Consider the following 461,373-nt stretch of genomic DNA (forward strand, 5'->3'; position numbering starts at 1 on the left):
CCTCCGCAAGTGATGCAACAAACTGCATTGCAGATCGGTACCGCCATTCTTAATCGGGAAGCGCATGACGATGCGGTTTTACATGCGCTATTAGTATTATTACCCCCTCCGCAGCGTATACTTTGGCCGAAGACTTCTCTTACCGAGATTATCTTCATGGAGCATTTGCTATGAGTTTTACTTCACTTCCTCTGACGGAAATTAACCATAAGCTACCCGCTCGAAATATTATTGAGTCACAGTGGATAACATTACAATTAACTTTATTTGCGCAAGAGCAACAAGCTAAGAGAGTTTCACATGCTATTGTGAGCTCCGCTTACCGTAAGGCTGAAAAAATCATCCGAGACGCCTATCGTTATCAGCGTGAACAGAAAGTTGAGCAGCAACAAGAACTAGCGTGCTTGCGTAAAAATACGCTGGAAAAAATGGAAGTGGAATGGCTGGAACAGCATGTAAAACATTTACAAGACGATGAAAATCAATTTCGTTCATTGGTCGATCACGCAGCGCATCATATTAAAAATAGTATAGAACAGGTTCTGTTGGCCTGGTTCGACCAACAGTCGGTAGACAGTGTTATGTGCCATCGTCTGGCACGCCAGGCCACGGCTATGGCGGAAGAGGGAGCGCTTTATTTGCGTATTCATCCTGAAAAAGAGGCATTGATGCGAGAAACTTTTGGCAAGCGGTTTACGTTGATTATCGAGCCTGGTTTCTCTCCCGATCAGGCTGAACTTTCCTCAACACGATATGCCGTTGAATTTTCACTTTCTCGTCATTTCAACGCGTTACTGAAATGGTTACGTAATGGTGAAGATAAAAGAGGTAGCGATGAATATTAAAATTAATGAGATAAAAATGACGCCCCCTACAGCATTTACCCCTGGCCAGGTTATAGAGGAACAAGAGGTTATTTCGCCTTCAATGTTAGCTCTCCAGGAGTTACAGGAAACGACGGGGGCAGCGCTCTATGAGACGATGGAAGAAATAGGAATGGCGCTGAGTGGTAAACTGCGCGAAAATTATAAATTCACGGATGCTGAGAAACTGGAGCGCAGACAGCAGGCTTTGCTGCGTTTGATAAAACAAATACAGGAGGATAATGGGGCAACGTTGCGTCCGCTTACCGAAGAGAATAGTGATCCTGATTTACAGAATGCGTATCAAATTCTCGCTCTTGCAATGGCGCTTACTGCCGGCGGGTTGTCAAAAAAGAAAAAACGCGATTTGCAATCGCAACTGGATACGCTTACAGCGGAGGAGGGATGGGAACTTGCCGTTTTTAGTTTACTGGAACTTGGCGAAGTGGATACCGCTACGCTGTCCTCGCTGAAGCGTTTTATGCAACAGGCGATAGACAACGATGAAATGCCCTTATCGCAGTGGTTCAGACGCGTGGCAGACTGGCCGGATCGCTGTGAACGGGTCCGTATTTTGCTAAGAGCAATAGCCTTTGAACTTAGCATATGCATCGAACCTTCGGAGCAAAGTCGTTTGGCCGCAGCATTAGTACGTTTGCGTCGTTTGTTGTTATTCCTTGGCCTTGAAAAAGAGTGCCAGCATGAGGAGTGGATTTGCCAGTTGCCGCCTAATACATTACTGCCGCTACTACTCGATATCATTTGTGAGCGTTGGCTTTTCAGTGATTGGTTGCTTGATAGACTTACCGCTATAGTTTCTTCATCGAAGATGTTCAATCGGTTACTCCAACAACTTGATGCGCAGTTTATGCTGATACCCGATAACTGTTTTAACGACGAAGATCAACGTGAACAAATTCTCGAAACGCTTCGTGAAGTAAAGGTAAATCAGGTTTTATTCTGATACCTGGCTTTCAATATTTAGGTGAATTGGCGTTCTGGCTCATCATGAGGCGGCAGGATGGATTGGGATCTCATTACTGAACGTAATATTCAGCTTTTTATTCAATTAGCAGGATTAGCTGAACGGCCTTTAGCAACCAATATGTTCTGGCGGCAAGGACAATATGAAACCTATCTAAACTATCATAACGGTCGTATTCACTTATGTCAGATACTCAAGCAAACCTTCTTAGACGAAGAACTGCTTTTTAAAGCGTTGGCTAACTGGAAACCCGCAGCGTTCCAGGGTATTCCTCAACGATTATTTTTGTTGCGCGATGCGCTTGCAATGAGTTGTTCTCCACCTCTTTCCAGCTCCGCCGAGCTCTGGTTACGATTACATCATCGACAAATAAAATTTCTGGAGTCGCAATGCGTTCATGGTTAGGTGAGGGAATCAGGGCGCAACAGTGGCTCAGTGTATGCGCGGGTCGGCAGGATATGGTTCTGGCGACGGTGTTATTAATCGCTATTGTGATGATGCTGTTACCTTTACCGACCTGGATGGTTGATATCCTGATTACTATCAACCTTATGTTTTCAGTGATCCTGCTCTTAATTGCTATTTATCTTAGTGACCCTCTCGATTTATCGGTATTTCCGTCTTTATTACTTATTACTACATTATATCGTTTGTCACTCACAATCAGCACATCACGGCTGGTACTGTTACAACATAATGCCGGTAATATTGTGGATGCTTTCGGTAAGTTTGTCGTAGGAGGAAATCTCACCGTTGGGTTGGTCGTATTTACCATCATTACTATCGTGCAGTTTATTGTCATTACAAAAGGTATCGAGAGGGTGGCGGAAGTTAGCGCACGTTTCTCGCTTGATGGGATGCCAGGCAAACAAATGAGTATCGATGGCGATTTGCGTGCCGGAGTTATCGATGCAGACCATGCCCGTACATTAAGACAGCACGTCCAGCAGGAAAGCCGCTTTCTCGGTGCGATGGACGGTGCGATGAAATTTGTTAAAGGCGATACGATTGCCGGTATTATTGTTGTTCTGGTGAACATTATCGGCGGTATCATTATCGCTATCGTGCAATATGATATGTCGATGAGTGAGGCTGTTCACACTTATAGCGTACTGTCAATCGGAGATGGTTTATGTGGGCAAATTCCATCGCTGCTGATTTCCCTTAGCGCGGGAATTATTGTCACCCGTGTTCCGGGTGAGAAACGCCAGAACCTGGCGACAGAGTTGAGTTCTCAAATTGCCAGACAACCTCAGTCGCTCATATTAACCGCTGTGGTTTTAATGCTCCTCGCTTTAATTCCTGGCTTTCCTTTTATCACTCTCGCTTTCTTTTCAGCGTTGTTAGCATTGCCAATTATCCTCATTCGCCGCAAAAAGTCTGTGGTTTCCGCAAATGGCGTCGAAGCACCGGAAAAAGATAGTATGGTTCCCGGCGCATGTCCTCTAATCTTACGTCTTACCCCGACGTTACATTCTGCCGACCTGATTCGTGATATTGACGCCATGAGATGGTTTTTATTTGAGGATACCGGCGTTCCTCTCCCTGAGGTGAACATTGAGGTTTTGCCTGAACCCACCGAAAAATTGACGGTACTGCTATATCAGGAACCCGTATTTAGTTTATCTATTCCCGCCCAGGCGGATTATTTATTGATAGGCGCGGACGCTAGTGTGGTGGGTGACAGCCAGACGTTACCGAACGGGATGGGGCAGATCTGTTGGCTTACAAAAGACATGGCCCATAAGGCGCAAGGTTTTGGACTGGACGTTTTCGCGGGCAGCCAACGTATCTCTGCCTTATTAAAATGTGTCCTGCTTCGCCATATGGGAGAGTTTATTGGTGTTCAGGAAACGCGTTATCTAATGAATGCGATGGAAAAAAACTACTCTGAGCTGGTGAAAGAGCTTCAGCGCCAGTTACCCATTAATAAAATCGCTGAAACTTTGCAACGGCTTGTATCAGAGCGGGTTTCTATTAGAGATTTACGTCTTATTTTCGGCACCTTAATTGATTGGGCGCCACGTGAAAAAGATGTCCTGATGTTGACAGAGTATGTCCGTATCGCGCTTCGCCGTCATATTCTGCGTCGTCTTAATCCGGAAGGAAAACCGCTGCCGATTTTGCGGATCGGCGAAGGTATTGAGAACCTCGTGCGTGAATCCATTCGCCAGACGGCAATGGGGACCTATACTGCGCTGTCGTCTCGTCATAAGACGCAGATCCTGCAACTTATCGAGCAGGCGCTGAAGCAGTCAGCCAAATTATTCATTGTCACTTCTGTCGACACCCGACGTTTCTTGCGAAAAATTACAGAAGCCACCTTGTTCGACGTACCGATTTTGTCATGGCAGGAATTAGGAGAGGAGAGCCTTATACAAGTGGTAGAAAGTATTGACCTTAGCGAAGAGGAGTTGGCGGACAATGAAGAATGAATTGATGCAACGTCTGAGGCTGAAATATCCGCCCCCCGATGGTTATTGTCGATGGGGCCGAATTCAGGATGTCAGCGCAACGTTGTTAAATGCGTGGTTGCCTGGGGTATTTATGGGCGAGTTGTGCTGTATAAAGCCTGGAGAAGAACTTGCTGAAGTCGTGGGGATTAATGGCAGTAAAGCTTTGCTATCTCCTTTTACGAGTACTATCGGACTTCACTGCGGGCAGCAAGTGATGGCCTTAAGGCGACGCCATCAGGTTCCTGTGGGCGAAGCGTTATTAGGGCGAGTCATTGATGGTTTTGGTCGTCCCCTTGATGGCCGCGAACTGCCCGACGTCTGCTGGAAAGACTATGATGCAATGCCTCCTCCCGCAATGGTTCGACAGCCTATCACTCAACCATTAATGACGGGGATTCGCGCTATTGATAGCGTTGCGACCTGTGGCGAAGGGCAACGAGTGGGTATTTTTTCTGCTCCTGGCGTGGGGAAAAGCACGCTTCTGGCGATGCTGTGTAATGCGCCAGACGCAGACAGCAATGTTCTGGTGTTAATTGGTGAACGTGGACGAGAAGTCCGCGAGTTCATCGATTTTACACTGTCTGAAGAGACCCGAAAACGTTGTGTCATTGTTGTCGCAACCTCTGACAGACCCGCCTTAGAGCGCGTGAGGGCGCTGTTTGTGGCCACCACGATAGCAGAATTTTTTCGCGATAATGGAAAGCGAGTCGTCTTGCTTGCCGACTCACTGACGCGTTATGCCAGGGCCGCACGGGAAATCGCTCTGGCCGCCGGAGAGACCGCGGTTTCTGGAGAATATCCGCCAGGCGTATTTAGTGCATTGCCACGACTTTTAGAACGTACAGGAATGGGGGAAAAAGGCAGTATTACCGCATTTTATACGGTACTGGTGGAAGGCGATGATATGAATGAGCCGTTGGCGGATGAAGTCCGTTCACTACTTGATGGACATATTGTGCTATCCCGGCGGCTTGCAGAGAGGGGGCATTATCCTGCCATTGACGTGTTGGCAACGCTCAGCCGCGTTTTTCCAGTCGTTACCAGCCATGAGCATCGTCAACTGGCGGCGATATTGCGACGGTGCCTGGCGCTTTACCAGGAGGTTGAACTATTAATACGCATTGGGGAATACCAGCGAGGAGTTGATACAGATACTGACAAAGCCATTGATACCTATCCGGATATTTGCACATTTTTGCGACAAAGTAAGGATGAAGTATGCGGACCCGAGCTACTCATAGAAAAATTACACCAAATACTCACCGAGTGATCATGGAAACTTTGCTGGAGATAATCGCGCGGCGTGAAAAGCAATTACGCGGCAAACTTACCGTACTTGATCAGCAGCAACAGGCGATTATTACGGAACAGCAGATTTGCCAGACGCGCGCTTTAGCAGTGTCTACCAGACTGAAAGAATTAATGGGCTGGCAAGGTACGTTATCTTGTCATTTATTGTTGGATAAGAAACAACAAATGGCCGGGTTATTCACTCAGGCGCAGAGCTTTTTGACGCAACGGCAGCAGTTAGAGAATCAGTATCAGCAGCTTGTCTCCCGGCGAAGCGAATTACAGAAGAATTTTAATGCGCTTATGAAAAAGAAAGAAAAAATTACTATGGTATTAAGCGATGCGTATTACCAAAGTTGAGGGAAGTCTTGGGTTGCCATGCCAGTCTTATCAGGATGAGAACGAGGCGGAGGCGGAACGTATGGACTTTGAACAACTCATGCACCAGGCATTACCCATTGGTGAGAATAATCCTCCTGTAGCATTGAACAAGAACGTGGTTTTCACGCAACGTTATCGTGTTAGTGGCGGTTATCTTGACGGTGTAGAGTGTGAAGTATGTGAATCAGGGGGGCTAATCCAGTTAAGAATCAATGTCCCTCATCATGAAATTTACCGTTCGATGAAAGCGCTAAAGCAGTGGCTGGAGTCTCAGTTGTTGCATATGGGGTATATAATTTCCCTGGAGATATTCTATGTTAAGAATAGCGAATGAAGAGCGTCCGTGGGTGGAGATACTTCCAACGCAAGGCGCTACCATTGGTGAGCTGACATTGAGTATGCAACAATATCCAGTACAGCAAGGGACATTATTTACCATAAATTATCATAATGAGCTGGGTAGGGTGTGGATTGCAGAACAATGCTGGCAGCGCTGGTGTGAAGGGTTAATTGGCACCGCTAATCGATCGGCTATCGATCCTGAGTTGCTATATGGAATAGCTGAATGGGGGCTGGCGCCGTTATTGCAAGCCAGTGATGCAACCCTCTGTCAGAACGAACCGCCAACATCCTGCAGTAATCTACCACATCAGCTAGCGTTGCATATTAAATGGACAGTTGAAGAACATGAGTTCCATAGCATTATTTTTACATGGCCAACGGGTTTTTTGCGCAATATAGTCGGAGAGCTTTCTGCTGAGCGACAACAGATTTATCCTGCCCCTCCTGTAGTAGTCCCTGTATATTCAGGCTGGTGCCAGCTTACGTTAATTGAACTTGAGTCTATCGAAATCGGCATGGGCGTTCGGATTCATTGCTTTGGCGACATCAGACTCGGTTTTTTTGCTATTCAACTACCTGGGGGGATCTACGCGAGGGTGTTGCTGACAGAGGATAACACGATGAAATTTGATGAATTAGTCCAGGATATCGAAACGCTACTTGCGTCAGGGAGTCCAATGTCAAAGAGTGACGGAACATCTTCAGTAGAACTTGAGCAGATACCACAACAGGTGCTCTTTGAGATCGGACGTGCGAGTCTGGAAATTGGACAATTACGACAACTTAAAACGGGGGACGTTTTGCCTGTAGGTGGATGTTTTGCGCCAGAGGTGACGATAAGAGTAAATGACCGTATTATTGGGCAAGGTGAGTTGATTGCCTGTGGCAATGAATTTATGGTGCGTATTACACGTTGGTATCTTTGCAAAAATACAGCGTAAACCTGATAAGAAAAATAATATGCGAACAATATAATAGCGTTCCAGGTCGTGTCATGAGAGATACAGTATGTCTTTACCCGATTCGCCTTTGCAACTGATTGGTATATTGTTTCTGCTTTCAATACTGCCTCTCATTATCGTCATGGGAACCTCTTTCCTTAAACTGGCGGTGGTATTTTCGATTTTACGAAATGCTCTGGGTATTCAACAAGTTCCCCCCAATATCGCACTGTATGGCCTCGCGCTTGTACTTTCCTTATTCATTATGGGGCCGACGCTATTAGCTGTAAAAGAGCGCTGGCATCCGGTTCAGGTCGCTGGCGCTCCTTTCTGGACGTCTGAGTGGGACAGTAAAGCATTAGCGCCTTATCGACAGTTTTTGCAAAAAAACTCTGAAGAGAAGGAAGCCAATTATTTTCGGAATTTGATAAAACGAACCTGGCCTGAAGACATAAAAAGAAAGATAAAACCTGATTCTTTGCTTATATTAATTCCGGCATTTACGGTGAGTCAGTTAACGCAGGCATTTCGGATTGGATTACTTATTTATCTTCCCTTTCTGGCTATTGACCTGCTTATTTCAAATATACTGCTGGCTATGGGAATGATGATGGTGTCGCCAATGACCATTTCATTACCGTTTAAGCTGCTAATATTTTTACTGGCAGGCGGTTGGGATCTGACACTGGCGCAATTGGTACAGAGCTTTTCATGAATGATTCTGAATTGACGCAATTTGTAACGCAACTTTTATGGATCGTCCTTTTTACGTCTATGCCGGTGGTGTTGGTGGCATCGGTAGTTGGTGTCATCGTAAGCCTTGTTCAGGCCTTGACTCAAATACAGGACCAAACGCTACAGTTCATGATTAAATTATTGGCAATTGCAATAACCTTAATGGTCAGCTACCCATGGCTTAGCGGTATCCTGTTGAATTATACCCGGCAGATAATGTTACGAATTGGAGAGCATGGTTGAATGGCACAACAGGTAAATGAGTGGCTTATTGCATTGGCTGTGGCTTTTATTCGACCATTGAGCCTCTCTTTATTACTTCCCCTATTAAAAAGTGGCAGTTTAGGGTCCGCGATTTTACGTAATGGCGTGCTTATGTCACTTACCTTTCCCATATTACCAATCATTTACCAGCAGAAGATTATGATGCATATTGGTAAAGATTACAGCTGGTTAGGGTTAGTCACCGGAGAGGTGATTATTGGTTTTTTAATTGGGTTTTGTGCGGCGGTTCCCTTTTGGGCCGTTGATATGGCGGGGTTTCTGCTTGATACTTTACGTGGCGCGACAATGGGTACGATATTCAATTCTACAATAGAAGCTGAAACCTCACTTTTTGGCTTGCTTTTCAGCCAGTTCTTGTGTGTTATTTTCTTTATAAGCGGCGGCATGGAGTTTATATTAAACATTCTGTATGAGTCATATCAATATTTACCACCAGGGCGTACTTTATTATTTGACCAGCAATTTTTAAAATATATCCAGGCAGAGTGGAGAACGCTTTATCAATTATGTATCAGCTTCTCTCTTCCTGCCATAATATGTATGGTATTAGCCGATCTGGCTTTAGGTCTTTTAAATCGGTCGGCACAACAATTGAATGTGTTTTTCTTCTCAATGCCGCTCAAAAGTATATTGGTTCTACTGACGCTCCTGATCTCATTCCCTCATGCTCTTCATCACTATTTGGTTGAAAGCGATAAATTTTATATTTATCTAAAAGACTGGTTTCCATCTGTATGAGCGAGAAAACAGAACAGCCTACAGAAAAGAAATTACGTGATGGCCGTAAGGAAGGGCAGGTTGTCAAAAGTATTGAAATAACATCATTATTTCAGCTGATTGCGCTTTATTTGTATTTTCATTTCTTTACTGAAAAGATGATTTTGATACTGATTGAGTCAATAACTTTCACATTACAATTAGTAAATAAACCATTTTCTTATGCATTAACGCAATTGAGTCATGCTTTAATAGAGTCACTGACTTCTGCACTGCTGTTTCTGGGCGCTGGGGTAATAGTTGCTACTGTGGGTAGCGTGTTTCTTCAGGTGGGGGTGGTTATTGCCAGCAAGGCCATAGGTTTTAAAAGCGAGCATATAAATCCGGTAAGTAATTTTAAGCAGATATTCTCTTTACATAGCGTAGTAGAATTATGTAAATCCAGCCTAAAAGTTATCATGTTATCTCTTATCTTTGCCTTTTTCTTTTATTATTATGCCAGTACTTTTCGGGCGCTACCGTACTGTGGGTTAGCCTGTGGCGTGCTTGTGGTTTCTTCTTTAATAAAATGGTTATGGGTAGGGGTGATGGCTTTTTATATCGTCGTTGGCATACTGGACTATTCTTTTCAATATTATAAGATTAGAAAAGATCTAAAAATGAGTAAAGATGACGTAAAACAAGAGCATAAAGATCTGGAGGGCGACCCTCAAATGAAGACACGGCGTCGGGAAATGCAGAGTGAAATACAAAGTGGGAGTTTAGCTCAATCTGTTAAACAATCTGTTGCGGTAGTGCGTAATCCAACGCATATTGCGGTTTGTCTTGGCTATCATCCCACCGATATGCCAATACCACGCGTCCTGGAAAAAGGCAGTGATGCTCAAGCTAACTATATTGTTAACATCGCTGAACGCAACTGCATCCCCGTTGTTGAAAATGTTGAGCTGGCCCGCTCATTATTTTTTGAAGTGGAACGCGGAGATAAAATTCCTGAAACGTTATTTGAACCCGTTGCAGCCTTGTTACGTATGGTGATGAAGATAGATTATGCGCATTCTACCGAAACACCATAAATGCTTTTGGTATGCTTCTTCAGGCCACTGCGAAGGTTAAGAGGGTAATAGCGTATAGAGCAGTGCTTGACGATAAAGGTGAGAGACTGAAAATAATCGCTTTTAGCCTGGCACAAGCACCAGATAGCGTATTATAAAATTAAACAAGATAATGGATTGGTGCGTCTGAATGGACTCGAACCATCGACCCCCACCATGTCAAGGTGGTGCTCTAACCAACTGAGCTACAGACGCATTAAAATGATGGTGCGTTCAATTGGACTCGAACCAACGACCCCCACCATGTCAAGGTGGTGCTCTAACCAACTGAGCTATGAACGCAACGTTGTAGGTGACAACGGGGACGAATATTAGCGTCACAACCGCAATGAGGCAAGAGGGAAATCGCAATTTTCTTCCTGAAATCACCTGATTGCGGTGGAAATATGCAACATGTCGAGAAAATAGCCGCCATGCGACGGCTATCGTCGTATTATCGCGCAGCGCGCTGCAAAATGATGGCGGACGGCTGACGTTGTAGATAGCGCATCCGTAGCATCATTAACACCGCCGCCGAGGTCAGGCCGATGATGAACCCCATCCAGAAGCCTGCCGGTCCCATACGATCCACCACCAAATCCGTTAACGCCAGGATATAACCGCTGGGTAAACCTAACACCCAGTAGGCGGTAAAGGTGATAAAAAAGATGGAACGCGTATCTTTATAACCGCGCAGAATACCGCTGCCGATAACCTGTATAGAGTCGGAAATCTGGTAAACCGCAGCGAGCAGCATTAATTGCGCGGCAAGCGCCACGACCTCAGGGTTGTCATTGTAGAGCAAAGCAATATGCTTACGCAGAGTAACGGTAAAAATAGCGGTAACCACAGCCATACAAATGCCGACGCCTAAACCGGTACGCGCTGCGGTTTGCGCATCCAGCGTTGAGCCCTGGCCCAGACGATAACCCACTCGAATCGTTACCGCCGCAGCCAGCGACATCGGCAGTACGAACATCAGCGAGCTAAAGTTAAGCGCAATCTGATGACCGGCGACATCCACAATACCTAATGGCGAAACCAGCAGCGCAACGACCGCAAATAACGTCACTTCAAAGAACAGCGCCAGCGCAATCGGCAACCCCAGTTGAATCAGGCGCTTCATGACGACGCTATCAGGTTTGCCAAAGCCTTTTTCATTACGAATATCACGCATTGAACGCGCGTGTTTAATGTAAGAAAGCATGGCGATAAACATCACCCAATAGACCGCCGCAGTCGCAACGCCGCAGCCGATACCGCCGAGTTCCGGCATACCAAAATGGCCATAGATAAAAATATAGTTCACCGGAATATTCACCAGCAGGCCCAAAAATCCCATCACCATACCCGGTTTGGTTTTGGCCAGACCTTCGCACTGGTTTCGCGCTACCTGAAAGAAAAGGTATCCTGGCGCGCCCCACAGCAGCGCGCGAAGATAACCCACGGCTTTATCGGCCAGCGCCGGATCAATATTATGCATAGAGCGGATAATGTATCCGGCATTCCACAGGACGATCATCACCAGCACGGAGACAAAGCCCGCCAGCCAGAACCCTTGTCGAACCTGATGCGCGATACGCTCACGACGGCCGGAGCCATTGAGTTGCGCAATCACAGGCGTCAAGGCCAGCAGTAAGCCGTGACCAAACAAAATGGCGGGAAGCCAGATAGAGGTGCCGATAGCGACGGCAGCCATGTCCGTAGCGCTATAGCCTCCCGCCATGACGGTATCGACGAATCCCATTGCGGTCTGTGCCACTTGCGCAAGGATCACCGGTATCGCTAACGCTAATAACTGACGCGCTTCACTGGTATACTTCTGCACGTATTCACCTTTTATTTTGTTGTTATATGAAAGACTAAAAAGCCGCCGTAGTGGCAGCCAAAAGAAATAGCAGGGGAAATTTCAGTCTATTGTAGCGGGGTATTACTATTTCTCCAGCGAAAAAACAGTTGTTAACGGCGCATTGCTGGCAAGCTGTTTTTCCACCTGCTATTGTGCTGAACAGTTCTGCTTTTATTTATTTCAGGAGTTGAAGATATGTTTACGGGGATCGTACAGGGTACCGCGAAACTGGTATCGATTGATGAAAAACCCAACTTTCGCACCCATGTGGTGACGTTACCGGACTACATGCTGGAGGGGCTGGAGACGGGGGCGTCGGTAGCGCATAACGGATGCTGTTTGACGGTGACTGAAATAAACGGCAACCAGATAAGCTTTGATCTGATGAAAGAAACGTTGCGCATCACCAATCTGGGCGCGTTGAGGGTAGGTGATGAGGTCAACGTAGAGCGCGCCGCCAAATTCAGCGATGAAATCGGTGGACATCTGATGTCGGGGCATATTATTACGACGGCGGAGATCGCGAAAATCCTGACCTCCGAAAATAACCATCAGGTGTGGTTTAAAGTGCAGGATGCGTCCCTGATGAAGTATATCCTGTACAAAGGCTTTATCGGCGTCGACGGCATCAGTTTGACCGTCGGCGAGGTAACGCCAACGCGCTTCTGCGTGCATCTCATTCCGGAAACGTTGGAACGTACTACGCTTGGCAGAAAAAAACTGGGTGAGCGTGTGAATATCGAGATCGATCCGCAAACGCAGGCGGTTGTCGATACCGTAGAACGCGTACTGGCTGCGCGAGAAAATGCGGTCAGAAATCAGGCCGACATTGGCTAACGGAAAATAAGATTCCCCCGCATGAAATGCGGGGGAGATGATTAGCGAGGAACGCGCAGTCCGTTTTCAACGCCGCGCGTAAATACCACCTGCCAAAGCTGGATATCACGCGCGCGAAACGCACCCGCGCAGGCGTTGAGATAATAGCTGAACATACGTTTAAAGCGCTCGTTATAATTGCCCGCAATCTCTGGCCAGGCATTGATAAAGCGCTCATGCCACGCCATCAGAGTCGTGTCATAGTCGGCGCCAAAGTTATGCCAGTCTTCCATTACAAAGTGTGATTCGCTGGCCTCGGCGATTTGACGAACAGACGGCAAACAACCGTTGGGGAAAATATACTTATTGATCCACGGATCGACATTATGATCGGTTTTTTTAGAACCAATAGTATGGAGCAGGAAAAGACCATCCGGTTTTAAATTCCTGTCAACGACCTCAAAATAGGTGTTGTAGTTTTTTGGCCCGACATGTTCGAACATGCCGACAGAGACGATTCGGTCAAACTGATCGTTAAGGTCGCGATAATCTTCGAGGAGAATGGAGACATCCAGACCTTCGCAACGCGTCTGCGCCATTTTTTGTTGTTCAGCGGAGATCGTTACGCCCACCACGCTAACGCCATAATGGGTCGCCATATATTGCGACAGGCCGCCCCAGCCGCAGCCGATATCCAGCACACGCATCCCCGGTTGTAGCTGTAGCTTTTCGCAAATTAATTTCAGCTTGGCTTGCTGTGCCGCTTCCAGCGTATCGGCATCTTTCCAGTAGGCGCAAGAATATTGCATATAGGGATCGAGCATACGGGAAAAAAGGTCATTACCAAGATCGTAATGTTCCTTGCCGACAATCCAGGCGCGTTTTTTACTTTGTAGATTAATCAGACGCGCGCCGAGGATACGGAGCGTATCTTTAACATGGTGGGGGAGTTGATTTTCAAGACCGGCACGTAAGACTTTGCTGAAGAAAATATCCAGACGCTCGCATTCCCACCAGCCATCCATGTAACTCTCACCTAACCCCAACGATCCTTCCTGAAGGACGCGTTTAAAAAAATCGGGATTCTTAACACGAATGTCAGACGGGGCGGAACCATTAATTGTAATATCCGCGCGACTTAACAATTCGTTGGCGATTCGGTACCAGTTATCATCCGGTACGCTGACTTCTTCTATACACGATGAACTCATAGCTTCTCCATCACTGGACGGTGATCAGAACCTTAAAACAGCGTAGACGCTTTTTTGGCTTTGTGAGAAATCCCACGGGCAATTCCGTGAGCCAGTTATCCGACGTAGAACAGAGGAAGGGAGGAACCCTTGCCGAAAAGGCCATCCATGGTGAATCGGGAACGCTCCGGTTCCCGTTAATGCCTAATAATTATCGTAATATAAACAACCGTGAATCAGTATAGGCCGCAATTTTTGATGATTCAACCGAAAATTGTTAGCGTGCTAATTACCAGCGGTTAACAAGCTTTTAGTGAGACTTGTCGTGGGCGACATTGGCATGTGGAAACCCGGTCTCAGCGCAATCTGCATGAGACTGCATTTTATAGCCTAACGCCGCCAGAACAACGGTAGAGAGCATTACGCTGGTGGTGGTCAGCAGCGGCGTGCTGATGAGCCATGAAACCACCAGGCTTGCCAGGAAACATAACCCCAGCTGCAGCGTATTTTGTAGCGCCGCAGCGCGCCCCGTAGCTTGAGGGAAAGGGCGTAACGCTTGCGCGACGACGATAGGGTAAATTGCGCCATTAGCAATCGCCATTACGCAGAAAGGAATCAGGATCTCCACCAGTGAGGCATTATTCAGAAGGCCCGCTCCCCAGGTGGCGATAACGCTCAGCGCGTACAGCCCTAACAGCCACGGAAGCAATTGGTAGCCCTGCCATTTTTGTAGCGCCGCGCGGCAACCATATCCGCCAATCAGAAAAGCGATGGTTTGCGGAACATAGCTCAGGCCAATCACTGCCGGGCTGTAACCCATCGCGCTGAGAATAAACGGCGACCCTGTTAGCCACGCAAAAAAGCTGGCGGAACAGGCGGCATAAATCAGCACATTACCGCGATAGGTTTTAGAGCGTAACAACGTCGCGAAAGTGAGTTTATCCTGTCCCTCGGTACGCGCTTTTACCGATGGTTTTAAGCGCAGCGCTGGCAACATCAGCAACAACGTAATCACGAACAGGGTGGCGAAAATCGCCTGCCATGAGAAATGCGTCAGTATCCAGCTTCCCAGTAAGGGCGCAAGCGCCGGGGATAAGCCCACCAGTGGCATGATAGTGGCGAAGATACGATTAATTTTTTGCGAAGGATAATAATCGGTCACCAGCGCTTGCCAGATTACCGTTGCCGCGCAAACGCCGACGGCCTGCACGAAGCGCAGCGTCAGCAGTGCTGCCGCGCTTTCTACCCACAGCATCCCCAGACTTCCGAGCGCAAAGATAGATAACCCCAGCAGTAAAATCGGTTTACGGCCATAACGATCCGATAGCGGTCCCCAAAGTAGTTGCGCGACGGCAAAGCCAGCTAAAAACAGGCTGAGGCTGGCGCTGACCGCGGCGGCGGGCGTTTGTAAATCCGCCTGTATGGCGGCAAACGCGGGCAGGTACATGTCCGTAGCCAGAAATCCCAGCACGCTAAGGCCGGCTAACCAGACTAAAAAACCTTTTCCAGGTTGCATATTTGTTTCTCTTTCTTATCAGACAGACATTGTCGCAGAGTGTAGGGAGTGAAATTACGGTTGTGAAACGTTAATATTTGTCCAGTGAATTCAAAATTTTTGTAGGCAAATTATGTGGTCGGAATACTCGCTTGAAGTGGTTGACGCCGTAGCGCGCAATGGCAGTTTTAGCGCGGCGGCGCAGGAACTGCACCGAGTGCCTTCAGCAGTCAGTTACACCGTTCGTCAGCTAGAGGAGTGGCTGGCCGTACCGCTTTTTGTACGACGTCACCGTGATGTTGAACTGACGCCTGCTGGCATCTGGTTTTTAAAAGAAGGGCGTTCTGTTATCAAAAAAATGCAGATCACTCGCCAGCAGTGTCAGCAAATTGCTAATGGTTGGCGCGGGCAGTTAGCTATTGCGGTGGACAATATCGTCAGACCAGAACGTACCCGGCAGATGATCGTCGATTTTTATCGTCATTTTGACGATGTGGAACTGCTGGTTTTTCAGGAGGTGTTTAACGGCGTCTGGGACGCGCTCTCCGACGGGCGTGTCGAACTGGCGATTGGGGCGACGCAGGCGATTCCGGTAGGGGGGCGTTACGCTTTTCGGGATATGGGGACCCTGAGCTGGAGCTGCGTAGTGGCAAGCGATCACCCGCTGGCGTCGATGCCTGGGCCGTTAAGCGATGATACCCTGCGCAACTGGCCGTCGCTGGTCAGGGAAGACACTTCGCGAACCTTACCGAAACGGATTACCTGGTTGCTGGATAACCAAAAAAGGGTCGTCGTACCGGACTGGGAGTCATCGGCAACCTGCCTGTCGGCAGGACTATGCGTGGGAATGGTGCCGACGCATTTTGCCCGACAGTGGATAGACAGCGGAAAATGGGTGGCGCTGACGTTAGAGAATCCGTTTCCCGATGCGGCCTGTTGCGTGACGTGGCAGCAAAACGAAGCCTCGCCCGCGCTGGCATGGCTGCTGGACTATTTGGGCGATAGCGAAACGTTGAATCGGGAGTGGCTGCGGGAGCCAGAAGAGGCTCCCGACAGCGGGGATTAACGCCGATAGTCGCGGAACGGGCCGTCAGCGACCGAGCGACGCTCAACCAGGCGTGGATGAACTTCAATAGACTGTGACTCTTCACGCTTATTGACGATGCGATCCAGTAGCATATTAAATGCGGTTTCGCCTAAAGAGTCTTTGGGCTGGTGAATCGTCGTCAGCGCCGGGGTAAAGTAACGGGCGTTACGCACATTGTCATAACCGATCACCGAAACGTCCTGCGGTACGCGAAGCCCCATTTCGTCAGCCGCGCAAAGCGCGCCCATCGCCATAATATCGCCGCCGCAGAAAACGGCGGTAGGGCGATGTGACTGCGATAAGATTTGCTGCATCGCGTGGTAACCGGATTCCGGCTCGAAGTCGCCCTGAACAATCCAGTTGTCCGGCACGTTGATCAGCGCCTCCTCCATGGCTTTCATAAAGCCTGCCAGCCGGCCCGCGCCGGTGTTGCGCTCCAGCGGGCCGGGAATAACGCCGATATCCCGGTGGCCGCGCTCAACCAGATAACGACCCGCCATATAGCCGCCTGCAAAGGCGTTATCAATCACCGTGTCGGTAAAATCGGCCTTCGCCTCACCCCAGTCCATCACCACCATCGGAATATGGCGATACTCTTCCAGCATGGAAAGCAGAGGTTCTGGATACTCAGAACACATCACCAGCAGGCCATCCACGCGCTTTTGCGCCATCATGGACAGGTAGGCGCGCTGTTTTTCCAGGTTATTCCAGGCGTTGCCTAAAATCAGCGTATAGCCTTTCTGGAAACAGTTTTTTTCAACCGCCTCGATAATTTCGGCAAAATAGGCCGCTTCGCTGCTGGTCGCCAGTAAGCCTATCGACTTGGTATGGTTAACCTTCAGGCTACGCGCGACGGCGCTGGGAGAGTAGTGCAGCTCTTTAATTGCCGCCCAGACCGCGTTACGCGTTTCTTCAGCGACAAAACGCGTTTTGTTGATTACGTGTGATACAGTTGTAGTGGAAACGTTTGCTCGTTTCGCTACATCTTTAATTGTTGCCATTATATTTCACTCCAGACCCTCGCTAAGCTCCTGAGAAACGCCAGGTAAACGTTTGCCTACACACACCCTAATCGCAACGTCAGGGTTGCGGCACGCCGGAAAAACGACACGGAACGTCAGGAAGGGGTCAATGGCCGTTACGCTAATTCAGTAAGCCTGGAATTTTGTCTGATCTTGAGGAAAAGGGGAAGCGTTAAAAACAGTTATCAATATAAAACATGAGAGATTTTTGTGCGGGAATGTGCAAAAATGCGCTATATCACTTTTTGTGTGGGAATAAAAAGGAGAAAACTTGATGAGTACCGACCTGAAATTTTCGTTGATTACTACGCTGATTGTTCTGGGCGTGATTGTCGCAGGTGGATTAACGGCCGCTCTGCACTGATTTCCTCTCTTCTGAGGGTGGGCGTCTCCTCTATTCTATCCCTCTCTAAAACGCAGAAGGCGTACCTTCTGCGTACTCAGACTTATGCGGCGAGATTTTTCGCAACAAATTCCCAGTTAACCAGCGCCCAGAAATGCTCCAGATAGTTTGGACGGGCGTTGCGGTAGTCGATGTAATACGCGTGTTCCCACACATCAACCGTCAGCAACGGCGTTGCATCCGTAGTCAGCGGCGTACCGGCATTTGAGGTAGAAACGATAGCCAGTTTGCCATCAGCGCTTTTTACCAGCCATGTCCATCCGGAACCAAAGTTTTTGATAGCGGCATCGGTGAACTGCGCTTTAAATTCCGCGAAGCTGCCAAAAGATGCCGCGATAGCATCAGCCAGTTTCCCGGTCGGTTCGCCGCCAGCGTTTGGCGCCAGGCAGTTCCAGTAGAAGGTGTGGTTCCACACCTGAGCGGCGTTATTAAAGATGCCGCCTTCGGAAGTGCGCACGATCTCTTCCAGCGATTTGCCTTCAAACGCCGTGCCTTTGATCAAATTGTTAAGATTGGTCACGTAAGTCTGATGATGTTTGCCATAGTGATATTCCAGCGTCTCAGCAGAAATATGCGGCGCCAGAGCATCTTTGGCATACGGTAATGCAGGTAATTCGAACGACATTGCTTCTCTCCTTATTATTAATATTGCGCACGCACAATACCCCTGGTGCGCGTAAGGATAGGGTAGCAAATTGAGCGGTGGCGCAAAAGAAGAAGTTATCCTGTCGTTAAACGACAGGATAAAATATTAGCGAATTGTTTTAGGCGTCATCACCCGGCGGGCGCCGACATAATGACGTTGCCAGTATTCTTCGTTCAGTGAGGTGATCTTAATTTCCTGACCGCTGCGCGGAGACTGGATAAACTTACCGTTGCCGACATAGACGCCAACGTGATCGGCGGTGCCGCGCCCCTGCGTACGGAAGAACACCAGATCGCCGTTTTTCAACTCGCTACGCTCAATGGGCGCCGCGTCACGCAGGTGATACATCTCATTCGTCGTTCGGGGGATACGGATCTTCACTAAATCTTTATAGGCATAATAAACCAGACCGCTGCAATCAAAACCGGTGCGCGGCGACGCGCCTCCCCAGTGATACGGTTTACCAATCTGATTCATGAGTTTGGACATCGCGGTTTTCGTCGCTTTTTGTACTTTTGCACGATGCGCATCGGCAATAGAGACCGGCAATGTTCCTTTCCCCTTCACGCAGTGCGGCTTACGGCCTTTACGCGTCGTGCATTTTTCCGTTACGTCGAGGGCGGCGATTGACGTGGGCGCGGTTCTGTTACGACGATGCGTCGTATGACGAGATTTTGTGGCGGCGGTGGTACGTTTTGGCGTAGAAGCGGAAGAAGAACGGCTGGTTTTTGAGGTTTTTTTTACGTTTTTTTTGCTGGTTTTACTGATCTTTTTCGTTGTGCTTTTCTTTTTATCTGCCGTTTTCGTGACATGAGAAACAGCAGGCGTCGCTTTGGCTTGCCTGGAAGCATGGGCCATTGGCGTAAAGGGGAGAGTAGTAAAAAGTAAAGCACAGAGCGTGATCGAGATTTTGTTTATCCGCGCCACTGAGCAATCCTCTGTTAAAGGCAGGCAATTCATGCCTGCGTATGATTTACAAAACCTGATAATTCTAATCTACAAAAGCACAGATTGGTAATTGCTTTTGGTTTCTGAAGCTATGTTTCGTTAACAGATGTAAAAAAATAGCAATTAATGCTAAACACGAACGCGTTATCTACAAATCACTGCGCGGCAACCCGCTTAAAAGATATTTTGTATACAACTTATTCCCGCAGACGGTAAAATAATAAGGCATGATGAAAATGTTATTTTCCGTTGCCAGCCTGACCCGTTACAATGACAGGCTTCAGTCGTAAAAGTAGTTTAAGGAAGCGAGACAATGAGCACCACTATCGAAAAAATTCAGCGCCAGATCGCTGAAAACCCGATTCTCCTGTATATGAAAGGTTCACCGAAACTGCCAAGCTGTGGTTTCTCTGCGCAGGCCGTTCAGGCGCTTTCAGCCTGCGGGGAACGTTTTGCCTATGTTGATATCCTGCAAAACCCGGATATTCGCGCTGAATTACCGAAATACGCCAACTGGCCGACATTCCCACAACTGTGGGTGGACGGCGAGCTGGTCGGCGGGTGTGATATTGTGATTGAAATGTATCAGCGTGGCGAGCTGCAGCAGCTTATTAAAGAAACTGCGGCAAAATATAAAACTCAGGAGCCGGACGCAGAGTAATCTGTGCAAGGGGAAAGCGACCTGTAAAGGTCGCTTTTTTACTGCCATAGAAAGCAAGAGCGGCGTTGTTAGCCTCGTTATTTGTCCGTCGGCAAAGGTAACGGCCAGCCGCCCAGGCGCTTCCAGCGATTGACGATTTCACAAAACAGCACCGCTGTCCGCTCGGTATCATACAAAGCGGAATGGGCTTTTTCACCGTCAAACTCCATACCTGCCGCCAGGCACGCTTTTGATAACACCGTTTGTCCTAGCGCCAGTCCGCTCAATGCCGCAGTATCAAAGGTGACGAACGGATGAAACGGGTTACGTTTCAGCGAGGCGCGCTCTGCGGCGGCCATCATAAAACTGTGATCAAAAGTGGCGTTATGCGCGACCATAATGGCGCGGCTACAACCGCTGTCTTTGATACCTTTACGCACCATTTTGAAAATAGCGTGTAGCGCTTCATATTCACTCACCGCGCCGCGTAGCGGGTTAGAGGGATCGATACCGTTAAACGCGAGCGCTTCCGGCTGTAAGTTGGCTCCAGCGAACGGCTCCACATGGAAATGCAGCGTCATGTCCGGCATCAGCCAGCCTTGTTCATCCATTTTCAGCGTGATGGCGGCGATTTCGAGCAGCGCATCGGTTTTAGCGTTAAATCCTGCAGTTTCAACGTCGATGACGACAGGATAAAAACCACGAAAACGGTCGCACAGACCGGAAAGTTGAGCGTTATCGGACATCTGAGTCTCTTAATACGAAAAAATGCAGCGCGTATTATGGCAAATTTTACGCCGGGATGCAGTAAAACAACGGGCGCAGTGACCTGCGCCCGGCGGGGGATCAGTTACCCAGACCGCGGCCTGCGTCTTTAGCTTCAATCAATTCGATTTTATAGCCATCCGGATCTTCAACGAAGGCGATGATGGTCGAACCGCCTTTTACCGGCCCCGCTTCACGGGTCACGTTGCCGCCGTTCTGACGAATACGTTCACAGGCTTCAGCGGCATTATCAACGCTCAGCGCGATGTGCCCATACGCATTGCCCATGTCGTAGCTCTCAACGCCCCAGTTATAGGTTAGTTCGATGACCGCTTCTTCCGTTTCCGGACCATATCCCACAAAGGCCAGCGAGTATTTGTATTCCGGATTCTCACTGGTACGCAGCAATTTCATGCCCAGAACGTTGGTGTAAAAAGCGATGGAACGCTGCAAATCGCCGACGCGCAGCATAGTATGCAATAAACGCATTTTCGTTGTCCTTAAAATAGTCAAGATATTCAAAGTATAGCGGCTATGTGAGGCCGCTATCAATGAAATTACAGAGTAGGGTAGTCAGTGTAGCCTTCCGCGCCGCCGCCATAAAAACTTTCGGGACGCTGTGGATTAAGTTCCGCTTTACGTTGCAGACGCGCCACCAGATCCGGGTTAGCGATGTAATCGCGACCAAACGCCACGGCGTCAATCAGCCCTTTTTCGATCAGATCTTCCGCTTTTTCTGGCGTATAGGCGCCAGCGCCGATGATGGGGCCGTGGAAACACGCGCGCACTTTTTCACGGAATGCGTCGCTGTACGGTTCTCCGCCCGCCCAGTCTGGTTCAGACATATGCAGATAAGCAATGCCGCGTTTGCCTAACGCTTCAATCAGATAAAGGGCGTCAGCTTCTTCATTCGGGCCGTTATCGACATTCTGGAAAGTGCCGACAGGAGAAAGGCGGATGCCGATACGGTCCGCGCCCCATTCCTTAATGCCGGCATCAACCACTTCCAGCACCAGACGGGCGCGATTCTCTACGCTGCCGCCGTACCGATCGGTACGGTGATTAGAAGACGGTGAGAGGAACTGGTGCAGCAGATAACCGTGCGCGGAGTGCAGCTCCACCAGATCGAAGCCTGCCTCTCGGGCATTGGCGATAGCCTGGCGGAAATCGTTGACGATCCCGGGGATCTCATGAGTATCCAGCGCGCGCGGCGTGGAAGTTTCTACGCGGATGGCCTGGCCGTTTTCGTCACGCAAAGAGGTGCGGGTTCCCGCATTGATAGCGGATGGCGCGACGGGCGCTTGTCCGCCTGGTTGCAGGCTGGAGTGTGAAATACGGCCCGTATGCCACAGTTGCACCGCCATATGGCCGCCCTGGGTATGGACTCCCTGAGTGATTTTTTTCCAGGCGGCGATCTGCTCATCGCTGTGTAATCCCGGTGCGCCGGCATAGCCTTTCGCCTGTGCGGAGATTTGTGTGGCTTCGCTGATGATCAATCCAGCGCTGGCGCGTTGACGGTAATATTCCGCCATTAACGGCGTAGGAATGTCGCCCGGTTCAATACTCCGCAAACGCGTCAAAGGCGCCATAAATACGCGATTTGTCGCCGTGATGGCACCCACCTTGAGGGGGGTAAACAGTTTTGCTGATGACATAGTGGCTCCTGATATAAGTAGACCGGTCGTCTTGTAATAAAGGAAATAAAAACGCCTGTTACTGCTCAGGCGTTGCAATGATGGTCTTAACATGCGCCAACGCATTTTCCAGCGGCGCGGCGCTACGGGATATTTTGGCCTGCAAATTGGCGCCCAGCCACAGGGCATAAAGTACCTGCGCCTGTGGCAACGGCTGGCCGGTGAAATGTAAACAGTGGCTATTACGGCCATCTTCCAGCGCGCGTGCAAGCAGTGCCATGATCTCCTGCGCCCCTTTATCCATCGTAGAGCGCATATCCTCCGACAGATCGCAGACCTCCGCTGACAGTTTCACCGTCAGGCAACCGCTAATGGCGCCTTGCTGGCAAAACTGCTTTAACGTTTCCTGATACCAGGCGAGAAGACGATCGCGATGATTACCGGGACCGGAGGTGAAGTGCGCCGTAAGACGCTGATGATAGCAGGCGTAATGTCGCTCAAGCATGGCGACGCCGAAGGCTTCTTTCGAGCGAAAGTAGTGATAAAACGACCCTTTAGGCACCTGGGCGGTTTTGAGCAACTCGCTAAGCCCCATGCCGGTAAAACCCCGTTGCATACAAAGCTGCTCGCCGGTGGCCAGCAGATGTTCGCGGGTATCGTGTTCGGTTTGCTTATTCATGACAGGCAGTATAGTAGACCAGTTGGTCTACTGCAAGCAGAGTTGCCATAATGTCAGTTAGCGTCTTCAATAGTCATAAGCGCCAAACGTTGAGGAGGGGATGTGGCCGAGCAGTTGGAGTTTTTTCCTGTAGCAAGCCCATGTCGCGGTATCTGCCAGTCTGATGAGCGTGGCTTTTGTCGGGGATGTATGCGCAGCCGCGACGAACGGTTTAACTGGCAAAAAATGAGCGATGCCGAGAAAAAAAATGTACTGCGGCTTTGTCGCCAGCGTTTCTTGCGTAAAATACGCGCAAATAAGCCTCTCCCATCGGAAGATCCTCAACAACCTTCACTCTTTTAAACGCGGAATTGCGTATACTCAACCTCATTATTCTCTATGAGGAATCTGTTATGGTTCAGCGTGTCACCATCGCTCCACAAGGCCCGGAGTTTTCGCGTTTTGTCATGGGTTACTGGCGTTTGATGGACTGGAATATGTCCGCGCGTCAGTTAGTGAGTTTTATCGAAGAACATCTGGATTTGGGCGTCACTACCGTTGACCATGCGGACATTTATGGCGGTTATCAGTGCGAAGCGGCGTTTGGCGAGGCGCTAACGCTGGCGCCGCATTTGCGGGAAAAACTGCAAATCGTTACCAAATGCGGTATTGCGACCACCGCCAGAGCGGAAAATAGGCTCGGTCATTATATTACCGATCGCCGCCATATTATTCTGAGCGCCGAACAGTCATTAAAAAATCTGGCGACAGATTATCTGGATATGTTGTTAATTCACCGTCCCGATCCGTTAATGGATGCGGATGACGTCGCCGAGGCGTTTCAACATCTGCACCAAAGCGGCAAAGTGCGCCATTTTGGCGTTTCTAATTTTACGCCAGCGCAATTTACGTTGCTGCAATCGCGCCTGCCTTTCACCCTGGCGACCAACCAGGTGGAGATCTCGCCGGTTCACCAGCCTTTGTTGCTGGACGGCACATTAGATCAATTACAGCAACTGCGTATTCGTCCGATGGCCTGGTCATGTCTTGGCGGCGGTCGGCTGTTTAATGATGAGGCTTATCAGCCGTTGCGCCAGGAACTTTCCGTTATCGCGCAAGAACTCAACGCCAGTTCTATTGAACAGGTGGTCTATGCCTGGATTTTACGTTTGCCGTCGCAGCCGCTGCCGATTATTGGCTCGGGTAAAATCGAACGCGTACGTGCCGCACTAGAAGCGGAAACGCTGTCATTGTCGCGTCAACAGTGGTTCCGAATCCGCAAGGCGGCACTGGGTTATGACGTGCCGTAATCGCCAACTCGTTGACTTTCCGTACATGTTTTCGCCAGTGGTTTACACTTAACAGGCGACCACATGTAACGGAGGTTTTATGAAGCGATTAAGTTTAGCGATGGTGACGCTGCTGGCCTGTGCGGGTGCGCAGGCTGCCAGCGAGAAAGTAGAGATGAATCTGGTGACGGCGCAAGGCGTAGGACAGTCTATCGGCACCGTCGTCATCGATGAAACCGAAGGCGGCTTAAAATTTACCCCACACCTTAAAGCGTTGCCGCCGGGCGAGCATGGTTTTCACATTCATGCCAAAGGTAGCTGCCAGCCCGCGATTAAAGACGGCAAAGCGGTTGCCGCAGAAGCCGCTGGTGGTCATCTGGACCCACAAAATACCGGTAAGCATGAAGGACCGGAAGGTCAGGGGCATCTGGGCGACCTCCCGGTGTTAGTCGTTAATAATGATGGTATCGCCACCGAACCGGTTACTGCGCCGCGTCTGAAGTCTCTTGATGAAGTGAAAGATAAAGCGCTCATGATCCATGTGGGCGGCGATAACATGTCCGATCAGCCGAAACCGCTCGGCGGCGGCGGAACGCGTTACGCCTGCGGCGTCATTAAATAACCCGGAGACAGTGTTCCCTGCGCTGGAGCCTGTTCCAGCTGCGACAGCGAACAGTGTAAACTCCAGATAATCGCCGCCAGCTCATGCGCGGCGGGTTGATGATGATGTGCGAGCGTGTCGCAGATACGCTGTAGTTCCTGTAGCGTGACGGCAAGCGGGCGTTGCTGCACGCCGCGCTCGCTCAGCAGGGATATACAAATATCCCGCACCCGGGAAAGCGGATCGGAACGCGACTCCCAGGCGCGCAGCTGCCACACCACATGCGAGCAGTTCAGCAGCACCACTCCCCAACGTAATAACCACCGGCGCGCCAGCGCATCCTGACTATTGCTGAGCTGACTGACGTGATGATAGGTCAGCGATTCAAACTCGCTTTCGCTATGGGAAGGGTGACGGCTAAGCTGATCGACGAAATCCCGGCGTAGCGCGCGGATATGGCGGCGGCTTTTTACGGCATCGGAACCGGGGCGCAAAATCGCAAACGCCAGCCAGGAAATCGCGACGCCGACGATCTTGGCGGTATTATCGTTAAGGAAATCGGCGAAGTCGTACACCGGCGGATTGGTCACGGCGATGAATGAGCCCATAAAGACGATAAGCTGCCCCCACAGTCCCGCCAGCTTAGGCATCTGCAGTTTAAGCAGTTGCATCGTGACGAACAGCGGAAAAAGGAAAAGTAAGAATTGCCACAGATCGGTGATTTGCACCATCAGGCCAAATTTCACCACGAAGCTGAATAAGGACAGCAGCACTAAAGTACGCATTAATAAGGTGAGCGACTTAAACGGCGTGGCGACGATGGAGTAGAGGACGCAACTGATCGCCGCCAGGGTTAATGCGCCGGGCCCGGATTCCCATTGCGCGCCAATACTCCAGGCGCCAATCACCGTGAGCGTGCAAAAGGTACGCACGCCGCTCCAGATGGCCTCTGCGTTATCCGTATGCCGCGCAAGGCCGGGAGTGCGGCGGATATGGATTTGATCTACCGGCGCGCCGCTTTCGATCAGATATAACTGACGGCTGCTGCGCAGATATAGCTGGCAAAAATAGCGTAATCGCTGCCAGAACGCGAGGTGACGATAATCCTGTTCATCCTGCGGGCGTAGCGGCGCAATAATCCGCGCCACGGTGTAGCTGTCCGCGCGCGGTTTTGCCAACTCAGCTAAGAGTTGTTCAATGACTTCGCGGCTGTTTTCCGGCGGCGTCGGCCAGTTTAAAAGCATTCTACGCAGACTGGAGATCACGCTGGTTAGCCGTAATTGCTGGTGTAACAATGCATTTAGCAATGCATTCTGGCGGCGAAAACGGTAGTGACTCCAGAAGGCCTGAATACGCAGCAGGTTCATGGTCAGGATTTGCCCAATGACCCCCTCATGCGCGGAGCGGATAGCGTCGGTAGTCTCCGGCTGCCACAGTAGACTGGCATGTTCCAGCAAGCGCGCATGCATGTTTTTCAACGCGGTGAGCAGGGCGGTACCATCCGATGTGCTGGGTAGGATCATCATCATCATGCCGCCACAGAGGATGCCGACGATAACTTCACATACACGTGCCTGGGCGATATCCCACAACTGCGTGATTTCTACAATATTAACCATCGGGAACGCGATGATCGCCGCCGTGTAGCCGGACAACTGGAAAGCATAAGCGGCATTATTGGTAAAATGCGCGCAGGCCCAGGTACAAAAACCGATCCAGGCGGCCATGCTAAATAAGAACAACCAGGGTTCATTCAGCGTATGGCCGGCAATAATTAACGCGGCGGTCGCGCCGAGTAAACTCCCGGCAATACGCCCCAGACTTTTACTGATTACGCCGCCTACGGTCGGAAAGCTCACCACTGCGGCCGAAGTCATCGCCCAGTAGGGCTCATCCAGATTGAGATAATAAGCGAATGTCAGCGCGAGACACATGGCAATGGTATTGCGCAACGCGTAACGCCATTGGCCGGAGGTCGCTTTAAACCAGGGCGTATTTCGCAGGGCCGGCAGGGAGAGTTTCATTACCGCTGTCCAATGGCTACGCTGCAGGTAGTGCCGGAGACGAGCGTGATATCCTGCGGCAAAGCGTCAAATTCGATACGTACCGGTACGCGTTGCGCCAGACGTACCCACGGTACGTTGGGTTTGATATCGGGCACTAAACCGGAGTCACTTTCTACGCTTTGGTCGTAAATAGCGCGCCCGATACTGCCAACGTGACCCTGTAACTTAACATTGCCACTATACAGTGTTATTAATGCAGGCTCACCTTCGCGGATATGGCGTAGTTTGGTTTCTTCGAAATATCCCATTACATAAAATGAATGGCTATCTACCAGGGCGAAAAGTGGCTTACCGGTGCTGGCATAATCACCGGTACGCGTGGAAAGGTTGGTCACCCAGCCGGATACCGGCGCTTTTACTTCCGTCTGGCTAAGCTGCCACTGCGCCTGTTTTAACGTTGCCAGTGCGACATCTACGCTGGCCTGCATCGCTTTAACATTCAGATTGGCGCTATCCAGATCTTCAGCAGAGATGTAGTTACGCGATAAATGTCGACGTCGATCGGCTTCATTATTCGCTTTTGCCAGATCGGACTGCGCTTTGGCCAACTGCGCCTGCGCGTTAAGTTCTGCAATATGGAAGGGCGTTTTATCAATGACAAAGAGAACGTCCCCGGCGTTGACGAACTGATTATCTTTGATATTGAGTTGGGTAATGCTGCCAGAAACCTGTGGCGTTACGCTGACCTGTTCCGCGCGGATTTTACCATCGCGCGTCCACGGTGACTGCATATAGTAATTCCATAACCACCACGCGGCCAGAACGGCGACGACGGCGACAATGAGAGTAGAAAAATATTTTATTGTTTTTAACGACATATTTACCACGCGATCAGTAAAACGAGGCCCAGACATACGCACAGCGTAAAGAGGGAGAGATCCATTAACAGGGGATGCCAGATTTCATCAGAGTATATCCGGTCACGCAGGAGTCGGTGAATAAACAACCAGATAACGAACCCAAGCGCAAAGGCTTTAAAGAATGGCGGAAAGTAAACAGATGCTCCCAACATGAGATCTTGTAAGGGCAATCCTGTGGCGTTGAGTATACACTTCACAAGCAATGTTCCTTTGCGTCAGACATCGATGCTTTAGTTTTAGCCAAAACTGAAGCTACAGGTGCCAGGTGCGCACTATGTCTGAAAAAATGTCTATTGGTAAGCAAATTTAGCAATACATTTGTTTTGAGAATACAAATACTGCACACTATTCTAAAATCAGCATAATAACTTAGTAAGCTAATTATAAGGAGATGAAATTGGAATCGCCACTAGGTTCTGATCTGGCACGGTTGGTGCGCATTTGGCGTGCTCTGATTGACCATCGCCTCAAGCCTCTGGAATTGACGCAGACACATTGGGTCACGTTGCACAATATTCGTCAATTGCCGCCTGACCAGTCGCAGATTCAATTGGCTAAAGCGATAGGCATTGAGCAGCCATCGCTGGTACGCACGTTGGATCAACTTGAAGATAAGGGGCTAATTTCGCGGCAAACCTGCGCCAGCGATCGTCGCGCTAAGCGCATTAAACTGACCGAGAAAGCGGAGCCGCTGATCGCTGAGATGGAAGCGGTCATTCATAAAACGCGCGGTGAAATTTTGGCTGGGATTTCTTCAGAGGAGATTGAGCTTCTGATTAAACTTATCGCCAAACTTGAACACAATATTATGGAATTGCACTCTCACGATTGAGGTGCAGGGGCATACGTGTGGCCATGTGACCACACGTAAAGCCTGGTTTAGCGTGGAGAGACAGTAACCTGGCTGCCGTTGCTGGCCAGCACGACACGCTGACCTGCCGAGAAACGCGTATTTCCTTGTTTCTGCACAACCATAATGGTGTTGCCATCGTCTTTACGAATTTCCAGTTCCACACCCTGGGTTTTATTCATTGCGCTCTGGACGCCCTGGCCCGCTACGCCGCCAGCCACCGCGCCTGCCGCGGTCGCCAGTGAACGACCCGTACCGCCGCCGATAGTGTTGCCGAGGAATCCGCCCAACACCGCGCCGCCGATAGCGCCAATCACGTTAGAATCATCACCGCCCTGAATTTGAACCGGACGAACGTTAACGATAGTACCGTACGTTACATTCTGAACTTGTTTAGCCTCGGATGCGGTATAAACATCACCCGAAAGGCTATCATTGTTAACACACCCCGCTAGGGATAACCCCATCAGTGAAACGGCCAGTACACGTCTAATCATTTACCCATCTCCTGTTCTTCACGAAACGCTATTTCAGCATCCCTATAGCTAAATTATATGGCATTTATGCAGTTAAGGTCATATCTTCTGCCGAAAGAATGTAAAAATCATAATCAGAAGTTAATTAACTAATCTTAAACGAGGTCGGAAGCAAGAAAAGATAGGTCATTGATATACGTGGACGACACGGCAAAAAACGTGACGTGGGCATAGCATTACAAAATACGTTATGCCGAGTGTTAAGGCTTAACCCAGCTTAAAAGGAAGAGGTATGAAATCGGGCCGTTTTATTGGCGTTATGTCCGGAACCAGCCTTGATGGCGTGGATGTTGTATTGGCGGCAATTGATGAAACCATGGTTGCGCAACAGGCAAGTCTCACCTGGCCCATTCCCGTTCATCTGAAAAAAGGCATTCTCGATATTTGCCAGGGACAGCCGCTTACGCTCTCGCAACTCGGCCAGCTTGATACCCAGTTAGGCCGGCTTTTTGCACAGGCGGTTAATGCGCTGTTAGCGCAACAACGTTTGCAGCCGCGGGATATCGTCGCCATTGGTTGTCATGGGCAAACGGTCTGGCATGAACCGACCGGCGAGGCCCCGCATACGCTGCAAATTGGCGATAATAATCACATCGTCGCCCATACGGGGATTACAGTGGTCGGCGATTTTCGGCGGCGGGATATTGCGCTGGGCGGACAAGGCGCGCCGTTGGTGCCTGCTTTCCATCACGCGCTGTTGGGACATCCGACGGAAAAACGTATGGTCCTGAATATCGGCGGCATCGCCAATTTATCTCTGCTTTTCCCCGGACAGGCGGTGCGCGGGTACGACACGGGGCCGGGTAATATGTTGATGGATGCGTGGATTTGGCGACAATGCGCGCAGCCCTACGACAAAGACGCGGCATGGGCGAAAGAAGGTCAGGTTATTCTTCCATTGCTGCAAAAGATGTTGCGCGATCCGTACTTTGCTGCGTCGGCGCCCAAAAGTACAGGACGCGAATATTTCAACTATGGCTGGTTAGAGCGTCATCTTACGGCTTTCCCTGGCGCAGACGCGCGCGATGTACAGGCCACGCTGGCGGAGCTGACGGCGGTCTCCATCGCCCAACAGGTGCTGCTCAATGGCGGCTGCGAGCGGCTGATGGTCTGTGGCGGCGGAAGCCGGAATCCGTTAGTGATGGCCCGTCTGGCGGCGCTGTTGCCCGGTATCGAGGTTTCGACCACCGATAAGGCGGGGATCAGCGGCGATGATATGGAAGCGCTGGCCTTTGCATGGCTTGCCTGGCGAACGCTCGCGGGCCTGCCGGGAAATTTACCTTCCGTGACGGGGGCTACAGAAGCCAGTGTTTTAGGCGCTATTTACCCGGCTAACCCAATAACTCAGAGTTAACTGAATTTTTCCCGGACCCTATATCGGTAAACTAGCAAGGTCAGGAAGGGGCGTTTGCCCTTCCAGAAGCAGGAGAGCTTTCGGGATATGCCTATGAAAAAGATCGCAATAATGTGTTTACCTGTGCTGCTGACCGGCTGTAGCGTTTATCAACAATTTGTTGAACGTATGCAAACGGATACGCTGGAATACCAGTGTGATGAGAAGCCGCTTACCGTTAAAGTCAATAACCCGCGTGAAGAGGTCAGTTTTATTTATGACAATAAGCTGCTGACCCTGAAGCAAGGAATCTCGGCCTCGGGCGCGCGTTATACCGACGGGATTTATGTTTTCTGGTCGCAAGGCGAGAGCGCCACGGTCTATAAGCGAGACAGAATTGTGCTTAATAACTGTCAGTTACAAAATCCGAAGCGTTGAGATTTTCAGTATGGGGGCGCACAATAGCGCCACCCACTGATTATTTCTGATCAACGCCATGTCTGATAACGACCAATTGCAGCAGATCGCGCATCTGCGCCGTGAATATACGAAAGGCGGCTTGCGTCGCCGCGATTTACCCGCTGAACCGTTAACCTTATTTGAGCGCTGGCTTGGGCAAGCGTGCGACGCCAGACTGGCCGATCCGACGGCAATGGTCGTGGCGACCGTAGATGACAAGGGGCAACCGTACCAGCGTATTGTGTTGCTCAAGCATTATGATGAAAAAGGCCTGGTCTTTTATACCAACCTGGGAAGCCGCAAGGCGCATCAAATTGAGCACAATCCGCGTATCAGCCTGTTATTTCCCTGGCATATGCTTGAACGCCAGGTGATGGTGACAGGCAAAGCCGAGCGTCTCTCCACTCTTGAGGTGGTGAGGTATTTCCACAGCCGTCCGCGCGACAGCCAGATCGGCGCATGGGTCTCTAAACAATCCAGCCGCATTTCCGCGCGCGGTATCCTCGAAAGCAAATTCCTGGAGCTCAAGCAGAAGTTTCAACAGGGCGAAGTGCCGTTACCCAGCTTCTGGGGTGGTTTTCGCGTGAGTATCGAACAGATGGAGTTCTGGCAGGGCGGCGAACATCGTCTGCACGATCGCTTTTTATACCAACGCGACGACGGCGCATGGAAAATCGACCGTCTTGCGCCCTAAAGATGCAAAAATCTTGTTTTGAGCACTGGTGCGGATGAATCCGCCGTTTTATGCTATGTCTCTTTCGCGTCTGGCGAAAAGTCGTGTACCGGCAAAGGTGCAGTCGTTTTATACATGGAGATTTTGATGGCAAGCAGTAACTTGATTAAACAATTGCAAGAGCGGGGGCTGGTAGCCCAGGTGACGGACGAAGACGCGTTGGCAGAGCGACTGGCGCAAGGCCCGATCGCGCTCTATTGCGGCTTCGATCCTACCGCTGACAGCTTGCATTTGGGGCATCTGGTTCCATTGTTATGCCTGAAACGCTTCCAGCAGGCAGGGCACAAACCTGTTGCGCTGGTAGGCGGCGCGACCGGTCTGATTGGCGACCCGAGCTTCAAAGCCGCCGAGCGTAAACTGAACACTGAAGAGACCGTTCAGGAGTGGGTGGCGAAAATTCGTAAACAGGTTGCCCCATTCCTGGACTTTGATTGCGGCGAAAACTCCGCCATCGCGGCCAATAACTATGACTGGTTCGGCAGCATGAATGTGCTGACTTTCCTGCGCGATATCGGTAAACATTTTTCCGTTAATCAGATGATCAACAAAGAAGCGGTGAAGCAGCGTCTGAACCGTGACGATCAGGGTATCTCTTTCACGGAGTTCTCTTATAACCTGCTACAGGGGTACGACTTCGCTTGTCTGAATAAACTGCACGGCGTTGCCTTACAGATTGGCGGTTCTGACCAGTGGGGGAACATCACTTCCGGTATCGACCTGACCCGTCGCCTGCACCAGAATCAGGTATTTGGTTTGACCGTTCCGCTGATCACCAAAGCTGACGGCACGAAATTCGGTAAAACCGAAGGCGGCGCTGTCTGGCTGGATCCGAAGAAAACCAGTCCGTACAAATTCTACCAGTTCTGGATTAACACCGCAGATGCCGATGTTTATCGCTTCCTGAAATTCTTCACTTTTATGGATATTGAAGAGATCAATGCCCTGGAAGAAGAAGATAAAAACAGCGGTAAAGCGCCGCGCGCGCAGTATGTGCTGGCCGAGCAGGTGACGCGCCTGGTTCATGGTGAAGAGGGGCTGGTCGCGGCGAAACGGATCACTGAATGCCTGTTCAGCGGTTCACTGAGCGCGCTGAGCGAAGCTGACTTTGAGCAGTTGGCGCAGGACGGCGTACCGATGGTTGAAATGGAAAAAGGCGCCGACCTGATGCAGGCGCTGGTAGACGCCGAACTCCAGCCGTCGCGTGGTCAGGCGCGTAAGACTATCGCCTCCAACGCTGTCACTATCAATGGTGAAAAACAATCCGATCCTGAATACATCTTTAACGATGAGGACCGTCTGTTTGGCCGCTACACCTTATTACGTCGCGGCAAAAAGAACTATTGTCTGATTTGCTGGAAATAAGGCATTAAGTAACAGGGAGTGAGAAATCACTCCCTTATTTTTGATGTTCAGGTAAAAAAATGAAGAATATCCTCGCTATCCAGTCCCATGTTGTTTTCGGACATGCGGGCAACAGCGCCGCCGAATTTCCCATGCGCCGTCTTGGCGCGAATGTTTGGCCGCTGAATACCGTTCAGTTTTCTAACCACACGCAATATGGTAAATGGACCGGCTGTGTCATGCCGCCCAGCCATCTGACTGAGATTGTCCAGGGGATTGCGGACATTGGCCAGTTAGCGCACTGCGACGCCGTACTTAGCGGTTACCTGGGATCTGCCGAGCAGGGAGAACACATTCTCGGTATTGTGCGCCAGGTTAAAGCGGCAAATCCGCAGGCAAAATATTTCTGCGACCCCGTGATGGGGCATCCGGAAAAGGGCTGTATCGTGGCGCCTGGCGTCGCAGAGTTCCATGTGCGTTATGCGCTACCCGCCAGCGATATTATCGCGCCTAACCTGATTGAACTGGAAATTCTCAGCAAACATAGCGTGAATAATGTGAATGACGCCGTGCAGGCGGCGCGAGAACTGATTGCTCAGGGGCCAGAAATTGTACTGGTAAAACATCTCGCCCGCGTCGGTTACAGTTCAGAACGCTTTGAAATGCTGCTGGTGACAGCGCAGGAAGCCTGGCATATTAGCCGTCCGCTGGTGGATTTCGGCTCACGTCAGCCGGTTGGCGTTGGCGATGTCACCAGTGGTTTATTGCTGGTCAAACTTTTGCAGGGCGCGACGTTGCAGCAGGCGCTGGAGCACGTTACGGCGGCAGTCTATGAGATTATGATCGCCACCAAAACGATGCAGGAGTACGAACTGCAGGTCGTGGCGGCCCAGGACAGGATCGCTAACCCTGAACATTACTTCAGCGCAACGCGGCTGTAATTATTGCTGCTAAAAAGAGGCCGGATGGCGGTACAGCGAGCTATCCGGCAACATGACATTAATTCAGTCCTTCCGCTTTAAGCGCTGCCGCAACGGTCGGTCTTTTTGCGACACGCTGCATATAACTTTCAATATGCGTTAACCCGTCCATATTCAGTTTTACGCCATAGGCCCAACGCAATACGGTAAACAGATAAGCGTCTGCAATGGTAAAACGCTGGCCGCAAATCCACTGGTCGTCTGAAAGCGACTCATCCACATACTGCAATTTCTTTTCCAGACCGGCGCGAACGGCGGGTTTGAGTGTTTCCGGCGTGTCAGGGCGGAACAGCGGGGTAAAGCCTTTATGCAGTTCCGTTGCAATATAGTTGAGCCATTCCAGCGTATGATAGCGAGCAAGACTACTTACCGGCGCCAGAAGCTGGCGGTCGGGAACGCTGTCGGCGAGGTACTGCATAATGGCGACGCCTTCAGTCAACAGTGTGCCGTCATCCAGCAGCAGAGCCGGAACCTGTCCTTTAGGGTTGACTGCCAGGTAATCATCACCGTTTTCCAGGCGTTTTTTTGCGAGATCGACGCCATCAAGCGTAAAGTCTTTGCCAATTTCGCGCAGGGTAATATGGGAAGCAAGAGAGCAGGCACCCGGTTTGTAGAACAGTTTCATCGGTAACTCCTTTTTGCTGAGGTTTAAAGTATGGTAGTGCGGGGACGAGCAAAAAAAAAGCCGCTAACGCACAGTTAGCGGCCTGAATGTTGTTTCCCGGAAAATTAAACTGTAGCGGCTTTAGAGCCTTTTTCAGCGGTATCATCGTCCTGGGTCATACGGTTCAGCTTAGGCGCTGTCAGCAGCATCAGGACGGCGATAACGGCGGTTGCTATGCCAATCTGCATAAATACGCGACCATAGACTTCCAGGGACATCAGTGGGTCAGTCACGTCGCTCGGCACAGCCATCAGGTTGGCGACATAACCGCCGATGATGTTAGCGCCTGCCGTTGTCAGGAACCAGCTACCCATGATGAAACCCATCAGACGCTGCGGAACCAACTGTGCGACCATTGCCAGTCCCAGACCGGAGATCATCAGCTCACCGATACTTTGCAGGCCGTAGCTTGCGATCAGCCAGTTTACGGATACGATGCCGGCATCGTTCGCAAATTTGGCGCCCAGCGGCAGAATCAGGAACGCGCCGGAACACAGCACCATACCAATGGCGAATTTCATCGGCATCGGCAGCGTATCGCCCATCCTGTTATAGACAGCGGCCAGAATCGGGCTGCCGATAATGATCCAGAATGGGTTCAGCGCCTGATACTGTTCCGGTTCGAACGCGATACCGAGAATAGAGTGCTCGATGTTACGAATGGCAAAGAAGTTCAGCGACGTCGGCATCTGGCTGTACAGTACGAAGAAGATAATCGCCTGCAGCATCAAAATAAAGGCGACGATCATTTTACGGCGAGCCGCGCCGTGCATGGAAAACGCTTCTTTACCGAAGATAATGACGATGCCAAGAGCGATTACGCCCAGCACCATACGCGCGATATCCTGGTTGTGCAGCAGCCAGGTGGCGACCGCAATCAGAACGACAATACCCACGATTGTCAGCAGCAGATTACGGAAGTTGATCGGTTCAAAGTCGGGTTTGGAACCGTAGCTTTTCACCCAGCGCTGGCAGAAAGCAAAGTTAACGACGGTTATCAGCATACCGACGACGCTAAGCGCAAACGCGGTGCTCCAGCCATAACGCGCCGCCAGCCACGGCGTCGCCAGCATAGAGAAGAAGGAGCCGATGTTGACGGACATATAATACATCGTAAATGCGCCGTCGAGACGCGGATCGTCCTTCGCGTAACAGGTAGACAGCAGGGAAGACGGGTTAGCTTTAAACAGACCGTTACCCACAGCGATAGCCGCCATGCCCATATAGACGATGCCAGCGTCATGACCAGACCATGCGACCAGCGCATAACCGATAGCCAGCACCACGGCACCCAGCATAATAACGCGTTTGGTGCCCAGAATTTTATCACCTAACCAACCGCCAATGGCGACCAGGCCGTACACCAGCGCACTGAAGGAAGAGAAAAGGGTGATGGAATCCGCTTCTGACATACCCAGTTGTTTTACCAGGTAGACGGCCATAATGCCTTGCAGGCCGTAATAACCAAAACGCTCCCATAACTCTATCGAGAAGATGAGATAGAACGCCTTCGGTTGTTTGAAAGCGTTCAAACTGACGCTTTCAGTTGGTTTTTTGTTTGCAGTAGACACTTTTACCTCTTTTTTACGCCCCGTATTAACAGGGATTGTCTGGCGCGTGATGAGTCAGACTCATCCGTCCGATTGTTATATTGGAGGGGAAACGGCAGGTAATGTTCACTATCTTTCCTCTCCAGACAAGAGCTTTGTAATAATCTGTTACATATAACTCTTCTGGTTGAATCGTCCGATGTCAGAAATGTTATCCAGCGTTAAATTTCTTCATTTGAAGAATGGCAGATTTTTACACTGCAAAAAGGCCATTAGTTTGGGTGAAAGGCGATATCTTCTGCTATTTAAGGTGAAAAGCAGTGATATAGGCCATTATCTGAAAAAATGGCAGAGTAATGTTTTGTAGTGAAAACGGGGCGTCAGTCTATCCGGTTGTAAATGTAACCTTAGATGTCATTAAATTTCACATGAAGTTATCAAAGTGATCCTGATCACGGATAGATAGAATTTTTTGCGATTAAAAAAATGATTAACCTGACGTGGAGTGAAAACGAAAGCACATTACATCAGAAAAAGGACAGAGACTGGAATGATTGATGGCTAAAATAGATCCAGGCCGAAGGTGGGAGCGCGCTGGTGTGACGGACGCACTCCGACCATATCAAATATCGACTTTTTCTTTGTATTCGCAAAGGTCTTCAATGAGGCAGGAGCCGCAGCGGGGTTTTCGGGCGATACAGGTATAGCGGCCATGCAAAATTAACCAGTGATGGCAGTCCACTTTGAACTCATTCGGCACCACTTTCAGCAACTTCTCTTCTACCTGCTCGACATTTTTACCCGGCGCGAACTGTGTTCGGTTGCATACACGAAATATATGCGTATCAACGGCGATGGTCGGCCAGCCGAAGGCGGTATTTAGTACTACGTTAGCGGTTTTACGCCCCACGCCGGGAAGCGCTTCCAGCGCCGCCCGATCCTCCGGCACTTCGCCATTATGCTTGTCCAGTAAAATACGGCAGGTCTTAATCACGTTTTCCGCTTTACTGTTAAATAAACCGATGGTTTTGATATAGGATTTCACGCCTTCTACGCCCAGTTCCAGCATCGCGGCTGGCGTATTGGCGACCGGGTAAAGTTTGGCGGTAGCCTTGTTCACGCTGACGTCGGTTGCCTGCGCGGAAAGCAACACGGCAATCAGCAACTCAAACGGCGACGTGAAATTGAGTTCCGTTGTGGGGTGCGGATTGTTGTCGCGCAGGCGCGTCAGAATTTCCAGCCTTTTTGCTTTGTTCATCAGACTTTCCCTGTTTCACCTGCCGGAACAGCGGAAGGCGCGGTTTCGGCGCGGCGTTTCTTCATTTTTTCATCAATAAGATATTTTACCGCCAGCATGAGCCCCAGGCCGATAAACGCGCCTGGCGGCAGCATCGCCAGCAGGAAAGGCGAGTCGGTGTGAAATATCTCGACCCGTAATACTTTTGCCCAGCCTCCCAGCAGGCTATCCGCGCCATCGAAAAGCGTACCATTCCCGAGGATCTCGCGCAGCGAACCCAGCACGAACATCGCGCCTGTCGCGCCCATGCCGATGGAAAAACCGTCCAACGCGGAAAGCCACGGTCCTTTTTTCGCGGCAAACGCTTCGGCGCGACCGACAACAATGCAGTTCGTTACAATCAGCGGAATAAAAATCCCTAAAGACTGATATAAACCGAACGCATACGCATTGATCAGCATCTGTACTGCGCTTACCACCGAGGCAATGATCATGACGTAAATCGGGATACGGATTTCTGCCGGCGTCCAGCGACGTAGTGCGGACACCGTAAGGTTGGTCAGCGTTAATACCAGCGTTGTGGCCAGACCCAGCCCCAGAGCGTTGGTTGCCGTAGACGTCACCGCCAGTAAAGGGCACAGGCCAAGTAGCTGCACCAGAGCAGAGTTATTTTTCCATAACCCCTGAACAACAATGTCTTTTATTTCGCTCATGGCTATTCTCCACAGGCGGTTAAATGGGGGAGCTGAGCGGGCAGTGATTCGGCGTACAGCCCGGCGCGTTTAACCGCATTCACTACGGCACGCGGCGTTATTGTCGCCCCGGTAAATTGATCAAAATCACCGCCATCTTTTTTCACCGCCCAGTGCGTATCATTTTCACCGCTGATGGTTTTACCGCTAAAGTGGGTAATCCAGTCAGACAAACGGCGCTCAATTTTATCACCTAACCCTGGCGTCTCATGATGTTCCGTCACACGCGTCCCCAGGACGGTACCGTTGAAATCTGCGCCAACAATAAGCTGGATAGCGCCGGAATAGCCATCTGGGGCGGTGGCCTCAATGATGGCCGCTACGGGTTTATCATCCTTGCGAGCGATAAAAACACGGTGTGTGCCTTTGCCGAGGGCGGGCGCATCGACCAGATAACAACTCTCTTGCAGATTATTATTGTAACGATCTGGCGGCAATACCTGATCAAACAAGGCATGTTGTTGTTGCAGCGCTTGTTCGTGGATGGTTGATTTTGTCATCTGATTAATCACCGCGGTCAATCCCGTAGAGCCTGCGGCAAAAAGCGCCAGCGTAATACCGTGTTTACGAATCGTTTTCAGCATGGTTTATCCTTTGCGATGTCCATAGACGCGGGGGCGCGTGTAGTAGTCGATCAGAGGAACCGTGATATTCGCCAACAGGACAGCAAAAGCAACGCCGTCCGGGTAGCCGCCGAAGCTACGAATCAGCCACACTAATACCCCAGCCAGCGCGCCGAAAATTAAACGTCCACGGTTTGTCGTGGAGGCGGTAACCGGATCCGTTAAGATAAAAAATGCGCCCAGCATGGTGGCGCCTGACAGCAGATGAAGCTGCGGCGAGGCCAGCGTAGCGGGCGAGAAAAGCCAACCTAACGCGGCGCATAGCGCCAGCGTCAGCAGAAAACTGACCGGGATATGCCAGCGGATGGCTTTTTGCCACAGCAGGAATACGCCGCCGACAAGCCAGGCGAGGTTAACCCACTGCCAGCCCACGCCGGCCAGCGCGGCGCTGTATATCGGGTACTGCATAATTTGCTCAACGGAATGTCCGGCGCGCAAGGACGTTTTAAACGTATCCAGCGGCGTCGCCTGGCTGATACCGTCAATACCGATACGTAGCAGCGTCATATCGCCGCCGCTGGCGGTATGCCCGCTAAAAATCATCCGCAACGTGTCCAGCATATCGGGCGTTGTTGCGGCTATTTCATAAGGCGGCAACCAGCTTGTCATTTGTACCGGAAAGGAAATTAATAGCACCACGTAACCGATCATTGCCGGATTAAAGGGGTTTTGTCCCAGCCCGCCATATAACTGTTTGGCGATAATAATGGCGAATCCGGTTCCCAGCACGACCATCCACCAGGGCGCGAGCGGAGGGATGCTGACCGCCAGCAAAAGCCCCGTCAACAACGCGGAATAATCCTGCAGGTGACTGGCGACCGATTGTTTGCGCAGCCTGAGGACAATGGCTTCCGCGACGAGCGCTGTGATGGCTGCCAGAACGATCTGGAAAAGCGTTCCCCAACCAAAAAACCACGTCTGCGCGGCAATCCCCGGCAGAGCGGCGATTACTACCAGCAACATGATTCGCGATGTCTGGCGCTGGTTATGGGTATAAGGCGAGCTTGCGATTCTGAATACCATTTAGTCCTCGTTAACAACCTGCTGCTGTGCTGCTTTTTTTGCCTGAACGCGGGCGATAGCCGCAGCAACCGCGGCTTTACGCGGGTCGGCCGGTTCGGCAGGTTCGCTTCCGGTCTGCTGCTCCTGCTTACGGGCTTTGGCGCGGGCGATCGCCGCTTCCACCGCGGCTTTGCGCGGGTCGGCCGGTTCGACAGGTTCGCTTCCGGCCTGCTGCTCCTGCTTGCGGGCTTTGGCGCGGGCGATAGCCGCTTCCACCGCGGCTTTACGCGGATCGATCGGTTCGGCAGGTTCGCTTCCGGTCTGCTGCTCCTGCTTGCGGGCTTTGGCGCGGGCGATAGCCGCTTCCACCGCGGCTTTGCGCGGGTCGACCGCTTCGGCAGGTTCGCTTCCGGCCTGCTGCTCCTGTTTGCGGGCTTTGGCGCGGGCGATGGCCGCCTCCACTGCGGCTTTACGCGGGTCGTCGCCGGGTATCGCGCTGTCAGCCACCGGATGAGCGGCTTGTTTAGCGCGCGCTTGCGCTTTACGCGCTTCACGGGCCGCGATGACGGCGCTATTGTCTGGCAGACTACCCGCCTGAATAACCACCGGTTGCGTGGCCTGCGCCTGTTTCTCTTTTACCCGCGCCAGCGCAGCGGCAATGGCATCCTGATCTTTTGCCGCTGGTTGTACCGCTGCGCTCTTATGACGTGCAAGGCGGGCGGCTTTTTCGCGCTCCAGTCTTGCCTGACGAGCCTCAAAACGTGCTTTGGCTTCGGCGGCGCGTTTTTCTTCAAGCCTGATCGCATTAATCTCCGCTTTTTCCTGACGGAAATATTGGACGAGCGGAATATTACTGGGGCAGACCCAGGCGCAGGCGCCGCATTCTATACAATCAGCAATATGGTGAGCGGTAGCCTTGTCATGCTGCTGCCCTTTGCTGAACCAATAAAGCTGCTGCGGTAAAAGGTCGGCAGGGCAAGCGTCAGCGCAAGCGCTGCAACGAATACAGCTTTTCTCTTCCTGAGGCGCTCCCATTTCAGTCACGGATGGCGCCAGCAGGCAGTTGGTGATTTTTACGACAGGTACGTCAAGCCAGGGAAGGGTGAATCCCATCAACGGGCCGCCCATGATGACCATCTGGTCAGCAGAAGGGCAGAACCCGGCATCGTTAAGCAAATGACGAACGGGAGTGCCGAGCCGCGCCCAGACGTTACCCGGGCGGCTTACCGCTTCACCCGTTAAGGTGACGACGCGTTCTGTGATCGGTTCGCCGTCAATCACGGCGCGTTTAACGGCATACGCCGTACCGACGTTTTGCATCAGCACGCCAATATCAGAGGAGCGCCCGCCGTGGGGAACCTGTTTTCCCGTCAGTATTTGGGTGAGCTGTTTTGCGCCGCCGGAAGGGTATTTGGTTGGGATCACACGTAACGAAATATCGTGGGCGTCAGCCAGTACGGCGCGCAGCATGGAAATAGCCTGCGGTTTGTTATCTTCAATGCCGATTAATACCTCACGCGGTTGCAGAATATGCGCCAGGATGCGAATACCTTCCACAATCTGCGCGGCGCAGTCCTGCATCAAACGATCGTCCGCCGTAATGTAAGGTTCGCACTCTGCGGCATTGATAATAAGCGTGGTGATTTTATCGCCGCCGCCCTGCAATTTAACGCCGGTGGGAAACCCCGCGCCGCCAAGCCCGGCAACGCCATACTGATGAATGCGCTCAATGAGCGCCTCACGGCTGTGGGCGCGGTAATCAGACCAGCCCTCGCGTTCAATCCAGCGGTCCTCGCCGTCGGCATCAATGATGACGCTTAACTCCGCCAGCGCCGAAGGATGCGCCGTCGAGTAGGGCGCAATAGCGATAACTGTCCCGGAGGTGGGCGCGTGTACCGGCAGCATTCTCCCACGTCCACGGGTAAGCGCCTGGCCGCGTAGCACGCGATCGCCGACGCTAACGCACAGCTCGCCCTCAGCGCCAATGTGCTGTTTTAAGGGGATAACGAAGCGCGGCGCTAAAGGCACCTGGCGCAGCGGCGTGCCGTTTGACTGGGTCTTCATTTCGGGCGGATGAATACCACCGTCGAAATCCCAGATTTTATCTTTTCTGAAAGCGGAAAATAGTTTAAGCATGTTGTTCCACGGGAATGATGCGAACGGGAATGGTGTTCAAATCCCATTTCCAACTGTCGGGCGTCTCATTCACCGGACGTAATTCGATGCAGTGCGTCGGACACGGATCGACGCACAGATTACAGCCAGTACAGAGATCGCTCATGACCGTGTGCATGGCGCGCGTTGCGCCAACGATGGCGTCAACCGGGCAGGCCTGAATGCATTTTGTGCAGCCAATGCAGTTATTTTCATCAATAACTGCCAGCATACGTACTGGCGCGGCCTGCTGTTCTTCACCATCGCATGGCTGCGGCTCTACGTTTAGCAGCTCTGCCATTTTCAGCATGACGGCTTCGCCGCCGGGCGCGCAACGATTGATTTTCTCGCCCTGGAGGCCCACGGCTTCGGCGTAGGGGCGACAGCCGGGATAGCCGCACTGACCACACTGGCTCTGCGGCAAAATCGCATCGATTTTTTCAACAACCGGATCATCTTCAACCGCGAATCGGCGGGAGGCATAACCCAGAATGGCGCCGAACACCAGGCCCAGAAGGGTCAGGGCGCCAACGGCAATCCAGATAGTATTCATTACAACTTCACCAAACCACTAAAGCCCATAAAGGCCAAAGACATTAATCCTGCGGTAATCAATGCTATCGCGTTACCACGAAAAGGGGCGGGCACATCCGCCACGGCAAGGCGTTCGCGGATGGCGGCAAACAGAACCATCACTAATGAAAAACCGACGGCGGCGGAAAATCCGTACAGCGCCGACTGAAGAAAGTGATGACCGAGATTAATATTCAGTAACGCTACGCCCAGAACCGCACAGTTAGTGGTAATCAGTGGTAAGAAGATGCCTAACAAGCGGTATAACGCCGGGCTGGTTTTCCGTACAACCATTTCGGTAAATTGCACGACCACAGCAATGACGAGGATAAAGGCCAGCGTCCGCAGATAAATCAGATCCAGCGGAATAAGTATCCAGGTGTCGATAAGCCAGGCGCATATCGACGCCAGCGTCATGACAAAGGTCGTCGCGAGGCCCATCCCCATGGCGGTTTCCAGTTTTTTGGATACGCCCATAAAGGGACAAAGGCCCAGGAATTTGACCAGTACAAAGTTATTGACCAGTACAGTTCCGACAAAGAGCAGCAGGTAATCAGTCATGTTTCGGCCTGAAATAAAAAAGCCGCCTATTATCTGTCAAACTACCACAGGCGACAACAGGTTAACTGTAGGGTTATTACGGATTAACAAACGTTGTTTTAACGCGCGCTGAACGTTTGAGATAAGGCACAATGAGCGCCGTCGCCAACAGTGGGAAGAGTAACTGACGCACGGCAAAGGCATCTGAGACGGGCGAAAAGGCAAATGCTTTAACCGCCAGTAACACCGACACCAGCAGCCAGATAATGTAATGCTTCGGCACGCAGCGTCTGCGCTTGAAGAATGCGATCGTCAACCACAGGGTATAGTACCACATGGCGATAGCGGTAATAAATGAAATGCCCCATAGCAGTAAATTACCGGTTTCCTGTCCGCTAAGCGTCTTGAACGTTTGCGGTGTGGCAAGCGCCATAACGTAGAGTAATAACGCCAGCGAGGCGCTCAACAACGCGACTAACAGCCAGGCTAACGGGCCAAGAAGCCAGCCTCCAATTCGTTGTGGCGGTGTTGTAGTCATATCTTCTCCGGGGTTACGCGCATTAACGGTCATGCCGCTCATTTTGGGGCAAATATTATAAGGTTTTTGATGTTAAACGCTACTTTCTTTATTGCACATAGCGCCAGACGGATTGCGGAACCTGACCTACATCAAACAGGCGTCCTCCGGAAACCAGTTCGGCACGGCGGTGATCTGCAGCGCGATACATATTAACAATGTCCATGTCATCAGTAAGGGTATAGTTAAGGTGGTCGAACAGTTTTTCCAGACTTTCGAGCGAACTAATTTTGCGGAATTTTAATAGATAATCCTGAACAGTCATATAAAGTTGATCCATATTAAATATAATGCCAACGGAGTAGTCACTGATAAAAAATAAACAAAACCGCACCAGTGAGAGGTCAGGGGGGCAGGTAAAAAGGGAATATTCTTACCGGTAAAGAGTCAGGCGCCAAATGGCGCCTGGGGCGAAAGGTTAACGCGCTTTCCTACAACAGGCAATAAACGTCAGACCAGATAGGACATACTTTCGTTTTTTTTGCCGGTTTTTGACTTTTCTTTGCACCCCCCGGGGCGCCGCTTACCGTGCCACGCGAAAATGCCTTTACATTATCTGACGCTTACTTCTTCTGAACGGAAGCCGTGGGCTCTGGTGGTTGGTAATTGTCAATATGGTTGGCAATACCTAAAAGAATGACTGAGATAACGAGAACTATCCACCCAGTTAATTCAATAAGACGATTCATTATTGACGACATTTGCTTTGATTTATCCATAAACACAGGGGGTAAATGTTACTTTCCTGGCGAACGGTCGGCAAGAGGGAGGGAAACGTTTTCAGCCTCTGTTCTGTAACAAGTTAATCATTTGATGCTACGTTGATGGTCAGGACGCTATTGCGGCTAATCGCACGATGGTGTGGAATAGCGATATCTAAAACCGGAGGCAGTGAGATGAATGACAAAATCCGCGTTGGGTTAATCGGTTATGGCTACGCCAGTAAAACCTTTCATGCGCCCTTAATTATGGGAACGCCAGGGCTAGAGCTTGCGGCGGTATCCAGCAGCGATGAAACAAAAGTGAAAGCAGATTGGCCGGCGGTTTCCGTGGTCTCTGAGCCCCGACATTTATTTAACGATCCGCATATCGACCTGATCGTGATCCCGACGCCCAACGATACCCATTTCCCGCTGGCGAAAGCTGCGCTGGAAGCCGGTAAGCATGTGGTGGTTGATAAACCCTTTACCGTGACACTGTCACAGGCGCGAGAATTGGATGCGCTTGCGCGGAGTACTGGCCGGGTACTTTCCGTCTTCCACAACCGACGCTGGGACAGCGATTTTTTGACGCTGAAAGCCTTGCTGGCGGATGGCGTGCTCGGCGAGGTGTCCTTGTTTGAATCCCACTTTGATCGCTTCCGTCCCCAGGTGCGCGACCGCTGGCGCGAGCAAGGCGGGCCGGGAAGTGGTATCTGGTACGATCTGGCGCCGCACTTGTTGGATCAGGCCATTCAGCTTTTTGGCCTGCCGGTCAGCATGACGGTGGATTTAGCGCAACTGCGTCCGGGCGCGCAATCTACAGATTATTTCCACGCGATTTTATCCTACCCCCAGCGCCGCGTGATTTTGCACGGTACGATGCTGGCCGCGGCGGAATCCGCGCGATACATCGTTCATGGTTCGCGCGGTAGCTATGTAAAATATGGCCTCGATCCCCAGGAAGAACGGTTAAAAAACGGCGAGCGTTTACCGCAGGAAGACTGGGGATATGACATGCGTGACGGCGTATTGACCCTGGTTGAGGGAGAGACGCGCAAAGAAGAGAACTGGCTTACGTTGCCGGGTAACTATCCGGCATATTATGCCGCCATCCGCGATGCGTTAAACGGTAACGGTGAAAATCCCGTGCCGGCAAGCCAGGCGATTCAAATTATGGAGTTGATTGAACTGGGCATGGAATCGGCAAAACATCGCGCGACGCTGTGTCTTGCCTGAGATGTCGCATTTCTCCGCCTGGGATAGCATTAAATCGCAGGCGGAGAGAGGGCGTTAGCATCAATAAAGCAATCTTACGCCGCGGCCACTTTTTCGCGCAGCGCACGTTTTTCGCCATCGCTCAAAAAGGCGATTTCCAGACCGTTAATCTGGGCCTGGCGAATCTGTTCGCGGCTCAATCCTGCCGCTGGCGCGGCAACGTGATATTCATGGATAATATCTACGCCCTGAACAGCCGGATCGTCCGTATTAAGACTGGCGAGAACGCCATGCTCAAGGAAGGTTTTGAGCGGATGATCTGCCAGCGATGCGACGGTACTGGTTTGAATATTCGAGGTCAGACAGGATTCAATACCGATACGCTGCTGTGCAAGAAAATCCATTAACGTGCGATCTTCGACAGCTTTTACGCCATGTCCGATACGTTCGGCCCCCAGTTCGCGAATCGCCTGCCAGATACTTTCTGGCCCTGCGGCTTCGCCTGCGTGAACGGTAATATGCCAGCCCGCATCGCGCGCCCGATTAAAGTGCGACAAAAACAGACTGCCGGGAAAGCCCAGCTCATCACCGGCTAAATCCAGCGCGGTGATTTTTTCTCTGTGCGCCAGCAGCGCATCAAGCTCCTGTAAACATGCCGCCTCGCCGAAGGTACGGCTCATAATGCCAATGAGTCGTGCCTCGACGCCAAACGTGTTACAGCCGTCGCGTACACCGTCGATAACGGCTTCAACCACGCCTGCGATCGGTAACTGATGCGCCATCGCCATATAGCCAGGCGAAAAGCGAAGCTCGACGTAATGCAGGCCGTTACGTGCCGCATCTTCAATATTTTCAAAGGCCACACGGCGGCAGGCGTCAAGCGATGCCAGGACTTTTACCCCCCAATCGAGCTTAGTGAGAAAGCTTACTAAATCGGGTTCGGTTGAGGTGACCTGGACATGCGGAATCAGCGTTTCCAGCGTTTGGGCGGGAAGGGCGATGTTGAACTGCCGACCAAGATCCAGAATTGTTTGGGCGCGAATGTTGCCATCAAGGTGGCGGTGGATGTCAGTCAAAGGAAGCGTAATATCAATCATGGGCGCACTCAATTTTTAATAAAAGTGCGCACCATTATACTACAGATTGATAATGCTCTGGAAATTTTGCAAAAACGGAGTCATTACGTTGCAACTTCGCGAGAGCGCGGGAGAAATTTTGTATCATTCTCTTTAACGCGCCCCCAGTCAGCTCACGGGGGCCGTCTCTGTTATCGCCTCTCAGGATAAAGGGTCAACCCCCCGCTTGTAGACAGTATCAGCGAACGGTGCGGATAGCGTTAATCAATCCGTTGACGCCTTTTTCAAGTTTCAGGCGAGGGCATCCGGCATTCAGACGCACAAATCCCCGGCCTTCTGCGCCATAGGTATCGCCGGGCATAATGGCGACTTTCTCCTGATGAATGAGCGTGTGCTGTAATTTTTGATCGTCAATGCCGAGTGGACGGAGATCAATCCAGGCCAGATAGGTCGATGGCGGCGCTTGCCAGTTCAACGTCGGAAAGGCGCCATTCAGCGCCTGCTCAATATAGCGCATATTAGCCGCCAGCGAGGCGCGTAACGCATCCAGCCACGGCGCGCCGTGCTGATACGCGGCAATATGCGCCGTGAGCGAGAGCACCGCTGGCGAAGAAGAGCGCAGGCCGACGCACAAGGTATTCCTGTCGTGTTTGCGTCACGCGCCAGCTATCTTGATGATGCGGATACCGTTCGGCCTGACAACATGCAGGCGGCGCAACTCCTGACGGAGTACCTTATTCGTCAGGGCCATCAGCGCATCGCCTGGCTGGGAGGACAAAGCGCATCTTTAACCCGCGCGGAGCGCGTGGGCGGCTATTGCGCGACGTTGTTAAAATACGGTCTACCGTTTCACAGCGAGTGGGTCGTGGAATGCGCTTCCAGTCAGAAACAGGCAGCAGAAAGCATTACCGCGCTGTTGCGATACAATCCGACCATTAGCGCTGTCGTTTGTTACAACGAAACCATTGCGATGGGGGCGTGGTTTGGACTGCTGAGAGCCGGACGACAGAGTGGCGAGAGCGGTGTCGATCGTTATTTCGAGCAGCAGGTGTCGCTGGCGGCGTTTGCTGATGTGGCGGAGAACGCCCTCGACGACCTGCCGATTATCTGGGCCAGTACGCCGGCGCGAGAAATAGGCTATACCCTGGCCGAACGAATATTGCAGCGTATTGCTCACGACGAGCACCATGTGCGGAGTCAAACGATAGCCGCTCGCCTGGTAACGCAAAAGTAGAGGCTGCGCGTCGTTCGGCGCAGACCGGGTGCAGCGTCGCGACACCCGGCAAGGCGATTATTGTTGAGGCAGCGCCGGAACGTCCGGTACGGAAAGCGCCGGCATCCCAAACAGGCCGACAAAGTCTTCCAACGGCATTTTTTGTCCGTTGAGCGTGATCTGGCCATTGGCGTACTGCAAACTGGAGGCGATAGTATTATCCTTCAGCGTTGTCAGTCGGAACATCTGACCCATTGCGGACAGCCCCTGCACCTGCTGTTTTGCCAGTTTTTCCGCATCATCCTGCTGATAGCCTTCCAGCTTTGCTATCTGCGTCATAAACTCGACCGCCATGTCCATCGGAATTGCCAGTTTCGCATCCAGCGATTTCACGGAGCGGTCGACTTCCTGCGCCAGCGTTTGCGGTTGTGCCGTTGTGGTTGCCGGATCTTTGAGGAACAGCGACAGATTCAGCGTGGTTTCCCCTTTGGCGTTTTTCCAGCTAAGCGGCGCCAGAGTCAGTACCGGATCGCCTTTTAACAGCACGGGGAGAGCGCTAAAGAACGCTTCAGTGACTTTTTGCTGATAAAGCTCAGGATTCTGCGCCACGTCCGGCTGATTCAGCAGCGCCTGCGTTTGTGCATGATATTGCTGACTAAACTGGTGCCAGGCTTCGCCGTCGATTTGACCGACTTTCAGCGTTAATTTACCGCTGCCCAAATCCTGATTCTGCACTTTCAGGCTGTTAAGCGAGTAATCCAACTGGCTGTTAATGGTTTTTCCGTCGTTGACGAGATCGGACTTGCCGGCAATTTCCATCCCTTCCAGCACCGCCATCTCTTTACCCTCAATGGCGATGGACAGTTTATCCAGCGTTAACTTTTGGTCGCCCACACGTTCGCCAAAGCTTGCCAGTTTACTGGTACCGTCGGTTTTCAAATTATTAAAGGTGAGTTGGACCTTCTGGTTATATTCGTTAACGGCATCGACCAGGCCGCTCTGCGCTTCGCCCGACAGCGAAACCACATTACCGTCTTTATCGGCGTTAAGCTGGAACTCGCCACCGCTAAAGGCGACCTTTTCACCGGCATTCTCGTAGTTTAACGGCTTGAGAGAGATATCGGAGCGGGTATCGCCGCCATAACCAATGCGGGTATTGATAACAAAGGGCGCGTCGCCTTTCGCGATATCAAAGAGGGGTTTTGCCGCATCGTTATTCACCAGGGTGGTTTTTACCGACGCCATAGAAGGGATCAGATTGAGCGTTTTGAGCTGGGCGAGCGGGAAGGGGCCATGTGAAACGGACTCGTCCAGCACAATGCTTTGCCCGGGTTTCAACCAGGTAGTGTCTGCGCCGGCAACCGGTTTGACAACCAGTTGCAGATGGCTACTGAACACGCCACGCTGGTAGTTTTGATAACTTAATTCGACACCGGCCTCCGGCGCAGTACGCTTGAGCTGTTCATTGGCCTGAGTCACCATTTCTGCAAGATGGTTCTCCAGCTTTTTCCCCGTATACCAGGCGCCGCCTGTCCAGACGATGCCAAGTGCAATCACTACACCTGCAGCTACCAGTGTTTTTTTCATATCAATTGTCCATAAAAATGAAACCAGGCGGATTAAACCGCCTGGAGGAGTTTTACGTCTGTTATAAGCTTAGCAAGAGTTGTTAAAAAATTCAGTACGTTGCTACAGCTTGTTATAAACACGCGCTAAACGGCCCGTGCCGCTGGCGTTAACCGGAGACTCATCCGCGCCGATAAAGGCAGATTCACCCGGCTTCAGTACCAGACGCTGTTCATCTTTACGTAACACCGCCTCACCCTCAACGCAGAACAGAATCGCGGCGCTGTGTTGGCCGATGCTCGTCTCCTGAAGCGCCAGGTCGTGCAGTGAAAAAGCAAAATCGTCAACCGGAATTGGGAAGTCCAGCTCCGCGCCGCTTTTTACCGGGGCAGTCAGTAACTCGCCAGCAGGCTTAGGTTCGAACTTCACGTTCGCGACCAGCTCAGGGATGTCGATATATTTTGGCGTAAGGCCAGCGCGCAGAACGTTATCGGAGTTTGCCATGACTTCCAGCGCAACGCCCTGCAGATAAGCATGAGGCGTTTCGGCAAACAGGAACATCGCCTCGCCGGGATTCAGTTTGACCACATTCAGCAACAAAGGAGAGAAAAGCCCGCTGTCGTCAGGATAATACTCTGAAATCACGCGGATCGTTTGCCACGGTTCGCCTTGCTGGCTGTTAAGCGCCGCTTTGAGTACGGCTAACGCGCGGGATTTTTCTTCGCCTTGCATATTCAACAGGCTGGCGAAAAGCTGGCTCAGACGTTCAGCATTCGGCGCCTGCAAAAAGTGGGCGATAGCGGAATGCGCGCCGGCGATAGGTTGCAGTAAAGAGACAATGTCAGAAAATTCGCGGAACGCGTTCATCGCCAGGAAAGGCGTCAGGGCAAAAACCAGCTCTGGTTTATGGTTAGGATCTTTATAGTTCCGCTCTGCGGCATCCATGGGGATACCCGCCGCATTTTCTTTCGCGAAACCGATTTCGGAATTGCGCTTATTCGGGTGCACCTGAATAGAGAGCGGCTGCGCGGCGCACAGTACTTTAAACAGAAACGGCAGTTCGCCGAAACGGTTGGCTACCGCTTCGCCCAGCATGGCGGTTTTATTCTTTTCGATGGCGTCACGCAGGGAGACGGTTTCGCCGTTGGCGGTGGTGATTCGCGAGCTGCTTTTGGGATGCGCGCCCATCCAGAGTTCAGCCATTGGCTGCTGCTGCGGATTGGCGATGCCATAAAGTTCCGTTAACGCAGTTTTACTTCCCCAGGCATAGTTTTGCACTGAGTTAATGAGTTTTTGCATTATCAAGCCCTGTTTCAATGTGGAGATCAATGGGAGGTATTAAACCAAGAAACCCGCATGAAGTAACCTCCGGGCGTAAAAAGTCGTACTTGTCTCAGTTTTTGTTAAAAAATTGTGTAGGATAGTGTTACTCGCTTTGAGTCGGGCAATGGAACACCTGCCCAGAGAATAACCATACCGAGCGGTAAGTGAGAGCACAATGTCAAACAAACCCTTCTTTTATCAAGACCCTTTTCCCCTCAAAAAGGACGATACCGAGTACTACTTGTTGACCAGCGAACATGTTTCCGTCGCCGAATTCGAAGGACAAGAGATCCTGAAAGTCGCGCCGGAAGCGCTAACGTTGTTGGCGCGTCAGGCCTTCCACGATGCGTCTTTTATGTTACGTCCCGCGCATCAGCAGCAGGTGGCGGATATTCTGCGCGATCCGCAGGCCAGTGAAAACGACAAATATGTCGCGCTGCAATTCCTGCGAAACTCCGATATCGCGGCCAAGGGCGTGTTGCCCACCTGCCAGGATACCGGTACGGCCATTATTGTCGGCAAAAAAGGCCAACGCGTCTGGACTTGCGGAGGTGATGAAGCGGCGCTGGCTCGCGGCGTATATAATACCTATATCGAAGATAACCTGCGCTATTCACAGAACGCGGCGCTGGATATGTACAAAGAGGTCAATACCGGTACTAACCTGCCGGCGCAGATCGATCTCTACAGCGTCGATGGCGATGAATATAAATTCCTCTGTATCGCTAAAGGCGGCGGATCGGCGAATAAAACCTACCTCTATCAGGAGACAAAAGCGCTTCTGACGCCGGGTAAGCTCAAAAATTATCTCGTCGATAAGATGCGTACGCTGGGCACCGCCGCCTGTCCGCCGTATCACATTGCGTTTGTCATTGGCGGCACCTCGGCGGAAGCGAACCTGAAGACCGTTAAGCTGGCCTCGGCAAAATACTATGATGCGCTACCGACCGAAGGCAATGAACACGGGCAGGCCTTCCGCGATATTGAGCTGGAAAAAGAATTGTTGCTTGAGGCGCAAAATCTTGGCTTAGGCGCGCAGTTCGGCGGCAAGTATTTCGCTCACGATATTCGTGTCATCCGATTGCCGCGCCACGGGGCATCGTGTCCGGTAGGTATGGGCGTGTCCTGCTCCGCGGATCGAAACATTAAAGCGAAGATCAACCGGGACGGGATCTGGATCGAGAAGCTGGAGCGCAATCCCGGTAAATATATTCCAGAGGCGCTGCGCCAGGCGGGAGAGGGCGAGGCGGTGCGCGTTGATCTTAACCGTCCCATGAGCGAGATACTGCAACAACTGTCGCAGTATCCGGTATCAACGCGCCTGTCGCTGAACGGCACGATTATTGTGGGCCGCGACATCGCGCACGCTAAACTGAAAGAACGGATGGACAGAGGCGAAGGTTTGCCGCAGTACATCAAAGATCATCCTATCTATTATGCGGGGCCGGCAAAAACGCCGGAAGGGTATGCCTCCGGGTCGCTTGGGCCGACTACCGCAGGACGAATGGACTCTTATGTTGATCAGCTCCAGTCGCAGGGCGGCAGTATGATCATGCTGGCGAAAGGCAACCGCAGCCAGCAGGTGACCGATGCCTGTAAGAAACATGGCGGCTTCTACCTGGGCAGTATCGGCGGCCCGGCAGCCGTTCTGGCGCAGGGTAGTATCAAGCGCCTGGAGTGCGTGGAATATCCTGAACTGGGTATGGAGGCTATCTGGAAAATTGAAGTGGAGGATTTTCCGGCCTTCATTCTGGTGGATGATAAAGGCAACGATTTCTTCCAGCAGATTCAGTCATCGCAGTGCGCGCGCTGCGTTAAGTAATGTCGCCGCCCTGCGGGGCGGTAACATGATTCGCTATTTTGCCGGAGAACGGCGCAAGCGCCTTATCCGGTCTACACCGTTGTGTTGTTATCGTTAATACTCATAAGACCGCAAACATGTGAGCAATGTCGACACATGATCTCATCAACTTGAGTAAGGAGCAGGTAATGGTAACGGTACGCCGCGAGAAAGATTCAATGGGCGCGATTGAAGTCCCGGCAGATAAACTGTGGGGGGCGCAGACTCAACGTTCGCTGGAGCATTTTCGGATTTCCACGGAGAAAATGCCCGTCTCGCTCATTCACGCTCTGGCGTTGACCAAGCGCGCCGCTGCGAAGGTCAACCAGGACTTAGGGTTGTTGGCGGCGGAAAAAGCCAGCGCGATTATCCAGGCGGCTGATGAAGTGCTGGCGGGAAAACATGCTGATGAGTTTCCGCTGGCGATTTGGCAGACCGGCTCCGGTACGCAAAGCAACATGAATATGAATGAAGTGTTAGCGAACCGCGCCAGTGAAATTTTGGGCGGCGTTCGCGGTATGGAACGCAAGGTGCATCCCAATGATGACGTCAATAAGAGTCAAAGCTCAAACGATGTTTTCCCAACCGCCATGCACGTGGCGGCGTTACTGGCGTTACGCGAACACCTTATCCCGCAATTATCCGCATTAACGGATACGCTTCGCGATAAATCCCACGCTTTCGCCGATATTGTCAAAATTGGCCGTACTCACCTGCAGGACGCGACGCCGCTCACCTTAGGCCAGGAGATTTCCGGTTGGGTAGCCATGCTGGAACATAACCTCAGACACATTGAGCACAGTTTACCGCACGTCGCGGAACTGGCGCTCGGCGGAACCGCAGTAGGGACAGGGCTTAATACCCACCCGGAATATGCCCGGCGCGTGGCCGAGGAACTGGCGACGATTACCGCAGCGCCGTTTGTTACCGCCCCGAATAAATTCGAAGCGCTGGCGACCTGTGACGCGTTGGTACAGGCGCATGGCGCATTAAAAGGACTGGCGGCCTCGCTGATGAAAATCGCCAACGATGTTCGCTGGCTGGCGTCCGGCCCGCGCTGCGGCATTGGCGAGATTGCTATCCCGGAGAATGAGCCAGGCAGTTCCATTATGCCTGGTAAAGTGAATCCGACCCAGTGTGAAGCGGTAACGATGCTATGTTGCCAGGTGATGGGTAACGATGTGGCCATCAATATGGGGGGCGCATCGGGCAACTTTGAGCTCAACGTCTATCGTCCGATGGTTATTCATAATTTTCTGCAAACGGTGCGCCTGCTGGCCGATGGCATGGCGAGTTTCAATCAACACTGTGCGTCAGGAATCGAGCCAAACCGCGAGCGTATTACGCAGTTGCTGAATGAGTCGCTGATGCTGGTCACTGCGCTCAATACGCACATCGGTTACGATAAAGCGGCGGAGATTGCGAAGAAGGCGCATAAAGAAGGGCTGACGCTCAAAGCCTCAGCCGTGGCATTAGGATACCTTAGCGACGAGGAGTTCGACGCCTGGGTACGTCCGGAGTTGATGGTTGGCAGTATGACGCCGGGACGTTAATCCGCCACATACAGGTGCAGTCGCGGAATAATCAGTCGCAGCGGCTGCGCCTGTGGTTTAAAACGGTGCTGAATATTGTCGGCGTCATAGTTTTCCAGCCCGCCAATATCCGGCACGCCAGCGCCGTTGTCCGTGTTGATTAATGCGATAATCGGCGTGGGGCAGGCGTGTTGCACCTGTTTTTGCTGGCCTTTATACCAGATGCGGGCGATCGGCTGTACTTTAACCGGACGCTTAATCTTGAGTCGGGCCTGCTGCGGTAAGGCAGCGATATCCTGATATTCCCGTTCCAGCTTGAATTGCCATTGTTCGCGCGTCCACGGCGGGACGCTGCGCGGCGACGCGAGGCTTTTTTTCAACTGGCTCAGAACCTCATCCCGGCTTAAATTTTTAATAATATGTTTATTTGCCCAGCCGAAACGTATGGTGGCGGGGTTATTGATAAGCGTCAGCGTGCGGTAAGCGTTCAGCGTAATTAAGCCGGGTAGATGCCGATGCACCCACTCAAAACGTGCCGCTGAGGGAAGACCGGACTCTACCGTAACCATCTGCTCGAAGGTGGTTTTCAACTGGTTAATGCGCTGTATCTGATTTTCCAGATCTAACTGTGTCGCATTATCCACTTGATAGCATAAGACGCCAGGCAGGCGGACGGCGGCTTTACTGCTGCGGTTTTCGGACTGCTGTTGAATAAACAAATGGCGATAGTGACGTAGCGCCAGCGCTTCGGCCTCTTTCCCCAGATGTTGCGTTACCTCGATAGTATCCAGCGGCGCATGTTCCGCCTCTTTGGTCACCTGCGGCAGTGAAAAGACACGGGCGATAAGTAGCGAATGCTGCTGTAGATTATCCGTCAGCGCCGCCAGGTGTTGTTCTATCTGGCGAAAAGTGCCATTCAGGCGTTCAACGAGATCGTAGCGGGACATGGTATCACTCACTTTAGTTACAACATACTATCTGTATAGCACAGTTCCCGCCGCTCAACCAGCGTGCAAAATGCGTCAGGCAGCGGTCATGTCGGGCATCGCGTGCCAGACCGGCCAGCGAAAGCTAAATTTTGCGCCGCCCAGTTCGCTCTCGTCACAGACGACGCTACCGCCCATCGCCAGTGCGATAGAGTGTACGATGGCGAGTCCAAGCCCGCAGCCGCCTGTCGCCCGGTCTCTACTGGGGTCGAGTCTGACAAAAGGTTCAAATACGCGCTCTCGCGCATCCGCTTCAATGCCGGGGCCATCATCTTCGACTATCAACGTTGCCTGACTGCCGTCGAGTAACAGACTGACCTGAACGGTGGTATGACTGTAGCGCAACGCATTATTCAGCAGGTTATCCAGCACTCGCGACATTAACCGCATATCAAGCGCGCCATAATCGCCGATTACACATGTGACAAGGTTTACGGCACGTTCCGGGGTCACGATCTGCACATCCTGCAAATGCGCGAGCAACCAGGCGGGGAGGTCGGGTTCGGTCAACATCAGTTCATTTTGTGGTCGGTCAAGGCGCGCATAGGTGAGCAGTTCTTCAATCAGCGCTTCCAGTTGACCAATATCGCGATTGAGCGCCTGTGATTCCGGCGGTGTCAGATTTTCACTCATTTCAAGCCGATAGCGTAAACGTACCAGCGGCGTGCGAAGCTCATGGGCGATACCGTCAATCAGCTGTTTTTTACTGGCGATCAGGGCATTAATGTTATCCGCCATCTGGTTGAACGCGACGCCCAGACGTTCGAAACTGGAGCCATTATCGAAGTGCAGGCGTTCAGTCAAATGACCCTCGCCAAAGCGCTGCGCGGCGGATTCGAGCCTGAGCATTTCTTGCCAGTGCGGGCGCATCCAGATAAACACAGGAAAGGCGAGAGAAAAGGCAATGAGCGCCATTAAGGCGATATCCAGCAGTCGCATTTGATGCAGGAAATAGAGATAGGGAACCGGGCCAACCGCCAGGACGTAATGGCTGCGCGGGATACGCTGAATAAAGGTGTATTGATCGTCAAGCGCGACAATATCGCCTTCACGCAGTCGCTGCGTGGTGGCGGCATCAAGCTTATAGTGATTTAACGGTTCAACGCGTAAATCGAAAGAGAGGTTCAGGTCCATCTCTTTTAACGTTTTCCCCCATTCACGCGGCGGAATTTCCCGCAGTTCGCTGCGCATCAGATAGAGCGAACTTTTCATCAGATCGTCGAGCGATTGCCTGCCCGCGCGTTCGGCGGTGAATTTGTACACCAGTCCGACCAATAAGGTCATGACCAGAAAACAGACGAACAGCAAAAGGTAAAACTGCACAAACAGCTTTTTCATCAACGCCCACCGGATCTCAATACATTAGCTCTATCGTGCGCTGACGAAAAAGATTTCCCGTCAGCGCCGCTGGTGGGTTATAAAAGCAGGCTTTGCGTCAACTGACAACCTCATTGTCCGGCGTTAAGGTCCGGACTTTCGTGAACAATGCGTCCATCGACAAGCGTCAAAACAGCGCGAATGGTATCAATTCTGTCTTCCGGCATCGTCATAAATGGCTGATTGAGTACCGCCAGATCGGCCTGTTTTCCGACGCTAAGCTGGCCCCGGTGTTGTTCGGCAAAGGCGAGCCAGGCGGCATGACGTGTATATAACGCTAGCGCTTCCAGACGCGTGAGCCGCTCGCTGGCGGGTTTACGCACGGAACCGCCTGACGCTATACCGGTGATATGATATTCGATAGCGTGCCAGACACCGGCAATGCCAATACGCGTCGAATCGGTACCGCCAGCCACGACAAGCCCTTTATCCAGCGCCAGTCGAACCGGCGGCGAATTGTCCGTCGCGCCGGGTGGATTGGCGTCACGGATGGCAAGCCCCTCAAAGTAAGGCCCCATTTGCACAGTGTATGCCAGACCCAGCTTACGCATTCGCTCAAGCGTCTGTGGCGAACCGGTATTCAGATGCGCAATAGACCAACGGAGAGGGCGCAGATCGTACTGCTGCGCTACCTGCTCAAAAATCGTCAATATCGCGTCGGCGCTATCATCGGTATAGGCGTGGATCTCAAGCGGTATTCCCCGTTTTGCCGCAAATGTCGCGACCTGGCGAAGCGCAGTTTTGTCCTGCTCTGAGGAAGAAAACCCTGGGGCCATCCGCACGCCGTCATTCATTCCGGCCACCAGGCTTTCCCCAGGCCAAGAAAAGCCAGTTGCCCGTCATCGGCACGCGCCGGGCGAAAGGCCATCAGGTTGCTGAACCACTGCGCTTCATGACCTTTCGCTTCTGGCTGTACCGGAATGCGATACCCCACGCGCAGCGGTAAATCCCCCTGGTTTCGCATTGCAAATAAAGGCTCATAAGCGGCGGCAGGCCCGGCAGAGGGGTCAATGATGCCGGTCACGCCGCGAGCGTTCATATCAGCGAAAAATTGCCGCAGACCACCCTCACGATCGGCGTTACTACTTATGCTGGCAAAAAGCTGGTTAAACGCGGCGATGTCACCAAATAATTTCCCCGTGGCGCTACCTTTTGCGTCGCGCTCTACGCGGATTCCCGCTAAATCAGGAGGAGGGGTGTTGTTAAGGCCAAGTACGTCTATACCGCGCTGATTCACTAACGCATAGTCGTAAAGATACTGAATATAAGCCGGATGATCGGGAAGGGCGTGGCTCAATTCGGCTACCGTCGGCGCCCGGTTTTCTGCAAATTGCGCCGGTATCCACGATCCCACTACGGCTACCCATTGATCGTGGGGACGACGGTTAGCGTCGGCGCGTAATTTATCCAGCGCGTCTTTAAGCGAAGGGCTGTCGTACCAGTAGGTTTCGAATGTCCAGGTTTGTCCGCCGCGAATGGCGTGGATGTGAGTATCGGTCAGGCCGGGTATCACGGTTTTACCCTGTAAATCGATGGTACGGGTATGGTCGCCGCGCCATTCATTTGTCGCCGTATCATCGCCAATCGCCACAATCCGCGAGCCGGAAATCGCCAGCGCGCTGGCCTGCGGCTGGGCATCATTCAGAGTGATGATATTACCGTTATGCAAAATAATATCCGCTGCCGGGCGGGCGGCGGTGGCTGCGCCTGTGGCCGTGAGCAGAAAGAGAAGCGCGGTTCTGGAAAGCAGAGACGGGACTGATCATTAGCATGTTCCTTTTGTCGGGCGATAAGCAAACCATAGAGAGCGAACAAGAATTGTTCAATCTGTGCCCAGGGAACAGTGCGTTCTGTTTTTAGAACGGTGGTGATGAAAAAATAAATATCCTCCGGCATAGCCGGAGGTTTTTCAGATGCGCCTGTAAGGCTCTCTTACCAGCCGCGCCCTAACAGGCGCATACGATCTGACATTTGCATCAAACTTCGTTACTTACGGCCCGTAAACGGGCTGCCCGGATAAGGGATCGATAATTGCTCACCCATTTTATCCTCTTCAAGCTGGTGCTTTATGTATTCCCGTATCTTCGCCGTGTTCTTACCCACCGTATCGACATAGTACCCTCTGCACCAGAACTCCCTGTTCCTGTATTTGAATTTTAGATCCCCAAACTGCTCGTAAAGCATCAGACTACTTTTACCCTTCAGATATCCCATGAAGCTCGACACACTCATCTTCGGCGGGATCTCCAGAAGCATGTGAATATGATCTGCACAACATTCCGCTTCCAGGATTCGTACGTTTTTCCATTCACACAATTTTCTTAATATGCTGCCTACTGCCCTACGCTTCTCTCCATAGAACGCTTGTCTTCGGTATTTGGGCGCGAAAACTATGTGATATTTACAGTTCCATCGGGTGTGCGCTAAGCTCTTTTCGTCCCCCATTGGGACCCCCTTTTGATTTCTTGTTGAACTTTTGCAGTTGCCAGACCGCAAGATGTTTTAACAAATCAAAAGGGGTTTTAATAACTGGCTTAAAGCTGAAAGCTTTCCGGAACCCCCAGCCTAGCTGGGGGTTTTCCATAGACAAGAAAAGCCCGCCGAAACGGCGGGCTTGAGAAGAATTAATGAATCATTAGAACTGGTAAACCATACCCAGCGCGACGATATCATCAGTGCTGATACCGGCATCTTTATAGAACGGGTCGTCGTCATCCAGCAGGTTGATTTTATAATCAACATAGGTGGAGAAGTTTTTGTTGAAATAGTAGGTAGCACCTACATCAGCATATTTAACCAGGTCTTTATCATCGCCATTAACGTTGTTATAGGTCAGATCTTTACCTTTAGACATCAGGAAAGAAACCGCCGGGCGCAGACCGAAATCAAATTGATATTGGGCTGTAACTTCGAAGTTTTGCGTTTTGTTTGCTACGCCGCCATCATAACCCTTGTCCGTTTTACCATAAGGCGTCATATTACGGGTTTCAGAATACATAGTCGCTAAATAGATGTTGTTGGCATCATATTTCAAGCCAGCTGTCCATGCATCCGCTTTGTCGCCGCCAGCAATCGTGCGGCCAGCAATCGTGCGGCCAGCAATCGTGCTGCTAGCATTGACTTGCTCATTAGTACGATCGGAAGTGGTATACGCAGCGCCTGCGCTGAAGCCCATGCCAATATCATAGGTAGTAGAAATACCGAAGCCATCACCGTTATCGTAACGAATATCGTCGCCATTATTACGGTTATTGGTACCGATATTTACATCGTCAGCGCTTTGGCTTTCATTTTTACCCTGATATTGCAACGCGAAGTTCAGACCGTCTACCAGACCGAAGAAATCAGTGTCACGGTAGGTGGCCACGCCGTTAGCACGACCGGTCATGAAGTTGTCAGCGTAAGTGTAGGAGTCGCCGCCGAACTCAGGCAGCATATCGGTCCAGCCTTCTACGTCGTACAGGACGCCGTAGTTACGACCATAGTCGAATGAGCCGTAGTCGCCGAATTTCAGGCCGGCGAATGCCAGACGAGTCCAGGAATTAGCACCTTCGCCTTCGGTAGTGTTAGCCTGAACGTTATATTCCCACTGGCCGTAACCGGTCAGTTGGTCGTTAATCTGCGTTTCGCCTTTAAAGCCGACACGCATATAGGTCTGATCGCCATCTTTAGAAGAGTCATCAGAGAAATAGTGCAGGCCGTCTACTTTCCCGTAAAGGTCCAGTTTGTTGCCGTCTTTGTTATAAATTTCAGCGGCGTGTGCTGCGCCAGCAGCCAGCAGAGCCGGGATGACAAGTGCCAATACTTTTCTTTTCATTTTTTTATCCTTAAAAACTTAACTTATTTGCAAAAGATTGAACTTCTACAGATTCGTTGAATCAAAGGCATCCTAATCTGAATAATATTATTTCAGCAAATGCTAACTTTTCTTATATGTTATTAATTAATACAAAAGTTACTATCGGAAACGCATATATTTATGGTGAATATATTTGTTATTATATATTCATGGTTGTGATTTGTTTTATTTCACAATTTGCGAAAAAAGATGGCAATATAGCGGCGGGCAGACATTCTGTTATCAATTTTGTGAACTGGCTTCGAGTTTTTTTAATTTAATTTTTTTGGGCGAAGAAGACGTAATGAAGAACCGCAACGCAGAGAAAACGGTAATAAAGGGGCCGTTTCGACTAATAAAAATAGCATCCATGTATACAATGTCTGTTTTTTGAACAGTGGCGGTGATGAGCATCGCCACTATGACTTGATAAAGGCAGGTAAAATCTGTCGGCTAACTTATCCCGTCGTTTCGTCCCAGGCATGAGGGGCAAAAAGATAGCCTTTATTGCGAATGGTCTTTATACGATAGGGCTCAGCAGCGCTATCCAGCAGTTTCTTACGCAGGCGGGAAATCGCCACATCCACGCTGCGATCCAGACCATCATAATTGACGCCGCGCAGCGTTTTTAGCAACGCGTCGCGATCCATAATTTGTCCGGCGTGTGTCGCCAGTTCCCAGAGCAATTCAAAATCGGCGGTGGAGAGCGATATGAAATCGCCATTGAGCTGGACCGCCCGGTTAAGGGGATCGATGGTTAACGCGCCAAAACGCAGCGCTTTATGCGGCGTAAGCGCGCTCTCCTGAAGACTTTTTGCCTGTTGCGTTTGTTCGCTTTGCCGCAGGTGTAAGCGCAGACGCGCCAGCAAAACGGCCGGAGGCGTGGTTTTGAGGATGTAGTCGCAGGCGCCCATCTCCAGCGCCAGAATATGATTCATATCACTGTCCAGCGAGGTGAGCAGGACAATCGGGCCTTGCCAGCGGTGGCGTAAATCGCGGCATATCGTCATGCCATCTTTACCTGGAAGCATAATATCCAGTAAAACCAGATCGGGCTGAGTGGTGAGGATAAGATCCTCCGCCCGGTCACCACGCGGCTCAACAATGACATCAATATCATGTTTCGCCAGATAAGCGGCAATGAGAGAACCCACTTCAGCGTCATCTTCAACAAATACAATGCGGTTCATATTATAAATGGAGAATAGAAAACGCCAACATACACCGCCTCTGTTTTCCCTTCCATAAATATTTTCTAAACGAGAGCGGTTCCGTTATGCTACACGCTGTTGTTATTAGCATGTTAAGGCAAGGTAATGGGACTCGTGATTAAAGCTGCCCTGGGGGCGCTGGTCGTCGTATTGATTGGTCTGCTGTCAAAAACAAAAAATTATTATATCGCCGGATTAATTCCTCTGTTTCCAACGTTTGCGCTTATCGCGCACTATATCGTGGCCAGCGAGCGGGGCATCGACGCGATGCGTACCACCATCGTCTTTAGCATGTGGTCGATCATTCCTTATTTCATTTATCTTGCAACGCTATGGTATTTCAGCGGCGTGATGCGCCTGCCCGTCGCGCTTGGCGGTGCGGTGGTCTGCTGGGGGCTAAGCGCGTGGCTGCTGATTTTTTGCTGGATTAAATGGCATTAATATTGGCAAAGACCGTGGTTTCCCCATCGTAATACAGACGGATATTACGATGGGGAGGTTGTCAACCCACCAGCATCCACGTAGCCGGAACCGCCGCGACCAGCAATAAACCAATCAGCACGACTTCCTGACGATTTAACACGTTGTCATGCTTGTGCGTCCGACGCGCATACAGGAAAACCAGTAATCCAGGTGCGTACAGCAAGACGGACAGCAGCAGGTGCATGGGACCCGACGCGTATAACAACCATAAGCCATAAATACAGGCTCCGATACCGACCGCCCGATGGAGGGGACGTGTTGCAATCTTCAGCAGAAATGCGCCGACCAGAAAGTAGGGCACCAGAATCATTTCTGACGCAATCGTCAATAGCGTGTTGTAGTCCGAACCGGTCAGCCAGATCAGCACCAGAGAGATTTGCACACAGATATTGGTGAGCCATAACGATGCAGAAGGCGCGCCTTGCGCATTTTGTCGCGCGAAGATGCCCGGGAAGGATTTATAGGCTGCCGCCAGAAATGGCACCTCCGCCGCCATGATAGTCCAGCTTAGATAAGCCCCGCAGACAGACACAATCAGTCCCGCTGCAATAATAATTTCTCCCCACGGCCCCATCATTTTCACCATCAGACCGGCCATCGACGGGTTGCGCATCTCCGCCAGTTCCGGACGCGCAAGAACGCCAAGAGAAAGCAGCGTGACCAGGAGATATATTCCCAGCGCTGCGAGGACCGCCAGTAGCGTGGCGCGGCCTACATCGCGTTTATTTTTCGCTCGGGCCGAGACGACGACGGCGCCTTCAACGCCAATAAACACCCACAGCGTAATAAGCATGGTGTTCTTGACCTGTTCCCATACGGGAATACCGAGTTCAACACCAGTGAAGTCCAGTGTGAAGGTATCCAGTTTGAACATCATGATAGCCAGCACAATAAACGCGCCGAGCGGCAACAGTTTCGCCAGAGTCGCGACCAGATTGATGCTGGCTGCCGTTTGTACGCCGCGCAGGATGAGGAAATGGACAATCCAGAGCAGGACTGAAGCGCCGACAATAGCCTGCCAGGTATTACCGTCGCCAAACAGACGCAGCGCAGGCGTATCGGTAAAGAAACTCAGCGCTGAAAAAACGATAACCAAATAGGATACGTTGGCGATGACCGCGCACAGCCAATAGCCCCAGGCAGAACAAAAGCCAATCAGTTCGCCGAAGCCTTCGCGGGCGTAAGTAAAGATGCCGCCGTCAAGCTCGGAGCGAATGCGCGTGAGGATTAACATGGCGAATGCCAGTAAGAGTATCCCCACGCCGGTAATGGCCCAGCCAATTAACAACGCAGCCGGACTGGCAACGGCGGCCATATTCTGGGGCAGGCTGAAAACACCTGCGCCAAGCATTGAGCTTAAAACCAGCGCGGTCAGCGCGCTCAGTCCCAGTTTTTTTTCCATTGGTATCCAGCTATAAAAATGAAATTGGGAGAATAATTATTATGGCAAAACGCATAAAAATGGTGAAAGCCACTAAGGCGCGGGATTTTACGGAGAGAAGGGACCGCATGCAACGGCCTGGATAAGATTTATCGCCAAAAAAGCGAAAAGTGAGATTCATCGCGATATTTGACGGAACTGGCATCCCGCGAGAAAGTGCCGGATGGCGGCTTATCAGGCCTGCCGTTGAACGATCGTGTAGGCCTGATAAGGCAGGTATGCCGCCATCCGGCGAGAAAGCCTGATGGCGACGCGCGCCTTATTTATAGAGGTCGGCGCTGATGGTGATGTTATTGCCGCGCTCCTGCCACTGACGCGTAATATGATAATACTTAGCGCCTTTCTTCGCCGCGCGTTTGGCGACCTGGTAGGAGATTTCCGTCATATTGCCGTAGTTGCCGGTGAACTTAACGCTGTCGAAAGGCACCATCATTGCAGCCGTCGCTTTATTCAGCTCCTCAACTTTTGTGCCATCCGGAAGTGTGACAGTGTAACGCCCACCTTTGGAGGATTGCGTTTCGAAGAAACGGCCTACTTCGGCGCTCGGCGAGGCTGACGTGGCGACGCCTGGAATTTCGACTTTCTTCGCAGCTTCGCCGCCCTGAGCCAGCGCGGCGCGGCCAGCTTCAGAGTCTGCCGGAATAGCGTCCGGGCTCTGGACGATGCGTTTTTTCGCATCTTGTTTATAGATAAATGCAGTGATGCGCTGGTTTCCGCCCTGATTCGCATCTATCTGACGAACAATATAGAAAGCATATGCGCCTTTTTGTTTCGCCGCTTTCGTAATGGCATCGTTAACTTCCGGCTGGCTACGGTAGAAGCCCTGAACGGTGACGGTGTCATACGGTTCTAATTGTACGGCCTGGTCTTTCGGTAATTCCACGATGCCATTAATGACACGATTTTTGGGCGCGTCGGCTTTCGGCGCGTCGGCTTTATACACGTCCGCCACAACACGCCAGTTACCACTGTTGCCGAACTCCGAGGTGTCGACAACATAGAAGGAGGCTGCGCCTTCTTTATCTGCGCGGCGGGACACGGCGGAGACCGCATCGCCAATAGAATTAAAACGACCGGTAATAACGATGCGGTCATAAGGTTTTAGTGCAGCCGCTTGCTCCGGCGTCAGTTCTGTTGCTGCATGGACAGAAAAAGCAGCCGCAGAAAGCAGAGCCGACGCCAGGAGAGTGTTCTTAAGCTTCATAAAAATAATCCTTCGCCTTGCGCAAACCAGGTACTGGTATTGTTATTGACTAGAAACGTGGCTGATTATTGCATTTAAACCATATGGATGTCTGCGGGATTTTTCACGCATCGTGTCATGTATCCTATCTTTGATGATAACATTTGCCGATATGTCGAAAAAAACGGCGTCCGGGTGGCTAAGCTAATGAAGCGCATAAATTTAATAAGTTAATTTAATGTTAATTTCTTGATCCCGGCAGAGGTTTAATGATGTTTTGCTGTCAAATTTGAGCGAATTATCAGCCCTCGCAGGCCATTTTCAAGGCATTATGGCTGCTTAGCGGCTGAATCGTTCATGTTTTGCAAATTTGATAAAAAATTCTGTTTTTTGGCGCTAGATCACAGGCGTTATTTTCAGTAGGTTATAGAGAGTTTGTAACGGTTTTATTCTGCTGGGGTAACATTTACCTCAAACGCGGGCAGGCGTACGCTTCTCGCGCTTACTGACAAACCATCATCAAAAATATCGATGGAAGGGAACATTTATGCGAATTGGCATACCAAAAGAGCGGTTACCCAATGAAACCCGTGTCGCTGCGACGCCGAAAACGGTAGAGCAGCTACTGAAGCTGGGGTTTAGCGTCGCTATCGAAAGCGGGGCGGGTCAACTGGCAAGTTTTGACGACAAAGCGTTTGCGCAGGCTGGCGCGGATATTGTAGACGGCAATGCTATCTGGCAGTCGGAAATTATTCTCAAGGTTAATGCGCCTGAAGAAGATGAAATCGCTTTACTGAACCCCGGAACTACGCTGGTCAGTTTTATCTGGCCTGCGCAAAATCCTGGGTTAATGGAGAAACTTGCCGAACGTAAGGTTACGGTGATGGCGATGGACTCCGTGCCGCGTATTTCCCGCGCGCAGTCGCTCGACGCGTTAAGCTCAATGGCGAATATCGCGGGTTATCGCGCCATTGTAGAGGCCGCGCATGAATTTGGGCGCTTCTTTACCGGCCAAATCACCGCCGCCGGGAAAGTGCCGCCGGCGAAGGTGATGGTGATTGGTGCGGGCGTTGCCGGTCTTGCGGCTATCGGCGCGGCAAACAGCCTGGGGGCGATTGTCCGCGCGTTTGACACTCGTCCTGAAGTCAAAGAGCAGGTCCAGAGTATGGGGGCTGAGTTCCTCGAACTGGATTTTAAAGAGGAAGCCGGTAGCGGCGATGGTTACGCCAAAGTCATGTCCGAGGCGTTTATCAAAGCGGAAATGGCGCTCTTTGCCGCCCAGGCCAAAGAGGTCGATATCATTGTTACCACCGCGTTGATTCCGGGCAAACCTGCGCCGAAGCTGATTACCCGCGATATGGTCGATTCTATGAAGGCCGGCAGCGTGATTGTCGACCTGGCCGCGCAGAACGGCGGTAACTGCGAATATACCGTCGCTAATCAGGTTGTGACGACGGACAATGGCGTGAAAGTGATTGGCTACACCGATCTACCGGGGCGTTTGCCGACGCAGTCATCCCAACTTTATGGCACCAACCTGGTTAACCTGCTGAAGCTGCTGTGCAAAGAGAAAGACGGCAATATTGACGTGGATTTTGACGATGTCGTGATCCGTGGCGTGACGGTGATTCGTGACGGCGACATTACCTGGCCTGCGCCGCCAATCCAGGTTTCCGCGCAGCCACAGGCCGCGCCTAAAGCAGCACCTGCGCCAAAAGAGCCGGAAAAGCCCGCTTCACCCTGGCGGAAGTATGCGTTAATGGCGCTGGCGATCATTCTTTTTGGCTGGCTGGCCGATGTCGCGCCAAAAGAGTTCCTCGGCCATTTTACCGTGTTTGCGCTCGCCTGCGTGGTTGGTTATTACGTGGTGTGGAACGTGTCTCATGCGCTTCATACGCCATTAATGTCGGTGACCAACGCAATTTCAGGGATTATTGTTGTCGGGGCATTATTGCAAATTGGTCAGGGCGGCTGGGTCAGCTTCCTGAGCTTTATCGCGGTGCTTATCGCCAGCATTAATATTTTCGGTGGCTTCACCGTGACTCAGCGTATGCTGAAAATGTTCCGGAAAAACTAAGGGGTAACACATGTCTGGAGGATTAGTTACAGCTGCATACATTGTTGCCGCGATCCTGTTTATTTTCAGTCTTGCCGGGCTTTCAAAGCATGAAACGTCCCGCCAGGGGAATAACTTCGGTATTGCCGGGATGGCGATCGCGTTGCTGGCGACCATTTTCGGGCCGGATACCGGCAACGTGGCATGGATTCTGGTCGCCATGATTATTGGCGGCGCGATTGGCATCCGCATGGCGAAAAAAGTTGAGATGACCGAGATGCCGGAGCTGGTCGCGATTCTGCACAGTTTCGTGGGCCTGGCGGCGGTACTGGTTGGCTTTAACAGCTATCTGTACCATGACGCCAGTCTGGCGCCGGTGCTGGTGAATATTCATCTGACCGAAGTCTTCCTCGGTATCTTTATTGGCGCAGTCACTTTCACTGGATCGATCGTAGCGTTTGGTAAACTGCGCGGCAAAATCTCTTCTAAGCCGTTGATGTTGCCTAACCGTCACAAAATGAACCTGGCGGCGCTGGTTGTTTCTTTCCTGTTGCTGCTGGTTTTTGTCCGCACCGAAAGCGTGGGTCTACAGGTTCTGGCGCTGCTGCTGATGACCATTATCGCGCTGGCGTTTGGTTGGCATCTGGTCGCCTCTATCGGCGGGGCGGACATGCCGGTGGTTGTTTCAATGCTGAACTCCTATTCCGGTTGGGCTGCCGCGGCGGCTGGCTTCATGTTGAGCAACGATTTGCTGATTGTGACCGGCGCGCTGGTCGGTTCGTCAGGCGCGATCCTGTCTTACATTATGTGTAAAGCGATGAACCGCTCTTTCATCAGCGTTATTGCTGGTGGGTTCGGTACTGACGGCTCCTCAACGGGCGACGATCAGGAAGCTGGCGAGCATCGCGAAATCACGGCGGAAGAGACCGCTGAGATGCTGAAAAACTCCCACTCCGTCATTATTACGCCGGGGTACGGGATGGCGGTGGCGCAGGCGCAGTATCCGGTGGCGGAAATCACCGAAAAACTGCGTGCGCGCGGTATCAACGTGCGTTTCGGCATTCATCCGGTGGCGGGTCGCCTGCCGGGGCATATGAACGTGCTGTTGGCAGAGGCGAAAGTGCCTTATGACATCGTGCTGGAAATGGACGAAATCAATGATGATTTCGCCGATACCGATACCGTGCTGGTGATTGGCGCGAACGATACGGTGAACCCGGCGGCGCAAGACGATCCCCGCAGCCCGATCGCCGGTATGCCGGTTCTCGAAGTGTGGAAAGCACAGAATGTCGTGGTCTTTAAGCGTTCAATGAATACTGGTTATGCTGGTGTGCAGAACCCGCTGTTCTTTAAAGAGAATACGCAAATGCTGTTTGGCGATGCCAAAGCCAGCGTGGATGCGATTCTGAAAGCGCTTTAATCTTTTAAACGTGCGGCGGCCTCTTCGGAGGCCGTTTTTATAAACTTCATCCTTTAAGCTGCCTCTTTGTTGGCTGCGCTCAGAAACCCCGGTCACATCGTTATCTATGCTCCCGGGGATTTCTTCCCTTGCCGCCGCGAGGCATCTTGAATGATTTTGTGTATGTATTGCATTTTATCTTTTGTTTAAATCGCTAAGCAGAACGGCGATACTCTGCCCGCCGGTGGTCTGTTCGAGGGCGATTTTGACAATGATGGTTAACGGAACGGAGAGCAACATGCCCACCGGACCTAATAGCCAGCCCCAGAAAATTAACGACAAAAATACCACTAAGGTTGAAAGGCCTAAACCACGTCCCATGATTCGTGGCTCAAGGATATTGCCGAAGACCAGATTAATCAGCAGATAGCCTGCCAGCACCAGCACCAGCACCAGCACCAGCACCAGCACCAGCAGCGCATCATAAAACCCGTTAAATACCAGCACCTGAATAATGGGTGGCAGGGCAGCGAGCACCGATCCAATATTAGGAATATAGTTCAGCGCGAAGGCCAGTAGACCCCAGACAAAGGCGAAGCGGACATCCAGCACGGCCAGCATTCCCCATGCGACCAGCCCCGTCACGATACTGATCGCTGTTTTTAGCACCAGATAATGGGAAACGCTATCAAGCGCGCGTTGAATTGCCGCCATGCCCTCCACCGGACGGCTCATCATCTGCTGCAGTTTTTCAGGCAGTTGTGGAACCTCCAGCAGCATAAATACCACGGTCAATAACAATAAAAAGATGGACGACATGGCATTGGACAGTTGGGTGAGCAGGTTCGTTACCAGAGTCATGGCGGCGTTTGGATCGATATATTTCGCCAGCTCATCAACCGACACGCCAATGCCTGCTCGCTGTAACCACGGTTCAATACGTTGCAACGGTATCACCAATGAGGAGCGATATTGCGGTAGGGTACGAGCCAGTTCATTTAATGATGTCCCCAAATAGGCCAGTAGCAGTACCATTAACATAACAATAATCACAATGAGCAATGATACGGCGATAACGCGCGGAATTCGGCATCGGGTCATCCGTTGCACAACGGGATTGAGAACGACTGCAATAAATAACGCCAAAATAAAGGGAACAATGATATCTGCGGCGAAGCGGATACCGCTCAGAATAACCACCAGCATTCCCAGCATAATGACGATTTTTAGACCATTGAGCGTGATGATCGGTTTTGCCATATCAGTCCCTGTTTTCTGATGCCGACACGAATAATAATGTGATGTCGGTCGACCTGTTCTGGTTAAAATCAAACACTTCAGGTAAAGAAGTGAAAATATTTTGAGTTAATTCTTGGCTTATGATACAAATCAGGCGTGTTCAACTACCGAGGACAATTATCATCCGCGATGACGAGAAGCAACACTGCGGATAATTGTAATATTATGGACAATATGTTCAGCGCTTTTTTCTCCACGCAAACGCATCTTCACTCTACCTCCTTTTTCCTGCTTATCGGCGAGCAGCACTGGCGTAACGCGCTTTAGTCTCTCACTTCTGCCTGAGCTGGCGCAATGCGCTGTGCTAACTGATTTTATTTTTTAGTTTGCTGCGTGCAGCAGACTCGAAAGAGTATATTCTCATGCAGGAGAAGTGTCATGTTTTACTGGATTTTATTAGCTCTGGCTATCGCGACTGAAATTACCGGCACGCTCTCAATGAAATGGGCTAGCGTGGGTAATGGCAATGCGGGTTTTATTTTAATGCTGGTGATGATCACGCTGTCATATATATTTCTTTCTTTTGCGGTAAAAAAGATTGCCCTGCGTGTAGCGTATGCCTTATGGGAAGGGATCGGCATTTTATTTATTACCATTTTTAGCGTGCTGCTATTTGATGAAGCATTATCAACCATGAAGATTGCCGGCTTGCTGACGCTGGTCGCCGGCATCGTATTGATCAAATCAGGGACGCGTAAACCCGGCAAACCGGTGAAGGAGGCGACTCGTGCAACAATTTGAATGGATACACGGCGCCTGGCTTGGGTTGGCAATAATGCTGGAAATCGCGGCTAACGTATTGTTGAAATTTTCGGACGGCTTTCGCCGTAAATGCTATGGCATCTTATCGCTTGCCGCTGTTCTGGCCGCCTTCAGCGCGCTTTCCCAGGCGGTAAAAGGGATAGACCTGTCGGTGGCGTATGCGTTATGGGGCGGTTTTGGTATTGCCGCCACGCTGGCGGCGGGCTGGGTGCTCTTCGGCCAGCGCTTAAACCCCAAAGGCTGGGTTGGCGTGATATTGCTGCTCGCCGGAATGGTCATGATCAAATTTGCCTGAGACGATCGCTGCCTGTCGGTTCAGGCAGCGATTCCCGCATTAATCCTGCGCCAGAGCTTTCAGCTTATCGCGAAAGCCGGTGACGGATATAGCGCGGTTATCGGCGCGCCAGCGATCTTTAGCCGCAGGGGCGGAGCTTTGTACGCCAATGAGCTGCCATCCGCTATCCGTGTGCAATAAGAGCGGCGAGCCGCTGTAGCCAGGTAACGTGTCGCACTGGTGTGAGAGTACGGCATTCTGCGCCCAGCCGGTCACGACGCAATCCTGATGGGAATAGAGCGCATTCAGATGATCTTCCGGATAACCGGACTGCGTGACTTTTCGGTCTGCGGCTTTCAACGCCGCAGTGAGCGCCGCTTTATCGCCGGTAAATAAAGGCACTGGTGTGATACCGGAAGGTGGGTAGCGCAATATTACCAGACCAAAATCCCAGCTTGCCGCGGCAGGCGGCACAATCCAGCCATCGCCATCCGCTTTCAGGCGTCGGCCCAGCGACGGTTCAACGCGGCCTTCAATGCCGTGGATTTCATAGCGCCATACTCCTTTTCGCGCCACAAAACGCAGCGCAACCGCCTTGTCTGGTTTTCCTTTCGGTGGCGTTAGCAGGCAGTGACCTGCTGTCAGGGCGATATGCGGGGAGATAAGCGTTGCCGTACACAAATTACCGCTGGCGGTCTCTAGTTGCCCGATGGCATCCCACGGCGATTGGGTAGGATCGGCGACGGGCACCCGATCGTCATGGTTAAAAAAAAAGCGTTTTGACGTCGCTGGCATCCGTGGCGTCTGTTTCAGACCCCCTGGCTTTCGCCATAACCGGTAAAAAACACACTATGCCCAGTAATACAGCAATGGTTTTATGCATATCACACTCTGGTGGGTAATTATGATTATTAACAACAAATCCTCAGTACTACTATAGACGTGACGGTAAGAAAGTGGGAGTAAAATCAGATAACTACACTCAGGAAAGATAGAAATGCGTGGCAATAGCGGCGCATAAAATAAGCACGATAAGAATGAGCTCAAAGCGGTAGCGAGACACTTTTTTGCCCTCCCGGAAGGCGGCGCTAAACCAGAACAATTTAGCGCCGTAAAAACGGGCGCGGGGGCGCGCCGCAGCATGTTACGACTTACGCAGCCGGTTGAGTAGTTGGTTTTGACGGGGTTTTGGCTGGCGCTTTACCACCTTTTTTCTGGTGCTTTTTAGCCGCCTGCGCTTTTTGCTCAACGGTTTTTTTATGCTGTTTTTTGTGGTGCTGGGTGTTCTGGGTTGTTTTGGCAGGCGCTGCGGTTTTCGCAGGCGTTGCAGTCTCAGCCGCGAATGCTGCGGAAGAGAGACCCATTGCAGCGGCAACAACCAGAGTTAATACTTTTTTCATTTTGATACCCTCGATTTGGTTTTCATTCAACCCCACTGCGGGGCCGGTGAAATGACTATATCGCTGTTATCAAAAGGCTTCCGTGAGTGATTGGTTTCGGCATGTAACGCTATGTACAATCCCCCGGTAACGCGATGTAAGCCCCCACCATAATAGGTAGCTTTACGTTACCGGCCGTTATTTTTGGTCGCAGAGTCGGTAATATCCGCCCTCCAGAATAACAGGCACACCGTATATGAATCCGATAATCTGGGTGGTATTTACGCTTCTGGCGCTGGATGCAATCAGAGAAGTTATGGGCGTATCAAGCCTGACAGGTCTATGGTGAACAGTGAGTCGTGGCGTGAAACCAGCCCGGCGATAGCGCACGTTGCTATCGCCGGATTATTTCTTTTCAGGCGTGAAGACGATGATGTAACCGCGTCCCGACCAGGATGGCCAGCACCAGCATTAGCGCGATAAAACCACCTACGCCGTTCCAGCCGTAACTATGCCAGAATACGCCGCCTAGCGTCCCGGCGATACTGGACCCCAGATAATAGCTGAAAAGATAAAGTGACGAGGCCTGTCCCTTCGCCCGGCGCGCACGCGGGCCAATCCAACTACTGGCCACGGAGTGCGCGGCGAAAAAGCCGGCGGAAAAAAGCAGCATCCCGGCAAAAATCAGCCAAAGCGAGGTAAAAAGCGTCAGTAAAAGCCCGCCCAGCATTACTGCGGTAGAGAACAGCATCACCGGCCCCCGGCCATAGCGTGAGGTCATTGCGCCAGCTTTCGGCGAGCTCCATGTGCCGGTGAGATAGGCTACGGATAACAGTCCGACCACGGCCTGGCTTAATTCCCAGGGGGAGAGCATCAGGCGATAGCCAATGTAGTTAAACAGGGTGACGAACGCGCCCATCAGTAAAAAACCTTCCGCAAACAGCAGAGGTAGCCCCCGATCGCGCCAGTGGAGACGGAAATTAATAAATAGCGTTTTAGGCCGTAGCGACGTGGGACGGAAATGTTGCGAGGCGGGTAAAATCTTCCAGAACATCAGCGCGGACGCCAGCGCAAAGCATCCGATGGCCGCCAGCGCGATGCGCCAGTTAAAAAAGTCGGTCATGACGCCGCTTAATAAACGCCCGCTCATCCCGCCGATGGAATTACCGCTAATATAGAGTCCCATAGAGAAAGCGACAAAGCTGGGATGGATTTCTTCACTCAGGTAGGTCATTCCCACCGCGGCGACGCCGCTTAACGACAGACCGATCAGCGCACGCATAATCAGAATACCATGCCAGCTGGTCATCATGGTTGATAACAATGTGCAGCAGGAGGCTAATAACAAGGCGGTGACCATCACCGGTTTACGGCCTATCGCATCAGAAAGCGGGCCGGTAAAAAGTAAGCCGATAGCCAGCATGGCGGTAGAAATAGAAAGTGAAACGCTGCTGCTGGCGGGGGAGACGCCAAACTCCTGGGAAAGTACCGGTAGTATAGGCTGGACGCAATAAAGGAGCGCGAAAGTCGCCAGGCCCGCGGAAAAAAGAGCCAGCGTGACGCGCATGAAAGGCGCTGTACCGCGTTTAATAAATTGAACCGGCTGAGAATGGCGTTGTTCATCGATATCGCTCGCCGTGGCGTCATCGAGAATAGTTGTACGACTCACGTTAAATCCTTGCTTTACATCTCCGTCAACAGGAGACGGGTATAACCGACATGTAAAGCATAGAAAAAGCAAAATATTCTGTCTAATATATTAATTGTATCAAATAAGATGTTAAAAATATGAATATCGAATTACGTCATTTACGTTACTTTGTGGCGGTAGCAGAAGAGCTGCATTTTGGTCGCGCCGCCGCGCGCCTCAATATCTCGCAGCCGCCGCTGAGTCAGCAGATACAAATTCTGGAGCAGCAGGTCGGCGCGCGATTACTGGCGCGGACCAACCGCAGCGTAGCGTTAACCGCCGCCGGGCGACAGTTTCTGGTGGATAGCCGACACATCCTGAGTCTGGTAAACGACGCCGCCGCTCGCGCCGAGCGGTTGCATCAGGGCGAAGCGGGTGAAATCCGTATTGGCTTTACGTCTTCAGCGCCTTTTATTCGGGCGGTATCGCATACCTTTTCGCTGTTCCGCCAGTCCTATCCGGGAGTGCATATGCAAACGCGTGAAATGAATACGCGTGAGCAAATCGCGCCGCTCAACGAAGGCGTACTGGATATTGGCTTGCTGCGGAATACGCCGCTGCCCGACACACTTAATCGCGAGGTGATTTTGCATGAGCCGCTTATGGCCATGATCCCGCGCGAACATCGGCTGGCGCAAAAGCCGGTCGTCAGTCTGACAGAACTGGCGGAAGAACCTTTCGTCTTTTTCGATCCGCATGTCGGGACGGGCCTCTACGACGATATTCTCGGCCTGATGCGGCGCTATAACCTGTCGCCGACCATCACGCAGGAGGTTGGCGAGGCAATGACCATTATCGGTCTGGTGGCGGCGGGACTGGGTGTCTCGATTCTGCCGGCATCCTTTAAGAGTGTACAGATGAGCGAGATGCGCTGGGTTCCCCTGACGGAAGAGGAGGCCGTATCTGAAATGTGGCTGGTATGGCCGAAGCATCATGAACAGAGTCATGCCGTACAGCGGTTTTGCCAACTGCTATTAATGGCTGCCCGACGGGATTAATTACGCTTAAAAAGGGTGAAAATGTGCAGTTAATCACACGGCTAAGCAAAAAGTTGACGGCGAGTATTGAAGTGTTTCACCATAGCACACAGATTATTTCGGAGCGCGAAAATAAAGGGAGTGAGCGGTGGTTGCTGATAGTCAGCCTGGGCATATCGATCAAATTAAGCAGACCAATGCTGGCGCAGTGTATCGCCTGATTGATCAGCTCGGACCGGTATCGCGAATTGACCTGTCTCGTCTGGCGCAGTTAGCGCCTGCCAGTATTACGAAAATTGTTCGCGAAATGCTGGAAGCGCATTTGGTTCAGGAACTTGAAATTAAAGAGGCGGGCAGTCGTGGACGTCCCGCCGTCGGGCTGATGGTGGAAACGGAAGCCTGGCACTATTTATCTATTCGTATTAGCCGTGGCGAAATTTTCCTTGCACTGCGCGATCTTAGCAGCAAACTGGTGGTAGAAGAGTGTCTGGCGCTGCCGTTAAACGAAGCTACGCCGTTGCTTGAGCGAATTATTACGCACGTTGATCGGTTTTTTACCCGCCATCAGCAGAAACTGGAGCGTCTGACCTCCATTGCCATTACGTTACCGGGCATTATCGATACCGAAAACGGCGTTGTGCACCGGATGCCGTATTACGAAGATGTCAAAGAGATGCCTTTGGGAGATGCGCTGGAGCGGCACACCGGCGTACCGGTTTACATTCAGCATGATATTAGCGCCTGGACGATGGCAGAGGCGCTTTTTGGCGCCTCACGCGGCGCGCGCGACGTTATCCAGGTGGTGATTGATCATAATGTGGGGGCGGGCGTTATCACCGACGGTCATTTGCTTCATGCGGGCAGTAGCAGTCTGGTAGAGATTGGGCATACCCAGGTCGATCCTTATGGTAAGCTCTGTTATTGCGGTAATCATGGCTGTCTGGAGACCATCGCCAGCGTCGATAGCGTGCTGGAACTTACGCAGCTTCGGCTTAATCAGTCGATGAGTTCAATGTTGCACGGCCAGCCGTTAACGGTAGATTCACTGTGTCAGGCGGCGATGCAGGGAGATCTATTAGCAAAAGATATTATTAGCGGCGTTGGCGCGCATGTCGGACGCATTCTGGCTATCATGGTGAATTTATTTAATCCGCAAAAAATTCTTATTGGTTCGCCGCTAAGTAAAGCGGCTGATATCCTTTTTCCGGCCATTGCTGACAGTATCCGTCAGCAGGCGCTGCCCGCCTACAGCAGGAATACGGCAGTGGAAAGCACGCAGTTTACCAACCAGGGCACGATGGCCGGGGCGGCGTTGGTAAAAGACGCGATGTATAACGGCTCTTTGTTGATTCGTCTATTACAGGGTTAACATTTTTTAACTGTTGTACAAAAATTTGCGCTAACTCAAGCTGATTGCCCTTGCCATATCTTAGACTTTCTCCACTGTATTATTTTCCTGGCTTATATTTTCGAAGCATAACGGTGGAGTTAGTGATGCTGAAGCGTTTCTTTATTACAGGTACAGACACTTCTGTTGGGAAGACGGTGGTTTCCCGCGCATTACTACAAGCGTTAGCGTCGAGTGGTAAGAGCGTTGCAGGGTATAAACCTGTCGCTAAAGGGAGCAAAGAGACTGCAGAAGGGATGCGCAACAAAGATGCGCTGGTATTGCAAAGCGTCTCTTCGCTGGAGTTGCCGTATGAGGCGATTAATCCGATCGCGTTAAGCGAAGAAGAAAGCAGCGTCGCGCATAGCTGTCCTATAAATTACACCTTGCTGTCCAACGGTCTGGCGAGCCTGAGCGATAAAGTGGACCACGTGGTTGTGGAGGGTACTGGCGGCTGGCGTAGTTTGATGAATGATTTACGTCCATTGTCTGAATGGGTGGTACAGGAACAGTTACCGGTATTGATGGTGGTAGGGATTCAGGAGGGGTGCATTAATCATGCGCTACTGACTGCGCAAGCTGTCGCTAACGATGGACTGCCATTAATTGGCTGGGTGGCGAATCGTATCAATCCTGGCCTGGCGCATTATGCTGAAATTATTGATGTGCTTGGGAAAAAACTGCCAGCGCCGCTGATTGGCGAGTTACCGTACCTGCCGCGCGCCGAGCAGCGTGAGCTGGGGCAGTATATTCGTTTGTCAATGCTCGGCAGCGTGCTGGCGGTAGATAGAATCATGGCGTAACGTTCGCGAGAGCACTGACGCGACTACACAGGCAATCAGCAGACCGGGGAGTAACTGATACTCGCCGGTCATTTCACAAATCATCAGGGTGGACATTATCGGCGCATGGGTTGTCGCCGCCAGTAGCGTCGCCATACCCGCCAGCCCCAATAAAATCGCTATTTCATCCGAGCCTGGCAGCCAGAATCCCCATATCCGACCCAGAAACATTCCAATGGATAATCCGACAAATAATGTTGGCGTAAAGACGCCGCCCGGCGCGCCAGACCCGCTGCTGGCGAGCACCGCCAGGATTTTGCACGCAAAAATTCCGCCAATCAGCGAGAATAGCGGTGGGGAGAGCAGAAATGATTGTACGACGCTATAGCCGTTTCCCCATACCGTGGGCGTGAGTAACGACAGTAATCCGACAATAAGCCCGCCCAACGCCAGTTGCCAGGGCGGCGACAGTTTTAAACGTAAGAAACTATTATGGCTGGCTGTCATCAGCCACATCAGCAACGGGCCGCACAGACCGGCGACCAGGCCGGTACTGACTATCATGACGTACTCCCGCGCGTGGAGATCAACGGTCAGATGTACGGTATAGAGTAGTGAATCGCTACCGTTTAATACATGGGTGGTTAGCAGGGCGACGACGGCGGAAACGACAACCGGGCCGAGGGAAGCCAGCATTAAGGTACCGAACAGGATCTCCGCGATAAACAGGCTGCCCGCCAGCGGCGCATGGTAAGCGCCCGCCATGCCCGCAGCGGCGCCGCTGGCGATCCATAATTTCCATTCCTCACGCGGCGTGAAGCGTCGGGCAAAGCTGGATGCCGCCAGCGCGGCGAGGAGGATCATTGCGCCTTCGCGACCAATTGCGCTGCCGCTGACCACGACCAGCAGCGAGGCCAGCGATTTCACCAGACTGGCGCCAACGTCAAATTGCCCGTCGGTTTGCAATGCTTCCATATAGTCAGTGGGCGCATGGGGGCGCTGTTGGTTCATTTTTTGCCACCCCCACAGCAACAGACCAGCGGCCAGGCCGCCAAGCGCCGGCGTAATCAGCCGTCGCCAGGGCGAAAGCCCCTCAGCCGCATTCACCAGACTGCCGGTGTCATTATTCAGGAAAATCCACTCCAGCAATTGCATCGCATGACGGAAGGCGGCGACAGCCAGCGCCGCGAGAATACCGATGAACGTAGCGATCAGCAGGCGACGAAACATCGCGCGCAGATCCGGGTAAGCGTGTAAACGATGCATGAGCGGGTAAACAGGGAGTTTCAGGATAGCCTATTCTGCGGGGAAATGGCGTCAGACGCAAAAGCACTATGTGCGATATAATATTGCGTACAATAATGATATTGCCGGATAGCGAGAGGCCATCCGGCGGCAGCGTTAGCTGTTTTCGTGAATATTTAGCGCCCGACGCGTGCGGCCTGAGCTGAGATAATCGGCGATGTAATCCTGAGAGATTTCACCGTTATAGCGTCCGTCTTCATCAACGATCGGCATCCAGCTGGTATTACTTTCGTACAATCTGGACAGCACAATACGCAGATTATCTTCCGCTTTGCCCGTAATACGGAAAGGATGGGTTATATCGGCGCAGATTCCGCTGGCGTTCCGAGCCTCCCGGCGCTTCACAAATCCCAGTGGCTTACCGTCGTTGTCAATGACGGTAATGGCGCGAATATCGTGATCATCCATAATGCCGAACGCCTCGCTTAACGGCATGGAAGGCCGCGCGGTAATGGTTGGCTGTTGGTCGGTCACATCGCCCGCGGAGACCAGTAGCAAACGCTTTAACGTTCTGTCCTGACCGACAAACGACCCGACAAACTCGTTAGCCGGTTTGGCCAGCAGTTCATCAGGACTGGCGCACTGTACAATTCGCCCCTGACGGAACACGGCGATACGGTCGCCGAGTTTTAGCGCTTCGTCGATATCATGGCTGACCAGCATCACAGTCTTTTTTAGCTTACGCTGCATATCCAGAAACTGGTTCTGGATCACTTCGCGGTTAATGGGGTCCACCGCGCCGAAGGGCTCATCCATCAGCAGTACCGGCGGATCGGCGGCCAGAGCGCGGATCACGCCAATGCGCTGCTGCTGTCCCCCGGACATCTCCTTTGGATAGCGATGCAGAAATTTTCTGGCATCCAGCGCCACCATGTCCATCAACTCTTCGGCGCGTTGCTTGCAGCGCGCTTTGTCCCAACCCAACATGCGCGGCACAACGGTAATATTTTCTTCAATCGTCATATTAGGAAACAGGCCGATCTGCTGGATAACATACCCAATATTGCGGCGTAGCGTTACCGTATCCATATCGTTGGTATTCTCGCCGTTGATAAGAATATTACCGCTGCTGGGCGCGATCAGCCGGTTGATCATCTTTAACGTGGTGGTTTTGCCGCAGCCGGAGGGGCCAAGTAGTACGCACATTTCGCCTTCCGGCACGTTCAGGTTGACGTTGTCGACGGCTTTTAGCGGCTGACCCTTTTTCTGTACAAATTGTTTGGTGAGATTTTCCAGTTTTATCATTATCGTATCCCCTTAGGTGTCAGTACGACTTGCAGACGATGCAACAGCCAGTCAAGCACAATCGCCAGTAGACAGATCATCAGCGCGCCGGCAATTAACATGCGAATATCGCTGCCGCTAATGCCGTTTAACAGTAACAGCCCCAGACCGCCAGCGCCGATAACCGCGGCAATCGCCATCACGCCGATATTCATCACTACCGCGGTGCGGATACCCCCGAAAATAACCGGTAGGGCCATTGGGATTTCGACCCAGCGCAGCCGTTGCCAGAAAGTCATACCGATGCCGCGTCCCGCAGACCGGGCGGCAAACTATCAAGCGCAGTATGGGTATTACGGACAATCGGCAGTAAAGAGTAGAGAAAAACGGCCGTCACGGCGGGCAGAACACCAATACCATGTCCGATCAGCGAAAAGAGCGGGATCATTAATCCAAACAGCGCGATAGACGGAATGGTAAGAAGTAGCGTGGCGGCGCCCAATACCGGCGTTGCCAGCCATTTGTGGCGTACAATCAAAACGCCTAACGGTACGCCGATGATAATCGCCAGACCGACGGCCAGCGCGACCAGCCAGAGATGCTGAAAGGTAAGGCTGGCGAGATAGCCTGCATTATCCAGCATATAATGTATCGTATCCATAGGCGCTCCTTACAGCAGACCTTTGTCCTGTAAAAATTGATGGGTTACCTGTTGCGGCGTGCGATGCTCGATATCGACCTGGGCGTTTAGGGTCGATATCACATCGTTATTGAGCAGGCCGGAAAGGGTGTTTAAGGCGTCATCAAGGCCAGGATTGGCTTCCAGCACTTCTTTACGCACCACCGGCGTGACAGCGTAACTTGGAAAGAAGCCTTTATCATCTTCCAACACTTTCAGATCAAACCCTTTCACCCGTCCGTCGGCGTTATAGACCAGCCCTGGGTCCATCTGTCGTATTTGCGGGCGATCGAGCTGCATCTGGTAGGCTTGCTGAAGGGGCTTCATCCCGTCGCTGCGCCCGGCAAATTCCAGATCGAGGCCGAGCATCCAGTTGTGGTCAGGATCGTTCTGCCGGACCTGTTCGATTTTTGCCACCATTTGCGAGATGGTGGTGATATTTTCCGACTCGGCGCGTTTGCGCTGCATCGCGAACGCGTAAGTATTGTTCATGTCAGCCGGTTTGAGCCATACCAGGCCCAGCTTCGCATCCAGGCGTTTTACCGTGTCGTAGGTTTCCTGTGGACTCATGCGCTTATCGATACGGTTGAAAATAATCAGCGATGTACCGGTGTATTCCCAAGTAATATCAATTTGTTTATTCACCATCGCATTACGTGAAATCACCGCGGCGATATTGGTTTGCGGCTGAACCTGAAAGCCTTTCTTCTGCAAATACTGAACGGTCATAGCGGAAAGAATATGCTGCTCGGTAAAGCTTTTGGTGGCGAGAACCAGCGGCGCGGCCTGCGTCTGGCTACTGAACAACAGCGTTGCGGCAAGCCATCCCAACAGGTGTTTTTTGAATCTCATTTAACGCTCCTTATTGTTATTTATGCGTTCAGACGGTATGAGGGCTAAGGCGTCGCCCAAACCAGGCAAGCAGAGTGTCAAGAATCAGCGCGAATAACGCCGTGGCCGTTGCGCCGAGGATCAACGTCGGAAAATCGTTGAGATAAATTCCCGGGAAAATCAGCTCGCCGTAGCTGCTGGCGCCAATCAGAAAGGCCAGCGGCGCGGTGCCGGCATTGATGGCGGTCGCGATGCGAATACCGGACAGCATCACTGGCCACGCATTAGGTAGCTCTACCTGACGAAGCCGCTGCCATTTTGTCATCCCAATCCCGTTCGCCGCTTCAATCAGTGAGGCGGGAACGGAACAGAGGCCCGCATAGGTATTGCGGACGATAGGCAGAAGAGAAGCCAGAAATAGCGCGACAATGGCGGGCGTATCGCCGATCCCGATAATCACCATCGCTAAGGCCAGGACGGCCAGTGGCGGCAAGGTATTACCAACATTAAAGAGTTGCATGACATATTCAGCAAATCCTTTTGCCGCAGGACGGCTGAGTAAAATCCCGCTCGGGATACCGACCAGTAAAGCAAAAAACATGGACGTAAAGACCAGCATCAAATGCCGTTGTCCGAGATACAGCAGATCGACCTGACGCGCTTTCAGCGTCTCCAGACCGATTCCCCAGATAAACAGCGCCAGTAACAGCAAAATGACGATAGTGAACCCAAGTACGCGTTTTAGGGTGAGGGTGTGCATTGCGGTGTGTCTCCCTGTTTGCATGTGTTATGGCGACGTTAAGAGTCGCGTGTTGTTATGCCATGTTCCGGCAGGGTACTTTGAGCTATAGCAACAGGTTGGGAAGGATTCCAGCGGAGCGTGATGTTTAACACTGTTAAACATCTATTAACAATTATGTTTTGCCCTTATGCGGCTTAGCGTGAACATTCACGATAAAGAATTATCTTAAAAATAGAAGCGTAGTGTGACGTTGTCACTTTTTGTAGATAAAAATAGGCCGCAATGGGAGAAAAGGCAGGTAAAATCCTGCCTTTTGTGGGGATTAACGGAATAACGGTTTTACAGCGACGGGAATAATAAGTTGAGCTTGCCATTGCGCCAGCGTCAGACGCGCCAGTTGCCCCAACGCCTGATAAAACGGATGCCCGGCATGATCGATAAATACGTCCAGAAAGCGGGACGACCACGGAAACAGATGCCAGGCCAGGAGTTGTTCGCATTCATGATGACGATCATTCTCGGCAAGCCAGGCCGCCAGCAGCAACAGCGACCCAAAATGATCTTCTGGCTCGTTTTGTTGCATTTCAAACTGAATTCCGTTTTCGCGCATCCACTGACGTAGCGCCAGCGTAGAATCGCCAAATAATACGCTCTCACGATCCAGCCAGACGGAACCCCACGGCGGAGACGGCAGAGCGTAAGGGCCGATAAACAGACGCTGCCAGGCCTGTGGCAACGACTCTTCGCTGTGGGTCTTAAACATAGCCGCCACAGGCGCAAGCGCCTCGGCATCAAGCGGCCACTGCGCCTGCCAGTCGTCGGTTAATAGCGCCTGAACCAGAGGAGCGGTTTCGTGGCTTTCCGGCGAATAATAAAACAACGCGCCAAGAACACGCGCCGTTACTGCAAAATCATCACGTTGTAAAAAAGTGGTCATTCAAACAATCCCGAAAGGTGCGGGTCGCCCTGCACGCATAAATTAACCTGCGACGGCCATACCTACGGTCATATGCAGGCCATAAAAAAGTCCGCGGCCAATAATTTCGCCTGCCAGCACCAGCACGACACTGAGCAGCAAACCAACGGTATGCGGTTCGCGGCGACGGATTAGCGGACATAGCCAGCAGCCTAATCCGGCAGCAAGCAAGACAATGCGCCAGACCTGTAGCATACCGTAATCCGGCGCGAGATGGCTGGCCTGTTGCACGGAACTGTGAATGGTTGAGAGAGACAGTCCCTGTAGTACGATGACCGCCACGCACACCACCAATGCCAGGCCGCTAATACTGGCAAACGTCACGCTGCAAAATGGGACGCGCGCGATGCGTAGCAGTAGCGCCGCAAACACCGGGCCGCACAGGAATGCCGTGAGGAAAAAGGCCAGCGTGGTGTAGCCATTATACCAGGTTGGCACGGTATAAACGAGCGTCATTGCCCAGATGAATGCAATGCCGAGCGCCATACTGACCAGCAGCCACACTTTACCCAGCGCCGGGGGCATTTTACCGAGTACCGCCACCAGCCACCAGATGCCGCCTACGGCAAAGAACACCGATCCTGCGGCGATTTCATTACTCAGTGCGGAAGCGCCTACGCGGTTAAGCGAGTTAAACGCGCGCATCGGCGAGCCGAGATGCATAATCGACGCGAGGAATCCCAGTCCCATCACCAGCCACAGAAAAAACATGCTGCGCACGATGCGCTGACGGGCGATGGTATCGTCTTTTGCCGTCAGCCAGCCCAGTCCGCTAACGATTAACGCGCCGACCACGCACTGACCAAAGACCGTGAAGATCATCAACGGCCATTCATGCCATCCACTTCCCATCTTATACCTCCTTCGGATTGGCCAGATAACCGGTAGTGTCCCCGGTCGGGCGGCTGTTGGCGTTGGGTTTAATCACAATATTCGGCTTCGTGAAATGCGCGCGCGGCAGCGGCGCGACGGCAGCCAGCTCACCGTGTTTTTTACGCAGCTCGTCTATCGGGCCGAAATCCAGCGCCCGCAGCGGGCAGGATTCCACGCAGATAGGCTTTTTGCCGTCGGCGACGCGATCATAACAGCCATCGCACTTGGTCATATGACCTTTGGCGGCGTTGTACTGCGGCGCGCCGTACGGGCAGGCCATGTGGCAGTAGCGGCAGCCGATACAGACCTCTTCGTTCACCACCACAAAACCGTCATCGCGCTTGTGCATCGCGCCGCTCGGGCAGACTTTGGTACAGGCCGGGTCTTCGCAGTGGTTACAGGAGATGGAGAGATAGTAGGCAAAGACGTTCTGGTGCCAGACGCCGTTATCTTCCTGCCAGTCGCCGCCTGCATACTCATAAATGCGGCGGAAGCTGACATCCGGGGTCAAATCTTTGTAGTCCTTGCAGGCCAGTTCGCAGGTTTTGCAACCGGTGCAACGGCTGGAATCAATAAAAAATCCATACTGGGTTGTTATCGGTTACTCCTTACGCCTTTTCAACCTGAACAAGATTACTGTGTGACGGATTACCTTTCGCCAGTGGGGAAGGCCGGTGCGACGTCAGAATGTTAATGGAGCCGCCGCGATCGACTTTGTCGCCAAACATGTCGGCATTTAACCAGGCGCCCTGGCCGATAGCGGTGACGCCAGGCAATATGCGCGGCGTGACTTTTGCCGGAATGAGCATCTCTCCGTTCTGGTTAAAGACCCGCACGGTGTCGCCGTGCTGAATGCCGCGCGCTTGCGCATCAATCGGGTTGATCCAGATCTCCTGCGGACATGCCTGTTGCAGGACGTCGATATTGCCGTAGCTGGAGTGGGTACGCGCTTTATAGTGGAAGCCGGTTAGCTGTAGCGGGTAGCGCTGACGAAGCGGATCGTCCCAACCGTCAAAGCCTGGCGTATAGGCGGGTAAAGGATGGATAATCTCATCTTTCTTCAGCTCCCACGTGTTGGCGAGGGTTGCCAGACGCTCGGAATAGATTTCGATTTTACCGGACGGCGTTTTCAGTGGGTTGGCGGCAGGGTCTTCGCGGAAGGCGCGGAAAGCGACGTAGTGCTCCTCCGGGCATTTTTTCTTGAAAATTCCTGTCTGTTTCATCTCTTCGTAATCCGGCATTTCCGGGTTACGTGCTTTGGTTTTTGCGTGCAGGTATTTGACCCACTCATGCTGCGTGCGGCCTTCTGTGAAGGTCTGGTATACGTCCGGACCAAGCCGTTTAGCCACTTCACTGAGCGTCCAGTAAATGGGCTTTCTTTCAAATTTCGGCGAGGTGGCGGGCTGACCAAGAATGACATAGCCCATATTGCCTGCGGATTCGTGGGAAATCAGATCTTCCTGCTCGGTCGGCATTAAATCAGGCAGCAGAATGTCGCAATATTTTGCCGACGCGGTCATAAAGTGCTCGATACCGGCGATCATTTCACATTTACTGTCGTCCTGAAGCACCTCGTGGGTGTGGGCGATATCGCCATGCTGATTGATCAGCGTATTACTGGCGTAGCACCACAAAAATTTGATCGGCACGTCGAGCTTGTCTTTTCCCCGCACGCCGTCGCGTGTGGCGGTCATTTCCGCGCCATGATCGATAGCGTCGGTCCAGGTAAAGACCGAAATCTGGGTTTTTACCGGGTTCTCCAGCATAGAAAACCATTCGACGCCCAGATCCCAGGTGCCTTCGCGCACGCCGGAATTACCGCCATTTATGCCGACGTTACCGGTGAGTACAGACAGCATGGCGATTGCGCGTGCGGTCTGCTCCCCGTTAGAGTGGCGTTGCGGTCCCCAGCCCTGGCAAATGTAAGCCGGTTTCGCCGAGCCGATTTCCCGCGCCAGTTGAATGATTTTTTCCGCCGGAATACTGGTAATCTGCGCGGCCCATTGCGGCGTTTTAGCAATACCGTCGTCGCCCTGACCCAAAATATAGGCTTTATAGTGCGCGTTACGCGGGGCCGAGGCGGGCAGAGTGGTTTCGTCGTAGCCGATGCAGTATTTATCCAGAAACGGTTTATCAATAAGATCTTCGGTAATCAGCACCCAGGCGATTGCCGCCGCCAGCGCGCCATCGGTACCCGGGCGAATCGGCAGCCACTCGTCTTCGCGGCCGGCAGCAGTGTCGTTATAACGCGGGTCAATGACGATCATCCGGGCGTTGGAGCGTTCGCGCGCCTGTTCGACATAGTATGTCACGCCGCCGCCGCTCATACGTGTTTCCGCGGGGTTATTGCCAAACATCACCACCAGTTTTGTATTGGCGATATCATCCGGACTATTGCCGTCGTTGCCGCCGAACATATATCTCATGGCCGCGCTGATTTGGGCGGTGCTGTAGCTACCGTAACGGCTGAGATAGCCGCCGCAGGCGTTCATCAGGCGATACGGTACGTTAGAATTGGTAATATTGCCGCCGTCCACGCCGGTACCGTAAAGGACATGTACCGCTTCGTTGCCGTAATCCTTGAGGATACGTTTCAGGTTATCGCCGATGGTATCCAACGCTTCATCCCAACTGATACGTTCGAATTTGCCTTCTCCTCGTTTACCAACGCGTTTCATCGGATATTTCAGGCGATCGGGATGATTCATCCGGCGACGAATAGAACGACCGCGCAGGCAGGCGCGTACCTGATGGTTGCCATATTCATCGTTGCCCGTGGTATCTGATTCAACCCAATATACGGTGTCATCTTTTACGTGCAGGCGCAGCAGGCAGCGGCTGCCGCAGTTAACGGTACATGAACTCCAGACCGCTTTTTCTGCCACATTGCCGGATGCGAGGTCTGCTGCGGCGTGGGCGATGCGGGAGAACGGAAGGGTGAAAGCGCTACTGGCAAGCGCAAGGCTACCGATAGCAGAGGTTTTCACCAGGCTTCGTCGGCTGATACTGGCCGCCATTAATGCCTCAGGGTTGGTGATTTTCATAACAGCTCACTATGCTCATCCAAAAAAGAGTTTTAAATGTCGTTGTGTTCGCAAAACGGGGAGCTCCGGGCGCGTAAAAACGTCCCGGAGCAGGCGGCTTAGATTTTTTCGATTTCCACCAGATTTGTATGTTGAGGATTCCCTTTTGCCAGGGGGGAAGGACGCAGCGTCGTGAGCGTATTGATGCAGGCGCCGTGGTCAATTTTATCGCCAGCCATATCCGCATTATGCCATGCGCCCTGACCCATCGCGCTGACGCCCGGCAGAATACGCGGCGTGACTTTGGCGGGTAGACGCACCTCTCCACGATCGTTAAAGACGCGAACCTTATCGCCATTCGCGATACCGCGTTTTTGCGCATCGAGCGGATTTATCCACACCTCCTGGCGACAGGCGGCCTGCAGAACATCAATATTGCCGTAGCTTGAATGGGTACGGGATTTATAGTGAAAGCCAAACAGCTGTAGCGGGAAGGTGCTCCGCTTCGGATCGTCCCATCCTTCAAAAGTAGGGGTATAAATCGGCAGTGGGCTTATCACGTCGCCTTCCGCCAGCTCCTAGGTACTGGCGATGTGAGCGAGTTTGCTTGAGTAGATTTCGATTTTACCGGACGGCGTTTTTAACGGATTGGCCTGCGGATCTTCACGAAATTTTTTATAGGCGACAAAGTGGCCGTTGGGATCTTTGCGTTTATAGATGCCCATTTTTTTCAGATCGTCATACGCGGGCAATGCCGGATCTCTTGCCTGCATTTTGGCGTACAGATATTGCAGCCATTGCGCCTGTGTACGGCCTTCGGTAAACCGCTGATACACATCGTCGCCGAGGCGTCTGGCGATTTCGCTGAGTACCCAGTAGATGGGCTTGCGCTCGAACTTAGGCGTCGTCGCCGGTTGGATAAAAATCAGATATCCCATATTGCCGGCGTAATCATTGGGGATGATATCCTCCTGTTCGACGGTCATGAGATCCGGCAGTAAAATATCAGCGTACTTCGCGGAAGAGGTCATAAAGTTGTCGATGACCACAATCATTTCGCATTTCGCTTCATCCTGAAGAATTTCATGGGTTTTATTAATATCCGAATGCTGATTAATCAGGGTGTTGCCAGCGTAGTTCCATAGAAATTTGATCGGGACATCCAGCTTATCTTTGCCGCGTACGCCGTCGCGCAGGGCGGTCATTTCCGGGCCGCGCGCAATGGCGTCCGTCCAGCTAAAGCAGGAGATGGCGGTTTTAACGGGATTCTCCAGGACCGGCAGACGTTCAATGGTAATGGTGTAAGTGGATTCGCGTGCGCCGCTATTACCGCCATGAATGCCGACGTTGCCGGTCAGAATCGGTAACATGGCGATGGCGCGAGCGGTTTGTTCGCCGTTCGCCTGACGCTGCGGGCCCCAACCCTGACAGATGTAGGCCGGCTTGACGCTGCCTATCTCGCGCGCCAGTTTGATAATCCGATCGGCGGGGATGCTGGTAATATGCGATGCCCACTGCGGCGTTTTGGCGATACCGTCCTCGCCCTGGCCCAAAATATAAGCCTTATAATGGCCATTGGGGGGCGCGTCAGCCGGAAGGGTCTTTTCATCGTAGCCGATGCAATAGTTATCGAGAAAAGGCTGGTCAACGAGATTTTCGTTAATCAATACCCAGGCAATTCCCGCCACCAGCGCGGCATCGGTGCCGGGGCGAATCGGTATCCACTCGTCTTCACGTCCGGCAGCGGTATCGGTATAGCGCGGATCTATTACGATCATGCGCGCATTTGAGCGTTCACGCGCTTGCTCCAGAAACCAGGTAATGCCGCCGCCGCTCATGCGTGTTTCAGCCGGATTATTGCCGAACATGACCACCAGTTTACTGTTTTCGATATCAGATGTGCTGTTGCCGTCGTTGGAACCATAGGTGTAGGGCATGGCGCAAGAAATTTGCGCGGTACTGTATGAGCCGTATTGATTCAACGAACCGCCGTAGCAGTTCATCAAACGCTTCACCGGCGAGGCGGCAGGCGACGAGCGGGTTATGTTGCCGCCTACGATGCCGGATGAGTAGTGGATATAAACGGCTTCATTGCCGTAGGTCTCTACGGTCTTTTTCAGGCTGGCGCTAATGGTGTCCAGTGCTTCCTGCCAGCTAATGCGTTCAAATTTGCCTTCGCCGCGGCGGCCAACGCGTTTCATGGGATAGTTAAGGCGATCCGGATGGTTAATACGCCGACGGATTGAACGGCCCCGCAGGCAGGCGCGAACCTGATGATTGCCGTAGACATCGTCGCCAGTGTTATCAGTTTCAACCCACCAGACTTCATTATCTTTTACATGCAGACGCAGGGCGCAGCGACTGCCGCAGTTGACCGAACAGGCGCCCCAGACGATTTTATCTTCTTCGTTGCGCATAGCCTGCTGCACCGCCGCGGCCGCGGTACGCATCCCAAACGGTAAAGATACGCCTCCGGCAGCCAGCGCCAGTGAGCCAAGCGCCGCTGATTTCACTAACGTCCTGCGGCTAACGCCTGTTTGTTGCTTTTCTCCGGGCATCACTCACTCCATTGTCGTTATTATTTCGCTATATATTGATAACTATAACGAAATTATTAACATGCTAATGATGTAATGAGTTTACCCCTTTGGGAGTAAGGATTATTAATCCATGTCAAAGAGCGTTACCCTCCGGACCCGGAGGGCAGGAGGAGGTTATTGCGGTTCGGCGGATGAACCGTCCTGAGCGGGAGAGGTATTGGCTGGCGCATTGCCGCTGCTGGTGCGGGTATAAAGAATTTTATGCGTGTCGTTCGCGCAATGGCCCACCACCTGTGAGTCCGGCTGATCGGCCTGGTCGTTAGGAACGATAGTGAGCGTAAAATTATCCGCCGGCACGCCGTTATTGATGATACGTTGTTCAATATCGCTTTTTACTCTCTCGCACGATCCCGGTGCCGCCATCACCAGCGAGGGGGCGCTAACTAACGCCAGAGCGGCTATTGCAGTTGCGATTTTCATCATGAACTCCTGTGATTAATGACGATGTTCTAAGCTTAGCATTTTTCGTGTAAATAACTGTATTTGCTAATATGATGATAAATATCTTTTCATCCTGGTGACACGTGTGAAGAAACCTCTTTTACTGACGTTATTGTGCATGATACTGGCAGGTTGTGATAACCCGAAATCCCTTGAGTCTTTTACGCCGGAAATGGCCAGTTTTTCGAACGAATTTGATTTTGATCCATTACGTGGTCCGGTAAAGGATTTCAGCCAGACATTGATGAGTGAGAATGGCGAAGTGGCGAAGCAGGTCACCGGTACGCTTTCACAAGAAGGCTGTTTTGATACGCTTGAGTTACACGATCTGGAGAATAATACGGAGCTGGCGCTCGTGCTGGATGCCAATTATTACCGGGATGCTCAGACGCTGGAAAAAAAGGTGCAGTTACAGGGGAAGTGCCAGCTGGCGGCGTTGCCTTCGGCGGGCGTGACCTGGGAAACGGACGACAACGGTTTTGTGGTATCGGCGACGGGCAAAGAGATGAAAGTCGAGTATCGCTATGATAGCGAAGGCTATCCGCTAGGTAAGACAACCATAAACTCGCAGAATACGCTCTCTGTGACGGCAAAACCCTCCGCAGACCCGCGTAAAAAGCTGGATTACACGGCAGTCAGCCGGGTGGATGATCGACAGGTCGGCAACGTCACACAGAGCTGCGAATATGATGCGTACGCGAACCCTGTTGACTGCCGGCTTGTTATCGTCGATGAGAGCGTTAAGCCGGCAGTGTCCCACCATTACACCATTAAAAATCGTATCGATTACTACTAAACCGGGCGCGGTGCGACTCTCCGTGACTGCCGCGCCACGTTTACTGCGCGGTGGGTTTCAGGAGCGTAGAACCGGACGTTTTATGTTCATCCAGATACTGCTGCTGGAAGATACACATGCGGATGGTGTTACGGTATTCGCCGTTAATGAAGAACTCATGAATCAGCTCGCCTTCTACTCTAAACCCGAGTTTACGGTAGATGTGAATCGCTTTTTCATTCTCTTTATCGACGATCAAATACAATTTATAGAGATTGAGTACGGTAAATCCGTAATCCATCGCCAGTTTGGCCGCGCGTGACGCCAGGCCTTTTCCCTGGTACTCCGGCGAGATAATAATCTGAAATTCCGCCCGCCGATGCACATGGTTAATTTCCACCAGTTCTACCAGCCCGGCGTTTTCACCATCGCATTCGACGACAAAGCGCCGTTCGCTTTGGTCGTGGATGTGTTTGTCGTAGAGATCCGACAGTTCGACAAAAGCCTCATACGGCTCTTCAAACCAGTAACGCATAACGCTGGCATTATTATCAAGCTGGTGGACAAATCGTAAATCTTCACGCTCAAGCGGGCGCAGTCTGACCTTGTAGTCACTTGTCATACTGTATCCTTACACTTCCTTTTAGTTATCCTGCATTAGGGCGTAATAACGCGACCTGTACGACGATCCAGACACCGCAGCGTATTGGGCTCCCAATAGGCGTTGATGTTGGCGCTTTGCTCGCATTTATCGCGGTTATCAAAGGCGGCATCGGCTTTGTCCCACTCTTTTTCTGCGCGGGTATTCACTTTCTGGCGCAGACTGCGAGTGTCGTTCCATTGTTCCTTTTCCATCGCCGCTTCCTGACGACTTTGTGCGCTATCTCCCGATTCAATCACCAGTTTACTGGTTTCAGCGAATGCGGAAGTAGTATATACAACGGCCGCCAACGTAAGCATTGCCGTCAGGCACAGGCGTTTGCTCAGCGTATTGTTCATCACAACATCCTTTCATTAGAGGGGAAAAGCGGTAAACCACCTGTAAATTCTACACCAATCCTTATGCCTGGCATATACACAAGAATGGCCGGATAACCGTAACGATATTCTGTTGTATTATCACTTATCATTTCGTAACCAAATGAATCTCATGCTAAAGACGACTCTGCTTTTCTTTGTCACCGCCCTCTGTGAAATCATTGGATGTTTTCTTCCCTGGCTATGGCTTAAGCGCGGCGCCAGCGTGTGGTGGCTTCTGCCCGCCGCCGCGTCACTCGCGTTATTCGTCTGGCTTTTGACCTTGCATCCGGCGGCGAGTGGGCGGGTTTATGCGGCTTACGGTGGGGTATATGTCTGTACTGCGCTCCTGTGGTTACGTGTTGTCGATGGCGTCCGGCTCACGGTTTATGACTGGTGCGGCGCGCTGATCGCGCTGTGTGGAATGCTGATTATCGTCGTCGGATGGGGACGTACGTAACATTGCCGCGCGACCAGAACATTTTGTGATCTGGCAGCGCTTTTTACATAAATATACTTGTATGGTAGTAGCTCGGTTGGGTAAATTTCCTGCATCCCATAATGCGATGTAAGGAATAAAAATGAAGATTGTAGGGGCTGAAGTTTTTGTTACGTGTCCAGGGCGTAACTTCGTCACCTTAAAGATAACCACGGAAGACGGGATCACCGGTCTGGGGGATGCCACCCTGAACGGGAGCTCCCGGTGGCCTCGTACCTTACCGATCACCTGTGCCCACAGCTCATCGGGCGGGATGCTCGCCGCATCGAAGATATTTGGCAGTTCTTCTACAAAGGCGCGTACTGGCGCCGTGGCCCTGTCACCATGTCCGCCATTTCCGCGGTTGATATGGCGCTATGGGATATTAAAGCCAAAGCCGCCAATATGCCGTTGTATCAGTTACTCGGCGGCGCTTCGCGTGAAGGCGTCATGGTGTATTGCCATACCACAGGCCACACCATCGACGATGTGCTGGAAGACTACGCGCGTCATAAAGAGCAAGGGTTCAAAGCAATCCGCGTGCAGTGCGGCGTTCCGGGGATGAAAACCACCTACGGCATGGCGAAAGGCAAGGGGCTGGCCTATGAGCCCGCGACAAAAGGCCAGTGGCCGGAAGAACAATTGTGGTCAACGGAAAAGTATCTCGATTTTACGCCAAAGCTGTTTGACGCCGTGCGTAATACGTTCGGGTTTAATGAACATCTTCTGCACGATATGCATCACCGACTGACGCCTATTGAGGCTGCCCGCTTTGGCAAAAGTATTGAAGACTATCGTTTGTTCTGGATGGAAGACCCGACGCCGGCTGAAAATCAGGCGTGCTTCCGCCTCATCCGCCAGCATACGGTCACGCCGATTGCCGTAGGCGAAGTCTTTAACAGTATCTGGGATTGCAAACAGCTCATTGAAGAGCAATTGATTGACTATATCCGCACCACGCTTACCCATGCCGGTGGTATTACCGGGATGCGCCGCATTGCTGATTTTGCCTCGCTCTACCAGGTGCGTACCGGTTCGCATGGGCCGTCCGATCTGTCGCCGGTTTGTATGGCCGCTGCATTACATTTCGACCTGTGGGTGCCTAACTTTGGTGTGCAGGAGTTTATGGGCTACTCCGAACAGATGCTGGAGGTTTTCCCGCATAACTGGACGTTCGAGGGCGGCTATATGCATCCGGGCGACAAGCCAGGACTGGGCATTGAGTTCGATGAAAAACTGGCGGCGAAATATCCGTACGATCCAGCCTATTTGCCGGTGGCCCGCCTGGAAGACGGCACACTGTGGAACTGGTAAGGAGCGAAAAATGAAAAGCATCGTAATCGAAAAACCGAATACATTAACTATCGAAACGCGCACGCTTCCGCAGCCTGCGCCGGGCGAAGTTCGCATTAAAGTGAAACTGGCGGGTATCTGCGGTTCCGACAGTCATATTTATCGGGGACATAATCCCTTTGCAAAATATCCCCGTGTCATAGGCCATGAATTTTTCGGTGTCATCGACGCGGTAGGCGACAACGTCAATCACGACCGGATAGGAGAACGGGTATCCGTCGATCCGGTGATCAGTTGCGGGCATTGTTACCCTTGTTCAGTCGGTAAACCCAATGTGTGTACCTCGCTGGTGGTGCTGGGCGTGCATCGTGACGGCGGTTTCAGCGAGTATGCGGTGGCGCCGGCCCGTAATGCTCATCGCATACCGGACAACATCGCAGATCATCATGCCGTCATGGTTGAGCCGTTTACCATTGCGGCAAATGTGACGGGACAAGTGAATCCGACCGAGCAGGACGTGGCGCTTATCTATGGCGCAGGCCCGATGGGACTGACGACCGTACAGGCGCTGAAGGGGGTTTATCAGGTTAAAACGGTCATAGTCGTTGATCGCATTGAAGAGCGTTTAGCGATGGCGAAGCAGAGCGGCGCTGACTGGACCCTCAATAATGGTCAACATTCACTGGCGGAATTTCTACAGCAGAAGGCGCTAAAGCCGACCTTGATTGTCGATGCCGCCTGTCACCCCGCTATCCTGCAAGAGGCGATTACACTTGCATCGTCTGCGGCACGCATTGTCCTGATGGGATTTTCCAGCGACCCGTGTGAGATTGTACAGCAGGGTATTACCGGAAAAGAGCTGGCTATTTATTCATCGCGTCTTAATGCCAATAAATTCCCGGTCGTGATTGACTGGCTGAATAAAGGGCTTATTGATCCGGATAAGCTGATAACGCATACATTTGATTATCAACATGTCACCGACGCGATTGAGCTTTTCGAGAAAGACCAGCGTCAATGCTGCAAAGTCTTACTCACGTTTGCGAAATAATATAAATAATTGCGAGTAAGTGGTACGCATCTTACCTCTTAGAGATTGCCTATATGACACAAATAAAGCATGAACGATCGACTCAGGATTTAGTGCGCGCTGCCGTATCTGGCTGGTTAGGCACCGCGCTTGAATTTATGGATTTTCAGTTATATTCACTAGGCGCGGCTCTGGTCTTCCATGAGATATTTTTCCCGGAACAGTCTGCCGCGATGGCGCTTATTCTGGCAATGGGCACCTATGGTGCAGGTTATATAGCCAGAATTATCGGCGCCTTTGTTTTTGGTAAAATGGGCAACCGCATCGGACGAAAAAAAGTATTGTTTATTACTATCACCATGATGGGGATCTGCACCACGCTGATTGGCGTACTGCCGACGTATGCGCAAATCGGCATTTTTGCGCCAGTATTACTGGTGACATTGCGAATTATACAGGGGCTGGGCGCCGGGGCGGAAATTTCCGGCGCGGGTACTATGCTGGCCGAGTATGCGCCGAAAGGAAAGCGTGGTATCATTTCCTCGCTGGTCGCGATGGGCACCAACTGCGGTACGTTGAGCGCGACGGCGATCTGGGCGGTGATGTTCTTTGCGCTTGAACGCGAACAACTGATCGCCTGGGGATGGCGTATTCCTTTCCTGGCGAGCGTCGTTGTTATGATATTCGCGATCTGGCTGCGAATGAATCTGAAAGAAAGTCCGGTATTCGAAAAAGTAAGCGAAGGCGAAAAATCGCCAGCGTTAACGCCTGCGTCAGAAAATACATTGGGCGCGATGTTTACCAGCAAATCTTTCTGGCTGGCTACCGGTTTACGTTTTGGGCAGGCGGGCAATTCCGGGCTTATTCAAACCTTCCTTGCCGGATATTTAGTTCAGACGTTATTATTTAACAAATCTATCCCAACCGATGCGTTAATGATAAGTTCCGTAATTGGTTTTATCACTATCCCACTCTTGGGGTGGTTGTCCGATAAATACGGTCGTCGGCTGCCGTATATAATATTGAATATCTCCGCGATTATTCTCGCCTGGCCGATGCTGTCTATTGTGGTAGATAAAACGTATAGCCCTGGCGTAATTATGGCTGCGCTCATTGTTATTCATAACTTTGCCGTGCTGGGATTATTTGCGCTGGAAAACATCACCATGGCGGAAATTTTCGGATCGCGTAATCGCTTCACCCGGATGGCGATTTCAAAAGAGGCAGGGGGGCTGGTGGCGGTCGGTTTTGGCCCCGTCCTCGCAGGGATCTTTTGTAACATGACCGATTCCTGGCTGCCCATCTTAATTATGCTGGTGCTCTACTCGTGTATTGGTCTGATTTCTGCGCTGTTGATGCCGGAGGTCAGAGATCGCGATCTGAGTTTGCCTGAGGATGCGGCGGAAGCGACAGCGGCAGAGAAGTTACGCCACTCCGCAACCCAGACGAGTTAAATCGTGTCGGCGGTATGGCCGGAACGCTAATGCGGTTTCGGCCATGCTGCCCGGTCACTTTTGTTTAATTAGCGTAAATCCAAATGTACCAGGGCAGGCGTTACTCTGCGACTGTTCCGCTTTCAGAATATAGAGGTTATAAAATGCAAAACAGGCTTTTATCGGCAAAGGCGACGCTTCCTGATTACGATCGCGCGGCGCTGGTGGCGCGGATGGTCCATCTCGGTTTTGGCGCGTTTCATCGCGCGCATCAGGGGGTTTATACAGATATTCTGGCTGCGGAGCAGCATAGCGACTGGGGCTATTATGAGGTTAATCTTATTGGCGGCGAACAGCAGATTGCCGATCTAAAGCAGCAGGATAACCTCTATACCGTGGCGGAGATGTCGGCGGAAGCTTGGACGGCGCGTGTGGTGGGCGTCGTCAAAGCGGCGTTGCATGTTCAGGTTGATGGTCTGGAACGTGTGCTGGCGGCGATGTGCGAACCGCAAATAGCGATTGTGTCTCTGACCATTACCGAGAAAGGGTATTGTCATTCGCCAGCCACGGGCCAACTTCTGCTGGAACATCCCATGATTGCCGCCGACCTGCAAAATCCGCATCAACCGCTAACGGCACCGGGTATTATTGTCGAAGCGTTAGCGCGTCGTAAAGCCGCAGGCTTACCGGCATTTACCGTGATGTCCTGCGACAACATGCCGGAAAATGGGCATGTGACGCGTCAGGTTGTGACGGCTTACGCCCGGGAGGTGGATGCGGATCTGGCGATATGGATCGAGCAAAACGTGACATTTCCGTCAACGATGGTTGATCGGATTGTCCCTGCGGTCACGCCGGAGACGCTGGATAAAATCGAACAACTGACCGGCGTGCGCAATCCGGCGGGCGTCGTCTGCGAACCGTTTCGTCAGTGGGTGATAGAAGATACGTTTGTGGCGGGTCGTCCGCTGTGGGAAAACGCGGGCGCGACGTTGGTCGCCGACGTGGTTCCGTTTGAAGAGATGAAACTGCGAATGCTTAACGGCAGTCATTCATTCCTAGCTTATCTGGGGTATCTTGCCGGCTATCAGCATATTAATGACTGCATGGCTGACGACAACTATCGTCTGACCGCGCAGGCGTTAATGTTACGCGAGCAGGCGCCCACGCTGAAAGTCCAGGGGGTAGATTTACAGCGTTATGCCGATCAGTTGATTGCGCGTTACCGTAATCCGGCGCTGCGTCATCGTACCTGGCAGATTGCGATGGATGGCAGCCAGAAACTTCCGCAGCGTATGCTGGACTCCGTTCGCTGGCATCTTGCTAATCATAGCGATTTTGATTTGCTGGCGCTGGGCGTGGCGGGGTGGATGCGTTACGTTGGCGGCGTGGATGAGCAGGGTAAGGCGATCGACGTCAGCGATCCGCTATTGCCGGTTATTCAGCGCGCCGTGGCAAACAGTGAAGAAGGCGCCAGTCGTGTTAAGGCGCTGCTGGGAATGGCTGAAATTTTCGGCAACGATTTGCCACAGGCGGCGCGGTTTACGCAAAAAGTGCAAGAAGCCTATGACAGTTTACTGACATATGGCGCGAAAGCGAGCGTGGCGAAATATGCCGAGCGCTTGAAATAGCGTAACAGAGACCCGGTAGCATTATGCTACCGGGAAGGCCGGAACGGTTCCTGGCGGCCTGTGGTATCAGTTCATGCCAAGACGAATCAATTCGACCGGCGCGAATTTACCTTCACAACCTTCGACAATCACCGTTTTGCCGCGGCGAATTTGACCTGCATCCAGACCTTCGCTCTCAATGGCTTTGATAATCCCGGTATGGCCCGTGCCGCTTATCATGACCCGGCTACCGGTAGTGATTGCGTTACGGTTACGATCGTATGTCATCATGGTGTTTTCTCCTTTCAAACTTACTGCCAAAGCCCGCAGGTTTCCCCGCATGACGGGCGACATATAAATACGCTTATCGTTGCGAATTTTTTTTGTTTTTGATCAAGCTCACGGCTTTTTAGGCGGGAATGTGCAGGGTGAGAAAGCGGAGAAGGCGTCTCACCCCGACGTTAAAGGGGGTTACTCTTCGCTAAACCAGCCGCTGTTTTCCTGACGGATAAGCTGAACGGATTCGCTAATTTCCTGCAAATGCTGGGTCATTGCGCTCTCAACCGCATTGCCGTCACGATTTTCCAGCGCGGAGAAAATATCATGGTGCTGGCGCAACAACATCTCCGGCGGAGAAACATGATCCAGACTCATATAGCGAACCCGGTCGATTGTCGCTTTGATATTTTCAATGGTATCCCACGCTAACTGGCAATCGGCGATCTGCGCCAGTTTTTGGTGGAAATCGTCATCAAGCTGGAAAAAATCATCAATCTGTTTGCGCTCGATGGCAATATGTTGCAGGTGCAGGTTTTGCGCCAGTTGATAGCACTGGTTGTCGGTGATCATCGCCGCCGCACGGCGGACCACCGCGCATTCGATCGCCTGCCGTACAAAACAGCCATTCTGTACCTGAGAAAGCGAAATCTTATTCACATAACTACCGCGCTGAGGGCGGATCTGAATCAACCCATTTTCCGCCAGCTTTATAAAAGCCTCGCGCACCGGTTGACGCGAAACGTTAAAACGGGTTGAGACCTCTTTTTCTGATAGCGGCGTGCCAGGCGGGATAAGACAATGCACGATATCACGCCGAAGAATACGGTAAATTTGCTGGTTGACAGGCTGTGTAGGGTTAAGCTGCGTTTCGACGGTCATTCATTCTTACTTTTTAGGCGGTTGACCCGGATACTCTACCACTTTTCCGTGGTGGTCTATACCGATCATGTTTCTGGTTGCAGATACGTTTGCCAGGGATTACCCGGCCCGCAGACCGGGTATAACCCCTTAGCTACGGTGGACGCTGAGCCCTGCGAAAGATTGGGTAACAGGCATCATTTCAACGGTATTAATATTCACATGCGCGGGGAGTGTGGCCACCCACCATACCGCTTCGGTAATGTCTTCTGGCGTGAGCGCGGTGGTATTTTCGTAAGTTTTACCCGCTTTCTCATCGTCGCCTTTGAAACGGACGCTGGAAAACTCGGTACCGCCAACCAGACCCGGTTCAATGTCGGTCACGCGAACCGCCGTGCCGTGTAAATCCGTGCGCAAATTCAGGCTAAACTGGCGCACAAAGGCTTTCGTCGCGCCATAGACGTTGCCACCAGCATAAGGCCAACTGCCGGCGGTTGAACCGATGTTAATGATATGACCGCGATTACGTTCGACCATTCTTGGCAGCACGGCGCGGGTCATATAAATTAAGCCTTTATTATTAGTATCGATCATAGTTTCCCAGTCTTCTACGCTGGCTTTATGCGCCGGTTCAAGACCCAGCGCCAGACCGGCGTTATTGACCAGCACATCAATATCGCGCCACTGCGCAGGCAGAGAGGCCATCATCTCTTCGATGGCCGCGCGGTTGCGCACGTCCAGTTGGGCGGTCAATACGTTCTCGCCAAGCTCATCTTTTAACGCTTGCAGGCGTTCATGACGACGTCCCGTGGCAATGACTTTATGTCCATTCTCAACAAAACGGCGTGCAATGCACTCGCCAAACCCTGCGGTTGCTCCAGTTACTAAAACGATCATCACACAGTTCCTCAACGCTTTTTGTGTTGTATTACCATAGCACGCGGCGTTTATGAAAGGGTAATCCTGGTTAACACGGTTGCGGTCAGCATAGGGGGAAGCTTACTCTTATGATCAACCTATTTTCAGGAGTGAAAAATGTCGACGAATCCTTTGTTAGACCAGAGTATGTTGCCTTATCAGGCACCGCGTTTTGATCGGATCAAAGATTGCCATTATCGTCCTGCTTTTGATGAGGGCGTGCGGCAAAAACGCGTGGAAATCGAGGCCATCGTCAATCATCCGGCGGCCCCTGACTTTACGAATACGCTTCTGGCGCTGGAGCAAAGCGGGGCGCTTCTGTCACGCGTCACCAGCGTTTTTTTCGCGATGACGGCTGCGCACACTAACGATGAACTCCAGCGGTTGGATGAGGCCTTTTCTGCCGAGCAGGCGGCGCTCTCCAACGATATTTATCTGAATAGCGCGTTATTCGCTCGCGTGGATGCCGTCTGGCAACAGCGTCACTCACTGGGGCTGGATGATGAGTCGCTACGGTTGGTCGATGTTATCCATCAGCGTTTTGTGTTGGCAGGCGCGCAGCTTGCCGAAGAGGATAAAGCGCGACTGAAAGTATTGAATACTGAATCCGCGACCTTAATGAGTCAGTTTAATCAGCGTCTGCTGGCGGCAAGTAAAGCGGGCGGGCTGGCGGTAGATGACGCGCATTGTCTGGAAGGATTAAGCCCGGAAGAAATGACCGTCGCTGCTGAAGCGGCGCGTGAAAAAGGCCTGGAGGAGCGCTGGTTCATTCCGCTCCTTAATACGACGCAACAGCCTGCGCTTGCTACGCTGCGCGATCGCCAGACTCGCGAAAATTTATTCGCAGCGTCATGGACTCGGGCGGAAAAAGGAGATGCCCACGATACCCGCGCTATCGTTCAGCGTCTGGTAGAGATTCGTCGCTGTCAGGCAAAACTGCTGGGTTTCCCCAATTATGCCGCATGGAAAATGGCCGATCAGATGGCGAAAACGCCGCAAGCCGCACTGAGCTTTATGCGTGGCATTGTGCCGCCAGCGCGTCAGCGTGTACTCAATGAACAGGCGGAAATTCAGAACGTCATTGATGGTGAGCAGGGCGGCTACACCGTTCAGGCCTGGGACTGGATGTTCTATGCCGAACAGGTACGGCGGGAAAAATATGCGTTAGATGAAGCGCAACTGAAGCCCTATTTTGCCTTAAATACGGTGTTGCAAGAGGGGGTTTTCTGGACCGCCAACCAGCTATTCGGCATCACCTTCGTCGAGCGTTTTGACATTCCGGTGTATCACCCTGATGTTCGGGTGTGGGAGATTTTCGACTCCGATGGTGTCGGCATGGCGTTATTTTATGGCGACTTCTTCGCGCGGGACTCGAAAAGCGGCGGCGCGTGGATGGGGAATTTTGTCGAGCAATCCACACTCAATGAAACCCGGCCCGTTATATACAATGTATGTAACTATCAGAAACCGGTTGATGGGCAGCCTGCATTACTGCTTTGGGACGACGTTATTACGCTCTTCCATGAGTTTGGTCATACGTTACATGGTTTGTTCGCCGTCCAGCGCTATGCCACGCTTTCAGGTACCAATACGCCCCGCGACTTTGTCGAGTTTCCCTCCCAGATTAATGAGCATTGGGCGAGCCATCCACGCGTGTTCGAACGCTACGCGCGTCATGTCGACAGCGGTGAAAAAATGCCTGCTGATTTACAGGAAAGAATGCGCAAGGCGAGTTTATTTAATAAAGGTTACGATATGACTGAATTGCTCGGCGCCGCATTGCTGGATATGCGCTGGCATATGCTGGAGGAGAGCGTAGCAGAGCAGTCTGTCGCTGAGTTCGAGCAGCAGGCGCTGGCCGCCGAGCATCTTGATTTACCGGCAGTGCCGCCCCGCTATCGTAGCAGTTATTTTGCCCATATCTTCGGCGGCGGCTACGCAGCGGGATACTACGCCTACCTGTGGACGCAAATGTTAGCGGATGACGGTTATCAATGGTTTGTAGAGCAGGGAGGCCTGACGCGTGAAAATGGGCAGCGTTTTCGTGATGCTATCCTTTCCCGGGGGAATAGTACTGATTTAGAAACGCTTTATTCAGACTGGCGTGGACATGAACCGCATATTGACCCCATGTTGAAATATCGTGGGCTCGATCGCTAAGCTGATACGGTTGTTCGGCACTGTCGAACAACCGCCTGAAAATGAATCCTGCACTTCTGATGACAGCCAGTTAAATTTATGGGGTTAAATTGTCTGAATATAACAAGGGCGTGTATTCGGATTTTTCTACTTATTTTCCCGTGGTGGCTTGATTGCCAAAGATTTATTACCGCTTCGCTGTTGATGTTTTCAAAAAATATATTTTCCGCCATGTATCGGCGTTATGTAAATAATGCAGAAATGAATTTGACACTGCGCACAGGGCGACTAGATTTAGAACTGTATCACATGATATGAGAAGACATATCATATTTAAAACGCAACATCATCATGAGGATTATATTATGGCAGAACATCGCGGCGGTTCCGGTAATTTTGCAGAAGATAAAGAGAAAGCCTCAGAAGCAGGTCGTAAAGGCGGCCAGCATAGCGGTGGGAACTTTAAAAACGACCCACAACGTGCATCTGAAGCGGGTAAAAAAGGTGGCCAGAATAGCCACAGTGGCGGACGGAAATCCGGCAATTAATTTTACTCCTGATATTTCGTAAATATATTCTGAAATATTGCACATACGATGCGGGCCATAGGCTCGCATTTTTTTCTTCTGACCGGTCAGATGAAATTATTGTTTATGCTTTCTTCATTAACAGAAAAAGCAATTCAGCGAGGGCGAAGCGTACGCATTTTTCTAATACTTCCTGACAATCTCCGTTGAAATGTTGTCGGCTTGTAAAAGTTGTATTGTTAATATTCCAGGCAAACCAAACGGTGCCCGCCGGCGTGCCATCTTCGCCGCCTTCCGGACCGCCATAGCCGCTGATCGCTATGCTGATATTGACCTCAGCCTGATCCTTAGCGCCCTGTGCCATTTCAGTAACAACCGCTTCGCTGACGGCGGTATGTTCGGCAAGACTGTGGCGTTGTACGCGTAAGATTTTTGCTTTGGCTTCATCAGTAAAGGTGACATACCCCACACCGTAAAATGAGGGCGTATCTTCTGCTGCGCACAATGCTGAAGCCAGTTTCCCGCCAGTGCAGGATTCTGCAGTGGTCAGACGGAGTTTCTGGTTAACCAGTAAATCACCAAGTTTTTTTGTCAGGCTATCGACGGATTCGGCTTCATCAAGGGTGACAATATCGTGCTGTTCTAATCTCATCGTTTATTTTTCCGTTACAGAGACAAATGAAATCTGTTCGTTCTTCTCAAGTATGGCATATTTATTTTATGACATTGTCAGTGAATGATTATTTTATCCAGTTACCAACAAACCCGCTGTTGCATAACTTGCTTACTTTCCTGCGGCGATGACAGTCATTGATTATGCGTAAGGCCATTATCCTCAAAAAATAAAGCCGATTATTCTGAATTGCTGTCCAGACGTTGATGCATATGACTTCAGCTATGTGGCAAGTTCTCTATTACGCCGTTACGCTTTCGCGCTCACCGGCGCTGATATCGGTTGCATATTAATCCGGATGGGTTGATTTTATTGCTTAATATTCTGCGGATAAATTCATGTTTGTAAAAACTAAAAATAGCGGCCAGACTTAATACGTCAAATAGACGTTATTAAGGAGAGAGCATGAAACTACAGGTGGCTGCATTTTTAAGTTTTCTGATAATGCCTTACGCGCTAGCGGATGATCAAGGGGGATTAAAAAAAGATGTGGCACCGCCGCCGCCTCATGCTATTGAGGATGGTTATCGTGGTACGGATGATGCAGAAAAAATGACCATCGAACAGGCAAAAACCCTGCATGATGGCGCGACCGTTTCGCTGCGCGGCAACCTTATTGATCATAAAGGCGACGATCGCTATGTATTTCGTGATAAATCCGGCGAGATTAACGTGATAATTCCTTCCGCCGTATTTGATGAGCGGGAAGTTCAGCCGGATCAAATGATCAACATTAACGGTAGTCTGGACAAGAAAGCGAAGGAACCGCTTGTTCGCGTGAACCGACTGCAAAAATAACGCGCGCTAACCGGCAATCTCCAGGTCAGCCATACGGGGCATGCGGCTGGCCTGATACCATGGGTCTTGTAAAAGCGCCTGGGGGACAAAAGGTCCCATAATGTCTTATTCAGGTCTGGTTGCGTATCGTTTAAGCTTCATTGATATTGACGGTGCTACAGTCGTTAACGATCCGTTATCCTCGCAAGAATTTGCCCGGTAGCGTATAAGCAAAACACAAATCTATCCATGCAAGCATTTACCGCTGGTGAACCGGCGGTTTTTTTTTGCCTGCCATCCAGACAAAAGCGGCCCCTTGCGCAACGATGCAGCAAGGGGCCGGCTCTGCGAGGGATTATCTCCGTTCATTAATCATCCCATTTGTGACTGAACCAGGCGGCCAGAAATCCGGAAAATAAAATAATTCCTAATACAACGATAAAAAGGTTAATACTGCCTAACATCTCGTTTCTCCTTATTTTAGCGTGCATCCTCTTTTTTAAAAAACCTAGTACAGACTATAGTACTAATTTATACTTAAGCAAAGTCTGAATTGCGTATTTATTTTACTGGAGGGGTAAAGCATTACAATATTTTCGTCAGCGCCCAGGAATATTCCTGAATTATCGCAGTGACAGAAGATAATTAGCCTGCAATATATAAGGTTAACCCAGTGCGCCAGAAACAGCGCACATCACTGGCTGCAGATAATTAACAGGTGATAGCCTGTTGCGTAGGGGTAATCCGCATTCCTTTTAACATCAGTGCCCAGGCGAACACAATGGCGATTATCAGGACAACGAAAAGCGACCAGGCGGGAAGCGTCGTCAGGATGACGCCGCTGGCCAGCGGGTTTACCGCCGCACCCAGCCAGCCCAGCGATTGCGCTGAAAAATAGCTGGCTTTCATCCCGGCAGGCGCAATGTTGTCAATTAACATATATTCGCCGGGGGCATAAATAATTTCGCCAATCGTGAATACTGCCGCCGAAAGCCCCAAAAAAACAGATTGTCGCCTGAAAAAATAAATCCGATGAGCCCGGCGATAAAAAAGACGGTGCCGGTCGTCATCATTGGTCGAATATTGATGGCGGTAAGTCGACGGCCCACGGCGTATTGCAAACTGACCACAATAACCGCATTAACCGGCAGGACGACGGCTACCACTTTTTCCGCGAAGCCGCTATCGGCAACGACCATAACGTACTGTGAAATACAGGACGCAAAGGCGCCCCCCACAAAGGATGCCAGAAATGCCGAAAGCGTAAACCACAATAATGCTTTGTCGCGCAGCAGAACGGAGGGAGACCAGATAGCGGCATTTTTCCCCTCGCTGGCGGCAACCGAACGTGTCACCCATACCTGAATAAAGACCAGCGGGAATGCGGAACAGATGGCGGCAAGCCAGAAGGGTAAATTGATGCTTTGCATCACCAGCAGCGTGCCGAGCGGCGGGCCAACCGTCCAGCCGATATTGAGTACGGTATAGTTGAGCGAAAAAATCCGTGTTTTTGTTGTCGCGGTGAGGTTATCGGCGAACCAGGCCTTCAGTACGGTAGAAAAAACCGAATAGGCGCAGTTAATAAGCGCAAAAAGCAGGACAACCAGTACGACATTATGCACCATTGGGATGGCGATAAATCCGCAGGCGAAGGCGATAATTGCGAGTAACATGTAGCGCTTTTTATCAAACTTGTCCGCCAGAATTCCAAAGCCAAGACTAAAGACGACGCCGATTGTTAACGCGCTGGTCAGCGCGTAGCCAATCAGATCCACGCCTAAACCGTACTGACGGTTAAGATATATGGTCATAAAGGGGAGCGTGGCGCCGCGTCCAATTGTCAATAACAGCGATGAGGCGAGTAGAGCCAACGTCGAACGTCTCAATACTGGATTCATTTTTCCTGCCTGAAATGGAGGTTACGTATCGGGACGTTTTAATCTACCGTGCCCGCAAAAGCATGATGTCTGTACGCTATAGCGTAGTCTTAACATACCATAACGCAGGATTTTGCCCATCGTGTGTTGTTCAATGCCATGCTCACGGTAAAAAGAAAAGTCCTGTTATGGCGCACTGATTTCCGATAACTTACCTTTTTACAAAATTTTAATAATGACAGGGGCCGATGATGTCGCGTAAAGACGGTTTTTTGGCGTTACTGGTGGTTGTCGTATGGGGGCTCAATTTTGTTGTCATCAAAGTAGGCCTGCACCATATGCCGCCATTATTGCTGGCAGGATTACGATTTTTACTGGTGGCGTTTCCGGCAATTTTCTTTGTCGCCCGGCCTAAAGTCCCGCTTACGCTGTTGCTGGGCTATGGGCTGACGATAAGCTTTGGGCAGTTCGCCTTTCTCTTTTGCGCGATAAAGTTTGGTATGCCCGCAGGACTGGCGTCGTTGGTATTACAGGCGCAGGCCTTTTTTACCATGGCATTGGGGGCGTTTGTTTTTAGCGAGCGGTTACAACGTAAGCAGTTGGCGGGGATTGCCCTGGCGATTATAGGTGTACTGGTATTGATTGAAGCCAGTCTCAACGGACAGCATATAGCGATGTCGGGATTTATGCTGACTCTGGCGGCGGCATTTAGCTGGGCCTGCGGCAATATCTTTAATAAAAAAATTATGCAACATAGCCCGCGCCCGGCGGTGATGTCGCTGGTGGTCTGGAGCGCGCTGATCCCGATCCTGCCGTTCCTGCTGTCATCGCTGCTACTGGAGGGGGCGGATCACATTACGCAAAGCCTTATTACCATTGATATGACGACGATATTGTCGCTGCTGTATCTGGCTTTTGTCGCCACTATACTTGGCTACGGCATCTGGGGCGCGTTACTGGGACGTTATGAGACCTGGCGCGTAGCGCCGTTATCATTGCTGGTGCCGGTAGTCGGGCTGGCGAGCGCCGCGGTGTTACTCGGGGAAACGTTGACCGGGATGCAACTTGCGGGCGCAGTACTGATTATGGCTGGACTCTATATCAATGTGTTTGGATTTCGTGTGCGCCGTACTGCGCGTGTCAGGGGATGAGGCATTATGTTACTAAGAAGACAAACGCTAATTTCAGACCATGCCGCGGGGTAATAGCGGCGGACTTGTCATAGCCAGACGGTACTAAAAAAATGCCCCGCAAAACGGGGCAAAGAGGTTAAAGGTGTTGGTCGTTATAATAGGGCACGCCTAATTCATCTGACTTATCGCTGTTCACGCTCACGGGGTGAAGGTCATTTGGCGGATCGCCCACACAGGGCAGAAGCATCACATCGCGGTTATTTTGCGCCACAGGTAACAAAGTTTGTTCTGCAATGCCATATCCGGAGGCGATAAGTAACAGACCCGGCAGGGCGGGAAACAGCATTTTCATGGTGCTCTTCGCGTGGCGCATAAACAAACTAGTAGTTGCCATGGTTCAGCGGCAGCATATACCGTGATTCGCCATGCATATTGGTGATCCGGTATTTGTGTGGCGGCACATCAAAGTAGTTTTTGAACGTCCGGGTCAATGTTTGCTGTGACTCAAAGCCATAGCGTTCCGCCAGATAGAGAATGGGCTCGTTGCTCTCTTTTAATTTTTGCGCGATTTCCGTCATCTTACGGCTGCGGATGTATTGACCTAATGAATGACCGGTCTCTTTTTTAAACATCCGTTGCAGGTGCCATTTGGAATATCCTGAACGCTCAGACACTTTTTCCAGTGAGAGCGGCGACTCCAGGTTATCCTCGATCCAGTCCAAAATGCTATGAATAGTAATAGCGTCAGTGTTGCGTCTGGACATCGTCATACCTCTTTTTTGTCTACGGCAGAATTTTCTTGAGCAAATACTCAAGCGTTGCCACTTCGTCCGCCGTTAAGTTTTTTGTTAATTCCTGATGCAGGTCTTGCCCTGGTCGTTGATGACATTGCTCACAAATTGCCGCGCCGTCCGGCGTTAGCTTCACCAGTACGCCGCGTTTGTCATTAGGATTCGGCAGTCTTTCGATCCAGCCTTTGCACAGCAGGCGGTCGAGCATTCGCGTCAATGCGCCGAGATCGACAGACAGCACTTTTTTAAGTTCAACCGGGGTAATACATCCCGCGCAGCGTATCGAGCAAAGCACTTTAAACTGTGTTGCGGTGATATCCAGCGGGGATAAATAGTTATTTAACAGGCGATCTTTTTTTTGATTTACCATGTAGATCAAGCGACCCAGCGGAATGATTTCATTGAACAGATCACTGGTGCTTTTCAAAATGGTTGCCCCGGCAAGTAATTAATTTCGTCAGATACTATTGCCAAGGCAAGTATAAGTCAACTAAATGAATTGGCCGATGCCACGATTTGCTAAAAGGCGTCCGGGGTATTGTGCTGTGATAACTTGTAACCAATTGATAATTACAGGTTATAGGTTGTAGAGGATATTAACTTGCACACTGGCGAAATGGCGCGCCTGGGCAATTTCACTTTATACTTCCGGTTCATGAAACGCTGATGGGTAAGAGATAGTATTATGATGGATTTGTTTAAAGCGATTGGATTGGGGCTGGTCGTACTGCTCCCGTTAGCCAATCCGCTAACCACCGTGGCGCTGTTTCTTGGCCTTGCGGGCAATATGAATAGTGCGGAACGCAACCGGCAGTCCTATATGGCTTCGGTTTATGTCTTCGCTATTATGATGGTGGCGTACTATGCCGGGCAGTTAGTCATGAACACCTTCGGTATTTCGATTCCAGGGCTACGGATCGCCGGGGGGTTAATCGTGGCGTTTATCGGCTTCAGAATGCTTTTCCCGCAGCAGAAGGCGCATGAGTCGCCGGAAGCGAAAAGCAAATCGGAGGAGCTGGCAGACGAACCGACGGCCAATATTGCGTTTGTTCCACTGGCGATGCCAAGCACCGCAGGACCGGGGACCATCGCAATGATCATCAGTTCCGCTTCCACGGTGCGTCATGGCGGCGAGTTTCCCGACTGGGTCATTATGGTCGCGCCGCCGATTATTTTTCTTGCCGTGGCGGTGATCCTGTGGGGATGCTTACGCAGTTCTGGCGCTATTATGCGGCTGGTGGGTAAAGGGGGGATTGAAGCGATCTCCCGCTTAATGGGATTCCTGCTGGTGTGTATGGGCGTGCAATTTATTATCAACGGCGTGTTGGAAATTATTAAAACGTACCACTAAGGCGCATTTTCATCTGCCGGAAACCTGTTCCCGGCAGACGAATGTCTTAATGCGGTTGTTCTTCCAGCGTCACTGGCCATTTGCGGAATATGAGCACAGCCCATACCAGCGCGGCACAGGCGGGTATGGCGCCAATATAGCCGATGGCCGACATTGACCAGTGCAAACTCACCTGATTGCCTACCAGCGCGCCAGCGCCAATACCAATATTAAAGATGCCTGAAAATAGCGCCATTGCGACATCGGTCGCGTCCGGGGCCAGCGCCAGTACTTTCACCTGCATACCGAGCCCTAACACCATAATCGCGATGCCCCAGAAAATGCTCAGTATGGCCAGATGCGCTTCGCTATCCGCCGCAGGCAGCAGCAGAAGCAGACAGACAACCAGCAGGGCAATAGCGATACTGACGAGCGACGAGGCATGACGATTACCCAGTTTACCAAACACAAGGCTGCCGATGATCCCGGCGCCGCCGAGGATCAGTAACAGGACGGTAGCAAAATTCGCACTGAGCCCGGCGACATTCTGAACGAACGGTTCAATATAGCTATAAGCTGTGTAATGCGCAGTCACCACAACGACGGTTAGTACATAGAGGCTCATTAGCGCCGGGCGCCGGAATAGCAAAGGTAAACTTTTTAGTGAGCCGGAATGCTCGCTCGGCAATTTCGGTAGAAGCTTAATCAGACATAGCAGCGTAATTAATGCGCCCATGCCGATGGCAAAAAAGGTGGTGCGCCAGCCAAAATACTGACCAACAACGCGACCTATCGGCAGCCCAAGCACCATGGCCAACGCGGTGCCGGTCGCTATCAGACTTAATGCCTGCGCGCGTTTCCCGGCAGGGGCCAGGCGGATCGCCAGAGAGGCGGTTATCGACCAGAAAATAGCGTGGGCGAAAGCGATGCCAATACGGCTAATGACCAGTACGGTAAAGTTCCATGCCAGGAAGGAGAGCACATGGCTGGCAATAAACAAAACAAACAGACAAATGAGTAGCTTACGGCGCTCCATTTGACTGGTAAGAAGCATAAAAGGCAGCGACATGACGGCAACTACCCAGGCGTAAATGGTTAGCATGATGCCGACCTGCGCGGTTTGCATATGAAAGCTTTCAGCAATGTCTGACAGCAAACCAACCGGCACAAATTCTGTGGTATTGAAAATAAAAGCGGCAATAGCAAGCGTAACTACCCGTAGCCACGCGACCTTGCGGGAAACTGGATTGATTGTCATAAAAATATTTCGGGTTAGTTGCGAGAAGGTGGGGCCGCGATCTTAAAACGTTTACTGGCGAAAAGACAATCATTTTGTGACCTGCTTCTCATTTACTTCGCAGGCCGTTTCGTCTTCAGTCGACGCTCGCCAGTTGGGCGTTAAGTAACTCGATAAAGGCCTCAAGCTGACGCGTCATCGCCCCGCGCCGCCACATTAGCCATGTGTTAAGCCAGCGCCACTTCTCCGCCAACGGCCAGGCTTCCACCTGATGATGTCCTGGCATACTGTTGAGCATACTTGCTGGCATCAGCGCAATACCTGCGCCGGCAATTACGCACGCCAACATTCCATGATATGACTCCATTTCGTGAATCGTACCGGGGGTCGCGCCATCGGCATGAAACCAGCTTTCGAAATGCCGTCGGTAAGAACAGTTGGCGCGAAAAGCATAGATGTTATAACCATTCACCTCGCTGGCCCGCGAAACGACGGAATGGCCGTGTGGCGCGACGATCATCATCTCTTCCTGGTAAGCCGGTATACCTTCCAGCCCCGGATGCATTAGCGGGCCATCAATAAAGGCGGCGTTCAGCTTTCCTTCGAGCACGCCATCCAGCATGGCGCCGGAAGGACCGGTCGTTAACGCGAACTGAATTTTAGGGTAACGCTGGTTATAACCCGCCAGCAGCGCGGGGATACGTACGGCGGCAGTACTTTCTAACGCGCCGAGTGAAAACAGTCCTTGCGGTTCCTCTCCGGCAACCACCATGCGGGCTTCATCGACCAGCGCCAGGAGCTGCTGGCTGTAACGTAAAAAGTTATGCCCGGCTGGTGACAGCCTGAGTCGCTGGTTTTCGCGAATAAACAGAGAGACGCCCAGGTCGGCTTCAAGCTGGCGGATACGCGTGGTCAGGTTGGACGGAACGCGGTGTACTTTTGCCGCCGCCTGCGTAATGCTGCCCGTCAGAGCGACAGCGTTAAACATTTCCAGTTGCGTCAGGTCCATGGTTTTCTCAATTCGTGAATAGTCTGGTTAATATTATTCATTTTTCAGAAAGGGTAAAGGGCGTCATGATGGTACAACTCCCCTGATAACGAGAGAAAGAACATGACCATGATGACTGCAACACAGGCGTTATCCGTTAATCCTGCGACCGGCCAGACGCTGGCGGCAATGCCCTGGGCTAACGCGCAAGAGATTGAACATGCGCTGAGTCTGGCGGCGAGCGGTTTCAAAAAGTGGAAAATGACATCAGTAGCGCAACGGGCGCAAACATTACGCGATATTGGTCAGGCGCTTCGCGCTCATGCAGAAGAGATGGCGCAATGTATTACGCGTGAAATGGGTAAACCCATAAAGCAGGCGCGTGCGGAAGTGACGAAATCCGCCGCGTTATGCGACTGGTATGCGGAACATGGCCCGGCAATGCTGAATCCTGAGCCTACGCTGGTAGAAAATCAGCAGGCGGTGATTGAATACCGTCCGCTGGGCGTCATTCTGGCGATAATGCCGTGGAATTTTCCTTTATGGCAGGTGTTACGCGGGGCAGTGCCGATACTGTTGGCGGGGAATAGCTACTTGTTAAAACATGCGCCCAATGTCACGGGTTGCGCGCAGATGATAGCCCGAATCTTGACGGAAGCCGGTACTCCCGCTGGCGTCTATGGATGGGTGAACGCCAATAATGAGGGCGTGAGTCAGATGATTAACGATCCGCGAATCGCGGCGGTGACGGTGACCGGTAGCGTGCGCGCCGGCGCGGCGATTGGTGCTCAGGCTGGGGCGGCGCTGAAAAAGTGCGTACTGGAACTGGGTGGCTCGGATCCGTTTATTGTACTCAATGATGCCGATCTTGAGCTGGCGGTAAAAGCTGCGGTTGCAGGACGCTATCAAAACACCGGACAAGTCTGCGCCGCCGCCAAACGTTTCATTGTCGAAGAGGGCATTGCGCAGGCGTTTACCGATCGCTTTGTAGCGGCTGCCGCAGCATTAAAGATGGGTGATCCTCTGGTTGAAGAGAATGACCTGGGGCCGATGGCGCGCTTTGATCTGCGTGATGAACTCCATCAACAGGTGCAGGCTTCCGTCGCCGAAGGCGCACGGCTACTGTTGGGCGGAGAGAAAATCGCCGGGGAGGGCAACTATTATGCCGCGACCGTTCTGGCGGATGTCACACCTGACATGACTGCATTTCGTCAGGAGCTTTTTGGGCCTGTTGCCGCCATTACCGTTGCAAAAGATGCGGCGCACGCCCTCGTGCTGGCGAATGACAGTGAGTTTGGCCTGTCGGCGACGATCTTTACCGCCGACGATACGCTGGCCGCGGAGATGGCGGCGCGTCTTGAGTGCGGTGGGGTATTCATTAATGGGTACAGCGCCAGCGATGCGCGTGTAGCATTCGGCGGGGTGAAGAAAAGCGGCTTCGGTCGCGAGCTTTCGCACTTTGGTTTACACGAATTTTGTAATGTGCAGACCGTCTGGAAGAACCGCGTCTAATCGCCCTGACGTCGCGTGGCGCCCTCTGCTATACTCGCAGGCCTTTTCAGACCTGCGAGCAAGGAGCATGTTGTGGCCAGGGCCATGGATAATGCAATTTTAGAGACGATTTTACAGCGCGTTCGCCCCCTCATTGGCCAGGGCAAAGTCGCTGACTATATTCCGGCATTAGCATCCGTCGAGGGTTCAAAGCTGGGGATAGCGATTTGTACCGTGGACGGGCAGCATTATCAGGCGGGCGATGCGCACGAACGCTTCTCTATTCAGTCTATTTCGAAAGTGCTTAGTCTGGTGGTGGCGATGCGTCATTATCCGGAAGAGGAGATCTGGCAGCGCGTCGGAAAAGATCCTTCCGGCTCGCCGTTCAATTCGTTGGTTCAGTTAGAGATGGAACAAGGCATCCCGCGTAATCCATTTATTAATGCGGGCGCGCTGGTGGTATGCGACATGTTGCAAGGCCGGCTTAGCGCGCCGCGTCAGCGGATGCTGGAAGTTGTGCGCGCGCTTTGCGGCGTATCGGATATTACGTATGACGCTACGGTCGCGCGCTCTGAATTTGAGCATTCCGCCCGTAACGCCGCTATTGCCTGGCTGATGAAATCATTCGGTAATTTTCATCATGATGTGCCTACCGTGTTGCAAAATTACTTCCACTATTGTGCGTTGAAAATGAGTTGCATGGAACTGGCGAGGACGTTTGTCTTTCTGGCGAATCAGGGCGAGGCGTTTCATCTCGACGAGCCGGTAGTGACCCCCATGCAGGCCCGGCAAATTAATGCGCTAATGGCGACCAGCGGGATGTATCAGAATGCCGGAGAGTTTGCCTGGCGGGTGGGATTGCCCGCTAAATCCGGCGTGGGCGGCGGTATTGTCGCCATTGTGCCGCATGAAATGGCGATTGCCGTCTGGAGTCCGGAGCTGGATCCTGCGGGAAACTCTCTGGCAGGTATCGCCGCGCTTGAACAATTAACACAAACGTTAGGACGTTCGGTATACTGATGAATGCGCTTGAACCGCTCTTTGCCCGCCTGGCGCGATCGACATTTCGTTCGCGTTTTCGTCTCGGGATAAAAGAAAGACAATATTGCTGGGATAAAGGCGCGGAGGTGATTGATAAACACGCCGCCGATTTTATCGCCCAGCGACTGGCGCCAGCTCACCCGGCGAATGATGGTAAGCAAACGCCGATGCGGGGCCATCCGGTATTTATCGCGCAACATGCGACGGCAACCTGCTGTCGCGGGTGCCTGGCGAAGTGGCACCAGATACCTCAGGGAGAACCGCTGAGTAAAGCGCAGCAACAGTATATTGTCAGCGTTATCCATTACTGGCTGGTCATACAAATGAATCAGCGGTAGAGCAGCGCGTCGTTGCTGACGCTTTCCCTGATAAATTACCCTCATACCACTGATAGCAGCCGTTGACCGTCATATATCTCATGCGCTGAAGCGCATATTTAGTTACAACATACAGTTAGTTGTTTTTTTTCAACGCCTGTCAGCACTGTGCAAAAAAATGTTCTACAGGGCAGGGAACCCGTGTATCACCAGAAGCTTGCAACCTTGATCTGGATCACGTTTAATGACAGTGCTTTTTTACCTGCTGAAGATAATCATGATCGTTAGACCACAACAGCACTGGATTCGCCTGATATTTGTCTGGCATGGTTCCGTGTTATCTAAAATCTTTTCACGACTGCTCCTTAACTTTCTTCTTTCTATCGCCGTTATTATCATGCTGCCCTGGTACACAATGCTGGGTATTAAGTTTACCCTTGCGCCGTTTAGCATACTGGGCGTCGCTATCGCCATTTTTCTGGGGTTTCGCAATAATGCCTGTTATGCGCGTTACGTCGAAGCCCGACATTTGTGGGGGCAGTTGATGATCGCTTCACGCTCAATACTGCGTGAGGTGAAAACAACCTTACCTGATGAACGCGGTATCGAGGATTTTGTTCGATTACAAATCGCTTTTGCCCACTGTTTGCGTATGACATTGCGTCGACAGCCTCAGACGCAAGTTTTGGGCAACTATCTTGACCAGAGCGCGTTACAGAAAGTTGTCGCTTCCCATTCGCCCGCTAATCGTATCTTATTGCTGATGGGAGAGTGGCTGGCGATTCGCCGCCGCAGCGGAAAGCTTTCCGATATTTTATTTCATAGCCTCAACAACCGTTTAAATGATATGTCGTCAGTGTTGGCCGGCTGTGAACGCATCGCCAACACGCCGGTGCCTTTTGCCTATACGTTAATTTTGCATCGTACGGTTTATCTTTTCTGCATTATGTTGCCATTTGCACTGGTGGTTGATCTGCACTATATGACACCGTTTATTTCGGTGCTTATTTCTTATACGTTTATCGCGCTGGATGCGTTAGCGGAAGAGTTGGAAGATCCGTTCGGTACTGAAAATAATGATTTACCGCTGGATGCGATATGCAATGCGATAGAAATCGATTTACTGCAAATGAATGATGAAAGGGATATTCCGGCAAAACGGATACCGGATAAACGCTATCAACTGACCTGAGCTCGACTTAACTGGCGCAGAATGTTCATCTGCGCCATAACCTGAAGAGCAAAGCTTAATAGCCTTCTCCAACGCCGGTTTTGGCTGGACCGGAGTAGTGGACATGAACGATTCGCCATCCTGTGTTTGGTATCTTCGCCCACACCTGGCTTTCGCGGCCTGTCGTGTGTTGAGTCTGCCCATTATCACGGCGTACCGCGGTAAAATGCCAGTCGAACTCTGCAACGGCGGCATTGCCATACACATGAATAGCAGGGGGAGCGTCCAGTTTTAACGTGCGTTTACTGAAAGTTTTACCCATAGTGGTGCCATAAAAATTTTCAGCGATCTGCGACCATCCGCGTTCGTGACCGCGTGGATGAATAAAACTGGTTTCCGGTGAAACATAAAAGAGCTGCTTGCCTAACGTTGGGTCTGCCTTATCTATTGAATAAAGGTAGCGGTTAATACCTTCTGTAATTTCTTGTTTAACGGTCGACGTAGCTTCATTTTGTGCGGCGGTTGGCGTTGCCGCTGATGCCGATGACGCCATCAGAGTTAACGTTATCGCGGCGGCCGAAAACAATAGTGACGTTTTTTGCATAATAGTTATACCCATATGGTCTGTTTTTGAGACGCTTTATCTTTCCTGTTACGTTCACCTTTATACTAAAGGAGCATGGCTCACGAACAATAAAAAACATCCTTCTATAAAATTACCCCGAAAAGGGAGTAGTGCAATTAAGAATATCGTATTTGTTTGTAACGGCATGACTCAAAATATCAACATTTAGAGTTTCAGTATTGTTGTTGTCCATTGACTTACTTTTATGTTTATTACCACTGGTAAATAGTTAATCTTATGAATAGTGATACACAAATGACCGTTTGCGCTATGTGATAATTAACCATAGTAAAAATACACGAAGCGAAGAAGTGCTATTTCAGTAGTACTGATATTTTCATAACGCTAATTTAAAAATAAATGTAAACGTAACAAATTATACACAAAAATAAGGAGGGCTATGACCTCAACTTTCTTGATTATGATTCCGTCTTAACGAATGTCAGCAGAGTGTTCAGTGCCATTCTCACCTCGGCATCCCCGACCATAAGCCAGTTCTCTACTGGTCACCTCCTTGTTATTACAGCAGAAAACAGGGTAGACCATTGATGTAGTCATGCTTAACTTACATTTTAACATTACTAATATATAGCAAGATAATATTACACTTTGAAACTTAACGCACGGTAATTGTTAGTGATATTGTCCTGGACAGTTCCGCAAGCAGGCTTTGCGGAAAGTCCAAAAATAAGACAAATAAGGCATATAAAATGAAAAAAGTAGTGGTGTTATCTGCGGTAGCCGCAGCCGTGATGATGGCTGGAGCCGCCAACGCAGCAGAAATCTATAACAAGGATGGCAATAAACTGGATTTGTATGGCAAGGTCGACGGCCTGCATTATTTTTCCAGTAATCATAGTACGGATGGCGATCAATCTTATATCCGTATGGGTATTAAAGGCGAGACTCAAATTACCGATCAACTAACCGGTTTTGGACAGTGGGAGTATCAGGTCAACGCCAATCGTCCGGAAGATGGTGACTCCAGCGGTTCCCCGCAAAGCTGGACGCGTCTCGGTTTTGCTGGTTTGGCATTTGCCGATATGGGGTCTGTTGACTATGGTCGTAACTATGGCGTGTTATACGACATTGGTTCATGGACTGACGTACTGCCTGAATTTGGTAATGATTCGTATGAAGCTTCCGATAATTTTATGACCGGGCGCGCGAATGGCGTTCTGACTTATCGCAATAATGATTTCTTTGGTCTGGTTGATGGTCTGAATATTGCGTTGCAGTATCAGGGTAAAAATGACGGCCTGTCGAAAGAAGGCGATCCTTTAAGTAATAATGCCAGAAAAAGTATCGCGTACCAGAATGGCGATGGTTTCGGGGCATCAGCGACATATGATTTGGGCATGGGGGTGAGCCTGGGGGCAGCCTATACCAGTTCCAAACGCACGCTTGATCAGATGACGCAAGATAAATACGACAATGGCGACCGCGCTGAAGCCTGGACTGGCGGCGTGAAGTATGATGCCAATAATATTTACCTGGCGGCAAACTATACCCGTACTTATGATATGACCTATATGGGCGATACATTGGGCGGCTTTGCACATAAAACCGATAACTGGGAAATGGTAGGGCAATATCAATTTGATAATGGCTTACGCCCGTCACTGGCATTCCTGCAATCCAGAGCCAATGATGTTGATGGACTGGGTTCGTTCGACCTTGTGAAATATATTGATGTGGGTTCCTATTACTACTTCAATAAAAATATGTCCGCGTATGTTGACTACAAAATCAATCTGCTAAAAGATGGCAACCCATCGAATCCTAATACAGACAACACCGTGGCGCTCGGCTTAGTCTACGAGTTTTGATAAAACTTGCTGATTAAGACAGTTTAGGGATACCCTCCTTTTCCCAAAACTGTGTCACTGCTTAACCTTTATTATTGTCAGTTTATTCTTTTATTATTTCAGGACGCTTCTGGCGTCCTTTTTTATTGACTATTCGACTTCGATCTCGCGAATGCGCATTCTGCTACTGTCATCTATCTGCACTTTGCCTGAATGACAAAAGGGACAACAGAGTGTGGATGTTTGAGAGGTGAAGGGTTGATTACAGGACAGACACCAACCTTGCGCCGGTGCGATAGTAATGTGGAAACTCGCATTGTCAGCAAGGGTATGACGAGCGGCGACGTCCAGGCCAAAATGCAGCGCCGGCACCTCAACACAGGCCATAACGCCAATCTCCAGCCAGACTTGCTTTACCTTGCTGAACTGGTGATTTACTGCCTGTTCCTCCAGCAATTCGATAATATTTTGCGCCAGGGCTAATTCATGCATGGGCCAGCTCCTTCATTCAACAATATTTACGGCGACACAAGGATCAATTACCTGTAACTGTTGCGACCACAATGAGAGTGGAATAGTGGCCAGTTCGCGAGCAATGACGCCGTCAGATTGAGCGTGACGTGTGGTAGGTGAGATAATACGGTAATCAAGAATATTACCTGACGTCGTCAGTCTGGCCTGATGAACTAACCATCCTCGCGCGGTTTCCACTACTGCTATTTTCCACTCGCCATCATCAAAACGATTCCAGCGTAGGGTGGGAAGGGCGCTCAAACTTCGGGCGAGCGTAATGCAGCGGGCCAGCAGACGTAGCGCAGTCGTTTTTCCGCTAAGACAACAGGCTGACAGTAGCGGATATTCGATAGCCAGAGGCGAGACATCCAGGGGACCATGGGTTATTAACGTATGGTCCGGGGACGATGCCATCGGTAGTGTAGGTGTAATGATATTCTGTACTGCCGCCAGCCAGCGGGCGGTTTCAGAACGCTCTTGCAAAAACCAGGCTTCCCAGCCCTTTACGCCAGCGGCAAGCCAGGTCTGAGGATCATCGTCAAAAAAAATTGTGCTTGCCAGCGGGGATAACTCTCCACGACGTAACAACGCCCATTCTTCAGCGGTTGCCTGTCGGTGGCTAAACAGGGGGAGCCAGTCGGTCAACGCGCGATGGAGCGTTTCTCGCGCCAGCTCTTGTTGTGCGGCCTGCATATCTGGCTTCTCTTCAGGAAACAACAGTAAAGCAGCCGCCGCGCTGTGCGCCTGAGCGCACAACGTAAACAAACGTGAAATAAGCGTTTTTGCGTATACCGGCGTTGCGCCCTGTAGCAAACGACCGATCGGCGCCTCCTGCCAGATAATCCATAGCGGGTGAGAATAGACGGTCAATCTTTGCACGAATTATTACCTTCATCGATCACCATAAACCCGGACTTACTGGTTTCGCAAACCGGACAGCACCAGTAATCAGGTAACTGGCTGAAGGGCACGCCGGGTGGAATTTGCCATACATCATCGCCCAGCGCAGGGTCGTAAACCCACCAACATACTTTGCACTCCATGCGCACCACTGGCTCATTTTCTGTGACTGGGTATTCTTTCAACCATTCCAACGTATTTTTTAGCCCCGCGTAGGCATCTTCGATATCGTCGATGCCTGCAACGGCGATATCAGGAATGTCCGCTATCTCAATCATATCTTGCAGTAATGTGTTCATATCATTGAAATAATTGACCCGCCATACGCCGGGAAAATGCGTGCTTACAATCCGGCATTTACCATATCCGCGTGAAAAAATAGCGCTACACCCTTCGCCTAAAAAATGATCCAGATACTCGCGATCGGCATCGTTTACTGGCAATAGCGTTAAGTTAATGATATGCGGCTCTTTTACCGGCTGTTTTACGCGCTCGGCTATTTCATGCGCGATAAAGGCGCCATTCATCAATCCCGCCGGTTGCGGCGGCAATTCTGGCGTAATCGGCGGCTGCGGATGCGTCTGCCAGATGCTCTCCGGGATCGGGCCAATGATAATTTCATCGGCAACCCGTTGCTGGTCAGCGTTATATTCACGTACACGCCAGACGCCCGTAAAAACCGTCTCCTGAATACGCTGTTCTTTTCCATCGGATAATAGTACCCGGGCGGAGATTTCACCTTCACCGAGCAGTTGATCCAACAAACCGCTATTCTGTTGCTCAGTGGCATTCAGCTTATAGCTCAGGGGAAAGGGGAGCGTTGCCACCGGGTTATCCATATCGCGAATAAGCGTAGTCAGGATGTGTCTGGCAACACGAAGCTCAGCGGGCAGCGCCTGTTCCGGTAAAACCGGCGTCAGTGGGAGATTAATGCCGGCGGGGATAGGAAGAAAGTTAAAGTCTTCCTCTTCTGGCTGCGAGCCTGGTCCGGCAATATTAACGACTGGAATAGTTCTGGAATGATTCACGTGTGTTACCTTTCATTCTATTGCGTGATAACGGGAATATCCTGACGATAGCCCGGTGTGGTCAGCAATGCGGCCACCCGCTGAGAGTATTCTTGCCAGCTATATAATCCCGCCAGACTGCCGACAAAACGGTGCTGGCGAAAGATAAGCAGCGCCGGATATTTCAGAATGCGATACTCCCGGGCGATCAGTTCACTCTGTTCGCTATCCGCAAATGCCGCGGTATAAGACGTCGCCGGAAATTGCTTGAGGATCTCCGGGATAATGACCCAACTGTCGGCGACTTCCGGATGTTTGTTGGGGTCGCTTTGCAGCAAAACCAGCACAGTCGGATGCGCATTAATCAACGACGGGAGCGTTTGCGCATCGGTAATCAGAAAGCCTTTATCCGCCAGTGGACAAACAGGATTTTGGGGTGAGATAGTCATTTTTTTAAATGCTCCGGTAATTCAGGCGTGCGAGATAATAAATTGGCAAAACCGGTCAGCGGATCGCTTTGCGTGAGCATGGCCTGTTCCAGTGAGTCCAGCGCCGCCAGTACCTCAGCGGCTTCCGCTTCGTCCATTTCTCGTCGTGCTGCGCCGCCAAATGTCAGCAGCCATGCGCCTGCTAAGGGGGGAGCCACAAGCCGAATATCAACGTCGATAAGCTCGCCGTGTCGGTCGCGGCATTTGGCGAACCACTGACCGGGTGAAATAACCTGCACAGGAACGCCAATACACATTATGATTTCTCTCTCTGTAGCACCCGAATATCGCCGACCCGGCAAGCGCTTTGCGCATCTGGGCGTTCATCTTCGTAGCGTTCCATACACAGGCTGTAATGATTGAGTCTTTCAGTGGGCAAGGCCGCTGAAGAGGCGGTGATACCCCATTGCGCCAGCACTTCCTGCGCGAGATAGACCGCAGGCATCAGTTGCGCCTTTACCTGCGGCGTAAGACTCCCGCCATAGTCATCCAGACATTCCGGCTGCACGCCAATCAGCACAATCTCCGATAACTGGCCGCCGGTTAATTGCAGCAATGCCAGCACTTCAGAAAAACTGGTCTGATGTAAACTGAGTTTTTTCGCCGTCAGATAGGCGGGAACCTGTTCATCACGAAACATCGCCAGCGAACCTGGCGCCATACCAAAATCGATAGCATCCATGATTAACAGTTTTTCTGTCTGTTGCAGCCAGGGCAGCAGCGCCAGCCCCTGCGTACCGCCATCAACAACGTCAACTTTCTCGTTATCGGCATACTGTTCAAACAGCTTTTCCGCCGCTCTGACGCCAAACCCTTCATCTGCCCAAAGCAGGTTGCCAAGCCCTAAGATTGTTACTTCTGCCATTGTTATCACCTGAACCAGCGCCAGCCGCTTATCATGACGGAAATCACGCTTTGTCGGCTCATAATGTCTTCACGGATAGCGGTATAAACATGCGCAATGACGAAGGCGATAATGAACCACATGCCCAGCCGGTGCCAGAAATGCAGCGCGAGGCTATCGTTGCCAGTCAGGCGAATCATCCAGCCAAACCATTGATACGCCCAACTGTCTGTTCCAAGCCCTTCGCCATAGAGCGCAAAGCCGCTACACACCATCAGTACGGACATCCAGAAATAGAACATTACCGCCAGTCCCGCTACCGGATTATGTCCATAGTAACGATGGGCCTCTTTTTCGAGGAAAAAATACCAGCGGATTTCACTGATAACGCCTTTACGCCAGGCGCGGCGCCAGAACGGAACCAGAAACATCTCCCTGGAGTACTCATTGCCGACACATGCCCAGTAAATACGAAACAGCAGCGCGACAGTAAAAATATACGCCGTGGTAAAATGGATCAGTCGTATCCAGCCCATCCAAAACATAAAGGTCGCTTCACCTTGAATCGATGGCAGGGGGCGGCCAATGAAATATCCTGTAACAGCCAGGACGACAATGGATAACGCCGTGATCCAGTGCCATAAACGGACCGGCGCTTCATAGATATAGTACCCCTGGCTGGTTATTTCTTTGAGATGCATTGAGACCTCCGAATCGTCGTCATCGTACCTGAACCCTGACCAGCTCCCCTCCATGATTATCAATAACATGGGTGGAGCAGGCCAGGCAGGGATCGAAGCTGTGCAGAGTACGTAAAATCTCCAATGGTTGATCGGGAACGGCGAGTTTAGTCCCCATTAACGCCGCTTCGTACGCGCCAATTTGACCTTTATCGTCACGTGGCCCGGCATTCCAGGTTGTCGGTACCACACACTGATAGCTGTCGATTTTCTGATTTTCAATTTTTATCCAGTGCCCCAGCGCGCCACGCGGCGCCTCGCTGAAACCAACGCCTTTTGCCGATGTAGGTCAGGTATCGGGTTCCCAGAGCGTGACGTTTGCCGTCGCCGTATCGCCGGACTTGAGGTTACGCATCAGACGATCGAAGAAATATTGCAGCGTATTGCCTGCCCATACGGATTCCAGCGCACGCGCGGCAGTACGTCCTAATGTAGAAAAGAGCGCTTCTTTAGGCAGCTTTAATACACTCAGCAGTTGATCCACGGGCTCTTTAAATTCCGGTTTATTTTGATGATATCCAATCAGATAACGCGCCAGCGGACCTACCTCCATCGCATGTCCCTTCCAGCGCGGCGATTTAATCCATGAATATTTAGCGGACTCATCCACCTGTTCGATAAAAGTTTTTGTGCCTTTATAGTGTTCGCCCATGACCAGTTGCGGTTCGGTCAGACCATCCCAGGGATGCAGGCCCTTATCGTTATTGCCGTTACCATAGGTATACCAGGAGTGAGTGACAAGCTCCTGAATCTCATCGGGGGCGGTTAAATCGACAGGATGAATTTCGTCGAAACGACCGTTAATGATAACCCGCCGCCGATTTTTGCCCAGTCTTTGTAATAACTGGCAATCAGCAAGACGTCCGGAAGATAAACCTGTTCGCAGAACTGGCGAGCTTTTTGGATGATGGAACTGACAAGGTTCAGGCGTTCCATATTCACTGCGCCGACCGCGCCCGTTTCGTCAAGGTTGATGGCGCAAGGAACGCCGCCCACCAGCCAGTTAGGATGCGGGTTTTTACCACCGAAAACGGTGTGAATTTTTACGATCTCTTTTTGAAAATCGAGCGCTTCAAGATAGTGGGCGACCGCCAGCAAATTGGCTTCCGGCGGAAGTTTCATAGCCGGATGTCCCCAGTAGCCATTACGGAAAGGGCCAAGTTGACCGGACTCGATAAACCGCTTCAGTCGATTTTGCAAATCGCGGAAATATCCCGGCGAGGATAGCGGCCATGCGGAAAGGCTTTGCGCGATGGCGGAGGTCTGATGCGGGTCGGCTTTCAGGGCGGCAACCACATCAACCCAGTCCAGCGCGTGCAGATGATAAAAATGCACCAAGTGATCGTGAACGTGTAGCGTAGCCTGCATCATATTACGGATACAGTTTGCGTTGTCCGGAATCGCGATTCCCAGCGCATTTTCTACGGCACGGATTGAGGTCAGAGCGTGTGTACCGGTGCAGACGCCGCAAATGCGTTCAACAAATGCCCAGGCGTCTCGCGGATCGCGACCTTTCAGGATAACCTCCAGGCCGCGCCACATGGTGCCGGTCGACACGGCGTTAGTAATAACATTATTACTGTCGATATTCACTTCGCAACGCATATGCCCTTCGATGCGAGTAACCGGATCGACCACAATTCGCCGTCCGCTATTGTCCAGCGTAAAACTCTGAGTCTGATAAGGATATGCCATAATTATTTTTTCTCTTCCGGAGCGTTTTCTGATGACGTGTTGTTTTTATTGCGGGCATGTTTTATGGCGCTCACCGTGGCGTGAGCGATGGCGGCAGCGCCCGCGACGCCAGCAACGCCCAGTCCGATTTTATCGGCGGTAGCCTCAATGCCGGTTTGCGGAATGCCCGTTGCCCGGCTGTAAAAAGAACCGTAATCCCAGAATCCATCTTCCGAGCATCCGAGGCATCCATGACCCGACTGGATAGGAAAAGACACGCCATCATTCCAGCGAACGGTTGAACAGGCGTTATAGGTGGTCGGGCCTTTACAGCCCATCTTGTACAGGCAATACCCTTTTCTGGCGCCTTCGTCATCCCACGCTTCCACAAACTGACCGGCATCGAAATGCGCGCGTCGGTAACATTTGTCATGAATTCGCTGGCCATAAAACATTTTTGGTCGTCCAAGGCGATCAAGGGGAGGGATGCGATCAAATGCCAGCATATAGGTGATAACGGCGGACATCACTTCAGGTATAGGCGGGCAGCCTGGCACTTTAATAATGGGTTTATCGGTAATTAATTTGTGAACCGGCGTGGCTTTAGTTGGGTTGGGACGGGCTGCCTGCACGCAGCCCCATGATGCGAAGGACCCCCAGGCGATAATCGCTTTAGCATCCGCGCTGACGCGTTTTAACTTCTCCAGGAACGGCTCGCCAGCCAGTATGCAAAACATCCCATCTTCATTCAGCGGCGCGTTACCTTCCACAGCAACGATATAATTTCCTTTGTACTCACGCATCGCATCCGCCAACGCCTGCTCAGCTTGTTGCCCTGCGGCGGCCATAATGGTGTCGTCATAATCCAGGGAAATGAGCGACAAAATGGCATCTTTTGCCAACGGGTGCGCAGAGCGAATGAAAGATTCGGTACAGCAGGTACATTCAAGACCATGCAGCCATATCACTGGCGTACGCGGTTTATTCTCCAGGGCATAAGCTATTTGAGGAATCATCGAACTGCTCAGGCCTAAAGACGTTGCGGTAAGGCTGCAAAACTTGAGGAAGCTACGCCTTGTCACGCCGTGTCTACGCATAACTTGATAAAATGTATCTTGTGTTTGCATAACGTTTATCCCAAACCACTATAGTTAGTGTGGGCATCATATGTTGCATTTCTTGTCTTTCTCAACGTGTTTTAGTAGCAATTATGTTTCTAATTCGTAACAACTGATTACATGTGTGCTACTCACATTACTCAAAAACATAAATTAATTTAATGTTATTGGTGTTGTGGAGTAAATATAGCGTTGTGATGGCATCTCTTAATGTTGATAAGAAAACGTGTTTTTTATTTATAACATGATGGGATTTTTTTAAATGGTCACACGGATAACGCGAATTCCTGTCACCTCGTTGGGAGAGTGGGCGCTGGCCCGTTTTGCTACTGTCGGCGAGGTAAAACAGGCAATAAAAGAGGGCAAATTCTGGTCACCGGAGCTGCATCGGTTTGGCGATCTGAAATCGCCATTTCATTACGCGTTTTACGACAAGAAAGGAGGAAGCATTGTCGTTGAAGTGGAAAATGGCAAATTCCATGTCTATGACAATCCCACTCGCGTGATGACAAATGGTCCCGCATTCCCCTGGCATCTGACAAATCTGAATAATTATACGCAATTAACCAATGTGGACCGCTCTTCAGGCACATTGGGCGGGATAAAAGTGATGCAGCCTGATAGCGGGATTGCTATTGCAGACTTGCCATCATCCGATACGTCGGTTTCCCGTTTTATACGCGGCGTTTATTACACCACATATGCACCGCAAGCGACATCCGCCCACGATGCAATGAATACGCTTGCGCATATTATGAGCCGTTTCGATCGTCCGAAAAATATTACGGTTGATTATATGGGGAGTGAAGGGGAAGGCAACGCCACCCGCAAACCGGTCTCAGAATATACGGTCTGGACAACGCTGTCTGACTTGACGCACGGTGAGATGATGGTGCGCGGCTACAATGATATCAACTATAAAACCTGGTCCCTTTCTCAGTTTAAGAACGCGACTGCGCCCGTGTTCGAGAAAATCAACGTCAAAGGATAAACCGCTCGTCTCTGTTTAGTTTCCCCGGTAGGCTCGGCGAAGGTAATAGAGACTACCGGCGGTTGCTTCTCTTTATCATGCACGGTAATTAATTATCACGATCACCAGCGCCAGGATGGTATGCTAAATCCATTCAAAATCCCCTGGATATGGATTGGAGGGCGCATGGTTATACCTGAGGTCAGGCAGGAGAGGCTCTATCAGAAGATAGCCAACCTCATCATTAAGCTGATCAATGATAATATTTTTCCACCGGGAACTTTTTTACCGCCAGAACGCGAACTGGCAAAACAGCTTGGCGTGAGCCGCGCCTCCTTGCGAGAAGCCCTTATTGTACTGGAGATCTCGGGATGGATCGTGATTCAGTCCGGTAATGGGGTTATCGTTTCAGATAAAAAACACCTTGCCAGCGACTATACCATTGAAGAAATTCTCTCTACTCGCGAGCTGGTCGATAGCCATTGTGCGCGCTTAGCCGCACAAAACGATAACGTTGACGTCATCAACCAAATAGAGGCGATTTATCATCGTATGGATCAAGCCATTAACGATAATAACGTCCACGGCTTTTACTCGCTGGATAAAGAGTTTCACCTTGCGATCTCTGAGGCCAGCCGTAACCGGGTGTTGTTCGATATGTCCCGTATGTTATGGGAACAACGGATTAATATCCCTTATGCTGGGCTCGATGAGCAGTCTGGAGACAGAAATGTTTTACTTAATCTCAACAAACAACATAAAGCGATAGTGGATGCGATGCGCCAGTCTGATGCTGACAGCGCCTATGAGGGATCGCTGGAACATTTACGCTATGTGAGAAAGATTGTCGGCGGCTAAGTTTGTCGGTAAATAACACTGCATGGCGGATATGCCATGCGGTGGAGCTTGCCGTAAATCAATGGAAAACAGCATTAATCTTTAAGTAGCGCTCCGGATAGCGATCAAGTTCTTTAACTGCATCAGGGATCTCATCAAGATTGACGACCTTACTGACAACATCTTGCGGATTAATCTCCAGCGTTGACAGCATGCGTAATGCCTCATCAAATTCACCGGCACTGGTGCGGGAGCCGCGTAAATCCAGTTCTTTGTAGGTGATCAGGTTCGTCGGCAGCGACGTTTCCTGTTTTGGCCATCCGGTAAACGAAATACGACCAGCAAACGATGCTAAATCAAGCGTATTTCGAATAGCGCTATTTGCGCCGGAGGCTTCTATCACGACCTGCGCCATGGTGCCGTGGGTGATATTTTTAATAGCGTCGATAACCTGATCGTCAGCGGCGTTCAGTACATAAGGAACGCCAAGCTTTTGCGCATAGCGTAACCTTTCTTCCACAATATCGATCAGAATAGGCGTTGCCTTGTAATGTCGCGCGCTTAATGCCGCCATAAGACCAATGGCCCCCGCGCCGATGATGGCAACATACTCCCCGGCCTTAACGTTTGCCCGATGCAGCGCGTGTAGAACGATAGTCAGCGGTTCTGCCAGCGGCGCCATTTCAGAAGGCACATTATCTGGTATTTTATGAATTAAATGTGCAGGATGAGTAACCACCTCCTGCATTGCGCCATCGACATGCACGCCAATGACGTTTAAATTTTCACAACAGGAACGTTAACAGCGTGCGCACCAGCTTGCCATTGTCTAATTCAAGCACACGACGAACAAATGTGTTATAACAATCCTATAAAGTGGTTGCATTGCCAATACATAAAGTTAATTTAATCAGTAAATTAGAGTATGGATACAGTTGAAGAGCTTAATTTCCTTGGGGAATGCAGTTGCCATCTGTGATAGGTAGATACCCGCCATCAACGTTAAAAATAAAAATGGTTGCGAAAATTAGCGCGTTTACCGCCTGTTGTCGGATGGATAATTCTGGCCTCTGATGTGTCGCAGATTGCATATCGTACAGTCAGGGATTACAACCGTATTGCCAGAGGAAGCGATAAAATATGGTAAGTGATACTCTTGAACAGCGGATTTATGAACTGGTAAGAAGCCATGATGGAATTTACCTCTTTAAGAAAAAAGAACTGACACCGTCAACAGATTTGGATTCAGATCTACGGCTGGAAGATGATGAAGCACTGGCATTGATGGATGATTTTTTTACGACATTTAATGTAGATAGAGGGAATTTTTCGATCACAACATACTATCCGCCAGAACCACCGCTAAAGCATTTGCTTAATCCGTTTCGCAAAAACGATATTCCTCAGGTGCCGGATTTCACGATAGGTATGCTCATTGAGTCTGCCGGGGCTGGTCGCTGGTTGTATGGACTGATTCACGCTTGGGGGCTGCTTTTCGCCCTCTGTTATTCTGGTGCGCATAATGTATATTATGTTAAATGCACCAGAACAATTAAAAGACATGTTAAGGCGGCTGGATTCTTGCATGTCAAAAAACTTCTGGCCCATAAGTTTGATCCCTTCCCTGCCGTGACGCTGCGCGAATTCTGTTGATTTGCACCCGCTATCCTGCACACGATTTCACGCAGCACACGCCGCGCAGGCATAAAAAAACCGGCCATTGTGTTCGGTTCGTCATTGTCAGTGTGTCAGTCCAGGATGAAATCGTCGCGCAGCGTATCAGCGAGCGCCCACGGCATTTCAGACGGAAAACTCTTTTCACGCGCTGCAGATAACACGGCATCGCCGTAGGACTCAACAGCCATTTCCGACAGTTCCCGTTTTAATGACGGGCTTTTTTCCAGATGACGGGCAATTTTCCTGCGCTGCGCTGACATGGGCTAAAAAATCAATGGGAATCTCATTTCATGAGGTTTGATTATTCACTATCTGCCAATGTCTTGCATTCACACTCGCCACCTACACTGGCGGCGGTCAAACATAATTCATCGGTTATCAGTTCGTATTTTAACGTCGCGCCTGGCATGACCTGCACATGCGTAACCGTATCGTGGCTGTCCCTGCAAAAATTAATCCGGATGAGATCTTTTTTTCTTTGAGTTCTTAATGGCTAATTCAGGCTGCGCCGCAGTGATTGCACTGATTTCCACGTAACATGATAATCAATGGCTTTGATACCCTTTAAACGAACAAATATGAGCTTAACATGGCGACAATAAAGGATGTTGCATCCATGGCCGGTGTATCAACCGCGACTGTATCACGCGTCATTAACCAGACCGCGTGGGTTGAACCCGTCACGCGCGAACGTGTAGAGAAAGCCATGCGCGATCTCAATTATCGCCGGAATGCCGCCGCTATCGCGCTGGCGAAACGCAGCGGCGATATGCTCGGATTGTTAACCGGCAATCTGGCTGATCCTTTTTTTGCCCGCCTTGCTCGCGGCGTAGAAGATGTTTCTCGTAAGCAGCAGTATCGCTTGATGGTATGTAGCGGCGGCCACGACGAAGAAATGGAAAAAGCGGGACTGGATTTTCTGGTTAATCAAGGTTGTGAGGCTATTGTTGTACACGCCAGCCGATTACCGGATAAAGAGCTGCTGCGCTACGCAGCCCACTTTCCAGCGCTGGTTGTTGTGAATCGTTATATAGCCGGTATGGCCAACCGGTGTATCTGGCTGGAAAATCGCAGCGCCGCCAGGGAAGCGACCCGATATCTCCTGGCGAACGGGCATCGGCGCATTGCCTGTGTGATATCTGACTTGCCAATTATCGATCGTCAGGAACGCCTTGATGGTTACCGTGAAGCGCTGGAAGAATATGGTATTTCTCCAGACCCTCGCTGGGTGTATTGCCAGAACTACTGCCTCCGCCTCAGAAAAGTCGCCGCAATCGTCAGTGACGGAATAATAAGGAAACAAGATGGATTTTAACCAGATTATCAATCGCAACAATACTGGTTCGGTAAAGTGGGATTTTATTGAGCGTCACTTTGGCGACGGCGCTGGGAAACTGCTGCCAATGTGGGTTTCTGATTTCGATTTTGCCTGCCCGCCTGAGGTTCAGGCGGCATTGCATCAGCGAATCGAGCACGGCGTATTTGGCTATAGCGAACGTGATGAGGCCTATTTTAACGCCCTGCTTCACTGGTTTTCGTCACGCCACCAGCTTACGTTAAAACAGGAATGGGTATGCAGCGTGGAAGGCGTCGTACCAGGGTTGGCGCTCTTGGTGCAAATGTTGACGCATTCAGGCGACGGCGTAGTGGTACAGGGACCATACTATGGCTCCTTCGCCAAAATAATCACGCTTAATGGTAGAAAACTGCTGGAGAATCCCCTTAGCGAGTCGCCGGACGACGGCTACCAGATGGATTTTTGCCAACTGGAAAGGCTGTTTCGCCATGAGCGCCCTCCGCTGATGATTTTGTGTAATCCACATAATCCAACCGGGCGTTGCTGGTCGGCCAACGAGCTGGAGCAACTGCTTTTATTATGTGAAGCTTATGATGTCACTCTCATCTCGGATGAAATATGGGCCGATCTATTGCTGCCCGGTGAAACCTTTACCTCGGTACTGCATTTAGGGGAGCGCTGGCATAAACGGGTCATCTCCGCCACTGCGGCCAGCAAAACGTTTGGCTTATCGTCGTTGCGAATTTCTAATTTTCTCATTCCCGATCCTACGCTTCGCCTGCGTTTCCTGTCTCGTCTGGACGCTCATGGGCTGGATGTCTTTAACGCCCTCTCCGTTCAGGCGGCGACTACCGCATGGAATGAAAGCAGACAGTGGCTGGATTCGCTACTGGATTACCTGGCGGAAAACCGCCGCTGGTTTGTTGAACAGGCGACAGAGCACCTTCCCTGGGCAAGAATTGTCCCGGCGCAGGGAACCTATTTATTATGGATGGATTGTAAAAAACTGGGACTGGATGACGAACAGCTAAAATGGGTAATGGCGGATGTCGCGGGTATTGCTCCTTCAATGGGCAGCGGCTTTGGCCCGGCGGGCAGCGGATTTATCCGTTTAAATCTGGGATGTCCACGTACCTACCTTGAAATGGCAATAGACGGCCTGAAGCGAATATCGGTGAAGACAATCAAAGGAATACCAACAGGCGGATGAATTTTTCGGGCGGTAAACTGACAACGGTGTTATTTCTGAGACATGATATCGCCTGAGCGCCAGTAAAAAAACCGGCCATCAAGGCCGGTTGGGTCCGGAGCGCAGTTTTACTATCAGGGGCGTCTGAATAATACGATGCTGCGCCCGGCCAGATCGAAATCCATTTCTTCGGTAATCCGCATTCCCTGCTGCGCGTTATCGGCAGTCGTCAGTTCAAGTACCCAGCCGCCTTCTCCCCACATCGGAATACGGAACGGTACGCTGCCTTCAAACGGATTGAAAAGCAGTAAGGCGTCATGCCAGATCCCCGCTTCCGGCTGGAGATCGGGACGACTAATGCATACGCCTATGGTCGATCCCTCATCCCATTGTTCGGATTGCTGCGCCCCTCCGCCGGCGTTAAACCAGCGGATCTCCAGACCGTCACGCCAGCTCTCCCGGCGCAGCAACGGTTGCGTGGCGCGCAGTTGAATCAGATGACGGGTAAACTCTCGTAGCGCATTGGCGGTTTCCGGCAAATAGTAGTATCTGTTGCCGCATTCACGCTAACACTGGTTACCAGCGCTGCCACGATAATACCTGCTGTAGCAAGGGAGAATTTATTCATTGTTGTTGCTCCAATAATTATATAAATAACCTCTACATCTGCGCGTTAACCCGTTAATGTAGAACACAGAAAATAATACCCCTCCTCTCTCAGGAATAAAGATCACCCTCCGTGATATGGCTATTATTGATATTTACGTTGACTGATTTTGATGTTTGATGAATAAAGCAACATGGCGAGCAGATTTTAAGGCGAAAAAGTAGACCACGACAATAGCCGCAGACGTGGTCTACGGCGCGTTGAGGTGATAGAAATACGGCAGGCATTCAGATAGACCGGGAGCGAGCCCTCCGTCTGAAAGTATATTCATCAGCCCGATCAACCCATCGTTACCGGGCTGGCGAGGTTATCAGGCGTTAAGCTGGTAGTCGAGGGTGATTTCCGCATTCAGAACCTGCGAAACCGGACACCCGGCTTTTGCTTTCTGGATGATTTGATCGAAAGTTGAAGCATCAATATCTGCTACCGCGACTTTGCTTTGTAGCGCAATTTTGGTAATGGCGAAGCCCGCCTCCACCTTATCAAGCGATACGTCAGCGGTGGTGTCAATGGATGTCGGCGTAAATCCAGCCTCTCCCAGCATAAGTGATAGCGCCATGGAGAAACAGGCCGCATGTGCGGCGCCGATTAACTCTTCCGGGTTGGTTCCCTGCGCGCCTTCGAACCGGGTATTGAATCCATACGGTTGTTGATTAGTTTGTCGATGAGTTTATTCAGGCCGTTAAGCAGCGCTGGCCAGATATCCTGCTACAGTTTGAAGATTTCGCGCAGAAAAACGCAATGCCGCTGTTGACGCGCTATCGTGATGAGATTTGCTCCTTTAACGATGATATTCAGGGCACCGCAGCCGTGACCGTCGGTACGTTGATCGCCGCCAGCCGCGCTGCCGGCAGTCAGCTTAGCGAGCAGAAAATCGTTTTCCTCGGCGCGGGTTCCGCCGGATGTGGGATTGCTGAACAAATCATCGCGCAGACTCAGCGTGAAGGTTTAAGCGAAGATGCCGCCCGACAGAACGTTTTTATGGTCGATCGCTTCGGCCTGTTGACGGACCGGATGCCTAATTTATTGCCGTTCCAGGCAAAACTGGTGCAGAAATGCGACAATCTCCAGCACTGGGATACCGAAAATGACGTGCTGTCGCTGCTGGATGTGGTGCGTAACGTGAAGCCGGATATCCTGATCGGGGTTTCCGGCCAGACCGGGCTCTTTACTGAAGAGATCATCCGCGAGATGCATAAGCATTGCCCTCGCCCGATCGTCATGCCGCTCTCTAATCCCACCTCTCGCGTGGAGGCCACGCCACAGGACATTATCGCCTGGACGGAAGGCAACGCGCTGGTGGCAACCGGCAGTCCATTCTCGCCGGTCATCTGGAAAGATAAGGTTTATCCGATCGCACAATGTAATAACGCCTATATTTTCCCCGGCATCGGTCTGGGGGTTATCGCTTCCGGCGCATCGCGCATTACTGATGAAATGCTGATGTCAGCCAGTGAGACGCTGGCGAAACATTCTCCGCGGGTGAATAACGGCGAAGGATTAGTGTTGCCAGCGCTTAAAGACATCCAGGTCGTGTCGCGCGCTATCGCTTTTGCCGTAGGCAAAATGGCGCAGCAACAAGGTGTAGCGGTGAAAACCTCTGCGGAAGCGCTGCAACAGGCGATTGACGATAACTTCTGGAAACCGGAATACCGCGACTACCGTCGGACTTCCATTTAATACGTACCCGGCGGTGAATGCCGCCGGATATCACTTTCTTCTTTAGTTTTGGTGAGTCTGTCGACACACCTGAATTCCTTTCCCTGCTTATTTGTCAAGCTACTAATATTAGCCACCTTTATGTATTGAACGGGGATTTATCAGGATAATCCTGGCTAAACTATTACATTGTATTTCTGCCGCCTTGCATAACTCATCAGAAATATTAATCCTAAAGAGGTAATAGCGCCTTACCTGCTATTACTTACCTGCTATGCAGTTCACTATTAATAAAAGGAGAAGGTTATGAAAGCTGCTGTTGTCACACAAGATCATCAGGTTGATGTTACTGAGAAAACGCTGCGTCCCCTTCGCCACGGTGAAGCTTTGCTAAAAATGGAGTGCTGCGGCGTATGCCATACCGATCTACACGTGAAAAACGGCGATTTCGGTGACAAAACCGGCGTCATTCTGGGACACGAAGGCATTGGCGTCGTGGCGGAAGTCGGTCCCGGTGTCACCTCGCTGAAACCCGGCGATCGCGCGAGTGTCGCGTGGTTTTATGAAGGATGCGGACACTGTGAGTATTGCAATACGGGCAATGAAACCTTATGCCGCAACGTGAAAAATGCCGGTTACACGGTAGATGGCGGCATGGCCGAAGAGTGTATTGTCGTCGCGGATTATGCGGTGAAAGTACCGGAAGGTCTGGACTCTGCAGCGGCAAGTAGTATTACCTGCGCGGGCGTTACCACCTATAAAGCGGTGAAGATTTCTCATATTAAACCTGGCCAGTGGATTGCCATCTACGGTCTGGGCGGTCTGGGTAATCTGGCCTTGCAGTACGCGAAAAACGTTTTCAATGCGAAAGTGATCGCCATTGATGTCAATGATGGACAACTGAAACTGGCCGAGGAAATGGGCGCAGATCTGACCATTAATTCACGTACGGAAGATGCGGCTAAAATTGTGCAGGAAAAAACCGGTGGCGCGCACGCAGCGGTGGTTACCGCGGTCGCTAAGGCGGCGTTTAATTCCGCAGTAGATGCCGTTCGCGCCGGAGGCCTCGTGGTGGCAGTCGGGTTGCCGCCAGAAGCCATGAACCTTGATATCCCTCGCCTGGTGCTGGATGGCATTCAGGTTGTCGGTTCGTTGGTGGGGACACGCCAGGATCTGACCGAAGCCTTCCAGTTCGCGGCGGAAGGAAAAGTCGTGCCAAAAGTCGCTTTACGTCCGCTTGAAGATATCAACGTTATTTTTAAAGAGATGGAACAGGGACAAATTCGTGGCCGTATGGTCATCGATTTCCGCCGTTAAACGATTTGCTGTGGTCGTCTGAGTATACAGACAGCAGATGAAAACAAGGCGCTACGAGGATAGCGCCTTGTTTATCAGATCGCGAAAGAATTACTGAATACCTTCTTCGGTCTCTTTTTTTGCTTCCGCCTTCTCGATTTCACGATACCAGCGTGGATGATGTTTCTTCGCCCAGCGACGGCTGACCTTCCCTTCGATCATGCCTTTAATCGAGCCTTTCACCCAAAACGCCATATACATATGGATGAGGATCGCGTGCATTAAAATAATGCCCGCCGCCGCATGAATTAACAGGCTATAACGCACCACCTGCATGGGGAAATACTGCGCGAAATACGGACGCCAGATAATCACGCCAGTCACCAGCAGCACAAAAATCATGCTCATAATGGACCAGAACATCATCTTCTGTCCGGCATTGTATTTACCGACATCCGCCACCTTATGCTCATTGCCTTTCAATACTTCGACAATATTTTTCAGCCACGGAATATCTTTTTTATCCGGGATGTTGTGGTGGACGAAACGCACGAACATAAACATCAGCGCGATGAAAATGGCAATACCGAAGAACGGGTGCAAAATACGTCCCATCTGCGGCGTGCCGAAGGTTTGCGTCAGCCATTGTAGCGTCGGGAAGAAAAACGAAATCCCCGACAGCGCTACCAGGAAGAAGCAGATCACCACCGTCCAGTGACAGGCGCGGTCGACAAATTTCGTGCGCACAATCATTTTCGACTTACTCATGATGATCCTCCTCATCGTCGTCCGTTTCTTTATTCGGGCCAATACCGATGTAGTGGTAAATCAGACCGGCGAAAGTGGCGATAAAGCCCGCTGCGGCCAGCGGTTTTAGCGCCCCTTTCCACAGATTGATTGAGGTATCGATCTGCGGATCTTTCGGCAAGCCGTGGTACAACTCCGGCTGATTGGCATGGTGCAGCACATACATGACGTGCGTGCCGCCGACGCCCTGCGGGTTGTAGATACCGGCATGTTCAAAGCCGCGCGCTTTTAACTTCTCCACGCGTTGCTCACCCAGTTCCAGCATCTCTTTTTTGGTGCCGAAGTGAATCGCCCCGGTCGGACAAGTTTTGACGCAGGCCGGTTCCTGGCCCACGCTGACGCGATCGACGCAGAGCGTACATTTATAAACGCGGTTGTCCTCTTTGTTGAGGCGCGGAATATTAAACGGACACCCGGCGATACAGTAACCACAGCCGATACAGTGTTCAGATTGAAAATCAACAATCCCGTTCGCGTACTGGATGATAGCCCCGGCAGATGGACAGGCTTTAAGACAGCCTGGATCTTCACAGTGCATACAACCATCTTTACGAATCAGCCACTCCAGCTTGCCGTTCTGCTCGGTTTCGGTAAAGCGCATCACCGTCCAGGACTTGGCGCTGAGATCGGCAGGGTTATCGTACACCCCGACACAATGGCCAACGTTATCGCGAATATCGTTCCATTCAGAACAGGCTACCTGGCAGGCTTTACAGCCGACACAGGAGGAGACGTCGATCAGTTTCGCGACTTCGGCTTTGTAATCACGCGCCTGCGGAGGCGGCGTGATGGCGTTTGTTGCGGACCGTTTAATAATGTCCTGCGTTTCCATAGACATATGTTCGCCTCCCTTACGCCTTCTCGATGTTAACTAAAAACGCTTTGTATTCCGGCGTTTGCGAGTTGGCATCACCGACATTTGGCGTCAGAGTATTGGCGATATAGCCTTTGCGCGCGACACCCTCAAAGCCCCAGTGAATCGGGATCCCCACCGTTTCAACCTGCTGACCGTTGACATGCAGGGTGCGAAGACGACGAGTTACCACCGCGACCGCGCGAATAAACCCGCGTTTACTGCTCACCTTCACATAGTCGCCGTTAGCTATACCTTTCGCTGCCGCCAGCGTCTCACTGATCTCCACAAACTGTTCCGGCTGAGCGATAGCGTTAAGTAGCGCATGTTTGGTCCAGGTATGGAAATGCTCTGTGAGGCGGTAAGTCGTGCCCACGTACGGAAACTGCTCCTTCTTACCCATGCGCTGCGCATCTTCTTCATACAGACGCGCCGCCGGGTTCGAGACCACATTCGGGTGCAGCGGGTTAGTGCCCAGCGGCGTTTCCATCGGCTCGTAGTGTTCAGGGAACGGTCCTTCCGCCATTTTATCAATAGCAAACAGACGTCCCAGCCCTTCCGGCTGCATGATAAACGGATTGGTCCCGCTCCCCGGCGCCGCGTTGTTAAAGTCCGGAATATCGTTCCCTGTCCACTTCGCGCCGTTCCACTGGATCAGCATCCGTTTTGGATCCCATGGTTTACCCTGCGGGTCCGCCGAAGCGCGGTTATACAATACGCGACGGTTTAGCGGCCACGCCCACGCCCAACCCAGTGTATTGCCAAGCCCTGACGGGTCGGCGTTATCACGTCTGGACATCTGGTTGCCCTGCTCCGTCCAGCTACCGGTATAAATCCAGCAGGAGGAGGATGTCGTACCGTCATCGCGCAGTAATGCAAAACTGCTCAACAACTGGCCTTTCCTGGCAAGCAGTGTACCGTTGGCGTCATAGAGATCTTCCAGCGCATAGCCGTTGTTCTCTTTCGCCACTTCTTCCGAATGCGGTTCATCCGGCTGCTTGTAGTTCCAGCTCATCTTCAATAGTGGTTCGGCGCCTTTACCGCCTTCTGCGCGGTACATTTCACGCAGACGATGGTAAATACCGGCCAGAATCTCGCCGTCGTTACGCGCTTCGCCCGGCGCGTCCTGACCTTTCCAGTGCCACTGTAACCAGCGACCGGAGTTAGCGATAGAGCCATCCTCTTCCGCAAAACAGGTAGACGGCAGACGGAAGACTTCGGTCTGGATCGTTGTCGGATCGACATCATTAGATTCGCCGTGGTTCTGCCAGAACGTTGACGTTTCAGTCACCAGCGGATCGATAACGACCAGATACTTCAGTTTGCTTAAGCTTTGCACCACTTTGTTTTTGTCCGGGAAGGACGCCACCGGGTTAAAGCCCTGACAGAAATAGCCGGTGACTTTCCCGCTATCCATCATGTTGAAATATTTGATCACGTCATAGGACTGATCCCACTTAGGCAGCCAGGCAAAGCCCCAGTCATTCTCTTTCTGCGCCGCATCGCCATAGAAAGATTTCATCAGACTGACGAAGAACTTAGGATAATTACCCCAGTAGTTGACCTGATCGGCCAGCGTCGCTTTGGGGGTATTCGCTGCCAGATAAGTTTGCAGATCGGCCTGTTTTTCCGATGGCAGCGTCAGGTAGCCCGGCAGGCTGGTGGAGAGCAGTCCTAAATCCGTTAAACCCTGAATATTAGAGTGGCCGCGCAAGGCGTTCACACCGCCGCCAGCCATCCCCATATTGCCGAGCAGCAACTGGATCATCGCCATAGTACGGATGTTCTGCGCCCCGACGGTATGTTGCGTCCAGCCCAGCGCATACAGGAAGGTGGTAGTGCTATCTGGCGCGCTGGTAGAGGCCAACACCTCACACACCTTCAGGAAATCCGCTTTCGGCGTACCGCAGATGTTTTCCACGACGTCCGGCGTGTAGCGCGAAACGTGCTGCTTCAGCAGATTCCACACACAGCGTGGGTGCGTCAACGTTTCATCACGTTTGGCATAGCCGTTTTCATCGAACTGGTAGTTCCAGGAGGATTTATCGTACTGACGCTTTTGGGCGTCATAGCCGCTGAAAAGACCGTCATCAAAGGCAAAATCATCCCGCACCAGCAGGCTGGCGTTGGTGTAATGCTTAACGTATTCAGCGTTGATTTTGTTATTTTCGATCAGGTACAGCAAAACGCCGGACAGAAAGGTAATGTCTGTACCGGAACGTATTGGCGCATAGATATCCGCCACCGACGCCGTACGCGTAAAGCGTGGATCAACGACAATCAGCGTCGCATCGTTATTATTTTTCGCTTCCATCGCCCAGCGGAAACCCACCGGATGCGCTTCTGCGGCATTGCCGCCCATCACCATCACGACGTTGGCGTTTTTAATATCCACCCAGTGGTTGGTCATCGCACCGCGACCAAATGTTGGAGCAAGACTTGCTACCGTTGGTCCGTGTCAGACGCGCGCCTGGTTATCTACCGCCAGCATACCGAGAGAACGCGCAAACTTCTGCGTCAGCATACCCGTTTCATTGCTGGCCGCCGAGGCGCACAGCATCCCGGTAGAGAGCCAGCGGTTAACCGTGACGCCCTGCTCATTCTTTTCAATAAAGTTGGCGTCGCGGTCGGCTTTCATTAATTTAGCAATACGGGTGAAAGCGTCATCCCAGCTAATGCGCTGCCACTTGTCGGAACCCGGCGCGCGGTATTCCGGATAGCGTAGGCGATCTTCACTGTGAACATAGTCCAGCAAACCGGCCCCTTTCGGGCACAGCGCGCCACGGCTTACCGGATGATCCGGGTCGCCTTCAATATGGTAAATCGCTTCTTTCGCGTTTTTTGCCCCATCTCCCAGGCTATACATTAATAGCCCGCAACCTACGGAACAGTATGTGCAGGAGTTACGGATCTCTTTTGCGCGCAACAGCTTATAGTTTCGCGCCTGAGCCAGGGCCATTTTAGGGGTAAAACCCAGTGCGGCCACCGTTGTTCCCGCCATACCGCCCGCGCAGATTTTAAAAAATTGTCTGCGGCTGACGTCCATTGCTTTCCTCTTTTTTCCACGGATGCACGCCTCCTTCGAACTGCAGCAAAACCTCAGCCCAGGATGCGTGTATAACTTCGCGAGGAAACTAACAGCAAAATCGATAACTTTTTTGCGTCAAATCAATATTGAAACGGTTCCGCTATTAAATAGCCCTATTTTTAAACCGCAATAACTCCAGGGAGGTACTAAAAAATGACACTGCATGGCATCGCCCTCGGAAAAAGTGCTATAAGTGGCAGTTTATTTTGCGCGGTATTCAGGACAGTCACAAAGCATGACATCACAAAAAGCAACGCTAATAGGGCTTGTTGCCATCGTTCTGTGGAGCACGATGGTTGGGTTAATTCGCGGCGTCAGCGAAGGTCTCGGACCGGTAGGCGGCGCAGCCATGATCTATTCATTAAGCGGTCTGCTGCTGATTTTTACCGTCGGATTACCTGATATCCGCCGTTTCCCGGGGCGATACCTCATCGCAGGCAGCGTACTGTTTGTCAGTTATGAAATATGCCTGGCGCTTTCTCTCGGTTATGCCGCCACTCGCTATCAGGCTATCGAAGTCGGCATGGTTAACTATTTATGGCCCAGCCTGACTATTCTGTTTGCCATTCTTTTTAATGGGCAAAAAACTAACTGGCTTATTGTTCCTGGATTGCTTATTGCACTTACTGGCGTTTGCTGGGTTCTGGGGGGCGAGAATGGTCTTAATGCCGGAGAAATTATCAGCAATGTCGCCACCAGTCCGCTAAGTTATTTACTGGCATTTCTTGGGGCGTTTATATGGGCGACATACTGCACCGTCACAAATAAATATGCGCGTGGTTATAACGGTATCACCGTCTTTGTGCTACTCACCGCCGTGGCGCTGTGGTTCCACTATTTTCTTACGCCGCAACCTGCCATGATATTTAGCCTACCGGTGATTGCTAAACTTTTTACCGCGGCATTCACGTTGGGGTTTGCCTACGCAGCATGGAATGTGGGCATACTTCATGGCAATGTGACTATCATGGCCGTAGGGTCTTATTTTACCCCCGTCATGTCCTCTGCTCTGGCAGCGCTGTTACTCAGCTCACCACTGTCATTCTCCTTCTGGCAAGGCGCAGTCATGGTTTGCGTAGGTTCGCTACTTTGTTGGCTGGCAACGCGGCGGCGCTAAGCGACGGGCGGACCGATGTTGATATAAAATCCGCCCGCTGTACCTTGACACCCTTCACAACACAACTACGCTTTTATCTATCGCCTGTGTGTATTTGACGATTTTCCATTTTCACGTGCCCCCTGCGCCATACCAGGATGCGCTGGTAAAAATGAATTTTATAAAATCGTTAAATATGTTAATGCTATGATATAATTATATTAACAAATATATAATTAACGCTAGCTGGCAACTGTATTAGTGCATATAATAATCAGTCGTTACTACCAAAAATAAAACCATAAACAGCCCAATAGTCCCCTCCGAAAATATATCTTATTAGACAGTCCCTATTTGAATTAATACTCTCAAATGTATTAAGGAGATCTCGATCACACAAATTAAAATAATTTGTAATCTTATGAAACTTATTATTGAACTTATGCCACTCCGTCATTTAAAAATAGTCTGCCATTGACAAACGCCTCGTTTGACAATGGTTGAGGAAACACGCTAAGAAAATTATAAGGATTATTAAAATGAAACTTAAGTTAGTGGCAGTGGCAGTGACTTCCCTGTTGGCAGCAGGCGTTGTAAATGCAGCCGAGGTATATAACAAAGACGGCAATAAACTGGATCTGTACGGTAAAGTTCACGCTCAGCATTATTTCTCTGATGATAACGGAAGTGATGGTGACAAAACTTACGCGCGTCTGGGCTTTAAAGGCGAAACTCAGATCAACGATCAGTTAACCGGTTTTGGCCAGTGGGAATATGAATTCAAAGGCAACCGTACTGAAAGCCAGGGCGCTGACAAAGACAAAACCCGTCTGGCGTTTGCTGGTCTGAAATTCGCTGACTACGGTTCTTTCGACTACGGTCGTAACTACGGCGTTGCTTACGACATCGGCGCATGGACCGACGTTCTGCCAGAGTTCGGTGGCGATACCTGGACTCAGACTGACGTCTTCATGACTGGCCGTACTACTGGTGTTGCCACCTACCGTAACACCGATTTCTTTGGCTTGGTTGAAGGTCTGAACTTTGCCGCGCAGTACCAGGGCAAAAACGACCGTGACGGCGCGTACGAGTCTAACGGCGACGGTTTCGGTCTGTCCGCAACGTATGAGTACGAAGGTTTTGGCGTAGGTGCGGCCTATGCGAAGTCTGACCGTACTAACAACCAGGTGAAAGCAGCGAGCAACCTGAATGCTGCGGGTAAAAACGCTGAAGTCTGGGCTGCTGGTCTGAAATATGATGCGAACAACATCTACCTGGCGACCACCTATTCCGAAACGCTGAACATGACCACCTTCGGTGAAGATGCAGCGGGTGATGCGTTTATCGCGAATAAAACCCAGAACTTTGAAGCAGTTGCTCAGTATCAGTTCGACTTCGGTCTGCGTCCGTCCATCGCTTACCTGAAATCCAAAGGTAAAAACCTGGGTACTTACGGCGACCAGGATCTGGTTGAGTACATCGATGTTGGCGCAACCTACTACTTCAACAAAAACATGTCCACCTTCGTTGATTACAAAATCAACCTGCTGGACGACAGCGATTTCACCAAAGCGGCTAAAGTGTCTACCGACAACATCGTTGCTGTTGGTCTGAACTACCAGTTCTAATTTTGTTGTAGTCTGAATACAAAGCCAGTCCTTTCAGGGCTGGCTTTTTCTCTTGATGTAGACTCGGTCATAAGGAGTATGCCGTGCAGACGTTCACTGGTCGTTGTCTTTGCGGACAGAGCCATTTTACCGTTGACGTCGAAATGCTGGATGTCTATGCCTGCCATTGTACGCTGTGTCAAAAATGGTCGGGTGGAATAGCCATGTATCTGGAAGCCTGCGGGCAACCACAGCTAGCCCCCCTTTCCCCGGAACCGCCATACTTTTCATCCTCTTCGCGCGGCGAACGCTACTTCTGTTCCGGCTGCGGGTGTCCGCTGTGGTTTCGGCTTACCGATACCGATCGCTATTTTATTCCCTGGACCTTACTGGAGCTGAACGAAGTTGATCGCCGTCGGCTGATTCTGGCTGCGGAAATTTATACCGAAACCCAGCCTGCCTTCTGGCGACTGACGGGGCAATACGCACGCCTCAGCGGTAAAGAGGTTGAGGAAATGGACTCCCCCTGCCAGCTAGCGCATTAAGCGCTTATCTCACCAGGCGTTATGTTATCGGCGTTGGGCTTTTGCCAGGCTGAACCACATCCCTACCGCCAGCAAAAGAAGCATACTCCCGGCGCTGCTTAACGCCACGCTATGCGACCAGATAAAGGCGTGTCTGGCGGCGTCCAGTATTGTCTGCCCCAGCGTGGGCGGCAGGCTATTCGCCAACTGCACGGCTTCTCCCATTGAAGATGACGCTCTGGCAATCTCTTGCGCCTCAAGCCCGGCAGGCAGACGGATAGACGCGGAGAAGCTACGGCTTAACAACAGACCGAAAATGGCAATGCCCAGTCCCGCGCCCAGTTCATAAGCCATCGTTTCTATCGCGCCGGCCGCCGCCGCTTTTTCTGCCGGCGCAGCGGCCATAATTGCCGACGTGGAAGCCAGCAATGCGCTGGCGGCGCTAAATCCCAGCAGCGCCATCAGCCCCCAGGCCTGCCATTGTTGGGTGCTGAAATCCGTCATCGCCAGGCCATAAAAACTCAGCGCGCTTAACGCCATGCCGCCCGTCGCGACCAGCCGTAGTCCCAGACGCGAGACCAGCACGCCCGCAATCGGCCCGCTGAATCCACTGGCGACCATCACCGGCAGCATAAATACCCCGGCCTCATAAGGCGATAGCCCGTGAACAAACTGTAGCTCTTGCGCCATCAGCAGCTCAAAGCCCACCAGAGTGATCATCGCGGTCATCGCCATCACGACGCCGCTCAGGATAATGCGATGGGTAAATAGTCGCATATCAATCATCGGACGCGATGTCGCAAGCTGTGTGCGGATAAAGAGTCCCAGGAGCAGCGTGCCGGTAAGCAGGGTAAACGAGATGACCCACAGCGACAAATGCCCTTTCAGCGCGGTTTTAGCGCTATAGACCAACAGCAAAATGGCAATAATCAGCATCACCGCATGGCCAAGATTGAGCGGTTGATCGCGACGGCCCGCCTGGCGAGGAACATAACGGGCGGTTAAGCCCATGACGACCAGCACAATCGGCACGTTGATCAGGAAAACCGATCCTCAGTAAAAATGCTCTAATAATATGCCGCCGATGAGCGGCCCAAACGCCGCTCCGCCCGAACCTACCGCTGCCCAGACGCCCAGCGCCATGTTGCGATGCTTCTCTTCACAAAAGGTGGCGCGTATCCCGGCCAGCGTCGCCGGTACAATCATCGCCGCGCCAATAGCCAGTAATACCCTGGTGGCGATAAGCCAACTGGCGGTATGCGAAAACGCCGCCGCCAATGATGCCAGGCCAAAGAGCGTCCCGCCCAGCATCAGCAGGCGTTTAAAACCGATACGATCGCCAAGCGCGCCCATCGGCAACACCATGCCAGCCATGACCAAAGAATAAATATCAATGATCCACAGCAGCTCGTTGCCGCTGGCCCCCAGTGTCATACTCAGTGTCGGCGCGGCGACATGCAAGACCGTGGCATCAATGGCGACAGGAATATAGACCAGCACAATAATGACTAACGTTAACCACTGACGAAACATAACTCTCCCTTCAAAAACTCAAATTTGGACGCCTGTCCAGTTTCAGGATCCTACGGTAAGTTGAACGAATGTCCAGCTTTTTGTTACACTGCGCGTATTGGCTAATGTGGGGAAAATATGAGTTACCTTAACCGGGATGAACGCCGCGAAGTGATCCTGCAAGCGGCGATGCGCGTGGCGCTGGCAGAGGGGTTTGCCGCCATGACGGTGCGACGAATCGCATCAGAAGCCGATGTCGCCGCCGGCCAGGTGCATCACCACTTCAGCTCGGCGGGCGAGCTCAAAGCGCAGGCCTTTGTCCATTTGATCCGTACCCTGCTTGATGCCGGGCAAGTTCCGCCGCCCGCCACCTGGCGTGCACGGCTTCACGCTATGTTGGGTAGCGAAGACGGCGGCTTTGAGCCTTACATAAAATTGTGGCGAGAGGCGCAAATTCTGGCCGATCGGGATCCGCACATCAGAGATGCTTATCTCCTCACGATGCAGATGTGGCATGAGGAAACGGTCACTATTATCGAGCAGGGCAAACAGGCAGGAGAATTTACGTTTACTGCTAACGCCCCGGATATCGCCTGGCGGCTTATCGCACTGGTGTGCGGGCTGGACGGTATGTATGTATTGGGTATTCCGGAAATGGCCGATCCCTCGTTTAAATACCATTTGGATCGGATGATTACGCTTGAACTCTTTGCGTAAAGTTACAAATAATTTAATAAAATTACTTTTAGTTTACAAATAGTAACAATTAAGAAACATCATATCTCCTCTTCGCGCCGCGCTGACCTGGTTTTTTATCTATTCTTTCACTCAATATTCTAAAAAAACTTCAATAAGTTCTCAAAAGAGCGCGTGACGCTCTGTCTCTTTTTTGTGTTTTTTTCAAATGATATGCGCATGTGAGGGGTAAAATGACACGACAAAACGAGAATTATAACCGTTATCTCTTGAGTGACTGGCGACCCGAAAATCCAGCCTTCTGGGAGAATAAAGGGAAAGGCATCGCCAGAAGAAACTTATGGATTTCAGTAAGTTGTTTGCTCCTTGCATTTTGCGTCTGGATGTTGTTTAGCGCTGTTGCCGTCAACCTCAATAAAATTGGATTTAATTTTACCACCGACCAACTCTTTTTATTAACCGCACTACCTTCTCTTTCCGGCGCAATATTACGCGTTCCCTACTCCTTTATGGTACCACTGTTTGGTGGCCGTAAATGGACCGTATTAAGTACCGTAATATTGATTATTCCCTGCGCCTGGCTGGGATTCGCCGTGCAAAATCCTGCCACCCCTTTCGGGGTATTTATGCTCATCGCTCTGTTGTGCGGTTTTGCGGGGGCAAACTTCGCGTCCAGTATGGGCAACATCAGTTTTTTCTTTCCAAAAGCCAGACAAGGTAGCGCGTTGGGTATTAACGGCGGACTGGGAAATCTTGGCGTCAGTGTGATGCAGTTGATTGCGCCGCTGGTTATTTTTCTGCCGATATTTACTTTTTTAGGCGTCCGGGGCGTGCCGCAACCTGATGGCTCCCTGCTCGCTCTCACTAACGCCGCCTGGATCTGGGTGCCGTTACTGGCTGTCGCGACGCTTGCCGCCTGGTTTGGTATGAACGATATCGGCAGTTCAAAAGCGTCTGTCGTCTCGCAATTGCCGGTGCTAAAACGTCTGCACCTGTGGCTGCTTAGCCTGTTGTACCTGGCGACATTCGGGTCATTCATCGGCTTTTCCGCAGGTTTCGCCATGCTCGCCAAAACGCAATTTCCCGACGTAAACATTCTGCAACTGGCGTTCTTTGGCCCCTTTATCGGCGCGCTGGCGCGATCGGCAGGCGGCGTGATCTCCGATAAATTCGGCGGCGTTCGCGTCACGCTCATTAATTTTATCTTTATGGCGCTGTTTACCGCCTTGCTATTCCTCACGCTGCTGGCTCCGGCGCAGGCAGCTTTAGCGCGTTCTATCTTGTTTTTATGGGCCTGTTTTTGACAGCGGGTCTCGGCAGCGGTTCTACCTTTCAGATGATTGCGGTGATCTTCCGTCAGATCACGCTCTACAACGTCAAACTGCGCGGCGGGAGCGATGAGCAGGCGCAGCGCGAAGCGGTGACGGATACCGCCGCCGCGCTCGGTTTTATCTCCGCTATTGGCGCTGTGGGCGGCTTCTTTATTCCAAAAGCGTTTGGCACCTCTTTGGCCTTGACCGGCTCGCCGGTGGGCGCCATGAAAATCTTTTTGCTGTTTTACATCGCTTGCGTCCTGCTGACCTGGCTGGTCTACGGGCGTCGTAAGCCTAAACAACAATAACAACATACGCACCTGTAGGACGGCCATCCGGCAATGGTTTAACGCCAAATCGACAGGATGGCGGAAAATTTATCGAAGCAGGAGAAATGTCATGAGTAAACTGTTGGATCGCTTTCGTTACTTTAAACAAAAAGGCGATACCTTTGCCGACGGCCATGGTCAGGTGATGCATACCAACCGCGACTGGGAAGACAGTTATCGCCAGCGCTGGCAGTTTGATAAGATCGTGCGCTCAACCCACGGCGTCAACTGCACGGGCTCCTGTAGTTGGAAAATTTATGTCAAAAATGGTCTGGTGACGTGGGAAACCCAGCAAACCGACTACCCGCGCACGCGTCCCGATTTACCGAACCATGAACCGCGCGGCTGCCCGCGCGGCGCCAGCTACTCCTGGTATCTCTATAGCGCCAATCGTTTGAAATACCCTCTGGTGCGTAAGCGGCTGATAGAACTGTGGCGCGAGGCCCTTTCCCGGCACAGCGATCCGGTACTGGCATGGTAATCTATAATGAACGACCCGCAAAAATGCCAAAGTTACAAACAGGTGCGCGGACATGGCGGCTTTATTCGTTCGAACTGGAAAGAGCTGAATCAGCTCATTGCCGCTGCTAACGTCTGGACAATCAAAACCTATGGTCCGGATCGTGTGGCGGGGTTTTCACCTATTCCGGCAATGTCGATGGTTTCTTACGCCGCCGGAACACGCTATCTGTCATTGCTTGGCGGTACTTGTCTGAGCTTCTATGACTGGTATTGCGATCTTCCACCCGCGTCGCCAATGACCTGGGGCGAGCAGACTGACGTGCCGGAGTCCGCCGACTGGTATAACTCAGCCTACATTATTGCCTGGGGCTCTAACGTGCCGCAGACGCGTACCCCGGACTCCCACTTCTTTACCGAAGTGCGCTACAAAGGCACTAAGACGATCGCCATCACCCCGGACTATTCCGAAGTCGCTAAACTGTGCGATCAGTGGCTGGCGCCAAAGCAAGGTACCGACAGCGCGCTGGCGATGGCCATGGGTCACGTCATTTTGAAAGAGTTTCATCTCGATAATCCCAGCGACTATTTCCTTAACTATTGCCGCCGTTATACCGACATGCCGATGTTGGTCCTGTTGGATGAGCGCGCAGACGGCAGTTATGTACCGGGGCGTATGATGCGCGCGTCGGATCTGGTGGATGGACTGGGAGAAGCCAATAATCCGGAATGGAAAACCGTCGCGCTCAACAGTACGGGCGAACTGGTCGCGCCCAACGGTTCTATCGGTTTTCGCTGGGGCGAAAAGGGAAAATGGAACCTGGAACCGGTGGCGGCGGGCGTCGAAACTGAACTGTCGCTCTCTTTACTCGGTCAGCATGATGACGTGGCGGGTGTCGCCTTCCCCTATTTTGGCGGTAACGAAAACCCACATTTCCGCAGCGTGCGGCAGGAACCGGTGCTGGTACGTCAGTTACCGGTGAAACGCCTGGCTCTGGCGGACGGTAGCGAGCGGATGGTCGTCAGCGTTTACGATCTGGTGCTGGCGAATTATGGGCTGGATCGTGGTCTGGATGACTGCCATAGCGCCAATAATTATAACGACGTAAAAGCCTACACGCCGGCCTGGGGCGAACAGATTACCGGCGTGCCGCGTCGACATATCGAAACTATTGCGCGTGAATTTGCCGAGACCGCCCATAAAACTCACGGTCGCTCAATGATCATCCTCGGCGCGGGAGTGAATCACTGGTATCACATGGATATGAATTACCGTGGGATGATTAACATGCTGGTGTTCTGCGGTTGTGTTGGACAAACCGGCGGCGGCTGGGCGCATTATGTCGGCCAGGAGAAGCTGCGGCCGCAAACCGGCTGGCTGCCGCTGGCCTTCGCGCTGGACTGGAATCGCCCGCCGCGTCAGATGAACAGTACCTCGTTTTTCTACAACCATGCCAGCCAGTGGCGCTATGAAAAACTGACTGCGCAAGAGTTGCTGTCGCCGTTGGCCGATCCGGCTAAATTTTCCGGACACCTGATCGATTTCAACGTGCGCGCGGAACGTATGGGCTGGCTACCCTCGGCGCCGCAGCTTAATCTTAACCCGCTCAGCGTGAAAGCGAGCGCCGATAAAGCCGGGCTGTCTGCGGCGGATTATACCGTGCAGGCGTTGAAATCAGGCGCTATCCGTTTTGCCTGCGAACAGCCTGACAGTGGTCATAATCACCCGCTAAATTTATTTGTCTGGCGCTCTAACCTGCTCGGCTCCTCCGGGAAAGGTCATGAGTACATGCTCAAATATCTGCTGGGCACAGACAGTGGTATCCAGGGCGAAGCGCTGGGCTCCAGCGAAGGAATTAAGCCTGAAGAGGTGGAATGGCAGTCCGCCGCGATTGAGGGCAAGCTCGATCTGTTGGTCACGCTTGATTTCCGTATGTCCAGTACCTGTCTGTTTTCCGATATCGTCTTGCCGACCGCCACCTGGTATGAAAAAGACGATATGAATACCTCGGATATGCATCCGTTTATCCCCCCCTTTCCGCCGCGGTCGATCCTGCCTGGGAATCCAAAAGCGACTGGGAGATCTACAAAGGCATCGCCAGCGCCTTTTCTGAAGTGTGTGTCGGACACCTCGGACAGGAAACCGATGTGGTGTTACACCCGCTCCAGCATGATTCCCCGGCGGAACTGGCGCAGCCATTTGATATTCTCGACTGGCGTAAAGGCGAGTGCGAACTTATTCCGGGCAAAACCGCCCCCAATATCGTCGTGGTTGAACGCGATTATCCGGCCACCTATGAACGTTTTACCTCGCTGGGTCCCCTGCTGGATAAATTAGGCAACGGCGGTAAGGGGATTGCCTGGAATACGCAAGATGAAGTCGATTTCCTCGGTAAGCTCAATTACACCAAACACGATGGCCCGGCGAAAGGACGTCCACGGATCGACACCGCGCTGGATGCCTCGGAAGTGATTCTTGCCTTAGCGCCGGAAACTAACGGCCAGGTGGCGGTGAAAGCCTGGCAGGCGCTGGGCGAGATGACCGGGCGCGAGCACACCCATCTGGCCATCAATAAAGAAGATGAGAAAATTCGCTTTCGTGATATCCAGGCGCAACCGCGCAAAATTATCTCCAGCCCGACCTGGTCAGGACTGGAAAGCGAGCATGTCTCTTATAACGCCGGCTATACCAACGTACATGAACTGATCCCGTGGCGCACGTTGTCGGGGCGGCAACAACTCTATCAGGATCATGCGTGGATGCGCGCTTTTGGCGAAAGACTGGTGGCATATCGTCCGCCGATTGATACCCGCAGCGTCAGCGAAATGCGAGAAATTCCGCCCAACGGTTTCCCGGAAAAAGCGCTTAACTTCCTGACGCCGCACCAGAAATGGGGAATTCACTCCACCTACAGCGAAAACCTGCTGATGCTGACCTTGTCGCGCGGCGGGCCGATTGTCTGGATCAGCGAAGCCGATGCCCGTGAACTGGGTATTGAAGATAACGACTGGATTGAAGCCTTCAACGCTAATGGCGCCCTTACCGCTCGTGCGGTGGTCAGCCAGCGCGTCCCGCCGGGTATGACCATGATGTACCACGCCCAAGAGCGGATTATGAACATTCCGGGTTCGGAAGTCACCGGGATGCGCGGCGGGATCCATAACTCCGTGACCCGGGTCTGTCCAAAACCGACGCATATGATCGGCGGCTATGCGCAACTGGCTTACGGCTTCAACTATTACGGAACCGTGGGTTCGAATCGCGATGAATTCATCATGATCAGGAAGATGAAAAACATTAACTGGCTGGATGATGAGGGCCGGGATCAGGTACAGGAGGCGAAAAAATGAAAATACGCTCACAGGTTGGGATGGTACTGAATCTCGATAAATGTATTGGCTGTCACACCTGCTCCGTCACCTGTAAAAACGTCTGGACCGGACGTGAAGGGATGGAATACGCATGGTTCAATAACGTCGAAACTAAACCGGGTATCGGCTATCCCAAAAACTGGGAAGACCAGCAGGAGTGGCAAGGCGGTTGGGTTCGTGATGTTAATGGCAAGATAAGGCCCCGTCTGGGCGGCAAAGTAGGGGTAATTAGCAAAATTTTCGCCAACCCGGTGATTCCGCAAATCGATGATTACTATGAACCCTTTACCTTCGATTATCAGCATTTACATAATGCGCCGGAGAGTAAGCATCAGCCCACTGCCCGTCCTCGTTCACTGATTGACGGAAAACGGATGGACAAGGTGAACTGGGGGCCAAACTGGGAAGAGCTGCTCGGCGGCGAGTTTGAAAAACGCGCCCGCGACCGCAACTTCGACAACATACAAAAAGAGATGTACGGTCAGTTCGAAAACACCTTCATGATGTACCTGCCGCGCCTGTGCGAACACTGCCTGAACCCCAGTTGTGTCGCCACCTGCCCAAGTGGCGCTATTTATAAGCGTGAAGAAGACGGCATCGTGCTAATCGACCAGGATAAATGCCGGGGCTGGCGTTTGTGTATCAGCGGCTGCCCGTACAAAAAAATCTACTTTAACTGGAAGAGCGGCAAGTCTGAGAAGTGCATATTCTGCTATCCGCGTATTGAATCCGGTCAGCCGACCGTTTGTTCGGAAACCTGCGTCGGGCGCATCCGTTATCTTGGCGTTCTGCTCTATGACGCCGACAGGATTGAAGAAGCGGCCAGTACCGAACACGAGACAGATTTGTATGAACGTCAGTGCGATGTGTTTCTCAATCCGCACGATCCGGCGGTCATCGAAGAGGCGCTTAAACAAGGCATCCCGCAAAACGTCATCGACGCCGCCCAACGGTCGCCGGTGTACAAAATGGCGATGGACTGGAAGCTGGCGCTTCCGCTGCACCCGGAATACCGTACCCTGCCGATGGTCTGGTACGTACCGCCGCTATCGCCCATCCAGTCATACGCTGACGCGGGCGGGTTGCCGCACAATGGCAATATTCTGCCGGCGGTGGAAACGCTGCGTATTCCAGTCCAGTACCTGGCCAATATGCTCAGCGCGGGCGATACCGGCCCGGTCATTCGGGCGCTAAAGCGGATGATGGCGATGCGCCACTACATGCGCTCGCAGACGGTTGAAGGCGTGACGGATACCCGCGCCATTGAGGAAGTCGGTCTGAGCATACAACAGGTTGAAGAGATGTATCTCTACCTGGCGATTGCCAATTATGAAGATCGTTTTGTCATTCCCACCAGCCACCGGGAAATGGCGCGCGATGCCTTTCCGGAGCGCAACGGCTGCGGCTTTACTTTTGGCGACGGTTGCCACGGGTCGGATACCAAATTCAACCTGTTCAACAGTAGCCGTATTGATGCCATCAATATCACCGAAGTACGTGATAAAGCGGAGGGGGAATAATGCAAATCCTCAAAGCGATTGGCCTGTTGATGGAGTATCCGGACGACGAGTTGTGGGAATGTCGGGATGAAGCGCTCACCCTTATCCAACACGATGCGCCAATGCTGGCCGACTTCACTCGCGAGCTGCTTTATGCGCCGTTACTGGATAAACAAGCAGAATGGTGTGAAGTGTTTGACCGCGGGCGCGCCACTTCATTGCTGTTATTCGAGCATGTTCATGCGGAGTCCCGCGATCGCGGCCAGGCGATGGTCGATTTGTTAAGCCAGTATGAAACCGTGGGCCTGCAGCTCAACTGCCGCGAACTGCCGGATCACCTGCCGCTCTATCTGGAGTACTTAAGCGTGTTGCCGGAAGCGGAAGCGCGCGAGGGATTACAGAATATTGCCCCTATTCTGGCGCTACTGGGCGGTCGTCTGAAACAGCGAGGAGCGCCGTGGTATCAACTGTTTGACGCCCTGCTGACGCTGGCGGGCAGTACGCTTACAAGTGACAGTGTCACCAAACAGATTGTTCAGGAATCGCGGGATGATACCCGTCAGGCACTGGATGCCGTCTGGGAAGAAGAACAGGTGAAGTTTATCGAAGATAACGCCACGACCTGTGACAGTTCACCGTTACACCATTATCAACGACGCTTTAGCTAGGACGCGGCGCCGCAGTACGTCGACGTCAGCGCGGGAGGCCCGAAATGATACAGTACCTGAACGTCTTTTTTTACGACATCTACCCCTATATTTGCGCCACGGTATTCTTCCTTGGCAGTTGGCTGCGCTATGACTACGGACAATATACCTGGCGCGCGTCGTCCAGCCAGATGCTGGATAAGCGCGGGATGGTGATATGGTCGAATCTGTTCCATATTGGCATTCTGGGGATCTTTTTTGGCCATCTGTTTGGAATGCTGACGCCACACTGGATGTATGCCTGGTTCCTGCCGATTGCGGTAAAACAGCAGATGGCGATGATCCTCGGCGGCGTGTGCGGCGTATTAACGTTGATCGGCGGCGCGGGATTACTGTGGCGTCGTCTGACCAATCAGCGTGTTCGGGCGACATCCACTACACCAGATATTATCATCATGAGCATTTTGCTGATTCAGTGCCTGCTTGGCCTGAGCACCATTCCGTTTCCGGCGCAATATCCGGATGGCAGCGAAATGATGAAGTTGGTGGGCTGGGCGCAAAGTATTGTCACCTTCCGCGGCGGGTCTTCGGAAATGCTGAACGGTGTGGCGTTTGTTTTCCGCGTTCATCTGGTGCTGGGAATGACTATTTTCCTGCTCTTCCCGTTCACCCGTCTGGTTCATGTCTGGAGCGCGCCGTTTGAGTATTTCACCCGTCGCTACCAGATTGTTCGTACCCGCCGCTAATTCTCTTTGACCGGGGGTACGCTTACCGGGCAAAGAAAAACGCCTGGGCGTCGTCATTCGGCAACGCACAGGCTATGATGATTCTTCAGTCAAAGGAGAACATCAATGAAACCGCAGATTTACCATGTTGACGCCTTCACCAGCGAACCCTTTCGCGGCAACTCTGCTGGCGTTGTCTTACATGCGGATACGCTAAGCGACGCGCAGATGCAGCTGATTGCCCGTGAACTTCGTCACTCGGAAACCGCCTTTTTGCTAAAAAGCGAAGAAAGTGATGTGCGCATACGCTATTTTACACCGACAGTAGAAGTCCCCATCTGTGGTCATGCCACCGTGGCCGCGCATTATGTTCGGGCAACGGTACTGGGGTTGGGAAACACCACCGTCTGGCAAACCTCGTTAGCGGGCCGTCATCGCGTTGAAATTCATGCCGAACACAACGACTATCGCATCACGCTGGAACAAGGTCAGCCCTCTTTTGAACCACCGTTAGTCGGAGAGATTCGGGCTGCCATCATCACCGCACTGAACCTGACTGAAGATGATATCGTGCCGGGAGCGCCAATTCAGGTGGCTTCAACAGGACATGCAAAAGTGATGATCCTGCTCAAACCAGACGTTGATATTGATGCCCTTTCTCCGAATCTGGCAGCCCTGACGGCAATCAGCCAGCAAATTGGCTGTAACGGCTTTTTTCCTTTCCAGATTCGTCCGGGAAAAAACGAAACCGATGGGCGAATGTTTTCCCCGGCGATAGGAATTGTGGAAGATCCGGTAACGGGAAACGCCAATGGCCCGATGGGGGCATGGCTCGTCCATCATGGCCTGATGGCGCATGACGGTAAAACGCTGCAGATTCAAGGCCATCAGGGGCGCGCTTTAGGCAAAGAGGGTACTGTTGATGTTACCGTCACCATTCGCGATAACCAGCCGGAAAACGTCACCATCTCCGGCCAGGCGGTCATTCTGTTTCATGCCGAATGGGCCATTACTTTTTAATCTTTGTCAGGCCCGCAAATCCTCGCGGCAAAAAATTATTTTCCCGCCTCCGGATGGGTATCAAATGCAGCCATTACCGCGGCCAGCTCCGCCTCGGTAAAACCGTGCTTTACATCATTTACGCCGAGACCAAACTGCTGCTGAAGTAACTGATACAACGACGGTACATCCGGTACATTGACCTGTTCAACGGCATGTCCCTGGTGGTAACGCGTGAAGTGGAAATTCGTTAATGTCAGCTTGCCGCCATCAGGCAAATGGCGGCACATCAACAAATGATGACGAAAATGGGATTGCGACCAGTGAGCCGACCAGAAATTGCCCATTACATGATCGCTCTGCTGCTGCACCCCCAGATCAAAACAGTACATCGACTGCCAGTGCTCATGGTGGCGGAATTGTAAAATCCATGTGCACCCCTCCTGCATCAGGCGGTATTCGCCATGCGGCGTTTGCTGAGCAATTTCAGCCTGCAGACGAAGCGGCGCGGTTAGCGTTTGGCCGCCAAACCCCACGTCCGCGATCCACTGCTCATCCTCCACATCAACCAGCAGCAAACGGTGCGTGCGTGGCGGTAAACTGGCGGGATGAGACAGAATGACCCGCCCCAATAAGCTTCGGACGTTAAAACCGATGTCGCGTAACGCACGTTCAAACAGGCCATTCAGTTCAAAACAGTATCCACCGCGTCGGGCATAAAGCAGTTTCTCCTCTAATGCCGTTTCATCGAGCTGTATTTCACGAGGCAGTAGCACATCCAGATTTTCAAAAGGAATCGCGCAGTTGTGCGCTAAGTGAAGCGTTCTGAGCGCTTCAACCGTAGGAACCCCCAACGGCTGACAATGTAATCGCGTAAAATAAGCATGTAAAAAAGAGGTCATCTGAGGCTTCCATTAACATTAATGCTTGCGTTCGGCACACAGGCTGAGGCGGATATCGCTGCGCAACAGGATACCCTATCCGTGGAATAGCGTTGGATACTTTTGAAAAAATAAGACAGGCCGACTGTCGCGCCGGAGGTACGTGGGATTTTGGCGTACAACGGAAATCGGTTCTGAGAATCTCCTTGCGACACGCCGCCAAAATAGCGGCGTGTTAAAATTTTTAACGCCAGCTCAGCGAGTCTGATTTCTAACAAAACTGGCTAAACATAAACGCTTTTTAATAATTGTCCAAATAGTTATGGTAACGATCTTTTATGTCGGCCGCCCGTTGCGCTTCCGCCTCGCCCATGCTGTTGGCCCAAGCGATATAATGTTCTAAACTCGGAATGGCGCCTAATGCCTGAGGTAAGGCATTATATTCTGCTATTCGCTCTCTGACGGTTTTATATTTTTCATCAATATCATAATTATAGTACGCTGGCGCCTCAAAAAAGCCCTCTTCCAGTCTCATACAGATATCTTCAAAGGACCCCTTAACCTCAACGGTATGTTCGCCATCCGATATCCTGACGATTGGCTCACGTCCAGCCATCAGCGAGAGTTGTTCGAATGTTAACATCCGACCATCAGAAAGCTCGACATCTATAATAAATTGTTCATCACGTACAGCATCTGCAAGGTGATTATGGATATTCCCTGCATTGGCACAGAACTCATCAACTTTAGGCGTAACATTGCAATAATGTTCAATTACTCGCGTAAATCCGTAGGCCAGTCCTGCGGTAAGCACATACAAGATGCCTTTCATGATTTTTGTTGATAATTTATTTTCATAATCTCCTGCAGCAACATGAGGTAGCTTATTTCCTGATAAAGCTCTGGCATAGGTAGAAACTGATGTATATGGCATATCCTGCTCCTTCAAATTTTGCTCAATAGCTTTATATGTCCTACTCCTCTCTCATTATGACGATATGTCAATCAACAAAATTGCTCAAAGGCATACATTTTCAGGAGAAAATGAGAATAACAGGCGCAACGGCCTGATCTTATGCTGCTTCAATATCGTCAGGTGGTTTATCGTTCGAGGTCATATCTATGACCATAAATCCCTGCAGGGATTAACCCTGATTAATTATTGCGCAACGCAATCACTGCGGATTTGTGCTGGCGTCTTATCTGCCTGAATCGTGACCACACCGCACCACATCTGACCACACAAATAAACTCGACATCCTCATTTTGTTCTTTCCGTATGTTTTGCGTCATTTAACAATTGCAGGTAGGATGCTCCGCCGGCGGTTTTATCCCTGTCACAGAATCAGGGAAAAGCGGCATTCGCCATTGCAGGCAATCGATTGGTGAGCGCCCGTCGCGGCATAAGGAATTTTTCTGTCAGGACAGGCTATAACAGGTAACGTAATGAAAACACAGACTACGCACGCCGCAGAACAACATGCGGCGAAACGACGCTGGCTGAACGCCCATGAAGAGGGGTATCACAAAGCGATGGGGAATCGTCAGGTTCAGATGATTGCTATCGGCGGCGCGATTGGCACCGGTTTATTTTTAGGTGCAGGCGCCCGATTGCAAATGGCCGGACCGGCACTGGCGCTGGTCTATCTGATATGCGGCATTTTTTCTTTTTTCATTTTACGCGCGCTGGGCGAACTGGTATTGCACCGCCCTTCCAGCGGGAGCTTCGTCTCTTACGCCCGTGAGTTTTTGGGTGAAAAAGCGGCCTATGTCGCAGGCTGGATGTACTTTATTAACTGGGCGATGACCGGGATCGTCGATATCACCGCAGTGGCGTTATACATGCACTACTGGGGCGCATTTGGCGACGTCCCGCAATGGGTGTTCGCGCTCGGCGCGTTAACCATTGTCGGTACCATGAACATGATCGGCGTAAAATGGTTTGCCGAAATGGAGTTCTGGTTCGCGCTGATAAAAGTACTCGCCATTGTTATCTTCCTGGTGGTAGGCACGATTTTTCTCGGTACCGGTCAACCGCTTGAGGGTAATGCCACCGGTTTTCACCTGATTACAGATAATGGCGGCTTTTTCCCGCACGGCCTGTTGCCCGCGCTGGTACTGATTCAGGGCGTGGTGTTCGCTTTTGCGTCGATTGAACTGGTCGGTACCGCCGCTGGGGAGTGCAAAGATCCACAGACGATGGTGCCAAAAGCCATCAATAGCGTGATCTGGCGTATTGGTCTTTTCTATGTAGGATCGGTCGTATTGCTGGTTTTGCTGCTGCCGTGGAACGCCTATCAGGCGGGGCAAAGTCCGTTTGTCACCTTCTTTTCTAAACTTGGCGTGCCTTATATCGGCAGTATTATGAATATCGTGGTGTTAACCGCCGCGCTTTCCAGCCTGAACTCCGGGCTTTACTGTACGGGGAGAATTTTACGTTCAATGTCGATGGGGGGTTCCGCGCCGAAATTCATGGCGAAAATGAGCCGTCAGCATGTGCCCTATGCGGGTATTCTGGCGACTCTGGTGGTTTACGTGGTTGGCGTGTTCCTGAATTACCTGGTCCCCTCCCGCGTGTTTGAGATCGTTCTTAATTTTGCCTCGCTCGGCATTATCGCGTCGTGGGCGTTTATCATGGTGTGCCAGATGCGTTTACGCCAGGCGATAAAAGAAGGCAAAGCCGCAGACGTCAGTTTTAAACTGCCCGGCGCGCCTTTTACCTCCTGGCTAACGCTGCTGTTTTTACTAAGCGTGCTGGTACTTATGGCGTTTGACTACCCGAATGGAACTTACACTATCGCCTCGTTGCCGCTGATCGCCATTCTGCTGGTCGCCGGCTGGTTTGGCGTGCGACGTCGCGTGGCGGAGATCCATCGAACTGCGCCAGTGACGGCGGATTCGACAGAGAGTGTCGTATTGAAAGAAGAAGCAGCGACATAACATTCCCCTTCCCCGGCAGCCCCAGGCCTGCCGGGTTTAATGCGCGTTGCCGCCAACACCGCATCGCGCCCAATGCTTAGTCAGCCTTAATCAACTGCGCCACATCATTGCTGTTAATTTCCCGCTGGTTGCCTTCCTGATCGGTATAACTGGTCATCCCCGTCTCTTTATCTAACTGCGGCTTACCCTGAGTTACGATCGTTTGCCCATTTTTCGTCGTCATCACATAGTTGGTTGTGCAACCCGCAAGCATAAAAAACATCATGCCCAAACCTGAGCATATAAATAACTTTTTCATATTTTCCTCGTGAATATAATGAGTTAACTACAGCAAAAAGGCAGTGTAATTCTCACAGAATCATCAGGCTATCGGCGGGGTGTAACGAGGCGTATCGGTGCGTTTAAAGAGATGACTGGAGGGGGTTCCCCCTCCATACCCTATTTACAGAGCAATGCGAATAACATCATCCGGCTGCGTCGCTTCCTGTTCACGTGTCGATTTCTGCTTCACGCTGACGTAGAGCGTTTTACCGTCTGCCGATAGCGCCAGACTATTCGGGTACGTCGGCGTATCGAACGTTTTAACAACGTTATAGGTCTTCGCATCGATCACGCTGACCTGCCCTGCCTGACGGTGCGTCACATACGCCTCGTTACGTGTCGGGTTATACAGGACGGCCAAAGAGGCAGGCGCCGCGATTTTGGCAAGAATATTGCCATTACGGGTATCGACAACCAGAACCTCAGTCGCCTTCGAGTCGGTGATAAACGCGCGATGACCTGCGGTATCGAGACTCAGGTTAATAAAGAAGTGTTCTTTACTGTCATCCAGCAACTTCTTACGACTGAGAATTTTATTGCTGGCGGTATCGATGGTGATAAATTCGCCATCCGCATTGGTGGTGTACAGGCGTTGCGCTTTACTGTCGAGCGCCAGACCCGTACTCATTTTGCCGGTATTTTCGATCGTCGTTTTCAGTTTGATGGTTTCGCCATCCACTACCCAAATAGCACTCTCTTTACCAACACCGCTAATGTAGATCGTGTTGGTAGACGCATCGGCAACCAGTTCACGGGGCTGTAACGGACGAACCTCTTCAGTACGTTTGCGCGCATCAAGTACCAGACGACCTTTTACATCACCCGTTTTGGCATCAATCGCGGTAACAGCGCTGTTAATGGTATTGCCAAACCACAGCGTTTGGGGCGCGGCATTGATGGTGGCGCCGAACGGCTTGAGATCGTTATGAATCGCTTGCGTGATTTCCAGCGTCACCGGGTCGAGACGATAAACTACGCCGCCTTTATCCAGTTTACGGCTTTGCGATGTAGCCAGCCAGAGCGCGTTTTCTTGCTGACTCCAGGCCATCTCATAAGCGCCTTTGCCTACCGCTTTACGCAGCATGTCTTCCGCCGCCAGCGTGCTAAATGAGGATGCGACGAGGAGCGAACCTAACAATAAAGAACCACGCAGGCGCGGCGAAAAAAGATGACGTAAGTGCATGACGACTCCCTTTGATAAAAACGTGTATAGCTGCTTCACACTACTTCGCTGCGCGGGATCTTCGTTCCGCACTTATTATAAGTTGAGAATAATAATCATTATTTATCAGAAAGTGGAGCTTTTCCTCGCCTGCGAATGTCATGGCTCTTAAATACCGCACATTTTCTTAACTTAATGTGCGATTAAAATTTCAAAACTTTACATATTGACTACCCTTAATGTCACGTTTTCCGTTGATACGCTTACATTTATCCGGCATTTTCATGAAAATTATTTCCGTTAGACAGCGACTTTATCCCGCCCTCTTATTGCCTCTGACCTTCTCCCCGGTCCTTCAGGCCGCCAGCGCGCCCAATGAACAAACCATGATAGTCACCGCAACGCCGCAAACCGTATCCGAACTGGATACACCTGCCGCCGTTAGCGTCATTGAGGGGGAAGACATGCGTCTGGCGACGCCGCGCGTCAATTTATCTGAGTCTTTAACCAGCGTCCCGGGATTGCAGGTGCAAAACCGGCAGAACTACGCGCAGGATCTGCAAATCTCTATCCGTGGATTTGGCTCGCGTTCCGCCTTTGGCGTGCGCGGCATTCGTCTGTATGTTGATGGCATTCCCGCCACCATGCCGGATGGGCAAGGCCAGATTTCGAATATTGATATTAACAGCATACAAGACGTTGAAGTGTTACGCGGCCCCTTCTCAGCGCTATACGGCAATGCTTCCGGCGGCGTGATAAATGTCACCACCGAAACCGGGAGACAGCCGCCCACCCTTGAGGCCAGCAGCTACTACGGCAGTTATGGAAGCTGGCGCTATGGGCTAAAAGTCACGGGCGCGATGGGTGACGGCACACAGCCAGGCGACGTGGATTACACGGTATCAACTACCCGTTTCACCACCCACGGCTACCGCGATCACAGCGGCGCGCGAAAAAATCTGGCTAATGCCAAACTGGGCGTGCGCCTTGACGATGTCAGTAAACTCTCGCTGATTTTTAATAGTGTGGACATTAAGGCGGACGATCCCGGCGGACTTACCGAATCTGAATGGAAAGCCGATCCGCAACAGGCGCCGCGCGCTGAACAGTACAATACGCGTAAAACCATCAAACAAACTCAGGCAGGATTGCGTTATGAACGTCAGCTCAGCGCGCAGGATGATATCAGCGTGATGGCCTACGCCGGAGAGCGGGAAACCACGCAATACCAGTCTATTCCCCTGGTGGCACAGCTAAAACCAGCCCAGGCTGGCGGCGTAATTACACTGCAACGCCACTATCAGGGCATTGATTCCCGCTGGACTCACCGGGGAGAATTAGGTGTGCCGGTCACCTTCACTGGCGGAGTAAATTATGAAAATATGAGCGAAAACCGCAAGGGTTACAATAATTTCCGTCTCAACAACGGCACCCCTGAGTTTGGGCATAAAGGCGATTTACGGCGGGATGAGCGTAACCTGATGTGGAATGTCGATCCTTATCTGCAAACCCAGTGGCAGCTTACGCAAAAACTCTCACTGGATGCTGGCGTGCGCTACAGTTCCGTGTGGTTCGATTCTAACGATCACTATATCGCGCCCGGCAATGGCGATGATAGCGGCGACGCCAGCTATCACCACTGGCTACCTGCCGGATCGCTAAAATATGCGTTAACTGACGCCTGGAATCTCTATCTTGCTGCCGGTCGCGGATTTGAAACTCCCACTATCAATGAGCTTTCTTATCGCGCTGACGGCCAAAGCGGGTTCAACTTTGACCTCAAACCGTCGACCAATGATACGGTGGAAGTCGGCAGTAAAACGCGGATTGGCAATGGCTTGTTGACCGCCGCGTTATTTCAAACCGATACCGATGATGAAATTGTCGTCGCCAGTAGTATGGGAGGACGCACTACCTACAAAAACGCGGGCAAAACGCGCCGCCAGGGCGCAGAGCTCGCGTTGGACCAGCGCTTCGCCGGCGACTGGCGGGTGAAAGCATCATGGACCTGGCTGGATGCGACCTATCGCAGTAACGTTTGTCAGGGGCAAAACTGTGATGGAAACCGGATGCCCGGCATCGCCCGTAATATGGGATTCGCCTCATTAGGTTTTATCCCGGATGAGGGGTGGTACGCCGGAACAGACGTTCGGTATATGGGCGATATCATGGCCAATGATGAAAATACCGCCAAAGCGCCTTCGTATACCGTTGTTGGACTAAATACAGGGTATAAATTTAATTACAGTCAGCTTACCGTCGATATTTTTGGGCGGGTAGATAATCTATTTGATAAAGAATATATCGGTTCGGTGATCGTTAATGAATCTAATGGCCGATATTATGAGCCAGCGCCAGGGCGTAACTATGGCGTGGGGATTAATCTGGCATGGCAATTTGAATAAATATCCGGCAATAGCGGGGCATCCCCGCTATTGATTAGTCATAGTTTCATGAAAGTTACATGAAGTACTGATTTTTAATCGTCGCTACGTTTTGTTGCAAAACGTTCTGTAGGCAGTGGCGACTGGCTTCTTTATCACCAGTCACTAACGCATTAAGCAATTTTCTGTACAGATTAACGCCGTTTTGATAATCATCAAGTTTAAAATTATCATATAAAAAATGCAGACTTGGCCCCAGGCGTACCCATAATTGCTCGATCATGGCATACAGCGTTGGCATATCCGCGTAGTGGTAGATCTCAAAGCGGAATGCGCGGTTGGCCAAAAGAATTTTCTCCATAACGCCACTTTCCAGCGCCTGTTGAAATTCATCTAATAGCGCATTCAGCGTCTGCTCGCGATCCGGGGTAATCTTACCCGCAGCGGCGACCACCGCCATCTCCTCCAGGGCAGTACGAATCGTATTAATTTCCAGCAAACTTTCCAGCGAGATCTCCGGCACCATAAACGCCTGTGCTGGCGCCACCGCCAAAGCACTGGAAGAGACCAGCCTTAACAGGGCCTCACGCACCGGCGTAATACTGACGCCTAACTCTTGAGCGATATTTTTAGTGATAAGCCTTGCGCCTGGTTTTAATGCGCCAATAGACAATTGATGCTTTAACCGATTTTCAACCTGTGTGGTCAGGCTTATATGTTGTGTTTTTTCCGTACCCGGCATTTTCCTTCCTTCACCTCTTGGCAGAACAACATCGCAATCGAGTCCCGAAGAAGTTTCGGAACTTAATTGTAAAAAAGATAATCCAGGCCTGAACGGCCAAATAAATAAAAGTGATAATTTACTTGCGTGATATTCTCATCTTTTACAACAATACAGGTTTCTTTATGGCAACCGTTTTATCTCCGTCATTCCTTCATGTATCGAGATTTTTGACCGGTTCAGGCCGCTGAGGAAGATAAGCTGCCCCACCGCGATCTGAATGATGAATATAAGTAAAGCCGCAATTTTAAAATTTGCACATTTTTATGGCGACATAATGCCGCCATTTTTTCTTTACGCATCGTCCGCTAAACGTATCACGACTTTGCCAAAGTTCTTCCCCGCCAGCAGCCCCATAAACGCTTCTGGCGCATTTTCCAGCCCATCAGTAATCTGCTCCCGGTAATGTATTTTCCCTTCTTTGATCCAACGCCCCATTTCTTGCTGAAACTCATGTATCCGGTAACCATAGTCCTGGTTGATGATAAAACCTTGCAGACGAATACGCTTTTTAAGTAATGTCGCCATCAGCAGAGGCAGTCTGTCTGGACCGTCCGGCAACGCTGTCGCATTGTAGCTGCTGACCAGACCGCAGAGCGGAATCCGCGCCGACGTATTCAGTAGCGGTAAGACGGCGTCAAAGACTTTACCACCGACATTCTCATAATAGATATCGATACCCTGCGGGCAGGCCTGCGCAAGCTGTTGTGGGAAATTATCAGCGTGATGATCAAGGCACAGATCAAATCCCAAAACGTCTGTCGCATGACGGCATTTTTCCGCGCCGCCAGCAATACCCACGACCCGGCAGCCCTTCAGCTTGCCAATTTGCCCAACCGTTGCGCCTACGGGGCCGGTGGTGGCGGCGACAACCAGCGTTTCGCCCTCTTTCGGCTGACCGATATCCAGTAACCCCATATAGGCGGTAAACCCCGGCATCCCTAAAACTCCCAACGACCAGGAAGGATGTTGCGGATTATCACCCAGCTTTACCAACCCTTCGCCATCTGAAATGTCATAATCCTGCCAGCCATTGTAACTCAACACCCATTCGTCTGGTCGGTAATCAGGATGGTTCGACGCGACAACGCGACTGACCGTACCGCCAACCATAACGCAGCCAGGTTCCACAGGCGGCGCATAAGAGGGTTCATCGCTCATGCGGCCACGCATATAAGGGTCGAGTGATAAAAAAACGGTACGCAATAGCACCTGCCCTTCACCGGGCGTCGCGACGTCATCTTCTTCGAGGCGGAAGTTATCCATCTGCGGCGCGCCGTGGGGACGCGAGGCCAAAACCCAACGACGATTTCGGTTGGTCTGTTGCTTCATTCTATTCTCCTCATGCCTGGCATAATCCATCAATAATAGTCGAACATTAGCTTTCTGAGGGAGTTAAACACTCTCAGATATCAGGCTGTGCGCTTTTATGAACGACTTTCTTTCCCCTCTCGCTAAATATGAATTCTTGCGCTAATTCGTTGATTTATGCCGCCTTCAATAGTATTTCTAACACTATCGTAAACATTCCCTGGGGTTCCCTATGACGATTCGCTTTGCCGATAAAGCAGACTGCGCCGCGATTACCGAAATCTATAACCATGCGGTATTACATACTGCGGCCATCTGGAACGATCGGACGGTCGATACGGATAATCGCCTTGCCTGGTATGAGGCCCGTCAATTACTGGGCTATCCGGTGCTGGTAAGCGAAGAAAATGGCGTGGTGGCTGGCTATGCATCATTTGGCGACTGGCGCAGTTTCGACGGTTTTCGCTATACCGTCGAGCACTCGGTTTATGTTCATCCGGCGCACCAGGGGAAAGGACTGGGGCGAAAACTGCTCAGCAGACTGATCGACGAAGCCCGACGCTGCGGCAAGCATGTGATGGTGGCCGGTATTGAGTCACAGAATGCCGCCTCGATACGCCTACATCATTCGCTGGGATTTACCGTCACCGCGCAAATGCCGCAGGTCGGCGTAAAATTTGGCCGTTGGTTAGATCTTACGTTTATGCAGCTCCAGCTTGATGAACACGCCGCGCCGGACGCCTGCTGATGAACCAGTCGCTGACGCTTATTTTTTTGATCGCCGCCGGCGTCGGACTGGTGGTACAAAACAGTATTATGGTGCGCATTACGCAGACATCATCGACGATTCTGATCGCTATGCTGTTGAACTCGCTGGTAGGGATCGTTTTATTTGTGACGATATTGTGGTTTAAGCAAGGCGCTGCGGGTTTCGGCGAGCTGGTCGCCAGCGTTCGCTGGTGGACATTGATCCCCGGTCTGCTGGGGTCATTTTTTGTATTTGCCAGCATTAGCGGGTATCAGAACGTTGGCGCCGCGACGACTATCGCGGTACTGGTCGCCAGCCAGTTAATCGGCGGACTGGCGCTGGATATCGCGCGTAGCCACGGCGTCACGTTACGCGCAATGGTCGGGCCGGCGTTTGGCGCGCTGTTGCTGGTCATTGGCGCATGGCTGATTGCGAAGCGCCAGTTTTAATGGGTTACAGGATCGTGCCGCCTTTGGTGAGCTGCTCGCGGCGCGCGTCCCGATCTTCTTGATATTGTCTGCCGTGATGCGCGATAGCCGTGCGCAAACGCTGCTGCTGCACATAACGATCTTCACGACGTAATTCAGCGTCATCGCTCAAGGCAATCAGCAATTCATTCATATGGGCAATTACGCTCTCCGCGATGGCGGCATCCACGCGGGCGCTCACTTCCTCCAGGTGCGACATAAGCTCTCCTACTCTTTATTCTGTAATAGCATGATTCGCCTATTATACGCGTTATTGTCGCCCGATGCGGTCATTCGCCGCCGCCATCCTGATTTAACTTACGTCAAGTGAAAACACGGGGCTTAATAGACCGAGAATTCGCGCCTTTTTGCCTTTCTTCCGCCGTTTGCTTGCGTATAGACCCCGTAAAGTAGACGCGTGAAGAAGTCTAAGGGATAACAACGTGGCAAAATCTCTCTTGCGCAGCGGCAATCTGGATGATTATCAGGCCGTGGGCGGCGGCGGTCAGGCCGTATTTGAATCAGCATTGCAAATTCGCGAAACGCTTCGTCTGCGTAAACAGCAGGCGATGGTTGACTGTCTGGCGATTCCGCAACTTAACGATAATGGCGATCGGGTTGACTGGTATTCGCCGATTGAAGGTCAGGCGATAGCGTGGAAAGCGGCTGACGAAGAGACACGTTCTCGGGCTTTACGTTATTTAGCCAGCACTTTTGAAAGCGCGGCTGCACTCAGTCGCAAAAGTCTGCAATCCGGTAAAACAGCGCTCCAGCTATTTGGGTCGCTACTTGAGAAAGCGACGCAATTTCCCGGCGAAAATCATGTTTTCCTGGTTAACGGCAAACCGGTTATCACCTTCTGGGGATTCGTTAATCTCAACGAAAATACACGCGATGATATGCTGGACTGCCTGCGGGTAACCGAGGCGATCCCCAACATCCCTCTGGTCGAGCCGGAGCCGGAGCCCGAAGAAAAGCCGCTGGTAGAGGCGGCATTTAGTCAGGCGGATGAACCTTTGTTAACGTCTGTCATTGAGCCGCCGAAAATGCCGGAGGAACCTGTTGCGCCGCCCGTTATCATTAGCGAGCCGAAGCCGGCCACACCCATCCCGGTTGCTGAGGCGAAAAGAGCTCGCCGTCTACCGCTGTGGAGCTTACCTGTCGCTGCCGTGGTTATCGCCGCCGTCGCCACGCCTTTTTTCTGGCCATCTTCATCCGTTGACGGGTCCTCTCCTGTTCGCGCCGCGCCTGTCGCTACCGCGAAAACTGACGTTACCCCATTGCCTGAACTCACCGCGCATTTGCCGCTGCATCGCGCTGAGGTGACGCCCGCCCCCAAAGCGGCGCCGCTGCCGGAAGCGCCTGTTATCATTGCCGCTATTCCCAAAGACGCGCTGGTGATGGACAGTACGCAGATGAAGCTTGGAACCACGCGCTTTTTAAACGGTAGCTGGCGGGTCAGCGTGGATGTCAAAGATCCGATTACCGGCAAGCCGCCCTCTCTGCGTTATCAGATCCAAAATAACAAAGGTATCGCGCGCGTAGTACATGGCGATAACGTGGTTTGTCGGGCGGAAATTTTCTCTGGTCTGCATCAAACGGGCGAGCTGATGATTAAAAGTCGCGGCAATGCGCGCTGCACCGACGGTTCACGTTATCCGATGCCGGAAATTACCTGTAAAGCAGGCGTCAATGACGTCGCAACCTGTACCGCCCGTTATGGCGACCACGCGGCAATTCCGTTGACGTTTAAAAAGATAGGTGCCTGATTTTATGTTGGTCAATCTGTGTGATTACAAACAGAGCGTCACGCTCATTGCAAACAGCGGCGTCCAGTTTCTTGATTTTGGCTTAACGCCGCAAGAGTCGGCCCACTACGGACGTTTTGTGCGCAAAACGGCAAACGGCCCGCTACTGCGCCTCGATTTTGATCTGACCAGCGGGCGCTACACGTTGCCAGGACGTGCTGGCAGCCAACCCGAAGTCGTGAAACCGGAAAGCACTCAGACGCTGCACTATTCTCTGGATGTACTCGACGGAATCTGGCTCCCCCTGCCGTTCCTGCGTTTTAATCCGCCGCGTACCTTTATTGACGGGCCGGATAGCGCCGGAAACACACACCGCATCACCCTCGCCTTCGACAGTCAGCTGGCAAAAAATATGCCTGCGGCGTTGGCGCCTTGCGAAAACGATCTGCTCAATGGCACACGTTTTGCGCTCGCCTGGCGCGATGAAGAAGTTGCCGATTTTCTTGACCAGACATGGATTGACGGCTGGCTGCGCGAGTCGTTTCTTCAGTATGCCTCACAGGTGGAAAACCGTCCGGAACAGGCCATACAACAAGCGCTGCGTAGCTTTGAGTATCAGGCGCACTGGTTGAATTTACTGACGCTGTTAGGCGAACAGCTTACGGTGCCGGAGGTAAAGTTTGTGACACATACGTTAAGCACGCCCGCAATCCCGGTCGATCTGATTCTGGATGTCGGCAATACGCATACCTGCGGCGTCTTGATCGAGGATCATGGCGATGCGAATGACGGGTTACGCCAGACGGCAGAGCTTCAGGTGCGTTCTTTAAGCGAGCCGCAGTATCTGAACGATCCTTTATTTACCAGCCGGGTGGAATTCTCAGAAGCGCGCTTTGGCAAGCAACACTTTTCTGTCGAAAGCGGACGAGACGACGCCTTTGTCTGGCCTTCCATTGTGCGTGTGGGCGACGAGGCTCGCGCCCTTGCTATGCAGCGTATGGGCACCGAAGGCAGCAGCGGTATCTCCAGCCCGCGCCGCTACCTGTGGGATGAAACCCCCGCCTTGCAAGACTGGCGTTTTAGCCAGATCCACGGTAAAACGCAGCGCGAACCGCTTGCCACCGCGTTTCCGCTGATGAATCTGATGAACGATGACGGACAGCCGTTATTCCGCCTGCCGCATGAAGAAAGGCTACCGGTTTTTTCGCCGCAATACAGCCGTAGCACCTTGATGACGCATATGTTGTGCGAAATTCTGTCTCAGGCGCTGGGGCAAATTAACAGCGTCGCCACCCGGCTGCGGCTCGGCTTTCCCGCCTCGCCGCGCCAGCTACGCACCCTGATTTTAACGCTGCCTTCCGCCATGCCGAAACAGGAGCGAGAAATTTTCCGCCAGCGAATGTTTGAAGCACTGGCGCTGGTCTGGAAAGCCATGGGCTGGCATCCGCGCAGGATGAGGATTTCACCACGCCTAAGCAGCGTGAAAAAAGCGTGGTTCCGGTACCAGAAATACAGATGGAATGGGACGAAGCAAGTTGCGGCCAACTGGTATGGCTTTATAACGAAGCCATTTCGCATTACGCCGGGCGTACCGAATCCTTTTTTAATGCGCTCGCCAGACCGGATCGCCAACCTGAACCCGGCGTCGTCCCCGGGCGCGCGTTGCGCGTGGCATCGATTGATATCGGCGGCGGCACGACGGATATGGCGATCGTTCACTATCAGTTAGATGACGGCGTGGGGGCCAATGTAAAAATTACGCCTCATCTCCTGTTTCGCGAAGGTTTTAAAGTCGCCGGGGACGATCTGCTATTAGATATCATTCAGCGTTGCGTACTCCCTTCCCTGCAAACGGCGTTGCAACGGGCAGGCGTTACGGATGCCGCCGCCCTGCTGGCGACCTTATTTGGCGATTCGGGACGAATTGATACTCAGGCCATTTTGCGCCAGCAAACGGCGCTGCAATTATTTATGCCGCTGGGCCATGCGGTACTTTCCGCCTGGGAGCAAAGCGACATTAACGATCCGTTTGCTGGTTTACATGCAACATTTGGCGATCTGCTGATCCGCCGCCCAACAAGCAACGTGATGAACTATATCCAGCAGGCGATCGATCATGCCTTACCGTCTGGTTCGCCGACATTTGATATATTCAATGTGCCGTTGCAAATCCAGTTTAGCCAGCTTCAGGAGGCTCTGCTGGCCGGCCAGTTTACGCTGACAACGCCGCTTCATGCGGTCTGCGAAGCGATATCCCACTATCACTGCGATATCTTGCTGGTGACGGGGAGACCGACCTGCTTACCCGGCGTACAGGCGCTCATCCGGCACTTACAACCGGTGCCGGTTAATCGCATTGTGTGGATGGATAAGTATCAGGTACATGAATGGTATCCCTTCAGTCAACAAGGGCGTATCGGTAATCCAAAATCCACTGCCGCGGTGGGCGCGATGTTATGCAGCCTGGCGCTGGACTTACGTCTACCGCGTTTCAATTTTAAAGCGGCTGATATCGGCGCGTATTCGACTGTGCGTTATCTTGGCGTACTGGATAATACCGTTAATACCCTTCGCGATGAAAACATCTGGTATCACGAGATCGATTTGGATAAACCCGGCGCGACGCTGGACGCTCGCCTGCATTTTCCGCTACGCGGCAACGTGACGTTGGGCTTTCGTCAACTGGCGAATAGTCGCTGGCCGGCAACCCCACTCTATTGCCTGAGCATTAATTCCGCCGAACTGGCGAAAACCATCGCTGGCGACGGCGTACTGAATGTGCGACTGAAATTACGCGGCAGTAGCAAAGATAGCGCCCCGGAATCGTTCATATTAAGTGATGCCTGGCTCCAGGACGGGACGCCGGTCGCCGCCGATGCGCTGACATTAAAATTGAATACGCTGGCTGACCGCCGCCACAGCGGCAGCCACTACTGGATAGATAGCGGGAGTGTATACCTGAAATGACAAAACCGTTAAACGCCACCCAGGCTGTTATCGAGTGGGTTAACAACACGCGCCGTTACGCAACGCGACTGGATGACGAAGCCGACGCTCTGCTGGCGCAACTTACGCTTGCCGCGGCGGATGAGTCAGCGCTCAACGCCGCCTGCGCGTCACATGGCTGCGTTGGTCTGTACGGGTATGCGCAATCCGCAAAAGCGCATCTGTTAACGACGCTATGCGGTAACGAGAATGGCAAGCTGGAAATTATCACGCCGGACCGTGACTATGATTATTTCAGCCACATCAATCCGGGTCATGCGCCAGCGAATATGGCTATTCGCTTTACGCGCGACATTTTTTCAAACGAGAGCGGCTGGCCGTTGCGCCTGCGCTTGATCAGTGAAGCTGAACTGGTGCAGATCTTTATTGCCTGGACCAGCTCGTCCCCCGTTTGTCGCCAGGTCGAAAAATCCATTATCACATCACGCCTAGAGAAATGGCAATCGCTTCGCCAACCGCAGCCCGTCCCCGGCGTTACTGCTGAAGAGGTAGCGACCATCGCGAGTTTCTGGCGCTCTTGCCTGCCGTCCGCCAGACAACATATTGATGATGCGACATGGCAACACTTTGCCTCGCTCTTGCCTGCGCTGGATCTCACGACACGGGCGCACGCCTGGGCATTACTGTGGGGAGAGCAGCCGGAGATCACCCAGCAATGGCTGGCGCTGGCGCATATGTTGCAACAAACCGGCCATGCCGGGGAACTGGCGGCGCCGCTCAGCCTGCTGGTCGATCATTTTGGCTTACCGGCGGAAAACTTCCTGACGCAAATGGCGCTAACCGCCAACGATACGCAAAGCGATGTGGTGGTGCATCCGGTTAAGGAAGGCCGACTGCTCAATGCGGTCAGCCTTTCGCTTGATTCTCTGGCGCTGCTTACCCGCGAACTGGTGCTAACCGTTGAAAACAGCGTACTGGATAACGTTGATTTACTGGATATTCCGGTCGCGCCAGACAGTCATCCTCATCCGTTATGGCGGGCGAAATTAGGCTGGATGCTGGCCCATTACCGTCAGCAGGTACAGCCCGATGTTCTGGTGATTTGCAATGCTCTGGCATCTCGCTCGCAAACGTCCACCGCCGCCCGTCACTTACTGGAGTGGGTTAACGCCACGCAACCGCAGCATGAATCAGCGTTACCCGGCGTCGTCTGGGCTATTACTCCACAGGATGCCCGTTTTGCCACCCAGCAAAATCTGGATGAAGCCGTCCAGCAGTTGATGGGTAAACCTGGCGTGCATTGGGGAACGTTGCAGGCGCTGGATAAACACAGTATGCAGCGTTTGGTGGAGTGGTTATCGCAGGCGACATCGGCACCACAGCGACAGGCGCGCTTACAGGCGTTACGCGCACAACTGCGAGGCCGCGTGCGCGATCTGTTACCGATGTTTGATGACGCGCGGCTACCGGTTGAAACCGTGATCCGGCGTCTTCAGGCCCAGGCCGCCAGACATGGAGACCTGCTGGCCGGGCTGTTACCGCCGGTACAGAACTTCGAAGCGTTGCTGCGCACCCGACAGTCGCGAGAAGAACAGGTCAGCGGTTTATTTAATGACGCGATCGATCTCTTTGCCGACGAACCAACGCGCGCTTCAGCGTCAGAAGGTCATGAAACAGGCTACCAGGCGCACAAAATGTGGATCAATCATCTGCGCCAGTGGGCCCATTGCCGGGATAATGCGCAGCGTCTGGGACTGGAACCGCAGATGCTCAACGCCGTGGCGGAGATTTTAATTACCGCCAGCTATCGCCTCGGTTTACCTCAGCAGTTACAGAAAACCATGCAGCGCGAGGAGGTGAGCGGCGCGCAGCTTCATGCCATCATTGGTAACTTCATCGCCTGGCTCGGCTACGCCAATATCGAGGAGGCCCAACGCCCGGCCAGCCGCGTTCAGAAAGGCGCAACCATTTTCGCCGCAACACCGCGTTCGACAATGTTGCGTCTAACAAAGCTTGACGAACAGCCCGTTCACGCCGCCAGCCGCTATGTCTATGACTGGCTTGTTGCGCTGTATACCCTGGCCAATGAGAACGCAGGATATCGGCATCCGCAGGACGTTACCGACGTAGACAGAGCGCAATTAATTGCCCTGATAGCCTGACCTAGCGGAAAAACCATGCCCGGTAACCTGTATCGGGCTTGAGGTCAGAAAAGCGAAAACAGCAATGCGACGGGGAAACTTATCGGCCATGTCGCGCCAACCAAAAAGGCGCTCAGGAAACGAATTCGTTTTTTGTCATGAGTCAAAAACCAGGTGATCAGGGATGATATCACCGCCATGACGGCGTAAAAAATTAATATCTTTTGAAAGAGGGTCATATCAGGCATCCGCGCCAACCAGAGGAAAAAACGCGCGCAATATGCTCTTTTTATTTGACGCACATCAAGGTTTATCAGCCTTAACAGCAAAACGTTCTCAATGCACGGCTCCGCTCACAGAATATCCTGTTTACGTATTATTGCGGATCTCGCCAACCCGTACTATACCCATAGGGGTTATGATGAAAGGTGGCGAAAATGAATGTTTCCAGTAAAACCGTCGTGCTGATTAATGTCTTTGCTGCTGCAGGACTTTTGGGTCTGATCTCGTTGAGATTCGGCTGGTTTGCTTGAGGTGTTCAACCTTTGAGTACTTGCTGCGCATGTTGGCGGGGAGGTCCCCCTCTCCGCCAACACCCGCCTATTTTTTCATGATTTTTCTGAACAGTAAATGATCCTTAATGCTTAACCATGATGTGACGGACAAGGGTGTAGTCTTCCAGACCATACAATGACATATCTTTGCCGTATCCGGACTGTTTTTGCCCTCCATGCGGCATCTCGCTAACCAACATGAAATGGGTATTAATCCAGGTACAGCCATACTGCAATCTGGCGCTAAGCCGGTGCGCCCGCCCAACGTCCTGAGTCCAGACGGAGGATGCCAGACCATAGCGAGAATCGTTGGCCCACCTCAGAACCTGATCTTCATCATCAAAGACGGTTATACTGACCACCGGGCCGAAGACCTCGCGTTGCACGATGGCATCTTCCTGTCTGGCGTCTGCCAGCAACGTCGGAGCGAAATAGTAACCTTTACCTTCCGTTTGACTTCCGCCAGTAATCACACGGATATGGCTGAGGGCCTTCGCCTCCTCTACAGCCGCTGTGACGCGCTTCAGGTGCGCCAGCGAACTTAACGGCCCCAGCTCTGTCGACTCATCCTCCGGCGCGCCCATTTTCAGGCTGCTCACCGCGTTCCCTAGCTTTTCGACCAGCGCATCATAGATACCGCGCTGCGCGTATATACGACACGCCGCAGTACAATCCTGTCCGGCATTATAGAAACCAAAAGTCCGGACGCCCTGCGCCACCGCATCCAGATCGGCGTCATCAAAAACAATCACCGGGGCTTTACCACCGAGTTCCATATGCGTACGTTTTATCGCTGGCGCAGTATGGCGCAGAATATGCTCCCCGGTCGCGATAGAACCGGTTAAAGAGACCATGCGTACTTTTTCATGGCCGGTCAATACATCGCCAACAGTTTGCCCTCGTCCGAACAGGACATTGAGCACCCCAGGCGGAAAGATATCCTTCGCCAGCGCGGCAAGTTTAAGCGCCGTCAGCGGCGTGATTTCAGAAGGCTTAATCACCACACAGTTACCTGCCGCCAGCGCAGGCGCCAGCTTCCAGGCCGCCATCATGAGCGGATAATTCCACGGCGCGATAGAGGCAACCACGCCAATCGGGTCCCGGCGGATCATCGACGTATGCCCTTCCAGATATTCACCCGCCGCCAGTCCACTCAAACAACGGGCCGCGCCGGCAAAAAAGCGAAAGACATCCACGATTGCCGGAATTTCATCATTAATTACGCAGTGCAAAGGCTTACCGCAGTTTTGCGATTCAAGCCGGGCGAACTCAAGGGCGTTTTGCTCGATGCTGTCCGCCAGTTTTAACAGACATTCCGCCCGTGCTTTGGGTGTGGTCTGCCCCCATTCGGCAAACGCGTTATCGGCGGCCTGCACTGCGGCGTCAATCTGCGCGGGCGACGCTTCCGCAATCTCAAGTATGACCTCGCCTGTCGCCGGGTTATAAACAGACTGCCTTTCTCCTTCGCCGTCCACCAGCACGCCATTAATCAGTAATTGATATTGCATAGCATTTTCCCATATCGTCATTAATCGATTTCCGGCGAACGGGCCGCCGCTTTCCTAAAAATAGACGGCGCGCCAGATGCTCACCCGGCACACTCGGGAAATTTAGTCAGGTTGTGAGCTGACACGCATTCCACCTCACACAAGGCTTTTAGCGCTCTGCATCTCGCGAATCAGGCTTCCAAGCTGTTTTACGGCCTGTTCTTCCCGTTCTCCCCAATGCCATGCGGTGTTAAAACGAAAGAAACGCGTCCAGGCGCCGGACGTTGAAAACATTTTCCCCGGCGCGATACTGATAAGGTGTTCAAGCGCTTTGGCGCTAAGTTCACCGGCATCAAGCTGCTCAGGTAGCTCCAGCCAAAGAAAATAACCGCTATCGTTATGGTGAATTTTTACTTCCGCCGGGAGATGGCGCAAAAGGGTTTGCCAGGCTTGCTGTTTACGTTCGGCAAGCTGCCTTCGCAATCGGCGCAGATGCGCGTCATATCGACGTGTCGAGAGATAATCCACTAACGCCAATTGCATGGGGGAACTGGTAGATAATGTGCTCATTAACTGCAAACGCTGAGTTTGTCTGGCATGACTTCCTCCCGCAACCCAGCCAATGCGAAAACCGGGAACCAGACATTTGGAAAAAGACGAACAATGCAACACGGTATCGTCGCGATCCCATGCTTTGGCAGGCAGAGGTTTCTCGCGGCCAAAGTAGAGTTCGCTATAAACATCGTCTTCAATTAGCGTCACGTTATGGTGCGTGAGTAACGCGACCAGCCGCGCTTTTTTCTCAGCACTCAGCGTGAACCCTAATGGATTCTGACTGTTGGTCATTAACCAGCACGCTTTCACCGGATATTCCTGTAACGCCTGTTCCAGCGCCATAAGATCGATACCTTCTTTAACATCGGTAGGTATCGACAACGCTTTCAGGCGCAATCGCTCCAGGGCCTGTAGCGCACCGTAGAAACAGGGGTTCTCCACCACCACCCAGTCTCCCGGCGCCGTCACCGCCTGTAAACTAAGATTCAACGCTTCCAGCGCGCCGGCGGTAATGACAATCTCGTCAGGAGAAACGGTAATCCCCTGCTGCGCGTAACGGCGTGCTATCGCATAGCGCAATTCTGCATTACCTGGCGGCAAGTTTTCGATGACGCTCATTGCCGTCGCGGTTTTACTGACCTGCGCCAGCGAGCGGTTCAATTGCGGCAAGGGAAACAGACGCGGATCGGGAAACGCTGAAGCAAAAGGCACCACTGAGGTATCACGGCTCGCCTGCAGCATCTCAAAAATATAGGTATTGATATCTACGGCTTCATCCCGAATAACGTGCGCTGCCGTCGCGACTGACCGACAAACCGGATTGCGGACGAGCGATAATCCGTCCCTGACTTTCCAGCAACTGGTACGCATGACCGACAGTCATAAAACTCATGCCGCTACTGGCGACCTGCTCCCTCAGCGAGGGTAATCGATCGCCGGGTTGCCAAACGCCAGAGGCGATTTGTTCTCTAATTTGCTCCGCCAGACGTTGATATTTTTTCATTATTCGATCTCATTGAGCGCTGCTTGCAGGTGGCAACCGCAGTGTATATCAGTTGTTAAAATTAACAATGATTTGCTAACTGTTATGGTGCTTTCCAACAGGCGTAATGATTAGATTTCGCAACAAAACGCCGTTTCAGGGTCTCTGCTTAACGGGAAAGTCAAACCAAGTGTTCGGGTATGGTTCATGAGTAAGAGAGAAGTGCCACCATTCAGTATCCAGTGGCGTAAAACCCGCATCACGCATCAATGTTTGTAATAACAACCTATTTGCGCGTTGCTGAGCGGTAAGTATGACATTATCGGGATGGGATAACGGACTAAAACAGTCAAAGCCGGTACCAAAATCCAGACTATTATCTGGCGAGCGTTGCGCCGCGGACGCAGTACAATTCACCAGTGGTCGTCCGGGATCGTATATTGGTATTTTACTGTCAAGTGGAACAATCGTTAGATCAAGCGTACTTCCCCGACTGTGGCCGGATCTGGCGGCAAGATAACCTTCCTCAAACAGACGATTTTTCTCTACCTGCGGATAAAATTCGTTTTTCATTTGGTTTTGAGAAGGATCTTTGGCCCACGCGATAAAGTCGTTCACTGCGCTTTGCGGACGGTAGCAATCATATATTTTTAAGGTAAGTCCGAAGGGGCGTAAACGATCGGCGACCTGCTTCACTGCGTTCGCGGCTGGTCGTGTTAACAGGCAAACAGGCGCGTTATAGCCTTTAATGGGGCGACCAATAAAGTTATGGGAACTGAAGTATCGCATGTCTACCTGTACGTCGGGGGCGACCGTAGTAATATCGACAAAGTCTTTTGGCTGGTGGAGATCAATATGGTTTTCAGCTGACATTGCCTGAACGGACAACAGGCTGAACAGGAGGAAAGAAGATACGCATTTTACCATATGTTACACCTCGCGAGAGTCACAGGGGTGATTATGTATTTGAGCAGGTAAAGATTAGCGGACACCGCTTAAACAGATGGTTAAAATAAACATCATTCCCCCTGTAATCTGTGCCTTATCACAAACGGAGAGTTTATATTTTGCTTATACGACCACTGCGCCTCCTGTTCTATACCCAAAATAATTCGAGTTGCGTAAAGGCGGCAAGGGAGTGAGTCTCAGGAGCACAGATAACGATGTGTTTTCACAAAGGCGAGTCTACCTGACCAGAAAGGTCATTTGATAATCAGTAGTACAGTTGTTGTCGCCTTCCATAACTAAATAACATTGTTTCGCCAAAGATAAGACCACTATATAGTCAGGAAGGCAATTAGTGAGGAACACGTCGATTGTCGGCGATAATGCACTGAAATTACGATTCACTGCAGTTGTGCAAACACATAGAATCCCCCTCGAACCGAGATAATTCGGTCTGCTGGTCATAGCCATTATTCAGTAAGACCGCAGGTTGCAGCGGCGGATCACGGGCGTGAAGAAAAATCCTGTGCCCCAAATTTTTTGGACAAGCGCTGAACCTGCCGTATACTTTTACTTAACGTACACTCCGCCATAAAAATAAACCCTGCGATGATACCGTAATGCCATAGGCATAACTTAAGGATATGCCATAAATCAAGCGAAGCATGATTTAACTTCTCAGTAATTGCGATAGTCTGTACAAATATTATGGGATGAAATAATAAGATGCCTAACAAAAATATCCCTGCCACGATCATGGCAAGTAACTGAAAAAAAGCCCATCCGATAACGAAACGGTAAAGTAACAGCAATAATAGCCGTCCACATTTCCTTAGCCATTCTGACTGCAAAATGCCCCAGGATGCTGTCTTTTCGTGAATTTCACCATCTGATTTCTTCATTTTGAGCCTCCTCGCAGGTTTTTATAATTTTATCGCCCAACTGGAAATAAAGCTGTCAGCTAATCGTTACAACAAATATAATTAAGACAAAAACTAAAGAGTAAGGTATTTATATCATAAGCACTATCAGTATTGGCCTTCTGCCCTACCGCTAAACATCTCATTGTTGTTAGCCTAATAATACTTTTAGTTTAACTTCTTATAAGACAATTTCTACACGGTTGAGCAACTATTTACTTTCTCTAAAAATAATATAGTGCGTAATTAATCATTACTCATAGTACATGATGATGTGAGAATTAAGAAAACCGTTTTACTTTCATTCGTTTTATCTGACATATTTCATGGCCAGGAGGCGTGGGCATGACTAAAGCTACGGGTCGATTTGAACAATTGAACAATAATGTTGACGGTTCAGGACAAAGCAAAAATCAGGTGTTTCACCGATAGGAAAACCGATGGGCAACATGGGATAATATTTCGAATACCACCTATTCCAGTAATGAAGTATCATATAATCACTTGTGGTCTACATTATGCCAATTACTATCGGGAGAGGATTTTTAAAGAGTGAGATGTTTTCTCAAAGTGCCATCTCTCAACGCTCCTTCTTTACGTTACTATGGGAAAAGATTAAAGATTTTTTCTGTAGCACGCGAAGATCCGCTGCCGATCAATATATAAAGGAATTATGTGATGTTGCCTCTCCGCCTGACGCGCAACGTTTATTTGATTTATTTTGTGCGTTATATGAATTATCATCACCGTCATGCAGAGGAAATTTCCATTTTCAGCACTATAAAGATGCTGAGTGTCAGTATACAAATCTCTGTATTAAAGATGGCGAAGATATTCCGTTATGCATTATGATACGTCAGGATCACTACTATTATGAGATAATAAATAGAACAGTGCTCTGTGTTGATACTCAGTCTGCCTACCTGAAAAGATATTCTGATATTAATATAAAAGCTAGCACTTATGTTTGTGAACCGCTATGTTGCTTGTTCCCTGAGCGGTTACAACTCTCGCTATCCGGCGGTATAACATTTCCCGTTGACCTAAAAAATATAGAAGAGACGCTTATCGCCATGGCAGAAAAGGGTAATTTATGTGACTGGAAGGAACAGGAAAGAAAAGCCGCCATCTCCTCCAGGATTAATCTGGGCATCGCCCAGGCAGGTGTAACAGCTATTGACGACGCTATCAAAAACAAAATAGCCGCAAAGGTTATTGAGAATACTAACTTAAAGAATGCAGCGTTTGAACCAAATTATGCACAAAGCTCAGTTACTCAAATTGTTTATTCATGTTTGTTTAAGAATGAGATACTAATGAATATGCTGGAAGAAAGTTCCTCTCATGGCCTGCTATGTTTAAACGAGCTTACTGAATATGTAGCGCTACAAGTTCATAACAGCCTTTTTTCTGAAGATTTATCTTCACTCGTTGAAACAACAAAAAATGAGGCTCATCACCAGAGTTGATCACACCATAAATAGTATGGATTTACAATCCCCTGGCAATACCAAAACCATCTAATACAATAACTTTAAATATATACTCCCAGGGAATAATGGATTTACTATGGAACGAATTGGCTCGTTATTTTTATAATTGACATACTGAGTATAAGTATATTTTCTCATACAACTTATCGCACTTATTGACAAACCGTTTTCGCTAATTTGAAGTGTGGAATAATAACTCAAAGAAATTATTGGCATCATAGCCTCACGACGTAACTGGAAGGTGGCATGATGCTTACAAAAACGTTATCAGTAGTTTTACTGACCTGTGCGCTGTTTTCAGGCCAGTTACTGGCGAAACAGCAAGACCACGCGTTCGTATGGTTTGCGACGGGAGGGCACCAGCTTAGACACGAAGCCGACAGCGATGAATTACGGGCGGCAGCGGAAGAATCCGCGGAAGGCTTGCGCGAGCACCACAACTGGCAGAAATCGCGCAAACCAGAGAGCTATTTTCGTTAATTAAACGCCCCTGCGCTTCGGCAGCGTTTTCATCAGCGCTTCAGGGCTCACTGAAGCGACAACGCTGCCGGGCTGGGGCATTTTTAAGATGTGGTTTTTAATTTTGCCAATGACATGCATTTCGCAAGGGCGGCAGTCGAATTTTAGCGTCAGTACCTCATCGCCATGCACCAACTGCATCGGCGTGGCTTTCCAGCTCTTAATATTTCCTTTCGCCTGCTTTGGACAAAGGTTGAACGCAAAACGCAGGCAGTGTTTGGTGATCATGACCGGTACCTCGCCCTTCTCCTGATGCGCCTCATAGGCCGCATCAATCAATTGTACGCCGTAACGGTGATAAAATTCCCGCGCTTTGTGGTTGTAGACATTAGCGAGAAAGCTGAGATGCGTTTGCGGGTAGACCGGCGCAGGCTGCGCCACGGGTTTCCGACGACCTCGTTGATAATGGGCCAGCCGCGCCGCGTCAAGCATATCAATCGCCTCCCGACGGAACTGATTGAGCAGGCTATTTGGCACGAACAACGCCGCCGGTAATGTCACCTGCATATCACGCGCGTAGTAAGGCGTCTGTCCCAGCTTCGCCAGTCCGGCTTTTAGGTTATTCAACGCTTTTTCAGAGTTGTTGGCTTCCTCAAATACCCCGTCAAGCGTATGCGTGATGCAGACACCGTCTTCACTGGTCAGCGTCAGAATAAGCTGCTCCTGCCAGCCGCCCAGCATGATATCAACCGCCACACGGCGCTCACTGGAGGTTTTTGTCAGCGCTTGCTGCCAGTTATGATCCAGATTACGATTCAACGGATGATGCGGACGGACTTTATGCAGGTCGGCAGGCATATCATTTGGCCAAACGCGGTAGCGGTTATGACCGGTTTTCTCCACCGTATTGGCGCGAAAACCTACCACTTCACGCTTAATCAACACGTTCAGACCATCGCCATTCGCCAACGGCTCCGTAGCTTCTACGTCGAGATAATCCTTCGCCACATTCAGCACCTCACCTACCGGCAAGCCAATAAATTTTGGTGAATCAAATGCGCCAATATCACCTTTACGCGCGTTAACAAAATAGTCGGTGCTGCCGCGATGGAAAGTTTTCTCCGTGGAGGGAACAAAAAAGTGTTCGGTCCGACCAACCGACGCACGCGCCAGATCGCCACGTTGCTAGATAATCGCGTCCAGCATCTGACGATAATGCGCGGTGATGTTTTTGACATAGCTCATGTCTTTATAGCGCCCTTCAATCTTGAAGGAACGTACGCCTGCATCGATCAACGCGCCGAGGTTAGCCGTTTGGTCGTTATCTTTCATCGATAGCAAATGTTTTTCGTAAGAGACCACCCGCCCCTGATCGTCTTTTAACGTATACGGTAAGCGACAGGCTTGCGAACAGTCGCCCCGATTGGCGCTGCGCCCGGTTTGCGCATGAGAGATATAACACTGCCCAGAATAAGCGACACACAGCGCGCCATGAATGAAGAACTCAATCGTGGCGTCAGTAGCCTGATGAATAGCCGCTATCTGACTCAAATTAAGCTCGCGCGCCAGTACAATCTGTGAAAAACCGACATCGGCAAGAAACTTCGCTTTTTCCACGCTGCGAATATCACACTGTGTACTGGCGTGAAGCTCAATCGGCGGGATATCCAGTTCCAGAATGCCCATATCCTGCACAATCAGCGCATCCACCCCGGTGTTGTACAAATCGGTGATTAACCGCTGCGCGGGCTCCAGCTCATCATCATGCAGAATAGTATTCAGCGTGACAAAAATCCTGGCGCCGTAACGGTGAGCAAACGGAACCATCGCGCAGACTGTTACTGGCGTTATGACGTGCGCCAAAACCGGGTCCGCCGATGTAGACGGCATCTGCGCCATGCAAAATCGCTTCGCGAGCAATTGCGGCGTCACGGGCCGGACTTAACAATTCGAGATAGTGAGGTTGCTGGCGCATACAGTCGTTCTTATCCAATAGAAGCGAAATGGCGGCTATTGTAGTCAGAAGCGCAAACTAACGAAATAGTTTTCCCGCTTAATCACGTGGGTAATGGATCAGCGAGTGAAAATGAACCGTCTGGTCACTGCTGTTGCGATAGGTATGCGCCGTATCGCCGGCAAAACGCAAACCTTTACCGGCGTCTATGGTTTGCCATACCCCACCAGTACACATGTCCAGCCGACCCTGAATCACCACCACATGTTCGATAACGCCGGCTTTATGCGGCGTTGATTCGCTGACCGTGCCAGGCGCCAGCAATAGAGAAAAATAGTCAAAACAGAGTTCAGGGTCCCACGGAAACAGCGGTGTGATTACCATCGCTTGCTGCTGGGGATCGAAGGTTGGCGGAAATTCGGCCTGCGGCGGCGAAATAAACATTGAGAATGGAACGTTCAGGCCCGTCGCAATTTTCCACAGCGTTGTGACTGTCGGGCTGGATTCATTACGCTCTATCTGCCCCAACATGGCTTTTGAGACGCCGGAGATCTCCGCCAGACGCGATAAACTCCAGCCTCGCTGATGGCGTAACATTCTTAACGTGGTCGCCAGATAGTGTGTCAGGTTATCCATTTTCCCCCCCTGTAAGACCATAGCGTATCACTTGTACGCTATAACGCACAATGCTACATTGACTGACCGTTATAACGCACAAGAGGCGATCATGCGTCTGTTATCACTGCCGTTACCTACTGTATTATCTGGTCTGGTCGCCGTTCTGGTCGGCTATGCAAGTTCCGCCGCCATTATCTGGCAGGCGGCGCTTGCCGCTGGCGCAACACCCGCAGAGATCGCCGGCTGGATGACCGCCCTCGGTATAGCCATGGGCATAAGCACACTAACGTTAACCTTGTGGTATCGTGCGCCGGTTTTAACCGCCTGGTCAACGCCTGGCGCCGCTCTGTTGGTAACAGGGCTTCAGGGATTATCGTTGCCAGACGCCGTGGGCATATTCATTGTCGCCAATGCCCTGATTGTGCTGTGCGGCGTCACGGGATTGTTTGCGCGTTTGATGCGGATAATCCCCCATTCTCTTGCCGCCGCAATGCTGGCGGGAATACTGCTACGCTTCGGCCTGCAGGCGTTCGGGACGCTCAACGGAGAGTTTGTCATGTGCGGCGGTATGCTATTGGCGTGGCTACTCTTTAAAGTATTCGCGCCCCGCTATGCCGTTATTGCTGCCATGGTAATGGGAATAACGGTGGCGCTCATCCAGGGTAAGGTGGCGATGAGCGGTATTCATTTCGCGCCGGTGTGGCCCACCTTCGTTCCCCCCCACTTTTCATTCGCTCAAAGCCTGAGCGTCGCGGTACCGCTCTTCCTGGTGACGATGGCATCGCAAAACGCCCCCGGCGTCGCCACAATGAAGGCGTCTGGCTATCAGCTTCCTGTCTCTGTCTCTCCGTTAATGATTTTTACCGGATTGCTGGCGCTGCTGCTTTCGCCATTTGGCGTTTATTCTATCTGCATTGCCGCCATTACAGCCGCCATTTGTCAAAGCCCGGACGCACACCCCGATCCAACGCGTCGCTGGTTAGCGGCCGCCGCCGCAGGCGTTTTTTATTTACTTGCCGGGTGGTTTGGCGGTTCGATAACCGCGCTGATGGTCGCCCTGCCGGTTAGCTGGGTGCAAATGCTGGCTGGTCTGGCATTGTTAAGTACGATTAGCGGTAGCCTGTATCAGGCGCTTACTCACGAAAGTGAGCGTGACGCGGCAGTTATCGCATTTCTCGTCACCGCCAGCGGGCTAACGCTGATGGGCATCGGATCGGCATTCTGGGGGTTGATCGCTGGCGGAATAGGCTACGCAGTATTAACGAGAACGATAGTATGTTATCGGATTGTAAACAATACTGTCATAGTTAGAGTCATTGAAATGTGGATCTACCCAGCGCAACACCGGTTTCCCCGTGGCGGAGGTAGTTTCCTGCAGGTCCGAATAATTTTTTAAGAATCCAGAATACTTATCCGGCTGTGTGACTTTAGACGCACAGCCGGATAACGCCAGCAAGCCAGTAAGCACTGCAACTTTAAATAAAGTATGAGTACGCATGAAACGATCCCTTTAGTCTTCGCAATGATGCAAAGGAAATAATAGCAAAACGAAATCATTCTGGATGCACTAAAAATGGTAACGACAGCACAATTTGAACGCAGCGCCCGACAAAAAAATGCCGAACGCAGCGAGACTTACAGAACTTGCATCGCTCAGGCCGTTTTTCTCGCCAGCATCGTAGCAAAGCGCAGTTTGATACGGTTGCCGTTTTCGTCCGTGCGGTGAAGCTCGCCGACATCTTCGTTGTATTTCAGCATGTCCCATCCTTCGTAATAGCGGCGTAATTCGCCTTCTTTAAAAGCAAACGGGAATCCCACCGTACAGGGAAAGTCCGGCGTATCCATTGCCGCAACAATCAAATTATACCCGCCGGGTTTTGTGCAGCGTTGCATATTGGCAATTAAACCGGGAATGGTTTGCGCCTCAAGAAACATCATAACCACCGTCGAGAGAATAAAGTCGTACTCACCGTCAAAGGTCAATGTATTCAGATCGACAAGGTCGGTTTGCAGATTATCCAGCCCTTCTGCCGCTTTAATACGCTCAAGATTAGCCATACTGGCCGGATTTTTATCCCACGCGGTAACGTCATAACCGTTCGCGGCCAGATACAGACTATTACGGCCATTGCCACATCCCAAATCCAGCGTTCGGCCTGGCGCGACAACCTTTGCCGCCGCCAGCACATCCGAATGCGTGCGGGTTAAACCGTATTTCTCAGTAAAGTAATTTTCGTCACGAACGGTCATTTTTTTCCTCCGTTTTCAACAGTGCAGCGCGCTCAGTGCGAATAAGCAACGTCCCCTGCACCAGCAATAGAAATGTACGAACCAGCAATAAAGCGATAATAGCGTTAGTGAAAATAAACAGCGGGACGGCCAGAATATGGAAAAGCCCTGATTCACTACCGTGACCAAGATGTAACCCCGTGGTCGCCAGCGCGGAAACGCCGAACGAAAAACTCCAGAAGGAAGCATTAAACGGTTGTGATAAATACCAGGGCATTAATCGCAGCATAAATAAAAGCTGTAACAGACCGTAGCCGAATAGCATTTTCGCCAGCGTGTCGCCCTCCCCGCCATTGACGCTCAGCCAGGCGCTACAGGCGACCAGCGCGGGCGCCAGTTGGATACCCAGCGACGTACGCAGCACCGCCGGTAATTCGCCGCAGCTACGCAGTCGCTGCAAAATAACCGGCTCCAGACTTAACCATGAAAAGACGCCTGCGCCTAAAAACACCAGTCCGGCATCATTGTAACCGAGCGCTCCACAGGCCATAGCGCTGATAAAATTATTCGCTACCGTGGGCAGATAAAGTCCTGGGGTTGTCGCTTCTTCCGGATGCGCTCCGCGCCAAAGTCCCGCCGTCTGCCAGGCGGCATACGCCAGTTGTATGACGACCCCCACGCTGAATAGCGCAACGGACAACGGGCGATACCAGGGAACGAAACCGATCGCGACCAGCATCGTGGTGGCGGGAAACAGGCTGACAAAACTGCTCATTACCGGATGTCGCACTTCAGCCATCACGCTATGGGGAAAGCGCACCAGACGGCTAAGGAACGCCAGGGTCAAGAGAGCCCAAATAATCATCGCCAGGATCACCATGATGTCGCCGGGCCAGTGGCTTATTGCCCATATCTGGCTGGCATAACGCCAGGCGAATCCCATACCGATAATGCCAAGGACGATGCCAAAATAGCCCGCAGGCAGATTGAGCACGCGATCGCTCTGCTTGTGATTACGCATTTTGTTTAATTTATAAAGTATATTTGAAATGCATTTTATGGAATTTCTGGTTGTTTCGCCAGTACCTTTGCTACGGTTATCTTAATCGTTCACACGGAATTTCCCTATGATCAAATATCGACTGAGTGAAGAACCTCGTGCTTTTACTTATCAGGTAGACGGTGAGAAGAAAAGCGTCTTATTACGACAAGTTATTGCCGTAACGGATTTTAACGATGTTAAAGCCGGAACCTCCGGCGGCTGGGTTGATGCCGATAATGTGCTGTCACAACAGGGGGATTGCTGGATTTATGATGAAAACGCGATGGCCTTTGCGGGCACGGAAATTACGGGTAACGCGCGACGCAGCCGTGCACGCTCTACAATAACGTGCGAATAGGCGATAACGTCTGGATTGATCGCGCTGATATCAGCGATGGCGCACGGATAAGTGACAACGTCACCATTCAGTCCTCTTCCGTGCGCGGAGAGTGTGCGATTTATGGCGATGCCCGCGTGTTAAACCAGTCAGAAATTCTCGCCGTTCAGGGACTAACGCATGAACATGCGCAGATTTTACAAATTTACGATCGCGCCACCGTGAACCATTCGCGGATTGTCCATCAGGTACAGCTTTATGGCGACGCCACTATCACACACGCTTTTATTGAGCACCGGGCGGAGGTCTTTGATTTCGCGCTCATCGAAGGCAACAAAGACAATAATGTCTGGATCTGTGACTGCGCCAAAGTCTATGGCCATGCACGGGTTATCGCCGGCACAGAGGAAGATGCGATCCCTACCCTTCGCTACAGCTCGCAGGTAGCGGAACATGCATTAATCGAAGGCAACTGTGTGTTAAAACATCATGTGCTGGTAGGCGGACATGCTGAGGTACGCGGAGGCCCGATTTTACTGGACGACCGCGTGCTGATTGAAGGCCAGGCCTGTATACAGGGCGAAATTCTGATTGAGTACCAGGTCGAGATTAGCGGACGGGCGGCGGTGATAGCCTTTGACGGCAATACTATTCACCTGCGCGGCCCAAAAGTGATCAATGGCGAGGATCGTATTACGCGTACCCCCTTAGTCGGTTCCCTTTAATCCGCATCAATAATGCGGGCATACATATTAACGTCGTGATAGTCGCCGTTAAGATACTCCGCCTGCTTCATACAGCCTTCCAGCGTAAAATGGTTGCGCCGTGCGACTGCGTTACTGGCCTGATTATCAACGCGGCATTTAATGACGAAGCGCCGAATATCGCCGCGCCGGGCATAATGTGTCATCAGCGCCTGTAATGATTGCGACATTATCCCTTGTCCCTGGAGGGACTCATCCAGCCAGTAACCGATATAGGCGGCTTTGTTTACCGGTTCGATGGCATTAAATGAGAGTACGCCCGCCATCTCATTCTGGCAGAAAATCAGGTACATTTTGGCGTAACCACGCTGGTGCAACAGTATATTACCCTGCACATGCTTACGCGTTTCCTCCTGCGACGTGACATATTGCGGCCAGTCGAGCGACTGTTGTAGCCACACTTTGTTTTTGAGTACCAGTTGGTGCAGCGCCGGAACATGACTTTCATCTGCCGCTCGCAGTTCCAGCGTCGTGCTAACAGGAATAATTTCCACCATTGCGTTGCCCTTCTTCGTTGTTGGTCGTGATCACATAAATAGCCTGGTTTACCGATAACCCGCAGGTGATATGAGCGTTTTTATTGTATCGCCATCACATTATTTTTTATTGGCCATATTTAGCGTATTTCCGCGTGACACATTTCACACTTATCCAACCATTCTCCACCTATAAAACGCTCAACGACTGATTGTTTTATCACCACGGAGACGCCAATGACCTTTTCTGTGCAGGAAACGCTTTTTTCTTTACTGCGGCTAAACGGGATTTCAGGACATGAAAGCAGTATTGCAAACGTTATGCAGCACGCGTTTGAACAGCAGGCCAAAGACGTCTGGCGGGATCGCCTAGGCAATGTCGTCGCCCGTTATGGCAGCGACAAATCCGACGCGCTTCGCCTGATGATTTTTGCGCATATGGATGAAGTGGGTTTTATGGTACGCAAGATCGAACCCTCCGGCTTTTTACGTTTTGAACGCGTGGGCGGCCCGGCGCAAATTACTATGCCCGGTTCGGTTGTGACGCTTGCCGGACGTTCAGGCGATATCATGGGCTGTATCGGTATTAAAGCATATCACTTCGCGAAGGGTGACGAGCGCACCCAGCCTCCCGCGCTCGATAAACTCTGGATTGATATCGGCGCAAAAGATAAAGCAGATGCCGAACGAATGGGTATTCAGGTGGGGACGCCAGTAACCCTTTACAACCCGCCGCACTGTCTGGGTAACGACCTGGTATGCAGTAAGGCGCTGGACGACAGGCTGGGGTGTACGGCGCTACTGGGCGTCGCCGAGGCTCTCGCCTCCACACCGCTCGATATCGCGGTGTTCCTGGTCGCGTCGGTACAGGAAGAGTTCAATATTCGCGGTATTGTTCCCGTTTTACGACGCGTGCGCCCCGACCTGGCGATTGGTATTGATATCACCCCATCCTGTGACACGCCTGACCTGCAGGATTACTCAGATGTGCGGGTCAACCACGGCGTCGGCATCACCTGTCTGAACTATCATGGACGCGGTACGTTGGCGGGACTGATTACGCCGCCGCGTTTGCTGCGGATGCTGGAGACCACCGCGCACGAAAATAATATTCCCGTACAGCGTGAAGTCGCGCCAGGCGTCATCACCGAAACAGGCTACATTCAGGTTGAACTGGACGGTATTCCCTGCGCCAGTCTTTCTATTCCCTGCCGCTATACCCACTCGCCAGCCGAAGTAGCCAGCCTGCGCGACCTGACTGATTGTATCCGTTTACTGACTGCGCTGGCCAATATGTCGCCAGAACAGTTTCCCATTGAGCCTGAAACAGGCGCTACACAAGAGGCACGACCATGATGAAAAAGATCCTTGTGGCATGTGGTACCGGCATGTCGACATCAACCATGATTGCACAAAAACTGCAGGACTTTCTTGCGGAGCAAGGCATTGCGGCAACCACGGCGCAATGTTGTCTGAATGAGATCCCGTTGAACTGTAACGGTATGGATCTCATCGTAACGTCCATGCGTACGCACAGTGACTATGGCATCCCGACGCTCAACGGCGCCGCCCTGCTGACAGGCATCAACGACGACGCATTAAAACAAGAAATCAAGGCGCTGTTAACACAATAAAGGGGGCATTATGTTTGATTACATCCTGTCTCTCGGCGGCACCGTCTTTGTGCCCATCATTATGATTATCATCGGCTTAATCTTTCGTATTCCCTGGCTGCAGGCGGTGAAAGCCGGGGTAACGGTCGGCATCGGTTTTGTCGGCATGGGGTTGGTGATCGTCATGGCGATCGACAGTCTCAGTCCGCCGATTAAAGTGATGATTGAGCGTTTTGGCCTGACGCTGCATGTGTTTGACGTCGGCGCCGGGCCCGCATCCGGCGTCGGCTATGCGACGGCCATCGGCGCGATGATCATTCCCGTTATCTTTCTGCTCAACGTCGGTATGCTGGTGACTCGTCTGACCAAAACCATGAACGTTGATATTTATAACTACTGGCACTACGCCATTACCGGAACGGTCGTCCAGTTGATGACCGGCAGTCTGATTTATGGCGTACTGGGCGCGATTTGCCACGCCGCCTTGTCGTTGAAAATGGCCGACTGGACGGCGAAACGGGTACAGAACATTGTGGGTCTGGAAGGGATTTCTATTCCGCAAGGGTATGGCTCCAGCTCCGTGCCGTTGTTCGTATTGCTGGATGCGATATACGAAAAAATACCGTTTATGAAAGGACGCAATATTGATGCTCAGGAGATCCAAAAACGGTATGGGATGGTTGGCGACCCGGTGATCATTGGCGTTGTTCTCGGGCTGATCTTCGGACTTGCCGCAGGCGAAGGCTTTAAAGGGTGCGCAACCTTAATGATTACCGTGGCGGCGATTATGGTGCTGTTTCCGCGCATGATTCGCCTTATCGTTGAGGGATTAATGCCCATTTCCGACGGCGCACGTAAGTTCTTCCAGAAACACTTTAAAGGGCGCGAAGTCTTTATCGGTCTGGATACCGCAGTGACGTTAGGCCATCCGACCACCATCGCGGTTGGACTGCTGTTAATTCCCATCATGTTAATTCTGGCGAGCATACTGCCGGGCAATAAAGTCCTGCCGCTGGCTGATTTACCGGTTGCGCCGTTTTTTATCTGCATGGCCACGGTTATTCATCGCGGCGATCTGATTCGTACTCTGCTCAGCGGCATCATTGTCATGATTACCGTTCTGCTGATCGCCACCCAGTTCGCACCGTACTTTACCGATATGGCGCTCAAAGGCGGCTTTAGCTTCGCCGCTGAAAACGCGCAAATTACCGCGCTGTCGGTGGGAAATATGTTTGGCTGGTCAATATCTGAATTGATGTCGCTGGGCATGATTGGTGTGGTTATTGTGGTCGGCATTGTCGCCAGCATCATACTTGTCTTACGTAAACATGAACTACCGGAATAAGGAGCAACCCAGAATGAGTTGGCTAAAAGAGGTAATAGGAACGGAAAAAGCCGTTATCGCCATGTGCCATTTACGGGCGCTGCCGGGCGATCCCGGGTTCGATACCAGGAAAGGCATGAATTGGGTAATTGACCGCGCCCATGACGATTTAATGGCGCTACAAAATGGCGGCGTGGATGCGGTGATGTTCTCCAACGAATTTAGTCTGCCTTATTTAACGAAAGTCAGACCGGAAACGACCGCCGCGATGGCAAGAATCATCGGTCAGTTAATGAGTGAAATCCGCGTACCGTTTGGGGTAAACGTGTTGTGGGACCCTGTGGCCTCGTTTGATTTGGCGATGGCGACCGACGCAAAATTTATTCGCGAAATTTTCACCGGCGCTTACGCCAGCGATTTTGGCGTCTGGGATACGAATGTCGGCGAAACCATTCGCCATCAGCATCGCATCGGCGCAGGCCACGTGAAAACGCTGTTTAACATCGTGCCGGAAGCGGCGGTGTATCTGGGAAACCGGGATGTCTGTTCAATTGCGAAATCGACCGTATTTAACAATAACCCCGATGCCCTGTGCGTCTCGGGGCTGACGGCGGGCGCTCGCACGGATAGCGCCATACTGAAGCGAGTAAAAGAGACCGTCCCCGACACGGTCGTGCTGGCGAATACCGGGGTGTGTCTGGAAAACGTCGAGGAGCAGCTCTGCATTGCCGACGGATGCGTAACGGCAACCACGTTTAAAAAAGACGGCGTCTTCGCCAACTTTGTCGACCAGGCGCGCGTGGCGAAGTTTATGGAGAAAGTACGCCATATCCGACAATAAAATGGGGATAAGCAAAACGCTTATCCCCTGCAGAGAGCGATAACTCTTCTGCCGATCTCCGTCGCCTTCGCCAAAAGACACGCCGGGGATCGGTTTCAGAGTAACCCGAACCGGCAAGGAGTCAACGATCGATGATTAATGATGTTAAGTGGGTTCAGGCGCAACGCCATGCCAGCGACTGGCGACACGCGCTGGATATCGCCGTCCGTCCGCTGATTACCTTCGGCGCGGCGGCCCTCTGCTACCTGGACGGTATTATTGAGAACACCCTTAAATGGGGGCCATATTATCTTATCGCGCCGGGGATTGCGCTGCCCCATGCCAGACCAGAGCAAGGCGCTAACCATAATCAAATCAGCGTCACTACGTTAGCAACGCCGGTCGCTTTCGGTAATGCGGATTGCGATCCCATCTGGCTGTTGCTTTGCGCCAGCGCCACGGATGCCGAAGCACATATTCGCACCATCCAACGTATCAGCCAGTGGCTCGACTCGCCGGAAAGTGTCGCGATGCTGCAAGATGCGCCAAATGATGCAGCGCTTTTCGCGCAATTAACCGCATTGCGCTGAAGGAGGTTCCGATGATCCTGCACCCTTCACTGGCCTCCGCCGATCCGCTGCGCTATGCCGAGGCGTTGACCGCTTTACACGATGCGCCTCTCGGCTCGCTGCATCTGGATATCGAAGATACCAGTTTCATCAATAATATTACCTTCGGTATGAAAACCATTCAGGCGGTCGCACAATACACTCGCCATCCGCTCTCATTTCACCTGATGGTCTCATCGCCGCAACGCTGGTTACCCTGGCTTGCAGCTATCCGCCCCGGCTGGATTTTCATTCATGCCGAAAGCGTGCAAAACCCCCCGGAGATTCTGGCGGATATTCGCGCTATCGGGGCGAAAGTAGGACTGGCGCTTAACCCGGCAACGCCGCTATTGCCTTATCGTTATCTGGCATTGCAACTGGATGCGCTGATGATCATGACCAGCGAACCCGACGGACGCGGACAGCAATTTATCGCCGCGATGTGTGAAAAAGTGAGCCAGGGCAGAGAGCATTTCCCTGCTGCGGAATGCTGGGCGGACGGCGGTATTACACTTCGCGCCGCACGGCTGCTTGCCGCCGCAGGCGCACAGCATCTGGTGATTGGCCGGGCGTTATTCACGACGGCGAACTATGATGTGACGTTGTCACAATTCACCGCGCTATAAAGGAGTCATATGCTGATGAGCCAACAGCGCCCCGACCGTATCAAACAGATGTTGCATTACCTTTGGCAACACAGGCACCTCTCAACACAGCAAGCTATTGAGCTTTTTGGCTATGCAGAGGCAACCGTGCGCCGGGATTTTCACTATATTGCCAGCCGTTATCCCGGTATGGTTCGCGGCCATGGTTGTATTGACTTCGACGACAGTACGGAAGATAAAGAATATGTTTTCGACGTTAAGCGGACGTTACAAAGCGAGGCGAAACGCGAAATCGCTGCCCTCGCCCGCACGTTCATCAAGGATGGAGACTGCTTTTTTCTCGACTCCGGCTCCACCTGTCTGGAACTGGCAAAATGTCTGGTCGACGCCAAAGTAAAAGTCATTTGCAATGACATCAAAATCGCTAATGAACTGGGTGGCTTCCCACACGTAGAGAGTTACATTATCGGCGGACTGATTCGCCCCGGTTACTTTTCGGTGGGCGAGAGTCTGGCGCTGGAGATGATTAACGCCTTTGCCGTTGAACGCGCCTTTATCTCCTGCGATGCGCTGTCGATTGAAACGGGCATCACCAACGCTACCATGTTTGAAGTGGGCGTTAAAACGCGCATTATTCAGCGCTCACGCGAGGTCATATTGATGGCCGATCACTCAAAGTTTGATACTGTAGAACCCCATGCGGTGGCGACGCTGTCCTGTATTACTACCATTCTTAGCGACAGCGCGCTCCCGTCTGCTATCGCCCGACGTTATCAGCAGGCGGGGTGCCGTCTCATCATGCCAGACCCCTCATCAGGAGCGCGTTAATGGACATCAGGCAAATGAACAAAACCCATCTGGAGCTCTGGCGCGGATTGCGAAAACAGCTCTGGCCTGGTCACCCGGATGACGCCCATCTGGCGGACGGCGAAGAAATTCTGCAAGCCGATCATCTGGCATCATTTATTGCGATGGCAGACGGGGTGGCGATTGGCTTTGCGGATGCCTCAATCCGCCACGATTATGTTAATGGCTGTGACAGTTCGCCCGTGGCTTTCCTTGAAGGTATTTTTGCTCTCCCCTCATTCCGTCAACGCGGCGTAGCGAAACAATTGATTGCAGCGGTGCAACGATGGGGAACGAATAAAGGGTGTCGGGAAATGGCCTCTGATACCTCGCCGGAAAATACAATTTCCCAGAAAGTTCACCAGGCGTTAGGATTTGAGGAAACAGAGCGCGTCATTTTCTACCGAAAGCGTTGTTGAGGGAAATATTCAGGCTCCTTATAGAGAAGTGGTCACTGATTAAAAAGCAGCCTCAATATACAATAATTCCTGTTTCTAAAACGGAGTCCATCAGGACGTCGGGAATAAGACCCGGCAAATGCAAGCCGGGCCTTCATTGCTTACGGTCTTGAGGCCGTACCGTCTGGTGTGCGCGCCATTGTCCAGGATGGGATTCCCCCCTCGCACGGATATTTCGCCGCTTTGGCTTCATCAATGTCAATACCCAGACCCGGCTTATCGTTCAGATAGGCATAACCGTGGTCAATCTCAGGGCAGCCCGGGAAGACATCACGCAGCGCGTCGTTCATTGGCGTGTATTCCTGAATGCCAAAGTTCGGTGAACTCAAATCCAAATGCATATTGGCGCAAACCCCGACTGGAGAAATGTCGCCCGGCCCGTGCCATGCGGTGCGCACACCGTTCAGTTCGCTGTAGACAGCAAGTTTCTTCGCCGGCGTAATGCCGCCGATGGTACTCACGTGGCAGCGAATGTAGTCGATGAGCCTGTTGTCGATGAGCGGCTTCCACTCATTCACATTCACAAACAGCTCACCCATGGATATCGGAGTGGAAGACTGCTGGCGCAGCATTTTCAGCCAGTCGATGTTTTCCGGTGCCACCGGATCCTCAAGATAAAATAGTTGATACTGTTCAAGCGTTTTGGCCAGATTAATGGCAGTCACCGGGGTCACGCGCTCATGTACATCATGAATAAATTCGATGCCAAAACCGAGCTTGTTACGCAGGTGGTCGAACAGACGCGGAACGCTTTTGGCGTAGGCATCCGGGTCAAAGTAGATGCCGGGCGTTTTGCTGCGCGGTGAACGTTTCGGCTGAATGTTCTTCGCACGAGCTAGCTGCGTGGCGATCAGTTTAAGGTCATCGGTCCCCGCACCGCCATACATTCCCATCTGGCAGCGAACGTACTGGTAACCCTCCTCCATTCTGGCTCGGATGTTATCTTCCACTTCAACTTCATCACCACCATCGGTGTGGCAGTACATTGGGATCCCATCACGACATTTGCCGCCCAGCAGATCATAAACCGGCATCCCCGCTAGCTTACCTTTGATATCCCACAGTGCCATGTCCACGCCGGACAATGCATTGTTCATGATCGGGCCATTGCGCCAGTAGCCGCTCACCACGCCTGACTGCCAGATGTCCTCAATACGGGTCGGATCTTTGCCAACCAGAAAAGGCGCCATGTACTCATCGATCGCGCTTTTTACCGCGAAGATACGCTGGGTAAATGTCGCGCATCCTAGCCCATACAGCCCTGGCTCGTTGGTTTCTATCTTAACGACTGCCAAATCAATGCCGCCCGGCGCCGTCAGAATCGTTTTCACGTTGGTAATTTTCAGGTTACTCACTTTCACTCCTTAACTCAGCGAATTTACCGCATGTCATACCGTTGTGGATGATACAACAGATATGTGTAAGTTGTCCTACAACTTTATGCTGTTATATCACGCTTCTTTTACAGCGGATCGCTGCGAGTGCCATTCTGTGACAGCGATCAAACTGCGTTAAATTCAAATCAAATATATACATATAATTCAATCAATTAATATTAATTACGCGGTCGCTATGTGGAGCTGTTTGTGATCCTTGTTGCAAATTCATGGGTGAACTGTTGATTTTATCAGGGCGAAAATTCAACCTAAAAAAGGATAGTCGTCATACAAATTAAACAAGTGAGGAAACAACATGACCGCTTTATTTGATTTAACTGGGAAAACGGCGCTGGTAACGGGTTCTGCACGAGGACTGGGCTTTGCCTACGCAGAGGGTCTTGCCGCTGCGGGTGCACGGGTTATCCTGAATGATATTCGCGCCACGCTGTTGGCCGAATCAGTGGATACGCTGACCAGAAAAGGCTACGACGCGCATGGCGTGGCTTTTGACGTCACCGATGAACTGGCGATTGAGGCAGCTTTTAGCAAACTTGATGCAGAAGGGATCCATGTTGATATCCTGATCAATAACGCCGGTATTCAGTACCGCAAACCAATGGTCGAGCTGGAGCTGGAAAACTGGCAGAAGGTGATCGACACTAACCTGACCAGCGCATTTTTAGTCTCCCGCTCGGCGGCAAAACGGATGATCGCCCGCAACAGCGGCGGCAAAATTATTAATATCGGCTCGCTTACCAGCCAGGCGGCCCGCCCGACTGTTGCCCCGTACACGGCAGCAAAAGGCGGCATCAAAATGCTCACCTGCTCGATGGCTGCTGAATGGGCGCAGTTTAATATCCAGACCAACGCCATTGGACCTGGCTACATTCTGACCGACATGAACACCGCGCTTATTGAAGACAAGCAGTTCGATAGCTGGGTGAAAAGCAGCACCCCTTCTCAACGTTGGGGTCGTCCGGAAGAGCTCATCGGCACCGCCATCTTCTTATCATCCAAAGCATCAGATTATATCAACGGGCAGATTATTTACGTCGATGGTGGCTGGCTCGCAGTTTTATAAGTCGCCCGCACTCTACCTACTCGCCTTTAAAATTGATGGCATGTGTTTACCCCGATGCATGCCGATATAACACAGGTATTATTATGAAGGCTTCAAGACAACGACTCTTTATTCTCACATTGCTGTTTATTGTGACTGCAATTAATTATATGGATCGCGCCAATCTTGCCGTCGCTGGTTCGAATATCCAGAATGATTTCAGTCTGACGCCAACACAACTGGGTTTGCTTTTCTCCATGTTTACCTGGGCCTACGCTGCCAGTCAAATTCCTGTCGGCTATGTTCTTGATCGCATTGGCTCACGTATTCTTTATGGTGGTGCGATTATTCTGTGGAGTATTTTTACCTTTATGATGGGGTTCGCCTCACACCATTTATTCGCGACGGCAACCGCTTCATTTGCAATTCTTCTGGCCTGCCGCGCATTAATTGGTGTTGCCGAAGCGCCATCCTTCCCGTCTAACACAAAAATAATCGCCACCTGGTTCCCGGACCATGAACGTGCCCGTGCGACCGCGATTTATTCCAGTGCACAATATATCGGTCTCGCGCTGCTGACGCCTGCCCTCGCCTTTATTGTGGCTAACTACGGTTGGGAAATGTCGTTTTATCTGTCCGGTGGCGCCGGTATTCTGTTTGGCATCTACTGGCTTATGTATTACCGCGATCCACAGCACTGCTGTGAACCAGGCCGAACTGGATTATATCAAAGCAGGCGGCGGCTATGGCTCGGAGAACCAATCCTCCGTGAGTGCAAAAATCAGCTGGCAAAATATTAAATTCTTCCTCAGCAAAAAAACGATTTGGGGTTTGTTCATCACCCAGTTTGCCTGCTCGTCTACGCTCTATTTTTTCCTGACCTGGTTTATTGTTTACCTGGAAAAAGGACTGCATCTCTCTATTTCCAAAGCCGGGATAGGCGCCATGCTGCCCTATATTATGGCGATGCTTGGGGTGCTCTGTGGCGGTACGCTAAGCGACATGCTGCTGAAAAAAGGAAAATCCCGAACGCTGGCACGAAAATTACCCGTTATGGCTGGCCTGTGCGTCACCATGATTATTGGCCTGGTCAATTTCTTTGAAAACCAGCCAGTTATTGCGATTGTCATTCTGTCTGTTGCGTTCTTTGCCAACGCCTTTTCAAACCTGGGCTGGATGGTCTGGAGCGATGTAATTCCCCGTAATTTTCTCGGGACTATGGGTGGCTTTTTAAATATTTGCGGCAACCTTTCGGGGATCGTTAGCCCAATTGTTATTGGGGTTATTCTCCAGCGCACGCAAAACTTCCAGTATGCCATGTGGTATATCGCAGGCGTCGCCGGACTGGGCTTATTAGCCTACATATTCCTGGTGGGCAAAATTGAAGTGATCCTGCCTGGAGAAAAGAATGCCGACACTGTGGATAAGAATGCCATTAACCCGGCAACTGCCAACAAATAATGAGGTCATTATCAAAATGGAAAAAATAACCTGTAACGCTTGTCTGGCCCATGCGGAAAAAGACGTACGCTTTGAATCACGTGAAATCGAGCACAGTGAACATGACGTCGTCGTGAAGGTCGCCTGCGGCGGCATCTGTGGCTCTGATATTCACTACTATCAGCATGGCCGCGCGGGGATGTCTGTCCTCAAGCATCCGATGGTGATTGGCCATGAGTTTGTTGGCGTGATCAGCAAAGTGCCAGCAGGCAGCGACCTGAAAGTGGGCCAGACGGTTGCGGTGAACCCGTCCAGCCCATGCAATCAGTGCGAGATGTGCCTTTCCGGCCATCAAAATCTGTGCGGTTCCATGCGCTTTATGGGCAGCGCGCAGTTCAATCCGCATGTGAATGGCGGTTTTTCTGAATACGTGGTGGTAAAACCGGAGCAATGCATTCCTTACGACAGGCGCGTGCCCGCAAACGTGATGGCCTTTTCGGAGCCGCTGGCGGTCGCCATTCATGCAGTAAAAAAGGCAGGCCAGTTGACCGGCAAACGCGTACTGGTGATTGGCGCAGGCCCCATTGGTTGTCTGATCCTCGCGGCGGCGCGCAGTGCCGGAGCATCTGAACTGGTAGCATCCGATCTCAGCCCACGCTGTCTGGAACTGGCACGCCAAATGGGGGCCACAGCGGTGATGGATCCGCGCGATGAAGAACAGGTTGCCCATTATCAGCAGCATAAAGGCTACTTTGATGTCGTGTTTGAGGCCTCCGGCGCGCCGATTGCCGTGGCATCCACCGTCGACTTCACCCGCCCTGCCGGCACCATCGTTCAGGTGGGGATGGGCGCCAGCCCGGTAAGCTGGCCGGTGTCAACGATGCTGGTTAAAGAACTCAACTGGGTCGGCTCATTCCGTTTTATCGGTGAGTTCATCACCGCGGTACGCTGGCTGGAAGATGGGCGCGTCGATCCTCGCCCGCTTATCAGCGCCGAGTTCCCGCCCCAGCAAATTGAAGACGCGCTGATTACCGCCACAGACAAAAATGTCTCTGCTAAGGTACTCATTCGTTTCGATTAACGGTGAAAAGCGCCCGGCCGGGCGCTTTGTTCTTAAAAGAGAATTGTTATATAATAAAGCACTTCAGCGACATCTTAACGGATACCCATCTTGAGCATAAAATCCATTCAAAAACAGAATGTTGTAAATGAAATTTATGATCAGATAAGCAGCAAACTGCTGGACGGCAGTTGGGCGCCGGGTAGCCGTTTGCCCTCAGAAGCGGAACTGACCGCCTCATTTAACGTCAGCCGGGTCAGCGTTCGCAGCGCAATACAGCGTTTTCGTGACCTGGGGATTGTGGTGACGCGTCAGGGCAGCGGCAGCTACGTGAGCGAAAACTTCACCCCGCAGATGTTGAGTAACGATCCCCGCCCAATCATGCACCTTAGCCGCGAAGAGTTTCACGATATGATGATTTTTCGTCAGACCGTGGAGTTCAAATGCGTGGAGCTCGCCGTCACACACGCCACCGATGATGACATTCGCCAGCTCGAGGAAGCATTGAACAACATGCTGATCCACAAAGGTGATTATAAAAAATACTCGGAAGCGGACTACGAGTTCCATCTGGCGATTGTCAGGGCATCGCACAACAGCGTGTTCTACAACGTGATGAGCTCGATTAAAGACATCTATTACTACTATCTTGAAGAGCTTAACCGTGCGCTGGGTATTACCCTTGAAAGTGTGGAAGCCCATATCAAGGTCTACATGTCGATAAAGAATCGCGATGCCAGCACGGCCGTCGAAGTGCTCAATGAAGCGATGTCAGGCAATATTATTGCGATCGAAAAAATCAAATCTACAGAGACATCAGGGACAAAATAACCGTTGGTTACAAGCTTAAGTAGTAGAACAATTTAACATATCTGAATCCGAAATAGTTGCCATCAACTATTTAGTGACATAGTCCCACTTTAAAATCGTGGCAGTGCGGCCTGAAATCAGCGAAGCTTCAAATAGCCAAGCCCCCTTAACATACAATAATTTTCATCATCATTCCCTTTATTGCTTAACCGCTTCTGCCTGAATTTTTATATCGACAACTTTCGTCATCCCCATATCGACCAGATAATCTACACCCCACTGGGTGCGATCTATTTGCGTGACAAAATCACCACCGCAAACCTGCGCCTTGAATATCGGGCTCATATAACAGCCAAACTTGGTGGTGGTTAAGGTGACGGGCTTCGTTACTCCCTTCATTGTTAGCAAACCGTCAATAGAAACCGGTTTATTATCTTCAAAATGCCATTTTGTTGATTTAAATACCATTTCTGGATATTTTTCCGCATCCAGAATATCGCTACTGCGGATATGGTTATCAAACGCATCCACCCCGGTATTTAAGGCGCTCACGGGAATCGTCACACGCATCTCTGCGACTTGCTTTTCCGGCTGATATTTCAGTTCGCCGCTAATAGCATAAAACCCGCCATGATTGGTTGAGGTCTGGAAATGATCGATATTAAATACCGCATTGGTATGCGTATTATCAAATTTATATACATCTGCATGAGCAGCACTTAATAACCCCAGAGACAGGACAGCACCAAGAAAACTCTTTTTCATTATATTCACTTTATATCTTAAATAAGGTGAAGTTATCTTAATGTTCCCTGTCCGCAGGATCGAGAGGGATAAACAGGAAGGGCTGTTGCAAAAATAGAACGATGGAAAGGCCGTGTCACAAAAACAGCGGCTCACGAATGGGTTTATGTCAGGGCAATTTCCGGAACCTGTACCGCCTTTGTGGCGGTACAGAAGGCAAACTGACTAACGCATGATACGATCGTCGACATAACGGCGCTTATCCGGCGCGGGCGGGAAATACTGATACAGCCAGGTTTCGCTGATAGCTTCCCCCTGGCAGCGCAGGAACATACGCATATCCACCGATGCCGTAGAATCCGAGGTCGGATACCAGTCAAACTGGATACGATAACCGTCGAAAGGCTCAACGTAGAGGATCTCAATCTGCTTCGCCTCACCGCTGGAGAGCGTAATCACCGGCTCAATGCCTTTTGGCGCGGCCGCTTTCAGATCGCCGCCGACAAAATCAATAGCAAAACGGCGCGCCCATTTATCCGGGTAATGTTCGCCCGGCGCCCAACCTTCGGGAAAGCCGCCCATCCCGGTACGGGTCGCCATGACCCGCGCAAGCGGCGATTGTACCGGCGGCTGCGCGCTCCAGTACAAACGATAATTAAACGCCAGCGTATCCCCGGCTTTGATCGCTTTTTCCGGCTGCCAGAAACAGACCACATTATCCAGAGTTTCGCCAGTGGTTGGGATCTCCATCAGGCTAACTGCACCTTTCCCCCACTTACTGCGCGGCTCCACCCACAGGCTCGGACGTTTGTTGTACCAGCCCATCACATCCTGATAATGCGAGAAATCGCGATCGAGTTGCAGCAGGCCGAACCCTTTTGGGTTATCGTCCATATATGCATTGAACTGCAATTTCTGCGGATTATTCAGCGGGCGGCAAATCCACTCGCCGTTACCCCGCCACATCGCCAGCCGATCGGAATCGTGAATTTGCGGATGAATGGTGTCGCATACCCGACGTTCATTATTCCCACAGCTAAACATACTGGTCATCGGCGCAATGCCAAGTTGCTTTATATCTTTACGGGCGTAGAGATGGTTTTCTACATCCATGATCACCTGCGTTTTTTCGCAATGGATCACAAACTTATACGCACCCGTCACGCTAGCGCTGTCCAGCAGAGCGTAAACGGTAAACGTAGTATCGCCCGGCTTCGCGGTGTCAAACCAGAAGGCGGTGAAGTCAGGGAACTCTTCCTGACCGTCAGTATAGGTATCTATCGCCAGCCCGCGAGCCGACAGGCCATACTGATAAGTATCATCTACCGCCCGGAAATAACTGGCGCCCAGGAAGGAGACAACATCGCGCCGCGCCAGTTCCGGCGCTTTAAAGACACGGAAACCGGCGAAACCGAGATCGCTCTGCCCTTCCAGTTGCGTCGTGTCGACGCCGGCATCGTTGTATTTAAACAGTTCCGGGCGAAAATGAATCTCGCGAGCAAGATGCGTCGTCGTATCAACGGAAAACATGCGTACGCGACGACGAAAGCCCATCCCTACGTGGAAAAACTGAATATCGAGCTGCCGGTTGGCAACACCGTTCCAGAGTGAATGCGCCGCGTCATACTGAATGCTGTTATAGGCCTGCGGCGTCAGATTGGCGAGCGTATCCGGCAAGGGTCCCGGCGCGCCGCCCCAGGGCTTTTTCGCTAACGCCTGGGCCATTGATTGCAGACCAGCAAAATCAAAACGGACAATTTTACCATCCGCAATATCGGATTCCGCGGCAAACGCCGCCTGAGAAAATAGGGAAGCAATACCGCTGGAACCGCACACGGCGGCCATTGCCATTGAACCTTTAATAAATCGTCTACGATTCATACCTGAAAATGAGTCCTTCTGGTCTTGTGAATGGTCCCGCGCTGGTTTTTTCAGCAGCAAGAATGTGCCCGTTTCTGACCGCTCACTCTAGACAAAATTCATTAATAATCCAATTGTTGGTCGCCTGGAAACTGTGCAAAAGCGTAAATATTTTATGTCGATAAGAACCGACCTAATCGGATGTAAACCTCACGCAGCATTCTTCAGGTTATGAAAAGTTTATTCCAGACTAACGTGATGTTTCATGACTCGTTTAAACAGCGCCAGACGCGCACGCATAAAGCGGTTTTCCACTTTAAAACCGGCAAGTTTGTTCAGCCCAATCCGCAACAGACGATCTCGCCCCCGAATGCTGGCGGGCCAGCGAACCGGGCCGTGCAGCACGTCGCGCGTGCGGCTGGCATGACGAGCGAAATTCACCCAGTAATCCGCCACCTGCGAGGCAAAGGCCAGGTCATTCTCATTCACATAATGGCATGTGGGCTCAGCCCGCGTTAACGTATCGAATACATACGGTATTTCATTGCCATGACAGGCACCATTCGCGTAGGTGTTATGCTCCGCTTCGGCGACATAATCAAACCAGTAACGCCAGCACGGTTCGCCGATCCGCTGCTGCGCTTGCATGACGACATAACCCAACGTGGTAAATACCATATCCCGACAGACCTGCCGCCCTAGTGCTTCGTCGCCTTTCACTCCAGGATAAAGCAGCCGGATTAACCCCAGGCCAACACGCCGCTCACGGCGCATTTTTTGAATTTGACCGGCAATATCGACGCCAAAAACTGCCAATACGCTGGCTTCATCGCTATTCGAGCCGATCATCACCGGTATTGGATGCTGTTTCGCCGCAAAGAAGGTTTCCAGCATCGGATGCGGCAGCACGACGTCGCCGGAAATCGGCGTCGGCGCAATTTTAAAAGGCGCGTCCAGCGGCCAAAACGTCTCTGCCGGTAAAGCGCGTAGCTGTTCGGCAGTGGCATGGGCTAAGCCAAGATGTTCTGCCAGCGCAACGCCTTTTTTTAGCGCCACCTCGCGGGGCGTATCCGGCAGCGTATAACCACTCTGAATAATCGCTTTATGAAAAAGCCCCTTCGCCAACGGCGAAGCCATCAACGACAGCACGCTGCGGGCGCCGGCGGATTCGCCAAATAACGTCACATTCTGCGTATCGCCGCCAAATGCGGCAATATTGTCCTGCACCCAACGCAGCGCAGCGATTTGATCGAGTAAAGCGAAATTATCACTCCGCCTCTTCGCCTTCCAGCGCCGGATGCGCGAAAAAGCCCAGATGGCCAAGCCGATAATTGACCGTCACCACGATCGCGCCGCGCTTCGCCAGCGCTTGACCGTCATAGGGCGGCAAACTTCCCGCGCCAATAGTGTAACCGCCGCCGCGTAGCCAGACCATGACCGGCAACGGTTCATGACGTACGGCGGGAGCCCAGACGTTCAGGTAGAGACAGTCTTCGGAAAAATTTCCCGGATCGCCGCCGCCGAGTTCACGACACCAGGTAATATCCTGCCAACTGGCGCAGGAGAAACAATCCGCCTGGCGCACATCCTGCCAGGGCGTAACAGGCTGCGGCGCACGCCAGCGTAGCTCCCCTGTTGGCGGCGCGGCATAAGGTATACCGCGCCAGATATGGATTTCTTCCTGTACGACGCCCACGATTTTACCGTGACGCGTCGCCACCAGCGGGATGGAGGGATTCAACATAACGCCTTCCTTTTACAGTATCCTCACAGCCTGTGAAGCTTACCGCTTTTAAAGCAGACCGCAACGGCGTTTACTGCGTTCTTCCGCTTCCTGATATAACGAAAATTCATCCCGTACAGCACATCCCAGCGGCCTGTTCAAAGGCGTCGCGGCTGGCATTGCCGTGGCTTCTGGCCAGCGTTTCATTTCCCAAATTCGACTGAAAAATGCCGGCTGCGCTGACCGGAAGAAAATCTTCATAGGTAATCGGCTGCGCGATCACCCAACCGCGCTCAATAAGCGGCTGCGGATCGTCGCCAGGATGGATCGCCTGACGATGCGCCTCGCCGGAAGGCGTTAAGCGATAACGGAACCAGGCAAGCCCCTGCTGGCGAAGCAGAAATTCGCTATCCGGAAAGGCGTTAAAGACCTCCCGCAAATGGAGTTGATGCGTGAAGTTGTCCTTACCCGTTCCCGCCTTGTGCAACAGTTCGTCATATAATCGACGACCTTTTGGCGTCAGCGCGACGCCACGTTGCTCAATTTCGCCGAAGCGCGCCGTGTGCGTACCCTGCTTTTCATCAACGAAGAGCACCTGCTCTTCCAGAGCTTTGAAACTGGTTTGCCGCAACAGAATAGGCACTTCGCGGCGAGGCGGACCTTCGATAAGAATTTTAGGCGTAATGCCGCACTCCGGCATCATGGCCTGTACCCGGTCGATATCCAGAGTACGCGGCGTCAGATGGTTAATGTGGCATCCCGGAAAACAGACCACGTCGGCAATTAAACGATGCTCACGATGCAGGCTGCGGTACGTTTCTTCATCAACGGTAGCCTGACGATGCCAGCGAAAAGTCTCCAGCGTTTCACGGACGAACTCTTCGGCCTGAGCAGCACTAAAACCGCCCTGCTCGTCGTACTCATCCAGCAATTGTCGGCAGCGCGATGTAAAAATATCACGCTGCGATAAGATTTCCGCCGCCCGCTGGCGTAATGCCGCGTTTTCAATGAGCTCCAGGCGTAATAGCGAAGTGAACATGCGAAAGGGATTACGCGAGAGCGAAGCCTCGTCAATGGGACGAAATGCCGTGGAGTGCACAGGCACGCCCGCCTGAGAGAGATCGTAATAACTTACTGGGTACATCCCCATGATGGCGAATATCCGACGCAAGGTAGAAAGTTCTTCTGCGGTGCCAACACGAATGGCGCCATGCCGTTCCACGTTCAATCGCGCCAGTTCATCGGCATTAGCCAACTGCTCATGCAGTTTGGGATTATTTTCCAGCACCGCCAGATTCACGTCAGCCACAAGTTCCAGCAACGTACCGTACTGCGGAACTTCCTGCTGGTACATTGCCGACATTGCCTGCGAAAAGTGTTCCCGAATCTCATCTGCCGTGATGGTGTTCGCCATAATGTCATGCCTCCAGTGAATGTTACCTGGAGTGTAGAAAACCTCATCCATTCCGGGGAGAAGAATTTATAAAGTGTGATCCGACCTGAATTCATTATGCAGAACGGATTGACATGAGCTGGCATATCCCCGACCAGATCGCGGCTTAACACGCTTAACGGCAGTTGAATCATCAGTAAAATAAAACAGTTGTAACTTGAAATGGCAAAATGTTAATAATATTTTGCTATCAGGTTATCAAAAACAAACAACTTTACTTGTCACCCGCACGGCTCTGTTTTTAACATCGCTTATGGAAAAAAATGGTCTGTTTAGTCAGCGCATTCGGTTGCGCCACCTTCATACATTTGTCGCCGTTGCGCAACAGGGAACTCTGGGGCGCACGGCTGAAACTCTTAACCTGAGCCAGCCAGCGCTTTCTAAAACGCTGAACGAACTGGAACAACTCACCGGAACCCGTCTGTTTGAACGCGGGCGACTGGGCGCGCAATTAACGGTTCCTGGCGAACAATTTTTGACTCATGCGGTAAAAGTATTAGATGCATTGAATACCGCCGGGCAGGCGCTGAATCGCAAAGAGGACGCCAGCGCCGATGTGGTGCGTGTTGGCGCGCTCCCCACCGCTGCGCTGGGTATACTCCCGGCGGCTATTGGGCGGTTCCATCAACAGCAAAAATCGACCTCGTTACAGGTCGCGACCATGAACAATACGATGTTGCTTGCGGGTCTGAAATCAGGCGAGATCGATCTGGGTATTGGCCGCATGTCAGACCCGGAATTAATGGGCGGTTTAAATTACGAACTGCTGTTTTTAGAATCGCTTAAATTAGTGGTACGCCCCGGTCATCCCCTGTTACAGGAGACGATCACGCTCAGCCGGGTTATGGAATGGCCGGTAGTCGTCTCGCCAAAAGGCACGGTACCGCGCCAGAATGCGGAAGCCCTGTTGCAAAGCCAGGGGTGTAAAATGCCTGCCGGATGTATCGAAACGCTATCCGCATCGTTATCACGACAACTGACCGTAGATTACGATTACGTCTGGTTCGTCCCCTCTGGCGCGGTTAAAGAAGATCTTCGCCAGGCGACGCTGGTCTCATTACCCGTGCCGACCCAGAGCGCGGGCGAGCCGATAGGTATTCTTACGCGAGTTGATATCCCGCTCTCAACCGGGGCGCAAATGCTGATTGCGGCGATCCGTAAATCGATGCCGCTGTGATAGCGGCTGTCGGAGAATAAACGCGCCCGCGGCTAAAATAGCCCGCTGGCGCGACGCTTACTAAAGGAAGGATGATCGCATCGTCGCGCCAGTATCCTGTAAATGAAACGCATCAACGGCTTGCGTCAAGCGGGCGGCCTGTTCTTCAAGCGAAGCGGCCGCCGCGGACGCCTCTTCGACCAGCGACGCGTTTTGTTGCGTAACCCTGTCCATCTCAGAAATCGCCTGACTGACCTGAACAATACCGCGACTTTGCTCATCAGAGGCTGCCGCGATGTCGAGCATAATATCGGTGACGCGTTTGACGGCATCCACAATCTCATTCATGGTGCTCCCCGCAGCGATAACCTCTTCAGATCCTTGTTCAATCAGGCTGACCGATGCGCCGATCAAGCCTTCAATCTCTTTTGCCGCCTGCGCGCTGCGACTGGCGAGGGTACGAACCTCACTGGCGACCACCGCAAAACCGCGTCCTTGTTCCCCGGCGCGTGCCGCCTCGACCGCCGCGTTCAGCGCCAGAATGTTGGTCTGGAAAGCGATACTGTTAATGACGGCGGTAATTTCCGAGATTTTTTTCGAGCTGGTGGAAATATTCCCCATCGTTTGTACGACCCCGGAAACCATCTGGCCTCCGCGGCTGGCTTTACCGGAAGCATCTTCCGCCAGTTTGCTGGCGTGATGCGCATTATCCGCATTCTGCTTAACGGTTGCCGTCAACTGTTCCATACTGGCCGCGGTCTGTTCAATGGCGGCAGCCTGCTGTTCAGTACGAGAAGATAAATCCGTATTACCAGCGGTAATTTCGCTGGTGCCTCGATAAATTTCCTCCGCCCCCTGACGCACCGCCCCTACCGTTTGTTGCAACGCATGCTGCATCTGCTGAAGATGATGGCTCAGGCGACCAATTTCACTGCGTCCTGTGGGCTCGTCAGCCATGGTCAGATCGCCCGCCGCAATGCGTTCGATACGTGACGCAGACTGCTGCAAGGGTTGTATCACCGTGCGACGCAGTACCATGAAGGTCATTAACGTCAATACCAGCGCCAACGTAAATGCGCCAATCATAAACATCATACCGAGCCGGGTACGTTGGTAAGCCTGCTCGCTAAGTAGTCTTGCCCGCTCGGTGCGCAGTTCAATCGCTTTCAACAGGACATGGTTATATGCTGCATCCAGTTGTTTTGCCTGCTCGTTTTCATGATTAATGATCGCTTCGAACATGCCATTTTTGGCAAATTTCAGCATCGGTTGCAGGCCGTTGATATAGGCGGTGTAGCGGGCGTTTAACTCGTTATCTAACGCGTCATCGGCGGGTGTTTTCACCGCTCTGGACATATAAGCGTTAAAGCCGTCCTGAGACTGCTTGATCCGCGTTTCCGCAGCGGCAATATTGGCTTTCATTTCATCCATTTCAGCAATCCGGCTCGCCGCGCCAGCGTGGATCATATTGATACGTGCGGTACGTAAGTGGTTAGCGCTGTTGGATAATCCCATCCGTACCTGAATCTCGTCCGTGACATCACGCTGATCGCGATCGGCCTGTAACAGAAAATAGCCTGCCAGCCCGGCGCTCAAAGCAAAAAGAAGAAGGATGCCACCGAGAATGGAGGAAAACAGCGGAACCAGCCGAATATGATGCAGGAAGCCCAGTTTATGCGAGGCTTGCATCGAGAATGTGTTGCCCATGACCGTCGACTCTCTTGTAGGTTTTATGCGTAAAACACGCCCGTTAGATAGTCATCGGCACTTCGTGACGTTTGCTTACCGCGAAAAGCATCGCCTTCGTCACATTTTCACAACATTCATTCCAGAAAATTCAGAAAAGCGCCAGCGGAAAATCCGCTGGCGGATGAATCAGTTATCGCCAAAGTGGATAACAGTACGGATGGATTTACCCTGATGCATCAGTTCAAAGGCATCGTTAATCTGCTCCAGCGGCAGGCGGTGAGTAATAAAAGGATCTAAACGGATTTTACCGTTCATCGCATCTTCGACCATCCCTGGCAGCTGCGTGCGCCCTTTCACGCCGCCAAAGGCGGAGCCACGCCAGACGCGACCGGTCACTAGCTGGAAGGGACGGGTTTTGATTTCCTGCCCTGCCCCCGCTACGCCAATAATAATGCTTTCGCCCCAGCCTTTATGACAACATTCCAGCGCTGCTCGCATCACGTTAACGTTGCCGATACATTCAAAACTGAAATCTACGCCGCCATCAGTAAGCTCAACAATAACGTCCTGGATCGGTTTGTCGTAATCATTCGGATTAATAAAGTCCGTGGCCCCCATTTCGCCCGCCAGCGTAAATTTTTCCGGATTCGTGTCGACAGCTAAAATACGCCCGGCTTTAGCCTGAACCGCGCCCTGAATAACCGCCAGCCCAATACCGCCTAAACCAAAAACGGCAACGGTGTCGCCCGCTTTCACTTTAGCGGTGTTATGGACGGCGCCAATACCAGTCGTCACGCCACAGCCCAACAGACACACTTTATCCAGCGGCGCCTGCGGGTTCACTTTCGCCAGAGAAATTTCCGCGCAAACGGTATATTCGCTGAACGTGCTGGTTCCCATATAGTGATAAACGGGTTCGCCGTTATAAGAAAAGCGGGTAGTGCCATCCGGCATCAGCCCTTTTCCCTGAGTGGCGCGTACGGCCTGACAAAGGTTAGTTTTACCGGACTTACAGAACTTACACTCGCCGCATTCCGCCGTATACAGTGGAATAACATGATCGCCGGGTTTCAGGCTGGTGACCCCCTCGCCGACCTCGACTACCACGCCGCCGCCTTCGTGACCCAGGACTGCCGGGAGTACGCCTTCCGGATCATCGCCGGAAAGGGTAAATGCATCGGTGTGGCAAACGCCGGTATGAGTGATTTTGACCAGAACTTCGCCTTTTTTCGGCGGCGCAACGTCAATCTCGACAATTTTTAACGGCTGACCGGGACCAAAAGCAACTGCTGCACGTGATTTCATATATCTCTTCCTGTTACGGTGAGGGAAATTGTTATTTTAGATAAGCGCGAAGAAGATGGCCGATTTCCGCCATCCGAACCACGCGCTGATCTGGCGTAGTCTCCCCGCTGACCAGCTCATCTTTCAGATGGATTTCAACCATTTCACTCATCAGGCCATTAGACGCGCCGCGCACGGCGGCAATCTGTTGCAGAATCGCCAGACAAGGTTCGCCAGACTCAAGCGCCCGCTCCAGCGCTTCGACCTGCCCGCGTATGCGACGAACACGGGTAAGGATACGTTTTTTATCTTCAGGTGAATGCGGCATTCGACCTCCATATACTATAGGGGGGTATACTATCAGAATTTTATGTTTATGTAATTGTAAAATTACACACAATATAAAAATCAATAGCTTATAGATTTCCGGCATAGACCATCAAGAATCAGTTCACATTCAGCATATTCAGCTCATGGGAACTTTTTCAGGCCACAGACAATAAACACCAAAGCTTTCTTTCTAAGCTGCAATGTTCTGCCCGACTGGGGCACAGAGGTAATGCCGGTAAATCCAGTCCCATTACCCAGAAGTAAATATTTGCTTAATAGTTTTTATTTACTCACCAGGTGGTAATGAATAAAGGTTATGATATGAAGATGTCAGTCTTGTAAGAACGTAACATCACAACTGTGATACACCGCCGACGGGTAGCGAAAATATCTCAACCCTGTGTCTTTCCAGGCTTAGTCAATGTGGACAAAAAATCAAATGAGCGTTATTTGAAAGATTTTTAATACCCAAAAGCGTCATCATTATTGTTAATTTGAAATCAATCTCAGGTAATAATCCATGCCTATTTCGATTTGTAAACATGGTGCTCCTTTTGTTGTTCAACATGAAAATCGGTACGGTTCCGGTGCAAGTCAGTCATCATCACTTTCAAAATCAATCCGCCATATTAGCAACTCTCATGAGGAAATAAAATTTATAAGTTGCTATAGTGCAAATGGAGCCTGTTTTTCCAATGCACAGATGCTAGCCAATGCCTCAGGGAGGCCTGTTATAGGTTACTATGGGAAAATAAATAAGTTAACAGCCAGTCTGGATAATAGCGGTCGTATATTCCGCCCACAGCATAAGCTTGCGGCCAATATTTGTTATGTAGGTAATCGGCTTCTGAGCGCTCCAGTTCAACTTGGGTTTGGCCTGAAACATCTGCTAACCTGTCACTCAAATGGTAATGTCAGATAAAGTGTCATGCCATGTCCTTCCCGGCATTGCTATTCCACAGCCTACAGATATGGGCGCTCAGTTCTTTCCTCAATCGTTGCTATGGGAAGTTCTGCCGTCATTTCACGCTCTTGCCAACCAGCATTTTATTAAAGCCTGACTTTTACCAGAGTAATTTCATAAGAGTGCCCATCTTCTGGTCTAAAAATAATAAATCTATTGTTATTTTTAGTAAAGGATTTCGACAAAATAAAACTATCATGATATCTGGCCAGGACGTAGTACCAGCCTCCATCATACAATATCATTTCGTATTCTTTCTTTAATTGTGGTTTATAGATCCCAACAAAAAAAGAAAATATAAAAAAATATATAATAAAACCAAGCATAACTATAGTGAAACAATGCCTTCGCACCCAACTGAGTTGCGTAAAACAAATCACTGGCATCAATCTACTATAAAAACGCATCTCCACCGATAAGCATAAAGCCACCAGTAAAATGATAAAAAAAAGCTCCCACAAAAACGATTCTGTTAAGAGAGAAAACTCGATAACAATTGGAATAAAGAACAAAACCGCTGCCAAAAAAAGACGTAAAAAGCTAAGGTCGTGGATACGTGCTTTTTGCTTTACTAGAAAAAATAATAGAATACCCACTCCCCACGCTATTATGAATATAGCCATCAGGCTAATCGCATGGAATAGACTTCGGGCAATGTTGTCAGGGCCGACGCCTACATACCACCACGGGAAACCATAGTACGCGGAGATGCCCCAGCCATAAAAATAGGCGCTTCCCCATCCCAAACCACCTAAATAGGCCAAAAGCATCGAAGAGTTTTTAATAATTGAATCATCATTCATTATAGTTAACTCACTTAAGAAATATTTAATATGAAAATAGAAATCAAAATGTCACATAAAACACTAGCACTTTAGCAATAATAGTCGGATGATAAGTTTGTCTGTTTTTCCTGAGTATCAAGCCAGCTCATACTCACGCCAGCACACTAAAATCAGGAGTGGCTTCTTTTTTAGATCTTTGCCTTAGCCAAGCGCACACTCAATAATGATAGCAGTCAGATAATATGTACCAGGCATTAACCTCACGTTGTTGATGATATATTTACTTCGTTGAAAAACAATAAACATTGTATGTATTTTATTGGCGACGAAAAACTGTTAAAGAAGCGTAATTCCATATACACCATTTACCTGATTACTTTTCTTGCTAATATTTGCTAATTAATTATTTGCTAAAGCGTGTTTAATAAAGTAAGGAGGACACTATGCCATTGAGTGTTGGACAGGGTTATTTCACATCATCTATCAGTTCTGAAAAATTTAATGCGATAAAAGAAAGCGCACGCCTTCCGGAATTAAGTTTATGGGAGAAAATCAAAGCATATTTCTTTACCACCCACCATGCAGAGGCGCTCGAATGTATCTTTAATCTTTACCACCATCAGGAACTGAATCTAACACCGGTACAAGTTCGCGGAGCCTACATCAAACTTCGAGCCTTAGCGTCTCAGGGATGTAAAGAACAGTTTATTATAGAATCACAGGAACACGCCGATAAGTTGATTATTAAAGATGATAATGGTGAAAATATTTTATCTATTGAGGTTGAATGTCATCCGGAAGCTTTTGGTCTTGCCAAAGAAATCAATAAATCACATCCCAAGCCCAAAAATATTTCTTTGGGTGATATTACCAGACTGGTATTTTTTGGCGACAGCTTGTCTGACTCCTTAGGGCGTATGTTTGAAAAAACACATCATATCTTACCCTCCTATGGTCAATACTTTGGCGGAAGGTTTACTAATGGATTTACCTGGACTGAGTTTTTATCATCTCCACACTTCTTAGGTAAAGAGATGCTTAATTTTGCTGAAGGGGGAAGTACATCGGCAAGCTATTCCTGCTTTAATTGCATCGGTGACTTTGTATCAAATACGGACAGACAAGTCGCATCTTACACCCCTTCTCACCAGGACCTGGCGATATTTTTATTGGGGGCTAATGACTATATGACACTACACAAAGATAATGTAATAATGGTCGTTGAGCAACAAATTGATGATATTGAAAAAATAATTTCCGGTGGAGTTAATAATGTTCTGGTCATGGGGATTCCCGATTTGTCTTTAACACCTTATGGCAAACATTCTGATGAAAAAAGAAAGCTTAAGGATGAAAGCATCGCTCACAATGCCCTGTTAAAAACTAATGTTGAAGAATTAAAAGAAAAATACCCCCAGCATAAAATATGCTATTACGAGACTGCCGATGCATTTAAGGTGATAATGGAGGCGGCCAGTAATATTGGTTATGATACGGAAAACCCTTATACTCACCACGGCTATGTACATGTTCCCGGGGCTAAAGACCCTCAGCTAGATATATGTCCGCAATACGTCTTCAACGACCTTGTCCATCCAACCCAGGAAGTCCATCATTGTTTTGCCATAATGTTAGAAAGTTTTATAGCTCATCATTATTCCACTGAATAAAGTTCCATCGGCTGCGGTACGCCTTGAGCAAAACACAACTCAATATCATAGTGCCGGTGGCATGAAAATATGATGCTATCTTTGCTGCCGATTGGTCAATAAGTGATACATAGTCTATGTTCAGTAAGACAAAAATGGATAGAGTCGATAAATCGCCACCGTAACTACAATACTCACTATCACACTGACGATAAAGTATGTTTTGAATGGCTGCTTTTGCGTTTTATGACGGAAGAGTTGTTGACCAACAATCGCCCCAGGCCACCCACCGACAACCCCAAACACCAACAAAGTGGATTCCGGCACTCTGCGCCAGGTTTTACGTGCCGCCGTTTTGTCTATACCGTAGATCGCCAGCGTTAGCACATTGGCGAGCAGGAACCACATCGCGACGGGATGCGATGTAAAAATGCTTCCGACCGCAGCGAAGATCAGGAGTAAATAACAAAAGCGGTTAAGATACATATCATTATGTCATAGCAATAATTAGGGGCATCGGAGCCCATTATACGCGATACATGCGCCTATGTGATGTAGAATTTTTTTCACTCAGCCAACGAGTCATTAAGGATTCATTTTTAATTACCATGGTAATCATAAGGTAATTAACGGCTGTGAACACGATTAAAATGGGTAAAGCCACCGAAAATGTTATCACCTTAATCGTTGCCAGGATAACTTAATGAAGAACCCTCTTTATTGCTGTTTGTTATCCGGTTGTCAGTCTCAGTTTTGGATTTATTAATCGTATTTATATTTATTACATAAGATGTACGATGTTAATTTGAGAATTTTATCTCAACAACCGTATATATTCAGATATTTCTGAATTAAGATTATCATCGATTAAAACAAGTTAACGTTTTGATAAACATAACAACATCGTCAGAAATCCTGACTTGTTGTCGTTTGTTCATGAGACAAATAATTTATATGCTTGTAAATATAGATAGCACGCAAATCAACTTAGCTCAAAAAATGTATTTGACAAGAAAAGATAAGTCTTTATATTGGCCTTGGATAGAGTGGTAAGATGATAATTAGAGACATGAAAGGCACCGTCACTGAAGCATTTATCTGCTTATCATGTAAATATGTATGCGTAAATGGAGCATAAACTATGTCCAGTATACTAATGTCTATGGTATCTTTACATTTTCACCTTTCATGGTGTCGCTGCACTCATATCCAGTTGATATCTCATGGTATATTCAATCCATTCCCTTTGATGATTCCTGTCAAACCTCCTGATTAAATTAGTTAACAGCGATGGAATACATAACGTTAAGTACTTTACGCCTGCAAATGTCAGGCTCACGCCCTAATGCTTAATTTATAATACGCATTACCTTACTACAGGAAATAGATAGCATGTTATCCAAAAAATTTGGCTTATCGATGATAGTGTTGGGAATAATGTCGTCTTCAGCGTTTGCTGATAGCATCGTTGAAGGGAGAACACTCAATGTCGCAGTATCACCAGCCTCTCCCCCTATGTTATTTAAAAGTGCTGATGGCAAATTGCAGGGGATAGATCTGGAGGTTTTTTCGTCTTACTGTCAGTCACGGCATTGTAAGCTAAACATCACCGAATATGCCTGGGATGGAATGCTTGGCGCAGTGGCGAGTGGTCAGGCAGATGTAGCATTTTCGGGAATTTCAATCACAGATAAACGTAAGAAAGTTATTGATTTCTCTGAACCTTATTACATCAACTCTTTTTATCTGGTCAGTATGGCCAATCATAAAATAACGCTCAATAACCTCAATGAATTAAATCAATATTCTATTGGATACCCTCGAGGAATGGCTTACTCCGACCTTATCAAAAACGATCTGGAGCCCAAAGGATACTACTCGTTAAGTAAAGTAAAATTGTATCCAACCTATAATGAGACGATGGCTGATCTAAAAAATGGCAATCTTGATCTGGCTTTTATAGAAGAGCCGGTTTATTTTACCTTCAAAAATAAGAAAAAGATGCCGATAGAAAGCCGTTATGTTTTCAAGAATGTTGATCAGCTTGGCATTGCCTTTAAGAAAGGCTCTCCCGTGCGCGATGATTTCAACTTATGGCTTAAAGAGCAAGGGCCACAAAAAATATCTGGCATTGTCGATAGCTGGATGAAATAGTAAGCTATGTCATCAGGTAATATGCTGGCTATCTTTTATTTCCTATTGGAAGGGATTGGTAATACGCTGCTTGTAACATTTACCTGTTTTCTCTCAGCGTTTTTGTTCGGGCTTACAGTCGCCGTATTACGGCGACTATCCCCCCTTCCACTACAGAAGATACTCGACGTACTGGTCTTTATTCTTCGGGGAATTCCAATACTTATTGCTGTTTTTCTTGTTTATTTTGGATTGCCATCGATTGGCATATATGTTTCACCTCTGGTGGCCATGAACCTCAGCGTCGGCTTAATCAGCGGGAGCTATCTTGCCGAGGTGTTCAGAGGGGCGCTTAAATTAGTTGAGCCATACGAAATTACGGTAGCGAAAGTAGCAGGAATGCGTCAATTACAGGTTATAATAAATATTGAACTGCCACAGATGTTGCGATTTTCTGTGCCCGGTATTATCAATGAGTTTTCTTCTGTATTAAAAGCGACGCCCTTTGCTTATACTGTAGGTATCGCTGAAATAACGAAGCAGGCAATGTCACTGACAGCCATCACGCTGAACGGGTTACAGATCTATACTCTTGCCGGGGTATTATATTTCATTATTTATAAAGTTTTTACTCTTCTGGCCGGAGTGTTTGAGAAAAAATATCGCATCAGTTGAACCATAAAAATAGAGGTGATACTCATGGCTTTACTGAAACTAAAAGAGATAAGTAAGGAATATTCAGGAAAAAAGGTTCTTGATACGGTTAGTCTGAAAATTCAATCGGGAGACATGAAAGTAGTCATGGGGCCATCAGGTTGTGGAAAAACGACGCTTTTACGCTGTCTGCTTCGATTAGAAGAACCTGATTATGGCAATATTTATTTTCACGGGAAAAATATTTACGACAAAGAATTTACTATTCTTGAGTTCAGAAAAAAAGTTGGTTGTGTCTTCCAGAATTACGCTTTGTATCGCCATCTTAACATCATGGATAATATTACCCTTGCCCTATGTAAAGTGTTTGGCATGCCGGGACAACTAGCCCGGGAGAAAGCCTTACATGAGCTACAAAAACTTGATATGGCCTCGCATAGCGCGAAATACCCTTCGCAATTATCGGGCGGCCAGCAACAGCGCGTCGCCCTGGCCCGTACAATGGTCACCGACCCAGAACTCATTATTTTTGATGAGCCGACGTCTGCGCTTGATCCGCTCATGACTCGTGAAGTCGGAATGTTGATCAAGCAACTTCACGACAATGGCGTCACTATATTATGCGTCACTCATGATATTCGCCTCGCCAGATTACTAAGCGATAACGTAACGTTTCTTAATCATGGCAAGATTCGTGCAGAAGGCGCTTTTACCGATCTTGCCTTACGAGAAACGGATCCAGATATCCACTGTTTTTTTAGCGAGGCACAACGATGATCGCTGGCTGGTCTCTCTTCTTTAATGACCTGACTGAACAACTGCCACTTGTTGTGGACGGTATTAAAGAAACCTGTAAACTTGCGCTGATTGTTTCCATCACCGGTTTTTTGTGGGGAATTATTATTTTCTTTCTGAGCCTGAGCCATCGCCCCGTGGTAAAAGCCATAACTCGACTGTACATGGATTTCTTTATCGGTACGCCACTCATTCTTATTCTATTTGTTATCTATTATGGTTTACCTCAATCTGGCATTCACCTGTCCTCTTTTACCGTGGCGGTTACAGGTTTTACCTTGAATGTCGGCGCATATAATGCCGCGTACATGACAACGGCCTATAACGCATTGAATAAGTATGAAACGGAGGCAGCAGTCGTTCAGGGGTTGAACAAACGGCAGGTCTTTTTGTGGATTATACTGCCTCAGGTATTGCTGTCTTCCATTCCAGCCTTAACGAATCAGGTGATTAATAACCTTAAAGACAGCACCATCGTTTTTCTTATCCAATATACTGAGTTTTTCGCGCGAATTCAGGAGGTTGCTGCAACCAGCTTTAAATTCTTCCATGCTTACCTTTTTGCCGCCATAGTGTATCTTATTGGCGTTACCTTTATCGTCGGTTTGACCCGGTTTTTAGAGCATAGACTGCTTCGCCATTACGGTCAAGATTACTGAGTTGTACTGCACTATTCTGATTAATTCACCGCTGACATTATCAAAGTTATTTTTATTTAGTGTTGGTTAAGATTTTAACCTTCATTATTGCGTTAGGTGTCCATTCTGGTCTAAGTCTTACTCCATTGAGGATATTATGGCGCTACCACAACTATCAATATGGCAGCCCGGCGATGGGTTAAGAAAAATAAAGTATAAATATCATGTTTGTCTCATTGTCATATTCTCCGTCCTTATACGGTTGCTGTTTTTAACTGACCGCTACCTTTGGTGTGACGAAGCGTCCAGCGTGCTGATTAGTCGACATAGCGTAGATAATCTGCTCTTCCATGCCGCTTTTGACGTGCATCCCCCGCTTTATTATCTGTTACTGCATGACTGGATCATATTATGGGGTGATAGCATTGCAGCGGTACGCTCTCTCAGTCTACTCTTTGGGATCCTGACAGTTGTGCTGGTTATCGCGCTTACGCGATGGCTGGCAAATGAGCGTACAGCCTTATTGGCGGGATGGTTTGCCGCCCTGATGCCGATGGCAGTTCATTACAGTCAAGAAACGCGCATGTACGCGTTAATGGGAATGCTAACGCTCGCTGCCGCGTTAGCATTGATGATGTGGATAAAAACACCCACCCATAATCGCTATCTTGTCGCGTATGCTTTGCTTATGACGTTCAGTTTTTACACCCATTATTTCACCCTATTTGCACTTATTACCCACTGGATCGCAGTAACAATATTATCCTGCCAAAGCCATAAAACGGCCTGCTACCTTAAACTTCCTGGCTGGTGGTTTGCTAACCTGGCGATTGCTGTCGCTTATCTCCCCTGGTTGCCCGTATTGTTTAATTTACTGACTCATCTGGCGCAGTTGAGAGCCGGTAATGATATCGGTTGGATTCCCCCTGTAACCTGGCGTGATCTGCCTGTAATGTACTGGCATTTCTTTACCGGAAACAACGGACAGAGTTTTCCGTCGATCATTCTGTGGCTGGCTGTGGGAAGTTTTATCGGTACTGTGGGGCGAATATCTTTATGCAACGAAGAATATGAAAGATATCAGCTGATATTATTTTGTTATCTGGTCATCCCTGTAATGCTGGTCTTCATCATTTCCTGGTGGATGCCGTTATTTATCGATCGTTATTTCTTCTTCTCATCGCTGAGCATTCCTCCCCTGCTCGCGGTATTACTTACCCGCGCAAAAAAAGCGGTTTGTGGCTTCTGGTTTATCTTATTTACCTTATTATTCGGCTATGGTTCATATCATAATAACCCTGAGCACATAGACGAGTTTAAACCACTGGTAAACTATATTAATACCCGTCACCAGCCTAATGATGCCGTGGTAGTCAGTAAAATGTTCGATTATTTAAGTTATGTGTATTATAATAAGCGAGATTATCGTACGTTTCTTTATACACCGCCTAACGCACACGGAACATCAGGAAGACCGAATGCCTATGGCTTTGGTTCACTGTTTTATGCGCAAGCCGATCAGACATATATTGATACTCTGACAACGCTTTCAAAAAGTTACCATCGTGTCTGGTTGGTAAGCGGCGGTAACTTTAGTCAGGATTACCCCTTGCCGTCAGAATGGCAAAATATCGCAAAATTCAGAAGTGGTAGATTTCAGGTACAATTATTTGTAATACCAACTCAACAGGCGCGTCAAATGCAATGATTACCGTTTTCTATCCAGTGCAGTGATAAACAGTACTGCCACTGCCAGACCGCCTAAAAGTAAGGTCCAGCCAAACGGCTTCAAAAACCTCAATCATATCGCCTCCAGGTAGGTGATATTAAATAAAGATGGCTATCTCAGCGTAACATTTAAAATATCAATTAATGTGCAATAATCGCTTTATGTGTTTGAATAAATATTGTTCTTCCTGCATTTAATTGCATTGTTATTATCAAAGGGCTTAATACGCGTACATCAACGATTATTAATTATCAGCTTATAATAATATGACTGTTCAATTCATTTATCAGCTATTATTATCCTCTATATTCTTTAAGATAACCGCTTAATTCATAATATCGCCTTTATTCGTCGCATTAAATTACTCACTCACCTGATCAATGCTTGCCTAACGATTGCTTCGTTGTTTTAATTCCAGCGCGAAATTATTTAGTGAGAGAACAATGAAGCATACACAACAATCAGGCGCAAAAGTCTATAACCCATTCACGCTTAGCTTATATGACTGGTGGGTACTCAATATCTCAAACAAATATGCCTGGAAGTGTCCTACTGATACGCGACTACTTCCTTTCTTCCTGCATCACATGGGCGAGACTCACCTGGATATTGGCGTAGGTACAGGTTATTACCTGAAACATGCACCTGCGACTCATGCCATTTCGCTGATGGATTTAAATCCGGATAGCCTGAAAATAGCCGCCAGCCGAGTGGGTAATACAAAAATCCGCGCCACACTACAACACGATGTTTTCGACACGTTCCCGGCGGACTGGCACGGGCGCTTCGATTCCGTTTCGATGTACTATCTTCTGCACTGCTTACCTGGTGAGATGACAACAAAAGCGAAGGCAATTAAAAATGCCGGTATGGCGCTTAAACCCGGCGGCACACTTTTTGGCGCCACGATTCTGGGCAAAGAGGTTCCTCACAATGCTTTTGGCAAGAAATTGATGGCTGTTTATAACAAGAAAGGAATATTCAGTAATATCAATGATTCAGCCGATACGTTACGCAGCGTGTTGGACGAACATTTCGCTAAGGTGACTTTGGAGCAACATGGCGCCGTTGCGCTATTTTCCGCCACTACCCCTCGTTCATCGTAAGTACAGGCTCTTCCGAGCGGTCGGGCAGCGCGATCATGTGGGTTTAAACCGTTGATTAAACATTGGATTACGGAATAGTAATTGCTTATTTTATTTGTCATACAAATAAGTATAATACCCGCTTCCGATGTAGACCCGTCCTCCTTCGCCTGCGTCACGGGTCCTGGTTAGACGCAGGCGTTTTCTGTATGGAATACGCCATCCCCTCTGATAGATGCCTTGTTTGCCTTAAGCAGTTAACCCCGCCTGAAGCAAACGTCATACAGGACGGTCAGTCACGCTTACGCGGCATCATCCGTAACAGCGTATTGTCTTTCCAGAAATAGTGATGCATCAAAGCAGCGATGGCATGAAGTCCAATAACAAAATAGCCCAGATTCGCCAGCGTGACGTGCCAGGATTTCAGCATATCTACGCGTTCAAAGTTAGCTTCGGCGGCATGGGGCATAGTAATGCCAAATGCGACCCAGGGATTACCGCGGTTATACATCATGACCAGACCAATAACAGGCAGCGCGATAAATAACAGGTAAATCACCAGATGTCCTAAATGCGCCATTCCGGTCATCATCGGTTTTGGACGAGGAACAATGGGCGGCGTGGGATATTTCAGCCGAATAATCAAGCGCGCCACCATTAAAAGCAAAATAGTGATACCACATGAAACATGCGTCATATTAAACCAGGGCCGATAACTACGCGGCGCAAAACCGCGTAGTTCCATCGCGGCGTAAGCCACAATAACCAGAAAAAAGACTAACCAGTGAATACCAATTTGCAGGCCGGAATACTTATTGCCCATAGCGCGTCCTGAATGAAAACCGTAAAGCGACAACATAACCAGCTTTTATAAATAATTCATCAAATTTATGAGATGGTGGTCGCACTTGCCCGTTCACCCTCGCAAACGGGCGATTTTTAGCGTAACGCTCTCTGTTCTAACGCACTGCGCAGCGTCGTATCTGCCTGCAATACCTGCCATGCGTTTTCAATATCGCGTGGGATATCAACGTGAATGATAAAATCTTTACCGCGCGGTCCATACCCTGTTTCATCGTCACGCAAACGTGGCAGCTCGCCGGCAATCAGAGACAGATAACGCTCCACCGTCCAGATGCCCTCTTCAACGTTGGCAAAACGTGTACCGCCGTTAAGGTGGCGCAGTACCGGAACAAAACCAGGAAAACTCAGCCAGCGCGGCGCATCGGTGTCGTCGTTTGTCACGCGCCGGAATGCCGCGATAGTGCGCCGCTGCATGGTGGGGTCTTGCACAACGATAGCCGTGTTAATGTTTTCTTTCGCCTGACGGATCAGTGCGCAGGAGAAACGGGCATTTTCGCCGCAATTAGTTGACCGATCTTCCAGCCAAATTTTCTCAGCCGGAATATGCCAGAGCTGGTTCGCGATATCCGCGAGGATCGCGGCTTCAGCGCGTCCGGTTGTGCGAATAGTGTGGTAGCGCGGATGCCGGGCAATCACGGCGTACAAAAACGGCGTCGAATGACCTATACCGCCGCTAATCAGTAAAGGAACGCCTTGCGCTTTGGCGATGCGACAGGCCGCGTCGATAGTGGGGATCACCGCATTGCCCGCCAGGACGACGCAATCCGACGAATAAGGTTGTTCGCCGGAAAAATCATTTTGCGCCAGCCACTGTCCGACGGTATTCACCGCCAGCAATGTTTCCGCAGAGAGCGCCGGAAATGGCGTTGTATTCATAATTCCTCCTTTTTGTTCCGAACTTGTACCGGATCGCTTTGAAGGACGTCGTCGCCTGGCTTTTTAGGCCGTAATCTGATCCATGGCCTGTAAAATACGCTTATCAGAAATAGGATAAGGCGTACCGAGCTGTTGGGCGAAATAACTGACACGCAGTTCTTCAATCATCCAACGGATCTCTTTAACATCATCATCTTCGCGACGCGCTGGAGGCAATTTATTTATCCATTGTTGCCACGCCTGCTGGACGCTTTCGACTTTCAGCATTTGCGCCCGATCGCGGTGCGGATCGACAGCCAGTTTCTCCAGCCGCTTTTCAATTGCCTGCAGATAACGCAGCGTATCGCCGAGACGTTTAAAGCCGTTGCCAGTCACAAAACCACGGTATACTAGACCGCTCATCTGCGCCTTGATATCGGAAAGCCCCAACGCCATGCTCATATCCACCCGCCCTTTCAGACGCTTATTGATATTGAATACGGTCGTCAGGATCCGCTCGACCTGCTTCGCGATATCCACCACAGTATCATTCAGCTCGGCGCGTACCTTTTCGTGCAGCGCGGTGAAACCTGCTTCGCTCCACACCGGTCCGCCGTTGGCATCTATCAGCTTATCTACCCCGCAGGCGATACAGTCATCAATCAACTCCAGTACTTTGCCGTACGGGTTAAAGTACAGCCCCAGCTTGGCTTTATTCGGCAATTTCTCATGCAGATACTTAATCGGTGAAGGAATATTGAGCAACAGCAGACGGCGTAAACCGCACCACATCGCCTGTTGTTGTTCCAGCGGATTATCAAACAATTTGATAGCGACGCTGTCACGCTCATCCACTAACGCCGGCCACGCCTTCACTTTATAATTACCGCGTTTCTGTTCGTAGCTTTCCGGCAGCTCGCCGAAACTCCAGATATGCAGCCCGCTCTGCTCGATGCCGTCATCCGCCACCGCCGAGAGCGTCTCCTGCACTTTGCCTTTCAGCTCATTTTTAAGCTCGGCGAGCGAACGCCCTTCCTGCAGTTTCTTGTTTTTGTCATTCACCACGCGAAACGTGATTTTCAGATGCTCGGGCACCTGATCCCAATGCCAGTCTTCCCGGTCGACCGTGACGCCGGTCATCCGGCGCAGTTCACGCTCCAGAGCGTCCAGCAGCGGCAGCTCCAGCGGCGTTACGCGACCTAAAAACGCTTCAGCATAGTTTGGCGCCGGAACAAAGTTGCGACGTACCGGTTTTGGCAACGATTTAATCAGCGCAATAACTAATTCACGGCGCAGCCCCGGGATCTGCCATTCAAAACCGCTCTCGTCAACCTGGTTAAGTAGCGGCAACGGAATATGGACGGTCACGCCGTCAGCATCCGCGCCCGGTTCAAACTGATAGCTCAAACGCAGCTTGAGATTGCCCTGGTGCCAGAAATTCGGGTAATCCAGTTTGCTGATTTTTTCCGCGCCTTCTTTAATCAACATACTTTTTTCAAAGTTGAGCAGATCCGGCGTCTCGCGGCTGATTTTTTTCCACCAACTATCAAAGTGGCGGGCGGAAATAACGTCATGGCTAATACGCTGGTCATAAAACTCAAACAGGGTATCGTCATCCACCAGGATATCGCGGCGGCGAGATTTGTGCTCAAGTTCCTCGACTTCCGCACGCAATTTTAGATTCTCACGGAAGAAGGCATGACGGGTTTGCCAGTCCCCCTCCACCAGCGCATGGCGGATGAACAACTCGCGACACAACGCCGGGTCAATCTGGCTGTAATTCACTTTGCGCGCGGCGACAATCGGCAGACCGTAGACAGTAACCTTTTCCGTCGCCATCACCGCGCCTTGCGCCCGCTCCCAGTGCGGTTCGCTATATGAACGTTTAATCAGGTGCTGGGCTACCGGTTCCACCCATTCTGGCTCAATGCGGGCAGCGATGCGCCCCCACAAACGGCTGGTCTCCACCAGTTCTGCGACCATTGTCCATTTCGGCGGTTTTTTGAATAAACCGGAACCGGGGAAAATAGAGAATCGGGCGTTACGCGCGCCGGTGTACTCTTGTTTATCGGCATCTTTCATCCCGATATGCGACAACAGTCCCGTTAACAACGCAACGTGAATTTCCCGGTACTCTGCGGGTTCGCTGTTTACCGGAATCCCCAGTTCTTTTACCACCTGACGCAGTTGGGTATAGATATCCTGCCACTCACGCACGCGTAAATAGTTCAGATAGTCGGTGCGACACAGACGGCGGAATTGATTCGACGACAGGGCCTTTTGTTGCTCGCCGAGGTAATTCCACAGGTTAACAAACGCCAGAAAATCGGACTCCTTATCATGGAAACGCCGGTGTTTCTCATCGGAAGCCTGCTGCTTATCCACTGGGCGCTCGCGCGGATCCTGAATAGAGAGTGCGGAAGTAATGATCATCGCTTCGCGCACACAGCCATGTTTTTGCGCTTCCAGAACCATACGCGCCAGGCGCGGGTCGACCGGCAACTGGGATAATTGTCGGCCCAGTGGCGTCAGCTTATATGCCGTTTGCTGTTCGTCGGCGGTAATCGCCCCCAGCTCTTCCAACAAACGCACGCCATCCTGAATATTGCGCTTATCCGGCGCTTCGACAAACGGGAAGGCGGCAATGTCACCCAGCCCCAGGGCGGTCATCTGCAAAATAACCGACGCCAGGTTGGTACGTAGAATTTCCGGGTCGGTAAATTCCGGACGTGACAAAAAGTCATCTTCCGAATACAGACGAATGCAAATCCCTTCCGATACGCGTCCGCAACGCCCTTTACGCTGGTTGGCGGAAGCCTGTGAGATCGGTTCAATCGGCAGGCGCTGCACTTTAGTGCGGTAGCTGTAGCGGCTGATGCGCGCAGTGCCAGGATCGATCACATACTTGATACCCGGCACCGTCAGCGAGGTTTCCGCCACGTTAGTCGCCAGCACGATACGGCGTCCGCTGTGCGACTGGAAAACGCGGTTCTGTTCGCTGTTCGCCAAGCGTGCATACAGCGGCAACACTTCGGTATGCCGTAAGTTCAGCTTGTTCAGGGCGTCGGCGGTATCGCGGATTTCCCGCTCTCCGCTCATAAAAATCAGGATATCGCCGGGACTTTCACGCCCCAGTTCATCAACAGCGTCGAAAATTGCCTGTAGCTGATCGCGTTCAGTGTCGTCAGCCTCTTCCACAATGGGGCGATAACGAACCTCTACGGGATACGTTCGGCCAGAGACTTCAATAATCGGCGCGTTATTAAAGTGGCGCGAGAAGCGTTCCGGGTCGATGGTCGCAGAGGTAATAATCACTTTCAGATCGGGGCGACGCGGCAGAAGCTCTTTCAGATAGCCGAGCAAGAAGTCAATATTCAGGCTGCGTTCATGCGCTTCATCAATAATGATGGTGTCATACTGCATCAATAGTCTGTCCTGCTGGATTTCCGCCAGCAGGATACCGTCCGTCATCAGTTTGACCATGGTGTTGCTACTGACATGATCGCTGAAACGAACTTTATAGCCGATGCAGCCGCCTGGCTCCGTTTGCAACTCTTCGGCAATGCGGTTAGCGACGGTGCGCGCCGCCAGGCGACGCGGCTGAGTATGTCCAATAAGTCCTTTAATCCCACGTCCCAGCTCCATACAAATTTTCGGCAACTGGGTGGTTTTACCGGAACCGGTTTCCCCTGCTACGATCACCACCTGATGATCGCGGATCGCTTCCAGAATGTCCTGTTTCTTCTGGCTAACAGGCAAATTTTGCGGATAAGTGATTGAGGGGCGCGCCGCTTCGCGGAGGGCGACTTGCGCCGCAGCCTGTTCAATTTCTTTCGCCATCGTCTGGAAAATGGCCTGTTGCGCATCAGGATTTTTTACTTTCTTTACGCCATGCAGGCGGCGCGCAAAGCGCTGTTTGTCGCGCAGCATCAGTGCATCCAGCCGCTGCTGTAACACCTGAAGCGTCAACGTAGATTGTTCAGTCATAAAGCTCTTGGGCAGCATTCTGCCTGTTTAAAATCGTTTTAAATGATAGGTATAGAGTACCACATTGGGGCTTTTTTTGTGTTGTTCAATAATTTCGAACAAAGGGTTCGATATATTGCGCTATCCCTGCGACATATTTGTGAATAAAGTGTCAACAAGCAACGGGGCACGCCCCTTCAAACACATAAAAGGAAACACCCATGAGCAAGGTATTAGTTCTTAAATCCAGTATTCTGGCAGGGTACTCTCAGTCTGGTCAGTTGACTGACTATTTTATTGAACAATGGCGCGAAAAACACGTCGCAGATGAAATTACTGTCCGCGATCTGGCGGCCAACCCTGTTCCGGTGCTGGATGGCGAGCTGGTGGGCGCGATGCGTCCGGGCGATGCGCCTTTAACGCCACGTCAGCAGGACGCTCTGGCGCTGTCTGATGAACTCATTGCTGAACTGAAAGCCCACGACGTCATCGTTATTGCGGCGCCGATGTACAATTTCAATATCCCGACGCAGCTGAAAAACTACTTTGATCTGATTGCCCGCGCCGGTATCACTTTCCGCTATACCGAAAAAGGCCCGGAAGGTCTGGTAACCGGTAAAAGCGCGGTGGTTCTCTCCAGCCGCGGCGGTATCCATAAAGACACCCCGACGGATTTGATTGCGCCTTACCTGAAAGTGTTCCTTGGTTTTATCGGTATTACCGACGTGAATTTTGTCTTTGCCGAAGGCATCGCCTACGGGCCGGAAGTGGCGGCTAAAGCTCAGGCCGATGCAAAAGCCGCGATTGACAGCGTAGTGGCCGCTTAAATATTTTTGCCTCCCGTTTCGACGGGAGGTGACTTCTTAGGTTCGTAGCGCAAATATCCTACCACGCCGCTACTGCCGCCATCGCTGGGATGCGTTACCCCATCATTGACTTCAACGCAGGCGAAATCAAAAGGCGACATATTTTCGATGCACGCCACATTGACCCCATATTGATCGGGATTGGATCGACGCTGATGAAAAGTATATATCCCGCATACCGAACAGAAAAAATGCACCGCCTTGCCCGTATTGAAGCGATATTCGGTAAGCTTATCCTGCCCTTTTAGCACTTTAATACCCGACAGCGGCGCAGACACTGCCACTGCTCCGCGCATCCTGCAAAAGGAACAGTTGCAGCGCCTGGCGGTATGAAAGCCATCGCTAAGTTGAACGGTAAACACGACGCTGCCACAATGGCAGGCAGCAGATAATTTTTCAGACGTCATACCTGGTTACTCTCGCGAATAGTGATACCAGCCAACAGTATAGAAATAGCCTTCCGGTTCGCCTAATGTAAATACGACCTTCGTATTCAGAAATTACCCATATAAAAATGCATTTTGCGGTAAAAAAATTGTCGGGAAGCGGTTATTTACGCATCCATTTGCCATTAATTCCCTGGACATATTCTCCCGGCCTGGCGCGCTCAACCAGTTTTTGCCCTGCCATCTTCGCCACCTCGTCCACGGGAAGATGATTGCTATCCGCTAACTGCTGATAACTGGCGCGGCGGGCATGATTAATATCAAGCACCAGTTTCTGGGTTTCGGCATCATTCTTTAAGGCCACCAGATAGCCATTCAGCGTTTCCCCGACCCGGCCCTGCGTGCGCGCTTCGTCCAGGGTTAAGGCCCACACAGAAGGTGTGAGCAAGCTCAGCGTCAGCCCCCATAGTATTAAATACTTTTTCATTATGGCCTCAGAATAGATCGCTGCGTGATTTCAGGAGTTCTTCAACGTCTTTATCGACTTTGATATGTATTTCATGCTCGATCTTTACATTCATGTTGATGGTAATCGGCTGTTCCGGCGCGGCGACTTCAATACGTGGCGTGCACCCCACCACGATAAATGACGCAAGCGCTGACAGCATGGCAATACTCATTTTCATTATTTATCCTCACAGTCCTTGTCTTTCCGGCAAGGAGGTTGCGGCAACGCTGTATTTTGTTCAAGCCATGCCTGTAAATTGTCGCCAAAACGCAAACTGCGCCACAGCGTAAACACATTTTCTTCATGGGTATAGTTCAAGTTAACGATCGCGGTTTTACCATCTACCCGGCTTTTGCCGGTAATAGCCGCCTGCATCGTTAGTACGCCCAGGTTATCAACGTTAATTTTCGTCCACGAATGCGTAATCTCCATATAACGTAGCCAGTTGATCGCCGAGCCTGCCGTGACATTATCCTTCACCACCGCATCCGCAGTATCTTTATCGATACGCAACGTCATTGGCCCAGGATTCGTAAGCCAGCCATCTTTGATTATCCATTTTTCATTGTTCAGCCACAGCGGCAGCGCGCCGCTGACCGGACCAGACATGGCAAATTGCTTTGGATTTATGGCGCTAATCAATTCGCTGGATGAAATATTTTGCACCCGCAAAAGCGCCGGGTCGTGCTGCGGCATTCGCAACTGTTTCATAATGATTTGACCGCCCAGCACGTCTACGCTGACATCGCTTAGTAGTAATGGATTCGACTCGCTCCAGGGATAACCGCCCTGTAAATCAGCGGTGATATTTTTCGCCGTGACCTGGTTAACTATCCCGGCGATACGCAGCGAGATGGGCCCGCGCGTCCCCAATTGCCACGCGCCGTTGTGGAAGCGAAATGGCAGAATGAAATCGACGCCGTTGATTTTGTTATCCGGCATCCAGGCGCTGCCGCCCTTTAACACGCCGTGTCCACCTGCTTCAAATCCCTGCCCCTGCGCAGCGGAAAAAGCCACCTGCGCATACAGTGAGCCTTCGCGCAGCGTCATTTTCCAGTCCGGTGGAAGCAACGGCTGGAAAACGATAAGCGACTGCTTCGGCCACCAGGCCTGTCCACGAAGGCGTTCGCCATCCCAGCGCCCATTCAGCCGTACCGGCCCTATCGCCCCCGCCCGAAGGTCGCCTTTAAACTGGAACAGGGTTGGCTCTCGCCCTTCAACGCTAAAATTAAGGGTAGAAGGCGGCAGCACACTCCCACTGGTAAATACGGTTTTCCCCGCCACCAGAGACAGCGCGCCCTGTAGCGACGGCGTTGTGGCGTCGCGAACCCAGACAATAGGTTTATTCAGCGCCAGTCTTGGCGATGTGACAGTCATTGCGCCATAGTGCAACTGATCAAAACCGGTGGACAAACTGGTCAACCTGATGGTGTTATCATGCCATTCGCCCTGTCCGGCAATATCCCAGTGGGCGCGCATTGGCGTAAAGCTTCCTTGCCCCCAATAGCGCCACCGCCAGCGACCAGCATCAGGGAGAAAATCATTGGCCAGGCCATCAAGATGAAGAACGAAATCGCCCATCTCATTTTCGTGCGCCCGTAAAATAGCCTGTAATCGGCCATCAACGCCGCGCGGCGTCACCTTAACGCCCGCCAGCGGCCAACGAATTTCATCAATATCTAACGCATCAATCACCCGTCCGCGCGAGCGTAGCAATGCGCCAGGTGCAAAGGTGAGCTGCGGATCGGCCAGACTGCCGCGGAACATAGCGGGCAATACGGCATAAAAGATTAAATCCTTCTGTTTAGCCTCGCCGGTAAGCTGTAGAGGCATCTCACTGCTATCCATGCTGAGTTTTCCCGGGCCGATAGTCAGTACAGCGTTCGCTTTACCGGCATCGCCCTGGGTCAGAATATTCAGGCGTCCGCTGACTTGCGCATTATCCGGCCCGGCTTGCCAGTTATCGATATTAAAAGCCAGACGTCCGCTCAAGGGGAATCCCTGATATGGCCAGTTCCAGCGGCCATCGCTGATGGTAAGCCGCTGACGCGTTACCGCCCAGGGGAGATCGAGAATCGGGTCAGGATTACCTCGCGCCATCACGATGAGCTGTCCGGCGTTATCACGCCACTCCAGTTCCGCATCCACCAGCGACGGTTCCTGCGGCAGACGCAAGGTCGCTGCCGCATGACCGCTGACCGGCAGGCCATCCGGTACCAGCGGCAACACAAATTCCCCCGCCAGGCTAACGGGAGGCTGGTTCGCCAGCGCGGCGATCTCCAGTTGGCTCACCGTCAATGCCTGACCGCGTAGCTGCCCTTGAAATTTTACTTTTTCGCCCTGATAACGTATCTGCTGAATGACCGGCGTCATGGAGATCGCCAGCTTGCCCTGCCATTCCGGCCAGGGCGCGAGAATGACATTATCGATGTTAATCCAGGTATTGGGCAGCATTGACTGCCACTGCGCCAGCGTACGCGGCGCGGCGGGAGAAGCTTCCGTAGCGGGCAGTTTCGCCAGGCACGCGGCATCCAGTTTAAGGCTTTTAATATTCAGCAACCAACGGCTGGGATGCGTCAGTTCCGCCTGGGTAATATGCGCTAACGAACAATCATTGACCAGATAGCGAAGATCGGGAATCACTAACCCATGACGTGTCAGGCGTGGACTTTGTTCCAGAGCGATACGGGTACCGACGGGTAGCCAAATTCCCGCCAGAGTGGGAACCCACAGCCCGAGGGTCATCAGTAGCGTCAGAGGGATAAGAATCAGCAGTAACAGTAGCGCAAGGGCGGCTTTATATTTACCCTTCATGGGCCATTAATTTCCTGATTTAACGAAAAATTCAGTCGGCTATCTCTTTATTTTGGCATGATTGCCCGTACATAGCCTAATAGTTCATGTTGCAGGGGCGCCCTCCGGCTATTTGAGGCGTTGTGGAGAATGATAACCTAAAATTATTCATTATATGTATGACTATCAATTATTTTTGATTTTTTGTAAGATAATTTTAAGCATATTTGTGTGATTCTAACATCACTGGAGAAGGTCATATGAAACTCGCCGTCTATAGTACCAAACAGTATGACAAGAAATATCTACAGCAAGTGAACGAAGCGTTCGGTTTCGAACTGGAGTTTTTTGATTTTCTGCTGACCGAGAAAACGGCGAAAACCGCCAATGGATGTGAAGCAGTTTGTATCTTCGTGAATGACGACGGGAGCCGACCGGTACTGGAAGAGCTGAAAAAACACGGCGTGAAATACATCGCGCTGCGTTGCGCCGGATTTAATAATGTCGACCTGGATGCCGCTAAAGAGCTCGGCTTGCAGGTGGTGCGCGTACCGGCTTATTCTCCGGAAGCCGTCGCTGAACATGCGATTGGCATGATGATGACATTGAACCGCCGTATTCACCGCGCTTATCAACGCACCCGCGACGCTAACTTTTCCCTTGAGGGACTGACCGGCTTTACCATGCACGGAAAAACCGCTGGCGTCATTGGTACCGGTAAAATCGGCGTCGCCGCGCTGCGTATCCTGAAAGGCTTTGGAATGCGTTTACTGGCGTTTGATCCCTATCCCAGCACCGCCGCGCTTGACCTCGGCGTCGAGTATGTGGATCTGCAAACGTTGTTTGCCGAATCGGATGTCATTTCCCTGCACTGCCCGCTCACGCCGGAAAACTACCATTTGCTGAACCATGCGGCATTCGATCAAATGAAAAATGGCGTTATGGTCATTAATACCAGTCGTGGCGCGCTGATTGATTCCCAGGCGGCTATCGAAGCTCTGAAGAATCAGAAAATCGGCTCGCTGGGGATGGATGTGTATGAAAACGAACGCGACCTGTTCTTTGAAGACAAGTCAAACGATGTTATTCAGGATGATGTTTTCCGCCGTCTGTCGGCCTGCCATAACGTACTGTTTACGGGGCATCAGGCATTCCTGACCGCAGAAGCGCTGATCAGCATCTCTGAAACCACGTTACAAAACTTAAGCCAGCTTGAGAAGGGCGAAGCCTGCCCGAACGCGCTGTTCTAATCCTGTCGCTCCCCTGCGCTCAGGGGAGCATTTTCGGATAACCCCTGAAGATCTATCCGGTCATATCATTACTATAGTCAGTGTTAACTATCAGATTACAGAGAATATCAATGAAGAAAATCGTCACGCTGGTCGCCCTGAGCATCATAATGACAGGGTGTGTGAGCAGTGGAAAAGAGTCCGTCAAACGCGAGCAACTGGAGCACCACCGCTTTGTTCTGGAAAGCGTAAACGGTAAAACGGTCACCGGCCCGGAGCTCAGCTTTGGCGAGGACATGACGGTATCCGGCAAAATGTGCAATCAATTCACCGGCGAAGGAAAACTATCGGACGGCGAATTAAAAGTGAAAAATTTAGCGATGACCCGAATGATGTGCGCCGATCCGCAGCTTGATGCGCTGGACGGCACCCTCAGCGAGCTCTTCAGCAAAGGCGCGCAGGTCGATTTAACCGCGAACCAATTAACGCTGGCGACGGCAGAAACAACGCTAATGTATAAACTGGCGGATTTAGCGCACTAAGCCATTAAGTGAAAAGTTATACGCGTCAGGCGAAACGCCGCGCTTAATAACTCCCGCAGCTTCCGGCGGCAAGCGACTGTTCGCTACAACGTTTGCCGTTGGGTAGCGCGCACATACCAATTACTGAACCATCAAGCTGCCGGGCCGCTGAAAGCGAACCGCCAATCATAGCGCAATTCGCTTCGCCGGCGCTGGACATCGCCGCTTTCATCCCTGGCGAAACATGCGCCGCAGTTGCCTGCTGAACAGGTTCGCTACTGCAAGCCGACAATAATAACGCGGCACATCCCACCCAAAACGCTGCGCGCATTTCTCTCCCCTCTGTTTATTCATCCAAACGACACCGCCCTAAATAATAGGCAGCAGAAACTGACGCGTCGAGAGGCAAAGCGCGCATTTATGCGCTTCATTAACATTTATTGGCAATTTTTTACGTCTTTTCGGCAAGAAATCGCCATTCTCCTCCCGCCAGGGACACAAAAGCGAAAATGGGGCTTGAAGGGCTTTGCTAAAATAAAAGGATAACTACAGGATGCGCTCACGATTATGCGTGTCCCTCTTTTTTGCGCAATGTAAGGGTGTCATATGCAAACAATTGACGGTAATGGCGCGGTAGCGTCGGTGGCGTTCCGTACCAGCGAGGTTATCGCCATTTACCCGATTACGCCCAGTTCAACAATGGCTGAACAAGCGGATGCCTGGGCCGGTAATGGGCTTAAAAATGTCTGGGGCGATACGCCGCGTGTGGTAGAGATGCAGTCGGAAGGCGGCGCGATCGCCGCCGTTCACGGTGCGCTACAAACCGGTTCGCTTTCTACGTCATTTACATCATCGCAGGGACTGCTGCTGATGATTCCAACGCTGTATAAACTGGCGGGGCAGCTCACGCCGTTTGTACTGCACGTTGCCGCGCGCACCGTCGCCACACACGCGCTTTCTATTTTTGGCGACCATTCCGATGTGATGGCGGTCCGCCAGACAGGCTGCGCGATGTTATGCGCCGCCAGCGTTCAGGAAGCGCAGGATTTTGCGCTGATCGCGCACAGAGCTACGCTGAAAAGCCGCGTTCCGTTTATTCATTTTTTTGATGGCTTCCGTACATCGCATGAAATCAACAAAATTATACCGCTAACGGATGAAACCATTCTGAACCTAATGCCGCAGGCGGAGATCGACGCTCACCGCGCCCGCGCGCTGAATCCGGAACATCCGGTGATTCGTGGAACTTCAGCGAATCCGGATACCTACTTCCAGTCTCGCGAAGCGACCAACCCGTGGTACAACGCCGTTTATGATCATGTTGAAGAGGCGATGAAGGCATTTGGCGACGCTACGGGCCGTCAGTACCAGCCATTTGAATATTATGGCCATCCCCAGGCTGAACGCGTCATCATAATGATGGGCTCCGCCCTCGGCACCTGCGAAGAGGTCGTGGACGAGCTACTGATACGCGGAGAAAAGGTCGGCGTTCTGAAAGTCCGTCTGTTCCGCCCCTTCTCCGCCAAACATTTGTTACAGGCATTACCGGAAACCGTTCGCGCTATCGCCGTGCTGGATCGCACCAAAGAGCCTGGCGCGCAGGCCGAGCCGCTTTATCTGGACGTGATGACCGCACTGGCGGAAGCCTTTAATAATGGCGAGCGCGAAACGTTGCCGCGCACCATTGGCGGCCGTTATGGGCTATCATCCAAAGAGTTCGGCCCGGCGTGCGTACTGGCGGTCTTTAATGAACTCAGCCGCGCGAAACCCAAACCACGGTTTACGGTGGGCATTTATGATGACGTTACTAACCTCTCGCTGCCATTACCGGAAAATACCCTGCCCGGCAGCGCTAAACTTGAAGCGTTATTTTACGGCCTGGGAAGCGACGGCAGCGTATCCGCCACGAAAAATAATATTAAAATTATCGGTAATTCTACGCCGTGGTATGCGCAAGGTTATTTCGTTTATGACTCTAAAAAAGCTGGCGGGCTCACGGTATCGCACCTGCGCGTCAGCGAAAAACCCATTCGTTCCGCTTACTTAATTGCTCAGGCGGATTTTGTCGGCTGCCATCAATTACAGTTTATCGATAAATATCAGATGGCGGAGCGTCTAAAGCCCGGCGGTATCTTTCTGCTTAATACGCCGTACAGCGCCGACGAGGTCTGGTCGCGTCTGCCGCAAGAAGTTCAGGCGGTGTTGAATCAGAAAAAGGCGCGTTTTTACGTGGTTAACGCGGCGAAAATCGCCCGCGAATGTGGACTTGGCGCCCGCATCAATACCGTCATGCAAATGGCTTTCTTCCACCTGACGCATATTCTTCCGGGCGATAGCGCCCTGGTTGAGCTGCAGGGCGCGATTGCCAAAAGCTATAGCAGCAAAGGTCAGGATCTGGTTGAGCGTAACTGGCAGGCATTGGCTCTGGCGCAGGAATCGCTGGCGGAAGTGCCGTTGCAGGCGGTTAATCCGCACAGCGCGCATCGCCCGCCGGTCGTCTCCGACGCCGCGCCGGATTTCGTGAAAACCGTTACCGCCGCCATGTTGGCGGGCCTTGGCGACGCACTGCCTGTTTCCGCGCTGCCGCCGGACGGAACATGGCCAATGGGCACCACCCGCTGGGAAAAACGCAATATCGCCGAAGAGATTCCTGTCTGGAAAGAGGAACTGTGTACACAATGTAATCACTGCGTCGCCGCCTGCCCTCACTCGGCGATTCGTGCGAAAGTCGTTTCCCCGCAGGCGATGGAGAACGCGCCAGCCAGTCTGCATTCGCTGGACGTGAAGTCCCGCGATATGCGCGGCCAGAAATATGTGCTGCAGGTCGCGCCGGAAGACTGTACTGGCTGTAATTTATGCGTAGAGGTCTGCCCGGCTAAAGATCGGCAAAATCCACAGATCAAGGCGATTAACATGATGTCGCGCCTTGAGCATGTGGAAGAAGAGAAAGTGAATTATGACTTCTTCCTCGACTTGCCGGAAATCGATCGCAGCAAACTGGAACGAATTGATATCCGCACATCGCAGCTTATTACGCCGCTGTTTGAGTATTCCGGAGCCTGTTCCGGCTGTGGTGAAACGCCGTATATTAAACTGCTGACTCAGTTATATGGCGACAGAATGTTAATCGCTAACGCCACGGGGTGTTCCTCTATTTACGGCGGTAACTTACCCTCTACGCCTTATACCACCGATGCCAACGGACGCGGCCCGGCGTGGGCGAATTCGCTATTTGAAGATAACGCGGAATTTGGCCTCGGTTTCCGTCTGAGTGTGGATCAGCACCGGGCGCGCGTCATGCGTTTACTGGCGCAATTCGCCGATCGCATTCCGGCGGAATTAAACGATGCGCTGCATGCCGAAGCAACGCCTGACGTTCGGCGTGAACAGGTCGCCGCATTACGCCAACATCTGAAATCGGTTGCGGGCACAGAGGAACTGTTAAAGGATGCTGATGCGCTGGTAGAAAAATCAATCTGGCTGATTGGCGGCGATGGTTGGGCATACGACATCGGCTTTGGCGGTTTAGACCATGTGTTAAGCCTGACGGAGAATGTCAATATTCTGGTTCTGGATACGCAGTGTTATTCCAATACTGGCGGCCAGGCGTCGAAGGCGACGCCGCTTGGCGCCGTCACTAAGTTTGGCGAACATGGCAAGCGTAAAGCCCGTAAAGATCTTGGCGTCAGCATGATGATGTATGGTCATGTTTATGTCGCGCAAATTTCGCTGGGCGCGCAGTTAAACCAGACGGTGAAAGCCATCCAGGAGGCCGAAGCCTGGCCAGGACCGTCGCTGATCATTGCCTATAGCCCCTGTGAGGAACATGGTTACGATCTGGCGCTAAGCCATGACCAGATGCGCCAGTTAACGGCGACCGGTTTCTGGCCGTTATACCGCTTTGATCCCCGCCGCGCGGATGAAGGCAAGCCGCCGCTGGCTCTGGACTCTCGGCCACCGTCTGATGCCCTGGCGGAAACGTTGCTTAATGAACAGCGTTTCCGTCGCCTGAATGCGCAACAGCCTGAAGTAGCTGAACAATTATGGCGAGATGCCGCATTGGATTTGCAAAAACGCTATGACTTTCTTGCCTTGCTGGCAGGAAAAGCGGAAAAACCCGGCGCAGATTAAAAAATATTCTAAGGATTAACCTGGTGACTAGTCCTGATATAGGTTGACAGTTTTTTGTCTGTAAAACGCCTGATGAACATCATCGGGCGTTTTGTATTTCAGGGCCAGGTGTGGCCGTTCATGGTTATAAATTGCCACGGACTCTTTTACTATTTCCCGCGCTTGCTCCAGGTCTGCAGGACGCGAGAGTAAAAACTCATTTTTCAGTATCCCGTTTATTCTCTCAGCCAGCGCATTCTGGTAGCAGTCGTAACCATCGGTCATTGAAAAGGTTATTCCGTTTCGCTCATGAACTGACTGATAAAGTACCGAACAGTATTGCAGTCCTCTGTCAGAGTGATGTACCAGCGGACCTGTCGTTTTTCTCCGCCTCAGAGCCTGCCTGAACGCCTTTACCACATTTTCTGTCTGCAGGTTTTCCCCGACATGGTAACCCACGATTTTTCTGGAGCAGGCATCGGTGACCAGACTCAGATAGGCCGTGCCGCTGCGTAGTGGAAGGTAAGTAATATCGGCGACCCAGACCTGCTCTGGCTCAAGGGCGGTAACCTGTTCAGGGCCGGGTTTCAGCAGATTAGGATGCCGGTAAAAGCGATGATGGCTGTTGGTGGTTTTGTGATATGCCCGTTTCACGGGGACCAGGAGCCGGTATTCACCCAGCAGATTAAACAGACGGTCCCGTCCGATATTCAGCGTTTTATCGGCCTGCATGTTCAGCAGATAGTGCAGTTTACGCGTACCGATTCGCGGCTGGCGGCACCGGGTACGGGCAACAAAATCAAGAACCTGAGCATGATGCTCCTGCCGTTTATTACATCTTGTATTGTACTGGTACCACGCCTGTCTGCTGTGCCCCAGGAACTGACATGCACGCGTAACTGTTATTTTGGGGGCCTGACTTTGCGTGAGGACTTGCCGGGCCGCTTTTTTACAACACTTACCCCGTAATCATTTTTCAGGACGTTGATAACGGACTCAAAAAACTCAGCTTTCTGGTTTGCCAGCTCAAGCTGTTCTTCAAGTTCCCTGATTCTTTGCTCGGGTGTCAGCGGGATAGTTGTCTGAGCCACAGGCAGTTTCCTCTTCACCAGGTCAGGAAGTCCGGGTCTCCAGTCAAGCCGGCCATATTTACGCAGCCAGACAAGTACGGTGGAGCGCCCCTGAATGCCATATCGCTGCTGGGCCTGTTTATAGGTCATCTCGCCTTTTTCGACCTGCTCAACGACGGCTATTTTAAAGGATAGAGGATAATCGCGTTGGGTGCGTTTGAACTCAGTCATCATCACGTTCTCCGGATTTAAGTCTGGAACGTGTCAACGCTATTCAGGACGGGTCATGGAAACAATAAATATCCTCCGGCATAGCCGGAGGTTTTTCAGATGCGCCTGTAAGGCTCTCTTACCAGCCGCGCCCTAACAGGCGCATACGATCTGACATTTGCATCAAACTTCGTTACTTACGGCCCGTAAACGGGCTGCCCGGATAAGGGATCGATAATTGCTCACCCATTTTATCCTCTTCAAGCTGGTGCTTTATGTATTCCCGTATCTTCGCCGTGTTCTTACCCACCGTATCGACATAGTACCCTCTGCACCAGAACTCCCTGTTCCTGTATTTGAATTTTAGATCCCCAAACTGCTCGTAAAGCATCAGACTACTTTTACCCTTCAGATATCCCATGAAGCTCGACACACTCATCTTCGGCGGGATCTCCAGAAGCATGTGAATATGATCTGCACAACATTCCGCTTCCAGGATTCGTACGTTTTTCCATTCACACAATTTTCTTAATATGCTGCCTACTGCCCTACGCTTCTCTCCATAGAACGCTTGTCTTCGGTATTTGGGCGCGAAAACTATGTGATATTTACAGTTCCATCGGGTGTGCGCTAAGCTCTTTTCGTCCCCCATTGGGACCCCCTTTTGATTTCTTGTTGAACTTTTGCAGTTGCCAGACCGCAAGATGTTTTAACAAATCAAAAGGGGTTTTAATAACTGGCTTAAAGCTGAAAGCTTTCCGGAACCCCCAGCCTAGCTGGGGGTTTTCCATAGACAAAAAAAGCCCGAACATCCGTTCGGGCTTGTCAATTTATACGCTGGAAAGCAAAGGTTAACGCAATGGCCCAACGACAAAATGAATATGTGACAATAAAGGCATATAACAGGCGTAGAATATCGTAACCGAATGATATTGTATAATTTTTATTTCATATAATACCCCCAAAAGCATTCGTATAAATTATATCTATTTCACTGCGAATTATTTCATTAATTATTGAATTAAACGGTAACATCTCTTTTTAGGTCTTTCCTGACAAGGCAGAAATAACGTTTTAACGTCAACTCGCTGATTATTTACGTGGAATACGCGTAATATTACGTCGCCCTCCCCTGTAGGCAGTCCCCGCAGAGTATCGTGGAGCAGCACCTAAAATGTGACGTATGTCATTGTACATAAAGTGCCTTTAGGGAGTAGAATTTCAGTGGATACTTAAACAGGAGGTTTTATGAACAGAACGATTCTTGTACCCATCGATATTTCAGATTCAGAATTAACTCAACGCGTGATTTCGCATGTTGAAGCTGAAGCAAAGATTGACGACGCTAAAGTGCACTTTTTGACTGTAATCCCGTCTTTGCCCTATTACGCTTCACTGGGACTGGCTTATTCAGCAGAGCTTCCCGCAATGGACGATTTGAAAGCCGAAGCCAAATCTCAACTGGAAGCGATTATCAAGAAATTCAACCTTCCCGCGGACCGCGTGCAGGCGCACGTTGCAGAAGGCTCTCCTAAAGATAAGATTCTGGAAATGGCAAAAAAATTACCGGCCGATATGGTGATTATCGCCTCGCATCGCCCGGATATTACTACCTATCTGTTGGGTTCCAACGCCGCAGCCGTTGTGCGTCATGCGGAATGCTCCGTACTGGTGGTACGCTAAATACCCGAGCCCGCATAAGAGAGTGCGGGCTCAAATCAATCATCATCGCCTAGTGACTGACACTTTTTGAAAACAGATTGATTACGATTACGCCGCAGATGATAAGCAACATGCCAATAATAGCCGGCATATCCAGTTTTTGGCCGAGAAATAACCATCCTATCAATCCAATAAGAACAATCCCTACCCCAGACCAAATAGCATAAATGATACCCGCAGGGATGGTTCGCATTGGGATGGTAAGACACCAGAACGCAATACAATATCCGATGATAGTAACGAGGCTCGGTACCAGACGCGTAAAACTATCTGATAATTTTAATGAGATCGTGGCGATAACTTCTACCACGATGGCGATAAATAGAAAGATTACAGCTTCTTTAGTCATACATCTCTTCGTTCCAATATTTTTCGGGTCGTGATGATATCTTAAGTAATACGGATGACAGAATAAAGACGCTTTTGAACCATTGCGTATCTTGCCATAAAAACGTGCTGGCATTCGTCGCCGTAATCCGTACCATACGCGACATACTTTTGCCTGCTGGCTGTTGACGGCAGGAGCGAACCCGGCATTTATCGCCAGCCAAATGGGGCATGAAACTGCGCAGATGGTGTATGAAATTTACGGTATGTGGATTGATGACATGAACGACGAACAAGTAGCGATGTTGAATGCGCGGTTATCGTAATTGCAAAGTTTGCCCCCAATTTGCCCCATTTAGTACCAGAGAACTGAAATAATGCAAGAAATTCAAAAGAATACAAAGAAAGAGCAATACAACCTCAACAAGTTGCAAAAGCGCCTGCGCCGTAACGTTGGCGAAGCGATTGCCGATTTTAATATGATTGAAGAAGGCGATCGCATTATGGTTTGCCTTTCTGGCGGCAAAGATAGCTATACGATGCTGGAAATTTTACGTAATTTGCAGCAAAGCGCCCCGATCAATTTTTCACTGGTCGCCGTCAACCTCGATCAAAAGCAGCCAGGTTTCCCGGAGCATATCCTGCCAGCCTACCTTGAGCAGCTAGGCGTAGAATATAAAATCGTCGAAGAAAACACCTACGGCATTGTGAAAGAGAAGATTCCGGAAGGAAAAACCACCTGCTCGCTGTGCTCGCGTTTGCGTCGGGGTATCCTGTATCGTACGGCGACTGAACTGGGCGCGACCAAAATCGCCCTGGGCCACCACCGCGACGATATTCTGCAAACCCTGTTTCTGAATATGTTCTATGGCGGAAAAATGAAAGGGATGCCGCCGAAGCTGATGAGCGATGACGGCAAACATATCGTGATCCGCCCGCTGGCTTACTGCCGCGAGAAAGATATTATCCGTTTTGCTGAGGCCAAAGCCTTCCCTATCATTCCTTGTAATCTGTGCGGTTCGCAACCCAACCTGCAACGCCAGGTGATTGCCGACATGCTACGCGACTGGGATAAGCGCTATCCTGGACGGATCGAGACGATGTTTAGCGCCATGCAGAATGTCGTGCCGTCTCACCTTTGTGACACTAACCTGTTCGATTTCAAAGGAATCACTCACGGTTCCGAGGTCGTCGACGGCGGCGATTTAGCGTTCGATCGTGAAGAGATTCCCTTGCAGCCCGCTGGCTGGCAGCCGGAAGAAGATGACACCGCCTTAGAGGCGTTGCGGCTTAATGTTATCGAAGTGAAATAATCTGCAGGCGTCTCAGCACTCCGCTGAGACGCCATGCTATCGATCATTTTAATAGCCGTACCCGGCATGACTTGCCTTTGATCTTCCCGTTTTGCAACTGCTTCCAGGCTTTTTGCGCTACTGCTTGACGTACGGCGACGTAAACGTGCATTGGATGCACGTTAATTTTGCCAATATCCGCCCCGTCTAATCCAATATCGCCGGTCAGCGCGCCCAAAATATCTCCCGGACGCATTTTCGCTTTTTTGCCGCCGTCAATGCATAGGGTAGCCATCTCTGCGGCCAGAGGGAGTAACGGCTGCCGGGCGGGCGCATTCAGCCAGTTCAGCTTGAGTTGCAGCATTTCTGAAAGAATATTCGCCCGCTGCGCCTCTTCCGGCGCGCAGAAACTGATCGCCAGGCCGCTGCTTCCCGCGCGCGCCGTACGGCCAATACGATGGACATGCACCTCCGGGTCCCAGGCCAGTTCATAGTTAACCACCAGTTCGAGCGATTTAATGTCTAACCCTCGCGCGGCAACGTCGGTGGCAACCAGAATGCGCGCGCTGCCATTTGCAAAACGCACCAACGTCTGGTCGCGGTCGCGTTGTTCCAGATCGCCGTGGAGCGCCAACGCGCTTTGTCCTACCGCATTAAGCGCATCACAAACGGCCTGACAATCTTTTTTGGTATTGCAAAACACCACGCAGGACGCTGGCTGATGCTGGCTAAGCAACGTTTGTAGCAGCGAAATTTTTTCATGCGCAGATGTTTCGAAGAACTGTTGTTCGATAGCCGGTAGCGCATCTACCGTATCGATTTCAATACGTATTGGCTGCTGCTGTACACGACCGCTAATCGCCGCAATGGCCTCAGGCCAGGTTGCTGAAAACAACAACGTCTGGCGCGTCGCAGGCGCAAAGCGGATCACCTCATCAATGGCGTCACTGAATCCCATGTCCAGCATTCGGTCTGCTTCATCCATTACCAGAATGTGCAGCGCATCCAGCGATACGGTTTCTTTTTGTAAATGATCCATCAGGCGCCCCGGCGTCGCGACAATGATATGCGGAGCGTGCTGAAGCGAGTCGCGCTGTACGCCAAAGGGCTGCCCGCCACACAAGGTCAGAATTTTGGTATTTGGCAGAAAACGGGCCAGGCGACGTAACTCCCCGGCTACCTGATCCGCCAGCTCCCGCGTCGGGCACAGCACTAATGCCTGTGTCTGGAACAGAGTGACATCAATTCGATGCAAGAGCCCAAGACCAAACGCCGCCGTTTTACCGCTACCGGTCCTGGCCTGCACACGCACATCATTTCCCGCCAGAATGACGGGTAATGCTGCGGCCTGAACAGGCGTCATCTCAAGATAGCCCAGCTCAGTAAGGTTATTGAGCTGGGCGGCGGGCAAAACATTCAGGGTTGAAAAAGCGGTCACAATTTACTCTCGCGGTAACGACTCATAGTCAGCAGGCGCGTATCCTCGCAGATCCGGACGTTTGATGCGACATTTTAATCGGTTCTTCGTCCGGCGGCGGGTCGGGCATCGGCTGAGGACGGGGAAGCGGCTCAGGAATGGGAACAGGGTCAGTGGGAATCGGGTCCGACAAGGACGAGTGTAGATATAATAAGGTTAAAAGACAGCTCATATTACCCTCCAGAATGTCATTCAGACTCTTAAAGGGTAGACGCTGATATCCTACAGGCAAAAAAAAGCCGACTAATCTAAGCCGGCGTCGTACGAATCAATTGTGCTATGCAGTAATTCAAAAAAGGAAGCAAGACAATATGGAACGCAACGCCCATCGCTTGACGTTGCATTCACCTGCGAGAGAGATATTGCCCCGAATAGGTAGATGGTTTATTGACTTCGCTCAAATTTCTCGGCGTTTTTTCATACGAAATGGTCTGAAAAGCGCTTTTGTTACAACCATTTACTGCGATGCAACCATAAAGTAACACCACCGATCAGGACAACTAACAGAATACAAAACAGAGAAAAGCCGAACCGCCATCCGCCGCCAGGAATACCGCCCAGGTTAACGCCAAATAACCCTGTTAAAAAGGTGCTGGGCAGAAAAACCATCGCCATAAGCGACATGGTATAAGTTCTGCGCGCCAGAGACTCCTGCATTACCTGGGCAATTTCATCCGCCATGATGCCAGTACGCGCGATACAAGCGTCAATTTCATCCAACCCCCTTCCCAGCCTGTCGGCGATATCCTGCATTCTTCGCCGGTGATCGTCGCTCATCCACGGCAGCCGTTCACTCGCAAGCCGGGCATAGACGTCGCGCTGCGGCGCCATATAGCGGCGCATAACAATTAGCTGTTTACGTAGCAATGCGAGGAAACCGCGCGGTGGGATTTGCTGGTCGAGAAGATTATCTTCCAGATCGATAATTTTATCGTGTAGCTCTTCAATAAATTCACTGGCGTGATCGGTTAACGCATCGCACACATCTACTAACCAGCTGCCGCAATCTACGGGCCCGGTGCCCTCCTGCAAATCACTGACCACATCGTCCAGCGCCAGAACCTTTCGCTGACGGGTAGACACAATGAATCGCTCGTCCATATATAAACGCATTGCTACTAATTGATCCGGGCGTTCGTCAGTACTGCCATTAATACAGCGCAGCGTAATGAGCGTCCCTTCCCCCATACGACTTACGCGCGGGCGCGAGCTTTCACCAGCCAGCGCATCACGCACGTTATTGGGGAGTAAAGGCGTTGAAGCCAACCAGCGGGCGCTGTCCGGGTGGGTATAATTAAGATGTAGCCAACAGGGATGCTGACTATCGATCACATCATTATCTTCGAGCGGTTTTACTCCACCACGACCATCCAGTAGCCATGCGAAAACGGCATCCGGCACGTTCACATCCGATCCCTTAATGGCTTCCACAGCGCCTCCACGTTACAACTCTCATGCCGTTAGTCTAGCTTTCGGGAAAGGTTAAGCAATCTCTCATTTTCTCATTGCGCAAAAAGAATGACGGGAACGTGCGAAAAAAGCGCCTTAGCAACAGGCGCTTACCAAACATGTATTATCAGGCCTGGCCGCGCCTGGTGATGGTCGAAAGAGGTGATACATGAGAGCGCGACAGCGCATGTTCACTGTAACCCGGCTAGCTTAAACGAAATTTGTCGGTTTTAGTCTGTAACTCGATCACCTGCGCCTTTAAAACATCCGAAGAAGCAGATAGCGCTTCAACCATTAAGACATTGCTATGGGTTGCGCTTTCCAGATCGCTCAACGCCAGGGTTATCTGGTTAATGCCTTTTTCCTGCTCCCGCGTGGTGGTGGAAATTTCACTCATCAGCACGTTTAATTGCCCGGAGCCGCCAACAATCTCCTGCATATTTTTTTCAGCCTCCTGCACTATGGCGGCCCCCTGCCGCACATTGTCATGCGTAACGTCGATCAGCGCCTTGATATTTTTTGCCGCCTCAGCGCTACGATGCGCCAGATTACGCACTTCCCCGGCCACCACGGAGAAACCTTTTCCATGATCGCCCGCCCGCGCAGCCTCTACCGCCGCGTTAAGCGCCAGAATATTAGTCTGGAATGCGATACCGTCAATCAATGAAATAATCTCCGTCATCTGCGAGGCACAGTCGGTAATAGAACGCATATTTTCTGTAACCCGCACCATTAATTCACCGCCTTTACGGGCGCATTGGGTTGCACAATCCGCCTGTATGCTCGCCATTCGGGTATTATCCGCATTGTTTTTGGTACTCGCCGCCATTTCATCCATACTGGCGGCAGTTTGAATTAACGAGGCCGACTGCTGTTCCGTCTTTACGGATAGCGACATACTGCGCGCCGCCAGTTGTTCGGAAAGGGTCATTGCCGTTTGCGAAGAGGATCTGATTTCACGTACCAGCGCGGAAATATTCTCCGACAGACTATTAATCCCGGGGATGAGTCGCCCGGCGCAATTATTGCCAAATTCGGAGATATGAATAGACAAGTTTCCTGCTGCGACCTCTTCAATACTTTTCTTCACGGTATTAATTGGCACTACCAGATAGCAGGTCATATACCACCAAAGCAGTAATGACGAGATCAGATAAATGATATTACACGTAATTAAAATAGGGAGATCGTGCAGAAAAGCTATTTGTAAAGTATCCACCAAAAGAAACGTACATACCATGAATAGAATAATGCATGTCCTGACGCTGATATTTCTCAACATTTTTGACGGCCTACAACCAGGATAGGAGACAGGTTTTATTTTTATAGCATTTCAGATATCTATTGCCATTTGTTTCTTTGACATTCTCCATATTCAATAGCAGACCATCGCCATTTCCCTTAGTGCAACAGATAAAATCACCTATATTCGCTATGCCAGGATATTTATCCATCCATATTGACAAGTGATGTACTTATCACCATTTTCTGCTTAATAGTTAAGTCGAAAGCCAGTATATTTTAATAGACGCTTAAATAAGCGAATGACTGTTTCTCCGTGTTATTACCGTGGACAGCGTTATCGCCCGTTCTCTTGCAGAATCCTGAGCGTTTGGATGAGGCGTTATATCAGGCATAAAATCGGGTTCGCGCGAGCTTGCGCTGGCGGTCCTGTCCGCCAGCGGCAACGATTTACCGACTACGCTTCGCATGGCGCTCCCAGTTATCCTGTTTAGCCTGCACCGTTTTACGTAACACGACATAACATGCCCCGCCGCCGCCATGATGCGGCAGCGCCGAACAATAAGCCTGTACATCCTCAAACTCTGTCAACCAGCGGGCCACATAGCTTCGGACGATATTGGCATGCGACTTCGCCTCTCGCCCTTTACCATGAATGATCAGGACATTACGCAACCCCTCTTTCTGCGCCTCCAGGATAAAACGAAACAGCATTTTTCGGCACGTTTCGACCGGCTGGCGTAACAAATTGAGGCTGGCCTGCTGCGGGTATTTCCCACTGCGTAACTTGTCGATGACACCCTGCTGCAATCCTTCCCGACGAAATTCCAGCGGTTCATTCAGCGGCAGAATATCCAGAAAGCCCGTCGTCAGGAAATTATCAAGCTGAAGCGTGTCGATACGCTGGGGCGTTTTAAGATTACGCGTTGGCTGCCAGTGTACATCAGTATGGCGTTTCAGCGGCTGGACATCCTCCATGGCGTCAAGAAACAGCGCTTTATCGTCAAGATTCATGGTTCATCCTCCAGCGTTTTTGCGACTGCCGTTATCATAACCGTGCCCTGTTATACCGACAACGGTTTACAGTTATTTCCAATAACAGCGACAATGTCAGGCAATTAACCGCCTCGCCAGGCTCCCTTTTTCTCCGCCAACGATATTACTGTCGCTAAATGTGTTATCCCTGACTATCTTTTAAGGAGTATGGTTGCGGGTATTCCTGGCATGATATCTTGTCTCTTACGTTAGATTAAGACGATGTGAGAGAACGGATGCTGAGATTACTTGAAGAGAAGATAGCCACGCCATTAGGTCCGTTATGGGTAGTTTGCGATGAGCAGTTTCGACTGCGGGCCATTGAGTGGGAACAGTACCGCGATCGTATGGAGCAACTGCTAAATATCCACTACCGTCACGAAGGCTATGAACGCGTTTCCGCGACTAACCCCGGTGGACTCAGCGATAAGCTTGCAGATTATTTTGCAGGCAATCTCGCCGTAATTGATACCCTGGAAACCGCCACGGGGGGCACGCCTTTTCAACGGGAAGTATGGCAGGCGTTGCGTGCTATCCCCTGCGGGCAGGTGATGCACTATGGTCAGCTGGCGGCGCAACTGGGACGACCGGGCGCCGCACGCGCAGTCGGTGCTGCGAATGGCGCTAACCCCATCAGTATTGTTGTTCCCTGCCATCGCGTCATTGGGCGTAACGGCACTCTGACCGGATACGCCGGTGGCGTGCAGCGAAAAGAGTGGCTATTACGCCATGAAGGCTATCTTTTATTATGAATATACAGGCAAAAAGTGCCTTATCGGTCACACTTTTATGTAAAGCAACAACAAATAAATTACGTATTTTCAAATAGATAAAAGTATTCATCAAACTTATACTTGAATTATTCCTTCTCCGGGATAGCTCAGACTTACGCGCTCACCAAAAAGATGTTAAAATTGACAAATATCAATTACGGCTTGAGCAGACCTATGATCCCGGAAAAGCGAATTATACGGCGCATTCAGTCTGGCGGTTGTGCTATCCATTGCCAGGATTGCAGTATCAGCCAGCTTTGCATCCCGTTCACACTTAACGAGCATGAGCTTGATCAGCTTGATAATATCATCGAGCGCAAAAAGCCCATTCAGAAAGGGCAAACTCTGTTTAAAGCAGGTGATGAATTGAAATCGCTCTATGCTATCCGCTCCGGAACGATTAAGAGCTACACCATTACCGAGCAAGGCGATGAGCAGATTACTGGATTCCATTTAGCAGGCGACCTGGTGGGTTTTGACGCCATTGGCAGCGGTCATCATCCGAGCTTTGCACAGGCGCTGGAAACCTCAATGGTATGTGAAATACCCTTTGAGACACTGGATGACCTGTCCGGCAAAATGCCTAACCTGCGTCAGCAAATGATGCGTCTAATGAGCGGTGAAATTAAAGGCGATCAGGATATGATCCTGTTATTGTCGAAGAAAAACGCCGAAGAACGTCTGGCTGCGTTTATTTACAACCTGTCCCGCCGCTTTGCGCAGCGTGGTTTCTCACCGCGTGAATTCCGCCTGACGATGACCCGTGGCGATATCGGCAACTATCTGGGCTTAACGGTCGAAACCATTAGCCGTCTGCTGGGGCGTTTCCAGAAAAGCGGTATGCTGGCGGTGAAAGGTAAGTATATTACTATTGAAAACAGCGATGCGCTGGCGGCCCTCGCCGGTCATACCCGCAACGTCGCTTAAACGTCAGCTAAACCATTGATGTTATCTTCTGCCATATCGTTAAATTTTTCTCATTTATTGATCTGGCAGAAGCGCTTCCTCTGTTTCATTCACCATATTTGAGTTACTCTTTAGTTACAAACTGCGATGACAGTTGTAAGGAGACCCTGTATGGCTATGTATCAAAATATGCTGGTGGTCATCGATCCCAATCAGGACGACCAACCCGCATTACGGCGAGCAGTTTATTTGCATCAACGGATTGGCGGCAAAATTAAAGCTTTCCTGCCTATTTACGATTTCTCGTATGAGATGACCACCCTGCTTTCTCCTGACGAACGCACCGCAATGCGTCAGGGCGTAATAAGTCAACTCACAGCCTGGATACGTGAGCAGGCGAAATATTATCTTGAAGCCGGTGTCCCCATTGAAATTAAAGTGGTCTGGCACAATCGTCCCTTTGAGGCCATCATCCAGGAGGTTATCACCGGCAGTCACGATCTGGTGTTGAAAATGGCGCATCAGCACGATCGACTGGAAGCGGTCATTTTTACCCCTACCGACTGGCATTTGCTGCGTAAATGCCCAAGCCCCGTGTGGATGGTCAAAGATCAGCCGTGGCCAGAGGGCGGCAAAGCCCTGGTCGCCGTGAACCTGGCAAGCGAAGAGCCCTATCACAATGCTCTCAACGAAAAGCTGGTAAAAGAGACCTTACAATTGGCGGAGCAGGTTAATCATACCGAAGTGCACCTGGTCGGCGCCTACCCCGTTACGCCAATCAATATCGCCATTGAGCTGCCGGAATTTGATCCCAGCGTGTATAACGACGCCATCAGAGGCCAGCATTTACTGGCGATGAAAGCGCTGCGCCAGAAATTCAGCATCGATGAAAAAGTTACGCATGTAGAAAAAGGCTTGCCTGAAGAAGTTATCCCGGATCTTGCCGAACATCTCCAAGCGGGGATCGTTGTGCTTGGCACCGTTGGACGTACCGGACTCTCGGCCGCGTTTCTGGGGAACACGGCCGAACAGGTCATTGACCATCTGCGCTGCGACCTGTTAGTCATTAAGCCTGATGAGTATCAAACACCGGTTGAACTGGACGACGAGGACGATTAATCCCTCTTCCGTCCTGCCGGATGGCGCTGCCATCCGGCCAATACCTCATTCCTGTTACTCATCTCCGCCGAGGAAATAGATCCCCAAAGGAATCGCCAGCAGAATAGTGAACACCAGACTGTAAACGAAAATCATTGCCGACTGAATGGCATACATAGAGCTTGTCCACTCGGACAGTGGAATATGATACTGCTCAATCACACCGCCGATAGTCGCGCGCGTTACCACCGATGCCGCAACGATAAACACTGCCAGCAGGCATAACAGAAATTTTTTCCCCTTCGCCGATTTCAGCTTCATCATGATCATAGTATTGTCCTTTACAGATGACTTTGTTACCTGATAGCAACAATACCATGACAATCACGCGATGTCTGCCCTATAAAACGTGACATTGTATTTACATAAAAAGTAAACCGCTGAGATTAAAGCTGATAGCACTATTTCTTCTTTTTACTTATCGATGATCTACGCGTTTATCCTGGGTAAAATACCTGTTAATCAGGTCATTCTGAGCTGTTATCGTAGGAAGGAGCGGAAAACAATAATGTTCACTGAATTTTTTCTCAAAAACGCATTTAATCTGGCGATACTTTTCAGTTGCGGTATGGCGTTGCTGGTCGTGAGATTTTGGCTCAGCCGTAACGTACAGTGGAAGAAAGGATTCACGTTCCATGCGGCACAGTTTTTTATTTATGCAATTATTATTGGGACCATCGGGAGCATCCTGAATAATGCTATTGAAGATTATAATTTGCGTTTTATCTCTTCCGGGGTCATTGATTTTATCTGCACCTCGCTCATTGCGCTTATTCTGACGATAAAACTTTTCCTGATTATTAACCAATTTGAAAAAGCACAGGTCAATAAAGGTAGAGATGTCACCAGTACCCGTATTCTGGCACGGGTCATAAAAATAACCATTATTGTCGCGATTGTCTTACTGTATGGCGAACATTTTGGCATGAGTCTGTCCGGTCTGCTGACCTTTGGCGGTATCGGCGGTATCGCTGTTGGTATGGCGGGCAAAGATGTCCTGAGCAATTTTTTCTCCGGTATTATGCTCTATTTCGATCGCCCCTTCAGTATCGGAGACTGGATTCGTTCTCCTGACAGAAATATCGAAGGTACGGTCGCCGAAATCGGCTGGCGAATTACGCGAATTAACACATTCGACCACCGCCCGTTGTACGTGCCTAATTCCGTCTTTTCATCCATTAGCGTTGAGAATCCGGGACGGATGACCAACCGTCGAATAAAAACGGTTATTGGGTTACGTTACGAAGATGCCGACAAAATTGGCCTCATTGTTGACGCTATCAGAAACATGTTGCAGGCGCACAGAGATATCGATCAGAAACAGACGCTGTTGGTCTATTTTAATGAATTCGCCGACTCTTCGCTGAATATTATGGTGTATTGCTTTACCAAAACAACAGTATGGCAGGAATGGCTTGCCGTACAGCAGGATGTTTACCTGAAAATTATTGCGATTGTCCAGGAAAACGGCGCTGACTTCGCCTTCCCAAGCCAGACGCTCTATATCGATAATCCGGAGGCCGCGCCTGCGATAAAATAAAAGATAGCCGGTGCCCGAAAATGCTTATCGGGCACCGAGGCTTCCCTGTCCGGATGGCGGGTTGTTAGCGCCTTACGGTGATCAACGGCTCTTTTCATTCACCGTCATGGTAAATTCAAGCACCTCATTAGTGTCGTTAACGTAGGCATGAGGCATGTCGGTTCTGGCTACAGCGGAGCAGCCCTCCCGAATAATAAAGCGTCTACCGTCGACTGTTAATGTCAGTGTTCCCTGATTAACAAACAGTAATTCACAGGTGTCTGCCGGATGCCCTGCCGACTCAAACTGTTCACCAGGATGCATTATCCATTGCCAGAGTTCCAGCATATCCGGCCCGCTGGTTCCCGCCATTAGTTTTGCACTGCCGCCTTTCTCGCCGCGCCACAACACCGGAATAGCATCCCGGTCGATAAGATGAACCATCGGCTCGCTGGCGACGTTGACAAAATCCGCCACGGACACTCCCATTGCCGCCGCGATCTTACATAACAGCGCAATGCTTGGATTGGCTTTACAGCCTTCAATTTCCACCAGCATTCCTTTACTGACGCCGGAACGCCGCGCAAGCTCATCCAGCGACATCTTTTTTTGACTACGAAATTGTTTGATACGTTGGGAAACAGCTTCATTTATTGTGCTGACGTCGGCGCCCGCCGTGGTCGATAAGTTGACTTTTTTGGTCATTGGTCGATATCATAGAAGAAAATAGTCATTACAGGATTATGCGATGTCTTCTATGTTACCGTCAATCAGCCCGGAACTGGCCCGTATCGCTCCCGGCTTTCGTGCATTAAGTATTAATGTTATTGCCGCTCCGATTCGCGATGCGCAGGTCGGAGAAATCGCGCTAAAAGAGGCCTGTCAGGCCGTAATTAACGGCCAACCGACGTGGGCACAGGCGCATATAGACGCCTGGAATGCGGTGTTTAAAGCATTCGGCGCAAAACCGAAGCGCACCCCCTGCTCGGCTGAAGCGCTACGAAAACGCGTGTTGAAGGATGGAACAATGGCGGCGCTGGACCCGGTCGTTGATCTTTATAACGCCGTGAGCCTGCGCTATGCCGTACCGGTAGGCGGCGAAAATAGCGCGGCTTATTGTGGATCGCCGCGGCTGGTTTTCGCAGACGGAAGTGAAACATTTGATACCCTGAAAGAAGGACAACCCGTCACCGAGTCGCCAGAACCGGGCGAAGTTATCTGGCGCGATGACAGAGGCGTCACCTGTCGGCGCTGGAACTGGCGTCAGGGAGTACGTACCCGACTAAGCGCTTCAGATAAAGCGATGTGGTTTATCCTTGAAAGCTTGCCGGAAATGCCGGTTGATGAATTGTACGCGGCAGGAAACATGCTGACTGACGGCCTTGAAAAAATGATGCCAGGTTTACGTTTTGAATCCACGTTGATGGGTGTTTGATTGATATTGCGTAACAGGAGAAATACCATGTCGCTGTTTCTGACAAGTTTTATTTTCGAAAAAAAAGAGTACGACGAAGAGTTTTATCAACTGGATGGCTGGATTGAGCGCTATACGCAGTCTATTGATGGCTATATTGGGATGGAAAGCTATACCGATGCCGCCAGCGGCAGAATGGTTAATAATTATTACTGGCAGACCCGCGAATCAATGGAGCTATTGATAAATAATTTACAGCACCAGCAGGCCAAATCACAAAGTCATAAGTGGCTTTCCGGTTACCAGACGATTATTGCAGAAATTCAGGGGTGCCATAACGTTAACCTGCCCCATCCGCTGGCATCATTTTCAGTTCCTTATGCGTGATGCAATAGCATATATATTAAATGTGGAGGCACACAAGAGAATGCCTGCGCCCCTGCATTGCCGGTTATTCGGTTCTCTGTGCAGGGGCGGTGCTGATATAAGTGATTAGTAAACAGGAAGATGAGTGATATCTCGTGGTACACTAACACGCGTAACCACATTGTTTTCATCGCACTCTATCAACGCTCTGGCAAAAATACTGAGCTCATTAATTTTCAGCCCGGAATTATCCAAAAACTGGCGGCAAGCGTAGTCAGAAACAAAGGTTATGCCGGGATGAATATCATGTTCCCGAATAAAACGGGCCTGAGCAAATGGCGTATCCATACTCAGCACATATACCGCCCGGTTTGAGTGGCTACCCGCTGATTTAAGGCGGTTACTATAGTCTTTTACCTGCCATTCACAAACCGGCGTATCCAGTGACGGGACGACAATAATCCGCTTTTTTATCCCCGGGATACAGTAACCCGGTAATAAATTATGGCTCACCAGCCCCTTTGTGCAGGGTAATGGTTCCCCTTCAGCCAGTATACCAGGTTTGAGGGTCAGCTGCGTTTTGCCAAAGGTGACAGCGTGTTCCTGACCCAATGAGATATAATCCTGTGTTGTTGTTGGTGTCATAAAAACTTCTCCTTTTAACGTTTGTATTATTTTAGCCATAATAATTATTTAGCAATCCGCTAAAAAACCAGGTGAACATCCATAATAAGATGATGGTGATAAAAAGAATTATATTAGTCATAATAATTAATATAGTTTTATAGTCTTCCTCTGATGGAAATTTCTTTCGTGAAACTCATTGCATATTTAAAAGATATGTCAATACGTTCATTACTATGCCCACGATAGGTTATAACTTGTGTATATTTACCTGGAACATTTTCTTTCTTAAGAGGGCCATAATCCCATAAGCCTTTTAAATTTTCACGCGCTACAGTCTTATTAATGTGAACTTCATTTACAGGATTCCCGTCGATATCCTTAACAATAGTTGTGATGGTGGCACTTTCACCCGGCGATAATACAGACTTATCTATACTCATAACTGTTAAATCTGGGCTTGGCGTGGTACCCTTCACCGGATGTTTATCGTCTGGTCCGCTTGCTTCAATATGTAATTTGAGCGAACGGGCATCATCGCCGATATGGGTCACCAGAACCCGTTCAACCCAATGGCCGTCACGCTCTGTACCACCGAGCGCTTTAAATGCCAGACCCGGCATATCTGATTGATACTTAATATGACGTGGTTTGAGCGACGTCCACTCCTCTTCAGAACGCTCGCGCACGTAGTGCCACTCAATAACCTTCCCCTCTTCTCCGGCAGGAAGCGGCGTACTGATAACAAAGTTGCCGTCCTCAACCTGAACATCGTCATTGATAACATTTATCCATGAACGGAAACTGGTCTCATCCTGTGTCACCCTTACCGGGATACGCTCGGAGGTCACGCGAGTACCCCGGCTGTCAGTCACCGTTAAATAAAGGCTATACTCCTGACCGTCGGTCGCCGTCAGCGGAAGTTGAGGAAGGATAAGGCCGCTGCCCAAACTCCCCTGAAGCTGAAGTCCGGCGAGAAGCTCCGCATCACCCGACCACTCAACTTTCTCAATCGGGTAACGGCTATCTACCGTCGCCATTAATGTCACCAGCGTCCCGGACAGGCCTGACACCGGCATTGCCGTAATGCGGATTTTACTGGCCTGCTCCCGATACGCCATGACGATATCGTAATTACGATCGACAAAGGCATGCCGGTTAGTCGTATTCGACGGCGCCCCAACGTTGCGGTAATCAAGCTGTTCATGTAACGGCGTACCGAAGGAATAGTTGACTCTCAGACCGCCCTCTGCCTGCGATCCGCCGTTACCGGCGTCCCGATATCCTGCTCTGACCTCAAGCAAGGGGACAGGATTCCAGACCAGAGCCGCACCTGCGGCGCGGGGATTCCGGCTTAATGTACCGTTACCCAATAGATCAACTTTATCTCCGTAATACTGTTCATATGTCAGCTCGCCACTGAACCAGGGAAAATCGGGAAGCGTGCCTTTTGTTCGCAGATCAAAGCCATATGCCGGACGCTCATCATGTAATTCATGAACTGCTGACGTTTTCCAGCCGGTGAGAGGGAAATAATAGTTGCCGGAAAAGGCCAGACTGTCTTTATAGACTTCCCCGCCCATGCCGCCACGCAAGTGGGAATAACGGATGTCGGCATCCAGAAACGTATTGACGCCGAGCAGCCATCCATTGACCTCCTGGCGGTAACCCACACCAACGTTAGCATAGATGCGGCCATCGTAACTGCTGCTGTCGTGGTCGCGAAAGCCAAGCTGGCCAAAGAGTAAAGACGATGTTGTTTCCTGGACGGGAATAAACATATCGAACTCTGATGAGCGATATTTCGCGCCATCTTCAAGATTGACGCCACCACGGAAAATAATCTCCGGAAAAGCGTTCTTCATCCCCTCGTTCACCAGATGATTAGCGGCTTGCCCTGGTAATGCCTTTATTTTTCCTTTGGCATAATCCTCCAGCGTCCCCTCCTGCAGATGCGGAGAAATAGACGATGCCGTCCCTGCAATCCATGACTGAATTTCATTATCGCTATCAGCGATGACCGGCAGTGGAATCTGACTGGTAACAATGGCCCAGGTTATATATTTAGTAATGGGTTTTTTAGAAAAAACCACTTTATTGTCTCCTGCTATATCCCCCTGCCTGGCAGAGGGAGTATTTAAATAAGATGTTTATTTGGCGATAACCATCAGCGACGGATAGCGCGTTTATTCTCCGGCGTGGCTTTCGTCGTTTTAGGCGTAACGTGGACACGGAACAGTTTATTCTGCTCAGTTCCCTTAATAATATATTTATGCTTTTCAGCGTTGGTATTATTCAGATCGGTGAACTTATCTGGTGTCCCGGCATCCGCCATCTGCCAGGTAAAGTTATAATTACTGACCTCACACTCAGCCGCCGCTGTGGCGGCACATTCCAGTACCGCTTCAAGGGTGCCGCCTACCACTGGAGTGTTGGCGTCATTGGTACCGTTGAGTTCTGGAGTTGGCTTGTTGTTTTCGTTCACGACTTTGATAGTGACAGAACGTAGCTTATTAGAAATCGTACCGTCTGCGGCGGAGTCGCCGCCCACCCCAGAAGATGCAGAAGTTAATAAGACAGTGGCAGGCAAGAATGCACTATCCGGCGTCCCCGTTGCCGTCTTAATCCGGTAAACGATTTTAATTTTTTTACCGCCTGCATCAGCAGGAATGGTAAAAACCGTCCCGGTTGCCGCCGGGGTTCCAGAAGGATCGGCGGCCTCATTATCCACCAGATACCATTTAATATCGTCGGCATTATTCATTTTATCCAGCGATAAGGGATCCCCATCCTCATCACCAATAAAAACATCCGCTATCTGGAGAGTTGAACCGGTGGTCAGTTCCCCAGACACTTCTATTTTTTTTGTATCCTTGGTTACCACAGGACGGTGACCAACAGAAGCAGGTGTAGCAGAAGAAGCCATATCATTGGCTCTGGTATTCGCCACCGCCTCTACTGAGACCACGGATGCACAAATCGCTAACGTTAATAAAGATCTTTTGAAGTACAAAACAATTCCCTTTTATTAAATCATTAGAAATAATTACGAGATTTATAATCTCACGGGCTAAAAATTCAGGGTTATTCAATCATTTTAACCGCCTGTAAAATTATGCCCTTCGCCATGCTAATTACTTAGCTTTACTGGCAAAAGCCGATCTTCAAGTGTAAAGTTTATTCAGAAACGTCAAGCAATTTAAATCTTCTTGTTTTGCCAGAAAAGCTAACAACCACCCACCAGTTTAATTACACAGTATGTCAAACACCTTAAATGTTTATATTTTCGGCTTCAATAAAGAGGAATGATGATGAAAAAAGCCATAATAATCTCAGTATTAGAGCAAATAGAAAAAAATCTTGAAGAGAGGATTGATATTGAAAAGCTGGTTGTTATAACAGGTTATTCGCGAAGGAGTTTGCAGGATTTTTTTAAAGAAAAGTGTGGCGTCTCTATCGGAAAATATATCAGACAACGCAAGTTGAGCAGAAGCGCCACTCTGCTAAAGCTGACCTCTCAGTCGGTCACAGATATCGCGTTCAGAATGGGGTTTGATTCAGTGCAGTCCTATAGTCGAGAGTTCAAAAAAACATTTGGCGTCAATCCCAATAACTATCGCAAGGCTGATTTCTGGGATCTCAGAAACCTACGGCCTCCCTACTGGCTTGACTGTGATGAGCATTATCAGTTCGAAATTTGTCAGCTTACGTCAAAAGAAATTTTCGGATTTCAAACATCTCATCAGATCGCAACAAATGACCTTCCTAAAAAAGCGTCGCCTATAAAATGGAAAATCATTCATGAGACGCTCAGAACGTGGGGCGAAAATGTTTATTGTCTCTCGTCTTTTAAGCCGGATAATACCAAAGACCAGGTCATCGCTGTAAGCAGTTTTTTTGGTATGGAACATAATTCCGTCGATGGAGGCAAAATACCCATGTCGAGGGTAATAAAATGTGGTAAATATGCAAAATTCCATTTCGTTGGTCATAAGGAACAATATCAACAATTTTCCAATACAATATATATGTGTATATTACCAAAACTGAATCTTATCAGGAGAGAAGGAGAAGATATTGAATACTTCCATTTGGCATCCGTCCAAAAGCAACAGAATAATGAATCCATTGTCGATCTTTATTATTACATCCCTGTACTGTAATGACTTCGTACCATCCACGCATTTCATCTGAAGAGTCTTCTCTTTTCAGTACGGTAATAAAACTCTCAGTATTGATTCTGGTAAAATAAGTGGCTATTAATATAGTTAACGTTTTGAAAGAATTGAAAAAATAAATTGCGTACATGCGACACCGGGGACAGATTTCTGACAGTACTGTACGGTGTAGTGATCAGGTAATATTGGCTACAGTTTACGGTAAAAGCAAAGTCCATACTTTAACTATTAATGGGAGTATGCTGGCCGGGCGGCTTGCGGGGCCTTCATGCTCCCACATCTATAATGTTGGTATGATTACATTCTCTCTATACTTTCCCGTGCTAACCTTTTATCTCGTTGAGATAACGTTTAATTAAAATGCTCTCTTTTTGATGTACATTATAAGAGGAGACATTATTCATATTTTCGAAATCAGGGCAGACGATATGTATACAACCATCAGAAACACAGCGCTAGCAATGGTAGCTTGTTTTTCGTATATCGCACATGCCAGTACCTACCCTCCTCTTATTATCACCAGGGGAGCCGGAGGAGACGCCTCCGGAGCCACAGTCATTCATGATAATTGGCGGCATGGCACTCCTGACCTGGTCAATCTTACCGATATCCCCATAGATAAAATCAGACCAGAAAAATACCGTTGCGTACTGATTATTGGGCAAGGAGCTATAAAAGAGATGCTTCTTGCGAACAATGCCTCAGCAATACTTTCCGGAAAAACGGTTGGTCTGTATAGTCATCTGATCGATCAGAACACGCTCAGATTACTTCGGCAATTGCAGAACAAAGTGAGATTCAATCTCTTTTTTACCCGCTCGCAGATAACTCTACTAAAACTAAGGAATATTTCAAAATATAATTTTTTGAGTTCTAAAGTAAATAATGTCTGGGGACAAGACTCACTAGCAATTGAAACAGTGGCACCTGACAGGGGTAATATACCGGAAAAAGCGCTTCCCCTCAAAACAACAGATTATGTGATCTGGCTGGGTGGAAACTATACTACTTCCTCTGGTACGCAGCGTATCTTCACAAACGATCAGATTGTTGTAGCCCTGAAACCACTACATAATGTTATTTCATCAAATGCATCGATTGCTATTATGCTTTCACCACGTTTTTTTGATAATAGCATGAGTAAAGAAGCAAAAGTTAAACGACTGAAGGCAGTGCTTAACACCTTTTCGCGAAACAGAGTCACATTTTATATGAATAAGGAGATGCTTGCTAATCTGAAAGAATTTGATTTACCTGTTCAACTATCCCCTTCTTACGCAGAGCTGATGCGAATGCCCTGGGCCAGCGCTACCCGGCATTTTGCCTCTGTGGATCAATATAACCTGTTTGCTGATCTCATACCCAAAGTCACGCCGTTTCTTCTTGAACCGAATGATGCCGATCAAGCTCTCTATGCGACGGATTATCTTAATACCCGGCGTGTAAGTCTGACCCAAAATATTCTTAACCATGGTTGTGACTAAATAAAACGCGCAGAATCCGGGATAGTTAGCAATCCAAAACAGACCGTTAGCCATGAGTACTGTTTATCTTCACTATACAGGGAACAACCAAATAACTGACGACATAAATCAAGCCGATACCCGGAATTCGGCTATACAGGCGCTCTATTCAATTCAGGCACAGAAACAGTCCGGTACCCATACTGGACACGGCCTCCCAACTGCTTTAGCGCATTACCAGTCCAGCTTCGATGCGCCTTCTGTCGTCTGCACTATTTCACTGGTTTTAATGACGCGATGATAACCATAAGCATCAGCGTATTTCGTCATTCCGGTTGCGGTGTCAACCTCCGGCTTACCCTGCGTTTCAATAATCTCTCCCGTCCGGGTCGTCATGGTATAGGTCGTTGTACATCCGGCTAGCATCAACACTGATAAGCTAAGTACCGTAATAAGACTACATTTTTGCATTTCTCGTTTCCCTGACACCTCTATTTTTGATGTACTTTACCGAATACCGCAACGGCAAGATGGATGATTAGGGCTATTGCTCTCTGTTTGCCCGTATCTGACTGGCTCAGGTTTTTTGATGCGCTGCGTTAATCCGGCAGTAATCGCTCCAGCACATCCCCAGCCAGAAGCACGCTCTCCTGAAGACGCTCTAGGCTATACCCCGCCCGCGCCTTGGCGGAAAGTCCCGCCATTAGCGTCCCCATAAAGTCCGTCGTCCGGTCAGCCTCTTGCGGATACCGCATGGCGACATAAGTGCGAATCAGGTTTTCAGCAGCGATGTAAAACTCGCAGGCGGCCTCTCGTGCCGGTTTATCGTTACAATGAGCGCCCTCCAGAACCAGACATCCAGTGGCATCAGGATCGGCAGCGTAACGTCTTGCCGCTTCCATCAGCACATCGATAAGGCATTTCGCGGTCGGGCGATCGTGACGCAGAAGCGCCCCGAGCGGAATCGCGTCGGTCATCCTGTAACGCTTTAATACGCGAGTATACAGCCCCAGCTTGCTGCCAAACGCCGCATAGAAACTGGGAGGATTGATCCCGAACGCTTTTGTCAGATCCGCTACGCTCACCGCGTCGTATCCGCGCGAATGAAATAAGTGTTGAGCGGTTTCAATGGCTTGCTCCGGATCGAACTGGCGAGGGCGACCCGGCGTTCGGCTATGTTTTGTAGTCATTACTACATAACTCCTTGACGGCATGATTTCATTACGCATATTGTAGTGGCTACTACAATATCATAAAGGACATCCTGATAACGCTATTTCGCAACAAATCTGTACTGGTTTTAGGGGGAAGTCGTGGTATCGGCGCGGCTATTGTACGACGCTTTAGCGCTGACGGCGCATCGGTCGTTTTCAGCTACGCCGGATCGCGTGAAGCCGCCGAAAAACTGGCAGCGGAAACCGGAAGCATCGCCATCCAGACGGATAGCGCCGATCGTGATGCCGTCATCAGCCTCGTGCGTGAGTACGGACCGCTGGATATTCTGGTCGTCAATGCGGGCGTGGCTCTCTTCGGCGATGCGCTGGAACAAGATAGCGATGCGATAGATCGTTTGTTCCGTATTAATATCCATGCGCCTTACCATGCGTCAGTCGAAGCAGCCCGCAACATGCCGGAAGGTGGACGCATTATTATTATCGGTTCCGTGAATGGCGATCGGATGCCCATACCGGGAATGGCCGCGTACGCCGCCAGTAAATCAGCCCTGCAAGGGCTGGCGCGCGGCCTGGCCCGTGATTTTGGCCCCCGCGGGATTACGATAAATGTGGTGCAGCCAGGTCCCATTGATACCGACATCAATCCGGAAGATGGCCCCATGAAAGAGCTGATGCACAGTTTCATGGCGATCAAACGACACGGAAGACCTGAAGAAGTGGCTGGAATGGTGGCATGGCTTGCCGGTCCGGAAGCTTCTTTCGTCACCGGCGCGATGCACACCATCGATGGTGCCTTCGGAGCCTGACGGCCAGGCGAATATCACACGGTTGCCGTCTACGCTCCGGCAACCGTGTTAGAAGCTGTTCATGCGAGAAAACATCCGCAAGCGCCGGGATCAATCGTGGATTTTAACGCCAAGACAACCGCGAACAAATTCAGGATTAAAATGCTTCACCGCTTCGCCAACGTAGCCTAAATCAAGGGCGTTGATTTGAGCCATTTCATTATCCGTTAGTGAGAAATCCCAGATGGCAAAGTTCTCTTCAATGCGTTCCTGTCGAGTGGATTTAGGAATAACCGTGACGCCACGCTGCACGTTCCAACGCAGGACAACCTGCGCGATGGTTTTTTGATGGGCATCGGCAATCCTTTGAAGCATGACATTTTCATACGGTTTATGTCTCCCGCCGCCTAACGGTGCTCACGCTTCAGGCTGAACGTTATAATGCTTCATGGTTTCCAGCGCGGCGGGTTGTGCAAAGTATGGATGCAATTCGACCTGGTTTACCATTGGCGTAATTCTGACGGTTTCACAGAAGTTGGCTAACACATGCGCATAGAAGTTGGACACGCCAATGGCTTTTAGTTTACCGGCTTCATAAGCGTCTTCCAGCGCGCGCCACGCGCTAAAATAATCGCCCATTGCCTGATGCAATAAATAGAGATCAAAATAATCTAACCCGGATTTTTTCAGCGACGCTTCAATACCTGCTTTGGCCAGATCGTAGTTAGCCATATCTTGCACCCACAGTTTAGAAGTAATAAATAACTCCTCACGGGTACACAGACCTGTCGCGATGGCTTCACGAACAGCGTCACCAACGGCATCTTCATTGCCGTATACCGCAGCGGTATCGATAAGACGATAACCGCTGCGAATAGCGCTTAACACTGACTGCTGGCATTCTTCTTTGTCGGTTACCTTAAAAACGCCAAAACCCACCATAGGCATTTTAAGGTTGTTACTTAATATTGAATATTCCACGCTAAAGCACCCTTTCGTCGTAAAGACGCCATGATAAGAGCAAAATACAGGTACAATGAGTATTGTTAAATCCGATTATATTTATACAAAAAGTTCATTAATAACAGTTGTACAGATTTTTTATTGCATCCAAACGTTCAGTGCTTGCTATATCCTCGCCGTGTAGCACCTGTTTGATAATGCCTTTTACTTATGCGTCAAAAACCAGTACCGTCATTTTGACCGTCTGTGAAAAAGTTTTCTGAACAGGCAATGCGATATCCGGAATAATATTTTTTAGCGAAGAGGCTCCGGCTGGCTCAGCGCCGTTTTGCACCAGTCATAAAAAGCGCATACCGCAGGCGGCAGAAACCTGTTTTGCGGATAGACCAGCGCAAGCGGCAAATCGTAAGAATGGTTGTCCATGCAGGTCACCAGCGCCCCGCTGTGCAGATACGGCGCAACCAGATAGCTGGCGACGCGAATTAACCCCAGCCCCTGTATTCCGGCCTGAATATAAGCGTCCGTATCATCGACAACCAGCGTCTCCTGCACCCGCATCGCGTAATCCTTCCCTTCACGCGTAAAAAACCAGTCGGTGGTACGCCCGGTGCGGTGGTTCAGGTAGCCGACCGCATGGTGCTTTTGCAGATCATCTAAATTTTCAGGGCTACCGTAACGCTCAATGTAAGTGGGCGATGCTGCTATCACCCAGTTAAAACTGGCGAGCGGACGGGCAACCAGCGTGGTGGAATCATCGATCCTGCCGGCCCGAATCACGCAGTCATACCCTTGCAGGATAATATCCTCCACGCTATCGCTGGAACAAAGTATCAGCTCCAGCTCCGGATACTGGCGCAAAAAGGCCGGGAGCATGGGAATAATGCAATGCCGGGCGAGAGATTGCGGCATCCCCACTTTAAAACGCCCTTTGGGTTGTGCCGCCCGGCCGGGAAATGACGACTCCATGGCCGCGATATCTGCCAGTACTCTTTTGCACTCTTCGTAGTAACGCCGCCCCTCTGCGGTCACGCTAAGTTTGCGGGTTGTACGTTGCAAAAGCTGAATCTTAAGCCAGGATTCCAGTTCTTTAACCACCCGCGATACCGTTGAGCGCGGCACGCCCAGCACTTCGGCGGCTCTGATAAAACTATGGGTATCCACCACGCAAACATAGACCTGCATCGCTTCCAGCTTGTCCATTTTCCCCCCGCCAATTATCCCATTTATCAGAACAGTCTAACCCGTCTTCGGCGTCTTATCGAACGCAGAACCCTGATGTAATCTCTATCTACAGGTGAATCAACACAGAGAGGCGCAAATGAAACAATCCAATAATCAGGTGGGTGAAAAAGTATTGGTGCTGGGCGCGGGACAACTGGGGGCGTCAGTGCTGGCGTCGTTGGTGCCGGCGGTCACACAGCGTAATGGTTCCGTTTGCGTTATTGTGTCAGGGCGATCCAGGGATAAACAGAGCAAACGACGTTCCAGCATTCATCAACAACTGGCGGATGCCGGTGCGCGGTTTATCCCGGTCGACATCGCAGGCAGTTCGGTTGCAGCGTTAAAAGATCAATTCCACGGTTTTGATACGATCATCAATTGTATGGGGTTTGTCGCCGGTGCGGGTACCCAGATAAAAATCACCCGCGCGGTACTGGAGGCGGGCGTTAAGCGCTATTTCCCCTGGCAGTTTGGCGTGAATTACGATGTGGTCGGCAAAGGTAGTGGCCAGCCGGTGTGGGACGAACAGTATGACGTCAGGACGCTTTTGCGCGAGCAAAACGTCACGGAGTGGGTGATTGTTTCAACCGGTATATTTACCTCTTTTCTCTTCGAACCGGCCTTTGGTGTGGTCAACTTAGCCCAAAAAACCATCAATGCCCTCGGCGGATGGGAAATGCAGGTCACCGTCACGTCGCCTACGGATATTGGTCGCCTGACCACTGAAATTTATCTGCATCAGCCGCGTATCACTAACGAAGTCGTCTTTGTCGCGGGGGAAACGACCTCTTATGCAAAACTGGCGGAAACGGTCGAACGCGTGACGCAGCAAACTTTTACCCGAGGCGTATTGACGCTACCTGACTTACAGGAGCAACTCCGTTTACATCCGCATGACCCAATGCTGCGCTATCGCGTCGCCTTCGCGCGTGGTGACGGTATGTGGTGGCCGATGAGTGACACCTGGAATGCACAACATCATCTGCCGACACAGGATATTGCCGCCTGGCTGAAAACACAGCAATGAGAACGGCGGCATCAGGCGCTCGCTTAATCCCCATGCCTTCTGCCAGCACCAGGCGGCGGGCGTGGTTACCTTACGTTAACAAGAAACCAGTACGCATCAGTGCTTCACGATATACATTGTACGACTATAGGCCACATCTTCCGGGTTAGTAATGGGGTATCCCTTTACCCACGGTTTAATTAACCGGCCATTGGTATACTGATAAATAGGCGCTATAGGCGCTTGTTCCGTTAAAATTTTCTCCGCTGCATTGTAATCCGCGTTACGCGCTTCGGCGGTATTTTCCATCGTCGCTTGCGTCAGGATTTTGTCATAAGTCGGATTAGTAAAGCGTGAAATATTCCCCGTATGCGTGGACGTTAATAAGGATAAGAAAGTCGACGGTTCGTTGTAATCACCCACCCAGGAGGCGCGAATAACATCAAAATTACCGGTATTCCGGCTGTCGATATACGTTTTCCACTCCTGGTTTTGCAATTTCACATCCACCCCCAGATTTTTCTTCCACATTGACGCCACCGCAATCGCGATTTTCTGATGGTTTTCTGAGGTATTGTAAAGCAGAGTTAATTTAAGCGGCTTCTGCGATCCGTAGCCTGCTGCACGCAGAAATGTTTTCGCCTGGGCGTTAAGTTCTTCCTGGCTCATTTGTTCAAACGGTGAAGGATCGGGCTTAAATCCTGCCGTGACATCCGGTGTAAAATGCCAGGCCGGTTTTTCACCGGTACCTAAGACTTTTTCCGCCATCAAACGGCGATCAATGGTCATACTTAGCGCCAGACGAACGCGGGAATCCGCCGTCGGCCCTTTCTGCGTATTAAACGCATAATAATAAGTCCCTAATTGCGGCGGCGTATAAACTTGCCCTGGAATATCCTTCAATAATTTCTGGTACATATTTTTAGGGAAAGATTCGGTGATATCAATATCACCGGCAAGATAACGTTTCGTCGCAGCCGACTCCTGGTTAATGGGTAAAAATGTCACTTTTTGCAGTACCGTTTTCGCGTTATCCCAGTAATGCGTATTAGGCACGACCACCAGTTTTTCATTTACCACGCGCTCTTTAAGCACATACGCGCCATTGCCAATCAGTTTTCCCGGCTTCATCCAGTCTTTGCCGCTTTCGACATTCGCTTTTTGGACCGGATAAAAGGCAAAACTGGCGGTCAGACTGGCAAACCAGGGCAACGGCTTGTCAAGCTGAACACGCAAAGTGTGCGCGTCCACGGCACTGACGCCAAGCTGATCCGGCGTGACTTTACCGTCGATAATGGCTTGCGCATTAGTGATGCCAGCCAGCGCGGCAAACCAGGCGAAGGGGGAAAGCGTTTTGGGATCAACGAGACGTTGCCAGCTATAGACAAAATCCTGGGCGGTCACCGGCGTTCCATCGGCCCATTGCGCATTATCCCGCAACGTAAACGTCCAGATACGATTATCATTGCTCTTCCACTGGCTGGCGACGCCAGGGATAATTTCACCCTTTTCGTTCTGGTTAACCAGCCCTTCAAACAGATCGCGGATCACCTGAATTTCAGGCAGCCCAACGGCTTTCGCTGGATCTAACGAAGCGGGCTCATCTTTGATATGACGCACCAGTTCTTGTTTTTCTGCCAGTACCGTTCCGCCGGGAACATCCGCAGCATATGCCAGGGAAAAGCTGCTAACCAACAGCGCACAACAGGTTACTGAAACAGAATGTCTCATAGAAGTTCCTCAAAGATGAGTTAAATGACAACGTAATTATTTGTTTCAGCAAAAAGAAATGCAATTATCTTCCGCCAGAAAGTTGATATCGCGCCATACAAGAGGGTAAATAGAAACCATTTGATAATCGGCGGGTTTTACACAACACTACGATGATTACCCTACTGGTCTCAGCTTCGGGAAACGCGTATGACTGTCACCCGCCCCCGTGCCGAGCGCGGCGCATTTCCGCCAGGCACTGAACATTATGGACGTTCGCTACTAGGCGCGCCGCTAATCTGGTTTCCGGCACCTGCAGCCAATCGCGAAAGCGGTCTGATACTGGCTGGCACCCACGGGGATGAAACCTCATCCGTGGTGACGCTCTCCTGTGCGTTACGCACCTTAAATCCAACCCTTCGCCATCATCATGTCGTACTTGCCGTTAATCCTGATGGCTGTCAACTGGGGTTAAGGGCAAATGCGAATGGCGTTGATCTAAACCGTAACTTTCCCGCCGCCAACTGGAAAGCGGGTGAGACAGTTTATCGCTGGAATAGCCGCGCGCAAGAGCGTGATGTCGTGCTGCTAACCGGCGACCATCCCGGCTCAGAACCGGAAACCCAGGCGCTTTGCCAGTTAATTCATCGACTCCAACCCGCCTGGGTCGTCTCTTTTCACGATCCCCTGGCCTGCATTGAAGATCCACGTCGCAGCGAGCTAGGCGAGTGGCTGGCCGATGCTTTTGCGTTGCCGCTGGTGACCAGCGTAGGTTACGAAACGCCCGGTTCGTTTGGCAGCTGGTGCGCCGACCTCAACCTGCACTGCATTACCGCCGAGTTTCCCCCTGTTTCCGCCGATGAAGCCAGCGAAAAATACTTGCTGGCTATGTCGAATCTGCTCCGCTGGCATCCCAAAGATGGAGTTGACCCGTCGTAAAGCGTAGCGCGGGCTCAACATCAACCGCCAGCCATGTTGGGCCATCAAGATCGGCGAAGCTCACCTGCGGCATAAGCGGCAGCGCGGCGCTAATCGCTCTTGATGTACAGAGCATACAGCCCAGCATCAGGCCGAATCCTTGCTCCCGCGCCTCCGTTGCCAGCGCCAGCGCCTCGGTCAGACCGCCGGTTTTATCCAGCTTAATGTTGATCATATCGTAGCGCCCCGTCAGGGCTTTCAGACTACTGCGAGTATGGCAGCTCTCATCTGCACAGATGGGCAACGGATGAACAAAATTTTCCAGGGCGGCGTCATCCTGCGCGGGCAGCGGTTGCTCCAGCATCGCGACATTCAGATCCGCCAGTAACTGGCAACGCGCCGCCAGCCCCTCCGGACGCCACGATTCATTGGCGTCCACAATGAGCGTCGCCTCCGGCACCGCCGAGCGGATCGCCACCATACGTTCGCTAATCAGACGAGCATCGAGTTTGATTTTCAGCAACGTCGCCCCTTTTTCCCATAGTGCCGCCGCACTGGCAGCCATCTGTTCCGGCGTGCCTATCACTACCGTTTGCGCGGTAGTAAAAACCGGGGCCAGCGTCACGCCGAGCAGCCCGGCAAGGCTTTGCTGCCGCTGGCGGGCCTGCAAATCCCATAAGGCACTATCCACCGCGTTGCGCGCCGCGCCTGCCGGCAACAGTTTCTGCAATGCTTCGCGAGTCAGCCCGTTTTCCAACTGAGGCACAATACTCATGATTTGCGCCATGACCGAGGCATCACTTTCACCATAACGTGGATATGGCGTACATTCCCCGATGCCTTTTACGCCCTCTTCTTCCAGTTCGACAACGACAACATGCGCTTCGCTTCGGCTACCACGCGCAATAACGAAAGGCGTATGCAACGGCCAGGTTTCCTCATATACCTTAACAGATCTCATCTCTTCCCCTCTGATAGCGCCGGACGCGGCTTGCTACAAATAGTATTTGCCGTGTTAATGAATAATGACTTAAACTGGATTTCGACGTTAACTATAAGTAAATAGGAACATAATTATGTCACAGACTGTACATTTCCAGGGTAACCCGGTCACCGTTGCCAACGTTATTCCGCAGGCTGGTAGCAAAGCACAGGCTTTTACTCTTGTCGCAAAAGATTTGTCTGACGTTTCCCTCAGCCAATATGCAGGCAAACGCAAAGTGCTGAATATTTTCCCAAGCATTGATACTGGCGTATGCGCCGCATCAGTTCGTAAGTTTAATCAACTGGCCACAGAAGTGGAGAATACCGTCGTATTGTGCGTTTCTGCTGACCTGCCTTTTGCACAGTCGCGTTTTTGCGGCGCGGAAGGCCTGAGCAACGTTATTACGCTTTCCACTCTGCGTAATAACGAGTTTCTGAAAAACTACGGCGTCGAAATCGTTGACGGCCCGCTGAAAGGTTTGGCGGCGCGCGCAGTCATCGTGCTTGACGAAAACGACAACGTTATTTTCAGCCAGTTGGTGGATGAAATCACCCACGAGCCGGATTACGACGCCGCGCTTAATGTCCTGAAGGCATAAGCCAGCGCCTGCTGGCGCTACGTTTGTCAGTGCTACAGGCGGTGCTCTTTTGTCACAAGAAGGCCTCTATCCGGAGGCCTTCTTTTTTTCTACTCTTCACCCTTCTTCTGGCTCAGACCATATTCACGCAGCTTATTGGCAATCGCTGTGTGCGATACCCCCAACCGTTTCGCCAGTTTACGCGTACTCGGATAGCTACGATAAAGCTGGGTCAGGACAGAACGTTCAAAACGACTGGTAATGTCATCCAGCGAGCCTTCCATCGCATCCTCGCCGACTGCCACCGTCGCGGCATCGTAGTCAGGCAGCAGGATATCCTGCGGACGCAGCTCATACCCTTCCAGCTGCGTCAGCGCCCGGTAAATTGCATTTTTAAGCTGGCGAACGTTACCCGGCCAGCCGTAACGAGTGAGGACCGTACTCAGATCGGCAGACAGTTTCGGTCGCGGAACGCCCTGTTCGTCGGCAAAACGCGCCACGAACAGTTCGGTCAACGGCATAATATCCTGCGGACAATCGCGCAACGGCGGCAAATTAAGCGTCAGAACGTTAAGTCGATAATAGAGATCTTCGCGGAACAGTCCTTTTTGCACCAGCTCCACCAGATTTTTCTGCGTGGCGCAGATAACGCGGACATCAACATGAATTTCGTGATCTTCGCCGACGCGACGGAACGTACCATCGTTGAGAAAACGCAGCAGCTTCACCTGCATACGCGGCGACATTTCGCCAATTTCATCCAGCAGCACCGAACCGCCATTCGCCTGTTCAAAAAAGCCTTTTTTACCTTCCGGCGCATGGCCAAATAGTTCGCTTTCTACCGCATCTTCCGGGATTGAAGCGCAGTTGAGCGCCAGATACGGTTTCGCTGAACGAGGGCTTGCCTGGTGACAGGCATAGGCGAAAAGATCTTTGCCGGTTCCCGTATCGCCGGTAATCAGCAGCGGCGCGCTGAGCATCGCCAGTTTGCGCGCCTGCTCAACGACGTGCTTCATCTTTGCGCTCACGGCAATAATCTGACTAAACGCGCTCAGATCCTGCGTGGACAAATTCTGTAGCTGCTGCCCCATACGAATCGTGGAACGCAACATCACGACCGCCCCGGTCAACACGTATTCGTCATTTTCGTTTTGTAAATGTACCGGCGTAATCTCCATCAGGAAGTTTTGCCCGTTGATCACGACATGTTCGTTATGGGAGCTTTGCGGGTTACCGTCCAGCCAGCGCTGAAAATTGAAGCCGTTGATTAATTGTGCGGCGGTATGGTGCCGCATTCGCTCCTGGCTCTGGGCAAAAAGTTGACAACTCGCCGGGTTCGCCATCTCCACTTTACTCTTCATATCCAATGAGAGCACCGGCTCCGGCAACGCCTCAAGCAGCGCGCTCAGGGCCAGATGTTCACGTTCGGACGGCATCCAGGGAACGGTACGGACATCCGTTACGCCGGAAATGCGGCGGATTTCGGCCATCAGGCTGCTAAAGTCGGTGAATTCCAGCTCAGCAAAATTAAGATAAATTCGCCCAATGGGATCAATCTCGATTCCGCGTAAATCAATGCTACGTAACACCAGTAAATCAAGTAATTCGCGGGTCAGACCAAGTCGGTCTTCACAAAAGACTTCCAGACGCATGGGAACCTTCACCTGAATAATGAACCATTAAATAGATGATAAGCCACTATTCGGCTGGCTGGAAGGATTCTGTCAACAAATATTGACAGCATGGCGGAAAAACGGGCGCTGCGGCGTAAAGCCAGGCAATCAGCGCCCTGTGGAAGGTCATTTCTCAGGCGACGACTTACTCTTTTGCAGCGTCTCTTTTAGCTGACCGATAAGCTGACGACGAAAATCACCGAGACGTGGTTTATCGTTGTCGATCCACGGCAATGGTCGACATAGCTCCATCGCTTTTATTCCCAGTCGAGCGGTAAGGAGGCCTGCGCCAATCCCCTGCGCCGCGCGCGTGGACAAGCGTGCGGCCAGATCCTGAGACATCCAGTCCATACCGACTTCACGCACCAGCTCACTGGCCCCCGCGAACGCGATATTCAGCAACACCAGACGGAACAGACGAAGGCGGCTGTAATAACCAAGTTCAATGCCATACAGCGTTGCGATACGGTTAATCAGGCGTAAATTACGCCAGGCAATAAACGCCATATCCACCAACGCTAACGGACTGACGGCGATCATCAGAGTCGATTCCGCAGCAAAACGGCTAATCTCACGTCGCGCCTGCGCGTCAAGTACCGGCTGTACCAGATGCGCATACAAGCCGACGATTTCCCTGTCGTTTTGCGTTTCGTGAATAGCGGCATACCAACGTTGTAATGCCGGATGTGATTGATCAATCCCCGCCTGCTGCGCCAGTTTTTCGCAAAATGCGCGACCTTTCCCGACGCTATGGCTATGTAACAGTTCACGCGCTTCATCGCGTTCATGCGCCCGCTGGCGCAAGCGCCATAATCGCCGCCACTCCGTGACCACCGATCCCACGCCAGCGCCAACGATCAGCGCGCCTGCGGCACAGCCGCCTAAAGCGACCCAGTCCTGAGTTTGCCAGGCATTCATTGTCCACTGTACGCCTTGCCCGACCACGCTCACGCCAAACAGCGCCAGCCCTCCCATCACCATTTTACGCCACAGGCTGCGTTTGGGGCGCAGCGCGGCATCGACCGCCGCTTCTGCCGCGCCTTCGTCTTCCGGGGGCTCATCGATAGCCGCAGGCGCAAATGTACGCGACTCCGCTTCGCTGAAAGTTTGCTGCGCTTTGAAGGCCGACGTAGACTCCTCCTTTAGCGGTTCTGCAAAATCAATACGCGGTTTTAACGGTTCGCTCATCGCAGCTTATCTCCTATTAAAAACTCCAGCGCAGCGTCCAGACGAATATGCGGTAACGGTTTATCAACATCCATCACCTGCGGACGAAAAGCTTCGAACTGAAAACCCTGACTATCCCAAAACGCTTGCCCCGGCAAACGCGAAGGCACTTCGCCGGGGTACACGGTTAACGGCGCGCCGTCACTCAAACGGTTTCCACGTAAAGCCGGGATTTTTTCGCCGTTGACCTCAATCACGCCGCTGGTGGTCGCCTGTACCGACGCCAGCCCCAGGCAATCCATACTAATGCCTTCAAACGCGGCATTTTGCCAGGCATCCTGAATAAGCTGCTGGAGCAAGGACACCATATTGGCATGTTGGTCGAGGGTGACATGGTCGGCTTTCGTCGCGGCGAACAGCAATTTATCAATCACCGGCGAAAACAAACGACGAAACAGAGTCCGCTGGCCATAGTGAAAACTTTGCATCAGCTGCGTTAAGGCGAGACGCATATCATTAAACGCCTGCGGCCCGCTATTAAGCGGTTGCAGACAGTCGACCAGCACAATCTGGCGATCAAAGCGTAGAAAATGATTTTTGTAGAACCCTTTGACCACTTTTTCGCAATAGTAGTTAAAGCGTTCGCGCAGCATTCCAGCGTTGGTCTGCTTATCCGCCTGCGCCAGTTTTGACTCGCCGAAGGCGTCCACATCCGGCCACGGGAAAAACTGCAACGCTGGCGCACCCGCCATATCGCCCGGCAAAACAAACCGTCCAGGCTGAATAAAGTGCAATCCCTGCGATTTACACTGATGCAAATAATCCGTCCAGGCGGCGGCAATCTCCGCCAGCCGATTTTCATCGGCGGGCGCCAGCGGATCGAGCCCGTCGCAAAGTTGCCGCCATTTTGCGGCCCACTCAGCGCGTTGCCCTTGTAACAAGCCGTTCATCTGACGGGACCAGCTTAAATAATCCTGAGCCAGCATGGGCAGATCGAGTAACCATTCCCCTGGATAGTCCACAATCTCCAGATACAATGTCGAGGTATCTTTAAAATGGCGCAGCAGCGAGTCGTTGGAGCGATAGCGCAACGCCAGCCGAATCTCACTGACGCCGCGCGTCGGTGTGGGCCATGCGGGAGGATTGCCATAAAGCTGAAGTATCCCCTCATCGTAGGTAAAACGGGGAATACCAAAATCACGTTGAGGCACGCGCTTTACGCCAAGCAGGCGTTCTTCGCGTACCGCGCTGAGCAACGGTAAGCGCGCGCCCGCGTGGACATTAAGCAACTGGTTAACCATCGCCGTGATAAACGCTGTTTTACCGCTGCGGCTCAACCCGGTTACGGCAAGACGCAAATGCCTGTCTACCCCACGATTGACCAGCGCGTTGAGTTCAGTTTTAAGTCGCTTCATTGACATCCTGTTGAGCCTGAAGAGAAGAAAAAATAATAACGAGCCTGCGTTATAGATATGTGCAAAAACGTTATTATCAACTACCCGGAGAGATCAACAACGGCGCATTAAGCGCCGCGGTTAGTATGAGTATTGAGCAATAGATTATCTATTTTTTTACTTTCGGCATATCAAGACGACTGATGCCGCCCATATTCATCGCGTGCGTATACCCCATATCAAGCAACATTTGTTTTGCCATGCCCGACTGTCGTCCGGAGTTGCAATATAACTTTACCGTATCGTTCCTGTCTGGAACTACCGTTTCGATATGAGATTTAATCTCCTTCAATGGGATATTAATCGCGCCCTGAATATGCTCACGCTGATATTGTTCCGGAATGCGGACATCTATCCAGTATTCTGCGGCATAAAGCGGCATGGCTACGAATAACGCTAACGCAAATATTCCTTTTTTCAACATACTTCCGTCCTGACACGTAATGTATTTCGCACACACTATACGCCAGAGCTTAACGAAATATTATGACCAGACTCGCTATTTGTAACGCTGCGAAATTTTATTCGCCGCCTTACGAAGTACTGGCTCCAGCGCAAACGCCAGCAACATTTTTAGCGGACGACGGGCGACGGATTTTACCGCCCATCCCGCCACGCCGGCAGGCCCGTAGCGTAACGCGGTCAACAGAACCAGCTTACCTGCTATTTTGAAGCCGGGCTTCACCTTCTGCCCGACGCGTTGCCAGCGAGTATTCATCTTCACCTTCCCGATATATCAGTTACAGTTGACGGAAACGACTACGCAGTGTGAACGTATCTGACGTGACGTAGCGTTCCATTTCTCGCAAACGCTTTTCGCCTGCGGCAAGCTCTCTGTCTACGGTATCCAGCAGTTCGCCGCTGGTCGGCTGCGGTTTGCCTGCGGCCAGATTATCCGGCATAGGGTCCAGTACAAAAGACAGAACGATATAGGCCACTACGGTAAAAAACGCCAGCCCAAAGAAAATCGACAGCACGACCAGAATACGCACCAGTTTTACCGGTACATCAAGGTAGTCGGCGATCCCGGCGCAAACGCCACGCACCATGCCCTTTTGCGGCATACGCCATAGTTTTTTATTCAGATTGATTCCACCCATTAGCGCTCTCTCCAGTTCGGATGCTCTGCATCAAGAATGTCTTCCAGCGCCTGAATGCGCTCGCGCATACGTTGCGCGTCGTCTGTGAGTTGCAGTAAGCGTTGCTGCTCGCTTTGCGACAGTTCTCCCCGACCGGCGCGGTTGCTGTAATGCAGCCACAGCCAAATCGGTAACACAAACAACACAAAAATGGTTAACGGGATGGCCAGAAATAGCGCGCTCATGCGTTCTCCTTACACCTAAAGCTGATGAGCGACGGCGCGTACCGGCGCCGCCATTGTCATTATTGATTATCTTGCTTCATTTTGGCTTTCAACTGCGCCAGCTGCTCGCTGATTTCATCATCGGCTTTCAGGTTGGCAAACTGTTGGTCCAGCGATTGCTGCTTACCAAAACGATGGCTTTCCGCTTCCATTTGATCGATACGACGTTCAAAGGATTCAAACCGCGCCATGGCTTCATCCAGTTTGCCGCTGTCAAGCTGACGACGGACATCGCGGGAAGAACTTGCCGCCTGATGACGCAGCATCAGCGCCTGCTGGCGAGCGCGTGTTTCGCTGAGTTTGTTTTCCAGCTCGCCAATCTCTTTCTTCATGCGCGCCAGCGTGTCATCCACCAGCGTGACTTCCTGTTCAAGCGTAGCAATTAAATCGGTCAGCTTTTGTTTTTCAATCAATGCGGCGCGCGCCAGATCGTCTTTATCTTTGCGCAGAGCCAGTTCCGCTTTTTCCTGCCACTCGGTCTGCTGAGTCGTGGCCTGTTCAATACGACGGGATAACTGTTTCTTTTCCGCTAAAGCACGCGCGGAGTTCGAGCGAACCTCCACCAGCGTATCTTCCATCTCCTGAATCATCAGGCGCACCAGCTTCTGCGGATCTTCCGCTTTTTCCAACAACGCATTGATATTGGCGTTCACGATGTCGGCAAAACGAGAAAAAATACCCATAATTCAATCCTCACATAATGTTCTGATAACGGGCGATGCCCTGCTACATGATTAATACAATTTGCGTGCCAACTTTTCATATCACTGATAATAAAGAAATTATTTCGTTTTACCTCGCCAGCAAAAAAGGATAAAGTGGTGAAAAACACTAACAAGTGGCGATTTTCATCATGGCTGAATTTAAAGATAACCTGCTCGGCGAGGCAAACCGTTTTCTTGAAGTACTGGAACAAGTCTCCCGGCTCGCGCCGCTGGATAAGCCAGTGCTGATTATTGGCGAACGCGGTACGGGTAAAGAACTTATCGCCAATCGCCTGCACTATCTCTCTTCACGCTGGCAGGGGCCGCTTATCTCGCTTAACTGCGCGGCGCTTAACGAAAACCTGCTGGACTCCGAACTGTTTGGTCATGAAGCGGGTGCTTTTACCGGGGCGCAAAAACGCCATCCCGGTCGCTTTGAACGCGCCGATGGCGGCACGCTGTTTTTGGATGAACTGGCGACAGCGCCGATGCTGGTACAGGAAAAGCTGCTGCGGGTGATTGAATATGGCGAGCTAGAGCGCGTCGGCGGCAGCCAGCCGTTACAGGTTAATGTGCGATTAGTATGCGCCACTAATGCCGATTTACCCGCCATGGTGAAGGAAGGGACATTTCGTGCCGATCTGCTCGACAGGCTGGCTTTTGATGTTGTACAACTGCCGCCGCTGCGCGAACGCCAGAGCGATATCATGCTGATGGCCGAGCATTTTGCTATTCAGATGTGTCGTGAGCTACGTCTGCCCTTATTTCCCGGTTTTACCGATCGGGCAAAAGAAACGTTGTTGCATTACGCCTGGCCGGGTAATGTCCGCGAGCTGAAAAACGTAGTCGAACGTTCAGTGTATCGCCACGGCAGCAGTGAACATCCTTTGGATGAAATTGTTATCGATCCTTTTCAACGCCATCCCGCCGAACCGCCCACGCCCGCCCTGCCAGCGGCATCCGCCACGCCTGACCTGCCGCTCAACTTGCGGGAGTTTCAACTGCAACAGGAAAAAGCGCTGCTGCAACGTAGCTTACAGCAGGCGAAATTTAACCAGAAACGAGCCGCCGATTTGCTGGCGCTCACCTACCACCAGTTTCGCGCCTTGCTTAAAAAGCATCAGCTTTAGCTATTTCTCCGGCTAATTGACGACATTTACGCCAGTTATCCACCGACATTTTTACGTGGCGGGCCGAAGTGCGATACACTTTGCAAATTGAACTTCAAAAACTTAACTATTATGCGCCTGGTTTTATCGTCTCTGATCGTGATAGCGGGTCTACTGAGTAGTCAGGCTACGGCTGCGGCTGCGCCCGAACAAACTGCGAGTGCAGATATTCGCGATAGCGGCTTTGTGTATTGTGTCAGCGGGCAGGTCAACACCTTTAATCCGCAAAAAGCGAGCAGCGGCCTCATCGTCGATACCCTGGCCGCCCAGTTATATGACCGCCTGTTGGATGTCGATCCCTATACTTATCGTTTAGTCCCAGAGCTGGCAGAAAGCTGGGAAGTGCTGGATAACGGGGCAACGTACCGTTTTCACCTGCGCCGCGACGTTTCCTTTCAAAAAACAGCCTGGTTTACGCCGACCCGAAAACTCAATGCTGATGATGTCGTCTTTACCTTTCAGCGGATTTTCGATCGTCGACATCCGTGGCATAACATCAACGGCAGTAGCTTCCCCTACTTTGATAGCCTACAGTTCGCCGACAATGTAAAAAGCGTGCGTAAGCTGGACAATAACACCGTTGAGTTTCGCCTGACGCAGCCAGACGCCTCCTTTTTATGGCATCTGGCTACACACTACGCTTCCGTCATGTCCGCTGAGTACGCCGCGCAGCTTAGCCGAAAAGATCGTCAGGAACTGCTAGACCGCCAACCGGTCGGCACCGGGCCTTTCCAGCTTTCGGAGTACCGTGCCGGGCAGTTTATTCGTCTCCAGCGCCACGATGGGTTTTGGCGCGGCAAACCGCTGATGCCGCAAGTGGTGGTGGATTTAGGCTCCGGCGGTACCGGGCGTTTATCGAAATTACTGACCGGTGAATGCGATGTTCTGGCCTGGCCCGCCGCCAGCCAGCTAACTATTTTACGCGACGATCCGCGTTTACGTCTGACGTTGCGCCCGGGGATGAATATCGCCTATCTGGCCTTTAACACCGATAAGCCGCCGTTGAATAATCCCGCAGTGCGCCATGCGCTGGCCTTATCGATCAACAACCAGCGTCTGATGCAGTCGATTTATTACGGCACGGCGGAAACCGCAGCCTCCATTTTACCGAGAGCCTCATGGGCTTACGATAACGATGCCAAAATTACGGAGTACAATCCGGAAAAATCGCGCGAACAGCTAAAAGCGCTGGGCATTGAGAATCTTACGCTGCATCTCTGGGTGCCGACCAGTTCTCAGGCCTGGAACCCAAGTCCGCTAAAAACGGCGGAGCTTATTCAGGCGGATATGGCGCAGGTTGGCGTAAAAGTGGTCATTGTGCCGGTTGAAGGTCGTTTTCAGGAGGCGCGCCTGATGGATATGAATCACGATCTGACCTTATCCGGCTGGGCCACGGACAGCAACGATCCGGATAGCTTTTTCAGACCACTGTTAAGCTGTGCGGCCATCAATTCGCAAACCAATTTCGCCCACTGGTGTAACCCTGAATTTGACAGCGTGCTGCGTAAGGCACTGTCGTCGCAGCAGTTGGCTTCGCGCATAGAAGCGTATGAGGAAGCGCAGAATATCCTGGAGAAAGAGCTGCCGATACTGCCGCTGGCATCATCACTACGCCTGCAGGCTTACCGCTACGATATTAAAGGGCTGGTGTTAAGCCCGTTCGGCAATGCGTCTTTTGCCGGCGTCTCCCGCGAAAAACACGAAGAGGTGAAAAAACCATGATTATCTTCACCCTGCGTCGGTTATTGCTGTTGCTGGTGACGCTCTTCTTCCTGACCTTTATCGGCTTTAGCCTGAGCTATTTTACGCCGCACGCGCCGCTACAAGGCGCATCATTATGGAATGCCTGGGTTTTCTGGTTCAACGGTCTGCTGCACTGGGACTTTGGCGTGTCCAGCATTAACGGCCAGCTGATCTCCGAACAGCTTAAAGAGGTGTTTCCCGCCACGATGGAGCTGTGCATTCTCGCCTTTGGTTTTGCGCTGATGGTCGGCATCCCGGTCGGGATGCTGGCTGGCGTGACGCGTAGCAAATGGCCGGATCGTTTTATCAGCGCGCTGGCGCTATTAGGTTTCTCAATTCCGGTTTTCTGGCTGGCGCTTCTGCTCACACTGTTCTTTTCGCTCACGCTAGGGTGGCTGCCGGTATCCGGGCGATTTGACCTGCTTTATGAAGTTAAACCGGTTACCGGTTTCGCCATCATTGACGCCTGGATTTCAGATTCGCCGTGGCGTGATGAAATGGTGATGAGCGCCATACGGCATATGGTTTTACCGGTGCTCACGCTTTCCGTCGCGCCGACCACAGAAGTGATCCGCCTGATGCGAATCAGCACTATTGAGGTCTACGATCAGAACTACGTTAAAGCGGCGGCCACGCGCGGCTTGTCGCGCTTTACGATTTTACGCCGTCACGTGTTGCATAATGCGCTGCCGCCGGTCATTCCCCGTCTTGGTCTGCAGTTTTCAACCATGTTAACGCTGGCGATGATTACCGAAATGGTTTTCAGCTGGCCAGGGCTGGGACGATGGTTAATTCACGCCATTCGTCAGCAGGACTATGCCGCTATTTCCGCTGGCGTGATGGTCATTGGGTCGCTGGTTATTGTGGTCAATGTGATTTCCGATATTTTGGGTGCTATGGCTAACCCTCTGAAACATAAGGAATGGTATGCCTTACGATAGCGTATACAGCGAAAAGCGCCCGCCAGGCACCCTGCGCACTGCCTGGCGTAAATTTTATAGCGACGCGCCTGCGATGGTGGGCCTGTATGGATGCGCCGGTCTGGCGTTGTTGTGTATTTTTGGCGGCTGGATCGCGCCCTATGGTATCGATCAGCAATTTTTGGGCTATCAGCTACTGCCGCCCTCCTGGTCACGCTATGGCGAAGTCTCCTTTTTTCTGGGGACTGACGATCTGGGGCGCGATGTGCTGAGCCGCCTGTTAAGCGGCGCGGCGCCCACGGTCGGCAGCGCGTTTATCGTAACGCTGGCGGCTACGCTATGTGGATTAGTCCTCGGCGTAGTGGCAGGCGCGACGCACGGTTTACGCTCTGCCGTGCTGAACCATATTCTGGACACGCTGCTTTCCATCCCTTCGCTCTTGCTGGCGATTATCGTCGTGGCATTTGCCGGCCCACATCTGTCACACGCGATGTTTGCCGTCTGGCTGGCTCTGTTGCCGCGAATGGTACGTTCCGTCTATAGCATGGTGCATGATGAACTGGAAAAAGAGTACGTCATTGCCGCCCGTCTGGATGGCGCGACAACGCTGAATATTCTGTGGTTCGCCATTTTACCGAATATTACCGCCGGTCTGGTCACCGAAATTACCCGGGCGCTGTCGATGGCGATTCTGGACATCGCCGCGCTGGGATTTTTAGATCTCGGAGCTCAGCTTCCCTCTCCTGAATGGGGCGCCATGTTGGGGGATGCGCTGGAGCTAATCTATGTCGCGCCGTGGACCGTTATGCTACCCGGCGCGGCGATAACGCTCAGTGTTTTACTGGTAAACCTGCTCGGAGATGGGATTCGTCGTGCGATTATTGCGGGGGTGGAATAATGCCGTTACTGGATATCCGCAATCTCACCATTGAATTTAAAACCAGCGAAGGTTGGGTAAAAGCGGTCGATCGCGTCAGTATGACATTAAGCGAAGGCGAAATTCGCGGCCTGGTAGGTGAATCGGGTTCCGGAAAGAGCTTGATTGCTAAAGCTATTTGCGGCGTCGCGAAAGACAACTGGCGAGTCACTGCCGACCGTATGCGTTTTGATGATATCGATCTGCTGCGCCTCTCCTCACGTGAACGGCGTAAGCTGGTCGGACATAATGTGTCGATGATCTTCCAGGAGCCGCAGTCGTGCCTTGATCCTTCCGAACGCGTCGGCCGCCAGTTAATGCAAAATATTCCCGCCTGGACCTATAAAGGCCGCTGGTGGCAGCGTTTAGGCTGGCGTAAACGGCGTGCAATTGAATTACTGCACCGGGTGGGAATTAAAGATCATAAAGACGCGATGCGCAGTTTTCCCTATGAACTGACCGATGGCGAGTGTCAGAAAGTTATGATCGCTATCGCGCTGGCGAATCAACCGCGACTCCTGATCGCTGATGAACCCACCAACTCAATGGAACCGACGACGCAGGCGCAAATTTTTCGCCTGTTGACGCGACTGAATCAAAACAGTAATACCACCATTCTGTTGATTAGCCACGACCTGCAAATGCTGAGTCAGTGGGCTGACAAAATCAACGTTTTATACTGCGGCCAGACGGTAGAAACCGCGCCAAGTAAAGATCTGGTGACGACGCCACATCATCCTTATACGCAGGCGCTTATCCGTGCGATTCCGGATTTTGGCAGCGCGATGCCGCATAAAAGCCGTCTCAATACGCTGCCGGGCGCGATCCCGCTACTGGAGCAGTTACCGATAGGTTGTCGTCTGGGGCCGCGCTGCCCTTACGCGCAACGAGAATGCATTATCACGCCACGCTTAACCGGCGCGAAAAATCATCTCTATGCCTGTCATTTTCCGCTGAATATGGAGAGAGAGTGATATGGTGGAAACTCTGCTTGAAGTGCGCAACCTGAGTAAAACCTTTCGCTACCGGACAGGATGGTTTCGTCGCCAGACCGTCGACGCCGTGAAACCATTAAGCTTTACGCTTCGTGAGCGTCAGACCCTGGCCATTATCGGCGAAAACGGTTCCGGCAAATCCACGCTGGCGAAGATGCTGGCCGGCATGATTGAACCCACCAGCGGCGAGCTTCTTATTGACGATCATCCCCTGCATTACGGCGACTATTCGTTTCGAAGCCAACGTATTCGAATGATTTTTCAGGACCCTTCAACGTCACTGAATCCACGTCAACGTATTTCACAGATTCTTGACTTCCCCCTGCGCCTTAATACCGATCTGGAGCCGGAACAGCGGCGCAAACAGATTGTCGAGACGATGCGTATGGTGGGGCTATTGCCCGATCACGTGAGCTACTACCCGCATATGCTGGCGCCGGGGCAGAAACAGCGTCTGGGCCTGGCCCGCGCGCTGATTTTACGCCCTAAAGTCATTATCGCGGACGAAGCGCTGGCTTCGCTTGATATGTCCATGCGCTCGCAGCTCATCAATCTGATGCTTGAATTGCAGGAAAAGCAAGGCATCTCCTATATCTATGTCACGCAGCATATCGGCATGATGAAACATATTAGCGATCAGGTATTAGTGATGCATCAGGGGGAAGTGGTTGAACGCGGCAGCACCGCCGATGTGCTCGCCTCTCCGCTACATGAGCTTACCCGCCGTTTAATCGCAGGCCATTTTGGCGAGGCGCTGACCGCTGACGCATGGCGAAAGGATCGCTAAGCGACACAAATACCCTCAGTTCAATTCTCTGAGGGTGTTCATGCGACTGCCCAACAGCAATGTTTCAACCTCTTCTAACGCAACGGAAGGAAATAACGAGCCCTGGGTTGCCCAAATGCCTGCCGTTTTTAACACCGGCAAATAGCGTGTGTTTTCCTGGCCCCCCACCACGATCTTGTCACAATAACGCCGGATATGTTTGACAAGCAGCGGAAACGTCATTTTTTCAATTTGTGAGACAAAAAAGCTGCGATCAAGTTTTACGCCGCTAAAACACCCGCAAACTAATGGCGCAGCAGTTGCATTCCCTACGCCCAGGTCGCCCAGCCATAATGGATTAGGTTGCTTATGAAGCGCGTGTATTAAAGGATCGATTAAGGCGTTATCTTGACATGAAAAATGTTCAGCGACCTGCAGCTCCACAAATAGCATGGCGTGTAGTAATGCGCGAATATCTTTATCCTGAAGGACAAGCTGCGCCATACCCCGATCAATATTTACGATACAGAATAGGCCGTGGCGTAGAAACCAGCCATGTTTGGCCGCGATTGTCCGCAACAGATCAAGCAGAAAACGGCGCTTCTGCGAATTGTCCCATGACGAGATAACAAACTCAGGGTGTAGCGGACGAGCGGGCGACGATGCAAAATGGGTAGTGATTTCGACACCCAGTAAATCCCCCTCCATTGCCCTTATCGGCTCTGCCATAAAAAATAGCGCATGTGACCACTCCACTTGATCTTAACTCCCTGATAATGCTCTTTTAACGCAAATCAATCAATAAAAACGATCAATATATAAAAAATGATCGAAAAAAACAATATATGTTAACTTCATGATAACTTGCTAATTTTATGTTTTGAGAATGTTCTTCTATTGCTATAAGGAAATTTACATACTACGCCGAACAACGCTAATACGACGGCATGAGACCATCCGTAAAGCCAGGTTTTTCTTGTCAGGCAGAGGGGAAAAATCAAGGCGAGTTAATGTTGTTACACCATTGCGAGGCATTTCACCCACTATGGCAGCGCGGCATCGCCAACCCTAATGGCGAGTTGCATCTCCGCTGCAGGCTGTCCAGATCCCCCGAACGACCTTTAAACGAATAGCAACTCTCAATAATTGATCGGTAAATCTGTAGCGAATGAGCCCCGGCGATTCGCAGAAAAGAACGGAACTAAATGCTATTTTTTTAATTCATTCTTTAATACTTTAGCCACAAGAGTCCCCTCCTCAGGCGCGGCTAGTTTAAAACGTCTTCCTGGCGCAGGTGTCTGTTCTTCCTCTCCGATTAACGCATCAAGATCCGTAATAAGTGACTTATAATATTCAACATCTTCAGTATTTCCTTCGGTCTCGGCCCGCTTTAATTTTATCATGTGATGGGCCTTAATTTGCTCTTCCAGTTGCCTTGTTGCAAGAGAAACGCTTCGCTGTTGCCGTGATTCTTGTGACAACACGATTTGATCGCCATCCACAAAGAAAAGAACCCCCTCTTTAACCAGAATATTACCTAAGATATTTATATCATGCATATAAACCCCCCGGGATTTAAGAAGCGCCTCCGCCATTCGATAGTTATCTTCATCTTCAACATCGAACTCCTGACCTTGAATATATTTTGAAACTAAAACCGTAACGTCTTTACCATTAATATTCATGATGGCCGAACGAGAAAAATTCTTGTCGCCATTGGCCATATTCAAATACTTACTGACACGCTCAGGATGACAATTACGATGTTCCTGAGAGTTAACATCCACTTTTATTCCCCGCTCATTAACTGGAATCTTAACAACAAAGTCATCATGTAACCGATAGACTGTCCCATAACTTCCGCTACCTATTTTATTTTTTTCAATATCACGCATGCGAATATTTTTCTGAAACTCCGGCGAGTTAATAAACGCCTCTATTGCCGCTGGTTGTGATGCATCCGTCTGATCAATAGCGCCGCTCTCATCACCAGACGCCGTGGCGGGCGTGGTCAGGAAGTCTATCAAACGTTGCTCAAAAGCCTCATAGATTCCATTACTACCTGCCTCGCTCGGCGGTAGATTATCATTACCCAAAGCGGCAAGCGTAATTTCCCCGTTATTATAATTAAACATCGTTTCTTTTAAAAAATCGACGCAACGTTCAGAACACTCCGTCTCGGTCACTAATACTCCATCGTAAAACATCTGTAGTAGTAACATATTTTCTTGATGTGCTAATACCTCTACAGTGTATTTATCTATTGTTTCAGGTCTGGAGGCATCAATAAGTTTAATATATCCAAGAAGGGGGCGCCATCGTGTACAGTCTTCATCTCGCTTCGAAAATGGTCCTGGAGAGAAAGGCCCTTTAATATCGGGATGCTCTTTTTTTTGGCACAGTAGATTATAGATTTCTCTATAATCAGAAATTAAACTTCGCCTGGTAAATATATTCCTGAAAAAATCTATAAATTTCTCACACGTTGAAAAAACATGCTCTCTTTTATTATCGATGATATCTCTTAAATACCTTTCTGATATCTGGCAACTATGATTTCCGATCTGAAATGTAAACGGCATATGTCTCATCCTCTGAAAATTTATTATAATACACATGCAAACATATAAAAACCTGATTTGTAACTACTGTAATCACCTGATTTCCAAAATTTTTCATATTCAGTATTACTCTGCATCAATAAATAGAGAAAACCTTCAGCACCTAAAAAAGAAATTATTTTTGTTAAGCATTTGCTGGTTAAAATTACATATCCATAACATCGCTAATAGGTGAGGTAAACCATTTGGATGAATATTCAGGCTTCCTACAGAACCTTTATTTGTCTGGTGGAAAGCGCATCGCTATCGTACTTGCTATCCGTCCCGGTGTCTCTGGTTGGATGAGGCGAACCTTACACCAGCTGGTATACTGCACCGTAGGGCCTGTCCCATTAGACTCTTTGATTTGCCAGTTTGGCCCTGGGGAGTGCTCAAAATCCTCAGGGACTTCGTTACCGTGTGGTTTTAGAACGTCACCTGCCGGAGATAGCGGCGGAAAAATAGCGTGACACACGGGGCCAGGAGTGGGATATAATTTCAGACTAATTTCGAATAATGTTGAAAAGTTGCTGTTAACCATTGTTCGTAAAAGCAAAAAATAAGCAATGACTATAAGGATTAAAGCTATGGGTTTTCTTTCCGGTAAGCGCATTCTGGTCACTGGCGTGGCCAGTAAACTGTCCATCGCCTACGGTATCGCACAGGCGATGCACCGCGAAGGAGCTGAACTGGCGTTCACCTACCAGAACGACAAACTGAAAGGCCGCGTAGAAGAATTTGCTGCCCAGCTGGGTTCCAGCATCGTTTTACCGTGTGATGTCGCTGAAGATGCCAGCATTGACGCTATGTTTGCGGAGCTAGGTAACGTTTGGCCGAAATTTGACGGTTTCGTACACTCGATTGGTTTCGCGCCTGGCGATCAGCTGGACGGCGATTATGTTAATGCGGTTACCCGCGAAGGCTTTAAAATCGCTCACGATATTAGCTCTTACAGCTTTGTTGCCATGGCGAAAGCCTGCCGCACCATGCTGAATCCGGGTTCTGCGCTGTTGACCTTGTCTTATCTGGGAGCGGAGCGCGCCATCCCGAACTACAATGTCATGGGTCTGGCGAAAGCCTCTCTGGAAGCCAACGTGCGTTATATGGCAAATGCAATGGGGCCGGAAGGCGTTCGCGTCAACGCCATCTCTGCGGGCCCAATCCGCACGCTGGCGGCGTCCGGTATTAAAGACTTCCGTAAAATGCTGGCGCATTGTGAAGCCGTTACGCCAATTCGTCGCACCGTGACCATTGAAGATGTGGGTAACTCAGCGGCGTTTCTGTGCTCCGATCTCTCGGCAGGCATTTCTGGCGAAGTCGTTCACGTTGACGGCGGGTTCAGCATTGCGGCAATGAATGAACTGGAACTGAAGTAAGCGCATTAAGTTTATTAACGGGCGGCACGGCTGTGCTGCCCCATTCCCCTAACTCACCGCTCATCTCGTTATATAGCGTTCTGATATTTGTTATCACCTAACAATCTTTCATCCCTTTCCCGCATACGCCAGGATAATCCAGCATAAACGATCCGACGCCGAATCATTATCGATCGCCATTTCATCCTCGGGAAACCCTATGGAACAATGCCGAAAAGCGGGTAAAAGCCACTGGTATCATGAAACACAATCCACTATGTCGTCACAAACCCCGCTTTCGCTGATGCCGGAAGCCGCGTATGTTAACGATCGTTTTTTACTGGATTTAGCGGTAGCAGAAACCGCGTTGACGCCTTTTGAATCATGGTTAAAGCCCGCTCGCCAGTTGGCGGATGTCTTATTTCCTCGCACGGTTCTCAACGACCGGCTTCATACGTTTAGCGCCTATGAACGTATGAGCACCGCCCTTACCGCCGCTCAGGTATTTGGGGTTCAGCGTTTGTGTCGCTATTATGCCGCGCGTCTGGCGCCGCTACCTGGCCCTGACGCCTCAAGAGAGAGCAATCAACGGCTGGCGCAAATTACGCAATACGCTCGTCAGCTTGCCGGCTCCCCCTCCGTTATCAATACGCGAGCCCGCGAACAGCTTGCAGAGGTGGGATTAACCGCCCGGGATACCGTACTCATCAATCAGATCATTGGGTTTATCGGTTTTCAGGCGCGGGTAGCGGCGATATTTCAGGCGTTTTGCCGTCTGCCCGTGCGCGAACTGCCCGGCCAGGAGATGCAGCGCTTTGCCAGGGCCGCGCGGTTTCAAAACCCCCAGACGATATGGCGGCCCGCCGCCAGTCTGGTAGAATATCCTCCAGCCCATACCAAAGTTCGGCGGCAATATTCGTCTTCACAATGCCAAATGATGGCGCCGGTACTCATGCGCGATCCGTCTTCATTCGCGTTACTCGAACGCATACTGACCAGCACATTACACACTGCATCGCCCCCTTCTTTACTTCCACTTATCACGCTCCTCACATCACGTATCAACGGCAGCGCCGCCTGCTTTAACGAACAGGCAACCCAACCTGGCGCGTGGCGCCGTGCTGTCATCACGTTACGCCAGGAAGACGACGACATCGCTCGTTGGGAACTTGAGCCCGCGCTGACACAGGCGATACAATGGCTCACCAGAGCGCCCGATCGCTTTAGCGCCGCGCATTTTTTCCCGCTACTCACCAGGGGAGTTTCATCGGAGCAGGCCATTAATATGTTAGGCTGGTGTGGCGTGTGCGGATGGTTAAATCGTTTAAAAATCGCGTTGGGCGAAACCTATTAACTCATCCATTACTGAAAGAGCGCTTGCTGCGCCAGGCAGAATCGCGTAAAACTGTCAGCCGCTCTTTTGGCTACGAAAATAGACGAATATGTTTCAGGACAACCCGCTGCTAGCGCAGCTTAAACAGCAACTGCATTCCCAGACGCCGCGCGCTGAAGGGGTCGTAAAAGCCACGGAAAAAGGCTTTGGCTTCCTTGAGGTTGACGCGCAAAAAAGCTACTTCATTCCTCCGCCGCAGATGAAAAAAGTGATGCATGGCGATCGTATCGTCGCGGTCATCCACACGGAAAAAGAACGTGAGTCTGCCGAGCCGGAAGAACTGATCGAACCGTTCCTGACGCGTTTTGTGGGAAAAGTTCAGGGTAAAAATGACCGCCTGTCCATCGTGCCGGATCATCCGTTGCTGAAAGACGCGATTCCCTGCCGCGCCGCGCGCGGCGTTCAGCATGAGTTCAAAGAAGGTGACTGGGCGGTTGCCGAAATGCGCCGCCATCCGCTTAAAGGCGACCGTTCGTTTTACGCCGATTTAACGCAGTACATCACCTTTGCCGACGATCACTTTGTTCCCTGGTGGGTTACGCTTGCCCGCCACAACCTGGAAAAAGAAGCGCCGAACGGCGTAGCGACGGAGATGCTGGACGAAGGGCTGGAGCGCCAGGATCTGACCGCGCTGAATTTCGTCACTATCGATAGCGCCAGCACTGAAGATATGGATGACGCGCTTTATGCTGAGGAATTAGCGGACGGCAGACTCCAGCTTACGGTGGCTATCGCCGATCCTACCGCCTGGATTGCCGAAGGCAGTAAGCTGGATAACACAGCGAAAATTCGCGCCTTCACCAACTACCTGCCGGGCTTCAATATTCCTATGCTGCCGCGTGAGCTGTCTGACGATCTGTGTTCGCTGCGCGCCAACGAAGTGCGTCCGGCGCTCGCCTGTCGCATGATCATCGCCGCGGACGGCACCATTGACGATGATATCGCCTTTTTTGCGGCCACCATCGAATCGAAGGCCAAGCTGGCGTACGACAATGTCTCCGACTGGCTGGAAAATAACGGCACCTGGCAGCCGGAGAACGAAGGCATTGCCCAGCAGATTCGTCTGTTGCACCGTATTTGTCTAAGCCGCAGTGAGTGGCGTCATCATAATGCGTTAGTCTTTAAAGACCGCCCGGATTACCGCTTTGTGCTTGGCGAAAAAGGCGAAGTACTGGATATTGTGGCGGAACCGCGCCGTATCGCTAACCGTATCGTAGAAGAGTCGATGATCGCCGCTAACCTTTGCGCCGCGCGCGTACTGCGCGATAAGCTCGGTTTCGGTATTTACAACGTACATACGGGCTTCGATCCCGCGAATGCCGACGCGCTGGCCGCGCTGCTGAAAACGCATGGTCTGCATGTCGATGCCGAAGAGGTGCTGACGCTGGAAGGCTTCTGTAAACTGCGTCGCGAACTGGATGCGCAGCCCTCCGGTTTCCTTGACAGCCGCATTCGTCGCTTCCAGTCTTTTGCGGAAATCAGCACCGAGCCGGGGCCGCATTTCGGTCTTGGTCTTGAGGCTTACGCCACCTGGACCTCTCCCATCCGTAAGTATGGCGATATGATTAACCATCGCCTGCTGAAAGCGGTCATCAAGGGGGAAGCTATTGCGCGTCCGCAGGAAGATATCACCCAACAAATGGCGGAACGCCGTCGCCTGAACCGCATGGCGGAGCGCGATGTCGGCGACTGGTTATATGCACGCTTCCTTAACGATAAGGCGGGGACAAATACCCGTTTCGCGGCAGAAATTATTGACGTCAGCCGCGGTGGTATGCGCGTGCGACTGGTCGATAACGGCGCTATCGCCTTTATCCCTGCCCCGTTCCTGCACGCCGTTCGCGATGAACTGGTATGCAGCCAGGAAAACGGTACGGTACAGATTAAAGGTGAGACGGTTTATAAAGTGACGGATGTCATTGATGTCACTATTGCGGAAGTTCGCATGGAAACCCGCAGCATTATTGCCCGACCGGCAGCGTAACCACGTTGAGCTCGCTTAACGGCCTTTGCTGAGAAGGCAAAGGCCGTTTCTTTTCTTCTTCTCCCTTCCGTCATGCTCTAAGTTTAATCTTATTCAAGCGCCCCATTTCTTGTTATTTTTAGCTGGCGACTATGCTTTTTCCAGAATCTGGATTACATATGAATACATAGATAAAACAATACGTTCAGCCATAATTACCCTTATTTATAACATGGCTAACCTTTCTTTTCGGGCACCTGGCGCTTAAATGGGATGGTACGCATGATGAAACAGATTCAGGAACAAACGGCGCTAAATCCCCTTCACTCTCACTGGCGTCTGGCTGATGACCGCAACGTGCTGTATCTCTCCCCGACAGGTGAAACGGATGCAGAAAAAACGGTTGAGCTATCGCCGGAGCAAGCCGGGCGTATCCGGGAAATAACGGCGATTACGTCCAGTCTGCTGATAACGTTGTTGATAGAAAAACAGGTTACCGCTGTGCACCTGGTAGGCCGTAAGATTAATAACCGTGAATGGGCTGGCAGCCTGGCAACCTGGCCTGATACGCCTGCCGTCGCGCCAACGCAGGCGCAGGAACTCTCTTTTGCCGAGCAAATCGTATCAGAAGCCAACTCAGTCATTGCGATACTGGATAGTCGGGGAAAAATCTGTCGATTTAATCGGTTATGCGAAGAGTACACGGGCTTAAAAGAGCGAGATGTAATTGGTCAAAGCGTCTTTAAATTATTTATGAGTCGCCGGGAGGCGGTTGCCTCCCGGCACTACATTGAGAATTTTTTTCGCAATGGCAATGCCTATGAAATCGAACGCTGGATAAAGACTCGTAAAGGTCAACGCCTGTTCTTATTTCGTAATAAATTTGTCCATAACGGTAGCGGAAAAAACGAAATTTTCCTGATCTGCGCAGGCTCGGATATCACCGAAGAAAGGCGGACTCAGGAGCGTTTACGCATACTGGCGAATACAGACACCGTCACCGGCCTGCCCAATCGCAATGCTATTCATGAATTTATTAATCATGCTATTGCCTCGGCTGGCGAGTCGCAGGTGGGTATCGTTTATCTCGATCTGGATAACTTCAAGAAAATTAATGACGCCTATGGGCATATGTTTGGCGATCAGCTCTTACAGGCCGTTTCGCTGGCGCTGTTGAGTTGTCTGGAGGAAGATCAATTGCTGGCCAGACTGGGGGGAGATGAATTCATTGTCCTCGCTGCCCATACGTCTCAGGCCGCGCTGGAAGCAGTAGCCTCACGAATCCTTACCCGGCTGCGGCAACCGTTTCGCATTGGACTCATTGAAGTTTACACGGGATGCGCCATTGGCATTTCGTTGGCCCCCCGGCACGGACAGGACAGCGAAAGTCTCATTCGCACTGCCGACACCGCAATGTATAACGCCAAAGAAGGCGGCCGCGGTCAGTTCTGCGTTTTTTCGCCGGAAATGAATCAGCGCGTATTTGACTATCACTGGCTGGATACAAACCTGCGAAAAGCGCTGGAAAACGACCAGTTACTTATTCACTATCAGCCCCAAATTACCTGGCGCGGCGAAGTACGTAGCCTGGAAGCGCTGGTACGCTGGCAATCGCCGGAACGCGGATTAATTCCGCCGCTGGAGTTCATCTCATACGCCGAAGAGTCAGGACTCATCGTCCCGCTGGGCCGCTGGGTGATTCTGGATGTAGTTCGCCAGATTGCGAAATGGCGCGATAAGGGGATTAACTTGCGCGTAGCCGTTAACTTTTCGGCGCGACAACTGGCCGACCAGACGCTTTTTACTGCGCTTAAACAGGCTTTGTACGATCTGAATTTTGAGTATTGCCCAATCGATGTCGAGCTAACGGAAAGCTGCCTGATCGAAAACGACACGCTGGCGCTATCGGTTATCCAGCAATTTAGTCAGCTCGGCGCCCAGATTCATCTGGATGATTTTGGCACAGGGTATTCTTCGCTTTCTCAACTCGCCCGGTTCCCTATTGATGCCGTTAAACTGGATCAGGCTTTCGTCAGAGATATCCATAAGCAACCGCTGTCGCAATCTCTGGTTAGGGCGATTGTCGCGGTGGCTCAGGCGCTAAATTTACAAGTGATTGCCGAAGGTGTAGAAAATGCTAAAGAAGATGCCTTCCTGACAAAAAACGGCGTCAATGAACGACAGGGCTTTTTATTCGCCAAACCTATGCCCGCCGTTTCTTTTGAACGCTGGTACAAACGTTATCAGACGAAAAAAATGCGTTAATGGCGACGATAATAGGGAGAACAGCCTGTGCAGACAGGCATAGCCCTATTTTTCCCTTCTCTTTTCAGATTAATTTCTGCATCATGAATTGAAACCTTTTCTGACATTAAGGATGACAAACATGTCTGATATCGAAGCACAACGAATTGCCGCACGCATTGATACCGTGCTGGATATCCTTGTTGCTGGCGATTACCACTCGGCCATCAATAACCTTGAAATATTGAGAGCAGAGCTGTTAGATCAGGTTAAAGACGGTATCTCGCCATCCCAGGCTCCCGGGTCGCCCTGGGAAATCTGATAGCGATTATTTGTCCGGGATGGCTGTTAGCCCTTCCCGGCTCTCTGACTGTCTGTGACTCCTCTTAACGAATAAAATTAATACTATGAACTCCCGACAACAATCAATTTTGCAAATGGTGGTTGATAAAGGCCAGATGAGCGTTGCTGAACTGGCGAAAATTACCGGCGTATCTGAAGTCACGATTCGTCAGGATCTGAATACCCTGGAAAAGCAGAGCTATTTACGCCGTGCGCACGGTTTCGCCGTTTCGCTTGAGAGCGATGACGTAGAGACTCGCATGATGACGAACTACACGCTAAAACGCCGACTGGCGGAGTTCGCCGCCTCGCTGGTCAGTCCAGGGGAATCCGTTTTTATTGAAAATGGCAGCAGCAATGCGCTATTGGCCCGGACGCTGGCGGAACAAAAAGATGTCACGATCATCACCGTGAGCAGTTATATCGCGCACCTGCTCAAAGAGACCCCTTGCGAAGTCATTCTCCTCGGTGGAATCTATCAGAAAAAAAGTGAAAGCATGGTAGGGCCGTTGACGCGACAGTTTATCCATCAAGTGCATTTCAGCAAAGCATTTATCGGTATTGATGGCTGGCAGGCTGATACCGGCTTTACCGGACGCGATATGATGCGATCGGATGTGGTTAACGCTGTTCTGGAAAAAGGCTCAGAAGCGATTGTCCTCACCGACAGCTCCAAATTTGGCTGTATGCATCCCTATCCCCTGGGCCCGCTCTCTCGCTTCCATCGTGTCATTACGGATTCCAAAATTTCCGCCAGCGATCAAATGCAGTTAGAACATGCGGGGCTGCTAGTCAATGTTATTGGCTCATCCGTTTAAAATATTTCCCGATGGTTTGCCCTATGGCAAATCATCCTCTCTCTAAGACTTTTCTGACATCCCAATTAAGACTATTTACCTGTTGTAACGAGCGTAACGTCGTAAAATTAATATTAGCGAAATAACAGGAAGTGACTATCACCTGCGTGATATACCCCTGCGCAATCAGGTTTTACGGAAAATCTCTTAACAGGTTTTATTTTAACTATAGTTATAGTGAGCTTAATTCCGTGAATCGTTAATTCAGGAGAGAGTATTATGTTTATGACGAGCAAAAAAATGGCCGCTGCTGTGCTGGCAATCACCGTAGCAATGTCTCTGAGCGCCTGCTCAAACTGGTCCAAGCGCGATCGCAATACGGCTATTGGCGCAGGTGCGGGGGCGTTAGGCGGCGCAGTGTTAACGGACGGCAGTACATTAGGCACCCTGGGCGGCGCGGCGGTCGGCGGCGTGATTGGTCACCAGGTTGGAAAATAATCCAGACGTTTAAATATTGAACGGCTCAAAATAATACGTTTATTCTTTTCAGGTCTGGATTACAAAAATAGACAAAGTTGACTTTTACGCCACGGCAATTTACAACCGTGGCGTTTTCATTAGCCGCCAGCTAATTTTACTTTCATTCCTTTAGCTTCCAGCAATGATTTTATCAAGTCGCGTTTATCACCCTGAATTTCAATAATCCCTTCTTTTACTGCCCCGCCACAGCCGCATTTTTTCTTCAGTTCAGCCGCCAGTTTGGTTAATTCCGCATCATTCATCTCGATACCGGTAATCAAACATACGCCTTTACCCTTACGGCCACTGGTTTGACGCTGAATGCGAACGATACCATCCCCTTTGGGACGAACCGGCGCCGTTTTAGGTTCTTCAATGCGCCCCGTCTGTGTTGAATAAACCAGACGACTATTGGAATCGCTCATTATGCCTCCCGTTTCAGTGACGCGTTAATATCCTTCAGCGTTTGCGCCGGATCTACCGATTGCGTAACCGGGCGGCCAATCACCATATAGTCGACGCCGGCGGATAATGCCTGTTCGGGCGTCATAATGCGTCGCTGGTCGCCTGCCTCGCTGCCTGCGGGCCGAATGCCCGGCGTCACCAGCTTAAATGCAGCGCCAAAGGCCTGTTTAAATCTGACAGCTTCCTGAGCGGAACAGACCACGCCATCCAGCCCGCATTGCTGCGTCAGGCGCGCCAGCCGCTCCGCATGTTCCGCCGGTGACAACGTCACGCCCAGATCGTGTAGATCGCTGGTTTCCATACTGGTCAACACGGTCACGGCAATGAGCAACGGCGCATCTTTACCGAATGGCGCCAGCGCGTCGCGCGCTGCGGCCATCATTCTCGCCCCACCAGACGCGTGAACGTTTACCATCCAGACGCCCAGGTCTGCCGCTGCGGCGACTGCCCGGGCCGTGGTGTTGGGAATATCATGAAATTTTAGATCAAGAAAGACATCAAACCCACGCTGCTGGAGATCCCGAACGAGTTGTGGACCAAACAGCGTGAACATCTCTTTGCCCACTTTTAAGCGACAATCGCGAGGATCGATTTTATCGACAAACGCCAGGGCTTTATCGCGTTCATGGTAATCCAACGCCACAACGACAGGCGATTCAGTAACAGCGCAGGAAGAAGATGAAGCAGTAAACGTCATGACCAGACCTTCTTGATGATGGGCACCGGAAGTGGCACAAATTGGATAAACGGCGTGCATTCTACCTGCGGCGCAGGGAAATTAACAGGTTCGATTGACAACCTGATAAGCCTTGGTCGCCGATGTCAGCGTCGTTTCTAGCTTTACATCATTAAGTATGTTGTAACTAAAGTGAAGCTTTTTTTATATACTACTGCCCATCAAGTCCGCGAATAGGTTTAATGGTCGACCATGCCCGGCAGGACGGACAGTGCCAGTACAAGGTATAGGCGGTAAAACCGCATTTCTGACAACGATACCGCGGTTTACTGCGCACCTGCTCGCCAACCATATCACGCAGTACCATCAGGCTTTCTTTCGCTCGCCCTTCTTCCGCCTCGTTGAGATGGTAATCCATCAGCTTATGGAACACCCGCATGGTAGGATGTCGCTGTAGCTGACGCGTGATATAGACTTGAGCAGCGTCACTACCTTCACGCGCTTCCAGAATATCGGCAAGCATTAACTCAGCGCCAGCACCGGTATTCTCCTCAACGGCGCGACGTAAAAACTCCGCCCACTCGGCATTTTTACCGAGCTGTTGATAACAGGTTTGCAGCATCTCCAGCGTTTCGCTGACCAGCTCTTTATCCTGAACGATCACACGTTGCAGGCTTTCGACCGCTTTGGCGTAATCCCCTCTCGCCATATAAACGCGCCCCATCATGATAGACACCCGGGCGCTATTTTTATCTGCGGCGGCACCTTTTTTCAGCAACGCCATCGCGCGATCCATGTCGTCGTTGCCCATCTGCTGTAAAGCTAACTCACAGTAAAAATGGGCGATTTCGATACGCTGTTTATCTTTGCCCAGTTTCACCAGCCGTTCTGCTACTTCGATCGCCTTTTGCCAGTCGCTGGTTAGCTGATAGATTTGCAAGAGCTGCTGTAACGCGCCTACGCGAAATTCCGTTTCGTCGGTAAGTTGGTTAAACATATCTTCCGCGCGGTCATATAAACCGGCGGCCATATAGTCGCGCCCCAGTTGCTGAACAGCCAGTAAACGCTGTTCATAGGTCAATGAAGCGCTTTCCATGAGCGTTTGATGAATACGAATGGCGCGATCGACTTCGCCGCGAGAGCGAAACAAATTACCGAGAGTGAGATGAGCCTCAACGGTGCCGGTATCCTCTTTAAGCATATCGAGGAACAGATCCACCGCTTTATCTTGTTGGTTACTCAGCAGGAAGTTAACCCCTGCGACATAATCGCGCGACAGGCGGTTAGCTTCATCCTGTTTTGTTTGTTGCGCACTTCTGCGACCCATATACCACCCATAGGCAGCGGCTACAGGCAACAGCAGAAATAACAACTCCAACATAAATGATTATTCCTTTACAACCGACGAATCGGCAGGGACCGCAACGTCGGTTGCTGGCGAAAGCTTGTTTTCCAGTCGTTTAATTTTACGTTCAGCGCGGGCAAGGGAAACGCGGACCCGCAGCCAGAACAGGCCGCAAATCAGCCAGCCAATCGCAAAACCGACGGCGAACAGCACAGCAAGCAACGTGGAGATACGATACTCCCCTTGCGCCAGCAGGTAGTTAAACGTCACCTGTTGATCATTCTGCGCGCCCAGCGTCACCGAAATAACAAAAATCGCCAATACCAGTAAGAAAATGAGTAAATATTTCACATTACTTCCCGTTATGTGGTTTGCGCGAATAAATCGTGTCCAACTTACCGCATCCAGCCTTCTAAATTACCATTTTCCCGCCTCGCGCGAAATGGAAATGCGCCCGCCATCAGATGATTTAAGGGCAATAGTCAGAAAATCAACCGTTGTCAGCTTTCCTGCTCGCGTTCAGCAATTTCTTGCGCTTCTTCACGAGGCGGCATAAGCGGCCCGCAAATTCGCTGCGCCAGCCAGGTCGCCAGGGTAACTAATAGCCAAGAGATGAGCGTGGCGACCACTAAATCTCGCGGCCAGTGCATTCCCAGAAGCAAACGGCTGCCCATTACGCCGGTCGCCCAGACTAACAAAAACGCGATGGTGAAAGTCCGTCTGCGCGGCCATAACAGACCCACGGCCAAAAGCGCCCAGCTCGCTGCAAACATGGTGTGTCCGGAGGGAAACGCAAAGCCCGTCTCTTTTTGCCAGTGCTGACGCAGGAAAACGGGGATGTTCTGTTGCCCGGCCAACTGCTCTTTCACTAAATGTCCGCGTTCTGTACGCTTTAAAGTGTAGAACTCATCGACGGGAATATGGTGCGTTTTTTCAAGCCAGACCACAAATGGCCGCGGCTCCTGTACGCGCTCCTTTACCCATGACTTCACGCCCTGCCCGACGATAATCGCCCCGCCGAGAATCGCAAACAGCATAATGGCGGCGCGCAGGCGAAATCGCAGGCACCATAAGAACCATCCACAAAGAATCACATGCGTGATAACGCCCCAGGGTTTGGTCACGGTTTCCGTTATCCAGAATAGCGTTTTTAGCCACCAGACCTGATGTCCTGGCTGCCACTGCCAGCCTGATACCCATACGGCAAGCGGCATGATAAGCAACAGGGCGGCGCCTGCCGCGGTGCGCCTCGCAATTGAAAGCATGGATGCTCCTTTTATAAGTAAGTATCACAATCATAACTGAAAATTCTCGCCGGACTGGAAAATTGACAAATTTGTGCCATTCCTGAGCAATTACGTGGTAGTGATTAGGTGATGTCCGCCGCCTTATGGCAAAATAGCGGGATACAAGCCAACAGGCGACGACACCGCAGGCGTCAGCATAATCTGGAGAAATACATGCAGCTTAAACGTGTGGCAGAAGCCAAACTGCCAACCCCATTGGGTGACTTTCTGATGGTGGGATTTGAAGAACTGGCAACCGGACACGACCATGCCGCGCTGGTTTTTGGCGATATTTCAGGTAAAACGCCGGTACTGGCTCGCGTTCATTCCGAATGTCTTACCGGGGACGCGCTTTTTAGTCTGCGCTGTGATTGTGGTTTTCAACTGGAAGCCGCGCTGACGCATATTGCGGAAGAAGGACGCGGTATTCTGATTTACCACCGTCAGGAAGGCCGCAATATCGGCCTGCTTAATAAAATTCGCGCTTATGCGTTACAGGATCAAGGCTATGACACGGTGGAGGCCAATCATCAGCTCGGCTTTGCCGCCGATGAGCGTGATTTCACCCTTTGCGCGGATATGTTCAAATTACTCGGCGTGGATGAAGTTCGCCTACTGACCAATAATCCGAAGAAAGTCGAAATACTGACCGAGGCGGGAATTAATATCGTGGAACGCGTTCCGCTCATTGTGGGTCGTAATCCAAATAATGAGCATTATCTCGATACTAAAGCGGCCAAAATGGGCCACCTACTAAGTAAGTAAGCCACCGGTATTAAAGCGCGGGCCTGCCTGTTTACGGCAGGCCCGATAAACGGCTTTAGTTCAGCATATTTCTAATGACATAGTGCAATATGCCGTCATTCTGGTAGTAAGTCAGCTCGGTGGCGGTATCAATGCGACAGCGGCAAGGCACCGTTTCTTTGCTGCCGTCCGATCTCGTTAACGTCATCGGAATGGTCGCGCCAGGGCGCAGGTTTTGCAGATCCGCGATATCAATCACCTCTTCCCCGGTCAGTCCAAGCGTTTTACGCGTTACGCCCTGTGGAAACTCCAGCGGCAGGATCCCCATCCCAATCAGGTTTGAGCGGTGGATACGTTCGAACGACTCGGCGATCACCACGCGGATACCTAACAGCCGCGGACCTTTTGCCGCCCAGTCACGGCTCGATCCCGACCCATACTCTTTCCCGGCAATTACCGCCAGCGGCGTTTTTTCCTGCTGGTAGAGCATCGCAGCATCATAAATCGACATCGCTTCCGTACCCGGTAAATGCCGCGTCATGCCACCTTCGACGCCGGGCAGCATTTCGTTGCGAATACGAATATTGGCGAACGTACCGCGCATCATCACTTCATGGTTGCCGCGCCGTGATCCATAGGAGTTAAAATCCTTCCGCTCAACGCCGTGGTTTTGCAGATAGCGTCCGGCGGGACTGTCCGGCTTGATACTGCCGGCCGGGGAAATATGGTCGGTCGTCACCGAATCGCCCAGCATCGCTAGGATACGCGCGCCGTGGATATCTTTGACGGGTGCAGGCTGGGCCTGCATTTCATCAAAGAAAGGCGACAGGCGGATATAGGTTGAATCCGACTGCCAGCCGTAGGTATCGGACGATTCAACCTGAATCGATTTCCATTCTTCCGTGCCCTCAAACACTTCCGCATACTCTTTACGGAACATATCTGATGATACCAGTTCAACGGCGCGGGCAATTTCCTGCGCCGAAGGCCAGATATCCTTCAGGTATACCGGATCGCCTTTACGATCGTACCCCAGCGGGTCTGTCGCGAGGTTAATATTCATGTTTCCGGCCAGCGCATACGCGACCACCAGCGGCGGCGACGCCAGCCAGTTCGTTTTCACCAGCGGATGGATACGCCCTTCAAAATTTCGGTTACCGGAAAGCACGGCCCCTACCGTCAGATCGCCTTTTTTAATCGCGGTCTCAATAGGCTCCGGCAACGGACCGGAGTTCCCGATACAGGTCGTACAGCCATAACCGACCAGGTTAAAACCGAGCTCATCCAGATAAGGCGTAAGTTTGGCCTGCGCCAGATAGTCAGATACCACTTTTGACCCCGGCGCCAGAGAAGCCTTGACCCACGGTTGACGCTTCAACCCCAGCGTTACTGCCTTTTTCGCCAGTAATCCCGCCGCCATCAGCACGCTGGGGTTCGAGGTATTCGTACAGGAGGTGATGGCGGCAATGACGACAGCGCCATCCGGAAGCTGATATGGCTGTCCGTTCATCGTATAGTCAACCGGCTGGCGATCTCTTTGCGCGGTATTCAGCTCCAGCTCGGCGCTGGCGGCAAAGGCTTTCGGCACATCGCCTAACGCCACGCGATCCTGCGGGCGTTTCGGCCCGGCCAGACTGGCCTCTACATCGCCCATATCCAGTTCCAGCGTACTGGTAAATACCGGTTCGTCACCGGGATTACGCCACATCCCCTGCGCCTTCGCGTAGGTTTCAACCAGCTCGACCAGATCGTCGCTACGTCCGCTTAATCGCATATATTCCAGGGTGATGACGTCAATAGGGAAGAAACCACAGGTGGCGCCATATTCCGGCGACATATTAGCGATGGTCGCGCGATCCGCCAACGGCAGCGAATCCAGACCATCACCATAAAATTCAACAAATTTACCCACGACGCCATGCTTACGCAGCATTTGCGTGACGGTTAGCACCAGGTCAGTAGCGGTGATCCCCTCCCGAAGCTTACCGGTTAACTTAAAGCCGACAACATCCGGGATAAGCATCGACACGGGCTGACCAAGCATCGCCGCTTCCGCTTCGATACCGCCCACGCCCCACCCCAATACGCCCAGACCATTAATCATAGTCGTATGGGAGTCAGTCCCCACCAGCGAGTCCGGGTAAGCAATCCACTCCCCGTCCTGTAATTCGCTCCAGACGGCTTTACCCAGGTATTCCAGGTTAACCTGATGGCAAATGCCGGTGCCGGGCGGCACCACGCTGAAACGGCTGAATGCCTGCTTTCCCCATTTCAGGAACATATAACGCTCATGGTTACGTTCCATTTCCAGCCGCACGTTTTCTTCAAACGCATCGTCATCGCCGAAATGATCGACCGTCACAGAGTGGTCAATAACCAGATCAACCGGCGATAACGGGTTCACTTTCGACGTATCGCCGCCGAGGCGTTTAACGGCTTCACGCATCGCCGCCAGGTCGACAACGGCAGGCACGCCGGTAAAGTCCTGCATCAGGACACGGGCGGGCCGCCAGGCAATTTCACGATCGGCATGGGCATTTTTAAGCCAACCGGCCAGCGCCTGAATATCTTCATCAGTCACAGATTCGCCGTCCTGCCAGCGCAACAGGTTTTCCAGTAACACTTTAAGTGATTTGGGCAAACGGGCGATATCGCCCAGGGATTTGGCAGCCAGCGGCAGACTGTAGTAATGATACGTTTTATCTTTGGCCTGCAATGTATCCTTACTGGCTTCTCGTAGGGTTGACGACATAGCTCCTCCTTAAATGACAGGGTTGCGTTACCCTGATTCTCCACAGGGTTGTATTAAAGATAACACAAACAAAATGTAACGTTTTGATAACAACCCAAATTGCTAAAAGAGGAGAAACCTAACAGGCGAGGAACGAAGATGAAAAAGCCCGATAAATAACGCATTATCGGGCTTTGACGAGATTAGACGGCAATCCAGATTAACTCGGCCCAGAACAGTAGCGATAATATAAACGCGCCAGTCCATGACCAATACTTTATATTTGACGTTAACATAGGCGACACCAACTGTGTTTAATCAATACTGAGAAGCGCTCAGCACACGGTTGCTGCGGTGTAATAAGACAGCGTTAATAAAACAGTAACGCCAATAAAAAGACGAATATTATTTTTGTGACACCTCGTCAGCAAAAGCATCAATAAATGCCCGCTGCTGCGGTGTGAGCGTCCAGTGTTGCGGAACAGACCGAAAAACGGTCGTATCCGGGGTGTTATCATCGTCACCAGATTGAATCGGGGGCGCGACCACGCGCTCGCGTTCCGACGTAATGCTCACTTAGCCCCACCAATGCCAGATAACAAGCGCTACCACTACCCAGAACAACGCAGAACCCACAAAAACCGCCAGCCATGCTTTACGTTTGAGCTCAGGGTCGCGGCGCGGTTCCTGGTTTTCAGAAGGCATTACTAACCTCATGCTATCGGTATCACTTATCATTTCAGCACCAAACAATCGGTACAATTAATCATCAGATGAGACAAATCCTAAATAAACTTTAGTCAAAAATCCAGTCAATTTACGAATCGTTGCCAGTGAATAAATCAATCTTTTGACTCAAGATAACTATTTGGAAAAAGAAACTGGCGGGACGGGTAATTCAACACTATTTTGCTGATCATTACCCGTAATACTTCGAGGGATATTGCAAAAGGCGGCTTTGTCTGCCATGCCACTACGACACAAACCGACGGTGATATTACTTTTCAGGCAGCTTTATATCCTGAAACATCGCTTCAATTTCTTCATTAGAACGCAACGCCACCGCCGTATCCACCACATCACGCGTCAGATGTGGCGCAAAACGTTGGATAAAATCATACATATAGCTGCGTAAAAAAGTACTACGGCGAAAACCAATTTTTGTGGTGCTGTGGCTAAAAATATCGTGCGCGTCAATCCGCACTAAATCAGGATCGGCAAGCGGATCGACCGCCATGCTGGCAATGACGCCAACGCCCAGTCCCAACCTGACATACGTTTTAATCACATCCGCATCGGTTGCAGTAAAGACGATCCGCGGCGTTAACCCTGCGCGATTAAAAGCGGTATCCAGTTCGGAACGGCCGGTAAAGCCGAAGGTATACGTCACCAGCGGATACTGCGCCAGCGCTTCAATCGTTATGGAAGACGTTGCCGCCAATGGATGATCCGGCGTCACCACTATCGAACGGTTCCAGTGATAGCATGGCAACATCACCAGATCGTCATATAAATGCAGCGCTTCCGTGGCAATCGCGAAATCGGCGTTCCCTTTCGATACCGCTTCCGCAATCTGCGTTGGCGACCCCTGGTGCATATGCAGCGAAACGCGCGGGTAACGCTCGATGAAGCCTTTAATCACGCCTGGCAATGCGTAACGCGCCTGAGTATGGGTAGTGGCAATATAGAGCGAGCCTTTATCCGGCCAGGTGTGCTCGCCGGCGACCGACTTAATGGCATCGACTTTGGAAAGCACCTCACGCGCAATACGAATAATTTCCTGTCCTGCGGGCGTCATCTGAGTCAGATGCTTACCGCTGCGGGCGAAAATCTGGATGCCAAGCTCATCTTCCAGCATCCTAACCTGCTTGCTGATCCCCGGCTGGGAAGTATACAACCCCTCAGCGGTAGAGGAGACGTTAAGGTTATGATTAACCACTTCAACAATGTAACGAAGCTGCTGCAATTTCATAATACATCATCCAGATTAGCGCCATCAGGCCATCGTTTATCTGCAGACATCATTGGGCTGATAATACGATTTAATAATAAAAAAGGTGTTAACTATAACCACTATATCATTTATATCTGAACTGTATAGCCAGCGCGATAAAATAATAAGACCGCTATACTCAAAATAATTCGAGTTGCTTAAAGGCGACAAGGGAGTGAGTTCCCAGGAGCATAGATAACCAAGTGACTGGGGTGAGCGACAAATCTGCCGGGAGCAGATTTGAACGTCGCGTGCGACGGCCCGTCATGGCGAGGCCCATGGATGGGCCGAGTAATCCGTAGCCAACACATAAGCCACTTGAAATATGAAGGGGATATAAAAAAGGGCCGCTTACGCGGCCCGCTTGACTATAGTGACGACAGGCAGGGGTTATTTCTTGCCTTCAACCCACTTGCCGTCGACGAAGAACGCTGACCATCCCGTCGCCTTCCCGTCTTTTTCCGCCGCAACGTACTGCTGTTTTGTTTTGCGGCTAAAGCGAACAACGGTTTTATTACCTTCCGGGTCCTGCTGCGGCGCATCCGCCAGATAACGCAGTTTTTCCGGCAGGCGATCGCGGAACCGGTAAAGCTCCTCGACTAATGGCGCGCGCGTTTCGCGTGATTTCGGGAACGTATTGGCCGCCAGGAATATCCCTGCGGCGCCGTCGCGTAGCACAAAGTACGCGTCCGATTTTTCACACGGCAGTTCCGGTAATGGAACAGGATCTTCCTTCGGCGGCGCAACTTCGCCGTTACGCAAGATCTTACGGGTATTTTTACATTCGTCGTTAGTACAGGCCATGTACTTACCAAAACGCCCCATTTTAAGGTGCATTTCGGAACCACATTTCTCACACTCAACGATCGGGCCGTCATACCCTTTGATGCGAAACTCGCCTTCTTCAATCTCGTAGCCGTCACAGGTCGGGTTATTACCACACACATGCAATTTACGCTTCGGATCGATCAGATAGCTGTCCATCGCCGTACCGCACTTCTGGCAGCGACGCTTGGCGCGCAGGGCGTTGGTTTCGGCGTCGTCGCCTTCCAGCACGTTCAGAACTTCATTTTCCGGCACCAGGTTAATGGTCGTTTTACAACGCTCTTTCGGCGAAAGCGCATAACCTGAACACCCAAGGAAAACGCCCGTACTGGCAGTACGAATTCCCATTTTACGGCCACAGGTTGGACAGTCGATGCTGGTCAGCACCATCTGGTTAGGACGCATCCCCCCTTCTTCCGGATCTTTCTCGGCTTTATCGAGCTGCTGAGTAAAATCGCTGAAGAAGTTATCCAGTACCGCTTTCCACTCGGCCTGGTGATTCGCAACCTGATCCAGACTATCTTCCATCTGCGCGGTAAAATCGTAGTTCATCAATTCGCGGAAGTTTTCTTCCAGCCGATCGGTGACGATTTCACCCATTTTTTCCGCATAGAAGCGACGGTTTTCAACGCGAACATAGCCGCGATCCTGAATGGTCGAGATAATCGACGCATAGGTAGACGGACGACCAATACCGCGCTTCTCAAGCTCTTTAACCAGAGAAGCCTCGCTAAAACGGGCTGGCGGTTTAGTAAAGTGCTGAGCAGGCGTCAATTCAAGTAGCGTCAGCGCATCGCCCTTATTCACGGCAGGCAATGTGCGATCTTCATCGCCTTTACGCAGCGCCGGCATCACTTTTGTCCAGCCGTCAAAGCGCAAAATACGCCCACGCGCTTTCAGACGGAATTCGCCTGCGCCAACGGTAAGCGTAGTAGAGTCATATTGTGCTGGCGTCATCTGACAGGCGACAAACTGACGCCAAATTAGTTGATACAACTTCTGCGCGTCAGCCTCCATGTCTTTCAGCGACTCCGCCATGACAGCAACGTCGGAAGGACGGATCGCTTCGTGCGCTTCCTGAGAGTTTTCTTTGCTGGCGTACTGGTTCGGGTTATCCGGCAGGTATTTCTTGCCGAAATTATCGCCAATATAACCGCGCACCATGTTGACCGCATCCTGACTCAGGTTGGTGGAGTCTGTACGCATATAGGTGATGTAGCCCGCCTCATACAGACGCTGCGCCATCATCATGGTTTTCTTCACGCCAAAGCCCAGCCGGGTGCTGGCCGCCTGTTGTAGCGTGGAGGTGATAAACGGCGCGCCAGGTTTGCTGCTGGTCGGTTTGTCTTCACGCTCCAGTACGCTATAGCGCGCTTTTTCCAGCAAGCTGACGGCGGCAAGCGTCTGCTCACGATTTACCGGCCGGAATGGCTTGTCGTTCTGATGCGTCACCTGTAGCGGTAGCGCCTCGCCAGACGGCGTCGTCGTATTAGCGTCAATTTCCCAGAACTCTTCCGGAACAAACGCTTTAATCTCGCGCTCGCGTTCAACGACCAGACGGACCGCGACAGACTGAACGCGACCTGCCGACAAACCACGGGCGATCTTTTTCCACAGCAGCGGCGAGACCATATAGCCTACCACGCGATCCATAAAGCGGCGCGCTTGCTGGGCGTTGACCCTGTTAATGTTCAGCTCGCCCGGCTGTTCAAACGCCTGGCGAATGGCATTTTTGGTTATTTCGTTAAAGACTACGCGACTGTAGCGCGCGTCATCGCCGCCGATCACTTCCCGCAGGTGCCATGCAATGGATTCCCCTTCGCGGTCAAGGTCGGTTGCGAGATAGATGTGGTCGGCTTTTTCCGCCAACTGTTTCAGTTCAGAGACGACCTTCTCTTTACCGGGCAGCACTTCATAGTGCGCATCCCAGTTGTGCCACGGGTCAACCCCCATACGGTTGACGAGAGCACCACGTTCATCCTTTTTGGGCTTTTTAGCCGTTTTGGTGGAGGTAGAGTCGGCGCTCTTTTTAGCTGCTGAGCCACTGGTCGGCAAATCACGGATATGACCCACGCTGGATTTCACCACGTAGTCATTACCCAGATACTTGTTGATCGTTTTGGCTTTTGCCGGGGACTCAACGATGACAAGAGCTTTACCCATATTCACCTTTACCTAAGTTGATTCTTCCAGGAATGCGTCGCACGTTGATTCACCTTCCACTGGCGACGAGACAACGATATATGGTCTCTGCGTCTGCGGATATCAACCCCTTGTACTGGCTTTGTGTACGAAATGTAACCCTCAGGTGACTGAGTTAACAGGCTTTTTTGCACACACGCGCTATAGCACGACGGAATTTTGGTCGAATGTCAAGCAATTCTGTTGCCAGATTGACGAAAGCGTCACACTGTACCTGATAAAATTCGATACGCAACTTTATTAGCATGCAAAAACAAATCTTGCCAGTGAACGCAACATGACAAATCCATCAATTTCCTGTGAGAATATTTGCCCATCAGAAGTGCTCAGCGTAGACTAATCTCCTTGTTTAAGGAGTAAAAAATGCATAAAGAGACGCAACCTATCGATCGCGAAACACTGTTGCTTGAAGCCAACAAAATTATTCGGGAACATGAAGACACGATGGCAGGTATTGTCGCCACCGGCGTAACGCAGAGAAATGGCGTGCTGGTTTTCAGCGGCGATTACTTTTTAGACGAGCAAGGGTTACCGACCCCTAAAAGCACCGCGGTGTTTAACATGTTTAAACACCTGGCGCATGTGCTGTCTGAGAAGTATCACCTGGTGGATTAATCCATGCCGGATGGCGCTGAATGCCATCCGGCAATAGCGGTTTACATCAACGGCTTTTGTCCACGCTGCCACCAGCGCAGCAGCAGCCGATCCGCGCTTTCCGCCGCGCTGCCGGTAACACGATCGATCAGTTTTTTACGCTGCATATAGCGCACATTCAGCACCTCGCGCCCTTCCATCAGGCCGAGGATAACCTCATCGCTGGTGTTAATCTCATCAACCAGTCCTTTCTCCAGCGCCTGCTGACCGTACCAGTGTTCGCCCGTGGCGACCTGTTCAATGTCCAGAGCCGGACGCATCCGCTGCACAAACTCTTTGAACAGATGGTGCGTTTCGTTGAGATCTTCACGAAACTTCTGCCGCCCTTCTTCCGTATTCTCGCCCAACAAGGTCAGGGTACGTTTGTACTGCCCTGCGGTATGCAGTTCAATATCAATGTCTTTACTTTTGAGAAAGCGGTTAAAGTTCGGGATTTGCGCGACAACACCAATTGACCCCACAATAGCGAACGGCGCTGCGATAATTTTTTCCGCCACGCAGGCCATCATGTAGCCTCCGCTTGCCGCGACTTTATCCACCGTCACGGTCAGCGGAATATTTTTATCGCGCAGGCGCTGCAATTGCGATGCCGCCAGGCCATAGCCATGCACAACGCCACCGGGGCTTTCCAGACGCACAACCGCCCGATCGCCGGGTTTCGCCGCTGCCAGCACCGCCGTGACCTCTTCGCGTAACGCATTAACTTCGTGAGCGTCCATACTGCCTTTGAAATCTATCACCCATACGCGCGGTTTGTCCGATGTCGCAATGTCCCCCAGCTTCGCTTTCGCTTTGGCGGCTTTCGCCTCCTGCTTATGCTTTTTTTTCTGCGCTTTATGCCACAGTTTTTGCTGATGGCCATCCATCAACGCCGCAGCAAGGTCATCCTTCATCTCCTGATACTGCTCGCTCAAATTGGTCACGCGCAGCTCGCCGCGCTGACGTTTGCGTTGCGTAGCATTCACGATCAGCAGCACAATGACGGCAATGGCCACCACAACGGTGACGATTTTTGCCAAAAATAAGCCATATTCAGACAACAATTCCACGACTCCCACCTTGATTAAATAACGCGACTTGCGCTCAGTGTACAACAGGCATCGAAGTCAGTCTCTCTTCATCCGTATGCCTGTTGAGGAAGAAAAAGTATGACAAGACGTTCATTTTACGGCGTTATCGCCCCTGTCTGATTGAAAAAAAAGGCGCTTTCAGGCATAAACCCGAAAAGTTAACGCGAAGATAAGACAACCTGGCAGGACGGTGCACCACACCGTTGAGGAGTAGCCATGCATTACCAACCGAAACAAGATCTATTGCAAAACCGCATTATTCTGGTCACTGGCGCCAGCGATGGCATTGGGCGGGAAGCCGCGCTCACGTATGCGCGTTACGGCGCAACGGTGATTCTGCTGGGACGCAACGAAGAGAAACTGCGTCGGGTCGCGCAGCACATTGCTAACGAGCAACATGTTCAACCACGGTGGTTTACGCTCGATCTGCTGACCTGCACCGCTGAAGAGTGCCGGCAAGTGGCCGACCGCATCGCCGCGCACTATCCCCGCCTGGATGGCGTCCTGCACAATGCCGGGTTACTGGGGGAAATCGGTCCAATGAGCGAACAAGATCCGCAGATCTGGCAGGATGTCATGCAGGTAAACGTTAATGCCACCTTTATGCTCACCCAGGCGCTGTTACCGTTATTACTGAAGTCCGATGCCGGCTCGCTGGTCTTTACGTCATCAAGCGTTGGCCGTCAGGGGCGCGCCAACTGGGGCGCCTATGCCACCTCGAAGTTTGCTACTGAAGGAATGATGCAGGTGCTGGCGGACGAATATCAGAACCGTTCTCTGCGTGTTAACTGCATTAACCCGGGCGGTACGCGCACCAGTATGCGCGCCAGCGCCTTTCCAACGGAAGATCCACAGAAATTAAAAACGCCTGCCGATATTATGCCGCTTTACCTGTGGCTTATGGGCGACGACAGTCGCCGTAAAACCGGCATGACCTTTGACGCCCAACCGGGCCGTAAACCAGGAATCGCCCAATGAGTGATGAACGTTATCAGCAGCGCCAGCAGAAGGTAAAAGATCGGGTTGACGCCCGTGTCGCCCAGGCACAGGAAGAGCGCGGTATTATTATCGTGTTTACTGGCAATGGTAAGGGCAAAACCACGGCGGCTTTCGGGACTGCCGCCCGCGCCGTAGGACACGGTAAAAACGTAGGCGTGGTGCAATTTATTAAGGGCACCTGGCCCAACGGCGAGCGTAATCTGCTGGAACCGCATGGCGTCGAATTTCAGGTGATGGCAACGGGATTTACCTGGGAGACGCAAAATCGCGAGGCAGACACTGCAGCATGTATGGCCGTTTGGCAGCATGGGAAACGGATGCTGGCCGATCCGCTGCTTGATATGGTGGTACTGGATGAGCTGACCTATATGGTGGCGTATGACTATTTGCCGCTGGAAGAGGTCATAAGCGCGCTAAACGCGCGCCCTGGTCACCAGACGGTGATTATTACAGGTCGCGGCTGTCACCGGGATATTCTTGATCTTGCGGATACCGTCAGCGAACTGCGTCCGGTTAAACATGCTTTCGACGCGGGCGTAAAAGCCCAGATGGGAATTGATTATTAACCGTAGGCCGGATTAAGGCGTTTGCGCCGCCATCCGGCACAAACCCTCTTGTCTGATGATTCTCGGCCTATAGACCGCGGTAGAGATTACCCGTTGTTATTACGCCCACCGGAGCGGCGTCCGCCAGCGATCTGGCTGTGGCGTTTTACCGCCCGACGGATCTGGTTCGCTTTCATACGACGACGGTCTTTTTCGACGGCAACCTTCGACGAGGTTTCCGGCGGGAGCTCTACCAGACCACGCAGATAGTTCGTTTGCGCGAGGTCGAGCTCAGTCCAGCCGCCGCGCGGCAGGCCTTTCGGCAGCGGGATATCGCCGTAACGAACGCGGATCAGACGGCTGACCTGAACGCCTACCGCTTCCCACAGTCGGCGAACTTCGCGGTTGCGCCCTTCCGTCAGCGTCACGTTATACCACTGGTTAATGCCTTCGCCGCCGCTGAATTTAATGGTCTTAAATGCCGCCGGACCATCTTCCAACTGTACGCCACGGCTTAAATCACGCAGTTTCGATTCATCCACCTGACCGAACACGCGCACGGCATATTCACGTTCAACTTCACGACTAGGGTGCATCAGGCGGTTCGCCAGTTCACCGTCGGTGGTAAACAACAATAGCCCGCAGGTGTTGACATCCAGACGTCCTACCGCAATCCACCGCGCGCCGCGCAGTTTCGGTAAGCGATCAAAAACGGTTGGCCGCCCTTCAGGGTCATTGCGGGTACACAGTTCACCTTCTGGTTTGTAATAGGCCAGAACGCGGCAAATTTGTTCCGCCGACTCTTTCACCGAAATCAGGTGACCGTCAATACGGATTTTCAAACCGGGAGTGACTTCAACACGATCGCCAAGCGTGGCGATTTTACCGTCAACGCTGACACGTCCCGCTTCAATAATGGATTCGATTTCACGGCGAGAGCCGTGGCCAGCGCGCGCCAGCACTTTTTGTAACTTTTCGCTCATAGAGCTTCCTTCAGGTGTCGCCTTCACAGGCGTCGAACAGGAGAATGAACGGCGCGTTGCCGCGCCATTTTAAGGCCGCGTAGTATACAGGCTTACGCCCTTATAAGAAAGGTGTAACGTCGCCGACGCCTTCGCGCAGCACCACCGGGGAGTCATTGGTCAAATCGATTACCGTGGTAGGCTGTTGGCCGAGGTAACCGCCGTGGATGATCAGATCCACCTGCTTCTCCAGCCGATCTTTAATCTCCTCCGGGTCCGACTCGGTAAAATCGCTGCCAGGCAGCATCAACGACGTCGAGAGCATCGGTTCGCCCAGCGTATCCAACAACGCCAGCGCAATCGGGTTTGACGGTACGCGCAGGCCGATAGTTTTACGCTTTTCCTGCAACAGACGGCGCGGCACCTCTTTTGTCCCCTTCAGGATAAAGGTGTAGTTACCCGGCGTATTGTTTTTCATCAGACGAAACGCCACGTTGTCGACGTAGGAGTAGGTCGACAACTCGGACAAATCGCGGCACATCAGCGTGAAGTTGTGACCGTCCGGCAGATGACGAATGCGGCAAATGCGCTCCATTGCGCCTTTGTCTTCAATTTTACAACCAAGGGCATAGCCGGAATCGGTTGGATAAACAATAACACCGCCTTTACGCACAATGTCGACGGCCTGATTAATCAGCCGTTGCTGTGGGTTATCCGGATGGATATAAAAAAACTGGCTCATACTTCCCTCACTGTGATATTTGCGGCTGTTCCCATGTCTGCCATACGCCTTCAACGCCAGCGGGCAGCCAGAGTTTACGCCCCAACTCAATCCACGGGCAGGGCTGATGGAAATCAGATCCAAGCGATGCCCATAAATGATGCTGACACGCAAGCGTCGCCAGTTGGGTGCGTTCATTGGGCGATTGTTGGCACTGCGCCACTTCCATCGCGTCGCCGTGATGGTCGGCAAAATGCGCCACTAATCTTTTCAGCCACTTAGCGCTAAGGTCGTAGCATCCCGGATGGGCCAACACCGCCTTACCGCCAGAATGATGAATGACATCAATAGCTTGTTCTATTGTACACCACTGCGGCGGAACGTAACCGGTTTTCCCACGCGCGAGATATTTTTTAAAAACATCCGCCATGGTCGCGGCTTTGCCGCACTCCACCAGAAAGCGGGCGAAGTGGCCGCGCGTCACCGCGCCGCCATTGGCCAGTCTCAATGCCCCTTCCCACGCGCCGGGAATATGGGCTTTTTCCAGACGCTCCGCAATGAGCCGACCGCGTGCCTGACGCCGCTCTGTCTGCTGCGCCAGAAAATCGCGCATTGCCGGGTGCGCAATATCAATATTCAGACCCACAATGTGAATCTCATGATTCTCCCAGACCGTTGAAATCTCCACGCCGGGAATAAGATTCAGGGCCAGTCCGGAACGTGAAATTTCTTCTCTTGCCGCAGGAATCGCGGCTGTGGTGTCATGATCGGTAATCGCCAGCGTGCCGACTCGCATCTCTACCGCACGGTGTACTAATGTTTCTGGCGTCAACAGTCCATCGGACGCCGTGGTATGACTGTGCAGATCGTAAATCACTGCGTAATTCGTGTCGCTCAAGGCGGCTCCCATAGAGATAAAGTTATGTCATGTACATCATAACGGTTCCGGCAAATATACTGAAATAGGTGTTGACATTATTCCATCGTACTAGTTAACTAGTACGAAAGTTCACATGAAGAGGGTATCTAAAATGGCAGCGACATTTGCATTACACGGTTGGTGGCGCACTTCCTGATAGCGGGCGGTGTATGAACAGCTGTAATCAGCCAAACGATACCCGGCCCGCCTGTTAAGCGGGCTTTTTTTTGAACAAAATAATGAGAATAACCATGCAAACACCAAAACCCACGCTCGAACTGTTGACCTGCGATGCCGCCTATCGGGAAAACCCAACGGCGCTTTTTCACCAGGTCTGCGGCGATCGCCCGGCAACGCTGCTGCTGGAATCCGCGGATATCGACAGTAAAGATGATTTAAAAAGCCTGCTGCTGGTAGATAGCGCGCTGCGCATTACCGCTTTAGGTGACACTGTCACTATTCAGGCGTTATCTGATAATGGCGCCTCGTTATTGCCGCTACTGGATACCGCCCTGCCCGCTGGCGTGGAGAACGAAGTCCTGCCTGCCGGTCGCGTTCTACGCTTCCCGCCCGTCAGCCCATTATTAGATGAAGACGCCCGTTTATGCTCTCTGTCGGTATTTGATGCGTTCCGTCTGTTACAGGGAGTGGTGAACATACCGACGCAAGAGCGGGAGGCTATGTTTTTCGGCGGTCTGTTTGCCTACGACCTGGTCGCTGGCTTTGAAGCGCTGCCACACCTTGAGGCTGGCAATAACTGCCCGGACTACTGCTTTTATTTAGCGGAAACGCTGATGGTGATAGATCATCAGAAAAAAAGCACCCGTATTCAGGCCAGTCTGTTCACCGCCAGCGACCGGGAAAAACAGCGCCTCAACGCCCGCCTGGCGTACCTTAGCCAACAGTTAACCCAGCCTGCGCCGCCGTTGCCGGTCACGCCGGTGCCGGACATGCGTTGCGAATGCAATCAGAGCGATGACGCGTTCGGCGCGGTGGTACGCCAGTTGCAAAAAGCCATCCGCGCGGGCGAGATATTTCAGGTGGTGCCGTCGCGCCGCTTTTCACTGCCCTGCCCGTCGCCGTTGGCTGCCTACTACGTGCTGAAAAAGAGCAACCCCAGCCCATATATGTTCTTTATGCAGGATAATGATTTCACGCTTTTCGGCGCGTCGCCGGAAAGCTCGCTGAAATATGACGCAGCCAGCCGTCAGATTGAGATTTATCCCATCGCGGGTACCCGTCCACGCGGTCGCCGCGCCGATGGTACGCTGGACAGAGATCTCGACAGCCGTATTGAGCTGGACATGCGTACCGACCATAAAGAGCTTTCCGAACATCTGATGCTGGTCGATCTGGCGCGCAATGACCTGGCGCGCATCTGTACGCCGGGCAGTCGCTACGTTGCCGATCTGACAAAAGTTGACCGCTATTCGTACGTGATGCATCTGGTTTCCCGGGTAGTGGGCGAACTGCGTCACGATCTCGACGCGCTGCACGCCTATCGCGCCTGCATGAACATGGGCACCCTGAGCGGCGCGCCGAAAGTACGCGCCATGCAGTTGATTGCCGATGCGGAAGGACAGCGCCGCGGCAGCTATGGCGGCGCGGTCGGTTACTTCACCGCCCACGGCGATCTGGACACCTGTATTGTTATCCGCTCCGCGCTGGTGGAAAACGGTATCGCCACCGTACAGGCGGGCGCCGGAATTGTACTGGACTCGGTTCCGCAGTCTGAAGCCGATGAAACCCGTAATAAAGCGCGCGCCGTATTGCGTGCTATCGCCACCGCGCATCATGCACAGGAGACCTTCTGATGGCTGATATTCTGCTGCTCGATAACATCGACTCGTTTACCTGGAACCTGGCAGATCAGCTACGGACCAACGGTCATAACGTGGTGATTTACCGTAACCATATTCCGGCGCAGACGCTTATCGATCGCCTGGCGACAATGAAAAATCCGGTGCTAATGCTCTCCCCCGGTCCGGGCGTTCCCAGCGAGGCAGGCTGTATGCCGGAGCTGCTGACCCGACTACGCGGCAAGTTGCCGATCATCGGCATTTGTCTGGGGCATCAGGCGATTGTCGAAGCTTACGGCGGTTATGTCGGTCAGGCGGGAGAAATCCTGCATGGCAAAGCCTCCAGCATTGAGCATGACGGTCAGGCGATGTTCGCCGGGCTGGCGAATCCGCTACCGGTCGCGCGTTATCATTCGCTGGTCGGCAGTAATGTTCCTGCCGGGCTGACCATTAACGCCCATTTCAACGGCATGGTGATGGCGGTACGTCATGATGCGGATCGCGTTTGCGGTTTTCAATTTCATCCTGAGTCCATCCTGACGACGCAGGGCGCGCGTCTGCTGGAGCAAACATTAGCCTGGGCGCAGCAAAAGCTGGAACCGACAAACACCCTACAGCCGATTCTGGAGAAACTCTATCAGGCGCAAACTCTGACGCAGCAAGAGAGCCACCAGTTGTTTTCGGCGGTCGTCCGCGGCGAACTTAAGCCTGAACAGCTCGCCGCCGCGCTGGTGAGCATGAAAATTCGCGGCGAGCATCCCAATGAAATTGCCGGCGCCGCCACTGCGTTGCTGGAAAATGCCGCCCCGTTCCCGCGCCCGGAGTATCTGTTTGCGGATATCGTTGGTACCGGCGGCGATGGCAGTAACAGTATCAATATCTCTACCGCCAGCGCCTTTGTCGCAGCGGCCTGTGGACTGAAAGTGGCGAAACACGGCAACCGTAGCGTGTCCAGCAAATCGGGGTCATCCGATCTGCTGGCGGCGTTCGGTATTAATCTGGATATGAACGCCGATAAATCACGTCAGGCGTTAGATGAACTGGGCGTCTGTTTCCTGTTTGCGCCGAAATATCACACCGGATTCCGTCACGCGATGCCGGTTCGCCAACAGTTAAAAACGCGAACCCTGTTCAACGTACTCGGCCCGCTGATCAACCCGGCGCATCCGCCGCTGGCATTGATTGGCGTCTATAGCCCGGAACTGGTGCTGCCGATTGCGGAAACCTTACGGGTACTGGGCTATCAGCGCGCGGCGGTGGTACATAGCGGCGGCATGGATGAGGTTTCGCTCCATGCGCCGACGATTGTCGCGGAGCTGCATGACGGCGAAATTAAAAGCTATCAACTTACGGCGGAGGATTTTGGCCTGACGCCTTACCATCAGGATCAGTTGGCTGGCGGCACGCCGGAAGAAAACCGTGACATTCTGACGCGGTTATTACAAGGTAAAGGCGATGCCGCGCATGAGGCCGCCGTCGCCGCCAACGTGGCGATGCTGATGCGTCTGCATGGTCAGGAAGATCTCAAGGCCAACGCGCAAACCGTGCTTGATGTTCTGCGCAACGGCACCGCATATGACAGAGTCACCGCACTGGCGGCAAGAGGGTAAATAATGCAAACCGTTTTAGCGAAAATCGTCGCAGACAAGGCGATTTGGGTAGAAGCCCGCAAACAGCAACAGCCGCTGGCCAGCTTTCAAAATGAGATCCAGCCAAGTACACGCCATTTTTATGATGCGCTCCAGGGCGCGCGTACCGCCTTTATTCTGGAGTGTAAGAAAGCATCGCCATCAAAAGGCGTGATTCGCGACGATTTCGATCCGGCGCGTATTGCCAGTATTTATCAACATTACGCCTCGGCAATCTCGGTGCTCACCGACGAAAAATATTTTCAGGGGAGCTTCGATTTTCTGCCGGTCGTTAGCCAAAGCGCGCCGCAGCCGATTCTGTGTAAGGATTTTATTATCGATCCCTATCAGATCTACCTTGCCCGTTACTATCAGGCCGATGCCTGTTTACTGATGCTCTCGGTTCTGGATGACGAACAGTATCGCCAACTCTCCGCCGTCGCGCACAGTCTGAAAATGGGCGTGCTCACGGAGGTCAGTAATGACGAAGAACGGGAGCGCGCGATAGCGTTAGGCGCAAAAGTGGTAGGTATCAACAATCGCGATCTGCGCGATCTGTCGATTGATTTGAATCGCACCCGCCAGCTGGCGCCAAAACTGGGCCACGGCGTGACTGTCATCAGCGAGTCCGGGATTAACAGCTATGGTCAGGTACGCGAACTGAGCCACTTCGCCAACGGTTTTTTAATTGGCTCCGCGTTAATGGCGCATGACGATCTTAACGCCGCCGTCCGTCGCGTGCTGCTTGGCGAAAATAAAGTCTGCGGCCTGACCCGCGCCCAGGACGCTAAAGCGGCCTGTGACGCTGGCGCAATATATGGCGGGTTGATTTTTGTGCCCTCATCTCCGCGCGCGGTTAGCGTTGAGCAGGCGCGAGAAGTGATAAGCGGCGCGCCATTGCAGTATGTCGGCGTTTTCAAGAACGCTGATATCGCCGATGTTTGCCAGAAAGCCGCCGTCCTGTCGCTTTCTGCCGTACAGCTACATGGCAGCGAAGACCAGGCGTATGTCAACGCGCTGCGCGAGGCGTTGCCGCGCAATGTGCAAATCTGGAAGGCGCTGAGCGTTAGCGATGCCCTTCCCGCACGCGATTATCACCATGTCGATAAATACATTTTCGACAATGGGCAAGGCGGCAGCGGGCAGCGCTTCGACTGGTCACTGCTACAGGGGCAACCGCTGGATAATGTATTACTGGCGGGCGGGCTGGCGGCCGATAACTGCGTCCAGGCGGCGCAAGTCGGCTGTGCCGGTCTCGATTTTAATTCAGGTGTGGAGTCACAGCCGGGCATCAAAGATGCTCGTCTTCTGGCCTCAGTTTTTCAGACACTGCGCGCATATTAAGGAAAAAACATGACAACACTTCTCAATCCCTACTTTGGTGAATTCGGCGGCATGTATGTGCCGCAGATCCTGATGCCTGCGCTGAACCAGCTTGAAGAGGCCTTCGTCAGCGCGCAAAAAGATCCTGAATTTCAGGCGCAATTCGCCGATCTGCTAAAAAACTACGCGGGACGCCCCACCGCACTGACGAAATGCCAGAACATTACCGCCGGTACGCGTACCACGTTGTATTTAAAGCGCGAAGATTTACTGCACGGCGGCGCACACAAAACCAATCAGGTACTGGGTCAGGCGCTGCTGGCCAAACGGATGGGGAAAAGCGAGATTATCGCTGAAACCGGCGCCGGCCAGCACGGCGTCGCCTCTGCACTCGCTAGCGCCCTGCTGGGTCTGAAATGCCGTATCTATATGGGCGCCAAAGACGTTGAGCGCCAGTCGCCGAACGTCTTCCGTATGCGTCTGATGGGCGCTGAGGTCATCCCGGTTCATAGCGGCTCCGCTACGCTAAAAGATGCCTGTAACGAGGCGCTGCGCGACTGGTCCGGTAGTTACGAAACCGCGCACTATATGCTCGGCACGGCGGCAGGACCGCATCCCTATCCCACCATCGTTCGCGAGTTCCAGCGCATGATTGGCGAAGAGACGAAAGCGCAAATCCTCGACAAAGAGGGCCGTCTGCCAGATGCCGTTATCGCTTGCGTCGGTGGCGGCTCAAACGCTATCGGGATGTTTGCGGATTTTATTAATGATACCAGCGTCGGGCTAATAGGCGTTGAACCTGGCGGTCACGGTATTGAAACCGACGAGCATGGCGCGCCGCTTAAACATGGTCGCGTTGGCATCTATTTCGGGATGAAAGCGCCGATGATGCAAACAGCAGACGGGCAAATTGAAGAGTCCTATTCCATTTCCGCCGGGCTCGATTTCCCATCCGTTGGGCCGCAACATGCGTACCTGAACAGCATCGGACGCGCGGATTATGTCTCCATTACCGATGATGAGGCGCTGGAAGCCTTCAAAACGTTGTGCCGCCATGAGGGAATTATCCCGGCGCTGGAATCCTCCCACGCGTTGGCGCACGCTCTGAAAATGATGCGCGAGCAGCCGGAAAAAGAGCAACTGCTGGTGGTCAATCTCTCTGGCCGCGGTGATAAAGACATCTTTACCGTACACGATATCCTGAAAGCGCGAGGGGAAATCTGATGGAACGCTACGAAAATTTATTTGCACAGCTCAACGATCGCCGGGAAGGCGCTTTTGTCCCCTTCGTGACCCTGGGCGACCCTGGCATTGAACAGTCACTGAAAATTATCGACACACTGATTGACGCTGGCGCCGACGCTCTGGAACTGGGGGTTCCCTTCTCCGATCCGCTGGCCGATGGCCCTACCATCCAGAATGCGAACTTACGCGCCTTCGCCGCTGGCATCACGCCGGCTCAGTGTTTTGAAATGCTGGCGCTGATTCGTGAAAAACACCCGACCATTCCGATTGGCCTGCTAATGTACGCGAATCTGGTGTTCAATAACGGCATAAATGCATTCTATGCCCGTTGTGAACAGGTTGGCGTAGATTCCGTGCTGGTCGCAGATGTCCCGGTTGAAGAATCGGCCCCCTTCCGCCAGGCGGCGTTACGGCATAATATCGCGCCGATCTTCATCTGCCCGCCAAATGCGGATGACGATCTTCTGCGCCAGGTCGCATCTTACGGCCGCGGTTACACCTACCTGCTTTCGCGTTCGGGCGTCACCGGCGCGGAAAACCGTGGCGCATTGCCGTTGCATCATCTCATTGAGAAGCTTAAAGAGTACCATGCCGCGCCTGCGTTACAGGGCTTCGGTATCTCCTCGCCGGAACAGGTGTCTGCGGCCGTGCGTGCCGGGGCGGCTGGCGCTATCTCCGGCTCAGCCATTGTCAAGATTATCGAGAAAAACCTCGCGTCTCCCGAACAGATGTTGGCGGAGCTCAGGTCCTTTGTCTCAGCGATGAAAGCCGCCAGCCGCGCATAACGGGTTAAGCCGTCAGCATAACGCTGGCGGCTTAATGAGTGGCTGGCGCCGAACCAGAATCACGATTCAGGCGTACATCATCAATCTTTTTGGTGTTATTCCCCGTCCAGCTTTCAAAAAGTCTGAAGTCAATTTTTGCTAAGAAAACTCCTAATCACGCCGAAAAATTTAGCGTTTTCACGTCAATTTCCCCCGCCTTTATGTAAAGAAATGTCAACAAACAATGCATTAACGTTTCTATGGCTGCAGATAGTGACGCTTGTTATTAATAACAATGCAAAGCATTTTCTGTTAAATCGCTTATTCTAAAAGAAAATATAGAATATATTATCTCTAAACCATTTTTTGTGCGTTATTTACGCGGTAAATCACAACTATTTCCGTCAATTTGACTAATCGGTTTAACCAACTAATTTTAATAGGGTGTCGACACGGTTAAAACCGATTTTTTCAGCAAGCAACGAGACAGGAGAAATAATATGGCCGAACATCGTGGTGGTTCAGGAAATTTCGCCGAGAATCGTGAAAAAGCATCTGAAGCGGGCCGCAAAGGCGGTCAGCATAGCGGCGGGAATTTCAAAAACGATCCGCAACGAGCTTCTGAAGCCGGTAAAAAAGGTGGTCAGAATAGTCACGGCGGACGTAAATCCGATAATTCCTGATTTACTGTAATGTAAATATAACACATGCTTTTATCAAGCAATCTGCGAGTCTTCTGGCTCGCAGTATTTTGCCCAGGAGAATTAGATTTATGAATATTAAAACCGTTGAAGACCTTTTTATCCATCTACTTTCAGATACCTATAGTGCAGAAAAACAATTAACCAAGGCTCTTTCTAAACTAGCCAGAGCCACGTCCAATGAAAAATTAAGCCAGGCCTTTCAATCTCATCTTGAAGAAACCCAGGGTCAGATTGAACGTATTGATCAGATCGTCGAATCTGAATCTGGCATTAAACTGAAAAGAATGAAATGCGTCGCTATGGAAGGGCTGATTGAAGAAGCCAATGAAGTCATCGAAAGTACGGAGAAAAACGAAGTACGCGATGCAGCGCTTATCGCCGCGGCGCAAAAAGTCGAGCATTACGAAATCGCCAGCTACGGCACGCTAGCCACCCTGGCCGAGCAGCTTGGCTATAGCAAAGCATTAAAACTGCTCAAAGAAACCCTCGACGAGGAAAAACAAACTGATTTAAAACTTACCGATTTAGCAGTCAGCAATGTTAATAAAAGTGCTGAACGCAAATCGAAATAATATTTTTAATTATCAGCTTGCATGATTCCGATTTTATTATCGGAGCAGATTATCACGCATTGAGGAATGTAAAATGAATTATACTGAACATTATCATGACTGGCTTCGTGACGCCCATGCCATGGAAAAACAGGCAGAATCGATGCTTGAATCTATGGCCAGCCGTATTGAAAATTATCCTGATATAAAAGCCAGAATTGAACAACATATTAGTGAAACCAAACATCAAATTACCATGCTCGAAGAAGTGTTGGACCGTAATGGCATTTCCCGTTCGGTGTTGAAAGACTCCATGAGTAAAATGGCAGCAATGGGGCAATCTATCGGTGGCATGTTCCCTTCCGATGAAATTGTCAAAGGCTCAATTAGCGGTTATGTTTTCGAGCAGTTCGAAATTGCTTGTTATACCTCCCTGCTGGCGGCGGCAAAAAAAGCTGGCGACACTGCCTCAATTCCAACGATTGAAGCCATTCTGAAAGAAGAAATGCAAATGGCTGACTGGCTTATCAAACATATTCCGCAGACAACGGAACAATTTTTACTGCGATCTGAAGCAGATGGCGTTGAAGCCAAAAAATAAATAATAAGCAGGAGGCAATATGTTTCGACACGTAAAACAACTTCAATATACTGTGCGAGTGAGCGAACCTAATCCTGGATTAGCGAACCTGCTGCTGGAACAGTTTGGCGGCCCGCAGGGCGAACTGGCGGCCGCCTGCCGCTACTTCACGCAAGGTTTAAGCGATGATGATGCCGGTCGTAGAGAGATGTTAATGGACATCGCCACCGAGGAGCTGAGTCATCTGGAAATTATCGGCTCACTGGTAGGAATGCTTAATAAAGGCGCTAAAGGCGAGCTGGCGGAAGGCATCGAAAGCGAAGCGGAACTTTATCGCTCGTTGACGCAGAATGGTAATGACAGCCATATCACCTCTCTGCTGTATGGCGGCGGCCCTGCGTTGACGAACTCCGGCGGCGTACCGTGGACTGCGGCTTATATTGATACTATCGGCGAAGTCACAGCCGATCTACGCTCAAACATCGCGGCAGAGGCGCGAGCGAAGATTATTTATGAACGCCTGATTAACCTGACCGACGATCCTGGCGTAAAAGACACGCTCAGTTTCTTAATGACCCGTGAAGTCGCGCACCAGCTCTCTTTTGAAAAGGCGCTGTATTCGATTCGTAACAACTTCCCGCCGGGTAAATTACCGCCGGTAGAACAGTATACCGATGTGTACTACAACATGTCGCAAGGCGACGATCCGCGAGGTAGCTGGAATAGCGATGAGAACTTCAACTATGTCGCAGAACCGATGCCTGCTGTTGATGGCGGCGATGGCCTGGCGACAGTGAAATTGCCGCGCGAGCAGTTGGCGCTGCTCAAAGCGATGGCAGAAAGAACGAAATCGGACCCCACCGTTGATCCTCTCACTGGCGCAGAACTAGGCTGCGGCGAACCGAAAGAAGACAAGTGAGTTCCGACAAGTAAAATCCGTGTGTCATGTCCTTTTTTGACCCCGCCTGGCGGGGTCTTTTTTCGTCACAACATCACGCGATTAGAAACGATAGCCTGCCGAGAACATAAATACCCATGGGTCCAGACGCACGCTGTCATGATGCTGAACGCCGCCCATTTTATAATTGGCGGTAGTATCAATATCCATGTACCAGACAGAGGCGCCAATTAACCAGTCGCGGTTAATCAGGTAATCTACCCCAACTTGCCCTGCCGCGCCCCAGGAGTCCTTAAAGCTCAGATCGGACAGCCCGGCATTTTTACCATTATCGTTAAAGTCGTTATCGAAGAAGGTGGTGTAGTTCACCCCCACGCCGACATAAGGACGCACTTTGCTGCTGGAATCGCCGAAGTACCACTGCGCCATTAACGTTGGCGGTAACAGGTGAACCGTGGCGATATCTCCCGTCGCGCCCGTACCCACCTTATGGCGGAACGGCGTGGCCGCCAGCAATTCAACCCCGATATTGTCCGTCGCCATGTAAGTGAATGTCAGGCCGAGTTGCGTGTTATTACTCACATCAAACCCGTTTAAATGCCCCAGCGTACCACCCGCCCCTTCTGTAGGTCTGACGGTTGCCGGACCTGCACGCATAAAGAATTCTCCGGCTTCGTGCGCGAAAGCGCTGCCTGAGAGAAGAGTTGTTAACGCCAGTGCCGCCACTGTAAATTTTTTCATACCCGCTCCATCGTTATGGTTATAAAAGCGTGATGAATATACCCACAATGAAGTAATAAGTGATCTAACACAGATCACATTTGTTCTTATAATTTAACATTTATTGATCCAGATTAATTTAGAACTTGTATTGAAAATCCTGGTTATAGGAATTCAGATCAATTTTGACATATTCACGCTATGCAAATATTTGTCTGCTCCTGTTGCCCTGGCGATAAAGGCTGGCTAAGGTAATCAATGTCCCGCAATGGCGCGTGGCGTTAAGATTCGCGAACACTGCGGGACAGATTAATTTCCGTTGTAATCTATTGATACGTGAGTTTTTTGCAGGTGAATCATGAGCGTTCTTAACCCATGCATGACATGCGGTGCCTGTTGTGCCTATTTTCGTGTCTCCTTTTATTGGGCTGAAGGCGACGATGCCAGCGGACGCGTTCCGGCGTCATTAACCGAGCCCGTTACCCCTTTTTTACGTTGTATGGCCGGTACCAACCAAAAACAGCCGCACTGTAAAGCGCTAATTGGCAAGCCGGGTGAAAACGTCAGTTGCGCTATTTATGAAAACCGCCCTTCAACCTGCCGCGAATTTTCGATATCGGGCGAAGGAGGCGAAGTGAATGAGGCGTGCAATCGCGCCCGCGCGCGATACGGATTACCGCCGCTTTACAAAGATATGCTTTTCCATACAACTGCTGATGCTGCCACTGTAGAGTTATCCAGGGTACAATTGCCCGCAAATTAACACCTGCAAAACTCAAGGAGAGTGCATGTCTATCACGGCGAAGTCCGTTTACCGTGACGCCGGAAATTTTTTCCGAAATCAATTTATTACTATCTTGCTGGTTTCGTTGCTGTGCGCATTTATCACGGTGGTCTTAGGTCATGCCTTTTCACCCAGCGATGCGCAAATCGCGCAACTCAGTGAAGGAGAACATCTGGCAGGCAGCGCTGGCCTGTTTGAGCTGGTACAAAATATGACGCCGGAGCAGCAGCAGATCCTGTTGCGCGCCTCTGCCGCCTCGACGTTTTCCGGGCTTATCGGCAACGCTATTCTGGCCGGCGGTATCATCCTGATGATTCAGTTAGTTTCAGCGGGACATCGGGTTAGCGCGCTGCGTGCTATCGGCGCCAGCGCCCCTGCATTGCCTAAACTGTTTATTCTCATTTTTCTGACTACCCTGTTAGTGCAAATCGGTATAATGCTGATTGTCGTTCCGGGGATTATTATAGCCATTGTGCTGGCGTTTGCGCCAGTGATGTTGGTTGAAGAGAAAATGGGCGTGTTTGCCGCAATGCGCAGCAGTATGCGTTTAGCCTGGGCTAACATGAGACTGGTCGCGCCCGCGGTGATAGGCTGGTTACTGGCTAAAACATTGCTATTGCTGTTCGCGCCCAGCTTCGCTGTACTGACCCCAAATGTAGGCGCTGTACTGGCGAATACGTTGAGTAATCTGATTTCCGCAGTATTGCTTATCTACTTATTCCGCCTGTATATGTTGATTCGCCAATAATCCGCAATGCGCCGTTACGCGGCGCATTCGACGCTCGTTGATGATGGAATCGAAGAATGAAGCAGTTTCTGGATTTTTTACCGCTGGTTGTCTTTTTTGCGTTTTATAAACTTTATGACATCTATGCGGCGACCTCCGCACTGATTGTCGCGACGGCAATCGTGCTGATTTATAGCTGGGTGCGCTATCGGAAAATAGAGAAGATGGCGCTGATTACCTTTGTTCTGGTTGCCGTCTTCGGCGGTCTGACGCTCTTCTTCCATAACGATGAATTTATTAAATGGAAGGTGACGGTTATTTATGCGCTGTTCGCCGGTGCGCTGTTAATAAGCCAGTGGGTGATGAAAAAACCGTTAATCCAACGTATGTTAGGTAAAGAACTGGCGTTGCCGCAGCAGGTCTGGTCAAAGCTGAACCTGGCGTGGGCGCTGTTTTTTATTGCGTGCGGTCTGGCTAACATTTATATCGCCTTCTGGTTGCCGCAAAATATCTGGGTCAACTTTAAGGTCTTTGGACTCACGGCGCTGACGCTCATTTTTACCCTGCTGAGCGGCGTCTATATCTACCGGCATCTGCCACAGGAAGATAAATCATAACCCTCCCGTGACTTATCATCGCCAGACTGCGAACGCCTGGCGATATTTTCTTCGCCTTTACGCCCTGCGCTTTCCCGTCAGTACCTTTATTCCCACTATTCTCCACACAAAATTCATAGTAGCATCGCGGCTGTAATTTTTTCTGATAGTCGGTTTTACAATGACAACAATGGATAATACTCCTCAGGGCGAGCTGGTTTTACGTACATTGGCCATGCCTGCCGATACCAATGCGAACGGCGATATTTTTGGCGGCTGGCTGATGTCGCAAATGGATATTGGCGGCGCGATACTGGCCAAAGAGATCGCGCACGGTCGGGTTGTAACCGTACGCGTGGAAGGAATGACATTTCTGCGCCCCGTCGCGGTTGGCGATGTCGTATGCTGCTACGCGCGCTGCGTTAAACGCGGTACGACGTCTATTAGCATCAATATTGAAGTCTGGGTGAAAAAAGTCGCGTCAGAACCGATTGGACAGCGCTACAAGGCCACCGAGGCGCTGTTTATTTATGTTGCCGTCGATCCGGACGGTAAACCTCGCCCGCTCCCGGTTCAGGGTTAAGTATACCCGCTTACGCCGCCAGCAGGTGATGGTATATTCCTACTGGCGGCGCCAGAGATTACTCAATCTGCGCCGTACCGTTCAGACGGAAGATAATATTGACCACCAGCCCGGAACCCGGCTTGCCTGCTTCATAGCGCCATTTGCGCATCGCATTCTTAACTTCACGCTCAAACATATTGGCTGGCTGCGCGGATAGAATCTGTACATTTTCCACTCGCCCAGCAGAGGTCACGTCAAACTTCACCTTTACGCGGCCTTCAATACGTAACGCCTGTGCTCGCGCCGGATACTGCGGCTGGTTACGGCTCAGAGCGCGAGGTCCAGTGGGCACGCTCACCGCGGGCTTGCTGGTCGCCGATGCGGTGCTGCTTGTTGGCCGCACCGGGGCGCTATTTTCAAACGGTGAGGCAGGACGCGGCGCGGCTGGTTTGACTTCGCGCTTCGGCTGCTCTTCAACCTTTTTCACCGGTTTCGGTTTTGGCTTGGGTTTTGGCTTAGGTTTGGGTTTCTCAATCACCACGGGCGCTTCTTTAGGCGGTTCAGGGATCGGCTCTGGCTCCGGTTCGGGTTCAACCACCGGCTCCGGCGGCGGCTGAACCGCCTGGGGCGGCTCCAGGTCGGCGGGTGAAACCATTGTCACCGTGATAGGCTGCGCTGGCGCAGGCAATTCAATAACCTGATGTACCGAGGTATAGAGCAAACCTGCCACTACAGCACCATGAATGCCTACGGAAAGGAGTGTCGGCCAGGGAAAGCGACGAGGTAAATCAAGGGTCATTGAAGTCATAATCGTTTCAGTTGAAAAACCAGAGCTGAATTTTAAATGCAAATAGCAATCATATTCAATAAGGCATTGCCGATAGCGGCATTTAAAAGATGATATCGCGCAAAAACACCACACAAAATGTGCATGTTTAACAAAGTCGGTATCTTTACATTGCAGTTAAATGCCCTTTCCAATAACGTAATCAGCAACTTTTACCGATTAAGGAGCTCTACCCGTGCTGTATGTTATTTACGCTCAGGATAATGCCAACTCGCTTGAAAAACGCCTCTCGGTACGGCCCGCGCATCTGGCGCGCCTGCAACTTCTGCATGATGAAGGGCGATTATTAACTGCCGGGCCGATGCCCGCAGTGGACAGTAACGATCCTGGGGTAGCCGGATTTACCGGGTCAACGGTGATTGCTGAATTTGAATCTTTAGAAGCGGCGCAATCCTGGGCTGATGCGGCCCCCTACGTCGCAGCGGGCGTCTATGCGCAGGTTTCGGTCAAACCATATAAGAAGATCTTTTGAAAAGAATGGCCTGTTGGGCACCGCATACGGTGCCCTTTCTGGCTCACACACCGTGAATCGCAAAGAGTAATGAATTACGCTGACGATTAAAGATGCATTTCCTGATGGTATGGATACGCATATTACGGCGTGATTGCCCTTCAAGCCAACGCGCTTTACGGCGGCTCGCCTGACGTAGCATTCGCCAGCGCCCCACTTCCGTTCTACTACGCTTCATGTTTACGACTCTCACTGTAACAGAAGCGCCATTATACCCCCTCGCCGGATGCAGACCAGCGCTTTTCCCGTGTTTTTATTTGCCATGTGAATCCTGACGCGTAAACTCTTAACAACACGCTTTCTAAAGGATTTTTAAAGTTATGACAACCTTCTACACCGTGGTGAGTTGGCTGGTCATTTTGGGATACTGGGTTCTCATTGCCGGCGTCACATTACGTATTCTAATGAAACGGCGCGCAGTTCCCTCCGCAATGGCCTGGTTGTTAATCATCTATATCCTTCCGCTGGTCGGGATCATCGCCTATTTGTCCGTGGGCGAATTGCATTTAGGCAAACGTCGCGCCGAGCGTGCCCGCGCCATGTGGCCGTCTACCGCCAAATGGTTGAATGACCTCAAAGCCTGCAAACACATTTTCGCGCAAGAAAACAGTAGCGTCGCATCGTCCTTGTTTAAGCTGTGCGAACGACGTCAGGGGATTGCGGGCGTCAAAGGCAACCAGTTGCAATTGCTTACCGACTCCGATGATGTCATGCAGGCGCTTATTCGCGATATCCAACTGGCGCGGCATAATATCGAAATGGTGTTTTACATCTGGCAGCCAGGCGGCATGGCGGATCAGGTCGCTGAATCGCTAATGGCCGCCGCCCGCCGCGGCATCCACTGCCGGCTTATGCTGGATTCCGCGGGTAGCGTCGCTTTCTTCCGCAGCCCCTGGGCGGCCATGATGCGTAACGCTGGCATTGAAGTCGTAGAGGCGCTGAAGGTGAATCTGATGCGCGTCTTTTTACGCCGTATGGATCTTCGCCAGCACCGTAAAATGGTGATGATTGACAATTACATCGCCTATACCGGCAGTATGAATATGGTGGACCCGCGTTTTTTCAAACAGGATGCCGGCGTTGGGCAATGGGTCGATTTGATGGCGCGGATGGAGGGCCCCGTGGCGACAGCAATGGGGATTGTTTACTCCTGCGATTGGGAAATCGAGACGGGTAAACGCATTCTGCCTCCCCCGCCGGATGTGAATATTATGCCGTTTGAGCAGGCCAGCGGGCATACCATTCATACCATTGCTTCCGGCCCTGGTTTTCCGGAAGATCTCATTCACCAGGCACTATTAACCGCCACCTATGCTGCGCGCGAATATTTAATTATGACCACGCCATATTTCGTCCCCAGCGACGATCTGCTGCACGCTATTTGTACCGCTGCGCAGCGCGGCGTGGATGTCAGTATTATCCTGCCCCGTAAAAATGATTCACTGCTCGTCGGCTGGGCCAGTCGCGCCTTTTTTAGCGAGTTACTGGCGGCGGGCGTGAAAATCTATCAGTTCGAAGGCGGGCTGTTACATACCAAAAGCGTGCTGGTCGATGGCGAACTGAGCCTAGTCGGTACCGTGAATCTCGACATGCGTAGCCTGTGGCTTAATTTCGAGATTACGCTGGTCATTGATGATACGGGTTTCGGCGCCGATCTGGCTGCGGTACAGGACGATTATATTTCGCGCTCCCGCCTGTTAGATGCGCGTTTGTGGGTAAAACGTCCGTTATGGCAGCGTATTACCGAGCGATTGTTTTACTTCTTTAGTCCATTGCTGTAAAACGTGACCAACATGAGTAAACAGGTAGTCACTATGGAAATGGATCTGAACAATCGCCTGACTGAAGACGAAACGCTTGAGCAGGCTTACGATATTTTTCTTGAGCTGGCGGCGGATAATCTTGATCCGGCTGATATCATTCTGTTCAATTTGCAATTCGAGGAGCGCGGCGGCGCGGAGTTGTTTGATCCCGCTGAAGACTGACAAGAGCACGTCGATTTTGACCTGAATCCAGACTTTTTTGCCGAGGTGGTAATTGGCCTGGCGGATACCGAAGACGGCGAAATTAACGACATTTTCGCCCGCGTTCTGCTGTGCCGGGAAAAGGACCACAAGCTGTGCCATATTCTCTGGCGCGAATAAGCGGTTCAGGCCGGATGGCGTCTGATTGCGCCCTCCGGCAAGCCTGTTTAATCCGGTAGCTTACTGCCGCATCGGTTACAATATTGCGCGCTATGTTCATGCTGGCTTTGCTGGCACTGCGGACATTTTCGCTGCCAGTGACGTTTTTGAAACGCGCTGCTCATGTGCGTGGTAATCAGTCCTGTAGGAATCGCAATCACCGAATAACCAATCAAAATAAGCACCGACGCGACAATACGTCCCAGCGGCGTATGCGGCGTAATATCACCGTACCCCACGGTTGTGACTGTCACTATCGCCCAATACACCGAGGCATTAAGCGTCGTGAAGCCATATTTCGGTCCTTCAATAAGATACATCAGGGCACCGAAAATAATCATCACGATCGCAATAAATGAATAGAACAGAATAAGCTGATGACGCGCGCTAATAATGGCGCTCCAGAATACGCGCAGGGATGGCATAAAGCGTAGCAGTTTAAGAATACGCAGCACGCGAATCGCTCGCATAGCACGCCAGGCAAACATATAGTTCAGACTAATTTCCGGCCACAGCCACATGACGTACAGCGGCAAAATCGTCACCAGATCAATAAATCCCCAGAAACTAAAAACGTATTTTGCCGGTTCGGGCCAGCTAAACAGTCTGAGCAAGTATTCACCGGTAAATATCAGGGTAACGCAGAGCTCCAGCCAGACAAAAATATGCCATTCATCAAATGTCAGGTGATATTCCGTTCCTACGCCTGATTCAACAAAAATGACCAGTACGCTAAGCAGCGCAAACAGCGCGCATAACCCTTCAAAACGGCGACCTGAGCGCGTAGTCAAATCGAACAGATTATGATAAAGACGACGGCGAACCGACGACAAAGAAAGTGACACGGTAACCTCACCTAAAAGAAGGGCTGACGAATTGTCAGCCCTTGCGATTATAACGGGTCTACTTTAAGGCAGGAAACGGCATGGCGAAAACTTCCTTCCAGCACCGGTCGCGTTTGCGCGCATTCTGGCCCGGCTAGCGGACAGCGTGTACGGAACACGCAGCCGGAAGGCGGGTTAATGGGCGAAGGTAATTCGCCCTCCAGCAATTGTATCTTCTTATTTCGCTCCAGATCGGGATCGGGAATCGGTACCGCCGACATCAGCGCTTTGGTATAAGGATGCAGTGGATTATGGTACACCTCATCATAGGTGCCCAATTCTACTGCATGACCGAGATACATCACCAGGACACGATCGGATATGTGCTTTACGACCGCCAGGTCGTGCGCAATAAAAATCAACGACAGCCCCATCTCTCGCTGTAACTGCTGGAGCAAATTCACCACCTGCGCCTGAATAGAAACGTCCAGCGCCGACACCGGCTCATCGCAAATAATGAGCTTAGGTTCCAGGATCAACGCCCGGGCGATACCGATGCGCTGGCACTGCCCCCCGGAAAATTCATGGGGATAACGGTTGATGAGATTCGGCAGCAGCCCCACTTTCAGCATCATGGCTTTCACGCGGTCACGCACGTCCTGGCGCGAAAGTTTAGGATGATAAGTGCGCAGCGGTTCCGCGATAATTTCGCCAATCGTCATTCGCGGGTTGAGTGACGCCAGCGGGTCCTGGAAAATCATCTGGATATCGCTGCGCACTTCGCGCCACTCATCCGCTTTCATGCCCAACAGATCTTTTCCCAGCCAGGCGACTTTACCGTCTGTCGCCTTCACCAGACCAATAATGGCGCGCGCAAACGTCGACTTGCCGCAGCCGGATTCACCCACCACGCCAAGCGTTTCGCCTCCATACAGGCGTAGCGTAACGCCGTCCACCGCTTTCAGAGTTTTCGGCGGTTGCCAGAACCACTGCTTCCCTTCTTTGATATCAAAATGTACTTTCAGATCGGCGATTTCGAGGAGAACTTTACGTTGTTCAATCACAGCATTCATAGCAGTTCCTCCACCGGTTTAAAACAGGCGCGCAAGCGACCAGGACTAAACGCTTCAAGTGGCGGCGCATTATTGCAGATCTCCATCGCATGAGGACAACGCGGCTGGAACGGACAACCTTTAGGCAAACGCAATAAATTGGGAGGATTGCCCGGAATCGTCAACATTTCCGCCCCCTCGCTATCCAGACGCGGCACCGCATTAAGCAAGCCTATCGAATACGGATGAACGGGCTGATAAAAGACATCGCGCGCCTTACCGTATTCCATGGTACGCCCGGCATACATTACCAGGACCTTATCGCAAATACCCGCGACCACGCCCAGATCGTGGGTAATCATGATAATGGCGGTATTAAATTCGCGCTTTAGCTCATTAAGCAAGGTCATAATCTGCGCCTGCACGGTAACATCAAGCGCGGTGGTAGGCTCATCGGCAATAAGCAGTTTCGGCCTGCACAACAGCGCCATCGCAATCATCACACGTTGACGCATTCCGCCGGAAAATTCGTGCGGGTACATTTTCATCCGTTTGCGCGCTTCCGGCATTTTTACGGCATCCAGCATTCTGACGGACTCTTCAAAAGCTTCCGCTTTGCTCACCCCTTTATGCAGCATCAGGACTTCCATTAACTGCTCCCCAACGCGCATATAAGGATTTAGCGAGGTCATCGGGTCCTGAAAAATCATCGAAATCTGTTCTGCGCGCAGCGTATTCAGTTCGCGCTCAGGTAGATGAAGAATTTCACGTCCGTTGAAGGTCGCGGAACCGCCGATTCGACCATTCGTCGCCAGCAGTCCCATTAATGCGAACGCCGTTTGCGATTTCCCCGATCCAGACTCGCCAACAATACCTAACGTTTCTCCAGCGCGAAGCGTAAAGTTCAGATCGTTGACCGCCGTCACATCGCCATCAGGCGTAGCGAACGTAACACGAAGATCGTTTACCTCCAGCAGTACATTCGCCGGTTGCGGCGCCTGAGTTGCGGTTTCTGATAAGCTCATGGCTGTACTCCTTAACGATCTTTCGGGTCGAGGGCATCACGCAGGCCATCGCCAATAAAGTTAAAACAGAATAACGTCACCACGAGAAAGCCAGCCGGAAACAGCAGCAGCCACGGTGAGACTTCCATTGAATTTGCGCCATCGCTCAATAACGCTCCCCAACTGCTTAACGGTTCCTGCGTCCCAAGCCCCAGGAAACTGAGGAAAGACTCAAACAGAATCATGCTGGGCACCAGCAACGATGCATACACTACCACTACGCCCAGGACGTTAGGCACAATATGGCGGATCACAATGCTGGCAGTCGACACACCACCCACCTGCGCGGCTTCGATGAATTCTTTACGTTTAAGACTTAGGGTTTGGCCACGCACGATACGCGCCATATCAAGCCAGGAGACCATGCCGATGGCGACGAAAATCAACAGAATGTTCTGCCCAAAAAACGTCACCAGCAAAATCACAAAGAACATAAACGGGAACGAGTTGAGGATCTCCAACAAACGCATCATCACAGAATCAATTTTGCCGCCCAGATAGCCGGACAGCGAGCCATACAGCGTTCCGACAATGACCGCCACCAGCGCGGCGGCAATCCCGACCATTAATGAGATACGCCCGCCGATGGCAACGCGCACCAACAGATCGCGCCCGGAAGAGTCAGTGCCGAAATAGTGACCGGACGCCATATCCGGCGCACTGGACATCATGCCCCAGTCGGTATCGAAATAGGTAAATTGCGACAGCATAGGCGCCACTGTCACGAACAGGGCTATCAGAAACAGGACAATAAGACTGGCCACCGCCGCACGGTTATGCATAAAGCGCCGACGGGCATCTTGCCAAAGGCTGCGACCTTCCACCTCCAGCTTTTCACTGAAATTTTCCAGCGTCTCGCTGTTTTTCTTACTTAACATCATCGCGAGCTCCAGTATCAATAGCGAATTTTCGGGTCGATAACGGCATAGAGCACATCGACAATGGCGTTAAATAATATGGTCAGCGCCCCGACTAGAATGGTCAAACTTAACACCAGCGAGTAATCGCGGTTGAGCGCGCCATTAACGAAAAGCTGCCCAATGCCCGGTAAGCCATAAATAGTTTCAATCACCATTGAGCCGGTAATAATGCCGACAAAGGCTGGCCCCATATAGGATAAAACCGGCAGCAGCGCAGGTTTTAACGCATGGCGGAAGATGATTCTGCGCATCGGTAATCCTTTTGCCCGCGCGGTACGAATAAAGTTCGAATGCAGAACTTCAATCATTGAGCCGCGCGTAATACGAGCGATGCTGGCAATATAGGCCAGTGAAAGCGCGACCATCGGCAGGATCATAAATTTTAACGCCCCGCCGTTCCAGCCGCCGCCAGGCAGCCATTGCAAGGTTATTGCAAAGACCATCACCAGTAGCGGCGCTACCACAAAACTGGGGATAACGACGCCGGTCATGGCAAATCCCATCACCGTATAATCCCATCGCGTATTTTGCTTTAGCGCGGCAATCACGCCAGCACTGACACCAATAATGACCGCCAGCAAAAAAGCGGCAGCGCCAAGTTTCGCCGAAACGGGGAAGCTGGCGGCAACCAGATCGTTGACCGTGTAATCTTTGTATTTAAACGATGGTCCAAAATCGCCATGCGCCAGCTGCTTCAGGTAGCTGAAGTACTGCGTCATGATGGGATCGTTCAGATGATATTTTGCTTCAATATTGGCCAGCACTTCCGGCGGCAATGCGCGCTCGCCAGTAAAAGGGCTACCCGGCGCGAGGCGCATCATAAAGAAAGAGATGGTAATAAGAATAAACAGCGTCGGAATCGCTTCCAGACAGCGGCGTAAAATAAATTTCAACATTGCCCGTACCTTCTGGCCTGTGCCTTTACTTCCCGGACGTGACAAAAGATCCGCCAGGGAAAGTTATAGTGCGATGAAAAAAGACACCATGGGACAACCGCAGTTGTCCCATATCTTGCCATTAATGTTTGATAATATATAAGTTTTTCACATAAATATTATCCAGCGGGTCTTTACCGGTATACCCGCCCACCCAGGGTTTCACCAGGCGCGCGTTAACGTAGTAATACACCGGCACAATAGCCGAGTCTTTATCTAACTGCTGCTCCGCTTTAGCGTAGAGTTCGCTGCGCTGCGTATCGTCCGCCACTTTCAGCGTGTCGGCAATCAGCTTATCAAACGCCGGGCTCTTATAATGCGCGGTGTTATTTGAACTGTCGGACAACATGGTATTCAGGAACGAGGTCGGTTCATTATAATCTGCGCACCACCCGGCTCTGGCGACATCAAAGGTGCCCTGATGACGGGTATCCAGGAAGGTTTTCCATTCCTGATTCTCCAGATTCACATTGACGCCCAGATTTTTCTTCCAGATAGACGCCACGGCAATGGCCAGTTTTTTATGCAGATCGGAGGTGTTATACAGCAGGTCGAATGTTAAGGGCTTATCCGCCGTAAAGCCGGCTTCAGCCAACAATTTCTTCGCTTCTTCATTACGCTTTTGCTGGGACCATTTGAACCACTCAGGCTCTACCAGTTTTGCGCCATCAGTATACGGCGGCGTATAGCTATAAGCGGGTAAATCGCCCTGATTTTTAACCTTATTAACAATAATGTCGCGATCTAACGCCAGTTTCAGCGCGGTACGCACGCGGACATCGTTAAACGGCGCTTTTTGATTATTAATTTCGTAATAATAGGTACACAAATAAGGGTCTACGCGGACTTCATTCGGGATCTCTTTCTTCAGTTTCTGGAATAATTCGATCGGCATATTGTTATAAGTCATATCGATCTCGCCGCTGCGGTAGCGGTTCACATCCGTCACCTCCGAAGAGATAGGCAAATAAGTTACCTGATTGATGACGGTTTTGTCGTTATCCCAGTATTGCGGGTTACGCTCCAGCACGATACGTTCGTTCACCACCCAGTTTTTTAACTTATAAGCGCCGTTAGTGACAATATTGGCCGGTTGTGTCCACTTATCGCCAAATTTTTCGACCGCTGATTTCGGTACAGGAGACACTGAAGGGTGGACCAACAATTTGTAGAAATAAGGCACCGGCTCACTTAAGGTCACTTCAAAGGTGTGATCATCAAGCGCTTTTACCCCCAGATCGGTGGCGGGTTTTTTACCGGCGATAATGTCATCGATATTAGCGATATGACCGTATTGCAGATAGCTGGCGTACGGCGATGCCGTATTAGGATCGGCCAGGCGTTGCCAGCTATAAACGAAATCATGGGCGGTGACGGGCGTACCATCTGACCATTTCGCATTTTCACGTAGATGGAATGTCCAGACTTTAAAATCTTTATTTTCCCATTTTTCCGCGACGCCCGGTGAAGGATGCCCCTCAACATCACTAATTAATAAGCCTTCGAAGAGGTCACGGCTGACGTTCGATTCCGGCACGCCTTCAATTTTATGCGGGTCGAGAGACTGCACTTCTGATCCATTGTTACGTACCAACGTTTGCTTGTCGGCTAACTGAACGCCGGCGGGCACGTCTGCCGCAGTCGCGGCGCTGGCGGCGATGAGCGCAGTGAGTATTCCCGCTGCAATCAAACTTTTTTTCGTGATGTTAGACATTGTGTTTGTACTCCACTCATTATAATTACTGGTTTTTACCAGCCTGTTTAATCCCGTCAGGGTTCCTGTACAGCACTGGTGGTGTACTGCCAGGTCTGTCACTGCTTTTGCTATCACCGACTTTATTTATTCTGACGATTCGTTCGATCGCCTTTCGTCGATTCGGTATACGACGTACCTGCCCACGTCGCACGTTATTTCTGACAACCATGTAAATGAAAATAGTTATCAACAATGTGAAATCTTCTGCAAAATGTTTGGCCGAAAAGTATCAAATGCGTTTCTGAACCGCCAATTCATTTTACAATTTTGTTAACCAATTCTCTTTTATGGAAAAATCCCTGCCAAAAAAACAGTTAAACAATGTTAAAAATCTTTGATTTATTCTTTATAATCAATAAGTTGAAAGAAAAATATCTCTCTGTCGCATCGTAGGTTATGCCTGCGCCAGAAAACACACACAAATTTAACAAATGCTCATTATTTAGCACATTCATCTACGATGGAGCTGAAACAACTAATAACATTTCAATAATCCTTCATCAAGCCCCAGAGTATGGTGTGAATAAAATAACAGACCTACCGCTTCTCACGGTCTCAGTAATGTTGATAATAGTTTGATTAATAAAAATAAATAGCGTTAGATTATATTAGTATTTTTTATCATTTAAACGCTGAATGCTTATCAAAGTAAGAAGTGTTACGTGGGAATGTCACAAGGCGGCCCCCTTAGGGCGCCGCCTGTAAATCAACAGGTGGGAGTTTAGTTGAGCAAGCCGGGGAAAATGCCTTTTATTCCTGTGACAATAAATTCGATGCCGAGCGCCATTAACAACAACCCCATGATTCGGGTAATAACGTTGATGCCGGTTTGCCCCAGCAAACGAACCAGCCACGGCGCCATACGGAACACGCCCCAGCAGCAAAGCGCAAAAAGCGCAATGGCAACTGAAAAGCCAAGCAAATGCGCGATGCTGTGATAACGCGTCCCCCAGACGATAGTGGAGCTAATCGCCCCTGGCCCTGCCATTAACGGCAGCGCTAACGGCACAACGCCAATGCTCTCGCGTATGGCCGTCTCTGACTTTTCTTGTTTGTTTTGTTTATCTTCCCCCAGCTTCCCGCTGATCATCGACATTGCAATGGTGACAACCAGGATACCGCCCGCAATTCTGAACGAATCAATAGAAATACCAAACAGCTGCAGGATGCCATCGCCGAGGAATAAGGAACTCCACAAGATAATCGCGACCGACAGATTCGCGGTGAGGTTAGTTTTATTACGCGCCGTGGCCGTCTGGTAGCTGGTCATGCTGATGAAAACGGGAATAATCCCCACCGGGTTAACCAGCGCAAAGAGCCCGATAAAGAACTTAAAGTAAACAGGAAAATCAAAAAGCGGTTGAATCACGGTTAGCTCCGAAGCGTTAGCCGGATGAAGTCAATTTTCGTTAATGATCAAAACGCGCAGAAGATACGCCTTTTATTCGCATAGTTCACCTCTTATCTACACCTAATTTCATCCATTCATCGCTGTTATTTATATGTACTCGTTATGCTAAACCACTCACTCTTCATGACAACGATTTCTTAACAATTTACATAAAAGGCTAAAATGGCCTGCTGAAAGGTGTCAGCTTTGCGTAATCTTGATTTAGATCACACAATCGCTACTCAGAAGTGAGTAATCTTGCTTACGCCACCTGGACGTAACGCGTTAGAGTTAAATGATACTAACGCAGAAGCTCTTTTAGTAAATCAGAGCGAAACGGACGTTAAGTAACCACCTGAATTTCAGGCATTTATACAAAGTATCGTCGATCTGTCTATACTCACGTATCGCGCAGATGATTTACTAAAAAAGTTTAACATTATCAGGAGAGCATTATGGCTGTTACTAATGTCGCTGAACTTAACGCACTCGTAGAGCGTGTAAAAAAAGCCCAGCGTGAATATGCCAGTTTCACTCAAGAACAGGTCGACAAAATCTTCCGCGCCGCCGCTCTGGCAGCCGCTGATGCCCGCATTCCGCTGGCCAAAATGGCCGTCGCCGAATCCGGTATGGGTATCGTGGAAGACAAAGTGATTAAAAACCACTTCGCTTCTGAATATATTTACAATGCCTATAAAGATGAAAAAACCTGCGGCGTGCTGTCTGAAGACGACACCTTCGGGACCATCACCATTGCTGAACCTATCGGCATTATTTGCGGTATCGTTCCAACCACTAACCCGACCTCTACCGCGATCTTCAAATCGCTGATTAGCCTGAAGACCCGTAACGCCATCATCTTTTCTCCGCATCCGCGCGCTAAAGAAGCAACCAACAAAGCGGCAGACATCGTTCTGCAAGCGGCTATCGCTGCCGGCGCGCCGAAAGATCTGATTGGCTGGATCGATCAACCTTCCGTAGAACTGTCTAATGCGCTGATGCACCACCCGGATATCAACCTGATCCTCGCCACTGGCGGTCCAGGCATGGTTAAAGCAGCATACAGCTCCGGTAAGCCTGCTATCGGCGTAGGCGCAGGCAACACCCCGGTTGTCATTGATGAAACCGCGGATATCAAACGCGCTGTGGCGTCTGTTCTGATGTCTAAAACCTTCGATAACGGCGTAATCTGTGCTTCTGAACAGTCTGTTGTCGTTGTTGATTCCGTCTATGATGCCGTTCGCGAACGTTTCGCCAGCCACGGCGGCTACATGCTGCAGGGCCAGGAGCTGAAAGCGGTTCAAAACGTTATCCTGAAAAATGGCGCTCTGAACGCCGCTATCGTCGGCCAGCCAGCCTACAAAATCGCTGAACTGGCAGGCTTCTCCGTACCAGAAACCACCAAGATTCTGATCGGTGAAGTTACGGTCGTTGACGAAAGCGAACCGTTCGCACACGAAAAACTGTCTCCGACTCTGGCGATGTATCGTGCGAAAGATTTCGAAGAAGCGGTAGAAAAAGCAGAAAAACTGGTCGCTATGGGCGGTATCGGTCACACCTCCTGCCTGTACACTGACCAGGATAACCAGCCAGAACGCGTTGCTTACTTCGGTCAGATGATGAAAACCGCGCGTATCCTGATCAACACCCCGGCCTCTCAGGGTGGTATCGGTGACCTGTACAACTTCAAACTCGCACCTTCCCTGACGTTGGGTTGTGGTTCCTGGGGTGGTAACTCCATCTCTGAAAACGTTGGTCCGAAACACCTGATCAACAAGAAAACCGTTGCTAAGCGAGCTGAAAACATGTTGTGGCACAAACTTCCGAAATCTATCTACTTCCGCCGTGGCTCTCTGCCCATCGCGCTGGATGAAGTGATTACTGATGGCCACAAACGTGCGCTCATCGTGACTGACCGCTTCCTGTTCAACAACGGCTACGCAGACCAGATCACCTCTGTGCTGAAAGCGGCTGGCGTTGAAACCGAAGTCTTCTTCGAAGTTGAAGCCGACCCGACACTTTCCGTTGTTCGCAAAGGCGCTGAGCTGGCTAACTCCTTCAAACCAGACGTGATCATCGCGCTGGGCGGCGGTTCCCCGATGGACGCCGCGAAAATCATGTGGGTCATGTACGAACATCCGGAAACTCACTTCGAAGAGCTGGCGCTGCGCTTTATGGACATCCGTAAACGTATCTACAAGTTCCCGAAAATGGGCGTGAAAGCGAAAATGATCGCCGTCACCACCACTTCCGGTACCGGTTCTGAAGTCACACCGTTTGCGGTTGTGACCGACGATGCAACCGGTCAGAAATATCCGCTGGCTGACTACGCCCTGACCCCGGATATGGCGATTGTCGACGCCAACCTGGTGATGGATATGCCGAAGTCCCTGTGTGCGTTCGGTGGTCTGGATGCGGTAACTCACGCCCTGGAAGCTTACGTTTCCGTACTGGCTTCTGAGTTCTCTGACGGTCAGGCTCTGCAGGCTCTGAAACTGCTGAAAGAAAACCTGCCGGCGTCTTACCACGAAGGGTCTAAAAACCCGGTTGCGCGTGAACGTGTTCACAGTGCAGCGACTATCGCCGGTATCGCGTTTGCCAACGCCTTCCTCGGTGTATGTCACTCCATGGCGCACAAACTGGGCTCTCAGTTCCACATTCCGCACGGTCTGGCGAACGCCCTGCTGATTTGTAACGTTATCCGCTACAACGCGAATGACAACCCGACCAAGCAGACCGCTTTCAGCCAGTACGATCGTCCGCAGGCACGCCGTCGTTACGCTGAAATTGCTGACCACCTGGGCCTGAGCGCGCCGGGCGACCGTACCGCCGCTAAGATTGAAAAACTGCTGGCATGGCTGGAAAGCATTAAAGCTGAGTTGGGTATTCCTAAGTCTATCCGTGAAGCAGGCGTACAGGAAGCTGACTTCCTGGCACACGTTGACAAACTGTCTGAAGATGCCTTCGATGACCAGTGCACCGGCGCTAACCCGCGTTATCCACTGATCTCCGAACTGAAACAGATTCTGCTGGATACCTACTACGGTCGTGATTTCACCGAAGGTGAAGTTGCAGCGAAGAAAGACGTCGTTGCCGCACCGAAAGCAGAGAAAAAAGCGAAAAAATCCGCTTAATTCGTTATCTGTTTTAGCATGACAATAACGGCCTCAATTGAGGCCGTTTTTTTGTTTTACCTGTTTATCTGATGCCTGAAGGCGCTATGCTAATCATCTGGCCTACGTGCTCACGGCACGCCCTTCGTCAGGAGGCCTGAATAATGACCTCCAAAGCGCTACAGGGCGTTTTATAAGCCGATCTTTACCTCAGTATCATATGTGCCGATGACGCTCCTGAATCGCCGTCAGTGAGCCCTCCTCCAGCGCGTCCTTATAATGCTTACGGCAAACTGAAACGTAGCGTTCATTCCCGCCAATAACCACCTGTTCGCCTTCGTTATAAGGCCTGCCGTCCTGATCAAGGCGCAGAACCATACTGGCTTTACGACCGCAGAAACAGATAGTTTTTAATTCCACCAGCTTATCTGACCATGCCAGCAAGTATTGGCTGCCGACAAAGAGCTCCCCACGAAAGTCTGTTCGTAGCCCATAGCAAAGTACTGGAATATCTAATTTGTCGACAACCTCGGATAATTGATAAACCTGCTGGCGAGTCAAAAACTGGCTTTCGTCGACTAACACGCAATGTATTGTCTGCCGCGCGCTCTCGGCACGAATCTCTTCAAACAAGGATGTATTTTGGTTAAACAATTTTGCCGGCGACGACAAACCGATACGAGAGCTGACTTTGCCTGCGCCGAAACGATCGTCGATTTCCGCCGTATATACGACGGTACGCATCCCGCGTTCCTGATAATTGTATGAAGATTGCAGCAGTGCAGTCGACTTACCCGCATTCATTGCCGAATAGTAGAAATATAGCTGTGCCATTGGTCGCAGGACCTCACCTGAGTGAAATAAAGATTGGCGGGATTGTACCATAATTTACCGACGCGACGGCGCGGCTCGCGCTCCGGTGAGTATTAAGAATTGTACAAACATCGCTCACTATACCCAAAATAATTCGCGTTGCTTAAAGGCGGCAAGGGAGTGAGTCCCCAGGAGCATAGATAACTATGTGACTGGAGTGAGCGAGCGTAGCCAACGCATAAGCAACTTGAAGTATGAAGGGTATATACACATTCCTTCACAAATTATGCCGTTAAAATTCATCAACAATGCTTATCATCACCCGCCAATATGAAAACCTTGTACTTATTGTTACCGTTACTCATACCCGGTGCAAAGTAATAGGGTTTTCTTGTAAGGAAATCTAATACAAGAGATTGATATCTCAGCAATGAGATCGTATTTCATCATGATAAAATGTGACCTGACTCCTAAATTTTTAGCGACAGACGGTGAGTATCCCCCCTGCCAATAAGCTCTTTTTTGTGCGGCGCCTCAAGGAAAATTTAAGTTGAGATAATTAAAACGTGTGCTTAATAACGCGTAATTTTGAATTCCTTACATTCCTGGCTATTGCACAACTGAATTTATCGCTCTATTATTAGCTCAACAAACCACCCCAATATAAGTTTGAGATTACTACAATGAGCGAAGCACTTAAAATTCTGAACAACATCCGTACTCTTCGTGCGCAGGCAAGAGAATGTACTCTGGAAACGCTTGAAGAAATGCTGGAAAAATTAGAAGTTGTCGTTAATGAGCGTCGTGAAGAAGAAAGCGCTGCTGCTGCTGAAGTGGAAGAACGCACTCGTAAACTGCAACAGTATCGTGAAATGTTAATTGCCGACGGCATTGACCCGAATGAACTGCTGAATAGCATGGCTGCCGCTAAATCCGGCACCAAAGCTAAACGCGCAGCTCGTCCGGCTAAATATAGCTACGTTGACGAAAACGGTGAAACTAAAACCTGGACTGGCCAGGGTCGTACACCGGCTGTAATCAAAAAAGCAATGGAAGAACAAGGTAAGCAACTGGAAGATTTCCTGATCAAGGAATAATTTACTTCCTGGATGCTTAAAATCCCGCCGCTGGCGGGATTTTTTTTGCCTGAGTTCTCCGCTGACGACCCCAGGCATAAAAAAAGCGCCGGATTTACCAGCGCTTCTGTTAAAAAATTTATAACGTATCGTTACTTCTTAATACCCATTTCTTCTTCAAGCCAGGCTTTAAATTCAGCACCCAGCGAATTATGACGGATGCCATATTCAACGAATGCCTGCATATATCCTAACTTATTACCACAGTCATGGCTTTTACCCTTCATGTGGTAGGCTTCAACCGTTTCTTTTTCGATCAGCATATCGATAGCATCGGTCAACTGAATTTCATCCCCGGCGCCCGGAGGGGTTTTCGCCAGCAACGCCCAGATATCCGCGCTCAACACATAACGCCCGACAATCGCAAGGTTAGACGGCGCGACATCCGCTTTTGGTTTTTCAACCACGCCAACCATCGGCACACTTTCGCCCGGCGCCAGCTCAACGCCTTTGCAATCTACCACGCCGTATGCAGTCACATCTTCTACCGGCTCAACCATAATCTGGCTATTGCCGGTTTCGTCGAAACGGCGGATCATTTCAGCCAGGTTATCCTGAGACAGGTCGGACTCATATTCGTCAAGAATAACGTCTGGCAGAATAACAGCGACAGGTTCGTTTCCGACAACGGGATGCGCGCACAATACGGCATGGCCCAGGCCTTTTGCCAGCCCTTGACGTACCTGCATAATAGTGACATGCGGAGGGCAAATAGACTGAACCTCCTCCAGAAGCTGACGCTTAACGCGTTTTTCCAGCATCGCTTCCAGCTCAAAACTGGTATCAAAGTGGTTTTCAATAGAGTTTTTAGACGAGTGCGTAACAAGCACGATTTCAGTAATGCCAGCAGCGATACATTCGTTCACGACGTACTGAATTAATGGCTTATCAACCAGCGGCAGCATCTCTTTCGGGATAGCTTTGGTCGCTGGCAGCATCCTGGTTCCCAATCCCGCGACCGGAATAACGGCTTTTTTGACTTTCGAATTAAGGGCAGCCATTTAAAATTCTCCTGGACTGTTCATGTATTGAACGTGTTCATTAATCTGTATCGTGTTCCAGTATATCAGTACCAGAACAAGCCTCAGGTCCAAAAAGGACTTATATTGGTATAATTAAGACAAATACTTATAAATCTGCCGCAGATAGTAACACTCGTCGGGAAAGGCCGGTAAAGCAATTTCCGCTCACTCTTCCGTTTGGTCATTCCGCAGACAACATCAATCGCAGACGCCCTCCTGCGCCCCATATTTGACACTGCCACGAGTCGCAACGCTGGCTTAATTGGTTAAGGTAGGCGTTACCCAATGTTCCTAGCGGCACGCCGCTGCTAATTTGAACCTGATGAGCGCCCGTATTTAAGGTGGCGTTCAATCCGGCGGAGACGAGAATCAAATTTTTGAGCTCACTGTGATAGTAGCCGACAAATAGCGGGAATTGCCCAGGTAAATTGGCTTGTCTGAGCAGATGATTTACCTGTTTTAATAGCGCGCCTAACTCCGGTAAACGGTGCTTTTGTTGGCCGAGCTGATCCTGCAATAAGCCGTTAAATAGCGCCCGCAGCAACAATGCGGCTAACACGCCGTTATCGCCCGCCCGGGTGACATCCAGGCAATAAAATGCCAGTTCGTTATCAGATAGCGGCGCAATATCCAGCACCAGTCTAGGCTGATCGGCGGAGACGAGCTGCCGGTAATTAATGCGGCAATGGGAAATCACCTGCTGTACCGGGGGCTGCAATTCCTGCAACAATTGTGCTGCGGCGGTTGGATTACTCACCATTGCATCCCAGTCACGAAACAGGCGTTCTTCTTCTTCAACCCGCGAGTTAAACATATTAGGGTATAAGCAAGCGAATACGGTTTCCCGCAAGCGGTTGAGATCTTTTACCGGCTTCAGCAAGACATCTTCAACCCCAAGGCGTAACGCTTTGGCGATATCCGCCATATTTTCTGTTGCGGAAATAACCAGAATAGGCGTCTGGTCTCCGCGATTACGTAAGTTTTCTACCAGTTTGAGACCGTTCATTCTCGGCATAGCGATATCACATATCATGAGATCAGGGGTAAAACGCCCCATCAATTCCAGGGCATCCACCCCGTCGCCTGCCAATGCCGTTGTCGCTCCCAAAGAGGAAAACCACGAATCCAGAAGCGAGCGAAATACAGGCTCGTCTTCAACAATAAGAATCTGTTTTCCGACCAATGGCTGCGTCATGTTCTCTCCCCTGACTGGCTTTAATCAATAGTGGCATGGTATTGCCGCTTGCGCCTGTCAGAATTTGCTTAAGTGATCGTAAAAGGTACATTAAACGTCGGTACGCACCAAAGGTATAAGTTCGTCCATCTTTTTCTCTACGGCTAACTGACCCGCCGCAATAGCGGCATGGGCGCGATGAAAATCCAGCGTAGAGATTTGCGGACAGAATGGTTGAATGAGAATATCAGGCGGATCGCCAGCCATACGGTTACGTTTAAGACGATTTTCCAACACCTGGATGGAGGTTGTCATGATTTCCATTGCCCCAGGCGAACTCACGCCACGGCGTGAAGTCAGGCTACTGAAACGTTCTTTTAAACGCTTATGCCAGGGCAGCGCATCATCGCTCTCTTCATTGATATTCCCGACATTTACAGAGAGCAAATCTTGCTGCATGAGGTGGGCATCATGTTGCAGGTCTACCGCAATAACGATATCAGCCCCCAGCGCCCTGGTTAACGAAACAGGTACCGGATTAACGACTGCGCCATCTACCAGCCAGTAACCGTTATGCTCAACCGGAGACATCAGCCCTGGCATACTGCACGACGCGCGTACAGCAAGGTGTAGATCGCCTTCAGTAAACCATAGCTCTCGTCCCGTGCTAAGATTCGTCGCGACCGCGCCAAAACGTCTTGAACAGTGGTCAAAATCCGTGACGGGCATAATATCCCGATAGTGATTAAATACGCGTTCGCCGCGAAGCAACCCTCCTCTGCCCCAGGATACATCCATCAGGCGTAAAACATCCCAGTAGCGGAATGAACATACCCACTGTTCAAGCGCCGATAATTTATTACAGGCATACGCGGCGCCGACCAGTGAACCTATTGAGCATCCTGCAACGATATCAATATCAATGCCTGTTTGCTTGAGGGCTTTGATGACCCCAATATGAGACCATCCTCTCGCTGCGCCAGATCCCAGCGCCAGCCCTATTTTCATTTTTCTCATCGTACTTAACGACTTCCCCTGGCTTCAAGACGTAGCAACATCGCCACTGCTCAGTTAACATAATGCCACCCTGGCGTTCAACGCCGTTTTTTATATTCAGGGAGATTATTGTGTCTCAGCCTTGTCCCTGTGGTAGCGCTGACGAGTATAGCCTATGTTGTGGTCGTATTGTGTCCGGAGAACGAGTAGCACCCGATCCGTCACATCTCATGCGCTCTCGTTACTGCGCTTTTGTGATGAAAGACGCAGATTACTTAATTAAGAGCTGGCATCCAACCTGCAATGCGGCCGCGTTTCGTGATGATATCATCGCCGGATTTGCCAATACCAGGTGGCTCGGCCTGACTATTTTTGAACATACCTGGTCAGAAGCAGAAAATACAGGGTATGTTAGTTTTATCGCGCGTTTTTCCGAACAAGGGAAAACCGGGGCGATTATCGAACGTTCTCGTTTTATCAAAGAAAACGGTCAGTGGTATTATATTGATGGTACCCGCCCGCAGTTGGGTCGAAATGATCCCTGCCCGTGCGGTTCAGGCAAAAAATTTAAAAAGTGCTACGGCCAGTGACGCCTGACAGTATCGATACAGCAAACACTCTCAACAGGATTTTTCCGGCAATGCAATCACTACAACGTAAAGTTCTGCGTACTATTTGTCCCGATCAAAAAGGCCTTATCGCGCGGATTACCAACATTTGCTATAAGCATGAGCTTAATATTGTGCAAAACAATGAATTTGTTGACCATCGCACCGGACGCTTTTTTATGCGGACCGAGCTGGAAGGCATCTTCAATGATTCCACTCTTCTGGCCGATCTGGACAGCGCCTTACCGGAAGGCTCTGTTCGTGAACTCAATCCCGCCGGACGCCGTCGGGTAGTGATTCTGGTTACTAAAGAGGCGCATTGTCTGGGCGACCTGCTGATGAAAGCCAACTATGGCGGGCTGGATGTTGAAATCGCCGCGGTCATTGGCAACCATGAAACGTTACGCTCGCTGGTTGAACGTTTTGAGATCCCTTTCGAACTGGTCAGCCATGAGGGATTAACGCGTGAAGAGCATGACACGAAGATGGCGGACGCCATTGATGCCCATCAACCGGACTATGTGGTGCTGGCCAAGTATATGCGTGTTTTGACGCCAGGTTTTGTGGCGCGCTTCCCGAACAAAATTATCAATATCCACCACTCATTCCTGCCGGCGTTTATCGGCGCGCGTCCTTATCATCAGGCCTATGAGCGCGGCGTGAAAATCATCGGCGCTACCGCGCACTATGTGAATGATAATCTGGATGAAGGTCCAATCATCATGCAGGACGTGATTCACGTCGATCACACCTACACCGCAGAAGATATGATGCGTGCCGGGCGCGACGTTGAGAAAAACGTATTAAGCCGCGCGCTGTATCAGGTTCTGGCGCAGCGGGTCTTTGTTTACGGCAATCGGACGATTATTCTTTAATCGTCAGTAATATGAATTGATTAGCTTTAATCCGTTACGGATGAAAAGTACGCAAACAGTTCATTTCAGGCAAAGGAATGCTTTACAGCGGCGTGTCATTTGATATGATGCGCCCCGCTTCCCGAAAGGAAGCGGGCCAGTATTAAGCATTACCCCGTGGTGGGGTTCCCGAGCGGCCAAAGGGAGCAGACTGTAAATCTGCCGTCATCGACTTCGAAGGTTCGAATCCTTCCCCCACCACCATCACTCCCGTCGCGTATCTTATCCCCGTTAAGCATAGTGTCTCATATCTCTCTGTACGGGAAGGATGAGAAGCTTCTACCAGGGTTCGATTCGAGCGCAGCGAGAAAGCGTTGCCGCAGGCAACGGCCCGAAGGGCGAAACGCGCAGCGCTGAGTCATCCTTCCCCCACCACCATTACTTCATAAGGCACCAATTTCAAATCAATCAGCACTGCCCCGTATCCTTACCCTACAGGCAGACTTCACACCATGGCGCCATAGCTTATTGGTTATCTTATCAATACTTCTTCCTGGCAATCTTTTTCGCCTCCTTTGACTGGTTGATTTTTCGCCTGATGAGATCAAAGGCGGCATATGTCTCGCTAAGTTGATCTGGGGTAAGCGTTCCCTTGAGTCGGTTTCTTTCGGCAATGAGCGCTGAACAATCATCCTTAGATTTTTCCGTATACATACTTGCCATGTAATACCAAATATAGGCCTGCTTATTATCTTTAGGCACACCCTGGCGCCCATGAGCATAAATTTCCCCAAGCGCTGATTGTGCCGGAGTAAACCCCTGCTCTGCCGCTTTAAGGTACCACTTCAGCGCATTCCGGCTATTTTCAGGCACGCCTCTTCCCGTGCTATATGCTACGCCAAGCTGATATTGCGCTTTCGCAAAATCCTGTTTTGCTGCTTTTCGATACCATGCGATAGCCTGTCTGTCGCTTTGCGCGACGCCGCGACCAAAAGCAGACATGATGCCCAGATGCGTTTGCGCAGCAGGCAGTCCCTGGCGTGCGGCTTTGCGATACCACGCCAGCGCCTGTTGGTAGTCCTGAGAAACGCCCTCACCCTGCATAAACATCACGCCGATCGCATCCTGCGCCTCGGCCAATCCTTGCGCTGCGGCTCTGCGATACCACTCCAGCGCCAGGTTGTGATCTTTCAATAAGTGATAACCGTTGTAATACCATACGCCAAAATTGTACTGTACCTTTGCCATCACGCGTTGCGCTGTTTTTCGATACCACGTCTGAGAGTGAACCTGGTCAGCGGGATGCGCTTTATCATAGAGCGCATTCAGCGGAATGTGGCCTGGCGTATAGCTGCCTGGTATACCTTCATTAAGCCAGTAAACTGCCTGACGATAATCCTGAGGCACGCCTTCACCATAAAAATAGGCAACACCGAGATAAAGTTGCGCGGGGTAGTACATATTTTCCGCCGCTTTACGCATCAAGATCGCCGTTTGCTGATTATCCTGAGGGACGCCCTGACCGTGGGCGTACATTACTCCAAGCTTAAATTGTGCTGACGAAGCTGAACCCTGGCCGCGGACAACGCCCGCATCATTGGTTGGAGAGGCGGCTTTTCGATACCACTCCAGCGCTAGCTGGGTATTTTGGGGAAACCCATCGCCATACATATAGGCGTCACCGAGGATTTCTTGCGTACTACTATCCCCTAGCTCTGCCGCCTTGCGATACCACTCCAGCGCTTTTTGTCGACTAAGTGGAAAATTTTCACCATAGTTGTAATGATAGCCAAGGATGAAATAGGAAAAATCAGAACCTTGTTTACCCGCTTTCTCCAGCCATTTTATGGCTAGTTTATAATCAGGCTTAACATATCGCCCCTCCGCATACCAGCTTCCAAGCGCGAACTGCGCGCTTTCATCTCCTTGTTCCGCTTTTTGCTCTAATTCCTGAACGTACTGGCATTCTTCTGAGTCGGGGGGATAGCGCTCCTCGCAGACAGCAGAGTGAGCCATTTTTGAAATAAATATATTTAATATTATTATTTTGAAAATTGATGAAAAACGCATACAACTATCCTTATTGTCGTTTATGGCATGATTATATGCTGCATCATCCTTTTTCTGCTTACAAAAAACTCGCACAGATGCTGAATAAACTCAGAAACAAAGAGTCCGGATTCAGATGCCAGACATGTCAGATCCGCTGTAAACGAAACAAGGCGGCGGTCGATAAGGCATTTATGCCGCACTTCGGCAAACAGCCATAAAAAAACTCCGCCGAAGCGGAGTTTAGGGCATCGAGAGAAAATCAGTGACGCGCACGTACAATCTGGTATTTGCGGGTCAGGTACTCGACCGGCACGCTCCAGATATGCACCAGGCGCGAGAATGGGAATAACAGGAACAGCGTCATCCCCAGTACCAGGTGCATACGGAAGATAAAGGCTACACCGTCCAGATGTGCGGATGCGCCACCGTGGAAGGTCACAACTGACTGCGCCCACCCGACCAGCTTCATCATTTCACTCCCGTCCATATGCTGGGCGGAGAACGGAATGGTCAGCAGGCCCAGCGCGCACTGAATCACCAGCAGCGAGAGAATCAAAATATCTGCGCCGGTAGTGGTGGCGCGGACACGTGGGCTAAACAGACGACGCTTGAGCAGTAAAATACCGCCAACCAGCGTCAGCACGCCGCAGGCGCCGCCGGCAATCATCGCCATCTTCTGCTTCACGTCGACCGGCAGAAAAGCTTCATACATCCAGTGCGGCGTTAACATGCCCAGGAGGTGACCGGCGAAAATACCCAGAATCCCAATGTGGAACAGGTTTGACGCCAGGTTCATTCCTTTGCGATCCAGCATCTGACTGGAAGCCGCCCGCCAGGTGTACTGACCGTAGTCGTAACGTAACCAGCTACCGATCAGAAATACCGATCCGGCAATGTACGGGTAGATATCAAAGAAGAACATATTCAGGAAGTGCATTAGTGCTGTCCTCCGGTGGTGATATTCAGATATTGCGGCGCCACGGCCCCGGCAAAACGACGCTGGTGAGCGGAGATTTCCGACTCGCCACACCCTTGATCGGCGAAGAATTTCACCTGCTCTTCTTCCCAGACCGCATCCAGTGCCTGCGGGGTATCATCACGTGCTTCATTCGCAATTTTTTCAGCCACTTTGTCGCTGTCGATAACGGTATTCGCCAGTTTTAACAGCAGATCGAACAGCACCGCATAACGGCTGTCACGCTGTTGCAAACGTGCGCTGAGCAGCGCCAGAATCGGCGCGATATCCTGTAAACCCCCTAACGCTTCGCTTTTCGGCAACTGCGCAAGGTATTCCAGATACAGCGGCAGATGATCGGGAAGTTCGCGGCTGTCGAGCTGCAAACCGTGCTGCTCATACTGTGCCATCAGGTCAACCATCGCCTGACCGCGATCGCGGGACTCCCCGTGAACATGTTCAAACAGCAGCAGTGATGTGGCGCGACCACGGTCAAACAGTTCGCTATAAGCGGCCTGTACATCCAGCAGGTCCTGCGCGGTTAAATCGCGCAGGAAAACGCCCAGAGTCTGGGCATCCTCTTTATCCAGGTTCTCAGATGACGCGAGCGCATCGAACAACTCCTGCTGATGCTGCCACAGGGCAGCATCCGGGTACTCGAGCAGACGCGAAACAATGACGAGTTCAATCATGCGTGCGGCTCCGTTTTGCTGGTCACATCAACAGCGTCGATGCGGCGGCTGTTGAACAGATTGAATTTGGTATCAGACCCGTGGCAACCATCGCCGAAGGTAAAGCCACAACCGCTTTTCTCCGGGAATGCGTCACGCGCCAGTTCACGATGGCTGCTTGGTACCACGAAACGATCTTCGTAATTAGCAATCGCCAGGTAACGATACATTTCCTGCGCCTGGGCTTCGCTTAAACCCACCTCTTCCAGCGCGCGGGTATCCACTTTACCGTCTACGGTTTCCGCACGTTTGTAGTGACGCATCGCCAGCATCCGTTTCAGCGCCAACAGTACCGGTTGGGTGTCGCCAGCGGTCAACAGGTTCGCCAAGTACTGCACCGGGATACGCAGACTGTCTACATCCGGCAGAATACCGTTGCTGCCCAGTTCACCCGCGTCGGCGGCAGACTGAATCGGTGACAAAGGCGGCACGTACCAGACCATCGGCAGCGTGCGGTATTCCGGATGCAGCGGCAGAGCCAACTTCCAGTCCATCGCCATTTTGTACACTGGCGATTTCTGCGCCGCATCAATCACACTCAGCGGAATGCCGTCTTTCTGTGCCTGCTCAATGACAGCCGGATCGTTTGGATCGAGGAACACGTCCAGTTGACGCTGGTACAGATCTTTTTCGTTTTCCGTACTGGCGGCGCTTTCAATGGCATCTGCGTCATACAGCAGTACGCCGAGATAACGGATACGGCCCACGCAGGTTTCGGAGCAAACGGTCGGCTGACCAGCTTCGATACGCGGGTAGCAGAAGATGCACTTCTCGGACTTGCCGCTCTTCCAGTTGAAGTAAATTTTCTTGTACGGGCAACCGGTGATGCACATCCGCCAGCCGCGGCACTTGTCCTGGTCGATCAGTACGATGCCATCTTCTTCACGCTTATAAATCGCGCCGCTCGGGCAGGTCGCCACGCACGCTGGGTTGAGACAGTGCTCGCACAGGCGCGGCAGGTACATCATGAAGGTGTTTTCGAACTGGCCGTACATCGCCTTCTGCATGTTTTCGAAATTCTGATCTTTGGCGCGTTTTTCGAACTCGCCGCCCAGCATCTCTTCCCAGTTTGGCCCGCTGGTAATTTTGTCCATCCGCTGGCCGGTAATCAGCGAGCGCGGACGCGCGATCGGCTGATGTTTGCTTTCCGGCGCGGTATGCAGGTTCTGGTAGTCGTAATCAAACGGCTCGTAGTAGTCGTCGATGCCCGGCAGATGCGGGTTAGCGAAGATTTTACCCAGCAGCAGCGCCCGGTTGCCCATGCGCGGCTGTAGTTTGCCGTTGATTTTGCGGATCCAGCCGCCTTTCCATTTTTCCTGATTTTCCCAGTCATTCGGAAAACCAACGCCAGGCTTACTTTCTACGTTGTTAAACCAGGCGTATTCCATACCTTCGCGACTGGTCCAGACGTTTTTACAGGTGACTGAACAGGTATGACAGCCGATGCACTTATCGAGATTCAGCACCATGCCGACTTGTGAACGAATTTTCATTTTACGCTCTCCTGTACCTGGTCATTGCCTTCGCCATCCAACCAGTTAATGTTCTTCATCTTACGTACCACCACAAACTCATCGCGGTTGGAGCCGACGGTACCGTAGTAGTTAAAGCCGTAGGCTAACTGCGCATAGCCGCCGATCATATGGGTCGGTTTCGGCGTAATGCGCGTCACCGAGTTATGAATACCGCCGCGCTGCTGGGTAATTTCCGACCCCGGCAGGTTTACGATACGTTCCTGCGCGTGGTACATCATGGTCATGCCCGCCGGTACACGCTGGCTGACCACTGCACGTGCGGTCAATGCGCCGTTACTGTTGAAGACTTCGATCCAGTCGTTATCTTCAATGCCCAGATCTTTGGCGTCGGTTTCGCTCATCCACACAATCGGGCCGCCACGCGACAAGGTCAGCATCAACAGGTTATCGCTGTAGGTCGAGTGGATACCCCATTTCTGGTGCGGCGTCAGGAAGTTGAGCGCCTTCTCCGGATTACCGTTGGATTTACGCCCCATCACCGCTTTCACCGAGCGGGTGTCGATCGGTGGGCGATACACCAGCAGACTTTCGCCGAAGTCGCGCATCCACTGGTGATCCTGATACAACTGTTGGCGACCAGACAGCGTACGCCATGGGATCAGCTCGTGAACGTTGGTATAACCGGCGTTATAAGAAACGTGCTCATCTTCCAGACCAGACCAGGTCGGGCTGGAGATAATTTTGCGCGGCTGGGCCTGAATATCGCGGAAGCGGATTTTCTCTTCTTCTTTATTAGTTGCCAGATGCGTATGGTCGCGACCGGTAAACTCGCTCAGCGCCGCCCAGGCTTTCACCGCCACCTGACCGTTGGTTTCCGGCGCTAACGTCAGGATCATCTCTGCCGCGTCAATCGCCGTGTTGAGCATCGGCTGGCCTTTCGCCGGACCGTCCGCTTTGGTGTAATTGAGCTTACGCAGCAAGTCCATTTCGCTCTGCGTGTTCCAAGCAATCCCTTTCCCGCCGTTGCCGATTTTCTCCATCAGCGGGCCGATAGAGGTAAAGCGTTCGTAAGTCGCCGGGTAATCGCGCTCAACGGTCATGATGTGCGGCGCGGTTTTCCCTGGGATCAGATCGCATTCACCTTTTTTCCAGTCTTTCACGTCCAGCGGCTGTGCCAGTTCAGCGGCAGAGTCGTGCTGGATCGGCAGCGTCACGACGTCAGTCTCTTTACCCAGGTGACCTACACAGACTTCGGAGAATTTCTTCGCAATGCCTTTGTAGATTTCCCAGTCGCTTTTCGATTCCCAGGCCGGATCTACGGCGGCAGACAGCGGATGAATAAACGGATGCATATCCGAGGTATTCATATCGTCTTTTTCATACCAGGTGGCGGTCGGCAGTACGATATCGGAGTACAGGCAGGTGCTCGACAGGCGGAAGTCCAGCGTCACCACCAGATCCAGTTTGCCGTCCAGGCCATTGTCACGCCACTCCACTTCTTCCGGCTTCACACCGCCCTGTTTACCCAGATCCAGCCCCTGAATACCATGCTCAGTACCCAGCAAATATTTCAGCATGTACTCATGGCCCTTACCGGAAGAGCCAAGCAGGTTAGAACGCCAGATGAACAGGTTACGCGGGTGGTTTTTACCGTTTTCCGGCTGCTCGGCGGCAAAGCGAATCGAACCCTCTTTCAGGGATTTGACGGTATAGTCTACCGGTGTCATACCGGCTTTTTCCGCTTCACGCGCAATATACAGCGGGTTGGTGCCTAACTGCGGCGCCGACGGCAACCAGCCCATACGCTCGGCGCGCACATTGAAGTCAATCAGATGACCGCTATAGCGGGATTTGTCCGCCATCGGCGACAGTAACTCCTCGGCGGTCACCGTCTCGTAGCGCCACTGGCTGGAGTGGTTATAGAAGTAAGAGGTGCTATTCATGTGACGCGCCGGACGCTGCCAGTCAAGGGCAAACGCCAGCGGCTGCCAGCCGGTCTGCGGACGCAGTTTTTCCTGGCCGACGTAGTGCGCCCAGCCGCCGCCGCTCTGACCAACGCAACCACAGAACACCAACATATTGATCAGCCCGCGATAGTTCATATCGAGGTGATACCAGTGGTTCAGACCAGCGCCAACGATAATCATTGAACGTCCGTGCGTTTTATCCGCGTTATCGGCGAATTCCCGGGCGATACGGATGATCTGCGCCCGCGGCACGCCGGTGATCTGCTCGGCCCATGCTGGGGTATACGCTTTGGTATCATCATAACTGGCGGCACAATTTTCATCGTTCAGGCCGCGTTCCAGACCATAGTTAGCCATGGTCAGATCGTAAACGGTAGTAACTAACGCGGTAGAACCATCGGCCAGTTGCAGACGTTTAACCGGCAGTTTATGCAGCAGGACGTTATCCAGCGCCACATGATTAAAGTACTCTGAACCTTCGCCGCCGAAATACGGGAAGCCCACTTCAGCAATCTCATCCTGGCTGCCCAGCAAGCTGAGCTGCAATTCAGTTTCTGCACCGGTAGTCCCGTCGCGCTGTTCGAGGTTCCATTTGCCTTTTTCGCCCCAGCGGAAACCAATTGAACCGTTTGGCGCCACCATTTCACCGTTGCTGTTGATAGCAACGGTTTTCCATTCCGGGTTATTTTCCTGCCCCAGCGAATCAACGAGATCGGCAGCGCGCAGCATACGACCTGCGGCATAATAACCATCACGCTCTTCAAGCATCACCAGCATTGGCATGTCGGTATAGCGACGGACATAATCGGTGAAGTACTGGCGCGGGTTGTCGAGGTGGAATTCGCGCAGCATGGCGTGGCCCATCGCCAGCGCCATCGCCGCATCGGTCCCCTGCTTCGGCGCCAGCCACAGATCGCACAGTTTGGCGATTTCGGCATAGTCCGGCGTCACCGCGACGGTTTTAGTGCCTTTGTAACGTACTTCGGTAAAGAAGTGGGCATCCGGCGTACGGGTTTGCGGCACGTTAGAGCCCCAGGCGATAATATAGCTGGAGTTGTACCAGTCAGCGGATTCCGGCACGTCGGTCTGCTCGCCCCAGGTTTGCGGGGAGGCTGGCGGTAGGTCGCAGTACCAGTCGTAGAAGCTCAGGCAGGTACCGCCAATCAGCGAAAGATAACGTGCCCCGGAAGCGTAGGAAACCATCGACATCGCCGGAATGGGTGAGAAGCCCGCGACGCGGTCAGGACCATAGGTTTTCACGGTGTACACGTTGGAGGCGGCGATCAGCTCGTTCACTTCCTGCCATGAGGAGCGAACAAAGCCGCCACGACCACGCGCCTGTTTGAAGCTTTTGGCTTTATCGGCATCTTCAATAATGGAGGCCCATGCCTCTACCGGATCGCGATGCAGTTTTTTCGCCTCGCGCCACATCTTCATCAGACGTTTGCGCATTAGCGGATATTTCAGTCGGTTAGCGCTGTAGAGATACCAGGAGTAACTTGCCCCGCGCGGGCAGCCGCGAGGTTCATGGTTTGGCATATCAGGACGGGTGCGTGGGTAATCGGTTTGCTGTGTTTCCCAGGTCACCAGACCATTTTTGACATAAATTTTCCAGCTACAAGAACCGGTGCAGTTCACCCCATGGGTTGAGCGCACAATTTTGTCATGCTGCCAACGTTGGCGGTATCCGTCCTCCCAGTCCCGGTTTGTTTCGAGAAGCTGGCCGTGCCCATCGGCAAAGGTTTCGCCCTTCTGCTTGAAGTAGCGAAACCGGTCCAGGAATTTACTCATCGGGTTTCTCCTGTGTGGAACCTTACGGCTCTCTGATAAATCGACATTGCTTAACTAAGGGCGAAGGTAACGCGCTGAATGGGCGTGAGAATTGATAACGATCAAGGCGGACAGGGATGCAAATGGCGCGCAAACCTCCTGCATACTCCTTTTGGAGGAGGAGTTTTATTTATATATATTACTGATTTAATTACATAAAATTAAATTTACGCACAAATTGAATGTTAAATTTTCAACAAGTGGGTATTAAGGGGTATCCCCCTGGATGACCGATAAAAATGTGCGTGGTCAGCCCTGTCGCGCCTCTCTTCTTGACTATAAGTATGTTGTAACTAAATACAGGTAAAAAAAAGCGCGGTCTAACGCCGCGCAAAGGATAATCAAAAATTACTTTTTATTTTTAGAATGACGTCCATATACCGCCCAGGTAATAACGACGCAGGCGATATAGAAAATAAGAAAGACTTTCATCGCGCCGACTGGAGAACCAGTTAATGCTAAAGATGAACCAAACGCTTTCGGAATAAAAAAGCCGCCAATCGCGCCAATCGCGGAAATAAAGCCCAGCGCCGCCGCCGTATCGGTCGCCGCTTCACGCATGGCTCTTTCGTCCGACCCGCCTTCCGCTTTAACCCGGTCCATCGTCAGTTTACGGAAGATAACGGAGATCATCTGGAAGGTAGAACCACTCCCCAACCCCGCCGTCAGAAATAGCGCCAGAAATACCCCGTAGAACGCGATAAAGCTACCTCCAACGCCGCCAGTAGGTAATGTCAGGAACAGCAGACCGCTGAAAATCGCCATCAGGACAAAGTTGATAAGCGTGACGCGAGTCCCCCCCAGACGGTCAGAAATTGCGCCGCCTGCCGAACGCGCCAGCGCGCCGATAAACGGACCGAAAAACGCATAATGCAGGATCTGCACATCCGGGAATTGTGTTTTAGACAGCATAGCGAACCCCGCGGAGAAACCGATAAACGATCCGAAGGTCGCCAGATACAGCAGACTCATGATCCACAGATGACCACGTTTGAGCACCGGCAGTTGCTCTTTTAGCGAGGCCTTAGACGTCGCCAGTTCGTTCATGCCGAACCACGCCGCCAGCGTAAAAATGGCCAGGAAAGGCACCCAAATCCAGGCTGCGTTCGCCAGATAGAGCTGAGAACCATCCGGCTGCTCTACACCGTGGCTACCAAAGGCGGCAAAGATAGAGAACGAAACCACCAGCGGCGCAACCAGCTGCATCACGCTCACGCCCATATTGCCCAGACCGCCGTTCAAACCCAGCGCGCCGCCCTGCTTTTGTTTAGGAAAGAAAAAGCTGATGTTCGCCATACTGGAGGCAAAGTTCGCGCCGGCAAAACCACACAGCAAGGAAATAATAATGAAAGTGCTAAATGGCGTACTGGTATCCTGAACGGCAAAGCCTAACCATACGCAAGGCACGATGAGGATACCGGTACTGAACGCTGTCCAGCGACGTCCGCCAAATAGCGGCACCATAAAGGAGTAAGGCACCCGTAGCAGCGCGCCGGAAACAGATGGCAGCGCAGTCAACATAAAGAGCTGATCGGTCGTAAAATTAAATCCCACTTTCGGCAGGTTTACCGCCACTGCGCTAAATAGCATCCAGACGCAAAACGCCAGCAGTAAACACGGGACAGAAATCCACAAATTACGGCTGGCGACACGATGGCCGCGCTGCTGCCAGAACGCCGGATCTTCCGGACGCCATTCCGTGATAACAGCGCCAGTTGCCCTTTCCGGGGCGGATGAGTGACTCATAGACACCTCTGATTCTTGATTTGATGTCTGCCACATTAGGGTTTACTGCCGAAGGTAAGTTGATATAAATCAAAGGAAAAGTCGTCATCACCGGCGACTAAAAAGCGTTATTACCCTTAATGAGTAGGCTATTTTGGTAAAAAAGCTGTGGTTTTTCACCATGCTGTGTCTGTCTACTCCTTCCCGTCGCAGATACCTCTCTACGGCGGCAATTAAGGAGTAACTCGTTATAGGTATGGGTATACTCCGCTGTATCGTTGAGAATAGCGGCACAGCCGATTGACGCCCCTCTTTTTTGCTACGTTTTTTCGGCGACATTACCCCGAAGAAAGAAGGTAACATGTTTAAACGGTGTTTCTCTCCTCTTACGCTGGTTAACCAACTGGCGCTGATTGTCATGCTCTCTACCGCTATCGGCGTGGCGGGGATGGCGGTTTCCGGCTGGCTGGTTCAGGGCGTACAGGGTAGCGCTCATGCGATTAATAAAGCGGGCTCATTGCGTATGCAAAGCTATCGACTACTGGCCGCTGTCCCGCTGGATGCTAAAGATCAAAAGCTGCTGGATGAGATGGAGCAAACGGCATTCAGCCCTGAACTGACCCGCGCCGCTAAGCGAGACGGGCAGCAGAAGCAGCTTAAAGCGTTGCAGGATTACTGGCATAACGAATCTCGCCAGGGCTACAGCACGCGCAAAACGCGCACGCGGTCGCAGAAGATGTCACGCGCTTTGTGGCGGGCCTGGATCGCCTGGTGACGTCGTTCGACCATACTACTGAATTGCGTATCGAACGCGTGGTATTAGTTCACCGGGTAATGGCGATCTTTATGGCGCTATTGCTGGTATTTACGATTATCTGGCTACGTGTTCGCCTTTTGCAGCCCTGGAAACAGTTGTTATCAATGGCGCGCGCCGTCAGTCAGCGCGACTTTACCCAACGTGCCAATATCAGTGGACGCAATGAGATGGCCGCGTTGGGTTCTGCGCTCAATAATATGTCTGAAGAACTGGCCGAAAGTTATGCGGTACTGGAACAGCGCGTACAGGAAAAAACAGCCGGTCTGGAACATAAAAACCAGATTCTCTCGTTTTTGTGGCAAGCCAACCGCCGACTGCATTCACAGGCTCCGCTATGTGAACGTCTTTCACCGGTACTGAATGGCCTGCAAAATTTAACCCAGTTGCATGATATTGAGCTGCGGGTCTATGACCTGGAAGATGAAGATAATCACCAGGAATTTACCTGTCAGTCGGACATCAGTTGCGATGATAAAGGCTGCCACCTTTGCCCACGTAGCGCCCTGCCGATGATTAACGGCGGCACCACCTTAAAATGGCGGCTCACCGACTCTCACACCCAATACGGTATTTTGCTGGCGACGCTGCCCTATGGACGCCATCTCAGCCACGATCAGCAACAGTTGGTGGACACGCTGGTTGAACAGCTTACCGCGACTCTGGCGCTCGACAGGCATCAGGAGCGCCAGCAGCAGTTGATTGTCATGGAAGAGCGTGCCACCATTGCCCGCGAACTGCATGATTCTATTGCCCAGTCGCTCTCTTGTATGAAGATGCAGGTGAGCTGCCTGCAAATGCAGGGCGACGTGTTACCGGAAAGCAGCCGTGAGTTACTCAGCCAAATTCGCAATGAGCTGAACTGCTCCTGGGCGCAACTGCGCGAACTGTTAACCACTTTCCGCTTACAGTTGACGGAACCCGGGCTACGTCCGGCGCTGGAAGCAAGCTGCCAGGAGTTCAGCGCCCGGTTTGGCTTTACGGTAAAACTGGATTATCAGCTTCCCCCCCGCCTGGTGCCGTCACACCAGGCGATACACCTGTTGCAAATTGCCAGGGAAGCCCTCAGCAACGCCCTTAAACACTCTCATGCCGACGATGTGGTGGTGACAGTGACGCAATGTGGCAAACAGGTCAAACTAAAAGTGCAGGATAATGGCTGCGGCGTCCCGGAAAACGCCGAACGCAGTAATCACTACGGCATGATCATCATGCGCGATCGGGCGCAAAGTTTGCGCGGCGATTGCCAGGTACGCCGACGCGAGACTGGCGGAACAGAGGTCACTGTTACTTTTATTCCAGAAACAAACTTCACAGAAACCCAGGGAGATACCCATGAATAATCAGGAACCGGCAACCATCCTGTTAATCGACGACCATCCGATGCTACGCACGGGTGTAAAGCAGCTTGTGAGTATGGCGCCCGATATCAGCGTGGTCGGAGAAGCCAGCAACGGTGAGCAGGGTATTGACCTGGCGGAATCGCTCGATCCCGATCTGATCCTCCTTGATTTGAATATGCCGGGAATGAATGGTCTCGAAACGCTGGATAAATTACGCGAAAAAGCGCTGTCAGGACGTATTGTCGTTTTCAGCGTATCCAACCATGAAGAAGATGTCGTCACGGCGCTAAAGCGCGGCGCGGATGGTTATCTGTTGAAAGACATGGAGCCGGAGGACTTGCTCAAAGCGTTACAACAGGCCGCCGCCGGCGAAATGGTATTAAGTGAAGCGTTAACGCCGGTACTGGCGGCCAGCCTGCGGGCCAACCGCGCTACCACCGATCGCGATGTAACGCAACTCACCCCGCGTGAGCGCGATATTCTGAAGCTCATCGCGCAGGGATTGCCGAATAAGATGATTGCCCGACGTCTGGATATCACCGAAAGTACGGTCAAAGTGCACGTGAAACATATGCTCAAGAAAATGAAGCTGAAATCGCGCGTGGAGGCCGCCGTCTGGGTACATCAGGAACGCATCTTTTAATTATTGCTCCTGGAACGGTTGCCAATGCGGATTATCGTCCGGCATCGTGATAAACGGTTCAGTCAGCGCGAGCGTGATCTCATTGGAAGAGACACGCTGACCTTTTTCATCTTCAACCACCACCGATAAACGCCAGCGATTTGCCGCGCCTTCGCGGTGATCCCAGGCCGGCATAATGATTGTCCAGCCCTCGGTACTGCGGGTGTCCGTTCCTGCCGTCAAACTTAATGCCTGTGTATCGCCCTGCCAGCTCAAATGACGAATACCGTGCACGCTGCGCACCTGCAATTTTAACGCAACCGTCTCACCAGGCGTAAGATCCCAGGGCGGCGTCGCCAGAAAAACCGTTAACGTTTTACGCTGCCGATACTCCATTGTCGGCAGCGAGTTACGTTGCGGCGTATCATAGCGGCTACCGCGTAATGACTGGCTTTGCGCCACTTCACTGGCGGCAAGCTGCTTTTTGAGCGGCACGCCGAAGCGGTAGTTAAGCGTCAGCCCCAGGTTATTCTGACTGACCCCGCTCTCGCCCTGTTTGTGCTGGGCGGTCACGGTAAGCAAAGGTACTGGCGTATAGTTGAGACCCAGTTTTAACGCGACAGGATTGTGATACCCCGTTCCGGAGTCAAACAGATCCACGCTATCGCCAAAGTACTGCTCCAGACTAACGCTGGTATTGATATGCTGGTAAAACGGCAGCCGCATTTGCGCGTTGATATCATACCCGCGCGCCATTCGCTGTTCTAAGGTCGCCGTATGCGTCTGCCAGTCGGCAAAAGGCTGATAATAGTTGGCGGATAAACGCAAATATTCTCCCCACGCCTCCGCGCCAAAGCCGGCGCGCTGTAGATTTTCATCCAGCAGATTATCGTAAAAGGTATTATAGCCAAGAAGCCAGCCATCCTGAGCCCAGCGCTGTCCTACGCCAATGTTGCTTACCAGTCCGTCAGTCTGTTGCGTAAGACCAAGCTGGCTCCAGGTCAGATAGCGCTGTTTATCCTGTAAAGGGATAAACCAGCTTCCGCGACTGCCGTTAAAATGACCTTCGTTATCGACGTTAATATCCACGCTGGCGCTGCCCCAGGCTGATAGCCAGCTTTCAAGCTGCTGGTTAACCTGCTCGCTGACCACATCGCGTACCTGTCCGAAAGCGAATTGCCGCGCCTGTTCACCAGTATCCAGATCGTTATTTTTCATGCTGGCTTCGCCAAACGCTTTGGCCATCTCGGCAAAATGCTTTTCCCCTTCGTGGGATTCCGGCATCATGCCTAAATCCGGCAGATGGTTTTGATCGAAAGGGTCTTGCGCCTGCGCACGGATCGTACCGCTGGCAGTCAGCAAGAGAAGCGAGAGTGAGAATGAACGAAAAACAATACGGCTCAACGTGTCGGCAACTTCTACAACAAAAGATAAGAGGAATGGCATCAGAGTAAACCATAACGTGTCCGGACAGGTTTTGCAGCCTTTTCTCGTGCTTCCAGGAATATCCTTATTTTTTCCGCAGAGCGTCCCAGGATTTTCTCCACGCATTTGGCGGTACCCGGTTCCCGAGGTAACATAACGCCATTGCCGACAAAATTTCTCGAGGAGAAGGGTTATTCATGCAAAATATCGTCATTATCGCTAACGGCGCCGCCTACGGCAGCGAATCATTATTTAATAGCCTGCGTCTGGCCATTGCGCTGCGCGAGCAGGAAAGCCATCTCAATTTACGCCTGTTTTTGATGTCAGATGCCGTAACCGCAGGGTTACGCGGTCAAAAACCAGCCGAAGGCTACAATATTCAGCAAATGCTGGAAATTCTGACCGCGCAAAACGTACCGGTAAAATTATGCAAAACCTGTGCGGACGGACGTGGTATCACTCCCCTGCCGCTGATTGACGGTGTGGAAATCGGAACGCTGGTCGAGCTGGCGCAATGGACGCTGGCGGCGGACAAAGTGCTGACATTTTGAATCTGTACGCGGGAAAAGCTCCCGCGTCAGGATAGACTTCCGGCAAGAAAATCAGGCTAACACGTGAGTAATACCGCGTTTATTTTTTCTTATGCCATTTATCATCCTCGCCTTTTTCATAATCGTTTTTAACCGCCGCCCAGGCGACTTTGTGTGCGGTTTCCTCGCGACTGGCGTCATCACGACGATCGGCTTTATCTTTATATTGCTCCCAGGCGCTATTAAACGCTTCTTTGTAAATGTCCTGGGCATGGGCTGGAAGAACATTCCGCACATTATCGGGTAAATCACTTTTGGCTTTATACGGCATCCGCACCTCCGTCTTCAGGGAAAACATTAAGTGTGGTAAACAATGCGTTATTACGTCAGTCGAGGAGGATTTTTGCTTTTTACGGAAATTAACTTTTTGTTATTTAAACACTGTTAAAACAAGATCGTTGTTTTACTGACCTTGAAAGAAAAAAAATCGTCTACGCCGTAAAACTACGTAAAAAACCACTAAAAAAATACAAATTTCTGCTATTTTTACCTTCTCTACTCTTTCCAAAATATTAACACCTGCACAAGGGAGACCCTCATGACGCATGCCTGTGAGGCGGTGAAAACCCGCCATAAGGAGACTTCGCTTATTTTCCCGGTTCTTGCGCTGGTAGTGCTGTTCCTTTGGGGAAGCAGCCAGTCACTACCAGTGGTTATTGGCATCAATATCCTTGCACTTATTGGTATTTTAAGCAGCGCATTTAGCGTGGTCCGTCATGCCGATGTATTAGCGCACCGACTCGGCGAACCCTACGGATCGCTTATTTTAAGCCTGTCCGTCGTTATTCTTGAGGTGAGTTTAATTTCAGCGCTGATGGCTACCGGCGATGCTGCGCCAACGCTTATGCGCGATACGCTCTACTCTATTATTATGATTGTCACCGGGGGACTGGTCGGTTTCTCGTTGTTGTTGGGCGGGCGTAAATTCGCAACGCAATATATGAATTTATTTGGGATTAAGCAGTATCTTATCGCGCTGTTTCCGCTGGCGATTATTGTGCTGGTTTTTCCAATGGCATTGCCGCAAGCCAATTTCTCTACCGGTCAGGCATTATTGGTCGCGTTAATTTCCGCCGCGATGTACGGCGTATTTTTGTTGATTCAAACCAAAACGCACCAGAGCTTATTTATCTATGAACATGAAGATGAAGGCGATGATGACAATCCACACCACGGTAAACCCTCCGCGCACAGTAGCGGCTGGCATACGGTCTGGTTACTCATTCATTTAATTGCGGTCATTGCCGTTACCAAAATGAATGCCAGCCCGCTGGAGGCGTTGCTGACCAGTATGAACGCCCCGGTCTCCTTTACCGGTTTCCTGGTCGCGCTGTTAATTCTCTCGCCGGAAGGACTGGGAGCGCTGAAGGCGGTACTGAATAATCAGGTTCAGCGGGCAATGAATCTGTTCTTCGGATCGGTGTTGGCGACGATTTCATTAACCGTGCCGGTCGTCACGCTCATCGCCTGGGCGACAGGTAATGATCTGGTGTTTGGTTTAGGCGCGCCGGAAATGGTAGTGATGGTGGCCTCGTTAGTGCTGTGCCATATTTCGTTCTCTACCGGACGCACCAACGTGCTAAACGGCGCGGCGCATCTGGCTTTATTTGCCGCCTATCTGATGACGATTTTTGCCTGATATAAAAAAGCCGGATAGTATCTTATCCGGCCTACACAAGCTAAAAACCGCAATCAGTTCTCGGTATCCAGCTCGTCGAAGCTTTTCACCAAATCATCAATCGCTTTTATCTGGGTCAGGAACTGCTCCAGTTTCGCCAGCGGCAGCGCGGAAGGACCGTCGCACTTCGCGTTAGCCGGGTCCGGATGCGACTCCAGGAACAGGCCCGCCAGACCGACAGCCATACCGGCGCGCGCCAGCTCGGTCACCTGACCACGACGACCGCCCGAGGCAGCGCCAAATGGGTCGCGGCATTGCAGCGCATGGGTAACGTCGAAAATCACCGGCGAGTTGCCGGAGACCTTTTTCATCACGCTAAAGCCCAGCATATCCACCACCAGGTTGTCATAACCGAAGTTCGCGCCGCGGTCGCACAGAATCACCTTATCGTTACCGCCCTCATGGAACTTATCCACGATATTGCCCATCTGACCCGGGCTTACGAACTGCGGCTTTTTCACGTTAATCACAGCGCCGGTTTTCGCCATCGCTTCCACCAGGTCGGTCTGGCGCGCCAGAAACGCCGGGAGCTGAATCACGTCAACCACATCAGCCACAGGCTGCGCCTGGCTGGCTTCATGGACGTCAGTGATCACTTTTACGCCAAATGTCTGTTTGAGTTCCTGGAAGATTTTCATCCCTTCTTCCAGGCCCGGCCCACGGTAAGAGTGAATAGAGGAACGGTTGGCTTTATCAAAAGAGGCCTTGAACACGTAAGGAATACCCAGCTTCTGGGTAACGGTTACGTAGTGCTCACAAATGCGCATTGCCAGATCGCGTGACTCCAGCACGTTCATACCGCCAAACAGCACAAACGGCAGGTCATTTGCCACCTTAATGTCGCCAATGTTAACCACTTTTTGTTTCATAGGATCGCCTTACACTTATAGGTAAAATGTCGGTTAATTAATGTAGAACAATTTGCTTGTGCGCAATGGTGTTGATCTGCGCACGAATCATTTCGCTGATCGGGTCTTCCGGACACTGTTCAACGAAGTAGCTTAAATCAGTCAGCGCAACGTGTTCACACTCAAGCTGCGCGTAGATCAACCCGCGGTCACGGATTTCGTAAGGATCTTCCGGGTTAAATTGCAACAATGCTTCGCTAACGCGTAGCGCCAGCTCCATTTGCCGTTCCTCCATCAGCGAGGATTTCAGCGTATCCAGTAGTTTACGAATCACTTCGGCGTTATCCGCCTCGTCCAAATCTTCGTTAAACAACTCGGCGACCGGACTAATATTGCCTTTTAACCAGACTTCCAGAGTATGTTCATCAAGCGTTTCACCGTTGAATGGGTTAATCAGCCACATTTCCCCTTCCAGCGATTCAATACGCAAAATCAACTGCGTTGGGAAGATAACGGGCACCAACGGCAAATCAAGACGGTTTGCTATCCATAATAAAATAGCGCCCAACGATACCGCGCTCCCCTGGCGTTTTTTCAGGACTTTATCGAGCCATAAAGCATCAGAAAGACGGTAGACGCCGCGGGAATCCGTGAACCCCCACTCGCCGTAAAAAAGTGCCAGCAATTTTTCCAGTTGCTCATCCTGAGACAGGAGCTGGCTAATTTCTTCCTGCGCCAGACTGACCAGACGTTCCAGTTCGTCGTAGACAAACTGCGTGGGAAAATCTAGGCGAATCATCTCTGATGCCAGGATCATGCCATCACACAGCGGCGCATTGTTAAATTCGAAATCAGCTAACGACCTCATGACTTACCCCAGTAACGGTATTTTTGTGGTGGCGAGTTTAATGATGATGTACAGCACCACCAGCGCCAGCGGGAAAGCGATAAAACGCGCCTGCTGGCTGCGCGCCTGACGATAATCAAGCGCAATAAAACCCAAAACGATGTAGATGATAACGCCAAACAGTTTTTCAGTCAGCCATGAGCCCGACTCCGTGAATGGCAGGATGTGCGTTTTAACGATTAACCCAATACCGCTAAGCAGTAACAGGGTATCTATGACGGGAGGCACGATTCGTGTCCAGCGCGCGGCGGCCAACGCATGGCCGCAATAGCGCCACCAGTAACGAGCGACAAACAAACTGACGGAGAGCGCAACACAGATAAGATGAAGCGTGAGCAACATTGCAATTGTCATGGCGTAAAACGTCCGCAGGTCACGCGTTCATTACCACCATAATCACGACACGTTTCTACATCCGAGTAACCAGACCGCCTGAAAACCGCTCTTACCGCTTCGCCCTGCTGCCAACCGTGTTCCAGCAGCAGGAAGCCGCCGGGCGTTAACATCTGGCGGGCGTTATCGATAATATGCGTAAGATCCGCCATACCGTTTTCGTCCGCCACCAACGCCGAGCGCGGTTCAAAGCGTACATCGCCTTCGCTAAGGTGCGGGTCCTGCGCGTCAATGTAGGGCGGATTGCTGACAATCATGTCGAACTGCTGCCCCGATAGCGCGCTGAACCAACAACTTTGCAGTATACGCACATTCCGGATAGCCAAATGTTCCGCGTTGCGTATCGCCAGCGCAACCGCATCAGGCATACGATCGACCGCAGTCACCTCGCAATCCGGTCGCTCGCAGGCCAGCGCCAGCGCAATCGCGCCGGTTCCGGTGCCTAAATCCAGAATACGACAGGTTTTTACCGGCAATCGCGCCAACGCCTGTTCAACCAGACATTCGGTATCCGGGCGCGGGATTAGCGTGGCGGGAGAAACGAAGAGCGGCAGCGACCAGAATTCGCGTAAGCCCGTCAGGTACGCAATAGGTTCGCCCTGTTTACGCCGCTGCAGCAGGTCCGCGAGCTGTTGTTGCTGGACGTCGGTAAGCGGCGTTTCGCCAAAGGCCATGATATACGTCCGCCCCTTGCCCGTAACGTACTCTAGCAGGATCTCGGCGTCGCGCCGGGGGCTGTCGCTGTCCCGGAGCTGGTTTACCGCCTCATGCAGCCAGTGCTGAAAATCCATTATTCCTGCTCGGATAAGGCGGCTAACAGGTCAGCCTGGTGTTCCTGAACAATCGGCTCAATCAGCATATCCAGCTTACCTTCCATCGTTTCATCAAGGCGATATAACGTCAGATTAATACGATGATCGGTCACGCGCCCCTGCGGGAAATTATAGGTCCGGTTACGATCGCTGCGATCGCCGCTGCCAAGCAGGTTGCGGCGCGTTGACGCCTCGGCCTGCTGGCGTTTTGCCGTTTCGGCGGCGTGAATGCGCGCCCCGAGCACCGAGAGCGCTTTCGCTTTGTTTTTATGCTGCGAACGCTCGTCCTGGCATTCCACCACGATGCCGGTCGGCAAGTGGGTAATACGGATAGCGGAGTCGGTGGTGTTAACGTGCTGACCGCCCGCGCCGGAAGAACGAAACGTATCAATGCGCAGATCCGCCGGGTTAATATCCGGCAGCTCGGCTTCCGGCAGCTCCGGCATCACGGCGACGGTACAGGCGGAGGTATGGATACGCCCCTGCGACTCGGTCGCCGGAACACGCTGTACGCGGTGTCCGCCGGACTCAAACTTCAGTCGGCCATACACCCCGTCGCCGCTGATTTTGGCGATGATCTCTTTATAACCGCCATGCTCGCCTTCGCTCATGCTCATGATCTCCACGCGCCAGCGGCGCGCTTCGGCATAACGGCTGTACATGCGGAACAGATCGCCGGCAAACAGCGCGGCTTCGTCGCCGCCAGTGCCGGCGCGAACCTCAAGGAACGCGTTTCGTTCATCGTCCGGATCTTTCGGCAGCAGCAGTACCTGTAACTGTTGCTCCAGTTGTTCGCTTTTTTCTTTCGCTTCGCGCAGTTCTTCCTGCGCCATTTCTCGCATTTCAGGATCGTCGAGCATCATCTGAGCCGTCTCGATATCGTCCTGAACCTGTTGCCAGTCCGTAAAACAGCGAGAAACGTCGCTTAATTGCGCATATTCGCGCGACAATGCGCGAAAGCGGTCCTGGTCGGCGATAATTCCCGCATCGCCCAGCAACGCCTGAACTTCCTCATGGCGTTCGTGCAGGGCTTCCAGTTTGGCAACGATAGAAGGCTTCATAGGCGTAAATTCACCCTGTAAAAAAGTGTGGTGTGTGCTGCTACTCCAGCCCGAGGCTGTCGCGCAGAATATTCAGGCGTTCGTCATCCCCGTCACGGGCAGCCTGTTGAAGTGATTTCGTTGGCGCATGAATCAGGCGGTTGGTCAGTTTCCATGCCAGATCCTGCAAGATGGCTTGCGCATCGCCGCCCTGTTGAAGGGCCGACAGCGCTTTGGTAGTCAGTTCGTCACGAATCTGCTCCGACTGACTACGGTATTCCCGAATGGTCTCGCTGGCCCCCTGGGCGCGTAGCCAGGCCATAAACTCGCTGGCTTCCTGCTCAACAATCGTTTCCGCTTCTACCGCCGCAGCCTGACGCTGCGCCAGATTATGCGAAATGATGCTCTGTAAATCATCGACGCTATAAAGATAAGCGTTCGCCAGTTTGCCGACTTCCGGTTCAACGTCGCGCGGTACGGCAATATCCACCAGCAGCATCGGCTGGTTGCGACGGCTTTTTAATGCGCGCTCCACCATGCCTTTACCGATAATCGGCAGCGGGCTGGCGGTCGAACTGATAATAATATCGGCATCCTGCAAACGGGCGTCGATATCGCTGAGCGAGATAACCTCAGCGCCTACCTCATCCGCCAGGGCTTGCGCGCGCTCGCGGGTTCGGTTGGCGATAATCATCTTTTGTACTTTATGCTCGCGCAGGTGACGCGCCACCAGTTCAATGGTTTCGCCCGCGCCAACTAACAGTACGGTGACCGTCGACAGCGATTCAAAGATTTGGCGGGCGAGCGTACAGGCGGCAAACGCGACGGAGACGGCGCTGGCGCCGATATCGGTTTCAGTCCGCACTCGCTTAGCGACGGAAAAAGACTTCTGAAACATTCGCTCCAGCGCGCTGGCGTTAAGGTGGCCTTTTTGCGAATCCGCAAACGCTTTTTTCACCTGACCGAGGATTTGCGGTTCGCCCAGCACCAGTGAATCCAGACCGCTGGCGACGCGCATCAGGTGGCTGACGGCGTCATTATCCTGATGCCAGTACAGACTGTTGCGCAGATCGTCCTCGTTCAGGTTATGGTAATCGCATAACCAGCGGATCAGCGCTTCTTGCAGGTTATCCTGCTCTTCCACGCTCAGATACAGCTCTGTACGGTTACAGGTTGACAGCACGACCCCGCCCTGCACCATTGGCTGCGCAAGCAGGCTGTCCAGCGCCTGATCAAGCGTGTCCGGCGAAAACGTTACGCGTTCTCGCAGCGATACAGGTGCCGTTTTATGGTTAATACCGAGCGCTAAAAGGGTCATGTCTGCGGGAGTAGTACCAGCGTTGATATGGTTAGTCTGCTTGCATCATACAGGATGCGCGTGGTCAATAAAAGAGAGAGCCCCCTTTTGGAGTAATTGGCAGCGCTCGCTAATTTGATGATTTAAGACAACTTGAAAGTAGACGATGTCACCAGGCGGCGCTAGCATTAAAGGCTATAACTGTAACCGATAGCAAAAATTTGCCGAATCGCGGCGCGAACGTTTTTACAGCCTGCAGGTTCAGTTTTCAGGCCTGATAAGCGTAACGCCATCAGGCAATTATTGCACCGTATCACAAGGATTCGTCATCACTATGACCCTGCCCGATTTTCGCCTGATTCGTCTACTGCCGTTAGCAAGCCTGGTTCTCACCGCCTGTACGCTTCCTGGGCATAAAGGCCCGGGCAAGAGCCCGGATTCCCCTCAGTGGCGCCAGCATCAGCAAGAGGTGCGTCATCTGAATCAATACCAGACGCGCGGCGCCTTTGCTTACATCTCAGATGATCAGAAAGTCTATGCGCGCTTCTTCTGGCAACAGACCGGACAGGATCGCTACCGCCTGCTGCTTACCAACCCGCTGGGCAGCACCGAGCTGGAGCTTAACGCACAGCCGGGCAACGTCCAGTTGGTGGATAACAAAGGCCAGCGTTATACCGCCGATGACGCCGAAGAGATGATCGGCAAACTCACCGGGATGCCGATTCCGTTAAACAGCCTGCGGCAGTGGATCCTCGGTCTGCCTGGCGATGCCACCGACTACAAACTGGACGACCAGTACCGCCTGAGCGAAGTGAACTATCGCCAGGATGGTAAAAACTGGAAAGTGGTTTACGGTGGCTATGACAGCAAAACGCAGCCTGCCATGCCTGCCAATATGGAGCTTTCAGACGGCAGTCAGCGCATTAAGCTGAAAATGGATAACTGGATTGTGAAATGATGACCCATTGGCCTTCTCCGGCAAAATTAAATCTGTTTTTATATATCACCGGACAGCGAGCAGACGGCTACCACACGCTGCAGACGCTGTTTCAGTTTCTGGATTATGGCGACACACTCCACATCGAACCGCGTCACGATGGCGAAATCCATTTATTAACGCCGGTTAACGGCGTTGAAAATGAAGACAATCTGATCGTCCGCGCCGCGCGGCTGTTGATGAAAGTCGCCTCGGAGAATGGACGCCTGCCCACCGGAAGCGGAGCGGATATCAGCATTGAGAAGCGCCTTCCCATGGGCGGCGGTCTGGGCGGCGGCTCGTCTAACGCCGCGACCGTTCTGGTGGCGCTCAATCATCTTTGGCAATGCGGGCTTTCGGTTGATGAACTGGCGGCAATCGGCTTGACGTTGGGGGCGGATGTTCCCGTGTTCGTGCGCGGCCACGCGGCTTTTGCCGAAGGCGTAGGCGAAATATTAACGCCGGTGAATCCGCCGGAAAAATGGTATCTGGTCGCGCACCCTGGCGTAAGCATTCCGACGCCGGTTATCTTTAAAGATCCTCAATTGCCGCGTAATACGCCAAAAAGGTCAATAGATACGTTACTAAAATGTGAATTCAGCAATGATTGCGAGGTTATCGCAAGAAAACGTTTTCGCGAGGTTGATGCGGCGCTTTCCTGGCTGTTAGAATACGCGCCGTCGCGCCTGACTGGGACAGGGGCCTGTGTCTTTGCTGAATTCGATACAGAGTCTTGTGCTCGCCAGGTGCTTGAGCAAGCCCCGGAATGGCTCAATGCTTTTGTGGCGAAGGGTGTCAACCTCTCCCCATTGCATCGAGAGTTACTCTAACGCATTCGGGTTTCAGGAAGATGGCGAAATGACGAATCGCCGGTCATATATGCCGTATTTGACCGGTGTGAGGCATCGATACCAGCGCACATGAAACGTGAATGAAGACGAGTAAGCCGGGCAAGCTGAGCTTCGGTGACAACGTCACCTTGTTCCAGACGTTGCATCGCGCTCTTTAATACACCGCCTGGATAGGATTTTGCCTGGCCCGCACAGTTTTCGGCAGATTCTTTCCACCAATGGACGCATGCCTGAGGTTCTTCTCGTGCCTGATATGAAGCTTTTTGCTGGTAACGCCACCCCGGAACTAGCACAACGTATTGCCAACCGCCTGTACACTTCTCTCGGCGACGCCGCCGTAGGTCGCTTTAGCGACGGCGAAGTCAGCGTACAAATCAACGAAAATGTACGCGGTGGTGATATTTTCATCATCCAGTCCACTTGTACCCCAACCAACGACAACCTGATGGAATTGGTCGTTATGGTTGATGCCCTGCGTCGTGCTTCCGCAGGTCGTATCACCGCCGTTATCCCCTACTTTGGCTATGCACGTCAGGACCGTCGCGTACGTTCCGCCCGTGTGCCGATTACCGCAAAAGTTGTCGCTGACTTCCTGTCCAGCGTCGGCGTTGACCGCGTTCTCACCGTAGATCTGCATGCTGAACAGATCCAGGGCTTCTTTGACGTTCCGGTTGATAACGTGTTCGGTAGCCCAATCCTGCTCGAAGATATGCTGCAACTGAATCTGGATAACCCGATCGTGGTTTCTCCGGATATTGGCGGCGTGGTTCGTGCCCGCGCTATCGCTAAGCTGCTGAACGATACCGATATGGCTATCATTGATAAACGTCGTCCGCGCGCGAACGTTTCTCAGGTGATGCACATCATCGGTGACGTCGCTGGCCGTGACTGCGTGCTGGTTGATGATATGATCGATACCGGCGGTACTCTGTGCAAAGCAGCAGAAGCATTGAAAGAACGTGGCGCTAAACGCGTGTTTGCCTACGCGACGCACCCGATCTTCTCAGGCAATGCGGCAAACAACCTGCGCAACTCCGTCATTGATGAAGTCGTTGTCTGCGACACCATTCCGCTGACCGACGAAATCAAAGCGCTGCCGAACGTGCGTACCTTGACCCTGTCAGGTATGCTGGCCGAAGCGATTCGCCGTATCAGCAACGAAGAATCGATTTCCGCCATGTTCGAGCATTGATCGAACCCGGATCTGAAACCCGCTGCGGCGGGTTTTTTTGTCTGTAACACCCTTTTGTATGACTTATGCCTCCTTCACCTGCCATTTAGTTGACAGATGATGCGCTCATGGATGAAACATTATTGTGAACAAATTATTTTCCTCACATGTGATGCCTTTCCGCGCTCTCATCGATGCTTGCTGGAAAGAAAAATATACCGCCTCCCGGTTCACCCGTGATGTGATAGCCGGGATCACCGTCGGGATTATTGCTATCCCGCTGGCGATGGCGCTGGCAATTGGCAGTGGCGTTGCGCCGCAGTATGGCCTCTATACCTCCGCTGTCGCCGGGATCGTGATCGCGCTAACCGGCGGCTCGCGCTTTAGCGTTTCCGGCCCTACCGCCGCGTTTGTGGTGATTTTGTATCCGGTATCGCAACAGTTTGGTCTGGCGGGCCTACTGGTCGCCACGCTGATGTCGGGCTTCTTCCTGATCCTTTTCGGCCTGGCGAGACTGGGGCGATTGATTGAATATATCCCGGTGTCGGTCACGTTGGGTTTTACCTCAGGGATTGGTATTACCATCGGTACCATGCAGATTAAAGATTTTCTTGGTCTGCAGATGGCCCATGTGCCAGAGCACTATTTGCAGAAAGTCGGCGCGCTGTTTATGGCGTTGCCCACCGTCAATATTGGCGATGCCGCCATTGGCGTGGTAACGCTGGGAACGTTGATTTTCTGGCCGCGTCTCGGTATTCGTCTGCCAGGACATCTTCCCGCGCTGCTGGCTGGTTGCGCCGTGATGGGGATCGTTAATCTGCTGGGCGGCAATGTGGCGACTATCGGCTCACAGTTCCATTATGTTCTGGCTGACGGCACTCAGGGCAACGGCATCCCGCAGCTCCTGCCGCAACTGATGCTGCCGTGGAGTCTTCCTGGCTCCGATTTCACGCTAAGCTGGGATTCACTGCGCGCGCTGCTGCCAGCGGCCTTCTCGATGGCAATGCTGGGGGCAATCGAATCATTGCTCTGCGCCGTCGTGCTGGACGGCATGACCGGCACCAAACATAAAGCTAACAGCGAACTTATCGGCCAGGGACTGGGGAATATGGTCGCGCCGTTCTTTGGCGGCATCACCGCCACCGCCGCGATTGCCCGCTCTGCCGCCAACGTCCGCGCTGGCGCGACCTCTCCCATCTCGGCGGTAATTCACGCTATCCTGGTCATTCTGGCGCTACTGGTCTTGGCCCCGCTACTCTCCTGGCTGCCGCTTTCCGCGATGGCGGCGCTACTGCTGATGGTGGCATGGAATATGAGTGAAGCCCATAAAGTGGTGGATCTGTTACGCCATGCGCCGAAAGACGACATCATCGTTATGCTGCTGTGCATGTCATTAACGGTTCTGTTTGATATGGTCATCGCCATCAGCGTGGGGATTGTCCTTGCTTCCCTGCTGTTTATGCGCCGTATTGCGCGAATGACTCGACTTGCGCCGGTCAATGTCGATGTGCCTGATGATGTACTGGTGCTGCGTGTTATCGGTCCGCTCTTTTTCGCCGCGGCGGAAGGGCTGTTTACTGACCTTGAGTCACGTATTAAGGGCAAACGTATCGTCGTTCTGAAATGGGACGCAGTACCAGTGCTGGATGCAGGCGGGCTTGATGCTTTTCAGCGTTTTGTGAAGCGTCTGCCGGAGGGTTGCGAATTGCGTATCAGTAATCTGGAGTTCCAACCGCTGCGCACAATGGCGCGTGCCGGTATCAAACCTATTCCTGGGCGTCTGACCTTCTTCCCGAACAGGACGGAGGCGTTAGCGGATTTACTCAGTTAATGGACAATGCCCGGTGGCGATAACGCTTACCGGGCCTGAACCGGTTAGCTATGACGACGATTGTCGTTACGGCGGCAACGTTTGTCATAGTGACGTACCCACCAATATTTGTCGCTCACCTGCTCATGCCCCCCTACACGAGCCCCCGCCAGCCAAAGAACTGCACCGACAAAAATGCTCAGTATTGCGCCATGCGCAAAAAATTGCGGCAAATTAAACTGCGGCAGTTGGTTTAAAATAGAGTAACCCACGCCGACAACCATCACGACCAGCCCCAACCCCATCAGCACGTTACCGAATAACGAAGCGTTTTTGCGTTTCATATGTCACCTCCGGAACTTTTGGGTTGTTTTTAGGAAATCCCCCTAAACTTTATGTGTAAAGTATAGACAACACTTTCGTTTGTAAGTGCGGGTGCGATCACAAATGTAAAGTTTCATTTAACAAAACTTTACAAATAACACACTGAACAGTTTACATTTTTAATAATCAATGCTGGCAATTATTTAATTTACTCCAGAGTGTCGCTGTGTTTTGTCAAGCGGGCAGACAGACAGTAAACTACGCGCCAGTTATGGATCTACTCAGGACAAAAAACGTGGCAATTAAATTGATTGTTGGTCTGGCGAATCCCGGTGCGGAATATGCCGCGACGCGACACAATGCAGGCGCATGGTACGTCGATTTACTGGCGGAGCGCCTGCGCGCGCCGTTGCGTGAAGAGCCTAAATTCTTTGGCTATACCTCACGCATCACGCTGGAAGGGGAAGATGTTCGCCTGCTGGTACCCACCACGTTCATGAACCTCAGTGGTAAAGCAGTTGGCGCAATGGCCAGTTTTTACCGTATTCAGCCGGACGAAATTCTGGTCGCTCACGACGAGCTGGATCTCCCTCCGGGCGTGGCGAAATTTAAACTTGGCGGCGGCCACGGCGGCCACAATGGTCTGAAAGACATCATCAGCAAGCTGGGCAATAATCCCAACTTTCACCGCTTACGCGTTGGAATTGGTCATCCAGGCGATAAAAATAAAGTTGTTGGTTTCGTGCTGGGTAAACCCCCTGTTTCTGAACAAAAATTAATTGATGAGGCCATTGACGAAGCGGCGCGCTGTACGGAATTGTGGTTCAAAGAGGGTCTGGCCAAAGCAACAAGCCGTTTGCATACCTTTAAGGCGCAATAACCAGTGATGTGCGGCATTTTTGCCGCACGCCGTGTATAATAGGCGAAGTTATTTCCATTTCTGCAATCTGTTTTCTATAACAGGTTGATTATTAAGATATTAAGGTGAGTTAAATCATGGGATTCAAATGCGGTATCGTCGGTCTGCCCAACGTCGGGAAATCCACCCTGTTCAACGCGCTGACAAAAGCCGGTATTGAAGCGGCAAACTTTCCGTTCTGCACTATCGAACCGAATACCGGTGTCGTGCCGATGCCCGATCCGCGTCTGGACCAGTTGGCTGAGATTGTTAAACCGCAACGCATTCTACCAACTACGATGGAGTTCGTGGATATCGCCGGTCTGGTAAAAGGCGCGTCCAAAGGCGAAGGGTTGGGTAACCAGTTCCTGACCAATATCCGTGAAACTGAAGCTATCGGTCACGTGGTTCGCTGCTTTGAGAACGACAATATCATCCATGTGGCGGGTAAAGTAAACCCGGCAGAAGATATTGATGTTATCAATACCGAACTGGCGCTGGCTGACCTCGATACCTGCGAGCACGCTATCCATCGCGTACAGAAGAAAGCCAAAGGCGGCGATAAAGACGCCAAAGCGGAACTGGCCGCGCTGGAAAAATGCCTGCCGCACCTGGCCGAAGCGGGGATGCTGCGTTCGCTGGACCTGACGGACGAAGATAAAGCGGCTATCCGTTATTTAAGCTTCCTGACGCTGAAGCCGACAATGTATATCGCTAACGTCAATGAAGACGGTTTTGAAAATAACCCGTATCTGGACCAGGTTCGCGAAATCGCCGCGAAAGAAGGTTCGGTCGTGGTTCCAGTGTGTGCCGCCGTCGAAGCTGATATTGCTGAGCTGGATGATGACGAGCGCGACGAATTTATGGCTGAACTGGGTCTGGAAGAGCCGGGGCTGAACCGCGTTATTCGCGCAGGTTATCGCCTGCTGAACCTCCAGACCTACTTTACCGCCGGGGTGAAAGAAGTTCGCGCATGGACCATTCCGGTTGGCGCAACCGCGCCGCAGGCAGCAGGTAAAATCCATACCGACTTCGAAAAAGGCTTTATCCGCGCCCAAACTATCGCCTTTGACGACTTTATTACCTATAAAGGTGAACAAGGCGCGAAAGAAGCCGGTAAGATGCGAGCGGAAGGCAAAGATTACATCGTTAAAGATGGCGATATAATGAACTTCCTGTTCAACGTCTAAATAACATTTGTTGTCTTATGAGGTTTCATTGAATCTCAGAACAACGGTAAAACTCTATAAAATCCACGCCATTGCGTGGATTTTCATTTCACAATGTCTCAACTCATCTCGTAACAATGCTGTCAAAAATGAGTACAACATTCTTCCATCTTCATTTTAAGTAAATACAAGAACGGTATAATAAATAAACAAGGCCCCGTTATGCTCACCGATACGCAATGCCGCACTGCCAGGGCCATAGTGTGAATGTTGTTTCGTCTAAGGTTTTGACTCTATACCAGCGAAAAGCTTTTTAGAAAGGTATAGATACCGTATGGCCTGTTTGGGTTAACTCATATCACAGTATCGTACATAGCCTCAGATCTAGTTCAGGTGTTCCCCCCTACACTCACCACCGGGGCTCTTAGGGCAACTGCATGAACTACAAAATTATAATCATTTTGCAATTCTGAAACTAATTATAATTTGCGATTGCACTGCCATTAATTTAATACGTATAATGAATGAATAAAAAATCATTAAAATCGTAGACTGTAATACTCCAGAATCGCGTGAAGGAATTCATATTAAAATATTGAGATGATTTTTTAACAAAGAATCAACCCTGTTTGCTCTGTGACTATAGAGAAATACCGAAAGTTTTATTTTAGATCAAATCCAACCGGCTGGACGCACCATCATCAATTTTAGATTGACATTCATTAATAATAGTAGAATAGTGACCATAGAAATTTCGGTAGATATACAGGATGATGCCGTGGATAGTTTTATTTCTAATTTAATCATTTTCTTATTTATTGCCTTTTTGATAACGTTTTTTATATTCACACAAAGAATAAAAGCTAAAGCAATAGATAAAATTGACAATAGTTTGACGCTTTACAGCATTATCTTTAACAAGGGCGTTCAGGACCATGTCACATCTCCTCAGAATATCATATCACATTTAAAAATCGATCGTTTTTACCCGTTGGTCACTTACCTCCCTGCAATCCCACTCTTTTTTCTTATTTTATATTGCCAGGAAGGCTTGTCATTAGCAATATTAACAATTTCCATCATAGCATTACTTTCATTTGCTGCATTGAGTCTTACAATGTCACTTGATATATATGAAAATGCTATTGTTCATAATACTTTGCTAAGGAAAAGAGTCTTTTTATTTAGCCAACTTGACTCTATTGATGAAAAAATAGACTATGACGGTGTTCCAAACACAAAAGAAGAAGCGCTAATGTATCCAAGATATTATGCCATAGTAAAAAATGGGCGAGTCATCTTTTGCATACCGAAAACACTTAGCAATTACTCCAGTTTCAAAAAAAATTTCAATGAATCGTCTATGTTTATAAAAGAAATAATAGGCAACGAATATTAACCAGATAATTAACCCATTATTTATCAGGAAGGTATAAAATGTTTCAGAATTCAGGCGAAGTGATTATGTACTTCGGTTGTTTTTTATTTTCCTTACCATTTATCCTTGTTTTAATTAGAAAAGTACTTTTTTTGTGGGGCTACCATATAATTTCCTTCATAGCCACAAAGCAGGTGTCTCTTTTGGATTGCTACTTATATATGGACTTATCATCGCATACATAGGGCAGTCGTATAAAGACAGGATCTGCAATGATGTGATGCTTTCTTATTATGATGTTCAATCAGAGGAAGAGCCGTTTCATCAAGAATACGTTCCCCATATCTGCCTTGCGAGCATCGAGCATTATTATGCTCATCCAACCCATATATGACTGGCCTTGCCCCATAATTAAACATTTGCTCTTTAGGTAAAACGATTGCATATAAACCGATTTTTTCATTTCGTTCTAATCGGCGAACACCAGTCTCTAAATAAGCTGCAATCGGCATATCTGTAAAGCATACCACCGGGGAGTCACCATATACGGTTCGTTGCCCATTTCGGTATGACCAGGACGAGAAAATTTTATGACTGCGTAAAGATAATCGAAGTAAATATTTAGCATCAATGAAACATGCGTGGTGCTGATTATTAAAACCACAGTGCTCAGGCAAATAAATATGGCTACCGGTCTCTAAATTAACGTCCCGAAAAAAATGAATCAAATAATCGGATAAGTCAAATCTGATGTTATTTTTCATGGGACGCCCTCTTTCAAACAGTCTCTTTTTTGCATTCCTTTAAAACCAGCATCACTATTTTATATAAAAATCATCACGAAGTATGCTTCTTTTAACGATGACCTCAAATCCTCCCCCCTTTTGCATCAACTTACGCATCCCTGAAATGGCGAGAACAGGCTAAATCTACCCGAGGTCACTCGCTAAAAACCTCATCTTGGAACAAGCTCAACCACCCTTCCCCGCCACGGCCCTTTCGCCGGAAAACCGATAATGGGTATAAATATACCGCTATAAGCTATACCCACACACTTCACATTGTTTCTTATCGTTAATCCGATACGCTTTTTTCACATTATTTCTGGCGGTATACGCCGGTGCAAAGTGAATCGGGCTCGTTTCCGCGCTCGCGCGTAACACAATGATTTACCTTGCTGGCGGAACGTCAACGGACCCGCAAAAGCGCCTTATGCCCCTGGCGGAGCGTGGTGCAAAAAGGAGAAAAAATACGCGTTATGAATAACGAGGAGACCTTTTATCAAGCCATGCGTCGTAAGGGAGTGACCCGACGCAGCTTTCTCAAATTCTGTAGCCTTGCCGCCACATCGCTGGGACTGGGCGCCGGAATGACGCCAAAGATCGCCTGGGCGCTGGAGAATAAACCGCGAATTCCGGTGATCTGGATTCATGGACTGGAATGCACCTGCTGTACCGAATCCTTTATCCGTTCCTCGCACCCGCTAGCCAAAGATGTGATCCTCTCGCTGATTTCCCTTGATTATGACGACACCCTGATGGCCGCCGCCGGCGCACAGGCCGAAGAAGTCTTTGACGATATTACCACTCGCTACGCCGGGAAATACATTCTGGCGGTGGAAGGCAATCCGCCGTTAGGAGAGCAAGGAATGTTCTGTATCAGCGGCGGCCGCCCGTTTATTGAAAAACTGAAGAAAGCCGCCGCAGGCGCCAGCGCTATTATCGCCTGGGGAAACTGCGCCTCCTGGGGTTGCGTCCAGGCCGCCCGCCCCAATCCAACCCAGGCAACGCCTATCGATAAAGTGATCACCGACAAGCCGATCGTGAAAGTCCCTGGATGTCCGCCAATCCCGGATGTCATGAGCGCCATTATCACCTATATGGTGACGTTTGATCGTCTGCCGGAACTCGATCGCATGGGCCGTCCACTGATGTTCTACGGTCAGCGTATCCACGATAAATGCTACCGCCGCGCCCATTTTGACGCCGGTGAATTTGTCGAGAGCTGGGATGATGATGCCGCCCGCAAGGGATACTGTCTGTACAAGATGGGCTGTAAAGGGCCAACCACCTATAACGCCTGCTCCTCCACTCGCTGGAATGACGGCGTCTCCTTTCCTATCCAGTCCGGTCACGGATGTCTGGGATGTTCAGAAAATGGTTTCTGGGATCGCGGCTCGTTTTATAGCCGCGTGGTGGATATTCCCCAGATGGGTACCCATTCAACCGCCGATACGGTGGGGCTGACCGCGCTGGGCGTGGTCGCGGCGGGCGTTGGCGGTCACGCTATCGCCAGCGCGCTCAACCAACGTAAACGCCACAAACAACAGTTAGCGCAAGCCGAACCACAGCCGGACAATGAGGATAAACAGGCATGAGTAACCAGTATCAAACCCAGGGTTATACCGTTAACGACGCCGGCCGTCGTCTGATCGTGGACCCGATTACCCGCATCGAAGGGCATATGCGCTGCGAAGTGAACATTGATGAGCAAAACGTCATTACCAATGCCGTTTCCTGCGGCACAATGTTCCGCGGGCTGGAGATCATTCTGCAAGGCCGTGACCCGCGTGACGCCTGGGCGTTTGTTGAACGTATTTGTGGTGTATGTACCGGGGTACATGCTCTGGCATCGGTGTACGCTATCGAAGATGCGATTGGTATCCAGGTGCCGGATAACGCCAATATTATACGTAACATCATGCTGGCTACGTTGTGGTGTCACGATCATCTGGTCCATTTTTATCAGTTAGCCGGTATGGACTGGATTGATGTTCTGAATGCGCTGAAAGCCGATCCGCGCGCCACCTCGCAGTTGGCGCAAAGCCTTTCCGCCTGGCCGATGTCATCGCCGGGCTACTTCTTTGACGTACAAAATCGATTGAAGAAATTTGTCGATGGCGGCCAGCTTGGGATATTCCGTAACGGCTATTGGGGACATCCACAGTACAAACTGTCGCCAGAGGCTAATCTGATGGGCTTTGCCCACTATCTTGAAGCCCTCGACTTCCAGCGCGAGATCGTCAAAATCCATACCATATTTGGCGGTAAGAACCCCCATCCTAACTGGATCGTCGGCGGGATGCCGTGCGCAATCAATCTCGATCAAAGCGGCGCGGTCGGGGCTGTCAATATGGAGCGCCTCAACCTGGTGCAGTCGATCATCACCCGCACCGCCGACTTCATTAACAACGTGATGGTTCCGGACGCGCTGGCTATCGGCCAGTTCAATAAAGCATGGAGTCAAATTGGCACCGGTCTGTCGGATAAATGCGTGCTGAGCTACGGCGCATTTCCGGACATTGCCAACGACTTCAGCCAGCAAAGCCTGTTAATGCCGGGCGGCGCGGTGGTCAATGGCGATTTTAAAAATGTCATGCCGGTAGATTTGGCCGATCCGCAGCAGATACAGGAGTTTGTGGATCACGCCTGGTACCGCTATCCGGACGATCGGCTGGGGCGTCATCCTTTTGACGGCATTACCGATCCCTGGTACAACCCCGGTGATGTCAAAGGCAGCGATACGCATATCCAGCAGCTCAACGAGCAGGAACGCTACTCCTGGATTAAAGCGCCGCGCTGGCGGGGTCATGCCATGGAAGTCGGCCCGCTTGCCCGAACGCTTATCGCGTATCACAAAGGGGATGCCGCCACCATAGAGTCGGTAGATCGCATGATGTCTGCCCTTAAACTGCCGCTCTCCGGTATCCAGTCTACGCTTGGCCGTATTTTATGCCGCGCGCACGAAGCGCAATGGGCCGTCGGTAAGCTGCAGTATTTTTTCGACAGGCTTATGACCAACCTGAAAAACGGCGACCTGGCCACCGCCAATACCGAGAAATGGGAACCGGCCAGTTGGCCGCAGCACTGCCGCGGCATCGGTTTTACCGAAGCGCCTCGTGGAGCGTTGGGACACTGGGCGTCAATACGCGATCAGAAGATTGAACTCTATCAGTGCGTGGTCCCCACCACCTGGAACGCCAGCCCGCGCGATCCTAAAAAACAGATCGGCGCCTATGAAGCGGCATTGATGGGAACGCAAATGGCGATTCCCGACCAACCGTTAGAAATCCTGAGGACGCTGCACAGCTTCGACCCCTGCCTCGCCTGTTCAACCCACGTGCTCGGCGACGACGGCAGCGAACTGATTGCCGTCCAGGTACGCTAAGCGTTAAGGAAAAGAACGATGACTGGAAAGCTATCTCCACGCGTCGGGGAGGCGCGTGATACTGCCGTCAGCCACTATGTGTTTGAAGCGCCGGTACGCCTGTGGCACTGGCTAACGGTGGCCTGCATGTTGGTACTGATGGTAACAGGCTACTTCATTGGCCGGCCCTTGCCGTCGGTGAGTGGCGAGGCGACCTATCTGTTTTACATGGGCTATATCCGGCTGATCCACTTTGCCGCCGCGATGATCTTTACCGTGTTACTGCTGGGGCGAATTTATTGGGCCTGTGTCGGCAACCGCTATTCGCGAGAGCTGTTTATCGTCCCGGTCTGGCGTCGCAGTTGGTGGCAAGGCGCTTTCTCCGTGGTCCGCTGGTATCTGTTTCTGGAGAAAAAACCGGGGAGCGACATCGGACATAACCCTGTCGCGCAGGCCGCGATGTTCGGCTATTTCCTGTTGTCGGTATTTATGATCCTCACCGGTTTCGCTCTGTTTGGCGAGCATAGCCAGTACGCCATCTTTGCGCCGTTCCGCTATGTGGTTGAATTTTTCTACTGGACCGGCGGCAACTCCATCGATATTCACAGCTGGCACCGACTGGGTATGTGGCTGATCGCCGCCTTCATCGTCGGGCACGTTTACCTCGCTATCCGGGAAGACATTATGTCCGACGATACGGTGATCTCCACCATGATCAATGGCTATCGCAGCCACAAATTCCCCAAACCGCACGACAAGGAGCCCTCATGAATGCGCAACGCGTAGTGGTGATGGGGTTAGGAAACCTGCTGTGGGCCGATGAAGGATTCGGTATCCGGGTCGCGGAGCGTTTGTATGCCCGATATCACTGGCCTGAAGAGGTAGAAATTGTGGACGGCGGTACGCAAGGGCTAAACCTGTTAGGTTATGTTGAGCAAGCCAGCCATCTCCTGCTCCTTGACGCGATCGATTACGGCCTGGCGCCGGGCAGCCTGCGAACCTATGCCGGCGAGAAAATCCCCGCGTATCTCAGCGCCAAAAAAATGAGCCTGCATCAAAACAGTTTTTCCGAAGTTCTGGCGCTGTCCGACATCCGCGGGCATCTGCCCTGTCACATTGCGCTGGTCGGTCTGCAACCGGCGCACCTGGACGACTACGGCGGTAGCCTGAGCGAAATAGCTCGCGGCCAGCTACCGGCGGCGGAACAGGCCGCCCTGGCGCAACTGGCCGCCTGGGGGATCGTACCGCAGGCAAACGAGGTCGCACGCTGCCTGAACTATAAATGCCTGTCGATGGAAAATTATGAGGGAGTGCGCATACGTCAGTATCAGACACGTCTGGAGGGCAAAAGAAGTGGCGAATGACACCCCGTTCTCTGCGCTATGGCAACGCCTGTTAACCCGTGGATGGCAACCGGTAGAGGCTTCTACGGTAGACGACTGGATCAAACGGGTTGGAGATGGCGTCATCCTGTTAAGTAGCGATCCGCGGCGTACGCCGGAAGTCAGCGATAACCCGGTGATGATTGCCGAACTCCTGCGTGAGTTCCCGCAGTTTGACTGGCAGGTGGCGGTGGCCGACCTTGAACAAAGCGAAGCTATCGGCGATCGCTTTAATGTACGTCGGTTTCCGGCGACGTTGGTTTTTACAGACGGCGAGCTACGCGGCGCGCTCAGCGGCATTCATCCCTGGGCTGAACTGCTCACGCTGATGCGTTCGATGGTTGACACTCCCGCAGCGCAGGAGACAGTACAATGAGCAACGCCTTTTTTCATCTGCTGGGGCCAGGTACGCAGCCTGATGACGCTAGTTTCTCGATGAATCCCTTACCGCTCACCTGTCAGGTCAATGGCGACCCAAGTATGGCGGCGCTGGAGCGCTGCGCTCACAGCCCGGCGGTGATGGCATTGTTGACCGATCTGCGAGGTCAGCTTGCCCGGCGCATCCCGGAAGTCGGCGACGTGCTGGGATGGGAGTTATCTCCCCTGAATGCCGATGATCTCTCATTCCTCAATACGCTATTGGGCGAAGGCGAAGTCTCGGTACGCATTCAGCATCCGGACGGGAGTGAAAGCGAGATCCAGGAGACCATCTTCTGCGGCCTGTGGCGGGTACGCCATCTGCATAACCGACGTCTGCTGACGGATCGTCTGGAAGCGGGTAGCGCGCCCCTGACATTGTGGCAAGCGGCGACTGCCGATACGTTGCCTGACGACTCTCTGCTGCCTCCGCCTGTCGCTGGTCTGATGAATGGACTGCCGCTGGCCCATGAGTTATTGGCGCACGTACGCGATCCGGCGTTGCAACCTCACAGCATCAATTTGACCCAACTGCCGCTCAGCGAGGCCGATCGCCTTTTTCTGGCGCGTTTATGCGGACACGGGAACATCCAGATTCGCATCTCCGGGTATGGCGAAAGCCAAATCAACGCCACAGCATTGCGCCATCTCTGGCATGTGCGCTGTCTGGACGCCCTTAAAGGGCCATTGCTCGATAGCTATGAGATTTGTCTTTTGCCGGAGCTGGTACTGGCGGCCCCGGAAGATCTGGCCGATTCGCGCCAGCGCCTGGATGAAGTCTGCCGATGGCTGGAGACGCGCTAACGCTCTCAACAGGAACGTCACCGGTGTCCGGTACTGATTAGCTTTTTACTCTCTTTCTGCCTACAGGAGTTAGCATGTGGGATGTCATTGACTTATCGCGCTGGCAGTTTGCGCTGACCGCGCTGTATCACTTTTTATTTGTTCCTCTTACGCTTGGGCTGATTTTTTTGCTGGCCGTCATGGAGACGATCTATGTGGTGACGGGGAAAACCGTCTACCGCGATATGACGCGTTTCTGGGGCAAGCTCTTCGGGATCAATTTTGCTCTCGGTGTGGCTACCGGCCTGACCATGGAGTTTCAGTTCGGGACTAACTGGTCGCTCTATTCGAACTATGTGGGCGATATTTTCGGCGCGCCGCTGGCGATGGAAGCGTTACTGGCCTTCTTTCTCGAATCCACTTTTGTCGGCCTGTTCTTTTTCGGCTGGCAGCGGCTGAATAAATACCAACACCTGCTGGTCACCTGGCTGGTGGCCTTCGGCTCCAATATTTCAGCATTATGGATTCTGAATGCCAATGGCTGGATGCAGTATCCTACCGGCGCTCATTTCAACATCGATACGTTACGGATGGAAATGAGCAGCTTCAGCGATCTGGTCTTTAACCCGGTGAGCCAGGTGAAATTCGTCCATACCGTCATGTCCGGTTATGTCACCGGCGCCATGTTTATTATGTCCATCAGCGCCTGGTATCTGCTACGTGGCCGCGAGCGTGAGGTGGCCTTGCGCTCGTTTGCTATCGGCTCAGTATTCGGCACACTGGCCATTCTGGGAACCCTGCAACTGGGGGACAGTTCGGCCTACGAGGTCGCCCGAATTCAGCCGGTGAAACTGGCGGCGATGGAAGGCGAATGGCAAACCGAACCCGCGCCCGCGCCGTTTCATCTGATTGCCTGGCCGCAGCAGGAACAGGAGCGTAATGCATTTGCCGTGAAGATCCCTGCTCTGCTGGGTATTCTGGCCACCCATTCGCTGGATACGCCGGTTCCGGGGTTAAAAAACCTGATGGACGACGCTCTGCCGCGCCTGAAGCGTGGCCGGGAGGCCTGGCTACTCATGCAGGAGATAGCGCAAGGCAATCGCTCGCCGCAGGTACTGAATGCGTTTCACGCCGTTGAGGGCGATCTGGGGTACGGCATTCTGCTGGCGAAATATGCCCCGGATATGAACCATGTGACGCCGGAGCAGTATCGTGCGGCCCAGCGTGGCGCTATTCCTCAGGTGGCGCCGGTGTTCTGGAGTTTCCGTATTATGGTCGGCTGCGGTTCGCTGCTGTTAGTGGTGATGTTGATTGCGTTGATACAGACGCTGCGAATGCGTATCGACCAGCATCGCTGGGTATTGCGTATGACGCTCTGGAGCCTGCCGTTACCGTGGATTGCCATTGAAGCCGGTTGGTTTATGACGGAGTTTGGCCGTCAGCCCTGGGCGATTCAGGACATTCTGCCGACCTGGTACGCTCACTCCGCGCTGACGCCGGGCCAGTTGGCCTTCTCAATGGGGCTTATCCTCGGACTTTACACCCTGTTTTTAATCGCGGAAGTCTATCTGATGCAGAAGTACGCGCGTCTTGGGCCAAGCGCCATGCAACATCAACAACAAGCGCAACAACAGGGATAAAGGAGACAATCATGTTGGATTATGAAACGTTGCGGTTCATTTGGTGGCTGCTGATCGGCGTCATCCTGGTGGCATTTATGGTAACTGACGGGTTTGATATGGGTGTCGGTTGCCTGCTCCCGCTGATAGCGCGCAACGATGACGAACGCCGGGTATTGATCAATAGCGTCGGCGCCCACTGGGAAGGAAACCAGGTATGGTTGATTCTCGCGGGCGGGGCATTATTCGCCGCCTGGCCACGGGTCTATGCCGCCGCGTTTTCCGGTTTTTATGTGGCGATGATCCTGGTGCTGTGTGCCCTCTTCTTTCGCCCGCTGGCCTTTGATTATCGGGGTAAAATCGCCAATGCCCGCTGGCGCGCGCTGTGGGATACCGGTCTGGTTATCGGCAGCCTGGTGCCCCCAGTCGTATTCGGCATCGCGTTCGGCAACCTGTTTTTAGGCGTGCCGTTTGCCTTCACGCCGCAGCTTCATGTTGACTATTTTGGCACCTTCTGGCAGTTACTCTCGCCCTTTGCCCTACTGTGTGGATTATTGAGTCTGTCGTTGGTGATTATGCAAGGAGGCGTCTGGTTACAGTTGAAAACGGAGGGCGTTATTCGTCAACGGGCTCTGTCGGCCACCCGCCACAGCGCGCTGCTGATCGTGATCTGCTTCCTGCTGGCCGGTTACTGGCTGTGGGCCGGCGTTGATGGCTTTGTCTTACTCACGCAGGATGCCAACGGTCCTTCCAATCCGCTCTTAAAAGGCGTGGCGATACTCCCTGGCGCATGGATGAACCACTTTATACGCTCGCCGCTACTGCTCATCATCCCGTTGCTCGGTATGATCCTGCCGATTCTGGCTTTCTATGCCTGCCTTCGCGGTCAGACTATTCGTGGATTTCTGTTCGCTTCCCTGACCCAGGCCTGCGTCATCTTTACCGCCGGCATAACGCTATTTCCTTTTGTGATGCCGTCGAGTGTTAGTCCTCTCTCCAGCCTGACGGTGTGGGACAGCACCTCCAGCCAGATGACGCTCGAAATCATGCTGGTGATTGTGCTGATTTTTCTGCCGATCGTACTGCTCTATACGCTGTGGAGCTATTACAAAATGTTGGGGAGTATCAACCTGGAGACCCTCCGCCGCAACGATCATGAACTTTATTAGGGAGCGGGAGCGATGTGGTATTTACTGTGGTTTGTCGGCATTCTGCTGATGTGCTCACTGTCGACACTGGTGCTGGTGTGGCTTGAGTCGCGTCAACAATAAAGAGGTAAACCGGGGTCAGCGCCGTCTGACTCCGGTTATTTTTATCTTTTTACGCGCCTGGTGAAGACGTTTCCCCGCCGACAGGACGACATAACATTGATACATGTCGTTATCATAACGTTTACTTTTAGAGGTGCGTCATAATTATGACAAATAGCCACCTTGCACATATTTCGCATATTTAAGCAATTAATTGCATAATTAGCAATATATCACCTCTTATAGCGGATAGTTAACCACTTCCCATCCAAAATCATAACGAAAATCCAACTGCCTGCCATTTTTGATCTGAGTTAATTGTTTAAAAAAGTGTTAAATTTATCGCTACATGGTGTGATCTACTATGTACCACGGTCAATTAAAGAACATATTACTTTTATCACTAAGGTTTATCATGGATAAGTTATCTTACGCTTCAGATAGCAGCACATCTGCCTGGAATACCTACCTGCAACAAATCGAGCGTGTGGCCCCTTATCTGGGCGAGTTATCCCCCTGGGTGGATACTCTGCGCCACCCAAAACGCGCTCTGATCGTCGATATTCCGGTACAAATGGATGATGGCACTATTCGTCATTTCGAAGGATATCGCGTGCAGCACAACCTCTCCCGAGGTCCGGGTAAAGGCGGTGTTCGCTACCATCCTGACGTTGATCTCAATGAAGTGATGGCCCTGTCAGCATGGATGACCATCAAATGTGCCGCGCTGAATCTGCCGTACGGCGGCGCCAAAGGCGGCATCCGCGTCGATCCGTTCTCGCTGTCGGAAGGTGAACTGGAGCGTTTGACCCGCCGCTATACCAGCGAGATCGGCATTATCATCGGGCCGCAGAAAGATATTCCTGCGCCGGATGTCGGCACCAACGGTAAAGTGATGGCCTGGATGATGGATACGTATTCCATGAATCATGGCACGACGGTCACTGGCGTCGTCACCGGTAAGCCTATCCATCTTGGCGGTTCGCTGGGTCGTGAAAAGGCGACGGGGCGCGGCGTTTTCGTCAGCGGGCTGGAAGCCGCGCGTCGGGCGAATATCGCCGTTGAAGGCGCTCGCGTTGCGGTTCAGGGTTTTGGTAACGTCGGCAGCGAAGCCGCGCGTCTGTTTGCAGGCGCTGGCGCCCGTGTCGTGGCGATTCAGGATCATACCGCGACGCTGTTTAACGCCACCGGTATTGACATGAAAGCGCTCACGGCATGGCAGACAGAACACAAGCAGATAGCCGGTTTCCCGGGCGCGGAAACTATCGCCAGCGATGCGTTCTGGCGTCTGGAGATGGATATTCTGATCCCGGCGGCGCTTGAAGGCCAGATAACTCGTCAGCGCGCGGAAGCCCTGACGTGTAAGCTGGTGCTGGAAGGGGCTAACGGCCCGACCTATCCGGATGCTGATGATGTTCTGGCCAGCCGTGGTATCCTTGTGGTGCCTGACGTGGTCTGTAACGCAGGCGGCGTAACCGTCAGCTACTTCGAATGGGTACAAGATATGGCCAGCTTCTTCTGGAGCGAAGAAGAGATCAACGCGCGCATGGACAAAATCATGACCGACGCTATCGTCCATGTCTGGGAGAAAGCGACTGAGAAATCCTGTTCTCTGCGCACCGCAGCCTATATTGTCGCCTGTGAGCGCATTCTGTTGGCCCGTAAAGATCGCGGTATCTATCCAGGTTAAGGCGACAAATCATTGCGCTAAAATCCACGTCCCGGCGTGGATTTTTTGTCTGTATACCCCGTTTTCCACGCGCGCGCCGATAAATTCTGTCTCAATAAAATGTCTGTTTGTTCGCAAAATAGCGGTTCAATCACGCGTATCTGGTCATCGTAGACTAAGGTTTTATCATGGTAAATGCCGTTGGCTTTGGCTCACCGCTAAGGAGATAACTTGATGATACCCCCAGAGATTCGCCGTTCTGTTCTACTGCAGAAAGCCATAAAACTGGCGCTGGCAGGGACGCTGCTGACGTTTGCATCGTTTTCGGCGACTGCCGCAGACCCGTCTTCCGACACTGAAACTCCGCAGCCGCCGGATATTTTGCTTGGCCCGCTCTTTAATGATGTCCAGAATGCAAAACTCTTCCCCGATCAGAAAACCTTTGCTGACGCCATACCTAATAGCGATCCGCTCATGATTCTTGCGGATTATCGTATGCAGCGGAACCAGTCCGGCTTCGATTTACGTCATTTTGTTGATGTTAACTTCACCCTGCCGAAAGCGGGTGAAAAATATGTCCCGCCTGCCGGGCAGTCATTGCGTGAACATATTGATGGCCTGTGGCCGGTGCTGACACGTTCAACTAAAAACGTCGAAAAGTGGGACTCGCTCTTGCCGTTGCCTGAATCCTATGTCGTACCGGGTGGGCGATTCAGAGAGATTTACTACTGGGACAGCTACTTTACGATGCTGGGGCTGGCGGAAAGCGGGCACTGGGATAAGGTGGCGGATATGGTGGCGAACTTTGGTTACGAAATTGACGCTTGGGGGCATATTCCTAACGGCAACCGTACCTACTACCTGAGTCGTTCGCAGCCGCCTTTCTTTGCGTTTATGGTTGAGTTACTGGCGCAACATGAAGGTGACGATGCGCTGAAAGAATACCTGCCGCAACTGCAAAAAGAGTACGCCTACTGGATGGAGGGCGTTGAGACATTGCAGCCAGGGCAACAAAACCAACGCGTCGTCAAACTGGAGGACGGCAGCGTTCTCAACCGCTACTGGGACGATCGGGATACGCCCCGCCCTGAATCCTGGGTTGAAGATATCGCTACCGCCAAAAGCAACCCCAACCGCCCGGCAACGGAGATCTATCGAGACCTCCGATCTGCCGCCGCCTCCGGCTGGGATTTCAGCTCCCGCTGGATGGATAATCCGCAGCAGCTCAGTACCATTCGTACCACCACTATTGTCCCTGTCGATCTTAACGCTCTGCTGTATCAGCTGGAGAAAACCCTCGCGCGCGCCAGCGCTGCGGCGGGCGATCGGGCCAAAGCCTCGCAATATGACGCGCTGGCCAACGCGCGGCAAAAAGCCATTGAAATGCATCTGTGGAATAACAAAGAGGGTTGGTATGCCGACTACGATCTGCAGAACAATAAAATCCGTGACCAACTCACCGCTGCCGCGCTGTTCCCGCTCTATGTAAACGCCGCCGCGAAAGATCGCGCCGTGAAAGTGGCGGCGGCCCAGGCGCATCTGCTACAGCCTGGCGGGCTGGCTACCACCTCGGTTAAAAGCGGACAGCAGTGGGATGCGCCAAACGGCTGGGCGCCGTTACAATGGGTCGCTGCCGAAGGATTGCAAAATTATGGGCAGGATGACGTGGCAATGGAAGTCACCTGGCGCTTTTTAACCAATGTGCAGCACACCTACGATCGCGAGAAAAAACTGGTCGAAAAATATGATGTCAGCAGTACCGGAACCGGCGGTGGCGGCGGCGAATATCCCCTTCAGGACGGCTTTGGCTGGACCAACGGCGTGACGCTGAAAATGCTCGATCTGATTTGTCCGCAGGAAAAACCGTGCGATAGCGTGCCGTCTACTCGTCCGGCATCGTTAAGCGCAACGCCGACAAAAACGCCGTCTGCAGCGACGCAGTAACGCGTGTTTATAGTAGGTTGACCCGGTGCTGACCGGGTCAACGCTTACACGTTCTGCAGCGGTTAGCCGCGTCGCAGAAGGCGGAAAATCACCAGCACCACGATCGCGCCCATCACGGCGACCAGGAAACTGTGCAGATTAAAGCCGCTGATACTGCCGCCAATACCAAACATCGTCGCCAGCCATCCGCCAACGACCGCCCCGACGATACCGAGAATACAGGTCAGGATAAATCCCCCGCCATCGCGCCCCGGCATAAGCAATTTGGCGATAACGCCGGCAATCAAACCAAAAATAATCCAGGCGATAATTCCCATTTGCAAACCCTCTTTCCAGTAAAAACGTTTTAAGTATAGGCAAAGTCGAGCGTCGCATTTCTGAACACTGATTTATCTCGCGGACATAAAAATTTATTTATCGCTATTAAGTTCTTTCTACCGATGCCGATAACCCAAAGATAGTCTGCGTATCAGGGGTTATTTCGTGTGAGTGGTTACAATGAGCAGTTCCTGAAAAAAAATCCATTAGCGATATTAGGCGTGCTACGGGATTTAAATAAAAATCAGGTTCCACTGCGTATTTCATGGGCGCATGGTCAATTCATCAGTAAAATTTTGGCGGTAGACCCGGAAAAACTCATCGTGGATTACGGCAGCCAGGAATATGAAAATAGCGCCGTATTACGTGCCGGACAGGTAGCCATTATCGCAGAAACGCAGGGCGCAAAAGTCGAGTTCACGTTGCCGCAACTCGTTACAGGCGAATATCAGCGGCTGCCGGCCTTTATCACGCCCCTGCCGTCGTCACTGTGGTTTGTCCAGCGCCGGGAGTATTTTCGTATTGGCGCGCCGCTGTATCCGCCTTATTACGGCGTCACCACGCTACCGGACACCCGTACGTTACGTTTTCGCCTGTTTGATCTTTCGCTGGGCGGCATGGGCGCGCTACTGGAATCCGCCATCCCCGACGGACTAATCGAAGGCGCGCGCTTTTCGCAGGTTGAACTGAACATGGGGCCATGGGGTATTTTTCACGTTGACGCCCAGCTTATCGCCATCAGCGAGCGTAAGGTGATTGATGGGAAAAATGAAACGATCACCACTCCCCGCCTGAGCTTTCGTTTCCTTAACGTCAGCCCGGCGGTAGAGCGGGAGTTGCAGCGGATTATTTTTTCGCTTGAGCGCGAGGCCCGAGAAAGAGCGAATAAAGTGCGAGAATAATCTTCACGCTAAACTACATGGCGTCCAGCGCCTGCTGAAGCTTCCAGATATAGCGCGGCGCCTGCGGCGCGGGATGATTATCAACAACATGTTCAAAAAACTCGTCCGCATCCAGATCGTTAATTTTTTCTATCGCCTTCTTCCTGTCGGATGAAAAAGTACGCAATAACGCGCCTGCGCCGTTAGCATAAGAGACGACCAGCGCATATTGCATCACCTGCGGATCTTTGATGCCGGCCAGCGGCCCATTTTCCAGAATGCTCAGATACGCCGCGCCCATTGAGATGTTACGCTCAGGGTTTTTCAGCTCGCTGGTGGTCGGTTCGCCACGCCAGCCCATACGACGGTAAACGTCGCGCCCGGAGGTCGACGCCTTTAACTGCATCAGGCCAATCGCATTGGACTTACTAACCGCGTTAGGGTTGCCGCCGGATTCAATGGCGATAATCGCGGTGATTAAATGCGGATCAACCCCCCATGCCGCCCCGGCTTTTTCACTGATGGGCATCCACTGCATCGCACGCTTTACAGGCACTTCGGCATTCCACGGCGGATTCCTGTAATCCTGTTTTGAGCTACAGCCAGCGAGTATTACTACCAAAAAAGCAAACCATCTTAATTTCACGTCATCTATCCTTATAGCCGTAACTTATCTGCCGAAGAGGTCATACCGCCCCGGCCAGGCACTTAGGTTGCCTCCCTGGTGCGCATCCAGAAACGTCGCACAACGAGGGACATCGCCTAATATATGCGGCATGATATACATTTGCATTCTATTGTCAGCAAGGAATTACCATGTCTCTGTTTCATTTAATCGCCCCGTCGGGCTACTGTATTAACCAACAGGCCGCGTTACGCGGCGTTCAGCGCCTGACTGACGCGGGTCATCAGGTGGAGAATGACGAGGTGATTCGTCGCCGCTTTCAGCGTTTTGCCGGTACGGACGCGGAACGGCTGGCCGATGTTAATTCGCTGGCCTCGCTAACGTCGCCGGATACAATCGTCATGCCGGTTCGCGGCGGCTATGGCGCCAGCCGCTTGTTGGATCGTATCGACTGGCAGGCGCTCGCCTCCCGGCAACAGCGCGATCCCTTACTGATTTGCGGTCATAGCGATTTTACGGCGATTCAGGCTGGACTCCTGGCGCAGGCCAATGTCATCACCTTTAGCGGTCCTATGCTGGCGGCAAATTTTGGCGCCGAAACGCTGAATACGTTCACCGAGCAACATTTCTGGCTGGCGCTACGCAAGGCGCAATTTACCGTAGAGTGGCAAGGCGACGGCCCTCAGTGCGACGTACAGGGCGCCTTATGGGGCGGAAATCTGGCGATGTTGATTTCCCTTATCGGTACGCCCTGGATGCCGACTATCGATAAAGGAATTTTAGTGCTGGAAGATGTCAATGAGCACCCTTTCCGGGTGGAGCGTATGCTTTTGCAACTGGAGTACGCCGGAATTTTAAACCGCCAGAGCGCCATCGTTCTCGGCAGCTTTAGCGGCGCGGCGCCCAACGAGTATGACGCCGGCTATTCTCTGGAGAGCGTCTACGCGTTTTTACGTTCCCGTCTGTCCGTTCCGCTGATTACCGGTCTCGACTTCGGGCATGAACAGCGTACGGTAACGCTCCCTATCGGGGCAAACGCGACGCTTAAAAATACGCGCCAGGGGACTCAACTCACTTTATCTGGTCATCCTACGCTGCAATTATAAAAAAAGTCCCCGACAGGCTAAGTAAAACGCTGCCCTGGCCGTTATTATGTTAATGTTAAATAATACGAAGTCGTGTGAGTCAGGAGATATAAAACGTTGGATGCTGCAACAATTATTAGTCTATTTATTTTAGGTTCCATCCTTGTAACCAGCAGTATCCTGTTAAGTTCATTCTCATCGCGACTGGGTATCCCGATTCTGGTCATTTTTCTCGCCATTGGGATGTTAGCGGGTGTGGATGGCATTGGCGGTATTCCTTTCGATAATTATCCTTTCGCTTATATGGTCAGTAACCTGGCGCTGGCGATTATTTTACTCGATGGCGGAATGCGCACCCAGGCCAGCTCTTTCCGGGTAGCGCTGGGCCCCGCGCTGTCGCTGGCGACGCTCGGCGTGCTGATCACGTCGGGGTTAACAGGTATGATGGCCGCCTGGCTGTTTCATCTGGATCTTATCGAAGGTCTGCTTATCGGCGCGATAGTCGGTTCCACTGACGCCGCAGCGGTCTTTTCTCTGCTTGGCGGCAAAGGGCTAAACGAACGTGTAGGCTCCACGCTGGAGATCGAATCGGGAAGTAACGACCCGATGGCCGTTTTTCTGACCATTACATTAATTGAGATGATCCAGAAGCATGAAACCGGCCTGGACTGGATGTTTGCCGTCCATATTATCCAACAGTTCGGTCTCGGTATTGTTTTTGGCCTGGGCGGCGGTTACCTGCTACAGCAGATGATCAACCGTATTTCTCTGCCCAGCGGCCTGTATCCGATGCTGGCGCTCAGCGGCGGTATTCTGATTTTTGCTTTGACGACCGCGCTTGAAGGCAGCGGCATTCTCGCGGTCTATCTGTGCGGATTCCTGTTAGGAAACCGCCCGATTCGCAACCGTTACGGCATCCTGCAAAACTTTGACGGACTAGCCTGGCTGGCGCAGATCGCGATGTTCCTGGTTCTGGGGCTGCTGGTGACGCCTTCCGATCTGTGGCCGATTGCCGTCCCTGCGCTTATTCTCTCCATCTGGATGATTTTCTTCGCCCGCCCACTGTCGGTGTTTACCGGCCTGCTGCCATTTCGCGGCTTCAATCTTCGGGAGCGCATTTTCATCAGTTGGGTCGGACTGCGCGGCGCGGTGCCGATTATTCTCGCCGTTTTCCCGATGATGGCCGGGCTTGAAAACGCTCGCCTGTTCTTTAATGTCGCTTTCTTTGTGGTACTGGTGTCGCTGCTTCTGCAGGGAACATCGCTGTCATGGGCGGCGAAAAGAGCCAAAGTGGTCGTGCCTCCGGTTGGCTGGCCAGTATCGCGCGTGGGGCTTGACATCCATCCTGATAATCCGTGGGAGCAATTCATCTATCAGTTGAGCGCCGACAAATGGTGCGTCGGCGCGGCGTTGCGCGACCTGCATATGCCGAACGAAACTCGCATTGCCGCGCTATTTCGCAATAATGAACTGTTTCACCCCACGGGTAGCACTCGCCTGCAGGAAGGCGACGTACTCTGCGTGATTGGCCGGGAGCGCGATCTGCCAGCGCTGGGCAAATTGTTTAGCCAGTCGCCGCCGGTTTCGTTAGATCAGCGTTTCTTTGGCGATTTTATCCTCGAAGCGAATGCGAAATTCGCCGACGTGGCGCTTATCTACGGGCTGGAAGAAGGAACGGAATACCGGGATAAACAACAAACCCTGGGTGAAATCATACAGCAACTGCTGGGCGCTGCGCCGGTCGTCGGCGATCAGGTGGAGTTTGGCGGCATGATTTGGACGGTAGCTGAAAAAGAAGATAACGTGGTACGCAAGATTGGGGTACGCGTCGCCGAAGATGAAGCAGAATAAGGTCGCCGGACAACGTCGACCCGCCCCCAGGTGGACCGGTCGACGCCTTAGCCTGAGTCAGGTTACGTTGTCACAAACGGCACGCGCGGCGCTACGGCGCACAGTAGCTCATAGCCCAGCGTACCTGCCGCAGAGGCGACATCATCGACCTTAATTTCTTTGCCCCATAATTCAACCGGCGTGCCGATTCCCGCCTGCGGACACGGCGTCAAATCCACCGCCAGCATATCCATTGAAACGGTGCCTACTGTTCTGGTACGGATACCGTCCACCAGCACAGGCGTCCCGGTCGGCGCATGGCGTGGATAGCCATCGGCATAACCCGCCGCGACGATGCCAATGCGTTGTTCCTGAGTCACAGAATACCTTCCGCCATAGCCTACCCTTTCACCCACGCTCAACGTCTGCACGCCAATAATTTCGCTACTCAGCGTCATCACGGGTTTTAGTCCGGTATCGGCAATATCCCGCCACTGTCCTGACGGCGACGCGCCATACAAAATAATGCCTGGCCTGACCCAGTCATAATGCGCCTGGGGATGCCACAGCGTCGCTGCCGAATTTGATAACGAGTATGCACACTGCAGGCCTTCCGTCGCCAGCGCAATACGCCTCATCGCCTCCCCGATACCTTCCGGATGATCGGCCTGAGCAAAATGTGACATCAGGGTCATTTCACCGATATTGCGCATTGCCCGCAATTGCTGCCAGACGGTCTGCGCCCGCTCAGGCTGAAAACCGAGTCGGTTCATGCCGCTGTTGACTTTGACATAGATATCCAGCGGCGCGTTAAGCCGCGCATTTTGCAGCGCTTTCAATTGCCAGTTACTGTGGATGCAGGTGGTCAGCCGATAAGTGTCATACGCCTCCAGGTCTTGCGCATGGAAAAACCCCTCCAGCATCAATATCGGCCCTTTCCACCCGCGCTCACGCAGGGTAATCGCCTCTTCAAGGTTGAGCATAGCGAAACCATCTGTGGCGCCCAGCGCGCTCCACACGCGTTCAATACCGTGGCCGTAGGCGTTGGCTTTCACTACCGACCAGACGCGCGCCTCTGGGGCCGCCCGGCGCACAATAGCCAAATTTTGTTTCATTACCTGTAAATCAAGGCTGGCCTGTATAGGGCGGGTCATTTCACTTCCTTTATCAGTTATGCGCTATGCAAACGTTGCGGGCGGGTGGGCGTAAAATCGGAACGGTATCGCGCCACGCTCAGATCGTCGTAGGGTATCGCTGGCGTACGACCCGACAAGATATCGCTTAACAACTGGCCTGAACCGCAGGCCATCGTCCAGCCTAAAGTGCCGTGTCCAGTATTAAGCCACAGATTTTTATAACGGGTACGTCCTACTACCGGCGTGCCGTCCGGCGTCATGGGGCGCAGGCCGGTCCAGAATGTGGCCTGCTCAATATGACCGCCGCGCGGAAAGAGATCGCGCACAACCATCTCCAGCGTCTCGCGGCGCGGTTGCAGTAAGTCGGTATTAAAGCCCACGATTTCTGCCATTCCCCCCACGCGAATACGCTTATCAAAACGCGTAATAGCGATTTTGTAGGTTTCATCAAGAATCGTTGATACCGGCGCGCCGTCTGGCTCGACGATTGGGATGGTTAATGAATAGCCTTTCAGCGGATACACCGGGATATCAACAATGCCTTTAAGCATCGCCGTCGAATACGATCCAAACGCCATGACATACGCATCTGCTTTAATGATCTCATCGGCGCATTTCACGCCGTAAATCTGATCATTTTCGTACAGTAATTTTTCCACGGGAGTATTAAAGCGAAAGGTTACGCCCGCCTGCTCCGCCATGCGCGCCAGACGCTGGGTAAAGAGCTGACAGTCCCCGGTTTCATCATTCGGTAAGCGCAGCCCGCCGGTTAATTTATGCGCAACCTCAGCCAGAGCGGGTTCAACTTCCGCCAGTCGGCTGGATTCCAGAAGCTGATACGGCACCCCGGCATCTTCCAGCACGGCGATATCACGGGTGGCGTTCTCATACTGTTGCGCGGTGCGGAAGAGTTGTAGCGTTCCCCCCTGGCGACCTTCATATTCGATACCGGTCGCGGCGCGTAGCGTTTTCAGACAGTCGCGACTATATTCCGCCAGGCGCACCATGCGGCCTTTATTTTCCATATAATGCCGGGTATCGCAGTTACGCAGCATTTGCCACATCCACTTCAGTTGAAATGGGGTGCCATCCAGACGCACCGCCAGCGGCGCATGGCGCTGGAACATCCATTTTATCGCCTTCAGCGGTACGCCAGGGGCCGCCCAGGGCGCCGCATATCCCGGTGAAATTTGTCCGGCATTCGCCGCGCTGGTTTCTTGCGCCGGGCCGGATTCGCGATCGATGACGGTGACATCATGCCCCGCCTGACTCAAGTACCAGGCGCTGGTCACGCCAACTACGCCACTCCCCAGGATGACAACTCGCATAGCCACTCCGTTAATAGTAAAAGAACAATCTTCTGATTACATCTTGATAACCCAGATGAAAATATTATTCAACATATGACTTTTTTATGGTGACGTGCTTCACATATACCCTAAAGACAAGCGATCCCACTGGTTTGGGATCTCCTGCTACGCGGCATGGCTATACAGCATAAAATGATGCCAATACCCGATTTTTTGCCGTTCAATGTGGAGGAAATCGCAAAGAAAAGTTTTCACGATCAAGTCGTTTTTTAACATGGTGTTCTATGCTTGAAAGGAGGCGCTCCATACAGAGAGCGTCGCCAACAATGAGGGTGCGCGAATGGCAATGATTGATTCCATGAACAAGGACACCACACGTTTGAGCGATGGACCCGACTGGACATTTGATCTGCTGGATGTCTATCTGGCAGAGATAGACCGCGTGGCGAAGCTCTACCAACTGGATACTTACCCGCACCAAATTGAAGTCATCACTTCCGAACAGATGATGGACGCCTACTCCAGCGTCGGGATGCCGATCAACTATCCGCACTGGTCGTTTGGCAAAAAGTTCATTGAGACGGAACGTCTGTATAAGCATGGTCAACAAGGACTGGCTTATGAAATTGTGATCAACTCTAATCCCTGCATTGCCTACCTGATGGAAGAAAACACCATCACCATGCAGGCGCTGGTCATGGCGCACGCCTGTTACGGACACAACTCCTTTTTTAAAAATAATTATCTCTTCCGGAGCTGGACGGATGCCAGCTCTATCGTCGATTACCTGATTTTCGCCCGGAATTACATTACCCGCTGTGAAGAACGCTACGGAGTGGATGAAGTAGAAAAACTGCTCGACTCCTGCCACGCGCTGATGAATTACGGCGTCGATCGCTATAAGCGCCCGCAGAAAATCTCGTTGCAGGAAGAGAAAGCGCGACAAAAAAGCCGGGAAGAGTATCTACAAAGCCAGGTGAATATGCTGTGGCGCACGCTGCCAAAACGCGAGGAAGAAAAAACTGTCGCCGAAGCACGCCGCTTTCCCGCTGAACCGCAGGAAAACCTGCTCTATTTTATGGAGAAAAACGCCCCGTTGCTCGAGCCGTGGCAGCGCGAAATTCTGCGCATCGTGCGTAAAGTCAGCCAGTATTTTTATCCGCAGAAACAGACGCAGGTCATGAACGAGGGCTGGGCGACCTTCTGGCACTACACCATCCTGAACCATCTGTATGATGAAGGCAAAGTGACGGAACGCTTTATGCTGGAGTTTTTACACAGCCATACCAATGTCGTATTTCAGCCGCCCTATAATAGCCCCTGGTATAGCGGAATTAACCCCTATGCGCTCGGCTTTGCCATGTTCCAGGATATCAAACGTATTTGTCAGTCGCCCACGGATGAAGATAAATACTGGTTTCCGGATATTGCCGGTTCCGACTGGCTGGAAACGCTGCACTTCGCCATGCGCGATTTTAAAGATGAAAGCTTTATCAGCCAGTTCCTGTCGCCAAAAGTGATGCGTGATTTCCGTTTCTTCACGGTACTTGATGATGACAGGCATAATTATCTGGAGATCTCCGCCATTCATAACGAAGAAGGTTATCGGGAGATTCGATCAAAACTGTCGTCACAGTATAACCTGAGCAACCTGGATCCGAATATTCAGGTCTGGAATGTGGATTTACGCGGCGACAGATCGCTGACGTTGCGTTATATCCCGCATAACCGCGCACCGCTGGATAAAGGCCGCAAAGAGGTGCTGAAACATGTGCATCGGTTATGGGGCTTTGATGTGATGCTGGAGCAACAAAATGAGGATGGCAGCGTAGAACTGCTGGAGCGTTGTCCGCCGCGCATGAACATGCTGTAATCGAGATGCTGCCCGGTAGTGTTTGCGCTTACCGGGCATCGCGGGATTATCGTCCCTGAATCGCTAAATCGCCGGGCAGATTTTTCTGCATCCGATGCCAAATCTCGCCGCTGTCATGCCCGTAACGTCGCACCGTTTCATACACCTGGTCGTGCGCGCCCTGCTCGCATAACGACGATAATTTATGATAGAAACCCAGTGCCAGACTGCGCGCTTCCGGATTGGCGAAATAGTGGCGACCAATGCGGGTGTATAACCCTTTCATGCCGTTCAGGATCAAGCCGTAAATAGGATTGCCGGAGGCGAATGCCAGACCACGAAAGATGTTATAGTCCAGATCGGCGAATGCATCGGCATGGTCGGCCACTTCGTGGGCAGTGGCCAGCACTTCCTGCGCCTTATCCGGGTGTTGACGCAACGCGGTACGAATAAAGATAGTAGAAATATTGGTACGCACCGACAACAAATTGTCGATCAGTTGCGGAACGCTTTCATGATCAAGGCGGGCCAGCGTTTCAAGGATATTCAGCCCTGACGTTTCCCAAAAATTATTAACCTTTGTCGGTTTGCCATGCTGAATGGTCAGCCAGCCATCTCGCGCCAGCCGCTGTAACACCTCGCGTAATGTCGTGCGCGTCACGCCGATCAGTTCGGAGAGTTCTCGTTCTGCCGGTAAGATCGTGCCAGGAGGAAAGCGGTTATTCCAGATACTTTCAATAATATACTCTTCCGCGAAACCCGCCGGGCTCTGCGCCTTAATGACCATAGTGAGATTTCCATTACACAGCAAAACATAGTTGCACTCATCATACCAGACGGGCGTAACACCTGATAGCGGACGCAATGAAGAAAAAGGGGATCAAGGCACCATTTCTGATATCGCCTGCCAATATCGTTAAGGACTTGCTTGCATTCGTCGCGCTCGCTACTCTCTGTGTTTAAACATAAAAACGCTATTTCATTTTTCTAGGTAAGGAAAAATTTCATGGAGATCTCATGGGGTCGCGCCATGTGGCGCAACTTTTTAGGCCAGTCGCCCGACTGGTACAAACTGGCACTACTTGTCTTTTTAATTGTTAACCCATTCATTTTCTTAGCTAATCCCTTTGTTGCCGGTTGGCTGCTGGTGGCAGAATTTATCTTCACCCTAGCGATGGCGTTAAAGTGTTACCCCCTGCTGCCCGGCGGGTTACTGGCCATTGAAGCCGTTATCATCGGCATGACCAGCGCCGCCCATGTACGTGAAGAGGTTGCCGCCAACCTGGAAGTCTTGCTGCTGCTGATGTTTATGGTGGCAGGCATCTACTTTATGAAGCAGTTATTGCTGTTTATTTTTACCCGTCTGTTACTCAGTATCCGCTCGAAGATGGTTCTGTCGCTGGCCTTTTGCGTCGCCGCCGCGTTCTTGTCGGCTTTCCTTGACGCGCTTACCGTCGTTGCGGTGGTGATCAGCGTCGCCGTCGGTTTTTACGGGATTTACCATCGTGTGGCCTCATCGCGCGGCGAAGAGAACGATATGCTGGACGACAGCCATATCGATCCGCATTACAAAACGGTGCTGGAGCAATTCCGCGGATTCTTACGTAGCCTGATGATGCATGCGGGCGTGGGGACGGCGCTGGGCGGCGTCATGACCATGGTCGGGGAGCCGCAAAACCTGATCATCGCTAAAGCGGCTGGCTGGCATTTCGGCGACTTCTTTTTGCGGATGTCGCCTGTGACCGTCCCGGTACTGGTATGTGGACTGTTAACCTGTATGCTGGTCGAGAAAATGCGCTGGTTTGGCTATGGCGAAACGTTGCCCGAAAAAGTCCGTGACGTCTTGCAGCAATTCGACGATCAAAGCCGTAAGAAGCGCACCCGCCAGGATAAAATTAAACTAATAGTCCAAGCGGTTATTGGCGTCTGGCTGGTTACCGCCCTCGCCCTCCATCTCGCGGAGGTGGGACTGATTGGTCTGTCGGTCATTATTCTGGCCACCGCGTTAACGGGTGTAACCGATGAACACGCCATCGGCAAAGCGTTTACCGAGTCGCTGCCGTTTACTGCGCTGTTAACCGTTTTCTTCTCCATTGTGGCGGTTATTATCGATCAACATCTTTTCGCGCCGATTATTCAGTTCGTCTTGCAAGCCTCTGAACACGCGCAGCTAACGCTGTTCTATCTCTTTAACGGCCTGTTGTCTTCCATCTCAGATAACGTCTTTGTCGGCACCATTTATATCAACGAAGCGAAGGCGGCAATGGAAAACGGCGCTATCAGCTTAAAACAGTTTGAGCTTTTAGCCGTGGCCATCAATACCGGTACTAACCTGCCATCGGTAGCGACGCCAAATGGTCAGGCGGCATTCTTATTCCTGCTGACCTCCGCGCTGGCGCCGTTAATCCGTCTCTCCTATGGCCGTATGGTCTGGATGGCGTTACCGTACACTATCGTACTGACCCTGATAGGGCTACTGTGCGTCGAATTCACTCTTGCGCCGGCCACCGAATGGATGACTCAGGCAGGATGGTTAGCAACGCTTTCGTAACGTTTGGCCGGGCAATACACCGCCCGGCTCCGATTTTTGCCTGATAATTATCCAATTACACATTATTTCATTTCCCGCTAGTGGCGCACGAATTGAATTGGTTTACACTGCGGTCTCTACGCATGTTGCAGGGAAATTATTATGTTGCGATTTTTAAACCAGTGCTCACGGGGTCGGGGCGCATGGTTACTGATGGCGTTTACCGCCCTGGCGCTGGAAATGGTGGCGCTGTGGTTCCAGCACGTCATGTTACTTAAACCTTGCGTGCTATGTATTTACGAACGTTGCGCCCTGTTTGGCGTGATGGGCGCGGGTCTGGTCGGCGCAATAGCGCCGAAAACGCCGCTGCGATACGTGGCAATGGTTATCTGGATTTACAGCGCCTGGCGGGGTCTACAACTGGCGTATGAACATACGATGATTCAGTTGCATCCCTCGCCGTTCATGACCTGTGACTTTATGGCGCGCTTTCCAGACTGGTTGCCGTTGGGTAAATGGCTGCCACAGGTGTTTGTGGCATCCGGTGATTGCGCCGAACGCCAGTGGTCGTTTTTAACGCTGGAGATGCCGCAATGGCTGTTGGGGATCTTTGCCGCTTACCTTGTGGTGGCGATAGCCGTCGTCATAGCCCAGGCATTTAAGCCTAAAAAACGCGACCTGTTCGGTCGTTGATACACACGCTCCTTCGGGAGCGTTTTTTTTGCCCGAAGCGTTGTTTGCCAGTGATTAAAAGGTGTATATTAAATACATCTTTTAATCACCACATCAGGGAGATGTCTTATGTCCCACTTACGCATCCCGGCAAACTGGAAAGTTAAACGCTCTACCCCCTTTTTCACCAAAGAGAATGTTCCGGCGGCACTGCTCTCTCATCACAACACAGCGGCAGGCGTTTTCGGACAACTCTGCGTGATGGAAGGCACCGTGACCTACTATGGCTTTGCGAATGAAACCGCGACAGAACCAGAAGTGAAAGTGGTAATTAATGCCGGGCAATTCGCCACCAGTCCGCCGCAATACTGGCATCGGGTAGAACTGAGCGATGATGCGCGGTTCAACATTCATTTTTGGGTAGAGGAAGACCATCAGGGCGAGGAAATGTATCAACAGAAAAAAGCCTGACATCGGTAAACCAGTCACCACTGGGCGGCGTCCCGCCCAGTAGCCAGGTGATTAATGGCGCTAATTAAACGCTAGAGTAGTTTAATTTTAACGTGGTATCCCTCAAGCCCTTTCATCGTTTCTCGCGGCGCGAACTCTATTTCGGAAACCTCTTGCCCGGTTTTCTTCCGTAGTTCGGCGACCTTTTTGCTAATGAGTGCCGCGATTTCCTCTTCTGCTTTATGTGTCAACTCTTCGCTGTTCATTGATTTCCTCCTTTGAACTCGCAAACGGCTAAGCGCAATAAGACAGTGTCGTCATGGACGCGCTACTATTTTAACGTACAAAAAATTATAGGCTATCTTTCTGAGAGTTATCAGGATGTTTCACTTTGAAAGATGTAAAAAACCGCCTGGCACAGACGGTGCATCAGGCGGTTGGTTAATAGCACAAGACGCTATCTACGAGGATCTTCAACCTCATTCTGGGTATCCGGGTCGAGAGGATCGTCTCCCTCTGGCGTATCCGGAATATTTTCACCAGGAAGCGGCTCATCCTCTGGTAATGGATCGACTAAATCAGGACGTTCAGACATAAAGCCTCCAACGAACCATAGTTATTAAAGATACCCTACAGCACTACTTTTGGTTTTTCTTTGGATTTTTTCCTTCGTCTTCGTGTGTCTTATCAGGCTTCCTGGGCTGATCCTTTGAAACGCGCAACGGTTGGTTATTCATGGGGTAACTCCTCAGGATAGGCAGCGATATACTGCTTTGAAAGTATAGAGTCGCCACCATACGTGCGCGAGCGCAGCGACAAGGCGCGTCAGGGAGGAGTAGAAGGCAGTGATAACGCCAGGTGACGGAATTTGCACGCAATTCCTGATTTCAGGGGTCGCCCGGCGTAAATTAAAGAATTGTAAACAATCAGCCGTTTTGCCGAAGACTTATTCTGCCCACGACGGTTTATTTAAAATATGATCCTGCCAGTCCCGTACTTCAGATTCTTTAACCGCGATATGACGGACAGAAATTCGCTCGCCATGCATAGCGGCTTTCGATCCAGTCAGCAGCGGATGCCACGTCGGCAAGGGCTTACCTTCCGCCAACAAACGGTAGGCGCAGGTCATCGGCAACCATTCAAAGTCTGGCAAGTTTTCGCGAGTGAGTTTGATACAGTCGGGTTCAAATTCAAAACGGCGTTCATAATGACGGCACTGGCACGTTTTGATATTTAATTGCCTGCACGCCACGTTGGTGAAGTAGATTTCATCTGTATCTTCATCCATCAGCTTATGCAGGCAGCATTGACCGCAGCCATCGCACAGCGACTCCCACTCGGCATCGGTCATTTCATCCAGGGTTTTACGTTGCCAGAAAGGTGTATCGCTCATTAAAGTATCCGCCATTGCACTAAAGCTGCACCTTATAACCAGTCTGGCCTGCAGATGCAAGTTTTACCGCCGCTGAAGGCGGCAAGCAGATTTTACAGAACGCGGGTAGACAACGTTTCGCCATTAAAACGAATGTCCAGCTCATCGCCGCTTAATAATGGCCCCACGCCTGCCGGCGTGCCGGTTAGCACCACGTCCCCGGCTTTGAGCGTAAAATAGCGGCTCATATAGGCGATAAGGGGCACAATAGGATGAATCATATCCGCGGTCGACCCTTGCTGGCGAACCTCGCCATTAACGTTAAGTCCGATAACCGTATTTTGCGGATCGCCGCAGAAGGCCGCGACAGGGATGAAGCCTGAAATCGGACATGCGTTATCAAAACCTTTGGCTTTTTCCCAGGGCTGTCCTGCCTTTTTCATTTTCCCTTGAATATCGCGCAGGGTTAAATCAAGCGCCACGCCATAACCGGCTATCGCTTTACGTACATGATCTTCGGTCGCCTGGCGGAGCGTTGCGCCAATCAGCACAGCAAGCTCAACTTCATGATGAACAGCCCCCATATCCGCCGGAATCGCCAGCGGCTGGCGAATATCACACAATGCGGTTTCCGGCTTGATAAAAAGCACGGGTTCTTCCGGCGTCGCGCTGCCCATCTCCTTGATGTGATTTGCGTAATTACTGCCCACGCAGACCACTTTACTTACCGGGTAATCAAGCAAGGCACCTTGCCAGTTACGATGTTGATACATATTTTCCCCTAAGATCATGATGGAATTCAGGCGCGGCACCGAATACCGTTTAACGGTCAGCGGGCGACGTATTTTGTCCCACCGAAGAAAGATGTTGTTTCAGCAAATCTTCCGGCGGCGGCGGCAATTGTAAATAATAGCCCTGCTCGCTTAACGCCTGTTTTACTTTTTCGAGCTCGGCATTGACTAATTTTTTACGTCCATCAAGCGGCAGCATCATCGCTAACTGCGGCTGACCGAATCCTTTCATCAACGCTTCAGGCACCCGCGAAAAATCGTCTTTTTTTTCGACATACAAATAGGTTTGATCGCGCTTGCTACTTCTATAGATCACACAAAACATACTTTTACTCTGAATTAACGGGATGGTGACTTGCCTCAATATAATACTGACTATAACATGCCTTCTGGACTTCGGAATATCACTCCGTATCGGAGATGATAAATAGCAAATTGAGTAAGGCCAGGATGTCAAACACGCCAATCGAGCTTAAAGGCAGTAGCTTCACCTTATCAGTGGTTCATTTGCATGAAGCGGAACCAGAGGTTATTCGTCAGGCGTTAGAAGACAAAATAGCGCAGGCTCCTGCGTTTTTAAAACACGCCCCTGTCGTTATTAACGTTAGCGGTCTTGAAAGCCCGGTAAACTGGCCGGAACTGCATAAGATCGTGACCTCAACCGGCTTACGCATTATCGGCGTGAGCGGCTGTAAAGACGCCAGCCTGAAAGTAGAAATCGATCGGATGGGTCTTCCTTTACTGACTGAAGGTAAAGAGAAAGCGGTTCGGCCTGCGCCCGTTGAGCCGGCAACGCCCAGCGAACCGCCGCAAAACGCTAATCCCATCACAAAAACGCGATTAATTGATGTTCCGGTTCGTTCCGGTCAGCGCATTTATGCTCCACAATGTGATCTGATTGTTACAAGTCACGTCAGCGCTGGCGCAGAACTTATCGCTGACGGCAATATCCATGTCTATGGCATGATGAGAGGTCGCGCGCTGGCAGGGGCGAGCGGCGATCGGGAAGCGCAAATTTTTTGTACCCATCTGACGGCAGAACTGGTCTCTATCGCAGGTGTTTACTGGCTGAGTGATAAAATCCCGGCAGAATTTTATGGCAAAGCGGCGCGCCTGCGTTTAGCAGACAACGCTTTGACAGTTCAACCGTTGAATTGATCCCTTTTTAACAAGGAATTTTTATGGCACGCATTATTGTTGTTACTTCGGGTAAAGGGGGCGTTGGCAAGACCACCTCCAGCGCGGCCATCGCTACAGGTTTGGCCCAGAAGGGAAAGAAAACTGTCGTCATTGATTTTGATATCGGACTGCGTAACCTCGATCTGATTATGGGGTGCGAACGTCGTGTCGTTTACGATTTTGTAAACGTCATTCAGGGCGATGCGACACTGAATCAGGCGCTGATCAAAGATAAGCGTACTGAAAATCTCTTCATTCTTCCGGCGTCGCAGACCCGGGATAAAGACGCGCTAACGCGCGAAGGCGTCGCTAAGGTACTGGACTCACTGAAAGCGATGGACTTTGAGTTCATCGTTTGCGACTCGCCGGCGGGTATCGAAACCGGGGCGCTGATGGCGCTCTATTTTGCCGATGAAGCGATCATTACGACCAACCCGGAAGTCTCTTCTGTCCGTGACTCGGACCGTATTCTGGGTATTCTGGCATCGAAATCTCGTCGCGCAGAAAATGGCGAAGAACCGATTAAAGAACATCTCCTGTTGACGCGCTACAATCCAGGCCGCGTCAATAAAGGCGACATGCTCAGCATGGAAGATGTACTGGAGATTCTGCGTATTAAACTTGTCGGGGTGATCCCGGAAGATCAATCCATACTGCGCGCATCTAACCAGGGTGAACCGGTGATTCTTGACGCCACTGCGGATGCGGGTAAAGCCTATGCAGATACCGTAGATCGTCTGTTGGGAGAAGAACGTCCTTTCCGCTTCATTGAAGAAGAGAAGAAAGGTTTCCTCAAACGCCTGTTCGGAGGATAAATTATGGCATTACTGGATTTTTTTCTCTCGCGGAAAAAGAGTACCGCTAATATTGCAAAAGAGCGGTTGCAAATCATTGTCGCGGAACGTCGCCGTAGCGATGCCGAACCGCATTATTTACCGCAGTTACGTAAAGATATTCTTGAGGTCATTTGTAAATACGTACAAATCGATCCGGAAATGGTTACCGTCCAGCTTGAGCAAAAAGATGGTGATATCTCCATCCTTGAACTTAACGTAACGCTGCCGGAAGCCGAAGAGTCAAAATAAGCTCTTTTATGGGAAAATTCCTGGATTAAAAAAGGCAGAAGAATCTGCCTTTTTTATTTTTTTACATTATTCCGAATACGGACATTTATTTCACTGGCCGTTTTCCCGGCAATTACCGTCGTTAACGCGGATACTCCTGCAACAGAAGAGTTAACTTCTCCGCCATCAGTTCGGCGCGCCAGCCGGAAATCAATTCCGGTTGCCCATTTTGCGGTTTTAATTTCCAGTGCCAGTTAAGCAACTGATTAATCTGCCGACGCGATGCCAGTAGCTCGCCGCTGACGTGATGCGACGCGCTCACCTCCGCCACCAGCGCTTTGATGGCCTTAAACGCTTTGCGATAGCCCGGCATGTCCATCAGATTCAACAGGGGTTCCGGCAATGCCTCTTCCGGTAACGCCTGTGCTTTCGCCACCAGCGATATCAACGTCTTGCCGTGAAAACGAATCTCGCTGCCGGAAAGCCCCAGGCTATCCAGCTCACCGAGACTGCCCGGCATATAACGCGCGACCGCCCACAGGTTTTCTTCACGCACAACAAAGTTCACCGCCATATCGCGCTCACGCGCCTTACGCAGCCGCCAGTCAGCTAAAAGTTGCAGACAGGCTAACTGGCGAGTACGCAGTTGCCAGGCATTGGTGATATCCCGCCATGCTTCTTCCGGCGCCTGAATCTCCTGACGACGCTGCTGCATCAATCGGCATTCATCAAGCGCGGCAGGCAGCCATCCTGCGGCTTCAGTTTCAATCATCAGCTTTTTGGCGATCGGTAACAGATACCAGACATCCGCCGCCGCGTATTCACACTGACGTTCGCTTAAAGGCCGGGCTAACCAGTCGGTACGAGACTCGCTTTTGTCCAGAGCCACGCCCGTATACTCTTCTACCATCGACGCAAAACCCCACGACAGCGGACGCCCGCAAAACGCCGCCAGAATTTGCGTATCAATCAGAGGTTCCGGCAGTTCGCCAAACGCATTCAGAAATACTTCCAGATCTTCGCTACCCGCGTGCAGAAATTTGGTGATTCCCGTATCGCGCAACACCGCTTTTAACGGCGACCAGTCGCTGATGCCGAGCGGATCGATCAGGGCGACATTTGCCCCGTCAAATAACTGGATCAATCCTAACTGCGGGTAATAGGTGCGGGTACGGACAAATTCCGTATCTAAAGCAATAGCCGGACATGCGCGGACAGCCTCACACAGGCTCGCCAGCGCATCGTCCGTTTCAATCATTTGGTAATTCAAATCGTGTTCTCTTTGGTTCGCGCCAAAAAAACACCGGCTTAACCGGCGTCTCTCGTTAGCTGACTTAACGCTCAGGCTTTATTGTCTACTTTGCCACGGGCTTCGTCACGCAGTTCTCGTCGTAAAATTTTCCCAACGTTAGATTTTGGTAATTCCTCGCGAAACTCGACCTGTTTGGGCACCTTATATCCGGTCAGATGGCGACGGCAGAAGGTGATCAACGCATCGTCAGTCAATGCCGGATCTTTCTTAACCACAAAAAGCTTCACCGCTTCGCCGCTACTACCGGAAGGCACGCCAACCGCCGCGACTTCCTGCACGCCAGAATGCTGCATCACCACATCTTCAATTTCGTTTGGATAAACGTTGAAACCAGAAACCAGAATCATATCTTTCTTACGATCGACAATCCGCAGAAAGCCGTCTTCATCCATAACCGCAATATCGCCCGTATGCAGCCAGCCATCTTTAATGATTTCATCCGTCGCGTCAGGACGCTGCCAGTATCCCAGCATAACCTGCGGGCCTTTCACGCAAAGCTCTCCGGCCTCACCCGGCGCGACTTCGTTATCATCGTCATCCACCAGTTTGGCTTCTGTTGACGGTACTGGCAGGCCGATACTGCCGCTGTGATAATCAATATCATGCGGGTTGACGCTCACCAGCGGGGCGCACTCGGTCAGCCCGTAGCCTTCCAGCAGGTATTGCCCGGTCAGCTTTACCCAACGTTCCGCAACGACGTTTTGCACCGGCATCCCGCCGCCGGCTGACAGATGCAGCGAAGAAAAATCCAGCTGTTGAAACTCTTTATTATTGAGCAGGGCGTTGAATAGCGTATTAACGCCGGTCATCGCCGTAAATGGATATTTCGCCAGCTCCTTGACCAGGCCGGGGATATCACGCGGATTGGTAATCAGCAGGTTTTGCCCACCCAGCTCGATAAAAAGCAGACAGTTCATGGTTAAGGCAAAAATGTGATACAGCGGCAGCGCGGTCACTACCAGCTCTTTCCCCGGGTGCAGCAGCGGCCCATAGGTCGCTTTCACCTGCTCCAGATTCGCCAGCATATTGCGGTGGGTCAACATCGCGCCTTTCGCCACGCCCGTCGTACCGCCGGTATATTGCAGGAAAGCCAGATCTTCAGCGACAACCTCGGGTTTGACATACTGCATACGGTAGCCATGCTGTAGCGCGCTGCGAAACGAGATCGCATCTGGCAAGTGGTATTTTGGCACCAGACGCTTGATGTATTTCACGACAAAGTTAACAACCGTACCTTTGGCGGTAGAAAGCTGGTCGCCCATCCGCGTCAGAATAACGTGCTGTACCGACGTTTTCTCGACTACTTTTTCCAGCGTATGGGCAAAGTTAGAAACAATAATGATTGCCGCCGCGCCGCTATCGTTAAGCTGATGCTCAAGTTCGCGCGGCGTGTAAAGCGGGTTAACGTTCACCACAATCATGCCGGCGCGTAAAATACCAAATAGCGCGACGGGATACTGCAACAGGTTTGGCATCATCAGCGCCACACGGTCGCCTTTTTTGAGTCCCAGCCCTTGTTGTAAATAAGCCGCAAATGCCCGACTACGTTCTTCTAATTTACGGAAGGTCATTACCTCCCCCATATTAACGAACGCAGGCTGATCGGCATAGCGCGTCGCCGCATGTTCAAACAGTTCAACCAGGGATTGATAACGGTCAGGATTGATCTCCGCCGGAACATCAGCAGGATAACGGTTAAGCCAAACCTTCTTCAATGCATCACCTCTAAAATGAGTGTTCGTCGTCATCACAACCCCAGTTAATAAACAAGTCGTTAACATTATATTAACTCAGCGTACCAGTTTATTAATTACGCAACTGAAAGGTTGCGAAGCGCGTCACTATTTATTTTTATTATGTCTCTATGAATGCAGAAACAGCGGACCAGCCGCTGTTTCTTTTATTGATAAAACAAAGAGTTACTCTGTTACTATCGTCTGAACCTCTGCGGGTCCAGGGTTATACCACCCCCAACCGCCATAGCCATAAGGCCAGGCGCGTCCGCCGTAAAACCACGGATCGATCGGCTGTGGAGGCATGACGACCTGCTGAACAAGATGCCAGCGTTTATAACCGGTAGCCTGCATCAGCATAAATTTATACGGCGTATTGCCGATTTTACCGTCAACCGTGCCGGTTATCGGGCCAACAACGGTAACTAACTGGCCACGGAAGTCCACCGGGTCCAGAAAACCGTTCACATCGGCAAAAATTCTGCCGCGCGAGGCTTCGCCCAGAACAGGACGCGCGCCGCTATCAAGCGGTACGGTCGCGATTTCAAGCCGGGTTTTTCCCTGCTGATTTTGCACCGCCACAACTTTGCCGCCGAAACGCGCCTCTTGCCCGATATAGAGCTGTGGCGCATTCATCACCCGCACCAAATCCTGCTGTGGCGTCGGACTCGAACCTTTAATGGCATCCGGGATAGTCACGCAACCGCTCAGCATAAGCGCAAAAGCGCACGCCAGCGCCCCTTTTATTAACCGTTTTTGAACCGCCATGATGCGACTCCTTTTTCTCGACCTCTATTCCACCCCACAGCATAAAGTATGGGGGGTAATAGTAGTGAGAGTCATTCTTTGCCGGGAAGTTTCTTCCACGCCACTTCGTTACGCAAATAAACCGGCTCGGCATGTTCCACGGCAACGGTCTCTCCTGCCGCCAGCTTTTGACTGGCGATGGGCAGCATATCTTCCGCTGCCGGGAGCGACACCTCCCCATCATGAAGCGTCAGGCCGCACTCCTTCACCAGATCGGGCCACGCGGACCAACCCGCTCCTACTGTCGCCCACTCGCCGGAAAGCTGTTTCAACCGCTCGCCGACTCGTTCCGGTTTCAGCACCGCTTCCGTCTCTTCGCCCTGCCAGACGCCCTGCGCATCACGCTGGTATTCCGCCCAGTACACTTCGCCCATCCGCGCGTCAATCGCGGCGAGTACGCGGGTCGCGCCGGTTTTACGCCACGCGCCCTGCGCCATCGTGGCAAGCGTCGAAACACCGATCATCGGCAGATTTGCCCCTAACGCCAGCCCTTGCGCAATCCCAATGCCGATACGCACGCCGGTAAAGCTGCCCGGACCGCGCCCAAACGCCAGCGCATCTATCTCATTGAGCGAGACGCCGCCGGCGGCCAGAATCTCCTGCACCATGGGCAGGATACGTTGAGTGTGTTCTCGTGGACAAAGCTCAAAGTGAGCATTGATAGTACCGTTGTTCCACAGGGCGACAGAACAGGCCTCTGTGGCGGTATCGATAGCCAGAATTCGCATGAGGTTTCGTGCTTAGATCAATAAAATAGCGCGCATCTTACCATACTCCGTAACAAATTACTCGGCGGATGGAATCGCAAGAAAGCGAACGGCACGGGCGATATCACGCGTGCGCGGCGCAGGAGGCAGGCTGGCGAGAAACGTGGCGCCATAGGGCCGCATCACCAGCCGGTTATCACAAATCACTAACACCCCGCGATCGTCCGCATCGCGAATCAGCCGCCCTACTCCCTGCTTCAGCGTAATCACCGCGTCGGGCAGTTGAACCTCATCAAACGGATCGCCGCCGCGCAAACGACAGTCTTCCATTCGCGCTTTTAACAGCGGGTCGTCCGGGGAGGTAAACGGCAATTTGTCGATAATCACCAACGATAACGTATCGCCGCGCACGTCCACCCCTTCCCAGAAGCTGCTGGTGGCGACGAGCAGCGCGTTTCCGGCGCTAACAAATTGCTGTAACAGTTGGCCTTTACTGGTTTCCCCTTGCAATAATACTGGCAGCGTCATGGTGGCGCGAAACTGCTCCGCCAGATCGCGCATCATGGCGTGCGAGGTGCACAGCATAAAACATCGCCCGTTATTGGCTTCGATAATCGGCCTGAGCATAGCCGCCAACTGTCGCGCCGCGCCGGGCTGGTTGGTTTGCGGTAGGTTACGCGGTACGCAGAGTAACGCCTGGCGCGTATAGTCGAATGGGCTGGGCAGTAGCATGGATTCTGCCTGTTCAATTCCCAGACGGGCGGTAAAGTGGTGAAGATCATCATTTACCGACAACGTGGCCGAGGTAAAAATCCAGCTACCGGGCTTCTGTTCCATCACCTCTTTGAATTTGTCCGCCACGGTGAGCGGCGTCAGCGCCAGGGTGAAATGGCGCGAGGTGCACTCATACCAGTAGCTGTATCCCGGCTGATTGATCTCTTTTAAGCGTTTCAGCCGTGAACGGTATAGCGTGGCGCGTTCAAAAGCCGCATCCAGCAGCGCCGAACGGCCCAGCGACAGCTTCGCCACGTCGTAACAAAGCTCCAGCGTATCATCCAGCAGTAAAAATGCCCGTTGGATACGTGGGTCGGCTAACAGTTCACGCAAATTTCCCCGGTAGCCGGGCTCCCCCAGTTGCAGACGAAAATCCTGGGCGCTCTGGGCAAGGCGATCGGCGCATTTTTGCAACTGTTGAGTGTCTTTCAGTTCCGTCCGGTAGGCGATGGTGATGTCTTTTGCTAAATCCAGTAACTGACGGCTGGAGAGCGATTGTCCGAAATACTGGCTGGCGATGTCAGGCAGTTGGTGGGCTTCATCGAAGATCATTACTTCAGCCTGAGGGATAAGTTCGCCAAACCCGCTCTCTTTAACCACCATATCCGCAAGAAAAAGGTGGTGGTTTACAATCACCACATCCGCGTCCATCGCCTTTTTACGCGCTTTCACCACAAAGCACTCTTTGTAGAGCGGGCAATCGCTGCCAAGGCAGTTGTCGTTGGTACTGGTGACCAGCGGCCAGGCCTGGGAATCCTCCGCCACGCTGACGCAGGTGCTGATATCGCCATCCCGCGTCTGATTTGACCAGGAGCGCAGCAATATCACGTCGCTTAACGTTTGTACCGGTAAATCGCCGCCCGCCAGCGCTTGTTGTTCCAGCCGCTCCAGGCAGAGGTAGTTTGAACGTCCTTTCAACAGGGCCGTCTTACCGGTAAACGCCAACGCTTTTGCTACCGTCGGCAGATCGCGGCTGTAGAGTTGATCCTGCAACGCTTTCGACCCGGTCGAAATAATGACTTTTTTCCCGGCGCGCAATGCCGGAGCGAGGTAAGCATAGGTCTTCCCGGTTCCGGTGCCGGCTTCAACAACCAGAGGCTGCGCATTTTCAATCGCTTGTGTCACGGCAACCGCCATTTGCCGCTGTGGTTCGCGCGGTTTAAAGCCGGTTATCGCTTTGGCCAGTTGGCCATCTGCTGCAAAATCGTCCGTCACACTGCCCCCTGTTAATTTACACAGGGATTATGTCAGGGTAGAAAGTCTTACGCCAGTTACAGAGGTGACGGCGACGCCACATTGTGGCAGTCTTGAACCATTCAAATGAAAAGCAAATGAGGAATAAGTAATGTCTATCGTGCGTATTGATGCCGAAGATCGTTGGTCAGACGTGGTGATCTACAATAATACGCTGTGGTATACCGGCGTGCCGGAAAACCTGGACGCCGATGCTTTTGAGCAAACGGCGAATACTCTGGCGCAAATTGATGCGGTGCTGGAAAAACAGGGCTCCAGTAAGTCACGTATTCTGGATGCCACTATTTTCCTGAGCGATAAAGCGGATTTTGCCGCCATGAATAAGGCGTGGGATGCGTGGGTCGTCGCAGGCCATGCGCCGGTACGCTGTACCGTACAGGCCGGGTTGATGAACCCGAAATATAAAGTTGAGATTAAGATTGTCGCGGCGGTATAAGCCGGTTATTCGTCTTCATCCTCAAAACGCGCCACTATCCGTTCGCCGGTATGGTTGGCGCGAAGTTCGCCCGCCACCTGGGCAATCGCTTCTCCGCTGCTCATACCTTGCGACATCAATTCCTGGATACGTTCTACGGCTTTTTGCTGTTGTTCATGACTGAGTGAAGGTAAACCTGCAAACATGATTAACTCCTGCTAAATTGTTAGCGCTAATTATTTCACGCTACCCGGCGGTAAGCCAGTAGTGTTGTAACGAGTCAGGAATGATGAAGACGTTATCTCCCACTGTTATCACCTTACCCTGGCGTCCGGACGCCGCTGAACACTATTTTGCGCCCGTAAATCATTTGCCCTGGGCGATGCTGCTGCATTCAGGTGATGCTATTCATCCCTATAACCGTTTTGATATTCTGGTCGCCGATCCTGTCACCACGCTGACCACGCGCGCGCAGGAAACCACGGTATGTACTGCGCGCACGACTACCGTCACTCTCGACGATCCGTTACACGTTTTGCAGACTCAACTGGAGGCGCTGCCTTTTCATCCTCAGCCTGACCCTGACTTACCCTTTCAGGGCGGCGCGCTGGGTCTGTTTGGTTATGATTTAGGGCGGCGTTTCGAAATTCTGCCCGATACTGCCGCGCGCGATATCGCTTTACCCGATATGGCGATTGGCCTTTACGACTGGGCGCTGATTGTCGATCACCATAAACAGGTAGTGTCGCTGATAAGCTATCACGATGCAGACGCCCGATATCGCTGGCTCACCGGCCAGCGCGCGCCGACCCAAACGCCCTTCAGGCTTACCTCGGCCTGGCAATCCAATATGACGCGTTGCGAGTATGGCGAGAAGTTTCGTCAGGTGCAGGCCTGGCTGCACAGCGGGGACTGCTATCAGGTCAATCTTTCCCAGCGTTTTCAGGCGAGCTACGAGGGTGATGAATGGCAGGCTTTCGAACGCCTTAACCGCGCAAATCGCGCCCCGTTCAGCGCCTTTCTTCGTTTACATGACGGCGCCATATTGAGCCTTTCTCCCGAGCGTTTTATCCAACTGGAGAATGGTCATATTCAGACGCGCCCGATCAAAGGTACGCTTCCACGGCTTAACGATCCGCAGGCGGATCGTCAGCAAGCGCAGAAACTGGCCAACTCAATGAAAGATCGCGCTGAAAATTTGATGATCGTCGATTTGATGCGTAACGATATTGGCCGGGTCGCCGTACCGGGTTCGGTGAAAGTGCCGGAACTGTTCGTCGTCGAACCATTTCCTGCCGTTCACCATCTGGTTAGCACCATTACCGCCCGTTTACCGGACTCGCTTCATGCCACTGATCTGCTGCGCGCGGCTTTCCCCGGCGGCTCCATTACCGGCGCGCCTAAAGTGCGGGCGATGGAAATTATCGACGAACTGGAGCCGCAGCGACGCAACGCCTGGTGCGGTAGCATCGGTTATCTGAGTTTCTGCGGCAAGATGGATACCAGTATTACTATCCGCACCGTCACGGCAACGCAGGGCCAACTCTATTGCTCAGCCGGCGGCGGTATCGTGGCCGATAGCAACGAAGAAGCGGAATATCAGGAAACTTTTGATAAAGTTAATCGTATCCTGCACCCACTGGAGAACTAATACGTGGATACCAGCCGTCTGACGCTCGATCATTTCTTATCGCGCTTTCAGCTTTTGCGCCCGCAGATGACTCATGAAACGTTAAATCAACGTCAGGCCGCCGTACTGATCCCTGTGGTTCGCCGCCCCCAGCCGGGGCTGCTGTTGACCCAGCGGGCTATTCATTTGCGCAAACACGCCGGACAGGTCGCCTTTCCCGGCGGGGCCGTGGACAGTACCGATGCTTCGCTTATCGCCGCAGCGCTTCGCGAAGCGCAGGAGGAAGTCGCCATCCCGCCGCAAGCCGTGGAAGTGATTGGCGTTTTACCGCCGGTAGACAGCGTGACCGGTTTTCAGGTCACCCCGGTGGTCGGCATTATTCCGCCAAATCTCCCCTGGCGCGCCAGTGAAGATGAAGTGTCTGCGGTGTTTGAAATGCCGCTGGCGCAAGCGTTGCAACTGGGTCGATATCATCCGCTTGATGTTTACCGTCGCGGCAATTCGCACCGCGTATGGCTCTCCTGGTATGAGCATTATTTCGTCTGGGGCATGACCGCAAACATTCTTCGTGAGCTGGCGCTGCAAATCGGCGTAAAGCCCTGACTGTACACAACGCCATTCACGTTGCCTCAAGGCGGTAACAATCGCCTCCCCCAAAGAGGCAGCCTGAAGGGCAGCGTGTATATACTTAACTTTACGCGCGCAAGACACGACTTGAGATTACTGTCGCAATATTAGTAAAAACGCGGTTATTCATTAGTTTAATTCATGTGAATAGTTAAGCTGATGCCAGCGTTCCCTCTTACACTATGCGCAGTTATAACATCGTAACCGGAAGCCCCGGTTGCCCTGTCAGGAGTATTATCGTGATTAGCCTATTCGACATGTTTAAGGTAGGGATTGGTCCCTCCTCTTCCCACACTGTTGGCCCGATGAAGGCCGGTAAACAGTTCGTCGATGACCTGGTCGAAAAAGGATTACTGGATAACGTTACCCGCGTCGCTGTCGATGTCTACGGCTCGCTGTCGCTGACGGGGAAAGGTCACCATACCGATATCGCCATTATTATGGGTCTGGCGGGTAATGAACCCGCTACCGTGGATATTGATAGTATCCCCGGTTTTATTCGCGACGTCGAAACGCGCGAGCGTCTGTTACTGGCCCAGGGACGTCACGAAGTCGACTTCCCGAAAAATGACGGAATGCGTTTTCACAACGGCAATTTGCCGCTGCATGAAAACGGGATGCAGATCCATGCCTGGCATGACGACACGGTCATTTATAGCAAGACGTACTATTCCATCGGCGGCGGCTTTATCGTTGATGAAGCGCATTTCGGCCAGGAAGCGACGAATGAGGTTACTGTACCTTATCCGTTTAAATCGGCGAAAGAAATGCTGGAATATTGCAACAGCACCGGCCTTTCACTCTCCGGCATGGTGATGCAAAACGAACTGGCGCTGCATAGCAAGAAAGAGATTGAAGAGTATTTCGGTCACGTCTGGCAGACCATGCAAGCCTGTATTGATCGCGGTATGAATACCGAAGGCGTGCTGCCGGGGCCGCTGCGCGTACCGCGTCGCGCCTCTGCGCTGCGTCGTATGCTGGTTTCCAGCGATAAGCTTTCCAGCGATCCGATGAACGTCATTGACTGGGTGAACATGTTTGCTCTGGCGGTGAACGAAGAGAACGCCGCAGGTGGTCGCGTCGTGACGGCGCCAACCAACGGCGCGTGCGGCATCGTGCCTGCGGTACTGGCTTACTACGACCATTTTATTGAGTCTGTCAGCCCGGATATTTACACCCGCTACTTCCTGGCGGCAGGCGCTATTGGCGCGCTGTATAAGATGAACGCGTCTATTTCCGGCGCGGAAGTCGGCTGTCAGGGCGAAGTCGGGGTCGCCTGTTCGATGGCGGCGGCAGGCCTTGCTGAACTGCTGGGCGCCAGCCCGGAACAGGTTTGCGTTGCCGCTGAAATCGGCATGGAGCATAACCTGGGGCTGACCTGCGACCCGGTTGCCGGTCAGGTGCAGGTGCCGTGTATCGAACGTAACGCCATTGCTTCGGTTAAAGCGATCAACGCTGCGCGTATGGCCATGCGTCGAACCAGCGCGCCGCGCGTCTCGTTGGATAAAGTCATCGAAACGATGTACGAGACCGGAAAAGACATGAACGCAAAATACCGCGAAACGTCGCGCGGCGGGTTGGCTATTAAAGTCCAGTGTGATTAAACGCCGTTTCCCCTCCCTTCGCCCATCTGCTACGGATGGGCGAAATTTTTATCTCTTCCTCGTCGACTCCACGTTTCCCCACTACACTTGCTGTGTCGCGGTTGGCTTTTGTCGCCAACGCTTATTGGGCGGCCCGCATGCAAACAGCACAACGGATCATCAATCATTATCGCCGTAATCGTTTCATTGTTTGCACGATTTGTGCACTGGTCACGCTCATTCTTACGTTGAGCACCCGATTTATTTCGGAGCGGAACTTAAATCACCATCGCACGGTTGCATTCGCGAATCATGCCGTTGATGCGCTGGATAATGTGCTGCATCCTCTCCTGGTCGGACGAAACATACTGCTACCCTTACTTGAGCTTCCGTGCGCGACCGCGCATTTGCCGTTGCGTAAGCAAGCCGCCCGCCTGCAAACCATTCGTTCTATCGGGCTGGTAAAAGAGGGAATTCTCTACTGCTCAAGCATTTTTGGCGCCCGTAACACTCCCATACGCCAGCTTCAGCCCGATCTTCCCGCAGTCGGCGATCTGCTGCTACTTTCCACAGACCAATCGTTACTCAAGGGAAGCCCGATCCTCATTCAGTGGTATCCCGCCTCTGCCGATGGCCAGGATGGCGTGATGGAAATTGTGAATATTGACTTGCTGACGACTATGCTACTTGAGCCGCAGCAGCCGCAAATTACCAGCGCCAGCCTGACGGTCGGCAAACGGCACCTGTTATATGGTCGGGGCGTGGTCGATACTCTTCCGGAATTAAAAAAAGATGAAGAGCGTTACCAGCTTTCATCGCGACATTTCCCTTTTACTATCAGCGTCAGCGGGCCGTCGGCAGGCGTACTGGCGTTCAAACATCTCCCGACGCAGTTACCGCTGGCCGTATTGCTTAGCCTGTTGATCGGTTATATCGCCTGGCTGGTAACGGCCAGCAGAATGAGCTTTTCCTGGGAAATTAATCTGGCCCTTGCCGAACGGGAGTTTGAGCTATTTTGTCAGCCGTTGCTTAATGCCCGCACGCAGCAATGTACCGGCGTTGAGATCCTGTTACGCTGGAACAACCCGCGCCAGGGCTGGATCTCACCGGATGTTTTTATTCCTATCGCCGAGGAACATAACCTGATAGCGCCGCTGACCCGCTATGTGATTGCGGAAACCATTCGGCAGCGGCACTACTTCCCCATCAACCATCAGTTTCATATCGGCATCAATGTAGCGGCAAGCCATTTCCGACACGGCGTGCTTCTCAAAGATCTTAATCAGTACTGGTTTAGTGCGGAACCTGTTCAGCAACTGGTGCTGGAGCTCACGGAACGCGACGCGTTGCTTGACGTTGATTACCGCCTGATGCGCGAGCTGCATCGTAAAGGCGTGAAGTTAGCCATCGATGATTTTGGCACAGGAAACAGCTCGCTCTCCTGGCTGGAAAAACTGCGGCCGGATATTTTGAAAATCGATAAATCCTTCACCGCCGCCATCGGTACCGATGCGGTCAATTCAACGGTGACCGATATTATTATCGCGCTGGTGCAAAGACTGAATATTGAACTGGTTGCGGAAGGGGTCGAAAACCAGACGCAGGCACAGCATTTGCGCCAGCATGGCGTGCAAATGTTACAGGGCTATCTCTATGCGAAGCCGATGCCCATTAGCGAATTTCCACAGTGGCTGGCGGGCAGCGCGCCGCCGCCCGCCCGGCATAACGGACAGATTATGTCCGCGATGCCGCATCTATAGACTTGATTCCTGCGTGTGACGTCATTCCTCTTCGTCGTGGGCAGGCTGTTCTTTAACAATTCGAACCAGATCGACACGATAGTCGTTGGCCTCGACAATGGTGATCCGCAGGGGCGGAACATCAATGACATCGCCTACACGAGGAATATGGCCATTAGCGGCGATCACTAACCCCGCGACCGTCGCAATATCGCCCTCTTCGTTCACCAGATGATCAACTTCCAGCGCCTGCTGTAGCGCATGGAGATCGGTGCCGCCCTTCACTATCCAGCCCTCGGCATCGGCAACGATTTCCGGCGTTTCATCGGCATCCGGGAACTCACCGGCAATCGCTTCCAGCACATCCAGCGGCGTAACCAGCCCCTGCACCACGCCGAACTCGTTAGTGACGATAACGAAACTGCCGCGCGCGCGGCGCAAAACGCCTAACAGATTGATAGGATCAAGCGTTTCCGGCACCACTATCGCCGGGGAAGACGCGGCGATAGCCGCAACATCCGCGCCCTCTTCCAGCGCCACCAGCAACTCTTTCGCGCGAACGATACCGATAATTTCATCCAGCTCGCCCCGACATACCGGGAACAGGCTATGCGGAGAAGAGAGTAACTGCTGACGGATTTCAGCTACGCTGAGATTCGCATCCACCCAACTAATTTCGCCTCGCGGCGTCATAATGCCGCGCAGGGAGCGCGACGCCAGAGTCAGTACGCCGTTAATCATGTAGCGTTCTTCTTCGGCGAAGGCGCCTTCCGACACCGATATCGCGGCCGGGCTATCCGTCTCATGTTGCGTACTCGCCTGACGTTTACCGCCCATCAGACGCAGGATAGCGTCCGCAGTACGCGCGCGCAGCGGCAACGTGGACTGATGACGAATAAAGTTGCGGCGCGCAATCTGGTTAAACACCTCGATAACGATCGAGAAACCAATTGCCGCGTACAGGTAGCCTTTCGGAATATGGAAACCAAACCCTTCCGCCACCAGGCTCAAGCCGATCATCAGCAGGAAACTCAGACAGAGCACCACCACCGTCGGATGCTGGTTGACAAAACGGGTCAGCGGTTTTGACGCCAGTAGCATCACCGCCATCGCAATCACCACCGCCGCCATCATAACCGGCAGATGGTTTACCATACCTACCGCCGTAATCACGGCGTCCAGCGAGAAGACCGCATCCAGGATGACAATCTGCGTGACTACCACCCAGAAGCTCGCATAGCCTTTACCGTGTCCGGTGTCATGCTCGCGGTTTTCCAGACGTTCATGCAGCTCGGTGGTCGCTTTAAACAGCAGGAATATACCGCCCAGCAGCATAATTAAATCGCGGCCGGAGAAGGTAAAATCCCAGACGGTAAAGAGCGGCTTTGTTAAGGTCACCAGCCACGAAATAATGGACAGCAGCGCCAGACGCATAATCAGCGCCAGCGAGAGCCCGATAAGACGCGCTTTGTCACGCTGCTTTGGCGGCAATTTATCGGCGAGGATCGCGATAAAGACCAGGTTATCGATACCCAGGACAATTTCCAGGACGACGAGCGTGAGTAAACCCACCCAAATTGAGGGATCCATTAATAATTCCATGACAAGCTCCTGCTTAAGGAATGACTAAACGGCGCCCACAACATCTCAAAGGATGCAGGCGGTAACGCAATAAACAAAGTAAGGCTATGGCAAGATATGCCAGGTTGACAGGCGCAAAACGGCCAAAGAGTGAAATGACGTCGGTGACGATCCATACAACGGGCTGCTGCCCTATACCCCATTCTAATTAAACGGAAGCTAAACATAACAGAGACAACTGGTTTTTGGCAAAGATTTACCTTCCTTTGCAAAGAGATGTAACCAGGATATTTTACACTTCGAAATTTCTCATTATCGAAAACAAAATTACGGATCTCCATCACACAAAATATTTTTTTCGATATCTAAAATAATTCACGAAAATCATGCGTTTTTCGTTGTAACCCTCATCTGAATCGATTCGCTTGCGGACGGCGATTCAAAAAATACATCTGTCAAGTTGATGTGTTGACAATAATAAAGGAGGTAGCAAGTGACCATTGCTATTGTTATAGGCACACATGGTTGGGCTGCAGAGCAGTTACTTAAAACAGCCGAAATGCTGTTAGGCGAGCAGGAAAACGTCGGCTGGTTCGATTTCGTTCCAGGCGAAAATGCCGAAACGCTGATCGAAAAGTACAACGCTCAGTTGGCTAAACTCGATACCAGTAAAGGCGTGCTATTTCTCGTTGATACATGGGGAGGCAGTCCGTTTAATGCTGCCAGCCGCATTGTCGTCGATAAAGAGCGCTATGAAGTTATTGCCGGCGTCAACATCCCGATGCTGGTCGAAACGTTTATGGCTCGTGACGACGATCCAAGCTTTGACGAGCTGGTCGCACTGGCGGTAGAAACCGGTCGTGAAGGCGTAAAAGCGCTGAAAGCGAAACCGGTAGAAAAAGCCGCGCCAGCGCCAGTCGCCGCCGCGCCAAAAGCGGCCGCACCGGCAAAACCGATGGGCCCGAATGATTATATGGTTATCGGGCTTGCCCGTATTGATGACCGCCTCATTCACGGTCAGGTCGCTACCCGCTGGACCAAAGAGACCAATGTCAGCCGTATTATTGTTGTGAGCGATGAAGTCGCGGCGGATACCGTACGTAAAACGCTGCTGACGCAAGTTGCGCCGCCGGGCGTTACGGCGCATGTGGTTGACGTCGCGAAAATGATTCGCGTCTACAATAACCCGAAATACGCCGGTGAACGCGTGATGCTTCTGTTTACCAATCCTACCGACGTCGAGCGCATCGTTGAGGGCGGCGTGAAAGTCACTTCCGTGAACATTGGCGGTATGGCCTATCGTCAAGGTAAAACGCAGGTGAACAACGCCGTTTCCGTCGATGAAAAGGATATCGAAGCCTTTAAAAAGCTCAACGAGCGCGGCATCGAGCTTGAGGTGCGTAAAGTTTCCACCGATCCGAAACTGAAAATGATGGATTTAATTGCCAAAGTGGCGAAATAACCGCCGGCATTTAATTAGCTTTCACACTTAAGATAGCAATAGGAGAAGTACAATGGAGATTACCACTCTTCAGATTGTGCTGGTGTTCATCGTCGCATGTATCGCGGGTATGGAGTCGGTACTTGATGAATTTCAGTTCCACCGTCCGCTGATCGCCTGTACCTTAATCGGCGCCGTTCTGGGGGACATGAAAACCGGTATTATCATCGGCGGTACTCTGGAAATGATCGCTCTGGGCTGGATGAACATCGGTGCTGCCGTTGCGCCTGATGCCGCACTGGCGTCCATCATCTCTACCGTTCTGGTCATCGCCGGGCATCAAAGCATTGGTGCCGGTATCGCGCTGGCGATTCCGCTGGCGGCGGCAGGCCAGGTACTGACCATTATCGTTCGTACCATCACCGTGGCATTCCAGCACGCGGCGGACAAGGCGGCTGAAAACGGCAACCTGACGGCGCTCTCCTGGCTGCACGTTTCTTCTCTGTTCCTGCAGGCAATGCGTATCGCTATCCCGGCGGTTATCGTTGCCATCTCTGTAGGCACCAGCGAAGTACAGGGGATGCTGAATGCGATTCCTGAAGTCGTCACAGGCGGTCTGAACATCGCCGGCGGCATGATCGTCGTGGTTGGTTATGCGATGGTTATCAACATGATGCGCGCAGGCTACCTGATGCCGTTCTTCTACCTCGGTTTCGTCACCGCGGCTTTCACAAACTTCAACCTGGTCGCACTGGGTGTCATCGGCGCAGTGATGGCTATTCTTTACATCCAGCTGAGCCCGAAATACAACCGTGTAGCGGGCGCGCCTGCAGCGGCTGCTGGCAATAACGATCTCGATAACGAACTGGACTAACAGGTGAGCGAAATGGTTGATATGACTAAAACTACCACCGAGAAAAAACTCACTCCGAGCGATATTCGCGGCGTATTTCTTCGTTCTAACCTGTTCCAGGGGTCATGGAACTTCGAACGTATGCAAGCGCTGGGCTTCTGCTTCTCTATGGTGCCAGCGATTCGTCGCCTGTATCCGGAGAATAATGACGCGCGTAAACAGGCGATTAAACGTCACCTGGAGTTCTTTAACACCCATCCTTACGTTGCGGCGCCGGTACTGGGCGTAACGCTGGCAATGGAAGAAAAGCGTGCGAATGGCGCAGAGATTGACGATGGCGCTATCAACGGTATCAAAGTCGGTCTGATGGGACCGCTGGCAGGCGTCGGCGACCCTATCTTCTGGGGTACCGTCCGTCCAGTATTCGCGGCGCTGGGCGCAGGTATTGCGATGAGCGGCAGCCTGCTTGGTCCGCTGCTGTTTTTCATCCTGTTTAACCTGGTGCGTCTGGCGACCCGTTATTATGGCGTGGCTTATGGCTACCGCAAAGGCGTCGATATCGTTAAGGATATGGGCGGCGGCTTCCTGCAAAAACTGACTGAGGGGGCGTCAATCCTCGGCCTGTTTGTCATGGGGGCATTGGTTAACAAGTGGACGCATGTGAATATCCCGCTGGTGGTTTCCACCATCACCGGTCAGGATGGTCAGACACGCGTTACCACCGTGCAAACCATTCTCAACCAGCTGATGCCGGGTCTGGTTCCGCTACTGTTGACCTTTGCCTGTATGTGGCTGCTGCGTAAGAAAGTTAACCCGCTGTGGATTATCGTGGGCTTCTTCGTCATTGGTATCGCCGGCTACTCCGTAGGACTGCTGGGCCAGTAAGGCTGTTGTACACTACCGGGGCCAAACGGCCCCGTTTTTTATTTCTCTGGAGGATAAATGACTATCACGGACCTGGTGCTGATTCTCTTTATTGCCGCATTATTGGCTTACGCTCTCTACGATCAGTTCATCATGCCCCGTCGCAATGGCCCCACTCTGCTTTCTATAGCCCTGCTCCGCCGCGGTCGCGTAGACAGCGTTATCTTCGTTGGGCTGGTCGCCATCCTTATTTATAACAACGTAACCAGCCACGGAGCGCAGATGACCACATGGTTATTAAGCGCGCTGGCGTTAATGGGGTTTTATATATTCTGGATCCGCACGCCACGGATCATCTTTAAACAACGTGGCTTTTTCTTCGCCAATGTCTGGATAGAATATAACCGTATTAAAGAGATGAATTTATCGGAAGACGGCGTACTGGTGATGCAATTAGAACAACGACGCTTGCTTATCCGTGTACGCAATATCGACGATCTGGAAAAAATATATAAAATTCTTATTGAAAATCAATAATCTAAGATATAGCCTCAACTATGTTTTTCGAATTTTATTTCGAATCATAATATAGCTAAGGCTATATTTTCTATTGATCAATTGTTATTTAATTTAACGTTTTATTGATGAATAAATCTAAATGAAAATCGTTTTCAATTAGAAGGCAAATAATATTTTATCGCTGTTGTTTTATATTCTAAAAATATGTTAATGTTGCGCCGTCAATTGGGGAGTAGCCGATTTCCAGACTCCGGAAATGTACGCGTCAACATACTCGTTGCAAAACGTGGCGCGTACGGACCAGCCGCCGCTGGTCAGGCGAGACCATAGGCGCATCAACTGCTGTGTATTTCGTCACAGAATGGCGACATGCATGTTTGCTGGGGGCAGTGATGTGTTTAATGGATACCCCGGTCAGGACGCTGTCATGCACTTTACTGCTACTGTTCTTCTCGCTTTCGGCATGTCGATGGATGCTTTCGCGGCATCAATTGGCAAAGGCGCCACCCTACATAAACCCAAATTCTCAGAAGCGTTGCGTACCGGTCTTATCTTTGGCGCGGTTGAAACGTTGACCCCGTTGATCGGCTGGGGGCTGGGGATATTGGCGAGTAAATTCGTTCTGGAATGGAACCACTGGATAGCCTTTGTTCTGCTGATCTTTCTGGGCGGACGCATGATCATCGAAGGTATCCGCGGCGGTAGTGATGAAGACGAAACACCGTTACGCCGCCACAGCTTTTGGCTATTAGTCACGACGGCTATCGCGACCAGCCTCGATGCGATGGCGGTTGGCGTCGGTCTGGCGTTTTTGCAGGTAAACATCATCGCAACCGCATTAGCTATCGGTTGCGCCACGCTTATCATGTCCACCCTCGGGATGATGATCGGTCGCTTTATCGGCCCAATGCTGGGTAAGCGTGCTGAAATTCTCGGCGGGGTCGTACTGATAGGAATTGGCGTCCAGATCCTCTGGACGCATTTTCACGGTTAACGGTTACGCTGCCAGAGATGAAGGTTGAAATCCGTCTGGCAGCTAAGTCCGGCGCTGGCGGCCAGTTGTTCCCACACGTCTGGCCTGGCGCGCCAGGCAAATGGCGTCATTTGCAACAGTGCTACAGCCGCTTCGGCGGTGAGCTGCATGTGATAAGCAAGGCGGGTACTCTGCTGCAATGTGAATCCGTCGAGCTGCTCGGTATACGGCGCATGTAAACGCACCTCATCATAAATGAGCCCTTTTAGTTCCATCAGATGATGCGGCCCTGGCGTGGCGGTAACGACCCAACCACCAGGTTTCACCACACGCGCCAATTCCTGCGCCTTACACGGGGCGTAGATTCTGATCACCGCATCCATTGACGCATCGGCAAAGGGCAGTCGATGGCTTGACGCCACACAAAACTTCACCTGCGAATAGCGCTTCGCCGCCGCTTTGATCGCCGTTTTAGCAACGTCCAGTCCAAACGTGGTGACTCCCGGCAACGCCTCGGCAAAAGCATGAGTGTAATACCCCTCGCCGCAGCCGATATCCAGAATCGCCGTGGCCGACTGATCCAGCCGCTCGCGCAACAGGTTAATCACCGCATCGCGCAGCGGCTGATAATGGCCCGCATCAAGAAACGCTCTCCTCGCCTGCATCATTTCGGCGCTGTCGCCCGGATCGCGCGAACGTTTATGCTGTACCGGCAGCAGATTGATGTAGCCCTCTTTCGCCACATCAAACTGATGGCGCTGTGGACATATAACGCTGTTATTAATCTGCGTAAGCGGCTGATGGCAAAGCGGACAGGTAAACGACATGACAACTCCGGACTGGGGCGCTAAAGGGCGCAAGTGTAACGCGAATTGCGCCCCGGGAAAATCCTTTACGAGCCCGGAACCGCAGCGTGGCTGCCATGCATCACCAGAAGGTGATCTGAATCGGCTGGCATACCGTCTGGCTCAACATTTTCCAGCCGCAGCACATCGCCCATGATCTGGCTGAATACGGGCGCAGATACCGCGCCGCCATAATAAGCCCCATTTTGCGGATTATTAATCACCACCACCAGCGCAAATCTGGGGTTACTTGCCGGCGCGACGCCTGCGGTATATGCCACATACTTATCGACGTATTTACCATCATCGCCAATTTTTTTCGCCGTCCCGGTTTTGACCGCAATACGGTAGTCTCTTACTGCGGCTTTTGTTCCGCCGCCGCCAGGCAACGCGACGCTCTCCATCATATGTTCCACCTCGTGCACCAGTTCTTCCGGCATTACCCGCGTGCCGATCACGGGCGGATCAACTTTGGTGATCGATAACGGACGGTAGATACCAAAGCTGCCAATCGTGGCATAAACATGCGCCAGTTGCAGCGGCGTCACCATTAATCCATAGCCAAAAGCGAAGGTAGCGCGATCTAAATCACTCCAGTAACGGCGTTTCGGTAATAACCCGCTGCTCTCTCCGGTGAGACCCAGTCCGGTAGGCACGCCGAAACCAAAGCTTTTATAAGTATCCATTAATTTCTGCACCGGCATCGCCAGAGAAAGGTGAGAAACGCCGGTATCGCTGGATTTTTGCAAAATGCCGGTTAATGTCAGTTCCGGATAGTAACCGACGTCGCGGATACGGTGTCCATCGAGAGTAAAAGGATGGGTATCGATAACGCTGTCCGGCTGCACGATGCCCTGCTGTAACGCAGTCATAATGACCAATGGCTTCACAGTAGAACCGGGTTCGAAGGTGTCGCTAATCGCGCGGTTACGAAAATCGTCCAACTGCGCGCCTTCACGGTTGTTCGGGTTGAAATCCGGGTAGCTCGCCATCGAGAGAATTTCACCCGTTGGGATGTTAATCAATACGGCAGCGCCGGATTCCGCTTTGTTCCAGATGACGGCGTTATCCAGCGCATCTTCGGTAACCGTTTGCAGACGTTCATCAATGCTAAGCTGAAGTTCATGAGCAGGAACCGGATTCACTTCCGTAATGTTCTCAATAACGTGACCAAATTTATCTTTACGCACCAATCGGGAGCCCGGTTTTCCCGTCAGTTGCGCGTTAAAGCTCTTTTCAATACCTTCTATTCCCTGCCCGTCGATATTGGTAAAGCCGATCAAATTGGCCGCTACGTGTCCGGCAGGGTAAAAACGGCGCGACTCTTCCCGCAAGGTTAATACCCGGTAGATTCAGTTTATCTATCCATTCGGCTTGCTGGGGTGAAACCTGGCGCGCAAGGTAGATAAAACGGCCTGCCGGGTTACTGTTTACCCGTTCCGCAAGCGTACTGAGAGACAGATGCAGGGCGCTGGCCAGCGCCTGCCAGCGCTCATTGTAGCCAACGCCGCCTTTGCTTATGATAGTCTTCGGTTCGGCCCAGACAGCATTAACCGGAACGCTCACCGCTAAGGGTCGCCCTTCTCTGTCGGTGATCATGCCGCGTGGAGAGGCCGTGGTCACTTCACGAAGCGAGCGCATATCTTCTTGTTTCACCAGTTTCGACGGCGTAACAATTTGCAGCCATGCCACCCGCCCTAACAACAATGCCATACTGAGCAGAATGGCAGTGCAAAGTAGTGCAAAACGTATGGGCGTAAAATTACGGGTATCGCCGTCGCTTTTCTTTTTCACCTGATCTCCAGCCGAATCATTTTTCAGGTGATTGATTTAACGGGAAACGGCCGGAAAAACCAGAAAAAACAATGCTAATAACATCGCGCCTTTGCAACAAATCGCTAACGAGAGCGCATCCAGACACATTTTGAAGGATATTGAATTAAAAAGCCCCGCTTTTAGCGAGGCTTTATATCTGAGGCTGACGCGACAAACGCATCAAATCAGTGGTGTCGATCAGATAGCTGTTACGTTAACAGCAGCCGGACCTTTCTGGCCGTCCTGAATTTCGAACTCAACGTTCTGGCCTTCAGCCAGAGTTTTGAAACCATTGCCCTGGATAGCGGAGAAGTGTACGAACACATCTTTGCTGCCGTCAGCCGGAGTAATGAAGCCAAAACCTTTGGATTCGTTGAACCACTTAACTTGACCTTTAATCTTTGCCATTTGCAAAATTCCTTAGAGTGTTTTCTTTGCCCGTAGGCATAACATAGATAAAACTGAGACATTACTGCTTGAGGCACTAATATAAGGTTCGGCAGAGAAGCGGTATTCAACGTCAACGTGTTTACTCAGGACTTCTTTACTGAAAATGCCACACATAAACAGAACTGTACCTCGTTTAACCCAAAGCCTGTTATCACATACAACGTTAATTATGGCAAGCCATTTTTAAACGTGTCTCGATCCGTCGCGCAAATTACGAGAACCTTCACAAATTGACAGCACGTTTATGCAACAAAATTGCGAAAGATATATCCTCACGCGCTGACGGACTCCTGACAACGTCACTGCTGAAAAGCCATTTTTCTACCATAGCTCAATAACTTCGCTTCTTCCAGTGCATCAAATCACATTTAAAAGCTGTATTTTTCATATCACTTTTTATGCTGAGTTATGCATAAATTGTCACAATGATAAAAAACACCTTTTAATCAAAATAATAGAAAAGAAAAGCGATTTTCGACACCGCTTTTTGTGATGTTCTGCGTCTTTACAGAATGCCTTAAAATAATGAACAAACAATGACAATCCATAAAGAGAGAGAAACGTTTCGCTTTTAATAGAGAATGAGCGGTATCACAAAAATGCCATATGTCCATTTGTTATACATATAAAACTATGTTGCATATAAAGCCATATATTAGGTAAGGTGTTGATGCTGTAGTATCAGTTGCAAACGGCAACGCGGAGAGATCCGACGGGGAAATGGGGCGTATGGCACTGGCGCCATTTGCGCCCCGGTAAGCATTATCGTTCAGCAACCAGACGAATGATGTCCTCATCCTCTTTCGGTTCGCTTGCCGCTGTTGCGGGTTCCGCTTCTTTTTCTGGTTCGTTTGCTTCGCAAAGGCGGCGTAACAACGCGTTTTGCCGCTTCTGTTGATCCAACAACGCTTCGAGCAGTTCTATCTGCTCGTTGGCACGGGAACTTGCCCGGTTGACAAAGAACCAGAGCGCCAGCCCCACCACCAGAACCACCATTGATACTATTAAAGATGCAAGAGAAAACGCACCAGAGTTTAAAACGTCGTTCATTTCACCACCTCAATGTAGAGACGTCATTCTACCACTGCTACACGGGAAGGAAATCTCTGGTGTAAAACGTTTACCAGGGAATAAATTTATTGATGGCGCAAATACCGCTGAAAAATTGTACATCCTGATCGCACATGATATTAAACACCTGCGCCCACAGCAACAGGCATACTACCACCACGATGCCGAGAACGACCCATCGAAATTTTTTCACTCCACTCTCCGATCTTACATCTTATGTCGCTAAATTATCATGAGTTACTTAAACCAGGAGTAACTGTAGCGGCATTATATGTTTTTAGGAATGATTCACTTGTTTCAATCAATGTACACGCTACTCTTATTCTAACTAAAAAAGAAAAGAGGTAGTAATGCGTTTGATCATTCGCGCAATTGTATTGTTTGCCCTGGTGTGGATAGGCCTGCTGATGAGCGGCTATGGCATCCTGGTGGGAAGTAAAGTGAACGCTGCGGGGCTGGGTTTACAGTGCCATTACCTGACCGCACGCGGCACCAGCACGGCGCAATATCTCCATACCAACAGCGGCATTATTGGCTTTTCCGACTGTCCCATTTTCAGAAAAATCGCCACCGTGGTGGATAATGGCTAAGCGGCAATAAATAATTTCACAGTGAAACTATCACCAATAATTCCCCTATATTGGCTGTTGTTCATAAGTACTGTTAAATAATATTTTAATAACCGTTAAATAAGCCGACAGATATTATCTACTTTTACGATTTCATCCCACCCGATGTTATAAAAAAAGCAGCTACATTTTTCGTAGCTGCTTTTTTTTAACGTCATGCTAATAACGTTGCTTAGAAGGGATAATCGTTGTAACCCATTTGTTCAGAAATTTTACGCGCGGCGGCGTGTAACATAGCCACATATTCCTGTAGGCGTTCTTCTGAAAAACGCAGCGTCGGGAACGAAATGCTTAACCCTGCGATGACTACGCCAAAACGGTCAAATACCGGTACGCCGATACAACGTAATCCTTCTTCCTGTTCTTCGTTATCTTCACCGTATCCTTGCGCACGCACTTCATCCAACAGCGGCAGCAACGCTTCAGTGCTGGTAATCGTGCGTCCCGTGCTTTGCTTATACTCTACGCCGTCGAGAATCTGCTTAACCTCATCACGGTCGCGCCAGGCCAGAAGCACTTTACCGATGGCCGTACTGTACAGCGGATTACGACGCCCAATACGTGAGTACATCCGCAGATTGTACATAGAGTCAATTTTATGGATATAGACAATGCTGTCTTCATCCAGCGCGCCAAGATGGATAGTTTCTTTTGTCAGACGAGACAGTTCGCGCATCTGAATGTCCGCACTGCGGATGAGATCAACATTTTGCAAAGCTCGCGCGCCCAACTCAAACAGCTTTAGCGTCAGAGAGTATTTTTCAGACTCCCCCTCCTGAGCCACGTAGCCCAGCGTTTTCATGGTTTGCAAAAAGCGATAAACGGTGCTTTTCGACATCATGACGCGCTGCGATAGCTCGGTAATCCCTATTTCACGCTCTTCACCCAGCGCCTGCAGAATGCCGAAAACTTTCAGCACAGAAGATACAGAATCAGGCTGCTTATCCAGATCTGCGTTTGCCATTTATCACCTCATTACGAGCGTTTTATAAAATTCAGAACGAGTTTTTATTATAATTTCACGCTAGGTCGCCCGCAATCCATCTTTGCTTACTTCGTTACAAATCTGCGACATAACAACTCAGTATTAATGCTAACATTATTATTCAGCTCATAATTCCCCTTATTACAAAATACTTATGGAAAAAACACGGGCCGATGGCCTGCCCCTCCCGCAGAGATACGGCGCTATCCTGACGATTAATCGGTATTTCGATGGCGGTTCTGGATGGCGCAATCGCTAATGTCGCGCTGCCAACCATTGCGACTGATTTACATGCCTCCCCTGCCAGCTCTATCTGGATTGTCAATGCGTACCAAATCGCCATTGTCGTCTCACTGCTTTCCCTGTCTTTTTTAGGCGACATGTTTGGTTATCACCGGATCTATAAATGTGGTTTAGTGGTATTTCTGCTTTCATCATTGTTTTGCGCGCTTTCAGACTCGCTGCAGATGCTGACGCTGGCGCGCATCGCGCAGGGATTTGGCGGCGCGGCGCTCATGAGCGTAAACACGGCGCTGATTCGTCTTATCTATCCCCAGCGTCATCTGGGACGAGGCATGGGAATTAACTCTTTTATCGTCGCAGTCTCTTCCGCCGCGGGTCCGACGATCGCCGCGGCGATTTTATCTATCTCATCATGGAAATGGCTGTTTCTGATTAATGTCCCGTTAGGTATCATCGCGTTAATTCTGGCCATCCGCTTTTTACCAGCAAACATCGCCCATGACACTAAGCCGCGCTTTGACTTACCGAGCGCGGTAATGAATGCGCTCACATTTGGCCTGCTGATTACCGCATTGAGCGGCTTTGCCCAGGGACAGTCGCTAACGTTGATTGGCGCAGAGCTGCTCGTTCTGGTCGTGGTCGGGTTTTTCTTCGTGCGCCGCCAGCTTTCTTTGCCCGTCCCTTTGTTACCCATCGACTTGTTACGCATTCCGCTTTTTTCACTCTCGATCGGCACGTCAATTTGCTCGTTCTGCGCGCAAATGTTAGCCATGGTCTCGCTACCTTTTTATCTGCAAACCGTGCTGGGCCGTAGCGAAGTAGAAACCGGCCTGTTATTGACGCCCTGGCCACTGGCAACGATGGTGATGGCGCCGCTGGCGGGATACCTGATAGAACGTCTTCATGCCGGTTTGCTGGGGGCGCTGGGAATGGTGATAATGGCAGCCGGGTTGTTTGCGCTGGTCATGTTGCCAGCCTCCCCCTCCGATCTGAATATTATCTGGCCAATGATCCTTTGTGGCGCAGGGTTTGGCCTGTTCCAGTCGCCGAATAATCACACCATTATCACTTCCGCGCCGCGTGAGCGCAGCGGTGGCGCCAGCGGGATGCTGGGCACGGCGCGACTGTTAGGCCAAAGTACTGGCGCCGCGCTGGTAGCGCTGATGTTGAACCAGTTTGGCGATAGCGGTACGCATCTTTCGCTGCTCGCAGCGGCGATCCTGGCGACTCTCGCGGCGGTAGTGAGCGGTTTACGTATTACGCAACCACGCGTTCAGGCGTAAAAAAAGCGCGTCATTCGACGCGCTTTTCATACTTGCCAGTGGGCTTATTATTTCAGGTACTCGCCGCTACGCAGCGCTTCAATGCGTTTATCCAGCGGTGGGTGCGTCATAAACAGCTCGCTTAACGATTTCGATTTACCGTTAATACAAAACGCCATCATGCTGGTCGCTTCTTGCGGCTCGTAGCTGGTTTTCAGGCGCTGCAACGCGGCAATCATTTTTTCACGGCCAACCAGCTTCGCCGAACCCGCATCGGCATGAAACTCACGGTAACGGGAGAACCACATGGTGATGATGCTCGCCAGAATACCGAAGACCAGTTCCAGCACTGTCGCAACGGCGAAATAGATTAGCGGATTACCGTTACTTCCTTCGCCTTCATCACGGTTGCCGCCCAGAAAACCAGCAGCAATTTGCGCGATAATGCGCGAAATAAAGATAACGAAGGTGTTAACCACCCCCTGAATCAACGTCATCGTCACCATATCGCCATTGGCAATATGGCTGATTTCATGCGCGATGACGGCTTCCGCTTCGTCAGGGCTCATGTTTTGCAACAAACCGGTGCTCACAGCGACCAATGAGGCGTCACGGCGTGCGCCCGTCGCAAACGCGTTAATGTCCGGCGCATGGTAGATAGCAACCTGCGGCATGGCGATACCGGCCTGGCGCGCTTGCGTTGCTACGGTGTTCATCAACCAGCGTTCTCTTTCATTGCGAGGCTGTTCAATAACTTCCCCTCCTACGGATTTTAACGCCATCCATTTGGACATCAGCAATGAAATAAAAGAACCGCCAAAACCAAACAGCAGCGCCATGATCAGCAAGCCTTGCACGCTGCTCGACTGTATCCCTGTCAGGCTCAGAACCAGCCCGAAAACGACCATCACGGCCAGGTTCGTCAGCAGGAAGAGCGCGATTCGCATCATAATTTTCTTTTAACCTCAATTTAACAAAGCGCACTATGCGATTACCCACATCGTATGGGTCTTATGGCTATTTTCAAGCATCACCAGGCGGTAAGTCACGAGAAAAACACAACTTTACATTTTGTAGCATTATCCTGACGACTTCTGCGCTTGTTAAAAAAAACAGGCACAATTTTTTGTGCCTGTTTAGCGTTACTTATTGGCTGCCGCCTGCTCCGCTGGTTTTTCTTTTTCAAGATGCGCCAGGTCCAGAGCAATCTTCACCGTTTCATCAAGGTACGGGTCCGGCTCCTGGTAATCCTTTGGCAGATCGTCCAGTTTCTTCAGCAACGGTTTACCCTCACGTTTAAACCGATCGTTAATACGCGCCAGACGCAGAGCGTCTTCTTCATTGTTTTCTTTCTCACGCTGCGCATAATTCAGAGAGACGATGTTGCGCTTATCCTTCATGGCATTGAAACGTGCGATATCCTTCATGATGTACTGAAACTCAGGATCTTTGGCGATACGCGCGTTGTGTTCTTTCAATAATTCCGGGCCAAACGGGGCCAAATCGTCCGATTTCACGTATTTCGCCGCATCAATGCTATCCCACGGCAAGGCGTTATCTTCAAATTTTTCTCCGGTTTCCGTCTCTTCATTGCCAGTCGGCATGATGATATCCGGCGTGACCCCTTTACGCTGCGTACTACCGCCGTTGACACGGTAAAACTTCTGAATGGTGTACTGCACCGAACCCAGCGCAGGCCATTCCGGGCGAAGCATCTGATCGTAAATTCGGTTTAGCGAACGATATTGCTGTACCGTCCCTTTACCGAAGGTCGGCTCACCGACAATCAGCGCGCGACCATAATCCTGCATCGCGGCAGCAAAGATTTCCGATGCCGAGGCACTGAAACGATCGACCAGCACCACCAGCGGGCCTTTGTAGTAGACCACGCCGTCGGTGTCGCTATCCTCACGCACTTTGCCGTTATTGTCGCGCACCTGAACTATCGGACCAGAAGGGATAAACAGACCGGAAAGCGAAACGGCTTCCGTCAGCGCCCCACCGCCGTTTGAACGCAGATCGATAACGATGCTGTTAACGTTCTGTTTTTCCAGCTTCTGAAGCTGAACTTTGACATCATCGGTCAAGCCAACATAGAAGCCTGGAATATCCAGTACACCAACTTTTTCCTTGCCGACGGTTTTCACCGACATTTTAACCGCGCGATCTTCAAGACGAATCCGTTCACGCGTCAGCGTGATAATACGCGTTTTCGTCCCTTTGCCAGCCGGCAGTATTTCCAGTCGAACCTTGCTGCCTTTCGGCCCTTTGATCAGCGCCACCACATCGTCAAGACGCCAGCCAATAACGTCGACCATCGGTTTTCCGGCCTGCCCTACGCCGACGATACGATCGCCGACGCTAATCGACTTGCTCTTCGCTGCCGGGCCGCCGGCAACCAATGAGTTAATGACAGTATAATCGTCATCCATTTGCAGCACCGCGCCGATACCTTCCAGAGACAGGCTCATTTCGGTATTAAACTGCTCGGTATTGCGGGGAGAAAGATAATTCGTATGCGGGTCGATTTCACGCGCAAAAGCGGTCATCGCCAGCGAGAACACATCTTCACTGTTGGTCTGCGCCAGGCGGCGAATAGCGAATTTGTAGCGACGCGTCAGCGTTTCGCGAATTTCTTTGTCGCTCTTGCCGGTGAGTTTCAGACTGAGCTCATCGAATTTCACTTTACCATCCCACAGCGCATTTAGCTCAGCCTCATCTTTCGGCCAGGGCGCTTTACTGCGGTCCAGGTTAAACGTATCGTTTCCGGTGAAATCCATTGGCCGTTCCAGCACTTTTAGCGCGTACTGGTAACGTTCAAACCGGCGCTTTTGCGCCAGGTTATAAAGATCGTAAAAAACATCCAGCTTACCCGTGCGCAGCTCATCGCCCAACACGGTTTTCTTTTTCGCAAACTGCTCGACATCGCTCGCCAACAAAACGTTGTGGCTATAGTCGAGAAGATTCAGATAGCGATCAAAAATCTTTGCCGAAAATGCCTCATCCAGATCGAACTGGCGATAGTGGGAGCGGGTAAAACGCGACGTTACGCGCTCGCTCACCGTCGCATGTTGCGTCTCTTCCTTTAGTACGGGAATTTGATCGGCACGCGTAATATCTTCCACGGCGAAGGACTGGCCTGCTAATGCAAGCAGGCCAGCTAACGCGGTAAGCCTAAAAAAAGTGTTCATGCCAGGCCTGGCCTCCGTTTCAGAACACCAGGTGTTCTGCGCGTACAATCAAAGACATACCCGAATTCAGCTGTACACGGACACCATCTTTGGTGATTTCTAATACGGTGGCATCCATCGCATTATTACCCGCTTTCACCTTGAGGGACTGCCCTACGGTCAATACTGAAATATCAGAAACCGGCGTGTGCTTCTCTTCGCGAGGCGCACGCGGCGCTTTCGTCGTCGGTTTATCAGCGCGAGGTTTACGTTCAGCGCCTTCTTTACGACGCGCTACCGGGCGAGGTTTACGCTCGCGTCGCGGCGCGTCTTCTTTTTCGCCAGCCGCCGCGGCAGCTTCGCGTTTTTTCGCTTGCTGCTCTGCGCGCTGCGCCTGAACACGGGCTTTGGCTTCTTCAAGCTGCTTACGCGCATGTTCGACATGCTGTTCTTCCAGCTCGCCGCACGGATTGCCATCAAGGTCGACGCGCGTTGCGCCCGGCTTAACGCCGTACAGGTAACGCCAGCTTGAAGTATAAAGACGTAAAGCGGAACGAAGTTGCGTTTTGCTGAGGTTCATTTCGCCCCCAACTCGCTCTACCAGATCCTGAAAAATACCAATTTTCAGCGGGCGAGCTTCGCCTTCCGCACTAAAACAGTGAGGAAAACGCTCGGCCAGAAACGCGATAACTTCTTTACTGCTATTCAACTTAGGTTGATTTTCCATGAAATTTCCTGATTACAACGGACGTAGCCAACAAGCAACAGGCATGAACAGGCGTCATTATAATGACGCCATCAGTAATTGCTACGTTATCCGTTGATTATCCTGCAACGCTCGCAAAGAATTTTTTGTAATCCGTCGTTGCAAGCACGGTTTCAAGCTGTGCGACCAGCGTACGCAGGCCGTGTTCATCTTCTTCGGTAAAACGGCCAAACGCCGTGCTATCTATATCCAGCACGCCGATAATCCGTTCGCCAACCGTGACAGGCAGCACAATTTCGGCGTTGCTGGCGGCATCACAGGCAATATGGCCGTCAAACGCATGAACATCATCAATACGTTGAACCTTATTCTGCGCTACCGCTGCGCCACACACGCCGCGACCAACCGGAATCCGCACACAGGCGATTCGCCCCTGAAACGGCCCCAACACCAGCGTATCGCCTTCGAGGAGATAAAATCCCGCCCAGTTCACCTCGGTAAGGCGTTCGAACAGTAGCGCGCTGGTATTCGCCAGCGTGGCCAGAAAACTGGTTTCACCTGCCATTAACGACTGAAAATCGCGGTTTAACGCCGCGTATAGTTCTGTTTTGCTCATTATATAATCACTTCGTGGTCTTACTCCTAAACACAGGCTATTAAAATAAGCATTAAATGCGTTCTTGCTCAAGATTATTCCTGTCATGAGTTAAGATTACATTATTCTAACACTTTGATTCACGATACATGGCTCTGAACACCTCACACGTCACGCCAACAAAAAAGCTAACGATCAGGTCAATTAGCGAAGCGCTGCCGCGCAGCCACTACCAGCGCTGCCCTGAATGCGACATGCTGTTCAGCTTGCCGGAGATGAGCGCTCATCAAAGCGCTTATTGTCCTCGTTGCCAGGCCAAAATTCGCGATGGGCGCGACTGGTCGCTGACGCGACTGACCGCGATGGCGGTAACCATGCTGCTATTGATGCCGTTTGCCTGGAGCGAACCGTTACTCCATATCTACCTGTTGGGCGTACGCATTGATGCCAATGTGATGCACGGCATCTGGCAAATGACGCAGCAGGGCGATCCGTTAACCGCCGCAATGGTGCTCTTTTGCGTGGTGGGCGCGCCGCTTATTCTGGTTTTTTCAATTGCTTACCTGTGGTTTGGCAGCCTCCTCGGCATGAATCTGCGTCCAGTCCTGCTGATGCTGGAAAAACTGAAAGAGTGGGTGATGCTGGACATCTATCTGGTCGGTATTGGCGTTGCCTCTATCAAAGTGCAGGACTATGCCTTTCTGCAGCCGGGCATCGGGCTTTTAGCGTTCGTCTCGTTGGTGGTTCTTAGCATTCTGACTATGATTCATCTGAATGTGGAGCAACTATGGGAACGATTTTATCCGCAGCGCCCTGCTCAACGTGCGGACGAAAGATTGCGCGTCTGTCTTGGCTGCCACTTTAGCGGCTATCCGGATGCGAAAGGACGCTGCCCGCGTTGTCATATTCCGCTACGGTTACGCAGAAAACAGAGCATACAGAAGTGTTGGGCGGCCTTGCTGGCGTCTATTGTCTTTTTGCTGCCGGCAAACCTGCTGCCTATCTCGGTAATCTACATTAATGGCGGGCGTCAGGAAGATACTATCCTGTCGGGCATTATGTCGCTTGCCAGCAGCAATATCGCCGTCGCCGCCGTCGTTTTTATCGCCAGTATTTTGGTGCCGTTTACCAAAGTCATCGTGATGTTTACGCTACTGTTGAGTATCCATTTTAAATGCCAACAGGGACTGCGGACGCGAATTCTGTTGCTGCGTCTGGTGACATGGATAGGCCGTTGGTCGATGCTGGATCTTTTCGTTATCTCGTTAACCATGTCTCTGATTAATCGCGATCAGATTCTGGCTTTTACTATGGGACCGGCTGCGTTTTATTTCGGCGCAGCGGTAATTTTGACTATTCTTGCAGTGGAATGGCTGGATAGCCGCTTACTTTGGGATGCACATGAGTCAGGAAACGCCCGCTTCGAAGACTGAAGCGCAAATTAAAACCAAACGCCGTATTTCACCTTTCTGGCTGCTACCGCTTATCGCGCTAATGATCGCGGGGTGGCTGGTATGGGATAGCTACCAGGATCGCGGCAATAGCGTGACTATCGATTTTATGTCGGCGGACGGTATCGTACCGGGCCGTACTCCCGTGCGTTATCAGGGAGTAGAAGTCGGCACCGTGGAAGATGTCAGTCTGAGCAAAGATCTGCGCAAAATTGAAGTTCGCGTCAGTATCAAATCAGATATGGAAGATGCGTTGCGCGAAGAGACGCAATTCTGGCTGGTGACGCCCAAAGCCTCGCTGGCGGGCGTTTCCGGCCTGGATGCGTTGGTCGGCGGGAATTACATCGGTATGATGCCAGGTAAAGGCAAGCCCAGAGATCATTTCGTCGCCCTGGATACACAGCCTAAATACCGGCTTAGCAACGGCGATCTGATGATTCATCTCCATGCGCCGGATCTCGGTTCGCTTAATAGCGGTTCACTGGTCTATTTCCGTAAAATCCCTGTCGGACGGGTGTATGACTATTCGATTAACCCTAACAAACAGGGCGTGACGATTGACGTTCTGATTGAGCGACGGTTTACCGATCTGGTGAAAAAAGGCAGCCGTTTCTGGAATGTCTCCGGCATTGACGCCGATCTAAGCCTGAGCGGCGCGAAGGTGAAACTGGAGAGCCTCGCAGCCCTGGTCAATGGCGCGATTGCGTTTGATTCGCCGGACAATTCCAAACCCGCCGCCCAGGATGACACGTTCGGCTTATATAAAGATTTAGCCCACAGCCAACGAGGGGTAATCGTTAAACTTGAGCTGCCCAGCGGAGACGGTCTGAAGGCGGAATCTACGCCGCTCATGTACCAGGGACTGGAGGTGGGTGAGCTTTCTAAACTGACGCTCAACCCTGGAGGTAAAGTCACCGGAGAGATGACCGTCGATCCCAGCGTTGTTCCGCTGATGCGGGAAAATACGCGTATTGAGTTACGCAATCCCAAACTGTCGCTGAGCGACGCGAATATCAGTTCGTTGTTAACCGGAAAAACCTTCGAGCTGGTGCCGGGCGACGGCGAACCGCGCAGTGAATTTGTGGTGGTGCCGGGTGAAAAGGCCCTGCTGCATGAGGCGAATGCCTTAACCCTGACGCTGACGGCCCCGGAAAGTTACGGCATCGAACCGGGCCAGCCGTTAATTTTACATGGTGTAAAAATTGGCCAGGTCATTGAGCGCAACTTATCCAGTAAAGGCGTGTCATTCACCGTCGCGATTGAACCGCAGCACCGGGATTTGGTACAGGGCGACAGTAAATTCGTGGTCAACAGCCGGGTGGATGTCAAAGTCGGCCTTGACGGCGTAGAGTTCCTCGGCGCCAGCGCCAGCGAGTGGATTGACGGCGGAATTCGTATTTTACCCGGTACGAGCGGGAAGATGAAATCCACCTACCCGCTCTATGCTAACCTGGAAAAAGCGCTGGAAAATAGTCTCAGTGACTTACCGACTACCACCTTAACGCTGACAGCCGAAACGTTGCCGGATGTCCAGGCAGGTTCCGTCGTGCTGTATCGAAAATTTGAAGTAGGCGAAGTCATCACCGTTCGCCCACGCGCCAATACCTTTGACATCGACCTGCATATTAAGCCGGAATATCGCCACCTGTTAACCAGCAATAGCGTGTTCTGGGCGGAAGGCGGCGCGAAGGTGCAACTTAACGGCAGCGGCCTAACGATACAGGCCTCGCCACTCTCCCGCGCGCTGAAAGGGGCCATTAGTTTTGATAACCTGAGCGGCGCCAGCGCCAGTCGGCGCAAAGGCGATAAACGCATTCTTTATGCTTCAGAAACCTCCGCTCGCGCGGTAGGCGGACAAATTACGCTGCACGCGTTCGACGCCGGAAAATTGGCGGAAGGGATGCCCATTCGTTACCTCGGTATTGATATCGGCCAGATCCAGACGCTGGAATTGATCACCGCACGTAATGAAGTGCAGGCAAAAGCCGTACTTTATCCGGAGTATGTACAGACATTTGCCCGCGCCGGGACACGTTTTTCCGTTATTACGCCACAAATTTCCGCGGCGGGCGTCGAGCATCTGGATACGATTCTCCAGCCCTATATTAACGTTGAGCCAGGACGCGGCGCGGCACGGCGCGACTTTGAACTGCAGGAAGCCACGATTACCGACTCACGCTATCTGGATGGGTTAAGCATCGTCGTGGAGGCGCCAGAAGCAGGCTCGCTTAATATTGGTACCCCCGTCCTGTTTCGCGGTATCGAAGTGGGAACCGTCACCGGAATGTCCCTGGGGTCGCTCTCCGATCGCGTGATGATCACCTTGCGCATCAGTAAGCGTTACCAATATCTGGTGCGGAATAACTCCGTATTCTGGCTTGCCTCCGGCTATAGTCTCGACTTTGGTCTGACAGGCGGCGTGGTGAAAACGGGGACATTTAATCAGTTCATCCGTGGCGGTATCGCCTTCGCTACTCCACCAGGTACGCCGCTGGCGCCAAAAGCGCAAGCCGGTAAGCATTTCCTGTTACAAGAGAGCGAACCGAAAGAGTGGCGTGAATGGGGTACCGCTCTGCCACGTTAAACACCCGGCTCCGGCGTACTCGCGCCGGAGCGTTTTATGCTACACTGCGCGCCTGTTTTTTTGCCGGCGATACACCTGTGGCTCAACACGCTGTCTATTTTCCTGACGCTTTTCTGACGCAAATGCGTGAAGCAATGCCTTCCACGCTCTCTTTTGATGAATTTATTTCGGCCTGCCAACGCCCGTTGCGCCGCAGTATACGCATCAATACGCTTAAAATCTCCGTGGCTGATTTCCTTGCCCTAATCGAGCCCTACGGCTGGTCGCTCACGCCAATTCCGTGGTGTCATGAAGGATTCTGGATCGAGCGCGATGATGAAGAGGCATTGCCGCTTGGCAGTACCGCTGAGCATTTAAGCGGCCTGTTTTACATTCAGGAGGCCAGTTCGATGCTGCCGGTCGCGGCCCTGTTCGCCGATGATAATCATCCGCAGCGGGTCATGGATATGGCAGCGGCGCCTGGCTCCAAAACCACGCAGATCGCTGCCCGCATGGGGAACCGCGGCGCCATTCTGGCCAACGAATTTTCGGCCAGCCGCGTCAAAGTTCTGCACGCTAATATCAGCCGATGTGGAATCGCCAATACCGCACTGACGCATTTCGATGGCCGCGTATTTGGCGCTGCGTTACCGGAGATGTTTGACGCTATCCTGCTGGATGCGCCCTGCTCTGGCGAAGGCGTAGTACGTAAAGATCCTGATGCGCTAAAAAACTGGTCGCCAGAAAGCAATCTGGATATCGCGGCGACACAGCGGGAACTGCTCGACAGCGCTTTTCATGCTTTACGACCCGGCGGCACGCTGGTCTACTCCACCTGCACGTTAAATCGCCAGGAAAACGAAGCGGTCTGCCTCTGGCTGAAAGAGACCTACGCCGACGCCGTTGAATTTTTGCCGCTGGGTGATCTGTTTCCTGACGCTGACCGCGCCCTCACCCCGGAAGGCTTCCTGCACGTCTTCCCGCAAATTTACGACTGCGAAGGATTCTTCGTCGCACGTCTGCGTAAAATGTCATCCCTTCCAGCCATGCCCGCGCCGGGGTATAAAGTGGGGGCGTTTCCTTTTACCCCCCTCAAAGGCCGCGAAGCATTACACGTTACCCAGGCGGCCAACGCCGTCGGACTGTTATGGGATGAAAATCTCCATCTTTGGCAGCGTGAAAAAGAGGTCTGGCTGTTCCCGGCAGAGATTGAATCACTGATCGGAAAAGTCCGTTTTTCCCGGCTCGGCATTAAACTGGCTGAAAGTCATAATAAAGGCTATCGCTGGCAACATGAGGCGACGATAGCCCTTGCCTGCCCGACTCATGCTCACGCATTCGAACTCTCTGCGCAAGAGGCGGAGGAGTGGTATCGCGGTCGGGATATTTATCCGCAAACACCCCCTGCCGCTGATGATGTCCTGGTGACGTTCCAGCGTCAGCCGCTTGGTCTGGCAAAACGTATCGGCTCAAGAATAAAGAACAGTTACCCGCGTGAACTGGTGCGGGATGGCAAACTCTTTACTGGTAATAGTTAAAAGGCGCACAAAAAAACCGCACTTTTTGACTGGCGCTTTTGCGTACGTTGACTACGCTGAAAAATGGACGACTAAACTGGTCGTACCACAATTAGCGTATTAACGGAGAGCACGATGATGAAAACCAGTGTGCGCATTGGCGCTTTTGAAATCGACGATGCCGAATTACATGGCGAATCGCCGGGGGAGCGAACGTTAACTATCCCCTGTAAATCCGATCCGGATTTATGTATGCAACTGGATGCTTGGGATGCCGAAACCAGCGTTCCCGCCATTCTCAACGGGGAACATTCCGTTTTGTTCCGTACTCATTACGATCCTCAATCTGATGCCTGGGTCATGCGTCTTGCCTGACTCAAAAAGAACCCGTCGCCAGGCGGGTTATTTATTCTTCCTTTTCTCATTTCCCCCCTGCGCTAACCTCTCCTACACTATCGTGTAAAGTAGTTAACATTGAGGATGTAATGTTCGCGCTGGTACTTTTTGTATGTTACCTGGATGGAGGATGCGAGGATATTGTCGTGGACATCTACGATACCGAGCAGCAATGTCTTTATTCGATGGACGATCAACGGATTCGCCATGGCGGCTGTTTTCCGGTAGAGGATTTTATCGACGGCTTCTGGCGACCTGCGCAGCAATATAGCGATTTTTAACCCTGGTCGCTGATACCGCTATTGTATCCGCGCTAACGTCAATTGCCCGCCAAATATCGCGCCCGTATCAATATAGTGTACGTTGGCGAAATCCATGCGCCGGCGCAACGGCGTATGGCCAAACCAAAAATGATCGGCTCCGCTAATCCCGCCGCGCTTATTTATGAGCCGTTCGCGGCTCCAGAGAACCTGATGTAAATCGACCTTTTTTTGCCATTGATAGGTTGTCGCGGGGTAATCAGCATGAGCGATCACATGCGTGCTATGGCGGCAGCGAACTTCCAGTATCCAGGGCAGCCGCTGACAAAGGATAAAAAGCGCTTCAGCTTGCGCAGCGTGTTCAGCGGTCAGGCGGGTAAACCAGTCGCCACCATTCATCAACCACAGCGTCGACTGCGATGAGGCCCGCGCATCCAGCGCCATTTGTTCATGATTGCCGCGAACCGCCGTCATCCAGGACTCACGCAGTAAAGCCAGGCAACCCAGGCTGTTCGGGCCTCTATCAATGAGATCGCCCACAGAAACTAACAAGTCTTGTTGCGGATCAAATCGACACTCACGTAACCTTTTCATTAACATTGAAAAACAGCCGTGAATATCGCCAACCACCCAGACATGCCGCCAATTCTTTGCCTCTATTCGCTGATAAATCTCTTCAGGCCGCATCATGTTTTTCCTGTCGTTCATTATCCAGGACAGATATAAAAAGATAGCGTGTGCAGATTTTTTTGCTTAGTAAGCGTGCGCTGTTGTAAATAGCGAATTTCACCATTAGCGAGTAAATGCTTTGTTATCATCGCAATAAAATATAACTGGCTGCGCCAGGGGAGGGTTATCCCCTGGCGCAGCGAGCTACTCACTATCGCCTGTTCACCTTCAATACTCTTCCTCCTTAAAAACATATCGGAAACATAAACCACATCGCCTCAGCACACGATATAGCACACTCTTTAGCGGAGTGATCCTCAAGGCAAACCAGCGCCAATGCAGGTGTCGTTACCGTGGCGACCATCGCCCCCACAAACAGGCGCAGCACAATTTTTTTTAAAGGCAGCATAACCTCTCCTGACAGTTAACAGACCATTAATCCTTATCGAGACATCATCCGTGCGCGGGTATCATAAACTTAACAACACGCAGCGTTTCAAAAAAATCTGTCTGGTTATACCGGCATTTAGAGTAATAACAATTATTTTAAGTTTTAAGTGTATCCATTTGATTTTTATATTAAAATAAATATGACGACGTTTTGTTAAAAGCGTCGCCATAAAAATGAATATATAGTTTCAGAAAATCTGCTATTAATTCATATGGTTAATAGCAGTATTGTATTTACTACCTTCAGGAGGCATTCTGAAGATACTTATTCGCAATATTTTCTATAGTTAACTGAAATTGTTGTGGCGTTGGCATCGTCCCCTTATTAAACAGCGGCGTAACCTCTTTCATAACGATTTTCTCAGCATACGCTTTAAAAGATATCTGCTGATTATGATTTATAAACATATGCGGATATTTAATACTCGCGGAAGCAATGAGGGGGACGACAAAAGGATTCGCCCCTGCCCCACCTGGAGTAAATACGCCATTTTTTATCTCCCCAGGTAGCCCCGCATTCTGCGCAGCCTCTCCTATCTCTTTCAGAAAGGGGGTAATACTGACCCCTTTACTGATGAGTAATTTACAACATTGATCTTTATTATTACTGTACACGGCTGATAATATGGCTTCGCATGTCTGACGAGCATAGGCCGGATCTTTACTCGCATTACCTTTGATATCCAGACTATTGAGCTTTTGCAGCATAAAATCTTTAACAGTTTTACTGGTTAATACCGCCCTACCCTCAGAAGCGTTCCCACGATGAAAATGGGTAGTCGGTATGTCTGTTTGTTGATGCAGGCTAAAACGATCTGACAGACTCGTCGACAGGCTGATAAAGCTATTTCTAACGGCAGTAATACTTTTTGCAAAAATGTCCTTCTCCGTTGTTTTTTCTTTTACTGGTTCAACGTCACTTCTATGGATTCTGTAGTGCTGGGTGGATAGTGTTATGTTAGTCACGGTAGTTCTCCTTTTAGATAACTATGCATAGCTACACTTTGTTTATATTTCTTGCTTTCAAAAAATAGCCACCTTCTCCACAACCATTTCTACTCATTGATATTTATAAATTTTATTTTTCTGATGGATTTTGTTCTTCTGTCACTTAGCCTGTTTTTTTTCGGCGCAAGGTGATCGACTTTTATCGAGAAACATTTTTATCGGGACAATCCTGAACAGACAAAACATCACTTCAATTCAACTACTGCGTCACACAAAACATTCATGAATATTATTATTTATGCTGATGTTGTTACGATTTTGCCCCCATTCGCAGGCTGGCTACCAATTATCCTGCCAGCGAGTTAGCCGCTTTTTCAAAACCTATAAAGTCGCCACGCCAAACCTCTCCGCCACTGTAATCCTTATCTAAACATCAATTAATTAACTGATTTTTATATATTATGACTTTTCATGGCGTTCAGAAAAACTACAAATGAAATGGATTGACTCATCTATTAGTGGTCAAAAAAACGCGCTACGAGAAATAATCAGTAACAATTGCAACACTATTCCAATCATAACGTAAACTATATGATACCAGGCGATTATTATTGCTTTTAGGTAACATCTTTGTATGGCTGCTTTTAAGCAACAATACTCTAATACAACATTATAACTTACAATAGGTTAACAAATGGAATTACAGCTTATGTTTAACCACTTTTTCGAGCGCGTCAGAAAGGATGCAAATTTCAACGCATTTCTAATCGATCTGGAATATAATAATATCGCTTATTACATCTATTTTGTTGCTACCGGCAATGTGAAAATTATCACTCATGCAGGCCACTTCATTTCTATTAAAAGCAATAGAAAGCTGATTAAAGTCAATTCAACACCAAATACGGAATTAATAAAATTGACTTCAGCTAAACACTTTTCGGGGGAGCATTCCTATGAAAAATACTGTACTGATCTGGCAACGGCAGGCGTTTTTAAATGGATTGTTGAATTAAACCAAAAAACTCGACAATACTGGTCGAAAGACAACCAATTATTATATATAGAAAATGTGGTCATGCCGCTTTAACAAGCCAGGGTAATAATAGCGTCAGTCGTGACATCCGGCGTGTTACGACTGCGGGTTATCCAATTTAGAGACCATAATGAGAGTCTGACTGCGAGAGTTACCCTGTGCAGTCCGACCGACGCAGCAACGTTTGACACGATTCTCGACAACAGCATCTTCTGGTGCAGGAGAAATGATATTCAAAGCGATATCGACTAAAAGCTCAAAATATTTGCCTGCTATTTATATTCTATCTAATTAATACCCTCCAGGAAGTGTGGCATAATTGCAGAATCTGTCAGAATTCCGGGAGCATACCGGAGCGTAATCGAAAAAACATCTGGAGATGTATGAGCAAGGATGAAATCAGTTATCAAATTCTTTACCGGTACTCTCTGGAAAAGCTGTACAGTACTCTGACCAGAAGAGTAGATAACGTGTTGTCATTCGCCCTCATTTTTCTCGGGGTCGGCGTCACCATAAACGTCGGGAGTCCCTTTATTCTGGGGCCAGGCATTGTGGGTATCGCCATACTAAAAAGAGTACTCCGCTTCGGCACGCGATCAGCCCAGGCCGACCGGCAGTCCCGCGCCTGGCTGAAACTTTTTAATACTCAGCACCGCTTTCCTTCAGATAAAACACTGTTCCTTGCCTTCACATCGCTTGAGCAAGACGCGAGTGAAGTATGGTCCATGCTTATTGGTCCTGCCATCGTCATGACTGAGACCGCCCTCGGAAAAACGCCCATTGAGCCATTGACGGCGGGTGAAAAACTCTGTGCATTTTTGAGCGGCGCGACGAAATCCCAGCTAGCAGATCGCAATTGACCTGTCTTCTAAACGCCTGTGCCATACCACAGAGATTTAGTACAAAATTAATTAATGGAGTACTAACGCTGTCAGCAGGTTTCTCTGAGTGAAAGATTCGTATTATACGCACAGCCCAGTTTACAGTTTATATAACAGCGCTATATGTTTTTGTATCCGTACCATGCCGCCTACAAGCGGCTGTCTGAGTACCTCTAACCGTGCCAGGGGGTATTAGCTCAAATGTGAGCTGACATATCTATGGCACAGCGCCAAACCTAATCTGACTGTCCGCCCTGTGCCAGAAGCGGACGCTGAACATGGTGTGTACAGGCCAACAATACGATATATTTTAAAGCTACCTGATTGCAGCTTTCATAAGGCTATGGGTATTCAAATGTAGCAAAGCTATAAATCAGGCTTAATTAAATAATGCCTTTGCGAACCTACTTTAGGAAAGTCCGGTAGCGACATTTGAAGTATATAACCCTGTTTTTCATAAAAAGGGAGAGCCTGGAAGCTAAAGGTATCTACAAGTCCATGAACACAGCCTTTCCGCAAACTTTTTTTTCGGCCATCGCCATAAGTTGACTCCCCAGACCGCGGCTCCTTGCAGATTCACTTACCCAAAGATAGTCGATGCAAAGCCACGGACCTTTTCTGTCAGCAATTAATCCGCCTACCATTTCGCCGCTTTCGTTTCTGCAGTAGACCCCAAGCTGCCCATTTTTACTAAAATCGACGAACTGAGCATTGTAGCTTCTTAATCCGGCTAATAGTTCTTCTTTATCAAATTCAGTAAGTTGATGTGTAATTTGAATGTCCATACATATCCAATTGAACAAGTTTGCATTTGGAATATAACGTTATAAATAAGTTAATTAAATGTATCAATAGAAAGTTTATTTTTACTCCTGCGGGGCAGGTCACGTCCGCTACTCGCTTAAAGCAAACTGTCAGTTGGAGTCTGAGCTGGTACAATTAATGTGCCACTGGTTAGAAATCAGTAATACGATTTTATCAGGCTGATACTCTGGCCTGTCAGGATTTGAGGTATCCACCCGGTTTACCAGCCCACTGTATTTGGCACCAGTGGAACCCACTTCCCGATCCAGGATATCCAGTATCCACCGCCGAACCTCTTTCCCCAAAAGATATGAGCAACCTCAAGCGCCTTGTCTGGATGATGACCACGGTATGAAGTTTGATAACGCGTGGAATCAGGGCGTTTGGTACGCTCTCCGTTCAGCAACTGGACGCCCTTCTCCCCAGCCTTTCAGCGTTGAAGATTTGCCAGCGCTGGGTGAAGAGTGTAGGCGAATTATGAAAATCACTTCTGCCGTTTATACTTCGAAAAAGACGTTATCAGAAAGGTGGTTCGCAAGCGCGGAGTTATTAAACCTTTACTTAACGAAATACGGTTTAAGTTGCTTGAATTGCAGCAGAAAGAAAACGACGGCTTGCTGATGCTGGACAAATTAAGCAAGCATGGCATCAATGGACTGATACGCCGTCAATAAAAGGAAGGGTGCATGGACGATCCCGTCACATCACCAATCACAACAGAAGAGCACAAAACAACATTTCACAGTGTAAAGGATAAAACACGATGCCATTTTCAATCAAAAACATATGTTCAGGTCCAAAAGGACATTGCCCAGAAATCTCCAGCCCTATACAGGACAAGCCAGTACCGAGGAATTGCACACTGACCTCAACAACATGCGATATACAGAGCTATACAGTATTCAGCAGATGGTCCTGCAGTTATGAAATGCGCCCACCCGGTGCAGAAGAAAGAACCCCACGACTAAAATTCTCAGCGACGGAGCTCTCATGGCTATCTAAAACAATAGAAACAGAGAGGCGCAACACAAAAGAATGAGCCTGTCAGTAATTCTGTGTAACTGCCCAGTTATTAAAGGTGATCGCTCAGGCGGTCACCGAACTCGATAATAAAACGGCTCATCGCCAGCCGCCAGTTCTGGATCGGCATACTCCATTTTTTGACGCATCCTTGATCGCCAGATAAATAACTTTTCGTACTGAGTCATCCGTCGGGAACACCTTGCGTTTCTTAATCGCGGCACGGATCACGCAGTTCAGGGATTAGATTGCGTTTGTGGTGTAGATGGCCTTGCGGATATCCGGCGGATAACTGAAGAGCGTATTGAGGTTTTCCCAGTGCGCACGCCAGCTTTTGCTGATTTGCGGATATTTATCGTCCCGGGCTTTCGCGAACGCATCCATCGCCATCAGTGCCGCCTCTTCGGTCGGGGCCTGAGGCCGCTGGTGGCGACTTTGTAGCCTTTCCAGGCTACGTATTTCAGACTGTTACGCACCATGTGGATACTGCACAGCTGGATATGGGGCTGCGGGAAGACGCTGTTTATCGCATCCGGGAAGCCCTTCAGACCATCCACACAGGCAATCAGGATGTCCTGAACGCCCCGGGTTTTCAGCTCCGTCAGCACGCTTAGCCAGAACTTTTCGCCTTCATTTTCGGCCAGCCACATACCCAGTAACTCTTTCTGGCCTTCGGTGTTGATACCCAGTGCCAGGAAGACGGCTTTGTTGATTACGCTGCCATTCTGACGGACTTTGACGACAATGCAGTCCATATAAACAATGGGGTACAGCGCATCCGGTTGCCGGTTTTGCCTCTCAGTGACCTGCTCTTTTACGGCGTCGGTGACTTTAGATATCAGCGAGGGTGACACATTGGCGTCGTACATCTCTTTGAAGGTGGCGACGATTTCGCGGGTAGTCATGCCTTTGGCGTAGAGGGATAAAATTTGGCTGTCCATCTGCGTAATGCGCGTCTGGTGCTTCTTAAGCAGCTGTGGTTCGAAGGTGTTTTCACGGTCACGCGGTGTGTTGAGTTCTATCTCGCCGTCATCGCACAACACCGTTTTGGACGAGTAGCCATTACGGGTGTTTGAGCCTGTTTTGGGCGCATTTTTCTCATACCCGGGGTGGTCAGCCAGCTCCGCATTGAGCACCGTTTCGACGGTTAATTTCGCCAGCATACGGGAAAACGAATTGAGGTCGGCTTCGGTTTTAAGGCCTTTAGCCAGTTCAACCGCAAGGGCTTTGAGTTTCTTTTCGTCCATAATTGCCTGTCTCCGTTACTGGAGTGAACATATCAAAAACAGGCAATTACACAATTTTACTTACAGTCTCAGTTCAGTCACATTATTGATGAGCGACTGTACGTTAAGCAAATCAAGACCGGGATGAAAATCGCTCTGCCACTTTCGCTCAACCTTCCTTCCATGGGTTTACGCCTCAGTACGGTGATTGAGCGTTGCCGCCTGGTAAGCCGTAGCGAATACCTTATCAGCGCTGGCATACGCAAAAACAGCCCGAACGGGAGTATTCATCCTAATAGCCTGACTAAAAAATTTGTTGCGGCACGAAAATTGACCGGAATAAATTTCAGTGAAAACCCACCGCCGTTTCACGAGATCCGCAGCTTATCCGGACGACTGTATAAAGACGCTTACGGCGAAGGGTTTGCTCAGAAACTCCTGGGACATACTTCAGAGAACACAACAAAAATATACCTTGATGGACGTGACGAAAAGGCATACATGATGCTCTTATTTTCTGTTTTAAAAATGTTAAATCAGGTTTTATCGTGGTATAAAGAAAAAAGACCGAATACAGAAATTCGGACGTATTTCGGGCCATTTTGCGTATAAATCCCCCGACCAAACAAACTCACTGCCCAATACATCTCTCCCCTCTTCCATTGGGGGACTCTCGATGCCAAATACCCATGTAGACGAAGGCTTAATAGTGATGCCAACAAAAGCGATCGCGAAAAGTTGAACAGGTGGCTAGTTTCAGATTAAACACATTGGTTAGTCATCCTGAACAAGTAAAATCCGCCGCAACTGGCAACCATTCAATACTCGCACTATCGAACGATCGCCAGCTTGCCGCAGCCCGTTCTTGCATACGATGTGGCTGCGGTTCCATTACATCAGGAATGTGAAAATCGGGATAAACCTGCCACTTAACCTGAAGCAGGTCTTCATAGCGGGTGGTATACCGAGGCGAAAGCATTTCTCGCTTCATAGCCCACGGTTGCAGCATCCCCCACCCGGCGAAGTACAGCGTCCCCTTCCCGTCTTTTGCGTTAAGATGGTCCAGTACGTCCATCAGCTTCGCACTACCGGCGCGCGGCGCGTTATGTAAAATCACAGATTATCCTGCGATCGTGAAAATTCCCCCTGTCGCCGTCGGCGTATTAGCCGCCGGGGGGAGTAGCCAGGTACCTTTCCACGTCAGCCTGGAATGTGAGTCCGGCGCCGTATCCAGCCCCCGTCCAACCATTAGTGCCGCCAATATCGCAATGGGGTTTGTCGTTAATCAACCAACCGCCGTGGCGGTGGCTCGTCGCCTGGGGATAACCGCATCCGCAGGCGGTCTGTCGTGGCTACTGGACGCCCATTATGGCGACCCCGGCGTAGCTTCCGGAGTGGGAATTCGCATCTATAACGATGCCGGTACGCCGATTAATCTGTTGCCCGATCGTATCAGGACGGGCATCGGCAACGCCCGAGGCTGGTATGGCTATAAAGATTTAACCACACGGGTATCATCCGGTTCAGTAGAAACCTACAGCGGTGATTTTACTGCCTCACTTGAGGCGATCGGCGGACAAACAGTAACAGCAGGAAGCGTTAATGCGCAATTACAGGCATCGCGTCGTAGTGTGTCTGGCATCTATATTACGTTATAAACTGTTTTGCTCTGGTAACCCATTATGTTCTGCGGCTACGTAATGGGTTTTACAAGCTCTGGTGATGAATCTGACTCAGAACAAATTCTTCCAGGTAGCCGTACGGCCAGGAGAAGTAATTTAGAAGCGGATCACAATTTTGTTAATTGATTATATTTTATCCCAAATGGCGCCAGTATTAAGGTCGCCATATAAAAACATTCTATTACAACGAGTTATCTCCTCCTGCCTCCGCCCCGGCGCAAAGCTATAGTTTTTTCTATCTCCTTGTGAAACAAACAATTATTCTTGCTATGGCGCTGATTAACAATCGTTCGCGGGCAACGTACATTCAGCGAGTTTCAGAGCTTCCTGACGGAATTCAGCCGGTGCTGTTTCTGGGGCTTCTTACTGGTTGATACAGATCCTGCCTCTTACTTGAGAATTTACTCATTTAGCCGTATGTCCATTATGGGTGGATAAGATCATTTATCATCGTAAGGGTTGAAAGCGATAAGTTAAACCTGTCCTGGCTCAACAAGGGACCCGACTAATGATGAGCTCTTCATCTTCAAGGCGTTTTATGCCTTCCAGCAAGAATAGACATTAAATCGACAACTGCTGCCAGGTCTTACAGGCGCAGTGGACAATCGTGTGGTAACAGCCTGAGTCATTTATTATTTTTCTCATTCAGCATAACTGCGTCTTCTGATAGAGAAATTTTTATCTAAACATATAAAAAACACAGTGAAGAAAACGCTACTTTTTTCTAGCTAAAAAGCTAAATTAATTTTTTTACGGAGAGGATCTTATGCGCAAGGTGTCGATATCTATATTATTCATGCTAGTTTCACTGACTTGGGGGACTACATGGTTGGCCATGCGAATTGCCGTTGAAACTATCCCTCCAGTGTTTGCAACCGGAATGAGGTTTATGTTTGCAGCACCTTTTTTAATCATCATTGCATGGTTAAGAAAAAAAACACTGTTGTTTCCTCCCGGACAACGATTATTCCAGTTTGTGATATGCATCTTTTATTTTTGCATTCCTTTCTCACTAATGATTTATGGTGAAACCTATGTCAACTCTGGGCTTGCCGCCATTATCTTTGCGAATATGCCTGTGGCCGTTTTGATAGCATCGGTTTTGTTTCTAAATGAAAAAGCGAAACTAATGCAGATCGCGGGCTTAACTATCGCAATCACTGCATTGACGGGGATACTTCTTGAAGAAACGAATACAAGTACAGAGAGTCACTGGCAGGGTATCACTGCGCTTATTTCTGCTGTGTTAATCCATGCCATAATATATACACAATGTAAGAAAAGAAGTTGTACTGTCTCTGTTATCACATTTAATGCGCTCCCGTGCCTTTTAGCTGGGTTGATACTTTCTGCGACAGGATGGTTTTTTGAAAGACCACAAGTATCAACCTTCTCAGTACACTCAATATTAGCTACCCTGTATCTCGGGGCTTTTGCCGGAGTTTTTGGTATCCTGTGCTACTTTGCGCTTCAGCAAAAGGCTAATGCCTTCCAGGCTTCGCTTGTATTTCTTATCTTTCCGCTGATTGCGGTAAGTCTGGAAGACTATATTTATGGATATGCTATTTCAACACACTCAATGCTGCTTATTATACCATTAGTTATCGGGATATTTCTTACTCTTGTCGCCAGAAATATCCCTGTAACCAGCAGATGCCGGGATAACTCATCACAGAAATAATCGATTTATAATAACGCAAATAATTCCTGATGCCTTACTGAGCTCCGGCTAATGCGGGGTGGATAAGCTGGAATACAGACCCGGTAATACACAGCGATTATATTAACAAGCAATGTAATAAAGGAGTTTTTTATGTTCATGTTTCTGCCATTCTTGCTTGCACTGAGCGTGGCAATGGGGGCCATAAACAGAAAGGATAAAGTCAGCTACATTCTGTGGGCCGTTTTACTCATCGTCACTATTTTATCATTCATTCATCATATGACCAATTCGCTGACTTTGTCATTTTAAGGAGTGTGTATGAAAACGCATCATCATCCAACAACATTTGTTCATCTGATTAATCAGGTGGGACTCCTTGGGATATGCGTTGCTCTGGTTGTAGCCTTTTATTATCAACTCGTTAGGCATGAGCTGCCTTGTCCAATTTGCTTATTACAGCGGGCTGGCCTCATCATCGCCGGTTTTGGCTTTTTATTTAACCTCTGCTTTGGTCTACGAGGTATACATTACGGGATGGTAATTATTGGCAGTATCCTGACCGGAGTTATGGCATCCCGGCAAATATGTTTGCATATCATGCCCGGTGACACAGGATATGGTTCTGCATTTTTTGGATTACACTTTTATACCTGGACTCTGATTACGTCAATTCTGATTATTATTGCTGTTGCGGTGGTTCTGGCAATCAGTAGCATGAATGTTGCATTTCGTTCATTGAATATTAATCCGGACCTGTTCAGTATTGTCGGTTGGGTATTTCTGTTACTGATTACTGCCAACCTTATTTCAACTGTACTGGAATGTGGCGGAGGGGAATGTGCTGCTAACCCGGTCACATATAACCTACTGTCGAAACAGGATATTGCCTTTCTGAAAACAGGCCTCCTGACGAGGGCAGTTCTCCGGTTATGACGCACTTTTAAAATGACTGATTGGTAAATATATAGCAAGCACCTGTCTTGTAGAAATTGGAATGGTTATGGGCTAACACGGAAGTTACAGTAACATTGAAATGTTGCAATAACAGGAATCAAACTTACAACCTTCGCATTACGAATTAGTAGAATCACATTTAACTAACTGTTTCAAATACACATTTCCGCATTCACATTGCTCAACTCAATGGCACATGATGTTAGAAATAGAATGATGCTTCACCATGTTTGACACAAAAATGGCACACCCTATAAAGCATCCACAGCACATATTTGGGTGGCACGCACCGTGGAAATACTGCATTACCCTAACACAGGGAATTTTCTGTACAGCGTCGACAGCCCCGCATCATAAATAATCGCTACCTGCTGTCGCGGTACTCCTGCCCTAATAAGGCACCCTGCCTGCGCCCATTGCTCCGGCGTCAGTTTTGGCCTACGGCCACCAATGTAGTGGCACTGTAGTGGCACACTGGGTACTGAAGCAATGGCCACAACTGGCGCTTGATGCTATCAGCCAGATAACCTTCCAGATGGATAACAAACATAGCAGCTATCCTGTCTGTATCGGATTTGTAAAACCAGACGTTGACCATCTTCATCAAGGTTAAAGGAACAAAGAGCTCTTTAAAGTAACTCTTTGTTCCATTACGATAGTTTAAATATGATGTTCTGAATGGGCCTTCACTACATGAACAGGAAAGGCTCGGGATAACCACTTCTCAGACATTAAAAGCAAATGAGAAAACCAAGGGGGCCTAAACCTGCCGCCAGGGAACAAACCTCTGCACATTCTTTAGTGCTACCACCGTCCCCTAAGCACCCAGAGCGAACGCTGGCTGGGCAGCAGACGACAACAGCAGAAGAGTTGTTATGAATAAAACTTTACGTGATTTAATAAGAGAAAACATATTATTACCCTCATAGTAAGCAGTATTAAATAAGCCGGGATATATCTGATGTTCAATCAGTCCCTCATATAGGGTTAGCACCATAGCGAGTCGTTTTCACAAAAAACACAGACTGTTGAAACTTTATTTATCACTTTGACATTTGCAATACATGACACATGATTAGCTTCAGCCGCCATTATAGGGAAAGCTCCATTTCCATACTCATTTACTCACTTCTCCCTGCGGAAAAAGAAATGCAGTATAGCCAGCGTGGTGCTTTTGCTGAAACCAGGCGCGAGCAACACGGCAATGATGATCGGCGTCAGAATGAGTTCGGAATCGGCATTGGCAAACAAGGCGCACAGTCGTTAATACCCACCAGCAGTTCCGGCAGGACTGCGACAATGTCGTAAGAGAGGCCTTCAGCCAGGCAAAACAGCTCTACGGTGCGCCCCGGCTTGCTGAGGAAGTGAACCTGGGGCCTGAGGTACAATGTAAAAACGATAGCGTCCAGCCTGCGCCGTCAGGGGCTGCGGCGATCTCAGTCCGGAACAATTTGAAAACCAGAACCTCGCTTAAGGCTGTGTCCACAATACGCGGACAGGATCAAAACTGTTAGTGTGGCAGGCTTACAAGAATGAAGTGAAGTTGATTGATATAACAAACACTCCTGATAATGTTAACTGGCCTGTTCCTCCGGGGGGGCGAGCCAGCCATGATTTGAAAAGCACATGAAATCACTTTCACATGAATTAATTTACATTGGAAATAAAATATAATAGTGCTTATCATTTTTATTTAAGTTAAATATTTTATAAATGGTTTTTATTTACTCACCTGATGGTAATGAATAACGTTTAATATCTATAGTAAAGGATGCTGTAACCGTAAGGATAGTGTGCCACAATTTAACAGGTAACATATTATGAAACACGTTAAGAGCGTATTTTTAGCAATGGAATATTACCATCTTCACTATATTCTGCTCTTACAATAGCGGCAGACTCTCAAGATCATAAAAAAGAAGAAACAATTAAGCCAATGCCTCAAAAGTGGTGTAATCTTTGGCCTGCTGACATACCCTTCCCTGAAGATTGGTTTAAAATGTGTAGAGGTTATTGAGTATAAATTTAATATACTAACCAGTAACCATATCAGTTATGACAGACAGGCCTTCTTCATATTTGCTATAAATAAGGCCTGAGCTTTCCTGACAAATTATAAACTACTGGCTGGTTTCTCCGGCCAGACAGGCTTTAAAGTATCAACACGGTTTACCTGTACCCGGTACTTTCTCCATGCCAGAAGAGAAGCTTTTTCTTTATTGGTTGCTTCGTCCAGATCCACTGCATCCTGTAACGGCGCGATTTTTTCAGACGTTATTTGCAGGAGTCTGTTTTTCGTTCCTTCAGCTTCACGAAGTCTGGCTGCGGCCTCCGCAGCTTCATCATTCATCCAGACCTGAGCCTTACTATCCCATTTTTTGTATCCACCACCTGGTGAAACTGATGTGACGTTTTCAGGTAGCGGACCAAGATCGGAGATATAAACCTGATTGCCGGTTGTTGTGTCGTAAACCGTCTCGCCGCGGTGATCCTCCTGCAGACTCCACGTTTGGGTTTCAGCGTCAAAAACAGCAATATGACTGGAGGGAATATCAGGAGGGGCTATATCAGTACAATTTGCCGGGCGACGCTGTCCGGGGGGACCTAACCACATCCGGCCCCCATTGCAGGGAATACCACTGATTTAATTTTCCGGTCTTCTCCGGCGCTTTTATTGTGCTGAAAAATTGCCAGTAACGCAGCCCGTGTTGCATTATAAACCGCGTCGGTGCCGTCAATAATCAGCGGAACGCGCATCATCGGGGCGTGAACCAGCCACGGATGTTTACTGTTACCCGTTTCAATAACAAAGGCGGTGCCGACGGGCTGTTCCCCCAGGTATTCACGGATGATATTTTGCTGTACCCGTTCCTGTAATTGCGACCCGAAATATGCCGTAATAGCAGCATCCACACCGCCGTCCATAAGACCAAAGGTTTCCGCATTACCGTCTGCGTCCACAATAACGACGTGTCCGTGTGGACCGATATACATGGTGTGCTCGTGTCCTCCGATATAAACTGTATGCGCATGGTCGCCAGCGGCCTGTGTCCACGCACCACCTCCTAGCTGAAATGAAGTGTGATTGGAATCTCCCCAGTATGAGTTGATATAACCGCCGAACTGGTTAGTATGATTGCCCGTGGTATTGGTCGATTTCGTGCCGTAATCAAAGGATGAGGTAGTTTTTGTCCCTAAGTCGATATCCTGCGCCCGCGCGGTGTACGAGTGCGATTTGTTGCCGTCCATCTCCTGAGAAAGTACAGCTCGCCCACTGGCGGGTTTACCTTTGATTGTCCAGCCTCACATGTCAGGGAGAATGCCGGACGGATACGCTATAGCCAGTAACGGGTAAGCAGATTTATCAAACGATTGCCCCTGCATCAGGGCGTAACCTGCCGGAGTAGCATCAGACGGCCATGCTATCGCCGCCCCTACTGGATACGAATCCGGTGGCGGATTTAGTGAGGTGTAGAACATCGCCCATTCTGACCACTCAGCGTCGGCGGTATCTCGATGGCTGCGAATATATGCAGGTGCAGGAGCACCATTAACCCCACTCCATCCGATTAATACTCTCCATCACCGGTTCCGGTCAGACGCAAAATATTCCCGTATTGCGTTGGGTAACCGTTATTGTAAACCTCGCCCATTATCAGGCCGCTATCACTGCCTCTTGTCGTACCAGTCAGTGCCGGAAGCCCGCCGCGTGATGCCAGTCTGTTCGCTGCAACAGCCGTACCTGATGCAGGGAGCGCTCCGATATTTTGTACAAACAGCGGCTTTTCCGGAATATCGCCACCGTTCTGTGATTTTTGTAACGCATCGGCGGCATGATTTATCGTTTCCCGTAAACCAACGTATTCGATAAAACCATCAGCGCTTTTTCCTGACAGCGCCGTCAGGGTTTCGTCCAGCGGCTGCTTGCCCGCCAGTTTATTCAGTACCGTGATGGCAAAGTTCGGATCGTTTCCCAACGCGTCAGCCAGTTCCTGCAGGGTGTCCAGCGCTTCCGGCGCAGAACCAACCAACTGCGCCACTTTCGCAACCACAAACGCTGCCGTGGCAATTTCAATACCTGCAGCTGTGGTTTCCGGCATTGGTGCCGTTGGCGTACCGGTCAGTGCCGGACTGTCCAGCGGGGCTTTGGTCTGTACCTCCCCCATACACCACCATGTTTTCCATCGCTGGCTGGAACCAGTCGCCGCAGTGTGGACAGGGCCAGTACCACCGACGGCGATCGCCCCGGTTATAAAGAGAAAGAATGCCTGTCGTGGGTGGGGCCTCGTGCGGCGAAGAACGCCGCCATTTCACATCGGTGATTTCCCGACCAGGCGAACTCTCTGCCAGTGTCATCCCCGCAGACATAAAGGTGGTGGTACGTTTGGATGCCAGGGAAAAACCATCTCCCTCGCCATCGATATCTTCAGGGAAACGGTCATAGTCGGTCAGCGCCACCCGCTTGTAATCCGACGAAGAAAAAACGGTTATGGACGGCCAGCCAATTTGCAGGAATGAACCATCACGAAACATTTTATCGTGAACGTTGTTGTCATTTCGGGAAGGACTGAGACGCTAACGTGTCATCCCAAGGAACCGCCGTATTGGCACCGCGGGGAACAAACATAAATTGTTTTATTCCTTCCGCTACCGGCATTCTGCGTGGAGGCCTGAGATATTCAGCAACCTCCCGGCGTACTGCCGCTGCGGAGCCATATTTATTCCCCGTCATCGTCTGCGGTCTCCTGTATTGCCTTAACTAACAGTATTCTGGCCTCATCCACCACATCCTGGGCCTCGTTTAGCTGATCCGCAGACCATCCCTTATCCCTTTCCAGTTTCTCCGACCAGACTTCAAGTACCTGCGTAATGGCCTTGACTATCGCCGCCATTTGTTGACGGACTTCCGGCAACGGGACGACCTGCTTCATCTCTTTTTCCAGCCAGAAACGCCCCTTTTCGGAGTCAAACCAGTTCTTACGCTCTTTTGGAGTCATTTTATTCGGGTCCTGATGTTCAGCAGCCTGGGAAACGGGCGTTTCCATCAGTACGCGGATCACATCCGTCAGGAGATACAGCTTGTTTTTTTCATTGCTTCCCGGTGCCAGGGGAACGCCCGAGAGGCGACTGACAACCGTCTGTCGATGTAACCCTGTAATAGCGGCAAGCTGACAGATATTGCATTTGAGGTTCTTCAGTTCGCCGTCCATTTTTACCTCTGGGGCTGTTTCTTAGCGCGCCTTCCCCCGGAAAAACAAAACATAATGAACAAAAAACATACAAACCATCATCTTTTAAAAATAAATGACATTAAAACAGAGAGTTACAACATGATGATGATGCATGAAAAATCAAAAATGCGCCAAATCCCGCGCCGCTGCCGCCCCGTGGCAGGCCGCCCCGCCGGGAGTACCTTTTTAAAATGCGAACAATTATCAACAACTACCACTTAATGATTATTTATTTCATTTTTCGATATTGATTATCATTTTCAATAACAACACACAGAGAACATAAATGAAAAATATCATCACTATTATCGTAGCCATTATTATCGTTTTTTATGCAGGTATGTGGTCGCAGAAATTCCTGATGGAAGATGAGTGCCTTGATTCAGGTGGTTCATACAATGCAAATGGAATTTGCAATATTGCAGGCAGTCATCAGGATGTTCCCCCGAAGTAAGCAGAATGCTTTTTAAATTCGTTACCCACCTCTACAAATAAGGAGGCGAATGGTCACTAAAATTAAAATCCATTGCAGAAGAATTTCCGGAAAGTTGTTATTCCAGCACCCCGACAGGTTATTCAGACAGATTTCAGCTATATCAAAACTGAGTGAGTACTTATCAGTTTCATCTGGTGAAAAACCTGTTCTTATTCATCTGGTTCCATCTGATGATATGTAGTCACTTTTTTACAGCAATATTACAGAGGGAGTTTCAATGCCTCCTGTAATTATTTGACTCTCTCACCGAATCATATACTCGTTCACACGTCATTCCTGCCCGGTAGCGCTCGTCAGCGATTCCAGCATAATGTTTAGCTTCTTCTGCAATATCTCCGAGCATGTTGGCAAGCATTCTGGCGTCGGCGTTGGTTGTTTTGCTTCTGACGGCAGCAGCAAGATTTGCGGTGTGCTTTGCGGCGTCCAGGCGGGTGGCAAGTTTTTTTTGCTTCGGTACGCAGCTGGCTAACAGTGGCAGACAGGCCAGCAGCAGTGGCAGCAGATTTAGCGGCTTGCGCTTGTGCATCTTTCACAGCCTCATCACGGGCAATAACGCGGCCCTGTTCAATAATACGGGCGGCGATCTGGGCGTTGACTTCCTGAGAGGATTCAGTGCTGTCGCGATCTGCCCATTTTTTTTGCCAGCCCCTGTCACTCCAGACATTACCGGCGATAAACGCACCAGCCATCAGCAAAATAAACACCAGCTGCAACCAGTATCTTTTCAGAAGAGCAGATAACAGACTCATACCAGCACCGATTTTGCTTTCTCAAAGCGCTCCCGCCGATCACCGATGCCGTTCCGCCCTCCGTTGATGATCTGCGTAACTCGTACCAAGTCGCCGGAATATTTCAGACACCCTTTAGTCACAAAAAGCCACGCTGCGGATCGGGCGGCATGACGTTCTAGCTCAAGCTGTCCTGGATTCGCCACTAGATCCAGTTTCAGTGCAACGCCACATCTGGTGTAATTCTCCAGCCCGGTAATCCTGATCTTCGCCGAACGTGGTGCGAAAGCTTTCTTGCCGTTCATGGCGTTCGCGATCCGGACTGGTACGAATATGTGCCTGATAACACCCCAACAACCCATTAAGAAAATGCAGCAAGGCTTAGTCAGGCGGGCAAATGTCTGCGGGATATTGAGGCAGGGAGATTTCAGTGTGATGAAGAAAAACAGCAACCGACAGGCGAACTGGCAGATGAACCAGCAACGCCTGAAGCAGTGGAACAGGACACAACTGAACATCATCCGGACCCACAGCCGCTGGAGAATGAACCACCTGTAAGCCAGACAGAAGCAGGCTACCAGAAAATACGGGCAGAACTGCACGAAGCACGTAAAAACATTCCACCCAAAAACCCGGTTGATGTTGGTAAACAACTGGCAGCCGCGCGCGGTGAATATGTCGAAGACATCAGCGACCCGAACGATCCGAAGTGGGTTCATAACAATTACAGCGCCTCAAATCAGGGTGAAAAAGAAGAAGTGGTGCCGGAGGAAAAACAACCAGCAGCAGAGCCGGAGGCTGTCACCAGAAACGCGGACGGGACTTTCGATGTATCAGCGCTATTCCCGCCCCCCTCAAACCAGACCGAAAAAACGGAAGCCAGAACAGAAAGAGATGGAGAAACGCCGAAAGAGAGCAACCAGCAGGAAACGGCTGGCGATACAGGACAGGAAATTACAACGGACGGTGGATCAGGTACTGGCGGTGATGAAGCTGGCGAAGCGGCAGATCCCGTAGAAAACGGAAATTTCACTGTCCCTGATAATATACAGCCAGGTATTTACTATGACATCCCTAACGAGGCGTATCACGCTGGCCCCGGCGTCAGTAAATCACAGCTTGACGATATCGCAGACACACCAGCAATTTATCTGTGGCGTAAAAATGCCCCCGTGGACACGGAGAAAACAAAGACTCTCGATACAGGAACGGCTTTTCACTGCCGGATACTGGAACCAGAGGAGTTCAGTAAACGCTTCATCATCGCTCCGGAATTTAACCGCCGTACCAGCGCAGGAAAAGAAGAAGAGAAAACCTTTCTGGAAGAGTGCGCCCGGACAGGAAGAACCGTGCTTACGGCAGAAGAAGGCCGGAAAATCGAACTTATGTACCAGAGTGTGATGGCGTTAACCAAGTGCATTGCTGGAGAAGTTGATTAGTGAGTCGAAAAAAGTACGATGCTAACCTTCCGAGGTACCTCACCTACCGTAAGGCCAGTAAATCTTTTTTCTGGCGTAACCCGGTAACTGACAAGGAATTTCCGCTCGGTCAGATCGCCCGCAGGGACGCTATCACACAGGCCATAGAGGCAAACAACTTCATAGCGCAAAACCACACGCCAGTGGCGCTTATTGAAAAACTAAAAGGAACGGACTCATTCACTGTGTCCGCATGGATTGATCGCTATGAGGTTTTATTACAGCGCCGGAGTCTGTCGGTTAATACCTACAAGATTCGCAGTAATCAATTAGCGACCGTACGCGAAAAAATGGGAGAAATAATACTGGCAGAAGTAACAACCCGGCACATTGCCAAGTTTCTTGAGTCGTGGATAACCGAGGGAAAAAAGACTATGGCGGGAGCAATGAGATCAGTTCTATCTGACATGTTCAGAGAGGCTATTGTCGAAGGGCATATTGTGAAAAACCCGGTGGAAGCAACCCGGATACCAGAGATTAAGGTTGCCAGGGAACGCCTGCAACTGGAAACATATAACGCCACGCGGACGGCGGCAGAACATCTGCCTGTGTGGTTTCCTCTTGCGATGGATCTCGCGCTGGTTACTGGTCAACGTAGGGAGGATATCGTAAATATGAAATTTAGTGATGTTGTTGACAACCGCTTATACGTAACTCAGATTAAAACCGGAATGAAAATAGCCATTCCCCTCTCCCTGACACTTCGGGCGACGGGGTTACGTCTGGGAACGGTAATCGATCGCTGCCGACTGGTAAGCCGCACTGATTTCATGATCAGTGCCGGAATCAGGAAAAATAGCCCAACCGGGAATATTCATCCGGATGGATTGACAAAGACATTTGTAAAAGCAAGAAAAGCCTCCGGTGTTAACTTCAGCAATAATCCACCGACATTTCACGAGATCCGAAGTCTGGCCGGACGGCTGTACAAAAACGAGCACGGCGAGGTGTTCGCCCAAAAACTCCTGGGCCACACATCAGCG

Annotated in this window: 416 protein-coding genes, 3 tRNA genes, 1 other RNA gene, 58 pseudogenes, 1 riboswitch and 1 other annotated feature (2 of these 480 cut by a window edge); of the genes and pseudogenes, 233 read left to right on the forward strand and 245 right to left on the reverse strand. The window is 51.2% G+C overall.

The genetic code is table 11. The annotated features are described in order from the left end of the window. The 13 genes from ACFK9X_RS11300 to ssaU form a co-directional block, all read left to right on the forward strand. A protein-coding gene (locus ACFK9X_RS11300; RefSeq protein ID WP_001526945.1) for a type III secretion system domain-containing protein crosses the window boundary here: on the forward strand, window positions 1-174 show its 3' portion. It extends 375 nt beyond the left edge of the window; 174 of the gene's 549 nt are visible here — the last part of the coding sequence; the start codon falls outside the window, past its left edge; it ends in the stop codon at window positions 172-174. Continuing rightward, window positions 171-845 (forward strand): SPI-2 type III secretion system apparatus protein SsaK, encoded by a 675-nt coding sequence (gene ssaK / locus ACFK9X_RS11305; protein WP_000011201.1) that lies wholly within the window; start codon window positions 171-173, stop codon window positions 843-845. Before ACFK9X_RS11300 ends, ssaK begins: the two co-directional genes overlap by 4 nt. Next, on the forward strand, window positions 811-1,827 hold the full coding sequence (gene ssaL / locus ACFK9X_RS11310; protein ID WP_151116459.1) for an SPI-2 type III secretion system apparatus protein SsaL: 1,017 nt from the start codon (window positions 811-813) through the stop codon (window positions 1,825-1,827). The genes ssaK and ssaL overlap by 35 nt, the downstream gene beginning before the upstream one ends. Before the next feature lie 57 nt (window positions 1,828-1,884). Further along, window positions 1,885-2,253, forward strand: a complete 369-nt coding sequence (gene ssaM / locus ACFK9X_RS11315; protein ID WP_151116461.1) for an SPI-2 type III secretion system apparatus protein SsaM — start codon at window positions 1,885-1,887, stop codon at window positions 2,251-2,253. Further along, a complete protein-coding gene (ssaV, locus tag ACFK9X_RS11320) occupies window positions 2,238-4,283 on the forward strand; it encodes an SPI-2 type III secretion system apparatus protein SsaV (RefSeq protein WP_001258221.1) in 2,046 nt (681 codons plus the stop codon). Before ssaM ends, ssaV begins: the two co-directional genes overlap by 16 nt. Continuing rightward, window positions 4,273-5,574: a SctN family type III secretion system ATPase SsaN gene (gene ssaN / locus ACFK9X_RS11325; RefSeq protein ID WP_000787213.1), complete on the forward strand. Its 1,302-nt coding sequence runs from the start codon at window positions 4,273-4,275 to the stop codon at window positions 5,572-5,574. The genes ssaV and ssaN overlap by 11 nt, the downstream gene beginning before the upstream one ends. A gap of 2 nt (window positions 5,575-5,576) precedes the next feature. Beyond that, a complete protein-coding gene (gene ssaO, locus ACFK9X_RS11330; protein WP_000449089.1) occupies window positions 5,577-5,954 on the forward strand; it encodes an SPI-2 type III secretion system apparatus protein SsaO in 378 nt (125 codons plus the stop codon). Further along, the gene (gene ssaP, locus ACFK9X_RS11335; RefSeq protein ID WP_001223313.1) at window positions 5,935-6,309 is read left to right on the forward strand and encodes an SPI-2 type III secretion system apparatus protein SsaP; all 375 of its coding nucleotides are present in this window, start codon (window positions 5,935-5,937) and stop codon (window positions 6,307-6,309) included. Before ssaO ends, ssaP begins: the two co-directional genes overlap by 20 nt. Beyond that, entirely contained in the window at window positions 6,290-7,258 is a 969-nt protein-coding gene (gene ssaQ / locus ACFK9X_RS11340) for an SPI-2 type III secretion system cytoplasmic ring protein SsaQ (RefSeq protein WP_000944191.1), read from the forward strand. Before ssaP ends, ssaQ begins: the two co-directional genes overlap by 20 nt. 67 nt (window positions 7,259-7,325) lie before the next feature. Next, the gene (ssaR, locus tag ACFK9X_RS11345; RefSeq protein WP_000056367.1) at window positions 7,326-7,973 is read left to right on the forward strand and encodes an SPI-2 type III secretion system export apparatus protein SsaR; all 648 of its coding nucleotides are present in this window, start codon (window positions 7,326-7,328) and stop codon (window positions 7,971-7,973) included. After that, complete coding sequence (gene ssas, locus ACFK9X_RS11350; RefSeq protein WP_000999982.1) at window positions 7,970-8,236, forward strand: SPI-2 type III secretion system apparatus protein SsaS; 267 nt, start codon at window positions 7,970-7,972, stop codon at window positions 8,234-8,236. The genes ssaR and ssas overlap by 4 nt, the downstream gene beginning before the upstream one ends. After that, window positions 8,237-9,016, forward strand: a complete 780-nt coding sequence (gene ssaT, locus ACFK9X_RS11355) for an SPI-2 type III secretion system apparatus protein SsaT (RefSeq protein WP_151116463.1) — start codon at window positions 8,237-8,239, stop codon at window positions 9,014-9,016. Further along, window positions 9,013-10,071 carry an SPI-2 type III secretion system apparatus protein SsaU gene (ssaU, locus tag ACFK9X_RS11360; RefSeq protein WP_001291715.1) on the forward strand — a complete coding sequence of 353 codons (1,059 nt, stop codon included), beginning with the start codon at window positions 9,013-9,015 and terminating at the stop codon, window positions 10,069-10,071. The genes ssaT and ssaU overlap by 4 nt, the downstream gene beginning before the upstream one ends. A gap of 157 nt (window positions 10,072-10,228) precedes the next feature. Here the strand turns inward: ssaU and ACFK9X_RS11365 are convergent. From ACFK9X_RS11365 to mdtK, 3 genes are all read right to left on the reverse strand, one after another. Further along, window positions 10,229-10,305: transfer RNA gene (locus tag ACFK9X_RS11365), tRNA-Val, on the reverse strand. Between the two features lie 10 nt (window positions 10,306-10,315). After that, a tRNA-Val gene (locus tag ACFK9X_RS11370) sits at window positions 10,316-10,392 on the reverse strand. Between the two features lie 151 nt (window positions 10,393-10,543). After that, window positions 10,544-11,917: a multidrug efflux MATE transporter MdtK gene (gene mdtK, locus ACFK9X_RS11375; RefSeq protein ID WP_001175077.1), complete on the reverse strand. Its 1,374-nt coding sequence runs from the start codon at window positions 11,915-11,917 to the stop codon at window positions 10,544-10,546. Window positions 11,918-12,133: 216 nt separating this feature from the next. Between mdtK and ACFK9X_RS11380 the strand changes: the two genes are divergently transcribed. After that, the gene (locus ACFK9X_RS11380; RefSeq protein WP_000493971.1) at window positions 12,134-12,775 is read left to right on the forward strand and encodes a riboflavin synthase; all 642 of its coding nucleotides are present in this window, start codon (window positions 12,134-12,136) and stop codon (window positions 12,773-12,775) included. Window positions 12,776-12,816: 41 nt separating this feature from the next. Here the strand turns inward: ACFK9X_RS11380 and cfa are convergent, their stop codons facing one another. Together cfa and punC are read right to left on the reverse strand one after the other, a co-directional pair. Beyond that, window positions 12,817-13,965, reverse strand: a complete 1,149-nt coding sequence (gene cfa / locus ACFK9X_RS11385; protein WP_000098879.1) for a cyclopropane fatty acyl phospholipid synthase — start codon at window positions 13,963-13,965, stop codon at window positions 12,817-12,819. Between the two features lie 289 nt (window positions 13,966-14,254). Then, window positions 14,255-15,460 (reverse strand): purine nucleoside transporter PunC, encoded by a 1,206-nt coding sequence (gene punC / locus ACFK9X_RS11390; protein WP_001182316.1) that lies wholly within the window; start codon window positions 15,458-15,460, stop codon window positions 14,255-14,257. A 112-nt stretch (window positions 15,461-15,572) separates the two neighbouring features. Here punC and punR point away from each other — a divergent pair, with 112 nt between their 5' ends. After that, window positions 15,573-16,505 (forward strand): DNA-binding transcriptional activator PunR, encoded by a 933-nt coding sequence (gene punR, locus ACFK9X_RS11395; RefSeq protein ID WP_000269513.1) that lies wholly within the window; start codon window positions 15,573-15,575, stop codon window positions 16,503-16,505. Here the strand turns inward: punR and purR are convergent. Continuing rightward, on the reverse strand, window positions 16,502-17,527 hold the full coding sequence (purR, locus tag ACFK9X_RS11400) for an HTH-type transcriptional repressor PurR (RefSeq protein WP_000190993.1): 1,026 nt from the start codon (window positions 17,525-17,527) through the stop codon (window positions 16,502-16,504). The genes punR and purR overlap by 4 nt on opposite strands. A gap of 295 nt (window positions 17,528-17,822) precedes the next feature. On the opposite strand from purR, the gene ACFK9X_RS11405 reads away from it, so the two are divergent. Then, window positions 17,823-17,912 carry a YnhF family membrane protein gene (locus ACFK9X_RS11405; protein WP_000102277.1) on the forward strand — a complete coding sequence of 30 codons (90 nt, stop codon included), beginning with the start codon at window positions 17,823-17,825 and terminating at the stop codon, window positions 17,910-17,912. A gap of 82 nt (window positions 17,913-17,994) precedes the next feature. Here the strand turns inward: ACFK9X_RS11405 and sodB are convergent, their stop codons facing one another. After that, the gene (gene sodB / locus ACFK9X_RS11410) at window positions 17,995-18,576 is read right to left on the reverse strand and encodes a superoxide dismutase [Fe] (protein ID WP_000007299.1); all 582 of its coding nucleotides are present in this window, start codon (window positions 18,574-18,576) and stop codon (window positions 17,995-17,997) included. Window positions 18,577-18,702: 126 nt separating this feature from the next. Continuing rightward, window positions 18,703-19,524 (reverse strand): C40 family peptidase, encoded by an 822-nt coding sequence (locus tag ACFK9X_RS11415; protein ID WP_225321141.1) that lies wholly within the window; start codon window positions 19,522-19,524, stop codon window positions 18,703-18,705. Between the two features lie 334 nt (window positions 19,525-19,858). Here ACFK9X_RS11415 and grxD point away from each other — a divergent pair, with 334 nt between their 5' ends. Then, window positions 19,859-20,206 carry a monothiol glutaredoxin 4 gene (grxD, locus tag ACFK9X_RS11420; RefSeq protein WP_000108176.1) on the forward strand — a complete coding sequence of 116 codons (348 nt, stop codon included), beginning with the start codon at window positions 19,859-19,861 and terminating at the stop codon, window positions 20,204-20,206. Between the two features lie 77 nt (window positions 20,207-20,283). Here grxD and rnt read toward each other — a convergent pair whose 3' ends face one another. The 4 genes from rnt to ACFK9X_RS11440 form a co-directional block, all read right to left on the reverse strand. Further along, complete coding sequence (gene rnt / locus ACFK9X_RS11425) at window positions 20,284-20,931, reverse strand: ribonuclease T (RefSeq protein ID WP_001282267.1); 648 nt, start codon at window positions 20,929-20,931, stop codon at window positions 20,284-20,286. A gap of 100 nt (window positions 20,932-21,031) precedes the next feature. Then, window positions 21,032-21,439, reverse strand: a complete 408-nt coding sequence (gloA, locus tag ACFK9X_RS11430; RefSeq protein WP_001237787.1) for a lactoylglutathione lyase — start codon at window positions 21,437-21,439, stop codon at window positions 21,032-21,034. Between the two features lie 68 nt (window positions 21,440-21,507). Then, window positions 21,508-22,605: an alkene reductase gene (locus ACFK9X_RS11435; RefSeq protein ID WP_151116467.1), complete on the reverse strand. Its 1,098-nt coding sequence runs from the start codon at window positions 22,603-22,605 to the stop codon at window positions 21,508-21,510. Window positions 22,606-22,663: 58 nt separating this feature from the next. Next, window positions 22,664-23,263 (reverse strand): TetR/AcrR family transcriptional regulator, encoded by a 600-nt coding sequence (locus ACFK9X_RS11440; protein WP_001041823.1) that lies wholly within the window; start codon window positions 23,261-23,263, stop codon window positions 22,664-22,666. Between the two features lie 102 nt (window positions 23,264-23,365). Here ACFK9X_RS11440 and ACFK9X_RS11445 point away from each other — a divergent pair, with 102 nt between their 5' ends. The 3 genes from ACFK9X_RS11445 (at window position 23,366) to sodC2 (ending at window position 25,153) form a co-directional block, all read left to right on the forward strand. Further along, on the forward strand, window positions 23,366-23,605 hold the full coding sequence (locus ACFK9X_RS11445) for a DUF1289 domain-containing protein (RefSeq protein WP_151116469.1): 240 nt from the start codon (window positions 23,366-23,368) through the stop codon (window positions 23,603-23,605). Between the two features lie 50 nt (window positions 23,606-23,655). Continuing rightward, window positions 23,656-24,552 (forward strand): aldo/keto reductase family oxidoreductase, encoded by an 897-nt coding sequence (locus ACFK9X_RS11450; protein WP_000250721.1) that lies wholly within the window; start codon window positions 23,656-23,658, stop codon window positions 24,550-24,552. 79 nt (window positions 24,553-24,631) lie between these two features. Next, a complete protein-coding gene (gene sodC2, locus ACFK9X_RS11455) occupies window positions 24,632-25,153 on the forward strand; it encodes a superoxide dismutase [Cu-Zn] SodC2 (protein ID WP_000826818.1) in 522 nt (173 codons plus the stop codon). Here the strand turns inward: sodC2 and ACFK9X_RS11460 are convergent. From ACFK9X_RS11460 to ACFK9X_RS11470, 3 genes are read right to left on the reverse strand one after another with little or no spacing between them, the layout of a single operon-like run. Next, window positions 25,129-27,156, reverse strand: coding sequence for an FUSC family protein (locus tag ACFK9X_RS11460; RefSeq protein ID WP_151116471.1), 2,028 nt, complete (start codon window positions 27,154-27,156; stop codon window positions 25,129-25,131). The genes sodC2 and ACFK9X_RS11460 overlap by 25 nt on opposite strands. Then, complete coding sequence (locus ACFK9X_RS11465) at window positions 27,156-28,016, reverse strand: HlyD family secretion protein (protein WP_001538147.1); 861 nt, start codon at window positions 28,014-28,016, stop codon at window positions 27,156-27,158. Before ACFK9X_RS11465 ends, ACFK9X_RS11460 begins: the two co-directional genes overlap by 1 nt. A 2-nt stretch (window positions 28,017-28,018) precedes the next feature. Then, a complete protein-coding gene (locus ACFK9X_RS11470) occupies window positions 28,019-28,255 on the reverse strand; it encodes a DUF1656 domain-containing protein (protein WP_000649755.1) in 237 nt (78 codons plus the stop codon). A 194-nt stretch (window positions 28,256-28,449) separates the two neighbouring features. Here ACFK9X_RS11470 and slyA point away from each other — a divergent pair, with 194 nt between their 5' ends. Then, window positions 28,450-28,890 (forward strand): transcriptional regulator SlyA, encoded by a 441-nt coding sequence (slyA, locus tag ACFK9X_RS11475; protein WP_151116473.1) that lies wholly within the window; start codon window positions 28,450-28,452, stop codon window positions 28,888-28,890. A 47-nt stretch (window positions 28,891-28,937) separates the two neighbouring features. On the opposite strand, the gene slyB is transcribed toward slyA, so the two are convergent. Beyond that, complete coding sequence (slyB, locus tag ACFK9X_RS11480; RefSeq protein WP_000621211.1) at window positions 28,938-29,405, reverse strand: outer membrane lipoprotein SlyB; 468 nt, start codon at window positions 29,403-29,405, stop codon at window positions 28,938-28,940. A 271-nt stretch (window positions 29,406-29,676) separates the two neighbouring features. Here slyB and anmK point away from each other — a divergent pair, with 271 nt between their 5' ends. From anmK to pdxY, 5 genes are all read left to right on the forward strand, one after another. After that, window positions 29,677-30,798: an anhydro-N-acetylmuramic acid kinase gene (anmK, locus tag ACFK9X_RS11485; protein ID WP_000835021.1), complete on the forward strand. Its 1,122-nt coding sequence runs from the start codon at window positions 29,677-29,679 to the stop codon at window positions 30,796-30,798. A gap of 87 nt (window positions 30,799-30,885) precedes the next feature. Further along, window positions 30,886-31,215, forward strand: coding sequence for a C-type lysozyme inhibitor (mliC, locus tag ACFK9X_RS11490; RefSeq protein WP_151116475.1), 330 nt, complete (start codon window positions 30,886-30,888; stop codon window positions 31,213-31,215). 58 nt (window positions 31,216-31,273) lie between these two features. Then, the gene (gene pdxH / locus ACFK9X_RS11495) at window positions 31,274-31,930 is read left to right on the forward strand and encodes a pyridoxamine 5'-phosphate oxidase (protein ID WP_001282334.1); all 657 of its coding nucleotides are present in this window, start codon (window positions 31,274-31,276) and stop codon (window positions 31,928-31,930) included. Window positions 31,931-32,056: 126 nt separating this feature from the next. Further along, complete coding sequence (tyrS, locus tag ACFK9X_RS11500; RefSeq protein ID WP_000168626.1) at window positions 32,057-33,331, forward strand: tyrosine--tRNA ligase; 1,275 nt, start codon at window positions 32,057-32,059, stop codon at window positions 33,329-33,331. A gap of 59 nt (window positions 33,332-33,390) precedes the next feature. Further along, window positions 33,391-34,251, forward strand: coding sequence for a pyridoxal kinase PdxY (gene pdxY / locus ACFK9X_RS11505; RefSeq protein WP_151116477.1), 861 nt, complete (start codon window positions 33,391-33,393; stop codon window positions 34,249-34,251). Between the two features lie 58 nt (window positions 34,252-34,309). Here pdxY and gstA read toward each other — a convergent pair whose 3' ends face one another. From gstA to blr, 12 genes are all read right to left on the reverse strand, one after another. After that, the gene (gstA, locus tag ACFK9X_RS11510; protein ID WP_000765727.1) at window positions 34,310-34,915 is read right to left on the reverse strand and encodes a glutathione transferase GstA; all 606 of its coding nucleotides are present in this window, start codon (window positions 34,913-34,915) and stop codon (window positions 34,310-34,312) included. A 104-nt stretch (window positions 34,916-35,019) separates the two neighbouring features. Continuing rightward, a complete protein-coding gene (gene dtpA, locus ACFK9X_RS11515) occupies window positions 35,020-36,525 on the reverse strand; it encodes a dipeptide/tripeptide permease DtpA (protein WP_151116479.1) in 1,506 nt (501 codons plus the stop codon). 601 nt (window positions 36,526-37,126) lie between these two features. Continuing rightward, on the reverse strand, window positions 37,127-37,762 hold the full coding sequence (nth, locus tag ACFK9X_RS11520; RefSeq protein ID WP_001030318.1) for an endonuclease III: 636 nt from the start codon (window positions 37,760-37,762) through the stop codon (window positions 37,127-37,129). After that, a complete protein-coding gene (locus tag ACFK9X_RS11525) occupies window positions 37,762-38,454 on the reverse strand; it encodes an electron transport complex subunit E (protein ID WP_001289628.1) in 693 nt (230 codons plus the stop codon). The genes nth and ACFK9X_RS11525 overlap by 1 nt, the downstream gene beginning before the upstream one ends. A gap of 2 nt (window positions 38,455-38,456) precedes the next feature. Continuing rightward, complete coding sequence (gene rsxG, locus ACFK9X_RS11530; RefSeq protein WP_000920822.1) at window positions 38,457-39,077, reverse strand: electron transport complex subunit RsxG; 621 nt, start codon at window positions 39,075-39,077, stop codon at window positions 38,457-38,459. 3 nt (window positions 39,078-39,080) lie between these two features. After that, window positions 39,081-40,139 carry an electron transport complex subunit RsxD gene (gene rsxD / locus ACFK9X_RS11535; protein ID WP_000231960.1) on the reverse strand — a complete coding sequence of 353 codons (1,059 nt, stop codon included), beginning with the start codon at window positions 40,137-40,139 and terminating at the stop codon, window positions 39,081-39,083. After that, complete coding sequence (gene rsxC / locus ACFK9X_RS11540) at window positions 40,140-42,254, reverse strand: electron transport complex subunit RsxC (protein WP_151116481.1); 2,115 nt, start codon at window positions 42,252-42,254, stop codon at window positions 40,140-40,142. Then, window positions 42,247-42,825 (reverse strand): electron transport complex subunit RsxB, encoded by a 579-nt coding sequence (gene rsxB, locus ACFK9X_RS11545; RefSeq protein WP_001092600.1) that lies wholly within the window; start codon window positions 42,823-42,825, stop codon window positions 42,247-42,249. Before rsxB ends, rsxC begins: the two co-directional genes overlap by 8 nt. Beyond that, complete coding sequence (gene rsxA, locus ACFK9X_RS11550) at window positions 42,825-43,406, reverse strand: electron transport complex subunit RsxA (protein WP_000133179.1); 582 nt, start codon at window positions 43,404-43,406, stop codon at window positions 42,825-42,827. Before rsxA ends, rsxB begins: the two co-directional genes overlap by 1 nt. A gap of 76 nt (window positions 43,407-43,482) precedes the next feature. Further along, window positions 43,483-43,923, reverse strand: a complete 441-nt coding sequence (locus ACFK9X_RS11555; RefSeq protein ID WP_000214061.1) for a DUF2569 domain-containing protein — start codon at window positions 43,921-43,923, stop codon at window positions 43,483-43,485. Between the two features lie 88 nt (window positions 43,924-44,011). Beyond that, entirely contained in the window at window positions 44,012-44,227 is a 216-nt protein-coding gene (gene ydgT / locus ACFK9X_RS11560; protein WP_000217946.1) for a transcription modulator YdgT, read from the reverse strand. Between the two features lie 298 nt (window positions 44,228-44,525). Beyond that, window positions 44,526-44,651: a division septum protein Blr gene (gene blr, locus ACFK9X_RS11565; RefSeq protein WP_001708800.1), complete on the reverse strand. Its 126-nt coding sequence runs from the start codon at window positions 44,649-44,651 to the stop codon at window positions 44,526-44,528. 207 nt (window positions 44,652-44,858) lie between these two features. Here blr and ACFK9X_RS11570 point away from each other — a divergent pair, with 207 nt between their 5' ends. After that, window positions 44,859-45,899 carry an oxidoreductase gene (locus tag ACFK9X_RS11570; RefSeq protein ID WP_000998242.1) on the forward strand — a complete coding sequence of 347 codons (1,041 nt, stop codon included), beginning with the start codon at window positions 44,859-44,861 and terminating at the stop codon, window positions 45,897-45,899. Between the two features lie 74 nt (window positions 45,900-45,973). Here the strand turns inward: ACFK9X_RS11570 and add are convergent, their stop codons facing one another. Both add and ACFK9X_RS11580 read right to left on the reverse strand, forming a co-directional pair. Further along, window positions 45,974-46,975 (reverse strand): adenosine deaminase, encoded by a 1,002-nt coding sequence (gene add / locus ACFK9X_RS11575; RefSeq protein WP_151116483.1) that lies wholly within the window; start codon window positions 46,973-46,975, stop codon window positions 45,974-45,976. Window positions 46,976-47,192: 217 nt separating this feature from the next. Beyond that, a pseudogene (locus tag ACFK9X_RS11580) lies at window positions 47,193-47,567 on the reverse strand (aminotransferase class I/II-fold pyridoxal phosphate-dependent enzyme); the annotation flags it as partial. Between the two features lie 18 nt (window positions 47,568-47,585). Here ACFK9X_RS11580 and malI point away from each other — a divergent pair. After that, window positions 47,586-48,188 (forward strand): annotated as a pseudogene (gene malI / locus ACFK9X_RS11585) (Mal regulon transcriptional regulator MalI); the annotation flags it as partial. A 57-nt stretch (window positions 48,189-48,245) separates the two neighbouring features. On the opposite strand, the gene ACFK9X_RS11590 reads toward malI, so the two are convergent. Beyond that, window positions 48,246-49,754, reverse strand: a complete 1,509-nt coding sequence (locus tag ACFK9X_RS11590; RefSeq protein WP_000753331.1) for a YdgA family protein — start codon at window positions 49,752-49,754, stop codon at window positions 48,246-48,248. Window positions 49,755-49,856: 102 nt separating this feature from the next. Then, entirely contained in the window at window positions 49,857-51,032 is a 1,176-nt protein-coding gene (gene manA / locus ACFK9X_RS11595; protein ID WP_001170618.1) for a mannose-6-phosphate isomerase, read from the reverse strand. A 199-nt stretch (window positions 51,033-51,231) separates the two neighbouring features. Here manA and fumB point away from each other — a divergent pair, with 199 nt between their 5' ends. Together fumB and fumC are read left to right on the forward strand one after the other, a co-directional pair. Then, window positions 51,232-52,878, forward strand: coding sequence for a class I fumarate hydratase (gene fumB / locus ACFK9X_RS11600; protein ID WP_151116485.1), 1,647 nt, complete (start codon window positions 51,232-51,234; stop codon window positions 52,876-52,878). Between the two features lie 167 nt (window positions 52,879-53,045). Beyond that, a complete protein-coding gene (fumC, locus tag ACFK9X_RS11605) occupies window positions 53,046-54,449 on the forward strand; it encodes a class II fumarate hydratase (RefSeq protein WP_000259117.1) in 1,404 nt (467 codons plus the stop codon). Here fumC and tus read toward each other — a convergent pair. From tus to rstA, 6 genes and pseudogenes are all read right to left on the reverse strand, one after another. Then, entirely contained in the window at window positions 54,446-55,375 is a 930-nt protein-coding gene (tus, locus tag ACFK9X_RS11610; protein WP_000092489.1) for a DNA replication terminus site-binding protein, read from the reverse strand. The genes fumC and tus overlap by 4 nt on opposite strands. Window positions 55,376-55,450: 75 nt before the next feature. Continuing rightward, entirely contained in the window at window positions 55,451-56,752 is a 1,302-nt protein-coding gene (rstB, locus tag ACFK9X_RS11615; protein ID WP_151116487.1) for a two-component system sensor histidine kinase RstB, read from the reverse strand. A 110-nt stretch (window positions 56,753-56,862) separates the two neighbouring features. Beyond that, window positions 56,863-58,541 (reverse strand): annotated as a pseudogene (locus ACFK9X_RS11620) (amidohydrolase). A gap of 236 nt (window positions 58,542-58,777) precedes the next feature. Next, window positions 58,778-59,236, reverse strand: a complete 459-nt coding sequence (tnpA, locus tag ACFK9X_RS11625) for an IS200/IS605-like element IS200F family transposase (RefSeq protein WP_000502121.1) — start codon at window positions 59,234-59,236, stop codon at window positions 58,778-58,780. A 190-nt stretch (window positions 59,237-59,426) separates the two neighbouring features. Next, window positions 59,427-60,608 carry a porin OmpS2 gene (gene ompS2 / locus ACFK9X_RS11630; RefSeq protein WP_151116489.1) on the reverse strand — a complete coding sequence of 394 codons (1,182 nt, stop codon included), beginning with the start codon at window positions 60,606-60,608 and terminating at the stop codon, window positions 59,427-59,429. A 479-nt stretch (window positions 60,609-61,087) separates the two neighbouring features. Further along, on the reverse strand, window positions 61,088-61,819 hold the full coding sequence (gene rstA / locus ACFK9X_RS11635; RefSeq protein ID WP_001080048.1) for a two-component system response regulator RstA: 732 nt from the start codon (window positions 61,817-61,819) through the stop codon (window positions 61,088-61,090). A gap of 126 nt (window positions 61,820-61,945) precedes the next feature. Here rstA and ACFK9X_RS11640 point away from each other — a divergent pair, with 126 nt between their 5' ends. Next, the gene (locus tag ACFK9X_RS11640; RefSeq protein ID WP_000524877.1) at window positions 61,946-62,281 is read left to right on the forward strand and encodes a GlpM family protein; all 336 of its coding nucleotides are present in this window, start codon (window positions 61,946-61,948) and stop codon (window positions 62,279-62,281) included. A gap of 61 nt (window positions 62,282-62,342) precedes the next feature. On the opposite strand, the gene ACFK9X_RS11645 is transcribed toward ACFK9X_RS11640, so the two are convergent. Continuing rightward, complete coding sequence (locus ACFK9X_RS11645; RefSeq protein WP_151116491.1) at window positions 62,343-63,725, reverse strand: amino acid permease; 1,383 nt, start codon at window positions 63,723-63,725, stop codon at window positions 62,343-62,345. Window positions 63,726-64,023: 298 nt separating this feature from the next. Then, a complete protein-coding gene (ydgH, locus tag ACFK9X_RS11650) occupies window positions 64,024-64,968 on the reverse strand; it encodes a DUF1471 family protein YdgH (protein ID WP_151116493.1) in 945 nt (314 codons plus the stop codon). A 526-nt stretch (window positions 64,969-65,494) separates the two neighbouring features. Between ydgH and pntA the strand changes: the two genes are divergently transcribed. Together pntA and pntB are read left to right on the forward strand one after the other, a co-directional pair. Further along, entirely contained in the window at window positions 65,495-67,024 is a 1,530-nt protein-coding gene (gene pntA / locus ACFK9X_RS11655; protein ID WP_001219354.1) for a Re/Si-specific NAD(P)(+) transhydrogenase subunit alpha, read from the forward strand. A gap of 10 nt (window positions 67,025-67,034) precedes the next feature. Further along, window positions 67,035-68,423, forward strand: a complete 1,389-nt coding sequence (gene pntB, locus ACFK9X_RS11660) for a Re/Si-specific NAD(P)(+) transhydrogenase subunit beta (RefSeq protein WP_000014056.1) — start codon at window positions 67,035-67,037, stop codon at window positions 68,421-68,423. A 174-nt stretch (window positions 68,424-68,597) separates the two neighbouring features. On the opposite strand, the gene ACFK9X_RS11665 is transcribed toward pntB, so the two are convergent. Beyond that, window positions 68,598-69,662, reverse strand: coding sequence for an AI-2E family transporter (locus ACFK9X_RS11665; protein ID WP_391022313.1), 1,065 nt, complete (start codon window positions 69,660-69,662; stop codon window positions 68,598-68,600). 417 nt (window positions 69,663-70,079) lie between these two features. Here ACFK9X_RS11665 and mdtJ point away from each other — a divergent pair, with 417 nt between their 5' ends. Together mdtJ and mdtI are read left to right on the forward strand one after the other, a co-directional pair. After that, entirely contained in the window at window positions 70,080-70,442 is a 363-nt protein-coding gene (mdtJ, locus tag ACFK9X_RS11670; RefSeq protein WP_151116497.1) for a multidrug/spermidine efflux SMR transporter subunit MdtJ, read from the forward strand. Beyond that, on the forward strand, window positions 70,429-70,758 hold the full coding sequence (gene mdtI / locus ACFK9X_RS11675) for a multidrug/spermidine efflux SMR transporter subunit MdtI (RefSeq protein WP_001183821.1): 330 nt from the start codon (window positions 70,429-70,431) through the stop codon (window positions 70,756-70,758). Before mdtJ ends, mdtI begins: the two co-directional genes overlap by 14 nt. A gap of 39 nt (window positions 70,759-70,797) precedes the next feature. Here the strand turns inward: mdtI and ACFK9X_RS11680 are convergent. The 3 genes and pseudogenes from ACFK9X_RS11680 to ACFK9X_RS11690 all read right to left on the reverse strand — a co-directional run bounded on the left by ACFK9X_RS11680 (window position 70,798) and on the right by ACFK9X_RS11690 (window position 73,785). Then, a pseudogene (locus ACFK9X_RS11680) lies at window positions 70,798-71,620 on the reverse strand (trypsin-like serine peptidase). 268 nt (window positions 71,621-71,888) lie between these two features. Further along, window positions 71,889-72,137: an acid resistance repetitive basic protein Asr gene (gene asr, locus ACFK9X_RS11685; RefSeq protein WP_151116499.1), complete on the reverse strand. Its 249-nt coding sequence runs from the start codon at window positions 72,135-72,137 to the stop codon at window positions 71,889-71,891. A 394-nt stretch (window positions 72,138-72,531) separates the two neighbouring features. After that, window positions 72,532-73,785, reverse strand: a complete 1,254-nt coding sequence (locus ACFK9X_RS11690) for an MFS transporter (protein ID WP_000091796.1) — start codon at window positions 73,783-73,785, stop codon at window positions 72,532-72,534. Between the two features lie 119 nt (window positions 73,786-73,904). Here ACFK9X_RS11690 and ACFK9X_RS11695 point away from each other — a divergent pair, with 119 nt between their 5' ends. The 3 genes from ACFK9X_RS11695 (at window position 73,905) to bioD (ending at window position 76,973) form a co-directional block, all read left to right on the forward strand. Further along, complete coding sequence (locus tag ACFK9X_RS11695; RefSeq protein ID WP_151116501.1) at window positions 73,905-74,804, forward strand: LysR family transcriptional regulator; 900 nt, start codon at window positions 73,905-73,907, stop codon at window positions 74,802-74,804. Window positions 74,805-74,931: 127 nt separating this feature from the next. Next, window positions 74,932-76,152 carry a sugar metabolism global transcriptional regulator Mlc gene (gene mlc / locus ACFK9X_RS11700; RefSeq protein WP_151116503.1) on the forward strand — a complete coding sequence of 407 codons (1,221 nt, stop codon included), beginning with the start codon at window positions 74,932-74,934 and terminating at the stop codon, window positions 76,150-76,152. A gap of 125 nt (window positions 76,153-76,277) precedes the next feature. Further along, window positions 76,278-76,973: a dethiobiotin synthase gene (bioD, locus tag ACFK9X_RS11705; RefSeq protein WP_000919233.1), complete on the forward strand. Its 696-nt coding sequence runs from the start codon at window positions 76,278-76,280 to the stop codon at window positions 76,971-76,973. Here bioD and clcB read toward each other — a convergent pair. The 11 genes and pseudogenes from clcB to ACFK9X_RS11760 form a co-directional block, all read right to left on the reverse strand. Continuing rightward, the gene (clcB, locus tag ACFK9X_RS11710; protein WP_151116505.1) at window positions 76,929-78,218 is read right to left on the reverse strand and encodes a voltage-gated ClC-type chloride channel ClcB; all 1,290 of its coding nucleotides are present in this window, start codon (window positions 78,216-78,218) and stop codon (window positions 76,929-76,931) included. The genes bioD and clcB overlap by 45 nt on opposite strands. 135 nt (window positions 78,219-78,353) lie before the next feature. Continuing rightward, window positions 78,354-79,502, reverse strand: coding sequence for an osmoprotectant ABC transporter ATP-binding protein OsmV (gene osmV / locus ACFK9X_RS11715; protein ID WP_000593088.1), 1,149 nt, complete (start codon window positions 79,500-79,502; stop codon window positions 78,354-78,356). Continuing rightward, window positions 79,502-80,142, reverse strand: a pseudogene (gene osmW / locus ACFK9X_RS11720) (osmoprotectant ABC transporter permease OsmW). The gene osmV and the pseudogene osmW overlap by 1 nt, the downstream one beginning before the upstream one ends. A gap of 9 nt (window positions 80,143-80,151) precedes the next feature. Further along, window positions 80,152-81,012 carry an osmoprotectant ABC transporter substrate-binding protein OsmX gene (gene osmX / locus ACFK9X_RS11725; RefSeq protein ID WP_151116508.1) on the reverse strand — a complete coding sequence of 287 codons (861 nt, stop codon included), beginning with the start codon at window positions 81,010-81,012 and terminating at the stop codon, window positions 80,152-80,154. A gap of 28 nt (window positions 81,013-81,040) precedes the next feature. Next, entirely contained in the window at window positions 81,041-81,751 is a 711-nt protein-coding gene (gene osmY, locus ACFK9X_RS11730) for an osmoprotectant ABC transporter permease OsmY (protein WP_151116510.1), read from the reverse strand. Between the two features lie 304 nt (window positions 81,752-82,055). Further along, a complete protein-coding gene (dmsD, locus tag ACFK9X_RS11735; RefSeq protein ID WP_000206565.1) occupies window positions 82,056-82,670 on the reverse strand; it encodes a Tat proofreading chaperone DmsD in 615 nt (204 codons plus the stop codon). Between the two features lie 42 nt (window positions 82,671-82,712). Beyond that, window positions 82,713-83,561 carry a dimethyl sulfoxide reductase anchor subunit family protein gene (locus ACFK9X_RS11740; RefSeq protein WP_151116512.1) on the reverse strand — a complete coding sequence of 283 codons (849 nt, stop codon included), beginning with the start codon at window positions 83,559-83,561 and terminating at the stop codon, window positions 82,713-82,715. A 1-nt stretch (window position 83,562) separates the two neighbouring features. Continuing rightward, entirely contained in the window at window positions 83,563-84,180 is a 618-nt protein-coding gene (dmsB, locus tag ACFK9X_RS11745; protein ID WP_000213064.1) for a dimethylsulfoxide reductase iron-sulfur subunit DmsB, read from the reverse strand. A 10-nt stretch (window positions 84,181-84,190) separates the two neighbouring features. Next, the gene (gene ynfF, locus ACFK9X_RS11750; RefSeq protein ID WP_151116514.1) at window positions 84,191-86,626 is read right to left on the reverse strand and encodes a selenate/tellurate reductase subunit YnfF; all 2,436 of its coding nucleotides are present in this window, start codon (window positions 86,624-86,626) and stop codon (window positions 84,191-84,193) included. Between the two features lie 98 nt (window positions 86,627-86,724). After that, a pseudogene (ynfE, locus tag ACFK9X_RS11755) lies at window positions 86,725-89,163 on the reverse strand (selenate/tellurate reductase subunit YnfE). Between the two features lie 156 nt (window positions 89,164-89,319). Continuing rightward, window positions 89,320-89,628: a DUF1161 domain-containing protein gene (locus ACFK9X_RS11760; protein ID WP_000975516.1), complete on the reverse strand. Its 309-nt coding sequence runs from the start codon at window positions 89,626-89,628 to the stop codon at window positions 89,320-89,322. Between the two features lie 103 nt (window positions 89,629-89,731). Here ACFK9X_RS11760 and ACFK9X_RS11765 point away from each other — a divergent pair, with 103 nt between their 5' ends. Continuing rightward, window positions 89,732-90,442 (forward strand): YnfC family lipoprotein, encoded by a 711-nt coding sequence (locus ACFK9X_RS11765; protein WP_011264284.1) that lies wholly within the window; start codon window positions 89,732-89,734, stop codon window positions 90,440-90,442. 40 nt (window positions 90,443-90,482) lie between these two features. Here ACFK9X_RS11765 and speG read toward each other — a convergent pair whose 3' ends face one another. Together speG and ACFK9X_RS11775 are read right to left on the reverse strand one after the other, a co-directional pair. After that, window positions 90,483-91,043, reverse strand: coding sequence for a spermidine N1-acetyltransferase (speG, locus tag ACFK9X_RS11770; RefSeq protein WP_000199997.1), 561 nt, complete (start codon window positions 91,041-91,043; stop codon window positions 90,483-90,485). A gap of 35 nt (window positions 91,044-91,078) precedes the next feature. Further along, window positions 91,079-91,420 (reverse strand): DUF1283 family protein, encoded by a 342-nt coding sequence (locus ACFK9X_RS11775; RefSeq protein WP_001066440.1) that lies wholly within the window; start codon window positions 91,418-91,420, stop codon window positions 91,079-91,081. 151 nt (window positions 91,421-91,571) lie between these two features. Here ACFK9X_RS11775 and ACFK9X_RS11780 point away from each other — a divergent pair, with 151 nt between their 5' ends. The 5 genes and pseudogenes from ACFK9X_RS11780 to ACFK9X_RS11800 all read left to right on the forward strand — a co-directional run bounded on the left by ACFK9X_RS11780 (window position 91,572) and on the right by ACFK9X_RS11800 (window position 97,303). Continuing rightward, entirely contained in the window at window positions 91,572-91,898 is a 327-nt protein-coding gene (locus tag ACFK9X_RS11780) for a YnfA family protein (protein ID WP_000921389.1), read from the forward strand. A 121-nt stretch (window positions 91,899-92,019) separates the two neighbouring features. After that, window positions 92,020-93,230 (forward strand): annotated as a pseudogene (gene rspA / locus ACFK9X_RS11785) (starvation-sensing protein RspA). Window positions 93,231-93,240: 10 nt separating this feature from the next. Then, window positions 93,241-94,260 carry a Zn-dependent oxidoreductase gene (locus ACFK9X_RS11790; protein WP_151116516.1) on the forward strand — a complete coding sequence of 340 codons (1,020 nt, stop codon included), beginning with the start codon at window positions 93,241-93,243 and terminating at the stop codon, window positions 94,258-94,260. A 53-nt stretch (window positions 94,261-94,313) separates the two neighbouring features. Beyond that, a complete protein-coding gene (locus tag ACFK9X_RS11795; protein ID WP_151116518.1) occupies window positions 94,314-95,693 on the forward strand; it encodes an MFS transporter in 1,380 nt (459 codons plus the stop codon). A 143-nt stretch (window positions 95,694-95,836) separates the two neighbouring features. Continuing rightward, on the forward strand, window positions 95,837-97,303 hold the full coding sequence (locus tag ACFK9X_RS11800) for a mannitol dehydrogenase family protein (RefSeq protein WP_151116520.1): 1,467 nt from the start codon (window positions 95,837-95,839) through the stop codon (window positions 97,301-97,303). Window positions 97,304-97,369: 66 nt separating this feature from the next. On the opposite strand, the gene ydfZ is transcribed toward ACFK9X_RS11800, so the two are convergent. The 3 genes from ydfZ to ydfG form a co-directional block, all read right to left on the reverse strand. Then, window positions 97,370-97,573, reverse strand: a complete 204-nt coding sequence (gene ydfZ, locus ACFK9X_RS11805) for a putative selenium delivery protein YdfZ (protein WP_000989267.1) — start codon at window positions 97,571-97,573, stop codon at window positions 97,370-97,372. A 180-nt stretch (window positions 97,574-97,753) separates the two neighbouring features. Beyond that, window positions 97,754-98,440, reverse strand: a complete 687-nt coding sequence (locus tag ACFK9X_RS11810; protein ID WP_000215563.1) for a GntR family transcriptional regulator — start codon at window positions 98,438-98,440, stop codon at window positions 97,754-97,756. 129 nt (window positions 98,441-98,569) lie between these two features. Further along, complete coding sequence (ydfG, locus tag ACFK9X_RS11815; RefSeq protein ID WP_052938869.1) at window positions 98,570-99,316, reverse strand: bifunctional NADP-dependent 3-hydroxy acid dehydrogenase/3-hydroxypropionate dehydrogenase YdfG; 747 nt, start codon at window positions 99,314-99,316, stop codon at window positions 98,570-98,572. 138 nt (window positions 99,317-99,454) lie between these two features. On the opposite strand from ydfG, the gene dcp reads away from it, so the two are divergent. After that, a complete protein-coding gene (gene dcp / locus ACFK9X_RS11820) occupies window positions 99,455-101,497 on the forward strand; it encodes a peptidyl-dipeptidase Dcp (protein ID WP_151116522.1) in 2,043 nt (680 codons plus the stop codon). Window positions 101,498-101,841: 344 nt separating this feature from the next. After that, entirely contained in the window at window positions 101,842-102,024 is a 183-nt protein-coding gene (locus ACFK9X_RS11825) for a general stress protein (protein WP_000807642.1), read from the forward strand. Window positions 102,025-102,127: 103 nt separating this feature from the next. On the opposite strand, the gene ACFK9X_RS11830 is transcribed toward ACFK9X_RS11825, so the two are convergent. Further along, window positions 102,128-102,655, reverse strand: coding sequence for a 2-oxo-tetronate isomerase (locus tag ACFK9X_RS11830; RefSeq protein ID WP_001235356.1), 528 nt, complete (start codon window positions 102,653-102,655; stop codon window positions 102,128-102,130). Between the two features lie 426 nt (window positions 102,656-103,081). Here ACFK9X_RS11830 and ACFK9X_RS11835 point away from each other — a divergent pair, with 426 nt between their 5' ends. Continuing rightward, window positions 103,082-103,474, forward strand: a complete 393-nt coding sequence (locus ACFK9X_RS11835) for a YdeI family stress tolerance OB fold protein (RefSeq protein ID WP_000776346.1) — start codon at window positions 103,082-103,084, stop codon at window positions 103,472-103,474. Between the two features lie 347 nt (window positions 103,475-103,821). Here the strand turns inward: ACFK9X_RS11835 and mgtS are convergent, their stop codons facing one another. Both mgtS and ydeE read right to left on the reverse strand, forming a co-directional pair. After that, window positions 103,822-103,917 (reverse strand): protein MgtS, encoded by a 96-nt coding sequence (gene mgtS / locus ACFK9X_RS11840; RefSeq protein WP_000901531.1) that lies wholly within the window; start codon window positions 103,915-103,917, stop codon window positions 103,822-103,824. A gap of 247 nt (window positions 103,918-104,164) precedes the next feature. Beyond that, window positions 104,165-105,351, reverse strand: a pseudogene (gene ydeE / locus ACFK9X_RS11845) (efflux MFS transporter YdeE). Window positions 105,352-105,578: 227 nt separating this feature from the next. Between ydeE and eamA the strand changes: the two are divergent. After that, entirely contained in the window at window positions 105,579-106,481 is a 903-nt protein-coding gene (gene eamA, locus ACFK9X_RS11850; protein WP_000987750.1) for an O-acetylserine/cysteine exporter, read from the forward strand. A gap of 118 nt (window positions 106,482-106,599) precedes the next feature. Here the strand turns inward: eamA and marB are convergent, their stop codons facing one another. From marB to marR, 3 genes are read right to left on the reverse strand one after another with little or no spacing between them, the layout of a single operon-like run. Beyond that, window positions 106,600-106,815, reverse strand: coding sequence for a multiple antibiotic resistance protein MarB (gene marB, locus ACFK9X_RS11855; protein ID WP_017441364.1), 216 nt, complete (start codon window positions 106,813-106,815; stop codon window positions 106,600-106,602). 28 nt (window positions 106,816-106,843) lie between these two features. Next, window positions 106,844-107,227: an MDR efflux pump AcrAB transcriptional activator MarA gene (marA, locus tag ACFK9X_RS11860; RefSeq protein ID WP_000091194.1), complete on the reverse strand. Its 384-nt coding sequence runs from the start codon at window positions 107,225-107,227 to the stop codon at window positions 106,844-106,846. A 19-nt stretch (window positions 107,228-107,246) separates the two neighbouring features. Further along, window positions 107,247-107,681, reverse strand: coding sequence for a multiple antibiotic resistance transcriptional regulator MarR (marR, locus tag ACFK9X_RS11865; protein WP_000843434.1), 435 nt, complete (start codon window positions 107,679-107,681; stop codon window positions 107,247-107,249). 258 nt (window positions 107,682-107,939) lie between these two features. Between marR and ACFK9X_RS11870 the strand changes: the two genes are divergently transcribed. Further along, entirely contained in the window at window positions 107,940-108,605 is a 666-nt protein-coding gene (locus ACFK9X_RS11870) for a MarC family NAAT transporter (RefSeq protein ID WP_000968968.1), read from the forward strand. 46 nt (window positions 108,606-108,651) lie between these two features. Here ACFK9X_RS11870 and ACFK9X_RS11875 read toward each other — a convergent pair whose 3' ends face one another. Beyond that, complete coding sequence (locus tag ACFK9X_RS11875; RefSeq protein WP_151116526.1) at window positions 108,652-109,842, reverse strand: sugar transporter; 1,191 nt, start codon at window positions 109,840-109,842, stop codon at window positions 108,652-108,654. Between the two features lie 115 nt (window positions 109,843-109,957). Further along, the gene (locus tag ACFK9X_RS11880) at window positions 109,958-110,830 is read right to left on the reverse strand and encodes a LysR family transcriptional regulator (protein WP_151116528.1); all 873 of its coding nucleotides are present in this window, start codon (window positions 110,828-110,830) and stop codon (window positions 109,958-109,960) included. A 102-nt stretch (window positions 110,831-110,932) separates the two neighbouring features. Here ACFK9X_RS11880 and sad point away from each other — a divergent pair, with 102 nt between their 5' ends. From sad to ACFK9X_RS11900, 4 genes are all read left to right on the forward strand, one after another. After that, the gene (gene sad / locus ACFK9X_RS11885) at window positions 110,933-112,321 is read left to right on the forward strand and encodes a succinate-semialdehyde dehydrogenase (RefSeq protein WP_000178412.1); all 1,389 of its coding nucleotides are present in this window, start codon (window positions 110,933-110,935) and stop codon (window positions 112,319-112,321) included. A 72-nt stretch (window positions 112,322-112,393) separates the two neighbouring features. Beyond that, the gene (gene glsB, locus ACFK9X_RS11890) at window positions 112,394-113,320 is read left to right on the forward strand and encodes a glutaminase B (protein ID WP_000090081.1); all 927 of its coding nucleotides are present in this window, start codon (window positions 112,394-112,396) and stop codon (window positions 113,318-113,320) included. Further along, a complete protein-coding gene (locus ACFK9X_RS11895; protein ID WP_000992451.1) occupies window positions 113,320-113,679 on the forward strand; it encodes a DUF4186 domain-containing protein in 360 nt (119 codons plus the stop codon). Before glsB ends, ACFK9X_RS11895 begins: the two co-directional genes overlap by 1 nt. Before the next feature lie 256 nt (window positions 113,680-113,935). After that, the gene (locus ACFK9X_RS11900) at window positions 113,936-114,850 is read left to right on the forward strand and encodes a bestrophin family protein (protein WP_023204287.1); all 915 of its coding nucleotides are present in this window, start codon (window positions 113,936-113,938) and stop codon (window positions 114,848-114,850) included. A gap of 55 nt (window positions 114,851-114,905) precedes the next feature. Here the strand turns inward: ACFK9X_RS11900 and ACFK9X_RS11905 are convergent, their stop codons facing one another. Further along, the gene (locus ACFK9X_RS11905) at window positions 114,906-115,448 is read right to left on the reverse strand and encodes a DUF4440 domain-containing protein (RefSeq protein WP_000513122.1); all 543 of its coding nucleotides are present in this window, start codon (window positions 115,446-115,448) and stop codon (window positions 114,906-114,908) included. Between the two features lie 716 nt (window positions 115,449-116,164). On the opposite strand from ACFK9X_RS11905, the gene ompC reads away from it, so the two are divergent. After that, window positions 116,165-117,283 (forward strand): porin OmpC, encoded by a 1,119-nt coding sequence (gene ompC, locus ACFK9X_RS11910; protein WP_000758335.1) that lies wholly within the window; start codon window positions 116,165-116,167, stop codon window positions 117,281-117,283. Between the two features lie 129 nt (window positions 117,284-117,412). On the opposite strand, the gene hypA is transcribed toward ompC, so the two are convergent. The 9 genes and pseudogenes from hypA to ACFK9X_RS11955 form a co-directional block, all read right to left on the reverse strand. Then, window positions 117,413-117,754 carry a hydrogenase maturation nickel metallochaperone HypA gene (hypA, locus tag ACFK9X_RS11915; RefSeq protein WP_000544776.1) on the reverse strand — a complete coding sequence of 114 codons (342 nt, stop codon included), beginning with the start codon at window positions 117,752-117,754 and terminating at the stop codon, window positions 117,413-117,415. Window positions 117,755-117,766: 12 nt separating this feature from the next. Beyond that, complete coding sequence (locus tag ACFK9X_RS11920) at window positions 117,767-118,654, reverse strand: ATP/GTP-binding protein (protein ID WP_151116530.1); 888 nt, start codon at window positions 118,652-118,654, stop codon at window positions 117,767-117,769. Continuing rightward, the gene (locus ACFK9X_RS11925) at window positions 118,642-119,703 is read right to left on the reverse strand and encodes a hydrogenase expression/formation C-terminal domain-containing protein (RefSeq protein WP_001016745.1); all 1,062 of its coding nucleotides are present in this window, start codon (window positions 119,701-119,703) and stop codon (window positions 118,642-118,644) included. The genes ACFK9X_RS11920 and ACFK9X_RS11925 overlap by 13 nt, the downstream gene beginning before the upstream one ends. Window positions 119,704-119,720: 17 nt before the next feature. Further along, window positions 119,721-120,131 carry a hydrogenase gene (locus ACFK9X_RS11930; protein WP_151116532.1) on the reverse strand — a complete coding sequence of 137 codons (411 nt, stop codon included), beginning with the start codon at window positions 120,129-120,131 and terminating at the stop codon, window positions 119,721-119,723. Further along, window positions 120,128-120,427, reverse strand: coding sequence for a HypC/HybG/HupF family hydrogenase formation chaperone (hypC, locus tag ACFK9X_RS11935; protein WP_151116534.1), 300 nt, complete (start codon window positions 120,425-120,427; stop codon window positions 120,128-120,130). The genes ACFK9X_RS11930 and hypC overlap by 4 nt, the downstream gene beginning before the upstream one ends. Further along, window positions 120,427-121,035 (reverse strand): HyaD/HybD family hydrogenase maturation endopeptidase, encoded by a 609-nt coding sequence (gene hybD / locus ACFK9X_RS11940; protein ID WP_000852664.1) that lies wholly within the window; start codon window positions 121,033-121,035, stop codon window positions 120,427-120,429. Before hybD ends, hypC begins: the two co-directional genes overlap by 1 nt. Before the next feature lie 5 nt (window positions 121,036-121,040). Continuing rightward, a complete protein-coding gene (cybH, locus tag ACFK9X_RS11945; protein WP_023240256.1) occupies window positions 121,041-121,784 on the reverse strand; it encodes a Ni/Fe-hydrogenase, b-type cytochrome subunit in 744 nt (247 codons plus the stop codon). Then, a pseudogene (locus ACFK9X_RS11950) lies at window positions 121,735-123,449 on the reverse strand (nickel-dependent hydrogenase large subunit). Before ACFK9X_RS11950 ends, cybH begins: the two are co-directional and overlap by 50 nt. Before the next feature lie 2 nt (window positions 123,450-123,451). Then, the gene (locus ACFK9X_RS11955) at window positions 123,452-124,555 is read right to left on the reverse strand and encodes a hydrogenase small subunit (RefSeq protein ID WP_151116536.1); all 1,104 of its coding nucleotides are present in this window, start codon (window positions 124,553-124,555) and stop codon (window positions 123,452-123,454) included. Window positions 124,556-124,829: 274 nt separating this feature from the next. Between ACFK9X_RS11955 and ACFK9X_RS11960 the strand changes: the two are divergent. Together ACFK9X_RS11960 and ACFK9X_RS11965 are read left to right on the forward strand one after the other, a co-directional pair. Then, window positions 124,830-125,537: pseudogene (locus ACFK9X_RS11960) on the forward strand (linear amide C-N hydrolase); the annotation flags it as partial. A gap of 45 nt (window positions 125,538-125,582) precedes the next feature. Then, window positions 125,583-126,374, forward strand: a complete 792-nt coding sequence (locus ACFK9X_RS11965) for a FadR/GntR family transcriptional regulator (protein ID WP_001518759.1) — start codon at window positions 125,583-125,585, stop codon at window positions 126,372-126,374. Between the two features lie 58 nt (window positions 126,375-126,432). On the opposite strand, the pseudogene ACFK9X_RS11970 reads toward ACFK9X_RS11965, so the two are convergent. Continuing rightward, window positions 126,433-127,149 (reverse strand): annotated as a pseudogene (locus ACFK9X_RS11970) (zinc-binding dehydrogenase); the annotation flags it as partial. 152 nt (window positions 127,150-127,301) lie between these two features. Between ACFK9X_RS11970 and ACFK9X_RS11975 the strand changes: the two are divergent. Beyond that, window positions 127,302-127,500: pseudogene (locus ACFK9X_RS11975) on the forward strand (STM2901 family protein); the annotation flags it as partial. Continuing rightward, window positions 127,494-127,820, forward strand: a pseudogene (locus ACFK9X_RS11980) (DUF1493 family protein); the annotation flags it as partial. The pseudogenes ACFK9X_RS11975 and ACFK9X_RS11980, both read left to right, overlap by 7 nt. A gap of 281 nt (window positions 127,821-128,101) precedes the next feature. Here ACFK9X_RS11980 and ACFK9X_RS11985 read toward each other — a convergent pair. Next, a complete protein-coding gene (locus ACFK9X_RS11985) occupies window positions 128,102-128,290 on the reverse strand; it encodes a DUF29 family protein (protein WP_001276020.1) in 189 nt (62 codons plus the stop codon). A 169-nt stretch (window positions 128,291-128,459) separates the two neighbouring features. Beyond that, a pseudogene (locus ACFK9X_RS11990) lies at window positions 128,460-128,530 on the reverse strand (hypothetical protein); the annotation flags it as partial. Between the two features lie 89 nt (window positions 128,531-128,619). On the opposite strand from ACFK9X_RS11990, the pseudogene ACFK9X_RS11995 reads away from it, so the two are divergent. Continuing rightward, a pseudogene (locus tag ACFK9X_RS11995) lies at window positions 128,620-129,261 on the forward strand (LacI family DNA-binding transcriptional regulator); the annotation flags it as partial. 73 nt (window positions 129,262-129,334) lie between these two features. After that, window positions 129,335-130,537, forward strand: a complete 1,203-nt coding sequence (locus tag ACFK9X_RS12000; RefSeq protein WP_001522805.1) for a MalY/PatB family protein — start codon at window positions 129,335-129,337, stop codon at window positions 130,535-130,537. Between the two features lie 113 nt (window positions 130,538-130,650). Here ACFK9X_RS12000 and ACFK9X_RS12005 read toward each other — a convergent pair. The 3 pseudogenes from ACFK9X_RS12005 to ACFK9X_RS12015 form a co-directional block, all read right to left on the reverse strand. Then, window positions 130,651-131,055: pseudogene (locus ACFK9X_RS12005) on the reverse strand (glycogen debranching enzyme GlgX); the annotation flags it as partial. A 2-nt stretch (window positions 131,056-131,057) separates the two neighbouring features. Beyond that, window positions 131,058-131,144, reverse strand: a pseudogene (locus ACFK9X_RS12010) (acid-resistance protein); the annotation flags it as partial. A gap of 349 nt (window positions 131,145-131,493) precedes the next feature. Next, window positions 131,494-131,838: pseudogene (locus tag ACFK9X_RS12015) on the reverse strand (OsmC family protein); the annotation flags it as partial. Window positions 131,839-131,840: 2 nt separating this feature from the next. Here ACFK9X_RS12015 and maeA point away from each other — a divergent pair. After that, window positions 131,841-132,863 (forward strand): annotated as a pseudogene (gene maeA / locus ACFK9X_RS12020) (oxaloacetate-decarboxylating malate dehydrogenase); the annotation flags it as partial. Between the two features lie 285 nt (window positions 132,864-133,148). Beyond that, window positions 133,149-134,159 (forward strand): alcohol dehydrogenase AdhP, encoded by a 1,011-nt coding sequence (gene adhP / locus ACFK9X_RS12025; RefSeq protein WP_151116540.1) that lies wholly within the window; start codon window positions 133,149-133,151, stop codon window positions 134,157-134,159. Window positions 134,160-134,249: 90 nt separating this feature from the next. On the opposite strand, the gene fdnI is transcribed toward adhP, so the two are convergent. The 3 genes from fdnI to fdnG are packed head-to-tail and all read right to left on the reverse strand — an operon-like array spanning window position 134,250 to window position 138,844. Then, the gene (gene fdnI, locus ACFK9X_RS12030; protein WP_000045660.1) at window positions 134,250-134,906 is read right to left on the reverse strand and encodes a formate dehydrogenase-N subunit gamma; all 657 of its coding nucleotides are present in this window, start codon (window positions 134,904-134,906) and stop codon (window positions 134,250-134,252) included. Next, on the reverse strand, window positions 134,899-135,783 hold the full coding sequence (fdxH, locus tag ACFK9X_RS12035) for a formate dehydrogenase subunit beta (RefSeq protein WP_000061599.1): 885 nt from the start codon (window positions 135,781-135,783) through the stop codon (window positions 134,899-134,901). Before fdxH ends, fdnI begins: the two co-directional genes overlap by 8 nt. A 13-nt stretch (window positions 135,784-135,796) precedes the next feature. Next, entirely contained in the window at window positions 135,797-138,844 is a 3,048-nt protein-coding gene (gene fdnG, locus ACFK9X_RS12040) for a formate dehydrogenase-N subunit alpha (RefSeq protein WP_151116542.1), read from the reverse strand. A gap of 277 nt (window positions 138,845-139,121) precedes the next feature. Between fdnG and yddG the strand changes: the two genes are divergently transcribed. The 3 genes from yddG (at window position 139,122) to ACFK9X_RS12055 (ending at window position 142,134) form a co-directional block, all read left to right on the forward strand. Beyond that, on the forward strand, window positions 139,122-140,003 hold the full coding sequence (yddG, locus tag ACFK9X_RS12045; protein WP_151116544.1) for an aromatic amino acid efflux DMT transporter YddG: 882 nt from the start codon (window positions 139,122-139,124) through the stop codon (window positions 140,001-140,003). 518 nt (window positions 140,004-140,521) lie between these two features. Continuing rightward, window positions 140,522-141,610, forward strand: a complete 1,089-nt coding sequence (gene ompD, locus ACFK9X_RS12050; RefSeq protein WP_000769035.1) for a porin OmpD — start codon at window positions 140,522-140,524, stop codon at window positions 141,608-141,610. Between the two features lie 143 nt (window positions 141,611-141,753). Next, complete coding sequence (locus tag ACFK9X_RS12055) at window positions 141,754-142,134, forward strand: GFA family protein (protein WP_014343841.1); 381 nt, start codon at window positions 141,754-141,756, stop codon at window positions 142,132-142,134. 24 nt (window positions 142,135-142,158) lie between these two features. On the opposite strand, the pseudogene smvA reads toward ACFK9X_RS12055, so the two are convergent. Beyond that, window positions 142,159-143,646 (reverse strand): annotated as a pseudogene (smvA, locus tag ACFK9X_RS12060) (methyl viologen efflux MFS transporter SmvA). 117 nt (window positions 143,647-143,763) lie between these two features. Here smvA and ACFK9X_RS12065 point away from each other — a divergent pair. From ACFK9X_RS12065 to ACFK9X_RS12095, 7 genes and pseudogenes are all read left to right on the forward strand, one after another. After that, a complete protein-coding gene (locus ACFK9X_RS12065; RefSeq protein WP_151116546.1) occupies window positions 143,764-144,342 on the forward strand; it encodes a TetR family transcriptional regulator in 579 nt (192 codons plus the stop codon). 212 nt (window positions 144,343-144,554) lie between these two features. Beyond that, a pseudogene (locus ACFK9X_RS12070) lies at window positions 144,555-145,942 on the forward strand (NarK family nitrate/nitrite MFS transporter). Window positions 145,943-146,033: 91 nt separating this feature from the next. Continuing rightward, window positions 146,034-149,773: pseudogene (locus ACFK9X_RS12075) on the forward strand (nitrate reductase subunit alpha). Beyond that, entirely contained in the window at window positions 149,770-151,314 is a 1,545-nt protein-coding gene (gene narH, locus ACFK9X_RS12080) for a nitrate reductase subunit beta (RefSeq protein WP_151116548.1), read from the forward strand. The pseudogene ACFK9X_RS12075 and the gene narH (ACFK9X_RS12080) overlap by 4 nt, the downstream one beginning before the upstream one ends. Continuing rightward, window positions 151,314-151,961 carry a nitrate reductase molybdenum cofactor assembly chaperone gene (gene narW, locus ACFK9X_RS12085; RefSeq protein ID WP_151116550.1) on the forward strand — a complete coding sequence of 216 codons (648 nt, stop codon included), beginning with the start codon at window positions 151,314-151,316 and terminating at the stop codon, window positions 151,959-151,961. Before narH (ACFK9X_RS12080) ends, narW begins: the two co-directional genes overlap by 1 nt. 44 nt (window positions 151,962-152,005) lie before the next feature. Then, window positions 152,006-152,686 (forward strand): respiratory nitrate reductase subunit gamma, encoded by a 681-nt coding sequence (gene narI, locus ACFK9X_RS12090; RefSeq protein WP_151116552.1) that lies wholly within the window; start codon window positions 152,006-152,008, stop codon window positions 152,684-152,686. A 105-nt stretch (window positions 152,687-152,791) separates the two neighbouring features. After that, the gene (locus tag ACFK9X_RS12095) at window positions 152,792-153,685 is read left to right on the forward strand and encodes a PhzF family isomerase (RefSeq protein WP_000804298.1); all 894 of its coding nucleotides are present in this window, start codon (window positions 152,792-152,794) and stop codon (window positions 153,683-153,685) included. Between the two features lie 35 nt (window positions 153,686-153,720). On the opposite strand, the gene nhoA is transcribed toward ACFK9X_RS12095, so the two are convergent. Further along, complete coding sequence (gene nhoA / locus ACFK9X_RS12100) at window positions 153,721-154,566, reverse strand: N-hydroxyarylamine O-acetyltransferase (RefSeq protein ID WP_151116554.1); 846 nt, start codon at window positions 154,564-154,566, stop codon at window positions 153,721-153,723. Between the two features lie 280 nt (window positions 154,567-154,846). Beyond that, window positions 154,847-155,479, reverse strand: coding sequence for a type III secretion system effector SteA (gene steA, locus ACFK9X_RS12105; protein WP_151116556.1), 633 nt, complete (start codon window positions 155,477-155,479; stop codon window positions 154,847-154,849). Between the two features lie 512 nt (window positions 155,480-155,991). Here steA and ansP point away from each other — a divergent pair. Beyond that, on the forward strand, window positions 155,992-157,485 hold the full coding sequence (gene ansP / locus ACFK9X_RS12110) for an L-asparagine permease (protein WP_000857112.1): 1,494 nt from the start codon (window positions 155,992-155,994) through the stop codon (window positions 157,483-157,485). Between the two features lie 76 nt (window positions 157,486-157,561). On the opposite strand, the gene ACFK9X_RS12115 is transcribed toward ansP, so the two are convergent. Then, on the reverse strand, window positions 157,562-157,783 hold the full coding sequence (locus ACFK9X_RS12115; protein WP_000732362.1) for a YgdI/YgdR family lipoprotein: 222 nt from the start codon (window positions 157,781-157,783) through the stop codon (window positions 157,562-157,564). Window positions 157,784-157,927: 144 nt separating this feature from the next. After that, on the reverse strand, window positions 157,928-158,989 hold the full coding sequence (locus ACFK9X_RS12120; RefSeq protein ID WP_151116560.1) for a YncE family protein: 1,062 nt from the start codon (window positions 158,987-158,989) through the stop codon (window positions 157,928-157,930). Between the two features lie 263 nt (window positions 158,990-159,252). Between ACFK9X_RS12120 and pqqU the strand changes: the two genes are divergently transcribed. Further along, on the forward strand, window positions 159,253-161,373 hold the full coding sequence (gene pqqU / locus ACFK9X_RS12125; RefSeq protein WP_151116562.1) for a TonB-dependent receptor PqqU: 2,121 nt from the start codon (window positions 159,253-159,255) through the stop codon (window positions 161,371-161,373). Window positions 161,374-161,428: 55 nt separating this feature from the next. Here the strand turns inward: pqqU and mcbR are convergent, their stop codons facing one another. Continuing rightward, window positions 161,429-162,094, reverse strand: coding sequence for a colanic acid/biofilm transcriptional regulator McbR (gene mcbR, locus ACFK9X_RS12130; protein ID WP_001119592.1), 666 nt, complete (start codon window positions 162,092-162,094; stop codon window positions 161,429-161,431). Between the two features lie 333 nt (window positions 162,095-162,427). Further along, window positions 162,428-163,465 carry an NADP-dependent oxidoreductase gene (locus ACFK9X_RS12135; protein WP_151116563.1) on the reverse strand — a complete coding sequence of 346 codons (1,038 nt, stop codon included), beginning with the start codon at window positions 163,463-163,465 and terminating at the stop codon, window positions 162,428-162,430. A gap of 211 nt (window positions 163,466-163,676) precedes the next feature. On the opposite strand from ACFK9X_RS12135, the gene mddA reads away from it, so the two are divergent. Together mddA and ACFK9X_RS12145 are read left to right on the forward strand one after the other, a co-directional pair. Beyond that, the gene (gene mddA, locus ACFK9X_RS12140; RefSeq protein ID WP_000155370.1) at window positions 163,677-164,192 is read left to right on the forward strand and encodes an L-methionine sulfoximine/L-methionine sulfone acetyltransferase; all 516 of its coding nucleotides are present in this window, start codon (window positions 163,677-163,679) and stop codon (window positions 164,190-164,192) included. Then, the gene (locus ACFK9X_RS12145) at window positions 164,192-164,641 is read left to right on the forward strand and encodes a DMT family transporter (protein WP_001076565.1); all 450 of its coding nucleotides are present in this window, start codon (window positions 164,192-164,194) and stop codon (window positions 164,639-164,641) included. Before mddA ends, ACFK9X_RS12145 begins: the two co-directional genes overlap by 1 nt. 4 nt (window positions 164,642-164,645) lie before the next feature. Here the strand turns inward: ACFK9X_RS12145 and ACFK9X_RS12150 are convergent, their stop codons facing one another. Beyond that, window positions 164,646-164,879 (reverse strand): YdcY family protein, encoded by a 234-nt coding sequence (locus ACFK9X_RS12150; RefSeq protein ID WP_000018720.1) that lies wholly within the window; start codon window positions 164,877-164,879, stop codon window positions 164,646-164,648. A 223-nt stretch (window positions 164,880-165,102) separates the two neighbouring features. On the opposite strand from ACFK9X_RS12150, the gene srfA reads away from it, so the two are divergent. The 3 genes and pseudogenes from srfA to srfC all read left to right on the forward strand — a co-directional run bounded on the left by srfA (window position 165,103) and on the right by srfC (window position 171,515). Next, window positions 165,103-166,428, forward strand: coding sequence for a virulence-associated effector SrfA (gene srfA, locus ACFK9X_RS12155; protein ID WP_151116565.1), 1,326 nt, complete (start codon window positions 165,103-165,105; stop codon window positions 166,426-166,428). A 4-nt stretch (window positions 166,429-166,432) separates the two neighbouring features. Then, a pseudogene (locus tag ACFK9X_RS12160) lies at window positions 166,433-169,374 on the forward strand (virulence factor SrfB). Beyond that, window positions 169,371-171,515 (forward strand): virulence-associated effector SrfC, encoded by a 2,145-nt coding sequence (srfC, locus tag ACFK9X_RS12165; RefSeq protein WP_151116567.1) that lies wholly within the window; start codon window positions 169,371-169,373, stop codon window positions 171,513-171,515. Before ACFK9X_RS12160 ends, srfC begins: the two are co-directional and overlap by 4 nt. A gap of 44 nt (window positions 171,516-171,559) precedes the next feature. Here srfC and ACFK9X_RS12170 read toward each other — a convergent pair whose 3' ends face one another. Continuing rightward, window positions 171,560-171,733: a GhoT/OrtT family toxin gene (locus ACFK9X_RS12170; RefSeq protein WP_000171943.1), complete on the reverse strand. Its 174-nt coding sequence runs from the start codon at window positions 171,731-171,733 to the stop codon at window positions 171,560-171,562. A 198-nt stretch (window positions 171,734-171,931) separates the two neighbouring features. Between ACFK9X_RS12170 and yncL the strand changes: the two genes are divergently transcribed. Then, window positions 171,932-172,027, forward strand: a complete 96-nt coding sequence (yncL, locus tag ACFK9X_RS12175; protein WP_001103198.1) for a stress response membrane protein YncL — start codon at window positions 171,932-171,934, stop codon at window positions 172,025-172,027. 104 nt (window positions 172,028-172,131) lie between these two features. Here the strand turns inward: yncL and patD are convergent, their stop codons facing one another. The 5 genes and pseudogenes from patD to ACFK9X_RS12200 all read right to left on the reverse strand — a co-directional run bounded on the left by patD (window position 172,132) and on the right by ACFK9X_RS12200 (window position 176,919). After that, window positions 172,132-173,577 (reverse strand): aminobutyraldehyde dehydrogenase, encoded by a 1,446-nt coding sequence (gene patD, locus ACFK9X_RS12180; protein WP_151116569.1) that lies wholly within the window; start codon window positions 173,575-173,577, stop codon window positions 172,132-172,134. A gap of 114 nt (window positions 173,578-173,691) precedes the next feature. Beyond that, window positions 173,692-175,093 (reverse strand): annotated as a pseudogene (ycdR, locus tag ACFK9X_RS12185) (GntR family transcriptional regulator YdcR). A gap of 135 nt (window positions 175,094-175,228) precedes the next feature. After that, complete coding sequence (locus ACFK9X_RS12190) at window positions 175,229-175,999, reverse strand: M15 family metallopeptidase (protein ID WP_000237715.1); 771 nt, start codon at window positions 175,997-175,999, stop codon at window positions 175,229-175,231. Between the two features lie 258 nt (window positions 176,000-176,257). Further along, window positions 176,258-176,488 carry a hypothetical protein gene (locus tag ACFK9X_RS12195; RefSeq protein WP_001597849.1) on the reverse strand — a complete coding sequence of 77 codons (231 nt, stop codon included), beginning with the start codon at window positions 176,486-176,488 and terminating at the stop codon, window positions 176,258-176,260. A gap of 32 nt (window positions 176,489-176,520) precedes the next feature. Further along, window positions 176,521-176,919: a hypothetical protein gene (locus ACFK9X_RS12200; protein ID WP_000747895.1), complete on the reverse strand. Its 399-nt coding sequence runs from the start codon at window positions 176,917-176,919 to the stop codon at window positions 176,521-176,523. Between the two features lie 536 nt (window positions 176,920-177,455). Between ACFK9X_RS12200 and sifB the strand changes: the two genes are divergently transcribed. Then, a complete protein-coding gene (gene sifB / locus ACFK9X_RS12205) occupies window positions 177,456-178,406 on the forward strand; it encodes an SPI-2 type III secretion system effector SifB (RefSeq protein WP_151116572.1) in 951 nt (316 codons plus the stop codon). A gap of 273 nt (window positions 178,407-178,679) precedes the next feature. Beyond that, a complete protein-coding gene (locus tag ACFK9X_RS12210; protein WP_000956438.1) occupies window positions 178,680-178,910 on the forward strand; it encodes a DUF2554 family protein in 231 nt (76 codons plus the stop codon). On the opposite strand, the pseudogene ACFK9X_RS12215 reads toward ACFK9X_RS12210, so the two are convergent. Further along, window positions 178,911-180,864, reverse strand: a pseudogene (locus ACFK9X_RS12215) (U32 family peptidase). It lies immediately after the preceding gene. 78 nt (window positions 180,865-180,942) lie between these two features. Further along, entirely contained in the window at window positions 180,943-181,479 is a 537-nt protein-coding gene (locus tag ACFK9X_RS12220) for a helix-turn-helix domain-containing protein (protein WP_151116574.1), read from the reverse strand. Window positions 181,480-181,570: 91 nt separating this feature from the next. Here ACFK9X_RS12220 and ACFK9X_RS12225 point away from each other — a divergent pair. Beyond that, window positions 181,571-182,731, forward strand: a pseudogene (locus ACFK9X_RS12225) (benzoate/H(+) symporter BenE family transporter); the annotation flags it as partial. Here ACFK9X_RS12225 and ACFK9X_RS12230 read toward each other — a convergent pair. From ACFK9X_RS12230 to tehA, 3 genes and pseudogenes are all read right to left on the reverse strand, one after another. Then, window positions 182,732-182,959 (reverse strand): annotated as a pseudogene (locus tag ACFK9X_RS12230) (DUF3313 family protein); the annotation flags it as partial. Between the two features lie 155 nt (window positions 182,960-183,114). Then, window positions 183,115-183,711, reverse strand: a complete 597-nt coding sequence (gene tehB, locus ACFK9X_RS12235; RefSeq protein ID WP_000218280.1) for a tellurite resistance methyltransferase TehB — start codon at window positions 183,709-183,711, stop codon at window positions 183,115-183,117. Beyond that, window positions 183,698-184,711, reverse strand: a complete 1,014-nt coding sequence (tehA, locus tag ACFK9X_RS12240) for a dicarboxylate transporter/tellurite-resistance protein TehA (RefSeq protein WP_023200767.1) — start codon at window positions 184,709-184,711, stop codon at window positions 183,698-183,700. The genes tehB and tehA overlap by 14 nt, the downstream gene beginning before the upstream one ends. A 106-nt stretch (window positions 184,712-184,817) precedes the next feature. On the opposite strand from tehA, the pseudogene ydcK reads away from it, so the two are divergent. Then, window positions 184,818-185,794 (forward strand): annotated as a pseudogene (ydcK, locus tag ACFK9X_RS12245) (YdcK family protein). On the opposite strand, the gene rimL reads toward ydcK, so the two are convergent. Further along, on the reverse strand, window positions 185,791-186,330 hold the full coding sequence (rimL, locus tag ACFK9X_RS12250; RefSeq protein ID WP_000229313.1) for a 50S ribosomal protein L7/L12-serine acetyltransferase: 540 nt from the start codon (window positions 186,328-186,330) through the stop codon (window positions 185,791-185,793). The pseudogene ydcK and the gene rimL overlap by 4 nt on opposite strands. Window positions 186,331-186,546: 216 nt before the next feature. Here rimL and ACFK9X_RS12255 point away from each other — a divergent pair, with 216 nt between their 5' ends. The 8 genes from ACFK9X_RS12255 (at window position 186,547) to aac(6') (ending at window position 192,544) form a co-directional block, all read left to right on the forward strand. Continuing rightward, window positions 186,547-187,665, forward strand: a complete 1,119-nt coding sequence (locus ACFK9X_RS12255) for a M42 family metallopeptidase (RefSeq protein ID WP_000144631.1) — start codon at window positions 186,547-186,549, stop codon at window positions 187,663-187,665. Next, window positions 187,662-187,943: a PTS sugar transporter subunit IIB SgcB gene (sgcB, locus tag ACFK9X_RS12260; protein ID WP_000976132.1), complete on the forward strand. Its 282-nt coding sequence runs from the start codon at window positions 187,662-187,664 to the stop codon at window positions 187,941-187,943. The genes ACFK9X_RS12255 and sgcB overlap by 4 nt, the downstream gene beginning before the upstream one ends. A gap of 10 nt (window positions 187,944-187,953) precedes the next feature. Further along, complete coding sequence (gene sgcC, locus ACFK9X_RS12265; RefSeq protein ID WP_151116576.1) at window positions 187,954-189,267, forward strand: PTS sugar transporter subunit IIC SgcC; 1,314 nt, start codon at window positions 187,954-187,956, stop codon at window positions 189,265-189,267. Window positions 189,268-189,280: 13 nt separating this feature from the next. Next, complete coding sequence (gene sgcQ / locus ACFK9X_RS12270) at window positions 189,281-190,087, forward strand: BtpA family protein SgcQ (RefSeq protein ID WP_000118615.1); 807 nt, start codon at window positions 189,281-189,283, stop codon at window positions 190,085-190,087. A gap of 131 nt (window positions 190,088-190,218) precedes the next feature. Continuing rightward, complete coding sequence (gene sgcA, locus ACFK9X_RS12275) at window positions 190,219-190,656, forward strand: SgcA family PTS sugar transporter subunit IIA (RefSeq protein WP_151116578.1); 438 nt, start codon at window positions 190,219-190,221, stop codon at window positions 190,654-190,656. 11 nt (window positions 190,657-190,667) lie between these two features. Then, window positions 190,668-191,300 (forward strand): ribulose-phosphate 3 epimerase family protein, encoded by a 633-nt coding sequence (locus tag ACFK9X_RS12280; protein ID WP_151116580.1) that lies wholly within the window; start codon window positions 190,668-190,670, stop codon window positions 191,298-191,300. Between the two features lie 15 nt (window positions 191,301-191,315). Beyond that, window positions 191,316-192,107 (forward strand): DeoR/GlpR family DNA-binding transcription regulator, encoded by a 792-nt coding sequence (locus tag ACFK9X_RS12285; protein WP_001682390.1) that lies wholly within the window; start codon window positions 191,316-191,318, stop codon window positions 192,105-192,107. Further along, window positions 192,107-192,544 (forward strand): cryptic aminoglycoside N-acetyltransferase AAC(6')-Iy/Iaa, encoded by a 438-nt coding sequence (gene aac(6') / locus ACFK9X_RS12290; protein ID WP_151116582.1) that lies wholly within the window; start codon window positions 192,107-192,109, stop codon window positions 192,542-192,544. The genes ACFK9X_RS12285 and aac(6') overlap by 1 nt, the downstream gene beginning before the upstream one ends. A 140-nt stretch (window positions 192,545-192,684) precedes the next feature. Here aac(6') and ACFK9X_RS12295 read toward each other — a convergent pair whose 3' ends face one another. Continuing rightward, window positions 192,685-193,938, reverse strand: coding sequence for an enolase C-terminal domain-like protein (locus ACFK9X_RS12295; RefSeq protein WP_151116584.1), 1,254 nt, complete (start codon window positions 193,936-193,938; stop codon window positions 192,685-192,687). Window positions 193,939-194,275: 337 nt separating this feature from the next. On the opposite strand from ACFK9X_RS12295, the gene ACFK9X_RS12300 reads away from it, so the two are divergent. The 4 genes and pseudogenes from ACFK9X_RS12300 (at window position 194,276) to ACFK9X_RS12315 (ending at window position 198,353) form a co-directional block, all read left to right on the forward strand. Then, complete coding sequence (locus ACFK9X_RS12300) at window positions 194,276-195,043, forward strand: SDR family oxidoreductase (protein ID WP_000125686.1); 768 nt, start codon at window positions 194,276-194,278, stop codon at window positions 195,041-195,043. Between the two features lie 83 nt (window positions 195,044-195,126). After that, a pseudogene (locus ACFK9X_RS12305) lies at window positions 195,127-196,483 on the forward strand (MFS transporter). After that, entirely contained in the window at window positions 196,452-197,543 is a 1,092-nt protein-coding gene (gene idnD / locus ACFK9X_RS12310) for an L-idonate 5-dehydrogenase (protein ID WP_001131635.1), read from the forward strand. The pseudogene ACFK9X_RS12305 and the gene idnD overlap by 32 nt, the downstream one beginning before the upstream one ends. Window positions 197,544-197,633: 90 nt before the next feature. Further along, complete coding sequence (locus ACFK9X_RS12315; RefSeq protein ID WP_151116586.1) at window positions 197,634-198,353, forward strand: FadR/GntR family transcriptional regulator; 720 nt, start codon at window positions 197,634-197,636, stop codon at window positions 198,351-198,353. Window positions 198,354-198,530: 177 nt separating this feature from the next. Here the strand turns inward: ACFK9X_RS12315 and ACFK9X_RS12320 are convergent, their stop codons facing one another. The 4 genes and pseudogenes from ACFK9X_RS12320 to ACFK9X_RS12335 all read right to left on the reverse strand — a co-directional run bounded on the left by ACFK9X_RS12320 (window position 198,531) and on the right by ACFK9X_RS12335 (window position 204,073). Continuing rightward, on the reverse strand, window positions 198,531-199,106 hold the full coding sequence (locus ACFK9X_RS12320; protein WP_001024322.1) for a YceI family protein: 576 nt from the start codon (window positions 199,104-199,106) through the stop codon (window positions 198,531-198,533). 195 nt (window positions 199,107-199,301) lie between these two features. Further along, complete coding sequence (locus ACFK9X_RS12325) at window positions 199,302-200,957, reverse strand: glucan biosynthesis protein D (protein WP_151116588.1); 1,656 nt, start codon at window positions 200,955-200,957, stop codon at window positions 199,302-199,304. Between the two features lie 219 nt (window positions 200,958-201,176). Then, window positions 201,177-202,680, reverse strand: a pseudogene (locus ACFK9X_RS12330) (carboxylesterase/lipase family protein). 48 nt (window positions 202,681-202,728) lie between these two features. Then, window positions 202,729-204,073 (reverse strand): annotated as a pseudogene (locus tag ACFK9X_RS12335) (VOC family protein). A 292-nt stretch (window positions 204,074-204,365) separates the two neighbouring features. Between ACFK9X_RS12335 and ACFK9X_RS12340 the strand changes: the two are divergent. Next, a complete protein-coding gene (locus ACFK9X_RS12340) occupies window positions 204,366-205,289 on the forward strand; it encodes a LysR substrate-binding domain-containing protein (protein WP_151116590.1) in 924 nt (307 codons plus the stop codon). A 60-nt stretch (window positions 205,290-205,349) separates the two neighbouring features. Here the strand turns inward: ACFK9X_RS12340 and ACFK9X_RS12345 are convergent, their stop codons facing one another. From ACFK9X_RS12345 to ACFK9X_RS12355, 3 genes are all read right to left on the reverse strand, one after another. Then, window positions 205,350-206,975 carry a methyl-accepting chemotaxis protein gene (locus ACFK9X_RS12345; protein WP_000528483.1) on the reverse strand — a complete coding sequence of 542 codons (1,626 nt, stop codon included), beginning with the start codon at window positions 206,973-206,975 and terminating at the stop codon, window positions 205,350-205,352. A gap of 168 nt (window positions 206,976-207,143) precedes the next feature. After that, on the reverse strand, window positions 207,144-208,262 hold the full coding sequence (locus ACFK9X_RS12350; protein ID WP_000842146.1) for an S-(hydroxymethyl)glutathione dehydrogenase/class III alcohol dehydrogenase: 1,119 nt from the start codon (window positions 208,260-208,262) through the stop codon (window positions 207,144-207,146). Window positions 208,263-208,293: 31 nt separating this feature from the next. Then, window positions 208,294-208,569: a metal/formaldehyde-sensitive transcriptional repressor gene (locus ACFK9X_RS12355; RefSeq protein WP_151116592.1), complete on the reverse strand. Its 276-nt coding sequence runs from the start codon at window positions 208,567-208,569 to the stop codon at window positions 208,294-208,296. Between the two features lie 522 nt (window positions 208,570-209,091). Here ACFK9X_RS12355 and steB point away from each other — a divergent pair. Beyond that, window positions 209,092-209,493 carry a type III secretion system effector SteB gene (gene steB / locus ACFK9X_RS12360; RefSeq protein ID WP_001540100.1) on the forward strand — a complete coding sequence of 134 codons (402 nt, stop codon included), beginning with the start codon at window positions 209,092-209,094 and terminating at the stop codon, window positions 209,491-209,493. 128 nt (window positions 209,494-209,621) lie between these two features. On the opposite strand, the gene ACFK9X_RS12365 is transcribed toward steB, so the two are convergent. Continuing rightward, on the reverse strand, window positions 209,622-210,338 hold the full coding sequence (locus ACFK9X_RS12365) for a hypothetical protein (protein ID WP_151116594.1): 717 nt from the start codon (window positions 210,336-210,338) through the stop codon (window positions 209,622-209,624). 425 nt (window positions 210,339-210,763) lie between these two features. Here ACFK9X_RS12365 and sseJ point away from each other — a divergent pair, with 425 nt between their 5' ends. Continuing rightward, a complete protein-coding gene (gene sseJ, locus ACFK9X_RS12370) occupies window positions 210,764-211,990 on the forward strand; it encodes an SPI-2 type III secretion system effector SseJ (protein ID WP_001131430.1) in 1,227 nt (408 codons plus the stop codon). Window positions 211,991-212,110: 120 nt separating this feature from the next. Here sseJ and ACFK9X_RS12375 read toward each other — a convergent pair whose 3' ends face one another. Then, window positions 212,111-212,455, reverse strand: a complete 345-nt coding sequence (locus ACFK9X_RS12375; RefSeq protein WP_000281187.1) for a DUF1294 domain-containing protein — start codon at window positions 212,453-212,455, stop codon at window positions 212,111-212,113. A gap of 906 nt (window positions 212,456-213,361) precedes the next feature. Between ACFK9X_RS12375 and ACFK9X_RS12380 the strand changes: the two genes are divergently transcribed. The 6 genes from ACFK9X_RS12380 to ACFK9X_RS12405 all read left to right on the forward strand — a co-directional run bounded on the left by ACFK9X_RS12380 (window position 213,362) and on the right by ACFK9X_RS12405 (window position 219,024). Continuing rightward, window positions 213,362-214,123, forward strand: a complete 762-nt coding sequence (locus ACFK9X_RS12380) for a transporter substrate-binding domain-containing protein (RefSeq protein WP_151116596.1) — start codon at window positions 213,362-213,364, stop codon at window positions 214,121-214,123. 6 nt (window positions 214,124-214,129) lie between these two features. Continuing rightward, window positions 214,130-214,777 carry an amino acid ABC transporter permease gene (locus ACFK9X_RS12385; protein WP_000094446.1) on the forward strand — a complete coding sequence of 216 codons (648 nt, stop codon included), beginning with the start codon at window positions 214,130-214,132 and terminating at the stop codon, window positions 214,775-214,777. Between the two features lie 24 nt (window positions 214,778-214,801). After that, a complete protein-coding gene (locus tag ACFK9X_RS12390) occupies window positions 214,802-215,533 on the forward strand; it encodes an amino acid ABC transporter ATP-binding protein (RefSeq protein WP_151116598.1) in 732 nt (243 codons plus the stop codon). Further along, a complete protein-coding gene (locus ACFK9X_RS12395) occupies window positions 215,530-216,210 on the forward strand; it encodes an amino acid ABC transporter permease (protein WP_000560165.1) in 681 nt (226 codons plus the stop codon). Before ACFK9X_RS12390 ends, ACFK9X_RS12395 begins: the two co-directional genes overlap by 4 nt. A 136-nt stretch (window positions 216,211-216,346) precedes the next feature. After that, window positions 216,347-217,897: a glycosyltransferase family 39 protein gene (locus ACFK9X_RS12400; RefSeq protein ID WP_151116600.1), complete on the forward strand. Its 1,551-nt coding sequence runs from the start codon at window positions 216,347-216,349 to the stop codon at window positions 217,895-217,897. Between the two features lie 464 nt (window positions 217,898-218,361). Further along, the gene (locus tag ACFK9X_RS12405; protein WP_001531566.1) at window positions 218,362-219,024 is read left to right on the forward strand and encodes a class I SAM-dependent methyltransferase; all 663 of its coding nucleotides are present in this window, start codon (window positions 218,362-218,364) and stop codon (window positions 219,022-219,024) included. Window positions 219,025-219,295: 271 nt separating this feature from the next. Here the strand turns inward: ACFK9X_RS12405 and cybB are convergent, their stop codons facing one another. The 3 genes from cybB to hrpA form a co-directional block, all read right to left on the reverse strand. Continuing rightward, on the reverse strand, window positions 219,296-219,826 hold the full coding sequence (gene cybB, locus ACFK9X_RS12410) for a cytochrome b561 (protein WP_000527277.1): 531 nt from the start codon (window positions 219,824-219,826) through the stop codon (window positions 219,296-219,298). A gap of 116 nt (window positions 219,827-219,942) precedes the next feature. Beyond that, window positions 219,943-220,743 carry a YdcF family protein gene (locus ACFK9X_RS12415; protein ID WP_151116603.1) on the reverse strand — a complete coding sequence of 267 codons (801 nt, stop codon included), beginning with the start codon at window positions 220,741-220,743 and terminating at the stop codon, window positions 219,943-219,945. Window positions 220,744-220,806: 63 nt separating this feature from the next. After that, window positions 220,807-224,709, reverse strand: coding sequence for an ATP-dependent RNA helicase HrpA (gene hrpA / locus ACFK9X_RS12420; protein WP_151116605.1), 3,903 nt, complete (start codon window positions 224,707-224,709; stop codon window positions 220,807-220,809). 200 nt (window positions 224,710-224,909) lie between these two features. Here hrpA and azoR point away from each other — a divergent pair, with 200 nt between their 5' ends. Beyond that, window positions 224,910-225,515, forward strand: a complete 606-nt coding sequence (gene azoR / locus ACFK9X_RS12425) for an FMN-dependent NADH-azoreductase (protein WP_000048926.1) — start codon at window positions 224,910-224,912, stop codon at window positions 225,513-225,515. Here azoR and ACFK9X_RS12430 read toward each other — a convergent pair. From ACFK9X_RS12430 to ACFK9X_RS12445, 4 genes are all read right to left on the reverse strand, one after another. After that, window positions 225,512-225,961, reverse strand: coding sequence for a GFA family protein (locus ACFK9X_RS12430; protein WP_001540112.1), 450 nt, complete (start codon window positions 225,959-225,961; stop codon window positions 225,512-225,514). The genes azoR and ACFK9X_RS12430 overlap by 4 nt on opposite strands. Window positions 225,962-226,103: 142 nt before the next feature. Next, a complete protein-coding gene (locus ACFK9X_RS12435; protein WP_151116607.1) occupies window positions 226,104-226,427 on the reverse strand; it encodes a YdbL family protein in 324 nt (107 codons plus the stop codon). Between the two features lie 7 nt (window positions 226,428-226,434). Then, entirely contained in the window at window positions 226,435-226,626 is a 192-nt protein-coding gene (locus ACFK9X_RS12440; RefSeq protein ID WP_000784063.1) for a YnbE family lipoprotein, read from the reverse strand. Continuing rightward, window positions 226,626-229,262: a YdbH family protein gene (locus ACFK9X_RS12445; protein ID WP_000677012.1), complete on the reverse strand. Its 2,637-nt coding sequence runs from the start codon at window positions 229,260-229,262 to the stop codon at window positions 226,626-226,628. Before ACFK9X_RS12445 ends, ACFK9X_RS12440 begins: the two co-directional genes overlap by 1 nt. A gap of 239 nt (window positions 229,263-229,501) precedes the next feature. Between ACFK9X_RS12445 and ldhA the strand changes: the two genes are divergently transcribed. After that, entirely contained in the window at window positions 229,502-230,491 is a 990-nt protein-coding gene (gene ldhA, locus ACFK9X_RS12450; protein WP_000762206.1) for a D-lactate dehydrogenase, read from the forward strand. Between the two features lie 110 nt (window positions 230,492-230,601). Further along, window positions 230,602-231,012 carry a heat shock protein HslJ gene (gene hslJ, locus ACFK9X_RS12455; protein ID WP_024159303.1) on the forward strand — a complete coding sequence of 137 codons (411 nt, stop codon included), beginning with the start codon at window positions 230,602-230,604 and terminating at the stop codon, window positions 231,010-231,012. A gap of 43 nt (window positions 231,013-231,055) precedes the next feature. Here the strand turns inward: hslJ and ACFK9X_RS12460 are convergent, their stop codons facing one another. Continuing rightward, the gene (locus tag ACFK9X_RS12460) at window positions 231,056-231,322 is read right to left on the reverse strand and encodes a DUF333 domain-containing protein (RefSeq protein ID WP_001200680.1); all 267 of its coding nucleotides are present in this window, start codon (window positions 231,320-231,322) and stop codon (window positions 231,056-231,058) included. Here ACFK9X_RS12460 and ACFK9X_RS12465 point away from each other — a divergent pair. Both ACFK9X_RS12465 and nifJ read left to right on the forward strand, forming a co-directional pair. Further along, complete coding sequence (locus ACFK9X_RS12465; RefSeq protein WP_031603716.1) at window positions 231,226-231,537, forward strand: hypothetical protein; 312 nt, start codon at window positions 231,226-231,228, stop codon at window positions 231,535-231,537. The two genes, ACFK9X_RS12460 and ACFK9X_RS12465, sit on opposite strands and share 97 nt — an antisense overlap. A gap of 60 nt (window positions 231,538-231,597) precedes the next feature. Then, entirely contained in the window at window positions 231,598-235,122 is a 3,525-nt protein-coding gene (gene nifJ, locus ACFK9X_RS12470) for a pyruvate:ferredoxin (flavodoxin) oxidoreductase (RefSeq protein ID WP_151116609.1), read from the forward strand. A 27-nt stretch (window positions 235,123-235,149) separates the two neighbouring features. Here the strand turns inward: nifJ and ACFK9X_RS12475 are convergent. Further along, window positions 235,150-236,405 (reverse strand): IS3-like element ISSen1 family transposase gene (locus tag ACFK9X_RS12475; RefSeq protein ID WP_151116258.1). Its coding sequence is split into 2 segments (ribosomal slippage): window positions 235,150-236,054 and window positions 236,054-236,405, totalling 1,257 coding nucleotides; the frame shifts between segments, so codons are not numbered across the junction. A gap of 169 nt (window positions 236,406-236,574) precedes the next feature. Continuing rightward, complete coding sequence (gene tnpA / locus ACFK9X_RS12480) at window positions 236,575-237,033, reverse strand: IS200/IS605-like element IS200F family transposase (protein WP_000502121.1); 459 nt, start codon at window positions 237,031-237,033, stop codon at window positions 236,575-236,577. 596 nt (window positions 237,034-237,629) lie between these two features. Here tnpA (ACFK9X_RS12480) and uspF point away from each other — a divergent pair. Continuing rightward, window positions 237,630-238,064 carry a universal stress protein UspF gene (gene uspF, locus ACFK9X_RS12485; protein WP_001082296.1) on the forward strand — a complete coding sequence of 145 codons (435 nt, stop codon included), beginning with the start codon at window positions 237,630-237,632 and terminating at the stop codon, window positions 238,062-238,064. A 49-nt stretch (window positions 238,065-238,113) separates the two neighbouring features. On the opposite strand, the gene ACFK9X_RS12490 is transcribed toward uspF, so the two are convergent. Continuing rightward, complete coding sequence (locus tag ACFK9X_RS12490) at window positions 238,114-238,452, reverse strand: SMR family transporter (protein WP_000159240.1); 339 nt, start codon at window positions 238,450-238,452, stop codon at window positions 238,114-238,116. After that, window positions 238,445-238,597, reverse strand: coding sequence for a hypothetical protein (locus ACFK9X_RS12495; RefSeq protein WP_000089155.1), 153 nt, complete (start codon window positions 238,595-238,597; stop codon window positions 238,445-238,447). Before ACFK9X_RS12495 ends, ACFK9X_RS12490 begins: the two co-directional genes overlap by 8 nt. Here ACFK9X_RS12495 and ACFK9X_RS12500 point away from each other — a divergent pair. After that, window positions 238,553-238,756 (forward strand): annotated as a pseudogene (locus tag ACFK9X_RS12500) (tyrosine-type recombinase/integrase); the annotation flags it as partial. The gene ACFK9X_RS12495 and the pseudogene ACFK9X_RS12500 overlap by 45 nt on opposite strands. 51 nt (window positions 238,757-238,807) lie before the next feature. Continuing rightward, entirely contained in the window at window positions 238,808-239,743 is a 936-nt protein-coding gene (ttcA, locus tag ACFK9X_RS12505) for a tRNA 2-thiocytidine(32) synthetase TtcA (protein ID WP_151116611.1), read from the forward strand. Window positions 239,744-239,786: 43 nt separating this feature from the next. Here the strand turns inward: ttcA and dbpA are convergent, their stop codons facing one another. The 4 genes and pseudogenes from dbpA to smrA all read right to left on the reverse strand — a co-directional run bounded on the left by dbpA (window position 239,787) and on the right by smrA (window position 244,904). Continuing rightward, window positions 239,787-241,160, reverse strand: a complete 1,374-nt coding sequence (gene dbpA / locus ACFK9X_RS12510; RefSeq protein WP_151116613.1) for an ATP-dependent RNA helicase DbpA — start codon at window positions 241,158-241,160, stop codon at window positions 239,787-239,789. Window positions 241,161-241,646: 486 nt separating this feature from the next. Next, the gene (gene zntB, locus ACFK9X_RS12515) at window positions 241,647-242,630 is read right to left on the reverse strand and encodes a zinc transporter ZntB (RefSeq protein WP_000387374.1); all 984 of its coding nucleotides are present in this window, start codon (window positions 242,628-242,630) and stop codon (window positions 241,647-241,649) included. Between the two features lie 145 nt (window positions 242,631-242,775). Beyond that, window positions 242,776-243,930 (reverse strand): annotated as a pseudogene (locus ACFK9X_RS12520) (methyl-accepting chemotaxis protein). Between the two features lie 410 nt (window positions 243,931-244,340). Further along, entirely contained in the window at window positions 244,341-244,904 is a 564-nt protein-coding gene (gene smrA / locus ACFK9X_RS12525; protein ID WP_064000582.1) for a DNA endonuclease SmrA, read from the reverse strand. Window positions 244,905-245,161: 257 nt separating this feature from the next. On the opposite strand from smrA, the gene ogt reads away from it, so the two are divergent. The 3 genes from ogt to uspE all read left to right on the forward strand — a co-directional run bounded on the left by ogt (window position 245,162) and on the right by uspE (window position 247,723). Beyond that, window positions 245,162-245,677 carry a methylated-DNA--[protein]-cysteine S-methyltransferase gene (gene ogt, locus ACFK9X_RS12530; RefSeq protein ID WP_000945036.1) on the forward strand — a complete coding sequence of 172 codons (516 nt, stop codon included), beginning with the start codon at window positions 245,162-245,164 and terminating at the stop codon, window positions 245,675-245,677. Window positions 245,678-245,872: 195 nt separating this feature from the next. Then, window positions 245,873-246,625 (forward strand): fumarate/nitrate reduction transcriptional regulator Fnr, encoded by a 753-nt coding sequence (gene fnr / locus ACFK9X_RS12535; protein WP_000611914.1) that lies wholly within the window; start codon window positions 245,873-245,875, stop codon window positions 246,623-246,625. Between the two features lie 150 nt (window positions 246,626-246,775). Beyond that, window positions 246,776-247,723 carry a universal stress protein UspE gene (uspE, locus tag ACFK9X_RS12540; protein ID WP_151116617.1) on the forward strand — a complete coding sequence of 316 codons (948 nt, stop codon included), beginning with the start codon at window positions 246,776-246,778 and terminating at the stop codon, window positions 247,721-247,723. Window positions 247,724-247,777: 54 nt separating this feature from the next. Here the strand turns inward: uspE and ACFK9X_RS12545 are convergent, their stop codons facing one another. After that, window positions 247,778-248,032, reverse strand: coding sequence for a DUF2534 family protein (locus tag ACFK9X_RS12545; protein WP_000605645.1), 255 nt, complete (start codon window positions 248,030-248,032; stop codon window positions 247,778-247,780). 238 nt (window positions 248,033-248,270) lie between these two features. Between ACFK9X_RS12545 and ACFK9X_RS12550 the strand changes: the two genes are divergently transcribed. Further along, entirely contained in the window at window positions 248,271-249,302 is a 1,032-nt protein-coding gene (locus tag ACFK9X_RS12550) for a mechanosensitive ion channel family protein (RefSeq protein WP_000493667.1), read from the forward strand. Window positions 249,303-249,383: 81 nt separating this feature from the next. Here the strand turns inward: ACFK9X_RS12550 and ACFK9X_RS12555 are convergent, their stop codons facing one another. After that, a complete protein-coding gene (locus ACFK9X_RS12555) occupies window positions 249,384-249,986 on the reverse strand; it encodes a helix-turn-helix domain-containing protein (protein ID WP_000163366.1) in 603 nt (200 codons plus the stop codon). Window positions 249,987-250,029: 43 nt separating this feature from the next. On the opposite strand from ACFK9X_RS12555, the gene ACFK9X_RS12560 reads away from it, so the two are divergent. Next, window positions 250,030-250,716 carry a B3/4 domain-containing protein gene (locus tag ACFK9X_RS12560; protein WP_000097255.1) on the forward strand — a complete coding sequence of 229 codons (687 nt, stop codon included), beginning with the start codon at window positions 250,030-250,032 and terminating at the stop codon, window positions 250,714-250,716. 27 nt (window positions 250,717-250,743) lie between these two features. Next, window positions 250,744-251,082 carry an antibiotic biosynthesis monooxygenase gene (locus ACFK9X_RS12565; protein WP_000051812.1) on the forward strand — a complete coding sequence of 113 codons (339 nt, stop codon included), beginning with the start codon at window positions 250,744-250,746 and terminating at the stop codon, window positions 251,080-251,082. Window positions 251,083-251,187: 105 nt separating this feature from the next. Here ACFK9X_RS12565 and ACFK9X_RS12570 read toward each other — a convergent pair whose 3' ends face one another. From ACFK9X_RS12570 to zirU, 4 genes and pseudogenes are all read right to left on the reverse strand, one after another. Beyond that, on the reverse strand, window positions 251,188-251,745 hold the full coding sequence (locus ACFK9X_RS12570) for a redoxin family protein (RefSeq protein ID WP_080162764.1): 558 nt from the start codon (window positions 251,743-251,745) through the stop codon (window positions 251,188-251,190). 98 nt (window positions 251,746-251,843) lie between these two features. Beyond that, window positions 251,844-252,152: pseudogene (gene zirS / locus ACFK9X_RS12575) on the reverse strand (two-partner-like secretion system exoprotein ZirS); the annotation flags it as partial. After that, window positions 252,153-253,778, reverse strand: a pseudogene (gene zirT / locus ACFK9X_RS12580) (two-partner secretion translocator ZirT); the annotation flags it as partial. It lies immediately after the preceding pseudogene. Window positions 253,779-253,852: 74 nt separating this feature from the next. After that, window positions 253,853-254,698, reverse strand: a complete 846-nt coding sequence (gene zirU / locus ACFK9X_RS12585) for a two-partner-like secretion system exoprotein ZirU (RefSeq protein ID WP_058805650.1) — start codon at window positions 254,696-254,698, stop codon at window positions 253,853-253,855. Window positions 254,699-254,990: 292 nt separating this feature from the next. On the opposite strand from zirU, the gene ACFK9X_RS12590 reads away from it, so the two are divergent. Beyond that, window positions 254,991-255,848, forward strand: a complete 858-nt coding sequence (locus ACFK9X_RS12590; protein ID WP_010989022.1) for a GyrI-like domain-containing protein — start codon at window positions 254,991-254,993, stop codon at window positions 255,846-255,848. A 389-nt stretch (window positions 255,849-256,237) separates the two neighbouring features. After that, the gene (locus ACFK9X_RS12595) at window positions 256,238-257,347 is read left to right on the forward strand and encodes a hypothetical protein (protein WP_151117938.1); all 1,110 of its coding nucleotides are present in this window, start codon (window positions 256,238-256,240) and stop codon (window positions 257,345-257,347) included. A 213-nt stretch (window positions 257,348-257,560) separates the two neighbouring features. On the opposite strand, the gene ACFK9X_RS12600 is transcribed toward ACFK9X_RS12595, so the two are convergent. Together ACFK9X_RS12600 and ACFK9X_RS12605 are read right to left on the reverse strand one after the other, a co-directional pair. Next, complete coding sequence (locus ACFK9X_RS12600) at window positions 257,561-257,797, reverse strand: YgdI/YgdR family lipoprotein (protein ID WP_001168016.1); 237 nt, start codon at window positions 257,795-257,797, stop codon at window positions 257,561-257,563. A 128-nt stretch (window positions 257,798-257,925) separates the two neighbouring features. Continuing rightward, window positions 257,926-258,516 (reverse strand): TetR/AcrR family transcriptional regulator, encoded by a 591-nt coding sequence (locus ACFK9X_RS12605; RefSeq protein WP_000208474.1) that lies wholly within the window; start codon window positions 258,514-258,516, stop codon window positions 257,926-257,928. Between the two features lie 77 nt (window positions 258,517-258,593). Here ACFK9X_RS12605 and bdcA point away from each other — a divergent pair, with 77 nt between their 5' ends. Further along, the gene (gene bdcA, locus ACFK9X_RS12610; RefSeq protein WP_058115825.1) at window positions 258,594-259,307 is read left to right on the forward strand and encodes an SDR family oxidoreductase; all 714 of its coding nucleotides are present in this window, start codon (window positions 258,594-258,596) and stop codon (window positions 259,305-259,307) included. A 90-nt stretch (window positions 259,308-259,397) separates the two neighbouring features. Here bdcA and ACFK9X_RS12615 read toward each other — a convergent pair. Next, window positions 259,398-260,267 (reverse strand): annotated as a pseudogene (locus ACFK9X_RS12615) (aldo/keto reductase). 276 nt (window positions 260,268-260,543) lie between these two features. After that, on the reverse strand, window positions 260,544-261,449 hold the full coding sequence (locus ACFK9X_RS12620; RefSeq protein ID WP_151116621.1) for a LysR family transcriptional regulator: 906 nt from the start codon (window positions 261,447-261,449) through the stop codon (window positions 260,544-260,546). Window positions 261,450-261,567: 118 nt separating this feature from the next. On the opposite strand from ACFK9X_RS12620, the gene ACFK9X_RS12625 reads away from it, so the two are divergent. After that, window positions 261,568-262,497 (forward strand): aromatic alcohol reductase, encoded by a 930-nt coding sequence (locus ACFK9X_RS12625; protein WP_000814354.1) that lies wholly within the window; start codon window positions 261,568-261,570, stop codon window positions 262,495-262,497. Between the two features lie 96 nt (window positions 262,498-262,593). Here ACFK9X_RS12625 and ACFK9X_RS12630 read toward each other — a convergent pair whose 3' ends face one another. Further along, window positions 262,594-264,207 carry an ABC transporter substrate-binding protein gene (locus ACFK9X_RS12630; protein WP_151116623.1) on the reverse strand — a complete coding sequence of 538 codons (1,614 nt, stop codon included), beginning with the start codon at window positions 264,205-264,207 and terminating at the stop codon, window positions 262,594-262,596. A gap of 189 nt (window positions 264,208-264,396) precedes the next feature. Here ACFK9X_RS12630 and mpaA point away from each other — a divergent pair, with 189 nt between their 5' ends. Then, the gene (gene mpaA / locus ACFK9X_RS12635; protein WP_151116625.1) at window positions 264,397-265,125 is read left to right on the forward strand and encodes a murein tripeptide amidase MpaA; all 729 of its coding nucleotides are present in this window, start codon (window positions 264,397-264,399) and stop codon (window positions 265,123-265,125) included. On the opposite strand, the gene ycjG is transcribed toward mpaA, so the two are convergent. Further along, window positions 265,073-266,065, reverse strand: a complete 993-nt coding sequence (ycjG, locus tag ACFK9X_RS12640) for an L-Ala-D/L-Glu epimerase (protein ID WP_151116627.1) — start codon at window positions 266,063-266,065, stop codon at window positions 265,073-265,075. The genes mpaA and ycjG overlap by 53 nt on opposite strands. Before the next feature lie 115 nt (window positions 266,066-266,180). Here ycjG and tpx point away from each other — a divergent pair, with 115 nt between their 5' ends. Continuing rightward, on the forward strand, window positions 266,181-266,687 hold the full coding sequence (gene tpx, locus ACFK9X_RS12645; RefSeq protein ID WP_000084401.1) for a thiol peroxidase: 507 nt from the start codon (window positions 266,181-266,183) through the stop codon (window positions 266,685-266,687). A gap of 89 nt (window positions 266,688-266,776) precedes the next feature. On the opposite strand, the gene tyrR is transcribed toward tpx, so the two are convergent. The 8 genes from tyrR to pspA all read right to left on the reverse strand — a co-directional run bounded on the left by tyrR (window position 266,777) and on the right by pspA (window position 273,006). Beyond that, the gene (gene tyrR, locus ACFK9X_RS12650; protein ID WP_151116629.1) at window positions 266,777-268,318 is read right to left on the reverse strand and encodes a transcriptional regulator TyrR; all 1,542 of its coding nucleotides are present in this window, start codon (window positions 268,316-268,318) and stop codon (window positions 266,777-266,779) included. Between the two features lie 147 nt (window positions 268,319-268,465). After that, complete coding sequence (locus tag ACFK9X_RS12655; protein WP_001294479.1) at window positions 268,466-269,527, reverse strand: TIGR01620 family protein; 1,062 nt, start codon at window positions 269,525-269,527, stop codon at window positions 268,466-268,468. Next, a complete protein-coding gene (locus ACFK9X_RS12660; RefSeq protein ID WP_151116632.1) occupies window positions 269,524-270,921 on the reverse strand; it encodes a YcjX family protein in 1,398 nt (465 codons plus the stop codon). The genes ACFK9X_RS12655 and ACFK9X_RS12660 overlap by 4 nt, the downstream gene beginning before the upstream one ends. Window positions 270,922-271,069: 148 nt before the next feature. Continuing rightward, a complete protein-coding gene (gene pspE, locus ACFK9X_RS12665) occupies window positions 271,070-271,384 on the reverse strand; it encodes a thiosulfate sulfurtransferase PspE (protein WP_000913432.1) in 315 nt (104 codons plus the stop codon). A gap of 75 nt (window positions 271,385-271,459) precedes the next feature. Further along, window positions 271,460-271,678, reverse strand: a complete 219-nt coding sequence (gene pspD, locus ACFK9X_RS12670; RefSeq protein ID WP_001097610.1) for a phage shock protein PspD — start codon at window positions 271,676-271,678, stop codon at window positions 271,460-271,462. Window positions 271,679-271,700: 22 nt separating this feature from the next. Continuing rightward, window positions 271,701-272,060: an envelope stress response membrane protein PspC gene (pspC, locus tag ACFK9X_RS12675; RefSeq protein WP_000508938.1), complete on the reverse strand. Its 360-nt coding sequence runs from the start codon at window positions 272,058-272,060 to the stop codon at window positions 271,701-271,703. Then, window positions 272,060-272,284 carry an envelope stress response membrane protein PspB gene (gene pspB, locus ACFK9X_RS12680; RefSeq protein WP_001274953.1) on the reverse strand — a complete coding sequence of 75 codons (225 nt, stop codon included), beginning with the start codon at window positions 272,282-272,284 and terminating at the stop codon, window positions 272,060-272,062. Before pspB ends, pspC begins: the two co-directional genes overlap by 1 nt. Window positions 272,285-272,343: 59 nt before the next feature. Then, a complete protein-coding gene (pspA, locus tag ACFK9X_RS12685) occupies window positions 272,344-273,006 on the reverse strand; it encodes a phage shock protein PspA (RefSeq protein ID WP_061380491.1) in 663 nt (220 codons plus the stop codon). 170 nt (window positions 273,007-273,176) lie between these two features. Between pspA and pspF the strand changes: the two genes are divergently transcribed. The 6 genes from pspF (at window position 273,177) to sapF (ending at window position 279,557) form a co-directional block, all read left to right on the forward strand. Then, window positions 273,177-274,157, forward strand: a complete 981-nt coding sequence (gene pspF, locus ACFK9X_RS12690; protein ID WP_023198592.1) for a phage shock protein operon transcriptional activator — start codon at window positions 273,177-273,179, stop codon at window positions 274,155-274,157. A 111-nt stretch (window positions 274,158-274,268) separates the two neighbouring features. After that, a complete protein-coding gene (gene sapA, locus ACFK9X_RS12695; protein WP_001241620.1) occupies window positions 274,269-275,918 on the forward strand; it encodes a peptide ABC transporter substrate-binding protein SapA in 1,650 nt (549 codons plus the stop codon). Further along, entirely contained in the window at window positions 275,915-276,880 is a 966-nt protein-coding gene (gene sapB, locus ACFK9X_RS12700; RefSeq protein WP_000583298.1) for a peptide ABC transporter permease SapB, read from the forward strand. Before sapA ends, sapB begins: the two co-directional genes overlap by 4 nt. Beyond that, window positions 276,867-277,757 (forward strand): peptide ABC transporter permease SapC, encoded by an 891-nt coding sequence (gene sapC / locus ACFK9X_RS12705; RefSeq protein WP_151116634.1) that lies wholly within the window; start codon window positions 276,867-276,869, stop codon window positions 277,755-277,757. Before sapB ends, sapC begins: the two co-directional genes overlap by 14 nt. Next, window positions 277,757-278,749: a peptide ABC transporter ATP-binding protein SapD gene (sapD, locus tag ACFK9X_RS12710; protein ID WP_001128869.1), complete on the forward strand. Its 993-nt coding sequence runs from the start codon at window positions 277,757-277,759 to the stop codon at window positions 278,747-278,749. The genes sapC and sapD overlap by 1 nt, the downstream gene beginning before the upstream one ends. 1 nt (window position 278,750) lies before the next feature. Beyond that, the gene (gene sapF / locus ACFK9X_RS12715) at window positions 278,751-279,557 is read left to right on the forward strand and encodes a peptide ABC transporter ATP-binding protein SapF (protein ID WP_000230462.1); all 807 of its coding nucleotides are present in this window, start codon (window positions 278,751-278,753) and stop codon (window positions 279,555-279,557) included. A gap of 15 nt (window positions 279,558-279,572) precedes the next feature. On the opposite strand, the gene ACFK9X_RS12720 is transcribed toward sapF, so the two are convergent. Next, a complete protein-coding gene (locus ACFK9X_RS12720; protein ID WP_151116636.1) occupies window positions 279,573-280,265 on the reverse strand; it encodes an EAL domain-containing protein in 693 nt (230 codons plus the stop codon). A 479-nt stretch (window positions 280,266-280,744) separates the two neighbouring features. Continuing rightward, entirely contained in the window at window positions 280,745-282,118 is a 1,374-nt protein-coding gene (gene steC, locus ACFK9X_RS12725) for an SPI-2 type III secretion system effector kinase SteC (RefSeq protein WP_001116924.1), read from the reverse strand. A 34-nt stretch (window positions 282,119-282,152) separates the two neighbouring features. Between steC and ACFK9X_RS12730 the strand changes: the two genes are divergently transcribed. The 9 genes and pseudogenes from ACFK9X_RS12730 to osmB all read left to right on the forward strand — a co-directional run bounded on the left by ACFK9X_RS12730 (window position 282,153) and on the right by osmB (window position 290,728). After that, complete coding sequence (locus tag ACFK9X_RS12730) at window positions 282,153-282,332, forward strand: hypothetical protein (RefSeq protein ID WP_031617826.1); 180 nt, start codon at window positions 282,153-282,155, stop codon at window positions 282,330-282,332. After that, window positions 282,307-282,606 carry a hypothetical protein gene (locus tag ACFK9X_RS12735; RefSeq protein WP_010989025.1) on the forward strand — a complete coding sequence of 100 codons (300 nt, stop codon included), beginning with the start codon at window positions 282,307-282,309 and terminating at the stop codon, window positions 282,604-282,606. Before ACFK9X_RS12730 ends, ACFK9X_RS12735 begins: the two co-directional genes overlap by 26 nt. 117 nt (window positions 282,607-282,723) lie before the next feature. Further along, window positions 282,724-283,512, forward strand: a complete 789-nt coding sequence (fabI, locus tag ACFK9X_RS12740; protein ID WP_000506501.1) for an enoyl-ACP reductase FabI — start codon at window positions 282,724-282,726, stop codon at window positions 283,510-283,512. Between the two features lie 199 nt (window positions 283,513-283,711). Beyond that, window positions 283,712-284,689 (forward strand): annotated as a pseudogene (locus ACFK9X_RS12745) (CMD domain-containing protein); the annotation flags it as partial. 244 nt (window positions 284,690-284,933) lie between these two features. Continuing rightward, on the forward strand, window positions 284,934-286,868 hold the full coding sequence (locus ACFK9X_RS12750) for an exoribonuclease II (protein ID WP_151116638.1): 1,935 nt from the start codon (window positions 284,934-284,936) through the stop codon (window positions 286,866-286,868). Window positions 286,869-287,129: 261 nt separating this feature from the next. Next, window positions 287,130-289,112, forward strand: a complete 1,983-nt coding sequence (gene pdeR, locus ACFK9X_RS12755) for a cyclic di-GMP phosphodiesterase (protein ID WP_151116640.1) — start codon at window positions 287,130-287,132, stop codon at window positions 289,110-289,112. Window positions 289,113-289,233: 121 nt separating this feature from the next. Then, window positions 289,234-289,413: a hypothetical protein gene (locus ACFK9X_RS12760; protein WP_001279854.1), complete on the forward strand. Its 180-nt coding sequence runs from the start codon at window positions 289,234-289,236 to the stop codon at window positions 289,411-289,413. A gap of 85 nt (window positions 289,414-289,498) precedes the next feature. Beyond that, the gene (locus ACFK9X_RS12765; RefSeq protein ID WP_151116642.1) at window positions 289,499-290,251 is read left to right on the forward strand and encodes a DNA-binding transcriptional regulator YciT; all 753 of its coding nucleotides are present in this window, start codon (window positions 289,499-289,501) and stop codon (window positions 290,249-290,251) included. Between the two features lie 258 nt (window positions 290,252-290,509). Continuing rightward, complete coding sequence (osmB, locus tag ACFK9X_RS12770; RefSeq protein WP_000481166.1) at window positions 290,510-290,728, forward strand: osmotically-inducible lipoprotein OsmB; 219 nt, start codon at window positions 290,510-290,512, stop codon at window positions 290,726-290,728. A 119-nt stretch (window positions 290,729-290,847) separates the two neighbouring features. Here the strand turns inward: osmB and yciH are convergent, their stop codons facing one another. The 5 genes from yciH to pgpB all read right to left on the reverse strand — a co-directional run bounded on the left by yciH (window position 290,848) and on the right by pgpB (window position 294,500). Beyond that, window positions 290,848-291,174: a stress response translation initiation inhibitor YciH gene (gene yciH / locus ACFK9X_RS12775; protein WP_001285199.1), complete on the reverse strand. Its 327-nt coding sequence runs from the start codon at window positions 291,172-291,174 to the stop codon at window positions 290,848-290,850. Then, window positions 291,174-291,911: an orotidine-5'-phosphate decarboxylase gene (pyrF, locus tag ACFK9X_RS12780; RefSeq protein ID WP_024792458.1), complete on the reverse strand. Its 738-nt coding sequence runs from the start codon at window positions 291,909-291,911 to the stop codon at window positions 291,174-291,176. Before pyrF ends, yciH begins: the two co-directional genes overlap by 1 nt. Window positions 291,912-292,101: 190 nt before the next feature. Beyond that, window positions 292,102-293,271, reverse strand: coding sequence for a lipopolysaccharide assembly protein LapB (gene lapB / locus ACFK9X_RS12785; protein WP_000891378.1), 1,170 nt, complete (start codon window positions 293,269-293,271; stop codon window positions 292,102-292,104). Between the two features lie 6 nt (window positions 293,272-293,277). Further along, window positions 293,278-293,586, reverse strand: a complete 309-nt coding sequence (locus tag ACFK9X_RS12790) for a LapA family protein (protein WP_000876301.1) — start codon at window positions 293,584-293,586, stop codon at window positions 293,278-293,280. A 149-nt stretch (window positions 293,587-293,735) separates the two neighbouring features. Beyond that, window positions 293,736-294,500, reverse strand: a complete 765-nt coding sequence (pgpB, locus tag ACFK9X_RS12795) for a phosphatidylglycerophosphatase B (RefSeq protein ID WP_000948651.1) — start codon at window positions 294,498-294,500, stop codon at window positions 293,736-293,738. A 195-nt stretch (window positions 294,501-294,695) separates the two neighbouring features. On the opposite strand from pgpB, the gene ribA reads away from it, so the two are divergent. Then, window positions 294,696-295,286: a GTP cyclohydrolase II gene (gene ribA / locus ACFK9X_RS12800; protein ID WP_001176284.1), complete on the forward strand. Its 591-nt coding sequence runs from the start codon at window positions 294,696-294,698 to the stop codon at window positions 295,284-295,286. 55 nt (window positions 295,287-295,341) lie between these two features. Here ribA and acnA read toward each other — a convergent pair whose 3' ends face one another. From acnA to topA, 6 genes are all read right to left on the reverse strand, one after another. Further along, window positions 295,342-298,017, reverse strand: a complete 2,676-nt coding sequence (gene acnA, locus ACFK9X_RS12805) for an aconitate hydratase AcnA (protein ID WP_151116644.1) — start codon at window positions 298,015-298,017, stop codon at window positions 295,342-295,344. Between the two features lie 182 nt (window positions 298,018-298,199). After that, a complete protein-coding gene (ymiC, locus tag ACFK9X_RS12810) occupies window positions 298,200-298,292 on the reverse strand; it encodes a small membrane protein YmiC (protein WP_223148964.1) in 93 nt (30 codons plus the stop codon). Between the two features lie 109 nt (window positions 298,293-298,401). After that, on the reverse strand, window positions 298,402-298,572 hold the full coding sequence (locus ACFK9X_RS12815) for a hypothetical protein (protein ID WP_000029027.1): 171 nt from the start codon (window positions 298,570-298,572) through the stop codon (window positions 298,402-298,404). Further along, window positions 298,573-298,713, reverse strand: coding sequence for a YmiA family putative membrane protein (locus tag ACFK9X_RS12820; RefSeq protein ID WP_213083417.1), 141 nt, complete (start codon window positions 298,711-298,713; stop codon window positions 298,573-298,575). It lies immediately after the preceding gene. Between the two features lie 280 nt (window positions 298,714-298,993). After that, complete coding sequence (gene cysB / locus ACFK9X_RS12825) at window positions 298,994-299,968, reverse strand: HTH-type transcriptional regulator CysB (protein WP_151116646.1); 975 nt, start codon at window positions 299,966-299,968, stop codon at window positions 298,994-298,996. Window positions 299,969-300,379: 411 nt separating this feature from the next. Next, entirely contained in the window at window positions 300,380-302,977 is a 2,598-nt protein-coding gene (gene topA, locus ACFK9X_RS12830) for a type I DNA topoisomerase (protein WP_151116648.1), read from the reverse strand. A 402-nt stretch (window positions 302,978-303,379) separates the two neighbouring features. Here topA and ACFK9X_RS12835 point away from each other — a divergent pair, with 402 nt between their 5' ends. Continuing rightward, window positions 303,380-303,631: a YciN family protein gene (locus ACFK9X_RS12835; protein ID WP_000548616.1), complete on the forward strand. Its 252-nt coding sequence runs from the start codon at window positions 303,380-303,382 to the stop codon at window positions 303,629-303,631. Window positions 303,632-303,672: 41 nt separating this feature from the next. Here ACFK9X_RS12835 and sohB read toward each other — a convergent pair whose 3' ends face one another. Next, a complete protein-coding gene (gene sohB / locus ACFK9X_RS12840; RefSeq protein ID WP_023220886.1) occupies window positions 303,673-304,719 on the reverse strand; it encodes a protease SohB in 1,047 nt (348 codons plus the stop codon). Between the two features lie 237 nt (window positions 304,720-304,956). On the opposite strand from sohB, the gene ACFK9X_RS12845 reads away from it, so the two are divergent. Further along, the gene (locus ACFK9X_RS12845; RefSeq protein WP_023236837.1) at window positions 304,957-305,718 is read left to right on the forward strand and encodes a YciK family oxidoreductase; all 762 of its coding nucleotides are present in this window, start codon (window positions 304,957-304,959) and stop codon (window positions 305,716-305,718) included. Then, window positions 305,715-306,305, forward strand: a complete 591-nt coding sequence (cobO, locus tag ACFK9X_RS12850) for a cob(I)yrinic acid a,c-diamide adenosyltransferase (protein WP_001278856.1) — start codon at window positions 305,715-305,717, stop codon at window positions 306,303-306,305. The genes ACFK9X_RS12845 and cobO overlap by 4 nt, the downstream gene beginning before the upstream one ends. 86 nt (window positions 306,306-306,391) lie before the next feature. Here cobO and rluB read toward each other — a convergent pair whose 3' ends face one another. The 3 genes from rluB to rnm form a co-directional block, all read right to left on the reverse strand. Continuing rightward, entirely contained in the window at window positions 306,392-307,267 is an 876-nt protein-coding gene (gene rluB / locus ACFK9X_RS12855; protein WP_001291233.1) for a 23S rRNA pseudouridine(2605) synthase RluB, read from the reverse strand. 100 nt (window positions 307,268-307,367) lie between these two features. Next, a complete protein-coding gene (locus ACFK9X_RS12860; protein WP_000077250.1) occupies window positions 307,368-307,988 on the reverse strand; it encodes an L-threonylcarbamoyladenylate synthase in 621 nt (206 codons plus the stop codon). A 7-nt stretch (window positions 307,989-307,995) separates the two neighbouring features. Then, window positions 307,996-308,877: an RNase AM gene (gene rnm, locus ACFK9X_RS12865; protein WP_151116650.1), complete on the reverse strand. Its 882-nt coding sequence runs from the start codon at window positions 308,875-308,877 to the stop codon at window positions 307,996-307,998. A gap of 121 nt (window positions 308,878-308,998) precedes the next feature. Here rnm and trpL point away from each other — a divergent pair, with 121 nt between their 5' ends. From trpL to ACFK9X_RS12915, 10 genes are all read left to right on the forward strand, one after another. Beyond that, window positions 308,999-309,043, forward strand: a complete 45-nt coding sequence (gene trpL / locus ACFK9X_RS12870; protein ID WP_010989026.1) for a trp operon leader peptide — start codon at window positions 308,999-309,001, stop codon at window positions 309,041-309,043. Further along, window positions 309,020-309,115, forward strand: a sequence feature (Trp leader region). Its footprint overlaps the gene before it by 24 nt. Before the next feature lie 22 nt (window positions 309,116-309,137). Then, on the forward strand, window positions 309,138-310,700 hold the full coding sequence (locus tag ACFK9X_RS12875) for an anthranilate synthase component 1 (protein ID WP_001194386.1): 1,563 nt from the start codon (window positions 309,138-309,140) through the stop codon (window positions 310,698-310,700). Continuing rightward, window positions 310,700-312,295 (forward strand): bifunctional anthranilate synthase glutamate amidotransferase component TrpG/anthranilate phosphoribosyltransferase TrpD, encoded by a 1,596-nt coding sequence (trpD, locus tag ACFK9X_RS12880; RefSeq protein WP_000763492.1) that lies wholly within the window; start codon window positions 310,700-310,702, stop codon window positions 312,293-312,295. Before ACFK9X_RS12875 ends, trpD begins: the two co-directional genes overlap by 1 nt. Before the next feature lie 3 nt (window positions 312,296-312,298). After that, complete coding sequence (gene trpCF / locus ACFK9X_RS12885) at window positions 312,299-313,657, forward strand: bifunctional indole-3-glycerol-phosphate synthase TrpC/phosphoribosylanthranilate isomerase TrpF (protein WP_151116652.1); 1,359 nt, start codon at window positions 312,299-312,301, stop codon at window positions 313,655-313,657. 9 nt (window positions 313,658-313,666) lie between these two features. Continuing rightward, entirely contained in the window at window positions 313,667-314,860 is a 1,194-nt protein-coding gene (trpB, locus tag ACFK9X_RS12890; RefSeq protein WP_151116654.1) for a tryptophan synthase subunit beta, read from the forward strand. Further along, on the forward strand, window positions 314,860-315,666 hold the full coding sequence (gene trpA, locus ACFK9X_RS12895; RefSeq protein ID WP_151116656.1) for a tryptophan synthase subunit alpha: 807 nt from the start codon (window positions 314,860-314,862) through the stop codon (window positions 315,664-315,666). The genes trpB and trpA overlap by 1 nt, the downstream gene beginning before the upstream one ends. A gap of 479 nt (window positions 315,667-316,145) precedes the next feature. Further along, window positions 316,146-316,328 carry a general stress protein gene (locus ACFK9X_RS12900; protein WP_000807657.1) on the forward strand — a complete coding sequence of 61 codons (183 nt, stop codon included), beginning with the start codon at window positions 316,146-316,148 and terminating at the stop codon, window positions 316,326-316,328. 89 nt (window positions 316,329-316,417) lie between these two features. Continuing rightward, window positions 316,418-316,921 carry a ferritin-like domain-containing protein gene (locus ACFK9X_RS12905; RefSeq protein WP_001022826.1) on the forward strand — a complete coding sequence of 168 codons (504 nt, stop codon included), beginning with the start codon at window positions 316,418-316,420 and terminating at the stop codon, window positions 316,919-316,921. Window positions 316,922-316,994: 73 nt separating this feature from the next. Continuing rightward, on the forward strand, window positions 316,995-317,501 hold the full coding sequence (locus tag ACFK9X_RS12910) for a ferritin-like domain-containing protein (protein ID WP_001109977.1): 507 nt from the start codon (window positions 316,995-316,997) through the stop codon (window positions 317,499-317,501). Between the two features lie 19 nt (window positions 317,502-317,520). Then, entirely contained in the window at window positions 317,521-318,399 is an 879-nt protein-coding gene (locus ACFK9X_RS12915) for a manganese catalase family protein (protein WP_000488345.1), read from the forward strand. Between the two features lie 81 nt (window positions 318,400-318,480). Here the strand turns inward: ACFK9X_RS12915 and ompW are convergent, their stop codons facing one another. After that, complete coding sequence (gene ompW / locus ACFK9X_RS12920) at window positions 318,481-319,119, reverse strand: outer membrane protein OmpW (RefSeq protein ID WP_000714799.1); 639 nt, start codon at window positions 319,117-319,119, stop codon at window positions 318,481-318,483. Between the two features lie 337 nt (window positions 319,120-319,456). On the opposite strand from ompW, the gene ACFK9X_RS12925 reads away from it, so the two are divergent. The 4 genes from ACFK9X_RS12925 to yciA all read left to right on the forward strand — a co-directional run bounded on the left by ACFK9X_RS12925 (window position 319,457) and on the right by yciA (window position 321,788). Further along, on the forward strand, window positions 319,457-319,861 hold the full coding sequence (locus tag ACFK9X_RS12925; RefSeq protein ID WP_135369061.1) for a YkgJ family cysteine cluster protein: 405 nt from the start codon (window positions 319,457-319,459) through the stop codon (window positions 319,859-319,861). Window positions 319,862-319,886: 25 nt separating this feature from the next. Beyond that, window positions 319,887-320,630 carry a YciC family protein gene (locus ACFK9X_RS12930; protein ID WP_151116658.1) on the forward strand — a complete coding sequence of 248 codons (744 nt, stop codon included), beginning with the start codon at window positions 319,887-319,889 and terminating at the stop codon, window positions 320,628-320,630. A gap of 56 nt (window positions 320,631-320,686) precedes the next feature. Beyond that, window positions 320,687-321,226, forward strand: coding sequence for a septation protein A (locus tag ACFK9X_RS12935; RefSeq protein WP_000808682.1), 540 nt, complete (start codon window positions 320,687-320,689; stop codon window positions 321,224-321,226). A 160-nt stretch (window positions 321,227-321,386) separates the two neighbouring features. Continuing rightward, window positions 321,387-321,788, forward strand: coding sequence for an acyl-CoA thioester hydrolase YciA (gene yciA / locus ACFK9X_RS12940; protein WP_000210317.1), 402 nt, complete (start codon window positions 321,387-321,389; stop codon window positions 321,786-321,788). A gap of 58 nt (window positions 321,789-321,846) precedes the next feature. On the opposite strand, the gene tonB is transcribed toward yciA, so the two are convergent. Then, complete coding sequence (gene tonB / locus ACFK9X_RS12945; RefSeq protein WP_001531563.1) at window positions 321,847-322,569, reverse strand: TonB system transport protein TonB; 723 nt, start codon at window positions 322,567-322,569, stop codon at window positions 321,847-321,849. Between the two features lie 223 nt (window positions 322,570-322,792). Here tonB and ACFK9X_RS12950 point away from each other — a divergent pair, with 223 nt between their 5' ends. Next, entirely contained in the window at window positions 322,793-323,089 is a 297-nt protein-coding gene (locus ACFK9X_RS12950) for a YciI family protein (protein WP_151116661.1), read from the forward strand. A gap of 43 nt (window positions 323,090-323,132) precedes the next feature. Here ACFK9X_RS12950 and ACFK9X_RS12955 read toward each other — a convergent pair whose 3' ends face one another. Further along, entirely contained in the window at window positions 323,133-323,306 is a 174-nt protein-coding gene (locus ACFK9X_RS12955; RefSeq protein ID WP_001531561.1) for a YciY family protein, read from the reverse strand. A 142-nt stretch (window positions 323,307-323,448) separates the two neighbouring features. On the opposite strand from ACFK9X_RS12955, the gene cls reads away from it, so the two are divergent. Further along, complete coding sequence (cls, locus tag ACFK9X_RS12960) at window positions 323,449-324,909, forward strand: cardiolipin synthase (protein ID WP_000206886.1); 1,461 nt, start codon at window positions 323,449-323,451, stop codon at window positions 324,907-324,909. A gap of 33 nt (window positions 324,910-324,942) precedes the next feature. Next, window positions 324,943-325,272: pseudogene (locus tag ACFK9X_RS12965) on the forward strand (HI1450 family dsDNA-mimic protein). Between the two features lie 47 nt (window positions 325,273-325,319). On the opposite strand, the gene ACFK9X_RS12970 reads toward ACFK9X_RS12965, so the two are convergent. From ACFK9X_RS12970 to ACFK9X_RS13000, 7 genes are all read right to left on the reverse strand, one after another. Next, window positions 325,320-326,156 carry an ion transporter gene (locus ACFK9X_RS12970; protein WP_000059074.1) on the reverse strand — a complete coding sequence of 279 codons (837 nt, stop codon included), beginning with the start codon at window positions 326,154-326,156 and terminating at the stop codon, window positions 325,320-325,322. A 47-nt stretch (window positions 326,157-326,203) separates the two neighbouring features. Beyond that, window positions 326,204-327,208 carry a murein tripeptide/oligopeptide ABC transporter ATP-binding protein OppF gene (gene oppF / locus ACFK9X_RS12975; protein ID WP_151116663.1) on the reverse strand — a complete coding sequence of 335 codons (1,005 nt, stop codon included), beginning with the start codon at window positions 327,206-327,208 and terminating at the stop codon, window positions 326,204-326,206. Next, window positions 327,205-328,212 carry an ABC transporter ATP-binding protein gene (locus tag ACFK9X_RS12980; protein ID WP_151116665.1) on the reverse strand — a complete coding sequence of 336 codons (1,008 nt, stop codon included), beginning with the start codon at window positions 328,210-328,212 and terminating at the stop codon, window positions 327,205-327,207. Before ACFK9X_RS12980 ends, oppF begins: the two co-directional genes overlap by 4 nt. A gap of 11 nt (window positions 328,213-328,223) precedes the next feature. Continuing rightward, on the reverse strand, window positions 328,224-329,132 hold the full coding sequence (gene oppC / locus ACFK9X_RS12985) for an oligopeptide ABC transporter permease OppC (RefSeq protein WP_000979653.1): 909 nt from the start codon (window positions 329,130-329,132) through the stop codon (window positions 328,224-328,226). A 14-nt stretch (window positions 329,133-329,146) separates the two neighbouring features. Continuing rightward, window positions 329,147-330,067 carry an oligopeptide ABC transporter permease OppB gene (gene oppB, locus ACFK9X_RS12990; RefSeq protein ID WP_000911097.1) on the reverse strand — a complete coding sequence of 307 codons (921 nt, stop codon included), beginning with the start codon at window positions 330,065-330,067 and terminating at the stop codon, window positions 329,147-329,149. A gap of 121 nt (window positions 330,068-330,188) precedes the next feature. Then, the gene (gene oppA / locus ACFK9X_RS12995; protein ID WP_001527794.1) at window positions 330,189-331,820 is read right to left on the reverse strand and encodes an oligopeptide ABC transporter substrate-binding protein OppA; all 1,632 of its coding nucleotides are present in this window, start codon (window positions 331,818-331,820) and stop codon (window positions 330,189-330,191) included. Between the two features lie 763 nt (window positions 331,821-332,583). After that, window positions 332,584-333,231 (reverse strand): YchE family NAAT transporter, encoded by a 648-nt coding sequence (locus ACFK9X_RS13000; RefSeq protein WP_000615840.1) that lies wholly within the window; start codon window positions 333,229-333,231, stop codon window positions 332,584-332,586. Between the two features lie 476 nt (window positions 333,232-333,707). On the opposite strand from ACFK9X_RS13000, the gene adhE reads away from it, so the two are divergent. After that, window positions 333,708-336,386 carry a bifunctional acetaldehyde-CoA/alcohol dehydrogenase gene (adhE, locus tag ACFK9X_RS13005; RefSeq protein WP_000301678.1) on the forward strand — a complete coding sequence of 893 codons (2,679 nt, stop codon included), beginning with the start codon at window positions 333,708-333,710 and terminating at the stop codon, window positions 336,384-336,386. 195 nt (window positions 336,387-336,581) lie between these two features. On the opposite strand, the gene tdk is transcribed toward adhE, so the two are convergent. Then, complete coding sequence (gene tdk, locus ACFK9X_RS13010) at window positions 336,582-337,199, reverse strand: thymidine kinase (protein ID WP_000068097.1); 618 nt, start codon at window positions 337,197-337,199, stop codon at window positions 336,582-336,584. Between the two features lie 662 nt (window positions 337,200-337,861). On the opposite strand from tdk, the gene hns reads away from it, so the two are divergent. Then, window positions 337,862-338,275: a histone-like nucleoid-structuring protein H-NS gene (hns, locus tag ACFK9X_RS13015; RefSeq protein WP_001287383.1), complete on the forward strand. Its 414-nt coding sequence runs from the start codon at window positions 337,862-337,864 to the stop codon at window positions 338,273-338,275. A gap of 131 nt (window positions 338,276-338,406) precedes the next feature. On the opposite strand, the gene galU is transcribed toward hns, so the two are convergent. The 3 genes from galU to rssA form a co-directional block, all read right to left on the reverse strand. After that, the gene (galU, locus tag ACFK9X_RS13020) at window positions 338,407-339,315 is read right to left on the reverse strand and encodes a UTP--glucose-1-phosphate uridylyltransferase GalU (protein WP_000729450.1); all 909 of its coding nucleotides are present in this window, start codon (window positions 339,313-339,315) and stop codon (window positions 338,407-338,409) included. A gap of 202 nt (window positions 339,316-339,517) precedes the next feature. Then, complete coding sequence (gene rssB, locus ACFK9X_RS13025) at window positions 339,518-340,531, reverse strand: two-component system response regulator RssB (RefSeq protein ID WP_151116667.1); 1,014 nt, start codon at window positions 340,529-340,531, stop codon at window positions 339,518-339,520. Window positions 340,532-340,621: 90 nt separating this feature from the next. Continuing rightward, window positions 340,622-341,527: a patatin-like phospholipase RssA gene (gene rssA / locus ACFK9X_RS13030; RefSeq protein WP_001230575.1), complete on the reverse strand. Its 906-nt coding sequence runs from the start codon at window positions 341,525-341,527 to the stop codon at window positions 340,622-340,624. 110 nt (window positions 341,528-341,637) lie between these two features. On the opposite strand from rssA, the gene ACFK9X_RS13035 reads away from it, so the two are divergent. From ACFK9X_RS13035 to ACFK9X_RS13050, 4 genes are all read left to right on the forward strand, one after another. Next, window positions 341,638-342,096, forward strand: a complete 459-nt coding sequence (locus ACFK9X_RS13035; protein WP_151116669.1) for a YchJ family protein — start codon at window positions 341,638-341,640, stop codon at window positions 342,094-342,096. 50 nt (window positions 342,097-342,146) lie between these two features. Then, a complete protein-coding gene (gene purU, locus ACFK9X_RS13040; RefSeq protein ID WP_001191156.1) occupies window positions 342,147-342,989 on the forward strand; it encodes a formyltetrahydrofolate deformylase in 843 nt (280 codons plus the stop codon). Window positions 342,990-343,147: 158 nt separating this feature from the next. Then, a tRNA-Tyr gene (locus ACFK9X_RS13045) sits at window positions 343,148-343,232 on the forward strand. Between the two features lie 43 nt (window positions 343,233-343,275). Beyond that, window positions 343,276-343,406: non-coding RNA, RtT sRNA (locus ACFK9X_RS13050), on the forward strand. A gap of 102 nt (window positions 343,407-343,508) precedes the next feature. On the opposite strand, the gene ACFK9X_RS13055 is transcribed toward ACFK9X_RS13050, so the two are convergent. The 6 genes from ACFK9X_RS13055 to narK form a co-directional block, all read right to left on the reverse strand. After that, the gene (locus ACFK9X_RS13055) at window positions 343,509-345,038 is read right to left on the reverse strand and encodes a tetratricopeptide repeat protein (protein ID WP_151116671.1); all 1,530 of its coding nucleotides are present in this window, start codon (window positions 345,036-345,038) and stop codon (window positions 343,509-343,511) included. Window positions 345,039-345,279: 241 nt separating this feature from the next. Then, on the reverse strand, window positions 345,280-345,957 hold the full coding sequence (gene narI, locus ACFK9X_RS13060; protein ID WP_151116673.1) for a respiratory nitrate reductase subunit gamma: 678 nt from the start codon (window positions 345,955-345,957) through the stop codon (window positions 345,280-345,282). Next, entirely contained in the window at window positions 345,957-346,667 is a 711-nt protein-coding gene (gene narJ, locus ACFK9X_RS13065; protein ID WP_000571667.1) for a nitrate reductase molybdenum cofactor assembly chaperone, read from the reverse strand. The genes narI (ACFK9X_RS13060) and narJ overlap by 1 nt, the downstream gene beginning before the upstream one ends. Next, on the reverse strand, window positions 346,664-348,199 hold the full coding sequence (gene narH, locus ACFK9X_RS13070; protein ID WP_151116675.1) for a nitrate reductase subunit beta: 1,536 nt from the start codon (window positions 348,197-348,199) through the stop codon (window positions 346,664-346,666). Before narH (ACFK9X_RS13070) ends, narJ begins: the two co-directional genes overlap by 4 nt. Further along, entirely contained in the window at window positions 348,196-351,939 is a 3,744-nt protein-coding gene (locus tag ACFK9X_RS13075; RefSeq protein ID WP_151116677.1) for a nitrate reductase subunit alpha, read from the reverse strand. The genes narH (ACFK9X_RS13070) and ACFK9X_RS13075 overlap by 4 nt, the downstream gene beginning before the upstream one ends. Window positions 351,940-352,326: 387 nt before the next feature. Beyond that, window positions 352,327-353,724 carry a nitrate transporter NarK gene (gene narK / locus ACFK9X_RS13080; RefSeq protein ID WP_151116679.1) on the reverse strand — a complete coding sequence of 466 codons (1,398 nt, stop codon included), beginning with the start codon at window positions 353,722-353,724 and terminating at the stop codon, window positions 352,327-352,329. Between the two features lie 340 nt (window positions 353,725-354,064). Here narK and narX point away from each other — a divergent pair. Both narX and narL read left to right on the forward strand, forming a co-directional pair. Beyond that, window positions 354,065-355,860: pseudogene (gene narX / locus ACFK9X_RS13085) on the forward strand (nitrate/nitrite two-component system sensor histidine kinase NarX). Beyond that, the gene (gene narL, locus ACFK9X_RS13090) at window positions 355,853-356,503 is read left to right on the forward strand and encodes a two-component system response regulator NarL (RefSeq protein ID WP_001064598.1); all 651 of its coding nucleotides are present in this window, start codon (window positions 355,853-355,855) and stop codon (window positions 356,501-356,503) included. Before narX ends, narL begins: the two are co-directional and overlap by 8 nt. On the opposite strand, the gene ACFK9X_RS13095 is transcribed toward narL, so the two are convergent. After that, window positions 356,504-357,928, reverse strand: coding sequence for a YchO/YchP family invasin (locus ACFK9X_RS13095; protein WP_024131709.1), 1,425 nt, complete (start codon window positions 357,926-357,928; stop codon window positions 356,504-356,506). 176 nt (window positions 357,929-358,104) lie between these two features. On the opposite strand from ACFK9X_RS13095, the gene ACFK9X_RS13100 reads away from it, so the two are divergent. Beyond that, window positions 358,105-358,458, forward strand: coding sequence for a DsrE/DsrF/TusD sulfur relay family protein (locus ACFK9X_RS13100; protein ID WP_001179795.1), 354 nt, complete (start codon window positions 358,105-358,107; stop codon window positions 358,456-358,458). A 79-nt stretch (window positions 358,459-358,537) separates the two neighbouring features. On the opposite strand, the gene chaB is transcribed toward ACFK9X_RS13100, so the two are convergent. Continuing rightward, complete coding sequence (chaB, locus tag ACFK9X_RS13105; RefSeq protein ID WP_001146392.1) at window positions 358,538-358,768, reverse strand: putative cation transport regulator ChaB; 231 nt, start codon at window positions 358,766-358,768, stop codon at window positions 358,538-358,540. 267 nt (window positions 358,769-359,035) lie between these two features. Here chaB and chaA point away from each other — a divergent pair, with 267 nt between their 5' ends. Beyond that, window positions 359,036-360,136 (forward strand): sodium-potassium/proton antiporter ChaA, encoded by a 1,101-nt coding sequence (gene chaA, locus ACFK9X_RS13110; protein ID WP_151116681.1) that lies wholly within the window; start codon window positions 359,036-359,038, stop codon window positions 360,134-360,136. Window positions 360,137-360,189: 53 nt separating this feature from the next. Here the strand turns inward: chaA and kdsA are convergent, their stop codons facing one another. Genes kdsA through hemA form a run of 6 tightly spaced genes read right to left on the reverse strand, consistent with a single transcriptional unit; the run spans window position 360,190 to window position 365,493 of the window. Then, on the reverse strand, window positions 360,190-361,044 hold the full coding sequence (gene kdsA, locus ACFK9X_RS13115; RefSeq protein WP_000811046.1) for a 3-deoxy-8-phosphooctulonate synthase: 855 nt from the start codon (window positions 361,042-361,044) through the stop codon (window positions 360,190-360,192). A 37-nt stretch (window positions 361,045-361,081) separates the two neighbouring features. After that, window positions 361,082-361,891: an invasion regulator SirB1 gene (sirB1, locus tag ACFK9X_RS13120; RefSeq protein WP_001257065.1), complete on the reverse strand. Its 810-nt coding sequence runs from the start codon at window positions 361,889-361,891 to the stop codon at window positions 361,082-361,084. A gap of 3 nt (window positions 361,892-361,894) precedes the next feature. After that, window positions 361,895-362,284 carry an invasion regulator SirB2 gene (gene sirB2, locus ACFK9X_RS13125; protein WP_000150667.1) on the reverse strand — a complete coding sequence of 130 codons (390 nt, stop codon included), beginning with the start codon at window positions 362,282-362,284 and terminating at the stop codon, window positions 361,895-361,897. Next, entirely contained in the window at window positions 362,281-363,114 is an 834-nt protein-coding gene (gene prmC / locus ACFK9X_RS13130) for a peptide chain release factor N(5)-glutamine methyltransferase (protein ID WP_000347310.1), read from the reverse strand. Before prmC ends, sirB2 begins: the two co-directional genes overlap by 4 nt. Beyond that, on the reverse strand, window positions 363,114-364,196 hold the full coding sequence (gene prfA, locus ACFK9X_RS13135) for a peptide chain release factor 1 (protein WP_000804703.1): 1,083 nt from the start codon (window positions 364,194-364,196) through the stop codon (window positions 363,114-363,116). The genes prmC and prfA overlap by 1 nt, the downstream gene beginning before the upstream one ends. A gap of 40 nt (window positions 364,197-364,236) precedes the next feature. Continuing rightward, complete coding sequence (gene hemA, locus ACFK9X_RS13140) at window positions 364,237-365,493, reverse strand: glutamyl-tRNA reductase (protein WP_000173208.1); 1,257 nt, start codon at window positions 365,491-365,493, stop codon at window positions 364,237-364,239. Window positions 365,494-365,806: 313 nt separating this feature from the next. Here hemA and lolB point away from each other — a divergent pair, with 313 nt between their 5' ends. The 4 genes from lolB (at window position 365,807) to dauA (ending at window position 370,301) form a co-directional block, all read left to right on the forward strand. Then, window positions 365,807-366,430 carry a lipoprotein insertase outer membrane protein LolB gene (gene lolB, locus ACFK9X_RS13145; protein WP_000174484.1) on the forward strand — a complete coding sequence of 208 codons (624 nt, stop codon included), beginning with the start codon at window positions 365,807-365,809 and terminating at the stop codon, window positions 366,428-366,430. Next, window positions 366,427-367,278 carry a 4-(cytidine 5'-diphospho)-2-C-methyl-D-erythritol kinase gene (ispE, locus tag ACFK9X_RS13150; protein ID WP_151116683.1) on the forward strand — a complete coding sequence of 284 codons (852 nt, stop codon included), beginning with the start codon at window positions 366,427-366,429 and terminating at the stop codon, window positions 367,276-367,278. Before lolB ends, ispE begins: the two co-directional genes overlap by 4 nt. Before the next feature lie 265 nt (window positions 367,279-367,543). Further along, window positions 367,544-368,491 carry a ribose-phosphate diphosphokinase gene (prs, locus tag ACFK9X_RS13155; RefSeq protein ID WP_151116685.1) on the forward strand — a complete coding sequence of 316 codons (948 nt, stop codon included), beginning with the start codon at window positions 367,544-367,546 and terminating at the stop codon, window positions 368,489-368,491. 124 nt (window positions 368,492-368,615) lie between these two features. Continuing rightward, window positions 368,616-370,301 (forward strand): C4-dicarboxylic acid transporter DauA, encoded by a 1,686-nt coding sequence (gene dauA, locus ACFK9X_RS13160; protein ID WP_001037181.1) that lies wholly within the window; start codon window positions 368,616-368,618, stop codon window positions 370,299-370,301. A 44-nt stretch (window positions 370,302-370,345) separates the two neighbouring features. On the opposite strand, the gene ychH is transcribed toward dauA, so the two are convergent. Further along, window positions 370,346-370,624, reverse strand: coding sequence for a stress-induced protein YchH (gene ychH, locus ACFK9X_RS13165; RefSeq protein ID WP_000823878.1), 279 nt, complete (start codon window positions 370,622-370,624; stop codon window positions 370,346-370,348). Between the two features lie 275 nt (window positions 370,625-370,899). Between ychH and pth the strand changes: the two genes are divergently transcribed. The 4 genes and pseudogenes from pth to ACFK9X_RS13185 all read left to right on the forward strand — a co-directional run. Continuing rightward, a complete protein-coding gene (gene pth / locus ACFK9X_RS13170) occupies window positions 370,900-371,484 on the forward strand; it encodes an aminoacyl-tRNA hydrolase (protein ID WP_000985595.1) in 585 nt (194 codons plus the stop codon). 116 nt (window positions 371,485-371,600) lie between these two features. Beyond that, the gene (gene ychF / locus ACFK9X_RS13175) at window positions 371,601-372,692 is read left to right on the forward strand and encodes a redox-regulated ATPase YchF (RefSeq protein ID WP_151116687.1); all 1,092 of its coding nucleotides are present in this window, start codon (window positions 371,601-371,603) and stop codon (window positions 372,690-372,692) included. A gap of 757 nt (window positions 372,693-373,449) precedes the next feature. Beyond that, entirely contained in the window at window positions 373,450-374,070 is a 621-nt protein-coding gene (locus ACFK9X_RS13180) for a hypothetical protein (RefSeq protein WP_176452585.1), read from the forward strand. Window positions 374,071-374,108: 38 nt separating this feature from the next. Then, window positions 374,109-374,347: pseudogene (locus ACFK9X_RS13185) on the forward strand (hypothetical protein); the annotation flags it as partial. On the opposite strand, the pseudogene ACFK9X_RS13190 reads toward ACFK9X_RS13185, so the two are convergent. After that, a pseudogene (locus tag ACFK9X_RS13190) lies at window positions 374,343-374,813 on the reverse strand (cytoplasmic protein); the annotation flags it as partial. The pseudogenes ACFK9X_RS13185 and ACFK9X_RS13190 overlap by 5 nt on opposite strands. A 494-nt stretch (window positions 374,814-375,307) precedes the next feature. Between ACFK9X_RS13190 and hyaA the strand changes: the two are divergent. The 11 genes from hyaA to ACFK9X_RS13245 all read left to right on the forward strand — a co-directional run bounded on the left by hyaA (window position 375,308) and on the right by ACFK9X_RS13245 (window position 387,259). Then, window positions 375,308-376,426, forward strand: a complete 1,119-nt coding sequence (gene hyaA / locus ACFK9X_RS13195) for a hydrogenase 1 small subunit (RefSeq protein WP_079787412.1) — start codon at window positions 375,308-375,310, stop codon at window positions 376,424-376,426. Next, the gene (gene hyaB, locus ACFK9X_RS13200) at window positions 376,423-378,216 is read left to right on the forward strand and encodes a Ni/Fe-hydrogenase large subunit (RefSeq protein ID WP_000070986.1); all 1,794 of its coding nucleotides are present in this window, start codon (window positions 376,423-376,425) and stop codon (window positions 378,214-378,216) included. Before hyaA ends, hyaB begins: the two co-directional genes overlap by 4 nt. Window positions 378,217-378,234: 18 nt before the next feature. Continuing rightward, on the forward strand, window positions 378,235-378,966 hold the full coding sequence (hyaC, locus tag ACFK9X_RS13205; RefSeq protein ID WP_000147031.1) for a Ni/Fe-hydrogenase b-type cytochrome subunit: 732 nt from the start codon (window positions 378,235-378,237) through the stop codon (window positions 378,964-378,966). Next, window positions 378,963-379,559: a hydrogenase 1 maturation protease gene (gene hyaD / locus ACFK9X_RS13210; RefSeq protein ID WP_151116691.1), complete on the forward strand. Its 597-nt coding sequence runs from the start codon at window positions 378,963-378,965 to the stop codon at window positions 379,557-379,559. Before hyaC ends, hyaD begins: the two co-directional genes overlap by 4 nt. Continuing rightward, window positions 379,549-379,953: a hydrogenase-1 operon protein HyaE gene (hyaE, locus tag ACFK9X_RS13215; RefSeq protein WP_001262580.1), complete on the forward strand. Its 405-nt coding sequence runs from the start codon at window positions 379,549-379,551 to the stop codon at window positions 379,951-379,953. The genes hyaD and hyaE overlap by 11 nt, the downstream gene beginning before the upstream one ends. Beyond that, window positions 379,950-380,798: a hydrogenase expression/formation protein gene (locus tag ACFK9X_RS13220; RefSeq protein ID WP_000063376.1), complete on the forward strand. Its 849-nt coding sequence runs from the start codon at window positions 379,950-379,952 to the stop codon at window positions 380,796-380,798. Before hyaE ends, ACFK9X_RS13220 begins: the two co-directional genes overlap by 4 nt. 74 nt (window positions 380,799-380,872) lie before the next feature. Next, window positions 380,873-382,417, forward strand: coding sequence for a cytochrome bd-II oxidase subunit 1 (gene appC, locus ACFK9X_RS13225; RefSeq protein WP_000263617.1), 1,545 nt, complete (start codon window positions 380,873-380,875; stop codon window positions 382,415-382,417). Window positions 382,418-382,428: 11 nt separating this feature from the next. Then, entirely contained in the window at window positions 382,429-383,565 is a 1,137-nt protein-coding gene (gene appB, locus ACFK9X_RS13230) for a cytochrome d ubiquinol oxidase subunit II (RefSeq protein WP_151116693.1), read from the forward strand. A 12-nt stretch (window positions 383,566-383,577) separates the two neighbouring features. Next, on the forward strand, window positions 383,578-383,667 hold the full coding sequence (gene cbdX, locus ACFK9X_RS13235; RefSeq protein WP_000270306.1) for a cytochrome bd-II oxidase subunit CbdX: 90 nt from the start codon (window positions 383,578-383,580) through the stop codon (window positions 383,665-383,667). A 394-nt stretch (window positions 383,668-384,061) separates the two neighbouring features. Further along, the gene (locus tag ACFK9X_RS13240; protein ID WP_001519734.1) at window positions 384,062-385,336 is read left to right on the forward strand and encodes a Glu/Leu/Phe/Val dehydrogenase; all 1,275 of its coding nucleotides are present in this window, start codon (window positions 384,062-384,064) and stop codon (window positions 385,334-385,336) included. A gap of 213 nt (window positions 385,337-385,549) precedes the next feature. Further along, window positions 385,550-387,259, forward strand: coding sequence for an alpha,alpha-trehalase (locus ACFK9X_RS13245; RefSeq protein WP_151117940.1), 1,710 nt, complete (start codon window positions 385,550-385,552; stop codon window positions 387,257-387,259). Window positions 387,260-387,321: 62 nt separating this feature from the next. On the opposite strand, the gene ACFK9X_RS13250 is transcribed toward ACFK9X_RS13245, so the two are convergent. Then, complete coding sequence (locus ACFK9X_RS13250) at window positions 387,322-387,576, reverse strand: GlsB/YeaQ/YmgE family stress response membrane protein (protein WP_151116695.1); 255 nt, start codon at window positions 387,574-387,576, stop codon at window positions 387,322-387,324. Window positions 387,577-387,744: 168 nt separating this feature from the next. Here ACFK9X_RS13250 and ycgR point away from each other — a divergent pair, with 168 nt between their 5' ends. Continuing rightward, window positions 387,745-388,479, forward strand: coding sequence for a flagellar brake protein YcgR (gene ycgR, locus ACFK9X_RS13255; RefSeq protein ID WP_000017414.1), 735 nt, complete (start codon window positions 387,745-387,747; stop codon window positions 388,477-388,479). Between the two features lie 13 nt (window positions 388,480-388,492). On the opposite strand, the gene emtA is transcribed toward ycgR, so the two are convergent. After that, window positions 388,493-389,104 carry a membrane-bound lytic murein transglycosylase EmtA gene (gene emtA, locus ACFK9X_RS13260; protein WP_000776974.1) on the reverse strand — a complete coding sequence of 204 codons (612 nt, stop codon included), beginning with the start codon at window positions 389,102-389,104 and terminating at the stop codon, window positions 388,493-388,495. A gap of 170 nt (window positions 389,105-389,274) precedes the next feature. On the opposite strand from emtA, the gene ldcA reads away from it, so the two are divergent. Beyond that, window positions 389,275-390,189 carry a muramoyltetrapeptide carboxypeptidase gene (gene ldcA, locus ACFK9X_RS13265; protein ID WP_151116697.1) on the forward strand — a complete coding sequence of 305 codons (915 nt, stop codon included), beginning with the start codon at window positions 389,275-389,277 and terminating at the stop codon, window positions 390,187-390,189. A 96-nt stretch (window positions 390,190-390,285) separates the two neighbouring features. Beyond that, a complete protein-coding gene (locus ACFK9X_RS13270; protein WP_000338376.1) occupies window positions 390,286-392,019 on the forward strand; it encodes a potassium/proton antiporter in 1,734 nt (577 codons plus the stop codon). A 62-nt stretch (window positions 392,020-392,081) separates the two neighbouring features. Here ACFK9X_RS13270 and dadX read toward each other — a convergent pair whose 3' ends face one another. Next, a complete protein-coding gene (dadX, locus tag ACFK9X_RS13275) occupies window positions 392,082-393,152 on the reverse strand; it encodes a catabolic alanine racemase DadX (protein WP_151116699.1) in 1,071 nt (356 codons plus the stop codon). 17 nt (window positions 393,153-393,169) lie between these two features. Then, window positions 393,170-394,462 (reverse strand): D-amino acid dehydrogenase, encoded by a 1,293-nt coding sequence (locus tag ACFK9X_RS13280; protein WP_151116701.1) that lies wholly within the window; start codon window positions 394,460-394,462, stop codon window positions 393,170-393,172. 322 nt (window positions 394,463-394,784) lie between these two features. Here ACFK9X_RS13280 and ACFK9X_RS13285 point away from each other — a divergent pair, with 322 nt between their 5' ends. Continuing rightward, complete coding sequence (locus ACFK9X_RS13285) at window positions 394,785-396,317, forward strand: SpoVR family protein (RefSeq protein WP_151116703.1); 1,533 nt, start codon at window positions 394,785-394,787, stop codon at window positions 396,315-396,317. Window positions 396,318-396,363: 46 nt separating this feature from the next. Here ACFK9X_RS13285 and fadR read toward each other — a convergent pair whose 3' ends face one another. Beyond that, on the reverse strand, window positions 396,364-397,083 hold the full coding sequence (gene fadR, locus ACFK9X_RS13290) for a fatty acid metabolism transcriptional regulator FadR (protein WP_000234826.1): 720 nt from the start codon (window positions 397,081-397,083) through the stop codon (window positions 396,364-396,366). A gap of 219 nt (window positions 397,084-397,302) precedes the next feature. Here fadR and nhaB point away from each other — a divergent pair, with 219 nt between their 5' ends. The 3 genes from nhaB (at window position 397,303) to ACFK9X_RS13305 (ending at window position 399,969) form a co-directional block, all read left to right on the forward strand. Continuing rightward, window positions 397,303-398,847 carry a Na(+)/H(+) antiporter NhaB gene (gene nhaB / locus ACFK9X_RS13295; RefSeq protein WP_000406446.1) on the forward strand — a complete coding sequence of 515 codons (1,545 nt, stop codon included), beginning with the start codon at window positions 397,303-397,305 and terminating at the stop codon, window positions 398,845-398,847. A 141-nt stretch (window positions 398,848-398,988) separates the two neighbouring features. After that, window positions 398,989-399,519: a disulfide bond formation protein DsbB gene (gene dsbB, locus ACFK9X_RS13300; RefSeq protein WP_000943475.1), complete on the forward strand. Its 531-nt coding sequence runs from the start codon at window positions 398,989-398,991 to the stop codon at window positions 399,517-399,519. Between the two features lie 108 nt (window positions 399,520-399,627). Beyond that, complete coding sequence (locus ACFK9X_RS13305; protein WP_000018967.1) at window positions 399,628-399,969, forward strand: DUF1971 domain-containing protein; 342 nt, start codon at window positions 399,628-399,630, stop codon at window positions 399,967-399,969. Between the two features lie 71 nt (window positions 399,970-400,040). On the opposite strand, the gene ACFK9X_RS13310 is transcribed toward ACFK9X_RS13305, so the two are convergent. From ACFK9X_RS13310 to ACFK9X_RS13330, 5 genes are all read right to left on the reverse strand, one after another. After that, window positions 400,041-400,214: a GnsA/GnsB family addiction module toxin gene (locus tag ACFK9X_RS13310; protein WP_001083582.1), complete on the reverse strand. Its 174-nt coding sequence runs from the start codon at window positions 400,212-400,214 to the stop codon at window positions 400,041-400,043. A 191-nt stretch (window positions 400,215-400,405) separates the two neighbouring features. Further along, a complete protein-coding gene (locus tag ACFK9X_RS13315) occupies window positions 400,406-400,543 on the reverse strand; it encodes a hypothetical protein (protein ID WP_001519337.1) in 138 nt (45 codons plus the stop codon). Window positions 400,544-400,894: 351 nt separating this feature from the next. Then, on the reverse strand, window positions 400,895-401,341 hold the full coding sequence (locus tag ACFK9X_RS13320; RefSeq protein WP_001285703.1) for a YcgN family cysteine cluster protein: 447 nt from the start codon (window positions 401,339-401,341) through the stop codon (window positions 400,895-400,897). 92 nt (window positions 401,342-401,433) lie between these two features. Then, window positions 401,434-402,093, reverse strand: coding sequence for a fumarylacetoacetate hydrolase family protein (locus tag ACFK9X_RS13325; protein WP_001519895.1), 660 nt, complete (start codon window positions 402,091-402,093; stop codon window positions 401,434-401,436). Window positions 402,094-402,142: 49 nt separating this feature from the next. Next, entirely contained in the window at window positions 402,143-402,436 is a 294-nt protein-coding gene (locus tag ACFK9X_RS13330; RefSeq protein WP_001525604.1) for a YcgL domain-containing protein, read from the reverse strand. A 125-nt stretch (window positions 402,437-402,561) separates the two neighbouring features. Here ACFK9X_RS13330 and minC point away from each other — a divergent pair, with 125 nt between their 5' ends. Genes minC through minE form a run of 3 tightly spaced genes read left to right on the forward strand, consistent with a single transcriptional unit; the run spans window position 402,562 to window position 404,375 of the window. Further along, window positions 402,562-403,269 (forward strand): septum site-determining protein MinC, encoded by a 708-nt coding sequence (gene minC, locus ACFK9X_RS13335; protein ID WP_000072527.1) that lies wholly within the window; start codon window positions 402,562-402,564, stop codon window positions 403,267-403,269. Window positions 403,270-403,292: 23 nt separating this feature from the next. Continuing rightward, window positions 403,293-404,105 (forward strand): septum site-determining protein MinD, encoded by an 813-nt coding sequence (gene minD / locus ACFK9X_RS13340; RefSeq protein ID WP_151116705.1) that lies wholly within the window; start codon window positions 403,293-403,295, stop codon window positions 404,103-404,105. Between the two features lie 3 nt (window positions 404,106-404,108). Beyond that, on the forward strand, window positions 404,109-404,375 hold the full coding sequence (minE, locus tag ACFK9X_RS13345; protein ID WP_001185666.1) for a cell division topological specificity factor MinE: 267 nt from the start codon (window positions 404,109-404,111) through the stop codon (window positions 404,373-404,375). Window positions 404,376-404,496: 121 nt separating this feature from the next. On the opposite strand, the gene rnd is transcribed toward minE, so the two are convergent. The 5 genes from rnd to ACFK9X_RS13370 all read right to left on the reverse strand — a co-directional run bounded on the left by rnd (window position 404,497) and on the right by ACFK9X_RS13370 (window position 410,902). After that, window positions 404,497-405,624, reverse strand: coding sequence for a ribonuclease D (gene rnd, locus ACFK9X_RS13350; RefSeq protein ID WP_001109128.1), 1,128 nt, complete (start codon window positions 405,622-405,624; stop codon window positions 404,497-404,499). A gap of 71 nt (window positions 405,625-405,695) precedes the next feature. Continuing rightward, window positions 405,696-407,381: a long-chain-fatty-acid--CoA ligase FadD gene (fadD, locus tag ACFK9X_RS13355; RefSeq protein ID WP_000758418.1), complete on the reverse strand. Its 1,686-nt coding sequence runs from the start codon at window positions 407,379-407,381 to the stop codon at window positions 405,696-405,698. A gap of 204 nt (window positions 407,382-407,585) precedes the next feature. Beyond that, window positions 407,586-408,167, reverse strand: coding sequence for a Slp family lipoprotein (locus ACFK9X_RS13360; protein WP_000290594.1), 582 nt, complete (start codon window positions 408,165-408,167; stop codon window positions 407,586-407,588). Window positions 408,168-408,238: 71 nt separating this feature from the next. Then, window positions 408,239-408,934, reverse strand: coding sequence for a tRNA (adenosine(37)-N6)-threonylcarbamoyltransferase complex dimerization subunit type 1 TsaB (tsaB, locus tag ACFK9X_RS13365; protein ID WP_151116707.1), 696 nt, complete (start codon window positions 408,932-408,934; stop codon window positions 408,239-408,241). A gap of 57 nt (window positions 408,935-408,991) precedes the next feature. Next, window positions 408,992-410,902, reverse strand: a complete 1,911-nt coding sequence (locus ACFK9X_RS13370; protein ID WP_000128801.1) for an ATP-dependent DNA helicase — start codon at window positions 410,900-410,902, stop codon at window positions 408,992-408,994. 130 nt (window positions 410,903-411,032) lie between these two features. On the opposite strand from ACFK9X_RS13370, the gene ACFK9X_RS13375 reads away from it, so the two are divergent. Beyond that, on the forward strand, window positions 411,033-411,377 hold the full coding sequence (locus ACFK9X_RS13375; protein WP_000029550.1) for a RidA family protein: 345 nt from the start codon (window positions 411,033-411,035) through the stop codon (window positions 411,375-411,377). Window positions 411,378-411,382: 5 nt separating this feature from the next. Here ACFK9X_RS13375 and ACFK9X_RS13380 read toward each other — a convergent pair whose 3' ends face one another. Further along, window positions 411,383-411,562, reverse strand: coding sequence for a YoaH family protein (locus ACFK9X_RS13380; protein WP_000457328.1), 180 nt, complete (start codon window positions 411,560-411,562; stop codon window positions 411,383-411,385). An 80-nt stretch (window positions 411,563-411,642) separates the two neighbouring features. Here ACFK9X_RS13380 and pabB point away from each other — a divergent pair, with 80 nt between their 5' ends. The 4 genes from pabB (at window position 411,643) to ACFK9X_RS13400 (ending at window position 416,956) form a co-directional block, all read left to right on the forward strand. Beyond that, on the forward strand, window positions 411,643-413,007 hold the full coding sequence (pabB, locus tag ACFK9X_RS13385; protein ID WP_151116709.1) for an aminodeoxychorismate synthase component 1: 1,365 nt from the start codon (window positions 411,643-411,645) through the stop codon (window positions 413,005-413,007). A 3-nt stretch (window positions 413,008-413,010) separates the two neighbouring features. Further along, a complete protein-coding gene (locus ACFK9X_RS13390; protein ID WP_000381544.1) occupies window positions 413,011-413,589 on the forward strand; it encodes a CoA pyrophosphatase in 579 nt (192 codons plus the stop codon). Between the two features lie 263 nt (window positions 413,590-413,852). Beyond that, complete coding sequence (gene sdaA, locus ACFK9X_RS13395; protein WP_047607539.1) at window positions 413,853-415,217, forward strand: L-serine ammonia-lyase; 1,365 nt, start codon at window positions 413,853-413,855, stop codon at window positions 415,215-415,217. Window positions 415,218-415,354: 137 nt separating this feature from the next. After that, window positions 415,355-416,956 carry an EAL domain-containing protein gene (locus ACFK9X_RS13400; RefSeq protein ID WP_151116711.1) on the forward strand — a complete coding sequence of 534 codons (1,602 nt, stop codon included), beginning with the start codon at window positions 415,355-415,357 and terminating at the stop codon, window positions 416,954-416,956. A 21-nt stretch (window positions 416,957-416,977) separates the two neighbouring features. Here ACFK9X_RS13400 and yoaE read toward each other — a convergent pair whose 3' ends face one another. Together yoaE and ACFK9X_RS13410 are read right to left on the reverse strand one after the other, a co-directional pair. Further along, a complete protein-coding gene (yoaE, locus tag ACFK9X_RS13405) occupies window positions 416,978-418,537 on the reverse strand; it encodes a CNNM family cation transport protein YoaE (RefSeq protein WP_000421815.1) in 1,560 nt (519 codons plus the stop codon). Continuing rightward, window positions 418,525-418,857 (reverse strand): protein YoaL, encoded by a 333-nt coding sequence (locus ACFK9X_RS13410; RefSeq protein WP_371061699.1) that lies wholly within the window; start codon window positions 418,855-418,857, stop codon window positions 418,525-418,527. The genes yoaE and ACFK9X_RS13410 overlap by 13 nt, the downstream gene beginning before the upstream one ends. Before the next feature lie 152 nt (window positions 418,858-419,009). Between ACFK9X_RS13410 and manX the strand changes: the two genes are divergently transcribed. The 5 genes from manX to mntP all read left to right on the forward strand — a co-directional run bounded on the left by manX (window position 419,010) and on the right by mntP (window position 423,187). After that, window positions 419,010-419,978: a PTS mannose transporter subunit IIAB gene (manX, locus tag ACFK9X_RS13415; protein ID WP_151116713.1), complete on the forward strand. Its 969-nt coding sequence runs from the start codon at window positions 419,010-419,012 to the stop codon at window positions 419,976-419,978. 52 nt (window positions 419,979-420,030) lie between these two features. Then, window positions 420,031-420,831 (forward strand): PTS mannose transporter subunit IIC, encoded by an 801-nt coding sequence (gene manY / locus ACFK9X_RS13420; protein WP_000406918.1) that lies wholly within the window; start codon window positions 420,031-420,033, stop codon window positions 420,829-420,831. Between the two features lie 12 nt (window positions 420,832-420,843). Further along, the gene (locus tag ACFK9X_RS13425) at window positions 420,844-421,695 is read left to right on the forward strand and encodes a PTS mannose transporter subunit IID (RefSeq protein ID WP_151116715.1); all 852 of its coding nucleotides are present in this window, start codon (window positions 420,844-420,846) and stop codon (window positions 421,693-421,695) included. Between the two features lie 57 nt (window positions 421,696-421,752). Then, window positions 421,753-422,211: a DUF986 family protein gene (locus ACFK9X_RS13430; RefSeq protein WP_000156279.1), complete on the forward strand. Its 459-nt coding sequence runs from the start codon at window positions 421,753-421,755 to the stop codon at window positions 422,209-422,211. Between the two features lie 196 nt (window positions 422,212-422,407). Continuing rightward, a riboswitch (yybP-ykoY riboswitch) is annotated at window positions 422,408-422,509 on the forward strand. 111 nt (window positions 422,510-422,620) lie between these two features. Further along, on the forward strand, window positions 422,621-423,187 hold the full coding sequence (gene mntP, locus ACFK9X_RS13435; RefSeq protein WP_001518359.1) for a manganese efflux pump MntP: 567 nt from the start codon (window positions 422,621-422,623) through the stop codon (window positions 423,185-423,187). Here the strand turns inward: mntP and rlmA are convergent. From rlmA to mgrB, 6 genes and pseudogenes are all read right to left on the reverse strand, one after another. Continuing rightward, complete coding sequence (rlmA, locus tag ACFK9X_RS13440) at window positions 423,184-423,993, reverse strand: 23S rRNA (guanine(745)-N(1))-methyltransferase (RefSeq protein ID WP_000010923.1); 810 nt, start codon at window positions 423,991-423,993, stop codon at window positions 423,184-423,186. The two genes, mntP and rlmA, sit on opposite strands and share 4 nt — an antisense overlap. A 65-nt stretch (window positions 423,994-424,058) precedes the next feature. Continuing rightward, a pseudogene (gene ftsI / locus ACFK9X_RS13445) lies at window positions 424,059-425,805 on the reverse strand (peptidoglycan glycosyltransferase FtsI). 219 nt (window positions 425,806-426,024) lie between these two features. Then, window positions 426,025-426,234 carry a transcription antiterminator/RNA stability regulator CspE gene (gene cspE / locus ACFK9X_RS13450; protein ID WP_001062678.1) on the reverse strand — a complete coding sequence of 70 codons (210 nt, stop codon included), beginning with the start codon at window positions 426,232-426,234 and terminating at the stop codon, window positions 426,025-426,027. 12 nt (window positions 426,235-426,246) lie between these two features. After that, window positions 426,247-426,390 (reverse strand): DUF2627 domain-containing protein, encoded by a 144-nt coding sequence (locus ACFK9X_RS13455; RefSeq protein WP_001537930.1) that lies wholly within the window; start codon window positions 426,388-426,390, stop codon window positions 426,247-426,249. A gap of 648 nt (window positions 426,391-427,038) precedes the next feature. After that, window positions 427,039-427,326 carry a YebO family protein gene (locus ACFK9X_RS13460; protein WP_001000660.1) on the reverse strand — a complete coding sequence of 96 codons (288 nt, stop codon included), beginning with the start codon at window positions 427,324-427,326 and terminating at the stop codon, window positions 427,039-427,041. A 70-nt stretch (window positions 427,327-427,396) separates the two neighbouring features. Next, entirely contained in the window at window positions 427,397-427,540 is a 144-nt protein-coding gene (gene mgrB / locus ACFK9X_RS13465) for a PhoP/PhoQ regulator MgrB (protein WP_000714547.1), read from the reverse strand. 157 nt (window positions 427,541-427,697) lie between these two features. On the opposite strand from mgrB, the gene yobH reads away from it, so the two are divergent. After that, on the forward strand, window positions 427,698-427,937 hold the full coding sequence (gene yobH, locus ACFK9X_RS13470; RefSeq protein ID WP_001236777.1) for an invasion protein YobH: 240 nt from the start codon (window positions 427,698-427,700) through the stop codon (window positions 427,935-427,937). Between the two features lie 211 nt (window positions 427,938-428,148). Here the strand turns inward: yobH and kdgR are convergent, their stop codons facing one another. Then, window positions 428,149-428,940 carry a DNA-binding transcriptional regulator KdgR gene (gene kdgR, locus ACFK9X_RS13475; protein ID WP_001262195.1) on the reverse strand — a complete coding sequence of 264 codons (792 nt, stop codon included), beginning with the start codon at window positions 428,938-428,940 and terminating at the stop codon, window positions 428,149-428,151. A gap of 175 nt (window positions 428,941-429,115) precedes the next feature. Here kdgR and ACFK9X_RS13480 point away from each other — a divergent pair. After that, window positions 429,116-430,487 (forward strand): annotated as a pseudogene (locus ACFK9X_RS13480) (MFS transporter). A 47-nt stretch (window positions 430,488-430,534) separates the two neighbouring features. Here the strand turns inward: ACFK9X_RS13480 and htpX are convergent. The 4 genes from htpX to ACFK9X_RS13500 all read right to left on the reverse strand — a co-directional run bounded on the left by htpX (window position 430,535) and on the right by ACFK9X_RS13500 (window position 434,958). Then, entirely contained in the window at window positions 430,535-431,416 is an 882-nt protein-coding gene (htpX, locus tag ACFK9X_RS13485; RefSeq protein ID WP_000984498.1) for a protease HtpX, read from the reverse strand. A gap of 192 nt (window positions 431,417-431,608) precedes the next feature. Next, entirely contained in the window at window positions 431,609-433,657 is a 2,049-nt protein-coding gene (gene prc / locus ACFK9X_RS13490) for a carboxy terminal-processing peptidase (protein ID WP_001091237.1), read from the reverse strand. A 19-nt stretch (window positions 433,658-433,676) separates the two neighbouring features. After that, window positions 433,677-434,363, reverse strand: a complete 687-nt coding sequence (gene proQ / locus ACFK9X_RS13495; RefSeq protein WP_000431401.1) for an RNA chaperone ProQ — start codon at window positions 434,361-434,363, stop codon at window positions 433,677-433,679. 97 nt (window positions 434,364-434,460) lie between these two features. Further along, entirely contained in the window at window positions 434,461-434,958 is a 498-nt protein-coding gene (locus ACFK9X_RS13500) for a GAF domain-containing protein (protein ID WP_001518229.1), read from the reverse strand. Between the two features lie 128 nt (window positions 434,959-435,086). Between ACFK9X_RS13500 and yebS the strand changes: the two genes are divergently transcribed. From yebS to ACFK9X_RS13525, 5 genes are all read left to right on the forward strand, one after another. After that, entirely contained in the window at window positions 435,087-436,370 is a 1,284-nt protein-coding gene (yebS, locus tag ACFK9X_RS13505; RefSeq protein WP_001207294.1) for a membrane integrity lipid transport subunit YebS, read from the forward strand. Then, a complete protein-coding gene (locus tag ACFK9X_RS13510) occupies window positions 436,339-438,972 on the forward strand; it encodes a PqiB family protein (RefSeq protein ID WP_151116718.1) in 2,634 nt (877 codons plus the stop codon). Before yebS ends, ACFK9X_RS13510 begins: the two co-directional genes overlap by 32 nt. A 77-nt stretch (window positions 438,973-439,049) precedes the next feature. Beyond that, on the forward strand, window positions 439,050-440,489 hold the full coding sequence (gene rsmF, locus ACFK9X_RS13515; protein ID WP_151116720.1) for a 16S rRNA (cytosine(1407)-C(5))-methyltransferase RsmF: 1,440 nt from the start codon (window positions 439,050-439,052) through the stop codon (window positions 440,487-440,489). 117 nt (window positions 440,490-440,606) lie between these two features. Beyond that, complete coding sequence (locus tag ACFK9X_RS13520; RefSeq protein WP_161126831.1) at window positions 440,607-440,843, forward strand: YebV family protein; 237 nt, start codon at window positions 440,607-440,609, stop codon at window positions 440,841-440,843. 110 nt (window positions 440,844-440,953) lie between these two features. Continuing rightward, window positions 440,954-441,145, forward strand: coding sequence for a YebW family protein (locus ACFK9X_RS13525; RefSeq protein ID WP_000457838.1), 192 nt, complete (start codon window positions 440,954-440,956; stop codon window positions 441,143-441,145). 18 nt (window positions 441,146-441,163) lie between these two features. On the opposite strand, the gene pphA is transcribed toward ACFK9X_RS13525, so the two are convergent. The 4 genes from pphA to sopE2 all read right to left on the reverse strand — a co-directional run bounded on the left by pphA (window position 441,164) and on the right by sopE2 (window position 443,209). Next, window positions 441,164-441,814 carry a protein-serine/threonine phosphatase gene (gene pphA / locus ACFK9X_RS13530; protein ID WP_151116724.1) on the reverse strand — a complete coding sequence of 217 codons (651 nt, stop codon included), beginning with the start codon at window positions 441,812-441,814 and terminating at the stop codon, window positions 441,164-441,166. A 17-nt stretch (window positions 441,815-441,831) separates the two neighbouring features. After that, a complete protein-coding gene (locus ACFK9X_RS13535; protein ID WP_001574231.1) occupies window positions 441,832-442,047 on the reverse strand; it encodes a hypothetical protein in 216 nt (71 codons plus the stop codon). Continuing rightward, window positions 442,038-442,202: a hypothetical protein gene (locus tag ACFK9X_RS13540; protein WP_151116726.1), complete on the reverse strand. Its 165-nt coding sequence runs from the start codon at window positions 442,200-442,202 to the stop codon at window positions 442,038-442,040. The genes ACFK9X_RS13535 and ACFK9X_RS13540 overlap by 10 nt, the downstream gene beginning before the upstream one ends. Window positions 442,203-442,486: 284 nt before the next feature. Continuing rightward, window positions 442,487-443,209, reverse strand: a complete 723-nt coding sequence (gene sopE2 / locus ACFK9X_RS13545; RefSeq protein ID WP_151116728.1) for an SPI-1 type III secretion system guanine nucleotide exchange factor SopE2 — start codon at window positions 443,207-443,209, stop codon at window positions 442,487-442,489. A gap of 676 nt (window positions 443,210-443,885) precedes the next feature. On the opposite strand from sopE2, the gene ACFK9X_RS13550 reads away from it, so the two are divergent. Together ACFK9X_RS13550 and ACFK9X_RS13555 are read left to right on the forward strand one after the other, a co-directional pair. Continuing rightward, a complete protein-coding gene (locus tag ACFK9X_RS13550) occupies window positions 443,886-444,281 on the forward strand; it encodes a DUF1398 domain-containing protein (protein WP_000422877.1) in 396 nt (131 codons plus the stop codon). 329 nt (window positions 444,282-444,610) lie between these two features. Further along, the gene (locus ACFK9X_RS13555; RefSeq protein ID WP_000030942.1) at window positions 444,611-445,087 is read left to right on the forward strand and encodes a hypothetical protein; all 477 of its coding nucleotides are present in this window, start codon (window positions 444,611-444,613) and stop codon (window positions 445,085-445,087) included. 387 nt (window positions 445,088-445,474) lie between these two features. Here the strand turns inward: ACFK9X_RS13555 and ACFK9X_RS13560 are convergent. Further along, window positions 445,475-445,893, reverse strand: a pseudogene (locus ACFK9X_RS13560) (GNAT family N-acetyltransferase). Window positions 445,894-446,263: 370 nt separating this feature from the next. Between ACFK9X_RS13560 and ACFK9X_RS13565 the strand changes: the two are divergent. Next, window positions 446,264-446,533 carry a hypothetical protein gene (locus ACFK9X_RS13565; RefSeq protein WP_011233024.1) on the forward strand — a complete coding sequence of 90 codons (270 nt, stop codon included), beginning with the start codon at window positions 446,264-446,266 and terminating at the stop codon, window positions 446,531-446,533. A gap of 165 nt (window positions 446,534-446,698) precedes the next feature. Further along, window positions 446,699-446,839 carry a hypothetical protein gene (locus tag ACFK9X_RS13570; RefSeq protein ID WP_001617922.1) on the forward strand — a complete coding sequence of 47 codons (141 nt, stop codon included), beginning with the start codon at window positions 446,699-446,701 and terminating at the stop codon, window positions 446,837-446,839. A 145-nt stretch (window positions 446,840-446,984) separates the two neighbouring features. Here ACFK9X_RS13570 and ACFK9X_RS13575 read toward each other — a convergent pair. Continuing rightward, window positions 446,985-448,179, reverse strand: a pseudogene (locus ACFK9X_RS13575) (IS256 family transposase). Between the two features lie 69 nt (window positions 448,180-448,248). Here ACFK9X_RS13575 and ACFK9X_RS13580 point away from each other — a divergent pair. Continuing rightward, window positions 448,249-448,668, forward strand: a pseudogene (locus ACFK9X_RS13580) (tyrosine-type recombinase/integrase); the annotation flags it as partial. 418 nt (window positions 448,669-449,086) lie between these two features. Here the strand turns inward: ACFK9X_RS13580 and ACFK9X_RS13585 are convergent. Beyond that, a pseudogene (locus ACFK9X_RS13585) lies at window positions 449,087-449,263 on the reverse strand (DUF4113 domain-containing protein); the annotation flags it as partial. Here ACFK9X_RS13585 and ACFK9X_RS13590 point away from each other — a divergent pair. From ACFK9X_RS13590 to ACFK9X_RS13605, 4 genes and pseudogenes are all read left to right on the forward strand, one after another. Continuing rightward, window positions 449,250-449,816 (forward strand): annotated as a pseudogene (locus ACFK9X_RS13590) (fimbrial protein); the annotation flags it as partial. The pseudogenes ACFK9X_RS13585 and ACFK9X_RS13590 overlap by 14 nt on opposite strands. A 790-nt stretch (window positions 449,817-450,606) precedes the next feature. Further along, complete coding sequence (locus ACFK9X_RS13595) at window positions 450,607-451,521, forward strand: DMT family transporter (protein WP_001233445.1); 915 nt, start codon at window positions 450,607-450,609, stop codon at window positions 451,519-451,521. Between the two features lie 132 nt (window positions 451,522-451,653). Next, entirely contained in the window at window positions 451,654-451,812 is a 159-nt protein-coding gene (locus ACFK9X_RS13600; RefSeq protein WP_000480735.1) for a DUF5993 family protein, read from the forward strand. A gap of 9 nt (window positions 451,813-451,821) precedes the next feature. Beyond that, entirely contained in the window at window positions 451,822-452,436 is a 615-nt protein-coding gene (locus ACFK9X_RS13605; RefSeq protein WP_151116735.1) for a disulfide bond formation protein B, read from the forward strand. A gap of 326 nt (window positions 452,437-452,762) precedes the next feature. Here the strand turns inward: ACFK9X_RS13605 and ACFK9X_RS13610 are convergent. Continuing rightward, window positions 452,763-452,909 (reverse strand): annotated as a pseudogene (locus ACFK9X_RS13610) (helix-turn-helix domain-containing protein); the annotation flags it as partial. A gap of 14 nt (window positions 452,910-452,923) precedes the next feature. Between ACFK9X_RS13610 and ACFK9X_RS13615 the strand changes: the two are divergent. Further along, window positions 452,924-453,070: a hypothetical protein gene (locus tag ACFK9X_RS13615; protein ID WP_000951652.1), complete on the forward strand. Its 147-nt coding sequence runs from the start codon at window positions 452,924-452,926 to the stop codon at window positions 453,068-453,070. 512 nt (window positions 453,071-453,582) lie between these two features. Here ACFK9X_RS13615 and ACFK9X_RS13620 read toward each other — a convergent pair. After that, the gene (locus ACFK9X_RS13620; RefSeq protein ID WP_000457876.1) at window positions 453,583-453,708 is read right to left on the reverse strand and encodes a hypothetical protein; all 126 of its coding nucleotides are present in this window, start codon (window positions 453,706-453,708) and stop codon (window positions 453,583-453,585) included. Between ACFK9X_RS13620 and ACFK9X_RS13625 the strand changes: the two are divergent. Together ACFK9X_RS13625 and ACFK9X_RS13630 are read left to right on the forward strand one after the other, a co-directional pair. Beyond that, a pseudogene (locus tag ACFK9X_RS13625) lies at window positions 453,699-453,900 on the forward strand (IS3 family transposase); the annotation flags it as partial. The gene ACFK9X_RS13620 and the pseudogene ACFK9X_RS13625 sit on opposite strands and share 10 nt — an antisense overlap. 377 nt (window positions 453,901-454,277) lie before the next feature. After that, window positions 454,278-454,474, forward strand: a pseudogene (locus ACFK9X_RS13630) (PagK family vesicle-borne virulence factor). Between the two features lie 96 nt (window positions 454,475-454,570). Here ACFK9X_RS13630 and ACFK9X_RS13635 read toward each other — a convergent pair. The 5 genes and pseudogenes from ACFK9X_RS13635 to ACFK9X_RS13655 all read right to left on the reverse strand — a co-directional run. Further along, a pseudogene (locus tag ACFK9X_RS13635) lies at window positions 454,571-455,059 on the reverse strand (tail fiber assembly protein); the annotation flags it as partial. Window positions 455,060-455,064: 5 nt separating this feature from the next. Then, window positions 455,065-455,400 (reverse strand): annotated as a pseudogene (locus tag ACFK9X_RS13640) (macro domain-containing protein); the annotation flags it as partial. Next, a pseudogene (locus ACFK9X_RS13645) lies at window positions 455,392-456,623 on the reverse strand (tail fiber protein); the annotation flags it as partial. The pseudogenes ACFK9X_RS13645 and ACFK9X_RS13640, both read right to left, overlap by 9 nt. Next, window positions 456,586-457,189, reverse strand: a pseudogene (locus ACFK9X_RS13650) (phage terminase large subunit family protein); the annotation flags it as partial. The pseudogenes ACFK9X_RS13645 and ACFK9X_RS13650, both read right to left, overlap by 38 nt. Continuing rightward, window positions 457,176-457,667, reverse strand: coding sequence for a DUF1441 family protein (locus tag ACFK9X_RS13655; RefSeq protein WP_151116741.1), 492 nt, complete (start codon window positions 457,665-457,667; stop codon window positions 457,176-457,178). The pseudogene ACFK9X_RS13650 and the gene ACFK9X_RS13655, both read right to left, overlap by 14 nt. Before the next feature lie 54 nt (window positions 457,668-457,721). Between ACFK9X_RS13655 and ACFK9X_RS13660 the strand changes: the two genes are divergently transcribed. Both ACFK9X_RS13660 and ACFK9X_RS13665 read left to right on the forward strand, forming a co-directional pair. Beyond that, window positions 457,722-457,910 (forward strand): hypothetical protein, encoded by a 189-nt coding sequence (locus ACFK9X_RS13660; protein WP_080078290.1) that lies wholly within the window; start codon window positions 457,722-457,724, stop codon window positions 457,908-457,910. A gap of 64 nt (window positions 457,911-457,974) precedes the next feature. Then, window positions 457,975-458,142 carry a lytic enzyme gene (locus ACFK9X_RS13665; protein WP_151116743.1) on the forward strand — a complete coding sequence of 56 codons (168 nt, stop codon included), beginning with the start codon at window positions 457,975-457,977 and terminating at the stop codon, window positions 458,140-458,142. Window positions 458,143-458,398: 256 nt separating this feature from the next. Here ACFK9X_RS13665 and ACFK9X_RS13670 read toward each other — a convergent pair. Then, window positions 458,399-458,933 (reverse strand): annotated as a pseudogene (locus ACFK9X_RS13670) (DUF2514 domain-containing protein). Then, window positions 458,930-459,178 (reverse strand): annotated as a pseudogene (locus ACFK9X_RS13675) (glycoside hydrolase family 19 protein); the annotation flags it as partial. The pseudogenes ACFK9X_RS13675 and ACFK9X_RS13670, both read right to left, overlap by 4 nt. Before the next feature lie 138 nt (window positions 459,179-459,316). Between ACFK9X_RS13675 and ACFK9X_RS13680 the strand changes: the two are divergent. Continuing rightward, window positions 459,317-460,321, forward strand: a pseudogene (locus tag ACFK9X_RS13680) (exonuclease VIII); the annotation flags it as partial. A 29-nt stretch (window positions 460,322-460,350) separates the two neighbouring features. Next, on the forward strand, window positions 460,351-461,373 hold the 5' portion of the coding sequence (locus tag ACFK9X_RS13685; protein WP_017466154.1) for a tyrosine-type recombinase/integrase. 57 nt of this gene lie beyond the right edge of the window; 1,023 of the gene's 1,080 nt are visible here — the first part of the coding sequence; it begins with the start codon at window positions 460,351-460,353; the stop codon falls past the right edge of the window.

It is taken from the genome of Salmonella sp. WC3 (assembly GCF_042932255.1).
Lineage (GTDB): Bacteria > Pseudomonadota > Gammaproteobacteria > Enterobacterales > Enterobacteriaceae > Salmonella > Salmonella enterica.

Excerpts from the sequence above, each read along its gene's own strand:
- ssaK (WP_000011201.1), top strand. The coding sequence starts at position 171 with ATGAGTTTTACTTCACTTCCTCTGACGGAAATTAACCATAAGCTACCC.
- ssaL (WP_151116459.1), top strand. The coding sequence starts at position 811 with ATGGTGAAGATAAAAGAGGTAGCGATGAATATTAAAATTAATGAGATA.
- ssaM (WP_151116461.1), top strand. The coding sequence starts at position 1,885 with ATGGATTGGGATCTCATTACTGAACGTAATATTCAGCTTTTTATTCAA.
- ssaV (WP_001258221.1), top strand. The coding sequence starts at position 2,238 with ATGCGTTCATGGTTAGGTGAGGGAATCAGGGCGCAACAGTGGCTCAGT.
- ssaN (WP_000787213.1), top strand. The coding sequence starts at position 4,273 with ATGAAGAATGAATTGATGCAACGTCTGAGGCTGAAATATCCGCCCCCC.
- ssaO (WP_000449089.1), top strand. The coding sequence starts at position 5,577 with ATGGAAACTTTGCTGGAGATAATCGCGCGGCGTGAAAAGCAATTACGC.
- ssaP (WP_001223313.1), top strand. The coding sequence starts at position 5,935 with ATGCGTATTACCAAAGTTGAGGGAAGTCTTGGGTTGCCATGCCAGTCT.
- ssaQ (WP_000944191.1), top strand. The coding sequence starts at position 6,290 with ATGTTAAGAATAGCGAATGAAGAGCGTCCGTGGGTGGAGATACTTCCA.
- ssaR (WP_000056367.1), top strand. The coding sequence starts at position 7,326 with ATGTCTTTACCCGATTCGCCTTTGCAACTGATTGGTATATTGTTTCTG.
- ssas (WP_000999982.1), top strand. The coding sequence starts at position 7,970 with ATGAATGATTCTGAATTGACGCAATTTGTAACGCAACTTTTATGGATC.
- ssaT (WP_151116463.1), top strand. The coding sequence starts at position 8,237 with ATGGCACAACAGGTAAATGAGTGGCTTATTGCATTGGCTGTGGCTTTT.
- ssaU (WP_001291715.1), top strand. The coding sequence starts at position 9,013 with ATGAGCGAGAAAACAGAACAGCCTACAGAAAAGAAATTACGTGATGGC.
- ACFK9X_RS11380 (WP_000493971.1), top strand. The coding sequence starts at position 12,134 with ATGTTTACGGGGATCGTACAGGGTACCGCGAAACTGGTATCGATTGAT.
- cfa (WP_000098879.1), bottom strand. The coding sequence starts at position 13,965 with ATGAGTTCATCGTGTATAGAAGAAGTCAGCGTACCGGATGATAACTGG.
- punC (WP_001182316.1), bottom strand. The coding sequence starts at position 15,460 with ATGCAACCTGGAAAAGGTTTTTTAGTCTGGTTAGCCGGCCTTAGCGTG.
- punR (WP_000269513.1), top strand. The coding sequence starts at position 15,573 with ATGTGGTCGGAATACTCGCTTGAAGTGGTTGACGCCGTAGCGCGCAAT.
- purR (WP_000190993.1), bottom strand. The coding sequence starts at position 17,527 with ATGGCAACAATTAAAGATGTAGCGAAACGAGCAAACGTTTCCACTACA.
- ACFK9X_RS11405 (WP_000102277.1), top strand. The coding sequence starts at position 17,823 with ATGAGTACCGACCTGAAATTTTCGTTGATTACTACGCTGATTGTTCTG.
- sodB (WP_000007299.1), bottom strand. The coding sequence starts at position 18,576 with ATGTCGTTCGAATTACCTGCATTACCGTATGCCAAAGATGCTCTGGCG.
- grxD (WP_000108176.1), top strand. The coding sequence starts at position 19,859 with ATGAGCACCACTATCGAAAAAATTCAGCGCCAGATCGCTGAAAACCCG.
- rnt (WP_001282267.1), bottom strand. The coding sequence starts at position 20,931 with ATGTCCGATAACGCTCAACTTTCCGGTCTGTGCGACCGTTTTCGTGGT.
- gloA (WP_001237787.1), bottom strand. The coding sequence starts at position 21,439 with ATGCGTTTATTGCATACTATGCTGCGCGTCGGCGATTTGCAGCGTTCC.
- ACFK9X_RS11435 (WP_151116467.1), bottom strand. The coding sequence starts at position 22,605 with ATGTCATCAGCAAAACTGTTTACCCCCCTCAAGGTGGGTGCCATCACG.
- ACFK9X_RS11440 (WP_001041823.1), bottom strand. The coding sequence starts at position 23,263 with ATGAATAAGCAAACCGAACACGATACCCGCGAACATCTGCTGGCCACC.
- ACFK9X_RS11450 (WP_000250721.1), top strand. The coding sequence starts at position 23,656 with ATGGTTCAGCGTGTCACCATCGCTCCACAAGGCCCGGAGTTTTCGCGT.
- sodC2 (WP_000826818.1), top strand. The coding sequence starts at position 24,632 with ATGAAGCGATTAAGTTTAGCGATGGTGACGCTGCTGGCCTGTGCGGGT.
- ACFK9X_RS11460 (WP_151116471.1), bottom strand. The coding sequence starts at position 27,156 with ATGAAACTCTCCCTGCCGGCCCTGCGAAATACGCCCTGGTTTAAAGCG.
- ACFK9X_RS11465 (WP_001538147.1), bottom strand. The coding sequence starts at position 28,016 with ATGTCGTTAAAAACAATAAAATATTTTTCTACTCTCATTGTCGCCGTC.
- slyA (WP_151116473.1), top strand. The coding sequence starts at position 28,450 with ATGAAATTGGAATCGCCACTAGGTTCTGATCTGGCACGGTTGGTGCGC.
- slyB (WP_000621211.1), bottom strand. The coding sequence starts at position 29,405 with ATGATTAGACGTGTACTGGCCGTTTCACTGATGGGGTTATCCCTAGCG.
- anmK (WP_000835021.1), top strand. The coding sequence starts at position 29,677 with ATGAAATCGGGCCGTTTTATTGGCGTTATGTCCGGAACCAGCCTTGAT.
- mliC (WP_151116475.1), top strand. The coding sequence starts at position 30,886 with ATGCCTATGAAAAAGATCGCAATAATGTGTTTACCTGTGCTGCTGACC.
- pdxH (WP_001282334.1), top strand. The coding sequence starts at position 31,274 with ATGTCTGATAACGACCAATTGCAGCAGATCGCGCATCTGCGCCGTGAA.
- tyrS (WP_000168626.1), top strand. The coding sequence starts at position 32,057 with ATGGCAAGCAGTAACTTGATTAAACAATTGCAAGAGCGGGGGCTGGTA.
- pdxY (WP_151116477.1), top strand. The coding sequence starts at position 33,391 with ATGAAGAATATCCTCGCTATCCAGTCCCATGTTGTTTTCGGACATGCG.
- gstA (WP_000765727.1), bottom strand. The coding sequence starts at position 34,915 with ATGAAACTGTTCTACAAACCGGGTGCCTGCTCTCTTGCTTCCCATATT.
- nth (WP_001030318.1), bottom strand. The coding sequence starts at position 37,762 with ATGAACAAAGCAAAAAGGCTGGAAATTCTGACGCGCCTGCGCGACAAC.
- ACFK9X_RS11525 (WP_001289628.1), bottom strand. The coding sequence starts at position 38,454 with ATGAGCGAAATAAAAGACATTGTTGTTCAGGGGTTATGGAAAAATAAC.
- rsxG (WP_000920822.1), bottom strand. The coding sequence starts at position 39,077 with ATGCTGAAAACGATTCGTAAACACGGTATTACGCTGGCGCTTTTTGCC.
- rsxD (WP_000231960.1), bottom strand. The coding sequence starts at position 40,139 with ATGGTATTCAGAATCGCAAGCTCGCCTTATACCCATAACCAGCGCCAG.
- rsxC (WP_151116481.1), bottom strand. The coding sequence starts at position 42,254 with ATGCTTAAACTATTTTCCGCTTTCAGAAAAGATAAAATCTGGGATTTC.
- rsxB (WP_001092600.1), bottom strand. The coding sequence starts at position 42,825 with ATGAATACTATCTGGATTGCCGTTGGCGCCCTGACCCTTCTGGGCCTG.
- rsxA (WP_000133179.1), bottom strand. The coding sequence starts at position 43,406 with ATGACTGATTACCTGCTGCTCTTTGTCGGAACTGTACTGGTCAATAAC.
- ACFK9X_RS11555 (WP_000214061.1), bottom strand. The coding sequence starts at position 43,923 with ATGACTACAACACCGCCACAACGAATTGGAGGCTGGCTTCTTGGCCCG.
- ydgT (WP_000217946.1), bottom strand. The coding sequence starts at position 44,227 with ATGACTGTTCAGGATTATCTATTAAAATTCCGCAAAATTAGTTCGCTC.
- blr (WP_001708800.1), bottom strand. The coding sequence starts at position 44,651 with ATGAATCGTCTTATTGAATTAACTGGGTGGATAGTTCTCGTTATCTCA.
- ACFK9X_RS11570 (WP_000998242.1), top strand. The coding sequence starts at position 44,859 with ATGAATGACAAAATCCGCGTTGGGTTAATCGGTTATGGCTACGCCAGT.
- add (WP_151116483.1), bottom strand. The coding sequence starts at position 46,975 with ATGATTGATATTACGCTTCCTTTGACTGACATCCACCGCCACCTTGAT.
- ACFK9X_RS11590 (WP_000753331.1), bottom strand. The coding sequence starts at position 49,754 with ATGAAAAAAACACTGGTAGCTGCAGGTGTAGTGATTGCACTTGGCATC.
- manA (WP_001170618.1), bottom strand. The coding sequence starts at position 51,032 with ATGCAAAAACTCATTAACTCAGTGCAAAACTATGCCTGGGGAAGTAAA.
- fumB (WP_151116485.1), top strand. The coding sequence starts at position 51,232 with ATGTCAAACAAACCCTTCTTTTATCAAGACCCTTTTCCCCTCAAAAAG.
- fumC (WP_000259117.1), top strand. The coding sequence starts at position 53,046 with ATGGTAACGGTACGCCGCGAGAAAGATTCAATGGGCGCGATTGAAGTC.
- tus (WP_000092489.1), bottom strand. The coding sequence starts at position 55,375 with ATGTCCCGCTACGATCTCGTTGAACGCCTGAATGGCACTTTTCGCCAG.
- rstB (WP_151116487.1), bottom strand. The coding sequence starts at position 56,752 with ATGAAAAAGCTGTTTGTGCAGTTTTACCTTTTGCTGTTCGTCTGTTTT.
- tnpA (WP_000502121.1), bottom strand. The coding sequence starts at position 59,236 with ATGGGGGACGAAAAGAGCTTAGCGCACACCCGATGGAACTGTAAATAT.
- ompS2 (WP_151116489.1), bottom strand. The coding sequence starts at position 60,608 with ATGAAAAGAAAAGTATTGGCACTTGTCATCCCGGCTCTGCTGGCTGCT.
- rstA (WP_001080048.1), bottom strand. The coding sequence starts at position 61,819 with ATGAACCGCATTGTATTTGTTGAAGATGACGCTGAAGTGGGTTCTCTC.
- ACFK9X_RS11640 (WP_000524877.1), top strand. The coding sequence starts at position 61,946 with ATGGGACTCGTGATTAAAGCTGCCCTGGGGGCGCTGGTCGTCGTATTG.
- ACFK9X_RS11645 (WP_151116491.1), bottom strand. The coding sequence starts at position 63,725 with ATGGAAAAAAAACTGGGACTGAGCGCGCTGACCGCGCTGGTTTTAAGC.
- ydgH (WP_151116493.1), bottom strand. The coding sequence starts at position 64,968 with ATGAAGCTTAAGAACACTCTCCTGGCGTCGGCTCTGCTTTCTGCGGCT.
- pntA (WP_001219354.1), top strand. The coding sequence starts at position 65,495 with ATGCGAATTGGCATACCAAAAGAGCGGTTACCCAATGAAACCCGTGTC.
- pntB (WP_000014056.1), top strand. The coding sequence starts at position 67,035 with ATGTCTGGAGGATTAGTTACAGCTGCATACATTGTTGCCGCGATCCTG.
- ACFK9X_RS11665 (WP_391022313.1), bottom strand. The coding sequence starts at position 69,662 with ATGGCAAAACCGATCATCACGCTCAATGGTCTAAAAATCGTCATTATG.
- mdtJ (WP_151116497.1), top strand. The coding sequence starts at position 70,080 with ATGTTTTACTGGATTTTATTAGCTCTGGCTATCGCGACTGAAATTACC.
- asr (WP_151116499.1), bottom strand. The coding sequence starts at position 72,137 with ATGAAAAAAGTATTAACTCTGGTTGTTGCCGCTGCAATGGGTCTCTCT.
- ACFK9X_RS11695 (WP_151116501.1), top strand. The coding sequence starts at position 73,905 with ATGAATATCGAATTACGTCATTTACGTTACTTTGTGGCGGTAGCAGAA.
- bioD (WP_000919233.1), top strand. The coding sequence starts at position 76,278 with ATGCTGAAGCGTTTCTTTATTACAGGTACAGACACTTCTGTTGGGAAG.
- clcB (WP_151116505.1), bottom strand. The coding sequence starts at position 78,218 with ATGCATCGTTTACACGCTTACCCGGATCTGCGCGCGATGTTTCGTCGC.
- osmV (WP_000593088.1), bottom strand. The coding sequence starts at position 79,502 with ATGATAAAACTGGAAAATCTCACCAAACAATTTGTACAGAAAAAGGGT.
- osmX (WP_151116508.1), bottom strand. The coding sequence starts at position 81,012 with ATGAGATTCAAAAAACACCTGTTGGGATGGCTTGCCGCAACGCTGTTG.
- osmY (WP_151116510.1), bottom strand. The coding sequence starts at position 81,751 with ATGCACACCCTCACCCTAAAACGCGTACTTGGGTTCACTATCGTCATT.
- dmsD (WP_000206565.1), bottom strand. The coding sequence starts at position 82,670 with ATGACCACTTTTTTACAACGTGATGATTTTGCAGTAACGGCGCGTGTT.
- ACFK9X_RS11740 (WP_151116512.1), bottom strand. The coding sequence starts at position 83,561 with ATGGGAAGTGGATGGCATGAATGGCCGTTGATGATCTTCACGGTCTTT.
- ynfF (WP_151116514.1), bottom strand. The coding sequence starts at position 86,626 with ATGAAAATCACCAACCCTGAGGCATTAATGGCGGCCAGTATCAGCCGA.
- ACFK9X_RS11760 (WP_000975516.1), bottom strand. The coding sequence starts at position 89,628 with ATGATGAAAATCGCAACTGCAATAGCCGCTCTGGCGTTAGTTAGCGCC.
- speG (WP_000199997.1), bottom strand. The coding sequence starts at position 91,043 with ATGACAAGTGACTACAAGGTCAGACTGCGCCCGCTTGAGCGTGAAGAT.
- ACFK9X_RS11775 (WP_001066440.1), bottom strand. The coding sequence starts at position 91,420 with ATGAACAATACGCTGAGCAAACGCCTGTGCCTGACGGCAATGCTTACG.
- ACFK9X_RS11780 (WP_000921389.1), top strand. The coding sequence starts at position 91,572 with ATGCTAAAGACGACTCTGCTTTTCTTTGTCACCGCCCTCTGTGAAATC.
- ACFK9X_RS11790 (WP_151116516.1), top strand. The coding sequence starts at position 93,241 with ATGAAAAGCATCGTAATCGAAAAACCGAATACATTAACTATCGAAACG.
- ACFK9X_RS11795 (WP_151116518.1), top strand. The coding sequence starts at position 94,314 with ATGACACAAATAAAGCATGAACGATCGACTCAGGATTTAGTGCGCGCT.
- ACFK9X_RS11800 (WP_151116520.1), top strand. The coding sequence starts at position 95,837 with ATGCAAAACAGGCTTTTATCGGCAAAGGCGACGCTTCCTGATTACGAT.
- ydfZ (WP_000989267.1), bottom strand. The coding sequence starts at position 97,573 with ATGATGACATACGATCGTAACCGTAACGCAATCACTACCGGTAGCCGG.
- ACFK9X_RS11810 (WP_000215563.1), bottom strand. The coding sequence starts at position 98,440 with ATGACCGTCGAAACGCAGCTTAACCCTACACAGCCTGTCAACCAGCAA.
- ydfG (WP_052938869.1), bottom strand. The coding sequence starts at position 99,316 with ATGATCGTTTTAGTAACTGGAGCAACCGCAGGGTTTGGCGAGTGCATT.
- dcp (WP_151116522.1), top strand. The coding sequence starts at position 99,455 with ATGTCGACGAATCCTTTGTTAGACCAGAGTATGTTGCCTTATCAGGCA.
- ACFK9X_RS11825 (WP_000807642.1), top strand. The coding sequence starts at position 101,842 with ATGGCAGAACATCGCGGCGGTTCCGGTAATTTTGCAGAAGATAAAGAG.
- ACFK9X_RS11830 (WP_001235356.1), bottom strand. The coding sequence starts at position 102,655 with ATGAGATTAGAACAGCACGATATTGTCACCCTTGATGAAGCCGAATCC.
- ACFK9X_RS11835 (WP_000776346.1), top strand. The coding sequence starts at position 103,082 with ATGAAACTACAGGTGGCTGCATTTTTAAGTTTTCTGATAATGCCTTAC.
- mgtS (WP_000901531.1), bottom strand. The coding sequence starts at position 103,917 with ATGTTAGGCAGTATTAACCTTTTTATCGTTGTATTAGGAATTATTTTA.
- eamA (WP_000987750.1), top strand. The coding sequence starts at position 105,579 with ATGATGTCGCGTAAAGACGGTTTTTTGGCGTTACTGGTGGTTGTCGTA.
- marB (WP_017441364.1), bottom strand. The coding sequence starts at position 106,815 with ATGAAAATGCTGTTTCCCGCCCTGCCGGGTCTGTTACTTATCGCCTCC.
- marA (WP_000091194.1), bottom strand. The coding sequence starts at position 107,227 with ATGTCCAGACGCAACACTGACGCTATTACTATTCATAGCATTTTGGAC.
- ACFK9X_RS11870 (WP_000968968.1), top strand. The coding sequence starts at position 107,940 with ATGATGGATTTGTTTAAAGCGATTGGATTGGGGCTGGTCGTACTGCTC.
- ACFK9X_RS11875 (WP_151116526.1), bottom strand. The coding sequence starts at position 109,842 with ATGACAATCAATCCAGTTTCCCGCAAGGTCGCGTGGCTACGGGTAGTT.
- ACFK9X_RS11880 (WP_151116528.1), bottom strand. The coding sequence starts at position 110,830 with ATGGACCTGACGCAACTGGAAATGTTTAACGCTGTCGCTCTGACGGGC.
- sad (WP_000178412.1), top strand. The coding sequence starts at position 110,933 with ATGACCATGATGACTGCAACACAGGCGTTATCCGTTAATCCTGCGACC.
- ACFK9X_RS11895 (WP_000992451.1), top strand. The coding sequence starts at position 113,320 with ATGAATGCGCTTGAACCGCTCTTTGCCCGCCTGGCGCGATCGACATTT.
- ACFK9X_RS11900 (WP_023204287.1), top strand. The coding sequence starts at position 113,936 with ATGATCGTTAGACCACAACAGCACTGGATTCGCCTGATATTTGTCTGG.
- ACFK9X_RS11905 (WP_000513122.1), bottom strand. The coding sequence starts at position 115,448 with ATGGGTATAACTATTATGCAAAAAACGTCACTATTGTTTTCGGCCGCC.
- ompC (WP_000758335.1), top strand. The coding sequence starts at position 116,165 with ATGAAAAAAGTAGTGGTGTTATCTGCGGTAGCCGCAGCCGTGATGATG.
- hypA (WP_000544776.1), bottom strand. The coding sequence starts at position 117,754 with ATGCATGAATTAGCCCTGGCGCAAAATATTATCGAATTGCTGGAGGAA.
- ACFK9X_RS11930 (WP_151116532.1), bottom strand. The coding sequence starts at position 120,131 with ATGACTATCTCACCCCAAAATCCTGTTTGTCCACTGGCGGATAAAGGC.
- hypC (WP_151116534.1), bottom strand. The coding sequence starts at position 120,427 with ATGTGTATTGGCGTTCCTGTGCAGGTTATTTCACCCGGTCAGTGGTTC.
- hybD (WP_000852664.1), bottom strand. The coding sequence starts at position 121,035 with ATGGCAGAAGTAACAATCTTAGGGCTTGGCAACCTGCTTTGGGCAGAT.
- cybH (WP_023240256.1), bottom strand. The coding sequence starts at position 121,784 with ATGTTATTGATAATCATGGAGGGGAGCTGGTCAGGGTTCAGGTACGAT.
- ACFK9X_RS11955 (WP_151116536.1), bottom strand. The coding sequence starts at position 124,555 with ATGCAAACACAAGATACATTTTATCAAGTTATGCGTAGACACGGCGTG.
- ACFK9X_RS11985 (WP_001276020.1), bottom strand. The coding sequence starts at position 128,290 with ATGTCAGCGCAGCGCAGGAAAATTGCCCGTCATCTGGAAAAAAGCCCG.
- ACFK9X_RS12000 (WP_001522805.1), top strand. The coding sequence starts at position 129,335 with ATGGATTTTAACCAGATTATCAATCGCAACAATACTGGTTCGGTAAAG.
- adhP (WP_151116540.1), top strand. The coding sequence starts at position 133,149 with ATGAAAGCTGCTGTTGTCACACAAGATCATCAGGTTGATGTTACTGAG.
- fdnI (WP_000045660.1), bottom strand. The coding sequence starts at position 134,906 with ATGAGTAAGTCGAAAATGATTGTGCGCACGAAATTTGTCGACCGCGCC.
- fdxH (WP_000061599.1), bottom strand. The coding sequence starts at position 135,783 with ATGTCTATGGAAACGCAGGACATTATTAAACGGTCCGCAACAAACGCC.
- yddG (WP_151116544.1), top strand. The coding sequence starts at position 139,122 with ATGACATCACAAAAAGCAACGCTAATAGGGCTTGTTGCCATCGTTCTG.
- ompD (WP_000769035.1), top strand. The coding sequence starts at position 140,522 with ATGAAACTTAAGTTAGTGGCAGTGGCAGTGACTTCCCTGTTGGCAGCA.
- ACFK9X_RS12055 (WP_014343841.1), top strand. The coding sequence starts at position 141,754 with ATGCTGGATGTCTATGCCTGCCATTGTACGCTGTGTCAAAAATGGTCG.
- ACFK9X_RS12065 (WP_151116546.1), top strand. The coding sequence starts at position 143,764 with ATGAGTTACCTTAACCGGGATGAACGCCGCGAAGTGATCCTGCAAGCG.
- narH (WP_151116548.1), top strand. The coding sequence starts at position 149,770 with ATGAAAATACGCTCACAGGTTGGGATGGTACTGAATCTCGATAAATGT.
- narW (WP_151116550.1), top strand. The coding sequence starts at position 151,314 with ATGCAAATCCTCAAAGCGATTGGCCTGTTGATGGAGTATCCGGACGAC.
- narI (WP_151116552.1), top strand. The coding sequence starts at position 152,006 with ATGATACAGTACCTGAACGTCTTTTTTTACGACATCTACCCCTATATT.
- ACFK9X_RS12095 (WP_000804298.1), top strand. The coding sequence starts at position 152,792 with ATGAAACCGCAGATTTACCATGTTGACGCCTTCACCAGCGAACCCTTT.
- nhoA (WP_151116554.1), bottom strand. The coding sequence starts at position 154,566 with ATGACCTCTTTTTTACATGCTTATTTTACGCGATTACATTGTCAGCCG.
- steA (WP_151116556.1), bottom strand. The coding sequence starts at position 155,479 with ATGCCATATACATCAGTTTCTACCTATGCCAGAGCTTTATCAGGAAAT.
- ansP (WP_000857112.1), top strand. The coding sequence starts at position 155,992 with ATGAAAACACAGACTACGCACGCCGCAGAACAACATGCGGCGAAACGA.
- ACFK9X_RS12115 (WP_000732362.1), bottom strand. The coding sequence starts at position 157,783 with ATGAAAAAGTTATTTATATGCTCAGGTTTGGGCATGATGTTTTTTATG.
- ACFK9X_RS12120 (WP_151116560.1), bottom strand. The coding sequence starts at position 158,989 with ATGCACTTACGTCATCTTTTTTCGCCGCGCCTGCGTGGTTCTTTATTG.
- pqqU (WP_151116562.1), top strand. The coding sequence starts at position 159,253 with ATGAAAATTATTTCCGTTAGACAGCGACTTTATCCCGCCCTCTTATTG.
- mcbR (WP_001119592.1), bottom strand. The coding sequence starts at position 162,094 with ATGCCGGGTACGGAAAAAACACAACATATAAGCCTGACCACACAGGTT.
- ACFK9X_RS12135 (WP_151116563.1), bottom strand. The coding sequence starts at position 163,465 with ATGAAGCAACAGACCAACCGAAATCGTCGTTGGGTTTTGGCCTCGCGT.
- mddA (WP_000155370.1), top strand. The coding sequence starts at position 163,677 with ATGACGATTCGCTTTGCCGATAAAGCAGACTGCGCCGCGATTACCGAA.
- ACFK9X_RS12145 (WP_001076565.1), top strand. The coding sequence starts at position 164,192 with ATGAACCAGTCGCTGACGCTTATTTTTTTGATCGCCGCCGGCGTCGGA.
- ACFK9X_RS12150 (WP_000018720.1), bottom strand. The coding sequence starts at position 164,879 with ATGTCGCACCTGGAGGAAGTGAGCGCCCGCGTGGATGCCGCCATCGCG.
- srfC (WP_151116567.1), top strand. The coding sequence starts at position 169,371 with ATGACAAAACCGTTAAACGCCACCCAGGCTGTTATCGAGTGGGTTAAC.
- ACFK9X_RS12170 (WP_000171943.1), bottom strand. The coding sequence starts at position 171,733 with ATGACCCTCTTTCAAAAGATATTAATTTTTTACGCCGTCATGGCGGTG.
- yncL (WP_001103198.1), top strand. The coding sequence starts at position 171,932 with ATGAATGTTTCCAGTAAAACCGTCGTGCTGATTAATGTCTTTGCTGCT.
- patD (WP_151116569.1), bottom strand. The coding sequence starts at position 173,577 with ATGACGATATGGGAAAATGCTATGCAATATCAATTACTGATTAATGGC.
- ACFK9X_RS12190 (WP_000237715.1), bottom strand. The coding sequence starts at position 175,999 with ATGGTAAAATGCGTATCTTCTTTCCTCCTGTTCAGCCTGTTGTCCGTT.
- ACFK9X_RS12195 (WP_001597849.1), bottom strand. The coding sequence starts at position 176,488 with ATGGCTATGACCAGCAGACCGAATTATCTCGGTTCGAGGGGGATTCTA.
- ACFK9X_RS12200 (WP_000747895.1), bottom strand. The coding sequence starts at position 176,919 with ATGAAGAAATCAGATGGTGAAATTCACGAAAAGACAGCATCCTGGGGC.
- sifB (WP_151116572.1), top strand. The coding sequence starts at position 177,456 with ATGCCAATTACTATCGGGAGAGGATTTTTAAAGAGTGAGATGTTTTCT.
- ACFK9X_RS12210 (WP_000956438.1), top strand. The coding sequence starts at position 178,680 with ATGCTTACAAAAACGTTATCAGTAGTTTTACTGACCTGTGCGCTGTTT.
- ACFK9X_RS12220 (WP_151116574.1), bottom strand. The coding sequence starts at position 181,479 with ATGGATAACCTGACACACTATCTGGCGACCACGTTAAGAATGTTACGC.
- tehB (WP_000218280.1), bottom strand. The coding sequence starts at position 183,711 with ATGACCGTTCGTGACGAAAATTACTTTACTGAGAAATACGGTTTAACC.
- tehA (WP_023200767.1), bottom strand. The coding sequence starts at position 184,711 with ATGCGTAATCACAAGCAGAGCGATCGCGTGCTCAATCTGCCTGCGGGC.
- rimL (WP_000229313.1), bottom strand. The coding sequence starts at position 186,330 with ATGGTGGAAATTATTCCTGTTAGCACGACGCTGGAACTGCGAGCGGCA.
- ACFK9X_RS12255 (WP_000144631.1), top strand. The coding sequence starts at position 186,547 with ATGACCTTTTCTGTGCAGGAAACGCTTTTTTCTTTACTGCGGCTAAAC.
- sgcB (WP_000976132.1), top strand. The coding sequence starts at position 187,662 with ATGATGAAAAAGATCCTTGTGGCATGTGGTACCGGCATGTCGACATCA.
- sgcC (WP_151116576.1), top strand. The coding sequence starts at position 187,954 with ATGTTTGATTACATCCTGTCTCTCGGCGGCACCGTCTTTGTGCCCATC.
- sgcQ (WP_000118615.1), top strand. The coding sequence starts at position 189,281 with ATGAGTTGGCTAAAAGAGGTAATAGGAACGGAAAAAGCCGTTATCGCC.
- sgcA (WP_151116578.1), top strand. The coding sequence starts at position 190,219 with ATGATTAATGATGTTAAGTGGGTTCAGGCGCAACGCCATGCCAGCGAC.
- ACFK9X_RS12280 (WP_151116580.1), top strand. The coding sequence starts at position 190,668 with ATGATCCTGCACCCTTCACTGGCCTCCGCCGATCCGCTGCGCTATGCC.
- ACFK9X_RS12285 (WP_001682390.1), top strand. The coding sequence starts at position 191,316 with ATGAGCCAACAGCGCCCCGACCGTATCAAACAGATGTTGCATTACCTT.
- ACFK9X_RS12300 (WP_000125686.1), top strand. The coding sequence starts at position 194,276 with ATGACCGCTTTATTTGATTTAACTGGGAAAACGGCGCTGGTAACGGGT.
- idnD (WP_001131635.1), top strand. The coding sequence starts at position 196,452 with ATGCCATTAACCCGGCAACTGCCAACAAATAATGAGGTCATTATCAAA.
- ACFK9X_RS12325 (WP_151116588.1), bottom strand. The coding sequence starts at position 200,957 with ATGAATCGTAGACGATTTATTAAAGGTTCAATGGCAATGGCCGCCGTG.
- ACFK9X_RS12340 (WP_151116590.1), top strand. The coding sequence starts at position 204,366 with ATGGAAAAAAATGGTCTGTTTAGTCAGCGCATTCGGTTGCGCCACCTT.
- ACFK9X_RS12345 (WP_000528483.1), bottom strand. The coding sequence starts at position 206,975 with ATGGGCAACACATTCTCGATGCAAGCCTCGCATAAACTGGGCTTCCTG.
- ACFK9X_RS12350 (WP_000842146.1), bottom strand. The coding sequence starts at position 208,262 with ATGAAATCACGTGCAGCAGTTGCTTTTGGTCCCGGTCAGCCGTTAAAA.
- ACFK9X_RS12355 (WP_151116592.1), bottom strand. The coding sequence starts at position 208,569 with ATGCCGCATTCACCTGAAGATAAAAAACGTATCCTTACCCGTGTTCGT.
- steB (WP_001540100.1), top strand. The coding sequence starts at position 209,092 with ATGCCTATTTCGATTTGTAAACATGGTGCTCCTTTTGTTGTTCAACAT.
- ACFK9X_RS12365 (WP_151116594.1), bottom strand. The coding sequence starts at position 210,338 with ATGAATGATGATTCAATTATTAAAAACTCTTCGATGCTTTTGGCCTAT.
- sseJ (WP_001131430.1), top strand. The coding sequence starts at position 210,764 with ATGCCATTGAGTGTTGGACAGGGTTATTTCACATCATCTATCAGTTCT.
- ACFK9X_RS12375 (WP_000281187.1), bottom strand. The coding sequence starts at position 212,455 with ATGTATCTTAACCGCTTTTGTTATTTACTCCTGATCTTCGCTGCGGTC.
- ACFK9X_RS12380 (WP_151116596.1), top strand. The coding sequence starts at position 213,362 with ATGTTATCCAAAAAATTTGGCTTATCGATGATAGTGTTGGGAATAATG.
- ACFK9X_RS12385 (WP_000094446.1), top strand. The coding sequence starts at position 214,130 with ATGTCATCAGGTAATATGCTGGCTATCTTTTATTTCCTATTGGAAGGG.
- ACFK9X_RS12390 (WP_151116598.1), top strand. The coding sequence starts at position 214,802 with ATGGCTTTACTGAAACTAAAAGAGATAAGTAAGGAATATTCAGGAAAA.
- ACFK9X_RS12395 (WP_000560165.1), top strand. The coding sequence starts at position 215,530 with ATGATCGCTGGCTGGTCTCTCTTCTTTAATGACCTGACTGAACAACTG.
- ACFK9X_RS12400 (WP_151116600.1), top strand. The coding sequence starts at position 216,347 with ATGGCGCTACCACAACTATCAATATGGCAGCCCGGCGATGGGTTAAGA.
- ACFK9X_RS12405 (WP_001531566.1), top strand. The coding sequence starts at position 218,362 with ATGAAGCATACACAACAATCAGGCGCAAAAGTCTATAACCCATTCACG.
- cybB (WP_000527277.1), bottom strand. The coding sequence starts at position 219,826 with ATGGGCAATAAGTATTCCGGCCTGCAAATTGGTATTCACTGGTTAGTC.
- ACFK9X_RS12415 (WP_151116603.1), bottom strand. The coding sequence starts at position 220,743 with ATGAATACAACGCCATTTCCGGCGCTCTCTGCGGAAACATTGCTGGCG.
- hrpA (WP_151116605.1), bottom strand. The coding sequence starts at position 224,709 with ATGACTGAACAATCTACGTTGACGCTTCAGGTGTTACAGCAGCGGCTG.
- azoR (WP_000048926.1), top strand. The coding sequence starts at position 224,910 with ATGAGCAAGGTATTAGTTCTTAAATCCAGTATTCTGGCAGGGTACTCT.
- ACFK9X_RS12430 (WP_001540112.1), bottom strand. The coding sequence starts at position 225,961 with ATGACGTCTGAAAAATTATCTGCTGCCTGCCATTGTGGCAGCGTCGTG.
- ACFK9X_RS12435 (WP_151116607.1), bottom strand. The coding sequence starts at position 226,427 with ATGAAAAAGTATTTAATACTATGGGGGCTGACGCTGAGCTTGCTCACA.
- ACFK9X_RS12440 (WP_000784063.1), bottom strand. The coding sequence starts at position 226,626 with ATGAAAATGAGTATTGCCATGCTGTCAGCGCTTGCGTCATTTATCGTG.
- ACFK9X_RS12445 (WP_000677012.1), bottom strand. The coding sequence starts at position 229,262 with ATGAAGGGTAAATATAAAGCCGCCCTTGCGCTACTGTTACTGCTGATT.
- ldhA (WP_000762206.1), top strand. The coding sequence starts at position 229,502 with ATGAAACTCGCCGTCTATAGTACCAAACAGTATGACAAGAAATATCTA.
- hslJ (WP_024159303.1), top strand. The coding sequence starts at position 230,602 with ATGAAGAAAATCGTCACGCTGGTCGCCCTGAGCATCATAATGACAGGG.
- ACFK9X_RS12460 (WP_001200680.1), bottom strand. The coding sequence starts at position 231,322 with ATGCGCGCAGCGTTTTGGGTGGGATGTGCCGCGTTATTATTGTCGGCT.
- nifJ (WP_151116609.1), top strand. The coding sequence starts at position 231,598 with ATGCAAACAATTGACGGTAATGGCGCGGTAGCGTCGGTGGCGTTCCGT.
- tnpA (WP_000502121.1), bottom strand. The coding sequence starts at position 237,033 with ATGGGGGACGAAAAGAGCTTAGCGCACACCCGATGGAACTGTAAATAT.
- uspF (WP_001082296.1), top strand. The coding sequence starts at position 237,630 with ATGAACAGAACGATTCTTGTACCCATCGATATTTCAGATTCAGAATTA.
- ACFK9X_RS12490 (WP_000159240.1), bottom strand. The coding sequence starts at position 238,452 with ATGACTAAAGAAGCTGTAATCTTTCTATTTATCGCCATCGTGGTAGAA.
- ACFK9X_RS12495 (WP_000089155.1), bottom strand. The coding sequence starts at position 238,597 with ATGTCGCGTATGGTACGGATTACGGCGACGAATGCCAGCACGTTTTTA.
- ttcA (WP_151116611.1), top strand. The coding sequence starts at position 238,808 with ATGCAAGAAATTCAAAAGAATACAAAGAAAGAGCAATACAACCTCAAC.
- smrA (WP_064000582.1), bottom strand. The coding sequence starts at position 244,904 with ATGAATCTTGACGATAAAGCGCTGTTTCTTGACGCCATGGAGGATGTC.
- ogt (WP_000945036.1), top strand. The coding sequence starts at position 245,162 with ATGCTGAGATTACTTGAAGAGAAGATAGCCACGCCATTAGGTCCGTTA.
- fnr (WP_000611914.1), top strand. The coding sequence starts at position 245,873 with ATGATCCCGGAAAAGCGAATTATACGGCGCATTCAGTCTGGCGGTTGT.
- uspE (WP_151116617.1), top strand. The coding sequence starts at position 246,776 with ATGGCTATGTATCAAAATATGCTGGTGGTCATCGATCCCAATCAGGAC.
- ACFK9X_RS12545 (WP_000605645.1), bottom strand. The coding sequence starts at position 248,032 with ATGATCATGATGAAGCTGAAATCGGCGAAGGGGAAAAAATTTCTGTTA.
- ACFK9X_RS12550 (WP_000493667.1), top strand. The coding sequence starts at position 248,271 with ATGTTCACTGAATTTTTTCTCAAAAACGCATTTAATCTGGCGATACTT.
- ACFK9X_RS12555 (WP_000163366.1), bottom strand. The coding sequence starts at position 249,986 with ATGACCAAAAAAGTCAACTTATCGACCACGGCGGGCGCCGACGTCAGC.
- ACFK9X_RS12560 (WP_000097255.1), top strand. The coding sequence starts at position 250,030 with ATGTCTTCTATGTTACCGTCAATCAGCCCGGAACTGGCCCGTATCGCT.
- ACFK9X_RS12565 (WP_000051812.1), top strand. The coding sequence starts at position 250,744 with ATGTCGCTGTTTCTGACAAGTTTTATTTTCGAAAAAAAAGAGTACGAC.
- ACFK9X_RS12570 (WP_080162764.1), bottom strand. The coding sequence starts at position 251,745 with ATGGCTAAAATAATACAAACGTTAAAAGGAGAAGTTTTTATGACACCA.
- ACFK9X_RS12590 (WP_010989022.1), top strand. The coding sequence starts at position 254,991 with ATGATGATGAAAAAAGCCATAATAATCTCAGTATTAGAGCAAATAGAA.
- ACFK9X_RS12595 (WP_151117938.1), top strand. The coding sequence starts at position 256,238 with ATGTACATTATAAGAGGAGACATTATTCATATTTTCGAAATCAGGGCA.
- ACFK9X_RS12600 (WP_001168016.1), bottom strand. The coding sequence starts at position 257,797 with ATGCAAAAATGTAGTCTTATTACGGTACTTAGCTTATCAGTGTTGATG.
- ACFK9X_RS12605 (WP_000208474.1), bottom strand. The coding sequence starts at position 258,516 with ATGACTACAAAACATAGCCGAACGCCGGGTCGCCCTCGCCAGTTCGAT.
- ACFK9X_RS12620 (WP_151116621.1), bottom strand. The coding sequence starts at position 261,449 with ATGGACAAGCTGGAAGCGATGCAGGTCTATGTTTGCGTGGTGGATACC.
- ACFK9X_RS12625 (WP_000814354.1), top strand. The coding sequence starts at position 261,568 with ATGAAACAATCCAATAATCAGGTGGGTGAAAAAGTATTGGTGCTGGGC.
- ACFK9X_RS12630 (WP_151116623.1), bottom strand. The coding sequence starts at position 264,207 with ATGAGACATTCTGTTTCAGTAACCTGTTGTGCGCTGTTGGTTAGCAGC.
- mpaA (WP_151116625.1), top strand. The coding sequence starts at position 264,397 with ATGACTGTCACCCGCCCCCGTGCCGAGCGCGGCGCATTTCCGCCAGGC.
- ycjG (WP_151116627.1), bottom strand. The coding sequence starts at position 266,065 with ATGAGATCTGTTAAGGTATATGAGGAAACCTGGCCGTTGCATACGCCT.
- tpx (WP_000084401.1), top strand. The coding sequence starts at position 266,181 with ATGTCACAGACTGTACATTTCCAGGGTAACCCGGTCACCGTTGCCAAC.
- tyrR (WP_151116629.1), bottom strand. The coding sequence starts at position 268,318 with ATGCGTCTGGAAGTCTTTTGTGAAGACCGACTTGGTCTGACCCGCGAA.
- ACFK9X_RS12655 (WP_001294479.1), bottom strand. The coding sequence starts at position 269,527 with ATGAGCGAACCGTTAAAACCGCGTATTGATTTTGCAGAACCGCTAAAG.
- ACFK9X_RS12660 (WP_151116632.1), bottom strand. The coding sequence starts at position 270,921 with ATGAAGCGACTTAAAACTGAACTCAACGCGCTGGTCAATCGTGGGGTA.
- pspE (WP_000913432.1), bottom strand. The coding sequence starts at position 271,384 with ATGTTGAAAAAAGGAATATTTGCGTTAGCGTTATTCGTAGCCATGCCG.
- pspD (WP_001097610.1), bottom strand. The coding sequence starts at position 271,678 with ATGAATACTCGCTGGCAACGCGTCGGGCAGAAGGTGAAGCCCGGCTTC.
- pspC (WP_000508938.1), bottom strand. The coding sequence starts at position 272,060 with ATGGGTGGAATCAATCTGAATAAAAAACTATGGCGTATGCCGCAAAAG.
- pspB (WP_001274953.1), bottom strand. The coding sequence starts at position 272,284 with ATGAGCGCGCTATTTCTGGCCATCCCGTTAACCATTTTTGTGTTGTTT.
- pspA (WP_061380491.1), bottom strand. The coding sequence starts at position 273,006 with ATGGGTATTTTTTCTCGTTTTGCCGACATCGTGAACGCCAATATCAAT.
- pspF (WP_023198592.1), top strand. The coding sequence starts at position 273,177 with ATGGCTGAATTTAAAGATAACCTGCTCGGCGAGGCAAACCGTTTTCTT.
- sapA (WP_001241620.1), top strand. The coding sequence starts at position 274,269 with ATGCGCCTGGTTTTATCGTCTCTGATCGTGATAGCGGGTCTACTGAGT.
- sapB (WP_000583298.1), top strand. The coding sequence starts at position 275,915 with ATGATTATCTTCACCCTGCGTCGGTTATTGCTGTTGCTGGTGACGCTC.
- sapC (WP_151116634.1), top strand. The coding sequence starts at position 276,867 with ATGCCTTACGATAGCGTATACAGCGAAAAGCGCCCGCCAGGCACCCTG.
- sapD (WP_001128869.1), top strand. The coding sequence starts at position 277,757 with ATGCCGTTACTGGATATCCGCAATCTCACCATTGAATTTAAAACCAGC.
- sapF (WP_000230462.1), top strand. The coding sequence starts at position 278,751 with ATGGTGGAAACTCTGCTTGAAGTGCGCAACCTGAGTAAAACCTTTCGC.
- ACFK9X_RS12720 (WP_151116636.1), bottom strand. The coding sequence starts at position 280,265 with ATGGCAGAGCCGATAAGGGCAATGGAGGGGGATTTACTGGGTGTCGAA.
- steC (WP_001116924.1), bottom strand. The coding sequence starts at position 282,118 with ATGCCGTTTACATTTCAGATCGGAAATCATAGTTGCCAGATATCAGAA.
- ACFK9X_RS12730 (WP_031617826.1), top strand. The coding sequence starts at position 282,153 with ATGCAAACATATAAAAACCTGATTTGTAACTACTGTAATCACCTGATT.
- fabI (WP_000506501.1), top strand. The coding sequence starts at position 282,724 with ATGGGTTTTCTTTCCGGTAAGCGCATTCTGGTCACTGGCGTGGCCAGT.
- ACFK9X_RS12750 (WP_151116638.1), top strand. The coding sequence starts at position 284,934 with ATGTTTCAGGACAACCCGCTGCTAGCGCAGCTTAAACAGCAACTGCAT.
- pdeR (WP_151116640.1), top strand. The coding sequence starts at position 287,130 with ATGATGAAACAGATTCAGGAACAAACGGCGCTAAATCCCCTTCACTCT.
- ACFK9X_RS12760 (WP_001279854.1), top strand. The coding sequence starts at position 289,234 with ATGTCTGATATCGAAGCACAACGAATTGCCGCACGCATTGATACCGTG.
- ACFK9X_RS12765 (WP_151116642.1), top strand. The coding sequence starts at position 289,499 with ATGAACTCCCGACAACAATCAATTTTGCAAATGGTGGTTGATAAAGGC.
- osmB (WP_000481166.1), top strand. The coding sequence starts at position 290,510 with ATGTTTATGACGAGCAAAAAAATGGCCGCTGCTGTGCTGGCAATCACC.
- yciH (WP_001285199.1), bottom strand. The coding sequence starts at position 291,174 with ATGAGCGATTCCAATAGTCGTCTGGTTTATTCAACACAGACGGGGCGC.
- pyrF (WP_024792458.1), bottom strand. The coding sequence starts at position 291,911 with ATGACGTTTACTGCTTCATCTTCTTCCTGCGCTGTTACTGAATCGCCT.
- lapB (WP_000891378.1), bottom strand. The coding sequence starts at position 293,271 with ATGTTGGAGTTGTTATTTCTGCTGTTGCCTGTAGCCGCTGCCTATGGG.
- pgpB (WP_000948651.1), bottom strand. The coding sequence starts at position 294,500 with ATGCTTTCAATTGCGAGGCGCACCGCGGCAGGCGCCGCCCTGTTGCTT.
- ribA (WP_001176284.1), top strand. The coding sequence starts at position 294,696 with ATGCAGCTTAAACGTGTGGCAGAAGCCAAACTGCCAACCCCATTGGGT.
- acnA (WP_151116644.1), bottom strand. The coding sequence starts at position 298,017 with ATGTCGTCAACCCTACGAGAAGCCAGTAAGGATACATTGCAGGCCAAA.
- ymiC (WP_223148964.1), bottom strand. The coding sequence starts at position 298,292 with ATGTTAACGTCAAATATAAAGTATTGGTCATGGACTGGCGCGTTTATA.
- ACFK9X_RS12820 (WP_213083417.1), bottom strand. The coding sequence starts at position 298,713 with ATGAGGTTAGTAATGCCTTCTGAAAACCAGGAACCGCGCCGCGACCCT.
- cysB (WP_151116646.1), bottom strand. The coding sequence starts at position 299,968 with ATGAAATTGCAGCAGCTTCGTTACATTGTTGAAGTGGTTAATCATAAC.
- topA (WP_151116648.1), bottom strand. The coding sequence starts at position 302,977 with ATGGGTAAAGCTCTTGTCATCGTTGAGTCCCCGGCAAAAGCCAAAACG.
- ACFK9X_RS12835 (WP_000548616.1), top strand. The coding sequence starts at position 303,380 with ATGCATAAAGAGACGCAACCTATCGATCGCGAAACACTGTTGCTTGAA.
- ACFK9X_RS12845 (WP_023236837.1), top strand. The coding sequence starts at position 304,957 with ATGCATTACCAACCGAAACAAGATCTATTGCAAAACCGCATTATTCTG.
- cobO (WP_001278856.1), top strand. The coding sequence starts at position 305,715 with ATGAGTGATGAACGTTATCAGCAGCGCCAGCAGAAGGTAAAAGATCGG.
- rluB (WP_001291233.1), bottom strand. The coding sequence starts at position 307,267 with ATGAGCGAAAAGTTACAAAAAGTGCTGGCGCGCGCTGGCCACGGCTCT.
- ACFK9X_RS12860 (WP_000077250.1), bottom strand. The coding sequence starts at position 307,988 with ATGAGCCAGTTTTTTTATATCCATCCGGATAACCCACAGCAACGGCTG.
- rnm (WP_151116650.1), bottom strand. The coding sequence starts at position 308,877 with ATGGGAGCCGCCTTGAGCGACACGAATTACGCAGTGATTTACGATCTG.
- ACFK9X_RS12875 (WP_001194386.1), top strand. The coding sequence starts at position 309,138 with ATGCAAACACCAAAACCCACGCTCGAACTGTTGACCTGCGATGCCGCC.
- trpD (WP_000763492.1), top strand. The coding sequence starts at position 310,700 with ATGGCTGATATTCTGCTGCTCGATAACATCGACTCGTTTACCTGGAAC.
- trpCF (WP_151116652.1), top strand. The coding sequence starts at position 312,299 with ATGCAAACCGTTTTAGCGAAAATCGTCGCAGACAAGGCGATTTGGGTA.
- trpB (WP_151116654.1), top strand. The coding sequence starts at position 313,667 with ATGACAACACTTCTCAATCCCTACTTTGGTGAATTCGGCGGCATGTAT.
- trpA (WP_151116656.1), top strand. The coding sequence starts at position 314,860 with ATGGAACGCTACGAAAATTTATTTGCACAGCTCAACGATCGCCGGGAA.
- ACFK9X_RS12900 (WP_000807657.1), top strand. The coding sequence starts at position 316,146 with ATGGCCGAACATCGTGGTGGTTCAGGAAATTTCGCCGAGAATCGTGAA.
- ACFK9X_RS12905 (WP_001022826.1), top strand. The coding sequence starts at position 316,418 with ATGAATATTAAAACCGTTGAAGACCTTTTTATCCATCTACTTTCAGAT.
- ACFK9X_RS12910 (WP_001109977.1), top strand. The coding sequence starts at position 316,995 with ATGAATTATACTGAACATTATCATGACTGGCTTCGTGACGCCCATGCC.
- ACFK9X_RS12915 (WP_000488345.1), top strand. The coding sequence starts at position 317,521 with ATGTTTCGACACGTAAAACAACTTCAATATACTGTGCGAGTGAGCGAA.
- ompW (WP_000714799.1), bottom strand. The coding sequence starts at position 319,119 with ATGAAAAAATTTACAGTGGCGGCACTGGCGTTAACAACTCTTCTCTCA.
- ACFK9X_RS12925 (WP_135369061.1), top strand. The coding sequence starts at position 319,457 with ATGAGCGTTCTTAACCCATGCATGACATGCGGTGCCTGTTGTGCCTAT.
- ACFK9X_RS12930 (WP_151116658.1), top strand. The coding sequence starts at position 319,887 with ATGTCTATCACGGCGAAGTCCGTTTACCGTGACGCCGGAAATTTTTTC.
- ACFK9X_RS12935 (WP_000808682.1), top strand. The coding sequence starts at position 320,687 with ATGAAGCAGTTTCTGGATTTTTTACCGCTGGTTGTCTTTTTTGCGTTT.
- yciA (WP_000210317.1), top strand. The coding sequence starts at position 321,387 with ATGACAACAATGGATAATACTCCTCAGGGCGAGCTGGTTTTACGTACA.
- tonB (WP_001531563.1), bottom strand. The coding sequence starts at position 322,569 with ATGACCCTTGATTTACCTCGTCGCTTTCCCTGGCCGACACTCCTTTCC.
- ACFK9X_RS12955 (WP_001531561.1), bottom strand. The coding sequence starts at position 323,306 with ATGAAGCGTAGTAGAACGGAAGTGGGGCGCTGGCGAATGCTACGTCAG.
- cls (WP_000206886.1), top strand. The coding sequence starts at position 323,449 with ATGACAACCTTCTACACCGTGGTGAGTTGGCTGGTCATTTTGGGATAC.
- oppF (WP_151116663.1), bottom strand. The coding sequence starts at position 327,208 with ATGAATGCTGTGATTGAACAACGTAAAGTTCTCCTCGAAATCGCCGAT.
- ACFK9X_RS12980 (WP_151116665.1), bottom strand. The coding sequence starts at position 328,212 with ATGAGCTTATCAGAAACCGCAACTCAGGCGCCGCAACCGGCGAATGTA.
- oppC (WP_000979653.1), bottom strand. The coding sequence starts at position 329,132 with ATGATGTTAAGTAAGAAAAACAGCGAGACGCTGGAAAATTTCAGTGAA.
- oppB (WP_000911097.1), bottom strand. The coding sequence starts at position 330,067 with ATGTTGAAATTTATTTTACGCCGCTGTCTGGAAGCGATTCCGACGCTG.
- oppA (WP_001527794.1), bottom strand. The coding sequence starts at position 331,820 with ATGTCTAACATCACGAAAAAAAGTTTGATTGCAGCGGGAATACTCACT.
- adhE (WP_000301678.1), top strand. The coding sequence starts at position 333,708 with ATGGCTGTTACTAATGTCGCTGAACTTAACGCACTCGTAGAGCGTGTA.
- tdk (WP_000068097.1), bottom strand. The coding sequence starts at position 337,199 with ATGGCACAGCTATATTTCTACTATTCGGCAATGAATGCGGGTAAGTCG.
- hns (WP_001287383.1), top strand. The coding sequence starts at position 337,862 with ATGAGCGAAGCACTTAAAATTCTGAACAACATCCGTACTCTTCGTGCG.
- galU (WP_000729450.1), bottom strand. The coding sequence starts at position 339,315 with ATGGCTGCCCTTAATTCGAAAGTCAAAAAAGCCGTTATTCCGGTCGCG.
- rssB (WP_151116667.1), bottom strand. The coding sequence starts at position 340,531 with ATGACGCAGCCATTGGTCGGAAAACAGATTCTTATTGTTGAAGACGAG.
- rssA (WP_001230575.1), bottom strand. The coding sequence starts at position 341,527 with ATGAGAAAAATGAAAATAGGGCTGGCGCTGGGATCTGGCGCAGCGAGA.
- purU (WP_001191156.1), top strand. The coding sequence starts at position 342,147 with ATGCAATCACTACAACGTAAAGTTCTGCGTACTATTTGTCCCGATCAA.
- ACFK9X_RS13055 (WP_151116671.1), bottom strand. The coding sequence starts at position 345,038 with ATGCGTTTTTCATCAATTTTCAAAATAATAATATTAAATATATTTATT.
- narI (WP_151116673.1), bottom strand. The coding sequence starts at position 345,957 with ATGCACTTCCTGAATATGTTCTTCTTTGATATCTACCCGTACATTGCC.
- narJ (WP_000571667.1), bottom strand. The coding sequence starts at position 346,667 with ATGATTGAACTCGTCATTGTTTCGCGTCTGCTCGAGTACCCGGATGCT.
- narH (WP_151116675.1), bottom strand. The coding sequence starts at position 348,199 with ATGAAAATTCGTTCACAAGTCGGCATGGTGCTGAATCTCGATAAGTGC.
- ACFK9X_RS13075 (WP_151116677.1), bottom strand. The coding sequence starts at position 351,939 with ATGAGTAAATTCCTGGACCGGTTTCGCTACTTCAAGCAGAAGGGCGAA.
- narK (WP_151116679.1), bottom strand. The coding sequence starts at position 353,724 with ATGAGTCACTCATCCGCCCCGGAAAGGGCAACTGGCGCTGTTATCACG.
- narL (WP_001064598.1), top strand. The coding sequence starts at position 355,853 with ATGAATAATCAGGAACCGGCAACCATCCTGTTAATCGACGACCATCCG.
- ACFK9X_RS13095 (WP_024131709.1), bottom strand. The coding sequence starts at position 357,928 with ATGCCATTCCTCTTATCTTTTGTTGTAGAAGTTGCCGACACGTTGAGC.
- ACFK9X_RS13100 (WP_001179795.1), top strand. The coding sequence starts at position 358,105 with ATGCAAAATATCGTCATTATCGCTAACGGCGCCGCCTACGGCAGCGAA.
- chaB (WP_001146392.1), bottom strand. The coding sequence starts at position 358,768 with ATGCCGTATAAAGCCAAAAGTGATTTACCCGATAATGTGCGGAATGTT.
- chaA (WP_151116681.1), top strand. The coding sequence starts at position 359,036 with ATGACGCATGCCTGTGAGGCGGTGAAAACCCGCCATAAGGAGACTTCG.
- kdsA (WP_000811046.1), bottom strand. The coding sequence starts at position 361,044 with ATGAAACAAAAAGTGGTTAACATTGGCGACATTAAGGTGGCAAATGAC.
- sirB1 (WP_001257065.1), bottom strand. The coding sequence starts at position 361,891 with ATGAGGTCGTTAGCTGATTTCGAATTTAACAATGCGCCGCTGTGTGAT.
- sirB2 (WP_000150667.1), bottom strand. The coding sequence starts at position 362,284 with ATGACAATTGCAATGTTGCTCACGCTTCATCTTATCTGTGTTGCGCTC.
- prmC (WP_000347310.1), bottom strand. The coding sequence starts at position 363,114 with ATGGATTTTCAGCACTGGCTGCATGAGGCGGTAAACCAGCTCCGGGAC.
- prfA (WP_000804703.1), bottom strand. The coding sequence starts at position 364,196 with ATGAAGCCTTCTATCGTTGCCAAACTGGAAGCCCTGCACGAACGCCAT.
- hemA (WP_000173208.1), bottom strand. The coding sequence starts at position 365,493 with ATGACCCTTTTAGCGCTCGGTATTAACCATAAAACGGCACCTGTATCG.
- lolB (WP_000174484.1), top strand. The coding sequence starts at position 365,807 with ATGACCCTGCCCGATTTTCGCCTGATTCGTCTACTGCCGTTAGCAAGC.
- ispE (WP_151116683.1), top strand. The coding sequence starts at position 366,427 with ATGATGACCCATTGGCCTTCTCCGGCAAAATTAAATCTGTTTTTATAT.
- ychH (WP_000823878.1), bottom strand. The coding sequence starts at position 370,624 with ATGAAACGCAAAAACGCTTCGTTATTCGGTAACGTGCTGATGGGGTTG.
- ychF (WP_151116687.1), top strand. The coding sequence starts at position 371,601 with ATGGGATTCAAATGCGGTATCGTCGGTCTGCCCAACGTCGGGAAATCC.
- hyaA (WP_079787412.1), top strand. The coding sequence starts at position 375,308 with ATGAATAACGAGGAGACCTTTTATCAAGCCATGCGTCGTAAGGGAGTG.
- hyaB (WP_000070986.1), top strand. The coding sequence starts at position 376,423 with ATGAGTAACCAGTATCAAACCCAGGGTTATACCGTTAACGACGCCGGC.
- hyaC (WP_000147031.1), top strand. The coding sequence starts at position 378,235 with ATGACTGGAAAGCTATCTCCACGCGTCGGGGAGGCGCGTGATACTGCC.
- hyaD (WP_151116691.1), top strand. The coding sequence starts at position 378,963 with ATGAATGCGCAACGCGTAGTGGTGATGGGGTTAGGAAACCTGCTGTGG.
- ACFK9X_RS13220 (WP_000063376.1), top strand. The coding sequence starts at position 379,950 with ATGAGCAACGCCTTTTTTCATCTGCTGGGGCCAGGTACGCAGCCTGAT.
- appC (WP_000263617.1), top strand. The coding sequence starts at position 380,873 with ATGTGGGATGTCATTGACTTATCGCGCTGGCAGTTTGCGCTGACCGCG.
- appB (WP_151116693.1), top strand. The coding sequence starts at position 382,429 with ATGTTGGATTATGAAACGTTGCGGTTCATTTGGTGGCTGCTGATCGGC.
- cbdX (WP_000270306.1), top strand. The coding sequence starts at position 383,578 with ATGTGGTATTTACTGTGGTTTGTCGGCATTCTGCTGATGTGCTCACTG.
- ACFK9X_RS13240 (WP_001519734.1), top strand. The coding sequence starts at position 384,062 with ATGGATAAGTTATCTTACGCTTCAGATAGCAGCACATCTGCCTGGAAT.
- ACFK9X_RS13245 (WP_151117940.1), top strand. The coding sequence starts at position 385,550 with ATGATACCCCCAGAGATTCGCCGTTCTGTTCTACTGCAGAAAGCCATA.
- ACFK9X_RS13250 (WP_151116695.1), bottom strand. The coding sequence starts at position 387,576 with ATGGGAATTATCGCCTGGATTATTTTTGGTTTGATTGCCGGCGTTATC.
- ldcA (WP_151116697.1), top strand. The coding sequence starts at position 389,275 with ATGTCTCTGTTTCATTTAATCGCCCCGTCGGGCTACTGTATTAACCAA.
- dadX (WP_151116699.1), bottom strand. The coding sequence starts at position 393,152 with ATGACCCGCCCTATACAGGCCAGCCTTGATTTACAGGTAATGAAACAA.
- ACFK9X_RS13280 (WP_151116701.1), bottom strand. The coding sequence starts at position 394,462 with ATGCGAGTTGTCATCCTGGGGAGTGGCGTAGTTGGCGTGACCAGCGCC.
- ACFK9X_RS13285 (WP_151116703.1), top strand. The coding sequence starts at position 394,785 with ATGGCAATGATTGATTCCATGAACAAGGACACCACACGTTTGAGCGAT.
- fadR (WP_000234826.1), bottom strand. The coding sequence starts at position 397,083 with ATGGTCATTAAGGCGCAGAGCCCGGCGGGTTTCGCGGAAGAGTATATT.
- nhaB (WP_000406446.1), top strand. The coding sequence starts at position 397,303 with ATGGAGATCTCATGGGGTCGCGCCATGTGGCGCAACTTTTTAGGCCAG.
- dsbB (WP_000943475.1), top strand. The coding sequence starts at position 398,989 with ATGTTGCGATTTTTAAACCAGTGCTCACGGGGTCGGGGCGCATGGTTA.
- ACFK9X_RS13305 (WP_000018967.1), top strand. The coding sequence starts at position 399,628 with ATGTCCCACTTACGCATCCCGGCAAACTGGAAAGTTAAACGCTCTACC.
- ACFK9X_RS13310 (WP_001083582.1), bottom strand. The coding sequence starts at position 400,214 with ATGAACAGCGAAGAGTTGACACATAAAGCAGAAGAGGAAATCGCGGCA.
- ACFK9X_RS13315 (WP_001519337.1), bottom strand. The coding sequence starts at position 400,543 with ATGTCTGAACGTCCTGATTTAGTCGATCCATTACCAGAGGATGAGCCG.
- ACFK9X_RS13320 (WP_001285703.1), bottom strand. The coding sequence starts at position 401,341 with ATGAGCGATACACCTTTCTGGCAACGTAAAACCCTGGATGAAATGACC.
- ACFK9X_RS13325 (WP_001519895.1), bottom strand. The coding sequence starts at position 402,093 with ATGTATCAACATCGTAACTGGCAAGGTGCCTTGCTTGATTACCCGGTA.
- ACFK9X_RS13330 (WP_001525604.1), bottom strand. The coding sequence starts at position 402,436 with ATGTTTTGTGTGATCTATAGAAGTAGCAAGCGCGATCAAACCTATTTG.
- minC (WP_000072527.1), top strand. The coding sequence starts at position 402,562 with ATGTCAAACACGCCAATCGAGCTTAAAGGCAGTAGCTTCACCTTATCA.
- minD (WP_151116705.1), top strand. The coding sequence starts at position 403,293 with ATGGCACGCATTATTGTTGTTACTTCGGGTAAAGGGGGCGTTGGCAAG.
- minE (WP_001185666.1), top strand. The coding sequence starts at position 404,109 with ATGGCATTACTGGATTTTTTTCTCTCGCGGAAAAAGAGTACCGCTAAT.
- ACFK9X_RS13360 (WP_000290594.1), bottom strand. The coding sequence starts at position 408,167 with ATGGCGGTTCAAAAACGGTTAATAAAAGGGGCGCTGGCGTGCGCTTTT.
- tsaB (WP_151116707.1), bottom strand. The coding sequence starts at position 408,934 with ATGCGAATTCTGGCTATCGATACCGCCACAGAGGCCTGTTCTGTCGCC.
- ACFK9X_RS13375 (WP_000029550.1), top strand. The coding sequence starts at position 411,033 with ATGTCTATCGTGCGTATTGATGCCGAAGATCGTTGGTCAGACGTGGTG.
- ACFK9X_RS13380 (WP_000457328.1), bottom strand. The coding sequence starts at position 411,562 with ATGTTTGCAGGTTTACCTTCACTCAGTCATGAACAACAGCAAAAAGCC.
- pabB (WP_151116709.1), top strand. The coding sequence starts at position 411,643 with ATGATGAAGACGTTATCTCCCACTGTTATCACCTTACCCTGGCGTCCG.
- ACFK9X_RS13400 (WP_151116711.1), top strand. The coding sequence starts at position 415,355 with ATGCAAACAGCACAACGGATCATCAATCATTATCGCCGTAATCGTTTC.
- yoaE (WP_000421815.1), bottom strand. The coding sequence starts at position 418,537 with ATGGAATTATTAATGGATCCCTCAATTTGGGTGGGTTTACTCACGCTC.
- ACFK9X_RS13410 (WP_371061699.1), bottom strand. The coding sequence starts at position 418,857 with ATGGAGATCCGTAATTTTGTTTTCGATAATGAGAAATTTCGAAGTGTA.
- manY (WP_000406918.1), top strand. The coding sequence starts at position 420,031 with ATGGAGATTACCACTCTTCAGATTGTGCTGGTGTTCATCGTCGCATGT.
- ACFK9X_RS13425 (WP_151116715.1), top strand. The coding sequence starts at position 420,844 with ATGGTTGATATGACTAAAACTACCACCGAGAAAAAACTCACTCCGAGC.
- ACFK9X_RS13430 (WP_000156279.1), top strand. The coding sequence starts at position 421,753 with ATGACTATCACGGACCTGGTGCTGATTCTCTTTATTGCCGCATTATTG.
- mntP (WP_001518359.1), top strand. The coding sequence starts at position 422,621 with ATGCACTTTACTGCTACTGTTCTTCTCGCTTTCGGCATGTCGATGGAT.
- rlmA (WP_000010923.1), bottom strand. The coding sequence starts at position 423,993 with ATGTCGTTTACCTGTCCGCTTTGCCATCAGCCGCTTACGCAGATTAAT.
- cspE (WP_001062678.1), bottom strand. The coding sequence starts at position 426,234 with ATGGCAAAGATTAAAGGTCAAGTTAAGTGGTTCAACGAATCCAAAGGT.
- ACFK9X_RS13455 (WP_001537930.1), bottom strand. The coding sequence starts at position 426,390 with ATGTGTGGCATTTTCAGTAAAGAAGTCCTGAGTAAACACGTTGACGTT.
- ACFK9X_RS13460 (WP_001000660.1), bottom strand. The coding sequence starts at position 427,326 with ATGAACGACGTTTTAAACTCTGGTGCGTTTTCTCTTGCATCTTTAATA.
- yobH (WP_001236777.1), top strand. The coding sequence starts at position 427,698 with ATGCGTTTGATCATTCGCGCAATTGTATTGTTTGCCCTGGTGTGGATA.
- kdgR (WP_001262195.1), bottom strand. The coding sequence starts at position 428,940 with ATGGCAAACGCAGATCTGGATAAGCAGCCTGATTCTGTATCTTCTGTG.
- htpX (WP_000984498.1), bottom strand. The coding sequence starts at position 431,416 with ATGATGCGAATCGCGCTCTTCCTGCTGACGAACCTGGCCGTGATGGTC.
- prc (WP_001091237.1), bottom strand. The coding sequence starts at position 433,657 with ATGAACACTTTTTTTAGGCTTACCGCGTTAGCTGGCCTGCTTGCATTA.
- proQ (WP_000431401.1), bottom strand. The coding sequence starts at position 434,363 with ATGGAAAATCAACCTAAGTTGAATAGCAGTAAAGAAGTTATCGCGTTT.
- ACFK9X_RS13500 (WP_001518229.1), bottom strand. The coding sequence starts at position 434,958 with ATGAGCAAAACAGAACTATACGCGGCGTTAAACCGCGATTTTCAGTCG.
- yebS (WP_001207294.1), top strand. The coding sequence starts at position 435,087 with ATGGCTCTGAACACCTCACACGTCACGCCAACAAAAAAGCTAACGATC.
- ACFK9X_RS13510 (WP_151116718.1), top strand. The coding sequence starts at position 436,339 with ATGAGTCAGGAAACGCCCGCTTCGAAGACTGAAGCGCAAATTAAAACC.
- ACFK9X_RS13520 (WP_161126831.1), top strand. The coding sequence starts at position 440,607 with ATGAAAACCAGTGTGCGCATTGGCGCTTTTGAAATCGACGATGCCGAA.
- ACFK9X_RS13525 (WP_000457838.1), top strand. The coding sequence starts at position 440,954 with ATGTTCGCGCTGGTACTTTTTGTATGTTACCTGGATGGAGGATGCGAG.
- pphA (WP_151116724.1), bottom strand. The coding sequence starts at position 441,814 with ATGATGCGGCCTGAAGAGATTTATCAGCGAATAGAGGCAAAGAATTGG.
- ACFK9X_RS13535 (WP_001574231.1), bottom strand. The coding sequence starts at position 442,047 with ATGTTTTTAAGGAGGAAGAGTATTGAAGGTGAACAGGCGATAGTGAGT.
- ACFK9X_RS13540 (WP_151116726.1), bottom strand. The coding sequence starts at position 442,202 with ATGCTGCCTTTAAAAAAAATTGTGCTGCGCCTGTTTGTGGGGGCGATG.
- ACFK9X_RS13550 (WP_000422877.1), top strand. The coding sequence starts at position 443,886 with ATGGAATTACAGCTTATGTTTAACCACTTTTTCGAGCGCGTCAGAAAG.
- ACFK9X_RS13555 (WP_000030942.1), top strand. The coding sequence starts at position 444,611 with ATGAGCAAGGATGAAATCAGTTATCAAATTCTTTACCGGTACTCTCTG.
- ACFK9X_RS13565 (WP_011233024.1), top strand. The coding sequence starts at position 446,264 with ATGAAGTTTGATAACGCGTGGAATCAGGGCGTTTGGTACGCTCTCCGT.
- ACFK9X_RS13570 (WP_001617922.1), top strand. The coding sequence starts at position 446,699 with ATGTTCAGGTCCAAAAGGACATTGCCCAGAAATCTCCAGCCCTATACA.
- ACFK9X_RS13595 (WP_001233445.1), top strand. The coding sequence starts at position 450,607 with ATGCGCAAGGTGTCGATATCTATATTATTCATGCTAGTTTCACTGACT.
- ACFK9X_RS13600 (WP_000480735.1), top strand. The coding sequence starts at position 451,654 with ATGTTCATGTTTCTGCCATTCTTGCTTGCACTGAGCGTGGCAATGGGG.
- ACFK9X_RS13605 (WP_151116735.1), top strand. The coding sequence starts at position 451,822 with ATGAAAACGCATCATCATCCAACAACATTTGTTCATCTGATTAATCAG.
- ACFK9X_RS13655 (WP_151116741.1), bottom strand. The coding sequence starts at position 457,667 with ATGGACGGCGAACTGAAGAACCTCAAATGCAATATCTGTCAGCTTGCC.
- ACFK9X_RS13660 (WP_080078290.1), top strand. The coding sequence starts at position 457,722 with ATGAACAAAAAACATACAAACCATCATCTTTTAAAAATAAATGACATT.
- ACFK9X_RS13665 (WP_151116743.1), top strand. The coding sequence starts at position 457,975 with ATGAAAAATATCATCACTATTATCGTAGCCATTATTATCGTTTTTTAT.